At 59.2% G+C, this 461,373-nt stretch carries 376 protein-coding genes, 2 tRNA genes, 9 pseudogenes and 2 riboswitches (2 of these 389 only partly in view); of the genes and pseudogenes, 182 read left to right on the top strand and 205 right to left on the bottom strand.

Annotation, left to right across the window (positions count from 1 at the left end):
- Both ilvA and ACF0H7_RS29975 read left to right on the top strand, forming a co-directional pair.
- On the top strand, positions 1–304 hold the end of the coding sequence (gene ilvA / locus ACF0H7_RS29980) for a threonine ammonia-lyase, biosynthetic (protein WP_397450405.1). It extends 1,211 nt beyond the left edge of the window; only the last 304 of its 1,515 coding nucleotides appear in the window; its start codon lies beyond the left edge, outside the window; it ends in the stop codon at positions 302–304.
- A 60-nt stretch (positions 305–364) separates the two neighbouring features.
- A complete protein-coding gene (locus tag ACF0H7_RS29975) occupies positions 365–793 on the top strand; it encodes a DUF2269 family protein (protein ID WP_397450404.1) in 429 nt (142 codons plus the stop codon).
- Positions 794–876: 83 nt separating this feature from the next.
- Here ACF0H7_RS29975 and ACF0H7_RS29970 read toward each other — a convergent pair whose 3' ends face one another.
- From ACF0H7_RS29970 to ahcY, 5 genes are all read right to left on the bottom strand, one after another.
- Positions 877–2,745, bottom strand: coding sequence for a DEAD/DEAH box helicase (locus ACF0H7_RS29970; protein ID WP_397450403.1), 1,869 nt, complete (start codon positions 2,743–2,745; stop codon positions 877–879).
- A 223-nt stretch (positions 2,746–2,968) separates the two neighbouring features.
- On the bottom strand, positions 2,969–3,799 hold the full coding sequence (locus tag ACF0H7_RS29965; RefSeq protein ID WP_397450402.1) for a substrate-binding periplasmic protein: 831 nt from the start codon (positions 3,797–3,799) through the stop codon (positions 2,969–2,971).
- Positions 3,800–3,863: 64 nt separating this feature from the next.
- Positions 3,864–4,955 carry a hypothetical protein gene (locus ACF0H7_RS29960; RefSeq protein WP_397454069.1) on the bottom strand — a complete coding sequence of 364 codons (1,092 nt, stop codon included), beginning with the start codon at positions 4,953–4,955 and terminating at the stop codon, positions 3,864–3,866.
- Between the two features lie 110 nt (positions 4,956–5,065).
- Complete coding sequence (metF, locus tag ACF0H7_RS29955) at positions 5,066–5,911, bottom strand: methylenetetrahydrofolate reductase [NAD(P)H] (protein ID WP_397450401.1); 846 nt, start codon at positions 5,909–5,911, stop codon at positions 5,066–5,068.
- Positions 5,912–6,098: 187 nt separating this feature from the next.
- Entirely contained in the window at positions 6,099–7,508 is a 1,410-nt protein-coding gene (gene ahcY / locus ACF0H7_RS29950; RefSeq protein WP_397450400.1) for an adenosylhomocysteinase, read from the bottom strand.
- A gap of 21 nt (positions 7,509–7,529) precedes the next feature.
- Positions 7,530–7,651, bottom strand: a riboswitch (S-adenosyl-L-homocysteine riboswitch).
- 199 nt (positions 7,652–7,850) lie between these two features.
- On the opposite strand from ahcY, the gene ACF0H7_RS29945 reads away from it, so the two are divergent.
- Positions 7,851–8,252, top strand: a complete 402-nt coding sequence (locus tag ACF0H7_RS29945; RefSeq protein ID WP_397450399.1) for an acyl-CoA thioesterase — start codon at positions 7,851–7,853, stop codon at positions 8,250–8,252.
- Positions 8,253–8,363: 111 nt separating this feature from the next.
- Here ACF0H7_RS29945 and ACF0H7_RS29940 read toward each other — a convergent pair whose 3' ends face one another.
- Positions 8,364–9,527: an MFS transporter gene (locus tag ACF0H7_RS29940; RefSeq protein ID WP_397450398.1), complete on the bottom strand. Its 1,164-nt coding sequence runs from the start codon at positions 9,525–9,527 to the stop codon at positions 8,364–8,366.
- Positions 9,528–9,747: 220 nt separating this feature from the next.
- Between ACF0H7_RS29940 and ACF0H7_RS29935 the strand changes: the two genes are divergently transcribed.
- From ACF0H7_RS29935 to ACF0H7_RS29925, 3 genes are all read left to right on the top strand, one after another.
- The gene (locus ACF0H7_RS29935) at positions 9,748–10,587 is read left to right on the top strand and encodes an EamA family transporter (protein WP_397450397.1); all 840 of its coding nucleotides are present in this window, start codon (positions 9,748–9,750) and stop codon (positions 10,585–10,587) included.
- A 10-nt stretch (positions 10,588–10,597) separates the two neighbouring features.
- The gene (locus ACF0H7_RS29930) at positions 10,598–10,984 is read left to right on the top strand and encodes an MAPEG family protein (protein ID WP_397450396.1); all 387 of its coding nucleotides are present in this window, start codon (positions 10,598–10,600) and stop codon (positions 10,982–10,984) included.
- Positions 10,985–11,060: 76 nt separating this feature from the next.
- On the top strand, positions 11,061–11,510 hold the full coding sequence (locus tag ACF0H7_RS29925) for a c-type cytochrome (protein WP_397450395.1): 450 nt from the start codon (positions 11,061–11,063) through the stop codon (positions 11,508–11,510).
- Between the two features lie 13 nt (positions 11,511–11,523).
- Here the strand turns inward: ACF0H7_RS29925 and ACF0H7_RS29920 are convergent, their stop codons facing one another.
- From ACF0H7_RS29920 to ACF0H7_RS29905, 4 genes and pseudogenes are all read right to left on the bottom strand, one after another.
- Positions 11,524–11,940 (bottom strand): DUF1090 domain-containing protein, encoded by a 417-nt coding sequence (locus ACF0H7_RS29920; protein WP_397450394.1) that lies wholly within the window; start codon positions 11,938–11,940, stop codon positions 11,524–11,526.
- Positions 11,941–11,980: 40 nt separating this feature from the next.
- A complete protein-coding gene (gene ligB, locus ACF0H7_RS29915) occupies positions 11,981–13,654 on the bottom strand; it encodes an NAD-dependent DNA ligase LigB (RefSeq protein ID WP_397450393.1) in 1,674 nt (557 codons plus the stop codon).
- 236 nt (positions 13,655–13,890) lie between these two features.
- Positions 13,891–15,082: pseudogene (gene metK, locus ACF0H7_RS29910) on the bottom strand (methionine adenosyltransferase).
- Complete coding sequence (locus ACF0H7_RS29905; RefSeq protein ID WP_397450392.1) at positions 15,079–16,098, bottom strand: ArsR/SmtB family transcription factor; 1,020 nt, start codon at positions 16,096–16,098, stop codon at positions 15,079–15,081. The pseudogene metK and the gene ACF0H7_RS29905 overlap by 4 nt, the downstream one beginning before the upstream one ends.
- Positions 16,099–16,374: 276 nt before the next feature.
- Between ACF0H7_RS29905 and tkt the strand changes: the two genes are divergently transcribed.
- The 7 genes from tkt (at position 16,375) to fba (ending at position 22,877) form a co-directional block, all read left to right on the top strand.
- The gene (gene tkt, locus ACF0H7_RS29900) at positions 16,375–18,372 is read left to right on the top strand and encodes a transketolase (RefSeq protein WP_397450391.1); all 1,998 of its coding nucleotides are present in this window, start codon (positions 16,375–16,377) and stop codon (positions 18,370–18,372) included.
- Between the two features lie 164 nt (positions 18,373–18,536).
- Positions 18,537–19,580 carry an erythrose-4-phosphate dehydrogenase gene (gene epd, locus ACF0H7_RS29895; protein ID WP_397450390.1) on the top strand — a complete coding sequence of 348 codons (1,044 nt, stop codon included), beginning with the start codon at positions 18,537–18,539 and terminating at the stop codon, positions 19,578–19,580.
- 24 nt (positions 19,581–19,604) lie between these two features.
- Positions 19,605–20,768, top strand: a complete 1,164-nt coding sequence (locus tag ACF0H7_RS29890; RefSeq protein ID WP_397450389.1) for a phosphoglycerate kinase — start codon at positions 19,605–19,607, stop codon at positions 20,766–20,768.
- Between the two features lie 28 nt (positions 20,769–20,796).
- Positions 20,797–21,021: a hypothetical protein gene (locus tag ACF0H7_RS29885; protein ID WP_397450388.1), complete on the top strand. Its 225-nt coding sequence runs from the start codon at positions 20,797–20,799 to the stop codon at positions 21,019–21,021.
- Positions 21,022–21,111: 90 nt separating this feature from the next.
- Positions 21,112–21,309, top strand: coding sequence for a hypothetical protein (locus tag ACF0H7_RS29880; RefSeq protein ID WP_397450387.1), 198 nt, complete (start codon positions 21,112–21,114; stop codon positions 21,307–21,309).
- 52 nt (positions 21,310–21,361) lie between these two features.
- Positions 21,362–21,688, top strand: coding sequence for an MliC family protein (locus tag ACF0H7_RS29875; RefSeq protein WP_397450386.1), 327 nt, complete (start codon positions 21,362–21,364; stop codon positions 21,686–21,688).
- Between the two features lie 124 nt (positions 21,689–21,812).
- Positions 21,813–22,877, top strand: a complete 1,065-nt coding sequence (fba, locus tag ACF0H7_RS29870) for a class II fructose-bisphosphate aldolase (RefSeq protein ID WP_397450385.1) — start codon at positions 21,813–21,815, stop codon at positions 22,875–22,877.
- Between the two features lie 140 nt (positions 22,878–23,017).
- On the opposite strand, the gene ACF0H7_RS29865 is transcribed toward fba, so the two are convergent.
- From ACF0H7_RS29865 to choX, 5 genes and pseudogenes are all read right to left on the bottom strand, one after another.
- Positions 23,018–24,178, bottom strand: a complete 1,161-nt coding sequence (locus ACF0H7_RS29865; protein WP_397450384.1) for a gamma-butyrobetaine dioxygenase — start codon at positions 24,176–24,178, stop codon at positions 23,018–23,020.
- Positions 24,179–24,210: 32 nt separating this feature from the next.
- Complete coding sequence (locus ACF0H7_RS29860; RefSeq protein ID WP_397450383.1) at positions 24,211–24,681, bottom strand: thioesterase family protein; 471 nt, start codon at positions 24,679–24,681, stop codon at positions 24,211–24,213.
- 145 nt (positions 24,682–24,826) lie between these two features.
- Positions 24,827–25,793 (bottom strand): annotated as a pseudogene (locus ACF0H7_RS29855) (L-carnitine dehydrogenase).
- 154 nt (positions 25,794–25,947) lie between these two features.
- Positions 25,948–26,835 (bottom strand): 3-keto-5-aminohexanoate cleavage protein, encoded by an 888-nt coding sequence (locus ACF0H7_RS29850; RefSeq protein WP_397450382.1) that lies wholly within the window; start codon positions 26,833–26,835, stop codon positions 25,948–25,950.
- 97 nt (positions 26,836–26,932) lie between these two features.
- Entirely contained in the window at positions 26,933–27,880 is a 948-nt protein-coding gene (gene choX, locus ACF0H7_RS29845) for a choline ABC transporter substrate-binding protein (RefSeq protein ID WP_397450381.1), read from the bottom strand.
- Positions 27,881–28,069: 189 nt separating this feature from the next.
- Between choX and ACF0H7_RS29840 the strand changes: the two genes are divergently transcribed.
- Both ACF0H7_RS29840 and ACF0H7_RS29835 read left to right on the top strand, forming a co-directional pair.
- Positions 28,070–29,014, top strand: coding sequence for a GlxA family transcriptional regulator (locus ACF0H7_RS29840; protein WP_397450380.1), 945 nt, complete (start codon positions 28,070–28,072; stop codon positions 29,012–29,014).
- Between the two features lie 80 nt (positions 29,015–29,094).
- Positions 29,095–30,273 carry a hypothetical protein gene (locus tag ACF0H7_RS29835; protein ID WP_397450379.1) on the top strand — a complete coding sequence of 393 codons (1,179 nt, stop codon included), beginning with the start codon at positions 29,095–29,097 and terminating at the stop codon, positions 30,271–30,273.
- Here ACF0H7_RS29835 and ACF0H7_RS29830 read toward each other — a convergent pair whose 3' ends face one another.
- Positions 30,274–30,666 (bottom strand): lysozyme inhibitor LprI family protein, encoded by a 393-nt coding sequence (locus ACF0H7_RS29830; RefSeq protein ID WP_397450378.1) that lies wholly within the window; start codon positions 30,664–30,666, stop codon positions 30,274–30,276.
- Between the two features lie 240 nt (positions 30,667–30,906).
- On the opposite strand from ACF0H7_RS29830, the gene ACF0H7_RS29825 reads away from it, so the two are divergent.
- From ACF0H7_RS29825 to ACF0H7_RS29800, 6 genes are all read left to right on the top strand, one after another.
- Positions 30,907–31,884, top strand: a complete 978-nt coding sequence (locus tag ACF0H7_RS29825; protein ID WP_397450377.1) for a dipeptidase — start codon at positions 30,907–30,909, stop codon at positions 31,882–31,884.
- Positions 31,885–31,969: 85 nt separating this feature from the next.
- Positions 31,970–32,500, top strand: coding sequence for a DUF5943 domain-containing protein (locus ACF0H7_RS29820; protein ID WP_397450376.1), 531 nt, complete (start codon positions 31,970–31,972; stop codon positions 32,498–32,500).
- A gap of 15 nt (positions 32,501–32,515) precedes the next feature.
- Positions 32,516–34,576 carry a dimethylglycine demethylation protein DgcA gene (gene dgcA, locus ACF0H7_RS29815; protein WP_397450375.1) on the top strand — a complete coding sequence of 687 codons (2,061 nt, stop codon included), beginning with the start codon at positions 32,516–32,518 and terminating at the stop codon, positions 34,574–34,576.
- A 146-nt stretch (positions 34,577–34,722) separates the two neighbouring features.
- On the top strand, positions 34,723–36,672 hold the full coding sequence (dgcB, locus tag ACF0H7_RS29810) for a dimethylglycine demethylation protein DgcB (protein WP_397450374.1): 1,950 nt from the start codon (positions 34,723–34,725) through the stop codon (positions 36,670–36,672).
- On the top strand, positions 36,672–37,892 hold the full coding sequence (locus tag ACF0H7_RS29805; protein ID WP_397450373.1) for an electron transfer flavoprotein subunit alpha/FixB family protein: 1,221 nt from the start codon (positions 36,672–36,674) through the stop codon (positions 37,890–37,892). The genes dgcB and ACF0H7_RS29805 overlap by 1 nt, the downstream gene beginning before the upstream one ends.
- Before the next feature lie 16 nt (positions 37,893–37,908).
- The gene (locus ACF0H7_RS29800) at positions 37,909–38,688 is read left to right on the top strand and encodes an electron transfer flavoprotein subunit beta (protein ID WP_397450372.1); all 780 of its coding nucleotides are present in this window, start codon (positions 37,909–37,911) and stop codon (positions 38,686–38,688) included.
- A 673-nt stretch (positions 38,689–39,361) separates the two neighbouring features.
- On the opposite strand, the gene gbcA is transcribed toward ACF0H7_RS29800, so the two are convergent.
- A complete protein-coding gene (gene gbcA, locus ACF0H7_RS29795; RefSeq protein WP_397450371.1) occupies positions 39,362–40,660 on the bottom strand; it encodes a glycine-betaine demethylase subunit GbcA in 1,299 nt (432 codons plus the stop codon).
- Between the two features lie 326 nt (positions 40,661–40,986).
- Between gbcA and gbcB the strand changes: the two genes are divergently transcribed.
- Positions 40,987–42,087 carry a glycine-betaine demethylase subunit GbcB gene (gene gbcB / locus ACF0H7_RS29790; RefSeq protein ID WP_397450370.1) on the top strand — a complete coding sequence of 367 codons (1,101 nt, stop codon included), beginning with the start codon at positions 40,987–40,989 and terminating at the stop codon, positions 42,085–42,087.
- Between the two features lie 104 nt (positions 42,088–42,191).
- On the opposite strand, the gene ACF0H7_RS29785 is transcribed toward gbcB, so the two are convergent.
- Positions 42,192–43,817: a methyl-accepting chemotaxis protein gene (locus ACF0H7_RS29785; RefSeq protein ID WP_397450369.1), complete on the bottom strand. Its 1,626-nt coding sequence runs from the start codon at positions 43,815–43,817 to the stop codon at positions 42,192–42,194.
- Positions 43,818–44,012: 195 nt separating this feature from the next.
- Positions 44,013–45,389 carry a glutamine synthetase family protein gene (locus ACF0H7_RS29780; RefSeq protein ID WP_397450368.1) on the bottom strand — a complete coding sequence of 459 codons (1,377 nt, stop codon included), beginning with the start codon at positions 45,387–45,389 and terminating at the stop codon, positions 44,013–44,015.
- 278 nt (positions 45,390–45,667) lie between these two features.
- Between ACF0H7_RS29780 and ACF0H7_RS29775 the strand changes: the two genes are divergently transcribed.
- The 9 genes from ACF0H7_RS29775 to ACF0H7_RS29735 all read left to right on the top strand — a co-directional run bounded on the left by ACF0H7_RS29775 (position 45,668) and on the right by ACF0H7_RS29735 (position 55,995).
- On the top strand, positions 45,668–46,447 hold the full coding sequence (locus tag ACF0H7_RS29775) for a gamma-glutamyl-gamma-aminobutyrate hydrolase family protein (RefSeq protein WP_397450367.1): 780 nt from the start codon (positions 45,668–45,670) through the stop codon (positions 46,445–46,447).
- A 40-nt stretch (positions 46,448–46,487) separates the two neighbouring features.
- Positions 46,488–47,846, top strand: coding sequence for a glutamine synthetase family protein (locus ACF0H7_RS29770; RefSeq protein ID WP_397450366.1), 1,359 nt, complete (start codon positions 46,488–46,490; stop codon positions 47,844–47,846).
- A 69-nt stretch (positions 47,847–47,915) separates the two neighbouring features.
- Complete coding sequence (locus tag ACF0H7_RS29765; protein ID WP_397450365.1) at positions 47,916–49,283, top strand: aspartate aminotransferase family protein; 1,368 nt, start codon at positions 47,916–47,918, stop codon at positions 49,281–49,283.
- Between the two features lie 218 nt (positions 49,284–49,501).
- Entirely contained in the window at positions 49,502–50,599 is a 1,098-nt protein-coding gene (locus tag ACF0H7_RS29760) for an extracellular solute-binding protein (RefSeq protein ID WP_397450364.1), read from the top strand.
- Positions 50,600–50,708: 109 nt separating this feature from the next.
- Positions 50,709–51,803: a polyamine ABC transporter substrate-binding protein gene (locus tag ACF0H7_RS29755; protein ID WP_397450363.1), complete on the top strand. Its 1,095-nt coding sequence runs from the start codon at positions 50,709–50,711 to the stop codon at positions 51,801–51,803.
- Positions 51,804–51,860: 57 nt separating this feature from the next.
- Positions 51,861–53,003 carry a polyamine ABC transporter ATP-binding protein gene (potA, locus tag ACF0H7_RS29750; RefSeq protein WP_397450362.1) on the top strand — a complete coding sequence of 381 codons (1,143 nt, stop codon included), beginning with the start codon at positions 51,861–51,863 and terminating at the stop codon, positions 53,001–53,003.
- 35 nt (positions 53,004–53,038) lie between these two features.
- Positions 53,039–53,920, top strand: coding sequence for an ABC transporter permease subunit (locus ACF0H7_RS29745; RefSeq protein ID WP_397454068.1), 882 nt, complete (start codon positions 53,039–53,041; stop codon positions 53,918–53,920).
- The gene (locus tag ACF0H7_RS29740; RefSeq protein WP_397450361.1) at positions 53,917–54,816 is read left to right on the top strand and encodes an ABC transporter permease subunit; all 900 of its coding nucleotides are present in this window, start codon (positions 53,917–53,919) and stop codon (positions 54,814–54,816) included. The genes ACF0H7_RS29745 and ACF0H7_RS29740 overlap by 4 nt, the downstream gene beginning before the upstream one ends.
- Positions 54,817–55,029: 213 nt before the next feature.
- Positions 55,030–55,995 (top strand): GlxA family transcriptional regulator, encoded by a 966-nt coding sequence (locus tag ACF0H7_RS29735; protein ID WP_397450360.1) that lies wholly within the window; start codon positions 55,030–55,032, stop codon positions 55,993–55,995.
- Between the two features lie 46 nt (positions 55,996–56,041).
- On the opposite strand, the gene ACF0H7_RS29730 is transcribed toward ACF0H7_RS29735, so the two are convergent.
- Positions 56,042–56,698, bottom strand: a complete 657-nt coding sequence (locus tag ACF0H7_RS29730) for an HAD family hydrolase (protein WP_397450359.1) — start codon at positions 56,696–56,698, stop codon at positions 56,042–56,044.
- Positions 56,699–56,840: 142 nt separating this feature from the next.
- Here ACF0H7_RS29730 and ACF0H7_RS29725 point away from each other — a divergent pair, with 142 nt between their 5' ends.
- Both ACF0H7_RS29725 and ptsP read left to right on the top strand, forming a co-directional pair.
- Positions 56,841–57,320, top strand: a complete 480-nt coding sequence (locus tag ACF0H7_RS29725; protein ID WP_331187515.1) for an RNA pyrophosphohydrolase — start codon at positions 56,841–56,843, stop codon at positions 57,318–57,320.
- A 22-nt stretch (positions 57,321–57,342) separates the two neighbouring features.
- A complete protein-coding gene (gene ptsP / locus ACF0H7_RS29720) occupies positions 57,343–59,622 on the top strand; it encodes a phosphoenolpyruvate--protein phosphotransferase (protein WP_397450358.1) in 2,280 nt (759 codons plus the stop codon).
- A gap of 102 nt (positions 59,623–59,724) precedes the next feature.
- Here the strand turns inward: ptsP and ACF0H7_RS29715 are convergent, their stop codons facing one another.
- Entirely contained in the window at positions 59,725–60,471 is a 747-nt protein-coding gene (locus ACF0H7_RS29715) for an NRDE family protein (protein ID WP_397450357.1), read from the bottom strand.
- A 114-nt stretch (positions 60,472–60,585) separates the two neighbouring features.
- Between ACF0H7_RS29715 and ACF0H7_RS29710 the strand changes: the two genes are divergently transcribed.
- From ACF0H7_RS29710 to ACF0H7_RS29700, 3 genes are read left to right on the top strand one after another with little or no spacing between them, the layout of a single operon-like run.
- Positions 60,586–61,371: a sulfite exporter TauE/SafE family protein gene (locus ACF0H7_RS29710; RefSeq protein ID WP_397450356.1), complete on the top strand. Its 786-nt coding sequence runs from the start codon at positions 60,586–60,588 to the stop codon at positions 61,369–61,371.
- A 35-nt stretch (positions 61,372–61,406) separates the two neighbouring features.
- Positions 61,407–62,219 carry a prolipoprotein diacylglyceryl transferase gene (lgt, locus tag ACF0H7_RS29705; RefSeq protein ID WP_397450355.1) on the top strand — a complete coding sequence of 271 codons (813 nt, stop codon included), beginning with the start codon at positions 61,407–61,409 and terminating at the stop codon, positions 62,217–62,219.
- Between the two features lie 57 nt (positions 62,220–62,276).
- Positions 62,277–63,248, top strand: a complete 972-nt coding sequence (locus ACF0H7_RS29700; protein ID WP_397450354.1) for a thymidylate synthase — start codon at positions 62,277–62,279, stop codon at positions 63,246–63,248.
- 126 nt (positions 63,249–63,374) lie between these two features.
- On the opposite strand, the gene cadR is transcribed toward ACF0H7_RS29700, so the two are convergent.
- On the bottom strand, positions 63,375–63,821 hold the full coding sequence (gene cadR / locus ACF0H7_RS29695) for a Cd(II)/Pb(II)-responsive transcriptional regulator (protein WP_397450353.1): 447 nt from the start codon (positions 63,819–63,821) through the stop codon (positions 63,375–63,377).
- A gap of 83 nt (positions 63,822–63,904) precedes the next feature.
- Between cadR and ACF0H7_RS29690 the strand changes: the two genes are divergently transcribed.
- Positions 63,905–66,184 carry a heavy metal translocating P-type ATPase gene (locus ACF0H7_RS29690; RefSeq protein ID WP_397450352.1) on the top strand — a complete coding sequence of 760 codons (2,280 nt, stop codon included), beginning with the start codon at positions 63,905–63,907 and terminating at the stop codon, positions 66,182–66,184.
- A gap of 124 nt (positions 66,185–66,308) precedes the next feature.
- Here the strand turns inward: ACF0H7_RS29690 and hutG are convergent, their stop codons facing one another.
- From hutG to hutU, 7 genes are all read right to left on the bottom strand, one after another.
- Positions 66,309–67,112, bottom strand: a complete 804-nt coding sequence (gene hutG / locus ACF0H7_RS29685) for an N-formylglutamate deformylase (RefSeq protein ID WP_397450351.1) — start codon at positions 67,110–67,112, stop codon at positions 66,309–66,311.
- A gap of 16 nt (positions 67,113–67,128) precedes the next feature.
- Entirely contained in the window at positions 67,129–68,334 is a 1,206-nt protein-coding gene (gene hutI, locus ACF0H7_RS29680) for an imidazolonepropionase (protein WP_397450350.1), read from the bottom strand.
- A gap of 33 nt (positions 68,335–68,367) precedes the next feature.
- Complete coding sequence (gene hutH, locus ACF0H7_RS29675) at positions 68,368–69,900, bottom strand: histidine ammonia-lyase (protein WP_397450349.1); 1,533 nt, start codon at positions 69,898–69,900, stop codon at positions 68,368–68,370.
- A gap of 117 nt (positions 69,901–70,017) precedes the next feature.
- The gene (locus ACF0H7_RS29670) at positions 70,018–70,848 is read right to left on the bottom strand and encodes a glycine betaine/L-proline ABC transporter ATP-binding protein (RefSeq protein ID WP_397450348.1); all 831 of its coding nucleotides are present in this window, start codon (positions 70,846–70,848) and stop codon (positions 70,018–70,020) included.
- Positions 70,845–71,696: an ABC transporter permease gene (locus ACF0H7_RS29665; protein ID WP_397450347.1), complete on the bottom strand. Its 852-nt coding sequence runs from the start codon at positions 71,694–71,696 to the stop codon at positions 70,845–70,847. The genes ACF0H7_RS29670 and ACF0H7_RS29665 overlap by 4 nt, the downstream gene beginning before the upstream one ends.
- 190 nt (positions 71,697–71,886) lie before the next feature.
- The gene (locus ACF0H7_RS29660) at positions 71,887–73,356 is read right to left on the bottom strand and encodes a purine-cytosine permease family protein (protein ID WP_397450346.1); all 1,470 of its coding nucleotides are present in this window, start codon (positions 73,354–73,356) and stop codon (positions 71,887–71,889) included.
- A 218-nt stretch (positions 73,357–73,574) separates the two neighbouring features.
- The gene (gene hutU, locus ACF0H7_RS29655) at positions 73,575–75,275 is read right to left on the bottom strand and encodes a urocanate hydratase (RefSeq protein ID WP_397450345.1); all 1,701 of its coding nucleotides are present in this window, start codon (positions 75,273–75,275) and stop codon (positions 73,575–73,577) included.
- 444 nt (positions 75,276–75,719) lie between these two features.
- On the opposite strand from hutU, the gene ACF0H7_RS29650 reads away from it, so the two are divergent.
- Positions 75,720–76,610, top strand: a complete 891-nt coding sequence (locus tag ACF0H7_RS29650) for an ImmA/IrrE family metallo-endopeptidase (RefSeq protein ID WP_397450344.1) — start codon at positions 75,720–75,722, stop codon at positions 76,608–76,610.
- Between the two features lie 44 nt (positions 76,611–76,654).
- Here ACF0H7_RS29650 and ACF0H7_RS29645 read toward each other — a convergent pair whose 3' ends face one another.
- The 4 genes from ACF0H7_RS29645 to hutC form a co-directional block, all read right to left on the bottom strand.
- Entirely contained in the window at positions 76,655–77,146 is a 492-nt protein-coding gene (locus ACF0H7_RS29645) for an Lrp/AsnC family transcriptional regulator (protein ID WP_397450343.1), read from the bottom strand.
- Positions 77,147–77,336: 190 nt separating this feature from the next.
- Positions 77,337–78,257, bottom strand: a complete 921-nt coding sequence (ctlX, locus tag ACF0H7_RS29640) for a citrulline utilization hydrolase CtlX (protein ID WP_397450342.1) — start codon at positions 78,255–78,257, stop codon at positions 77,337–77,339.
- 169 nt (positions 78,258–78,426) lie between these two features.
- Positions 78,427–79,020, bottom strand: a complete 594-nt coding sequence (locus ACF0H7_RS29635; RefSeq protein WP_397450341.1) for a HutD family protein — start codon at positions 79,018–79,020, stop codon at positions 78,427–78,429.
- Positions 79,017–79,727, bottom strand: a complete 711-nt coding sequence (gene hutC, locus ACF0H7_RS29630; RefSeq protein WP_397454067.1) for a histidine utilization repressor — start codon at positions 79,725–79,727, stop codon at positions 79,017–79,019. Before hutC ends, ACF0H7_RS29635 begins: the two co-directional genes overlap by 4 nt.
- 199 nt (positions 79,728–79,926) lie before the next feature.
- Between hutC and ACF0H7_RS29625 the strand changes: the two genes are divergently transcribed.
- Positions 79,927–81,291, top strand: a complete 1,365-nt coding sequence (locus tag ACF0H7_RS29625) for a formimidoylglutamate deiminase (RefSeq protein ID WP_397450340.1) — start codon at positions 79,927–79,929, stop codon at positions 81,289–81,291.
- Positions 81,292–81,435: 144 nt separating this feature from the next.
- Here the strand turns inward: ACF0H7_RS29625 and ACF0H7_RS29620 are convergent, their stop codons facing one another.
- The 7 genes from ACF0H7_RS29620 to ACF0H7_RS29590 form a co-directional block, all read right to left on the bottom strand.
- Entirely contained in the window at positions 81,436–82,008 is a 573-nt protein-coding gene (locus ACF0H7_RS29620) for a lipocalin family protein (protein ID WP_397454066.1), read from the bottom strand.
- Between the two features lie 16 nt (positions 82,009–82,024).
- Complete coding sequence (gene bamE / locus ACF0H7_RS29615; RefSeq protein WP_397450339.1) at positions 82,025–82,279, bottom strand: outer membrane protein assembly factor BamE; 255 nt, start codon at positions 82,277–82,279, stop codon at positions 82,025–82,027.
- Between the two features lie 122 nt (positions 82,280–82,401).
- The gene (locus ACF0H7_RS29610) at positions 82,402–83,022 is read right to left on the bottom strand and encodes a DUF924 family protein (protein ID WP_397450338.1); all 621 of its coding nucleotides are present in this window, start codon (positions 83,020–83,022) and stop codon (positions 82,402–82,404) included.
- A gap of 4 nt (positions 83,023–83,026) precedes the next feature.
- Entirely contained in the window at positions 83,027–84,037 is a 1,011-nt protein-coding gene (locus tag ACF0H7_RS29605) for a class 1 fructose-bisphosphatase (protein ID WP_397450337.1), read from the bottom strand.
- Positions 84,038–84,172: 135 nt separating this feature from the next.
- Positions 84,173–85,549 carry a DUF3999 domain-containing protein gene (locus ACF0H7_RS29600; protein ID WP_397450336.1) on the bottom strand — a complete coding sequence of 459 codons (1,377 nt, stop codon included), beginning with the start codon at positions 85,547–85,549 and terminating at the stop codon, positions 84,173–84,175.
- Positions 85,546–88,263: a DUF2339 domain-containing protein gene (locus tag ACF0H7_RS29595; RefSeq protein ID WP_397450335.1), complete on the bottom strand. Its 2,718-nt coding sequence runs from the start codon at positions 88,261–88,263 to the stop codon at positions 85,546–85,548. Before ACF0H7_RS29595 ends, ACF0H7_RS29600 begins: the two co-directional genes overlap by 4 nt.
- A gap of 166 nt (positions 88,264–88,429) precedes the next feature.
- On the bottom strand, positions 88,430–90,886 hold the full coding sequence (locus ACF0H7_RS29590) for a glycogen/starch/alpha-glucan phosphorylase (RefSeq protein ID WP_397450334.1): 2,457 nt from the start codon (positions 90,884–90,886) through the stop codon (positions 88,430–88,432).
- Positions 90,887–91,120: 234 nt separating this feature from the next.
- Here ACF0H7_RS29590 and pip point away from each other — a divergent pair, with 234 nt between their 5' ends.
- The 4 genes from pip (at position 91,121) to mdoH (ending at position 97,111) form a co-directional block, all read left to right on the top strand.
- On the top strand, positions 91,121–92,092 hold the full coding sequence (gene pip, locus ACF0H7_RS29585) for a prolyl aminopeptidase (RefSeq protein WP_397450333.1): 972 nt from the start codon (positions 91,121–91,123) through the stop codon (positions 92,090–92,092).
- Between the two features lie 10 nt (positions 92,093–92,102).
- Positions 92,103–92,540, top strand: coding sequence for a D-aminoacyl-tRNA deacylase (gene dtd / locus ACF0H7_RS29580; RefSeq protein ID WP_397450332.1), 438 nt, complete (start codon positions 92,103–92,105; stop codon positions 92,538–92,540).
- 265 nt (positions 92,541–92,805) lie between these two features.
- Positions 92,806–94,536, top strand: coding sequence for a glucan biosynthesis protein G (locus ACF0H7_RS29575; protein WP_397450331.1), 1,731 nt, complete (start codon positions 92,806–92,808; stop codon positions 94,534–94,536).
- Positions 94,529–97,111 (top strand): glucans biosynthesis glucosyltransferase MdoH, encoded by a 2,583-nt coding sequence (gene mdoH, locus ACF0H7_RS29570; RefSeq protein ID WP_397450330.1) that lies wholly within the window; start codon positions 94,529–94,531, stop codon positions 97,109–97,111. Before ACF0H7_RS29575 ends, mdoH begins: the two co-directional genes overlap by 8 nt.
- A gap of 264 nt (positions 97,112–97,375) precedes the next feature.
- Here mdoH and ACF0H7_RS29565 read toward each other — a convergent pair whose 3' ends face one another.
- The 12 genes and pseudogenes from ACF0H7_RS29565 to ubiE form a co-directional block, all read right to left on the bottom strand.
- Entirely contained in the window at positions 97,376–99,316 is a 1,941-nt protein-coding gene (locus ACF0H7_RS29565) for a methyl-accepting chemotaxis protein (protein WP_397450329.1), read from the bottom strand.
- Positions 99,317–99,523: 207 nt separating this feature from the next.
- Positions 99,524–100,237 carry a methyl-accepting chemotaxis protein gene (locus ACF0H7_RS29560; protein WP_397454065.1) on the bottom strand — a complete coding sequence of 238 codons (714 nt, stop codon included), beginning with the start codon at positions 100,235–100,237 and terminating at the stop codon, positions 99,524–99,526.
- A 144-nt stretch (positions 100,238–100,381) separates the two neighbouring features.
- A pseudogene (locus ACF0H7_RS29555) lies at positions 100,382–101,440 on the bottom strand (methyl-accepting chemotaxis protein); the annotation flags it as partial.
- Between the two features lie 149 nt (positions 101,441–101,589).
- Positions 101,590–102,297, bottom strand: coding sequence for a 16S rRNA (uracil(1498)-N(3))-methyltransferase (locus tag ACF0H7_RS29550; protein WP_397450328.1), 708 nt, complete (start codon positions 102,295–102,297; stop codon positions 101,590–101,592).
- Entirely contained in the window at positions 102,294–103,088 is a 795-nt protein-coding gene (gene tatC, locus ACF0H7_RS29545; RefSeq protein ID WP_397450327.1) for a twin-arginine translocase subunit TatC, read from the bottom strand. Before tatC ends, ACF0H7_RS29550 begins: the two co-directional genes overlap by 4 nt.
- Entirely contained in the window at positions 103,085–103,525 is a 441-nt protein-coding gene (gene tatB / locus ACF0H7_RS29540) for a Sec-independent protein translocase protein TatB (protein WP_397450326.1), read from the bottom strand. Before tatB ends, tatC begins: the two co-directional genes overlap by 4 nt.
- Positions 103,526–103,535: 10 nt before the next feature.
- On the bottom strand, positions 103,536–103,832 hold the full coding sequence (locus ACF0H7_RS29535) for a twin-arginine translocase TatA/TatE family subunit (RefSeq protein WP_397450325.1): 297 nt from the start codon (positions 103,830–103,832) through the stop codon (positions 103,536–103,538).
- A gap of 26 nt (positions 103,833–103,858) precedes the next feature.
- Positions 103,859–104,191: a phosphoribosyl-ATP diphosphatase gene (locus ACF0H7_RS29530; protein WP_397450324.1), complete on the bottom strand. Its 333-nt coding sequence runs from the start codon at positions 104,189–104,191 to the stop codon at positions 103,859–103,861.
- Positions 104,184–104,585 carry a phosphoribosyl-AMP cyclohydrolase gene (gene hisI / locus ACF0H7_RS29525; protein WP_397450323.1) on the bottom strand — a complete coding sequence of 134 codons (402 nt, stop codon included), beginning with the start codon at positions 104,583–104,585 and terminating at the stop codon, positions 104,184–104,186. Before hisI ends, ACF0H7_RS29530 begins: the two co-directional genes overlap by 8 nt.
- A 74-nt stretch (positions 104,586–104,659) precedes the next feature.
- Positions 104,660–106,288: a ubiquinone biosynthesis regulatory protein kinase UbiB gene (gene ubiB / locus ACF0H7_RS29520; protein ID WP_397450322.1), complete on the bottom strand. Its 1,629-nt coding sequence runs from the start codon at positions 106,286–106,288 to the stop codon at positions 104,660–104,662.
- A complete protein-coding gene (locus tag ACF0H7_RS29515) occupies positions 106,285–106,908 on the bottom strand; it encodes an SCP2 domain-containing protein (protein WP_397450321.1) in 624 nt (207 codons plus the stop codon). The genes ubiB and ACF0H7_RS29515 overlap by 4 nt, the downstream gene beginning before the upstream one ends.
- Complete coding sequence (gene ubiE / locus ACF0H7_RS29510) at positions 106,908–107,678, bottom strand: bifunctional demethylmenaquinone methyltransferase/2-methoxy-6-polyprenyl-1,4-benzoquinol methylase UbiE (RefSeq protein ID WP_397450320.1); 771 nt, start codon at positions 107,676–107,678, stop codon at positions 106,908–106,910. The genes ACF0H7_RS29515 and ubiE overlap by 1 nt, the downstream gene beginning before the upstream one ends.
- 157 nt (positions 107,679–107,835) lie before the next feature.
- Between ubiE and ACF0H7_RS29505 the strand changes: the two genes are divergently transcribed.
- Positions 107,836–108,111, top strand: a complete 276-nt coding sequence (locus ACF0H7_RS29505) for a polyhydroxyalkanoic acid system family protein (RefSeq protein ID WP_397450319.1) — start codon at positions 107,836–107,838, stop codon at positions 108,109–108,111.
- Positions 108,112–108,232: 121 nt separating this feature from the next.
- Here the strand turns inward: ACF0H7_RS29505 and ACF0H7_RS29500 are convergent, their stop codons facing one another.
- Positions 108,233–108,532 (bottom strand): HigA family addiction module antitoxin, encoded by a 300-nt coding sequence (locus ACF0H7_RS29500; RefSeq protein WP_397450318.1) that lies wholly within the window; start codon positions 108,530–108,532, stop codon positions 108,233–108,235.
- Between the two features lie 13 nt (positions 108,533–108,545).
- Positions 108,546–108,824: a type II toxin-antitoxin system RelE/ParE family toxin gene (locus ACF0H7_RS29495; RefSeq protein WP_397450317.1), complete on the bottom strand. Its 279-nt coding sequence runs from the start codon at positions 108,822–108,824 to the stop codon at positions 108,546–108,548.
- A gap of 305 nt (positions 108,825–109,129) precedes the next feature.
- On the opposite strand from ACF0H7_RS29495, the gene ACF0H7_RS29490 reads away from it, so the two are divergent.
- Together ACF0H7_RS29490 and ACF0H7_RS29485 are read left to right on the top strand one after the other, a co-directional pair.
- A complete protein-coding gene (locus ACF0H7_RS29490) occupies positions 109,130–109,555 on the top strand; it encodes a phasin family protein (RefSeq protein ID WP_397450316.1) in 426 nt (141 codons plus the stop codon).
- Between the two features lie 10 nt (positions 109,556–109,565).
- A complete protein-coding gene (locus ACF0H7_RS29485) occupies positions 109,566–110,447 on the top strand; it encodes a phasin family protein (protein WP_397450315.1) in 882 nt (293 codons plus the stop codon).
- Positions 110,448–110,580: 133 nt separating this feature from the next.
- Here ACF0H7_RS29485 and ACF0H7_RS29480 read toward each other — a convergent pair whose 3' ends face one another.
- The 10 genes from ACF0H7_RS29480 to ACF0H7_RS29435 form a co-directional block, all read right to left on the bottom strand.
- Entirely contained in the window at positions 110,581–111,195 is a 615-nt protein-coding gene (locus ACF0H7_RS29480; protein WP_397450314.1) for a TetR/AcrR family transcriptional regulator, read from the bottom strand.
- 160 nt (positions 111,196–111,355) lie between these two features.
- Positions 111,356–113,041: a class II poly(R)-hydroxyalkanoic acid synthase gene (gene phaC / locus ACF0H7_RS29475; RefSeq protein ID WP_397450313.1), complete on the bottom strand. Its 1,686-nt coding sequence runs from the start codon at positions 113,039–113,041 to the stop codon at positions 111,356–111,358.
- A 197-nt stretch (positions 113,042–113,238) separates the two neighbouring features.
- A complete protein-coding gene (gene phaZ, locus ACF0H7_RS29470) occupies positions 113,239–114,093 on the bottom strand; it encodes a poly(3-hydroxyalkanoate) depolymerase (protein ID WP_397450312.1) in 855 nt (284 codons plus the stop codon).
- 150 nt (positions 114,094–114,243) lie between these two features.
- On the bottom strand, positions 114,244–115,920 hold the full coding sequence (gene phaC / locus ACF0H7_RS29465; RefSeq protein ID WP_397450311.1) for a class II poly(R)-hydroxyalkanoic acid synthase: 1,677 nt from the start codon (positions 115,918–115,920) through the stop codon (positions 114,244–114,246).
- 320 nt (positions 115,921–116,240) lie between these two features.
- Entirely contained in the window at positions 116,241–116,618 is a 378-nt protein-coding gene (locus ACF0H7_RS29460; protein ID WP_397450310.1) for a gamma-butyrobetaine hydroxylase-like domain-containing protein, read from the bottom strand.
- An 81-nt stretch (positions 116,619–116,699) separates the two neighbouring features.
- Positions 116,700–118,037, bottom strand: a complete 1,338-nt coding sequence (gene hslU, locus ACF0H7_RS29455) for an ATP-dependent protease ATPase subunit HslU (protein WP_397450309.1) — start codon at positions 118,035–118,037, stop codon at positions 116,700–116,702.
- 69 nt (positions 118,038–118,106) lie between these two features.
- Positions 118,107–118,637, bottom strand: a complete 531-nt coding sequence (hslV, locus tag ACF0H7_RS29450; protein ID WP_397450308.1) for an ATP-dependent protease subunit HslV — start codon at positions 118,635–118,637, stop codon at positions 118,107–118,109.
- A gap of 200 nt (positions 118,638–118,837) precedes the next feature.
- The gene (locus ACF0H7_RS29445) at positions 118,838–119,533 is read right to left on the bottom strand and encodes an SPOR domain-containing protein (protein ID WP_397450307.1); all 696 of its coding nucleotides are present in this window, start codon (positions 119,531–119,533) and stop codon (positions 118,838–118,840) included.
- Between the two features lies 1 nt (position 119,534).
- The gene (gene argS / locus ACF0H7_RS29440) at positions 119,535–121,271 is read right to left on the bottom strand and encodes an arginine--tRNA ligase (RefSeq protein ID WP_397454064.1); all 1,737 of its coding nucleotides are present in this window, start codon (positions 121,269–121,271) and stop codon (positions 119,535–119,537) included.
- Positions 121,272–121,482: 211 nt separating this feature from the next.
- Positions 121,483–123,702: a primosomal protein N' gene (locus ACF0H7_RS29435; RefSeq protein ID WP_397450306.1), complete on the bottom strand. Its 2,220-nt coding sequence runs from the start codon at positions 123,700–123,702 to the stop codon at positions 121,483–121,485.
- A gap of 167 nt (positions 123,703–123,869) precedes the next feature.
- On the opposite strand from ACF0H7_RS29435, the gene rpmE reads away from it, so the two are divergent.
- The 3 genes from rpmE (at position 123,870) to ACF0H7_RS29420 (ending at position 126,376) form a co-directional block, all read left to right on the top strand.
- Positions 123,870–124,100 carry a 50S ribosomal protein L31 gene (rpmE, locus tag ACF0H7_RS29430; RefSeq protein WP_255881157.1) on the top strand — a complete coding sequence of 77 codons (231 nt, stop codon included), beginning with the start codon at positions 123,870–123,872 and terminating at the stop codon, positions 124,098–124,100.
- 23 nt (positions 124,101–124,123) lie between these two features.
- Entirely contained in the window at positions 124,124–124,924 is an 801-nt protein-coding gene (locus tag ACF0H7_RS29425; RefSeq protein ID WP_397454063.1) for a thermonuclease family protein, read from the top strand.
- A gap of 183 nt (positions 124,925–125,107) precedes the next feature.
- Complete coding sequence (locus ACF0H7_RS29420; RefSeq protein WP_397450305.1) at positions 125,108–126,376, top strand: malic enzyme-like NAD(P)-binding protein; 1,269 nt, start codon at positions 125,108–125,110, stop codon at positions 126,374–126,376.
- A gap of 141 nt (positions 126,377–126,517) precedes the next feature.
- On the opposite strand, the gene ACF0H7_RS29415 is transcribed toward ACF0H7_RS29420, so the two are convergent.
- A complete protein-coding gene (locus tag ACF0H7_RS29415) occupies positions 126,518–128,998 on the bottom strand; it encodes a penicillin-binding protein 1A (protein WP_397454062.1) in 2,481 nt (826 codons plus the stop codon).
- 210 nt (positions 128,999–129,208) lie between these two features.
- On the opposite strand from ACF0H7_RS29415, the gene ACF0H7_RS29410 reads away from it, so the two are divergent.
- From ACF0H7_RS29410 to hemE, 12 genes are all read left to right on the top strand, one after another.
- Complete coding sequence (locus ACF0H7_RS29410) at positions 129,209–130,273, top strand: pilus assembly protein PilM (protein ID WP_397450304.1); 1,065 nt, start codon at positions 129,209–129,211, stop codon at positions 130,271–130,273.
- A complete protein-coding gene (locus ACF0H7_RS29405; RefSeq protein ID WP_397450303.1) occupies positions 130,274–130,840 on the top strand; it encodes a PilN domain-containing protein in 567 nt (188 codons plus the stop codon).
- Entirely contained in the window at positions 130,837–131,460 is a 624-nt protein-coding gene (gene pilO, locus ACF0H7_RS29400) for a type 4a pilus biogenesis protein PilO (protein ID WP_397450302.1), read from the top strand. The genes ACF0H7_RS29405 and pilO overlap by 4 nt, the downstream gene beginning before the upstream one ends.
- Positions 131,457–131,984, top strand: a complete 528-nt coding sequence (pilP, locus tag ACF0H7_RS29395) for a type 4a pilus biogenesis lipoprotein PilP (RefSeq protein ID WP_397450301.1) — start codon at positions 131,457–131,459, stop codon at positions 131,982–131,984. Before pilO ends, pilP begins: the two co-directional genes overlap by 4 nt.
- 56 nt (positions 131,985–132,040) lie before the next feature.
- Positions 132,041–134,128, top strand: a complete 2,088-nt coding sequence (gene pilQ / locus ACF0H7_RS29390; protein WP_397450300.1) for a type IV pilus secretin PilQ — start codon at positions 132,041–132,043, stop codon at positions 134,126–134,128.
- A 4-nt stretch (positions 134,129–134,132) separates the two neighbouring features.
- Entirely contained in the window at positions 134,133–134,651 is a 519-nt protein-coding gene (aroK, locus tag ACF0H7_RS29385) for a shikimate kinase AroK (RefSeq protein ID WP_397450299.1), read from the top strand.
- A 163-nt stretch (positions 134,652–134,814) separates the two neighbouring features.
- Entirely contained in the window at positions 134,815–135,918 is a 1,104-nt protein-coding gene (aroB, locus tag ACF0H7_RS29380; protein ID WP_397450298.1) for a 3-dehydroquinate synthase, read from the top strand.
- A gap of 9 nt (positions 135,919–135,927) precedes the next feature.
- Positions 135,928–137,562 carry an AAA family ATPase gene (locus ACF0H7_RS29375; protein WP_397450297.1) on the top strand — a complete coding sequence of 545 codons (1,635 nt, stop codon included), beginning with the start codon at positions 135,928–135,930 and terminating at the stop codon, positions 137,560–137,562.
- Positions 137,563–137,920: 358 nt separating this feature from the next.
- A complete protein-coding gene (gltB, locus tag ACF0H7_RS29370) occupies positions 137,921–142,366 on the top strand; it encodes a glutamate synthase large subunit (protein ID WP_397450296.1) in 4,446 nt (1,481 codons plus the stop codon).
- A gap of 32 nt (positions 142,367–142,398) precedes the next feature.
- Positions 142,399–143,817, top strand: coding sequence for an FAD-dependent oxidoreductase (locus tag ACF0H7_RS29365; RefSeq protein ID WP_397450295.1), 1,419 nt, complete (start codon positions 142,399–142,401; stop codon positions 143,815–143,817).
- A gap of 231 nt (positions 143,818–144,048) precedes the next feature.
- Entirely contained in the window at positions 144,049–147,192 is a 3,144-nt protein-coding gene (locus tag ACF0H7_RS29360; RefSeq protein WP_397450294.1) for a dermonecrotic toxin domain-containing protein, read from the top strand.
- 174 nt (positions 147,193–147,366) lie between these two features.
- Positions 147,367–148,434: a uroporphyrinogen decarboxylase gene (gene hemE, locus ACF0H7_RS29355; RefSeq protein WP_397450293.1), complete on the top strand. Its 1,068-nt coding sequence runs from the start codon at positions 147,367–147,369 to the stop codon at positions 148,432–148,434.
- Positions 148,435–148,538: 104 nt separating this feature from the next.
- Here the strand turns inward: hemE and ACF0H7_RS29350 are convergent, their stop codons facing one another.
- Positions 148,539–149,753, bottom strand: coding sequence for an MFS transporter (locus tag ACF0H7_RS29350; protein ID WP_397454060.1), 1,215 nt, complete (start codon positions 149,751–149,753; stop codon positions 148,539–148,541).
- Positions 149,754–149,934: 181 nt separating this feature from the next.
- Here ACF0H7_RS29350 and ACF0H7_RS29345 point away from each other — a divergent pair, with 181 nt between their 5' ends.
- Positions 149,935–150,837 (top strand): LysR substrate-binding domain-containing protein, encoded by a 903-nt coding sequence (locus tag ACF0H7_RS29345; RefSeq protein WP_397450292.1) that lies wholly within the window; start codon positions 149,935–149,937, stop codon positions 150,835–150,837.
- 176 nt (positions 150,838–151,013) lie between these two features.
- Here ACF0H7_RS29345 and ACF0H7_RS29340 read toward each other — a convergent pair whose 3' ends face one another.
- From ACF0H7_RS29340 to ACF0H7_RS29245, 20 genes are read right to left on the bottom strand one after another with little or no spacing between them, the layout of a single operon-like run.
- A complete protein-coding gene (locus ACF0H7_RS29340; RefSeq protein ID WP_397450291.1) occupies positions 151,014–152,240 on the bottom strand; it encodes a beta-ketoacyl-ACP synthase in 1,227 nt (408 codons plus the stop codon).
- Complete coding sequence (gene fabG, locus ACF0H7_RS29335) at positions 152,240–152,968, bottom strand: 3-oxoacyl-ACP reductase FabG (RefSeq protein WP_397450290.1); 729 nt, start codon at positions 152,966–152,968, stop codon at positions 152,240–152,242. Before fabG ends, ACF0H7_RS29340 begins: the two co-directional genes overlap by 1 nt.
- Positions 152,965–153,420, bottom strand: a complete 456-nt coding sequence (locus ACF0H7_RS29330; protein ID WP_397450289.1) for a 3-hydroxylacyl-ACP dehydratase — start codon at positions 153,418–153,420, stop codon at positions 152,965–152,967. The genes fabG and ACF0H7_RS29330 overlap by 4 nt, the downstream gene beginning before the upstream one ends.
- Positions 153,417–154,697, bottom strand: a complete 1,281-nt coding sequence (locus ACF0H7_RS29325; protein WP_397450288.1) for a beta-ketoacyl-[acyl-carrier-protein] synthase family protein — start codon at positions 154,695–154,697, stop codon at positions 153,417–153,419. The genes ACF0H7_RS29330 and ACF0H7_RS29325 overlap by 4 nt, the downstream gene beginning before the upstream one ends.
- The gene (locus ACF0H7_RS29320) at positions 154,694–155,182 is read right to left on the bottom strand and encodes a DUF3261 domain-containing protein (protein WP_397450287.1); all 489 of its coding nucleotides are present in this window, start codon (positions 155,180–155,182) and stop codon (positions 154,694–154,696) included. Before ACF0H7_RS29320 ends, ACF0H7_RS29325 begins: the two co-directional genes overlap by 4 nt.
- A complete protein-coding gene (locus ACF0H7_RS29315) occupies positions 155,179–155,913 on the bottom strand; it encodes a class I SAM-dependent methyltransferase (protein WP_397450286.1) in 735 nt (244 codons plus the stop codon). Before ACF0H7_RS29315 ends, ACF0H7_RS29320 begins: the two co-directional genes overlap by 4 nt.
- Positions 155,910–157,157 carry an NAD(P)/FAD-dependent oxidoreductase gene (locus ACF0H7_RS29310; protein ID WP_397450285.1) on the bottom strand — a complete coding sequence of 416 codons (1,248 nt, stop codon included), beginning with the start codon at positions 157,155–157,157 and terminating at the stop codon, positions 155,910–155,912. The genes ACF0H7_RS29315 and ACF0H7_RS29310 overlap by 4 nt, the downstream gene beginning before the upstream one ends.
- On the bottom strand, positions 157,148–158,305 hold the full coding sequence (locus ACF0H7_RS29305) for a sodium:proton antiporter (protein ID WP_397450284.1): 1,158 nt from the start codon (positions 158,303–158,305) through the stop codon (positions 157,148–157,150). Before ACF0H7_RS29305 ends, ACF0H7_RS29310 begins: the two co-directional genes overlap by 10 nt.
- Positions 158,302–160,671 carry an MMPL family transporter gene (locus tag ACF0H7_RS29300; RefSeq protein WP_397450283.1) on the bottom strand — a complete coding sequence of 790 codons (2,370 nt, stop codon included), beginning with the start codon at positions 160,669–160,671 and terminating at the stop codon, positions 158,302–158,304. Before ACF0H7_RS29300 ends, ACF0H7_RS29305 begins: the two co-directional genes overlap by 4 nt.
- A complete protein-coding gene (locus tag ACF0H7_RS29295; protein ID WP_397450282.1) occupies positions 160,643–161,251 on the bottom strand; it encodes an outer membrane lipoprotein carrier protein LolA in 609 nt (202 codons plus the stop codon). The genes ACF0H7_RS29300 and ACF0H7_RS29295 overlap by 29 nt, the downstream gene beginning before the upstream one ends.
- Positions 161,248–161,673: an acyl-CoA thioesterase gene (locus tag ACF0H7_RS29290; protein ID WP_397450281.1), complete on the bottom strand. Its 426-nt coding sequence runs from the start codon at positions 161,671–161,673 to the stop codon at positions 161,248–161,250. The genes ACF0H7_RS29295 and ACF0H7_RS29290 overlap by 4 nt, the downstream gene beginning before the upstream one ends.
- Positions 161,663–163,210, bottom strand: coding sequence for a histidine ammonia-lyase (hutH, locus tag ACF0H7_RS29285; RefSeq protein ID WP_397450280.1), 1,548 nt, complete (start codon positions 163,208–163,210; stop codon positions 161,663–161,665). Before hutH (ACF0H7_RS29285) ends, ACF0H7_RS29290 begins: the two co-directional genes overlap by 11 nt.
- Complete coding sequence (locus tag ACF0H7_RS29280) at positions 163,191–164,132, bottom strand: glycosyl transferase (protein ID WP_397450279.1); 942 nt, start codon at positions 164,130–164,132, stop codon at positions 163,191–163,193. Before ACF0H7_RS29280 ends, hutH (ACF0H7_RS29285) begins: the two co-directional genes overlap by 20 nt.
- Positions 164,129–164,863, bottom strand: a complete 735-nt coding sequence (locus tag ACF0H7_RS29275; RefSeq protein ID WP_397450278.1) for a glycosyltransferase family 2 protein — start codon at positions 164,861–164,863, stop codon at positions 164,129–164,131. Before ACF0H7_RS29275 ends, ACF0H7_RS29280 begins: the two co-directional genes overlap by 4 nt.
- 55 nt (positions 164,864–164,918) lie before the next feature.
- Positions 164,919–166,598, bottom strand: coding sequence for an AMP-binding protein (locus ACF0H7_RS29270; protein ID WP_397450277.1), 1,680 nt, complete (start codon positions 166,596–166,598; stop codon positions 164,919–164,921).
- Positions 166,595–167,140 (bottom strand): hypothetical protein, encoded by a 546-nt coding sequence (locus ACF0H7_RS29265; RefSeq protein WP_397450276.1) that lies wholly within the window; start codon positions 167,138–167,140, stop codon positions 166,595–166,597. Before ACF0H7_RS29265 ends, ACF0H7_RS29270 begins: the two co-directional genes overlap by 4 nt.
- A complete protein-coding gene (locus ACF0H7_RS29260; RefSeq protein ID WP_397454059.1) occupies positions 167,137–167,391 on the bottom strand; it encodes an acyl carrier protein in 255 nt (84 codons plus the stop codon). The genes ACF0H7_RS29265 and ACF0H7_RS29260 overlap by 4 nt, the downstream gene beginning before the upstream one ends.
- 24 nt (positions 167,392–167,415) lie before the next feature.
- Positions 167,416–167,676: a phosphopantetheine-binding protein gene (locus ACF0H7_RS29255; RefSeq protein WP_397450275.1), complete on the bottom strand. Its 261-nt coding sequence runs from the start codon at positions 167,674–167,676 to the stop codon at positions 167,416–167,418.
- Entirely contained in the window at positions 167,651–168,463 is an 813-nt protein-coding gene (locus ACF0H7_RS29250; protein ID WP_397454057.1) for a lysophospholipid acyltransferase family protein, read from the bottom strand. The genes ACF0H7_RS29255 and ACF0H7_RS29250 overlap by 26 nt, the downstream gene beginning before the upstream one ends.
- Entirely contained in the window at positions 168,439–169,155 is a 717-nt protein-coding gene (locus tag ACF0H7_RS29245) for a beta-ketoacyl synthase chain length factor (protein ID WP_397450274.1), read from the bottom strand. The genes ACF0H7_RS29250 and ACF0H7_RS29245 overlap by 25 nt, the downstream gene beginning before the upstream one ends.
- A gap of 329 nt (positions 169,156–169,484) precedes the next feature.
- Between ACF0H7_RS29245 and ACF0H7_RS29240 the strand changes: the two genes are divergently transcribed.
- Positions 169,485–170,264 (top strand): ParA family protein, encoded by a 780-nt coding sequence (locus ACF0H7_RS29240; RefSeq protein ID WP_397450273.1) that lies wholly within the window; start codon positions 169,485–169,487, stop codon positions 170,262–170,264.
- Here ACF0H7_RS29240 and ACF0H7_RS29235 read toward each other — a convergent pair.
- Entirely contained in the window at positions 170,255–170,698 is a 444-nt protein-coding gene (locus ACF0H7_RS29235; RefSeq protein ID WP_397450272.1) for a PAAR domain-containing protein, read from the bottom strand. The two genes, ACF0H7_RS29240 and ACF0H7_RS29235, sit on opposite strands and share 10 nt — an antisense overlap.
- Before the next feature lie 131 nt (positions 170,699–170,829).
- Positions 170,830–171,264 carry a thioredoxin TrxC gene (gene trxC / locus ACF0H7_RS29230; RefSeq protein WP_397450271.1) on the bottom strand — a complete coding sequence of 145 codons (435 nt, stop codon included), beginning with the start codon at positions 171,262–171,264 and terminating at the stop codon, positions 170,830–170,832.
- Between the two features lie 831 nt (positions 171,265–172,095).
- Between trxC and ACF0H7_RS29225 the strand changes: the two genes are divergently transcribed.
- Positions 172,096–172,947 (top strand): hypothetical protein, encoded by an 852-nt coding sequence (locus tag ACF0H7_RS29225; RefSeq protein WP_397450270.1) that lies wholly within the window; start codon positions 172,096–172,098, stop codon positions 172,945–172,947.
- On the opposite strand, the gene selO is transcribed toward ACF0H7_RS29225, so the two are convergent.
- From selO to ACF0H7_RS29210, 3 genes are read right to left on the bottom strand one after another with little or no spacing between them, the layout of a single operon-like run.
- Positions 172,886–174,349, bottom strand: a complete 1,464-nt coding sequence (selO, locus tag ACF0H7_RS29220) for a protein adenylyltransferase SelO (RefSeq protein WP_397450269.1) — start codon at positions 174,347–174,349, stop codon at positions 172,886–172,888. The two genes, ACF0H7_RS29225 and selO, sit on opposite strands and share 62 nt — an antisense overlap.
- 48 nt (positions 174,350–174,397) lie before the next feature.
- Complete coding sequence (gene mscK / locus ACF0H7_RS29215; RefSeq protein WP_397450268.1) at positions 174,398–177,745, bottom strand: mechanosensitive channel MscK; 3,348 nt, start codon at positions 177,743–177,745, stop codon at positions 174,398–174,400.
- A 35-nt stretch (positions 177,746–177,780) separates the two neighbouring features.
- A complete protein-coding gene (locus ACF0H7_RS29210; RefSeq protein WP_397450267.1) occupies positions 177,781–179,523 on the bottom strand; it encodes a potassium/proton antiporter in 1,743 nt (580 codons plus the stop codon).
- 225 nt (positions 179,524–179,748) lie between these two features.
- On the opposite strand from ACF0H7_RS29210, the gene ACF0H7_RS29205 reads away from it, so the two are divergent.
- A complete protein-coding gene (locus ACF0H7_RS29205) occupies positions 179,749–182,325 on the top strand; it encodes a dermonecrotic toxin domain-containing protein (RefSeq protein WP_397450266.1) in 2,577 nt (858 codons plus the stop codon).
- A 98-nt stretch (positions 182,326–182,423) separates the two neighbouring features.
- Positions 182,424–184,985 carry a dermonecrotic toxin domain-containing protein gene (locus tag ACF0H7_RS29200; protein ID WP_397450265.1) on the top strand — a complete coding sequence of 854 codons (2,562 nt, stop codon included), beginning with the start codon at positions 182,424–182,426 and terminating at the stop codon, positions 184,983–184,985.
- On the opposite strand, the gene ACF0H7_RS29195 is transcribed toward ACF0H7_RS29200, so the two are convergent.
- Positions 184,982–186,784: an acyl-CoA dehydrogenase gene (locus tag ACF0H7_RS29195; RefSeq protein ID WP_397450264.1), complete on the bottom strand. Its 1,803-nt coding sequence runs from the start codon at positions 186,782–186,784 to the stop codon at positions 184,982–184,984. The two genes, ACF0H7_RS29200 and ACF0H7_RS29195, sit on opposite strands and share 4 nt — an antisense overlap.
- Before the next feature lie 218 nt (positions 186,785–187,002).
- Positions 187,003–190,957, bottom strand: a pseudogene (gene putA / locus ACF0H7_RS29190) (trifunctional transcriptional regulator/proline dehydrogenase/L-glutamate gamma-semialdehyde dehydrogenase).
- A gap of 455 nt (positions 190,958–191,412) precedes the next feature.
- Here putA and putP point away from each other — a divergent pair.
- From putP to ACF0H7_RS29170, 4 genes are all read left to right on the top strand, one after another.
- The gene (gene putP / locus ACF0H7_RS29185) at positions 191,413–192,900 is read left to right on the top strand and encodes a sodium/proline symporter PutP (protein WP_397450263.1); all 1,488 of its coding nucleotides are present in this window, start codon (positions 191,413–191,415) and stop codon (positions 192,898–192,900) included.
- A gap of 306 nt (positions 192,901–193,206) precedes the next feature.
- On the top strand, positions 193,207–195,336 hold the full coding sequence (locus ACF0H7_RS29180) for a putative bifunctional diguanylate cyclase/phosphodiesterase (RefSeq protein WP_397450262.1): 2,130 nt from the start codon (positions 193,207–193,209) through the stop codon (positions 195,334–195,336).
- 55 nt (positions 195,337–195,391) lie between these two features.
- Entirely contained in the window at positions 195,392–195,898 is a 507-nt protein-coding gene (locus ACF0H7_RS29175; protein ID WP_397454056.1) for a M48 family metallopeptidase, read from the top strand.
- 20 nt (positions 195,899–195,918) lie between these two features.
- A complete protein-coding gene (locus tag ACF0H7_RS29170) occupies positions 195,919–196,215 on the top strand; it encodes a helix-turn-helix domain-containing protein (RefSeq protein WP_397450261.1) in 297 nt (98 codons plus the stop codon).
- Positions 196,216–196,244: 29 nt separating this feature from the next.
- Here ACF0H7_RS29170 and ACF0H7_RS29165 read toward each other — a convergent pair whose 3' ends face one another.
- Positions 196,245–196,703 (bottom strand): GNAT family N-acetyltransferase, encoded by a 459-nt coding sequence (locus ACF0H7_RS29165; protein ID WP_397450260.1) that lies wholly within the window; start codon positions 196,701–196,703, stop codon positions 196,245–196,247.
- A 547-nt stretch (positions 196,704–197,250) separates the two neighbouring features.
- Here ACF0H7_RS29165 and ACF0H7_RS29160 point away from each other — a divergent pair.
- Complete coding sequence (locus ACF0H7_RS29160) at positions 197,251–197,988, top strand: substrate-binding periplasmic protein (RefSeq protein WP_397450259.1); 738 nt, start codon at positions 197,251–197,253, stop codon at positions 197,986–197,988.
- 18 nt (positions 197,989–198,006) lie between these two features.
- On the opposite strand, the gene yccS is transcribed toward ACF0H7_RS29160, so the two are convergent.
- The 13 genes and pseudogenes from yccS to ACF0H7_RS29095 all read right to left on the bottom strand — a co-directional run bounded on the left by yccS (position 198,007) and on the right by ACF0H7_RS29095 (position 215,619).
- On the bottom strand, positions 198,007–200,190 hold the full coding sequence (gene yccS / locus ACF0H7_RS29155) for a YccS family putative transporter (RefSeq protein WP_397450258.1): 2,184 nt from the start codon (positions 200,188–200,190) through the stop codon (positions 198,007–198,009).
- Between the two features lie 150 nt (positions 200,191–200,340).
- Positions 200,341–201,519 carry an NAD(P)/FAD-dependent oxidoreductase gene (locus ACF0H7_RS29150; protein WP_397450257.1) on the bottom strand — a complete coding sequence of 393 codons (1,179 nt, stop codon included), beginning with the start codon at positions 201,517–201,519 and terminating at the stop codon, positions 200,341–200,343.
- Between the two features lie 131 nt (positions 201,520–201,650).
- Positions 201,651–203,030 carry an ATP-dependent RNA helicase DbpA gene (gene dbpA, locus ACF0H7_RS29145; RefSeq protein WP_397450256.1) on the bottom strand — a complete coding sequence of 460 codons (1,380 nt, stop codon included), beginning with the start codon at positions 203,028–203,030 and terminating at the stop codon, positions 201,651–201,653.
- 54 nt (positions 203,031–203,084) lie between these two features.
- Complete coding sequence (gene mdtD, locus ACF0H7_RS29140; RefSeq protein ID WP_397450255.1) at positions 203,085–204,521, bottom strand: multidrug transporter subunit MdtD; 1,437 nt, start codon at positions 204,519–204,521, stop codon at positions 203,085–203,087.
- 7 nt (positions 204,522–204,528) lie between these two features.
- A pseudogene (locus ACF0H7_RS29135) lies at positions 204,529–205,862 on the bottom strand (TldD/PmbA family protein).
- Positions 205,862–207,304, bottom strand: coding sequence for a TldD/PmbA family protein (locus ACF0H7_RS29130; protein WP_397450254.1), 1,443 nt, complete (start codon positions 207,302–207,304; stop codon positions 205,862–205,864). Before ACF0H7_RS29130 ends, ACF0H7_RS29135 begins: the two are co-directional and overlap by 1 nt.
- A gap of 137 nt (positions 207,305–207,441) precedes the next feature.
- A complete protein-coding gene (locus ACF0H7_RS29125) occupies positions 207,442–208,137 on the bottom strand; it encodes an RraA family protein (protein ID WP_397450253.1) in 696 nt (231 codons plus the stop codon).
- Positions 208,138–208,341: 204 nt separating this feature from the next.
- On the bottom strand, positions 208,342–210,027 hold the full coding sequence (gene betA / locus ACF0H7_RS29120) for a choline dehydrogenase (protein ID WP_397450252.1): 1,686 nt from the start codon (positions 210,025–210,027) through the stop codon (positions 208,342–208,344).
- 168 nt (positions 210,028–210,195) lie between these two features.
- Complete coding sequence (gene betB, locus ACF0H7_RS29115) at positions 210,196–211,668, bottom strand: betaine-aldehyde dehydrogenase (protein WP_397450251.1); 1,473 nt, start codon at positions 211,666–211,668, stop codon at positions 210,196–210,198.
- Positions 211,669–211,737: 69 nt separating this feature from the next.
- Positions 211,738–212,331: a transcriptional regulator BetI gene (betI, locus tag ACF0H7_RS29110; RefSeq protein ID WP_397450250.1), complete on the bottom strand. Its 594-nt coding sequence runs from the start codon at positions 212,329–212,331 to the stop codon at positions 211,738–211,740.
- A gap of 253 nt (positions 212,332–212,584) precedes the next feature.
- Positions 212,585–213,763: a choline ABC transporter ATP-binding protein gene (gene choV, locus ACF0H7_RS29105; protein ID WP_397450249.1), complete on the bottom strand. Its 1,179-nt coding sequence runs from the start codon at positions 213,761–213,763 to the stop codon at positions 212,585–212,587.
- A complete protein-coding gene (choW, locus tag ACF0H7_RS29100; protein WP_397450248.1) occupies positions 213,760–214,605 on the bottom strand; it encodes a choline ABC transporter permease subunit in 846 nt (281 codons plus the stop codon). The genes choV and choW overlap by 4 nt, the downstream gene beginning before the upstream one ends.
- A gap of 66 nt (positions 214,606–214,671) precedes the next feature.
- The gene (locus tag ACF0H7_RS29095) at positions 214,672–215,619 is read right to left on the bottom strand and encodes a choline ABC transporter substrate-binding protein (protein ID WP_397450247.1); all 948 of its coding nucleotides are present in this window, start codon (positions 215,617–215,619) and stop codon (positions 214,672–214,674) included.
- 478 nt (positions 215,620–216,097) lie between these two features.
- Here ACF0H7_RS29095 and ACF0H7_RS29090 point away from each other — a divergent pair, with 478 nt between their 5' ends.
- On the top strand, positions 216,098–217,474 hold the full coding sequence (locus ACF0H7_RS29090; RefSeq protein ID WP_397450246.1) for an L-serine ammonia-lyase: 1,377 nt from the start codon (positions 216,098–216,100) through the stop codon (positions 217,472–217,474).
- 502 nt (positions 217,475–217,976) lie between these two features.
- Entirely contained in the window at positions 217,977–219,080 is a 1,104-nt protein-coding gene (locus tag ACF0H7_RS29085) for a GlxA family transcriptional regulator (RefSeq protein ID WP_397450245.1), read from the top strand.
- A gap of 119 nt (positions 219,081–219,199) precedes the next feature.
- Here the strand turns inward: ACF0H7_RS29085 and ACF0H7_RS29080 are convergent, their stop codons facing one another.
- Positions 219,200–219,460 (bottom strand): hypothetical protein, encoded by a 261-nt coding sequence (locus ACF0H7_RS29080; protein ID WP_397450244.1) that lies wholly within the window; start codon positions 219,458–219,460, stop codon positions 219,200–219,202.
- Positions 219,461–219,751: 291 nt separating this feature from the next.
- On the opposite strand from ACF0H7_RS29080, the gene ACF0H7_RS29075 reads away from it, so the two are divergent.
- Positions 219,752–220,588: a 23S rRNA (adenine(2030)-N(6))-methyltransferase RlmJ gene (locus ACF0H7_RS29075; RefSeq protein WP_397450243.1), complete on the top strand. Its 837-nt coding sequence runs from the start codon at positions 219,752–219,754 to the stop codon at positions 220,586–220,588.
- Positions 220,589–220,681: 93 nt separating this feature from the next.
- Here the strand turns inward: ACF0H7_RS29075 and msrA are convergent, their stop codons facing one another.
- The 4 genes from msrA to aceE all read right to left on the bottom strand — a co-directional run bounded on the left by msrA (position 220,682) and on the right by aceE (position 229,009).
- Complete coding sequence (msrA, locus tag ACF0H7_RS29070; protein ID WP_397450242.1) at positions 220,682–221,329, bottom strand: peptide-methionine (S)-S-oxide reductase MsrA; 648 nt, start codon at positions 221,327–221,329, stop codon at positions 220,682–220,684.
- Positions 221,330–221,494: 165 nt separating this feature from the next.
- Positions 221,495–224,191, bottom strand: a complete 2,697-nt coding sequence (locus tag ACF0H7_RS29065) for an EAL domain-containing protein (RefSeq protein ID WP_397450241.1) — start codon at positions 224,189–224,191, stop codon at positions 221,495–221,497.
- Between the two features lie 390 nt (positions 224,192–224,581).
- Complete coding sequence (gene aceF / locus ACF0H7_RS29060; protein ID WP_397450240.1) at positions 224,582–226,210, bottom strand: dihydrolipoyllysine-residue acetyltransferase; 1,629 nt, start codon at positions 226,208–226,210, stop codon at positions 224,582–224,584.
- Between the two features lie 153 nt (positions 226,211–226,363).
- The gene (aceE, locus tag ACF0H7_RS29055; protein WP_397450239.1) at positions 226,364–229,009 is read right to left on the bottom strand and encodes a pyruvate dehydrogenase (acetyl-transferring), homodimeric type; all 2,646 of its coding nucleotides are present in this window, start codon (positions 229,007–229,009) and stop codon (positions 226,364–226,366) included.
- Positions 229,010–229,380: 371 nt separating this feature from the next.
- Between aceE and glnE the strand changes: the two genes are divergently transcribed.
- From glnE to ACF0H7_RS29020, 7 genes are all read left to right on the top strand, one after another.
- The gene (gene glnE, locus ACF0H7_RS29050; protein WP_397450238.1) at positions 229,381–232,335 is read left to right on the top strand and encodes a bifunctional [glutamate--ammonia ligase]-adenylyl-L-tyrosine phosphorylase/[glutamate--ammonia-ligase] adenylyltransferase; all 2,955 of its coding nucleotides are present in this window, start codon (positions 229,381–229,383) and stop codon (positions 232,333–232,335) included.
- A gap of 136 nt (positions 232,336–232,471) precedes the next feature.
- Positions 232,472–233,506: a lipopolysaccharide heptosyltransferase II gene (gene waaF / locus ACF0H7_RS29045; RefSeq protein WP_397450237.1), complete on the top strand. Its 1,035-nt coding sequence runs from the start codon at positions 232,472–232,474 to the stop codon at positions 233,504–233,506.
- A 1-nt stretch (position 233,507) separates the two neighbouring features.
- Positions 233,508–234,569 (top strand): lipopolysaccharide heptosyltransferase I, encoded by a 1,062-nt coding sequence (waaC, locus tag ACF0H7_RS29040; protein WP_397450236.1) that lies wholly within the window; start codon positions 233,508–233,510, stop codon positions 234,567–234,569.
- On the top strand, positions 234,569–235,693 hold the full coding sequence (locus ACF0H7_RS29035; protein ID WP_397450235.1) for a glycosyltransferase family 4 protein: 1,125 nt from the start codon (positions 234,569–234,571) through the stop codon (positions 235,691–235,693). Before waaC ends, ACF0H7_RS29035 begins: the two co-directional genes overlap by 1 nt.
- Positions 235,690–236,496, top strand: coding sequence for a lipopolysaccharide core heptose(I) kinase RfaP (gene rfaP, locus ACF0H7_RS29030; protein ID WP_397450234.1), 807 nt, complete (start codon positions 235,690–235,692; stop codon positions 236,494–236,496). Before ACF0H7_RS29035 ends, rfaP begins: the two co-directional genes overlap by 4 nt.
- 40 nt (positions 236,497–236,536) lie before the next feature.
- The gene (locus tag ACF0H7_RS29025; RefSeq protein WP_397450233.1) at positions 236,537–237,289 is read left to right on the top strand and encodes a lipopolysaccharide kinase InaA family protein; all 753 of its coding nucleotides are present in this window, start codon (positions 236,537–236,539) and stop codon (positions 237,287–237,289) included.
- Positions 237,289–238,731: a lipopolysaccharide kinase InaA family protein gene (locus ACF0H7_RS29020; protein ID WP_397450232.1), complete on the top strand. Its 1,443-nt coding sequence runs from the start codon at positions 237,289–237,291 to the stop codon at positions 238,729–238,731. Before ACF0H7_RS29025 ends, ACF0H7_RS29020 begins: the two co-directional genes overlap by 1 nt.
- Positions 238,732–238,770: 39 nt before the next feature.
- Here the strand turns inward: ACF0H7_RS29020 and ACF0H7_RS29015 are convergent, their stop codons facing one another.
- A complete protein-coding gene (locus ACF0H7_RS29015; protein WP_397450231.1) occupies positions 238,771–244,977 on the bottom strand; it encodes a dermonecrotic toxin domain-containing protein in 6,207 nt (2,068 codons plus the stop codon).
- A gap of 243 nt (positions 244,978–245,220) precedes the next feature.
- On the opposite strand from ACF0H7_RS29015, the gene ACF0H7_RS29010 reads away from it, so the two are divergent.
- The 7 genes from ACF0H7_RS29010 (at position 245,221) to ACF0H7_RS28980 (ending at position 253,648) form a co-directional block, all read left to right on the top strand.
- Positions 245,221–246,978 (top strand): carbamoyltransferase, encoded by a 1,758-nt coding sequence (locus tag ACF0H7_RS29010; protein ID WP_397450230.1) that lies wholly within the window; start codon positions 245,221–245,223, stop codon positions 246,976–246,978.
- Positions 246,962–248,092: a glycosyltransferase gene (locus ACF0H7_RS29005; protein ID WP_397450229.1), complete on the top strand. Its 1,131-nt coding sequence runs from the start codon at positions 246,962–246,964 to the stop codon at positions 248,090–248,092. Before ACF0H7_RS29010 ends, ACF0H7_RS29005 begins: the two co-directional genes overlap by 17 nt.
- Entirely contained in the window at positions 248,092–248,988 is an 897-nt protein-coding gene (locus tag ACF0H7_RS29000) for an antimicrobial resistance protein Mig-14 (RefSeq protein WP_397450228.1), read from the top strand. The genes ACF0H7_RS29005 and ACF0H7_RS29000 overlap by 1 nt, the downstream gene beginning before the upstream one ends.
- Positions 248,985–250,394 carry a PIG-L family deacetylase gene (locus tag ACF0H7_RS28995; RefSeq protein ID WP_397450227.1) on the top strand — a complete coding sequence of 470 codons (1,410 nt, stop codon included), beginning with the start codon at positions 248,985–248,987 and terminating at the stop codon, positions 250,392–250,394. Before ACF0H7_RS29000 ends, ACF0H7_RS28995 begins: the two co-directional genes overlap by 4 nt.
- Positions 250,395–250,425: 31 nt before the next feature.
- On the top strand, positions 250,426–251,382 hold the full coding sequence (locus ACF0H7_RS28990) for a glycosyltransferase (protein WP_397450226.1): 957 nt from the start codon (positions 250,426–250,428) through the stop codon (positions 251,380–251,382).
- Positions 251,383–251,534: 152 nt separating this feature from the next.
- Entirely contained in the window at positions 251,535–252,419 is an 885-nt protein-coding gene (locus tag ACF0H7_RS28985) for a glycosyltransferase family 2 protein (protein WP_397450225.1), read from the top strand.
- Positions 252,416–253,648: an O-antigen ligase family protein gene (locus ACF0H7_RS28980; protein ID WP_397450224.1), complete on the top strand. Its 1,233-nt coding sequence runs from the start codon at positions 252,416–252,418 to the stop codon at positions 253,646–253,648. Before ACF0H7_RS28985 ends, ACF0H7_RS28980 begins: the two co-directional genes overlap by 4 nt.
- Here ACF0H7_RS28980 and ACF0H7_RS28975 read toward each other — a convergent pair.
- The gene (locus ACF0H7_RS28975) at positions 253,640–254,296 is read right to left on the bottom strand and encodes a toluene tolerance protein (protein WP_397450223.1); all 657 of its coding nucleotides are present in this window, start codon (positions 254,294–254,296) and stop codon (positions 253,640–253,642) included. The two genes, ACF0H7_RS28980 and ACF0H7_RS28975, sit on opposite strands and share 9 nt — an antisense overlap.
- Before the next feature lie 106 nt (positions 254,297–254,402).
- Between ACF0H7_RS28975 and msbA the strand changes: the two genes are divergently transcribed.
- Positions 254,403–256,205, top strand: a complete 1,803-nt coding sequence (msbA, locus tag ACF0H7_RS28970; RefSeq protein WP_397450222.1) for a lipid A export permease/ATP-binding protein MsbA — start codon at positions 254,403–254,405, stop codon at positions 256,203–256,205.
- A 218-nt stretch (positions 256,206–256,423) separates the two neighbouring features.
- On the top strand, positions 256,424–257,845 hold the full coding sequence (gene hldE / locus ACF0H7_RS28965; RefSeq protein WP_397450221.1) for a bifunctional D-glycero-beta-D-manno-heptose-7-phosphate kinase/D-glycero-beta-D-manno-heptose 1-phosphate adenylyltransferase HldE: 1,422 nt from the start codon (positions 256,424–256,426) through the stop codon (positions 257,843–257,845).
- Positions 257,846–257,948: 103 nt separating this feature from the next.
- Here the strand turns inward: hldE and ACF0H7_RS28960 are convergent, their stop codons facing one another.
- The 4 genes from ACF0H7_RS28960 to ACF0H7_RS28945 are packed head-to-tail and all read right to left on the bottom strand — an operon-like array spanning position 257,949 to position 261,330.
- Positions 257,949–258,911 (bottom strand): metal ABC transporter ATPase, encoded by a 963-nt coding sequence (locus tag ACF0H7_RS28960; protein WP_397450220.1) that lies wholly within the window; start codon positions 258,909–258,911, stop codon positions 257,949–257,951.
- A gap of 37 nt (positions 258,912–258,948) precedes the next feature.
- On the bottom strand, positions 258,949–259,761 hold the full coding sequence (locus ACF0H7_RS28955) for an aldo/keto reductase (protein ID WP_397450219.1): 813 nt from the start codon (positions 259,759–259,761) through the stop codon (positions 258,949–258,951).
- A complete protein-coding gene (locus ACF0H7_RS28950; RefSeq protein WP_397450218.1) occupies positions 259,758–260,948 on the bottom strand; it encodes an NAD(P)/FAD-dependent oxidoreductase in 1,191 nt (396 codons plus the stop codon). The genes ACF0H7_RS28955 and ACF0H7_RS28950 overlap by 4 nt, the downstream gene beginning before the upstream one ends.
- A gap of 49 nt (positions 260,949–260,997) precedes the next feature.
- The gene (locus ACF0H7_RS28945) at positions 260,998–261,330 is read right to left on the bottom strand and encodes a DMT family transporter (protein WP_397450217.1); all 333 of its coding nucleotides are present in this window, start codon (positions 261,328–261,330) and stop codon (positions 260,998–261,000) included.
- A gap of 93 nt (positions 261,331–261,423) precedes the next feature.
- Between ACF0H7_RS28945 and ACF0H7_RS28940 the strand changes: the two genes are divergently transcribed.
- Positions 261,424–262,308 carry a LysR family transcriptional regulator gene (locus ACF0H7_RS28940; protein WP_397450216.1) on the top strand — a complete coding sequence of 295 codons (885 nt, stop codon included), beginning with the start codon at positions 261,424–261,426 and terminating at the stop codon, positions 262,306–262,308.
- Positions 262,309–262,322: 14 nt separating this feature from the next.
- A complete protein-coding gene (gene waaA / locus ACF0H7_RS28935) occupies positions 262,323–263,600 on the top strand; it encodes a lipid IV(A) 3-deoxy-D-manno-octulosonic acid transferase (protein ID WP_397450215.1) in 1,278 nt (425 codons plus the stop codon).
- Positions 263,601–263,690: 90 nt separating this feature from the next.
- Here the strand turns inward: waaA and ACF0H7_RS28930 are convergent, their stop codons facing one another.
- Complete coding sequence (locus ACF0H7_RS28930; RefSeq protein ID WP_397450214.1) at positions 263,691–265,130, bottom strand: TolC family outer membrane protein; 1,440 nt, start codon at positions 265,128–265,130, stop codon at positions 263,691–263,693.
- Between the two features lie 218 nt (positions 265,131–265,348).
- Positions 265,349–265,453, top strand: a riboswitch (TPP riboswitch).
- 157 nt (positions 265,454–265,610) lie between these two features.
- Here ACF0H7_RS28930 and thiC point away from each other — a divergent pair.
- The gene (thiC, locus tag ACF0H7_RS28925) at positions 265,611–267,500 is read left to right on the top strand and encodes a phosphomethylpyrimidine synthase ThiC (RefSeq protein ID WP_397450213.1); all 1,890 of its coding nucleotides are present in this window, start codon (positions 265,611–265,613) and stop codon (positions 267,498–267,500) included.
- Positions 267,501–267,646: 146 nt separating this feature from the next.
- Positions 267,647–268,939 carry a putative hydroxymethylpyrimidine transporter CytX gene (cytX, locus tag ACF0H7_RS28920; RefSeq protein ID WP_397450212.1) on the top strand — a complete coding sequence of 431 codons (1,293 nt, stop codon included), beginning with the start codon at positions 267,647–267,649 and terminating at the stop codon, positions 268,937–268,939.
- On the opposite strand, the gene ACF0H7_RS28915 is transcribed toward cytX, so the two are convergent.
- On the bottom strand, positions 268,908–269,654 hold the full coding sequence (locus ACF0H7_RS28915; RefSeq protein ID WP_397450211.1) for an RsiV family protein: 747 nt from the start codon (positions 269,652–269,654) through the stop codon (positions 268,908–268,910). The genes cytX and ACF0H7_RS28915 overlap by 32 nt on opposite strands.
- A gap of 208 nt (positions 269,655–269,862) precedes the next feature.
- Here ACF0H7_RS28915 and ACF0H7_RS28910 point away from each other — a divergent pair, with 208 nt between their 5' ends.
- The 9 genes from ACF0H7_RS28910 to ACF0H7_RS28870 all read left to right on the top strand — a co-directional run bounded on the left by ACF0H7_RS28910 (position 269,863) and on the right by ACF0H7_RS28870 (position 279,225).
- Entirely contained in the window at positions 269,863–270,480 is a 618-nt protein-coding gene (locus ACF0H7_RS28910; RefSeq protein ID WP_397450210.1) for an NUDIX domain-containing protein, read from the top strand.
- Complete coding sequence (locus tag ACF0H7_RS28905) at positions 270,471–270,923, top strand: DUF1249 domain-containing protein (RefSeq protein ID WP_397450209.1); 453 nt, start codon at positions 270,471–270,473, stop codon at positions 270,921–270,923. The genes ACF0H7_RS28910 and ACF0H7_RS28905 overlap by 10 nt, the downstream gene beginning before the upstream one ends.
- 121 nt (positions 270,924–271,044) lie before the next feature.
- Positions 271,045–271,860, top strand: coding sequence for a 3',5'-cyclic-AMP phosphodiesterase (gene cpdA / locus ACF0H7_RS28900; RefSeq protein WP_397450208.1), 816 nt, complete (start codon positions 271,045–271,047; stop codon positions 271,858–271,860).
- 107 nt (positions 271,861–271,967) lie between these two features.
- Positions 271,968–272,588: a YqiA/YcfP family alpha/beta fold hydrolase gene (locus ACF0H7_RS28895; protein WP_397450207.1), complete on the top strand. Its 621-nt coding sequence runs from the start codon at positions 271,968–271,970 to the stop codon at positions 272,586–272,588.
- A gap of 60 nt (positions 272,589–272,648) precedes the next feature.
- Entirely contained in the window at positions 272,649–274,553 is a 1,905-nt protein-coding gene (parE, locus tag ACF0H7_RS28890; protein ID WP_397450206.1) for a DNA topoisomerase IV subunit B, read from the top strand.
- Positions 274,553–275,545, top strand: coding sequence for an esterase-like activity of phytase family protein (locus tag ACF0H7_RS28885; RefSeq protein ID WP_397450205.1), 993 nt, complete (start codon positions 274,553–274,555; stop codon positions 275,543–275,545). The genes parE and ACF0H7_RS28885 overlap by 1 nt, the downstream gene beginning before the upstream one ends.
- On the top strand, positions 275,542–276,063 hold the full coding sequence (locus ACF0H7_RS28880) for a TIGR02281 family clan AA aspartic protease (RefSeq protein ID WP_397450204.1): 522 nt from the start codon (positions 275,542–275,544) through the stop codon (positions 276,061–276,063). The genes ACF0H7_RS28885 and ACF0H7_RS28880 overlap by 4 nt, the downstream gene beginning before the upstream one ends.
- A 10-nt stretch (positions 276,064–276,073) precedes the next feature.
- Positions 276,074–278,329 carry a DNA topoisomerase IV subunit A gene (gene parC / locus ACF0H7_RS28875; RefSeq protein WP_397450203.1) on the top strand — a complete coding sequence of 752 codons (2,256 nt, stop codon included), beginning with the start codon at positions 276,074–276,076 and terminating at the stop codon, positions 278,327–278,329.
- Between the two features lie 182 nt (positions 278,330–278,511).
- A complete protein-coding gene (locus ACF0H7_RS28870; RefSeq protein ID WP_397450202.1) occupies positions 278,512–279,225 on the top strand; it encodes a membrane integrity-associated transporter subunit PqiC in 714 nt (237 codons plus the stop codon).
- Between the two features lie 147 nt (positions 279,226–279,372).
- On the opposite strand, the gene ACF0H7_RS28865 is transcribed toward ACF0H7_RS28870, so the two are convergent.
- Entirely contained in the window at positions 279,373–280,926 is a 1,554-nt protein-coding gene (locus ACF0H7_RS28865; protein WP_397450201.1) for a histidine kinase, read from the bottom strand.
- Positions 280,927–281,055: 129 nt separating this feature from the next.
- Between ACF0H7_RS28865 and serB the strand changes: the two genes are divergently transcribed.
- Positions 281,056–282,270 (top strand): phosphoserine phosphatase SerB, encoded by a 1,215-nt coding sequence (gene serB, locus ACF0H7_RS28860; protein WP_397450200.1) that lies wholly within the window; start codon positions 281,056–281,058, stop codon positions 282,268–282,270.
- A gap of 127 nt (positions 282,271–282,397) precedes the next feature.
- Here the strand turns inward: serB and ACF0H7_RS28855 are convergent, their stop codons facing one another.
- From ACF0H7_RS28855 to ACF0H7_RS28840, 4 genes are all read right to left on the bottom strand, one after another.
- Entirely contained in the window at positions 282,398–284,182 is a 1,785-nt protein-coding gene (locus tag ACF0H7_RS28855; protein WP_397450199.1) for a molecular chaperone, read from the bottom strand.
- A 185-nt stretch (positions 284,183–284,367) separates the two neighbouring features.
- Positions 284,368–285,231 (bottom strand): archaetidylserine decarboxylase, encoded by an 864-nt coding sequence (asd, locus tag ACF0H7_RS28850; protein ID WP_397450198.1) that lies wholly within the window; start codon positions 285,229–285,231, stop codon positions 284,368–284,370.
- 46 nt (positions 285,232–285,277) lie between these two features.
- On the bottom strand, positions 285,278–286,093 hold the full coding sequence (gene rhdA / locus ACF0H7_RS28845) for a thiosulfate sulfurtransferase (RefSeq protein ID WP_397450197.1): 816 nt from the start codon (positions 286,091–286,093) through the stop codon (positions 285,278–285,280).
- 45 nt (positions 286,094–286,138) lie between these two features.
- Entirely contained in the window at positions 286,139–287,674 is a 1,536-nt protein-coding gene (locus ACF0H7_RS28840; protein WP_397450196.1) for an HDOD domain-containing protein, read from the bottom strand.
- A 207-nt stretch (positions 287,675–287,881) separates the two neighbouring features.
- Between ACF0H7_RS28840 and motA the strand changes: the two genes are divergently transcribed.
- Positions 287,882–288,733 carry a flagellar motor stator protein MotA gene (gene motA / locus ACF0H7_RS28835; protein WP_397450195.1) on the top strand — a complete coding sequence of 284 codons (852 nt, stop codon included), beginning with the start codon at positions 287,882–287,884 and terminating at the stop codon, positions 288,731–288,733.
- Between the two features lie 3 nt (positions 288,734–288,736).
- A complete protein-coding gene (motB, locus tag ACF0H7_RS28830) occupies positions 288,737–289,789 on the top strand; it encodes a flagellar motor protein MotB (RefSeq protein WP_397450194.1) in 1,053 nt (350 codons plus the stop codon).
- Between the two features lie 122 nt (positions 289,790–289,911).
- On the opposite strand, the gene rsgA is transcribed toward motB, so the two are convergent.
- A complete protein-coding gene (gene rsgA / locus ACF0H7_RS28825; protein ID WP_397450193.1) occupies positions 289,912–290,943 on the bottom strand; it encodes a small ribosomal subunit biogenesis GTPase RsgA in 1,032 nt (343 codons plus the stop codon).
- 99 nt (positions 290,944–291,042) lie between these two features.
- Between rsgA and orn the strand changes: the two genes are divergently transcribed.
- Complete coding sequence (orn, locus tag ACF0H7_RS28820; protein ID WP_397450192.1) at positions 291,043–291,579, top strand: oligoribonuclease; 537 nt, start codon at positions 291,043–291,045, stop codon at positions 291,577–291,579.
- A gap of 103 nt (positions 291,580–291,682) precedes the next feature.
- Here orn and queG read toward each other — a convergent pair whose 3' ends face one another.
- A complete protein-coding gene (queG, locus tag ACF0H7_RS28815; protein ID WP_397450191.1) occupies positions 291,683–292,762 on the bottom strand; it encodes a tRNA epoxyqueuosine(34) reductase QueG in 1,080 nt (359 codons plus the stop codon).
- Positions 292,763–292,825: 63 nt separating this feature from the next.
- On the opposite strand from queG, the gene ACF0H7_RS28810 reads away from it, so the two are divergent.
- The 13 genes and pseudogenes from ACF0H7_RS28810 (at position 292,826) to ACF0H7_RS28750 (ending at position 307,785) form a co-directional block, all read left to right on the top strand.
- Positions 292,826–294,325 carry an NAD(P)H-hydrate dehydratase gene (locus tag ACF0H7_RS28810; RefSeq protein WP_397450190.1) on the top strand — a complete coding sequence of 500 codons (1,500 nt, stop codon included), beginning with the start codon at positions 292,826–292,828 and terminating at the stop codon, positions 294,323–294,325.
- On the top strand, positions 294,313–294,789 hold the full coding sequence (gene tsaE / locus ACF0H7_RS28805) for a tRNA (adenosine(37)-N6)-threonylcarbamoyltransferase complex ATPase subunit type 1 TsaE (protein ID WP_397450189.1): 477 nt from the start codon (positions 294,313–294,315) through the stop codon (positions 294,787–294,789). The genes ACF0H7_RS28810 and tsaE overlap by 13 nt, the downstream gene beginning before the upstream one ends.
- Positions 294,789–296,219, top strand: a complete 1,431-nt coding sequence (locus tag ACF0H7_RS28800; protein WP_397454054.1) for an N-acetylmuramoyl-L-alanine amidase — start codon at positions 294,789–294,791, stop codon at positions 296,217–296,219. The genes tsaE and ACF0H7_RS28800 overlap by 1 nt, the downstream gene beginning before the upstream one ends.
- Entirely contained in the window at positions 296,216–298,123 is a 1,908-nt protein-coding gene (mutL, locus tag ACF0H7_RS28795) for a DNA mismatch repair endonuclease MutL (RefSeq protein WP_397450188.1), read from the top strand. Before ACF0H7_RS28800 ends, mutL begins: the two co-directional genes overlap by 4 nt.
- Positions 298,123–299,094 carry a tRNA (adenosine(37)-N6)-dimethylallyltransferase MiaA gene (gene miaA / locus ACF0H7_RS28790; protein ID WP_397450187.1) on the top strand — a complete coding sequence of 324 codons (972 nt, stop codon included), beginning with the start codon at positions 298,123–298,125 and terminating at the stop codon, positions 299,092–299,094. The genes mutL and miaA overlap by 1 nt, the downstream gene beginning before the upstream one ends.
- Before the next feature lie 91 nt (positions 299,095–299,185).
- Positions 299,186–299,446, top strand: coding sequence for an RNA chaperone Hfq (gene hfq / locus ACF0H7_RS28785; protein ID WP_040063849.1), 261 nt, complete (start codon positions 299,186–299,188; stop codon positions 299,444–299,446).
- A gap of 12 nt (positions 299,447–299,458) precedes the next feature.
- Positions 299,459–300,760, top strand: coding sequence for a ribosome rescue GTPase HflX (gene hflX, locus ACF0H7_RS28780; protein WP_397450186.1), 1,302 nt, complete (start codon positions 299,459–299,461; stop codon positions 300,758–300,760).
- Between the two features lie 96 nt (positions 300,761–300,856).
- The gene (hflK, locus tag ACF0H7_RS28775; protein WP_397450185.1) at positions 300,857–302,026 is read left to right on the top strand and encodes an FtsH protease activity modulator HflK; all 1,170 of its coding nucleotides are present in this window, start codon (positions 300,857–300,859) and stop codon (positions 302,024–302,026) included.
- Positions 302,026–302,895 carry a protease modulator HflC gene (gene hflC / locus ACF0H7_RS28770; RefSeq protein WP_397450184.1) on the top strand — a complete coding sequence of 290 codons (870 nt, stop codon included), beginning with the start codon at positions 302,026–302,028 and terminating at the stop codon, positions 302,893–302,895. Before hflK ends, hflC begins: the two co-directional genes overlap by 1 nt.
- 270 nt (positions 302,896–303,165) lie before the next feature.
- Positions 303,166–304,353 carry an ATP phosphoribosyltransferase regulatory subunit gene (locus tag ACF0H7_RS28765; RefSeq protein WP_397450183.1) on the top strand — a complete coding sequence of 396 codons (1,188 nt, stop codon included), beginning with the start codon at positions 303,166–303,168 and terminating at the stop codon, positions 304,351–304,353.
- A 54-nt stretch (positions 304,354–304,407) separates the two neighbouring features.
- Complete coding sequence (locus ACF0H7_RS28760; RefSeq protein ID WP_397450182.1) at positions 304,408–305,700, top strand: adenylosuccinate synthase; 1,293 nt, start codon at positions 304,408–304,410, stop codon at positions 305,698–305,700.
- Positions 305,701–306,186: 486 nt separating this feature from the next.
- Positions 306,187–306,927, top strand: a pseudogene (locus tag ACF0H7_RS28755) (HAMP domain-containing protein); the annotation flags it as partial.
- A complete protein-coding gene (locus tag ACF0H7_RS28750; RefSeq protein ID WP_397454053.1) occupies positions 306,901–307,785 on the top strand; it encodes a methyl-accepting chemotaxis protein in 885 nt (294 codons plus the stop codon). The pseudogene ACF0H7_RS28755 and the gene ACF0H7_RS28750, both read left to right, overlap by 27 nt.
- Before the next feature lie 269 nt (positions 307,786–308,054).
- Here ACF0H7_RS28750 and ACF0H7_RS28745 read toward each other — a convergent pair.
- Both ACF0H7_RS28745 and ACF0H7_RS28740 read right to left on the bottom strand, forming a co-directional pair.
- A tRNA-Leu gene (locus ACF0H7_RS28745) sits at positions 308,055–308,141 on the bottom strand.
- A gap of 122 nt (positions 308,142–308,263) precedes the next feature.
- A tRNA-Leu gene (locus ACF0H7_RS28740) sits at positions 308,264–308,350 on the bottom strand.
- Positions 308,351–308,565: 215 nt separating this feature from the next.
- Between ACF0H7_RS28740 and rnr the strand changes: the two genes are divergently transcribed.
- The 8 genes from rnr (at position 308,566) to ACF0H7_RS28700 (ending at position 318,260) form a co-directional block, all read left to right on the top strand.
- A complete protein-coding gene (gene rnr, locus ACF0H7_RS28735; protein WP_397450181.1) occupies positions 308,566–311,193 on the top strand; it encodes a ribonuclease R in 2,628 nt (875 codons plus the stop codon).
- The gene (gene rlmB, locus ACF0H7_RS28730; RefSeq protein ID WP_397450180.1) at positions 311,190–311,948 is read left to right on the top strand and encodes a 23S rRNA (guanosine(2251)-2'-O)-methyltransferase RlmB; all 759 of its coding nucleotides are present in this window, start codon (positions 311,190–311,192) and stop codon (positions 311,946–311,948) included. The genes rnr and rlmB overlap by 4 nt, the downstream gene beginning before the upstream one ends.
- A 292-nt stretch (positions 311,949–312,240) precedes the next feature.
- On the top strand, positions 312,241–312,666 hold the full coding sequence (rpsF, locus tag ACF0H7_RS28725) for a 30S ribosomal protein S6 (RefSeq protein ID WP_397450179.1): 426 nt from the start codon (positions 312,241–312,243) through the stop codon (positions 312,664–312,666).
- A gap of 28 nt (positions 312,667–312,694) precedes the next feature.
- Positions 312,695–312,925, top strand: coding sequence for a 30S ribosomal protein S18 (rpsR, locus tag ACF0H7_RS28720; RefSeq protein WP_002551829.1), 231 nt, complete (start codon positions 312,695–312,697; stop codon positions 312,923–312,925).
- A gap of 36 nt (positions 312,926–312,961) precedes the next feature.
- Positions 312,962–313,858: a hypothetical protein gene (locus tag ACF0H7_RS28715; RefSeq protein ID WP_397450178.1), complete on the top strand. Its 897-nt coding sequence runs from the start codon at positions 312,962–312,964 to the stop codon at positions 313,856–313,858.
- A 19-nt stretch (positions 313,859–313,877) separates the two neighbouring features.
- Positions 313,878–314,324: a 50S ribosomal protein L9 gene (rplI, locus tag ACF0H7_RS28710; RefSeq protein ID WP_020293665.1), complete on the top strand. Its 447-nt coding sequence runs from the start codon at positions 313,878–313,880 to the stop codon at positions 314,322–314,324.
- A gap of 109 nt (positions 314,325–314,433) precedes the next feature.
- Entirely contained in the window at positions 314,434–315,828 is a 1,395-nt protein-coding gene (dnaB, locus tag ACF0H7_RS28705; RefSeq protein WP_397450177.1) for a replicative DNA helicase, read from the top strand.
- Between the two features lie 131 nt (positions 315,829–315,959).
- Positions 315,960–318,260: a YgiQ family radical SAM protein gene (locus ACF0H7_RS28700; protein ID WP_397450176.1), complete on the top strand. Its 2,301-nt coding sequence runs from the start codon at positions 315,960–315,962 to the stop codon at positions 318,258–318,260.
- Between the two features lie 64 nt (positions 318,261–318,324).
- Here ACF0H7_RS28700 and ACF0H7_RS28695 read toward each other — a convergent pair whose 3' ends face one another.
- On the bottom strand, positions 318,325–321,708 hold the full coding sequence (locus tag ACF0H7_RS28695) for a hypothetical protein (RefSeq protein WP_397450175.1): 3,384 nt from the start codon (positions 321,706–321,708) through the stop codon (positions 318,325–318,327).
- A gap of 336 nt (positions 321,709–322,044) precedes the next feature.
- On the opposite strand from ACF0H7_RS28695, the gene ACF0H7_RS28690 reads away from it, so the two are divergent.
- From ACF0H7_RS28690 to ACF0H7_RS28680, 3 genes are all read left to right on the top strand, one after another.
- Positions 322,045–325,329 (top strand): DUF2126 domain-containing protein, encoded by a 3,285-nt coding sequence (locus tag ACF0H7_RS28690; RefSeq protein ID WP_397450174.1) that lies wholly within the window; start codon positions 322,045–322,047, stop codon positions 325,327–325,329.
- 99 nt (positions 325,330–325,428) lie between these two features.
- Positions 325,429–327,915, top strand: a complete 2,487-nt coding sequence (locus ACF0H7_RS28685; RefSeq protein WP_397450173.1) for a circularly permuted type 2 ATP-grasp protein — start codon at positions 325,429–325,431, stop codon at positions 327,913–327,915.
- The gene (locus ACF0H7_RS28680; RefSeq protein ID WP_397450172.1) at positions 327,915–328,808 is read left to right on the top strand and encodes a transglutaminase N-terminal domain-containing protein; all 894 of its coding nucleotides are present in this window, start codon (positions 327,915–327,917) and stop codon (positions 328,806–328,808) included. The genes ACF0H7_RS28685 and ACF0H7_RS28680 overlap by 1 nt, the downstream gene beginning before the upstream one ends.
- 79 nt (positions 328,809–328,887) lie before the next feature.
- Here ACF0H7_RS28680 and ACF0H7_RS28675 read toward each other — a convergent pair whose 3' ends face one another.
- A complete protein-coding gene (locus ACF0H7_RS28675; protein WP_397450171.1) occupies positions 328,888–329,073 on the bottom strand; it encodes a hypothetical protein in 186 nt (61 codons plus the stop codon).
- Between the two features lie 431 nt (positions 329,074–329,504).
- Here ACF0H7_RS28675 and azu point away from each other — a divergent pair, with 431 nt between their 5' ends.
- A complete protein-coding gene (gene azu, locus ACF0H7_RS28670; protein ID WP_397450170.1) occupies positions 329,505–329,951 on the top strand; it encodes an azurin in 447 nt (148 codons plus the stop codon).
- Positions 329,952–329,987: 36 nt separating this feature from the next.
- Here azu and ACF0H7_RS28665 read toward each other — a convergent pair whose 3' ends face one another.
- From ACF0H7_RS28665 to ACF0H7_RS28635, 7 genes are all read right to left on the bottom strand, one after another.
- Positions 329,988–330,668, bottom strand: a complete 681-nt coding sequence (locus ACF0H7_RS28665) for a hypothetical protein (protein ID WP_397450169.1) — start codon at positions 330,666–330,668, stop codon at positions 329,988–329,990.
- A 392-nt stretch (positions 330,669–331,060) separates the two neighbouring features.
- Positions 331,061–331,510, bottom strand: coding sequence for a hypothetical protein (locus tag ACF0H7_RS28660; protein WP_397450168.1), 450 nt, complete (start codon positions 331,508–331,510; stop codon positions 331,061–331,063).
- Between the two features lie 390 nt (positions 331,511–331,900).
- Positions 331,901–332,134 (bottom strand): hypothetical protein, encoded by a 234-nt coding sequence (locus ACF0H7_RS28655; protein ID WP_397450167.1) that lies wholly within the window; start codon positions 332,132–332,134, stop codon positions 331,901–331,903.
- Positions 332,135–332,361: 227 nt separating this feature from the next.
- A complete protein-coding gene (locus ACF0H7_RS28650) occupies positions 332,362–333,378 on the bottom strand; it encodes a DUF1338 domain-containing protein (protein WP_397450166.1) in 1,017 nt (338 codons plus the stop codon).
- Positions 333,379–333,618: 240 nt separating this feature from the next.
- Positions 333,619–334,446 carry an ammonia-dependent NAD(+) synthetase gene (gene nadE / locus ACF0H7_RS28645; protein ID WP_397450165.1) on the bottom strand — a complete coding sequence of 276 codons (828 nt, stop codon included), beginning with the start codon at positions 334,444–334,446 and terminating at the stop codon, positions 333,619–333,621.
- A 3-nt stretch (positions 334,447–334,449) separates the two neighbouring features.
- On the bottom strand, positions 334,450–335,700 hold the full coding sequence (pncB, locus tag ACF0H7_RS28640; protein ID WP_397450164.1) for a nicotinate phosphoribosyltransferase: 1,251 nt from the start codon (positions 335,698–335,700) through the stop codon (positions 334,450–334,452).
- Positions 335,701–335,768: 68 nt separating this feature from the next.
- Positions 335,769–336,671, bottom strand: a complete 903-nt coding sequence (locus ACF0H7_RS28635) for a LysR family transcriptional regulator (RefSeq protein ID WP_397450163.1) — start codon at positions 336,669–336,671, stop codon at positions 335,769–335,771.
- A gap of 190 nt (positions 336,672–336,861) precedes the next feature.
- Between ACF0H7_RS28635 and ACF0H7_RS28630 the strand changes: the two genes are divergently transcribed.
- The 8 genes from ACF0H7_RS28630 (at position 336,862) to ACF0H7_RS28595 (ending at position 346,919) form a co-directional block, all read left to right on the top strand.
- Complete coding sequence (locus tag ACF0H7_RS28630; RefSeq protein WP_397450162.1) at positions 336,862–338,352, top strand: aldehyde dehydrogenase family protein; 1,491 nt, start codon at positions 336,862–336,864, stop codon at positions 338,350–338,352.
- Positions 338,353–338,543: 191 nt separating this feature from the next.
- Positions 338,544–339,827: an NAD(P)/FAD-dependent oxidoreductase gene (locus ACF0H7_RS28625; protein WP_397450161.1), complete on the top strand. Its 1,284-nt coding sequence runs from the start codon at positions 338,544–338,546 to the stop codon at positions 339,825–339,827.
- 378 nt (positions 339,828–340,205) lie between these two features.
- Positions 340,206–341,339: an ABC transporter substrate-binding protein gene (locus ACF0H7_RS28620; RefSeq protein ID WP_397450160.1), complete on the top strand. Its 1,134-nt coding sequence runs from the start codon at positions 340,206–340,208 to the stop codon at positions 341,337–341,339.
- Positions 341,340–341,529: 190 nt separating this feature from the next.
- Positions 341,530–342,444: a branched-chain amino acid ABC transporter permease LivH gene (locus tag ACF0H7_RS28615; RefSeq protein WP_397450159.1), complete on the top strand. Its 915-nt coding sequence runs from the start codon at positions 341,530–341,532 to the stop codon at positions 342,442–342,444.
- Positions 342,445–342,446: 2 nt separating this feature from the next.
- A complete protein-coding gene (gene livM, locus ACF0H7_RS28610; RefSeq protein ID WP_397450158.1) occupies positions 342,447–343,730 on the top strand; it encodes a high-affinity branched-chain amino acid ABC transporter permease LivM in 1,284 nt (427 codons plus the stop codon).
- Positions 343,727–344,602 (top strand): ABC transporter ATP-binding protein, encoded by an 876-nt coding sequence (locus ACF0H7_RS28605; protein ID WP_397450157.1) that lies wholly within the window; start codon positions 343,727–343,729, stop codon positions 344,600–344,602. Before livM ends, ACF0H7_RS28605 begins: the two co-directional genes overlap by 4 nt.
- Positions 344,599–345,315: an ABC transporter ATP-binding protein gene (locus ACF0H7_RS28600; protein WP_397450156.1), complete on the top strand. Its 717-nt coding sequence runs from the start codon at positions 344,599–344,601 to the stop codon at positions 345,313–345,315. Before ACF0H7_RS28605 ends, ACF0H7_RS28600 begins: the two co-directional genes overlap by 4 nt.
- Positions 345,316–346,154: 839 nt before the next feature.
- The gene (locus ACF0H7_RS28595) at positions 346,155–346,919 is read left to right on the top strand and encodes an SDR family oxidoreductase (RefSeq protein ID WP_397450155.1); all 765 of its coding nucleotides are present in this window, start codon (positions 346,155–346,157) and stop codon (positions 346,917–346,919) included.
- Between the two features lie 92 nt (positions 346,920–347,011).
- Here ACF0H7_RS28595 and ACF0H7_RS28590 read toward each other — a convergent pair whose 3' ends face one another.
- The 6 genes from ACF0H7_RS28590 to ACF0H7_RS28565 all read right to left on the bottom strand — a co-directional run bounded on the left by ACF0H7_RS28590 (position 347,012) and on the right by ACF0H7_RS28565 (position 351,375).
- Positions 347,012–348,151 carry an AGE family epimerase/isomerase gene (locus ACF0H7_RS28590; RefSeq protein ID WP_397450154.1) on the bottom strand — a complete coding sequence of 380 codons (1,140 nt, stop codon included), beginning with the start codon at positions 348,149–348,151 and terminating at the stop codon, positions 347,012–347,014.
- Between the two features lie 174 nt (positions 348,152–348,325).
- Positions 348,326–348,943, bottom strand: a complete 618-nt coding sequence (gene ureG / locus ACF0H7_RS28585; RefSeq protein WP_397450153.1) for an urease accessory protein UreG — start codon at positions 348,941–348,943, stop codon at positions 348,326–348,328.
- A 32-nt stretch (positions 348,944–348,975) separates the two neighbouring features.
- On the bottom strand, positions 348,976–349,650 hold the full coding sequence (locus ACF0H7_RS28580; protein WP_397450152.1) for an urease accessory protein UreF: 675 nt from the start codon (positions 349,648–349,650) through the stop codon (positions 348,976–348,978).
- Positions 349,647–350,147, bottom strand: coding sequence for an urease accessory protein UreE (gene ureE, locus ACF0H7_RS28575; RefSeq protein WP_397450151.1), 501 nt, complete (start codon positions 350,145–350,147; stop codon positions 349,647–349,649). Before ureE ends, ACF0H7_RS28580 begins: the two co-directional genes overlap by 4 nt.
- A gap of 149 nt (positions 350,148–350,296) precedes the next feature.
- Positions 350,297–350,929, bottom strand: coding sequence for a TetR family transcriptional regulator (locus ACF0H7_RS28570; protein ID WP_397450150.1), 633 nt, complete (start codon positions 350,927–350,929; stop codon positions 350,297–350,299).
- Between the two features lie 182 nt (positions 350,930–351,111).
- Positions 351,112–351,375 (bottom strand): hypothetical protein, encoded by a 264-nt coding sequence (locus tag ACF0H7_RS28565; RefSeq protein WP_397450149.1) that lies wholly within the window; start codon positions 351,373–351,375, stop codon positions 351,112–351,114.
- A 361-nt stretch (positions 351,376–351,736) separates the two neighbouring features.
- Between ACF0H7_RS28565 and ACF0H7_RS28560 the strand changes: the two genes are divergently transcribed.
- Positions 351,737–353,803 carry an AsmA family protein gene (locus tag ACF0H7_RS28560; protein ID WP_397450148.1) on the top strand — a complete coding sequence of 689 codons (2,067 nt, stop codon included), beginning with the start codon at positions 351,737–351,739 and terminating at the stop codon, positions 353,801–353,803.
- Positions 353,804–353,931: 128 nt separating this feature from the next.
- Here ACF0H7_RS28560 and ACF0H7_RS28555 read toward each other — a convergent pair whose 3' ends face one another.
- Positions 353,932–354,465 (bottom strand): bacterioferritin, encoded by a 534-nt coding sequence (locus ACF0H7_RS28555; protein WP_397450147.1) that lies wholly within the window; start codon positions 354,463–354,465, stop codon positions 353,932–353,934.
- A 209-nt stretch (positions 354,466–354,674) separates the two neighbouring features.
- Between ACF0H7_RS28555 and ACF0H7_RS28550 the strand changes: the two genes are divergently transcribed.
- Positions 354,675–355,565 (top strand): lipase family alpha/beta hydrolase, encoded by an 891-nt coding sequence (locus ACF0H7_RS28550; RefSeq protein ID WP_397450146.1) that lies wholly within the window; start codon positions 354,675–354,677, stop codon positions 355,563–355,565.
- On the opposite strand, the gene ACF0H7_RS28545 is transcribed toward ACF0H7_RS28550, so the two are convergent.
- Positions 355,560–356,447 carry a DMT family transporter gene (locus ACF0H7_RS28545; protein ID WP_397450145.1) on the bottom strand — a complete coding sequence of 296 codons (888 nt, stop codon included), beginning with the start codon at positions 356,445–356,447 and terminating at the stop codon, positions 355,560–355,562. The genes ACF0H7_RS28550 and ACF0H7_RS28545 overlap by 6 nt on opposite strands.
- 95 nt (positions 356,448–356,542) lie before the next feature.
- Between ACF0H7_RS28545 and ACF0H7_RS28540 the strand changes: the two genes are divergently transcribed.
- The 3 genes from ACF0H7_RS28540 (at position 356,543) to ACF0H7_RS28530 (ending at position 358,941) form a co-directional block, all read left to right on the top strand.
- Positions 356,543–357,328: an AraC family transcriptional regulator gene (locus ACF0H7_RS28540; RefSeq protein ID WP_397450144.1), complete on the top strand. Its 786-nt coding sequence runs from the start codon at positions 356,543–356,545 to the stop codon at positions 357,326–357,328.
- Positions 357,329–357,421: 93 nt separating this feature from the next.
- Positions 357,422–357,742, top strand: a complete 321-nt coding sequence (locus tag ACF0H7_RS28535; RefSeq protein WP_397450143.1) for a PsiF family protein — start codon at positions 357,422–357,424, stop codon at positions 357,740–357,742.
- Between the two features lie 188 nt (positions 357,743–357,930).
- Positions 357,931–358,941 (top strand): AI-2E family transporter, encoded by a 1,011-nt coding sequence (locus ACF0H7_RS28530; protein WP_397450142.1) that lies wholly within the window; start codon positions 357,931–357,933, stop codon positions 358,939–358,941.
- A 55-nt stretch (positions 358,942–358,996) separates the two neighbouring features.
- On the opposite strand, the gene ACF0H7_RS28525 is transcribed toward ACF0H7_RS28530, so the two are convergent.
- Positions 358,997–360,262 (bottom strand): Hsp70 family protein, encoded by a 1,266-nt coding sequence (locus tag ACF0H7_RS28525; protein ID WP_397450141.1) that lies wholly within the window; start codon positions 360,260–360,262, stop codon positions 358,997–358,999.
- A gap of 169 nt (positions 360,263–360,431) precedes the next feature.
- Between ACF0H7_RS28525 and cbpA the strand changes: the two genes are divergently transcribed.
- Together cbpA and ACF0H7_RS28515 are read left to right on the top strand one after the other, a co-directional pair.
- The gene (cbpA, locus tag ACF0H7_RS28520; RefSeq protein WP_397450140.1) at positions 360,432–361,385 is read left to right on the top strand and encodes a curved DNA-binding protein; all 954 of its coding nucleotides are present in this window, start codon (positions 360,432–360,434) and stop codon (positions 361,383–361,385) included.
- A 2-nt stretch (positions 361,386–361,387) separates the two neighbouring features.
- Complete coding sequence (locus ACF0H7_RS28515) at positions 361,388–361,690, top strand: chaperone modulator CbpM (protein WP_397450139.1); 303 nt, start codon at positions 361,388–361,390, stop codon at positions 361,688–361,690.
- 110 nt (positions 361,691–361,800) lie between these two features.
- On the opposite strand, the gene ACF0H7_RS28510 is transcribed toward ACF0H7_RS28515, so the two are convergent.
- Positions 361,801–362,925, bottom strand: coding sequence for a sensor histidine kinase (locus ACF0H7_RS28510; RefSeq protein ID WP_397450138.1), 1,125 nt, complete (start codon positions 362,923–362,925; stop codon positions 361,801–361,803).
- Between the two features lie 202 nt (positions 362,926–363,127).
- On the opposite strand from ACF0H7_RS28510, the gene ACF0H7_RS28505 reads away from it, so the two are divergent.
- Entirely contained in the window at positions 363,128–363,376 is a 249-nt protein-coding gene (locus tag ACF0H7_RS28505; RefSeq protein ID WP_397450137.1) for a hypothetical protein, read from the top strand.
- 101 nt (positions 363,377–363,477) lie between these two features.
- Here ACF0H7_RS28505 and ureC read toward each other — a convergent pair whose 3' ends face one another.
- The 20 genes from ureC to cbiE form a co-directional block, all read right to left on the bottom strand.
- Positions 363,478–365,178, bottom strand: coding sequence for an urease subunit alpha (gene ureC / locus ACF0H7_RS28500; RefSeq protein WP_397450136.1), 1,701 nt, complete (start codon positions 365,176–365,178; stop codon positions 363,478–363,480).
- Between the two features lie 140 nt (positions 365,179–365,318).
- On the bottom strand, positions 365,319–365,627 hold the full coding sequence (locus tag ACF0H7_RS28495) for an urease subunit beta (protein WP_397450135.1): 309 nt from the start codon (positions 365,625–365,627) through the stop codon (positions 365,319–365,321).
- Positions 365,624–366,160: a GNAT family N-acetyltransferase gene (locus tag ACF0H7_RS28490; protein WP_397450134.1), complete on the bottom strand. Its 537-nt coding sequence runs from the start codon at positions 366,158–366,160 to the stop codon at positions 365,624–365,626. The genes ACF0H7_RS28495 and ACF0H7_RS28490 overlap by 4 nt, the downstream gene beginning before the upstream one ends.
- Before the next feature lie 15 nt (positions 366,161–366,175).
- Positions 366,176–366,718: a GNAT family N-acetyltransferase gene (locus ACF0H7_RS28485; RefSeq protein ID WP_397450133.1), complete on the bottom strand. Its 543-nt coding sequence runs from the start codon at positions 366,716–366,718 to the stop codon at positions 366,176–366,178.
- 21 nt (positions 366,719–366,739) lie between these two features.
- Positions 366,740–367,042: an urease subunit gamma gene (gene ureA / locus ACF0H7_RS28480; protein ID WP_033055605.1), complete on the bottom strand. Its 303-nt coding sequence runs from the start codon at positions 367,040–367,042 to the stop codon at positions 366,740–366,742.
- Positions 367,043–367,164: 122 nt separating this feature from the next.
- Positions 367,165–368,004, bottom strand: a complete 840-nt coding sequence (locus ACF0H7_RS28475; protein WP_397450132.1) for an urease accessory protein UreD — start codon at positions 368,002–368,004, stop codon at positions 367,165–367,167.
- A 57-nt stretch (positions 368,005–368,061) separates the two neighbouring features.
- Positions 368,062–368,760: an urea ABC transporter ATP-binding subunit UrtE gene (gene urtE / locus ACF0H7_RS28470; RefSeq protein ID WP_397450131.1), complete on the bottom strand. Its 699-nt coding sequence runs from the start codon at positions 368,758–368,760 to the stop codon at positions 368,062–368,064.
- A gap of 147 nt (positions 368,761–368,907) precedes the next feature.
- The gene (urtD, locus tag ACF0H7_RS28465) at positions 368,908–369,768 is read right to left on the bottom strand and encodes an urea ABC transporter ATP-binding protein UrtD (protein WP_397450130.1); all 861 of its coding nucleotides are present in this window, start codon (positions 369,766–369,768) and stop codon (positions 368,908–368,910) included.
- The gene (gene urtC / locus ACF0H7_RS28460; protein ID WP_397450129.1) at positions 369,765–370,844 is read right to left on the bottom strand and encodes an urea ABC transporter permease subunit UrtC; all 1,080 of its coding nucleotides are present in this window, start codon (positions 370,842–370,844) and stop codon (positions 369,765–369,767) included. The genes urtD and urtC overlap by 4 nt, the downstream gene beginning before the upstream one ends.
- The gene (gene urtB, locus ACF0H7_RS28455; protein ID WP_397450128.1) at positions 370,844–372,346 is read right to left on the bottom strand and encodes an urea ABC transporter permease subunit UrtB; all 1,503 of its coding nucleotides are present in this window, start codon (positions 372,344–372,346) and stop codon (positions 370,844–370,846) included. The genes urtC and urtB overlap by 1 nt, the downstream gene beginning before the upstream one ends.
- A 160-nt stretch (positions 372,347–372,506) precedes the next feature.
- Positions 372,507–373,772 (bottom strand): urea ABC transporter substrate-binding protein, encoded by a 1,266-nt coding sequence (gene urtA / locus ACF0H7_RS28450; RefSeq protein WP_397450127.1) that lies wholly within the window; start codon positions 373,770–373,772, stop codon positions 372,507–372,509.
- Between the two features lie 297 nt (positions 373,773–374,069).
- On the bottom strand, positions 374,070–375,065 hold the full coding sequence (locus ACF0H7_RS28445) for a FecCD family ABC transporter permease (protein ID WP_397454052.1): 996 nt from the start codon (positions 375,063–375,065) through the stop codon (positions 374,070–374,072).
- A gap of 20 nt (positions 375,066–375,085) precedes the next feature.
- Complete coding sequence (locus tag ACF0H7_RS28440; protein WP_397450126.1) at positions 375,086–376,051, bottom strand: ABC transporter substrate-binding protein; 966 nt, start codon at positions 376,049–376,051, stop codon at positions 375,086–375,088.
- Entirely contained in the window at positions 376,048–376,836 is a 789-nt protein-coding gene (locus tag ACF0H7_RS28435) for an ABC transporter ATP-binding protein (RefSeq protein WP_397450125.1), read from the bottom strand. The genes ACF0H7_RS28440 and ACF0H7_RS28435 overlap by 4 nt, the downstream gene beginning before the upstream one ends.
- Before the next feature lie 132 nt (positions 376,837–376,968).
- The gene (locus ACF0H7_RS28430) at positions 376,969–378,339 is read right to left on the bottom strand and encodes a PepSY-associated TM helix domain-containing protein (RefSeq protein WP_397450124.1); all 1,371 of its coding nucleotides are present in this window, start codon (positions 378,337–378,339) and stop codon (positions 376,969–376,971) included.
- A gap of 84 nt (positions 378,340–378,423) precedes the next feature.
- A complete protein-coding gene (locus ACF0H7_RS28425) occupies positions 378,424–378,822 on the bottom strand; it encodes a DUF2946 domain-containing protein (protein WP_397454050.1) in 399 nt (132 codons plus the stop codon).
- A gap of 49 nt (positions 378,823–378,871) precedes the next feature.
- Positions 378,872–379,342 carry a copper chaperone PCu(A)C gene (locus ACF0H7_RS28420; protein ID WP_397450123.1) on the bottom strand — a complete coding sequence of 157 codons (471 nt, stop codon included), beginning with the start codon at positions 379,340–379,342 and terminating at the stop codon, positions 378,872–378,874.
- A gap of 263 nt (positions 379,343–379,605) precedes the next feature.
- Positions 379,606–380,334 carry a cobalt-precorrin-6A reductase gene (locus ACF0H7_RS28415; protein WP_397450122.1) on the bottom strand — a complete coding sequence of 243 codons (729 nt, stop codon included), beginning with the start codon at positions 380,332–380,334 and terminating at the stop codon, positions 379,606–379,608.
- Positions 380,331–381,428, bottom strand: coding sequence for a cobalt-precorrin-5B (C(1))-methyltransferase (locus tag ACF0H7_RS28410; RefSeq protein ID WP_397450121.1), 1,098 nt, complete (start codon positions 381,426–381,428; stop codon positions 380,331–380,333). The genes ACF0H7_RS28415 and ACF0H7_RS28410 overlap by 4 nt, the downstream gene beginning before the upstream one ends.
- Positions 381,428–382,630 carry a precorrin-6y C5,15-methyltransferase (decarboxylating) subunit CbiE gene (cbiE, locus tag ACF0H7_RS28405; RefSeq protein WP_397450120.1) on the bottom strand — a complete coding sequence of 401 codons (1,203 nt, stop codon included), beginning with the start codon at positions 382,628–382,630 and terminating at the stop codon, positions 381,428–381,430. The genes ACF0H7_RS28410 and cbiE overlap by 1 nt, the downstream gene beginning before the upstream one ends.
- 121 nt (positions 382,631–382,751) lie before the next feature.
- Between cbiE and cobG the strand changes: the two genes are divergently transcribed.
- From cobG to ACF0H7_RS28370, 7 genes are all read left to right on the top strand, one after another.
- The gene (gene cobG / locus ACF0H7_RS28400) at positions 382,752–384,092 is read left to right on the top strand and encodes a precorrin-3B synthase (RefSeq protein WP_397450119.1); all 1,341 of its coding nucleotides are present in this window, start codon (positions 382,752–382,754) and stop codon (positions 384,090–384,092) included.
- Positions 384,085–384,711: a precorrin-8X methylmutase gene (locus tag ACF0H7_RS28395; protein WP_397450118.1), complete on the top strand. Its 627-nt coding sequence runs from the start codon at positions 384,085–384,087 to the stop codon at positions 384,709–384,711. The genes cobG and ACF0H7_RS28395 overlap by 8 nt, the downstream gene beginning before the upstream one ends.
- The gene (locus tag ACF0H7_RS28390) at positions 384,711–385,442 is read left to right on the top strand and encodes a precorrin-2 C(20)-methyltransferase (protein ID WP_397450117.1); all 732 of its coding nucleotides are present in this window, start codon (positions 384,711–384,713) and stop codon (positions 385,440–385,442) included. The genes ACF0H7_RS28395 and ACF0H7_RS28390 overlap by 1 nt, the downstream gene beginning before the upstream one ends.
- Positions 385,442–387,148 carry a precorrin-3B C(17)-methyltransferase gene (cobJ, locus tag ACF0H7_RS28385; RefSeq protein ID WP_397450116.1) on the top strand — a complete coding sequence of 569 codons (1,707 nt, stop codon included), beginning with the start codon at positions 385,442–385,444 and terminating at the stop codon, positions 387,146–387,148. Before ACF0H7_RS28390 ends, cobJ begins: the two co-directional genes overlap by 1 nt.
- Positions 387,149–387,508: 360 nt before the next feature.
- Complete coding sequence (locus tag ACF0H7_RS28380) at positions 387,509–388,318, top strand: hypothetical protein (protein WP_397450115.1); 810 nt, start codon at positions 387,509–387,511, stop codon at positions 388,316–388,318.
- Positions 388,319–388,369: 51 nt separating this feature from the next.
- Entirely contained in the window at positions 388,370–389,125 is a 756-nt protein-coding gene (locus tag ACF0H7_RS28375; RefSeq protein ID WP_397450114.1) for a hypothetical protein, read from the top strand.
- A 70-nt stretch (positions 389,126–389,195) separates the two neighbouring features.
- A complete protein-coding gene (locus ACF0H7_RS28370) occupies positions 389,196–389,831 on the top strand; it encodes a hypothetical protein (RefSeq protein WP_397450113.1) in 636 nt (211 codons plus the stop codon).
- A gap of 1 nt (position 389,832) precedes the next feature.
- On the opposite strand, the gene ACF0H7_RS28365 is transcribed toward ACF0H7_RS28370, so the two are convergent.
- The 13 genes from ACF0H7_RS28365 to ACF0H7_RS28305 all read right to left on the bottom strand — a co-directional run bounded on the left by ACF0H7_RS28365 (position 389,833) and on the right by ACF0H7_RS28305 (position 406,538).
- Positions 389,833–390,429 (bottom strand): MarC family protein, encoded by a 597-nt coding sequence (locus tag ACF0H7_RS28365; protein WP_397450112.1) that lies wholly within the window; start codon positions 390,427–390,429, stop codon positions 389,833–389,835.
- 112 nt (positions 390,430–390,541) lie between these two features.
- Positions 390,542–393,325, bottom strand: a complete 2,784-nt coding sequence (locus ACF0H7_RS28360) for a response regulator (RefSeq protein ID WP_397450111.1) — start codon at positions 393,323–393,325, stop codon at positions 390,542–390,544.
- Between the two features lie 111 nt (positions 393,326–393,436).
- A complete protein-coding gene (gene purD / locus ACF0H7_RS28355; RefSeq protein WP_397450110.1) occupies positions 393,437–394,732 on the bottom strand; it encodes a phosphoribosylamine--glycine ligase in 1,296 nt (431 codons plus the stop codon).
- Positions 394,733–394,867: 135 nt separating this feature from the next.
- On the bottom strand, positions 394,868–396,475 hold the full coding sequence (gene purH / locus ACF0H7_RS28350) for a bifunctional phosphoribosylaminoimidazolecarboxamide formyltransferase/IMP cyclohydrolase (protein WP_397450109.1): 1,608 nt from the start codon (positions 396,473–396,475) through the stop codon (positions 394,868–394,870).
- Positions 396,476–396,553: 78 nt separating this feature from the next.
- Positions 396,554–396,874 (bottom strand): DNA-binding transcriptional regulator Fis, encoded by a 321-nt coding sequence (gene fis / locus ACF0H7_RS28345; RefSeq protein ID WP_397450108.1) that lies wholly within the window; start codon positions 396,872–396,874, stop codon positions 396,554–396,556.
- Complete coding sequence (gene dusB / locus ACF0H7_RS28340; protein ID WP_397454048.1) at positions 396,871–397,884, bottom strand: tRNA dihydrouridine synthase DusB; 1,014 nt, start codon at positions 397,882–397,884, stop codon at positions 396,871–396,873. The genes fis and dusB overlap by 4 nt, the downstream gene beginning before the upstream one ends.
- A 292-nt stretch (positions 397,885–398,176) precedes the next feature.
- The gene (locus tag ACF0H7_RS28335) at positions 398,177–399,505 is read right to left on the bottom strand and encodes a DUF3426 domain-containing protein (RefSeq protein ID WP_397450107.1); all 1,329 of its coding nucleotides are present in this window, start codon (positions 399,503–399,505) and stop codon (positions 398,177–398,179) included.
- 54 nt (positions 399,506–399,559) lie between these two features.
- Positions 399,560–400,438: a 50S ribosomal protein L11 methyltransferase gene (prmA, locus tag ACF0H7_RS28330; RefSeq protein WP_397450106.1), complete on the bottom strand. Its 879-nt coding sequence runs from the start codon at positions 400,436–400,438 to the stop codon at positions 399,560–399,562.
- 137 nt (positions 400,439–400,575) lie between these two features.
- A complete protein-coding gene (gene accC, locus ACF0H7_RS28325) occupies positions 400,576–401,934 on the bottom strand; it encodes an acetyl-CoA carboxylase biotin carboxylase subunit (protein ID WP_397450105.1) in 1,359 nt (452 codons plus the stop codon).
- 17 nt (positions 401,935–401,951) lie between these two features.
- Positions 401,952–402,407, bottom strand: coding sequence for an acetyl-CoA carboxylase biotin carboxyl carrier protein (gene accB, locus ACF0H7_RS28320; RefSeq protein WP_397450104.1), 456 nt, complete (start codon positions 402,405–402,407; stop codon positions 401,952–401,954).
- Positions 402,408–402,431: 24 nt separating this feature from the next.
- Positions 402,432–402,887 carry a type II 3-dehydroquinate dehydratase gene (aroQ, locus tag ACF0H7_RS28315; protein WP_397450103.1) on the bottom strand — a complete coding sequence of 152 codons (456 nt, stop codon included), beginning with the start codon at positions 402,885–402,887 and terminating at the stop codon, positions 402,432–402,434.
- 129 nt (positions 402,888–403,016) lie between these two features.
- Positions 403,017–404,780, bottom strand: a complete 1,764-nt coding sequence (locus tag ACF0H7_RS28310; RefSeq protein WP_397450102.1) for a protein-disulfide reductase DsbD — start codon at positions 404,778–404,780, stop codon at positions 403,017–403,019.
- A 90-nt stretch (positions 404,781–404,870) separates the two neighbouring features.
- Complete coding sequence (locus ACF0H7_RS28305; RefSeq protein ID WP_397450101.1) at positions 404,871–406,538, bottom strand: diguanylate cyclase; 1,668 nt, start codon at positions 406,536–406,538, stop codon at positions 404,871–404,873.
- Positions 406,539–406,977: 439 nt separating this feature from the next.
- Between ACF0H7_RS28305 and ACF0H7_RS28300 the strand changes: the two are divergent.
- The 7 genes and pseudogenes from ACF0H7_RS28300 (at position 406,978) to ACF0H7_RS28270 (ending at position 414,769) form a co-directional block, all read left to right on the top strand.
- Positions 406,978–408,052 (top strand): annotated as a pseudogene (locus ACF0H7_RS28300) (DUF2333 family protein).
- 3 nt (positions 408,053–408,055) lie between these two features.
- On the top strand, positions 408,056–408,595 hold the full coding sequence (locus ACF0H7_RS28295; protein ID WP_397450100.1) for an NUDIX hydrolase: 540 nt from the start codon (positions 408,056–408,058) through the stop codon (positions 408,593–408,595).
- A 192-nt stretch (positions 408,596–408,787) separates the two neighbouring features.
- Positions 408,788–409,159, top strand: coding sequence for a translation initiation factor Sui1 (locus tag ACF0H7_RS28290; RefSeq protein ID WP_397450099.1), 372 nt, complete (start codon positions 408,788–408,790; stop codon positions 409,157–409,159).
- Positions 409,160–409,294: 135 nt separating this feature from the next.
- The gene (speA, locus tag ACF0H7_RS28285) at positions 409,295–411,208 is read left to right on the top strand and encodes an arginine decarboxylase (protein ID WP_397450098.1); all 1,914 of its coding nucleotides are present in this window, start codon (positions 409,295–409,297) and stop codon (positions 411,206–411,208) included.
- A gap of 214 nt (positions 411,209–411,422) precedes the next feature.
- The gene (vgrG, locus tag ACF0H7_RS28280) at positions 411,423–413,063 is read left to right on the top strand and encodes a type VI secretion system tip protein VgrG (protein WP_397450097.1); all 1,641 of its coding nucleotides are present in this window, start codon (positions 411,423–411,425) and stop codon (positions 413,061–413,063) included.
- Positions 413,053–413,859, top strand: a complete 807-nt coding sequence (locus ACF0H7_RS28275; protein ID WP_397450096.1) for a DUF4123 domain-containing protein — start codon at positions 413,053–413,055, stop codon at positions 413,857–413,859. Before vgrG ends, ACF0H7_RS28275 begins: the two co-directional genes overlap by 11 nt.
- 24 nt (positions 413,860–413,883) lie before the next feature.
- Positions 413,884–414,769: pseudogene (locus ACF0H7_RS28270) on the top strand (alpha/beta hydrolase).
- On the opposite strand, the gene ACF0H7_RS28265 reads toward ACF0H7_RS28270, so the two are convergent.
- Positions 414,758–416,119 (bottom strand): MATE family efflux transporter, encoded by a 1,362-nt coding sequence (locus ACF0H7_RS28265; RefSeq protein WP_397450095.1) that lies wholly within the window; start codon positions 416,117–416,119, stop codon positions 414,758–414,760. The pseudogene ACF0H7_RS28270 and the gene ACF0H7_RS28265 overlap by 12 nt on opposite strands.
- A 199-nt stretch (positions 416,120–416,318) precedes the next feature.
- On the opposite strand from ACF0H7_RS28265, the gene ACF0H7_RS28260 reads away from it, so the two are divergent.
- Entirely contained in the window at positions 416,319–421,232 is a 4,914-nt protein-coding gene (locus tag ACF0H7_RS28260; RefSeq protein ID WP_397450094.1) for an alpha-2-macroglobulin family protein, read from the top strand.
- Positions 421,233–421,373: 141 nt separating this feature from the next.
- Here the strand turns inward: ACF0H7_RS28260 and ACF0H7_RS28255 are convergent, their stop codons facing one another.
- A complete protein-coding gene (locus ACF0H7_RS28255) occupies positions 421,374–421,667 on the bottom strand; it encodes a hypothetical protein (RefSeq protein ID WP_397450093.1) in 294 nt (97 codons plus the stop codon).
- 50 nt (positions 421,668–421,717) lie between these two features.
- On the opposite strand from ACF0H7_RS28255, the gene pbpC reads away from it, so the two are divergent.
- Positions 421,718–424,054, top strand: coding sequence for a peptidoglycan glycosyltransferase PbpC (pbpC, locus tag ACF0H7_RS28250; RefSeq protein ID WP_397450092.1), 2,337 nt, complete (start codon positions 421,718–421,720; stop codon positions 424,052–424,054).
- A 628-nt stretch (positions 424,055–424,682) separates the two neighbouring features.
- Here pbpC and ACF0H7_RS28245 read toward each other — a convergent pair.
- Both ACF0H7_RS28245 and ACF0H7_RS28240 read right to left on the bottom strand, forming a co-directional pair.
- Entirely contained in the window at positions 424,683–425,093 is a 411-nt protein-coding gene (locus tag ACF0H7_RS28245; protein WP_397450091.1) for a response regulator, read from the bottom strand.
- A gap of 72 nt (positions 425,094–425,165) precedes the next feature.
- Positions 425,166–425,363, bottom strand: a complete 198-nt coding sequence (locus ACF0H7_RS28240; protein ID WP_397450090.1) for a Flp family type IVb pilin — start codon at positions 425,361–425,363, stop codon at positions 425,166–425,168.
- Positions 425,364–425,693: 330 nt separating this feature from the next.
- Between ACF0H7_RS28240 and cpaB the strand changes: the two genes are divergently transcribed.
- The 8 genes from cpaB to ACF0H7_RS28200 are packed head-to-tail and all read left to right on the top strand — an operon-like array spanning position 425,694 to position 433,171.
- Positions 425,694–426,644, top strand: a complete 951-nt coding sequence (gene cpaB, locus ACF0H7_RS28235; protein ID WP_397450089.1) for a Flp pilus assembly protein CpaB — start codon at positions 425,694–425,696, stop codon at positions 426,642–426,644.
- A gap of 20 nt (positions 426,645–426,664) precedes the next feature.
- Positions 426,665–427,903, top strand: coding sequence for a type II and III secretion system protein family protein (locus ACF0H7_RS28230; RefSeq protein ID WP_397450088.1), 1,239 nt, complete (start codon positions 426,665–426,667; stop codon positions 427,901–427,903).
- Entirely contained in the window at positions 427,900–429,090 is a 1,191-nt protein-coding gene (locus ACF0H7_RS28225; protein ID WP_397450087.1) for a CpaE family protein, read from the top strand. Before ACF0H7_RS28230 ends, ACF0H7_RS28225 begins: the two co-directional genes overlap by 4 nt.
- Positions 429,087–430,346, top strand: coding sequence for a CpaF family protein (locus ACF0H7_RS28220; protein WP_397450086.1), 1,260 nt, complete (start codon positions 429,087–429,089; stop codon positions 430,344–430,346). The genes ACF0H7_RS28225 and ACF0H7_RS28220 overlap by 4 nt, the downstream gene beginning before the upstream one ends.
- A gap of 34 nt (positions 430,347–430,380) precedes the next feature.
- The gene (locus ACF0H7_RS28215; protein WP_397450085.1) at positions 430,381–431,265 is read left to right on the top strand and encodes a type II secretion system F family protein; all 885 of its coding nucleotides are present in this window, start codon (positions 430,381–430,383) and stop codon (positions 431,263–431,265) included.
- Position 431,266: 1 nt separating this feature from the next.
- On the top strand, positions 431,267–432,154 hold the full coding sequence (locus ACF0H7_RS28210; RefSeq protein ID WP_397450084.1) for a type II secretion system F family protein: 888 nt from the start codon (positions 431,267–431,269) through the stop codon (positions 432,152–432,154).
- Positions 432,155–432,164: 10 nt separating this feature from the next.
- On the top strand, positions 432,165–432,884 hold the full coding sequence (locus tag ACF0H7_RS28205; RefSeq protein ID WP_397450083.1) for a hypothetical protein: 720 nt from the start codon (positions 432,165–432,167) through the stop codon (positions 432,882–432,884).
- Between the two features lie 14 nt (positions 432,885–432,898).
- Positions 432,899–433,171: a DUF3613 domain-containing protein gene (locus ACF0H7_RS28200; protein WP_397450082.1), complete on the top strand. Its 273-nt coding sequence runs from the start codon at positions 432,899–432,901 to the stop codon at positions 433,169–433,171.
- A gap of 166 nt (positions 433,172–433,337) precedes the next feature.
- Here the strand turns inward: ACF0H7_RS28200 and ACF0H7_RS28195 are convergent, their stop codons facing one another.
- Together ACF0H7_RS28195 and ACF0H7_RS28190 are read right to left on the bottom strand one after the other, a co-directional pair.
- The gene (locus ACF0H7_RS28195; protein ID WP_397450081.1) at positions 433,338–434,129 is read right to left on the bottom strand and encodes a response regulator transcription factor; all 792 of its coding nucleotides are present in this window, start codon (positions 434,127–434,129) and stop codon (positions 433,338–433,340) included.
- A gap of 203 nt (positions 434,130–434,332) precedes the next feature.
- Positions 434,333–434,803 (bottom strand): prepilin peptidase, encoded by a 471-nt coding sequence (locus tag ACF0H7_RS28190; protein WP_397454047.1) that lies wholly within the window; start codon positions 434,801–434,803, stop codon positions 434,333–434,335.
- 75 nt (positions 434,804–434,878) lie between these two features.
- Between ACF0H7_RS28190 and ACF0H7_RS28185 the strand changes: the two genes are divergently transcribed.
- A complete protein-coding gene (locus ACF0H7_RS28185) occupies positions 434,879–435,349 on the top strand; it encodes a TadE/TadG family type IV pilus assembly protein (protein WP_397450080.1) in 471 nt (156 codons plus the stop codon).
- Positions 435,339–438,128, top strand: coding sequence for an ATP-binding protein (locus tag ACF0H7_RS28180; RefSeq protein WP_397450079.1), 2,790 nt, complete (start codon positions 435,339–435,341; stop codon positions 438,126–438,128). The genes ACF0H7_RS28185 and ACF0H7_RS28180 overlap by 11 nt, the downstream gene beginning before the upstream one ends.
- On the opposite strand, the gene ACF0H7_RS28175 is transcribed toward ACF0H7_RS28180, so the two are convergent.
- The 7 genes from ACF0H7_RS28175 to ACF0H7_RS28145 all read right to left on the bottom strand — a co-directional run bounded on the left by ACF0H7_RS28175 (position 438,125) and on the right by ACF0H7_RS28145 (position 444,932).
- Complete coding sequence (locus tag ACF0H7_RS28175) at positions 438,125–440,131, bottom strand: pilus assembly protein TadG-related protein (RefSeq protein ID WP_397450078.1); 2,007 nt, start codon at positions 440,129–440,131, stop codon at positions 438,125–438,127. The two genes, ACF0H7_RS28180 and ACF0H7_RS28175, sit on opposite strands and share 4 nt — an antisense overlap.
- A 110-nt stretch (positions 440,132–440,241) precedes the next feature.
- Positions 440,242–440,808, bottom strand: a complete 567-nt coding sequence (locus ACF0H7_RS28170) for a DUF4136 domain-containing protein (RefSeq protein WP_397450077.1) — start codon at positions 440,806–440,808, stop codon at positions 440,242–440,244.
- 19 nt (positions 440,809–440,827) lie between these two features.
- Entirely contained in the window at positions 440,828–441,436 is a 609-nt protein-coding gene (locus ACF0H7_RS28165; RefSeq protein WP_397454046.1) for a DUF4136 domain-containing protein, read from the bottom strand.
- Between the two features lie 35 nt (positions 441,437–441,471).
- Positions 441,472–442,221, bottom strand: coding sequence for a methyltransferase domain-containing protein (locus tag ACF0H7_RS28160; RefSeq protein WP_397450076.1), 750 nt, complete (start codon positions 442,219–442,221; stop codon positions 441,472–441,474).
- Complete coding sequence (locus tag ACF0H7_RS28155) at positions 442,218–442,523, bottom strand: nucleotide pyrophosphohydrolase (RefSeq protein WP_397450075.1); 306 nt, start codon at positions 442,521–442,523, stop codon at positions 442,218–442,220. The genes ACF0H7_RS28160 and ACF0H7_RS28155 overlap by 4 nt, the downstream gene beginning before the upstream one ends.
- Before the next feature lie 165 nt (positions 442,524–442,688).
- Entirely contained in the window at positions 442,689–443,546 is an 858-nt protein-coding gene (locus tag ACF0H7_RS28150; RefSeq protein WP_397450074.1) for a MaoC family dehydratase, read from the bottom strand.
- A 30-nt stretch (positions 443,547–443,576) separates the two neighbouring features.
- A complete protein-coding gene (locus tag ACF0H7_RS28145; protein WP_397450073.1) occupies positions 443,577–444,932 on the bottom strand; it encodes a 3-oxoacyl-ACP reductase in 1,356 nt (451 codons plus the stop codon).
- A 116-nt stretch (positions 444,933–445,048) separates the two neighbouring features.
- Here ACF0H7_RS28145 and ACF0H7_RS28140 point away from each other — a divergent pair, with 116 nt between their 5' ends.
- Positions 445,049–446,326: an acetyl-CoA C-acetyltransferase gene (locus tag ACF0H7_RS28140; protein ID WP_397450072.1), complete on the top strand. Its 1,278-nt coding sequence runs from the start codon at positions 445,049–445,051 to the stop codon at positions 446,324–446,326.
- 153 nt (positions 446,327–446,479) lie between these two features.
- Here ACF0H7_RS28140 and ACF0H7_RS28135 read toward each other — a convergent pair.
- Positions 446,480–446,656 (bottom strand): annotated as a pseudogene (locus ACF0H7_RS28135) (bile acid:sodium symporter); the annotation flags it as partial.
- A gap of 260 nt (positions 446,657–446,916) precedes the next feature.
- Between ACF0H7_RS28135 and ACF0H7_RS28130 the strand changes: the two are divergent.
- Together ACF0H7_RS28130 and ACF0H7_RS28125 are read left to right on the top strand one after the other, a co-directional pair.
- Positions 446,917–447,708: an AraC family transcriptional regulator gene (locus tag ACF0H7_RS28130; RefSeq protein WP_397450071.1), complete on the top strand. Its 792-nt coding sequence runs from the start codon at positions 446,917–446,919 to the stop codon at positions 447,706–447,708.
- A gap of 234 nt (positions 447,709–447,942) precedes the next feature.
- Entirely contained in the window at positions 447,943–448,836 is an 894-nt protein-coding gene (locus ACF0H7_RS28125) for a PA4780 family RIO1-like protein kinase (protein WP_397450070.1), read from the top strand.
- A gap of 157 nt (positions 448,837–448,993) precedes the next feature.
- On the opposite strand, the gene cueR is transcribed toward ACF0H7_RS28125, so the two are convergent.
- A complete protein-coding gene (gene cueR / locus ACF0H7_RS28120) occupies positions 448,994–449,395 on the bottom strand; it encodes a Cu(I)-responsive transcriptional regulator (protein WP_397450069.1) in 402 nt (133 codons plus the stop codon).
- A gap of 25 nt (positions 449,396–449,420) precedes the next feature.
- The gene (locus tag ACF0H7_RS28115; RefSeq protein WP_397450068.1) at positions 449,421–449,804 is read right to left on the bottom strand and encodes a hypothetical protein; all 384 of its coding nucleotides are present in this window, start codon (positions 449,802–449,804) and stop codon (positions 449,421–449,423) included.
- 146 nt (positions 449,805–449,950) lie between these two features.
- Between ACF0H7_RS28115 and ACF0H7_RS28110 the strand changes: the two genes are divergently transcribed.
- Entirely contained in the window at positions 449,951–450,148 is a 198-nt protein-coding gene (locus tag ACF0H7_RS28110; RefSeq protein ID WP_397450067.1) for a heavy-metal-associated domain-containing protein, read from the top strand.
- 133 nt (positions 450,149–450,281) lie between these two features.
- On the top strand, positions 450,282–451,487 hold the full coding sequence (locus tag ACF0H7_RS28105) for a multidrug effflux MFS transporter (protein ID WP_397450066.1): 1,206 nt from the start codon (positions 450,282–450,284) through the stop codon (positions 451,485–451,487).
- A 17-nt stretch (positions 451,488–451,504) separates the two neighbouring features.
- Here the strand turns inward: ACF0H7_RS28105 and ACF0H7_RS28100 are convergent, their stop codons facing one another.
- The 3 genes from ACF0H7_RS28100 to ACF0H7_RS28090 form a co-directional block, all read right to left on the bottom strand.
- Positions 451,505–451,684, bottom strand: a complete 180-nt coding sequence (locus ACF0H7_RS28100; protein WP_397450065.1) for a hypothetical protein — start codon at positions 451,682–451,684, stop codon at positions 451,505–451,507.
- Positions 451,685–451,837: 153 nt separating this feature from the next.
- Positions 451,838–452,851 carry a zinc-binding alcohol dehydrogenase family protein gene (locus ACF0H7_RS28095; RefSeq protein ID WP_397450064.1) on the bottom strand — a complete coding sequence of 338 codons (1,014 nt, stop codon included), beginning with the start codon at positions 452,849–452,851 and terminating at the stop codon, positions 451,838–451,840.
- A 43-nt stretch (positions 452,852–452,894) separates the two neighbouring features.
- Positions 452,895–453,188 carry a putative quinol monooxygenase gene (locus ACF0H7_RS28090; RefSeq protein WP_397450063.1) on the bottom strand — a complete coding sequence of 98 codons (294 nt, stop codon included), beginning with the start codon at positions 453,186–453,188 and terminating at the stop codon, positions 452,895–452,897.
- Positions 453,189–453,320: 132 nt separating this feature from the next.
- Between ACF0H7_RS28090 and ACF0H7_RS28085 the strand changes: the two genes are divergently transcribed.
- Together ACF0H7_RS28085 and ACF0H7_RS28080 are read left to right on the top strand one after the other, a co-directional pair.
- Positions 453,321–454,238: a LysR family transcriptional regulator gene (locus ACF0H7_RS28085; protein WP_397450062.1), complete on the top strand. Its 918-nt coding sequence runs from the start codon at positions 453,321–453,323 to the stop codon at positions 454,236–454,238.
- Positions 454,239–454,839: 601 nt separating this feature from the next.
- Positions 454,840–455,541 (top strand): ArsR/SmtB family transcription factor, encoded by a 702-nt coding sequence (locus ACF0H7_RS28080; protein ID WP_397450061.1) that lies wholly within the window; start codon positions 454,840–454,842, stop codon positions 455,539–455,541.
- Positions 455,542–455,660: 119 nt separating this feature from the next.
- On the opposite strand, the gene ACF0H7_RS28075 is transcribed toward ACF0H7_RS28080, so the two are convergent.
- A complete protein-coding gene (locus ACF0H7_RS28075; protein ID WP_397450060.1) occupies positions 455,661–456,614 on the bottom strand; it encodes an adenosine deaminase in 954 nt (317 codons plus the stop codon).
- A 150-nt stretch (positions 456,615–456,764) separates the two neighbouring features.
- Between ACF0H7_RS28075 and ACF0H7_RS28070 the strand changes: the two genes are divergently transcribed.
- Positions 456,765–457,853, top strand: a complete 1,089-nt coding sequence (locus ACF0H7_RS28070; RefSeq protein WP_397450059.1) for a calcium:proton antiporter — start codon at positions 456,765–456,767, stop codon at positions 457,851–457,853.
- Between the two features lie 196 nt (positions 457,854–458,049).
- Here the strand turns inward: ACF0H7_RS28070 and ACF0H7_RS28065 are convergent, their stop codons facing one another.
- The 4 genes from ACF0H7_RS28065 to ACF0H7_RS28050 all read right to left on the bottom strand — a co-directional run.
- Positions 458,050–458,736, bottom strand: coding sequence for an SDR family oxidoreductase (locus ACF0H7_RS28065; RefSeq protein WP_397450058.1), 687 nt, complete (start codon positions 458,734–458,736; stop codon positions 458,050–458,052).
- A gap of 419 nt (positions 458,737–459,155) precedes the next feature.
- Positions 459,156–459,749 (bottom strand): IMPACT family protein, encoded by a 594-nt coding sequence (locus ACF0H7_RS28060; RefSeq protein ID WP_397450057.1) that lies wholly within the window; start codon positions 459,747–459,749, stop codon positions 459,156–459,158.
- Positions 459,750–459,768: 19 nt separating this feature from the next.
- Positions 459,769–460,434, bottom strand: coding sequence for a TetR/AcrR family transcriptional regulator (locus ACF0H7_RS28055; protein WP_397454044.1), 666 nt, complete (start codon positions 460,432–460,434; stop codon positions 459,769–459,771).
- 92 nt (positions 460,435–460,526) lie between these two features.
- Positions 460,527–461,373: the 3' portion of a LysR family transcriptional regulator gene (locus tag ACF0H7_RS28050; RefSeq protein WP_397450056.1), read on the bottom strand. The gene runs 74 nt beyond the window's last position; 847 of the gene's 921 nt are visible here — the last part of the coding sequence; its start codon lies beyond the right edge, outside the window; its stop codon occupies positions 460,527–460,529.

The raw sequence follows: 461,373 nt of genomic DNA, 5'->3' as shown, positions 1-461,373 counted from the left end.
GGCCAAGCTACACATCCGCCACATGGTCGGCGGGCATTCGGCACGGGTCAGTGATGAAGTGGTGTTCCGTTTCGAATTTCCGGAGCGGCCAGGCGCGTTGTTCAACTTCCTCAACAAGCTTGGCGGGCAGTGGAATATCTCGATGTTCCACTACCGCAACCACGGCGCGGCGGACGGTCGAGTGGTGGCGGGTTTGGTGGTCCCGGAAGACGAGCGACACCTGATTCCGGCGGCGCTGGCGGAAATCGGCTACCCGTATTGGGATGAAAGCGACAATCCGGCTTACAAACTGTTTCTGGGCTGAAGTCGTCAAACCGGGCACGCTGCTAGGCTTAACAGCACGACCTGACAGGATTTAAAGAAAATGGAACATTTCACCGCGCTGAAAATGCTGCACATGGTCAGCACCGTACTGTTTTTCATCTGCGCCCTGGCGTTGGTGGTCTGGATTATTCGCGGACGGCGTTCAGGCGACCTGACGGTGCAGAACCGCGCCATGCAGCGGCCTTGGGTGTTTGTCTGGTTGTTGATGGGCCTCTGCTTGTTGGTCTTGCCCATCAGCGGTTGGTGGTTGGTGCACTACGCAGGCTGGCCGTTGGGCCAGACCTGGCTACTGGCGGCGAGCGTGCTGTATACCTTTGGTGCCTTGAGCTGGGCGTGGCTGGCGGTGCGGGTCAATCGACTGCGCAGGCCTGTGATCGTTGGCAATCCGACATTCACTCTCGCGCTGTCGATCTTCAGCGCAGTGTGTTTCATAGCGATTGCGGGGTTGATGGGGGCGAAGCCGATTTGATTGATGCGGTTCCTTTCTGACAGACAAAAAAATGCCCCGAACCAGTCGGGGCTTTTTTATCCAGCTTACTTATTCAGCGTTGCTTAGCCTTCGCGATTGCGCGTCAGCAGGGCTGGCTTCTCGCCGCGTGGGCGGCTTGGCAGTTGGTCGAGTTGCTCGGCCGACGGGAAGCGGTCGCTTTTTGACTCTTTGTGCATGATCTTCGGCTGCGGCTGCCCGTCACGAGGATTGCGAACGGCTGGCTCTTGGCGTGCAGCGGCGGGTTGATCCTCACGCGCGGGGCGGCGATTGCGTGGCTGCTCCTCACGACGGGCCTGACCGTCGCGTGGTGCGCCATTGCGTGGACCGCTGCGCTTGGCCGGTGGTGTGCCGGTGGAGGCGCCAGTGCCGGTGCGTGGACCGCTTGGGCGACCCGTGCTCGGTGCTGCGGCACCTGGAGCAGCCGGCGCGCCTGGACGACGACCACGGCCCTGACCCTTGTTCGGGTACGGGCTGACGTAGTCGGCCTTGTTGCCGAAGTTATCCACGTCGTCATCCAGGAACTCGTCCGGAGCACGGTTGGCACTATCGGCACGTGGAGTCGCTTGGCGCTGTTCGCGGGCTGGAGTGCCTTCACGAGGCTTTTGCGCAGCGCGTTCAGGACGAGCGCCGGATGATTTTTCCTGGCCCTTGTCTTTACCTTTGTCTTTACGACCGCCACCGCCGCCACCGCCGTTCGGACCATCGCCGCGTGGGCCACGAGGTGCGCGTGGGTTGCGAACGTCTGGACGCTCACGAACTTCAGGCTTCTCGGCTTCAACCGCATTGATGTCGAAACCCATCAGGTTGCCGTCGGCGATTTTCTGCTTGGTCATGCGTTCGATGCTTTTCAGCAGCTTTTCTTCGTCCGGCGCTACCAGTGAAATCGCTTCACCACTACGGCCTGCGCGGCCGGTACGGCCGATGCGGTGAACGTAGTCTTCATCAACGTTCGGCAGTTCGAAGTTGACCACGTGCGGCAACTGATCGATATCCAGGCCGCGGGCGGCGATATCGGTTGCGACCAGTATCCGTACCTGACCGGCTTTGAAGTCGGCCAAGGCTTTGGTTCGGGCGTTCTGGCTCTTGTTGCCATGGATCGCCACAGCGCTCAGGCCGTGCTTGTCCAGGTACTCGGCCAGACGGTTGGCGCCGTGCTTGGTGCGAGTAAATACCAGAACCTGTTCCCAGGCGCCGGCAGTGATCAAATGCGCCAGCAGCGAACGCTTGTGGTTGGCCGCCAGACGGAAAACGCGCTGTTCGATACGCTCGACCGTGGTGTTCGGCGGCGTGACTTCGATGCGTTCCGGGTTGTGCAGCAGCTTGCCAGCCAAAGCGGTGATGTCGTTGGAGAACGTCGCCGAGAACAGCAGGTTCTGGCGTTTGGCAGGCAGGCGGGCCAAGACTTTTTTCACGTCATGGACAAAGCCCATGTCGAGCATGCGGTCGGCTTCGTCGAGGACAAGAATCTCAACGTGAGACAGGTCGACGCTGCCTTGGCCGGCCAGATCGAGCAAGCGGCCAGGGCAGGCTACCAGCACGTCAACGCCTCTGGACATGGCCTGGACCTGCGGGTTCATGCCGACGCCACCGAAAATCACGGCGCTGACGAACTTCAGGTTTTTCGCGTACACCTTGAAGCTGTCGTGTACTTGCGCCGCGAGTTCGCGGGTCGGGGTCAGGACCAGAACGCGCGGTTGGCGCGGGCCATGACGCTGGGATTTGTCCGGGTGGCCATTGGGAAACAACCGTTCCAGGATCGGAAGGGCGAAACCACCGGTTTTGCCTGTACCTGTCTGGGCCGCAACCATCAGGTCGCGACCTTGCAACACGGCGGGAATGGCCCGCTGTTGCACCGGAGTAGGCTGGGTATAGCCAGCAGCCTCGATGGCGCTGACTAAAGCCTCGGAGAGACCGAGGGAAGCAAAGGACATGAGTAATCCTGTTTGTAGTTAGGGCTGAGCCCATTGAGAGATCTTGCCTGGCGCGAATGGCGTTTAGAAGACGCAATCCCGTCCGGTCCTGCTGGGCTGTCACATACATTCCGACACATCGACGCATGAAAGAAAAAAGCGCGACGGGTGTGATCGGGAGGCTGTTGCTAGACCAAGCGTCCGGGCGTAAGCCTGGCGGGAAGGCCGGAGTATAACAGAGCAATCACAGTGCGCCGCTTTCCTGCTGCTCAACGGTTTTATGCGCCAGTGGTGCGGCGGTTGCGGGGCTGGCGGGCAATTGAGGTTCAGGCGCTATCACTTCACCGGTATAGCGGGCAACCAGTTCAGCGTACGCCGCCTCGCGTTTGAAGCGTTTGAGCTCTGCAGCGAAACGTTGGACCAGCAGGTCCATGCCGGCTTTTTTGCGTACCGCCAGGTATTGCGGTCGCTTGCTGATGACCATTGGCGACTGGGTGACCTGGTCGCGGGCCTTCAATTGGTCGAGCAGGTATTCGCCAACGCGTCGGTCGGTAACCACCAAATCAACGCGCCCGAGCAACAGTTTGCCGAAGTTGGCTTCATGGCTCGGTGCGGCTTCGCGAATGAACAGCGGAGAGCTCTCGAAATCCTGGCCATAGACATAACCCGGCGATACGCCCACGGTCAGCCCGTGCAAATCATTCAGGTATTGAATCGGGTGAGGGCGGGCGTTCGCGTAGAAAAGCACCCATTCGACATCGGACAGCGGCTCGCTGGGGTACAGCAGCAAATTTTCACGTTCGGGACTCTTGAAGATATCCAGCGCACCGTCGGCCTGACCTTGCTCCAGCATCGCCAGACAACGCTTCCATGGCAGGAAGTGCCATTCAACATCGATGCCCAGGCGCTGGAAGATAATCGCCGTGGTGTCGTAGTCCAGCCCGCGCGGTTGCCCGTTTTCCATGTACACATAAGGCGCCCAGGGTTCCGTGACGATGCGCAACTTCTCGGCCCAAGCAGTGAAACTCAGGCACGTGAGGAGCGCAGCGGTCAGAAACTGGAGGATGACGGGCATGGCTTGAGGTTACGACGGACGTTGTTCAAATAGAAGCTCTGGGTCGCCGCCTGTGGCTAAAGGACTATTTTTTTCGGGTGCCATGTTGCAGCAGATGACGATAAATCACCTCCTGCTGTTTGCCCAGCAACATACTGACCGGCCAATGGCTTAGCCAGCTTTTCAGCTCACTGGATTCCAGCGCGCGCTGCATGCGCTCTTCGGCGTTTTCCTGGGCTTTTTCCCACCACACTGACGAGCAGGCGCGGTCGAATTCATTCTTGTGCCACGCGCAGCCATACAGAATTTCGCGCAGGAACTGACGCTGCATCGACGGTGCGTGGGCAGTCGCAGCCTTGTAAATCAGGCGCTTCCAGGTCGGTGGACGTGGCAGGGTCGTCGTCACTTGCCGAGTGTCGTCCAGCGCTTGCGGGCTAAGCGGCGTATCCCCGTGCTTGGCCAGCCAGGCGCGCACTTTGGCGCGGAACAGCTGCTTGCGGCTCCAGTAATGATGGATCAGATCGCTGCACTCTTTGACCTCTTTGGTCCGGTAAGACGCGACTGCCAAGCAAAACTCTTCGAGATTGAAGGAAGTGGAGACTTCTGGATAAAACTCGTCCATCAACGCGATCGACTGGTCGAGCACGCCCGCATCTTCGCGCATCAGGCCAATAACGCCGGAGTTGAGCTGCACCATGTCATCGTCGGCCAGCCCTCGGGCGGCCAGACGCTCGGAGAGCACTTGGTGCAGTGGGTATTGTCGATGGTCGCCGTAGCGCGGATTGAAGGCGTTGCACAGCAAGGTGCCGGGCTTGATCCGATCAAACAGTCTCATCGGAGAGGCGAGAAAGAAGGTGTCGGTGTCTATCAACAGTGCGCAATCCGATTCCTTCAATACCAGGCGCAAGGCTTCATGCTTGGTGCGAAAGTGATAGCCGTGGGGAGCGCTCCAGGCGGCTCGTGTTTCATTATCCAGCGGGCGCACGCGGACGGGCAGTTTCGCATAGGGCGCGGGATTGTCGCTGAACACCTGAATATCGATGGTTTGATCAGGGGTTTCGCGCATACCGGCCAAGGCACTGGCGATACTGAATACAGCTTCCTGGTGATAGGTGTCGGCACCGAAAACCAGGTAAATAAGCTGCGGGGCTTGCGAGGTAGCGCTAGAAGAATTCAACAAGGTGCGTCCGTGGTCCGGGATGTAACAGACCCTCGCCAAGCGGGAGGGTCTGCTGATTCAACAGGCTTGGATGTTACAGAAGCAAGCTGACCGCGTTAGATTTGTTTTTAACGTGGCAGTTGCAAATTATTCCAGATCGCCAGGCTCGGCTCGGCCTGATTGAGGGTGTAGAAGTGCAGCCCTGGGGCGCCACCTACCAGCAGTTGTTCACACATCTGACTGATGACTTCTTCGCCGAACGCCTGGATGCTTTGCACATCGTCGCCATAGGCTTCCAGTTGCTTGCGGATCCAGCGTGGGATCTCTGCACCGCAGGCATCGGAAAAGCGCGCCAGTTTGCTGTAGTTGGTGATTGGCATGATGCCCGGCACCACAGGGATGTTGACGCCCATTTTCTGCACGCGCTCGACAAAGTAGAAATAGCTGTCGGCGTTGAAGAAATACTGGGTGATCGCGCTATCGGCGCCCGCATGAGCCTTGCGCACGAAGTTGGCGATATCGTCTTCGAAATTGCGTGCTTGCGGATGCATCTCTGGATAAGCGGCAACTTCGATATGGAAGTGGCTGCCGGTTTCTTCGCGAATGAAGGTCACCAGATCGTTGGCATGACGCAACTCACCGCTGGCCATGCCCATGCCGGAAGGCAGGTCACCGCGCAGCGCGACGATACGTTTGATCCCGGCGTTCTTGTACTGCGCAAGCAGGGTGCGCAAATCGTCCTTGCTGTCACCGACACACGACAGGTGCGGCGCGGAAGGAACTTTGACTTCGCTTTCCAGCTGCAACACGGTGGTGATCGTGCGGTCGCGGGTCGAGCCACCGGCACCGTAGGTGCAGGAGAAAAAGTCAGGGTTGTAACCGGCCAACTGACGCGCAGTGGCGAGCAATTTTTCATGCCCGGCATCGGTCTTGGTCGGGAAAAATTCGAAGCTGTAGCGGCGGTCTTGGGACATTTTTATATCCTGGGGAGCAGGAGGGCAGACGCGATCCCTGTAGGAGCGGACTTGTCCGCGATAAGGTCGGAACGACCTTCAGAAAATCGGCGTTGTGCCAGCCTGTCCTGATAACAACTGTTTGCGACCGCTGCGCGGTCGATCGCGGGCAAGCCCGCTCCTACAAGCGAGCGGGCTGCCTGACCAATCAGTAGCGGTAAGCGTGCGGCTTGAACGGGCCTTCCACGGTGACACCGATGTACTCGGCCTGGGTCTTGGTCAGTTGAGTGACCACACCACCGAAACCACGGACCATTTCCAGCGCGACTTCTTCGTCGAGTTTCTTCGGCAGCACTTCAACAGTCAGGCGCTCGGCTTTTTGAGCGGTCGACAGGTCGGCGTATTTCTGACCGAACAGGAAAATCTGCGCCAGAACCTGGTTGGCGAACGAGCCGTCCATGATGCGGCTTGGGTGGCCTGTGGCGTTGCCCAGGTTAACCAGACGGCCTTCGGCCAGCAGGATCAGGTAGTCATCGTTGTGCGGATCGAAAGTGCCAGCACCGGTACGGTGGATCTTGTGTACCTGCGGCTTCACTTCTTCCCATGCCCAGTTCTTGCGCATGAAAGCGGTGTCGATTTCGTTGTCGAAGTGACCGATGTTGCAGACAACAGCGCGCTTCTTCAGGGCTTTGAGCATGTTTGCGTCGCAAACATTCACGTTACCGGTGGTGGTCACGATCAGGTCGATCTTGCCCAGCAGTGCGGTGTCGATGCTGGCGGACGTGCCGTCGTTGATCCCGTCGATGAACGGCGAAACCAGTTCGAAACCGTCCATGCAGGCTTGCATGGCGCAGATCGGGTCGACTTCGGAGACTTTAACGATCATGCCTTCCTGGCGCAGCGACTGTGCCGAGCCCTTGCCCACGTCACCGTAGCCGATGACCAGCGCTTGCTTGCCGGACAGCAGGTGGTCGGTACCACGCTTGATCGCATCGTTCAGGCTATGACGGCAGCCGTACTTGTTGTCGTTCTTGCTTTTGGTCACCGAGTCGTTGACGTTGATGGCAGGGATTTTCAGCTCGCCCTTGGCCAGCATGTCCAACAGACGGTGAACGCCAGTGGTGGTTTCTTCGGTAACGCCGTGGATGCGGTCCAGCATTGCCGGGTATTTCTTGTGGATGATCTCGGTCAGGTCGCCGCCGTCGTCGAGGATCATGTTGGCGTCCCAAGGCTGGCCATCTTTAAGGATGGTCTGCTCGATGCACCACTCGTACTCTTCTTCGGTCTCGCCTTTCCAGGCGTAAACCGCGATGCCGGCAGCAGCGATAGCAGCGGCGGCCTGGTCTTGAGTCGAGAAAATGTTGCAGGACGACCAGCGTACTTCGGCACCCAGGGCAACCAGGGTTTCGATCAGCACGGCAGTCTGAATGGTCATGTGGATGCAGCCGAGAATCTTCGCGCCCTTGAGCGGTTGTTCGCCGGCGTACTTGCGACGCAGACCCATCAGGGCAGGCATTTCGGATTCAGCGATGATGGTTTCGCGACGGCCCCAGGCAGCCAGGGACATGTCGGCGACTTTGTAGTCGGTAAAATCTGCGGGCGTGATTACAGCACTCATTGTGAGTCTCCATTCGTAGTGTGCGAATGGGCGCCGTTGTGCGTTTAAGGTTTGGCTGGCTGATTCCTTATAAGGGAAGGCCGGTCAAACAACGCCCCATCCGAGCCTGACAGGAGAAACCTGCTGCAGCGCCCCTCGGACAGGTGGCGGGAAAACGGTATCAAGAGAAGATGGCCGTTTTGAAACGGTGCTGATTATAGCTGCGCCGGCGGTTCTTCCCAAGGCTTTCTGTCGCATAAATCCAAGGAAACTAATGGCCACTATAGAAACAGCTGGATAGAGGGAATGGCACAGGTCTGCCATGATTACCGGCATCAATCGGCAAGACGGTCAGGAGTGAGCATGAATTTCCACACCCGCAAATGGGTCAAGCCCGAAGATCTCAACCCCAACGGCACGCTATTCGGCGGCAGCCTGCTGCGCTGGATCGACGAAGAAGCGGCGATCTACGCGATCGTGCAGTTGGGTAATCAGCGCATCGTCACCAAGTACATTTCCGAGATCAACTTCGTCAGCGCCTCGCGCCAGGGCGACATCATCGAGTTGGGGATCACCGCCACCGAGTTCGGCCGCACCTCCATCACCATGACCTGCGAAGTGCGCAACAAGATCACCCGTAAAAGCATCCTGACGGTGGAAAAAATGGTGTTCGTCAACCTCGGCGAAGACGGCCTGCCCGCACCGCATGGCCGGACGGAAATCAAGTACGTCAAAGACCAGTTCCAGGATGAGGCCATAGAGTAAAGCCGCGCACCGACCTCTGTAGGAGCGAACTTGTTCGCGAGGCGGTCCGTCTGACGCGCCGCGTTAAACCTCTCGCCAACAAGTTGGCTCCTACAACAAACCGTCGATCTGTCAGACGTTAACAGCCTGCGCCTGCCGCTTCTGCAAGTAGATGTAAAACAACGCGGTCAGCAGGGTCAGCACCGCGCAGGCCGCACCTGTCCACGGTAGATCCGCCAGGTCAGTGCCGCTGGCGACCACCAAACCACCGACCCAGGCACCGATCGCATTGCCGAGGTTGAATGCGCTCTGATTCAAGGTCGACCCCAGGTTCGGCGCGTCACTGGCCTGATCGATAATCAGCAGTTGCAGTATCGGGCACAGAGCAAACGCCACCACGCCCCACACCAACAGGGTGATGGCCGCCGGTACCACGGAATGAACGGTCTGGCTGAACAGCGCAACGATCAGTACCACCGCAATCGACATCCCCACCAGTGACGGCAGTAAACGGCTGTCCGCCAGCTTGCCGCCGAGCATGCTGCCGCCGGTCAAACCCAGCCCGAAGATCAGCAACATGATGGTGATGCCGTGAGGGCTGACGCCAGTCACGTCGCGCAAAATCGGTGCGATATAGGTGAAGACGCTGAATAGACTGATGGAGGCCATGACGCTCATCGCCAGCGCAAGCAGCACGTTAGTTTTACCCAGCACGCGGAATTCGGTAACCAGATTGCCCTTTTCCATGGGGATTTCTTTTGGCAGCCAGATCATCTGCGCAATCACCGCGAGCACGCCGATCAGCGACACCGCCCAGAAGGTCGAGCGCCAGCCGGCGACTTGCCCCAGTGCCGTACCCAAGGGCACGCCGAGCACGTTGGCCAGGGTCAAACCGGTAAACATCAGCGCGATGGCTTGCGCTCGTTTGTTCGGGGCCACCAGGCCGGCAGCAACCACCGAACCGATGCCGAAGAAGGCGCCATGGCACAGCGCGGTGATCACGCGCGCGGCCATCAGCGCCGCATAAGTCGGCGCCAATGCGCAGAGCACATTGCCGAGGATGAACATCAGCGTCATGCCCAGTAGCGTGGCTTTGCGTGGCATGTTCGCGGTGGCGATGGCGAGAATCGGCGCACCGAATACCACGCCCAGCGCGTATCCGGTAATCAGCAGGCCGGCGCGAGGAATGCTGACATGCAGATCGGTGGCGACGTCGGGCAACAAGCCCATGATCACGAATTCGGTGGTGCCGATGCCGAAGGCGGCAACCGCGAGGGCTAGCAAGGCAAGGGGCATGCGTTGGGGCTCCGTCTTGAGGCTGGAAATCTGTACTCTTGACGCCCTGATCAGGCACACGCATGCGAGTAGCCGATTCGATCCAGTAAGGATTGAGCCGGGTAGATGCAGGATTATTGGAATTAGAGTGCGTAGCTGGTGTGGCGTAATGCCGAGAGTATATCTGGCTGCTGACACATCTCGAATGAAATAAATAGGACTTTAGACAAGGAAGCGCTCGGTGTTGGCAACGGTTTTGGTGTTGATCGCAGCGGTACTGCATGCAACCTGGAATACCTTGATCAAATTCAGTGGCGAGCGATTGCTGGTGATTGCCAGCATGGACGTTGTCGCGTTTACCTTCGCGGTGGTAATGCTTGGTTTCGTTTCGCCGCCACCCGCGGCTGTGTGGCCGTGGATGATCGGATCGGCGGTTTTCGAACTGATCTATCGCGTCCTGCTGATCCGGGCCTATCGCGTTGGCGACCTGGGCCTGGTCTACCCGCTGATGCGCGGACTTTCGCCATTGGTAGTGCTCGGGTTGACCCTGGTGTTTGCCGGCGAGCACCTCACCACCCAACAAATCCTCGGCATTCTGTTGATTCCGTGCGGCATGGTCTGCCTGCTGTGGCAGGGCGGAGGTGGCGCGCGTTTGCCATGGTCTATGTTGCCAGTGGTGGGGCTGATTGGCCTGTGCATCGGTTGTTACACCTGGATCGACGGGCATGTGCTGCAACTCGGCGCGCAGCCGCTGGATTATCTGGTGTGGCTCTCGCTGATCAGTGCCTGGCCGTTTCCGTTGATGGCGCTGTGCAGCAAGCGGCAGGCGTTTACCCTGTTCTGGCGCGAGCAATGGCGTCTGGGAATTAGCGTCGGGCTGTGTGTTCTATTGAGTTACGCGCTCGTGCTGTGGGCCATGCAATTGGGCTCGGTGGCGGAAGCGGCGGCCTTGCGTGAAATCAGCGTGGTGTTGGTGGTGCTGTTCGGCATGCGCTACTTGAAAGAGCCTTTCGGCAGGCCCCGGCTCATGGCCTGTGGGCTAGTGTTGCTGGGGATGCTGTTGATGAAGTTAAAACTATAAGGAGCAATGCATGACGGTATCTTTCTGGTGTGTATTGATCGCGATCTTTCTGCCGTACGTGTGCACGTGGATTGCCAAGTTCAGTGGTGGCAAGTTCGGCCCTCGGCAAAATCACGATCCACGGGCTTTTCTTGAGGGTCTGCAAGGCTTTGCCAAGCGCGCGGATTACGCGCAGCGCAACAGCTTTGAAGTGTTTCCGGCATTTGCCGCCGCCGTGATCATCGCCTCCAATGTGGGGAATGCCCTGCCGGTGACGATCGATGTACTGGCCGTGCTGTTTATCACCACTCGCCTGTTGTACATCATCTGCTATCTGGCGGATTGGGCCGTTTTGCGTTCAATCGTCTGGTTCGCCGGCCTCGCGCTGATCACGGCAATGTTTGTCGTCTCCGTGTGACTGCGGCAATGGCGTACTTGGCGTTTGCCGGCCAGCCGAGGATACTGGCGGCCGTCTTCCCCAGCCCGTAGCCATCATGATTCTGAAAAGACTGTGCGTAGTATTGCTGGCCTGCCTGACCTTGAGTGCCTGCGGCGGCGTTGACCCGAACTCGCCGTTGGGGCAGCGCAAGGCGATCTTCAAGCAAATGCTCAAGACCAGTGAAGACCTGAGCGGCATGCTGAAAGGGCGCGTGGCATTCGATGGTCAGCGCTTCACCGAGGGCGCCGCCAAGCTGGACAGCCTGTCGCACAAGCCGTGGAAGCATTTTCCGTCAGTGAAGGAATCCTCCAACAGCAGCGCCAAGGACGATGTCTGGCAGAAGCAGGCACGTTTTCAGGAGTTGGCGACGACGTTGGAATCAGCGACGGGCGAGCTGGTGGTCGCGAGCAATGCCCGGCCGTTCAAGGTCAGCACTCTTAGCCCGGCAGTGCAGAAGGTTCAGGATTCGTGCGAGGCGTGTCACAAAGAGTTTCGTGATCATTGACCGCGAACCCACGTCAATCTTCACTCGGCTCGACCTTCTCCAGCTCCACCTGCGCGTCCTGCAATTCCTTGCGCGACTCGGCCAGTTTGTCTTTGCGCTTGTTGATCTTGTCCGGATCGCCTTTGCCCATCGCTTTGTTCAGGTCTGCCTGACGTCGGCTGACTTCATGCTTGGCATCCAGCACTTTCTGTTCGAGCTGCTTAAGTAGCGTCGCATCGTTGCAATTGGCCGTGGCTTCGCTCAGGGCTTTTTCCAGTCCCGCCTGTTGTTCACTGTTACCGCTGGCCTTGGCCTGTTCGATCTGGGCGCTGATGTCCTGTCGTTTGGCCGCGCAGCCAGTGAGCTGGGGCTGAGCCTCTTCGGCAGCAAACAGCACCGCTGCCAACAGGCTGCACGCGGTGAACACAATCAGCGGTGACAAAAATCTCATATACGCTCCCTTGAGTGTGTCCCTGAAAGATGACGTCGAGCTAAAAACCTTCTATTTCCTGAGCCCGCAAGTGGTCGCCGAGCGCCTGGACATGCGGATCACTGAAGAAAGCTACAAGCTGTGCCGCCCGTCCCGCACCAATACCGGGTTCGGATTGCCACTGCTCGAGGCTCTTGGACGCCAAAACGGCCCATTGGTTGCCAAGCTCGATAGCAGAAGTTGGCGGCAGACCCAGTGCTTTAAGCCAGCGCTGAAACGGTTGTTGTCGTGCACTTTGAAAACTGCTGAGCAGTTTAGCGCTGCTGCGCTCGCCAAATCCGGAAATGTTAGCGACTTCGGTCACATTGAGCGCCATCCAGTCGAGCAAGCCATTGATGCGTCCGGCCTGTATCAACTTGTCCCAAGTGCCGGGTCCGACGCCGGCCATGGCCAGGCCATTCTTGCCGCTGAGCCACACCAGCCGCGCCTTAAACTGGCTTTCGCAACCGGGAGTCGGCTGCCAGCAGCTCAAGGCGTGATAGTCGCTTGCCAGGGGCACGTTTAACTCGGCTCGTTCGACACTGCGCGATACCACCGTGTCGAGGCGTGGGATGGTCAACCCGGCGAGGCTGATCGCCACCTGGTCGCCGGGGCGGATATCCAGTTGTTGCCAGCGCTGCAACGAGCCGACGCTGATGCGTTTTACTTGCCGATCATCCAATTGCACCGGCTCGATATCCAGCACCGGCGTAATTCGCCCACTGCGTCCGATGTTGAAATTGACCTTGCGCACCTCCGCCAGCGCTTGAGCAAAAGGGTATTTCCACGCTGCGATCCAATACGGCGCTTTAGCCTGCCAGCGCTCTGCAGGAAGACGCTGACTTTGGCGCAAAACCACGCCATCACTGGCGAATGGCAGGGGGCTGCGATACCAATGCTCGCGCCATTGTTGCGCCTGGGCGAAGGTTTCCAAGGGGTGGCTATACAGCGCACTCTCGGGAAACCCCAGAGCGCTCAGGCCGGCTAGCCGCGCAGGCAAATCTGCCGGCCCTTCAGGCCAGTCCCAAACGAACAGTCCAATATTGTCTGCATCGCTAACGCTGAGTTTCTTGCGCGCCAGCAACCCGGCAACACTCCCCCGCGCGTTGGCGCTGCCGCCGGTGGCTTGCACATGATCCTGCAAACGCCAGTACAACTCGCCTTGCAACACCAGGCGTTCTGAACTGGGCAGTCGCTGAGGGACCGCCGCCGCCAGACGCACATGCGCAGTCCAGTCGTGGCCGTTAACCCCGTCGCCGCGACTGATGGCCTGCTTTAACTCACCGTTTTCATACACCAGCGTCACCGCGACGCCATCGACCTTGGGCTGAATCCACACGTCCTGACGACCCTTGAGCCACGCCTGCACGGCGCGCTCGTCCGGTAGCTTGCTCAAACCAGTGTGCGGGATGGGATGTGCGACCGGGCCAACGGCGGTTTTCAGTGGGTTGTCGTCATCCGCGTTGGCGGGATAACAACTATGTAACTGCGTGAGACGCGCGCGGGATTGGTCGTAGAGTTCATCGGCAACTTGCGAAACGCCCAGCCGATGATAGCTGTCGTCCCATTGGCTGATTTGTTGCTGCAGGGTGGTGATTTCCTGATGGGCTTTGGTGGTGGGCCAGTCGGGGCAGGTGTTGGCGGTGGCGTTCAGGCAGGTGAAGGCGAGTAGGCAGGCGGTGATTGAGCGCAGCATCGAAGCGTCCTTGCTTGGAGGGAGGCTTATGAGGCTAGTTGCTAGTGTTGGCCGGTAGAGATTTGGCTGGTTACCGGGTTTTTCGGTGCTAGTGCCGACGTCATCGCGGGCAAGCCCGCTCCTACATTGAGAGTTCAATCTGTAGGAGCGGGCTTGCCCGCGATGAGGTTCTGTCAGACACAAAAAAGCCCCAGCCGACCAAAATCGACTGAGGCTCTTTCAACCACTAACGCGTATTACAAACCAGCAGCAGTTCGCAGGTCGGCGGCGCGGTCGGTTTTTTCCCAGGTGAACGTGGTGAAGGTGTCGTCGCCCACGGTCTTGGTTTGCGGCGTGCGGCCGAAGTGGCCGTAAGCTGCGGTTTCCTGGTACATCGGGTGCAGCAGGTCGAGCATCTTGGTGATTGCGTATGGACGCAGGTCGAAGTGCTCGCGGACCAGTTGAACGATCTTGTCGTCGCTGATCTTGCCGGTGCCGAAGGTGTTCAACGAGATCGAAGTCGGTTGTGCGACGCCGATGGCGTAGGAAACCTGAATCTCGCCAGCGCTCGGCGAGGCCAGCAGCGACGATGTTTTTGGCAACGTAGCGGCCAGCGTAGGCAGCCGAACGGTCAACCTTCGATGGATCTTTACCGGAGAACGCGCCGCCGCCGTGACGGGCCATGCCGCCGTAGCTGTCGACGATGATCTTGCGACCGGTCAGGCCGCAGTCGCCCACTGGGCCACCGATGATGAACTGGCCAGTCGGGTTGATGTGGAACTGGGTGTCTTTGTGCAGCAGGTGAGCTGGCAGCACGTGTTTCACGACCAGTTCCATAACGCCTTCACGCAGGTCGGCGTAGGAGACTTCCGGGTTGTGCTGGGTCGACAAAACCACCGCGTCGATACCGACCACGATGCCGTTTTCATAGCGGCAAGTGACCTGGGATTTGGCGTCTGGACGCAGCCAAGGCAGCAGGCCCGACTTACGCGCTTCGGCCTGGCGTTTTACCAACTGGTGCGAGAAGGCGATCGGTGCAGGCATCAGCTCTGCGGTTTCGTTGCTGGCGTAGCCGAACATCAGGCCTTGGTCGCCAGCGCCTTGATCTTCAGGCTTGGCGCGGTCAACGCCCTGGTTGATGTCAGGCGACTGCTTGCCGATGATGTTCATCACGCTGCAAGTGGAACCGTCGAAGCCGACGTCGGAGCTGGTGTAGCCGATGTCGTTGATCACGTCACGAACGATCTGCTCCAGGTCAACCCAGGCAGTGGTGGTGACTTCGCCGGCAACGATGGCAACGCCAGTCTTGACCAAGGTTTCTACAGCGACACGAGCCTGCTTGTCCTGAGCAATGATGGCATCCAGCACCGCATCGGAGATCTGGTCGGCGATTTTGTCCGGATGCCCTTCAGACACGGACTCGGAGGTGAAAAGAGAGTATTCGCTCATCTCGACGGGTTTCCTGAATTGTACTGATGGTGAGGGTTGCCAGCCGGTCGCTGAAAGTGGCGAACCTGGATCTGGAAACCATTACGTAAACCTACATAGAGGCTTTCCCCGGGGACCAGCCCCGCAGCGCTGGCCCAGCGGGCCAAATCTTCCTGTTCAAAACCCAACCAGAGATCGCCGCAGGCCTCCTTGGCCCAACTCTGGTCGTGGCTACACAACTCTGTCACTAATAAGCTACCGCCTGGTTGCACCAGGTGGGCCAGCTGTTTAAGGGCTTCGGCCGGCGCGGCGAAATGATGAAGCACCATGTTCAACACTACGCAGTCGGCACTGATGTCGGCGTCGCTCAAAGCGTCCGCCAGGCGTAGTTCGACATTGCCCAGCGCCTCGCGCTCGCACAATTGACGCGCCAGTTCCAGCATCGCCGGGCTGTTGTCCAGCGCCGTAACGTGACTGAAGCGCTGCGCCAGCTCGGGCAGAAAACCGCCGTCGCCGGGGCCGACTTCCACTGCCGTAGCGTCTTTGCCGAAGTTCAGCTTGTCGAGTAACGACAACAAGCTTTCACGATATTGCGCCAGACCGGCGATCAAATCCTGCTGAGCGCGAAATTTTTCCGCGACCCGGGCGAAGAAGTCCTGACTGGCGGCTGCCCGTTGCCGATGCACCAGGCTAATACGCGCCTGGACGTCGAGCGGCAGCTCAAGATTATCCGTTTCATCGAGCAGCGCCGCGTGCAAACGGCCGCCCGGTTGCTCGGTGTGAGGCAGGGCGCGACGGTAGAAAATCGCGTTGCCTTCGCGACGGGTCGCCACCAGCTCGGCCTGCGCCAGCACCTTTAAATGGTGGCTCATGCCTGATTGGCCGATGGCGAAAATCTGCGCCAGTTCCAGCACGCCGAAAGAGTCGTTGGCCAGCGCGCGCAGCACATTGAGTCGCAGCGGATCGCCCCCGGCTTTGCACAAGGCAGCCAGGTCGTCGCTTTCATCGGTGCGGATTTCGGGCGCGGGCAAATTCATAAGGCAGGCAGTCTAGAGGCCGATGCCGTACTTCGCAATAGCAATATCAAAAAGTTTTGATATTGCTCGATAAGTGGCGTTTTTCTGTCGCACACGTTTGCGCTTGTAGGACGAATGATCCAGCGTCTGCGGGAAATCCCGATTTGGCCCGGCTGCGATGCAGTAAACACAGGAAAAACTGCTCCAATGACTATCTGTCATTGCCCCCGGACCTATGCCTGAGGGAAAATGCTCACCTTTTTCCAGCCCTACCCTTTCAGTTCCAGGAGATCAGCGATGCCCAGCCGTCGTGAGCGTGCCAACGCCATTCGTGCCCTCAGCATGGATGCCGTGCAAAAAGCCAACAGCGGCCATCCCGGTGCCCCTATGGGCATGGCGGATATCGCCGAGGTGTTGTGGCGTGACTACCTGAAGCACAACCCGAGCAACCCTTCGTTCGCCGACCGTGACCGCTTCATCATGTCCAATGGCCACGGTTCGATGCTGGTTTACTCGCTGCTGCACCTGACCGGTTACGACCTGTCCATCGACGACCTGAAGAACTTCCGGCAACTGCACAGCCGCACACCGGGTCACCCGGAATATGGCTACACCCCAGGTGTTGAAACCACCACCGGCCCACTGGGTCAGGGCCTGGCCAACGCTGTCGGTTTCGCCACCGCTGAAAAAGTGCTGGCGGCGCAGTTCAACCGTCCAGGGCACAACGTCGTCGACCACCACACCTATGTGTTCCTGGGTGATGGCTGCATGATGGAAGGTATTTCCCACGAAGTTGCTTCGCTGGCGGGCACTTTGGGCCTGGGCAAGCTGATCGCGTTCTACGATGACAACGGCATCTCCATTGATGGTGAAGTCGAAGGCTGGTTCACCGACGATACGCCGAAGCGTTTCGAAGCCTACAACTGGCAAGTGATCCGCAACGTCGACGGCCATGACGCCGACGAAATCCGGACCGCTATCGACACCGCGCGCAAAAGCAGCCAGCCAACCCTGATCTGCTGCAAGACCACCATTGGTTTTGGTTCGCCGAACAAGCAAGGCAAGGAAGATTGCCACGGCGCTCCACTGGGCGCTGAAGAGATCGCTCTGACGCGCGCTGCGCTGAAATGGAACCACGGTCCTTTCGAAATCCCGGCGGATATCTACGCCGAATGGGACGCGAAAGAAGCCGGTGTGGCCGTCGAAGCCGAGTGGAACCAGCGTTTTGCTGCGTATTCCGCTGCTCACCCGGAGCTCGCCAACGAGTTGGTTCGTCGCATGAGCGGCGAATTGCCGGCTGACTTCTCCGCAAAAGCCGCTGCTTATATCGCTGAAGTGAACGCCAAGGGCGAAACTATCGCCAGCCGTAAAGCCAGCCAAAATGCCTTGAGCGCTTTCGGCCCGATGCTGCCTGAATTCCTCGGCGGTTCGGCTGACCTGGCCGGTTCCAACCTGACCATCTGGAAAGGCTGCAAGAGCATCACCGGCGACGACGCCAACGGCAACTACCTGCACTACGGTGTGCGTGAGTTCGGCATGGGCGCGATGATGAACGGTATCGCCCTGCACGGCGGCTTCGTTCCTTACGGCGCCACTTTCCTGATCTTCATGGAATACGCGCGTAACGCAGTGCGTATGTCTTCGCTGATGAAGAAGCGCGTGATCTATGTGTTCACTCACGACTCCATCGGTCTGGGCGAAGACGGCCCGACGCACCAGCCGATCGAACAGCTGACCAGCCTGCGCACCACGCCGAACCTGGACACCTGGCGCCCGGCGGATGCCGTGGAATCGGCAGTGGCCTGGAAGCACGCGATCGAGCGTAACGACGGTCCATCGGCGATGATCTTCTCGCGTCAGAACCTGACTCACCAAGCCCGCGACGCCGAGCAACTGGCGAACATCGCGCGTGGTGGTTATGTGCTGCGTGACTGCGTCGGCGAGCCGGAACTGATCCTGATCTCCACTGGTTCCGAAGTCGGTCTGGCGGTTCAGGCGTATGACGCACTGACCGCTCAAGGTCGCAACGTGCGCGTGGTTTCCATGCCCTGCACCAGCGTCTTTGAAGCGCAGGACGCGTCGTACAAGCAAGCGGTCCTGCCGCTGCGAGTCAGCGCTCGTATTGCTATCGAAGCTGCTCACGCGGACTACTGGTACAAGTACGTCGGTCTGGAAGGTCGCGTCATCGGCATGACCACCTTCGGCGAGTCGGCGCCTGCGCCTGCGCTGTTCGAAGAGTTCGGTTTCACCCTGGAAAATATCCTGGGTACGGCTGAAGAGCTGCTGGAAGACTAAAATCGCGACTGATTGGGGACATATCAATGTCCCCTTTTATCGCATCCCCTGTAGGAGCTGCCGAAGGCTGCGATCGATCTCGAAGCGGTCGCCGCGATTGATGGCCAATCGCAGCCTTCGGCAGCTCCTACAGGGTTTGTTTTTTCAGATCCTGCGAGAACCCCATGCCTCAGCCTCGTCCTTATAAAGTTGCTCTGAACGGCTACGGCCGTATCGGTCGTTGTGTCTTGCGTGCGTTGTGTGAGCGAGGGGCGAAGGCCGGGTTTGAAGTGGTTGCAATCAACGATCTGGCCGACATGGCCAGTCTCGAATACCTCACGCGCTTCGATTCCACCCACGGTCGCTTTCCGGGCGAAGTGCGGGTCGAAGGCGATTACCTGCACATCAACGATCACCGCATCAAAGTACTGCGCAGCGCGATTCCGGAAGGCATCGACTGGGCAGGGCTGGGCGTGGATCTGGTGCTGGAATGCTCGGGCGTCTATCACACCCGCGAAGACGGTCAGCGCTTTCTCGATGCCGGCGCGCCACGGGTGCTGTTCTCACAGCCCATGGCCAGCGAAGCGGACGTCGACGCGACCATTGTTTACGGCATCAACCAGGATGAATTGACCGGCGCGGAATTACTGGTCTCGGCGGCCTCCTGCACCACCAACTGCAGCGTGCCATTGCTGCGTTTGCTGGATCAGGCCATCGGTCTGGAATACCTGACCATTACCACCATTCACTCGGCGATGAACGACCAACCGGTGATCGACGCCTATCATCACGAAGACCTGCGCCGCACGCGCTCGGCCTTCCAGTCGATCATTCCCGTGTCCACGGGGTTGGCGCGCGGTATTGAGCGTCTGCTTCCGGAACTTGCCGGGCGAATTCAGGCCAAAGCTGTGCGGGTGCCGACAGTTAACGTGTCGTGCCTCGATATCACCTTGCAAACTGCGCGCGATACCGATGCTGCCGAGATCAACCGAATCCTGCGCGAGGCTGCCACCAGTGGCCCGCTCAAAGGTTTGTTGGCCTATACCGAGTTGCCGCACGCCAGTTGTGATTTTAACCATGACCCTCATTCGGCCATCGTCGATGCCAGTCAGACCCGCGTATCCGGTCCCCGGATGGTGAGCCTGTTGGCCTGGTTCGATAATGAGTGGGGTTTTGCCAATCGAATGCTTGATGTCGCAGAGCACTATCTGCACGTCACTCACCAATAACAGTAAACGAACAGGGACTGCATCATGACCGTGTTGAAGATGACCGACCTCGATCTGCAAGGTAAGCGTGTATTGATCCGCGAAGACCTCAACGTTCCCGTGAAGGACGGTGTAGTCACCAGCGATGCGCGGATTCTTGCTTCGCTGCCGACCATCAAGCTGGCGCTGGAAAAGGGCGCTGCCGTCATGGTCTGCTCGCACCTGGGCCGCCCGACCGAAGGCGAGTTCTCGGCCGAGAACAGCCTCAAGCCAGTGGCTGACTACCTGAGCAAGGCGCTGGGCCGTGACGTGCCACTGGTGGCGGATTACCTGGACGGCGTCTCGGTCAAGGCCGGCGACATCGTGTTGTTCGAAAACGTGCGCTTCAACAAAGGCGAGAAGAAGAACGCTGACGAGCTGGCGCAGAAGTACGCCGCACTGTGCGACGTGTTCGTGATGGACGCTTTCGGCACCGCTCACCGCGCCGAAGGTTCGACCCACGGCGTGGCCAAGTTCGCCAAAGTCGCGGCAGCTGGCCCGTTGCTGGCTGCCGAGCTGGACGCACTGGGCAAAGCCCTGAAAGCGCCGGCCCAGCCGATGGCCGCCATCGTTGCCGGCTCCAAGGTCTCGACCAAGCTCGACGTGCTGAACAGCTTGAGCAGCGTGTGCAACCAGTTGATCGTTGGTGGCGGCATCGCCAACACCTTCCTGGCGGCAGCCGGTCACAATGTCGGCAAGTCGCTGTACGAGCCGGACCTGTTGGACACCGCCCGCGCCATCGCCGGCAAAGTCAGCGTACCGCTGCCGACCGACGTGGTCGTGGCCAAGGAATTCGCCGCCACCGCTACCGCAACCGTCAAGCTGATCGCTGACGTGGCCGATGACGACATGATTCTCGACATCGGCCCACAAACGGCCGCGCACTTCGCCGACTTGTTGAAATCTTCCAAGACTATTCTGTGGAACGGCCCGGTGGGTGTGTTCGAGTTCGATCAGTTTGGCGAAGGCACCAAAACGCTGGCCAAGGCGATTGCCGAAAGCCCGGCGTTCTCCATCGCCGGTGGCGGTGACACCCTGGCCGCCATCGATAAATATGGCATCGCTGATCAAATCTCCTACATTTCTACTGGCGGTGGCGCGTTTCTGGAGTTTGTCGAAGGCAAGGTCCTGCCAGCCGTTGAAGTACTGGAGCAACGTGCCAAAGCCTGAGTATCCGGCCTTGGTCAAGGGGAGTGACATGTTCAAGCGGTTATCGCTGTTGTGCATCGCCGGTCTGATGGTCGGATGTGCCAGCGCACCGGAAGCCGATGAGGCGCAACCCGCGCCTCATGTGGTTCACCCGAGCTGTTACCAGGCAGGCTGGCAGGAAGAAACGATACCGGTCATCGACAAGCGCGGCGGCCAGGAGGCTTTGGACAAGTACGAGTCGGCGCCAAAAGGGCCGCAAACGGGTTGTCGATAAGCGCCCACTGTTGCTGGGTTTAGCCACGCAGGAGGGTGGCAGCGGTCTATCTTAAAGTGGATGTCTTTTTCTTGAAGAAGGAGTTTCACCATGAAGGTCGCTGTCATCATCTTTGCAAGTTTTTTGGTATTGGCCGGTTGCAGCGGTTCCAGCGCACGACAAAAAATTTGTCGGCTCATGGTGCCGGCCAGCGTGGAAACACCATCGTCTCAGGATGATCAGCGGGTTGACGAGAAGGTCACCGGTTCAACGTTAGATGATACCAATCGTGAACAAAACTGCCCCTGAGTGACCGAAGCGTTGGCACCTGCCGAACTTCACGGGGCGATCAGGAGAAGTAATGAAAGGCTTAATCGCCCTTGTGATACTGGCTGTACTTGGCGGTTGCGCCATGACGAAACCCTCGGCCCCGGAAGCGGATACCTGGACCAATTGGGTCTGCGACAGCAAAGCCGGACTGCTGTGGCATTACACCGATAGCGCGAAGACCCAGGTCGAAGTGCGCCTGATCGGCAGTGATAAGGTCTACCACATGAAGGCTGAACCCGGCGCGTCCGGCGAGCTCTACAGCGATGGTGTGTTGGCGTTTCACGTAAAAGGTGAGGAAGGCCTGGTTTACTGGGTCGCCACCAATGATTTGATCGGTCGCGGTTGCAAGGCTCTATAACGCGCCTGTACGCGACATTTGCACAGTAAACACGCGCGGCCCGTCCGGCGCGCACAATTTGAATAGCAGCCGCCGATAAGGCAGGCTTGCACGATTAACGACCCTACCGGGAGAGAGACCTAAAATGGCACTTATCAGCATGCGCCAGATGTTGGACCACGCAGCCGAGTTCGGCTACGGCGTCCCCGCTTTCAACGTCAACAACCTGGAACAAATGCGCGCCATCATGGAAGCGGCCGACAAGACCGATTCCCCGGTGATCGTTCAGGCTTCGGCCGGTGCTCGCAAGTACGCGGGCGCGCCGTTCCTGCGTCACCTGATTCTCGCGGCAATCGAAGAATTCCCGCACATCCCGGTGGTCATGCACCAGGACCACGGCACCAGCCCTGACATCTGCCAGCGCTCGATCCAGCTGGGCTTCAGCTCGGTGATGATGGACGGTTCCCTGGCCGAAGACGGCAAGACCCCGACTGACTACGAGTACAACGTACGCGTCACTCAGCAAACCGTGGCCATGGCTCACGCCTGCGGCGTGTCGGTTGAAGGCGAGTTGGGCTGCCTGGGTTCGCTGGAAACCGGTATGGCTGGCGAAGAAGACGGCGTCGGCGCTGAAGGCGTGCTGGATCACAGCCAACTGCTGACCGATCCGGAAGAAGCGGCTGACTTCGTGAAGAAGACTCAAGTCGATGCCCTGGCCATCGCCATCGGTACCAGCCACGGCGCTTACAAGTTCACCAAGCCGCCTACCGGCGACACCTTGGCGATCGAGCGTATCAAGGAAATCCACAAGCGCATTCCTAACACGCACCTGGTGATGCACGGTTCGTCGTCGGTTCCGCAAGAGTGGCTGAAAATCATCAACCAGTACGGCGGCGACATCAAAGAAACCTACGGCGTACCGGTTGAAGAAATCGTCGAAGGCATCAAGTACGGCGTGCGCAAAGTCAACATCGACACCGACCTGCGTCTGGCGTCTACCGGTGCCATGCGCCGCCTGATGGCCGAGAACCCGAGCGAATTCGATCCACGTAAATTCTTCGGCGCCACTGTTACTGCCATGCGTGATATCTGCATCGCACGTTACGAAGCGTTCGGCACTGCCGGCAACGCGTCGAAAATCAAGCCGATCTCGCTTGAGAAAATGTTCCAGCGTTATGCCAAAGGCGAACTGAACGCCAAGGTCAACTGAGTCTTGGTTGATTGAAAAAGCCCGCAGCGATGCGGGCTTTTTTGTATCCTGTAGGCGCGGGCTTGCTCGCGATGACGTCCTGCCTGGCACACCGCATCAAGCCAATCGCTGGCAAGCCCGCTCCTACAGAGGCCTGCGGTTTACCGCTGCAACACCAATATCCGCGACAACAACTCATCCCGATCGATATAACAGCCCTGAAAATGCCGCGCTCCGGACGCCGGATCAAACGCATTGCGCGCATGCAATGTGCGACGGTTATCGAAACACCACATTTCCCCCGGATTCAATCGCCGCATCACCCGGAACCGCGTCTCGCGAGTCATGGCGATAAAGCGCCGATAGGCTTGATACAGCGCCGGCATCTGCGCGGCGGGTGCATCGAAAGGGCCGCGCAGGAAGTTGGCCATGCGCACCTCGCTCACTCGGCCCAGCGCGTCGAGATCAATGATTGGCGCCAGACAGCGATAGTCGCTGTGGCGGTCCTTGTTGCGAAACTCCACCGGGATCTCACACAAGTTGCGAAAGGCTTCCGGGTCTTCATGGCGCAGCGCGTCGGCAATCGCGAACCCATCGACGAAAATGCTTTCGCCGCCTACCGCGTCGTTCACCAGACAGTGCAAAAATTGCAGCCCCGGTTGCAGCTCTCGGGTTGGCAAGTCGCTGTGCAGCGGCAGGTTGAAAGCGGTGTAGGCGTTGCTGTCGGCGTTGGCTTTGGATTGCACATTGAACAGCACGCCGAAATTACTCTCCCGAATAAAGGAGATCCGCTGCGCGATCAATGCCAGCGATCCTGGCTCAGTGGGCACGCCGCGTACCTGGGTCAGGCCTATGTCGCGCAAGGCCAGCAACCACGACAGCAGTGCCTGGGAATCTTCCATCACGGCCTGATAGTCGAACACCGGCACACTCAGGTCAGTGGCCCACAGCTGGCTTTTCGGCCTGGCTTGCAGGCGTTCGGCGCGGGACAGGTCGTCATAGGCATGGGCACGCAGCCAGCCAGGGTCGAATCGACTGTGATGGCCACCTTGCCATTCCACGCACAGGAAGCCTTGAGCATCGATACGACTGGTATTGGGAACCAGATCTTCAGGCACATCGACGATTTCCAGCACTTGCTCGCGAGTCACGCTGTACACGCATTCAGCGCACGGGCAGTTATCGCGCAGCCATTGATGATGAAAGGGGCTGAACCGACCATCCGCCCATTGCACTTGCAGCCGGTCCGCCAACGGTTGCACGGCGGCCAGGGCGCTGATCAACGGGTAACTGCGGAAGTCGGCGAAGGCTGAAGTGTTCATGGCGATCTCCTTATCGTGTTGGTAGTGGAGGATCAGGCAGGTAGAGCGATGACGCGACCGATGTAGGCGGGTGCCGGCAAGTCTTTCTGTGTTTCCACCAGGCCCAGTAGCACATTCAGCACCGGCTCGCTGAAAGGGGCCGAACGCGGGCCGGCCAGGTCGACGTGCAGCAGCATTTGTTCGTTGGCGGCCAGCGCGTCGTCGCTGCCGGGTCGGTGCAGGCTGTGATAGAGGTGAACGCGTTTGCGGTCGTGGCCGATCACTTGGGTGCGCACTTCGACCTCTTCACCCAACTTCACTTCGTGCAAATAATTGAGATGGGTTTCGAGGGTGAACAGCGAATTGCCGCTGGCCTCGCGATTGTCACTGTCCATGCCCAGATGGTCCATGAACGCGTCGGTGGCGTAGCTGAAGATCAGCAGATAGAAGGCATCGCGAAGATGGCCGTTGTAGTCGACCCAATCGGCGAGGATTGGGGTTTTGTAGGTCGTCAGTGCCGGCATAAGAAATATCTCCATCGGTTTGACGCAATCCCTGTAGGAGCTGCCGGAGGCTGCGATAAGGCCGGAACGACCTTCGGGCGGCGCAAATCGTTGCGACCGGTCCCCGGCCGATCGCAGCCTTCGGCAGCTCCTACAGGGGAGTCATTTATTCGCTAAAGGTCATGCCATGCTTGGCCTTGGTGGTCTTCACCGCTTCCAGCACCGCCATCAGGCAATCATCACGATAGCGCTCCAGCGCTGGCGATGCTGTGGGTGCCGAGTTGTTCCGTGGTGCCATCGACCACGTCATCGATCAGCTTGTCGGTCAGCTCCGGGGCCGGCAGGTAGGTCCACGGCAGTTTCAGCGCCGGGCCGAACTGGGCCATGAAGTGGCGCATACCTGCATCGCCGCCGGCCAGGGTGTAAGTCAGGAAGGTGCCCATGAACGACCAACGCAGGCCAGCGCCAAAACGAATCGCGTCGTCGATTTCGCCAGTGGTGGCGACGCCGTCGTTGACCAAGTGCAGCGCCTCACGCCACAGCGCTTCGAGCAGGCGATCAGCGATGAAGCCCGGCACTTCCTTGCGCACATGCAACGGACGCATGCCCAGTGACTCATAGACCTTCATCGCGGCTTGTACGGCTTCTGGCGCAGTGTTTTTGCCGCCGACCACTTCCACCAACGGTAGCAGGTACACCGGGTTGAACGGGTGACCGACAACGCAGCGCTCAGGATGGGTGGCACCCTCGTAGAACTCGCTCGGCAACAGGCCGGAGGTGCTGGAGCCGATCAGCGCATTGGGCTTGGCTGCGGCGCTGATCTTGCCGTGCAGTTCGAGTTTCAGATCAAGACGTTCAGGTGCGCTTTCCTGAATGAAGTCAGCGTCACGCACGCATTCTTCAATGGTCGCGACAAAGCGCAGGCGGGCTTGCGATGCGCCAGGTGCCAGGCCGTTCTTTTCCAGCGCCGGCCAGGCGTTGGCTACGCGTTTACGCAAAGCGGTTTCAGCACCCGGCGCCGGGTCCCAGGCCACAACGTCGAGGCCGTGGGCCAAGGCGCGGGATACCCAACCGCTGCCGATAACGCCACTGCCCAGAGCAGCGAAGGTTTTGATGTCGGTGATAAAGCTCATCATTAACTTCCTGAAAAAGAGATATGAACGCTGTGATGTCTCTGTAGGAGCCAACTTGTTGGCGAGGCCTTGGGTGCACCCGACACACTTCTAGCGTCAGGAACATTGCTCTCGCGAACAAGTTCGCTCCTACAGGTAATGCGTATTCGTTTGATCAGTGGCGCTTTTTCAGGCCCATTTTTGCCCGGCCTTCGGCAGGGGTCAGGACGCGGGCGCCCATGCGGGTGAGGATTTCCGAGGCGCGTTCGACCAGTGCACCGTTGCTCGCTAACACACCGCGATCCAGCCAGATGTTGTCTTCCAGGCCAACCCGCACGTTGCCGCCCAGCAGCACCGCTTGCGCGGCCATCGGCATTTGCATGCGACCGATGCCGAAGCCAGCCCACACCGCATTGGCCGGCAGGTTGTCGACCATGGCTTTCATGGTGGTGGTGTCAGCCGGCGCGCCCCATGGGATGCCCAGGCACAGTTGGAACAGTGGATCGTCGAGCAGGCCTTCCTTGATCATCTGTTTGGCGAACCACAGGTGGCCGGTGTCGAAGATTTCCAGCTCGGCTTTCACGCCCAGCTCTTGAATACGTTTGGCGCCCGCGCGCAGTTGCGCCGGGGTGGAGACGTAAATGGTGTCGCCATCGCCGAAATTGAGGGTGCCGCAATCGAGGGTGCAGATTTCCGGCAGCAGCGCTTCAACGTGCGCCAGGCGGGCCAGTGGGCCGATCAAGTCGGTGTTCGGGCCAAATTCCATCGGGTTCTCGCCGGCACCGATCTCCAAGTCGCCGCCCATGCCTGCCGTCAGGTTGACGATGATGTCCACGTCGGCTTCGCGGATACGGTCCATCACTTCGCGGTACAGCTCGACGTCGCGGCTGAATTTGCCGGTTTCCGGGTTACGCACGTGGCAATGGACGACGGTGGCGCCGGCTTTGGCGGCTTCTACCGCTGCTGCTGCGATTTGTTTCGGGGTGATCGGGACCAGATGGCTTTTCCCGGTCGTGTCGCCAGCACCGGTGAGTGCGCAGGTGATGATGACGTCATGGTTCATTTCAGGATTCCTTACGGCAGGTTTCAAATGTTTTTTTGGGCGTTACGATCCGGTCCGCAGCCTTTAGGTCGGCTGCGGAGGAGGGTTCGAATCGGAATTAAGGGTTGGTGCTCAGTTTCAGGTTTTCGTTGGCGTCTTTGCCGTCAAAGGTCTTGACCCCGGCGAGCCAGCGCTTCTGATCCTGCGGGTGATCCTTCAGCCACTGCTTGGCTGATTCGAGCGCGTCTTTGTGATCGAGCAGCGGTTGCATCATCCGGCTCTCGTCTTCGGCGGTGAAGGTCAGGTTGGTCAGCAATTGATTCACGTTCGGGCAGCGTTGGGCGTAGTCCGGCGCGGTGACGGTCCAGACTTTGGCTTCGCCTTCATTCGGGCCGAGGGCGTCGTTGCTGCCGGTGAGGTAGGTCATCTTCTGGTTGACGTTCATTGGGTGTGGCGCCCAGCCGAAGAACACAATCGCTTCTTTGCGGTTCACGGCGCGGGTCACGGCCGACAACATGCCGGCTTCACCGGATTCCACCAGTTGGAAGTCGCCGAGGCCGAACTCGTTCTTGGCGATCATTTCCTTGATTTGAGTGTTAGCGCCTGAGCCAGGCTCGATGCCATAGATTTTGCCGCCCAGCTCTTTCTTGAACTTGGCGATGTCGGCGAAGGTTTTCAGGCCCTGGTCCGCGAGGTAAGTCGGCACGGCGAGGGTGGCGCGGGCGTCTTTCAGGCTTGGCTGAGCCAGCACCTTGACCTGATTGTCTTTCACGAATGGGGTAATGGTCTGGGTCATCAGCGGGTCCCAGTAGCCGAGAAACATGTCCAGGCGCTGGTCGCGGATGCCGGCGAAGATGATTTGTTGCGAAGCGCTGGTCTGTTTGGTCTTGTAGCCGAGTCCATCGAGCAAGACTTGGGTCATCGCACTGGTGGCCATGACATCGGTCCAGTTGACCACGCCCAGGCGCACGTTCTGGCAATCCGGTGCTTCGGCAGCGAGCGCGCTACCGGCGATCAAGGTGGTTCCGGTGATTGCCAACAAGCAAGAGCTGATCAGTTTTTTCATCGTGGTTTCCTCGGCAGGACATTTTTATGGGGCCGGCGTCTTTTCGCGCCGTGAGGCCAAGTTACGCAGCCGCGGCCCCGGAAAAACGCACAGCGGCGACCAGCTCTTGCACAGCAGCGACCTGTCCTATTGCCGTCCTCAAACAACAGGCGTATGTGGTTGTTTAGACGGCCCCTGCGAGTGCGCACAATGTCACAGGATTACTACTTTCTGCTCATGCCCGGCTTTTCGGTGATGGGCTTTGTCTCTGCGGTCGAACCTCTACGCGTCGCCAATCGTTTTGGTGGCGAGCTATACCGCTGGCATGTGTTGAGCGTCGATGGCGGGGCAGTGATTGCCAGTAACGGGATGTCGGTCAACGCCGACGCGGCGCTGGAGCCGCTGAAGAAGGGCGCGACGTTGTGGGTGGTGGCCGGTTTCGAGCCACTGAAGTTCTGTACGCCGGCCGTTGAGCATTGGTTGCGTCGCCTGGATAACGACGGCGTGACCCTTGGCGGGATCGACACCGGCAGTTTCGTGCTGGCCCATGCCGGGCTGCTGACGGACCATCGCCTGACCCTGCACTGGGAAGCCGTGGACGCGTTCAAGGAATCTTATCCACATTTGGTGGTGACCCAGGAACTGTTCGAAATCGACCGCCGTCGCATCACCTCGGCCGGTGGTACAGCCTCTATCGACATGATGCTCGACCTCATCGGCCAGGCCCACGGGCCGGAGTTGGCGATCCGGGTCTCGGAACAATTCGTGCTCGGCCGCATCCGCCCGCGCAAAGACCACCAACGCATGCAGATCGCTACGCGTTTCGGCATCAACAATAAGAAGTTGGTGCAGGTGATCGGTGAAATGGAGCAACACACCGAGCCGCCGCTCAGCACCCTCGACCTCGCCGAAGGCATCCAGGTCACCCGACGACAGCTGGAGCGTCTGTTCCGTCTGCATCTGAATGACACCCCGAGTAACTTCTACCTCGGTTTGCGCCTGGAAAAAGCCCGGCAATTGCTAAGGCAGACCGACATGAGCGTGCTGGAGATCAGCATTGCCTGCGGCTTTGAGTCGCCTTCGTATTTCACCCGAAGCTATAAAGGACGATTTGTCAGATGCCCGAGGGAGGATCGGCAGCGGTCGAATGCTTGAGTGCCGCATTTGACACCCGATTATTGCCAATTATACTTTTAGCTATAAATTATAGTTGTTTGGATAATCAGGTATAAACCATGTCGAAAAACACCGGCTTTGTGTTCCGCCGACCCAGTCTGGCCAAGAGCATTGCAGATGGTTTGGTGGGGGCCGGGATACAGGATTACGTCTCGGGCCTGTTTCTGGCCGCACCTCGTCGTACTGGCAAAAGCACATTCCTACGCGAAGATTTGATCCCGGAATGTGAGTCAAGAGGTTGGCTCGCGGTCTATGTCGACCTCTGGGCCAACAAACAAAAGGATCCTGCCGAGCTCATCGCGGCCGCTATTGGTGCGGCGCTGGTGCCTTACGAGAAGGGCATCCGCAAGCTGGCCAAATCCATGGGCATCGAGAAGCTCAGCTTTCTGCGCACGCTGTCGTGGGATTTCAGCAAGCCTCAGTTGCCGGCAGGTGCGACGCTGACTCAGGCCCTGGAGCTTCTGCATAGCGCTGCCGGAAAGATGATCGTTTTGGTCATCGATGAGGCTCAGCACGCCTTGACTACTGAATCCGGCATCAATGCGATGTTCGGCCTCAAGGCTGCGCGAGATGAGCTCAATCAGGGGCGGGACAACGACGGCGGGTTACGTTTGGTGTTCACTGGCTCCAACCGAGACAAGCTGGCTCATCTGGTGCTCAGTCGCAATCAACCCTTTTACGGCTCAAGCATTACGCCGTTTCCACTGTTGGGGAAAGAATTCACTCAAGCCTATACCGTTCATTTGAATGCACACCTCGCGCAAAACAATCAATTCATGCCCGAGGACATTGATGAAGCATTCGAACAGTTGGGGCGTCGTCCTGAAATGCTCAGGACTGTTATTGCAGATGTCGCGCTGGAGTTGGGCGAAGCCAGTAATTTGGGCGAATTGCTGCGCAACGGCGCTCAATTATTGCGCGCCGGTTTCTGGAGCGAGTTCGAAAGTGCCTACAACGCGCTCACGGTCGTGCAGCGCGCGGTGCTTGAGGTCATGGCTGAGCGATCTCAGGGTAATGAACCTTTCGCGCCTTTTACCGACGCGACGGTCTTGGCAGTGCGCAAATGTCTGGAGATCCTGGGCAGCGATGTAGCGCCCGGTACTCAGACTATCCAGGCTGCTATCGATGCGCTGCGTGACAAGGAACTGGTGTGGAAATCGAGCCGCGGCGCCTACGCCTTGGAAGACAAGACATTCGCCGAATGGCTCAAGCAATACCGCAGTCAGCGACGCGACTGATCACTCAATCCCGATCGACTGCAAATACTCCGACCGTTCGTCGCTCATCTGCGCAATGCAGTCGTTTTCCGCGACCTGGAACGCCTGGCTGCCTTTTTCGTTGGCGAAAGTCTGTACCGCGCAGTCGGCGTCGCGCAGCTTTTTCCAGATTTCCTGGGCGTTTTTGATTTTGCCCAGGTAGTCGGCCAGTTGCGCGGGGTGGTTGGTGTTTTGCGCGCTGATACGCTCGACCATGTCTTTGTAGGAATTATCGAGCTCGTGTTCAGACGTGGTTTTATTGTACGCCGAGCATTCGAAGGCTTGCTGAGTGGTCTCCACGTTGTCGCATGGAGTCCCTTCATCAGCGTGCGCGCCGGCTGCCAGCACTGCCAAAACCAATAACATTGACCTCATTTGCGACATCCCCGCCCATTGTTCAACTCGATGGTTGGGGATTTTCGCTCAGCCACGGGCTAAATAACAGCGCCCAAGCGGTCTATCCAGCCGGTGGGCGGCAACCCTTTGTCGCTTCTTGACGCTTTCGGCAAACCCCCTGTCGTTTTTGCACCCGGCTCGCTCAACCCTCAGGCATATGCTGGCCCCAAAGCGCCGGCAGACGTTTCGGCGCATGAATCACTAATAGGGGACCGCCTGATGAGCCCAGCCGAATTGCACGCCGACAGTATCGTCATTGACGGTCTGATCATTGCCAAGTGGAACCGTGAGCTGTTCGAAGACATGCGTAAAGGTGGCCTGACTGCGGCCAACTGCACCGTGTCGGTATGGGAAGGCTTCCAGGCCACCATCAACAGCATCGCCAGCAGCCAGAAACTGATGCGCGAAAACAGCGACCTGGTAATTCCGGTGCGCACCACCGCCGACATCCGCAAGGCCAAGGAGCAGGGCAAGACCGGCATTCTGTTCGGCTTCCAGAACGCCCACGCTTACGAAGACCAGATTGGCTACGTCGAGATCTTCAAGCAGCTCGGCGTTGGCATCGTGCAGATGTGCTACAACACCCAGAACCTGGTCGGTACCGGTTGCTACGAGCGCGATGGCGGCCTGTCAGGCTTCGGTCGCGAGATCGTCGCCGAGATGAACCGCGTTGGCGTCATGTGCGACCTGTCCCACGTCGGCTCCAAAACCTCCGAAGAAGTCATCCTCGAATCGAAAAAACCGGTCTGCTACTCGCACTGCCTGCCGTCCGGCCTGAAAGAACATCCTCGCAACAAGTCTGACGAAGAACTGAAGTTCATCGCCGATCACGGTGGTTTTGTCGGCGTGACCATGTTCGCGCCGTTCCTCGCCAAGGGCATCGATTCGACCATCGACGATTATGCCGAAGCCATCGAATACGTGATGAACATCGTCGGTGAAGACGCCATCGGTATCGGCACTGACTTCACCCAGGGTCACGGCCAGGACTTCTTTGAATACCTGACCCACGACAAAGGCTATGCCCGTCGTCTGACCAGCTTCGGAAAAATCATCAACCCGCTGGGCATCCGCACCGTGGGCGAGTTCCCGAACCTCACTGAAACCCTGCTCAAGCGCGGCCACTCCGAGCGTGTGGTGCGCAAGATCATGGGCGAGAACTGGGTGAACGTCCTCAAAGACGTTTGGGGCGAATAAACCGCCCAAGCCGGTCACCTGAATGCATAACCCCTCTGCCACCTGCGCAGGGGGGATAACCCCGAATTTTCTGGAGTTTTACCCCATGGCTAAAATCGCCCCGCAACTGCCTATCGAAGTCGACAGCGAAACTGGTGTCTGGACTTCCGATGCATTGCCGATGCTGTACGTGCCGCGTCACTTCTTCGTCAACAACCATATGGGGATCGAAGAAGTTCTGGGCGCTGACGCATACGCCGAGATTCTCTACAAAGCCGGCTACAAATCCGCCTACCACTGGTGCGAGAAAGAAGCTGAATGCCACGGCCTGGAAGGCGTTGCGGTGTTCGAACACTACATGAAGCGCCTGTCGCAACGCGGCTGGGGCTTGTTCAAGATCCAGGACATCGATCTGGAAAAGGGCACTGCCAGCGTCAAGCTTGAGCATTCGGCGTTCGTTTACGTCTACGGAAAAGTCGGGCGCAAGGTCGATTACATGTTCACTGGTTGGTTCGCCGGTGCCATGGACCAGGTGCTGCAAGCCAAGGGTAGCTCGATCCGTACCGTTGCCGAGCAGGTTTACGGTGGTTCGGAAGAAGGCCACGACGACGGCCTGTTTACCGTCAAGCCGTTGTAAGTCGAGGTTTCCGTCATGGCTTTCGAAGCAATGTTTCAGCCGATCCAAATCGGCAAACTGACTATCCGCAACCGCGTTCTCAGTACTGCACACGCCGAGGTCTACGCCACTGATGGCGGTATGACTACCGACCGTTACGTGAAGTACTACGAGGAGAAAGCCAAGGGCGGCATCGGCCTGGCCATTTGTGGCGGTTCCTCCAGTGTGGCCATCGACAGCCCGCAAGGCTGGTGGAAATCGGTCAACCTGGCCGACGACCGGATCATCCCGCACTTCCAGAATCTCGCTGACGCCATGCACAAGCACGGCGCCAAGATCATGATTCAGATTACCCACATGGGTCGTCGCTCGCGTTGGGACGGCGATCACTGGCCGACCCTGCTGTCGCCGTCGGGCATCCGTGAACCGGTGCACCGCGCGACCTGCAAAACCATCGAGCCTGAAGAAATCTGGCGCGTGATCGGCAACTACGCCAGCGCAGCGGCACGGGCCAAGGCCGGTGGTCTGGACGGCGTTGAGTTGTCAGCTGTGCACCAACACATGATCGACCAATTCTGGAGCCCGCGCGTCAACAAGCGCACCGACGAATGGGGCGGCAGCTTCGAAAACCGTATGCGTTTTGGTATGGAAGTGATCAAGGCTGTGCGCAAGGAAGTCGGCCCTGACTTCTGCGTCGGTCTGCGGATCTGTGGCGACGAATTCCACCCTGATGGCTTGAGCCATGAGGACATGAAGGAAATCGCCAAGTATTACGACGCCACCGGCATGATCGATTTCATCGGTGTGGTCGGCTCGGGGTGTGACACCCACAACACCCTGGCCAACGTTATCCCGAACATGAGTTATCCACCGGAGCCGTTCCTGCACCTGGCGGCCGGTATCAAGGAAGTGGTCAAGGCCCCGGTTTTGCACGCACAGAACATCAAGGACCCGAACCAGGCGACACGGATTCTGGAAGGCGGCTACGTCGACATGGTCGGCATGACCCGCGCGCACATCGCTGACCCGCACCTGATCGCCAAGATCAAAATGGGCCAGATTGACCAGATCAAGCAATGCGTCGGCGCCAACTATTGCATCGACCGTCAGTACCAGGGTCTGGACGTGCTGTGCATCCAGAACGCTGCGACCTCCCGTGAATACATGGGCGTGCCGCACATCATCGAAAAATCCACCGGCGTGAAACGCAAAGTGGTGGTGGTCGGTGCCGGTCCTGCCGGTATGGAAGCGGCGCGTGTGTCGGCGGAACGTGGCCACGACGTGACCCTGTTTGAGAAAAAAGAATTCATCGGCGGGCAGATCACCACCGCCTCGAAAGCGCCACAGCGCGACCAGATCGCCGGTATCACCCGTTGGTTCCAGTTGGAGCTGGCGCGTTTGAAAGTCGACCTGCGTCTGGGTACGGCAGCCGACGCGGCAGCCATCCTCGACCTGCGTCCGGATATCGTAGTGCTGGCAGTCGGCGGTCATCCGTTCCTTGAGCAGAATGAACACTGGGGCGCGGCTGAAGGTTTGGTGGTCAGCAGCTGGGACATCCTCGACGGTAAAGTTGCACCGGGCAAGAACGTGCTGGTCTACGACACCATCTGTGAATTCACGGGTATGTCGACCGCTGACTTCCTCGCCGACAAAGGCAGCCAGGTCGAGATCGTCACCGACGACATCAAGCCAGGCGTGGCCATTGGCGGTACGTCGTTTCCGACTTACTACCGCAGCATGTACCCGAAAGAAGTGATCATGACCGGCGACATGATGCTGGAAAAGGTCTACCGCGAAGGCGACAAGCTGGTGGCGGTGCTGGAAAACGAATACACCGGCGCCAAAGAAGAACGCGTGGTGGATCAGGTGGTGGTCGAGAACGGCGTGCGTCCTGATGAGGAAATCTACTACGCGCTGAAGGAAGGTTCGCGCAACAAAGGCCAGATCGACATCGAAGCCCTGTTCGCGATCAAGCCACAGCCTTCGCTGAGCCAACCGGGTGACGGCTACTTGCTGTTCCGTATTGGTGACTGCGTGGCCCAGCGTAATACGCACGCCGCCATTTACGACGGGCTCCGGCTTTGTAAGGATTTCTAAACCATTAGATCTTTCCCACGCTCTGCGTGGGAATGCCTCATGGACGCTCCGCGTTCGCTCTTGATGTGACGCAGAGCGTTATGGGCTGCACTCCCACGCAGAGCGTGGGAACGATCATAGACCCCGTGGTCTTTGGGAGCTTCACCATGTTGAACACCCTTCTTCCCATTCTGCTGTTCGCTGCCCTGGCCTTGGCCGTGTTGGGCGCGGTGCGGCGGATGATGCTGTGGCGCAACGGTCGTCCGGCCAAGGTCGATATCCTTGGCGGTCTGCTGTCGATGCCCAAGCGCTATATGGTCGATTTGCACCATGTGGTGGCGCGGGACAAATACATTGCCAACACCCACGTTGCGACGGCGGGTGGTGCGGTTGCATCCATCGTGCTGGCGATTCTGGTCCACGGTTTTGGCCTGCATAACCGCATCCTCGGTTACGCGTTGCTGTTGATGTCGGCGGTGATGTTTGTCGGCGCAATCTTCATGTACCTGCGTCGTCGTAATCCACCGGCTCGCCTGTCGAAAGGCCCGTGGATGCGTCTGCCGAAAAGCCTGATGGCGTTTTCTGCCTCCTTCTTCCTGGTGACCCTGCCGGTCGCGGGCATCCTGCCTGAAGACTTTGGCGGCTGGGTGTTGGCTGTCATCCTCGGCGTCGGTGTGCTGTGGGGCGTTTCTGAATTGTTCCTTGGCATGACCTGGGGCGGGCCGATGAAGCACGCCTTCGCCGGCGCCTTGCATCTGGCCTGGCACCGTCGCGCCGAGCGTTTTGGCGGTGGCCGTTCCACCGGCTTGAAACCACTGGACCTGAGCGACAAGACCGCGCCGCTGGGCGTGGAAAAACCCAAGGACTTCACTTGGAACCAACTGTTGGGCTTCGACGCCTGCGTGCAGTGCGGTAAGTGCGAAGCTGCTTGCCCTGCTTACGCCGCCGGCCAGCCGCTGAACCCGAAAAAACTGATCCAAGACATGGTGGTCGGCCTCGCTGGTGGCACCGATGCCAAATTCGCTGGCAGTCCGTACCCTGGAAAAGCGATTGGCGAACACGGCGGCAACCCGCATCAACCCATCGTCAACGGTCTGGTCGACGCTGAAACCCTGTGGTCCTGCACCACCTGCCGCGCGTGCGTGGAAGAGTGCCCGATGATGATCGAGCACGTGGACGCCATCGTCGACATGCGTCGTCACCTGACCCTGGAAAAAGGCGCGACACCGAACAAAGGTGCCGAAGTCCTCGAAAATCTGATCGCCACCGACAACCCGGGCGGTTTCGCGCCGGGCGGGCGGATGAACTGGGCGGCGGATCTGAACCTCAATCTGATGAGCGAGAAGAAAACCGTCGACGTGCTGTTCTGGGTCGGCGACGGCGCGTTCGACATGCGCAACCAACGCACCTTGCGCGCGTTCGTCAAAGTGTTGAAAGCGGCCAACGTCGACTTCGCCGTGCTCGGTCTCGAAGAGCGCGACAGTGGCGACGTCGCCCGCCGTTTGGGCGATGAAGCGACGTTCCAGATGCTCGCCAAGCGCAACATTCAAACGCTGGCCAAGTACAACTTCAAACGCATCGTCACCTGCGATCCGCACAGCTTTCATGTGTTGAAAAACGAATACGGCGCCTTCGACGGCAACTACGTCGTGCAGCACCACAGTACCTACATGGCGGAACTGATCGGAGCCGGTTCACTGAATCTGGGCCAGCACAAAGGCACTAGCGTGACCTATCACGACCCGTGCTACCTCGGCCGTTACAACGGCGAATACGAGGCGCCGCGTGAGGTACTGCGTGCACTGGGGATCGAGATCAAGGAAATGCAGCGCTCCGGTTTCCGCTCCCGCTGCTGCGGTGGCGGCGGCGGAGCGCCAATCACTGACATTCCGGGCAAACAACGGATTCCCGACATGCGCATGGAAGACATCCGCGAAACCGGCGCCGAGCTGGTGGCTGTGGGATGTCCACAGTGCACAGCGATGCTTGAAGGTGTGGTCGAGCCTCGGCCGTTGATCAAAGACATTGCCGAGCTGGTGGCCGATGCGTTGCAGGAAGGCACTGTTGCCGCCAGCAAGCCGGCCCCGGCCAAGCGCCAACCTGCGGAGGTGCATTGATGAGCGACATTATCCGCCGCGACCCACGCGCCGAATGGATCGCCCGTAACCGCTTGCACCCGTTGCACGCCGCCATGCAGCCAGCGCTGACCAGCTGGATGGGTCCTAACGGCCTGATCCGCAAGAACGTGCATGGCCTTGGTTTTATTGGCCCCAACGGCATCAAGCGAATCGACCGCAGTGGCGCGCAGCAGGGCGGGGCGGTGAAACGTTCGGCCGCTGCCGAAGTGCAATTGCCGCTGCATCAAATCCTGCAGCCGGCGTTTTATATCTGCGTCGCCCCGGACATGGTCGGCGGCCGCTTGAGCAGTCACGACCGCGACCTGCTGGGCCTGGCGCACAGCATGGCCGGCAAAGACGGTGCGGTGTTGGCCGTGGTGTTTGGCGAACACAAAGAAACGACGTTTGCGCTCGCTGGCGTTGACCGTTTGCTGGTACTGGAAGGTAACGAGTTCAACGGTTATGCACCTGAGCAACGGGTCCAGGGCCTGCGGGCTGTGGATAACCAGTTCAGCCCGCGTCACTGGTTGCTGCCTGACAGCCGCACCGGCGGTGGTGAATTGGGTCGGCGCTTTGCCGCCAGCCTGGGCGAACGTCCGGCGACGCGGGTCTGGCAAGTCACCGAAAATCAGTGCATCGGCCGCGCTGGTGCTGGTCGCGAAGACCTCGCTCGTCCGTTGGCGCGGGTGATTCTGGCCGCTGTCGAATGCGCCGAACCGGTCAGCGAAACCCGTCACGAAGCGCTGCCGGTGGAGTTATCCACAGCTGTTGCGCGCAGCCTTTCGCGTATCGAGGACCTTGGCGCTGTCGCTGTCGATCCGGCGGCGATTCCAATGGCCGAAGCCGAATTCATTTTCTCCGGCGGCAACGGCGTGAAGGACTGGGACTTGTTCCATCGTACCGCTGCCGCACTGGGCGCCACCGAAGGCGCATCCCGCGTGGCGGTAGACGATGGCTACATGGCACGTGACCGGCAGGTCGGCGCCAGCGGCACTTGGGTCACTGCGCGAGTCTACGTGGCTGTTGGTATCTCGGGCGCGATTCAGCACCTGCAAGGCATTGGCGCCTGCGACAAGGTGGTGGCAATCAACCTCGATCCAGGCTGCGACATGATCAAACGGGCTGACCTGTCGGTGATTGGCGAAAGCGCCGAGATCCTTAAGGCGCTGATTGCCGCTATCGAGGCTTACCGCAACGAGGCGAAACGCGATGCCGCATAACTCCCATGCTTCCCCTGTGAATAACTCCACAGTGAATGTGATCAGCCTCGTATCCATTGGCTCGCACCCGACTTCCGGCCGGCCACGTCGCGCTGAGCAGGATGCACGTGCAGTCGAACTGGGCCTGCAACTGGCTGGGGATAACTTGCAGGTGCTGCACGCCGGCAATGTCGAGGAGCCTGCGCTGCGGGCCTACCTCGGCATGGGCCTGGACGAACTGCATGTGCTGGAACAACCGGAAGGCGCTGACGCCTTGCCGGCACTGACCGACTACCTGCGTGACGCCAACGCGCAAGTAGTGCTGACTGGCAGCCAGGCGGAAACCGGCGAAGGCTCAGGCATGTTGCCGTTTCTGTTGGCGGAAAAGCTCGGCTGGCCTTTGGTGGTTGGTTTGGCCGAGGTCGAATCCATCGCCAATGGCGTCGCACATGTGCTGCAAGCATTGCCCCGTGGTCAGCGCCGTCGTTTGAAAGTACGCCTGCCGTTTCTCGCGACTGTGGATAACGCTGCGCCGAAACCACGGCAAAGTGCCTACGGTCCGGCTCAGCGTGGGGTTTTGCAGCCAGAGCAGGTGGAAGTGGTGGTGGACGAGTTACTCACAGGCTCTGCGCTGCAACCTGCCAAACCGCGTCCAAAGCGCTTGAAAGTGATCAAAGGCAAAAGCGGCGCTGATCGTATGAAGGCTGCAACGGCCAAGGCGAGCGGCGGTGGTGGGCAGGTGCTTAAAGGTGTTAGTGCGGAAGCGGGTGCTGAGGCGATTTTGAAATTGTTGATTGAAGAGGGTGTGGTTCGCTAGAGCGATCACATCATCATCTGTAGGAGCTGCCGAAGGCTGCGATAAGGCCGGCACGGCTTTCCAGCCGTTGCAGAGGGATCGCAGCCTTCGGCAGCTCCTACAGGGCACTGTGCTGTTAACAACTTGCCCACAATCTCTGTTAGCGCTTCTGTGGATAAGATGTTCGCTGTCGGCTACAGGCCTTATATTCAATAGCTTACAGCTGTTTGTACAAAAAACGATCAATCTCCTGCCTCTATACCGTGTGGATAAACTCCTCATGCATTTCCTGTTATCCACACTTGCCCACAATCTCTGTTAGCGCTTCTGTGGATAAGGTGTTCGCCATCCTCTGCGGGCCATATAAAACGTGGCCTTGAGCAATATGATCAAAAAACAACCAGCTTCGTTCGAGAAAGGCCTTTCTGAATAAGTCACGGTTTTTTATGGGTTTTTCCACAGGCGAAAACCGACTTTCCCACAATTGCTGTGGGTGGAGCTGTGGATAAGTTGTTGGTCGAAGGCTGGGAGGTGCTGCGGGGTTGGTGTGCGCGGGTATCGATCAAATATTGAACAGTTCAAGCGCTGTTGTGACTGGATGATCGCATCGCGGGCAAGCCCGCTCCTACATGGGGTGCAATTCCTGTAGGAGCCGGGATTGCCCGCGATGGCGTCAGATCAAACGCTAACGCTATCAGCCGTGATCAACCGCCACGCCTTTCAAATACGGCGCAGGTTCAGCGCCGAGGTTTTGCAGCAGACGAGCGCTGTACCAGTCGATGAAGTTAACCACGCCGAACTCATACGTCTTGGAGTACGGGCCTGGCTGGTACGCGGTGGAGTTGATCCCGCGCTGGTTTTCTTCGGCCAGACGACGGTCTTGGTCGTTGGTGGCGTCCCAAACCTGGCGCATGCGCTCTACGTCGTAGTCCACGCCTTCAACCGCGTCTTTGTGCACGATCCACTTGGTGGTGACCATGGTTTCTTGCGCGCTGATCGGCCACACGGTGAAGACGATGATGTGGTCGCCCATGCAGTGGTTCCAGGAGTGCGGCAGGTGCAGGATGCGCATCGAGCCCAGGTCCGGGTTCTTGATGCGGCCCATGAGCTTTTTGCTGCCTTGTTTGCCGTCCATGGTCATCGACACGGTGCCTTTGAGCAGCGGCATGCGCACGATGCGGTTACGCAGGCCGAAGCTGGCGTGGGCGTAAGGGATCTTCTCGGCTTCCCAGGCGGCGGCGGAGTCGGCGACGTGGTCCTTGAAGGCCTGGTCGGCCCGTGGGTCGGTAACATCGTCCCATTCCAGCAGGGTTTTCAGCAGTTCCGGGTGCGACGCGTTGCAGTGGTAGCACTCGCGGTTGTTTTCCAGCACCAGTTTCCAGTTGGCTTTCTCGAACAAGGTGGTGGTGATGGCCACCTTGGTGTTCTCCATGTCGTACGGTTCCATGTAGTGATCCAGCGTCTGCAGGAACTCGTCGATGGCTGGAGGATTTTCCGACAGGCTAATGAAGATGTAGCCGCCTGCAGTTTTCACATTCACTGGCTTGAGGCCGTACTGCTTCATGTCGAAGTCGTCGCCCATTTCAGTGCCGGCGAACAACAGGCGACCGTCCAGCTCGTAGGTCCACTGGTGGTAGTGGCAGACCAGCTTGGCGACCTTGCCTTTATCGCTGGTGCACAGACGCGAGCCACGGTGGCGGCAGACGTTATGGAAGGCGTGAACCTTACCTTCGGCGCCGCGAATCACGATGATCGGGTTCTTGCCGATTTGCAGGGTGATGTAGTTGCCCTTGGTCGGGATCTCGCAGGTCATGCCGGCGATCAGCCACTCTTTCTGAAAGATTTCCTGCATGTCGATTTCAAAAAGCCGTTCATCGCTGTAGAAAGGCTGCGGCAGCGAGAAGGTGCGTTCGCGGTTCTGCAGCATTTCGGCGGTGGCCTTGCGTGCAGGCTCCAGCGTATCGCCCAGGCTCAAGTTTGCAGTGACGTCCATCTTTCAAGTCCTCATGACCGTTTTTGAGCGGTCGACGAATGTGGCTAATACGGTTCTTTTGGCTGTAATGCACGCAAGGCGTCGGTTCTTTTGCCGCTCACGCTTACGAATAACAATGACGCATCTATTTAGCGAAGAGTGTGGGGTCGCGCGCTGACTTAACCTTATCCATGGGCGACATGGCCGAATCCGTTTCCGACGCGCTAACCCCGGTCGTTGGGGGCTGGTCGCGATAAGTATGCCGATGTCGCTGATAGGTAAGTGGTCAGACTGCGCCTTACGCAGAATCCGCAACATAAGGCCGACATTCGGCTGTGGAGATCAGCATGTCCAACAGTTTCCTCAATCCGGTCAATACCCAGACATGGGCGAATGGCCGTCACCCGGTTCGTGTGGTCAAGGTGATCCAGGAAACCTGGGACGTGCGCACCTTCTGTTTCATGGCTGATCAGCCGATCATGTTCTTCTTCAAGCCGGGGCAATTCGTCACCCTGGAGCTGGAAATCGACGGCGCGCCGATCATGCGCTCGTACACCATCTCCAGCTCGCCGTCGGTGCCGTACAGCTTCTCGATCACCATCAAGCGGGTGCCGGGCGGCAAGGTGTCGAACTGGCTGCACGACAACCTGCAGGAAGGCGCAGAAATCGCCGTGCACGGTCCGGTCGGCTTGTTCAACGCCATGGACTTCCCGAATCCGAAAGTGCTGTACCTCAGTGGCGGCGTGGGCATCACCCCGGTCATGTCGATGGCGCGCTGGTATTTCGACACCAACGGCAACGTCGATATGGCCTTCGTCCACAGCGCCCGTTCGCCGAAAGACATCATCTACCGCCGCGAACTGGAACACATGGCGTCGCGGATCGAAAACTTCAGCCTGCACCTGGTGTGCGAAAAACACGGCTCAGGTGATCCGTGGGCAGGCTATCGCGGTTACCTGAGCCAGAAGATGCTGGAGCTGATGGTTCCGGACTTCATGGACCGCGAAGTGTTCTGCTGCGGTCCGACGCCGTATATGTCGGCGGTCAAGCGCCTGCTCGAAGCCAATGGCTTCAACATGGCGCACTACCACGAAGAATCCTTTGGTGCGACACCCCCTGAAGCGCGCGCTGATGCGGTGGATCATGCTGAGCAGGCGGCGAACGAGCCGGCAGTCGATCTGGCCGATCAGCATCAGGTTGAGTTCGTATCAGCGGGTAAGAGCATTCGTGTCGCGCCCGGTGAAACCGTACACGCAGCCGCGTCGAAACTTGGCCTGCTGATCCCCAAAGCCTGCGGCATGGGTATCTGCGGGACCTGCAAAGTGATGAAGCTGGGCGGGGAGGTAGAGATGGAACACAACGGCGGGATCACCGAAGAGGACGAAGCCGAGGGCTACATCCTGTCGTGCTGCAGCGTACCGAAGGGTGATGTGCGGATCGATTTCTAAACCGCGCAGCATTCATCGCGAGCAAGCCCGCTCCTACAGGTTTATTGCGTCCTTGTAGGAGCGGGCTTGCCCGCGATGGCGGAGTGTCAGGCACTCCACCTCAATTACAAATGAAACCGCGAAACCAGGTTATTCAGGTCCAACGCCAGGCGTGACAGCTCACCGCTGGCGGCGCTGGTCTGATCGGCGCCGGTCGATGACTGCACTGACAAATCGCGAATATTCCCCAGGTTGCGATCCACTTCGCGGGCCACTTGTGCCTGTTCTTCCGCCGCGCTGGCGATCACCAGGTTGCGTTGGTTGATCTCGATGATCGCCGCGTTGATCGCTTCCAGTGCCCGGCCAGCGCCCTTGGTGATATCGAGTGTCGACGCCACGCCTGAAGAGCTGTTGCTGATCGAGGCCACCGCTGATTCGGCGCTGGTCTGGATGTTGCCAACCATGCGTTCGATTTCGCTGGTCGACTGCTGTGTGCGATGGGCCAGTGCGCGAACTTCGTCGGCCACCACGGCAAAACCACGCCCGGCTTCCCCGGCACGCGCCGCTTCGATGGCGGCGTTGAGCGCCAGCAGGTTGGTCTGGTCGGCCAGGCCGCGAATCACGTCCAGCACCTTGCCGATGTCCCGCGAGTCATCCGCCAGCTTGCTGATAACGGTTGACATGCCTTGCACGTCGGTGGTCATGGACTCCATGGCGCTGAGATTTTTTTGCACCAGTTCGCGACCTTCGCCGGCCGAGGCGGTCGCTTCTTTCGAGGCGTCGGAGGTGCTCACCGCGTTGCGTGCGACTTCTTCCACAGCGGTGGTCATCTGATTCACGGCGGTCGCCGCCTGCTCGATTTCCTGATTTTGCTGCTGCAAGCCGCGAGCGCTTTCTTCAGTGACCGCGTTCAGCTCTTCAGCGGCAGACGCGAGCTGCGTGGCGGAGCCGGAAATCCGTTGCAGGGTATCGCGCAGTTTTTCCTGCATCTTCTGCATGGCTGCCAGCAGTCGACCGGCTTCATCACGGCTGGTGATCTTGATCGGATGGGTCAGGTTGCCCTCAGCGATGTCTTCCGCCGCGGCCAGTGCTTCAGCCAAGGGTTGCGTGATGCTGGTGGTCAGCAGCCACGCAAACAATACGGTCAGCGCGGTGGCGATCACCAGCAGTGCGACCACCATCTTGAATGCCCAGGAATACTGGCTGGCGGACTGCTTGTTGGTCTCACCGGTCTGGCGGTCGTTGATTTCGATCAGCTTGCTCAGTACCTGGTTAATCTCGTCGGAATTCGCCAGCAGATCGGTGTTGATCAGATCCCGCAATTGATCGATCTGGTTCGCCTTTGACAGCGCTGCCATTTTATTTTCAAGCTGGTGATAGGCCGCCAGTTTCTGCACGTATTGATCGTAGGTCGCACGCTCTTCCGGGCTTTGAATCAATTTTTCGTAGATGTCCTGTGCCGCGCGGATTTGCTCGTTGCGCTGTTTGAACAGTTCGAGGGTTTTGTCTTCGACGCCCGGCTCACGGTTGAGCAGCAAGCGGAACGAGAGGGTGCGCTGGCGATAGGAGATTTTCACCATCTCGCTCAGGCTTTTGAAACTGGGAACGCTGGAATTTTCGATATCGACGGCGGCTGAGCGGATATCGCTCATCTGGGTCAGCGCGCAGATGCCGAGGATCAGCATCAGGCCCCCGATCAAGGCAAATCCGAGGAACGCGCGCGAAGCGATATTCATATTACGGAGTGACATGGGATATTCCAGGCAATGATTCTTATGTAATGCCTATCGGTCGAAAACCCTAAGTCTTGAGGGGCGCGGTAGCATTTTGACGTAAAAAATATGGCGCATGGCCATTATTGCGATTTCACTACAAAATCGTCTGCGAAGAGGCAAAAAAAACGCCGCGAACCTTTCGGTCAGCGGCGTTCTTTTTACTGCACACCATCAAACCGTGTGCAGGTACCAGTTGTATTCAAGGTCGGAGATGGAGTGTTCGAACTCTTCCAGCTCGCTTTCCTTGCAGGCGACGAAGATATCGATGTATTTCGGGTCGATATAGCGCGCCATGATTTCACTGTCGTCCAGCTCGCGCAGGGCATCGCGCAGGTTGTTCGGCAGGCTTTGTTCGTTTTGCTCGTAGGAGTTGCCTTCGACCGGGGCGTTTGGCTCGACCTTGTTGGTCAGGCCGTGGTGCACGCCTGCAAGCACGGAGGCCAGCAGCAGGTATGGGTTGGCATCGGCACCGGCGACCCGGTGTTCGATACGTACGGCATCGGGCGTGCCGGTTGGAACGCGCAAGGCGACCGTCCGGTTGTCCAGGCCCCAGCACGGCGAGTTCGGCACGTAGAACTGTGAGCCGAAACGACGGTAGGAGTTTACGTTAGGGCACAGGAACGCCATTGAAGCCGGTAGGGTCTCGAGCACACCGCCGATCGCATGACGTAATGCGGCGTTCTGCTCGGGATCCTCGCTGGTGAAGATGTTCTTGCCATCGCGATCGAGGATCGAGATGTGGACGTGCAGACCGTTACCCGCCTGGCCCGGATAGGGTTTGGCCATAAAGGTCGAATCCATCTCGTGGTCGTAGGCGATGTTCTTGATCAGACGCTTGAGCAGTACCGCGTAGTCGCAGGCCTTGATCGGGTCGGCAACGTGGTGCAGGTTGACTTCAAACTGCGCCGGGGCACTTTCCTTGACGATGGCGTCTGCCGGGATGCCTTGTTCCTTGGCACCTTCCAGAACGTCCTGGAGGCAGTCGACATATTCGTCGAGGTCGTCGATCAGGTAGACCTGAGTCGAGTGAGGGCGTTTGCCGGAAATCGGCGAGCGCGGAGGTTGTGGGCGACCGTTCACGTTCTCCTGATCGATCAGGTAGAACTCCAGTTCGAATGCGGCACAAATAGTCAGGCCCAATTCATCGAACTTGGCGACGACCTGGCGCAGTACTTCGCGTGGGTCGGCAAAGAAGGGTGTGCCTTCGAGTTCGTGCATGGTCATCAGCAGTTGCGCGGTTGGGCGCTTTTGCCAAGGCTCATTGCACAGGGTGCCAGGGATCGGATAACAGATTCGGTCAGCATCACCGATGTCCAGACCCAGACCGGTGCTTTCCACCGTCGAGCCATTGATATCCAGGGCAAATAAAGAGGCAGGCAGATTGATGCCTTTCTCGTAAACCTTATGGAGGCTGGTGCGCTCGATGCGCTTGCCGCGCACCACACCATTCATATCTGCAATCAGAAGGTCAACGTACAGAACCTCAGGATGTTCCTTAAGGAACGCGTTCGCTTCGTTAAGCTGAACGGCACGCGGGGGTACCGACATGATGCAACACCTTTGTTGTTAAAAATATCAATCAACAAGCTTTACGGGATCCAGTCAATCCGAAAGCCATGATGAAGTCAATAGAGCCGTTTTTTGCCTTATAAAAGCGCATAAATGCCATTTTTGCGGCAATTTAGGGCAAAAAACACACTTTGGAGGGCCGGTGATCTGCGGGCTTGAGCAGGCTGTGTTCTATTTTTTACGGGGGTGTTGTGTAAAAAAATGAACAAGGCTAAGCTCGAACGCAACCCATAACAGCAATAATACCGGGGGGTCTCATGTCTCGCCTGCCGTTAATCGGCGTGACCGCCTGCACCAGGCAGATCGGTCTGCACAGCTACCACACCAGCAGTGACAAGTACGTCCGTGCCGTTTCCATCGCTGCCAAGGGGCTGCCGCTGATTCTGCCGTCACTGGCAGAATTAATTGACACCGACGACCTGCTTGCCAGTGTGGACGGGCTCTTGTTTACCGGCTCGCCCTCCAATGTCGAACCTTATCACTATAGCGGGCCAGCCAGTGCTCCGGGCACTGCGCATGATCCTGCGCGCGACCACACCACCTTACCGCTAATTCGTGCTGCCGTGGCGGCCGGCGTGCCTATTCTCGGGATTTGTCGCGGGTTTCAGGAAATCAACGTCGCGTTCGGCGGCAGCCTGCACCAGCGCGTTCACGAAGTTGGAACCTTCATGGATCATCGTGAAGAACAAAATGAACCCGTCGAAGTCCAGTACGCGCCTCGCCATGCCCTGCATGTGCAGCCTGGTGGCGTGCTGTCGAGCCTCGGGCTGCCGAGCGAAATTCGCGTCAATTCAATTCACGGCCAGGGCATCGACCGCCTGGCGCCGGGCCTGCGCGTCGAGGCGCTGGCCCCGGATGGACTGGTCGAGGCCATTTCAGTCAACCAGGCTGGCGCAGGATTTGCGTTGGGCGTGCAGTGGCACCCCGAGTGGCAAGTGGCTTCCAACCCGCATTACCTGGCCATCTTCCAGGCCTTTGGCGATGCGTGTCGAAAACGGGCAACACAACGCGACGCAGCCGCGTCAAAAAGCGCCTGAACCCCAAAAGGGGCAAGGGCTATTACCTCCTGAGGTATTTATGAGTACCAACCTCGACCAGCTCACCGATTGGTTGAAAGAGCACAAGATCACTGAAGTCGAATGCATGATCAGCGACCTCACCGGCATCACCCGCGGAAAGATCTCACCGACCAATAAGTTCATTGCTGAAAAGGGCATGCGCTTGCCCGAGAGTGTGTTGCTACAAACGGTTACCGGCGATTACGTCGAAGATGACCTCTATTACACGCTTCTGGATCCGGCGGACATCGATATGGTCTGCCGCCCTGACCAGAATGCGGTGTTCCTGGTGCCATGGGCCATTGAACCGACCGCGCAGGTGATCCACGACACCTACGACAAGCAAGGCAAGCCGATCGAATTGTCGCCGCGCAACGTGTTGAAGAAAGTGTTGCAGCTCTACACCGATCGCGGCTGGCAGCCCATCGTGGCACCGGAGATGGAGTTTTACCTGACCAAGCGATGCGACGACCCTGACTTCCCGCTGCAGCCGCCCATCGGCCGCTCGGGTCGCCCGGAAACCGGTCGCCAATCTTTCTCTATTGAAGCCGCCAACGAATTCGATCCACTGTTCGAGGACGTCTACGATTGGTGCGAACTGCAGAACCTGGACCTCGATACGCTGATCCACGAAGACGGCACGGCGCAGATGGAAATCAACTTCCGTCACGGCGATGCCTTGTCGCTGGCCGATCAGATTCTGGTGTTCAAACGCACCATGCGCGAAGCCGCATTGAAGCACAACGTCGCCGCGACCTTCATGGCCAAACCCATGACTGGCGAGCCCGGCAGCGCGATGCACTTGCACCAGAGCGTGATCGACATCGCCACCGGCAAGAGCATCTTTTCCAACGATGACGGCAGCATGAGTGAACTGTTTCTGTGCCACATCGGTGGCCTGCAGAAGTTCATTCCCGAGCTGCTGCCGTTGTTCGCGCCGAACGTCAATTCGTTCCGCCGTTTCCTGCCCGACACCTCGGCGCCGGTGAACGTCGAATGGGGCGAAGAGAACCGTACCGTAGGCCTGCGCGTACCGGATGCCGGACCGCAGAATCGCCGGGTGGAGAACCGTCTACCGGGCGCGGACGCCAACCCGTACCTGGCCATCGCCGCCAGTCTGTTGTGCGGTTACATCGGCATGGTCGAAGGGCTCAGCCCAAGTGCGCCGGTAGTGGGGCGTGGTTACGAGCGGCGCAATCTGCGCCTGCCGCTGACCATCGAAGATGCACTGGAACGCATGGAAAACAGCAAGACCATCGAGAAGTACCTGGGCGAGAAATTCATCGTCGGCTACGTCGCCGTCAAGCGCGCCGAGCACGAGAATTTCAAGCGAGTGATCAGTTCCTGGGAGCGTGAGTTCCTGCTGTTCGCGGTCTGATGGTGATCAGCGTCGCGGTGGTTTTTATTCAGCCACCGACGGCGCGACTTTAAATACGGAGATAGCGGTATGAGCAACAACAAGAATCCACAAACCCGCGAATGGCAGGCCCTGAGCAGCGACCACCACCTGGCGCCGTTCAGCGACTTCAAGCAATTGAAAGAGAAAGGCCCGCGCATCATCACGCGCGCAGACGGCGTTTATCTGTGGGACAGCGAGGGCAACAAGATCCTCGACGGCATGGCCGGTCTCTGGTGTGTTGCCATCGGTTACGGTCGTAGCGAACTGGCGGATGCCGCCAGTAAACAAATGCACGAATTGCCCTACTACAATCTGTTCTTCCAGACCGCGCACCCACCCGTACTGGAATTGGCCAAGGTCATCTCCGACATTGCGCCCGAAGGCATGAACCATGTGTTCTTCACCGGTTCTGGCTCGGAAGGCAACGACACCATGCTGCGTATGGTCCGCCATTACTGGGCGATCAAAGGCCAGCCGAACAAGAAAGTCATCATCAGCCGCATCAACGGTTATCACGGTTCTACCGTGGCCGGCGCCAGCCTGGGCGGCATGACCTACATGCACGAACAGGGCGATTTGCCGATTCCGGGCATCGTCCACATCCCGCAGCCGTACTGGTTCGGCGAGGGGGGCGACATGACCCCGGACGAATTCGGCATCTGGGCGGCCGAACAGTTGGAACACAAGATTCTCGAGTTGGGCGTGGATAACGTCGGCGCTTTCATTGCCGAGCCGATCCAGGGTGCCGGCGGCGTGATCATTCCTCCCGACACCTACTGGCCGAAGATCAAAGAGATCCTCGCCAAGTACGACATTCTGTTCGTCGCCGATGAAGTGATTTGCGGTTTCGGTCGTACCGGTGAGTGGTTCGGTTCCGATTTCTACGACCTCAAGCCGGACATGATGACCATCGCCAAGGGCCTGACCTCGGGCTATATCCCGATGGGTGGGCTGATCGTGCGCGATGAAGTGGTCAAGGTGTTGAACGAAGGCGGTGATTTCAACCACGGATTTACCTATTCCGGTCACCCGGTGGCGGCGGCGGTCGCACTGGAAAACATCCGCATTTTGCGTGATGAAGAGATTGTCGAAAAAGTGCGTGCAGAAACGGCACCCTATTTGCAGAAGCGTTTACGTGAGCTGAATGATCACCCCTTGGTGGGTGAGGTTCGGGGCGTTGGTCTGTTGGGGGCAATCGAGTTGGTGAAGAATAAAACCACTCGTGAACGTTATACCGACAAGGGCGTCGGGATGATTTGCCGACAGTTCTGCTTCGATAACGGTTTGATCATGCGCGCCGTGGGCGACACCATGATTATTTCGCCGCCACTGGTGATCAGCTTTGCCGAAATTGATGAGCTGGTGACCAAAGCTCGCAACTGCCTGGACCTGACCTTGCGTGCATTGCAAGGCTAGGTGCTAGGCTCAGCCAGGGAATTGCGTTATCGGGTGAGTGAACACAGGTCCGATGTGACAGTTTTCACACACGTTGATGATCAGGCTATTTGTAACAAGCAAGGTACATAGAACATGGCGGGTATGCGGTCTTGAAAGCCCGCCCATGAACTTGCCAGACTATGAATGTTTCAATCACTGCTACCCACGGTTAGTGTTCAAATAATGGAGCTGTACGCATGAAGATATTTGGCAAGACCCTCCTCGCCTTGTCCCTGATGGGCGCAGTAGCCGCAGCTGCTCAGGCCGACGACAAAGTTCTGCACGTTTACAACTGGTCCGACTACATCGCTCCGGACACCATCGCGAATTTTGAAAAAGAGTCGGGCATCAAGGTCGTCTACGACGTCTTCGACAGCAACGAAACCCTGGAAGCGAAGTTGCTGGCCGGCAAATCCGGTTACGACATCGTGGTCCCGTCGAACAACTTCCTGGCCAAGCAAATCAAGGCCGGCGTTTATCAGGAGCTGGACAAGTCCAAGCTGTCCAACTACAAAAACCTGAACGCCTCGCTGCTCAAGGCTGTTTCTGTCAGCGACCCGGATAACAAACACGGCTTCCCGTACATGTGGGGTTCGATCGGTATCGGCTACAACGCCGAGAAGGTCAAAGCTGCGTTGGGTGCAGACGCTCCGGTTAACTCCTGGGACCTGGTGTTCAAACCAGAGAACGCTGCCAAGCTGAAAGCCTGTGGCATCAGCTTCCTCGATTCGCCAACCGAAATGATGCCGGCTGCCCTGCATTACCTCGGTTATAAAACCGATACCCAGGACAAGAAAGAAATCGCTGCGGCTGAGGCGCTGTTCCTCAAAGTGCGTCCGTCGATTGCTTACTTCCACTCGTCCAAGTACATCTCCGACCTGGCCAACGGCAACATCTGCGTAGCAGTCGGTTACTCGGGTGACGTTTACCAGGCCAAGGCACGCGCTGCCGAAGCCGGTGACAAGGTCAAGGTCAGCTATAGCATTCCGAAAGAAGGTGCTGGCAGCTTCTACGACATGGTTGCCATTCCGAAAGACGCCGAGAACGTTGAAGGCGCTTACAAATTCATGAACTTCCTGCTGAAACCGGAAGTCATGGCCTCCATCACCAACAGCGTTCACTTCCCGAACGGTAACGCCGCCGCCACACCATTGGTTGACGAAGATATCCGTAACGACCCAGGTGTTTACCCACCGGCTGACGTGCAAGCAAAACTGTACGCCATCGCTGACCAACCGGCCCCAGTCCTGCGCGAGCTGACTCGCAGCTGGACCAAGATTAAATCCGGTAAGTAACACTTCCGTGTAGGAGCGGGCTTGCCCGCGATAGCGGAGTATCTGGTAAGCCGCGTCAAATTGATCGCAGGCAGCCAGCTCCTACAGCGGTTTCCGAAGAGGGCCACCCATGTCGGTTTCTTTATTTCGCAACACCTTGCTGGCGGCAGCAGGTTTGACGCTGGCGTTCAGCGTGCAAGCCGCGTCTACCGTACGCATTTATAATTGGTCGGATTACATCGGCGAGACCACGCTGGCTGATTTCGAAAAAGCCACCCAGATCAAACCGGTGTACGACGTTTTTGACTCCAACGAGACACTGGAAGGCAAGCTGCTGGCGGGGCACACCGGGTACGACGTTGTTGTGCCGTCAAACCACTTCCTTGGCAAACAAATCAAGGCCGGAGCGTTCCAGAAACTTGACCGTTCGCAACTGCCGAACTGGCCGAACCTGGACCCGGCGTTGCTCAAGCGTCTGGAAAAGAACGACCCGGGCAACCAGTACGCAGTGCCGTATCTATGGGGCACTAACGGTATTGGCTACAACGTCGATAAAATCAAGGCTGTGCTCGGCGTCGACAAGATCGATTCCTGGGCCATGTTGTTTGAGCCGGAGAACATCAAGAAGCTGTCCAAATGTGGCGTGGCGTTCCTCGATTCCGGGGATGAGATGATCCCGGCGGTGCTCAATTACATGGGCCTGCCGCCGAACAGTCAGAACCCGGAAGACTACAAAAAAGCGGAAGCCAAGTTGTTGGCGATACGGCCCTACGTCACCTACTTCAACTCGTCGAAGTACATCACCGACCTGGCCAATGGCGACATCTGCGTCGCGGCCGGCTTCTCTGGCGATGTGTTCCAGGCCAGAGCCCGGGCGAAGGAAGCGGGCAAGGGCGTCAACGTGGCGTACGCGATTCCGAAGGAAGGCGGCAATCTGTGGTTTGACATGCTCGCGATACCCAAGGATGCAAAAAATGTCAAAGAGGCCCACGCCTTCATCAACTTCCTGTTGAAACCTGAGGTGATTGCTCAGGTCAGTGACTCAGTGGGCTACGCCAACCCGAACCCCAAGGCTGGCGATCTGATGGATCAGAAAGTACGCACCGACCCTGCGGTTTATCCGCCGCAAGAGGTGTTGGACAAGCTTTACGTCAATGCCGAGCTGCCGCCCGCGGTGCAACGCTTGATGACCCGCAGCTGGACTAAGGTCAAGTCGGGCAAGTAAAAAATCCAGGCCCGACTCTATTGGTCGGGCTGCAAATTTTGTTGGGAGTTTCACCAAATGGCAGTTGCCTCCGGCGCCTACAAGAAAACCCTCGAAGGTGGTCAGCAACCTAAACAGGTGCTGGTCAAAATCGACCGGGTCACAAAAAAGTTCGACGAGACGATTGCCGTGGACGATGTGTCCCTGCAAATCAACAAGGGCGAGATCTTCGCCTTGCTCGGCGGCTCAGGTTCAGGAAAGTCCACGCTGTTGCGCATGCTCGCGGGATTCGAGCGGCCAACCGAGGGACGCATTCTTCTTGATGGTGTAGACATCACTGACATGCCGCCGTACGAGCGGCCGATCAACATGATGTTCCAGTCCTACGCGTTGTTCCCGCACATGACCGTGGCGCAGAACATCGCCTTCGGCTTGAAGCAGGACAAGATCCCGTCGGCGGAAGTCGATGCTCGCGTGGCGGAGATGCTCAAGCTGGTGCAGATGAGCCAATACGCCAAGCGCAAGCCGCATCAACTGTCCGGTGGTCAGCGTCAACGGGTCGCTCTGGCGCGCTCGCTGGCGAAGAAACCAAAGTTGCTGCTGCTCGACGAACCGATGGGCGCACTGGATAAAAAACTGCGTTCACAAATGCAGCTGGAACTGGTGGAAATCATCGAGCGAGTCGGTGTGACCTGCATCATGGTGACCCACGACCAGGAAGAGGCCATGACCATGGCCCAGCGCATCGCGATCATGCACTTGGGCTGGATCGCCCAGATCGGCAGCCCGATCGATATCTACGAAACCCCGACCAGCCGACTGGTCTGCGAATTCATCGGTAACGTCAACCTGTTCGAAGGCACGGTGGTCGATGACGCCGAAGGTCACGCGCTGATCAGCAGCCCGGAACTGGAGCGTAATATCTTCGTTGGCCACGGTGTCAGTACGTCGGTGGAAGATAAAACCGTCACCTACGCCATTCGTCCCGAGAAGCTGCTGGTCACCACCGAGATGCCGACCTGCGAACACAACTGGTCGCGCGGCAAGGTGCATGACATCGCTTATCTCGGCGGCCACTCGGTGTTCTACGTCCAGTTGCCGTGCGGCAAACTGGTTCAGTCCTTCGTTGCCAATGCTGAACGTCGTGGCGCGCGGCCGACCTGGGACGACGAAGTTTACGTCTGGTGGGAAGACGACAGCGGCGTGGTATTGCGGTCATGAAAAACAAAAAATTCCAGAGCGCTTTGACCCGAATAATTCCCGGTGGCCGGCAGATGGTCATCGGGGTTCCGTTTATCTGGATGTTCCTGTTCTTCATGCTGCCGTTCTTCATCGTGTTGAAGATCAGCTTTGCCGAAGCCGACGTCGCGATCCCGCCTTACACCGAGATCTACAGCTTCGTTGAACAGAAATTTTCGCTGATTCTCAACCTTGCCAACTACGCGATGCTCGGCGACGACGACCTGTACCTCGCCGCGTACCTGGGCTCGTTGAAGATGGCGTTCTTCAGCACCCTGTTGTGCCTGTTGATCGGCTATCCGATGGCCTATGGCATTGCTTCGGCCGCCAAGGATCGTCAAACCGTGTTGCTGCTGCTGATCATGATGCCGACCTGGACCGCGATCCTGATTCGCGTGTATGCGTGGATGGGCATCCTCAGCAACAACGGCCTGCTCAACGCGTTCCTGATGTGGACCGGCCTGATCACCGAGCCGCTGCAGATTCTGAACACCAACATCGCGGTTTATATCGGCGTTGTGTACTCGTACCTGCCTTTCATGATCCTGCCGCTGTTCGCCAATCTGGTGAAACACGACGCGAGCCTGCTGGAAGCCGCTTCCGACCTGGGTTCGAGCACCTTCAACAGCTTCTGGAAAATCACCGTGCCGCTGTCACGTAACGGGATCATTGCCGGTTGCATGCTGGTGTTCATTCCGGTGGTCGGTGAGTTCGTGATCCCGGAACTGCTGGGCGGTCCGGAGACCTTGATGATCGGTAAAGTCCTGTGGCAAGAATTCTTCAATAACCGAGACTGGCCGGTGGCGTCTGCGCTGGCGGTGGTGATGCTGGCGATCCTGATCGTGCCGATCATTCTGTTCAACCGTAGCCAGGCCAAAGAACTGGAGGCAAAAGCATGAAGGGCTTCAAGTTCTCGAAACTGATGCTGGTATTGGGATTGACCTTTATCTATGCGCCGATGGTCATCCTGGTGATCTATTCGTTCAACGCCTCGAAACTGGTGACGGTGTGGGGCGGTTGGTCGATCAAGTGGTACGTCGGCCTGCTGGATAACACCCAACTGATGAGCTCGGTGGTGCGTTCGCTGGAGATCGCCTGCTACACCTCGGTCGCGGCGGTGGCCTTGGGTACGATGGCGGCGTTCGTTCTGACCCGGGTCGCGCGCTTTAAGGGCCGGACCTTGTTTGGTGGCCTGGCGACCGCACCGCTGGTGATGCCGGAAGTGATCACCGGTCTGTCGTTGTTGCTGCTGTTCGTGGCCATGGCACAGATGATCGGCTGGCCGCAGGAGCGCGGCATCGTCACCATCTGGATCGCTCACACCACGTTCTGCGCGGCCTATGTGTCGGTGGTGGTCTCGGCGCGCTTGCGTGAGCTGGACCTGTCCATCGAAGAGGCGGCCATGGACCTCGGTGCGCGGCCGTGGAAGGTGTTCTTCCTGATCACTATCCCGATGATTGCGCCATCGCTGGCGGCCGGTGCGATGATGTCCTTCGCCCTGTCGCTGGACGATCTGGTACTCGCCAGCTTCGTCTCCGGGCCGGGCTCGACGACCTTGCCGATGGAAGTGTTCTCGGCCGTGCGTCTGGGGGTGAAACCGGAAATCAACGCGATTGCCAGCCTGATTCTGTTGGCGGTATCGATTGCCACCTTCCTGGTCTGGTTCTTCACTCGCCGTGCCGAAGAAATGCGCAAACGCGCGATTCAACAGGCCATCGAGGAAGCAGCAGCCGACTCCTGGAAACAACCTGACGCGCGTCGTGCGCCGGCGCCGCAGGAGATTGAACCGGCCTGACATCGCTGTGGTTGGGCTATCTGCGAATGGCTTGAAACCGCCTTCGCAGCGGTGCGGCGATCCGATAAGCCTGCTCCCACAGGCTTGCGTGCCCCAATGTAGGAGCGGGCTTGCCCGCGATGGCGTCGTGTTAGGCTACACCGGGTAAGGCTGATCGCAGGCAAGCCAGCTCCTACAGAACATGGTTGTCGTTAACTCCTTGGGCTCTGTCTAATGACCAAAAGCGTTGCACTTGTCGTGTTCCCCGGAGTGCAGTCGCTGGATGTCACCGGCCCGATGGACGTATTCGCCGAGGCCAATCGGTTTCTCCCGCCAGAAAGTCATTACCAACTGGACGTTATCGGCGTGGAGCGCGGCCTGTTGGCCTGTTCCAACGGCCTGTCGATTCAGGCTCACCAACACTTCTGTGAGGCATCAGGCAGCTATGACCTGTTGCTCTGCGCGGGCGGGCCCACTTTGCCGCAGCTTGATTTTGGCGATGAGTTCCATGCCTGGCTGATTGCGGCAACGCAACGCGCCAGCCGCTTTGGCTCGATCTGCAACGGTGCCTTCATGTTGGCCCGTGCGGGATTGCTGGACGGTCGCGTGGTCACTACTCACTGGAACGACGCCAGTGCATTGATCACTTTATGTCCAACGGCCAAGGTTGAGGTTGATCGTCTGTATGTTCAGGACGGCGACTTATTCACGTCGGCGGGGGTGACGGCGGGGATCGACCTGTCGCTGTATCTGGTGGCCAAGGATCACGGGCCGGAAGTGGCCTTGAACGTGGCCAAACGCTTGGTGGTGTTCACCCAGCGTTCGGGAGGGCAATCGCAGTTCAGCCCGTTTCTGACCCCGCATGTCGAGGCGTCGTCGCCGGTCGCACAGGCTCAGCAATATGTGTTGGCGAACCTGACCAGCGACCTGACCATCACTGAACTGGCGAAGGCGGCGAACATGAGCGCGCGTAATTTCTCGCGGGTGTTTGTCCGCGAATCCAAGGTGACCCCAGCGGAATTCGTCGAGCGGGCGCGGGTGGATGCCGCGCGGGTGATTCTGGAAAGCAGCAACCTGCCGTTGAAGACGGTGGCTTACCAGGTGGGATTTCGCGATGCGCATCACATGCGCAGCGTGTTCCAGCGCCGTCTGAGGGTTTCACCGCAACAGTTTCGGGTGAATTTCGGCACGCCACTCTGAACGCCGTGAGCTGCCCCATCCATGAGGGACAGCTCCGGTCAGCCGGTCACTTGCGCAGGGTAATCACCGGCCAGCCACGCTGTTCTGCTTCGGCGCGAAGTTTCGGGTCGGGATCGACCGCAACCGGATTGGCGACTTGCTCCAGCAACGGCAGGTCATTCAGCGAGTCGCTGTAGAAATAACTGTCGTCGAGATTGAAGCCGGTTTCTTCCAGCCACAGGTTCAGACGCGTCACTTTGCCTTCGCGGAAGCAGGGGATGCCGGTGGTACGTCCACTGTAACGGCCGTCAACCAGCTCGCACTCGGTGGCCAGCAGGGTGTCGACGCCCAGGCGCGCGACGATTGGCGCGGTCACAAAGCGGTTGGTGGCGGTAATTACCAGCAACTTGTCGCCTGCCTCGCGGTGCTTGGCCAGCAGCGCTTCGCCTTTGGGCAGGATGATCGGTTCGACGCAGTCACGCATGAAGTCACGGTGCCATTCATCGAGTTGTGCCATTTCGGTTCGGCCGAGGATTTCCAGGCTGAAGTTCAGGTAATCGGTCAGGTTCAGGGTCCCCGCCAGATAATCCTGGTAAAACGCGTCGTTGCGCGCTTTGTAGGCGATGGCGTCAAGAATGCCCCGCTCGCACAGGTAATCACCCCAGGCGTGGTCGCTGTCGCCACCCAAAAGTGTGTTATCGAGGTCGAATAAAGCCAGGCGCATGCAGTTACTCGCTGAATTAGCTGAAAAAAGGCTGTCAGAATACGGCGTTTTCACAAGAACGCACATAAGCTATGCAGCCTCGTTGCTGCTTTCATAATCTTTGTGGAACAATGCGGCGACATGCGTTTACGAGGTTGTTGCCGTGATCGACCCCGATGGTTTCCGCCCTAATGTCGGGATTATTCTGACAAATGATGCTGGCCAGGTCTTATGGGCTCGGCGAATCAACCAAGATGCCTGGCAGTTTCCTCAGGGTGGGATTAATCCTCAGGAGACGCCGGAAGACGCTCTATACCGCGAATTAAATGAAGAAGTCGGGCTGGAACGGCAAGATGTTGAAATTCTCGCCTGCACCCGGGGCTGGTTGCGTTATCGTTTGCCGCAACGTCTGGTCAGGACCCACAGCCAACCGCTGTGCATCGGCCAGAAACAAAAGTGGTTTCTCCTGCGCCTGATCTCCAATGAGCAGCGGGTGCGGATGGATTTGACCGGTAAACCGGAATTCGACGGCTGGCGCTGGGTCAGCTATTGGTATCCGTTGGGCCAGGTGGTGACATTCAAGCGCGAGGTGTATCGACGCGCCCTTAAAGAGCTTGCCCCGCGCCTTCTCGCGCGCGACTGACGACGGAGTTCGACCCCGAGCCATGCTCAATACGCTGCGCAAGATCGTCCAGGAAGTTAACTCCGCCAAGGATCTCAAGGCGGCGTTGGGGATTATTGTGTTACGCGTCAAAGAGGCCATGGGCAGCCAGGTCTGCTCGGTCTATTTGCTCGACCCTGAAACCAACCGCTTTGTATTGATGGCCACCGAGGGCCTGAACAAACGGTCTATCGGCAAAGTCAGCATGGCGCCGAATGAAGGTTTGGTGGGCCTCGTGGGTACCCGCGAGGAGCCGCTGAACCTGGAAAACGCCGCTGACCACCCGCGCTATCGCTACTTTGCCGAAACCGGTGAGGAGCGTTATGCCTCGTTCCTGGGCGCGCCGATCATTCACCACCGACGCGTGGTCGGGGTATTGGTGATCCAGCAAAAGGAGCGGCGTCAGTTCGACGAGGGCGAAGAAGCCTTCCTCGTGACCATGAGCGCGCAACTCGCCGGGGTTATCGCCCACGCTGAAGCTACGGGCTCGATCCGCGGTCTGGGGCGCCAGGGCAAAGGCATTCAGGAAGCCAAATTCGTCGGTGTCGCCGGTTCGCCGGGGGCTGCCGTGGGTACGGCGTTCGTCATGTTGCCGCCTGCCGACCTGGAAGTGGTGCCGGACAAGACCGTTACCGATATCAAAGCCGAGCTGGCGCTGTTCCAGAATGCCCTGGAAGGCGTGCGCGGCGACATGCGCTCGTTGTCCGCCAAACTCGCGACCCAGCTGCGCCCGGAAGAGCGCGCGCTGTTCGACGTGTACTTGATGATGCTCGATGATGCGTCGCTGGGCAGTGAAGTGACCAACGTGATCAAGACCGGACAGTGGGCGCAAGGTGCGCTGCGTCAGGTGGTCACAGAACACGTCAACCGTTTCGAATTGATGGACGACGCTTACCTGCGTGAGCGCGCGTCCGACGTCAAAGACCTCGGGCGCCGGCTGTTGGCGTACCTGCAGGAAGCGCGTCAGCAAACCCTGGTCTACCCCGACAACACCATCCTGGTCAGCGAAGAGCTGTCGCCGGCGATGCTCGGTGAAGTCCCGGAAGGCAAGCTGGTCGGCCTGGTGTCGGTACTCGGTTCCGGCAACTCCCACGTCGCGATTCTGGCGCGGGCCATGGGTATTCCTACGGTCATGGGCGTGGTTGACCTGCCGTATTCCAAGGTCGACGGCATTGAGCTGATCGTCGATGGTTACCACGGCGAAGTCCTCACCAACCCCAGCGACATCATGCGCAAGCAGTACGCCGAGGTGGTCGAGGAAGAGCGGCAACTGGCCCAGGGCCTCGATGCGCTGCGTGAGCTGCCGTGCGTGACGCTGGACGGGCATCGCATGCCGCTGTGGGTCAACACCGGCCTGCTGGCCGACGTGGCCCGTGCGCAGCAGCGGGGCGCCGAAGGGGTTGGTCTGTATCGCACGGAAGTGCCGTTCATGATAAACCAGCGCTTCCCGAGCGAAAAAGAACAACTGGCGATCTATCGCGAACAGCTGCAAGCCTTCCACCCGTTGCCAGTGACCATGCGTAGCCTGGACATTGGTGGTGACAAGGCGCTGTCGTACTTCCCGATCAAGGAAGACAACCCGTTCCTTGGCTGGCGTGGGATTCGTGTCACCCTCGACCACCCGGAAATCTTCCTGGTGCAGACACGCGCGATGCTCAAGGCCAGCGTAGGCTTGAACAACCTGCGGATTCTGCTGCCGATGATTTCCGGCACTCACGAGGTTGAAGAGGCGCAACACCTGATCCACCGTGCCTGGGGCGAAGTGCGCGACGAAGGGTTCGACGTGCCGATGCCGCCGGTGGGGGTGATGATCGAAGTCCCTGCGGCGGTCTACCAGACGAAAGAGCTGGCGCGTCAAGTGGACTTCCTCTCGGTCGGCTCCAACGACTTGACCCAATACCTGCTGGCGGTCGATCGCAACAACCCACGGGTTGCCGATCTGTATGACTACCTGCACCCAGCGGTATTGCAAGCCCTGCAGAATGTCGTGCGCGATGCGCATGCTGAAGGCAAACCGGTAAGCATCTGCGGCGAAATGGCGGGTGATCCGGCGGCGGCGGTGCTGTTGATGGCGATGGGCTTTGACAGCCTGTCGATGAACGCCACCAACTTGCCGAAAGTGAAATGGATGCTGCGTCAGATCAATCTGGAGAAGTCCAAAGAGCTGCTGGCGCACTTGATGACCATCGACAACGCGCAAGTTATCCACAGCACTTTGCAACTGAACCTGAAGAATTTGGGGCTGGCGCGGATGATCAATCCGGCCTCCGTGAAAGGTCACTGAGTTCGTTGCGCATGAACTGACGCCATCGCGGGCAAGCCCGCTCCTACAAGGGAATGTGATTAATTGTAGGAGCGGGCTTGCCCGCGATGGGCGCGGCTCGGTCTAAATCGTTAAATCCACCTCACCCAAATGCCCACCATAGGGCCCAAAACTGTGCTCGACGAAATGACGGCTGCCGTCGGCATTGACGATCAGGGCGCTGCTGGCGCGGGTGCCGTAGCTGGGGCTGGCGATGAAGATGCTCGACAGCAGGGTCTCGGTCGCCAGACCAACCCCGGTATCCGGCAGTTCGGCGAACGGCGCGGTTTGCGGATCGTGCAATAGCGTCAGTAGCGCCGAGGGTTGTGGGTTGTCGAGTTGCTCAGTGAGCGCGGCTTTGGCCTTCAGCAGTTTTGGCCACGGGGTATCCAGCCCGGCATTCGACACCCCGTAAATGCCTTCTTCCAGTCGTTGCGGTACAGGGTTGGCCGCATTCAGGTAGTACAGGCTGTCGCGGTTGCCCACCAATAAGTTGAAGCCGCCGTATTCATCGGAGCGACCGACCACCTCGGCCAGATAGGCTTCGATCGACTGCTCGCCAGATAAAAAATGCGACACCAACTCGCCGCGAGAACGCCGCCCCAATGGCCGATTCGGATTACGGATATTCGTCAGCGCTGCAAAGCGGCCGTCCGGGCCGACGCCGAGCCAGGTCCCCCCAGCCTCCAAGTCGCGACCGGCATACACGCCAGACGCTTCGGGCCAGTGCGCCAGGGGCAATGTAGGCCGTGCGTAAAACTCATCGCGATTGGCCGCGACGATCAAAGGTTGGTGATGAGCAGGGCGCCAGGCGAAGACGATCAGGCACATGCAGGACTCCTTTTTTCCGTCACTCTACCGCAGATCGTGAGCACATCTATCGCGAGCTGCTAGAGCTAAGGGTGCTGCTTCCGTTAACATGCCGGACTGATTATGGGGATACCCATGGAATTCGTGCTCTATCTGGTTTTGGGTGCTTGCGCTGGCGTGCTGGCGGGGCTGTTTGGCGTGGGTGGCGGGATCATTATTGTCCCGGTGCTGGTCTATAGCTTCACCTTGCAAGGTTTCGATCCTTCGATATTGACCCACCTGGCGGTCGGTACTTCGCTGGCGACCATCATATTTACCTCGGTCAACGCCGTGCGCGAGCATCACCGTCTGGGCGCGGTGCGTTGGACGATTTTTGTCTGGATGACCGTGGGTATTCTCATTGGTGCCGGTTTTGGCGCATTGACTGCCAGGGCTATCGCCGGTCCGCACCTGCAAAAGATCATTGGTGTGTTTGCGGTACTGGTGTCGCTTCAACTTTTCTGGGAGTTCAAGCCCAAGGCCAGTCGTGGCGTGCCGGGCAAGGTCGGTTTGACGTTGGCTGGGACCTTTCTCGGATGGGCGTCGGCGATATTCGGCATCGGCGGTGGATCGTTGACGGTGCCGTTTCTGATCTGGCGCAGCGTGCCGATGCAACAGGCGGTAGCGACCTCGTCGGCGTGCGGTTTGCCCATCGCGGTGGCCAGCGCCTTGAGTTTCATGATTCTGGGCTGGCATGATCCCTTGCTGCCAGCGCACAGCATCGGATTTATCTACCTGCCGGCGTTATTGGGCATCGCCCTGACCAGCATGGTGTTTGCGCGTTTCGGCGCACGGCTGGCGCATAAGCTGTCGCCACGCTTGCTGAAACGCTTATTCGCGACACTGCTGATGTGTGTAGGTATAAGCTTTCTGGTTCAGTAGTCCCGTTCACCGGGCGTTTTAATTGAGGAGTTGCAATGCTGCCTTACCCGCAGATTGATCCGGTAGCGGTCGCCATTGGCCCGCTGCAAATCCACTGGTACGGTTTGATGTACCTGGTCGGCATTGGTGGTGCCTGGTTGCTCGCTTCCCGCCGCTTGAATCGTTTCGATCCTACGTGGACCAAGGAAAAGCTCTCCGACCTGATCTTTTGGCTGGCCATGGGCGTGATCGTCGGTGGGCGTCTGGGTTATGTGTTGTTCTACGATCTGCCGGCTTACATCGCCAATCCGCTGCTGATTTTCGAGGTATGGAAAGGCGGCATGGCCTTCCACGGCGGCTTTATCGGCGTGATGGTCGCGGCCTGGTGGTTCGGCAGACGTAACGGCAAGACCTTTTTCGAACTGATGGATTTCGTCGCGCCGATGGTGCCGATTGGCCTGGGAGCAGGGCGTATCGGTAACTTCATCAATGCCGAGTTGTGGGGCAAGCCTAGCGATGTGCCGTGGGCGATGATCTTCCCGCCATTCAGCGACCCGGCGCAGTTGCCGCGTCACCCGTCGCAGCTGTATCAGTTCGCCCTGGAAGGTGTCGCACTGTTTGTCATTCTTTGGCTGTTCTCGCGTAAACCCCGCCCAACCATGGCGGTTTCCGGGATGTTTGCCATGTTTTACGGGATTTTCCGCTTTGTCGTCGAATTCGTCCGAGTGCCGGATGCGCAGTTGGGTTACCTGGCCTGGGGCTGGGTCACCATGGGTCAGATTCTCAGCCTGCCGATGATCATCGGCGGCATGGTGTTGATCTGGCTGGCGTACCATCGCGCACCCTCCGCCAAAAACGCAGCGGTTTAACCAGAGGCACTGAAACGCCGGATTTCGGTCTGGCGCTTTCATCGATGCAGGTAATTTATGAAGCAATATCTGGATTTAGTCGCCCATGTGATCAAGAACGGGACCCTTCAGGCCAACCGTACCGGCGTGAAAACCATCAGTTTTCCGGGTGCGATGTTGCGTTATGACCTGAAGGAAGGCTTCCCGGCGATCACTACCCGGCGTATGGCCTTCAAGTCGGCCATTGGCGAAATGGTCGGTTTCCTGCGCGGCGTGAACAACGCGGCGGAGTTCCGTGAGCTGGGCTGTAAGGTCTGGGACCAGAACGCCAACGAAAATGCGCAGTGGCTGGACAACCCGTTCCGCAAGGGCGAAGACGATCTGGGTGAGATCTACGGCGTGCAGTGGCGCAAGTGGCCAGCCTACAAGCGCATCGACACTGGCAACGTCGCCGCCATCGAACTGGCCATCAGCCAGGGCTACCGGCAGATCGCGCAGTCGGAGGAAGACGGTCAGGCGTACGTGGTGCTGTACAAGGCCATTGACCAGATTCGTCAATGCGTCGACACCATCATCAAAGATCCAGGCAGCCGCCGAATTCTGTTCCACGGCTGGAACTGTGCACAGCTGGATGAAATGGCCTTGCCGCCCTGCCATCTGCTGTACCAATTCCATCCGAATCAGGAAACCCGGGAAATCTCGCTGACCCTGTACATCCGGTCCAATGATCTGGGGCTGGGGACGCCGTTCAACTTGACCGAAGGCGCGGCGCTGCTGCACCTGATCGGCCGACTGACTGGTTACACGCCGCGCTGGTTCACCTATTTCATCGGCGATGCGCACGTTTACGAGAATCACTTGGACATGCTTAACGAGCAGCTCAAACGTGAGCCGTTCGCTGCGCCGCAGTTGGTGATCTCCGAGCGGGTTCCGGCGTTTGCTCAAACGGGCGTGTATCAGCCTGAATGGCTGGAGATGATCGAACCGTCTGATTTTACGCTGGAAGGGTATGAGCATCACCCAGCGATGACGGCACCGATGGCGGTGTGACGCAAAACTTGTAGGAGCGGGCTTGCCCGCGATCTGCTGCCATGCGGTGTGCCAGGCACACCGCCATCGAGGGCAAGCCCGCTCCTACAGAGAATGGCGTGACGCGGTGTATAAGACACACCGCGCTCAATGCCCATGACTTCTCCCCACATGAGAGTGCTCGCTCTCTGTCGCCACCACCGCTCCGCTGACTTCCAACTGCTGCAAGATCCCACACTGCTTGAGCGTACCTTCGGTGCAGCTCTGGCGCAGTTCGATCAATTGCGCTTGTAACAGCTGCAGGCTCGCCACTCGGGCGTTGACGTGCTGGATATGCTCGTCGATCAGTGCATTGACGCTTTCGCACTGGTCTTGCGGGCTGTCACGCAGGCTCAGCAGGCTGCGGATTTCTTCCAGCGTCATGTCCAGGCTGCGGCAATTGCGGATGAACGTCAGGCGTTCAACGTGCGCTTGGGTGTAGACCCGGTAATTGCCATCGCTACGGGCTGGGGGTGGCAACAGCCCTTCGCGCTCGTAATAGCGGATGGTTTCCACCTGACAGTCGGTCTGTTTCGCCAGTTCGCCAATCTTCATGGTGATTAATCTCGTCTCGATGCTTGACCCTATAGTGGCTACAGGGTGTTCACTTGGCAACAAGCACTTCTTGGGACTCAATCATGAGCCACGCCGAACACGATCACTCAGAACACAGCCACGCCGAGCACAGCCATAGCGATCATGACCACGACCACGGTGATTCCTGCTGCTCGTCCGCCAGTGCGCCGTCGATCATTCAGTTCGGTGGTGCACCGTCGTCTGGCGCACGCCTGAGCAGTTTCCGTATCGAACAGATGGATTGTCCGACAGAGCAGACGCTGATTCAGAACAAGCTGGGCAAGCTGGCCGGCGTGAAGCAGTTGGAGTTCAATCTGATCAACCGCGTGCTGGGCGTGACCCATGACCTGCTCTCCACCGAGTCGATTGTCGAGGCGATCAAGTCGCTGGGGATGAGCGCCGAGCCCATCGAAGGGGCTGCCGATAAGCAGGCTGCAACGTCAATACCAGTGCGCAAACCCTGGTGGCCGCTGGCCTTGTCCGGCGTGACGGCGATTGCGGCAGAAGTGATCCACTTCGCTCAGTTGGCCCCGAATTGGGTCGTCGCATTGGTGGCGCTGGTGTCGATCCTCAGCTGCGGCCTGACCACCTACAAAAAGGGCTGGATCGCCCTGAAGAACCTCAACCTGAATATCAACGCGCTGATGAGCATCGCAGTGACCGGCGCCGTCCTGATCGGCCAATGGCCAGAAGCCGCGATGGTGATGTTCCTGTTCACCATCGCTGAGCTGATCGAAGCCAAGTCGCTGGATCGGGCGCGCAATGCCATTGGCGGCTTGATGCAGCTCGCGCCGGAACTGGCCACGGTACGCGGGGCTGATGGAGTGTGGGTCGAACAGGAGGTTAAAAGCGTCGAAATTGGTGCTGTCGTTAGGGTAAGGCCCGGCGAGCGCATTGGGCTGGACGGTGAAGTGGTGTCCGGCCAATCAACCATTGATCAGGCGCCGATTACCGGGGAAAGCCTGCCGGTGGAGAAGGGCGTCGGCGATAAAGTCTTCGCTGGCACCATCAACCAGGCCGGCTCGTTGGAATACAAAGTCACCGCCGCAGCGAATAATTCGACCCTGGCGCGAATCATTCATGCGGTCGAGGCGGCACAGGGTTCACGTGCGCCAACCCAGCGTTTCGTCGACAGTTTTTCCCGTATTTATACGCCCGCTGTGTTTCTGTTTGCCTTGGCCGTAGCGGTCATTCCGCCGCTGTTCATGGGGGCGTTGTGGTTTGACTGGATCTACCGCGCGCTGGTGTTGTTGGTGGTCGCGTGCCCTTGTGCATTGGTTATCTCGACCCCGGTGACCATTGTCAGCGGGCTGGCGGCAGCGGCGCGCAAAGGGATTTTGGTCAAGGGCGGCGTGTATCTGGAGATGGGCCATAAGCTCGACTACCTGGCACTGGACAAGACCGGGACCATCACCCACGGCAAGCCGGTGCAAACCGACTATCTGGCACTGGAACCCCGAACTCCTGTGGAAGCCAATTTGTTGGCGAAGGCGGTTAACGATAGTGCCCCGGCCATCGCCGCCAGCCTGGCCAGCCGTTCCGACCATCCAGTATCGCAGGCCATCGCCAAGCATGCCGTCGAGCAGCAAACCACGTTGCACGAGGTCGTAGCTTTCGAAGCACTGGCCGGACGGGGTGTTCGCGGTGAGATAGCGGGTCAGGTCTACCACTTGGGCAACCACCGCCTTGTCGAAGAACTGGGGCTGTGTTCGCCGGAGTTGGAAGCAAAGCTCGAAGCACTGGAAAGCCAAGGCAAAACCGTGGTGTTGCTGCTTGATGCGACGGGCCCATTGGCGCTGTTTGCCGTGGCCGACACGGTCAAAGGCAGCAGTCGCGAGGCGATCCATCAGTTGCATGAACTGGGCATCAAGACCGTGATGCTAACCGGCGACAACCCGCACACCGCCAAGGCGATAGCTGACGTGGTGGGGATTGATCAAGCGCAAGGCAACCTGCTGCCGGCCGACAAACTCAGCGCGATTGAAGGGCTGTATGCCCAAGGGCATCGGGTCGGGATGGTCGGCGACGGCATTAACGACGCGCCAGCGTTGGCCCGTTCCGAGATTGGTTTTGCAATGGCCGCTGCCGGGACCGATACCGCGATCGAAACCGCCGATGTCGCCTTGATGGACGATGATCTGCGCAAGATCCCGGCGTTTATTCGCCTGTCGCGTCAGACCTCGGCGATCCTCAAGCAGAACATTGTGTTGGCGCTGGTGATCAAGGCGGTGTTCCTCGCCATGACCTTTGCCGGCATGGCGACCATGTGGATGGCAGTGTTTGCCGACATGGGCGTGAGTTTGTTGGTGGTGTTTAACGGGTTGCGGTTGCTGCGTAAATAACCACGGACCTGTAGGAGCTGCCGGAAGCTGCGATCGGCCGGGAACCGGTCGCCGCGCTTGATGCCATGAAGGTCATTCTGACCTTATCGCAGCCTCCGGCAGCTCCTGCAGGGGAAGGGCGGCGTTACTTCGAATACCGCTTCTCACCCCAACCAATCAACCCTTGCAGCAGGTTTTTCAACACCACTCGGGTCGGTTCGGCCAAATCCTTGCGGTAGTTGAACGGCTCAAACTCTTCCATGTACGTGCTCTGCGCCAACTCCAGTTGCACTGCGTGGATGTGGTTGGCCGGGTCACCATAGTGACGGGTGATATGACCGCCCTTGAAACGCCCGTTGAGCACGTGGGTGTAATCGGTGGCTTGAGCGCAAGTGGCTTCCAGCAAGGTCCCCAGTTCGATATCGCAACTGGCGCCGTTGAAGGTGCCGAGGTTGAAGTCCGGCAGGCGGCCTTCGAACAGGTGCGGGATCGAGCCACGAATCGAGTGCGCGTCGAACAGCAGGGCATAACCGAACTCGTCACGCAGGCGCGCTAACTCTTGCTGCAAAGTCTGGTGGTACGGCGTCCAGATTTTCTCCAGATAAGTCGCGCGCTCATCGGCGCTCGGCACCTGGCCTTCGCGGAACAGTGGCTCGCCATCGAACAAAATGCTCGGATACAGGCCAGTGGTAGCACCGACGTACAGCGGTTTGTCGTCCGACGGGCGATTCAAGTCGATGACGAAACGCGAGTACTCAGCGGCCAAGGTGCTGGCGCCCAGCTCTTCAGCGAAGTCGTACAGCGTCGGGATGTGCCAGTCCGTGTCCGGCAGACTTTGCGCCGCGTCGACCAGCCCGGCCTTGACCACCGGAGTCAGGCGCAACCCGGCGTGGGGCATGCTGATCAGCAACGGCACCCGACCACGTTTAAAATTCAGAACCTTATCCACAAATGCCTCCAGAGCATCAAGTTTGTGATTCAACGCCGTGGCGCACGACTCGCTTATCGAGGTCGCCGCCCAGCCAGTAAGCCAGATCCGCTGGCCGCTCAATCTTCCATGCTACGAAGTCGGCGACTTTGCCGACTTCCAGCGAACCGTGTGTATCGCCCAGGCCCAAAGCCTTGGCGGCGTTGATCGTCACCCCGGCCAAGGCTTCTTCCGGGGTCATGCGGAACAGGGTGCAGGCCATGTTCAGCATCAAGCGCAGCGACAACGCTGGCGAGGTGCCGGGGTTAAGGTCGGTAGCGATGGCGATGTCGACCTTGTGTTTGCGCAGCGCATCCATTGGTGGCAGCTGGGTTTCGCGCAGGAAGTAATACGCGCCCGGCAGCAACACCGCGACGGTTCCGGCAGCGCCCATGGCGATGGCGTCGTCCTCGGTCATGAACTCCAGGTGATCCGCCGACAGCGCCTGATAACGCGCTGCCAAGCTTGATCCATGCAGTGACGACAACTGTTCAGCATGCAGTTTCACCGGCAGCCCCAACTCACCCGCGCAGATAAACACCTGTTCGACCTGCGCCGGCGAGAACGCCAGGTACTCACAGAACGCATCCACGGCATCGACCAGGCCTTCTTCCGCCAACGCCGGCAACATCACGCTGCAGATGTGGTGGATGTAGTCGTCGGAGCGGTCTTTGAACTCCGGCGGCAAGGCGTGAGCGGCCAGACACGTACTGCGCACCGTGACCGGCAGTACGGTGCCGAGACGGCGAATCACCCGCAGGATCTTGCGTTCGCTGGCCAGATCCAGGCCGTAGCCGGATTTGATTTCCACCGTGGTCACGCCGTCGTGCAGCAAACGCTTGAGGCGTTGCTCGGCGCTGGCAAAAAGCTCGTCCTCACTGGCGGCGCGAGTGGCGCGCACGGTGCTGGCGATGCCGCCGCCAGCCGCTGCGATCTCGGCATAGCTCACGCCGTTCAAGCGCTGTTCGAACTCGCCGCTGCGGTTGCCACCGAACACGGTGTGGGTGTGACAATCGATCAGGCCAGGCGTGACCCAGGCGCCGTCCAGATCGACGACGCTGGCATAGTCCGCCGCAGGCACGTCAGCCTGCGGGCCGATCCACTCTATGTGCTCGCCCGAGGTCACGATGGCGGCGTCCTCGATGATCGAGTAATTGCCTTGCGCCATGCTTGCAACGTGGCAGTGCTTCCAGAGTGTTTTCATCTACGGCCTCCGAGGTTGTCGGTAAGAAAAAGTTTATAGGCTGGGCAGCACATTCGCTGGCAGCAGTGCATTCAAAGTGTGGGAAGCCAGCAGTTGGCTGGCGGCCTCGATATCCGGTGCAAAGAAACGGTCCTTATCGTAGAACGGTACTTTGCTGCGCAAGGCGGTGCGGGCTTGTTCCAGCTTTGGCGAGGATTTCAGGCCTTCGCGGAAGTCCAGCCCCTGGCACGCAGCCAGCCATTCGACAGCAAGAATGCCGCGCGTGTTTTCAGCCATTTCCCACAGGCGCTTGCCCGCAGCCGGGGCCATGGAAACGTGGTCTTCCTGGTTGGCGGAAGTAGGAATGCTGTCGACGCTGTGGGGGTGAGCCAGTGCTTTGTTCTCGCTGGCCAATGCTGCGGCCGTTACCTGAGCGATCATGAAGCCGGAGTTCACGCCGCCGTTGGCTACCAAAAAGGGCGGCAGCTGCGACATGTGCTTGTCCATCATTAACGAGATACGACGCTCGCTGAGGGAGCCGATTTCAGCCAGCGCCAACGCGAGGTTATCGGCGGCCATCGCCACTGGTTCGGCATGGAAGTTGCCGCCGGAGATGATGTCGCCTTCGGCAGCGAACACCAGCGGGTTGTCGGAGACGGCATTGGCTTCGACGCCCAGCACTTCTGCGGCCTGACGCAACTGAGTCAGGCAAGCGCCCATGACTTGCGGCTGGCAGCGCAGCGAATACGGGTCTTGCACCTTGTCGCAGTCGATGTGGGAGTTGGAGATCGCGCTGCTTTCGCCCAGCAGATCGCGGTAGCACGCGGCCGCGTCGATCTGTCCGCGTTGACCACGCGCGGCATGTATGCGGGCATCGAACGGCGCACGGGAGCCGAGCACGGCTTCGACCGTCAACGCGCCACAGGCCAGTGCGGCAGCGAATAGGTCTTCGCCTTCGAACAGACCACGCAACGCGAACGCGGTGGAAACTTGGGTGCCGTTGAGCAGCGCCAGACCTTCCTTCGCCGCCAGCGTCAGCGGTGTCAGACCGGCGACTGCCAGTGCGTCAGTCGCTTCCAGCCATTCGCCTTTGTGACGCGCCTTGCCTTCACCCAACAGTACCAACGACATATGCGCAAGCGGCGCGAGGTCGCCGGAAGCACCGACCGAACCCTTCAACGGAATGTGCGGGTAGACCTCGGCATTGATCAGCGCGATCAGGGCATCGATCACTTTACGGCGAATACCGGAGAAGCCACGGCTCAGGCTGTTGACCTTGAGCACCATGATCAAACGCACCAACTCATCGCTGATCGGCTGACCGACCCCGGCGGCGTGGGACAACACCAACGAACGCTGGAGATTTTCCAGGTCTTCGCTGGCGATGCGTGTGGACGCCAGCAGGCCGAAACCGGTGTTGATGCCGTAGGCGGTGCGGTTCTCGGCGAGGATCTGCTCGACGCACGCCACGCTGTCTTCGATCTGTTGCGCAGCGCTGCTGTCCAGGCGCAGGGTCACTGGCTGTTGGTAGATTGCACGCAATTGGCTCAGGGTGAGCTGGCCTGGGGTCAGATTCAGTTGGGTCATGTCGGTACTCCTTAATAGATGACTGCCGTTGCTCAGGGCTGATTCCCTTTGCCCCGCGCTTGTGGCGCTTGAGCGTCGGCCTAATGTCGAAAATCCCTACAGGTATGTGTCCATCGCTTACAACGTAGCCACCCGCCGCTGGACGAAACGATCAACGTATTCGTCGGCCGGCGAGTAAAGGATTTCTTTGGGTGTACCCACCTGGATCAGCTGACCGTCCTTGAGGATGGCGATACGATTGCCGATGCGCACGGCCTCGTCGAGGTCGTGGGTGATGAATACGATCGTTTTGTGCAGGCTGGCTTGCAGTGCCAGTAACTGGTCTTGCATCTCCGCGCGGATCAGCGGATCGAGAGCGCTGAACGCTTCGTCCATCAGAATGATGTCAGTGTCAGCAGCCAAAGCGCGGGCGAGGCCGACGCGCTGGCGCATGCCGCCCGACAGCTGATGCGGGAATTTGTGCTCGTAGCCTTTGAGGTCGACGGTGGCGATCCAGTGCATGGCGCGCTCGATGCAAAAGGTCGGTGTTTCACCACGGACTTTCAGGCCGTAGGCGACGTTTTCCAGCACAGTCTTGTGCGGCAACAGGCCGAAGCTCTGGAAAACCATGCTGATCTTGTGTCGACGGAATTGGCGCAGGGCTTCCATGTCGTAATGCAGGATGTCTTCACCATCCACCAGAATCTCGCCGCTGGTAGGGTCGATCAGGCGATTGATATGACGCACCAAGGTCGACTTTCCTGAACCGGAGAGGCCCATGATCACGAAAATCTCGCCGCTGCCAATCGACAGCGACAGGTCGTTAACTCCAATCACGCAGCCGGTTTCGGCAAGGATTTCGTCTTTGGTTTTTTGTTCGCGGATCAAACGCAGGGCATCCGCCGAACGATTGCCGAAGATTTTGAAGACGTTTTTGATTTCGATTTTGTTCAGGGCTTCAGCGTTCATTTGTTCGCCTCATGCCGTGGTCGGCCATAGGCCTGGGTGATGCGGTCGATCACCACCGCGAGAATCACGATGGCGAGCCCGGCTTCCAGGCCGCGTCCGACGTTGAGCGTTTGAATCCCGATCAGCACGTCCTCGCCCAGCCCGCGTGCGCCAATCATCGAAGCGATGACCACCATCGACAGCGCCATCATCGTGGTCTGGTTGATCCCGGCCATGATGCTGGGCAGGGCCAATGGCAGTTGCACGCCGAACAGCTGTTGCCAGCGGTTGGCGCCGAACGCGTTGATCGCTTCCATCACCTCACCGTCGACCTGACGAATGCCCAGGTCTGTCAGGCGAATCAGCGGTGGCGCTGCATAGATCACGGTGGCGAAAATCGCCGGCACCTTACCCAGGCCGAACAGCATCAGCACCGGGATCAAGTACACGAAACTGGGCATGGTTTGCATGATGTCCAGCAGCGGCATCATCACCGAACGCAGACGATTGCTGCGCGCGGAGAAGATCCCCAGCGGAATGCCGATCACCACCGAAATAAGCGTCGCTACCAACATCAGGGCGAGGGTTTGCATCAGCTTGTCCCACAGGCCAACGGCACCCACCAGAAACAGTAGGCCGACGATGACGAGGGTGGTGAGAATCTTGCGCGTGGCGTGCCAGGCGATGGCGCCGACAAGGGCCAGCATCAGCCACCAGGGCATGAGACGCAGCAGGGCTTCGAGGTTGACGATGGCCCACAGCAGCGTGTCCGAGATCTGACGGAATACATCGCCGTAGTTGGTTACCAGGGTATCGACCCCCCGATTGACCCAGTCGGCGATAGAGAAAGTAAAGCTTTCGGGGAACATAAAAGGCTCTCGATCAAGTAGGAATAGCGCGACGGCTAGCAAACCGCTCAGCTTAGGCGATTCGATGCTGACGTTGGTCGTCTGTATTTGATTCAAGTAGAACGAATCAAACGACAGAACCATCGTTTCAGCATAACGAATCGCTTCAGCCTTCACGGTTTCTCCTACTGACGAGTGCCTTGGAGCACCATCAGTTCATTGCGGCTTGGGTCTTGGCGCCAGTTGCAGTCGTGATAGTCGCTTCGGTATCCACCGGCAGAATCAGGCGATCAGGAATCGCACTGTGCCATTTCTTGGCGATCACGTAGTACACGACAGCCGGAACCACCAGGCCGATGATCCACGAGATGTCGGTATCGCCCAGGCTTTCGACCAGCGAGCCGGTGTAGAACTGGGTATTGATGAACGGCATCTGGATCAATACGCCGAACACGTAGACGCCCAGACCGATCCAGTTCCAGCGGCCGTAACGGCCATTGGGGTCAGACAACGCCGGGATGTCGTAGCGTTCTTTGGTGACGCAATAGAAGTCCACCAGGTTGATCGCGCTCCAGGGCGTGAAGAACGCCAGCAGGAACAGGATGAACGCGGAGAAATCCTTGAGGAACGAGTCCTTGCCCAGCAACGCCAGCCCAGTGGCGATGCAGACCATGCCCAGGATGTACGTCAGACGCACGGCGCTGGAGATATTACGGCTGCCACGGAAACCGCTGACGATGGTCGCGATCGACATGAAGCTGCCGTAAGCGTTGAGCGTGGTGATAGTCACCTTGCCGAACGCCACAGTGAAATACAGCAGCGCTGCGACAACTCCGGTACCACCGAGGCTGACGATGAACGAGACTTCGTGGTGGGCAAAGCTTTTGCCAGCCAACGCTGCCGCGAACACGCCAAACACCATCGACGCTTGTGCGCCAATGATCGAACCCAGTCCTACAGCCCAGAAGGTTTTCACCGACGAGGTGCTGCGTGGCAGGTAGCGCGAGTAGTCGGCCACGTAAGGACCGAACGCAATTTGCCACGACGCCGACAGCGAAATCGCCAACAGGAAACTGGCCAGCGAGAAGTGCTTGTTGGCCAACAGCGCGCCGACGTCGTTGCCTGCCAGCAGGGCGCCGAACAGGTAGACGAAGGCGATCACGCCGATGATGCTCGCCACCCGACCGATCACGTGAATGGCCCGATAGCCGAAGATGGTTGCGACCACGATCAGTGCGGCGAAGATCACGATGCCTTTCCAGTCTTCGACGTGGATCAACTGCGCCACCGCTTGCCCGGCGAGCACCGAACCACTGGCCGAAAAGCCGATGTACATCAGGCACACCAGCACTAACGGAATCACTGCTCCATACACGCCGAATTGCACGCGGCTGGAGATCATTTGCGGCAAGCCCAGTTTCGGACCTTGTGCCGCGTGCAGCGCCATGACGCCGCCGCCCAACAGTTGGCCGATCAGCAGGCCGATCAGCGACCAGAACACATCGCCGCCCAGCACCACGGCCAAGGCCCCGGTAACAATCGCGGTGATCTGCAGGTTGGCGCCGAGCCACAGGGTGAATTGACTGAACAGACGACCATGTCTTTCCCCGTCAGGGATGTAATCGATCGAACGCCTTTCGATCATGGATGTGTTGGCAACGCGATCATCGGGGACAGCCATGCGACCACCTTTGCGGCAGGTTCAATCCTGCTCTTCAGTCTTTGGGAGTGTGCAGATTCATGTAGGAGCGGGCTTGCCCGCGATAGCGGTTTTTCAGGTAAAACGCCATCGCGAGCAAGCTCGCTCCTACAGGGGAGAGGTGCATCTGTAGGAGCGGGCTTGTCGGACCGCCGCACCGCAGCGATGGCGCCAGCCAGCCCCCACAGATTATTCAGCGCTTAGCGATTAACCATCGGCAGGTTCAAACCCTGCTCTTTGGCGCAATCGATAGCGATCTGGTAGCCCGCATCGGCGTGACGCATAACGCCGGTCGCCGGGTCGTTGTGCAGAACGCGGGCGATACGCTCAGCCGCTTCGTCGGTACCGTCACAAACGATCACCATGCCGGAGTGCTGGGAGAAGCCCATGCCGACGCCGCCGCCGTGGTGCAGAGAAACCCAGGTCGCGCCGCTCGCGGTGTTGAGCAGGGCGTTCAGCAATGGCCAATCGGACACAGCATCGGAACCGTCCTGCATCGATTCGGTTTCGCGGTTCGGGCTGGCGACCGAGCCGGAGTCCAGGTGGTCACGACCGATCACGACCGGTGCCGACAGCTCGCCGCTGCGGACCATTTCGTTGAACGCCAGACCCAGCTTGGCGCGCTGGCCCAGGCCAACCCAGCAGATACGTGCCGGCAGACCCTGGAACGCGATGCGCTCGCGGGCCATGTCCAGCCAGTTGTGCAGGTGCGCGTCGTCCGGGATCAGTTCCTTGACCTTGGCGTCAGTCTTGTAGATGTCTTCAGGGTTGCCCGACAGCGCAGCCCAGCGGAACGGACCGATACCACGGCAGAACAGTGGGCGGATGTAAGCCGGTACGAAGCCTGGGAAGTCGAAAGCGTTTTCCACGCCTTCTTCTTGCGCCATCTGACGGATGTTGTTGCCATAGTCGAAGGTCGGGATGCCCTGTTTCTGGAATTCCAGCATGGCTCTGACGTGAACGGCCATCGATGCTTTAGCGGCCTTGACCACAGCGGCGGGCTCGGTCTTGGCGCGAGCGCGGTATTGGTCCCAGGTCCAGCCGGCCGGCAGGTAACCGTTGAGTGGGTCGTGGGCGCTGGTCTGGTCGGTGACCATGTCCGGGCGCACGCCACGCTTGACCAGTTCAGGCAGGATTTCGGCGGCGTTACCCAGCAGCGCGATGGAGATGGCCTTGCCTTCAGCGGTGTACTTGGCGATGCGGGCCAGGGCGTCGTCCAGGTCCTTGGCTTGCTCATCGACGTAACGGCTGTTCAGGCGGAAATCAATGCTGACCTGCTGGCATTCGATGTTCAGCGAGCAAGCACCGGCCAGGGTTGCGGCCAATGGCTGAGCGCCACCCATGCCGCCGAGACCGGCGGTCAGAACCCAACGACCTTTGAGGTCATTGTTGTAGTGTTGGCGACCGGCTTCGACGAAGGTTTCGTAGGTGCCTTGAACGATGCCCTGGCTGCCGATGTAGATCCAGCTGCCGGCAGTCATCTGGCCGTACATGGCCAGGCCTTTGGCGTCCAGTTCGTTGAAGTGTTCCCAGTTCGCCCAGTGTGGCACCAGGTTCGAGTTGGCGATCAGAACGCGCGGCGCATTGCTGTGGGTCTTGAACACGCCGACTGGCTTGCCGGATTGCACCAGCAGGGTTTCGTCTTCATTGAGGTTGGTCAGTGCTTCGACGATCTTGTCGTAGCATTCCCAGTTACGCGCTGCACGACCGATGCCGCCGTAAACCACCAGCTCCTTCGGGTTCTCCGCAACTTCCGGGTCGAGGTTGTTCATCAACATACGCAGCGGGGCTTCAGTCAACCAGCTCTTGGCGGTCAGCGTGTTGCCACGTGCAGCACGGACGACGACGTCACGGTGCTTGGTCCAGGTTTCAGGGGTCCAGTGTTGGTTATTCTCAGTCACGGAAAAACTCCTCAGCGATCAATCCACGAGACCAGCCCAGGCGGTGGGCAAGCCAGACGAAACGGTTTAGTCAGTTCAGATGCATTGGAGCGGGGTGGTTACCGACGCACTCATACGCACACATCTTTACTTGTACATACAAGCATATGCAATCGTAAGACCAACTCGCTTTAAAGGTCTATAGCTAGTTTGTAAAAAACGCTGCACGCCACGGATTATAAGGGCTGACCGGTGGGCAAAAAAGATGAGCGGTCATGGCGGAGGCGAGACGTCCTGTTACCGAAAGCCGATTTTGCGCCTTGATGGGGCGTTCGGTAACAGGAGTGCGAGAGGGTGGTGCGCGTTGGGATACGGATTGGGAAGGCTCCGTGGAATATTCGGGAACCTCTTCAGTTTGACAAATGACATAATGATATGTGGCTTTGTCAACCGTAAGGGGGACCCATGATAAACGAACGAATCCGCTGTGCCTGGCTGCTTCCCTTGGCGCCCCTCGAGTTCCGCAAGCTGGCGAAGATGCCCAAGAATCACCAGAAGCAGGTCGAGGAACAGATTCGCGAGCATTTGGAGCGCTATATTGCTCTCGAAAGCTGTTTTGACCCTGCAGATATTCACACTCCCTCGACCCCGGCACAGATGCTTCCGGTGGTCGCTATCGAAGATGCAGAGCTTGCAGCAGAGGCTTTGCGCAAGGACTGGCAAATCGGTGGGGATGCCATCGCCAATCTCACCGAGCTATTGGAGGCGCACGGTATCAAGATTGCGCTGCTCAATGGTCCGGATGATTTCGATGGCGCCTGTGCTTCAACCCGGGATGGTCAGCATGTATTGATTGCGCTTAACGCACAGCGCCCGGGTGAGCGTATGCGATTCACCGCTGCGCATGAGTTGGGGCACTGGGTCATGCGCTTGCCGGATGAAATGTCAGAACAAGACAAAGAGCTTTGCTGCAATCGATTTGCTGGTGCATTTCTTTACCCGGCCAGTTGCGTGAATGGGGATTTCGGTAGTCATCCGCGTTCAAGGGTGCACCCGCAGGAGCTGCTGATTGCAAAGCGCCAATACGGGCTGTCGATGCATGCTGCCTTGCGCCGTCTGAAAGATCTTCAACTGCTTAGCGATGGTGGCTATAAGTCACTCACTATCCAGTTCAGCGCCAACGGATGGAGAAAAACTGAGCCAGAGCCGCTGCAGTGTCGGGGACCACAACGTTTTGAATCATTGGTGTTTCGGGGGTTGGCCGAGGGTTTATTCAGCACCTCTCGTGCGGCGGAGCTTTTGCGTCAGCCGATAAGTACTTTTGACCCGACGAGCTTGTTGCTGCCAAAGGCGTGATCGCGAGCAGGCTTGATCCTACGCCCTCCGGGCAGCATCAATGGTCAATACCCCACCCCACTCTTCACATCCGCCAACTCCGGATGCGCCACCAATTTATCGATGTGCAGCTCTTCGTTGTTCAACCAGGTTTCGGTCAGCACGCGGTAGTGCTCCATGTCGCGGCAGCGCATGCGCAGGCTGTAGTCGAACGGGCCGCTGATGAGTTGGCAGCCGAACACTTGCGGACAGGCTTTGATACAGGCTTCGAAGGCTTTTTGCGCGGCACGACCGCTTTGGTTGGAGAGGGCGACCAGCACCAACAAAGAAAGGCCGGGCGAGACGACTTTGAGGTCAATCAAGGCGCCATAGCCACGGATCACACCGCGCTTTTCCAGCTTGCGTACGCGCTCCAGGCAAGGTCGGGGTGTCAGGTGGACCAGGGTCGACAGTTTTTCGTAGGTGATCCGGCCGTCATGGCGCAGGACTTCCAGGATGGCTTCGTCGATGCGGTCCAGCGGGGCGGGAGCAAGGGGTTCGTTGTCCTTGGTGGCCATCGGGTATGCGTTCACTTCAATCGGAGGCAGGCGCTGCTGCGTTGGGTATAGCGTAGGGGTAAGACGTCATTGAGTGCAAAGTTGTGTTGGGTTTTGTTTGGCAGACGCAGGCCAATTGTAGGAGCTGGCTTGCCTGCGATCAGGGTGACTCGGTGTGTCAGGCAACCCCCTATCGCGGGCAAGCCCGCTCCTACAGAGGACTGTGTGGCAGATATATCTCGGCCAGCATGCACCGCGCACTGCCGCCGCCGGTGCGTTCGATATGGTCAATGTTGACCACCACCGGTTCGGCGAAGCGTTCGATCTGTCGTTGCTGGGCGAATTCCAGTGAGCGCCAAGCGCTGCGGGACATGACCAGCAGCGCTCGCCCGTCCTTGTCGTGCAGTTCCAGCATGTTGCCGGCGAATGACTCCAACTGGTCCAGGTCCAGGGCCAGAATCTGTTTGCCGGTGCGACGCAGCTGTTTTTCCAAGGCCGCACGTTCATCCCGGTCGGGCAAAGCTTGCAGGCACACCACGGCCAGGTGGCGACCGACGCTCATCATCACGTTGCTGTGGTAGATCGGCGAGTGTTGGCGGTCGACGGCGTGGAACAGGTGCGTTTGATAGTCCAGGCGCTCGGCAAACTGACGCAAGGCTTCGGGGTGGGTGCGGCCGGAGTGACAGGCGTAGAGGATGCGTTGCTCACGGTCGAGGACCATGCTGCCGGTGCCTTCGAGGTAAATGTCTTGTTGTTCCAGAGGGCTGAGGTCGATGGTTTCGCGCACGCTGTAATGTTGAGCCAGTGTGTCGAGCGCCCCCTTATGTCGTTCCAGTCGTCGGTTGCGGCCTTGCATCGGGTAGAGCACGAGGCTGCCGTCGGCGTGGCTGCTCCAGCCATTGTTGGGAAAGATCGAGTCTGGGGTGTGCGGAGTGGGCGTGTCCTGCACCACCAGCACCTCGACGCCGTAGTGGCGCAAGGTCTCGACATAGCCGTCGAACTCTTCCAGCGCTTTGTGCTGCGTCAGCTCCGGGTCAAGCGGCGCGCGTTGGAAACGGTTGTTGATGGCGGTGTCCGGGTTAAAGGCGAACTGCGCCGGGCGGATCATCAAGACGCTGTTGGTGGTTTGCATCGAGCACGCTTCCAAGGGCTGGCAATGCGTGCATCTTGAGTGCGGCAGCGTCGGGATTCTTGCTGAGCTGGCGGGGTTGCTCAGCGGGGATCGCCGAAAAAGGCGGAGTTGCAGCGGATTCTGTTGTCGGCGAAAACAAACCGGCGGGCAGGGCGCTCGCCGGTGAGGATCAGGCAGGAATGGTCGTCAGCTCAATCAAGCAGCAACGCCCAGCAGAGGCCTGCAACACGATCTCCAGCAACCCCTGATTCGCCTCCAGGTGCAGGCAATCATGTTTGCCGAGGACTTCGGTTTGACGTTCGCCCACCGTCGCGCTCAAGGCTTCGCCAGCGCTGAACAACAGAACAGTGTTGGCCGAACTGAATAGGCGCAGTGGCTGCTGGATATCGATCCATTGCAGGCGGGCGCTGTAGCGAGTCGGCGCGTAGATCAGGTTGAAGTCGCGAATATCGCCGTCGAGCAGGGTGCAGGACACCTGGCTTTCGCCGCTGAAGGCGAATGGGTCGAAGGGCCGCAACGGACGAGTCATGCTGCCGTCCACTTGCAGGGTCATGCCCGCGCCATGCAGCACTGTGATAATCCGCTGATAACCATTGAAGCTGGAGAAGCCGCCCGATTCGGCGATGTCGGCAATCGACAGGCGCCAGCCGAAACCGTCGAGGCCGACGCCGGCATCGCGGGTGATTTCTTCGGTGCTGCCGCCGCCATTTTTCCACGGCATGCGTGGGTAATCGACGGCGCGTAGAACAGTCAGTTGACTCATTTGCTGAAGCGTCCTTCCAGTCGATGCCTGGAGCCTGGGTGAATAAGGCGCGCGGCGGTGACTGGCTGGCGCCCGGACCAGGTCCGGCGGCGAATCAGCAGGCACGGCTCGCCGCGTTCGATTTGTAGCAGTTCGCATTCCAGCGCCTCGGCCAGAATCGCTTCGACCACGTGCTCGCCTTCGGTCAGCGGTGCGACTTGTGACAAGTAGGCGTAGGGCGTTTGCTTGGTGAAATCCTGATTCAGGTAGTCAGGCGCCACCAGTGCATTGACGAAACGGTCTTCGATTTGTACTGGAATATCGTTTTCGAAATGCACGATCAGCGAATGAAACACGCGCTGGCCTTCACGCATGTCCAGCGCCAGGGCGCGTTCGGAGCCGGCGGCTTCTTCGTTGAGGACGATGACCTTGCAGGAATGCACATGGCCACGCGAGGCGATTTCGTCGGCAATGTTGTGGACTTCAAACAGTGCAGACTGGCTCTTCGGCTCCGCGACGAATGTTCCTACGCCCTGCATGCGTACCAACAGGCCTTCTGCGGTCAGTTCACGCAAGGCTCGGTTGATGGTCATGCGACTGAAGCCCAGCTGGCTGACCAGTTCGCTTTCCGACGGCACGCGATGATGCGGCGGCCAGGTGCCGTTCTGGATTTGTTGGGCGATCATTTGCTTGACGCGCGCGTATAGGGGCGCCGGACTATCGCCCATCTGGGCAGCCAGCAAAGAGGTGGCAGGCGGAGTCGGCACAGAGAAATCCTTGTTCGATGGGTGAAAATTCGGAGTGGGTCGAAGGCGCAATGCGCTCAAACTAACCATTAACCCGACCGACGACAAGCTTGTCGCAGTTTACCGGGCAGGCAAACGTCTGTATATGTATATACAAATAAATACGATAGGGTGCAGAGCCATGTCCGCCTTCTTTGCCGAGCGCGCATTATTGCCCACTGGCTGGGCCAACAATGTTCGTCTCGAAGTCAGCGCCGATGGCCTGCTGACCAGTGTTCAAGCCGATGCCGATGCGCAGGGTGCCGAACGTCTCAAGGGTCCGCTGGTGCCGGGGATGCCGAACCTGCACTCCCATGCGTTCCAGCGCGCAATGGCCGGTTTGGCCGAGGTCGCCGGCAATCCCAACGACAGCTTCTGGACCTGGCGCGACCTGATGTATCGCCTGGTCGGAAAAATCAGCCCGGAGCAACTCGGCGTCATCGCTCGGCAGTTGTACATCGAAATGCTCAAGGGCGGCTTCACCTCCGTCGCAGAGTTTCATTACGTCCATCAGGACACGACCGGCAAGCCCTACGCCAACCCTGCCGAGCTGGCGCTGCAAATCAGCCAGGCCGCGACTTCCGCAGGCATCGGCATGACCCTGCTGCCGGTGCTATATAGCCACTCCGGCTTTGGTGGTCTGGCGCCGAACGAGGGGCAGCGGCGCTTTATCAACAGTACTGATAGCTATCTGGACTTGCAGGCGCGCTTGCAGCCGATTCTGGCTCAGCAACCGGCGCAGGCTCTGGGCTTGTGTTTCCACTCGCTGCGCGCGGTAACGCCACAGCAAATCAGCGATGTGCTGGCAGCCAGCGATAAACAATGCCCGGTGCACATCCACATCGCCGAACAGCAGAAAGAAGTCGACGACTGCCTGAGCTGGAGCGGTCTGCGTCCGCTGCAATGGCTGTACGAAAATACCCCGGTCGATCAGCGCTGGTGCCTGGTGCATGCGACTCACGCCAACCCGGATGAAGTCGCGCTGATGGCGCAAAGTCGCGCGGTGGCGGGGCTGTGTCTGACCACGGAAGCGAACCTTGGCGACGGTATCTTCCCGGCGGTGGACTACATCGCCCAAGGCGGACGCTGGGGCATTGGTTCGGACAGCCATGTGTCATTGAGCGTGGTCGAGGAGTTGCGTTGGCTGGAATATGGTCAGCGCCTGCGCGACCAACGGCGTAACCGTTTGTACCGTAGCGACCAGCCGATGGTAGGCCGCACCCTGTTTGATGCCGCGCTGACGGGCGGTGCCCAGGCGATGGGCCAGCCGATTGGCGCGCTGGAAGTAGGCAAGCGTGCGGATTGGCTGGTGCTGGATGGCAACGATCCCTATCTGGCGACCGCGACGGGCGACGGGATTCTCAACCGTTGGCTGTTTGCCGGTGGCGATCGGCAGATTCGCGACGTGCTGGTCAATGGCCAGTGGGTTGTGCGTGACGGGCGACATGCCGCAGAAGAGGAGAGCAGCCGGGCGTTTGCTCAAGTGCTGAGGGAGTTGTTGGGCTGATTAGTGTGTAGGCGTAACGCAACTGTAGGAGCTGCCGAAGGCTGCGATCGGTCTGGGCCGCGTCCGGAGGGGCCGGTCGTAATGAAGGTCCTGCGGACCTTATCGCAGCCTGCGCCAGCTCCTACAGATACTTGGGGTGCCGGATCAATTGATAACCGGCTTGGCAATCGCCGAATCCTCGGCCCGCCAGATCAGCTTGGTCGTGTCATACCCCTGTTGTTGCGCCCGTGACAACAGCTCTTCTTTCGTCGCCTCGGACACATGCGCGGTGCGCGATAGCAGCCACAGGTATTTGCGATCCGGATTACCGACCAGCGCGGTCTTGTAGCCGTCGTCGACGTACAGCACCCAGTAATTACCCTTGGCCAGACTCGGCAGCGCGTTGGAGAACCAGTTATCGAACACCACCCACAGCTTGTCGGTCTTGCCCGGTACTTGCGGTGAGGCGGTGCCGGTGGCAATTTCCCATTTGCCCTCCAGCGTCCGGCAACGGTTGGTCACGCTGATATTGCCGTCAGGCTTGAGCGCATAGCGGGCTTCGGACTGCGCGCAGTTGCGCTGAAAAAACATCGGCATCCGCGCCACTTCATACCAGGTGCCCTGGTAGCGCTTGAGGTCGACATGATCGACGGTCTTTGGCTCCACCGGATCATTCGACGAACCCGCGCAACCCGCCAACAGCAAGCTGGCCAGTAATCCAACGCATAGACGCATGATGTTCTCCCCCTGCGGCTTATTTCAGGCCTTGGCCCGAATACATAAGCACCTTGTCGCCCGCGTACTGCACGCTGATAAAGGTTTTCTTGTCGCCCCAGGTGCAACTGGACATGCCCAGCGCGCCGGAGCATTCAGTCGGGCTGCCGAGCAATTTTTCGACCTGGGGTTTGGGCATGCCGGCTTCCAGCTTCGAATAATTTTCCTGGTTGATCTTGTTGCACGCAGCCAACAGCACGCAAACCGATAGCACCGCGAGGGTACGCAAAGACATGAAATGAAGCTCCTGAACAAAGGGGACTGCGCCGTGGCGCGAAAAGCGCTGGCTAGCTGCCGAAGGTTAGAAGGGAAATCGGGGATCTGGTTCCCTATGCCCGCAAGGCATTTGTCGGGAGCTCAGAAGCGCGAACCGCGTTCCTGCAAAAAGGCCAGCTCTTCAGCTGTGGAGGGACGACCCAGAATCGCGTTGCGATGGGGGAAGCGGTGGAAGCGGGCGATGACGCGTTGGTGCCTTATCGCGAAATCGAGGTTGCTGGCGATAACCGCACGATCGATGGCCGGTTGTTCATCCAGCAGTGCGCGGAGCAGGGTGACGGCTTGATTCTGATGCGCAAGGTTTTCGCTGTGTTCCAGGACCAGATAGATAAAGGTGCGCTGAATCGACGACAGTTGCTGGTCGAAACCCAGCGTCAGGCCATGTTCAACGAGAGTTTGTGCGCGAGCGTCGCCGGCGAATGCCTTGGGCGTGTCGCGAAAGATCATGCGTGGGAGTTGATCGAGCAACAGCACCAGCGCCAGCCAACCGAGGGGGGATTGCGCCCAGTCCTTCAATTCGCCTGCCAGTGCCTGCTTCACCTGAGCGGCGAAACGCTGCTGCGCTTCGTCGTCCTGGCTGTGTTTCTTGCCGAACCAGAGCTTGCCCTTGGCTTTCGCGATCTGCGAAGTGGTGAGTTCAGTCTCGGTATTGGAGCCGGAACCGAACCACCACTCCAGCAGTGGCTGCCAGGGCAGGGCCAAGGCATTAAGCCTTGTGGTAAGCCGTGGCGCGTTCGACTTCTTCCTTGGAACCCAAGAACACCGCAACCCGCTGGTGCAGGCCTTCAGGCTGGATGTCGAGAATGCGCCGGTGGCCGTCGGTGGACGCGCCGCCCGCTTGCTCGACCAGGAACGACATCGGGTTGGCTTCGTACATCAGGCGCAATTTGCCCGGCTTGGCGGGTTCGCGGCTGTCGCGTGGATACATGAACAGGCCACCACGGGTCAAGATGCGGTGTACGTCGGCAACCATCGCGGCGACCCAGCGCATGTTGTAGTTCTTTTTCAGCGGGCCGTCTTCGCCAGCCAGCAGTTCATCAACGTAGCGTTTTACCGGAGCTTCCCAGTGACGCTGGTTGGACATGTTGATCGCGAATTCCTGAGTGGACTCCGGGATTTTGATGTCTTCGTGGGTCAGCGCAAAGCTGCCCATTTCACGGTCCAGGGTAAAGCCTTTCACGCCATGGCCCAGGGTCAGTACGAGCATGGTTTGCGGGCCGTAGATGGCATAACCGGCGGCGACCTGCTCGGTGCCTGGCTGCAGGAAGGCCTTTTCGTTCAGGGGTTCGTTCTGGCTCAGGTATTCGTTCGGGCAACGCAGTACCGAGAAAATGGTGCCGACCGGAGCGTTGATGTCGATGTTAGACGAACCGTCCAGTGGGTCGAATACCAGCAGGTACGCGCCTTTCGGGTATTTGCCTGGGATCTGGTAGGCGTTGTCCATTTCTTCGGACGCCATGCCGGCCAGGTGACCGCCCCATTCGTTGGCTTCGAGCAGGATTTCGTTGGACAGCACGTCCAGTTTCTTCTGCACTTCGCCTTGTACGTTTTCGGTGCCCATGCTGCCAAGTACGCCGCCCAGCGCGCCTTTAGAGACGGTGTGGCTGATTTCCTTGCATGCGCGCGCCACCACTTCGATAAGGAAGCGCAGATCGGCAGGGGTGTTGTTACTGCGGGTCTGCTCAATCAAATAGCGACTCAGGGTAACGCGGGACATGGAGAGCTCCGTAGGTGGGGGATAAAAACCCGCGCAGTTTAACGCGAGTGGGCGCTTATTACTCCAGTCAGACTAAGTTCTAGTTAGCAGAGTTCACGCGCCAAATTAGAGTAGTCGCAAAATGGTGGATTCAAATCATGATTTTGTTGGCGGCGCGCGCAGCAGGCTCAGGGCCATCCAGCCGAGGAAAATCACGCCCAATAGCAAGACCGTCCATAAGCCAATGCGCTTCCAGTCCGTGCCTGGCGCTTCGACGGGGCTGCTGGTGGTAATCATAGGGATTGCCGCCAGTTGTGCGCTGCCGAGGCTGCCAAGGGTTTGCGGCGAAAAATCCGGAATCAAGGTTGATAGCGGCAGGTTCGCCGCTTTTACGCTCGCGTTACCCACCGCGAGGCTGTACGGACCAGCACCTTTGGCGAGAAACACCAGTTGCGTGGCATGCACGGCGACACTTAGTTGCGGCGTGTTCGTTCCCAAACCACCGCCACGCTGATCAACGTCGAGTTTCAGCTGCTGGATTGGCAGACCTGGCAATTGCAGTTCGTTTTGCAGAACGTCCTGGCCGTTTTGCGTCAGTCGATACAGTAAGCCGCCACCCATGTTTTGCCACGGCAGTTTGGCGTCGCTGCGCCCGGATAAAGTGACCGGCGCCAGGCTGTTGGGTTGTGCGAGGTCTATTTTGATCCGCGCCACGGCCAGCGCATTGGGCAACTGCCAGCTGTATTCGCCAGGTTTGGAGGTGGTGCCAGCCAAGGGTTGCGACCAGACCAACGGCAGCGGCAGGTTGTCGGGATTGGCGCTGATCAATTGCGCAGAGGTCAGTGTTGGCGCGGTGTGCGGGCTGCGCCAGAGCAATCGCAGGTAGCGTGCCGGGCGACCGGGCAAGGCAACTTCGCGCTGCTCGACCATTTCATCGGCAAAGGAAAGTCGCGCGACCTGGCCATCGCCCCAGTTTTGCCAGCGCTGCAAGTCGTCGCTGGCTTCAATGCTGAAACGCTGAAAGCCTTGGCGTTCATTGCTCCAATCGAGAATCAACTGCTCTAGGGGCGACTTGATCGCGCTGGTATCCAGCAACCAGCCGCGCAGCACTTCGTCGCCGGCTTCGATGTCGTCCTGCGGCTGTACTTCGATCACTGTGCCGCCGGCTGAGCGCTGCACGCGAATACCCGGCGCTTTGTCGCCAGCGTCGGAGGTGCTGTACAGCGCAAACCATTTCACCGCGACCGGCGTTTGCGGCTTTCGGCGCGAGGCATCGTTCTGCGTCAGGGCATACGCTTGCGCCTGACCACTGGCATCGAATACGCGTACATCGCTCAAGTCAGCCTGGCGCGCAGCCAATTGCACCGCCAGCGGTAGCTCGAGGCGATACCACGGGCCCTGGCCGCTGATGGTCAATGGCACCTGAGTGGCGAAATCGGCGGGTTTGTCCTGAGCCTGGGTTGAAGTCATCAGCAACGCCGCGAACAGGCAACAAAGGGTGCGGATCGGATGACTGAAGAAGGCTTTGCTCATGGGCTGGGTGTCTGCGCAGATTTGGGTGGCAAGGGTGAAAAATAGCCGACCACCAGCAGCAACACGCCGACGCCGATGAACGACACGATGCGCTCCAATCCGCCGCGATCGCTGAGTTCGACAAAAAACAATTTAGCGACCACCAGCCCGATCAGCGCGGCGCCGACGATCCAGACTTCGCGGCGCCCACGCAGGTGGCCGCCGACCATCAACGCCAGGGCCATCAAGGTCCAGACAATCGACAGGCCGGCCTGCACGCGCATCGAACGCAGCAGTTCGTCCAGTTCATAAGGCACGCCGCTCCAGTGATGCACGGTGCGCATCACCAGCGCGGTGAACAGCGCAAACAGGCTGATCCCGGCAACGATTTGCGCAGCGCGTTGTGCGTAGGAGGGTTCGACCCCGAGCATCGTCAAACGACTGCGCATCCACAGGAAAATCCCGGCGAGGGCGAATAACAGGCCCAACTCAAGCGGGTTGATCAGCGGTAGATAGGGCAACGGATCGGCAGCGCCATCGCTGAAGGTATTTGCCAGCCAGAACCACACCAGCATCAACAGCGCCAACGGCGCGGCCGCCCACACTCGGTACTCGACGGCGTAGTGGTCAATCGGCCACGGCCATTGTCGCGCGGAGGCCATCAAAACCAGATAGAGGCTCGGCAGCAACGCCCAGCCCAGCCAGCGCCAGGCGTTGTAGTGTTCCGACAGTTGCATCAGGCCGAAGCGCAGCGCCAGCGCCAGTACGCTGATGATCAGCCAGCAGCCCATGACGTGCGCCGCGCTGGCCGCCCAGCCGGGCAAGGTAGTGGCCAGACGTCGCAACGACAGCAGATGCACCACGAACACCGCGCCCCACGCCAGCCAGCCCCACTGTGCAACTGGGTTGTAATCGTAGTGGTAGGTGGTCAGCAGCACGGCGGCGCAGGCCGGGGTCAGCAAGGTACAGAGCACGGCAAACGCCCGCCAGCGCAGACGCAACGCGATCACGCTCCAAAGTGCGCTGCTGGCGGCACCCAGCAACAGCAGGGCCGGGGTCTGCATTTCATTTGAAGCGAAGCGCAGCACGCCGCTGACCAACGCCACCGCCCACCAGCCTGCCGCCCAAGCCAGCAGTGCAGCGGACAGTCGCTGGTACTTCACGGAGTCGGCGGGTGTCAGGCGCAGCGGGCATCCGGCGCTGATCATGGCGGCGAGCGCGACAATCAGCGGCGTCCAGAAGTCGCCGTGCGTCAGTAACCTGTAATGGGCTTGGTAAAAGAAGCTCTGAAAGTCATCAACAATCGCCAAACCGGCGCCGATTTGCAGCAGTAAGCCGAATCCCTTGGCCAGCGTGCGTTGTTGGCGCAAACCGAGCCAGAACACCGCAGCCCCTTCGACCGCCCAAGCGGCGGAGGTCCAGCGGGCCTCCAGCCCCAGCGGAATGGCCAGCGAGGCGAAGACCACGCCCAGCGCCAGGCAGGTTTCCACCAACAACAGCGCCCGCCCCGGTGCGCGTCCGGCCAATAACCGGGCTATGCTTATATAGAGGAGACCCAAGGCCAAGGCGCTGTACGCGGCAGCGAATTCGATGTGCTGGACGAGGGCGAATTGCAGGCCGAAACCCACAATCGGCGGCCCGAACAGAATGCTGCCGTCGACGTAATCCCCCTGACGTGCCGACCAGCGCAGTACCGCGCCACGGCTGTCGTCTTCAGGCCCGTTGCTTAGCTCCTGCAATTTTCGCCGAGCGAACAACAGGCCAATCGCCAGATACATCAGGAAGAACAGGATCAGAAACGGCTCGGTGCTCCAGAACAGCTCGGGTGTGTAGGCTTTTGCGCCCCAGGCGAAACCAATGCCGAACGTACCGACAAAACCGATCAGGTTCAGCAGGCGCCAGGCCTTGAACCAGGCGATGGCGAAAATCCCGGCGTTGAGCAAGGCGAAGTAACTGAACAACGCGACGTGGCTGCCCGCACCTGTGGAGGTCAGCAACGGCGCGGCGAAACCACCGAGCGCGGCGGCTGCGGCCAGGCCCAGCGCATCCTGAGTGATGGCAAGAACCGCCGCGAATACTGTGATCATCACCAATAAAACGAAGGCGATATTGGGATCGATCAGCGTGTGCAGGCGCATGGCGGCGAAGATCGTCAGGTAGAGCACGCCGACACCGGTGCCTTGCAAAATCAGTGCGTAATTGCGCTTGCGTCGACGTAGCCACCAGCCCAACGTCAATAGACCCAAGGCGGCGGCAGCGACCGCGGCGTAACGCACTTCTAACGCGATCACCACACCTTCGGTGGCGTAACGCAGCAGAAAAGCCAGTCCGAGAAACAACAACACCACGCCGACGCGCAAGACAGTGTTGCCGCCGACCAGCCAATTACGCGCGGCGGTAAAGCCACGTTCGATCAGGTTTGGCGTTCGGGGCAGGGCTGGGGTGGGCGTTGTCGCGGGTTCGATCCAGGCGCTCTCGGCGGCGGGCAGGTCCCAGGTGAGTTCAGGCTCGGTTGGTGCGGGTTCTGAGGTTTCAACCAGCGTTTGGACAGGCTCGGCAGGCCCCTCCAGCACAGACAGGCGTTGTTCGAGCGTCTCTAGTTGGCGTTTCAGCGTGGCCAAGCGAATGGCTTGCCCCAAGCCAAGGCCGAAGAGTGCGCCGACGATGGCGCCAATGAAGGACTCGTCCCAAAAACCACCCAGGACAAGACCAGCCAGCATCAGAATCCATTGCACGCGTTGACATCCCTTTACGGCAGCACAGTTGGATTCAGGTATAGCGTGCTGACGCCTTCGCAGGCAAGCCTGGAGTCTGTAGGAGCCAACTTGTTGGCGAGAGGTTTGATGAGGTGCATCAGGTACACCGCCTCGCGAACAAGTTCGCTCCTACAGGGGGCTTTGGCTATTTCTCGTCGAGCGCCTTCCAGATGTCGTTGGAATACTCTCGAATGGTCCGGTCCGAAGAGAACCAACCCATTCGCGCGGTGTTGAGCACCGCCGAGCGCCACCATTTTTTCGGGTCGTGCCACAGTTCTTCGACTTTGCTCTGCGCCGCCCAATACGACTCGAAGTCCGCACAGACCAGAAAGCGGTCGTAGGCGATCAACTGGTCGACCAGGCCTATATAGCGATTCGGATCGTCCGGCGAGAATACCCCGCCACGAATCGCCAGCAACACGTCGTTGAGTCTTGGTGAGGCGACGATGTCAGCCATGGCGTTGTAGTCGCCCACGCGTTTGCGCGCTTCGACCTGCTGCGATGTGAGGCCGAAGATGAACATGTGCTCAAGCCCGATCTGTTCGCTCATCTCGACGTTGGCACCGTCCAGGGTGCCGATAGTCAGCGCGCCGTTGAGGCCGAATTTCATGTTGCTGGTACCCGAGGCTTCCAGGCCAGCGGTAGAAATCTGCTCCGACAGGTCGGCCGCCGGAATGATGCTTTCCGCCAGGCTGACGTTGTAGTTGGGCATGAACACGACTTTGAGCATGCCGCGCAGGGTTGGGTCGTTGTTGACCGTGCGCGCGATGTCGTTGGACAGTTTGATGATCAGTTTGGCTGAGTGATAACTGGCGGCAGCTTTGCCGGCGAAGATCTTGACCCTAGGCACCCAGTCGGTTTCAGGTTCGGCACGCATTGCCTGATACAGCGCCACGGTGTGGAACAGGTTCAACAACTGGCGCTTGTATTCATGGATACGTTTGACCTGAACGTCAAACATCGCTTGCGGATTGACGGTAATCCCCAGCCGTTCCTGAATGATGTTGGCCAGTGCCTTTTTGTTTTTCAGGCGCTGTTCGGCGAATTGTTTGAGGAAGGTCGCTTTCTCGGCAAACGGTTCCAGATCGATCAATCGCGTTTCGGCATTGTCGAGAACGTCCGCACCCAAGGCGTCTACCAACATGCCGGTCAGCGTCGGGTTGGCCTGGTGCAACCAGCGGCGGAAGGTGATGCCGTTGGTTTTGTTGTTGATTCGATCCGGGTACAGCTTGTGCAGTTCGGCGAACACGGTCTTGCGCATCAATTGAGTGTGCAGCGCCGACACGCCGTTGATGCTGTGCGAGCCGATGAACGCCAGGTTGCCCATGCGCACGCGCCGACCGTTGTCTTCTTCGATCAGCGACACCGCACGCAAGACGTCGAAGTCATGAATGCCCTTGGCGCGCAGTTCGTCGATGTGCAGGGCGTTGATCAGGTAAATGATCTGCATGTGCCGTGGCAGCATCCGCTCCATCAGCCCCACCGACCAGGTCTCCAGCGCCTCGGGCAGCAGGGTGTGGTTGGTGTAGGCCAGGGTGCCGACGGTGATTTTCCACGCGGCTTCCCAGGGAATGCCGTGCGTATCGATCAGAATACGCATCAGTTCCGCGACGGCAATTGAAGGGTGGGTATCGTTCATTTGAATCGCCGCATGCTCCGGTAGCGAGTGCAGCGATTCGTGCATGTTCAGGTGGCGACGCAGCAAGTCTTGCAACGATGCGGAGACGAAGAAGTATTCCTGACGCAGGCGCAGTTCCTGACCGGCTTCGGTCGCGTCGTTGGGGTAAAGCACGCGGGAAATACTTTCTGCGCGGACCACTTCGGCCACCGCGCCAAAGTGGTCGCCGGCGTTGAAACGCTCAAGGTGCAGGTCTTCAACGGCCCGCGCCCGCCATAAACGCAAGGTGTTGACGCTTGAACCGCGCCAGCCGACCACGGGCGTGTCATACGCCACGGCACGGACCGTTTCGCCCGGCCGCCAGACCTGGCGTTGCTCGCCGGTCTCGCTGATCAGGGTTTCGACGCTGCCGTTGAAGCCGATCGGGTAGATCACTTCCGCGCGCTCAAACTCCCAAGGGTTGCCGAAATCCAGCCAGTTCTCGGTCTGCTCTTGCTGCCAGCCATCGACCACTGCCTGACGGAACAGGCCGTGCTCGTAGCGAATGCCGTAGCCGTGCGCGGCGACGCCGAGGGTCGACATGCTTTCCATGAAGCACGCGGCGAGACGACCGAGGCCGCCGTTGCCCAGCGCGGCGTCGGGTTCGAGCAGTCGTATGCGCTCAAGGTCGACGCCGAGTTCGGTCAGGGCTTGTCGGGCAATGTCCAGCAACCCGAGGTTGCTCAGGCTGTCATACAGCAACCGGCCGATGAGAAATTCAAGGGAAAGGTAATAGACCCGTTTCTGGCCTTTGCGATAGATCTGTCGGGTGTGGTCCATCCAGTGCTCGACCATATGGTCGCGAGCGGCAAGGGCGATGGCTTCAAACCAGTCATGGTCAAACGCATGGTCCGGGTCCTTGCCCACGGCGTACGTAAGCTTGGCGAGTACTGCGGCGCGAAACGCGGCCACGTCGGCGTCTTTAACGAGCGGTTCCTCTGACATCAATGCGACCTCTTACGAGCAGACGAATAAGCAGCGGGATGTTTTACTCTAGACGCTTCGACAGAGGTGCGGCTCTGTGGTTCGCGTGTTATTTCATCTGGTAAATCTCTTGCATTGATCGTTCCACACATGGGCTTTTTGACGTTCTAAGGGCATGATCAATACTTGATTCGGGTTTATGATGCTTGAAGCCAGAACCACTAGAAGTTCTTGAAACGCCCCTTTGGAGCACCTATGCAGACTTTGTACCCGCAGATCAAACCTTACGCCCGGCACGATCTGGCCGTGGAAAAGCCTCATGTGCTCTACGTGGATGAAAGCGGTTCTCCAGAAGGTTTGCCAGTGGTTTTTATTCACGGCGGGCCTGGCGCGGGATGTGATGCGCAAAGTCGTCGGTTTTTTGACCCTAACATGTATCGCATCATTACCTTCGATCAGCGCGGTTGCGGTCGTTCTACCCCGCACGCCAGCCTGGAAAACAATACCACTTGGCATCTGGTCGAAGACCTCGAAACCATCCGCAAGCACCTGGGCATCGAAAAGTGGGTGTTGTTTGGCGGTTCATGGGGTTCGACCCTGGCATTGGCGTATGCCCAGACTCACCCGGAGCGCGTACATGCCCTGATCCTGCGTGGGATCTTTCTGTGCCGTCCGCAAGAAATCGAATGGTTCTACCAGGCAGGCGCGAGCCGCATGTTCCCGGATTACTGGCAGGACTACCTGGCGCCAATCCCGGTGGAAGAGCGCGGCGACTTGCTCAGCGCGTTCCACAAGCGCCTGACCGGCAACGACCAGATTGCGCAGATGCACGCGGCCAAGGCCTGGTCGACTTGGGAGGGGCGCACCGCGACGTTGCGGCCCAATCCGCTGGTGGTCGACCGTTTCTCGGAACCGCAGCGCGCGCTGTCGATTGCCCGTATCGAATGCCATTACTTCACCAACAACGCGTTCCTTGAAGAGAACCAGTTAATTCGCGACATGCCGAAGATTGCCCATCTGCCCGGCGTGATCGTGCACGGTCGTTACGATGTCATCTGCCCGCTGGACAATGCCTGGGAATTGCACCAGAACTGGCCGAACAGCGAGCTGCAAGTGATTCGCGACGCCGGGCACGCTGCCTCGGAACCGTGCATCACCGATGCGCTGATCCGCGCCGCCAACCAGATTGGTCGCCGATTGCTCGATCTGCCGCCCGAAGAAGCGTGATGGGATCGTCATGAAAGGGCTGCTCCAACGCGTCAGCGGTGCGAGGGTCGAGGTGGCCGGTGAAATTGTCGGCTCCATCGATCAGGGATTGTTGGTATTGGTCGGTGTCGAGCCTCAAGACACGCGGGCCAGTGCCGACAAGTTGCTGCACAAGTTGCTGAACTACCGGGTATTCAGTGACGCCGACGGCAAAATGAACCTGTCGCTGACCGATGTGGCCGGTGGTTTGCTATTGGTGTCGCAGTTCACGCTGGCCGCCGACACCCAAAGCGGCTTGCGCCCGAGTTTCTCCAAGGCGGCACCGCCAGCGGTGGGCGCCGAGCTGTTCGACTATCTATTAGAGCAGGCTAAAGTTATGCACGAGAGGGTCGCGGCGGGCCAATTTGGTGCAGATATGCAAGTTCATCTCGTGAATGATGGCCCTGTGACATTTTTGCTTGAGAGCTGAACCCCGCGATTGCCGTGGTTGCCCGGATTTATTAGGCGAAAAAGCAATAAATACTTCATCGGACATGATGCGTTGTAACGCTGCCTACTAGATAATCGCGCGCTACGGGGATCAGCGTTCGTTGACCCAATTGATATAGCCAGAGGCTGGTCCGTCACCGTTTAGGGAATTCTTCTGCCCTTTCGGAGTCGGAACAATGCTCGCCAACCCGCCATGTGATAGCTGGCTGTTGGTTTTTTGATCTGTTTTTCGGCGAGGGTTGCTCGTGATTGTTAGTCCCTGTAATGCTCCAATGACACCCGGCAAGCGCCTGCGTAGCGCGCTCTTGGCTGGCTCGGCACTGATTTGCCTGTTCGGCTCGAGCTCGCTCTGGGCATTCGATCTTGAGGATGTTGCGACCAGGGCGAAAGACTTGGCCGGGCAGAAGTACGATGCTCCGAAGAGCAATCTGCCCAACGAATTCCGCGACATGAAGTTCGCCGACTATCAGAAAATTCGCTTCCGCGAAGACAAGGCCGAGTGGGCGGCAGACAAGTCGCTGTTCAAGTTGTCCTTCTATCACCAGGGCATGCACTTCGACACGCCGGTAAAAATCAACGAAATCACTGCGACTGACGTCCAGGAGATCAAGTACGACCCGAGTCGTTTTGATTTCGGCGACGTCAAGTTCGACCCCAAGTCGACTGAACAGCTGGGTTACGCGGGCTTCCGTGTCCTGTACCCGCTTAATAAAGACGACAAGAACGACGAAATCATGACCATGCTGGGCGCCAGCTACTTTCGGGTAGTCGGTAAAGGCCAGGTCTATGGTTTGTCCGCGCGTGGTATGGCGATCGATACTGCTTTGCCGTCGGGCGAAGAGTTCCCGCGTTTCACCGAGTTCTGGATCGAGCGTCCAAAACCGACCGACAAGCAACTGGTGATCTACGCCTTGCTCGACTCGCCACGTGCGACCGGTGCTTATCAGCTGACCCTGCGTCCGGGCACCGACTCGATCGTTGACGTCAAAGCCCGCGTGTTCCTGCGTGACAAGGTCACCAAGTTGGGCCTGGCACCGCTGACCAGCATGTTCCTGTTCGGCGCCAACCAGCCGTCGAAAGTGCTGAACTACCGCCGTGAACTGCACGACTCCGCCGGTTTGTCGATCCATGCGGCCAATGGCGAGTGGATCTGGCGTCCGTTGAACAACCCGAAACACCTGTCTGTCAGCAACTTCTCGGTGGAAAACCCGCGTGGTTTCGGTCTGTTGCAGCGTGGTCGCAAATTCAGCAGCTACGAAGACCTGGATGACCGTTACGACCAGCGCCCAAGTGCCTGGATCGAGCCGAAGGGTGATTGGGGCAACGGCACCGTCGACTTGGTTGAAATTCCGACTGCCGACGAAACCAACGACAACATCGTAGCGTTCTGGAGCCCGGAGAAGCTGCCTGAGCCAGGCCAGCCGCTGGATTTCAGCTATCGTTTGCATTGGACCATGGACGAAGCGAGCCTTCATTCGCCTGATCAGGGTTGGGTTAAGCAAACCCTGCGTTCTACCGGTGACGTCAAGCAATCCAACCTGATCCGTCAACCAGACGGCAGCTTGGCATTCCTGGTCGATTTCGAAGGTGGCCCGTTGGCGACCTTGCCGGCTGATGCGCCGGTCCGTAGCCAGGTGACCACTGACGAAAACACCGACTTGATCGAAAATACGCTGCGTTACAACCCTGAAACCAAGGGCTGGCGTTTGACACTGCGGATCAAGGTCAAGGACTCCAAGAAGCCGATCGAAATGCGTGCCGCGCTGCTCAGGGATGTGGCTGCTGCACCGACCAAGGAACCTACCGCGGCTGTTGTCAGCAAGGCGGACAAGGTTGCTCGGGCAGAGAAGGCAGAGAAGAAGGACAAACAGATCCCGCAGCCTGAAGTCGAAGCTGCCCCTACTAATCCGGAACCGGCCAGCAACGTGCAAATGCTGACCGAGACCTGGAGCTACCAGTTGCCTTCCGATGAGTAATTCCCAAGCCGTGCCAGTGTCTCTGAACGAGTACCTGGCACACCTGCCGATGAGCGATGTGCAGCGTGCGGAACTCGCTGGCTGCACCTCGTTCGCCGAGCTGCATGAGCGTCTTTCGGCTCAGCCGGTGACGGAAGCTGCCGACGCCGCCCAGGCATCGGTGGGCCGTCGTCTGACGCTGACTACCGCTGACGAACTGGAAGAAGCAGAAATGCTTGTTCTCGACGCCAGTGGTCGGGTTAGCCTGAAAGCTACGCCGCCGATCCGTCGCACCAAGGTCATTCCCGAGCCGTGGCGCACCAATATCCTGGTGCGCGGCTGGCGTCGGCTGACCGGGCGTAAAAACGCTCCCGAGCCGCCGAAGCCAAATCGCGAGCTGCCACAGGCACGCTGGCGCTTTGTCGGTTCGTTGCGTCGTTATATCTTGCTGGTATTGATGTTGGGTCAAACCATCGTCGCCAGCTGGTATATGAAAGGGATCATGCCGTATCAGGGCTGGTCGCTGGTATCGTTCGACGAAATCACCCACCAGACCTTGCTGCAAACCGCGCTGCAAGTGCTGCCGTATGCGTTGCAGAGCAGCATTCTGTTGCTGTTCGGTATCTTGTTCTGCTGGGTTTCGGCCGGTTTCTGGACCGCGCTGATGGGCTTTCTCGAATTGCTCACCGGCCATGACAAATACCGGATTTCCGGGGCCAGCGCAGGCAATGAGCCGATCGAAGCCGGCGCGCGCACCGCTATCGTGATGCCCATCTGCAACGAAGACGTTCCACGCGTGTTCGCCGGTCTTCGCGCCACATTCGAATCCGTTGCCGCTACCGGTGATCTGGATCGCTTCGACTTCTTCGTCCTCAGCGACACCAACGACACCGACATTGCTGTTGCTGAACAGCAAGCCTGGCTTGACGTGTGTCGCGAGAGCAAAGGCTTCGGCAAGATCTTCTACCGTCGCCGTCGTCGTCGGGTAAAACGCAAAAGCGGCAACCTCGACGACTTCTGCCGTCGCTGGGGCAGTGAATACCGTTATATGGTCGTGCTGGATGCCGACAGCGTCATGAGCGGTGAATGCCTGACCAGTCTGGTGCGCTTGATGGAAGCCACCCCGGACGCCGGTATCATCCAGACCGCGCCACGGGCGTCGGGCATGGACACCCTTTATGCGCGCATGCAGCAGTTCGCGACCCGGGTCTACGGTCCGTTGTTCACTGCCGGCCTGCACTTCTGGCAGTTGGGCGAATCCCACTATTGGGGTCACAACGCGATCATTCGGATGAAGCCGTTCATCGAGCACTGCGCCCTGGCGCCGTTGCCCGGTAAAGGTGCTTTCGCCGGTGCAATCCTGTCCCACGACTTCGTTGAAGCGGCGCTGATGCGTCGTGCCGGCTGGGGCGTTTGGATTGCCTATGACTTGCCTGGCAGTTACGAAGAATTGCCGCCGAACCTGCTGGACGAACTCAAGCGTGACCGTCGCTGGTGCCACGGTAACCTGATGAACTTCCGCCTGTTCCTGGTCAAGGGCATGCACCCGGTACACCGTGCAGTGTTCCTGACCGGCGTGATGTCCTACCTGTCGGCGCCGCTGTGGTTCTTCTTCCTGGTGCTGTCGACGGCGCTGCTGGCGGTCAACACGCTGCTGGAGCCGCAGTACTTCATGGAGCCACGCCAGCTGTATCCGCTGTGGCCTCAATGGCACCCGGACAAGGCAGTCGCGCTGTTCTCGACCACCATTGTGTTGCTGTTCCTGCCTAAGCTGCTCAGTATCATTTTGATCTGGGCCAAGGGCGCGGAGGGCTTCGGCGGTCGGATCAAGGTCACGATGTCGATGCTGATGGAGATGCTGTTCTCGGTGCTGTTGGCGCCGGTGCGCATGCTGTTCCATACCCGTTTCGTACTGGCCGCGTTCCTCGGCTGGGCCGCGACCTGGAACTCGCCGCAGCGCGACGACGACTCCACCTCGTGGGGTGAAGCGGTCAAGCGTCATGGCCCGCAAACCCTGCTGGGCTTATGCTGGGGCCTGCTGGTAGCCTCGCTGAACCCGAGTTTCCTGTGGTGGTTGGCGCCGATTGTTGGTTCGCTGATCCTGTCGATTCCGGTCTCGGTGATTTCCAGCCGGGTTGGCCTGGGCGTCAAGGCGCGCGATGAAAAACTGTTCCTGATCCCTGAGGAATACGCACCGCCGCAAGAGCTGATCGCGACCGACAACTACACCCATGAAAACCGCTGGCATGCACTGAAGCAGGGTTTCATCCGGGCGGTGGTCGACCCGCAGCAGAACGCTCTGGCCTGTGCCCTGGCGACCTCGCGACACCTGCATGCCGAGCCGGTTGAGTTTGTGCGTGTCGAGCGTGTTCGTCATGCCATCAAAAGCGGCCCGGAGAAGCTCAACAATCTTGAGCGCCTGATGATACTCAGCGACCCGGTCGCCTTGGCGCGTCTGCACGAGCAGGTATGGAGCGAAGGTCATCCGGCGTGGCTGGCGGCCTGGCGTGAGTCGATCAAAGCCGACCCGCATGCGCCGCTGCTGCCCTTGCAGCCGGTAGCACGGCTTGAGCAACGGCAGATGGCCAGCGCTTGATTCGATGACACCGTAAAAAATCAACGCCCTTGAGAGCAATCTCAGGGGCGTTTTTTTGGCCCATAAAGCTGTGGTCACCTCGGATCATGAGGCAGACTCGATTCTATGTTCCCAGGCAACACACAACTCCTGTAGGAGCTGCCGAAGGCTGCGATCAATCGACATCGCGAAGGCAGTTCCGGCCTTATCGCAGCCTTCGGCAGCTCCTACAAAATGGGGGCCAACCGTGAGCTTTTGTCCAACCACAAATTCCTAAAGTTGCCGCTAAACCTTGAACCTGCCCACCAACCCCTGCAAATGATTGCCTAGTCTAGCGAGCTCGATACTCGACGCGGCTGTCTCCTCACTGGCCGCCGCTGTCTGCTCGGAGATATCCCGCACATTCAGCACACTACGGGTGATCTCTTCAGCGACAGCGCTCTGTTGTTCACCGGCCGTGGCGATCTGCTGGTTCATGTTCTGGATGGTCGAGACGGTGCGGGTGATGTGCTCCAGGGCGCTGCCGGCTCGACGGCTTAGCTCGACGCTGTTGTCGGTCAGGGTGCGACTGCTCTCGAGCGCGGTGGCGACCTGTTGAGTTCCTTGCTGCAGGGCGGCGATCAGTTCTTCGATTTCTTCGGTGGACTGCTGCGTACGTTGCGCCAGCCCGCGAACCTCATCGGCAACCACCGCAAAGCCGCGTCCGGCCTCCCCAGCCCGGGCAGCCTCGATGGCGGCATTAAGCGCCAGCAGGTTGGTTTGTTGCGACACTGACTTGATCACATCCAGCACGCTGCCGATTTTGTCGCTCTCGAGTTTGAGATGATTCATGGCCTGGGTCGAGTTGCCGACTTCACTGGCCAGCGCCTCAATCTGGGTAATCGCCTCGGCGACCACTTTGTCGCCTTCGCGTGCTTGCTGATCAGCCTCCATTGCCGCGTGAGACGCTTCTTCAGCATTGCGTGCGACTTCGGCGACAGTTGCTGTCATCTGGTTCATCGCCGTGGCCACCTGATCGGTCTCTACACGTTGCGTGTTCACCCCGACACTGGTCTGCTCGGTCACCGCAGACAGCTGTTCAGCCGCGCTGGCGATTTGGGTGACGCCATCGCCAATTCCGCCGATCAATTCGCGCAGGCTGACGGTCATCTGCTGCATGCTGGCTTGCAACTGGCCCATCTCGTCGCGACGCTCGACTTTCAAATCATGGCTCAGGTCGCCTTGGGCAATGCGCCCGGCGGCGACCAGCGTTTGTTGCAGCGGCACGATAATTTGCTGGGTCATCAACCAGGCTGCCAGCAAACCGAGGAATAGCGCCAGGCCAGCAACGCTGGTCAACAGGGTGCGGGATCGAGCCGCTTCGGCGTCGCGTTGAAGGGTCTGGCGATTGCTCAGCTCGCCACTGGCAGCCAACAACTGGTCACCGAGTGCTTCCATGGTTTCTTGCGCGGCCTCGGCCTTGACCTGCATGTCCTTGAACTGGCCCAGCTTGTCGCGATAGCTCTGCAACGTCTGGTGCGCTTGCTGAAGGCCGCTGATGTTGGAGTCGGATTGATCCTCGGCAATTTGCCCGACTTCCTTCAGTGCCTCGTCAATGGCGCTGATCGCCGCCACTTCATAGTCCTCCTGGTTGCTGAAGGTATAGGCCTGTACTTGATAGCGCGCGTTCTGAATCTGTTGGCGTAGTTGCGAGATGTTGGTGAACTCGTCCAGTCGCTCGCTGCTGTCCTGTTCCTGGCTGACGGCTTTCAGCACTTCGGTTTCGACTTGAGCCACGGTTTGCATGGCCTTTTCTGACTGTTGATCGAGCTCGGTCCGGGTTTTACCGCGTTCTTTCAGCGTGTCGGCCAGTTGCTCGAAAGTGCGCTCAAAGCGCTGTATGGCTTCGCTCTGGCTGGAGAGCAGTGTCAGGCTGTGTGGGTCATCTATCGTGGCGCGTAGCGCGTTGAGCTGCGTCTCGAGGTCATTCAGGCGCTTGACCACCGCAGCGGCGGCTTCGGTGGTGTTCTCTGTGCGGAAGGTGATGCGCTCGATGCGCAAGTCCTTGGTCGCGCTGCTCAGTTGAGCGATTGTGCTCAGAGACTCGGACCGCTCGATCATCGTGCCCAGGCCATGCCAGCCGGTCAGGGTGATCGCCAGGGTCAGTAGCAATACCAGGCCGAAGCCGAGGGCAAGTTTGAGTTTGACGCGTGTGTTACCCAGAGCCTGGGTCAGGGATCGGAACATGGGGGTACTCCTGCAATGGATGCGAAAGTCGGCACATGGGTATGCCTGTTATTCGCATCGGCAGGAGCTTGGGGAGGGTGACCTGAGATGGTTGTAGGAAAGTTCTGAAAATCAAGATTGTAGGCGTCGGGCTTGCCCGCGATTGGCTTGACGCGGTGGGTCTGTTACGACGCCATCGCGGGCAAGCCCGGCTCCTACAATGGGTGTTTACACCTTGAACTTGCCGACCAATGTTTGCAGATGATTGCCCAACCGCGCCAGTTCCAGGCTGGAGGCGGCGGTTTCCTTGCTGGCCGTAGAGGTTTGCTCGGAGACATCGCGCACGCTCAACACGCTGCGGTTGATCTCCTCCGCCGTCGCGCTTTGCTGTTCAGCGGCAGCGGCGATTTGCTGGTTCATCGACTGGATGGCCGAGACGGTGCGGGTGATGTTTTCCAGTGAGCTGCCGGCACGGCGGGTCAGTTCGACGCTGCTGTCGGTCAGGCTGCGGCTGTTGTCCATGATCGTCGCCACCTGCTGTGTGCCGTTTTGCAGGCCGACGATCAATAGTTCGATCTCTTCGGTCGATTTCTGCGTGCGTTGCGCCAGGCTGCGCACTTCATCGGCGACCACCGCGAAACCGCGCCCGGCTTCCCCGGCACGGGCGGCTTCGATGGCGGCGTTGAGCGCCAGCAGGTTGGTTTGCTGGGCGACGGACTTGATCACGTCCAGCACGCTGCCGATCTTGTCGCTTTCGCGTTTGAGTTCGCCCATGGCAGCAGTGGAGTTACCCACTTCACTGGCCAGACGCTCGATCTGGGCGATCGCTTCGTTAACCACGCGATCACCTTCGCGAGCTTGCTGGTCGGCGGCGACTGCGGCTTCCGAAGCTTCCTCGGCGTTGCGCGCAACTTCCTGCACGGTCGCGGTCATCTCATGCATGGCCGTGGCCACCTGGTCGGTTTCAATCTTTTGGCTGTTGACCCCGGCGTTGGTCTGTTCGGTCACGGCGGACAGTTGATCCGCCGCGTGGGAGATTTTCGTCACGCCTTCGCTGATGCCACCAACCAAGGTGCGCAGGCCGACGGTCATGCGTTGAATGCTGCTCTGCAGCTGGCCCAGTTCGTCGTGACGCTCGACGTGCAGGTCATGGGTCAGATCCCCCGACGCCACCCGTTCAACCACGCCAAGAGTCTGGCGCAGTGGTACCACGATCTGTCGGGTGATAGCCCACGCCGCAAGTACGCCGAACAACAGGGCCAAGGCGGTGACGAGGCTCAGCATGGAGCGCGCTTGAGCACTGTCGGCGTCGCGTTTGCTGTTTTGCGAAGTGGTCAGTTGCACGCTGAGATCCAGCAAGCGCTGGCCTTGGACGGTCATTTTCTCCAACGCTTGTTTGCTCGACAGCTGAGCGTCGTGATACTGACCGACGGCGCTGCGATAGGCTTTCAGTGCATCGCTGGCGTCTTTGAGCTTGCCCAGATACTCGGACGGAATCGAGCCTGCGAGGCTATTCAAACCCATCAAGGCTTCGTCGATGGCTGCGTTGGCGTCCTTTTCGAATTCATCCTTGCCACTGTAGGTGTAGCCACGCACCTGGAAGCGCGCTTGCTGGATCTGTTTGCTCAGGTACACCACATCATTGAAGGCCAGGATGTTGTCGCCCTTGAGCAGTGACGCCTCAATGTCGCCGACTTTCGCAACGGCGGTATCAGCCGTCGAGCCCAGCTTCACCCCGCTGGCTTCGCGGGTTTGAATGGACTGGGTCATTTCAGTGAAGGCGCGGCGGTAGCTGGCTTGCGCTTCTGACTGGCCGTCGAGCAAGACTTGATCGGAAGCCACCTTGAGTCGGCTGTGTGCGGTGCGCAGTTCCTGGTCGATCTGGTTGAGTACGCCGGTGACCTCGGCTTCTGATGCCGCGTTGAACTGCGTTTCATAGTGCAGGCGTGCAACGCGCAGGTCTTTGGTCAGCTCGCTGAGTCGAGAGATCGACGCGAGCTTGTCGCCTCGCTCGATCAGCGACGACACGCCCGACCAGCCGGTGAGCGTGATAAGCAGGGTTAACAACAGCACCAGGCCGAAGCCAATCGCCAGTTTTAGGCTGACGCTTACATTTCCCAGGTTTCGTACTAACCAACGGTACATGACAGCTCCTTGAGGTGCGTTGTTAAAAGTGTGCACGGGTATCGGCCAGAGATTATGGAACTGTAGTGCAGGATTGCCACTATGGATGCGACTGCGACAAAGGTCGGGGGAAGTATCAAAACCTTTGATATCGAAGGGTATTCAAGCCATCAAAACAAGCGAGCCAGCAGCGCGGTGACGGCGGTTTCAACCCGCAGGATTCGTTCGCCCAACTGCACCGGTTGCAGCCCGGACTTGTTCAGCAGGTCGACTTCGTAGGGAATCCAGCCACCCTCCGGGCCGATGGCCAGGGTTACCGGCTGATCAACGTCGCGTGGACAGGCGGGGTAGTCACCCGGATGGCCGATGAGACCGAGGGTGCCTTCAACCAGCTGCGGCAGGCGGTCCTCGACAAAGGGTTTGAAGCGCTTCTCGATGATGATTTCCGGGAGCACGCTGTCCCGTGCCTGTTCCAGGCCCAGGATCAGGTTTTCGCGGATCGCTTCAGGTTCGAGAAAGGGGGTTTGCCAGAAGCTTTTTTCCACGCGGTAACTGTTGACCAGAATGACCCTGGGCACGCCCATGGTAGCCACGGTTTGAAACACACGGCGCAGCATTTTTGGTCGAGGCAGGGCGAGGATCAGAGTCAGCGGCAGTTTGACGGGAGGTGCGCGGTCCAGACGGATTTGCAGCTCGGCCTCATGGCTTTCCAGGCGCAACAGCTCTGCGCTGCCCAGCAATCCACCGATACGGCCAACGCGCAGAGTGTCGCCGACTTGCGAACGATGCACCTCTTGCATGTGCGTGAGCCGGCGATCGCGCAGGATCACCCGGTCAGCCGAGATGAAGTCGGCGTCTTCGAGCAGCAGCAGGTTCACGGCTGAGTCGCAGGCGGTTGGTCCTGTTTCTCGGCGTCTTGGTCATCCGGGTGATCGCCGCGCTTGGTGATCATGCCACTGCACAACACGCCGATTTCGAACAACAGCCACATCGGTACGGCGAGCAAGGTCTGCGAGAAGATGTCCGGCGGCGTGAGAATCATGCCGACCACGAAGCAACCGATGATCACGTATGGGCGAATTTTTTTCAGGTGTTTGACGTCGACGATACCGATCCAGACCAACAGCACCACGGCTACCGGAATCTCGAATGCGACACCGAAGGCCAGGAACAGGGTCATGACAAAGTCCAGGTAACTGGCGATGTCAGTCATCATCGACACGCCTTCCGGGGTCACGCTGGCGAAGAAGTGGAAAATCAGCGGGAACACCAGGAAGTAGGCGAATGCCATGCCTGAGTAGAACAGGATGATGCTGGAAACCAGTAGCGGCACCGCGACGCGCTTTTCATGCTTGTACAGACCTGGCGCGATGAAGCCCCAGATCTGATGCAGGATCACCGGCATCGCCAGGAACAGCGAGCACATCATGGTCAGCTTGAACGGTGTCAGGAACGGCGAGGCCACGTCGGTGGCGATCATCGTCGCGCCTTCGGGCAGGTAATGCCGTAGCGGGGCGGACACCAGGGTGTAGATCTTCTGGGTGAAGTAAAACAACCCGGCAAAGATCAAGAAAATCGCCGCTACGCAACGCAGCAGGCGTGTACGCAACTCGGTGAGGTGCGAGATCAGCGGCATCTGCTGATCGTTTTCCGGGATGTCTGCGCTCATGGGGCTCGCGGTGGCAAAGAGGAATCGTGGGCAGAAGGCGTAACAGGCGTCGGGCTGGCGTGGACGACCGGTGCCGGTTCGACGGGCACGGCGTGAACCACGGGCTCAGGTGCTGCGACAGGGGTTGGCGGCACAATGCTGTGGGCTTCGACTGTCGGGGCGACCGTTGCAACAGGTTCGACCGGCGTCGGTTGCGGGTTGAAGATCTTTTTCGCCTCTTCTTCCAGCGACAGAATGTGCTCGTTATGCAGTTGCCGACGAATCTCGTCGGCACCGATTTCGCGCTCGACTTCCTGTTTGATCGCATTGAAGCTGCGTTTCAGCCGCCCAATCCACAGGCCTGCCGTACGCGCCGCACCGGGCAGGCGCTCGGGGCCCAGGACCAGCAGGGCAACGAGGCCGACCAGCAGCAGTTCAGAGAAGCTGATTCCAAACATTCAACACGACCTAGTCTTTGCGGATTGGATCTTCGACTTTATGAGCTTGCACGTCGATGGTGTGCGGCTCGTGCACAGGCGCGGTCTGCGGCGCAGGTGGCGTGTGCGTCTGCTGCATCGGCTGTACCGGTGCGGCGGGTTGCACGGGCGGCGCCTGCGGTTTGTCTTCTTCTTCGTTCATGGCTTTGCGAAAGCCCTTGATCGTTTCGCCGACGTCGGAGCCAAGGCCTTTGAGCTTCTTGGTACCGAATACCAGCACGACGACGACCAAAATGATGATCCAGTGTTTCCAGTCAAAAATACCCATCAAACAGTCCTCTTGGTTGTTCTTGTTTATTCGGCGGAACGTGTGGCTTTTTCCACGTGTCCGGACAGTCCGAAGCGACGATCCAGTTCATCGAGCACAGCCTGAGGGTGTTGGCCCAATGCTGCAAGCATCACCATGCTGTGGAACCACAAATCAGCCGTTTCATAGATCACGTCGCTGCAATCACCGCTGACGGCGGCATCTTTGGCGGCGATGATGGTTTCGACCGATTCTTCACCGACCTTTTCCAGAATCTTGTTCAAACCCTTGTGGTACAGGCTGGCGACATACGAGCTGTCGGCAGCGGCGCCTTTGCGTGCTTCAAGCACTTCGGCCAGGCGGGCCAGGGTGTCAGTCATGAGTGTGTCCTGCCTGATAAATGGCGTGCGGGTCTTTGAGGACTGGGTCGACGGCTTTCCAGCCCTTGTCGTCATAAACCCGATAGAAGCAGCTCTCGCGGCCCGTGTGGCAGGCAATCCCGCCAATCTGCTCGACCATCAGGATAATCACGTCAGCGTCGCAGTCCAGACGCATTTCGTGAAGTTTCTGCACGTGGCCTGATTCTTCACCTTTACGCCAGAGTTTGCCACGGGAGCGCGACCAATAAATGGCCCGGTTCTCCGCTGCGGTCAACGTCAGCGCTTCGCGGTTCATCCAGGCCATCATCAGCACACGACCGGTCTTGTGGTCTTGAGCGATCGCCGGGACCAAACCATCGCTGTTCCAGTGAATCTCGTCCAGCCAGTCTTTCATTGTCGACTCCGACTGCCAGACGCTCTTTATCGGCCTGGCGGATTGAATAGTGTGCCAGCGGCTCAAGCCTCTGGCTATCGGCGCACGACCAGATACAAGCCGGCCGCCAGCATGATCCACGCCGGCCAGGCCACCACCGCGACCATCGCCGTACCGCTGCCCGCCAGTGCCGAGGCCAATACTGCGCCGCCTGCCAGCAGGCCAGCACCGATCAGGCGCAAGACCCAGGCGTCGTCGCGGCGACGTCGGTCATTGCGTGGCATAAGCGGATGGTCGGCAGAAGAATGGGCCATGCGCTCCAGCAAATCGCGGGTAAGGCCCGCCAGACGCGGGATTTGTTCGACTTGGGCTTGCAGGTTGTGCATCACGGTTTTCGGGCTGACGCGCTCGCGCATCCAGCGTTCCAGGAACGGCTGCGCGGTACTCCACAGGTCCAGTTCCGGATACAGCTGGCGGCCCAGACCTTCGATGTTGAGTAGGGTCTTCTGCAACAGCACCAGTTGCGGCTGCACTTCCATATTGAAGCGCCGCGCGGTCTGGAACAGGCGCATCAGTACCTGACCGAAGGAAATATCCTTCAACGGCTTCTCGAAAATCGGCTCACATACTGTGCGGATCGCAGCTTCGAATTCATTGAGCTTGGTTTCTGGCGGCACCCAGCCCGAATCGATATGCAGTTGCGCCACACGGCGGTAGTCACGTTTGAAGAAGGCAAACAGGTTGCGGGCCAGATAGTCCTGGTCTTCCGGCGTCAGGCTGCCGACGATGCCGCAGTCAATCGCAATGTATTGCGGGCTCCACGGATTCACGGTGCTGACGAAAATGTTGCCAGGGTGCATGTCGGCGTGAAAAAAGCTGTCGCGGAACACTTGGGTGAAGAAGATCTCCACGCCACGTTCGGCGAGCATTTTCATGTCGGTGCGCTGATCGGCCAAGGTTGCCAGATCAGTGACCTGAATGCCGTAGATGCGCTCCATCACCAGCACTTTTGGCCGGCACCAGTCCCAATAGACCTGCGGCACGTACAGCAGCGGCGAACCTTCGAAATTGCGCCGCAGTTGGCTGCCGTTAGCGGCTTCACGCAACAAATCGAGTTCGTCGTAGATGGTCTTTTCGTAGTCGCTGACCACATCCACCGGGTGCAGTAGCCGTGCATCGGCCGACAGCCGCTCGGCGATGCGCGCCAGAATGAACAGCCACGCCAGGTCCTGGCTGATGATCGGCTTGAGGCCGGGGCGCACGACCTTGACCACCACTTCTTCGCCGGTCTTGAGCTGGGCGGCATGCACCTGCGCCACCGAAGCGGAAGCCAGCGGCGCGACGTCAAACCGGCTGAACACGGCGCTGATCTTCGCCCCGAGCTGCTCTTCGATCAGGTCGATGGCCTGCTGGGAATCGAATGGCGGTACGCGATCCTGCAACCGCATCAACTCGTCGGCGATGTCCTCGGGGAGCAAATCGCGGCGGGTAGACAGCAGTTGGCCGAACTTGATGAATATCGGCCCGAGGTCTTGCAGCGCCAGGCGTAAACGCGCGCCACGGCTCAGGTCCAGGGTTTTGCGCGGAAACCAGCGCCACGGCATGACAAAACGCAGGGCGAGCATCCACCACGGGAGTGGCAGAGCGAACAGCAAATCATCGAGACGGTAGCGGATCACGACGCGCTGGATGCGCAACAGACGGCGGACGGCAAGCAGCTTCATGCGTTATCGCTGGGTTTGAGGGAGAGGGCAAGGCGCTCAAAGCGCGCCTCAAGACGTTCAAGGTCAAGCTTGATCTGGTCCAGCTCGTCAAAGCGCGCTTGCGCTTCACGATGGCCGACCAGGGCGCGCGACTCCTCGCTGAGGTAGTCGGCGAGGCTCTGGGTCAGGTTATCCATGCTGTCGCTGGTCCAGCGCGCACCGCTGCGCAGCTGGCTGCCGAGCAGCGGGCTGGCCACCGGACCGAGCCAGCGGGAAAGCTCGTACTCCCAGTCCAGCTCGAGGTCCTGAAGAATGCCGAACAGTTCCAGTAACACAGAACTGTCGCCTTCCAGTTCGAGATCAGGGCCGTGCAATACAGCGGTCTTGTCTTTGCTCAGCGCCAGACGCATCAGTTGGGCCGCCGGTGCACGCAGGGTGCAATCGGCTTCTGTTTCCCAATGCGCGGCCAGCATCAGGCCGTCGTCGCTGGGCAGGATAAACACCTGTAAGCGCGGGCTGAGGCAGTCGATCGCGATGATCTTGCCGCTCAAGTGTTCCAGGCGCGGCAACGCGGTGCTGTCCATCCGCAGCACACGGTTGACCCCGTGCTCGACGCTGGCGAGCAAGCCGCTGAATATCATCAGGGCTTGATACCGCGGTGCAGGGCGACGATACCGGAGGTCATGTTGTGGTAGGTCACGCGGTCGAAACCGGCCTCTACCATCATCGACTTCAGGGTTTCCTGGTTCGGGTGCATGCGGATCGACTCTGCCAGATAGCGGTAGCTTTCCGAGTCATTGGTGATCAGCTTGCCCATCAGTGGCATGAAGGCGAACGAGTAGGCGTCGTAAATCTTGGTCATCACAGCGTTGGTCGGTTTGGAGAATTCCAGTACCAGCAGGCGACCACCGGGCTTGAGCACACGCAGCATCGAGCGCAAGGCGTCTTCTTTGTGGGTCACGTTGCGCAGGCCGAAAGCGATGGTCACGCAGTCAAAGTAGTTGTCCGGGAACGGCAGCTTTTCAGCGTCGGCCTGGACGAACTTGACGTTGCCGGCCACGCCGAGGTCGAGCAGCCGGTCACGGCCGACTTTAAGCATCGAGGCATTGATATCGGCCAGTACCACTTCACCGGTCGGGCCGACCAGGTGCGAGAATTTTTTCGTCAGATCGCCCGTGCCGCCGGCGATATCCAGCACGCGGTTGCCGGTGCGAACGCCGGAAAGCTCGATGGTGAAACGCTTCCACAGGCGGTGCATGCCACCGGACAGCAGGTCGTTCATCAAGTCGTACTTGGCCGCCACCGAGTGGAAAACCTCAGCGACTTTCTCGGCTTTCTGGCTTTCCGGCACGTTTTTGTAGCCGAAATGGGTGGTCGGTTCGGCATCGCTGCCTTTGCGCTGATCGTTCATGTCGCTGTCACCGGAAGAGAATGCGGGCCATTCTAATCCCCGAGGCGGTCTTTGTCTTGGCAACGCGTAATGTAAGTATAGTGACGCGCCGGGACGGATTGACGCAGCGAACGTCAGCAGGGTTCCGGCAGAACCATTTGGCTACAGGAGTCCTTAGATGGCCCGGATTAGTGTTGAACGTGCTCACGACCTGGGTCGTGAGGCGGCAAAGCAGAAAGCAGAAGTGCTGGTACAGAAACTGGCCGAGAAATATTCGATCCAGCCGCAGTGGTCCGGCGACACCGTAAAGCTCTCTGGCTCGGGCGTCAGCGGCACCGTCAGCGTGTTTGATGCCTTGATCAAGGTCGACGTCGAAGTCGGCTTCCTGATGTCAGCCTTCAGCGGCACGATCAAGACCGAGATCGAAAAGGCGCTGGATAAAGCGTTGGTGTGATGTGGCCATTTTAAAATGGGTGGGCACAAAATCTGTGGGGGCCAATTTGTTGGCGAATAGCTTGACGCGGAGTGTCAGGTCAGGCGTCTTCGCAGGCAAGCCTCCCACAACCGATCGCGTTTTATTGCGTAAGGAAACTTGCCTGCGCATACCGCTCGATAGGTGGTTGTTCACGATTCTCTGCCTGCCACAGGTCATAGTCCGCCTGAATCCCCAACCACAGACGGGCGCTACTGATACCTGCTCGCTCTAGCCTGACAGCCAGGTCGGGACTTATCGGTGCGCGACCGTGCAGAATTCTGGAAAGGGTTTCCCGAGCAAAGCCAAGATGGCGAGCGAACTCGGTAATTGTGGTTTCCAGGCCTGGAATAACATCCTCAAGAAGGATTTTGCCTGGGTGAGGTGGATTGAACATGCCCATGGGGGACCTCCGTTCAGTGGTAGTCCAGATAGTTGACCAGTTCGACATCAGTGTCGACGAACCGAAAAAACACCCGCCAGTTGGCCGTTAACGTAATCGACCAGAAACCGGACTTATCTCCTTTTAATGGGTGCAGTCTCCAGCCTGGGAGGTTCACATCACTTGGTGTCTGCGCACGATTCAGGATCGTCAGGACATACGACAGGCGGGTGGAGTGATCTGCCCTGATTCCACTGGTTGACCCGGTTTCGAAAAAGACCCGAAGACCTTTGTGCTTCCAGCTAACGATCATGATTCGATTGTGATGTGATACATCACGCCCTGCAATGGCCGTCGCTTTGAATTTTTGTTTCTGTTCATCAGTCTCTCCTTGATGAGCAAATGCTCCATCTCGCGGGGAGATTTTTCTATCAGGCAGGACGTCGTTTAATGTGAGGCGTTTCGGTTTTCACGGTAGGCCTGGTTCGGGCGCTTTCTGTTCTTCGACGCGGTGCCGGCAACCTAGGGTGAGCATTCTAATTTTTCTGATTATTTTGACCTCCATGCCCACACCCCTGCGGGCAGTTCCTCCAACCCTTTTTGAGCGTGAGGTGCACCATGGTCAAAGTAACCTTGAAGAAGAAAGTTGAAGCCGAAGAAACCAAGGCTGTTTCCGAGGTTAGGCTTTATGCCCGTAAGATCTGGCTGGCTGGCCTGGGTGCCTACGCCAAGGCTGGTCAGGAGGGTGCCGAGTACGTTAAAGAGCTGATCAAGACCGGCGAAGAGACCGAGAAGAAAGGCAAGAAAATCGTCGATGAAAAAATCGAGGCCGCCAACAGCGAGATCGATACGGTCAAGGACGAAGTGAAGGGCATCAAAGGCAAGATCGAAGTTCAATTCGACAAAGTAGAGAAAGCTTTTGACAGCCGTGTGGCCAGCGCCTTGAATCGTTTTGGTATTGCGTCTAAACATGACGTAGAGACACTCTCTGCTAAGCTCGATGGGCTGACGGCATTGCTTGAACGTGTCGCGCGTAAACAATAAGGAGAGCGGGATGGCTGGCAAAAAGAAAGTCGAAAAAGAAAGCAGCTCCTGGATTGGCGAGGTTGAAAAGTACTCTCGTCAAATCTGGCTGGCTGGTTTAGGCGCTTACTCCAAGATCAGCAATGACGGAAGTAAGCTGTTCGAAACGTTGGTTAAAGACGGCGAGAGCGCTGAAAAGCAAACCAAAGCAGGTCTCGACAAGCAAGTTGGCGCTGCCAAGGCCACCGCTCAAACGGCTAAATCCCGTGTGGGCGATGTCAAAGACCTCGCGCTGGGCAAATGGAGCGAGCTCGAAGGGGCTTTCGACAAGCGCCTGAACAGTGCGATTTCGCGCCTTGGTGTACCGAGCCGCAGTGAAGTCAAAGCGCTGCACAGCAAGGTCGATACACTGACCAAGCAAATTGAAAAACTGACCGGTGCCTCGGTAGCGCCTGCCTCCAAGGCAGCGGCAAAGCCTGCGGTGAAAGCCGCGGCAAAACCTCTGGCCAAGGCAGCAGCAAAACCAGCAGCAGCCAAAGCACCGGCTAAAACTGCAGCAGCCAAACCTGCGGCCAAACCGGCAGCAAAACCGGTCGCCGTTAAAGCCGCAGCCAAACCTGCTGCGAAACCTGCAGCAGCCAAACCGGCAGTGGCTAAAACTGCGGCCGCTAAACCCGCAGCGAAACCCGCGGCGGCCAAGCCAGCAGTAGCGGCAAAACCCGCAGCGGCGAAAAAGCCAGCGGCGCCTAAAGCTGCACCGAAAGCAGCAGCGCCAAAGCCTGCCGCCGTCGCCAAACCGGCAACTCCGCCGGCTGCGACAACCCCCGCACCGAGCGCTTCAGCTGCTCCAGCGGTAACCCCTGCGCCAGCAACGACGCCAACCTCTGCGTCGACGCCAGCCAGCCAGTCCTGATTTCACGGACTGCCAAAGCCCGGCCCTATGGTCGGGCTTTTTTATGGGTGTAGGAGCCAACTTGTTGGCGAGCGGCTTGATGCGGTGTATCAGGTATGCCGACATCGCGGGCAAGCCCGCTCCTACAGGGTACTTACTGCTCCAGATAATGCATCGCCAGCTTCTCCACTGCCTGGCGCGAGCCGGGGACAAGGTGGGGCGCGACCAGCATCATGATTTGATAAACCACCACCCGTACCTGGCCTTCCTTGCCAATGATGCGTTGGTAGTCCAGCGAGAACAGCAGGGTCATGCTGATCTGCTCAAGAAGCTGCCCCAGCGCCTGCATGTCACTGATCATCTGTCCTTGAGCTTTGAGCTGCGCAAGCAACGAGGCCAGGGTGCGCTTGAGCGAGTTGAGCAGGTTGCGGATGCCGCGGCCAAGTTTCGGCAGCCGGCCGGCGAGGTTGGAGAGGTCCTGAAACAGGAAGCGATAGTGCGACAGGCGTTCGACGATCAGGTGCAGGAACAGCCAGTAATCTTCCGGCGCCAATCGGGCGTTGGCGGGTGGGTCGAGCAGGGGTTGAAGTTCGGCCTGGAACAAGTCGAACAGGCCCATGACCAGCGGTTCCTTGCCGTGGAAGTGGTAGTAGAGATTGCCGGGGCTGATCCCCAGCTCATTGGCAATTTCCAGCGTCGAAACGTTGGGTTCACCCTGTTCATTGAACAGATTCAAGGCACATTCGAGAATGCGGTCGCGGGTTTTCATCCAGTCTTCTTGTTTGGGAGTTTGATTTTTTGAACGCAGTTCCCTGTAGGAGCTGCCGAAGGCTGCGATAAGATCCGCAGGACCTTCGGCGATTCAGACCTTGGCGACCGGTTTCCGGTCGCATCTCAGCCTTTGCTAGCTCCTACAGGGGATTTGTGTTTTAGCGGACGCGCACATATGTCCCCGGCGCAGCCTCCATCGGCGGGTAGTTCTGGCTGCCAAGGGCCATGAGCGTTTCCTTCTGTTCGCCCGAGCGTTGCTGAATCCACTCCAGCCAGTTCGGCCACCAACTGCCTTCGGTGGTTTTGGCGTCGTAGTACCAGGCACGCGGGTCGCTGCTCAGTTTGCCGCTCTCCAGGAAGTTTGACTTCGGATTGCCCGGTGGGTTGAGGATGCTTTGCACATGGCCGCTATTGGATAGCACGAAGCGCTTATCGCCGCCCAGCAGCAGGGTCGAGCGATACACCACGTCCCACGGCGTAATGTGATCGTTGATCCCGCCGACGCTGAAACTGTCGACGTTGACCTTCTGCAGGTCGATGGGGGTGCCGCAGACTTCCAGGCCGCCGACATGACTCAGCGGGTTGTGCTTGAAGAAGTCCAGCAGGTCGCCGTGCAGCGCCGCCGGCAGACGGGTGCTGTCGTTGTTCCAGTACAGAATGTCGAACGGCGGCGGTGCCTTGCCCAACAAGTAGTTGTTAACGAAGTAGTTCCAGATCAGGTCATTGGGGCGCATCCAGGCGAAGGTCTTTGCCATGTCGCGACCGTCGAGCACACCTTTCTGGTACGAGCGGCGCTTGGCGGCTTCCAGGGTCTGCTCGTCGACAAACAGGGCCGCCGGGCTTTCGATCTGGCTGTCCAGCAAGCTGACCAGGTAGGTCGCACTGGAGATGCGCCGCAGTTGTCGCTTGGCCTGCAAATGGCCTTGCAACGCGGCCATGGTCAGGCCGCCGGCGCAGGCGCCCATCATGTTGACGTCGCGGCTGCCGGTGATCGAGCGGGTGACGTTCATCGCTTCTTCGACAGCTTCGACGTAACTCGACAGGCCCCATTCCCGATGGCGGACGTCCGGATTGCGCCAACTGATCATGAACACTTGCAGCCCGTTCTTCAGCGCGTACTGGACGAAGCTGTTTTGCGGGCTGAGGTCGAAAATGTAGTACTTGTTGATTTGTGGCGGCACTACCAGCAGCGGCTTGGCGTACTGCTTTTCGCTCATCGGCCGGTACTGCATCAGCTCCAGCATCTCGTTGCGAAACACCACCACGCCAGGCGTCGTCGCCACGGTCTTGCCAATTTCGAACGCGTCGCGGTTGATCTGTCTTGGCAGGCCGTTGTTGTGCATCAGGTCGTCAACCATGTGGCTGAGACCCTTGATCACGCTGCTGCCGCCAGAGTTATACAGTTCCTTGATCGCCAGCGGGTTGAGCAGGGAGTTGGACGGTGACAGCGCATCGTTGAGCAGCGAGAAGAGAAAGTGCGCGCGGTTGCGATCGTCGGTGGACATCTCGCTTTCGTCGATCCAGCTCTTGAGTTGGTGCTGCCAGCTCAGGTAGGCCTGCAAACCCCGTCGGTAAAGAGGATTCTGATGCCAGGTCGGATCGGCAAAGCGTGCGTCATGCGGATTCGGAGTGAAGGGAGTATCGCCGAGCAACACGCGCCCCAGTTTGCCGCCCAGCGCCAAGGCGTGGCGGGCGCTGTGAACCGGGTGGCGCAGGCTTTGAGTGGCCACGCTGCGCAGGGTGGAAAGCAGGTCCCGGCCCCGCAAGCCGGTGATGGCGTTTTGCGCGTTGATGAAGCTGGCCGGGGTTGGCAGCACCGGGCTCGTCGCTGATTTGTCTCGCATGGGGGCAACACTCCTTCGTCAGTCCATCAACACATTCAGTACTCAAGACAGCAGCCGCGAAGGCGCCATAGCGACGGTCAGTCGACAGGGCGCCAGCGCGGCAGGTCTGGAACATTCTGCACCGCGTGGGCACTCCGGCCAGGATGCAGTCAGTGGAACTCCTTTCAATGGCAGCAAAAACCAAGTGACTCAAGCCCTTATCGGGTAACAGGCGCAGGTTGTGGATGCATGACCGCGCGCTGCCGTTCTTCCTGTAGAAACTTCATGATGATCGGCGCCACCGCTTCGGCGCGGGTGATCAGAAACAAATGCCCGTCGTCGATTATGTGTAGCTGGGCATTGGGTATCCGCCAAGCCAGCAGGCGCATATTGATCAATGGGATCAACGGGTCATCGTCGCCGGCCAGCACCAGGGTTGGCTGGTGGATCTTGTGCAGCCAATGAATGCTGGTCCAGCCCAGCCCGGCAAACAGCTGCCAGTAGTAACCCAGCTTGCTGGTAGACCGAACTTTCGCAGCATGGTTGGCTGCCAGGTTCGGGTTCCGACGGAAGGCGCCGCCGTAGATCTCCGGTGCAATGCGAATCACGTGGGACGGCTGGATGTAACGCCGAGGGCTGGCCATCATCCACAGCACCTTGGGTTTGCCCGGGACCATCACCGCACCTGCGGCCGTGGCCGCCAATACCAGCTTTTTGCAGCGCTCGGGATAGTCGTAGGCGAACTGCTGCGCCAGTGCTCCACCCCAGGACACCCCAATCACATTGACCTGACCGTAATCCAGGTAATCGAGCATACGCGCCGTCAGTTTGGCCAGCCCCGGAAAACGGAAAGGCCGGTTCGGCGTCGACGACCCACCGACCCCCGGCACGTCGAAAGCAATGACTTCCAGGTCCGGGTCCAGTGCGTCGACAAACGGGAAGACCAGCTCCAGGTTGGCGCCAATGCCGTTGAAAATCAGCAGCGGCGTCAGGTGACTCTTGCCTGGGCGGACTGCCGTTCGGATGGTATGGCCATCCAGGTCGACAGTGCGAAAAACAAACGGTTGCGGCATGCGTGAAAGCCCTATGGGTTAAACCGCTGGGGAAAGCTGTCCTGAGCCTTTCCAGATAGGTCGAGGAACATCCTCGTGTTGCCCGTCACGTGAGCGCGCATCGAAGGCTGGCGGCCCTTCCAGAGATCCACCAGCGCCCTGTTTTATTGTCTAGCGTTCGTGTACGTAAGTTCCCGGCGCAGCTTCGCCAGCCGGGTAAGCCTTGTTGCCGAGTTCTTTCGGCGATTTTTTCAACTCACCCGAACGCTCGCCAAGCCACTTGTGCCAATGCAGCCACCAGGAGTCGGTGTGCTTGGTCGAGTTCTCTTGCCATTCTTTGGCGTCGGTCGGCAGTTCGGGGTTGGTCATATAACGTGATTTCGGGTTGCCCGGCGGGTTCAGAATGCTCTGGATGTGACCACTGCTGGAGAGCACAAACTCAACCTTGCCACCGAACAGGTGTGCGGACTTGTAGCATGCGCCCCACGGCGTGATGTGGTCATTGGTGCCGGCCAGGCAGAACACGTCGCTGGTGATCTGCTTCAGGTCGATCGGCGTCCCGCTCACTTCCAGCGCGTTGGCGCGGGTCAGCGGATTATTCTTGAACATTTCGATCAAGTCGCCGTGGAAAGCTGCGGGCAGGCGAGTGGTGTCGTTGTTCCAGAACAGGATGTCGAAGACCGGTGGCTCATTGCCCAACAGGTAGTTGTTGACCCAGTAGTTCCAGATCAGGTCGTTGGGGCGCATCCAGGCGAAGATTTTCGCCATGTCGCGACCTTCCAGCACGCCGGCCTGATACGAATGGCGCTTGGCCTGCTCCAGGGTTTTTTCGTCGACGAACAGCGCTACGTCGTTATCCAGGGTGGTATCGAGCACGCTGACCAGCAGGGTCAGGGCATGGACTTTCTGCTCGCCCAGCGCTGCGTAATGACCCAGCAGCGCAGTGCAGGTGATACCGCCCGAGCAGGCGCCAAGCATGTTGACGTCTTTGCTGCCGGTGATGGCGGTGACCACATCCACGGCTTCTTTGAGTGCATCGATGTAGGTCGACAGACCCCACTCGCGCTGCGCCTTGGTCGGGTTGCGCCAACTGACGATGAAGGTCTGCACGTTGCCACGCAGGCAGAAGCGCGCCAGGCTCTTTTCCGGGCTGAGGTCAAACACGTAGAACTTGTTGATCTGCGGCGGCACCACCAGCAGTGGGCGCTGCAACACCTGTTCGGTGATCGGCTTGTACTGGATCAGCTCCAGCACATCGTTACGGAAAACCACGGAGCCTTCAGTGGTGCCGAGGCTTTTGCCGACTTCGAAGGCGTCCATGTTGACCTGGCTGGGCATCCCGCCGTTGTGAACCAGGTCTTTGGCCATGTGCGACAGACCATCGAGAATACTTTTGCCGCCGGTTTCGAAGAAGCGTTTGACCGCAGCCGGGTTGGCGGCGGTGTTGGTCGGCGCCATCGCTTCAGTCATCAGGTTAATGACAAAGTGCGCGCGGCTGATGTTCTTGTCGGACAGATTGCTGTCACCGATCCAGTCATGCAGCTCTTTGCGCCAGGCCAGATAAGTCTGCAGATAGCGGCGATAAAGGGGGTTCTGGCTCCACGCCGGATCAGCGAAACGACGGTCTTCGGGGGTAGGTTCCAGATTCGACCTGCCGAGCACCACGTTTTTCAATTCAAGCCCGAAATGAGCGACGTGTTTGACGCTGTGAAAGGGCTGCCTGAGGGCTTGGCTTAAAACCATACGCGCTGTAGACATTAAATCTTTACCGCGCACGCCTACGACAGGGTTGAGCCCCAGCGTGTTTTCCGAAGCTTGGCGCTGCAGGTCTTCATTCTTGCTACTCATCTACGACGCTCCATTGTCCTGAGACGAGCACTGAACACTCCTGTGAACCAGTGACACAGGCGAGTGCCAGCACTACTGCTCGGGTTACCGATGATGGCTAAACCAGGTTTTCCCATTCGACATTTACGTGAGCGATGAGACCTCATCCATCACGTAAATGTGCGCATTCAAACTGCATGAGATAAATGCAGGGAGCTTGCCAGAACCATTGGTTACCCGAGATTTCAAAAAATCGCAAGCAGGGCCAGTCGTTGGCCTCTGCGAGGGACATTGAAACAAAGAGAATTAGAAAGGTCGCCCTAAAAGGCCAGACGGTTGAGCTAGAGCATCAGCTTGACGATTTGCGCGGAAGGGTCGCGGGTCTTTCCGGCAGCTTTGAGTTCGGTGAGATATTCGTCCCATAATTGTTCCTGGCGTTGCGCCAATTGGTACAGGTATTCCCAAGTGAACAATCCGCTGTCATGACCGTCATCGAAGGTCAATTTCAGTGCGTACTGACCGGCCGGTTCTATCTTGGTCAAACCGACGCCAAGCTTGCCGAATTGCAGGATCGGGTTGCCGTGACCCTGAACCTCGGCCGAAGGCGAATGCACCCGCAGGAATTCGGCGGGCAGGCGGTATTCCTCGTCAGCCGCGTATTTCAGCGTCAGGGTTTTCGAGGCCTTGTGCAGATTGATTGCGATGGGAAGTTTAGTCATGAGGAGCAGCCTACAAGCTGCAAGCTACAAGCCGCAAGCGGAAGGTAACCGGCTTGAGGCTTGCAGCTTGAGGCTTGCTTCTTAGAGGATATAGCGCGAGAGATCTTCGTCTTTGGCCAGTTCGCCCAAGTGGCTGTTGACGTAGTCGGCGTCGATGCGGATGGTTTCTGCACCCTGTGCACTGGCCAGGTCGCCAGCACTGAACGACACCTCTTCGAGCAGGCGCTCAAGCAAGGTGTGCAGGCGACGGGCGCCGATGTTCTCGGTCTTCTCGTTGACCTGCCAGGCAATCTCGGCGACGCGCTTGATGCCGTCCGGCAGGAACTCGATGCTCAAGCCTTCGGTCTTCAGCAGCTCGCGGTATTGCTCGGTCAGCGATGCGTGCGGCTCGCTGAGGATGCGCTCGAAGTCCTGTGGAGTGAGGGCCTTGAGCTCGACACGGATCGGCAGACGGCCTTGCAGTTCAGGCACCAGATCGCTCGGTTTGCTCAGGTGGAACGCACCTGAGGCAATGAACAGGATGTGGTCGGTCTTGACCATGCCCAGCTTGGTGTTGACGGTGCAGCCTTCGATCAGCGGCAGCAGGTCGCGCTGTACGCCTTCGCGGGACACGTCAACGCCACCGGAGTTGCCGCGTTTGGCGACTTTGTCGATTTCGTCGATGAACACGATGCCGTTCTGTTCAACGGCTTCCAGCGCCTTGGCTTTCAGCTCTTCTTCGTTGACCAGACGCCCGGCTTCTTCGTCGCGTACCAGTTTCAGTGCGTCCTTGACCTTGAGCTTGCGGGCTTTCTTCTTGCCCTTGCCCATGTTGGCAAACAGGCTTTGCAGTTGGTTGGTCATCTCTTCCATGCCCGGCGGCGCAGAAATATCGACACCCACCGACTCGGAGACTTCGATCTCGATTTCCTTGTCGTCCAGTTGGCCTTCACGCAGACGCTTGCGGAACAGCTGGCGGGTGTTGGAATCGGTGCTTGGCGCGGCGTCTTCGTTGAAGCCGACGCGAGCCGGTGGCAACAGGGCATCGAGGATGCGATCTTCGGCGGCGTCTTCGGCACGATGACGGACTTTGGTCATCTCCTGTTCGCGCAGCAGCTTGATCGCGGCGTCAGCCAGGTCGCGGATGATCGACTCGACGTCACGGCCGACGTAACCCACTTCGGTGAACTTGGTCGCTTCGACTTTGATGAACGGCGCGTTGGCCAGCTTGGCCAGACGACGGGCGATCTCGGTTTTACCGACACCGGTCGGGCCGATCATCAGGATGTTCTTCGGCGTCACTTCGACGCGCAGCTCTTCAGGCAACTGCATCCGGCGCCAGCGGTTGCGCAACGCAATGGCGACGGCGCGTTTTGCATCGTCCTGGCCAATGATGTGGCGGTTGAGTTCGTGGACGATTTCGCGGGGAGTCATAGACATGATGTGTGGCGGTCCTCTAGCTGAAAAAAAGCGCTCATGGCCGCTGCTGCGAGCGGCCTGGAAAACGGCTTATTCGGCGAGGTCCTGCTCCTCAATGGTGATGTTGTGGTTGGTGAACACGCAAATGTCTGCAGCGATATTCAAAGCAGTCTCGGCGATTTCGCGAGCCGACAGGTCGGTTTTCAGCAGCATCGCCCGGGCCGCCGCTTGAGCGTAGGCGCCACCGGAACCCATGGCAATCAGACCATCTTCAGGCTCAACCACGTCGCCGTTACCGGTGATGATCAGCGAGGCGTCCTTGTTGGCGACCGCAAGCATGGCTTCGAGGCGGCTGAGGGAGCGGTCGGTGCGCCATTCTTTAGCCAATTCAACGGCTGCGCGAACCAAATGGCCCTGGTGTTTCTCAAGCTGGCCTTCGAAACGTTCGAACAGGGTGAAGGCGTCGGCAGTCGCCCCGGCGAACCCTGCAATCACTTCGCCGTGGTACAGGCGACGGACTTTTTTCGCGTTGCCTTTCATGACGGTATTGCCGAGCGAAACCTGGCCGTCGCCGGCCATGACGACTTTGCCGTTACGGCGCACTGAAACGATGGTGGTCAAGGGGAGAGTCTCCACGCAGCGGGGCGAAAATGCCCTAGTGCAAACTCATATGGGGGTGGTGATGGGCATTTCAACTGTGGGAGACGAATGGAGGGGGTTGAGCCATACACTGTAGGAGCGAACTTGTTCGCGAGGCGGTGGTTCAGGAACACCGCGTCAAGCCGCTCGCCAACAGGTTGGCTCCTACAGGTCTTGTGGCGCTACTTACCTTGGCGCTGTTGTAACAGCAAGTTGCTAAACCCGCTACCCGCCAGTTGTTTCTGCGCGATAGTCAGCTGTTCACGGTTGCTGTACGGCCCGACGAGTACCCGATACCAGGTCTCATCCTTGACCATCCCCGACTCAACCTGCACCGCCTGACCCAGCAGAATAATCTGCGCCCGCACTTTGTCCGCGTCAGCCTGTTTTCGGAACGAGCCTGCTTGCAGGAAGAACTTGGTCACGGTAGCCGGTGCCGGTTTGGCCACGGTAGGCGCGGGCTGCGGGGTTTGACCACTGAGTGCCGCCAAGGCACGCGTGGTATCGATTTTTGCCGCTTGCTCCGGCGTGACCGGTGCAGCCACTGGGGCCACCACCGGCGGTGTTTTCTCCGGCACGGCTTCGTTCGGCACGATGACTTCCGATTCCGGCAGCAAGGTATAGAAGTCGTACTTCGGCTTCGCCGGTGCCTGAGGGCTCGGCGGCGTCTTGTTCGCTTCGGCGATCTTCGCGGCCTTGGCTTCTTCCTTGGTCCGTTTGACCTCGGTATTGCCGGGTTCGAGTTTCATCAGGAAAACGATAAAGGCGCCGACCGTAAGGCCAATTGCCATCCACAGCCATCCCGGAATCGGCTTCTTTGCCGGTGCTTGATAGCGGCTGGCGCCGCGCTTTGGAGCAGGTTTTTTCGCGGCAGCCAACTTACATGCGCTCCAGAGTTTCCAGACCCAAGAGTTCCAGGCCTTGCTTGAGGGTGCGACCGGTCAATGCGGCGAGACGCAGACGGCTTTGCTGTTGTTCAGGGTTTTCAGCGCTGAGGATCGGGCAGTTTTCGTAGAAGCTGGAGAACAGCCCGGCCAGATCATAGACGTACGCACACAATACGTGTGGCGTGCCTTTTTCGGCGACGTTGTTCAAGGTTTCGCCAAACTGCGCCAAGCGTGCTGCCAGTTCCTGTTCCTGCGGTGTATCGAGCACGATCTGCCCCAGGCTTTCGTCAAACGGTTTGCCCAGCTTGCGGAACACGCCGGCGACCCGAGTGTAGGCATACAGCAGGTAAGGTGCGGTATTGCCTTCGAAGCTGAGCATCAGGTCGAAGTTGAAGCTGTAGTCGCTGGTGCGATGCTTGGACAGATCGGCGTATTTGACCGCGCTGATACCTACAGCCTTGGCAATGCTGCGCAGATCGTCTTCGGCGACGTCCGGGTTCTTCTCTTTAACCAGGGTGTAGGCGCGTTCCTGGGCTTCGTCGAGCAAATCGACCAGCTTGACCGTGCCGCCATCGCGGGTCTTGAATGGACGGCCGTCGGCGCCGTTCATGGTGCCGAAGCCCATGTGTTCCATCTGCATGTCGTTGGTGACGAAGCCGGCGCGACGCGCTACTTCAAACACCTGCTGGAAGTGCAGGGCCTGGCGTTGGTCAACGAAGTACAACGCGCGATCGGCTTTCAGCACGTTGCTGCGATAGCGCACGGCGGCCAGGTCAGTGGTGGCATACAGGTAACCGCCGCCAGCTTTCTGCACGATGACGGGCAGCGGCGTGCCTTCGGCGGTTTTGAATTCTTCGAGGAACACGCACTGCGCGCCATTGCTTTCGACCAGCAGGCCCTTGGCGTCAAGGTCGCGGACCACATTGGCCAGGTCGTCGTTATAAGCGCTTTCGCCCATCACGTCGGCGGGCGTCAGGTTGACGTTGAGGCGGTCATAAATGCTCTGGCAGTGCGACAGCGAGATGTTCTTGAAGCGTTCCCACAGCGCCAGGCACTCGGCGTCGCCAGCTTGCAGCTGGACTACCAGGCCACGGGCGCGCTCGGCGAACTCTGCGGACTCGTCGAAGCGGTGCTTGGCGGCGCGGTAGAAGTTTTCCAGGTCAGACAGTTCGTCGCTGGTGGTCGGCTTTTCTTGCAGATACGCCAACAGCATGCCGAACTGGGTGCCCCAATCGCCCACGTGGTTCTGGCGGATCACGGTGTCGCCGAGGAAACTCAGGACATTGGCCACACCGTCGCCGATCACGGTCGAACGCAAATGGCCGACGTGCATCTCTTTGGCCAGGTTCGGCGCGGACAGGTCGACCACCACCCGTTGTGGCGTGCCAACCTTGCGCACTGACAACTGCGGGTCAGCCAGCGCGGCGTCGAGGCGTGCAGCCAGGGCCTGGGTGTTCTGGAAGAAGTTGAGGAAGCCCGGGCCGGCGATTTCGACTTTGCTGACTTGAGCGTCGACCGGCAATGCCGCCACCAGTTTCTCGGCGAGGTCACGAGGCTTCATGCCAGCCGGCTTGGCCAGCATCATGGCGATGTTGCTGGCGAAATCACCGTGGGTTTTATCTCGCACGTTTTCGACCTGAATCGCCGGCGTCAGCCCTTCAGGCAGCACGCCTTCGTTGACGAGTTGGGTCAGGGCTTGTTGGATCATCTGGCGAATAGTGTCTTTCATGATCTGCTCTTTCGACCGCAAGCGCGGTGGCGCCTGGATGCGCGGGTGGAAAAACTGGGCATTATCCGTTGCGACGGCGGGCTTGCCAACCATGTTGGACATGCGGTTACGTTGTTAGCCAATCCCCTGTAGGAGCGGGCTTGCCCGCGATAGCGGTGTATCAGGTGTACCGAATCAAGTTTGATCGCGGGCAAGCCCGCTCCTGCAGGGTCTAGTACAAGTCCACCGGATCAACATCCAGCGACCAGCGCACTTGCCGTCCACTTGGCATCTGCTCCAGTACCAGCAGCCAGCTTGCCAACAGTTTGTGCAGCGGCGCCCGGGCGCTGGCTTGCAGCAACAACTGCGCACGATAACGACCGGCGCGTCGTTCCATCGGAGCCGGTACCGGGCCCAAAAGTTCGATGCCTTGCAGATTCATCTCGGCCAGCAGGTGTTCGGCCTCTGTGCAGGCGCTGTCGAGGAAGCTTTCGGCTTGCCCCGGCTTGTGTGCTTCGGCCCGCAACAACGCCAGATGCGAGAAAGGTGGCAGCCCGGCAGCCCGGCGCTCGCTCAGGGCCTGTTCGGCGAAGGCGAAGTAGCCCTGTTCGGTCAGTTGAATCAATAGCGGGTGGTCGGCGAGGTGGGTCTGGATGATCACTCTGCCCGGTTCTTCAGCGCGTCCGGCCCTCCCCGCGACCTGCACGATCAACTGCGCCATACGCTCGCTGGCGCGGAAGTCACCGGAAAACAGGCCGCCATCGGCATCCAGAATCGACACCAGCGTTACGCGTGGGAAGTGATGCCCTTTGGCGAGCATCTGCGTGCCGACCAATATGCACGGCTGGCCGCGCTGGATGGTGGCGAACAAAGTGTTCATCGCGTCCTTGCGCGAGGTGCTGTCACGGTCGACCCGCAGCACCGGATAGTCCGGAAACAGAATCCCCAGTCGTTCCTCGGCGCGCTCGGTGCCCGCGCCTACCGGGCGCAAATCGACTTTTCCGCAGGACGGGCAGTGGCGTGGGGTGCGTTCGGAATAGCCGCAGTGATGGCAACGTAACTCGCCATGACGCTGGTGCACGGTCATTCGCGCATCGCAACGCGGGCACCCCGACAGCCAGCCACAGTCATGACACAGCAGCGTCGGCGCAAAGCCGCGGCGGTTGAGAAACACCAGTACTTGCTGGCCAGCCGCCAGAGTTTGGGCGATGGCTTGCTGCATCGGCCCGGAAATGCCGCTATCCAATGGCCGACTTTTCACGTCCAGTCGCAGGAAGCGAGGCTGCTGTGCGCCACCAGCGCGCTGATTCAGGCGCAGCAGGCCATAGCGACCGGTGTAGGCGTTGTGCAAGCTTTCCAGTGAAGGCGTCGCCGAGCCCAGCACAATCGGAATGTTTTCCTGCCGGGCGCGGACCAGTGCCAGGTCGCGGGCGTGGTAGCGCAGACCTTCCTGCTGCTTATAAGAGCCGTCGTGTTCTTCATCGATGATGATCAAGCCGGGATTTTTCATCGGGGTGAACAGCGCGGAGCGTGTGCCGATAATGATGTCAGCCTCGCCGTCGCGTGCAGCCAGCCACGCGTCCAGACGATCCCGGTCATTGACCGCCGAATGCACCAGGGCGATGCGCGCGTTGAAGCGCTGTTCGAAGCGCGCCAGGGTTTGCGGGCCGAGGTTGATCTCCGGGATCAACACCAGCGCCTGTTTGCCGGCTTCCAGGGTTTCACGGATCAGTTGCAGATAAACTTCGGTCTTGCCGCTGCCCGTGACACCCGCCAGCAAAAACGCATGAAAGCTGTCGAAACCGGCGCGAATCGCCTCATAGGCGGCACGTTGTTCCGGGTTCAGCGGCAGTTCCGGCTGGGCCAGCCAGCGCTCGTGGCGTTCGGTGGGCGCGTGGCGGCGGACTTCGACCTGAACCATGTCCTTGGCCAGCAACAGGTTCAGGCTCTCGCGGTTCAGCATCAATTTGCCGAGCAACTGATGCGCCACGCCGTGCGGGTGTTGGCCCAGCGTGGTCAAGGCTTCGCGCTGCTTGGGTGCGCGGGCGATACGCGGGTCGTCGAGGCGAGCGCCGGGAGCGACTTGCCAGAAGCGTTCCTGACGCGATTCCGCCGGTTCGCCCTGACGCAGCAGCACCGGCAAGGCCCAGTTCAGGGTGTCGCCAAGGCTGTGCTGATAATACTGCGCGGTCCACAGGCACAGCTTGAACAGCGCCGGCGGTAGCGGCGCCTGGCTGTCGAGAATGGCCAGGGCTGGCTTGAGTTTTTCTGCCGGGACTTCACTGTGGTCAGCGATCTCCACCAGAATGCCGATCATCTCGCGGCGGCCAAATGGCACCCGCACGCGCATCCCTGGCTGCAGTGCGCTACCCACGACTCCGGCGGGAGCGCGATAGTCGAAGAGGCGTCTGAGGGGGGAGGGCAGGGCGAGGCGCAAAATGGCGTCGGGCACGCGGTGGGTTCTCTGTAACGGTCTGTGACGAAGCGGGGATCTTAGCAGACGACCGGTCTAAAGGTCCGCTTGCGTGATTTGCAATGTCTGGTACTATTCGCGGCCTAATTCCGTGCGGTATTCAGCAATAGTGTTGAGTGGCGGCACGCTAGTCCGAGGAAATACCAATGAAAGCTGATATCCATCCAGTTTACGAAGCCATTGACGCAACCTGCAGCTGCGGCAATGTCATCAAAACCCGTTCTACTCTGGCTAAGCCACTGAGCCTGGACGTGTGCAACGAATGCCACCCGTTCTACACCGGTAAGCAGAAGACCCTGGACGTTGGCGGCCGTGTCGACAAGTTCAAGTCGCGCTTCGGTGCTTTCGGCGCTACCAAAGCTCCTGCTGCAGAGTAAGATTGGCCGCTCTGGTAAGTCGTATCGACTGCTCCAGGCTGCTTAAAAGGGCGTCCCTCGCGGGCGCCTTTTTTATGTCTGCGATTTGGCTGTCGGCGGCGAATGCGCTGTGCCCGGCACCTGAAAACGTCCCGGTGGTTGGCGTGCAGCGGGTGGTCGACGGCGACACCGTGCGGCTGAGTGATGGTCGCAGCGTGCGCATGATTGGTCTCAATGCTCCCGAGTTAGGCAAGAAAGGCCGCTCCTCAGAACCGTTTGCCGACGCGGCCAAGCGTCGCCTGCAAAGTCTGGTGGACGAGAACGGTGGCCGGGTCGGCGTATTGCTCGGCCGGGAGCCAAAAGATCATTACGGTCGAACCCTGGCCAACCTCTATGGCCGCCAAGGTAACAACCTCGAAGCGCAACTGTTGGCCGAAGGCTTGGGCTATCAAGTGGCGATTACGCCGAATGTCACCTTGCTCGATTGCCAGCAGGCCGCCGAACGCAGTGCGCGTCAGGCGGGTCTGGGTGTTTGGCGGAATTCGCCAGTGCAGCCTGTAGGCAAAATCAACGACAGCGGTTTCGCCCTGATCTCCGGGAAAGTCACTCGCGTGCAGCGAAACGGTGGCGGGCTGTGGATCGAGTTGCAGGATTCGCTGGTGCTACGCATCGCTCCTGATTTAGTCGCTCAATTCGATGTTTCCCGCCTCGAGCGCTTGCAGGGCAAGTCCATCGAGGCCCGCGGCTGGGTGGTTGATCGGTCGCGTCGTGGTGGATTGAAGGCGGGGCAGGCACGTTGGATGCTGCCGCTGACGCACCCGGCGATGTTGACTGTTCCTGACTGATAAAAATTGTAGACAGTTTTCTTTTTTATTGTGCACAGTGAGGCCCTTGTGTTCCGGGGCTCTTGGCGTAAAGTCGTAGGGCCGAGGCCTTGACACAAGTGACCGGACAGTCTTGTTAGGACTTTCCTTCTTGCGTATCCTCGTCGGTCCGTCTGTCCCACAGAAAAAAAGCGGAATGCCCACATGTCAGATTTGAAAACTGCCGCTCTCGAATACCATGCCAATCCACGCCCGGGAAAACTGAGCGTCGAGCTGACCAAACCTACCGCAACCGCCCGCGACCTGGCCCTAGCTTATAGCCCTGGTGTCGCCGAGCCTGTGCGCGAAATTGCCCGTGACCCTGAACTTGCCTACAAGTACACCGGCAAAGGAAACCTGGTAGCAGTTATTTCCAACGGCACCGCGATTCTCGGCCTGGGTGATCTGGGCCCATTGGCCTCCAAGCCAGTGATGGAAGGCAAAGGCGTGCTGTTCAAACGCTTCGCCGGAATTGATGTTTTCGACATCGAAGTCGATGCCGAAAGCCCGCAAGCATTCATCGACACCGTCAAACGCATCTCGATCACCTTCGGTGGTATCAACCTCGAAGACATCAAGGCACCTGAGTGCTTCGAAATCGAGAAAGCGCTGATCGAACAGTGCGACATTCCAGTGTTCCACGATGACCAGCACGGCACCGCCATCGTGACCGCCGCCGGCATGATCAACGCTCTGGAAATCGTTGGCAAATCCCTGGAAACGGCGAAAATCGTTTGCCTGGGCGCTGGCGCTGCGGCCATCTCCTGCATGAAGTTGCTGGTGAGCATGGGCGCGAAAATCGAAAACATCTTCATGATCGACCGTACCGGCGTGATCCACTCCGGCCGTGACGACCTGAACCAGTACAAAGCGGTATTCGCCCACGCTACTGACAAACGCACGCTGACTGACGCCCTGCACGGTGCTGACGTGTTCGTGGGTCTGTCCGGTCCGAACCTGCTGAGCGCTGAAAACCTGCAACTGATGGCTAAAGACCCAATCGTGTTCGCCTGCTCGAACCCTGATCCGGAGATCAAGCCAGAGCTGGCTCACGCTACTCGCAGCGACGTGATCATGGCCACCGGCCGTTCGGACTATCCGAACCAGGTGAACAACGTGCTGGGCTTCCCGTTCATCTTCCGTGGTGCTCTGGACGTTCGCGCCAAGCGCATCAACGAAGAGATGAAAATCGCTGCGGCCAACGCTCTGCGCGAACTGGCCAAGCTGCCGGTTCCTCAGGAAGTCTGCGACGCCTACGGCGGCATCAAGCTGGAATTCGGTCGTGAGTACATCATCCCGAAACCAATGGATGCGCGTCTGCTGGGCGTGATCTCCGATGCCGTGGCCAAGGCCGCCATCGAGACCGGCGTGGCGACCCTGCCGTATCCGAAGCACTACCCGCTGAAAAGCGTGGATGAAGTGTTCAACGGCTAAGGCTGTTTAGCCCATAAAAAAACCCTGGCCATTAGCCAGGGTTTTTTATTGCCTGTAGGAGCTGCCGAAGGCTGCGATAAGGCCGGAACGGCCTTCCGGCCGTTGGTTCACAGCCTGCTCCTACAGGATTGCCTGTAGCCCCTAGAACAGATCGATCGGAGCTGACTCATCCGCTGGCAGCGGGCTGTTCGGCCCGGTGCCGCTGCCACCAATCTCGTTCACGCTTGGCGGTGTGTCTTCGCTTTTGAAGAGTTCGAAATACGCGTTCGGCGTGCCCGGTGTCGCAGCGCGGCCGCTGATCGGATCGACCCGCAGGCTGAGGATGCCTTCCGGTTCGGCCTGGACATGCGGCGGCTTGTCTTTCAGCGCGGCGCTCATGTAGTTCATCCAGATCGGCAGTGCCACGGTGCCGCCGAACTCCTGGCGACCCAGGCTTTCCGGCTGGTCGAAACCGGTCCAGACGCTGGTGATGTAGTCCGCGTTATACCCGGTGAACCAGGCGTCCTTGGAGTCGTTGGTAGTACCGGTCTTGCCAGCGATGTCCGGACGGTTCATCGACAGGGCGCGGCGGCCCGTGCCTTTCTTGATCACGTCCTGCAGCATGCTGTTGAGGATGAAGGTCGTGCGGCCGTCGACGATGCGCTCGGCCACTGCCGGAGCTTGAGGCTGCGAAGGGTCGGTGGCGGCAGGCACTGAGGGTGTCGTCGAGTTTGCCATTGCTGAGGTCGAGGCTACGATCGGCGTGTCCTTGACGGCGAAGGTCGAGGTGTCCACCGCGGTCTTGCCATCGTTGGCCGGCACGCTCGGCGGGTTGGCGACGAACAGGGTCGCGCCATCACGGTTCTCGATGCGCTGGATCAGGTACGGCGTAATTTTGTAACCACCGTTGGCGAAGGTGCTCCAGCCGGTAGCAATTTCCATCGGCGTCAGCGTCGCGGTGCCCAGGGCCAGCGACAGGTTGCGCGGCAAGTCCTGCTTGTTGAAGCCGAAGCGGGTGATGTAGTTGATCGCGGTGTCGACACCCAGTGCTTGCAGCAGGCGGATCGACACCAGGTTACGCGACTTGTACAGCGCTTCACGCAAGCGAATCGGACCGAGGAAGGTGTTGGTGTCGTTCTTCGGACGCCAGACCTTGTCCAGGTACTCATCGACAAACACGATCGGGGCGTCGTTGACCAGGCTGGAAGCGGTATAGCCATTGTCCAGCGCAGCCGAGTAGAGGAACGGCTTGAAGCTCGAACCCGGTTGACGCTTGGCCTGCAGGGCGCGGTTGTAGTTGCTCTGTTCGAAGGCGAAACCGCCGACCAGCGCGCGGATTGCACCGTTTTGCGGATCCAGCGACACCAGCGCACTTTGAGCGGTCGGGATCTGGCTGAATTTCAACGATCCATTGGCTTGACGCTGCACGCGAATCAGATCGCCAACTTGTGCGACGTCAGACGGCTGCACAGGGACTTTACCCAAGCTGTTGGTGTTCAGGTACGGTCGCGCCCATTTCATGCTGTCCCACGGCACGAGTTCTTCTTTCTCGCCGTTGTGGGTCAGGACATGCAGGCCGTTTTTGTCGGTCTGGGTGACGATGGCAGGTTCAAGTCCGCTGATGGTCCGCTGTTTGATCAGCTCCTGGACCCAGGCTTCGCGGGTCTTGCCGGCCAGGCGGGTTTCGGGGCCGCGATAGCCGTGGCGCTGGTCGTAGGCAATCAAGCCTTCCTGCACGGCGGTGTTGGCATCTTCCTGGCGATCGCTTGGGACCGTCGTGGTGACGCGGAAGCCTTCGGTGTAGGCTTCGCTGCCGTAGCGGCCGACCATCTCGGCGCGCGCCATTTCGGCGATGTACGGTGCGTTCACTTCAGGCGTCGGCACGTGGTAGCTGGCATTGATCGGCTCAGCCAGTGCGGTCTGGTAAGCGTTTTCGTCGATCTTGCCCAATTTGTACATGCGGCCGAGGATCCAGTCGCGACGCTCTTTGGCGCGGACCGGGTTGGCCAATGGGTTGAAGCGTGACGGTGCTTTCGGCAGGCCGGCGATCATCGCCATCTGCGCGATGCTCACGTCGCGAATCGATTTGCCGTAATACACCTGCGCTGCGGCTTCAATACCGTAAGCGCGGTTACCCAGGTAGATCTTGTTCACGTACAGCTCAAGGATCTCGTCCTTGGTCAACTGCCGTTCGATCTCCAGGGCCAGAAGAATTTCGTTGGTTTTGCGGGAAAAACTTCTTTCGCTGGTCAGGAAGAAGTTTTTCGCGACCTGCATGGTGATCGTGCTGCCGCCCGACTGAATATGGCCGCTTTTCACCAATTGCGAGGCTGCGCGCACCAGGCTGCTGGGGTCGACGCCATAGTGATTGGCGAAGTTGTCGTCTTCGGCCGAGAGCAGGGCGTTGATGAAGTTCGGCGGGATGTCGGCGAAACGGATCGGCGAACGGCGCATTTCGCCAAATTCCGCGATCAATTTGCCATCGCTGCTATAGACCCGCAGCGGAATCTGTAGCTGAATGCTTCTCAGCGCATCCACGGACGGCAGACCGGGGGTCAGATAAAGGAAGACACCGCTCAAAACGAGCAACAGCCCGCAGAACACAGCGACGAATGACCACCAGAAAAACTTCAGCAGGCGTATCAAGGCTTTTGGATTTCCAGAAAAAAGAATGAGTTAAGCGACGGCAGCAAAAAAATGGGCACGCCTGGAAGCTTGTCTTTACGAAAAAAACGCTGGGCATTATAAGCATTTTTCGTGTCCGAGCGTTATTTGCGCTACTGTCTGGACAGATGGCGCGAGATTCAGGCACCAAATAATCCGCAAGTGACGGAAACTCATAGGGAATCGGTTGTGTTCGAACTCTTCAGTAAGAAGGCCAATACCCTTCTAGGGATCGATATTAGCTCCACCTCGGTAAAACTCCTTGAATTGAGTCGCTCCGGCACCCGCTACAAAGTTGAGTCCTATGCGGTCGAACCGCTGCCAGCCAACGCTGTGGTCGAAAAAAACATTGCTGACCTCGACGGGGTTGGCCATGCCTTGTCACGACTGCTGATAAAGGCCAAAACCAGCGCCAAAAGCGTTGCTGTCGCCGTCGCTGGCTCAGCCGTGATCACCAAGACCATCGAGATGGACGCCGGCCTGTCGGACGACGACATGGAAAATCAGCTGAAGATCGAAGCTGACCAGTACATCCCATACCCCCTCGAAGAAGTCGCCATCGATTTTGAAGTGCAAGGCTATTCGGCGCGCAATCCCGAGCGCGTTGAAGTCTTGCTCGCTGCCTGCCGCAAGGAAAACGTCGAAGTGCGCGAGGCGGCCCTGGCGTTGGCCGGCTTGACCGCCAAGGTCGTGGATGTCGAAGCGTATGCACTGGAACGCTCGTTCGGCCTGCTCTCGGCACAGTTGGGGCACGATCACGAGCAACTGACGGTGGCGGTGGTCGACATCGGCGCGACCATGACCACCCTGAGCGTTCTGCACAAAGGCCGGATCATCTACACCCGCGAACAATTGTTCGGCGGCCGTCAGCTGACCGAAGAAATTCAGCGTCGCTACGGTCTGGTGATGGAAGAGGCCGGTCTGGCAAAAAAACAAGGCGGTCTGCCCGACGACTACGTCACTGAAGTGCTGCAACCGTTCAAGGACGCGGTGGTACAGCAGGTATCGCGTTCACTGCAGTTCTTCTTCGCTGCCGGTCAGTACAACACCGTGGATTACATCATGCTGGCGGGCGGCACCGCTTCGATCGCCGGTCTGGATCATTTGATTCAGCAGCGCATCGGCACGCCCACCCTGGTAGCGAACCCTTTCGCCGATATGGCGCTAAGCAGCAAAGTCAACGCAGGGGCTCTGGCCAGCGATGCGCCGGCCTTGATGATTGCTTGTGGTCTCGCGCTAAGGAGTTTCGACTAAATGGCGCGGATTAACCTATTACCCTGGCGCGAACAGCTACGGGAAGAGCGAAAGAAGCGTTTTCTGACGGCGCTGGTCGGCGTTCTGGTGGTTGCGTGTGGCGCGATCTTTCTCGGCGATCAGTACATCAGCAGCTCCATCGAGCATCAGACCGCGCGTAACGCCTACATCCAGAAGGAAATTGCCCTGCTGGATGTGCGAATCAAGGACATCAGCGAGCTGAAGGCACGCCGCAAACAGTTGCTGGAACGGATGAAGATCATCCAGGACTTACAAGGAAACCGCCCGATTATTGGGCGGGTTTTCGATCAGCTGGCGCGAACCCTCCCTGATGGTGTGTATTTCAGCAGCGTCAAAATGACCGACAAGCTCATCAGCATCAGTGGGGCCGCGGAATCCAACAACCGAGTCTCGGATCTGATGCGAAACCTGGATGCATCCGACTGGCTGGACGCGCCCAGTCTGACCGAGGTCAAAGCCACGACGGCGGGCGCTCTGGATCAGGCGAACACCTTCCAGTTGACGGTTCGCCAGACGCAGCCGCCGGTTGAAGGAGTCAAGCCATGAATCCAAGAGAATGGCTGGACGGCCTGCGCAAAATTGATATCAACGACCTCGATCTGAACAACCTCGGCTCATGGCCGGCAGCGGTGAAAACCATCGCCGGTGTGCTGGTGATGGTTCTGGTGTTGGCCCTGGGCTACAACTTTTACCTGAAGGACCTGCAAACGCAGCTCGATCTGTCACGGGCGACTGAAGAGACACTCAAGGGTCAGTTCGCCACCAAGGCGTTCCAGGCGGCAAACCTGGAGGCCTACAAGGTGCAAATGAAGGAGATGGAAAACTCCTTCGGCGCCCTGTTGCGGCAGTTGCCGGGCGATACCGAAGTTCCGGGCTTGCTGGAAGACATCACGCGCACCGGCCTGGGGAGTGGCCTGGAGTTCGAAGAAATCAAATTGCTGCCGGAAGTCACCCAACAGTTTTACATCGAGTTGCCGATTCAGATAACAGTGACGGGCGCTTACCACGACCTGGCGACCTTCGTCAGTGGCGTTGCCAGCTTGCCGCGCATCGTGACGTTGCATGATTTCGAGTTGAAGCCGGTCGAGGCCGGCAACACGCAGAAACTCCGCATGAGCATCCTGGCCAAGACTTACCGCTATAACGAGAAAGGGCTGCAGAAATGAGGGCTGGTGGACTGCTGTGCATCAGTGTGGCCTTGCTCAGCCTGGCCGGTTGCGACAACGACAACCAGTTCAGTGACCTGCAGGCCTATATGAATGAGGTTCGCGCGCGTCCTACCGGTGTGATCGAGCCGCTGCCCAAGTTTCGCCCCTATGAAGCGTTCACTTATAGCGCGGCGGCACTTCGTAGCCCGTTTCAGCCGCCGATCAAGATTGATCTAGCCGCCCGTCAGCACGGTTCGAAGCAGGTCAAGCCGGATGAAACGCGGGTCAAGCAATTCCTCGAAGGTTTCAACATCGAGCAGTTTGAAATGGTCGGCACGATGGCCAACACCTCCGGAACCTTTGCATTGATGAAAGGCGCGGGCGGGGTGTATCGGGTCAAGGTCGGTGATTACCTGGGGCGTAATCACGGGCGCATTGTGTCGATCACTGGTGCGCAAGTCGATGTTATCGAAATCGTTCCCGATGGAGAGGGTGCCTGGCTAGAGCGGCCACGCAGTATTTCCCTCAAAGAACACTCATAGCAAGGGGTGGGCAGCGTATGCAAAACACCCTCGGGTCAGCACAACGGAAATTGATAATGACTAGGATTTTCTCGGTTATCGGCATTTCGCTCTGGGTAGCGATGGTTTCGCCGATGCTCCAGGCGGCCAATCTTAAGACGCTGGATGTCGCGGCGTTGCCTGGAGATCGCGTCGAGTTAAAGCTGACGTTTGACGGTCCGATTCCGGCACCGCATGGCTATACCACCGAGCAGCCGGCGCGAATCGCCCTGGACCTGCCGGGTGTCACCAGCCAGTTGGCAACCAAGACCCGCGACCTGAGTGTGGGCAACGCCCGTAGCCTGGTGGTGGTCGAAGCCAAGGACCGCACGCGAGTCATCATCAACATGACAGCGCTGGCCCCGTATAGCACGCGGGTCGAGGGTAATAACCTGTTTGTGGTGGTCGGGCAGGGCGCTTCAACCGCCCAGCGCTCGCAACCAACCACCGCTGCCGGTGCCGCGCGCGTCTCGGTTCCGGCCGTGGCGCCAGCCAAGCCTCGCGTGGCGGTGGGCAAGGCGATCAAGAATATCGACTTCCAGCGCGGTGAATTGGGCGAGGGTAACGTCGTCATCGAGCTGAGCGATTCGGGCATCGCGCCCGACATCCAGGAGCAAGGCGGCAAGATTCGTGTCGACTTCGCCAAAACCGTGCTGCCAGACCCTCTGCGCGTGCGCCTGGACGTCAAGGACTTCGCCACTCCGGTGCAGTTCGTCACCGCCAGCGCTGCGGGTGACAAGGCCAGCATCAACATTGAACCCAGCGGCGCCTTCGATTATTCGGCCTACCAGACCGACAACAAGCTGACCATCAGTGTGCGGCCGTTGACCTCGGAAGACGTCGAGCGGCGTAACGCCGACAAGCTGATCTACACCGGGGAAAAGCTGTCGCTGAACTTCCAGGACATCGACGTCCGCTCGGTGCTGCAACTGATTGCGGACTTCACCAACCTCAACCTGGTCGCCAGTGACACCGTTCAAGGCGGGATCACCCTGCGCCTGCAAAACGTGCCATGGGATCAAGCGCTGGACCTGGTGCTGAAAACCAAAGGCCTGGACAAGCGCAAGATCGGCAACGTGTTGCTGGTGGCGCCGGCTGACGAGATCGCTGCCCGTGAACGTCAGGAACTGGAGTCGTTGAAGCAGATTGCCGAATTGGCGCCACTGCGTCGCGAGTTGTTGCAAGTGAACTACGCCAAGGCCGCCGACATCGCCAAACTGTTCCAGTCGGTGACCAGTGCTGAAGCGAAAACCGAGGAACGTGGGTCGATCACCGTCGATGAGCGGACCAATAACATCATTGCCTACCAGACGCAGGATCGTCTCGACGAGTTGCGTCGTATCGTCTCGCAGCTGGACATCCCGGTACGTCAGGTGATGATCGAAGCCCGTATCGTCGAAGCCAACGTCGGCTACGACAAGGCGCTCGGCGTGCAGTGGGGCGGTTCGACCAACCGTGACGGCAGCGGCAAGTGGACCGTTGCCGGTAACAGCCAGGTGACTACGCCTAGCGGGGTCACGCCGAACACCAACTCTCCCTACGTCGACTTGGGCGCCGCCAACGCTACCTCCGGGATCGGTGTCTCGTTCCTGACCGACAACATCCTGCTGGATCTGCAGCTCAGTGCGATGGAGAAGACCGGCAACGGTGAAGTCGTCTCGCAACCGAAAGTGGTCACCTCCGACAAGGAAACCGCGAAAATCCTCAAAGGCACCGAGGTTCCGTATCAGGAAGCCAGCTCCAGCGGTGCGACGTCAGTGTCCTTCAAAGAGGCGGCGTTATCGCTGGAGGTGACGCCGCAAATCACCCCGGACAACCGGATCATCATGGAAGTGAAAGTCACCAAGGATGAGCCGGATTATGTGAACACGGTGCTAGGTGTGCCTCCGATCAAGAAAAACGAAGTGAACGCCAAGGTGCTGGTATCGGACGGCGAGACCATCGTAATTGGTGGTGTGTTCTCCAATACGCAAAGTAAAACCGTTGAAAAGGTGCCATTCTTGGGCGATGTGCCGTATGTTGGCCGCCTTTTCCGGCGCGACGTAGTTTCGGAAGCTAAATCCGAGCTGCTGGTGTTCCTCACTCCGCGTATCATGAATAACCAGGCGGTTGCTGTGAGTCGTTGATTCTGTGCGAAATTTAATACTTGTAGGGCCGATGGGGGCGGGTAAAAGCACCATCGGTCGCTTGCTTGCCAAAGAGCTGCGGTTGCCGTTCAAAGACTCCGACAAGGAAATTGAACTGCGCACCGGCGCCAATATCCCGTGGATCTTCGACAAAGAAGGTGAGCCGGGCTTTCGTGATCGCGAGCAGGCGATGATCGCTGAGTTGTGTGCGGCCGACGGCGTGGTGTTGGCGACGGGTGGCGGCGCAGTCATGCGCAGTGAAAACCGCCAGGCCTTGCATGCAGGTGGCCGCGTGATTTATTTGCATGCTTCGGTGGAGCAGCAAGTAGGGCGCACCGCTCGTGACCGCAATCGTCCTTTGCTGCGTACGGCCGATCCGGCGCGCGTGCTACGCGAACTGCTGGAAATCCGTGATCCGCTGTACCGGGAAATCGCTGATGTGGTGATCGAGACCGATGAGCGACCTCCGCGCATGGTGGTTCTGGAAATCCTCGCGCGGCTCGCAGAGTTGCCTCCCCGTTAAAGCATGGGCAGAAATACGCTATCCTCGGTGATTAATAAAATAGCGTCGAAGTATGGCGTAAGGCCATGATTGTTATGGCTGCCTTGATTTTTTAAGCAGAGCATTTTTTAACCAAAGCTCAGAGATGACGCGACAAGCGCACTCTTTATCAGTGTGGGGACACATGCAGACACTTACGGTCGAGCTGGGCGAACGAAGCTATCCGATTTACATTGGCGAAGGTTTGCTGGACAAACCCGAGCTGCTGGCGCCGCACATTGCCGGACGGCAGGTGGCAATTGTTTCCAATGTAACGGTTGCTCCGCTTTACCTTGAGCGTTTGACCCGCACGCTGAGCACTTTCAATGTGTTGCCTGTCATCCTCCCCGATGGTGAGGCCTTCAAGAACTGGGAAACCCTGCAAACCATTTTCGACGCCCTGCTCACCGCACGTCATGACCGCCGTACGACGGTCATCGCCCTTGGTGGCGGTGTGATTGGCGATATGGCGGGCTTCGCCGCTGCCTGCTATCAACGTGGCGTGGATTTCATTCAGATCCCGACCACCCTGCTGTCGCAGGTCGATTCGTCGGTGGGCGGCAAGACCGGGATCAATCACCCGCTGGGCAAGAACATGGTCGGCGCGTTTTATCAGCCCAACGCGGTGCTCATCGATACCCTGTCGCTCAACACACTGCCTGAGCGCGAGCTGTCGGCGGGTCTGGCTGAAGTCATCAAATACGGCCTGATCTGCGATGAGCCGTTCCTGACCTGGCTGGAAGAGAACGTCGATCAGTTGCGTGCCCTCGATCAGGCGGCGTTGACCGTTGCCATCGAGCGATCCTGTGCGGCCAAGGCTGCGGTGGTGGGCGCCGATGAGCGCGAAACCGGCGTGCGGGCTACCCTCAACCTCGGCCATACCTTCGGTCACGCCATCGAAACCCACATGGGCTACGGTGTGTGGTTGCACGGTGAGGCCGTCGCTGCCGGTACGGTGATGGCGCTGGAGATGTCCGCGCGCCTCGGTTGGATCACCCAGCAGGAGCGTGATCGCGGGATTCGCCTGTTCCAGCGTGCCGGGTTACCGGTTGTACCGCCGCAAGACATGACCGAAGAGCATTTCCTCGAACACATGGCGATAGACAAGAAAGTAATCGATGGCCGCCTGCGCCTGGTCCTGCTGAAGCGGATCGGCGAAGCCGTGGTGACTGCCGATTATCCAAAAGAAGTTTTACAGGCCACCCTCGGAGCGGATTACCGCGCCCTGGTGGATCAGCTTAGAGGCTAATGAAATCCCATGACTAGTTTGCATGCCGACGAGGCCTTTCTCGGCCATTACCAGTTGAGTCATGACCCCTTCGCAACGCGGGTGCCTGGCTTCAAGTTCTTCCCGGCCCAACGCAAGCCGGTGCTGGGACAACTGCATCACCTGGCGCGCTACAGCGAACTGCTGCTGGTGGTCGCGGGGCCGCATGGCAGCGGCAAGACCTTGCTGCGTCAGGCGCTGGTCGCCAGTACCAACAAGCAGTCGGTGCAGAGTGTCGTGGTTTCGGCGCGCGGTGCGACTGATGCCGATGCGGTTTTGCGTCAGGTGGCGCAGGGGCTGAACGTCGTTCAGCCGGAGATCAACGCCATCCTGTCCCAGGTCGTGCAATTGGCCCTGACCGGACAGGAAGTCTATTTATTGGTGGACGATGCCGAACAACTCGGCGAATCCGCACTCGAAGCATTGCTTGGGTTGGCAGCGGGTACGCCGGAAGGCCGTCCGCATGTGTTCCTGTTCGGCGAATCGGCATTGATCGAGCGTCTGGATCAGCTCAGCGCCGAGGAAGAGCGCTTCCACGTCATTGAGTTGCAACCCTACACGGAAGAAGAAACGCGGGAATACCTGGCTCAGCGTCTGGATGGTGCTGGTCAAGGCATCCAATTGTTCACGGCGGATCAGATCACCGATATTCAGGAACAATCCGGCGGCTGGCCAGGCACGATCAATCAGGTCGCCCGCGATGCCATGATCGAAGCCATGATCGCCAGCCGCACGGCGGTGAAGCGTCCAAGTATGGGGTTCAAAATGCCGAAGAAACACGTAGTGGCTTTAGGTGCGGTAGTCGTTGTCGGGATATTGGCGGCGTGGCTGATGCCAGGTCGTAGTAATACGGGTACCGCGCCGGCATCCGCCACAGCACCAACGGCCCAGGCGCAATTGCCGCTGGGTCAGGGGCAGCCAGCTGCTCAACAATCGAACAATCAGGGCGGTCCGGCGATTGAATTCGCCGGCAACTCGCAGCCGATGCCATTACCGTTGGTTGGCAAGTCGCAGCCAGTGATGCGTGGCCCGCTGGCGGAAGCCGCTGGTGATGGTGATGGCGATGATGTGGCTCCAACAGCACCTTCCGGCCCAACCAGCAGCTTCCAGCCGCCAACCGTAACCACCACTGCGCCGCCTGCCGGTGTCGCAGCGGGCCCGGCACCTGCCGCGCCTGTCCCTGTGACGCGTGCACCCGTTGCGGCGGCCAAACCTGCTCCTGCTCCTGCCGCCAAGCCTGTGCCTGCACCGGTTCAGGTTGCGACCGCCAAGCCAGCGCCCAAAGCTGCTGAGAAGCCGGTTGAGAAACCTGCGGTAGCGGCTTCCAAGCCTGCTGCCGGCGGCAACTGGTATGCCGGTCAGGCGCCGGGCAACTATGTCGTGCAAATACTTGGCACCAGCTCCGAAGCCACGGCTCAAACGTTCGTCAAGGAGCAGGGCGGCGAGTACCGTTATTTCAAGAAAACGCTGCAGGGCAAACCCCTGTATGTCGTGACTTACGGCAACTTTTCGACCCATGCCGCTGCCACCGCAGCTATCCAGGTATTGCCAGCCAAGGTTCAGGCTGGTAAACCTTGGCCTCGTACTGTCGCCAGCATCCAACAGGAACTGGCCGCAAGTCGCTGAAGTCGTGGCGGCCTTATCCAGGCCGCCAGCACAGCACCCCCGAAATGCCGCTTGCGCGTGCTGCTCCAGAGCAGCGCGCCTTGCGGTGTCTGCGTTACAGAAGTAACCAGTATTTCCGGGCGTTCCAGTCGAATTCATAAAAAAGACTTTGACTAGCACAACATCTGGCTTTAAACCTTTCATTAATGCGACATAGTTTTGCGACGTTTCGTCGCTAAATTTGTGGGGCTTTGTGTCGGTGTGTACAATGACCTCCCTTTTGCCTCCGCCAAGCTGGCGTACGTTCAGCGCGGACGGTAAACGGTTGAATTGAAAAGAAATTTGCCTCGATGAGAGGCAGCCTGGTGAGAAAGTGTCTATGAAAGCAGGTCTGTACCATCCAGATGAATTCAAGGATAACTGTGGCTTTGGCCTGATCGCCCATATGCAGGGCGAGGCTAGCCACAGCCTGTTGCAGACGGCTATTGAAGCCCTGACCTGCATGACCCACCGCGGTGGGATCAACGCTGACGGCAAGACCGGCGACGGCTGCGGGCTGTTGATACAAAAACCTGATCTGTTCCTGCGTGCCACGGCCAAGGAACATTTCGGTGTCGATCTGCCCAAGCAATACGCGGTTGGCATGGTGTTCCTCAATCAGGACACCGCCAAGGCTGACGCTGCGCGCGACAACATGAATCGCGAAATCCTCGCAGCGGGCCTGCAACTGATCGGCTGGCGCAAAGTGCCTATCGATACCAGTGTTCTCGGCCGTCTGGCGCTTGAGCGCCTGCCGCAGATCGAACAGGTGTATGTCGGCGGCGAAGGTCTGAGCGATCAAGACTTCGCGATCAAACTGTTCAGCTCGCGTCGCCGTTCGTCGGTGGCTAACGCTGCGGATACCGATCACTACATCTGTAGCTTTTCGCACAAGACCATCATTTATAAAGGCCTGATGATGCCGGCCGATTTGACGGCCTTCTATCCAGACCTCAAAGACGAACGCCTGCAAACCGCGATCTGCGTGTTCCACCAGCGTTTCTCTACCAACACCTTGCCGAAGTGGCCGCTGGCGCAGCCATTCCGCTTCCTCGCCCACAACGGCGAGATCAACACCATCACCGGCAACCGCAACTGGGCACAGGCCCGTCGCACCAAGTTCGCCAACGAGTTGATCCCGGATCTGGAAGAGCTCGGCCCGTTGGTCAACCGTGTCGGTTCCGACTCTTCGAGCATGGACAACATGCTGGAGCTGATGGTGACCGGCGGTATCGACCTGTTCCGTGGCGTGCGGATGCTGATTCCGCCTGCGTGGCAGAACGCCGAGACCATGGACGCCGAGCTGCGCGCGTTCTACGAATACAACTCGATGCACATGGAACCGTGGGACGGCCCGGCGGGTGTGGTCATGACCGATGGTCGCCACGCAGTGTGCCTGCTCGACCGTAACGGTCTGCGTCCGGCGCGTTGGGTTACCACCAAAAACGGCTTCATTACCCTTGCGTCGGAAATCGGCGTGTGGAACTACAAGCCTGAAGACGTCATCGCCAAAGGCCGTGTCGGGCCGGGCCAGATCTTCGCCGTGGACACCGAAACCGGCCAGATCCTCGATACCGATGCCATCGACAACCGCTTGAAGTCGCGTCATCCGTACAAGCAATGGCTGCGCAAGAACGCCCTGCGCATTCAGGCATCCTTGGTCGACGACCAAGGCGAAGCCAGCTACGACACTGACCAGCTCAAGCAATACATGAAGATGTTCCAGGTGACGTTCGAAGAGCGTGATCAGGTGCTGCGTCCGTTGGCCGAGCAAGGCCAGGAAGCCGTAGGCTCGATGGGTGACGACACGCCAATGGCCGTGCTGTCGCAGCGTGTTCGCACGCCTTACGATTACTTCCGCCAGCAGTTCGCGCAGGTCACCAACCCGCCGATCGACCCGCTGCGTGAAGCCATCGTCATGTCGCTGGAGATCTGCCTCGGTGCCGAGCGCAATATCTTCCAGGAATCGCCAGAGCACGCTTCCCGCGTGATCTTGAGCACGCCAGTGGTTTCGCCGGCTAAATGGCGTTCGCTGATGACCCTGGATCGCCCAGGCTTCGACCGCCATTTCATCGACCTCAACTACGACGAGAGCATCGGCCTTGAAGCGGCGGTGTTGAACATCGCCGATCAGGCTGAAGAAGCCGTGCGTTCGGGCAAGACTCAGTTGGTGTTGAGCGACCGCAACATTGGCCCAGGCAAGCTGCCGGCTCACGCCTCGATGGCGGTCGGCGCAGTCCACCACCGCCTGACCGAAAAAGGCCTGCGTTGCGACAGCAACATCCTGGTCGAAACCGCGACTGCCCGTGACCCGCACCACTTTGCGGTGTTGATCGGCTTTGGCGCATCGGCGGTCTACCCGTACCTCGCTTATGAAGTGCTGGCCGACCTGATCCGCACTGGCGAAGTGCTGGCCGACCTGGACGAAGCGTTCAAGTACTACCGCAAAGGCATCTCCAAGGGCCTGCTGAAGATCCTGTCGAAGATGGGCATTTCCACTGTGGCCTCGTACCGTGGCGCGCAATTGTTCGAAGCCATCGGCCTGTCCGACGAAATCGTCAACCTGAGCTTCCGTGGCGTGCCGAGCCGGATCAAGGGCGCGCGTTTCGTCGACCTCGAAAATGAACAGAAAATGCTCGCCGTCGAAGCCTGGAGCCCGCGCAAGCCGATCCAGCAAGGCGGTCTGCTGAAGTTCGTCTACGGTGGCGAATACCACGCGTACAACCCGGACGTGGTCAACACCTTGCAAGCGGCTGTGCAGCAAGGCGACTACAGCAAGTTCAAGGAATACACCTCGCTGGTCGACACCCGTCCGGCGTCGATGATCCGCGACCTGTTGAAAGTCACGACCCTCGACCAACCACTGCCGATCGACGAAATCGAGCCGCTGGAGAAAATTCTCAAGCGTTTCGACTCTGCCGGTATTTCCCTGGGTGCATTGTCGCCCGAGGCTCACGAAGCCTTGGCCGAGGCGATGAACCGTCTGGGCGCGCGCTCCAACTCCGGTGAGGGGGGCGAAGACCCTGCACGTTACGGCACGGTGAAAAGCTCGAAGATCAAGCAAGTGGCGACCGGCCGTTTCGGCGTGACCGCTGAATACCTGGTCAACGCCGAAGTGCTGCAGATCAAGGTCGCGCAGGGTGCCAAGCCCGGCGAAGGTGGTCAGCTGCCCGGTGGCAAGGTCAACGGCCTGATCGCCAAGCTGCGTTACGCGGTGCCTGGCGTGACCCTGATTTCGCCTCCGCCGCACCACGACATCTACTCCATCGAAGACTTGTCGCAGCTGATCTTTGACCTGAAACAGGTCAACCCGGCAGCGCTGGTGTCGGTCAAGCTGGTAGCCGAAGCGGGCGTTGGTACTATCGCCGCTGGCGTGGCCAAGGCTTATGCCGACCTGATCACCATCTCCGGCTACGACGGCGGCACCGGTGCATCGCCGCTGACTTCGATCAAATACGCGGGCGCTCCGTGGGAACTCGGCCTGGCCGAAACCCACCAGACCCTGCGCGGCAACGACTTGCGCGGCAAAGTCCGGGTGCAGACCGACGGCGGTCTGAAAACCGGCCTCGACGTGATCAAAGCGGCGATTCTCGGCGCCGAAAGCTTCGGCTTCGGCACCGCGCCAATGATCGCGCTGGGCTGCAAATACCTGCGTATTTGCCACCTGAACAACTGCGCCACCGGCGTGGCGACTCAGAACGAGAAGCTGCGCAAAGATCACTACATCGGCACCGTCGACATGGTGATCAACTTCTTCACCTTCGTCGCAGAAGAAACCCGTGAGTGGCTGGCCAAACTGGGCGTTCGCAGTCTGGAAGAGCTGATCGGTCGTACCGATCTGTTGGAAATCCTGCCGGGCGAAACCGCCAAGCAACAGCATCTGGACCTGACGCCACTGTTGGGCAGCGACTACATTCCTGCGGACAAACCGCAGTTCTGTGGCGTTGAGCGCAACCCGCCGTTCGACAAAGGTTTGCTGGCCGAGCAAATGGTCGAGATGGCCAAACCGGCGATTCAGAGCCTCAGCGGCGCTGACTTCGCCCTCGATATCTGCAACTGCGATCGCTCCATTGGCGCGCGGATTTCCGGCGAAGTGGCCAAGCTGCACGGTAACCAGGGCATGAGTAACGCCCCGATCACCTTCCGCTTCAAAGGCACGGCCGGGCAGAGCTTCGGCGTGTGGAACGTCGGCGGCTTGAACATGTATCTGGAAGGCGATGCCAACGACTACGTGGGCAAGGGCATGGCGGGCGGTAAGCTGGTCATTGTTCCGCCGGTCGGCAGCGCGTTCAAGACGCAGGACAGTGCGATCGTGGGTAACACCTGCCTGTACGGCGCCACTGGCGGCAAGTTGTTCGCAGCCGGTACCGCGGGCGAGCGTTTCGCGGTGCGTAACTCCGGCGCCCACGCCATCGTTGAAGGCACTGGCGACCACTGCTGTGAATACATGACAGGCGGCTTCGTTGCCGTGCTGGGCAAGACCGGCTACAACTTCGGTTCCGGCATGACCGGCGGCTTTGCCTACGTGCTGGACCAGGACAACACCTTCGTGGACAAAGTTAACCACGAACTGGTAGAAATTCAGCGGATCAGCGGTGAAACGATGGAGGCTTATCGCAGCCACTTGCAACGCGTACTGGTCGAATACGTCGAGGAAACCAACAGCGAGTGGGGTCGTAACCTCTCGGAAAACCTCGATGACTATTTGCGCCGGTTCTGGTTGGTCAAGCCTAAGGCTGCCAGCTTGAAATCGTTGCTTTCCAGCACCCGTGCCAACCCGCAGTGATATGCGCCTGAAGTGTTTGATGAGGTTTTAACATGGCTGAACGTCTAAGCAACGACTTCCAGTTCATCGAGGTAGGGCGCAAGGATCCGAAGAAGAAACTCTTGCGTCAGCGCAAGAAAGAGTTCGTCGAGATCTACGAACCGTTCAAGCCCCAGCAGTCGGCCGATCAGGCCCACCGCTGCCTGGGCTGCGGTAACCCGTACTGCGAATGGAAGTGCCCGGTGCACAATTTTATTCCGAACTGGCTGAAGCTGGTTGCGGAAGGCAACATCCTGGCCGCGGCGGAATTGTCGCACCAGACCAACACCCTGCCGGAAGTCTGTGGCCGGGTGTGCCCGCAGGATCGTCTGTGCGAGGGTGCCTGCACCCTGAACGACGGTTTTGGCGCGGTGACCATCGGTTCGGTGGAGAAGTACATTACTGACACCGCGTTCGCCATGGGCTGGCGCCCGGACATGTCCAAGGTCAAACCGACCGGCAAACGTGTCGCGATCATCGGCGCCGGGCCTGCGGGCCTCGGTTGTGCCGACGTGCTGGTGCGTGGTGGCGTCAAGCCAGTGGTGTTCGACAAGAACCCGGAAATCGGAGGTCTGCTGACCTTCGGTATCCCTGAGTTCAAGCTCGAAAAGAGCGTGTTGAGCAATCGTCGTGAAGTCTTCACCGGCATGGGTATCGAGTTCCGTCTCAATACCGAAATCGGCAAAGACATCACCATGGAGCAACTGCTCGAAGAATACGATGCCGTGTTCATGGGCATGGGCACTTACACCTACATGAAAGGCGGTTTCGCCGGTGAAGACCTGCCGGGCGTGCACGACGCGCTCGACTACCTCATCGCCAACGTCAATCGCAATCTGGGCTTCGAAAAGTCGCCGGAAGATTTCGTCGACATGAAGGGCAAGAAAATTGTGGTGCTGGGCGGTGGTGACACCGCGATGGACTGCAACCGTACTTCGATTCGCCAGGGCGCCAAGTCGGTGACCTGCGCTTATCGTCGTGACGAAGCCAACATGCCTGGCTCACGTAAAGAAGTGAAAAACGCCAAGGAAGAAGGGGTGAAATTCCTCTACAACCGTCAGCCGATTGCCATCGTGGGCGAAGACAAGGTCGAAGGCGTGAAGGTGGTAGAGACGCGTCTCGGCGAACCGGATGCCCGTGGCCGTCGCAGCCCAGAGCCGATTCCGGGTTCAGAAGAGATTATTCCGGCCGACGCCGTGGTCATCGCCTTCGGTTTCCGTCCAAGCCCGGCGCAGTGGTTCGAGCACTTCGATATCCAGACCGACAGCCAAGGCCGGGTGATTGCTCCAGAGCAGTCGCAGTACAAGCACCAGACCAGCAACCCGAAAATCTTCGCCGGTGGCGACATGGTTCGCGGTTCTGACCTGGTGGTGACGGCGATCTTCGAAGGCCGCAATGCCGCCGAAGGGATCCTGGATTACCTGGGCCTCTGATCCGGACGTTTAACCTGACGGGCGCAGCTTGAGTAGTGCGCCTTGAAGTGGAAACCTACCTTCGCAATCGAAACGCCCGGACCCTCTGTCCGGGCGTTTTTTTGTGTGCGCGATATATAAAAGTAACGCTTTGCTGTCGTTTCCAACCGTTAGTGTGCGCGCTCGTTCGACAGGGAAGTCAGACGCGTGTCTCGATGATCTCTGTCATTAATACTGCTCTGAGGAACAGAAATGACAGTACCAACCCCCAATGATCCCTTCATGTTTTTTGCCGAAATCATCGCCGGTATTCCGTATGTAAACAGTTTCACCCCCAGCTCGGTTTCCGTACGCGAACAACGGATTCGCGAGCAAGCAGACCGGACGGTCCGGCAATTAATAGATAGCTTTCCGGAACAAGATTTCTTCCCCGAGGAGGGCATGGAGCTGGTGTTTGCCCTCCTCACTCAATTGACGGACTGGCCCGCGAATATCCAACTAAAGATCGCTGATGTGCAGGGCCAAATTCTAGCCAGCTATCTGAAGGGTAACGATGTCAATCATGTTCAGGGCTATGTCGAGTTAATCCAGCACATTGATGGCGACTACTCCGGCGTGGCAGCCGACAGCGTGGATGACAACAATCCAGAGCAACTGTTTCGGCTTATCCTGAGCCAACTTCCATCTGGGTCGACTTTGGGGATAGGGGGCAACTTTCCTGACAGTTCAAGCACCGCCGGCAGGATCGTAACGATTCGTGAGCAAATGGCCGCTTTGGCCAAGTCCGAGCGGGTGCGATTGTTCGATGCATTTCTGGCCGATGTCACTCAGATAAAGAGCGATGTTCAGATCAGCGCAGCCAATCGGTTTCTACCTTTCTGGAGACCACAACCGACTTATCGTTCTTCGATGATGAACTGGTTGCAGGCGCTTGCTCCCGAAATGTCTGTCGAATGGTTTTACGCGCTTTTGGAGCGCTCACCTTTGTCTGAAGCGCAACAACGTGTGGTTGTGGAAGAAGGGACGTTACCTGAGTCGTTTGCATGGGCGCTGAAGCTGGCGATGGAAGAGTGGCGCAGGGACCGTGGGATCGATGGGGTATTACACACCAGAACCTACAACGACGACTCCGACGCGTTGGCGCGGGTATCGGCCGAGAGTCTGTTGGAGACGCTCCTTAAGCGTAAGTTGGTCATTCTCGAGGGGGCCAAGGATCTTGATGGGGCAGAGGATAAGGATGCCACCGATGTCGTGCTGAGGCATAACGGCAACGGGGAGTACAGTGTCCAGGACCCATTCAATAGCGGAATTGCCGAGTTTGGTCAGGGGACTGACAGTTTTTACCGGGCGATCAGCTCGGCACTACAGCCCCATGAGCGACAACTGTTGGGAATGCAAGGCGAAACCGACGTCGCCGGATTGCGGGCAACGATAGGCAATATTGCGATAGATGCCAACGGTGGCTGGTTCGACCCCGAGCGTCCAATGCAGGTGAAAGAGCAGAACTTGCCTGGCAGGATGAAGAGTGCCTCGGTGGTGGACAAGCGCATCTGGAACGATAACTTGCAGGAGTATGTGGGGGCGCTGATGGAGGCGCAGGCCACCGGTCTTCCTGATATCAGCCAATATGGAAACCCAGAGCAAATTCGAGAATACGCGCGCGAGCAGCTTAAGCAGCGTTTGAGCGTGGACCTGGGTTTATCTCTCGATCCGGCGCAGGTGTTTGTCGAGACCACTGAAAGTCGATGGACAGGGAGTCCGGAGGGGCCGCCCGTTGGCAATCAGGCCGGTGAAGGCGAGTTTGAGTACACCACGACTCGTCGTAGCCTCATCCAGTTATGTGTGGAAAGCATCGGTATCGAAGACCTGGATTATTGGATCACTGCTCGCTTCGTCGACAGCAACGATGATCGGATCGCAGGTTTAAGCAAGGACTATGTATACGCACTAGTCCGAGAGCTGAACATCGGCAAGAGCTATACGCAGTTTCTTAAGCAGCGCTTACAGTTATCCGAGCAGGGGCAGTGGAGCCGCGACCGATATGCGCAAATCATGCGCGCACAGATGAGTCTCGATGCCATTGAGGCGAAGATGGCGAATGATTTTAATAGTGGTCATTTGCCTCCCGATAAAGCTGATCGCGGCTACAAATGGGTGAAAGCCGTGCTGGACCACCCCGTTGATGACGGCGGGCGGCCGTTGGTCGAGGGTCATCATATTCAGGTACAACAACTGACAATCAACGGCAGGTCGTTGGACGGGGTCCTGATCTTCGGTCCTGCATCGCGGGAGGCTGTTTCTAGTGTTGTTCTCTATACGCCCCATGTGAAGGACGGTATTCACTTTCATGAATTAAGCGGTCTGGACCAGATTCCAAGCCGGCTTGCGCAAAACCCGCAATACCTTGCTGCGCTTGAAATCCTTCGCAATGAGGGTGTCCATCTAGTGGGCTCGTCATTTAGCGCAACGCCGATACTTGGCGACTTATTCCATTCCACCTACGACTATGAAGTTAGACGGGTACTCGCCGGCGTCGACGCGCAAACCACCAGCACCCCTGAGGCTAATTTAAATAGCGCCTGGAACATTGCGTGTAAGTTGGCCGATATCGTCATCGAATTCGCGCCGTTCAGGGTCAGGTTGCCTATCGCCGCGGCTCGAAGTCTGTATGCCATATCACAAGGCGTACGTGAAGTAAGCTCCGGTGATGCCAATGCCGTCTTGCATTTTGTGCAGGCTGGCCTGTTGCTGGCTGACGGCTTGCCGGGGGGTAAAAGAGTAAAGGCCAAAACTCCCGAGCGCTATCTGGACCCGAGTATGGCATTAACCAAGGTGCCTGACGGGTTGAAGCTGCGCACCGACGGGATCTATAAGGGCGTCTACGAACACAACACACCTGGCTCCTTCACCCGCTTTTACGCTAATGACGCAGGAAAGTGGTTCTCCATCAAATATCACGACGGATTGCGTAGTTGGCAGGTGGCCGATTCTCGAATGCTGAATGCTACCTATCGAACAGCGGTCCGTTTCAACAAGCAAGGACGCTTGGTGCTTTCGCCATCGGGTGCTGGCGGGGGGCGCGACAAGGTGCCGAAGGGCGCGAAGGCCACCAGAAGTCGCGACCGGTCGCCAGACTCTTCCTCCAATGATTCTTTTCCAGCGACTCTTCGGGGGGGAAGGAATTATTCAGGCTGGATACGGAAGGCTTTGTCGAAGGCAGAGAGTTTAAAAAGGCGCAAAAGAAAATCCAGGAGGATCTTGAGGACGCCATCAAAAAAGCCGTTAACAGATACACCATGGATGGCAGAGGGAATCTTCACCCGTCCGAAGGGGGGCTTTACTCTCTGGATCTGCCTCAACTCGGAAGAAGTACCGGACGAGGCGCATGGCGCCTGATGTTCGAGCCACCAAAAAAAGGTGTTTTGAAGGTTCATAGCGTGCGAGACCCTCATTGATCCTGTTGATTAGGGCGTGCGACAAATCGACTCGATAGATAAAAGGCACGGCTCTTGCCGTGCCTTTTGCGTCCGGCTCTGAGAAAATGCTCGCACTTTTTTACCGGATGCCGACATGACTGCCCTGAAGAACGACCGTTTCCTTCGCGCCCTGCTCAAGCAACCCGTCGATGTCACCCCGGTGTGGATGATGCGTCAGGCCGGTCGCTATTTGCCGGAATACCGCGCCAGTCGCGCCAAGGCCGGTGACTTCATGAGCCTGTGCATGAACCCGGAGTTCGCTTGCGAAGTCACGTTGCAGCCGCTGGATCGCTTCCCGCAGCTGGACGCAGCGATCCTGTTCTCGGACATCCTGACCATCCCCGATGCCATGGGCCTGGGCCTGTATTTCGAAACTGGCGAAGGTCCGCGCTTCAAAAAGACCGTCACTACCCTGGCCGACATCGAAGCGTTGCCGATTCCCGATCCGCAGAAAGACCTGGGCTACGTGATGGACGCCGTCAGTACCATCCGCCGCGAACTCAACGGCCGTGTACCGTTGATTGGCTTCGCTGGCAGCCCGTGGACCCTGGCGACCTACATGGTCGAAGGCGGCTCGTCGAAAGATTTCCGCAAATCCAAAGCCATGCTCTACGACAACCCGCAAGCCATGCACCTGCTGCTGGACAAGCTGGCGCAGTCGGTGACGTCGTACCTCAACGGGCAGATCCTTGCTGGCGCGCAAGCCGTGCAGATTTTCGATAGCTGGGGCGGCAGCCTGTCGTCGGCGGCTTATCAGGAGTTTTCACTGGCTTACATGCGCAAGATCGTAGATGGCCTGATCCGCGAACACGACGGGCGCAAAGTGCCGGTCATTGTGTTCACCAAAGGCGGCGGTTTGTGGCTGGAAAGCATTGCCGACTGCGGCGCTGACGCACTGGGCCTGGACTGGACCTGCGACATCGGCCAGGCGCGCCAGCGTGTTGGCGGCAAGGTGTCGCTGCAAGGCAACATGGACCCGACCGTGCTCTACGCGCGTCCGGAAGCCATTCGCACTGAAGTCGCACGCATTCTCGCCAGCTACGGCAGCGGCAGCGGTCACGTATTCAACCTGGGTCACGGCATCACTCCGGAAGTCGATCCGGCCAACGCCGGGGCGTTCATGGAAGCCGTGCACGAGCTCTCTGCGCAATACCACCAGTGACGCCAATCGCGGCGGTGCGCAATCCGACAAGCCCGACGCCTACAGTTGATCGCATTCCCTGTAGGCGTCGGGCTTGCCCGCGATAACGCCGGTGGGGTAAACGACTAAACCTTGGCGTTTACCCCCAACGGCTGCAGCTTCGACAGACGCAACGCCACCATCAGCGCAATGAGCAGCAGCCCGCCAATAAACACACCGATACCGTTCCAGCCAGCGTAATGCCAGGCGAATCCGCCAGCGGTGCCAGCGATGCTGGAGCCTGCGTAATAGCAGAACAGGTACAGCGACGATGCCTGGCCTTTGGCTTTGATAGCTCGCCGGCCGATCCAGCTGCTGGCGACGGAGTGGGCGCCGAAGAAGCCGAAGGTGAACATTAGTACGCCGACGATCACCAGTGGCAGCGGACTGAACATCGACAAGGCGACGCCGGCCAGCATTAGCACGATCACCGACCACAATACTTTGCGGCGCCCGAGTTTGTCGGCCAGTGAGCCGATTTTCGCCGAGCTGTAGATCCCGGACAGGTACACCACGGAAAACAGCCCGACCACTGATTGGCTGAGGTTGTACGGTTCGGCCAGCAAGCGGTAGCCGATATAGTTGAACAGCGTCACGAAGGCGCCCATCAACAGGAAGGCTTCGAGGAACAACCACGGCAAGCCGGCATCGCGAAATTGCAGGGTGAAGCCGTCCAGCAGGACGCGCGGATGCAGCGACCGCGGGCGGAAGTTGCGCGAGGCTGGCAGGAATTTCCAGAACAGCGCAGCGGCGATCATCGCCAGACCACCAATGATCATCATCGCTGTATGCCAGCTAACGTAATCCACCAGCACCCCGATGATCATCCGGCCGCTCATGCCGCCAATGGCGTTGCCGCCGATGTAGAGCCCCATCGCCAGTCCGATGTGCTGTGGGTGGATTTCTTCGCTGAGGTAGGTCATGGCCACGGCAGCCAGGCCGCTGAGCGATAACCCCACCAAGGCGCGCATGACCAGGATGCCTTCCCAGGTCGGCATGATCGCGCCGAGCATGGTGAACAGTGCCGCGCAAAACAATGCAGTGACCATCACTGGTTTGCGTCCGAGGCGATCTGAAATCGGCCCGGTGATCAGCAGACCGATCGCGAGCATGCCGGTGGACACCGAAAGAATCAGGCTGCTTTGTGCGGCGGTGATCGAGAACTCATGGGACAGCACCGGCATCATCGGTTGCACGCAGTACAGCAGGGCGAATGTCGCAAAGCCGCCGGAGAACAGCGCCAGCACCGTGCGAATAAACATCGGCGTGCCTTTTTCGATGAACACATCACCCAGCGCCATCCCGGCATCGTTAACAGGTGAGGACTGAATATCCTGAGGGGGAGACATGACAATGGTTTTCACAATGGACCTCGATGGACGCGAGCGTCAGGCAATGTGAAAAAGAATATAGCTGCCTAACGATTCTATCCAATATATTGTTCGACCTGTTTGATATCTAAAACGACCTAATGGTGAATTCATGGAATTGCGGCATTTGCGCTATTTCATCGCGGTGGCCGAAGAACTGCATTTCGGCAGGGCTGCGCTGGCGCTGGGCATCTCACAACCGCCACTGAGTCAGCAAATTCAGGCGCTGGAGCGTGAGGTGGGCGCGCGCTTGTTCGAGCGGACCAATCGTCGGGTCGAGCTGAGTGAAGCGGGGCGCTTGTTTCTGGCTGAAGCTCGTCTGGTGCTCGCTCAGGTAGACAAAGCTGCCGACGTCGCCCGCCGTGCGCAGTTGGGCGAACTGGGCGAGTTGAAGATCGGCTTTACGGCTTCCGCACCGTTTACCTCCAGTATTCCTCAGGCGATCTTTGCTTTTCGTCAGGCCTTTCCAGCGGTGCATCTAGCATTGCAGGAAATGAGCAGCAAGGAAGTTGCCGAGTCGCTGATGGACGAATCGGTACAAGTGGGGATCATGCGTCCATTGGAGCTACCGGAGTCGTTGGTCGCGGTTGAACTGCTGCGCGAGCCGTTGGTGGCGATCCTCCGTTCCGACCACCCGTTGGCGGCAGGCAGTGAGAAAGGCCTGCATTTATCTGCGATGGCGGCCGAACCGTTTGTGTTTTTCCCGAGAACGTATGGCAGTGGTTTGTATGCGCAGTTATTGAGCCTGGCGCGACAAGCTGGATTCAGTCCGCTGATTACCCAGGAAGCAGGTGAAGCGATGACCATCATTGGGCTGGTAGCGGCGGGGTTGGGCGTAACCGTGTTGCCGGCGTCTTACCAGCGCATGCGGATCGAAGGTGTGGTGTATCGGACCTTGCTGGATGAAGAGGCGAATACGGCGGTCTGGCTGGTGCAGCGCAAGGACCAGCAGTCGCCGATGGCCAGGGCGTTTATCGAATTGGTGACCCAGCGCACGGAGACAGGTGTCGCCTGATGGTTAGTCTGGCCCTGATTTTGTAGGAGCTGCCGCAGGCTGCGATAAGGTCGGAACGACCTTCGCGATGACTATTGTTCGCAGCCTGCGGCAGCTCCTACAGGTTTTGCGCCTGACTCAGGTCCTGAGATTGCTCCTGAATTAGTTGGCGAAGGGCGCGGCGCGGCAAAAGCATTTTATGGCCAGCGACGGAAAATCAGCGAAGTATTAACCCCCCCGAATGCAAAGTTGTTGTTCATCACGAACTGGTTGCTCATGTGTCGAGGCTCGCCCCGCAGGTAGTCCAGTTCGGCACAGCGTGGGTCGACGGCATCGAGGTTGAGGGTGTGGATGTAACGGTCGCGGTTCATCATCTCGATCGAGAACCACGATTCCAGCGCACCACAGGCGCCCAAGGTATGACCGAGAAAGCTCTTCTGCGAACTGATGGGCATCCGCGAACCGAACAGGCTGTGGGTGGCCACGGTTTCGGCGATGTCGCCTTGTTCCGTGGCGGTGCCGTGACCATTCACGTAACCGATGGCTTCGGGCGGCAATTGCGCGTCTTCCAGCGCCAGCTCCATTGCGCGGCGCATGGTGACTTGCTCCGGGCGGGTGGTGTGGGCACCGTCGGCGTTGCTGCCGAAGCCGACGATCTCGGCATGAATCCGCGCGCCTCGGGCCAGGGCGTGTTCCAGTTCTTCCAGCACCAGTATGCCGCCGCCTTCGCCGATCACCAGACCGTCGCGGCCATTGTCGTAAGGGCGCGGGCTGGTGTGTGGGGCGTCGTTTTTCAGGCTGGTGGCGTACAGCGCGTCAAACACCATGGCCTCGGTGGGGCACAACTCTTCCGCGCCGCCAGCGAGCATCAGTGGCAGACGGCCGAACTTGATCGATTCATAGGCATAACCGATGCCTTGGCTGCCGCTGGTGCAGGCGCTGGACGTCGGGATCAAGCGACCGGTCAGGCCGAAGAAGATGCTGATATTCGCCGCCGTAGTGTGCGGCATCATCCGCACGTAGGAGTTGGCGTTCAGGCCCTCCGCCACCGAATTGAGCAGCATGTTGCCGAAGGCTTTGATCTCGTCGGTGCTGCCGGTGGACGAGCCGCAGGCCACGCCCATGCGCCCGTCGCGAATGATCTCGTCACCCAGCAAGCCGGCGTCCAGCAGGGCCTGTTCAGCAGCGCCCACGGCAAGACGTGACACGCGCCCCATACTGCGCAATTGCTTGCGGTTCCAGTGTTTGGGCACCGCGTAATCGTCGATCGGGCCGGCGAGACGAGTGTTGAGTTCAGTGAACCGGTCCCACTCGTCCATCCGCCGAATGCCGCTGCGGTTGGCGTTGAAATTGGCTTCGATGCTGGCCCAGTCACTGCCCAGCGAAGTGATACCGGCCATGCCGGTGACGACGACGCGCTTCATCAGCACAGTCCTCCGTTGACCGCCAGGACCTGGCGGGTGATGTACGAGGCCTCGGCCGACATCAGGAAATTCACGGCACCGGCGACTTCTTCGGGAGTGCCCATGCGTTGTGCGGGAATCATTTTCAGCAGTTCGTCGACCGGCACGTTTTCATCGAGCATCGCGGTGTCGATCAAGCCGGGAGCGACGCAGTTGACCGTGATCTTGCGCTTGCCCAGTTCAATGGCCAGTGCTTTGGCAGCGCCGATGATGCCGGCTTTCGACGCGCTGTAATTGACCTGCCCGCGATTGCCGATCAGCCCGGAAACCGAGGTAATGCAGACAATGCGCCCGGCAGCGCGGCGACGAATCATCGGCATCATCACCGGGTGCAGAACGTTGTAGAAACCGTCGAGGTTGGTGCGCATCACCAGGTCCCAATCCTCGTCGGTCAGCGCCGGAAAGGCGCCGTCACGGGTCAGGCCGGCGTTGCACACCACGCCGTAATAGGCGCCATGGGTTTCCACATCGGCTTCGAGAATGGCTTTGCAGGCGGCACGGTCGGCGACGTCGAATTGCAGGATCCGCGCCTGTTGGCCCAAGGCCTGGATTTCGCCTTGCACGGCTTCAGCCTCGGCACGCCCGCTGCGGCAATGCAGGATCAGGTCATAACCCGCCTGGGCCAGACGCAGCGCGATGGCGCGGCCGATGCCACGGCTGGAGCCGGTGACCAGTATGGATTCAGTCATGAGGGGACTCTTTCGACCAGGTAGTCGGCAATGTTTGGCGGGCTGTATACGTTCAAGCGTGCGCTGGCCTGAATGCCGGGGCCGGTCAGGTGACATTCGAAAACGCCCATGCCGTTATCGTCTTGCAACGAGCGCAGGCCATGGATCGTCAGTTCGGCACCGACCGGGAAATGTTCGACATTGCACTCGAATTTGCGGGTGCCCAGCAGGAATCCGAGTTCCACCGGTTTGCCTTGTTCACGGGCCTGACAACCCGCGTAGGCGGCCACGCTTTGCGCCATGAGTTCGACCCCGACCCACGCTGGCAGGCTGCCATCGGCGCGGTTGAACAAGCCGCCAGGGCGCACGGTCACGCGGGTATGAATCTGTTCTTCATCGAACGCCAAGACGTGATCGATCAGGATCATGTTGCCGGCGTGGGGCAGCAGTTCGGCGAGCGGCCAATCGATCATGGGGCGTCTCCGATAATCAGGCTGATGTTATTGCCGCCGAACGCGAAGGAGTTACTCATCAGGCGACGTGGATGGGGTTGTGGCAGGCATTGGCCCGGCTTGACCCATTCAAGGGCCGGTAATTGCGGATCGGGCTGACCATCCCAGAGATGCGGCGGTAATGCCTGGCGGGTATTGTCCGCAGCCAGGCTCAACCAGCAGAACGCGGCTTCCAGTGCACCGGCAGCGCCGAGGGTGTGGCCGCTCAACGGCTTGGTCGAAGAACAAGGCACGCCGCTGGGAAACACTGCGTTCACGGCGATGCTTTCCATGGCGTCGTTATGCGGCGTCGCGGTGCCGTGCAGGTTCAGGTAGCCGATGGCATCGGCTGTCAGGTCGGCGCTGAGCAGTGCTTTTTGCATGGCCTCGCGCGCGCCACGGCCATTGGGCTCCGGCGCGGAAATATGGTGTGCGTCAGAGCTGGCGCCAGCGCCAAGCAGGGCAATCGGGTTGCTGCCGCTGGATTCGCGGGTCATCAAAAACAGCGCAGCCGCTTCACCAATGTTGATCCCGTTGCGTTGGCTGGAAAACGGATTGCAGCGTTGTTCGGAGAGGGCTTCCAATGCCGAAAACCCGTTCATCGTCAGCCTGCACAAGGTATCCACGCCGCCGCACAGCACGGCGTCGCAGATGCCCATGTCGAGCAGGCGACGCGCGCTGAGCAGGGCCCGGGCACTGGAGGTGCAGGCAGTGGAGATCACATACGCGGGGCCAACGAGTTGCAACCAGGCCGCGAGGAAATTCGCTGGAGCGCCGAGTTCTTGCTGGCGATAGTCGTATTCAGGCGGAAATTGCTGCTCGCGCAGATAAACCGCCAGGCCACTGCTGGCTTCATCGATGCCAGAGGTGCTGGTGCCGAGAATCACGCCGATGCGGCCAGGACCGTAGCGCTTGATCGCGTCCTGGATGTCGCCTTCGATTTGCAGGGCGGCGGCCATCAACAATTGGTTGTTGCGGCTTCGATACTCGGTTGCCGAGCCCTGTAGGAGCGAACTTGTTCGCGAGGCGTTCTGCCTGACATTCCGCGTCAAGTCGCTCGCCAACAAGTTGGCTCCTACAGAATCGGGAATCGCCGGCAACTCACCCAACACCGTACCCACCGGAAAATGCCGGCCCACCACCCAGCCACCATCGTCGAGCATCCCCGGGCTTTCACCGGCAGACAGGTTGCGGGCGATTTCGGTCTTGTCGTTGCCCAAAGCGCAAATAACGCCCAGTGCGTTGAGGTAGGCAGTCATGGAGTGACTTCGCTGTTCAATGGGCTGACGTGGTAGCTCAGCCCTTGGTCCATGTGCAGATCGAAGACCTGCGGTTGGCGGTACTCGACCCGCCAACGGCTGCCGAGATGACGCTGTGCAGTATCAGACAGCGCCGCCGGGTAATTGTCCTGCAACTCAGGGGGCGGCGTCAGGGCGAACAACAGCGCGGCGAACAGTTCGCGCGCCGGTGGGTTGGGCGGCAGCAAGCCATCGGCCTGCCAGTTGCCATCGGTCAGCCGCTGGCGCGCCACGGGAATGCCCAGCGGGTCCATCAGCGACCAGCGCAAGTCAGCGCCTTCCTGCTGAATCACCAACAGCCAATCCTGCGTCTGCCCGGCCTGCTCGCGCTGCACATGCAGTTGCAGCGGCAACGCCAGATGCGGCGTGCCTTGAGGCAACGGCAGGCGGCTGGCGCACGCGCACAGCAGCGCCAGGCAGACGCCAAGCAGCAGGCGGCGAATCATCCTGCGTGACCCTGCACAGGTTTGCGTGCCACCACGTTGACCAGGGTTTCTTCACGCTGACCGAAAGGCGCTGGCTTACGCAAACCCAGGCGCTCCAACAGACCGAAATCCTTCGAGCGACTCCACCACAAATAGGGGTACGACACGTTCTGCGGGCCAAACTCAAAACCCTGGCCACGCAGCATGTCCAGGTACTGTTCGGCGCTCTTTTGCACATGCATCGGATGACGGAACAACCAGCGGATGACCCAGGTGTCGATATACGCCTCTGTAGACTCTGCGAACAGCAGGTAACCACCCGGTTTCAGCACGCGATAGAACTCGGCGAGGGCGTGTTCCTGTTCTACCAGATGGTGAAAGGTCTGATGACAGAACAGCACATCGACGCTGGCGTCCGGCAGTTTCAGGCTCGCACAATCGCTGCCGATCAGCTCGACGTCGAGGCCCAGACGCCGGGCTTCTTCAGCGCTGAGTGTCAGGCTTTGCGGGTCAGCGTCGACGCCCATCAGGCGCGCAGGGGCGAACACTTGCTTGAGATAACGGAAGGATTTGCCCTGACCGCAGCCGGCATCCAGCAACACGGCATCGGCCGGCAGCGGAGTGTCGAACAAGTTGCGCAAGTCGTTGATCGCTACCCGCAACACATGATGCTGCCAGGTATGGCTGCGCAGGAACCAGAAGCCGAAGCGGGTTTCCTCGACGTAATTGTCGCTCAGGTAATCGGCGCTCATTGGGCAGTCCTCGCGCAGATTTCGGCGAGCATACGCAGGCGCCGTTTCGGCTCGCTGACGAATGGATTGCGTTCGTCCCACGCGTAACCGGCAAGGATCGAACTGATCATGGCGCTAATTTCCGGTTGGCGGCCGGCGTAGTAAATGACGTCCTGGAAACTGCCGTCGTACCAGCCTTCGACGTAGGCGCGGAAGGTGTCGACGCCACGCTTCAGCGGCACGGCGAACTCTTTTTGCCAGTCGACACTTTCACCCAGCAACTGGCGATGCAGCACAGCTGCCGCCATGCTCGCTGAACGCATGGCGATGGTCACGCCAGAGGAGAACACCGGGTCGAGAAACTCGGCAGCGTTACCCAACAGCGCAAAGCCGGGGCCGTGCAAGGTTTTCACGTTGGCCGAGTAGCCGCCGATCAAGCGCGCAGGGGTGTCCCAGATTGCTTTGTGCAGCAACGCCTTGAGGTGCGGCGTTTGGTCGATGAAACTGCGCAGGCAGGCGTCCAGATCGTCCGGTTTGTCCTTGAAGCGCTCGGCGGCCGCGACCACGCCCATGGAGCAGCGGCCGTGGCTGAAGGGGATCAGCCAGAACCAGATGTCGCGGTGTTCGGGGTGGGTGCTGATGAGGATTTTTTCACGGTCGAAGGTCGGGCTGTCGATATGGTCTTCGACGTGGGTAAACACCGCCTGACGAATCGGAAAGTTCGACGGTGCTTCGAGGTCGAGCAAGCGCGGCAGCACCCGGCCGTAACCACTGGCATCCAGCACAAAGTCGGCTTCTAGCTGATACTCACTGCCATCTTCGCGGCGCACACTCAACTGTGGTTTGGCTGCCGCGAAATCGGCGGCGACGATTGCCTGCTGATAACGGATTTCCACACCTTGCAGCTCAGCCTGATCGGCCAACAACTTATCGAAAGCCGCACGCTCGACTTGAAAGGTGGTCGGCTTGCCTTTGCTGAAAGTGTCGCCAAAATTGAAGTCGCTGTACTGATCGCGCCAGGCAAAGGCCGCGCCGTTTTTTACTTGGAACCCGGCGGCCTGCACGGCTTCGAGCATGCCGGCTTCCTCGACGAAATCCAGGCAGTGCGAGAGCAGGCTTTCGCCAATGGAAAAGCGTGGGAACAGTTGGCGCTCGATGATCAGCACGTCGTGCCCCTGACGCTTAAGCAGCGCAGCAGCGATGGCGCCGGAAGGGCCGGCGCCGATCACAACGACCTGGCGTCGTTCCATTTCAGCTATTGGCACAAAGGCTCCTTGCCTGTTGGGCTTGGGTTGACAAGAGTTCGGTTCATGCCCGCGAGCGCGGGCATCAGCGTGGCGATCAAGCCCATCAACATCAGCGCGAAGTACAGCGCCGGGCTGATCAACTGTTGTTGCAGCAACAGGTTGAGAAAGACGATCTCACTCAAGCCGCGAATATTCAGCAGCAGGCTTTCACGCCAGCGGCTGGCGCCTGCAAACGATGGCGTGGCCCAGCGCAGGCCGAGCCAGTTGCCCAGGACTTTGCTGGCGATGGGCAGCAGCAACAACGCAGTCAGTGGCAGCCAGCCGAGGCTGTCGACAGCGCTGTGAATGTTGATCTGCACAATGCCGAACGTCAGGATCAGCGGGATGGCCAGATAGTTTTGCAGACACTTGAACAGTCCGGCCCGCATTGGCAGTAAAAACGGCATCTTGAGCCGGGCCATGCAAAACAGATAGCCAATGCCGAAGATCAGCGCGTTGAGCTTGTAGTGTTCGGCAACCACCAATAGCAAGAAAAAGCTCAGGCTGTAGAGCAAGGGCTGGCGCAGGCGCAGTACCCAAAACACTAATGGCAAGCAGGCGCCGAGCAGGGGTATTAACAGGCTGTTCAGGTGCAGGCTGCCTTGGGCGACGCCGAATATCGTCCAGCACGTCAGGTCGATCAGGATTGCGGTTTGCACCAGACGCCGAGTGGCGGCGGGCGGGTAACCGATGTGCAGCAGGTACAGGTACAGCACCGGAATGGCGGTGATGGCAAACACCAGGCCCACCGCCAGCGAACTCAGCCACGGTTGTGTCGGCAGTATCCAGAAGGCGCAGGCCAGTCCGCAGACGAAGGGTACGCAAAAACTGGGCAGCGCGATCTTCAGACTCTGCCGATCCATGCGCAGCTCGATCACGTCGCTGAGAATATTGCCGAGCAGCATGGCAAAACCGAGGCTGTACAGGTTATGCAGCCACACGGGCGCTACCAGTTGCGCGCCGCTGAGCTGCCAGTGCGGTTCGATCCACACCAGCATCAGCAACGGGATGCCAAAGGTCGCCAGTAACAGCTGGCTGACGATCGGAATCAACCCCAGGCGCTGCCCCAGCCAGGTCGCCAGCGCAAACAGCAGCAGGGCCAGCAGCCAGAACAGAACGATGCTCATGCTTCAACCTCGGCGACGACTGCCGCGTGCGTTTGCTGCCCGGCCCACGGCGCGAGCATGAAGCTGAAGGCCAGGCCAAGGCTCACGGACAGTCCGAAGTTGCTGATCGCCGGGGTGCTGGAAACCGCCAGCAGGCCGAAGGACAGCCAAGTGGTGGCGGCGGCGAGCAAGGTGCCGAGCAGGCTGACCGCCGCGCCGCCGACCTGCTCGCGCATCAGGATCGCGTAGTCAACGCTGATCGCCGTGACCAACAGCAAGCCGAACAAACTGAACAAGGTCAGTGGCTGGCCCAGCCAACCAAGGCTGGCGAGGCTGCACAAGGCGGCCAGCAATGGCAGGGCGATCACCCGCAGCGCGCCTTTAAGCCCGAACGGCAGGATCAACAACAGCACGATCAAGCCGCAAGACAGCAGTTTCAACTCCGCCGCGCTGATTTGCGTTGCGGCGAACACATTGTTCAAATCGCCAAGGCGATCCACCAGTTGTACGCCCTCCAGCCCCAGTGCTTGTACGCGTAGCAGCGCAGCATTGTTCAAGCCTTGCAGGCTGACCATGCCCGCCACGCCGTTCTGCGTTTTGCCCAACCACAACGTGCGCCAAGGCTCGCCCAACGGCCCGGCCAGCGCGGTGTCAATGTCTTGCACTGGCAACATCTGCAAGCGTGCCAGCTCGGTTTGCAACGCATCTTCCGGCACCCCGACGTCGGTCAGCGGTTTCCAGAACAGCGGCAGATGGCTCAGCGCATCGTGCAGTCGCAATTGTTCGCTGGGCGGGCTGAGCAGTTGGCTCAGGGCCAGATAGCCTTGCAGCTTGTCGAGGCTGACCAGTTGATCGAGGCGCTGAGTCAGCGCGGCCTGACGCTCCAGCAGCTGTTGTTGATCCGCCGCGCGCACCAGGAAAAACTGGCTGGTCGGTTGGTAACCGGTAATCCGCGCGATCGATTGCGCTTCGGCGGTCAACTGCGGTGGCGCCGAGACCCATTGGCGGATGTCGTTCTTTGTGGTCAGTTGCCACAGCCCGGCGGCGCAGAACAGCATCAACAGGACAAACAACACCGGCGTTTTGAAGCGCAACAGCAGCGCGCTGCGAACCGCCAACAGGCATTCGGCAATCCGCAGCGGCCATTGCGCGGGACGCAGTTCAAGGTTGTTGAACAGTGCCGGCAGTAAGCACACCGCCGTCAGATAAGCGCCCACCAAGCCCGCGGCGGAAAACACGGCGATCTGCGTGAGTGCGGGGAACGGCGTCCAGGCGAGCGCCAGATAACCGATGCAGCTAGTGACCAGGCTGAGGCTCAGACCGGACAGCGTCAGGCGCAAGGCCGACCAACTGCGCCAGGATTTCATGCTCCAGCCTTTCGACAGGTAGTGCAGCGGGTAATCCACGGCCACACCGATGAGGCTGGAACCCAGCACCAGGGTTATCACGTGCATATGGCCGAACAGCGCGACGCAGCTCACGGCGCCGAACAGCATGCCGACCACCACCGGGATGAACGCCAGCAGCACCCGCCAGCGGCGGAAGGCCAACAGCAGCAACAGCAAAATACCCAGCGTGGCACCGCCACCGACCCAGGTGATTTCCCGCGTTGCCTGGCGCTGACCGTTGGCGGCATACAGCAAGCCGCTGGCGGCGAGCAATTGTCCATCGGCTTGCCCTGCTTGTTCGCGGGCCTTGTTCAGCAAGTCCTCGACCTGCATTGGCAGGTGCATGTCGAATGCGTTGCCCTTGGTACGCGCACGCAGCAACACCCAGCTTTTGCCGTCTGCGGTAGCGATCAGTGCGCCGCTGCCGATATCCAGTTGCACCGAGCCATGCTGTGGCTGGCTGTTTTGGATGCGTCCGGTCAGGCCGAGCCAGTCATCCTGGCTGGGCACCAGACTGAAACCGGTGAAGGGGTCGAACAGGCTTTCTACCCGTTGCTGGATAAAGGCCTGGGGTTGTTCGATCAGCTGCGTGCGGTCCGTTGGCGACAGCATCGCCAGTCGACCCTGGAGCAATTGCTGGCGCAGACCGGGGAGGTCGGCTTGCAGGTTCCACTGGACCTTTTCGAACAAGCCGCTGGCCTGCCATTGCTCGCCCAACTGTTGAGCCAAATCAATGGCGTGCTGCCGATCCGCATGACCGACCAGTACCAGCATTTCGCGATTGAGCGGTTCTTGCATGCGTTCTTCGGCACGCAACTCCAGCGCGTCCGGGCTTGACCCGGGCACCAGCTCCATCAGGTTGGCCGACAGCGGAGGACCATTGCGCCATTGCCAGCCCGCGAGCGCCAGCACTGCCAGCAACAGCAGTAAAAACAGGCGCGGCAGTCGGCGCTCGAGCACCGTCCAACGGTCAGTCGACAAAGTCGTGGTGCTCCGCATCGCTCAAGCTTTCAGCACTGCTGCTGTCGATCATGCGCAGTACCGTACTGTCGCCTTGGGTTTCCAGCAACTCGATGCGCTGCACCAGTTCGCCGCCATCGATGTTGATCTGTTTGAACACTTGTTGCAGCAGTAACGAGCGAGGAATCAGGGTCAGTTGCCAGGCCTGGGCATCGCCCTTGAGTTGCAGCTCGAAATCACGTTGCAGGCCGCTGCTGTCGCCTTGCAGCACGGCGAGGAACAAACGGTTCTGCTCGGCGCCGGCGCTCTTGTTCGGCAGCACTTGCCAACCGTTGGTATCGCGTCGGGCGATGCCGGTGGCGTTGATCCGATAGTCCTGCTTCAGCGGAGTCGCCAGCAGCCACAGCAGGCCATAGTCCTTGGCCAGCACGAACTTGCCTTTGCTGGTCAGCGGCTGTGGCAGGGCGCGCAGGTGTTTTTCCTGAATGAAGTCACCGTGGATCACTGCCGGCTTGGCCAATTGCACGCTCAACTGCTGCAAATCGAAGGCGTTGGCCAGCGACGACAGGCAGCTCAGTGCCAGGACACACAGCGCGCGGCTCAAGGTTTTCGCAGTCATTGCAGGGCTCTCTGTACAGCGTCGATGAATACTTGGGGCGACACCAGTTGCATCTCGCGGCTGGCGATCTCCACCGCCACTTGCACGGTCATGGCGCGGGTCAGGCGTTCGCCGGTCGCCGCGTCGGTAATCAGGTAATTGATCTTCAGGCGATTTTCCCACTCCACCAGACTGGCGCGCACGTTCAGTCGTTGGCCGAACACTGCACCGCGCACGTAGCGCAATTGCAGGTCGATCACGGGCCACGCATAACCGGCCTCGCGCATCTGCGCGTAATTGTGATCCAGTTGGTCGAGCAGCGCGCAGCGCGCCACTTCGAGGTATTTCACGTAATGGCCGTGCCAGACAACGTTCATCATGTCGATGTCGAAAAACGGCACCGACACTTCCGTGTCTACGTGGATCAGGCCTTTACTGCGCATGCAGCCTCCAGTGGCGTTCAGCGATGCGCTTCAGGCACAGGCGCAGTTCGCCTTCCAGTGCGCGGTCTTCGATCACGGGCGGAAAGTCCGCGCGCAGTTGCTCGTGCATGGCAGCCAGGGCTGGCGGCAGTGGGCGTGCGTCCTCGGCCTGGCTGCGCAACCACACGCCCTGATTGGCGGCGAGCAAGCTTGCGGCAGCGACTTGTTCAGTCAGCTCCAGTACACGGATGGCGTCACGGGCGGCGATGGTGCCCATGCTGACTTTGTCTTGATTGTGACACTCGGTGGAGCGCGAGAACACGCTGGCGGGCATGGTGTTTTTCAGCGCTTCGGCAGTCCAGGCGCTGGTGCCAATCTGCACCGCTTTGAAGCCGTGGTTGATCATCGCTCGCTCTGCGCTGGCGCCGGACAGGTTGCTCGGCAGGCCGTGGTTGTAACGCACGTCTACCAGCAGCGCCAATTGTCGATCCAACAGGTCAGCGACGTTGGCCACCAGGGTTTTCAGGCTGTCCATGGCGAACGCGATGTGGCCACCGTAGAAGTGGCCGCCATGCAGCACGCGCTCCTCTTCGGCATCGATGATCGGGTTGTCGTTGGCGCTGTTCAATTCGATTTCGATGAACGAGCGCAGCCAGTTCAGGCTGTCAGCCAACACGCCCAGCACGTGGGGTGCGCAGCGCAGGGAGTAGCGATCCTGCAAGCGATGCAGGGGTGCGGTCGGGGCGTCGATGGCCAGGTCCTGGCGGATCCAGGCAGCGACTTGCATCTGCCCCGGATGAGGCTTGGCAGCGAACAGGCGTTCGTCGAAGTGCTCGGGGTTGCCCTGCAATGCAACGACGTTCATCGCGGTAATACGCGTGGCCAGTTGCAGCAGGTAATCGGCGCGGGAAAAAGCCAGACAAGCGATACCGGTCATCACTGCCGTGCCGTTCATCAGCGCCAGGGCTTCTTTCGGCCGCAACACCAACGGGTCCCAACCCAACTGACGATGCACGTCACTGGCATCGCGGCGTTCGCCACGGAACATCACTTCGCGCTCGCCGGACAGGGTCGCTGCGACGTAGGACAGCGGCGTCAAATCGCCACTGGCGCCGACCGAGCCTTCTTCCGGAATCAGCGGCAGGATGTCCTGGTCGAGAAACGCTTGCAGGCGTTCCAGCAACTCCACGCGCACACCCGAAACGCCCTGACACAGCGACTGCAAACGCGCCGCCAGCACCGCACGAGTGGCTTGGGCATCGAGCATCTTGCCGAGGCCGCAACCGTGAAAGGTGTACAGATGACGCGGCAGGGCTTCGACGTGTTGCAGTGGCACTGCGACTACGCAGGAGTCGCCGTAACCGGTGGTCACGCCATAGATCACGCCTTCCTTGTCCAGCAGCGAGTCGAGGAATTGCGCGCCTTTGGCGATGCGCTGGCGGAACGCGGTGTCACTCTGCAATTGGGTCGGTGCTTGACGATTGGCCAGTGCCAACACGTGCTCAATCTGCAAAGGTCGCTCGCCGAAGGTTACGCTGTCAAACACTTGGGTCGTCATGGGATTTCCAGAAAGGGTAGAAATTGAACCATTGCTGCGGTGCCTCAAGGCAGTAGTGGCCGAGGCGTTCGGCGTAGCGCTGGGTGTGTTCGGCGATCACTTGTTGTCGATCACTGCGGCGCCATTGGATGGCATCGGCGAAGGGTTCGAGAATCACTCGATAACCGTTGGCGCCTTTGAGACAAAAAATCAGGTTGATTGGGCATTTCAGCAGCCCGGCCAGCAGCCACGGGCCTTGCGGGAACGCTGCGGGGTGGCCAAGAAAGTCCACCTTCACGTGACGCCCGCCATGCAGCGGCACGCGGTCGCCGGCGATGGCCAGCCATTCGCCGTCGTCCAGGCGCTGACTCAGTTGCAGCATGGTTGCCGGGTCCAGTTCGCTGACCTGAACCAAGCGCAAGTTGGTCGCGCCAGCTTCGCCCAACAGGCGATTGAAGCGCTCGGCGTGCTTGGTGTGGACCAGCACGTTCATGGTGACCCGTTCGCCCAGCTCGGCCAGCGCGCGACAGACTTCCAGATTGCCGAGGTGTGTGCCCACCAGCATCTGCCCTCGCCCGCCGCTGCGCAGTTGCGGTCGTAACAGCGCGTTGTCGACGATCTCGAGTTGCTCCAGCCGCAGCTTGCCGTTCCACACGTCAAGCTTGTCGAGCAATGCATCGGCAAACGCCATGAACTGCTTGAACACTCGCCAGCGCGTCGGTTGCAGCGTGGATTTTCCGCTCCAGTCCGCCAGGTATTGCTGGTATTGCCAGGCGCTCTGCCGGGCGCCGCGACCGAACATGAAGAAGTACAGCACGATGCCGTGCAGCACGGGACTCAACACCCGGCGACCAAGAATGCGCACCCCCCAGGCGGTGAGCTTCATCAGCGCGAAACTGCCGCGTTCCTCCTGATCGGCCCAATGCTGTTTCGATTCGCTCATGGCAACCACCGTCGCCACAGAATCAGCGGCAGACGACCCAACATGCCGAAGAACAGCTTGGTGTGCATCTTCGAGATCAGTGCGTTGTCGTGGATCATGCGAAAGTGCGACAGACCGTCCTGTGGGTAGTGAACCTTGGTTGGCAACCAGTGCATCGGCTGATTGCGCCATGACAGGCGCACGAGAATTTCTGTGTCGAAGTCCATGCGCTTACCCAGTTGTACGGTGTTGATCAGGTGCAGCGTGGGCGCCAAGGGATAAACCCGGAAACCGCACATCGAATCGGGAATCTGCAACGACAAGCTGTTGATCCAGACCCAGACGTGGGTCAAGTAACGCGCATACAGACGTACCTTGGGCACGCTGGCATCGTATAGCGGGTAGCCGCAGATCAACGACTGTGGGTGACTGCGCGAGGCGTCGAGAAACAGCGCGATGTCGTTCAGATCGTGCTGGCCGTCGGCATCCACTTGCAGCGCATGGCTGAACCCCAGGCGCGCCGCCTCGCGCAACCCGACCATGACCGCGCCGCCCTTGCCTTGGTTAACGGCCAATTGCACCAGATAGACCTTGTCTTGCTCGGCCAGGGAGCGCAATACGCCAGCACAGTCAGGGCTGCTGCCGTCGTCCACTAGCACGCAGGGCAGGCCGGCGTTGAGTAATTCATGCACTACGGCAGGCACGGCCAGTTCGTGGTTATAGACCGGAATGATGGCGCAGGGGTTATGCATGGCCGGCTCTTGGGCAAGGGATATTGGGGCAGGCATACAAGGATATTGTGAAGGCTTATGCATGCGCAGCCTCCAGCAATATCCGCCCGCTGGCGCACGCCGCATCGCCATTACGGTAGGTGAAGTGCAATTTGCTGCGTGCTGCATCGAAGCGCAGGGTCAGGGTGATCAGGTCGCCGGGACGGACCAGTTGCTGAAACTTGAGCACTTCCATGCCGGCGAAACGCGGCGGCAATTCCAATAACTGTTGGCCAAGGCTCAACGCCCAATCGACCTGGACGACGCCAGGCAGCACAGGCGCCTGTGGGAAATGTCCGCTGAAATACGCCAGGTCTGGCGGGATCATCAGCTCCAGGCGCAATTCCTCATCAATGTGTTGCTGGTTGATGAGCTCGGGTTCCTGGGGGCGCGGAGCCAGCAGCAACGCCTCGACCTTGGCCTGTGGCAATTTACCTTGGGCGTTGAACGGCAATTGCCGCAATAACCGCCAGCGACGCGGCAGGGCGATGGTTTCGCAATGCGGGCGCAGATGTTCACGCAGTTGCTCGGTCAGTGCGCGCCGGCCGTGATTACGCAATGTATGCAGACCGCTGGCGCTGAGCACCACCAGCACACCGAGTGACGCTCGGTTTTCCCGGACCATGCCCAGACGGGCTTCGCGGACCCACTCGTGACTTTCCAGCGCCCGCTCCAGTAGCGGCAAAGACACCCGTTTATCTTCGAGTTTGACGATACGGTCCAGTCGACCCAGCAGCTCGAAGCGCCCGTCGTCCTGGAAGCGAGCTGCGTCGGCGCTGTGCTCGATATGTCCGACGGGCAAGTAAGGCGATTCGATGACCAGGGCGCCGTCGCTGTCCTGGCTCAGTTGGATACCTTCAAAGGCCTGCCACAGCGTGTCCCCTTGGCGCCAGGCAATACCGCCGGTCTCCGAGCTGCCGAGAATCTCGCTTGGCCATTGGCCCAGGCGCTGATACAGCTCTTGCGCAGCTTCGATCGGCAAGGCACCGCCAGAGGAAAACACCCGACGCACCGCGCTCATGGCCGACCAATCCAGGTTATCGCCCATGCGTTTGAGTAGCGCGGGGCTGGCCACCCAGGCAAATACCGGGTGTTCACGGCTGATTCGCTGCAAGTCTTCAGGAAATGGCAGCTGTTTGCGCACAAAGGTCCGACCGGCACACAACGGCCACAGCACGCGGAACAGCAAGCCGTAGATGTGTTGCGTGGCGACGCTGCCGATGATGCAGGCCGTACCGAGGTCCGTGCCCCACAGGCGCTCCAGAGTGTTGACCTCATTGGCGATCTGCCACAGGCGTTTTTCGATCAGCTTGGGTTCACCGCTGGAACCGGAGGTACACAGGCTCAGACGGCAGGCGTCGAGGTCCAGCGTGGCGGGCGACAGTGGGGCTGCGAGCAACGCGTCCAGTTGCACATCGTCGGCTTGATCGCTGAGCCACAGGTCGACTTCGCTTGACCAGCGGGCACGGGTTTGCGCCTGCAGGTCGGCAGGCAAGAGTACGCTGACACCCGCGCGCCAGGCACCGAACAAGGCCACGGCCAACTCACCGGCATCTTCCAGATGCAAAGCCAGGCGCGTGACGCCGCGTGCGCGCAAACCGCCAGCCACGCGCAATGCCCGATCAACGAAGCTTGCGTGATCAAGCAGCGGCGCCGTGGTCAGCGCGCGGGACGGTAAAGCCTCAAGCAACAGATGCTCAAGTGATATCCAATTCATGCGCGTCCTCGTACACGTTGGCGCACCAGCCATTCGCCAGCAAACAACAGGCCCATCAGGCCGTAGGAAATCAGGCCGTTGTACAGCGTCCACCAGCTCAGTGGCGCCCACAGGGTCAGCGCTGCCGCGATCGACGCGTTGCCCAGAAAAAACAGACACCAGACCTGGGTGACCTGACGCGTATAGCGGATCGCGACCTCCGGCAGTTCGGGGTCGGTCAGGCGCGCCAGGCGCTCAATCACGGGTGGGCCGAAAATCAGGCTGATGCCGAACACGCTGAGCATGAACAGGCTGCTCAGCACCGGATACCAACGCAGCATCAACGGGCTGTCGAACACCCCGAGCAATACGCAGAATCCGACCGCAAATACCGCCATCCATACGTTGCCCGGCCGCCGTTCACCCACCAGCCCGCGCGCCAGCCACAGTGCGCCCAGCAACAATGCAAACTGCCAGGGAGCGAAATGGCCAAGGCCGAAATACACGGCGAAAGGATAAAGAACCCCCGCCAGCAACAGGCCGAGGCCAACCAACCGGCTCATGCGGCGGGGTTGACCAGACGGTAGACCGCCTCGACCACGTCGTTGACGGTGCGTACGGATTTGAACTCTTCAGCAGCGATTTTCTTGCCGGTCTTGCGCTTGATGTGGTCGATCAGGTCCACGGCGTCAATGCTGTCGATTTCCAGATCCTGATACAGGTTGGACTCCAGATGGACGCGCTCCGGCTCGAGCTCGAACAGCTCGACCAGCGCCGTGCGCAAGGTGTCGAAAATGTCTTCGCGGGTTTGCATTACAGCGTCTTGCACGGTCATTTTTCAGGCCACTCTTCTGGCGCTGACAAAGGCCGCAAGGCTGTCCACGCTGGTGAAATGGTTGCGGGTGTCATTGGCGTCAGCGTCGATTTTGATGCCATAGCGCTTCTGGATGGCCAGACCCAACTCCAGAGCGTCTACCGAATCCAGGCCCAGACCTTCGCCGAACAGTGTCTGGTCGTTGCCGATATCTTGAGCGCTGATGTCTTCGAGGCCCAGGGCGTCGATGATCAACTGTTTAATTTCCAGGTGCAGATCGCTCATCTTTGGCGAGCTCCTTTACAAAATACTGATGCAAATATTGATTGAGCATGCGCGAGGCGACAGGCGCCGGGCCCAGCGCAGCGAAGGCTTGTGGATCTATATCGGCACCGACGCGCAAACTGAAGTGCACGCGGCGTTGGGGAATGCGATACCAGGGTTCGGCCTTGGTCAGGGTGGTTGGGCAGACCTGAATCGTGACCGGGGTGACAAGTTTCGCACCCCTGAGGGCAATTGCGGCGCCGCCACGATGAAAGGCGGGTGTCTGCCCAGGCGGGGTGCGTGTGCCTTCCGGGAAAATAATCAGCGTCTGCCCGCCTTTTAGAGCGTCTGCGGCGGCGTCGAGCATGTCCATGCTGCCGTCGTTACTGATGTAGTCAGTGGCGCGCACGGTCCTATGGGTGAACGGGTTTTGCCACAGGCTCTGTTTCACCACGCAGTTGGCATCGCGGATCAGACCGATCAGGAACACCACATCAATCAACGACGGGTGGTTGGCGATGACCATCTGTCCTGGACGGCCGAGTCTTTCGGCGCCCTGAACCTCGTAGGTCAGCACGCCGGTGCGCGCCATGAAGCGGATGAACAGCCAGAACAGGCGGCTGACAGTGCGCCGAGCCCGCAGCCGACGGCTCAATCGGTTGCCGGGGAGCAGTGTCAGCAGTGGAAAAATTATAAGTCGCAGGCACAAGCCGCCCAACCCGAAAAGGGCAAAACTGAGAGCAGTAGCAAACAGTCGCCAGTAATAGGCGTCGCGGGTTTTCGTCAGGGTTGTCGTTGCCAGTTCCACAGCCGTTTGTTCCATGAATGTTGGCACAAGGTTTGCGCGCTCAATAACGTGCGCAGCAAGTTCAGCGCGTGAGGCCATTCGGCGTCAGGCAGGCTCCCGGTTCCAGTGTCGAGGGAAAGTTGCCAGTCGCTGCCCGGCGTCAGTAACAACCCCACTGCGTAGGGGAAGGGCACGTCATCGACCCAGTCGGAATAAGCCTGTGGCGGCTGGTCCTCGGTCACGATCAGCAAGACCGCAGATGCTCCCTCGGCGAGCAAGGCGCACGCTTCGACAACGCCGTGTTCCAGGCCATCGCCAGCCGCCGCCAGGGCGGTCATTTCGCTGGTTTCACCTCGCATGATCGACCACAGGCCAATCACGGCGTTGTGCACCGAGAGACTGAATTGAGTAGGTGACAGCGGCTGATCTGCAGCGAGGTCGCGCAAGATATCAAAGGTACGTGGCGTTTCGCCATGGCGGGAGACGAATACCAATGGCAAGTGCTGATGACCTTCGGCTAATGGCCAGCCGACGCTGAATGCCATTCGTGCCAAGCGGCTCAAGCGCCTGCGCTGCATGGCTGGCAAAAACGAGACGTCCGGTGTCGCGTCGCTCTGGTCAATGACGGATGGGTTGAGGCACCACTGTTGCCAGTCGTCGGCGGTGTCTAGGCCGGGTGCCCAAGCGCGCCATTGTGCAATGTTGAACATCATGACGAATTCTTTCCCACCCCTGCGGGCTAACTTTTCGTCCGGGTTTCCGAACGGCACCAACCTTGGCGGGGCGCAAGCGCCTAGTGGCAACCATTATCCCGGTGGCGCTCACCAGTAGCAAATCCAGTTACAAATTGTTGGTTTACAGATTTCGATTGTTGCGCTTTAGCCAGTAGGAACTTTACCTCACAAATGTAGGAATATCGGTTCATCGTTGTAAGTCGAGATATCCTGCTCTTGTCGCTTTCCGACGAAGCGCTCGCCCTCGCCCCTCGCATTGCTTAGACTCGGGGCCATTCTGGCATTTACAGAACCAAGGAGGTCTTTGCATGCGTCGCGTGGTGTTCAATCAGAAGGGCGGGGTGGGCAAATCCAGCATTGCCTGCAATTTGGCGGCCGTCAGCGCCAGCGAAGGGTATCGAACGCTGTTGATCGATCTCGATGCCCAGGCCAATTCGACCCAGTACCTCACCGGTTTGACCGGCGATGACATCCCGATGGGTATCGCCGACTTCTTTAAGCAGACGCTTTCCTCTGGCCCATTTGCCAAGAAAAACCAGGTCGATATCTACGAAACCCCTTTTGACAATTTGCACGTGGTCACGGCCACTGCGGAATTGGCCGACCTGCAGCCGAAGCTGGAGGCGAAGCACAAGATCAACAAGTTGCGCAAACTGCTGGACGAGTTGAGCGAGGACTACGAGCGCATTTACCTGGATACGCCGCCCGCGTTGAACTTTTATGCGGTTTCGGCGTTGATTGCTGCTGATCGAGTGTTGATCCCGTTCGATTGCGATAGTTTTTCCCGGCAGGCGCTTTACGGCCTGCTCAAGGAAATCGAGGAGCTGAAGGAAGACCACAACGAAGGTCTGGAAGTGGAAGGCATTATCGTCAACCAGTTCCAGTCACGCGCCAGCCTGCCGCAACAGATCCTTGATGAGTTGATCGCTGAAGGCTTGCCGGTATTGCCGGTTTACCTCAACAGCTCGGTGAAAATGCGTGAGTCGCACCAGGCCAACGTGCCCTTGATTCACCTCGAACCACGGCACAAGTTGACCCAGCAGTTCGTTGAGTTGCACAACCTGTTGGAGAATGGCCCTCAGCGCTGATGATGGGCGAAGGGGTTATCCGGACTGCCCTGATCGGATAGCCTCAGCGGTGAAAACAGCTTTTCGCCCCATGAGCCGTCGTGGATCGCCTCGCTCAGGCGAGCCGCTTTCATGCGTGCAATATCGGCGAGGTCGGCGGGAATGCTGATGGTCGCTTCCATATCGGCCTGAACGCTGCCAGGGCTTGCCAGTAACCGATGGCTACCGGGCGGGCATTCGCACTGCACCGTCTGGTTATGGGTCGCGACAGCCACATATTCATCGATGTACGTCGGATTGCCCTGGGCAATGAAACCGACACGCTGACACAGCGGGCACCACACCGGATCGCCCATTCTCGCGAGCTTTCGCCACTGCACCGTCGCCCTTGCCGTGGCGTTGATGACGAAGCCGTCCGTACTGGTGAGATCACCTTCCCTGATGACAAAAACCATGGTTCTTCCCTGCCTGCTGCTCCAATGGAACCGGCAAGGCTAAAGGGAAACGCTCGCGTTGTGGGGCCGATAACCCGGTTTCGGAAATTCCCTACGGAAAAATCAGCTTCGGTGGCCTTGGCAAGAAATCTTCAGATCCCTTGGCTGTTCAGCCAGGACATCAACTGTGGCAGGGGGAACGCGCCACTCTGACGGGCGACTTCGCGGCCATTTTTGAACAGGATCAATGTAGGAATCGAGCGGATGTTTAGCTGAGCTGACAACTGCTGATTGGCTTCACTGTCCAGCTTCGCCAACCGGCAACGCCCCGACAACTGACTGGCCGCCTGCTCGAATGTAGGCGCAAACGACTTGCACGGCCCACACCACTCCGCCCAGACATCCACCAACAGCGGCAGATCGCCCTTGATCTGACTGGCGTAGTCGCCCTGAGTCAGTGCAAACGGCTTGCTAAGCAACACCTGTTCTTTGCAGCGCCCACATTTCGGCTGGTCGCCAACACGGTCGGCAGGGATGCGATTGAGTCCGTTGCAGTGTGGGCACGGGATCATCAGTGGTTCGGACATGGGGGCTCCGGGTGATTGGGCGATGTTCTTGAAGTGGAGGCGAGGGGCAAGGTTATCAAGCGGATCGGGGAAAAACTGGATGCTTTTCAGGTTACCTATCCGTTACCTATCCGTTCGAAGAGTAGATCCTTAAAACAGGGCGCTGTAGTCTTTGGGTGAAGAGCAGTCAGGTAGTTTTTTCAGAGTTAATTGAACTCCGATTATTTATACGTCTGAGGGTTTTATATAGTCTCGAGTGCACAGTGAGTCTGTTGTATTTGTTTGTCCGATCTAAAAATAATTCTTCGGTCTTATGGAGTATCACTATGCGAGTTTTAAATTCGGCTGTTGTTTCGTTGGCGTTGGTTTCTGCGACGGTGTCGGTTGCGGCACAGGCCGGGCCTGAGGTGGGTATTACGTTTAAGAATAATGGGGCGAGTGCTGCGGTGTATCAGGCGATTACGGCCAATGAGACCAGCACATACGCAAACGCTACGATAACGCCGGACGCACAGGTAGAGGCAGGAGCGACAGATTTTTATAAAATCCCAAGCAACCTTTCCGCAGATGCTAACTACGCCAGCGTGCGATATCAGATGGGCGCTAAATCGTGCCTATTTACGACCTCATACGTTAAAACTCCAGTGCGTGGTGTAACCGTCCCCAAGTGGAACAAAAATGCAGTGGCCAACGGCGGTGCTCGTTGCGACGCTAGAGTTGTATCCGTCAACCCATCTACGCATGCGTGGACGGTTGAGTTTACGATGAGGTAGTAAGTGGCTTTTGGCTCTTGCTATACGGCATTAAGTTGTAGGCAAGAGCCATTCTCAGGAGGTTGTAGGGGGAAAGAAAATGGTAAATGTGCCGTTAACATCAATGATCGGGGCGTCAGATGCAATTGTTTTAACTAAAGTGAAACCCGTCATAATAAAAAAAATTGAATCCGAAAAACAAATGCCCGCGGCCGGGAACGCTACGAAGTTATCCACGCTCTCCCGTCAGCTTAGCGAAAGCGCCGTGCGTGCGGATCATCGAGATAACAGCATGAGTCGCAACGAGCTAGGTGAGTTTGCGAAGAGGGTTAAAGGTATTTTAATCGGCGACTTGTATCAGGCGAATAAGGCCAAACACAATCGAGAAGTGCCCGATACAAGCGATCCTGAGCTATTGGAGCGAGCCAAAAAGGCCACTGACTTCCTTACCAAAAAATTTGCAGGCGATTATACCGGGGAGAATCCTTTTGCCGGGTTATCCCGAGAGCAGCTCACAGCCATTGTTTACGACGAAGGTGGTCCATATACCGTCAATGAGCGGCGAGCTGCGTGGGGGGCTTCTCGAGAGATAGAACAGCAATGGCGTTCGAAAACGATATCCGACTCTTGGGTGGAAGGCGCCACCGGCGGCAAAACCCCCAACTACTTCACCGAAGTCCTAGCCCACTACCGATCGCTGCCGCTGATCGAACAAGCCCAATATCCCGAAGACTACGAGGCCAAACTCCAAGCGTGGCTCGACGACGCACTAAGCGGCGACGAAAAGCCCGAAGAGGACGACTTCCTCACCCTCGTCGATATCATCGCCAAGACCCGTAAGCCAGAAAAGAAAACCGAAGAGTCCGACGAGTCCACCCCCGCAGCAGAACCTAAGACGAACAACTTATCTCCAGATGCTTCCCCCACTCCGGCGGCCGTTCCGCGTAGCTAGCCATGCCGGGTTGTTCCTCGAACGGATTGCTCAAGACCGTATGCAGCCGACGCACTTCTTCGTAGTTGCCGTCTTCGGCAGCATCAATGGCTTTTTGCGCCAGGTAGTTACGCAGGATGTACAGCGGATTGACCGCGTGCATACGCGTGCGGCGCTGATCCTCGGTGCCGTTGTCTTCCCGGGCGATGCGCGCTTGATAATCGGCGGCCCAGGCGTCGAAGCCTTTGATGTCGACGAAGTCGTCGCGCAGGCGGCTGCAGGAAAACGCTGCGGGTTCGTCGCCCAGGCGGCGGAAGAACAGGGTGTAATCGACGCCGCTGTTTTGCATCAGCTTGAGCAGGCGCTCGATAAGCCCCGCATCGTCGTCCTCGGCACTGGTCAGGCCCAGGCGGCGGCGCATCAGGTCCAGGTAATGGGTCTGATACAGCGGCAGGAACAGGCCGATGGCTTCACGCAAGGCTTCGACGCTGATGAACGGCGTCAGGGCCTGAGCGAGAGCGCTGAGGTTCCATTGGGCGATCGGCACTTGGTTGCTGAAGGAGTAACGCCCTTCGTGATCGGAATGGTTGCAGATGAAGTTCTGATCGAAATCGTCGAGGAAGGCAAAGGGGCCAAAGTCGAAGGTGATGCCGAGGATCGACATGTTGTCGGTGTTCATCACGCCATGACAAAAGCCATAGGCCTGCCATTTGGCGATCAGTTCGGCATTGCGCTCGACGATCTCGCGGAACATCGCCAGATACGGCTCCGGTTGCTCCAGGCATTCGGGGAAGTGCATGGCCAGCACGTGCTCACCGAGGATCTTCAGCTGGTCCGGCTGCTTGGTGTAGAAAAAATATTCGAAACTGCCGAAGCGGATATGGCTTGGCGCCAGGCGCATGACCATCGCTGCGCATTCCTGTTTCTCGCGCCATACCGGCGTACTCGAGCCCACTACACACAGCGCGCGGCTGCTCGGGATACCCAGTGCATACAGGGCTTCCGAGGCGAGGAATTCGCGGATTGACGAACGCAACACGGCACGACCATCACCCATGCGCGAGTAAGGCGTTTGCCCAGCGCCTTTGAGGTGCAGGTCCCAATGCTCGCCGGCGTCGTTGTAGACCTCGCCGAGCAGCAGGCCACGGCCATCACCAAGACGAGGGTTATAGGAGCCGAATTGATGACCGGAGTACACCATCGCCCGCGCATCGGCGCTGGCCCAGAGTTTGTGGCCACTAAAGATTTCGGCGAACACCGGCAGCTCGGCCTGCGCCGGATCGAGATCGAGCAGGGCCATGGCGGCGGTGCTGGCTACCACAAGGCGCGGATCAGCGATGGGCTCGGGCAGGACCGAGGTTGAGAACGCATCGCCCAGGCGGGCGAAGCGATTGTCGAAGGTCAGTTCGTCGAGGGCTTTCAAGGGCCATCTCCAGCAGAATGTCCGAGCATTCTGCTGGGATTAGCGGTATCAGTCGAGTCTGATATCCGGTGGCTCGGGCGCATCCTTGGCAACGGGCATGGGGCGCCCCGGTTTTTCTGATTCGCCGCCCGGCAGCAAGGTGTAGTCCTGACCCTGAAGGTTTTTCACATGTACCTCCAGTTGGCGGAACGCGATGCTGATGGCGTTGGCCTTGAACTCACGGTCGATGAAGCGGTTGATTTCGTCGACGGCCGGGTTGCGGTCACCGAGGTCACGCACGTGCATGCGCAGTTCGTGATCGAGAGTACTTTCACCGAAGTTCAGGAAATAGACGTGCGGCTCCGGGTCCTTGAGTACGCGCGGGTTGTCATTGGCGGCCTTGAGCAGCAGGGTGCGCACCAAATCCAGATCCGAACCGTAGCCAACCCCCAGTTTCAGGGTGACGCGAGTCACCGTGTCGGTCAGCGACCAGTTGATCAACTGCCCGGTGATGAAGGTTTTGTTCGGGACGATGATGTCCTTGCGATCAAAGTCAGTGATGGTCGTGGCGCGGATGCGGATCTTGCTCACGGTGCCCGACAGGTTGCCGATGGTGATGGTGTCGCCGATCCGCACTGGGCGTTCGAACAGAATCATGATGCCCGAGATGAAGTTGGCGAAGATCTCCTGCATGCCGAAACCGAGGCCGACCGACAGCGCCGCCACCAGCCATTGCAGCTTGTCCCAGCTTACGCCCAGCGCCGACAGGGTCGAGACGAAGCCGATACCGGCGATGGCGTACGACAGCAGCGTGGTGGTGGCATAAGCGCTGCCCTGGGCCAGATTCAGCCGTGACAACACCAACACTTCCAAGAGCCCCGGCAAGTTGCCGGCGAGGACGAAGGTGATACATATGATGATCAGCGCACCAATCATGTCGCCGAGGCTGATTGGCACCATGCTCATGGTGGCGCCGGTGCCGCTGGTGTATTCGTAGAGCGTGATGTTGTCGAGGTATGAGAACACCGAGATCAAGTCGGACCACACCCAGTACAGCGCGCCGATGAAGCCAGCCAGTAACGCGAGGCGAATCAGGCGCAGCGATTGATCGTTGACCTGTTCGATATCCAGCGTCGGCTCTTCAACCGCTTCACCGTCGGCATTGTCCCGTGCGGCCATGCGCTTGCTGTGGGCGCGATGGTAAGCCAGGCGCCGTGCGGCCACACCCAGGCCGCGGACGAAGGCAGCTTCGATGACGATCCACAACATCATCAGGTACAGGGTGTTGATCAGTCGGTCACTGAGTTTCAGCGCGGTGTAGTAATAGCCGAAGCAGACCGCAAGGAACAACGCGATGGGCAGCGCGGTGAAGAGCACGCCAATGGTTTTGCGGAACAGTGAAGCGCTGCGGTGGGTCGGGCTTCTGATCAGCAGTCGGCTCAACAGCCAGGTCATCAGCGCATAACACGTCAGCACCACGGCGATGCCGAGCACGTCGTCGGCCAGTGCCGCAGGTTGGTGTTCGGCGACTGCCACGATAGCCACCAATGCCAACACCACCAAACCCAGGCGACGAACCCAGCCACGAAGGAATTCGACTTGCGCCTTTTCCCAGCGGAAGTGCAGTTGTGCAACGCCAGCCGGCGCGAGTATCCGGTAGGCGGTATAGAACACCAGCCAGGCGAGGGCGATTTGCAGCAGGGCTGAACCGAGACTGGCGTTCTGCCCACGGGCGTCGATCTGCAGGGCAAAGCCACACAGTGCCAGGCCAAGGGCCGGCGGCACCGCGAGCAGGATATTGAGCAGAATCGCCAGTGGCGTATTCCACTGGTTGTCGCGTTTGAAATGGCCGACATCGGCGTGCAGCCTGTTCAGCTTGCTGTAAAGCGATTTACGCTTCCACACCAGTGCCCCGATCAGCACCAGCAGGGGCAGGAACAGCAGCGGACGTTGGGTCAGGCCATCGGTCAGCTCGCTGACACTGGATGCCCACGGCAAGGTGGTGACTTGTTTGACCAGCCTCGGCGGAATGCTTTGCATCCAGTCCAGATCCAGCGGTTTGTTGCTGGGGATCCAGAACATCTGCTCGTCGAGGGTCGCGCGCAGGCCGGTGGCGGTGCTGACCAGTTGCTTCTGGTTCAGTTGCAGGGTGATGGATTCGTTGAGCAGCGCACTCAGCTCGCGATTCAGGCGCTCCAACAAGTCAGTACGGGTCACCGCCAGATCAAGCAGGGTTTTGCGCAGGCCCGGTGTCACGTCATCCGGAGGCTGCGCGGCGAGCAGTTTATCGACATACGTGCTTGGGCTGCTCATCAGCTCGCGCTGTTGGTTGACCTCGAATTGGTACAGGCGGATGTCAGCGATTTCGTCGGCGAGGCCACTGTCCAGAGTCAGGTGCGGCAGGGCCTGTTTCTGCTTGTAGAGGATCTTCGACAGCAACAGGCTGCCGCGCAACACGTTGATTTGCTCGTCCAGCGCCTGGTTGGTTTGCGTCAGACTGTCCAGTTGCTGCTTGGTCTTGAGGTTCTGCTGGGTCAGGTCGTTGAGGCGGTCGGTGCCGCGCAGCAGGTAGTCCGACAGCTTGAGGTTGGCCGCGCTTTCGGTGGCCAGCAGGCTGCTGCCGCCGGTTTTCTGGGCTTCGATGGACAGCTGGGTGACGGTTTGCTGCGACTGTGCACGGCGCTTGTCATTGATCAGGGTTTGCAGGTCCTGAATTTCTTGCTCTTGCCGGCTGACGCGATCAGTGAGCAGGTCATGCTGGCTGTTGCCGAAGTCTTGCAGCAGGCTGTTGCCGGCCAACTCCTGACGCCGCAGCAGGGTCAGGGAATTGAGTGAAGCCAGTTCGGCATTAAACTGATCACGCAGCTCGGGGCTGATGGACTTGCCGCTGTCCTTGCCGGCTTTCAGCGAGTTATTGATCTGTTGGGTGCGGGTTTGATTGGCGCTGATCTCGGCCTGGGCACGCTCTGGTCGAGTCTGGGCAGTGACCGTCAGGGTATTGGCGTCGTTCAGGGCTTTTTGCAGTTCCGCCTGCTGCGTGCTGCGATCAGTCAGCAGTTGCTCAAGCTGCGGCACGTCGAGGTTGGCATAGCGCTGGGCAATCGGTACGACCTTGCTGGCCTTGAGGCGCACCAGTTCGCGCTGGTTGTCGATGATCTGCCGTGGCGCCTGATTCAACTGCTGCTTGAGCGCCTCCAGGCGCTTGTCGCTGTCAGCCTGGCTCGCGAGGAACGTCAGCGTCTGCTCGAGCACCTGTTGCAAGGATTTTTGATCGGCGTCATTTAGCTTCCGATCGGCAATCTTGGTCAGACTTTGCTGCACGGCTTTGCTGGTGGGCGGCTCGGCGGCGTGCACCGGGACGAATGAGAGGCAGAGCCCCAGCAGGGCAGAAGCAAAAAGGGTACGCAGCGTGAGCATAATTACCGATCGAATTAATCGAAGAGAGAGGGAGTTTAGAGGAACAACCCAGGACCTGGGCGGCTCCCTTCGGGGAATTTGACGCCCACTTTGAGGATCTTGTTCCCGTCCATGACGGCAACGGTCCAAATAGTGCCGTTCCATTCGATCTGGTCGCCGACAACGGGTTCGCCACGATTCTTCTGAACAATGAACTGACTGAGCGGCATATTCGAATCCAGACCGTCGAGTTTCAAACCGTACAATGCCGCGACAGCCCCGAGCTGAGCGTCTCCCTCAAGTACAAAGTCACCAAAGAAACGCAGATCCATACCCCGTTGCGGCGCCTGGCTGAACAGCTTGCCGAGTGCTGAAAGGTTATGTTCATGGCCGATAACGCACAGTAAATCGTCGACTTCGAGGGTCGTACTACCCGACGGATGGAGCAGTTGCTGGCCACGAAACAGGGCCGCAATACGGGTTCCTTCCGGCATTTTCAGCTCGCGAAGGGCTGCGCCGATGCACCACTTTTCCGCGCCAAGGCGATACACGAACATCTCCCACTCACTGGTGACATGCACTTCCAGCGCGGAGCGAGAGATCGGCGCCGGTTCGGGAGGTACCGTGACCTTCAGCAGTTTGGCGACCCACGGCAGGCTTGTGCCCTGCACCAGCAATGACACCAGCACGATAAAGAACGCGAGGTTGAAATACAGCTGTGCGTTGGGCAGCCCGGCCATCAACGGGAACACCGCCAGAATGATCGGGACCGCACCGCGCAGGCCAACCCAGGCGATAAACGCTTTTTCCCGACCGTGAAACGCCTTGAACGGCAGCAGCCCGGCCAGTACCGAGATTGGACGGGCAAACAGAATCATCCAAAGCGCGAGGCCCAGTGCTGGCAGGGCAATCGGCAGCAAATCGTGAGGAGTGACCAACAGACCCAGTACCAGGAACATGCCGATCTGCGCCAGCCAGGCCATGCCGTCGAGCATATGCAGGATGCCGTGTCGGCTGCGGATCGGCTGGTTGCCCAGCACCAGGCCACACAGGTATACCGCGAGGAAGCCACTGCCGTGCGCGGCGTTGGTCAGGGAGAACACCACCAATCCGCCGGCCACCACCAGAATCGGATACAAGCCGTTGGCCAGATTGATTCGGTTGACCAGTTGCAGCATCAGCCAGCCGCCGGCCAGACCGATGATTGCGCCAATGCCGAACTCTTGAATCAGATGCCCGAGCAAGCTCCAGTGCAGACCCGATTCGCCCTTGACCAACATGTCGATCAGCGTGACGGTCAGGAATACGGCCATGGGATCGTTACTGCCGGATTCGATTTCCAGGCTGGCGGTCACCCGTTCGTTCAGGCCTTTGCCGCCCAACAGCGAGAACACCGCCGCCGCGTCCGTGGAGCCGACGATGGCGCCGATCAGCAGGCCTTGAATGATATTCAGGTCAAACAACCAGGCCGCGACCAGACCCGTAAGGCCGGTGGTAATCATCACCCCGACCGTGGCCAGTGACAGCGCTGGCCACAACGCCACCCGGAAGCTGGCCACCCGCGTGCGCAAACCACCATCAAGCAGAATCACTGCCAACGCGAGGTTACCGACCAGATAGGCCACGGGGTAGTTGTCGAAAATGATACCGCCACCGTCGACACCCGCGGTCATGCCGACCGCGAGGATGATGACCAGAATCGGGATGCCGAGACGTGAAGAAAGGGAGCTGACCAGAATACTTGCACTCACCAGCAACGCGCCGATCAAGAACAGGCTGTTGATGGTTATTGAATCCAAGGGCGGTACTCCAGGCAAAGCGGTGACGAAAGAAACAGCGGAAGCAAACTGCCCATGCAGTCAGCGTGCCAAGGGATTCTAACCTGTTGAATTGGCCGACGGCCAAAGCTTTGTCTCGTAATGTCGTCCCTTGTGCATTGCAACTGCATCCATACGCATCTACCACCGTTCACTTTTCCCCATCTGCTCACGTGCATGACTTCCTTCTATCAAGACGAGAACGTTATGCAATCACCTGTCATCAACCAGCCCTCTACTGTCGCCGCGCCCAAGAGCGACGAGTTTCGACTGAAAGAACGAGCGCGTCAGTTCATCGACGATTACCCGGACGTGCACGGCATGGCCTATGCCGCCGCGCGCCAGCTTTTGTTGAAGTACACAGGCAAGCGCCTGGACCCGGACACTGTGTATTGGCATCGCTTTCGTAATGCGGTGAGCAGCGCCAGGACGTTCACCGGTTGGCGGCACTACGGCACCCCTGCCGAATCCATGACCCTCATTGAACTGGTGATGCATCGATTCAATGCGCGCGATCAAGACGCGGTGGATGAGCTTCAGCTCTACAGCGGCTTTTATACCGACGGTCCGCAGCACGATGCATTCGATGAGCGCAACGAAGTCGCCATATTGCCGCAAGACGTACAGAACGATTTTTGGGCGCTGGATTTCAGTGCGGCCTTCACCAGGAAAATGGAAGCGTTTTGGGCTGCTCATAGCGAGACCTTCTGCACGCTGGCCAAAGCTCGCTTCCTCGCCGCCGCCGGCAGTGAGCTGCATAGCGGCAGTCTGAGCGCCAAGGATTTCAAAACGGTGACTGAGGCGGTGCTTGGCACACTGCAACCGGTCATGACGTTGGCTGCGCTGCAAGCCCCTGTCTCGTCATCGTCCGGCAGCACCTTGCGGACCTTTGATATCGGTGGCTATGTCTCCTGCGAGATCATTCGTGTACTCGATGCAAAAGGTCGGCAGCTGTTTTATGTGCCTGGCGAGAGCCCGGCGTTCTCGGCCTTCGACAGTGAACGTGAGGTGTATGAGTGGGTTCAAAACCACCTGCGGCGTGATGTATCGAAGACCGCCTTCAAATCGTTTTTTCTGCGCTCGACCACTGCCCGGCAACACGACGCTGCGGCTTTTGATCAGCACCTGGAGCAGATCCTCGCCCACCCTTGGCAAGACGGGCAAGAACACGTCAACCAGACGGACCGGATCATCGAAGGTGACGCGTTCAGCTACTTGCGCGATATCGCTCGACGCGAGATGGCAAGCGATGCACACGCGTTACTCACGTCCAACGCCAGCCTGCGCAAGCAGATGTGGATCGGCTACCTGAATGCGTTCGTCAGTGCGTTCGGCGGGTTGGCGCCGCTGGGATGGCCGGTGGCGTTGACCCTGATTGGTGCCGGAATCGCCAATGTCGGGCTGAACATTGATCAAGCAATCAACGCCGCGACTGCCCGGCAGCGTAAGGCGGGGGTGATCGGCGCGGTGTTCAATTCGATCTTTATTGTGTTCAACCTGCCAATGCTCGCCGGAATTGGCAAAGCCGCCGGTGCCGGGACGCTGGGTGAAGAGCTGGGCGGTGAGGCCAATCCATCACTGGAAGGATTCGAAGGTAACGAGGTTCTGCCGGATGCGACGCCGGCGAGCGGTCACATGCAAGGCATTCATGTGCTGGCCAACGGTGAGACCTGGATCAGCCTGAATGACCTGCCTTATCGCGTGCTGTACCGCGAGGAATGGCAATGCTGGGTCATTGTCGACCCCGAGAATCCGTTCGCGTTTTCTGGCGCCAAACCGGTTCGTCTGAACGCTCAGGGGCAGTGGGAACGGGTGGTGAAGCCGAACCTGCAGGGCGGCACTCCGATGGAGGAAATTGCCGGTCCTTCGTCTGGGCTGGCAGCGTCGGGCAAGCCCTACGCAACGGTAAGGTCGACGTTCTGGGACACCTACACGCAATTCAATTTGCAGGACGAGGAGCGTTTGTCCGAAGTTGGGCTGGAGCGGCAGAAAGACGTGATCAATGTGCCGGAGGTGGAGTCCGATGGCGAAGTAGACGAGGACCTCGGCGTCTATACCGATCCAGACGGTAATGAACATCGGGTTTTTCTGACCGCCGACGGCGACTATTCCGGCAATTGCATCACCAGCTACACGATGCAGGACAGTGTCTTCAATCGCTTCCTGCGAACAGGTCAGCACGGCGTTTCCAATCAACTCGGTATGATTGATGAGTTGATCGATGACTTGGGGCAGGTTGGTTTTAACAACGACGTCACGTTGTATCGAGGCGGGTGTGGTGCACGAGGCACTTCCGGGCTGATGTTTCGCGGCAGTCAAATCATGGTCGGCGATATTCTGGTCAATACCGATATCACGTCGTTTAGCGAAAACCCCTACATGGTGCGGGTGTTTGCCAGCAGTCAGGCTGGAGAAGCATCCTCCAATTTCAACGGGGTGATCACCTTCGATGACACGTCTGTGATGTTTGAACTGCCACAGAAAGCCTATCTACATGCGACACCCATCGCGCCTTTTTCAGGCAGCAGCTCAGAAGCGGAATCGCTGTTTCTGCCGGGGCACTATTTCCAGATCGACAGCATCGAGGAAGTGGTCGGCGACAGCTACCGTCTGATCAAAGTGCAGTTGAGGGAAGTCGATAAAGCCCAGCCTGGGCGTGGGCTTTATGACATGCGTACTGGTGAACCCTTTAATCGCGAGCAATACGCGACGATGCTGGGTGCAGAAGCCAGGCCACTGGTCGACCTGTTCTTTCCAGTGGGCAACCACTCGCCAGTCAGTTAAAACAGGCGGTCTGGCTGTGATCACGATAAGCATGTAACCCACCCGCTATTCAGCAACCTGATCACGTACATGGCTTCTCTCTCAATCAGGAAGAAGCCATGTCTTCTGCAATCATTCAGGCACCTAAGTCCGATCAACAGCAATTGCGCGAGCGTGCTCGCCAGTTTGTTGTCGACTACCCCGACCTGCACAACCTGGCGCACGCGGCAGCGGAAAAGATCATCCGCCAGCACACCCGTCTGAACCTCAACCCTCAAAAGGTCTTTTGGCACCGCTTTGCAACGGCCAACAGTAGCCCGCGCACCTTCACGGGTTGGCAGCACAGCAGTAAGCCAGTCGAGTCGATGACCCTGATCGAACTGCTAATGCATCGCTTCAATGCACACGACCAGCTGGCCAGTGACGAGCTGTCGCTGTACGGCGGTTTCTACACCGACGGTCCGGATCACCAGTTTTTTGACGAAACCAACGAAGTGCCGATGCTGCCGCAGGATGTGTTGCGGGATTTCTGGGCGCTGGACTTCAGCGCTGCGTACACCCGCACCCTGGAGTGCTTCTGGGCGGCTCACAACGAAAACTTCTACGTGTTGGCGAAGGCGCGCTTTCTGGCGGCTGCAGGTGAATGCCTACGTCGTGGGCAGCTATTGTCAGCGGACTTCGAGCGGGTCTCGGCCGTGGTGACCAATCGCCCGCGAGCCGTGCCAGCGCTCAGCGCCTTGTTGGGGCCCACGCCGGCTACGCGCAATCTATCGGTTCATACATTAGATGTGGGCGGTGTTCGCGCCCATGACATCTTGCGCATCGTCAGCAGCGACGGCCAACAGGTGCTTTATATCCCCGACGCACAGCAGCCGTTTCGTGCATTCGATAGCGAACAGGTCTTGTATGACTGGGTAAAAGGTCAGTTCCTGGGGGCGACAACTCGTCCGACGCTCATCGGGCATTTTCTGCGCTCGTCGGTTGAGCTCAGTGAGTATGGTCCAGCCTTCGAGCGAGACGTCGGACGATTGATCGCGCGGGACTGGAGCGTTGAGCGTCACTTGCTCAATCAGCATCGCGAGCCCATATCCGGCGATGCCTTCGTTTATCTGCGTGATATTGCCCGGCAGAAAATGGCCGACGATGCGACGCAATTGCTGACGTCTAACACCGACCTGCGCAAGCAAATGTGGATCGGCTACCTGAGTGCATTCATTCAGGTCTTCGGCGGCATGGCGCCGCTGGGTTGGCCGATTGCCCTGACGCTGGTCGGCGCAAGCCTGGTCAACACAGGGTTGAACATCGATCAGGCGATCAATGGCAAGACGGCCGCGCAGCGACAGGCCGGCGTGCTCGGTGCGATCCTCAATGCCATTTACCTGTTTTGCAATCTGCCATTGCTGGCGAGCATGCGGCCTGTGACAAAATGCACAACCGTCATTGAGGGGGGCGTGGTGCTGTCAGGTATTGAGGCGCGACAGAGTGCCAGTGAGCTGATCGAGTTGGCGGAGCCGCTTGACGCGTTGACGCCTTCTACTGACGGACGATATCGCGGCGTGTTCCGGTTGGAGAACGGCCAGACCTGGATCAAGCTCGACAACCTGCCGCAGCCTGTGTTGTTCAATGAAGGGCTGCAAAGCTGGGTGATCATCGACCCGCAAAATCCCTTCGCCTTCTATGGCCTCAGGCCGGTACAGCTAAATGCCCAAGGGCAATGGACCCAAGCGCTGCCACTGGGCCTGAGTGGCGGTGCACCGATGGACGCATTGCCGGAGGCTTCTGGCTCGACGCCCAGACCTTATTCCTCGGTCAAGTCGGAGTTCTGGGACCGCTTCATGCTGCAACACTTATCCGAAGAGCAACGTTATTCAGCGCAGGCCCTGGAGCGTCAGCAACAGATCATTAACATTCTCGAACTCGATGGCTCGGATGTAGTGGGTTACGACTCCGATGGCAATAAGGCGCACCTTGACCAGTGGGGCGCACTGCATCGCGTGTTCAAAAATGGCGAAGGCACCTATGTGGGGGATGTCGTTCAGTTCTACACCGAAGAGGAGGCGCCCTTTAACACGTTTCTCCGAACGGGTGTTCGCCAGTCCGAGATGGTTGTTCGAGACCTGAGGCGACTGATCGATGACCTCGACGTGGTGGGGTACAACAACGATGTCGAGTTGTATCGAGGTGGCAGCGGCAAGCGAAATACGTCGGGCGAGGTGTTTCGCAGCGGGCGGATCCGTGTGGGCGATGTACTGGTCAATACCGACATCGCTTCGTTTACTGAAAGCCCTTATATGGCCAGAGCATTCGCCAGCAGTCAGGCAGGCTCGTCGGCCGCCGACATCAGCGCGCCGATCACCTTCGACGACACCTCGGTAGTGTTTGTCTTGCCCAAGGAAAGCTACCTGAGTGCAACGCCGATTGCGCCTTTTTCGGAAACGCCAGAGGAGGCCGAATCGCTTTTTTTACCGGGTCATTATTTCCATATAGACAGCATCGAAGAGGTCACGGGTGAGGCGTATCGGTTCATGAAAGTGCAGATGCGCGAAGTGGGCGGGCCGATTCCAGGGCGTGGTCTTTACGATCTGCGTACTGGCGAGCTGTTCAGCCGCGCGCAGTACGCCGCCATGCTTGGGCTGGATGCCCAGGCATTGGTTGACCGCTTCTTCCCGTTGATAGGCTAAAACCACGCATCCTGCATCGACAGGCAGGTGTCATCACGGGCTTCTAGAATCGCCAGTTCGTGATGGCAGCCCGGTACTTCCCACGTCAGGAAGTACTTGGCAGCCTGCAGCTTGCCTTTATAGAAACTGACATCCGCTTCGTTGCCCTTGGCCAAGCCTTCTTCGGCCCGAATCGCCTGTTCCAGCCAGCGCCAGCCGATCACGGTGTGGCCGAACGCTTTGAGGTACAGCGCTGAGTTGGCGAGGCTTTCAGTGATCTTGCCTTGGGCCAGATCGGTCAGTAAACCGATGGTCACGGCTTGCAGGCGCGACACCAATTGCTCCAGCGGTTGGCGCAACGGCGTGAGGGTGTCGTAAGCCTGGGCGCGTTCGGCGGTGTCGGCGATCAGGCGGATCAATTGCTTGAGACCGGCGCCGCCATTTTGCGCCAGCTTGCGCCCCAGCAAGTCCAGCGATTGAATGCCGTGGGTGCCTTCGTGGATCGGATTCAGGCGGTTATCGCGGTAGTACTGCTCAACCGGGTATTCGCGGGTATAACCGTGGCCGCCGAGGATCTGGATCGCCAGTTCGTTGGCCTTGAGGCAGAACTCAGACGGCCAGGATTTGACTATCGGCGTCAGCAGATCCAGCAGTTCGTGGGCCTGCTTGCGGACGTCCTCGGTCTCGCCGGTGGTGGTGTCGTCAAACAGGCGTGCGGCGTACAGACCGAGGTCGAACGCGCCTTCGACGTAGGCCTTTTGGGTCAGCAGCATGCGCTTCACGTCGGCGTGCTGAATGATCGATACCGGCGCGGTGTCCGGATTTTTACTGTCTGGCAGACGACCTTGCGGACGTTCGCGGGCGTATTCCAGCGAGTACAGATAACCGGCATAGCCAAGCATCACCGCGCCCATGCCGACGCCGATCCGCGCCTCGTTCATCATCTGGAACATGTAGCTCAACCCCTGGTGCGGCTTGCCCACCAGATAACCCACGCACTCGCCGTTATCGCCGAAGTTCAGTGCGGTGGACGTCGTGCCGCGCCAGCCCATCTTGTGGAACAAACCAGCCAGCAGCACATCGTTGCGCTCGCCCAGGCTGCCGTCATCGTTGACCAGGAATTTGGGCACGATAAACAGCGAAATGCCCTTCACGCCCGACGGAGCGTCCGGCAGCTTGGCGAGGACCATGTGTACGATATTTTCCGATAGCGGGTGATCGCCGCCAGAGATGAAAATCTTGTTGCCACGCAGGCGATAAGTGCCATCCGCTGCAGGTTCGGCGCGGGTTCGGATATCCGACAGCGACGAGCCTGCATGGGGTTCGGTGAGGGCCATGGTGCCGAAGAAACGCCCGTCGATCATTGGCTGCAAGAAACGCTGTTTCTGCTCGTCGGTGCCAAAGCTTTCTATCAGGTTGGCTGCACCCATGGTCAGGAACGGGTACGAGGTCGACGCGGCGTTGGCTGATTGAAAATGCGCAAAGCAGGCCTGCGACAACAGCGTCGGCAGTTGCATGCCGCCCGCTTCAAAACTGCGCGCCGCATTGAGAAAGCCAGCTTCGAGAAAGGCATCCACCGCCGGTTTGACTTCCGGAATCAGCACCGCTGCGCCGTTCTCGTAGCGAGGCTCATTCTCGTCACCCTTGCGGTTGTGCGGAGCGAAATATTTTTCAGCAATGGTCCGCGCCGTGCCAATCGCCGCATCAAAGGTTTCGCGGTTGTGATCGGCGAAACGCTCGCGCTGGGTCAGAGCTTCGGCGTCTAACACTTCATACAGCTCGAAAGCCAGATTGCGGGAACTGAGCAGCGTCTCGGACATGGCGGCGTACCTTTTTTGGAATGAGCCGAGTCTAGGCCGCAGGGGGCGGGGGTGAACAGCAAGATTGATGGTGGTGATGGAGGGGTAAAACGTAGGGGATTTTGATCGGGGAATGTAGGAGCGGGCTTGCCCGCGATGGCGGTGTGGTCGGCACACCGCATCAAGCGGATCGCAGGCAAGCCAGCTCCTACAGCTATTGTGTGATCAATGCGACGGGTTTACCCAATCGTCATCAAACTCGCATTCCCCCCCGCCGCCGCAGTGTTCACGCTCAGCGCGCGTTCAATCACCAGGCGCTCCAGCGCAATGTTACTTTCGCCGTGTGAGAGCCCTTGGACCCCGACGATGGCGCCCGCGCGTTTTGCAATTTGCTGGCAGACCGCTTGCAACTGATCCGAATCGCCGTGGTGCAGGACGGCGTCGATGACGACTTCGTCTTTGTTCCAGTCAGCGACCAACTGAACGCGAGCCTGCACTTCTTTCGGCAAGCGGGCGCGCAGCGGCTTGGTCAGTTCGTTGTCAGGCCATACGGCACTGCTGCCAACGGCGAGGGCAGCGGCCAATTGGGTCAGCAGGTCCGATTCAGCTTCGGCCAGGCACAGCACGTGTTCCCTCGGCAGGATGCTGTAGCTGTTGCGTTCGCCGGTGGGGCCGGTCAGCAGGCGGGTGATGCCGCTTTGCGATTGCTGGGCGAACTGGTCGCACAGGGCGTCCAGAGCCGGTTGTTGATTGCTGGCGGCCCAGGTTTTCAGTGCCATCAGAGGTTTGCTCATGGCTTCACGCATCCGGGTGTCGGGTGCAGTGATGGCATCGCCGCGGGCGAAGGATTGCTCGATGGCATCCAGCGGTCGAGTCGACAACAAGCGATAGAGGTACAGCGGACCACCGGCTTTCGGGCCGGTGCCCGACAAGCCTTCACCACCGAACGGCTGCACGCCAACCACGGCTCCGACGATGTTGCGGTTGACGTAGACGTTGCCGGCATTGACGTTGTCGATGACCTTGGCGATGGTCTCGTCGATGCGCGTGTGCACGCCCAGCGTCAGGCCATAACCGGAGGCGTTGATCTGCGCAATCAACAGATCGAGGTCTTTACGCTTGTAGCGCACCACGTGCAGCACCGGGCCGAAGATTTCCCGTTGCAGTTCGTCAAAGCTCTCCAGCTCGATCAGGGTGGGCATCACGTAGGTGCCACGCTTGATTTCCGCACTGTCGGCCATCGCGACTTGGTACACCGTGCGGCCTTTGTCGCGCATGGCCTGGATATGTTTATCGATACCGGCTTTGGCTTCAGCGTCGATCACCGGGCCGATGTCTACCGACAGGCGTTCCGGGTTGCCGAGGCGGCATTCAGCCATGGCGCCTTTGAGCATGTCGATTACGCGGTCGGCGGAATCTTCCTGCAAGCACAGGACGCGCAGGGCCGAGCAGCGTTGGCCGGCGCTGTCGAACGCCGACGACACAACGTCGATCACCACTTGTTCGGTGAGGGCCGAGGAGTCGACGATCATTGCGTTCTGACCACCGGTTTCGGCAATCAGCGGGATCGGTCGACCCTGTGAGTCCAGGCGCCCGGCAATGTTGCGTTGTAGCAAACGGGCGACTTCGGTGGAGCCGGTGAACATCACGCCTTTGACCCGATCATCACCGACCAGCCGCGCGCCGACGGTTTCACCGCGACCTGGCAGCAGTTGCACCACGCCTTCCGGAATCCCGGCTTCCAGCAGCAAGCGCACGGCTTGTGCGGCGATCAGCGGGGTTTGCTCCGCAGGTTTGGCCAGTACCGGGTTGCCGGCGGCCAAGGCGGCTGCGACCTGACCGCTGAAAATCGCCAGCGGGAAGTTCCACGGGCTGATACACACCACCGGACCCAGCGGACGGTGGGCGTCGTTGCTGAAATCGTTGCGGGCCTGCACCGCGTAATAGCGCAGGAAGTCCACCGCCTCGCGCACTTCGGCGATGGCGTTGGCGAAGGTCTTGCCGGCTTCACGGGCCAGCAGGCCCATCAATGGCTGGATTTCGCCTTCCATCAAATCGGCGGCGCGCTCCAGAATCGCCGCACGTTCGGCGGGCGGTGTGGCCTGCCAGATCGGGCCTGCATTCAGGGCGCACTGGATGGCGTTGTCGACGTCGTCCAGATTGGCTTCTTGTACGTGGCCGACCACGTCACGCGCGTCTGATGGATTCAGCAGCGGGGTGGCGGTGCCGGCACTGACCGGGCAACCGAGCATCGGCGCGGCTCGCCAGTCATTGTGGGCCGTGGCCAGCAAGGCCGACGACAGCGAGCCGAGGCGGTGTTCGTTGGCCAGGTCGATACCGCTGGAGTTGGCACGCGTCGGACCGTACAGGTCGCGCGGCAACGGAATGCGTGGATGTGGCAAGCCAAAGCCGCCTTCCTGGGTCGCCATCTTCTCGATGCTGTTCACTGGATCAGCCACCAATTCCTGAATGGAAATGGACTGGTCGGCAATGCGGTTGACGAACGAGGTGTTGGCACCGTTCTCCAGCAGGCGGCGCACCAGATACGCCAGCAGGGTTTCGTGGGTGCCGACCGGTGCATACACGCGGCACGGTCGATTCAACTTGCCGTCGGCGACTTTGCCCACAACCTGTTCGTACAGTGGTTCGCCCATGCCATGGAGGCACTGGAATTCGTACTGACCGGGGTAATAATTCTGGCCGGCGATGTGGTAAATCGCCGACAGCGTGTGGGCGTTGTGGGTGGCGAACTGCGGATAGATGACTTCCGGAACCGAGAGCAGCTTGCGGGCACAGGCGATGTAGGAAACGTCGGTGTAGACCTTGCGGGTATAGACCGGATAACCCTCAAGCCCTTCAACCTGGGCGCGCTTGATCTCGCTGTCCCAGTACGCGCCTTTCACCAGTCGAATCATCAGACGATGACGGCTGCGGCGCGCCAGATCGATCACGTAGTCGATCACATACGGGCAACGCTTCTGGTAGGCCTGAATCACAAAGCCGATGCCGTTCCAGCCGGTCAGCTGGGGTTCGAAGCACAGGCGCTCCAGCAGATCCAGCGACAGCTCCAGGCGGTCGGCCTCTTCGGCGTCGATGTTGAGGCCGATGTCGTACTGCTTGGCCAGCAGGGTCAGCGACAGCAGGCGCGGGTACAGCTCGTCCATCACCCGCTCGTACTGCGCGCGGCTGTAGCGCGGGTGCAAGGCGGAGAGTTTGATCGAGATCCCCGGGCCTTCATAAATCCCACGGCCATGTGAAGCTTTGCCGATCGAATGAATCGCCTGCTCGTAGGACGCCAGGTATTTCTGCGCGTCGTGCTCGGTCAGGGCGGCTTCGCCGAGCATGTCGTAGGAATAGCGGAAGCCCTTGGCTTCAAAACGGCTGGCGTTGGCCAGGGCTTCGGCGATGGTTTCACCGGTGACGAACTGCTCGCCCATCAGGCGCATGGCCATGTCCACGCCTTTGCGGATCATGGGTTCGCCACTCTTGCCGATGATGCGGCTCAGCGACGAGGTGAGGCCGGTTTCGTTGTGGGTGGCGACCAGCTTGCCGGTCAGCAGCAAGCCCCAGGTGGCGGCGTTGACGAACAGCGACGGGCTGTTGCCCAGGTGTGGATGCCAATTGCCGGTGCTGATCTTGTCGCGAATCAGCGCGTCGCGGGTACCTTTGTCCGGAATGCGCAACAGCGCCTCGGCGAGGCACATCAACGCCACGCCTTCCTGGGAAGACAGCGAGAATTCCTGCAGCAGGCCTTGCACTATACCGGCGCGACCGCTGGCGCTTTTCTGGTTGCGCAGTTTTTCAGCAATGGACGAGGCAAGCTTGTGGGTGGCCTCCGCCATGCTGGCAGGCAGGCGAGCCTGCTCCAGCAGCATCGGTACCACTTCTGGTTCGGGGCGACGGTAGGCAGCAGTGATCGCCAGCGCGCAAAACCGACTGCGGCAGGATGCTTTCGGCGAAATCGAGGAAGCTCTGATGTGCCGCTTCCGAAGGCGCATCGACGTTTTCGTCGGAATCCTTGGCGTTTTGGCCGGTCAACTCCGTCAGCGTTGCACCACCCTCGAGCTTTTCCAGATAGTTGAAAATCGCCTGCTTGATCAACCAGTGTGGCGTGCGGTCGATGGAGTGTGCAGCGGCTTTCAAGCGCTCACGGGTTGGGTCGTCAAGTTTGACACCCAGGGTGGTCGTCGCCATGTTTTGTCCTCGTTGTCGCCCACTACGGTGTGGCGTTCGCTGGCGCTCAGAGTAGCCCCGCCTTTCGTAGGGTGCAACCTGGTGCAACCGCTTATGCCGGAAATATTTTGTTGCTGTCGTAAACAGGCAAGAGGCCCAGTTGTCCGCGCTCTGCGCTGGTGCCTTTGTGTATTAGAAAAATATTTTTTGCTCCCGAAAGAAGCAAAAACAACGGAATTCTGTAGGAGATTTCCGAAGGTGCAACAGGTTGTCGCTAAATGGGTTGCACCGCTCGGGTGTTGTTCACTAGGATTCGCGACCAAGGTACAACCTTGAACATTTGGTTCACAGCTGGCCTTTTCCTGGGGAAATGTCAGTCAAATGCGCGGTTAGCAGTTCATGTTTGTGAAGGGATTCCCATCGTTTCCGCTCTTGTTCGATAGCCGCGCCCTATAAAAACGCCAGGGCGCAATTCAATGACTGCCAGTAATCCAACCTTGATCACCTTTGTGATCTACATCGCTGCAATGGTACTGATCGGCTTTATGGCCTATCGCTCCACCAACAACCTTTCAGACTACATTCTCGGCGGCCGCAGCCTCGGTAGCGTGGTGACTGCCTTGTCGGCGGGCGCCTCGGACATGAGTGGCTGGCTGTTGATGGGCCTGCCGGGGGCCATCTACCTGTCAGGCCTGTCGGAAAGCTGGATCGCCATCGGCCTGATCATCGGCGCTTATCTGAACTGGCTGTTCGTCGCCGGGCGGCTGCGGGTGCAGACCGAACATAACGGGGATGCGCTGACCTTGCCGGATTACTTCACCGGCCGTTTTGAGGACAAGAGCGGCTTGCTGCGCATTATCTCGGCCATCGTGATTCTGGTGTTCTTCACCATTTACTGTGCGTCAGGCATCGTTGCGGGTGCGCGGCTGTTCGAAAGCACCTTTGGCATGTCCTACAGCACGGCGCTGTGGGCGGGAGCTGCGGCGACGATTGCCTACACGTTTGTGGGCGGTTTCCTGGCGGTGAGCTGGACCGATACCGTGCAGGCAACGTTGATGATTTTTGCCCTGATCCTGACGCCGATCATCGTCTTGCTGGCCACTGGTGGGGTCGATACCACGTTCCTGGCCATTGAAGCGAAGGACCCGAGCAACTTTGACATGCTCAAGGGCACCACCTTTATCGGTGTGATTTCCTTGATGGGTTGGGGGCTGGGCTATTTTGGTCAGCCGCATATCCTGGCGCGGTTCATGGCGGCGGATTCGGTCAAGTCGATTACCAAGGCGCGTCGCATCTCCATGGCCTGGATGATTCTGTGCCTCGGTGGCACGGTCGCGGTCGGCTTCTTCGGCATCGCTTACTTCTCGGCACATCCGGATGTCGCCGGCGCCGTCAGCGAAAACCACGAGCGGGTGTTCATCGAACTGGCGAAAATCCTCTTCAATCCGTGGATTGCCGGTGTGTTGCTGTCGGCGATTCTGGCGGCAGTGATGAGCACGCTGAGCTGCCAGTTACTGGTGTGCTCCAGCGCGCTGACCGAAGACTTCTACAAGGCCTTCCTGCGCAAGGGTGCTTCGCAGGTCGAGCTGGTCTGGGTCGGGCGGGCCATGGTGCTGTTGATCGCGGTCATCGCCATTATTCTCGCCGCCAACCCAGACAACCGCGTGTTGGGTCTGGTGAGCTATGCCTGGGCAGGTTTCGGCGCAGCCTTCGGACCCGTGGTACTGATCTCGGTGCTGTGGAAGGGCATGACACGTAACGGCGCACTGGCCGGTATTCTGGTCGGCGCGATCACCGTGATCGTCTGGAAGCAGCTCAACCTGTTCGGCCTGTACGAAATCATTCCCGGCTTTATTTTCGCCAGTCTGGCTATCGTGATTTTCAGCCTGACGGGTAAAGGTCCGTCGGCGGGTATGGTGACGCGTTTTGAAACAGCCAATCAGGAGTTCAAGGACGCGGCATAAAAGGTGAGCTGATTGAGTGACGAAAACGACCCGATTTGAGGGTCGTTTTTGTTTGCGATTCAGTGTTTAACGACGATTTGTTAACCCAAATTCACTGACCGGAAAACGGCAAGGTGTTGTTTTTTTTCTTAAAATTCACTGGGCATATCCTACTAAAGCAATATACCGTTAGTCGGCTTGATCGGTGTTTGGCCAGAGGATAAGGTCCGTTGGCTTCTGCTTTCGCTACGTCGGGTCTAGAGTAGCCGCTAGTGGATTTCTGACCCCGCCCAGACTTGGCGTAAGGACCATAGGAAGCGAAATAGCATGGAATGCGCGCAGCCCAAACCCTCCGAAGGAAACTCAGTTTTGCTGGTGGTCGACGACTATCCGGAGAACCTGGTGACCATGAGGGCGGTCTTGAAAAGGCAGGATTGGGATGTGGTAACGGCCGGTTCTGGCATAGAAGCATTGAACCTGTTGCTGGTAATGGACGTCGATCTGGTGCTTCTCGATGTGCAGATGCCCGGCATGGACGGTTTTGAAGTTGCCCGCTTGATGCGCGGCAGCAGCCGTACGCGATTGACCCCGATTATCTTCCTCACCGCCAATGAACAGTCCCAGGCTGCCGTGCATAAAGGCTACGCCAGTGGGGCGGTGGACTACCTGTTCAAACCTTTTGACCCACAGGTACTCAAGCCCAAGGTCCAGGCACTGTTGGAACATCAGCGCAATCGTCGCGCGTTGCAAACCCTCTCCCATGAACTGGAAGCTGCGCGCGCCTTCAATGCATCGGTGCTGTCGAACATTGCCGAAGGCATTCTGGTGGTCAACGAGTCCGGGCTGATCAACTTCGCCAACCCGGCAATCTGCCAATTACTCGGGACGACCGCTGAAGAGTTGAATGGCAGCGCATTGATTGATTACCTGTTCCGGCCAGAAGTGCTGCGGTGGAAGGAGTCCGATTTTTACCGCAGCTACCGCAATGCCGACACCTACCGAATGCACGATGCCATCCTGAAAACCCGCGACGGGCGTCAGGTGCCCGTGGCCTTGTCCTGCGCGACACTGCCGGCCGAGCAGCAGTCGATGGTGCTGAGTGTGCTGGACATGTCGGTGGTCAATGATTTGTGCATGCAGCTTGAGCAGCAAGCAGTGACTGACCCGCTGACGGGGCTGCTGAATCGGCGCGGTTTTTATCAATCGATGGAAAACACCCTCGCCCGGACTGACCGTGGCGATAAATCGCTGGTGGTCCTGTACCTGGACCTGGACGGCTTCAAACGCATTAATGACTCCTTTGGGCACGACGCTGGAGATCGCGTGCTGCTCTGGGTGTCTCAGCAATTGAAAGAGTGCTTGCGGCCTTATGACGTCCTGGCACGCATGGGCGGTGATGAATTTACTGCGGTCATCGATGGCCTGGATTACCCGGAACAGGCCGCGATCATTGCCGAGAAGCTGATTGAGAGAGTCTCGGTGCGCCAGCAGATCGACGGCCTGGACGTGGCGCTGGGCGCGAGTATCGGTATTGCCACTTACCCCGATTGCGGTGCCGATCTGGACGGTTTGTTGCGTGCGGCTGACATCGCCATGTACGAAGCCAAGCGCGCCGGGCGTCAGCAGTATCGCTTCTACGATCATGAAATGAATGGTCGCGCCCGCTCCCGGCTGATGCTGGAAGAGAGCGTGCGCGCCGCCATCGAAGACAATGATTTCTCGCTGGTCTATCAGCCTCAGGTGTACATCGACAGTGGCCGTGTGCGTGGCTTCGAGGCGTTGTTGCGCTGGCAGCATCCAAGTGTCGGTGATGTGCCGCCGGGGCTGTTTATCCCGTTGCTGGAGGAAACCCGGCTGATCAATCGCCTGGGCAGCTGGATCTTCGAGCAGGGCGCGGCGCAACGTCAGGCCTGGAATGCAGTGTTTCCGGCAGACCTGGTGCTGGGGGTGAGCGTCAGTACGGCGCAATTCAGCATGCCGAATCTGGCGTCGGAACTGCAGCGCGCAATCCATCAATATGGGCTGCAACCGCATCAACTCGAAGTCGAGGTCACGGAAAGCTCGCTGATGCAGAACCTCGCGCATTCACACAAACAACTGCATGCGTTACGCGAACTGGGCGTGCGCATCGCGCTGGATGATTTTGGTGTGGGTGAGTGCTCGTTGGCCCTGTTGCGTAATTTCGAACTGGATACCTTGAAGATCGATCGGCATTTTGTCGCGCTTCTGCTGGATTCACCCCGTGATGCCGCAATTGCACGCAGCGTCATCGACCTCTGCCGACAACTGGGCATGTTGGTGGTCGCCGAAGGTGTCGAGACCCTGGAGCACTACAACTGGTTGGCCGCAAACGGCTGCCATCTGATTCAGGGTTTTCTGGTCGCCCACCCGCTGACTGCCAGCGATGCCCATCTGTTTGCACAGCCGTTCGACTGGAGTGGGCTCAAGGCGATATGAATTCGGTACACTGGCGCCTTTCAAGCCTCCGTTGCCCGTTATGACTGTGTCGGTTCTGCCTCCGCTTAAATACCTGCAAGCCTATCCGCACGCGCTGCAAGAGCAGGTGCAGCAACTGATTGCGCAGGATCGGTTGGGCGCCTACCTGAGCCAGCGATACCCGCAGCGGCACGCCGTGCAAAGCGACAAGGCGCTGTACGCCTATGCGCTGGCACTCAAGCAGGAGTACCTGCGCAATGCACCGAGTATCGACAAAGTGCTGTTCGATAATCGCCTGGACCTTACGCATCGAGCGTTAGGCTTGCACACGGCGATTTCGCGCGTGCAGGGCGGCAAGCTCAAGGCCAAGAAGGAAATCCGCATCGCTTCGCTGTTCAAGGATGCGGCACCGGAGTTTTTGAAGATGATCGTTGTCCATGAACTGGCGCACTTCAAAGAGTCCGACCACAACAAAGCCTTTTACCAGCTGTGCGAGCACATGCAGCCCGGTTATCACCAGTTGGAATTCGACCTGCGTATCTACCTGACTTACCGTGATCTGCAGGACAAAGCCAACCCTTAAACATCGACAAGGATCCGACGATGGATGTCAGCAAAACCAAAAGCAGTTTTTATCGCCGCTTGTACGTGGCCTATCTGATTGACAGCGGCGTCGCCAGCAGCGTACCCGCGTTGATGGAGGCCACGGGTATGCCACGCCGTACTGCGCAGGACACCATCGCCGCGTTGGCCGATCTCGATATCCTCTGTGAGTTCGAGCAACTGGATGGTGCGCGCAACCATGCCGGCGGGTATCAAATCCGCGACTGGGGGGCGATCGACAAGGCCTGGATCGTCCGCCATTTGCCGCAGATCAAGGGTGTGTTGGGGTATCCGTAGGCGTATCTGATACTGCGCCCGTAGCAATCTCAATCCAGATCACGGCGCATGCCGATATGGGGGATGTTGTCCTCCAGGTATTCGTCGCCCACCGGCTTGAAGCCATAACGCGCGTAATACCCCTGCAAGTGCGCCTGGGCCGAGAGGTAGATCGGTTGATCGGGCCACTTCTGTTCAGCATGTTCCAGCGCTTGCACCATCAGAGAATGGCCCATGCCCCTGTTGCGCACGGAGGGGGCGGTCACGACCCGGCCGATGACCACGTCGCCACCTTGCTGGATCGGGTCCAGCAAGCGCAGATACGCCACCAGTTGGTCGTTTTCCCACGCCATGACATGGCAGGTATCACCCTCGAGATCCTGACCATCGACGTCCAGATACCAGCATTTCTGCTCGACCACGAACACTTCGGCGCGCAGGCGCAAAATGGCGTATAGCTGTTCTTTGCTGAGATCGGTGTGGTGTTTGCAGACCCAAGTGATAGACATAAGGCAGACCTGAAGGAAAAAAATTGAGGCTTAAGCCGCGTCTGGCAGTTGAAACTGTAGCGGTTTATTGATTAGACGGGAATGTCGTAATACACCAGCGCTACAGCGCACAACAAAGCGGCAAGCAAGGTAACGGTCATCAGGCACAGGAAGGCAAAGTGTTTCATCAGGTACGGCTTTATGGCTGGCGGGGAAGCCCGTTATTAATTCGGGAAATGGTCCGAGGGTCGACCTGAAAAGTTTGTAGGAAATGCCTGATGGCTTTGGCTGATTCGCCGCTGTCGCATTAGTGATTTTCATGCAAGCATTGAAATGTCGGTTTTCTTGAACTACCGCTCATATCCACACACTGATAGGCGTTGTGTCGGGCACTGATTAAGTCTTCAATAAAGGCTACTGGCCACTATCGTGATTGGTGATATTGTCTGCCTTGTGTAATCTGTTTCACACCTACGGACGCCGGGTTTTTATGAACGAGTGTTAATCCGGACCGCGGGCTGACGCGGTCCTCACTGGCGGGCATGAGGCCCGTCTCAGGATCTTGAGCATGTCACGACTGCTTCGAGCCATGGGGCTGCTGGGATTGCTGCTAATGGCGCAGGCCTCGGCAGCCGAGAAGTTGCGTTTGGTGGCTGATGCATGGCCTCCGTTCACCGATATCAACCTGGCCAATGGCGGTCTGGCCACGGATATCGTCAGAACAGCATTGAAGCGGGCTGGTTACGCCACGGAGTTTGAACAAGTACCTTGGGCGCGCGCGATACTGGGCGTGGGCGAGGGGCGTTATGACGTATTGGTCAACGCCTGGTTTACCCATGACCGCACGCTGATCGGTGAGTTCTCCAACGAATACCTGCTCAACCGTGTGCGCTTCCTCAAGCGCAAGGACAACCCGATCACCTTCAATAGCCTGAAAGACTTGCACCCTTATCCAATTGCGGTGGTGCGTGGTTATGCCTATTCGAATGCATTCGACAGCGATGGGGAATTGCAGAAAGTGCCGGTGCACAGCTTTTCCATGGCGGTACGCATGCTGGCTGCGGGCAGGGTGTCGTTGACGGCAGAGGATGAATACGTCGCGCGCTACAACTTGAGCCTCGAAGCCCAGAGCGTGCGCGATAGCGTTGAATTCATGCCCAAGTCCCTGAGCGAAAACGCGCTGCACATTCTGGTCAGTCTGAAGAACCCTAATCATGAGCAGATCGTCGCCAGCTTCGACCGCGAAATCGCGGCGATGAAAGCCGATGGCAGTTACGACCGGCTGTTCCATCAGCACGGTCTGTAAGGCTCAGGCGTCAAGGCCTCAGGCAGCGTCTGGCTCCTTGATCAGATGCGCCGCCAGGGTCCGCAACGGGCCCAACTGACGACCAATCAACGCCAACTGGGTTTGCACCAGACGCTGACTCTCATCGATTTCATCGGGGATTTGTTCCAGGTCGTTGGCCAGCGCTTCTTCGCTGTCACTCTGGATCGCCACCGGCTTTTTGTTGGCCAGGCTTTGGGCGATTTCGTCGATGCTGCTGGCCAGAGCCTCCCCCGCACCGTTGATCAGTTGCTCGCGGGCCTCCAGCGGCAACTGGGCTTCGCGGTGGGCACCCAGCCCTGACAGATAACTGAGCAAGGTGTGCGACAGCACCAGGAAGCGGAAGCCGACGTCGGCCTCTTTGCGGAAGTGCCCCGGCTCCATCAGCATATTGGCCAGCGTGGTCGACAACGCGGCATCGGCGTTGTGCGCATTGCGCCGGGCGAGGCGGTAGGCGAGGTCGTCGTTCTTGCCGTGGGCGTACTGCTGCATGATCTGGCGCAGGTAAATGCTGTTGCAGGTCAGGGTATTGGCCAGCACTTTATTCAGCCGCCGACCTTGCCAGTCCGGCAGGAACAGGAACACCGCGAGGCCGGCGATCAGGCTGCCCAGCAGGGTATCGAACAGCCTTGGCAGGAACAGCCCGTAACTGTCGCCGACCTGATTGAAGCAGAACAGAATCATCAGCGTCATCGCTGCCGTGGCCAGGGTATAGCGCGTGGTTCGGTTGACGAAGAACACCATGCCCGCAACGATCGCGAACATCGATTGAATCACCGGGCTCGGAAACAGATCGAATAACGCCCAACCCGCCGTCAAACCAATCGCCGTGCCACTGATCCGCTGCACCAACTTGCGCCGGGTTGCGCCGTAGTTGGGCTGGCAGACGAACAGCGTGGTGAGGATGATCCAGTAGCCCTGGGACGGGTGCACCACATGCACCATTCCGTAACCAATGCTCAACGCCAGCGGCAAGCGCAGCGCGTGGCGGAACAGCAGCGAGGTCGGGGTCAGTTGCAGGCGCAGGCGATTCCAGGCGTCCTTGAGGCTGCGCGGCGAGCGGTCCAGCAGACTGCTGTCGGTGGCGTCGGCCAGGCTGTCGGGGTTGCTCGCGCTTTTCAGCAGGCGGTCGAGGGTTTCGAGGTTGTTCGCCAGGGCGCGCAGCGAGCGCAAGAGTCCGCGCCACGCCGGGTTGCTCTGGATGCGCAAATGCTCCAGCGACGCGCGAAGGTCATCCAGCGCATGGGCGAAGCTGTCGTCGTAGATAAAGGTCTGGCGCAGCTGAATGGTTTTCGACAGCCGGCGACAGGCCACGCCTTGCTGGCGCAGCAGGCGCAGGCAGCGGAACAACACATCGCTGTGGAAGAAGGCTTCGGCCAGCGCGTTGTAGGGGTAGTGCGACGAACTGGCGCGCTCGTGGATGTCCTGGGCGAGGAAATACAGCTTCAAGTAGCGGTTGATCTTCGGCCCGGGCCGGCTATCGCCAACGCGGTTCAGGATGATTTCTTTGGTGCTGTTCAGCGCGGCAACCACACGGCCATTTTGTTGCGCCAATTCCAGGCGCCGGGCTTCGATGTCCAGCTGGCGGATCGGCTCGAACAGCGTCGCCTTGAGCTCCAGATAACGTCCCAGTTCGCTGAACAGTTTGGCCAGACTCTGTTGCACCGGCTGATTGGAAAACAGCATCTGCCACAGCACCGACAACAAGCCATACCACGCCGCGCCGGCCACCAGCAGCATCGGTTCGTGCCAGAAATCGCTCACTTCGCCGCCGCGCTGATCCACACCAATCATGGTGTAAACCGACAGAATCAAGGTCGCTGAGGCGATGGTCGCGTAACGGCCGCCGAGCGCGCCGAGCATGGTCAGGCAAAAGGCAGCGAGGGCCAGGGCGAACACAAATATTACGGGGTAGGGGAACAGCAGCTCGACCGACAGTGAGGCGGCACTGAAGCACACCAGGGTTACGGCCAGTGCATTCAGGCGGCCTTGCCAACTGTCATCGGTTTCGGCCAGGGCACTGGCGATAACCCCGAGGAACACCGGGATCAGCAGGGCCATTTCATTCTGGTACCAACACAGCGCCATAACGCCGGTCAGGGCAATGAACACCCGCACGCTGTAACTGAACTTATCCAGCGCCCACAGGCGACGGAGCGTTTGACGAAAGGAAGTCGATGACATAGGTGAGCTAACGGCCTTGTTCGCTGAGTCTTAAAACGTGCAGCTTCATTAAGCTAAGTATGTACAGTCCTAAGCGTGGGCTGTACATGAGGATTAGCAAAATTTGTTCCTTGATCGATCTTTATTGCTTATAGCGCCTGCGACTTAGCGTCACACGTACTGCGCGGCGGCGTAGGCAGAGGCCCAGGCCCATTGGAAATTGAAGCCGCCCAGGTGGCCGCTAACGTCCAGTACCTCACCGATGAAGTACAAGCCAGGCGACTTCAGCGACTCCATGGTTTTGGACGACACTTCTCGAGTGTCGATGCCGCCAAGGGTGACTTCGGCGGTGCGATAGCCCTCGGTGCCGGCCGGAACCACGTTCCAGCACGCCAGTTTTTCGGCGATATCTGTGAGTTCTCCGGGGGTGTATTGCTTCATCGGCTTGGAAACGAACCAGTGTTCGGCGATCAGGTTGGCCATCTTCTTGGTGAAGATTTCACCCAGCAGTGTTTTCAGCTCGCTGTTCGGCCGCTCGGCTTGTTGCTCCAGCAGCCAGCTGGGTACGTCGTGATCCGGCATCAGGTTGATTTCGACCGTTTCGCCCGGCTGCCAGAACGAAGAAATCTGCAGAATCGCCGGACCGCTCAGGCCGCGGTGCGTGAACAAAATGTTCTCGCGGAAACTGCTGTCGTTGCAGCTCACCAGGCAATCCACCGACGTCCCGGACAGCTCGGTGCACAGGGCTTTGAGTTGGTCGGTGATGGTGAATGGCACCAGCCCGGCGCGGGTCGGCAGCAGGCTGTGGCCGAACTGCTTGCCCACTTGATAACCGAAGCCGGTAGCGCCCAGGGTCGGGATCGACAGGCCGCCGGTGGCGATCACCAGTGACTGGCAATCCAGCAGGCCCAAGGTAGTCCCAAGGCTGTAGCCGTTGTCAGTTTTTTCGATGTTCTGCACCGAGGTGTCCAGGTGCAACTTGACCCCGGCTTGTTGGCATTCGGTGAGCAGCATTTCCAGGATGTCGCTGGATTTGTTATCGCAGAACAACTGGCCGAGTTTCTTCTCGTGGTACGGCACGCCGTGCTTGGCCACCAGTTCGATGAAATCCCACTGGGTGTAACGTGCCAGCGCGGATTTGCAGAAGTGCGGGTTGTGCGAGAGGAAATTGCCCGGTTCGCTGTACATATTGGTGAAATTGCAGCGACCACCACCGGACATGAGGATTTTTTTGCCGGCCTTGTTCGCGTGATCGATCAGCATCACCTTGCGCCCGCGATTGGCGGCAGTGAGGGCGCACATCAAACCTGCGGCGCCAGCGCCGATGATCACAACGTCAGTAACGGGCAAAACAGAATCCTCAGGGTGGGTTGTCGACGTACCTGTAGGAGCTGCCGAAGGCTGCGAACCGACGGCAGGAAGGCCGTTCCGGCCTTATCGCAGCCTTCGGCAGCTCCTACAGGAAATGCGCACGCGTTAGATCAAAGAATCCGAACGCGCAGCGAGCGGCCTTTGATCTTGCCACTGTTAAGACGCTCCAGCGCCTGCTTGGCTACGCCACGTTCGACGGCCACATAAGCCTGGAAGTCGAAGATCGCGATTTTGCCGACCTGTGCGCCAGGAATCCCGGCATCACCGGTCAGGGCGCCAAGGATGTCGCCTGGGCGAACCTTGTCTTTGCGGCCAGCGCCGATCACCAGGGTGCTCATGGTCGGCAGCAATTGCGAACCGCCCTGGTTCTTCAGCTCGTCCAGTTGTTCCCACTTCAGCGGGCCTTTCTGCACGGTTTCGATGGCCCGTGCACGGTGTGCCTCGGACGGCGCGACCAGGCTGATGGCCAGGCCCTTCTCGCCGGCACGACCGGTACGGCCGACGCGGTGAATGTGCATCTCCGAGTCACGTGCCAGTTCGACGTTCAACACCATGTCCAGCGCATCAATGTCGAGACCGCGAGCGGCGACGTCGGTGGCGACCAGTACCGAAGTACTGCGGTTGGCGAACATCGCCAGCACCTGGTCACGATCACGCTGTTCCAGATCGCCATGCAGGCCGACCGCGGAGATGCCTTTCGAAGTCAGGTGATCGACCACTTCCTGGCACTGCTGCTTGGTGAAGCAGAACGCGACGCAAGACTGTGGACGGAAATGGCCGAGAACTTTGACCACCGCGCTGAGGCGGTCTTCCGGGGTGATTTCGTAGAAGTGCTGCTCGATCTGGCTGTCCGCGTGCAGGGCTTCGACCTTGACGGTCTGCGGGTCGCGCATGAACTTCGACGACAGCTGCTTGATGCCGACCGGGTAAGTGGCCGAGAACAGCAGCGTCTGACGGCGGGTCGGGGTCTGGCTGATGATGTCTTCGATCGAATCGTAGAAGCCCATGTCGAGCATACGATCGGCTTCGTCGAGGATCAGCGTGTTCAGGCCATCGAGGACCAGCGAGCCCTTGCGCAGGTGCTGCTGAATGCGTCCCGGAGTACCGACGATGATGTGCGCGCCGTGTTCCAGCGAGCCGATCTGCGGGCCGAACGCCACGCCGCCGCACAGGGTCAGGACCTTGATGTTGTCTTCCGAACGCGCCAGACGACGGATTTCCTTGGCCACCTGATCCGCCAGTTCGCGGGTCGGGCACAGCACGAGTGCCTGGCAACCGAAGAAGCGTGGGTTGATCGGATTCAGCAGGCCGATACCGAACGCAGCAGTCTTGCCGCTACCGGTTTTGGCCTGGGCAATCAGGTCCATGCCCTTGAGAATCACCGGCAGGCTCTGCGACTGAATCGGCGTCATCTCGGCGTAACCAAGCGACTCCAGGTTAGCCAACATGGGGGCGGAAAGAGGCAATGAGTTAAAAGCGGTGCTAGTCACGGGACGGGCCTGCAAAACAAAATGTCGCGCAGTGTATCAGGTCGTGAGCCCCAATTAGGGCTCGATCTTGGGTTCCGGACGAGGGACAGGGCCGCTGATCTCTTCTTTCGGTGGCAGTTGCAGGAAAATTCCCGCAGCCACCATCGACAATACGCCGACGCTGAGGAAGGTGAGCTGGAAGGCTTCAAGCACGTTGCTGACGCCGCCGGTGGCCACTTCATCGGTAAAACCGCCGAGCATCGCCGCCGCGCAGGCAACGCCTAGGCTCAGGGATAATTGCGCGACTACCGACAGCAAACTGTTGCCGCTGGCAGCACTGGCGTCGTCGAGGTCGATCAGGGTCACGGTGTTCATCGCGGTGAACTGCAGCGAGTTCACTGCGCCCAGCAACGCCAGTACCGACAGCAACAGCCAGTACGGCGTATGGGCATCGACCAGCGCCAGACTGGCCAGCAATGCCCCAAGCAGCAGGGTGTTGCCGGTTAAAATAATCCGGTAGCCAAAACGCTCAATCAGCCAGCGGGCCACGGACTTGGCGAACATCGCCGCAATGGCCAGCGGGATCATGCTCATCCCGGCCTGTGATGGCGAATAACCCAGGGCGATTTGCAGCAACAACGGCACGAGAAATGGCAGGGCGCCGCTGCCCAGCCGTGAGAACAGATTGCCGAGAATGCCCACGGCAAAGGTGCGGGTGCGGAACAGCGGCGGCGGGAACAGCGGATTATCGATATGGCTGGCACGCAACCAGTGGGCAGCGAGACAGCCCATCCCGGCGAACAGCAACAAAATCACCCGCAAGTGCGGCAAGTGCAATTCGCCCAAGCCTTCGAGGGCAATGGTGATCAGCACCATGGCCGCGCCAAATAGAATGAAGCCGACGCCGTCGAAGCGCGTACGACCGCCGCCTTGCAAGTCTGGAATGAAACGCTTGATCGCTACGCAGCCAGCCAGGCCCACAGGGATGTTGATCAGAAAGATCCAGTGCCAGCTCAGGTATTCAACGATCCAGCCACCCAGGGTCGGCCCCAGCAGCGGGCCGAGCAGACCGGGCAAGGTGATGAAACTCATGATCCGCACCAGCTCCGAGCGCGGATACGCCCGCAGCACGATCAAACGCCCGACCGGCATCATCAGCGCGCCGCCCAGACCTTGAATGACCCGAGCGATCACCAACACCGTCAGCGAACCGGACAGCGCACACAGCAACGAGCCGAGACTGAACAACAAGGTTGCGCCGAAGAAAATTCGCTTGATGCCAAAACGGTCCGAGATCCAGCCCGACGCAGGTATCAGCAGAGCGATGGTCAGCATGTAGGCGATGATCACCGACTGCATGCGCAACGGGTCTTCCGACAGTGAGCGGGCCATGCTCGGCAGGGCGGTGTTGAGGATCGTGCCATCGAGGCTTTGCATGAAAAACGCGATGGCCACCACCCACGGCAGCCAGCGCAGGGTTTGTGCATCCAGAGTCGGTGTGCTGGTCGGCATAGTGTCCTTAAAGCGTGAGGGTCAATCGACTGATCAAGGCGCCTGGCAGCAGGCTTGAAGCGGTCTGTCGTTGACTATAGGTGCTCGCCGAGAGAATCAGTTCCCGTTCCTGGGTCAATGCTTCGAGAGCACCGCCCAACAAGCTGTAGGCGCTGTCGTCGAAGCGCATGGTATTGACCGGTGCCTGAATCTCGCCGTTCTCCACCCAGAAAGTGGCGAAACGGGTCATGCCGGTTAGCCGCGCGGCGGATTGATCGGAGAAATTCAGGTACCAAAGATTACTGATGTACAGCCCGGTGCCGAGTTGCTTGAGGATGTCTTTTAGCGCCAGCGAACCGCCGGCCATGCTCAAAGCGCTGGGCGCTTCACCCCAACCGGCGCCATTCGCCGCGAGGCCGTACTCGGCCGCGCTGCGTGAGCCGACCAGTTGCTCGCGGGCGAGGCCGGCGTTGATCAGCGACAGATCTTTGCGTGGATAACCTTCGGGAGAAAACCCCGGCGACAGCGAGTCGGTGACCTGTTCGTCCAGATTCAGTAGCGGGCTGAATTGCGCGTCGCCACCGTATAACCGTTGCAGCGGACTGCTTTTGCTGGCCAATGCTTCGGCGGAGAACCCGCCCCAGCACAACATGCCGATGATTTCATCTATCGCCGCTGGAGCCAGGTAGGCGCGGTATTGTCCGGGGGCAGGGTTTGCAGCGGGCGGCCGAGAAATTCCAGTTGTTCGCGAGATTGCTGGAAGCGTTGGCTGAGGGCATCGTCGTTCCAATGGTCACCGGCGTAGCTGGCTTTCACCGCCTGACCGTTTTCGTGGAACAGGCTCCAGTCAAAATTGAAACTGTTGGCCTGATGCCAACCCAAGGCTCCCCAGGAACTGGCGAAGCCACGATACAGCGGGCCAGCGGCATAGAAGCCCACCAGATCCAGGCCTTCAGCCAATTGGCTGATGTGTTCCAGCACGCGGGCAGTGTCGGGCAGTGGGGTATTTTGAATATTGCTGAGCTGCCAACTGTCGGTGTTGGGCAGCAGGTACGGGTCTTTGGGCAGCAATACCAGGGTTTCGCGCAATTGTTGCAGGGCTGCGGCCAGCCGCGCTTGGTCCACTTCGACGTCGCCGGACAGCGTCAGGTGCAGGTCGGCATGGCGGCCGTCGTCGATCAGTTTGAAGTTCAGGGCAGCCTGTTGCACCTGTCCGGCCTGCCGCACTTTGGCGTGATTGAAGCGAATGAATTCCGAGGTTTCGGCGTTGTAGCCGAGGGTGAAGGCTTCCTGGTCTTTGATCGCATCGCGCAACCAGGCGACCAGGGTCTCGAACTGCAGCTGCTGGGCAAGATGTTCCATCAAGCGTCCCCTCCGAAAACATCAACCTGCGAGAACACGCAAGCGGGCGAAGCATGGCCGACGCGGACCACCTGATTCGGCTCGCCTTTGCCGCAGTTGGGCGTGCCCAGTACCTCGAAGGTACTGGCATCGCCGACCGCGCGGAGGTTGCGCCAAAAATTCGCGGAAATCGCCCGGTAGTTCGGGTTCTTCACCACACCTTTTAGTTCGCCGTTTTCGATCAACTGGCCCCATTCACAGCCGAACTGAAACTTGTTGCGCGCGTCGTCGATGGACCACGAGCGGTTGGTCGACATCAGAATCCCGTGTTCGATGTTACCGATCAGTTGCTCCAGCGGCTGGTCGCCAGGCTCGATATTGAGGTTGGCCATGCGATCAATCGGTGGGCGATTCCAGCTACAGGCGCGGCTGTTGGCAACGCCATCCATGCCCGAGCGGTATTGCGACAAGGCACCGCCCAACGGCCGAATCAACAGGCCGTCGCGGATCAGAAATTGTTTGCTCGCGGGGGTGCCGTCATCGTCGTAGCCGTAGCTCGCCAGTTGCTCGGGGATCTCAGGGTCGAAGGTCACGTTGAGCAGTGTCGAGCCGTATTGCAGGCTGCCGAAGTCGCTGGTTTTGACGAAGCTGGTGCCTGCGTAATTACGCTCGTCACCGAGGATCCGGTCCAGTTCCAGCGGGTGGCCGATGGACTCGTGGATTTGCAGAATCATCTGATCCGGCGTGAGCAACAAGTCCCGTGGGCCGGACGGTGTGTTCGGCGCCATGATCAGCTGTAACGCTTGATCCGCGACTTTGGGTGCGGCGCCGATCAGCCCGCAGTTGCTGATGACTTCGGCACCGCCTTGCTGGCCAAAGTTGTCGCGACCGAGGCTGCGGGTTTGGCTATCGCCGCCGTGGTAAGCCGTGACGCTCATGCCCGGATAGACATAACGCTGCGCCTGACGAATCTCGGCGCCGGCGCTGTTCAGGTAGATCTGTTCGACATTATCCAGACCGAGGCTGACTTGCCAACTGACCAGACGGTCGTCGGTCGGCACGGCTGCAGATTCGCTGCTGAGTAATTGATAGCAATCGCTCAGGGACGGAAAGGCGCTGGAGAGATTGGGTGACAGGTAGTCGGCACGGTGGCTGGACACTGGTTGATCGCGCAGGTCCAGCAACGCATGTGGCGCCAGTCGGCGGGCGTGTTGCTCGGCTTGATCGAGTGCTGCCTGAAGTCCACGTAGCGAGAGATCGCTGGTCGCCGCGTAGGCTTCCACGCCATTGATGCGCACGGTCAACATCGCGCCTTCATCACTGCTCAGGTGCGGCGGCTCGGCGACGTTCTTACGCACCGAAAGGTGTTGGCTGGTTTGCCGGACGTAACGCAGGGAAAAGAATTCGGCAGGGCTGCGCAAAGCGGCAAACCGCTGCTTGAGCTGAGCGGAGAAATCGAACATGCGCTGAAGCTCCTAGGGTGTGAGGCAGACCTCAAATCTGTAGGAGCGAACTTGTTCGCGAGGGGGCAAATGCGGTGTGTCAGGTAAGGCCGCCTCGCGAACAAGTTCGCACCTACAGAGGATTGCGATTGTCCTTTTTAAACCGGGCAACCCTTGCTGCGCAGGATCGCGTCAAAACGATCCGGGTCCAGGGTGCCGGCTTCGATCGCCGCCAGCGTGGCTTTTTCGCGGGCCAGCAGGTCGTTGCAACGCACCAGCAGTTCAGGCAGCTCAGCGCGGGCTGCGGCAACTACGCCGTCACCGTCACCGATCATTAAGTCGCCGGGCATCACCAGCATGCCCGCGCAGGAGATCGGTACGTTGATTTCGCCGCCACCGTCGGTGCTCGGGCCGCGGTGTACGCCGCCGATGGCGTAGGCTGGCAGTTCGCCGGTCTGCCATTCGTCGAGGTCACGCAGGGCGCCGTTGATCACCACGCCGACGATCCCGGCCTTGAGCGCCATGGCGCGCATGATGCCGCCGAACACGGCGCGGGTCAGGTCGGCGCTGCCGTCGATCACCAGCACATCACCCGGACGGGCCATTTGCATGGCTTTGAGAATCATCAGGTTGTCGCCAGGGCGAACGCGCACGGTCAGCGCGCTGCCGAGCATCGGGGCATTGCCGTGGAACGATTTGAGACCCAGGCCGCCAACGTTGCGACCCAGGCAGTCACTCACTGCGGCCGCCGGAATCTTGCTGAAGGCTTGCAGCCATTTTGGATCGAGGGGTTCGCAGTTGGGATTGATCAGATAGCCAGTGGGCCAGGTGCTCGAAGACACTACATCAAACATTAGAAAGCCTCGTCGCCAGCCAGTGCCGGCTTGTCGATTTTTCGGAAATTGATCGTTTGCGTCCCGCTAGATTAGGCCTGCGCAAAGGCCGGATCAAGCTCGACTATGGGCGCATGGGCTTCGGGATTGTAGGAGCGGGCTTGCCCGCGATCGCGGTGTCTCAGGGAAATCGTGATCGCGGGCAAGCCCGCTCCTACAGAGGAATCACAGCCGCATCGGGGTGCCACGCGCAGGCCTGTCACCCGCAACGAAGTAATCGGCGGTACTGCGCGGCAGTGGTTGGCGGCCACGGATCTTGTCGGCGATTTTCTCGGCGATCATGATCGTCGGCGCATTGAGGTTGCCGGTGGTGATCAGCGGCATGATCGACGCATCGACCACTCGCAAACCCTGCATCCCGTGCACACGCCCCTCGCCATCGACCACAGCCATCGCGTCGGTGCCCATCTTGCACGAGCAGGAGGGGTGGAACGCGGTCTCTGCGTGTTCGCGAACGAACTGGTCCAGTTGTTCGTCAGTCTGCACTTCAATGCCTGGGCTGATCTCGCGACCACGGTACGGGTCCAGCGCCGGCTGTTGCATGATTTCCCGGGTCAGGCGGATGCCGTCGCGGAACTCCTGCCAGTCCTGCTCGGTGGCCATGTAGTTGAAGAGGATGCTCGGGTAATCCCGTGGATTCTTCGATTTCACCTGCACTCGGCCACGGCTCGGCGAGCGCATCGAGCCGACGTGAGCCTGAAAACCATGCTCTTTCACACCATTGCTGCCGTTGTAGTTAATCGCCACGGGCAGGAAGTGGTACTGGATGTTCGGCCACTCAAACTCTTCGCGAGTACGAATGAAACCACCGGCTTCGAACTGGTTGCTCGCGCCGATGCCTTTGCCGAGGAACATCCATTTCGCGCCAATGGTCGGCTGGTTCCACCACAGCAACGAGGGGTACAGCGACACCGGTTGGGTGCAGGCGTATTGCAGGTACATCTCCAGGTGATCCTGAAGATTCTGGCCGACGCCTGGCAGGTCGTGAACCACCGGGATATCCAGGCTTTTCAGCAAGGCGGCGGGGCCGACGCCGGAGCGTTGCAACACCTGTGGTGAGGCAATCGCGCCGCTGCACAACAGCACTTCCTTGCGTGCCTTGGCTTCGATTCGCGTATCGCTGTCGCCGACCAGATAGGCCACGCCGACTGCGCGCTTTCCGTCGAACAAAATCCGGTCGGTGAGGGCGTGGGTGACGATAGTCAGGGTCGAGCGCTGTTTGGCTTGATCGAGATAGCCGCGTGCGGTGCTGGCGCGACGACCTTCCGGGGTCACGGTGCGGTCCATCGGACCGAAGCCTTCCTGCTGATAGCCGTTGAGGTCGTCGGTGCGTGGATAACCGGCCTGCACGCCGGCTTCGACCATGGCGTGGAACAGCGGATTATTGCCGGCTTTCGGCGTAGTCACACTGACCGGGCCTTCGCCGCCGTGGTAGTCATTGGCGCCGATGTCGCGGGTTTCCGCCTTGCGGAAATACGGCAGGCAGTCGAGGTAGGTCCAGTCTTCGAGGCCGGGATTTTTTGCCCAGCCGTCGTAGTCCATGGCGTTGCCACGGATGTAGCACATGCCGTTAATCAGCGACGAGCCGCCCAGGCCCTTGCCGCGCCCGCACTCCATGCGCCGGTTGTTCATGTGCGGCTCCGGGTCGGTTTCGTAGGCCCAGTTGTAGCGACGGCCTTGCAGCGGAAACGCCAGCGCGGCCGGCATTTGCGTGCGGAAATCCAAACGATAATCCGGGCCGCCGGCTTCCAGCAGCAGGACAGTGACGCCAGCGTCTTCAGTCAGACGGGCCGCCAGGGTGTTACCGGCCGAGCCGGCACCGATGATGATGTAGTCGAATTCTTGGGACATTGAAAATGCACCCTCTTGATGATGAAGGAAGAGAAGGGTGTACGCGATCCCGTAGGAGCTGCCGAAGGCTGCGATCGACCGAGGATCGGTCGCAGGATTTTGGATCGTATGAAGGTCGTCCCGACCTTATCGCAGCCTGCGGCAGCTCCTACAGGGTTCGGCGTCTGGTCAAAACACCGACACGTAATCGCCCAGTTCAACCTGTACTGACTTGATCCTCGTGTACTGCGCCAACGAGCTGATCCCGTTCTCCCGGCCCACGCCCGATTGCTTGTAGCCACCGACCGGCATTTCCGCTGCCGACTCGCCCCAGGCGTTGATCCAGCAGATGCCGGCTTCAAGCTGGTGAATCACGCGGTGGGCGCGGTTGAGGTCTTTGGTGACGACGCCGGCGGCCAGGCCGAACTCGGTGTCATTGGCGCGGCGGATCACTTCTTCTTCGCTGTCGTAGCTGAGGATGCTCATCACCGGGCCGAAGATTTCTTCGCGCACGATGGTCATGTCGTCGGTGCAATCAGTGAACACCGTGGGTGCAACGAACGCGCCCTTGGCGAACTCACCTTCGGTCAGGCGTTCGCCGCCGCACAGCAAACGTGCGCCTTCTTCCTTGCCCTTGGCGATGTAGCCCAGCACGCTTTCCATGTGGGCAAAGCTGACCAGCGGGCCGAAATTGGTGTTGTCGTCTTCCGGGTTGCCGACGCGGATGCGCTTCACACGCTCGACGATCTTGGCCTCAAACGCTGCCTTCAGCGAACTTGGTACGAACACCCGAGTACCGTTGGTGCAGACCTGACCCGAGCTGTAAAAGTTGGCCATCATCGCGGTGTCGGCAGCGCGGTCGAGATCGGCGTCGTCGAAAATGATCAGTGGTGACTTGCCGCCCAATTCCATGGTCACTTCCTTCAGCGACGAACTCGACGCGCTGGCCATGACCTTCTTGCCGGTGTCGGTGCCGCCTGTGAAGGAGATTTTCTCGATGCGCGGGTGCTCGGTCAGCCAGGTGCCGACTTCACGACCGCTGCCGGTCAGGACGTTGAACACGCCGTCCGGCACGCCCGCGGCGGTGTAGATCTCTGCCAGTTTCAGGGTGGTCAGCGAGGTGACTTCACTCGGCTTGAAGATCATCGCGTTGCCGGCAGCCAGCGCCGGTGCGGATTTCCACAGGGCGATCTGAATCGGGTAGTTCCAGGCGCCGATACCCACCACCACGCCCAGCGGTTCGCGACGGGTGTAGACGAACGAGGTACTGCGCAGCGGGATCTGCTCGCCTTCGATGGCAGGCACCAGGCCAGCGTAGTATTCCAGCACGTCAGCGCCGGTGACGATGTCGACGTAACGGGTTTCGGAAATCGCTTTGCCGGTGTCGAGGGTCTCCAGCGCGGCCAGTTCATCGTTGCGCTCGCGAAGGATTTCCACGGCGCGGCGCAAGATGCGCGAACGCTGCATGGCAGTCATCGCGGCCCAGATTTTCTGGCCTTTCTCGGCGCTGACCACCGCGCGTTCGATGTCGTCTTTGCCAGCACGCTGCAGGGTCGCAAGGACTTCGCCGTTGGCCGGGTTGATCGCGTCGAAAGTCGCGTCGCTGCTGGAGTCGACGTAACCGCCATCAATGTAGAGTTTTTGCAGTTCGAAACGGGCCATGTTGTCCTCGCAAGTGCAGTGTGTTGGCGATTGCCACTGTGTGGTCAGCGGGTGATGCGACGGTGTCCGTCAGTTCACCTGTTTCGCCAGTTGTAGGTCCATGTATTCGTAAGCAATCTGTTGCGCCTGGTTGGTGTCGAACGCATCGCCCGACAGCGCGCCGCGCAACCACAAACCGTCGATCAAGGCCGCCAGACCACGGGCTGCGCTGCGTGCGTCGCTGAGTGTCAGTACCCGACGAAACTGGCAGCACAGGTTGGAATACAGGCGGTGATCGTTAATCCGCTGCAAACGGTGCAGCGATGGTTGATGCATGCTGGTAGCCCAGAAGGCCAGCCAGGTTTTCATTGCCGGGCCATTGACCTGGCTGGCATCGAAGTTGCCCTCGATGATCACCTGCAGATGCGCCCGAGGGCTGTCATCGCGCAGGGCGTTGCGGCGGTCGAGCACGCTTTCGCTCAAGGCGGTCATCAGGTGCCGCATGGTGGCTTCGATCAGGCCGTTCTTGTCCTGAAAGTAGTGACTGATGATTCCATTCGACACACCTGCCAGACGGGCGATCAACGCAATGCTGGCATCGCCCATGCCCACCTGATCGACCGCTTCGAGCGTGGCGTGGATCAACTGCTGACGGCGGATGGGTTGCATACCGACCTTGGGCATTTCTGGCATCTCCTTGGACCGTCGCGGGGTCAAAGTGGTGAATATTCGGGCGACGGCCAGTCTATTTGTTTTAAGTTGAACGTTCAATCAACAAAAAAAACGGTGGTGCGGCTATCCATTGCGTTGGTGATGCCAAAAAAGGGGGTGTGTCGCAGGAATCAAATCCCTGTAGGAGCGAACTTGTTCGCGAGGCGGTTTGACAGATACACCGCCTCGCCAACAAGTTGGCTCCTGCAGAAGAAGGGCATGGGACTTAACCCAGGTTCTTGCCAAGCAGCGCGTGATACAGCTCGCTGTCGCCAAGAATACCGACCACTTTGTCGTTTTCCTGCAGGACCAGTTTGTTGCCAGTCTGGTAACGGATCTGCAGCGCGTCGCGCATGCCGATGTCGGAGTGCACCAGCGTCGGACGACGATCCAGCGTGTCCATCGCCTGGCCCGGTACCCAGTTTTGCAGGTCGAAGCTGGCGGAGCCCTGGCGTGCGCTTTTGACGGTATTGCCTTCACCCAGGTGTACCCACGAATCGCCGCCCGGATCGAGGCAAAATTCGCCGTTGACGCGGGTGCAATCGGCCAGCGTGCGCATCAGGCTGCGGCCACACAACACGTTCAACGGGTTGGTGTGGGCAACGAAGGTGCGGACGTAGTCATCGGCAGGGTTGAGGACGATGTCTTCAGGCTTGCTGTATTGCACGATTTTGCCGTCTTTCATGATCGCGATACGGCTGCCGAGCTTGAGCGCTTCGTCGAGGTCGTGGCTCACGAACACGATGGTTTTGTTCAGCTTGCGTTGCAATTCCAGCAGTTCGTCTTGCAGGCCCTGACGGATCAGCGGGTCGAGTGCCGAAAACGGTTCGTCCATCAGCAGAATGTCGGCGTCCATCGCCAGTGCGCGGGCCAGGCCAACACGCTGTTGCATGCCGCCGGACAGCTCGTCGGGCTTTTTGTTGCGCCACTGGGTCAGGCCTACCAATTCGAGCTTTTCATCCACCAGCTTGGTGCGTTCTGCTGGGGGACGGTGCTGCATTTCCAGGCCGAAGCTGATGTTCTCGCGAACGGTCAGCCAAGGCATCAGGGCGAACTTCTGGAACACCATGGCGATACGCTTGGTGCGCATCAATTTCAGTTCAGCCGGGGTGCAGGAGGCAATGTTGATTTGCGAGCCTTCATGCTCGACGAACAGCTTGCCACGGCTGACGGTGTTGAGGCCGTTGATGCAACGCAGCAGGCTGGATTTGCCGGAACCGGACAGGCCCATCAGCACGCAGATTTCACCTTTTTCGATGTCCAGACTGGCCTTCTCGACACCGACGATCTGCCCGGTTTTCTTCAGGATCTGGTCACGGGTCATGCCCTGATCCAGCAACTTGAGGGCCTCTCGTGGGTCTTTGGAGAAGACTACGTCTACGTTTTCGAAGCGAATTATGCTCATGCGTCACCCCCTACTTTTGCGTCGGGTTGCTTGCAGATACGGTCGAGCATGATTGCCAGCAATACGATCGCCAGACCCGCTTCGAAGCCCAGGGCGATATCAGCGGTGTTCAATGCGTTGACCACAGGTTTGCCCAAGCCATCGGCGCCTACCAGTGCCGCGATCACTACCATCGACAACGACAGCATGATGCACTGGGTGATGCCGGCAGCAATGCTCGGCATGGCATGGGGCAGTTCAATGCGTGAGAGCAGTTGACGGCGCGAGCAGCCAAAGGCTTTGCCGGCGTCCAGCAACTCTTGCGGTACGTCGCGGATACCCAGGTAAGTCAGGCGGATAGGCGCGGCAATCGCGAACACCACCGTGGAAATCAGACCAGGTACCACACCCAGACCGAACAGGGTCAGGGTAGGAATGAGGTAAACGAAGGTCGGTACGGTTTGCATCAGGTCGAGGACCGGGCGCATCAGCGTATAGAACATCGGTTTGTGTGCGGCGACGATACCTAACGGTACGCCGATGATGACGCAGACGAAAGTGGCGAAGAGCACTTGTGCCAGGGTCTCCATGGTTTCCTGCCAGTAACCCAGGTTCAGGATCAGCAGAAACGACAACACGACAAAGGCGGTCAGGCCCCATTTGCGCTGGATGAAGTGTGCAAGTAGTGCGATCAGACCAATCAATGCCAGCGGATTGAACCAGGTGAGAGCGAACGTCACGCCATGGATCATTGCTTCCAGGGTCGAGGCGATCAAATCGAAATAGTTGGCGCCGTGTTTCGTCAACCATTCAACGAAGCTGGCGATGTATTGGCCCAGAGGGATCTTGTGTTCGGTCAGCATGGTATTCAGCGTCCGCGTGCGGGGAAAAGATACAACAGCAGGCGGGCGAACCCGCCTGCACACGAGTTACTTCGTCAAACTGGCTTTTACGGCCTCCAGGCCTGGTTTACCGTCAATGGTGGTCACGCCAGCCAACCAGGTATCCAATACCTGTGGGTTCTTCTTCAGCCAGGCTTTGGCTGCAACGTCAGGCTTCATCTTGTCGTCCAGGACGTTGCCCATCAGCGAGCTTTCCATGTCGACGTTGAATTCCAGGTTTTTCAGCAACTGGCCAACGTTGCTGCATTCCTGGGCGTAGCCCTTGCGGGTGTTGGTCAGGACAGTGGCCGCACCGAAGTCCGGACCGAAGTAGTCGTCGCCGCCGGTGAGGTACTGGATCTTGAAGCGCTTGTTCATCGGGTGCGGTGCCCAGCCGAGGAAGACCACGGCAGTGCTGCGCTTCTCGGCGCGATCGACCTGCGAGAGCATGCCTGCTTCGCTGGACTCGACAACCTTGAAGCCCGCGTCTTTCAGGCCGAAGGCGTTCTTGTCGATCATGCTCTGGATCAGGCGGTTGCCGTCGTTGCCTGGTTCAATGCCGTAGATTTTGCCGTCGAGTTCTTTCTTGAATTTGGCGATGTCGGCAAAGTCGTGAAGACCCTTGTCATACAGCGCTTGCGGCACGGCCAGCGTGTACTTGGCGCCCTTGAGGTTGGTACGCACGGTGTCCACGGTGCCGGCGTCACGATAGGCCTTGATGTCGTTTTCCATGGTCGGCATCCAGTTGCCGAGGAAAACGTCCATGTTCTTGCCGTCAGCCAGCGACTTGTAGGTCACAGGCACGGAAATCATGGTGGTCTTGGTCTTGTAGCCGAGTGCGTCAAGGATGACGCTGGTGGTCGCAGTGGTGACGGTGATGTCGGTCCAGCCGACATCGGAGAAGTTTACGGTGGAGCACTGTGCCGGCTCTGCAGCTTGTGCCAACAGTGGCAGACTCAGTACAGCGGCCAACAGCAACGTTTGAGAACCTTTCATCGATGGACTCCTGGGTGTTTTCTTCTCGTCATCAGCCTGTCATGGCTGATGCGTTTATGTGTTGCAGCTGAATGGCGAGGCGTTTCACGCAACAGCTCTACCACTGCGCCTGGCAATCGAGTCGAGACTGATCATGTAACAGCGAAAATGAAACGCCTACAGGGGGGGTCGTATCCAGTACATAGGGGGTCGCATCCAGTGTTGGCAACGTCGTTTACAGATTTTTTGGAGCCCCAAAAGGGACTTTTCTGGTGTCGATGCGGCACGTGAGTGGCCAAAACAGTCGCAAACCCTCTTGCATGGAGCCTCCCTTTCAATTGCGACGTTGGTGGGTATGAGTGCGTCGGTGTCAGACGCCGGGCGTCGAGACAAAAGGCTGATCATGCGCCCATCTCGGCGGACAGCGGCTTCAGCGTAGCAGCTCCGTCGCCAGGCGCTATTTGCGCCCGGAGTTCCGACTACAGAGGGTTTGCGTGTAATGGCTATCAGTGTGTTCGACCTGTTCAAGATCGGTATCGGCCCCTCCAGCTCCCACACTGTCGGACCGATGCGCGCTGCCGCGCTGTTCACTCAGGGCTTGCGTGAACGCGACCAACTGACTCAAGTGCGTCGCATCGAAGTGCGTCTGTATGGCTCGCTGTCGGCCACCGGCATCGGCCACGGCAGTGACAACGCGGTGATCATGGGCCTGATGAACGAATGGCCGGACGCGATCGACCCCTCGACCATCGGCCTGCGCATCGCCACCCTGAAAGAAACCGACACCCTGCTGCTCAACGGTGATCTGCCGATTGCCTTCCAGTGGCAGCGGGACATGCTGCTGATCGACGAAAACCTGCCATTCCACCCCAACGCCATGACCCTGATCGCCGAAGGCGAGGGCGGGGAGCTGCACCGCGACACCTACTACTCGGTGGGCGGAGGTTTTGTCGTCGATGAAGCCCAGGCCGCCAGCGGCGTACTGGACATGGACACCACGGTGTTGCCTTACGACTTCTCCAGTGCCGACGAGCTGCTGCGGTTGTGTGAACAGCACGGCTTGCGCGTGTCGGAATTGATGATGGCCAACGAAAAGGTCTGGCGCAGCGAAGAAGAGATTCGCAGCGGACTGATGCGGCTGTGGCATGCGATGCAGGACTGCGTCGAACAGGGCCTCAAGCACGAAGGTATCCTGCCGGGCGGCTTGAACGTGCGTCGTCGCGCCGCGCGCTTGCACCGCAGCTTGCAGGAACTGGGCAAGCCGAACGTGATTGGCTCGACGCTGAGCGCGATGGAGTGGGTCAACCTGTTTGCACTGGCGGTCAACGAAGAAAACGCAGCCGGTGGGCGTATGGTCACGGCGCCTACCAATGGCGCGGCGGGGATCATTCCGGCGGTGCTGCACTACTTCGTCAAATTCAGCGAGGAAGTCAGCGAGGCCAACGTGGTCGATTACTTCCTGGCTGCGGCTGCGGTTGGCATTTTGTGCAAAAAGAACGCATCGATCTCCGGCGCCGAAGTGGGCTGTCAGGGTGAAGTGGGTTCTGCGTGCGCGATGGCAGCGGCGGGGCTGGCGGATATTCTCGGCGCGACCCCCGAGCAACTGTGCAACGCGGCGGAGATTGGCCTGGAGCACAACCTGGGCCTGACCTGCGATCCGGTGGGCGGTTTGGTGCAGGTGCCGTGCATCGAGCGCAACGCGATTGCGGCAGTGAAAGCGATCAACGCCGCGCAGATGGCCCTACGCGGCGACGGCCAACACTTTATCTCGCTGGATCGGGTGATCCGCACCATGCGCGACACCGGAGCCGATATGCATGACAAATACAAAGAGACATCACGCGGTGGCTTGGCTGTAAGCGCGGTTGAGTGTTGATGTAGCGGGATCATCCAGATCATTTGTAGGAGCTGCCGCAGGCTGCGATAAGGTCGGAACGACCTTCGCCCCACCGCTTCGCGGTTCGCAGCCTTCGGCAGCTCCTACGGGTCAGTGTGATCCAGACATTGCCCGCTAATTGAACATCCTGTAAAGGCACCGCCACCTTTTAGCGCGTACTTGCGTAACACCTACCATTCGTCGCTCCGTGGGCCGGGGTGACACTCCTTTCGTCTAGCTCGACGTGTGCTTCACACAAGTGCTACCGAAGTGCTCAACCCCTTTCCGGCATCCCATGCCAGACGGCGTTTCCCGCTTATAACCTTAGTTGTCGTGCGTCCTTATATAGACACATCACGACGTCGTTTTCAGGTTTTATTGAATACCCATTCAACTTTAGGCATGGCAATTGCGTTGTGATTGGAAAGCCCCCCACTGCGTGAGGGCAATAACAAGAGCCTCGCCTGAGGCCATTAACCGCTTTGTGTGAGGAGATACCGCGATGACTTCGTTCAACTCTGGTGCTCAACCCCAGAACCGCACGCCTCAATCCATCGGCTTCTTGCTGTTGGACAATTTCACGCTGATCTCTCTGGCGTCCGCCGTAGAGCCGCTGCGGATGGCTAACCAGCTGTCGGGTCGCGAGCTGTATCGATGGAGCACACTGAGCGTCGATGGCGGGCAAGTCTGGGCCAGCGATGGTCTGCAGATCACTCCCGACGCCTCCATGCACAAAGCGCCGGCTCTCGACACTGTGATTGTTTGCGGCGGCGTGGGCATTCAGCGCACCGTCACCCGTGAACATGTGAGCTGGCTGCAAAGCCAAGCGCGTCAGTCGCGTCGTCTCGGCGCTGTCTGCACCGGCAGTTGGGCTCTGGCCTGCGCCGGTCTGCTCGATGGTTTCGATTGCAGCGTGCACTGGGAATGTCTGGCCTCAATGCAGGAAGCCTTTCCGCGCGTTGCCATGAGCACGCGTCTGTTCACCCTCGACCGTAACCGCTTCACCAGCTCGGGCGGCACCGCGCCGCTGGACATGATGCTGCACCTGATCAGCCGTGATCATGGTCGCGAACTGTCAGCAGCGATTTCCGAGATGTTTGTCTACGAGCGTATTCGTAACGAACAGGATCACCAGCGCGTGCCGCTCAAGCACATGCTCGGCACCAACCAGCCGAAACTGCAGGAAATCGTGGCGCTGATGGAGGCCAACCTCGAAGAGCCGATCGATCTGGACGAACTGGCGGTGTACGTCGCCGTGTCGCGTCGCCAGCTTGAGCGTTTATTCCAGAAATACCTGCACTGCTCGCCGTCGCGCTACTACCTCAAGCTGCGCCTGATTCGTGCTCGGCAGTTGCTCAAGCAAACGCCGATGTCGATCATCGAAGTGGCGTCAGTCTGTGGCTTCGTCTCCACGCCGCACTTCTCCAAGTGCTACCGCGAATACTTCGGCATTCCGCCGCGTGACGAGCGCGTAGGCTCCAACACCGCGCAGCAAGTGGCGATGATGCCGATTCCACAGGCGTTGGTGCTGGCACCGCTGTCTGGCCCGCTGTCGGCTTTGAGCCAGGCGCGCAACGAGTCGACGTTTGCGAGTGTGCGGTTGTAATTGAACGATATGCCGGGCACACCGGCTACCTTGTAGGAGCCAACTTGTTGGCGAGCGGCTTGACGTGGTGTGTCAGGCACACCGACTCGCGAACAAGTTCGCTCCTACAGTGTGCCGATTCAGCTTCGGCTTTGTTTGTACGCCGCCAACGCCGGCAACAACTGTTTATCAATCGCCTGGCGCACCGCCGGCAGGATGGTTGCGCTGCCCGTCAGCAATTGCTCAACCAAACGGCGCAACGCGGTGGCGCGGGCTTCGGTCAGGCCGCAGACCGCCGTGGCACAGGCTTGTTCAGCGGTGGCGCCCGGAGGCATTTCGAAGCCCAGGGCCCGGAGCTGGCCAAGCAGGTCTTCCTGGTCAATCAAATCCGCATGCATCATTTCGTCTGCTCCTTGAAGGGGTATGGCTCGATTCTCGTTGCGCTGGCGGGTGTCGGCAAGGCCCTCGGTCGGCAATGGCTGCAATACCTATGAACAGGTCGTTTTCGGCTAATTCGACACCGGGGACAGCGGGCACACTGGCTTCACTCAGTGCGCGATGGAGGGTTTGGTCACCCTCTGTCGCGCAGCTTTTCGAGTTGCTTCTTCGCCCCGGTTTTGTAACGGCTTAACCGGGGCGTTTTTTTGTCTGGCGCAAACTCATGTAAACTGCGCTGCATTCCAGGAGCAGCCATGAATTACCGTCACGCCTTCCACGCCGGCAACCACGCCGATGTCTTCAAACACTTGGTTCTGACTCGCTTGATCGCCCTGATGGCGCGCAAGGAGCAACCGTTCGCCTATATCGACAGCCACGCCGGGCTCGGTCTGTACGACCTGCAGGGTGATCAGGCCAGTCGCACCGGCGAATGGATAGAAGGCATTGGACGCCTGTGGAACGCCCCGGACCTGCCGGTGCTGACCGCCGATTACCTGCAAATCCTGCACGAGATGAACCCCAACGGCGAGCTGCGTTACTACCCCGGCTCCCCGGAAGTCGCGCGGCGCCTGACTCGTGAGCGCGAGCGTATCTTGCTCAATGAGAAACACCCGGAAGACGGGCGCATGCTCAAGGAAAACATGAAAGGCGATCGTCGCGTCGCCGTGCATCTGGGCGAAGGCTGGCATGTGCCGCGTGCCTTGCTGCCGGTGGCGGAAAAGCGCGGCTTGATGCTGATCGACCCGCCATTCGAGCAACTGGATGAAATGAAGCGTTGCGCCGTGGCTTTGAAAGAAGCCATTGGTCGCATGCGCCAGACAGTGGCGGCGATCTGGTACCCGATCAAGGACCAACGCCTGCTCAAGCGCTTCTATCAGGACCTGGCCGAAACCGGCGCGCCGAAGCTGTTGCGCGTGGAGTTGTTCGTGCACCCGCTGGACACGCCGGCGAGCTTGAACGGTTCAGGGTTGGCGATTGCGAATCCGCCGTGGGGGCTGGAGGAAGAGTTGCGTGAATTGATGCCGTATCTGGCCAAGACGCTTGGGCAAACCCAGGGTGACTGGCGGATGGATTGGTTGATTGCCGAGTAATTTTTGCTGATTGGACCGGCCTCATCGCGGGCAAGCCCGCTCCTACAGTTGGAATGCGATCCATTGTAGGAGCGGGCTTGCCCGCGATGGCGTTTACGCCGGCAAACACACCCCAGTCCCGCCGATCCCGCAATAACCCTGCGGATTCTTCGCCAGGTATTGCTGGTGATAAGCCTCGGCGTAGTAGAACGTCGGCGCTTCAGCCACTTCGGTCGTAATGGGTCCCAGACCTGCCTTGTCCAGTTCAGCCTGGAACGCTTGTTTGCTGGCCTCGGCCGCTTTCAGTTGGGCTTCGTTGGTGCAGTAGATCACCGAACGGTATTGCGTGCCGATGTCGCCGCCCTGGCGCATGCCTTGAGTCGGGTCGTGGGATTCCCAGAACACTTTCAGCAGCGCCTCGTAAGTGGTTTGCTCGGTGTCGTACACCACCAACACCACTTCGCTGTGGCCGGTCAGGCCCGAGCAGACTTCCTCGTAGGTCGGGTGGGGGGTATAGCCGCCGGCGTAACCGACCGCCGAGCTGTGTACGCCTTCTTGTTGCCACAGGCGACGTTCCGCGCCCCAGAAACAGCCCAGACCGAAGATGGCGAAATCGACGGTGCCCGGAAACGGGCCCAGCATGTAGGCGTCTTTGACGAAGTGTTTTTCCGGAACGGTCATCGGTGCTTCACGACCTGGCAAGGCTTGCTGGGCAGTGGGTAGTTCATTCTTGTGCACAAGTATCTCCGAGCGCAAAACCATGATTCATGTCCTCTCGTTGGATTGAGGTAACTGAATGGGTGTGGTCAGTGAGGGCGTTGATCAGTAGGGGTAAGTAAAGAAGACCGACAGTTTGCCCGACTGTTCAGGTGAGAGGGAAGGGGCGAGGGGGGAATCAGGACAGACGTAGTAGCGGCGCAGCGGAAATTAGAAGGCCAGCGGACCGCGGGGATAACGTCGGAGTCGGTTGATCAGTTCGATGCCCGAAATAGGCCGGTCGAACAGGTAACCCTGGCCGACATCGCAGCGGTGGCGGCGCAGGAAGGCCAGTTGCTCGGCGGTCTCAATACCCTCGGCCACCACCTTGAGTTTCAGGTTGTGCGCCATGGCGATGACCGCCGAGGTGATTTCCATGTCGTCCTGGTTGGCCGGGATGTCGCGGATGAAGCTGCGGTCGATCTTGATCACGTCGATCGGGAATTTTTTCAGGTAGCTCAGCGACGAATAGCCGGTGCCGAAGTCGTCCATGGCCAGGGTCAGGCCGAGCATCTTCAGCTGGTCAAGTTGCTGGCGAGTGTCTTCGGTCGCTTCCAGCAGCAAGCCCTCCGTGAGTTCCAGCTCCAGCATCGGCGCAGCCAGGCGTTCTTCCTTGAGGATGTTGGCGATGGACGACACCAGTTCCGGATCGGAGAACTGCTTCGGCGACAGGTTGATCGCCACGTGCAGACGGCCGAGGCCAGCCGCCGCCAGCTCCCTGCTCATACGGCAAGCCTGGCGCGCGACCCACTTGCCAATCGGAATGATCAGACCGGTTTCTTCTGCCACGCTGATGAACTGGTCCGGACGAATCATGCCTTTTTCCGGGTGATTCCAGCGCAACAGCGCTTCCATCCCTAGCAACCGACCACTGCGCAGGCACAGTTTGGGCTGGTAGAAAACTTCCAATTCGTTCTGGGTCAGCGCACGCCGCAGGTTGTTTTCCACGAACAGTTTGTAACTGGCCTCGGCATTGAGCGCTTCGGTGAACACCTGAACCTGGTGTTTGCCATTAGCCTTGGCCTTGTGCAGGGCCAGCCCGGCGTTTTTCATCAGCGTCTGCGGATCGCGGCCATGCAGTGGCGCCGACGCGAGACCTACGGAGCCGGTGACGCTGATCAACTGGTTGTCGACGAACATCGGCTTGTCGAGGGTCTTGAGCACCTGGATGGCGATCTGCTGACCGGCTTCGAGGTCGGTGTTATCCAGCAGCACGGCGAATTCGTTACTGGCGAAGCGCGCCAGACTGCCGCTCGGGCTCAGGCTGTTGCGCAGACGCCGGGCGAGACTGATCAGCAACTTGTCGCCGGTCTGGTGGCCGAGGCTGTCATTGATCCGCTTGAAGTTGTCGATGTCCACCAGCAGCAGGCTGATCGGCGTGTCGCTGTCGCGGGCGAAGCGTTCGTCGAGGTTGCGAATGAACGCCGGGCGGTTGCCCAGGCTGGTGAGGTTGTCGGTATAGGCCAGGCGCTCAATGCGCTGCTGCGCCAGCTTGCTTTGGGTGATGTCTTCGTAGATACCGATGTAATGGGTCAACTCGCGGTTGTCGCCATAGACTTTGGATATCGACAGCTGGCCCCAGTAAGGCTCGAGGTTCTTCCGACGGCTTTTGAATTCGCCTTGCCAACTGTTGCTCTTGGCGAGGCTGGAATTGGCGTCGAGCAGCAATTCGTTGAGGTTTTCCAGCGCCGGCAGCTCAGACAGGCGATGGCCGTGGACCTCTTCGGTGGTGTACTGAGTGATCGCGGTGAAACTCGGGTTTACGTACTCCACCACGCCGTCGTAGTTGACCAGCAGGAAGGCGTTGGCGCTTTGTTCCACGGCGCGCTGGAACAGATGCAAGGCGCTGGTGGCGGTGCGTCGGTTGTGATTGTTGATGACCTGGGCGAATTGGTCCGCCAGCTCGCCGGCAAATGCGATTTCATCGGATTGCCAGGCGCGGGGAATACCGGTTTGCTCCAGGCACAACACGCCGACCACCTGGCCGTCGATGCGGATGCTGGCGTCGAGGATCGCGTTAATGTCCCGTGGCCGCAGGTTGTCGGCCATCTCGCGGGTGCGCGGGTCGTGCATGACGTCGTGGACGTCGATGGCGCGGCTGGTTTGCAGCGCTTCGAGGTAGCTCGGGTACGGGCTGGCGTCGATCGCGTCGGGCCGCAGGAATTCACCGGTGTCGCGACGAAACGCGGCAATCGGTTCCAGCACCTGTTCGTTGAGGAACCAGACGCTGGCGCTGGCAATGTCGTAGATTTCGCAGGCGCTCTGGGTGATCAACTGCGCCGCTTCCTGCACCGAGTTCTGCGTGCTGTAGCGATGGCGCGCCAGGCGCAGGATCAGGCTTTGCTGCGCACGCACGCGCTCCAGGTGCAGCAATTGCTCCTGCTGGGCACGCTGGTTGTGTTCAAGGGCAATTTGCAGGCGGCTGTTCTGGGTTGCCAGGTCGGGGTTTGTCGAGTGAGCGGTTGCTTCAAACAAGCCTTCAACGACCACCATATAACCACGCAGCAGGTGGCGATTGTGCTGGCGGTAACCTTCGCCCAACTCCAGCAAGCTGACCGGGCCATTGGCGGTGTGCAGGGTATAGCGGATCAGATAGTAGGGGCTCTCGGCCAATTGCTGCTGCACGGTATCGTGCAACTGATAGCGTGCTTCCGGCTCCATCAGGCTGGCATAAGGCGAGCCGATCAGGGCGCAGAGGTCTACTGCTGGCAGTCCAAACTGTTTTTCACAATTGGGGTCGAGGTATAGCAGCGCCCAGTTAGCTTCATTCAGCCGTTCGAAACGCAGCATACCGAGCCGCGAGGGCACCGGTAATTGCGTCACTACCTCGGCCGCGGTTCGACCGGCGGCATCGGGTTGGCTTTTCATTAAGAAACTCGCTTTCAGAATGCTGATCGCGCACGGGCTTTGGCCCTCTTTCACGTCGCGTGTCGCAAGGTTGCATCATGCAGCACGGGCTGACAAGTGAGCAGGGTGGCTTAGTGCTATAAAACTATCGGCTGAAGGGTAAGAAACTGCAGTTGAGGGTCGTAATTGGCGCTCAGGATTGAAATGCGGCCTCTGTAGGAGCTGCCGAAGGCTGCGATGGGCCTTAAATCGCGGTGGGTGAATGCTCTGACGCTTTCGCAGTCTTCGGCTCCACAGTGGGGGTAACGGATAGGCAAAAAAAGCCCCGCCAAGTTGGCGGGGTTGAGGTACGAGCGTGGCAGCTCGGAAAGCGTTGCCCGAGGGGCCCATCGAAATGGGCCCGTCGTTCAGTTACAGCAGGAGAGTGCGGATGTCAGCCAGCAAGTCGCTCAGGCGCTTGGTGAAGCGTGCAGCCGCAGCGCCGTTGATCACGCGGTGATCGTAGGACAGCGACAGCGGCAACATCAGGCGTGGCTGGAAGGCTTTGCCGTCCCAGACCGGCTGCATGGTCGCCTTGGAAACACCGAGGATCGCCACTTCCGGCGCGTTGACGATCGGCGTGAAGCCGGTGCCGCCAATGTGACCGAGGCTGGAGATAGTAAAGCAAGCGCCCTGCATGTCGTTCGGCGACAGCTTCTTGCTGCGGGCTTTCTCGGCCAGCTCGGCCGCTTCGGCAGCCAATTGCAGCAGGCTCTTCTGATCAACGTTCTTGATTACAGGGACCAGCAGACCTTCCGGGGTGTCCACGGCGAAGCCGATGTTCACATACTTCTTGCGGATGATCGCTTTGCCACTTGGCGCCAACGAACTGTTGAAGTCCGGCAGTTCCTTGAGCAGGTGTGCGCAGGATTTAAGCAGCAGCGGCAGGACGGTCAGTTTGACGCCGGCTTTTTCTGCTACGGCTTTCTGTGCCACACGGAAAGCTTCCAGCTCGGTGATGTCGGCCTGGTCGAACTGAGTCACGTGCGGAATGTTCAGCCAGCTGCGGTGCAGACCGGTTGCGCCCAGTTGCATCAGGCGAGTCATCGGCACTTCTTCGGTTTCGCCGAAACGGCTGAAATCGACTTCCGGAATCGGCGGAATGCCCATGCCGCCAGCCGCGCCACCTTCAGGTGCGGATTTGGCTTTCTGCATCATGGCCTGGACATAAACCTGCACGTCTTCTTTCAGCACGCGGCCGTGTGGGCCGGTCGCTGCGACAGCATTCAGTTCAACACCGAACTCACGGGCCAATTGGCGAACCGCCGGGCCTGCGTGAACCTTGGCGCCGTTCTGTGCCGGTGCTGCCGGAGCAGGTGCTGCCGCGGCTTTTGCAGCTGGTGCCGCAGCGGGCGCAGATGCTGCAGCCGCTGGAGCCGGTGCAGCAGCCGGTGCTGGAGCGGCGGCCGGGGCAGCGCCCGCGACTTTCAGCTTCAGGATCAGGTCGCCGGTACCTACTTCGTCGTCGAGCTTGACGATGATGCTTTCGACCACGCCAGCGGCGGGCGAAGGGATTTCCATGCTGGCTTTGTCGGACTCCAGGGTGATCAGCGATTGATCAGCCTCGATGGTGTCGCCGACCTTGACCATCAGTTCGATGATCTTGGCTTTGCCCGACGAACCGATGTCTGGAACGTGGATGTCCTGAACGGTTGCGGCAGCCGCTGCGGCCGGAGCGGCAGCGGGTGCAGCAGCTGGCGCAGGAGCAGCGGGTGCAGCGGCGGCCGCAGGTGCGGCAGCCGGTGCCGGAGCAGCTGCAGCCGCTTCGCCTTCGACTTCCAACTCGAACAACTCGTCGCCTTCTTTCAGGCGGTCGCCCAGCTTCACTTTCATGCTTTTGATGACGCCGGCCTTCGGAGCAGGAATTTCCATGCTCGCCTTGTCGGATTCCAGCGTCAGGATGCTCTGGTCGGCTTCGATGCGATCGCCGACCTTGACCATCAATTCAATGACTTCACCTTCACCGTTGCCGATGTCGGGTACGCGAATTAGCTCACTCACAATGTCTCTCCTTCGGAGAACCTGTTCACTCTCGACTGCGCTGCTTTCAGTTGAGACGAAAACAGCGTCGGATGCTCATCTACCGAAGTAAATTCCGCATCCTCTGCTGTTTCGTGCCCTTGTCAGCGCTCTGTACGAATGGCAGACAGACTCTTAGCAGTCCAGTGGGTTACGTTTCTCAGGATCGATGCCGAACTTGGCAATGGCTTCCGCCACGACTTTAGGTTCGATATCGCCACGGTCGGCCAAGGCTTCCAGAGCGGCCAGCACAACGAAGTGGCGGTCGACTTCAAAGAAGTTACGCAGCTTCTTGCGGCTGTCACTACGGCCGAAACCGTCAGTGCCCAGGACTTTGTATTCCTTGGTCGGTACCCACTGACGGATCTGGTCAGCGAACAGTTTCATGTAGTCGGTCGAAGCGATCACCGGACCTTTACGGCCAGTGAGGCATTCTTCCACATAGCTCAGGGCAGGCTTCTGACCTGGGTGCAGACGGTTGCTGCGCTCTACAGCCAGGCCATCGCGACGCAGTTCGTTGAAGCTGGTTACGCTCCAGATGTCTGCACCAACGTTGAACTGCTCGCGCAGGATCTTCGCCGCTTCACGCACTTCACGCAGGATGGTGCCCGAACCCAGGAGCTGCACGTGGTGCGCCGCTTCTTTGGTGTCTTCTTCGAGCAGGTACATGCCCTTGATGATGCCTTCCTCTGCACCGGCCGGCATGGCTGGGTGAGCGTAGGACTCGTTCATCACGGTCAGGTAGTAGAAAACGTCCTGCTGCTCTTCGAACATCAGGCGCATGCCTTCGCGGATGATGACCGCGAGTTCATAGCCGTAAGTCGGGTCGAAGGTGCGGCAGTTCGGGATAGTCGAGGCCAGGATGTGGCTGTGACCGTCTTCGTGCTGCAGGCCTTCGCCGTTGAGCGTGGTACGACCGGCAGTACCGCCGATCAGGAAGCCACGGGTGCGGCTGTCGCCAGCGGCCCAGGCCAGGTCACCGATACGTTGGAAACCGAACATCGAGTAGAAGATGTAGAACGGAATCATCGGCTGGTTGTGGCTGCTGTACGAAGTACCAGCGGCGATGAAGGAGGACATGGCGCCTGCTTCGTTGATGCCTTCCTCGAGGATCTGACCTTTCTTGTCCTCGCGGTAGAACATCACTTGTTCTTTGTCGACTGGCTCGTAGAGCTGGCCAACGGACGAGTAGATGCCCAGTTGGCGGAACATGCCTTCCATACCGAAGGTACGGGCTTCGTCCGGGATGATCGGGACGATGCGGGCGCCGATTTCCTTGTCCTTGACCAGTTGCGTGAGAATCCGCACGAAGGCCATGGTGGTGGAGATTTCGCGGTCGCCAGTACCGTCAAGCAGAGCCTTGAGGGTTTCCAGCGGAGGCGTCGGCAGGCTGAAGCTCTTGGCGCGACGTTGTGGAACGAAACCACCCAGTGCTGCACGGCGCTCGCTCAGGTAACGGGCTTCGGCGCTGCCTTCTTCAGGTTTGAAGAACGGCAGGGTTTCCAGCTCGGAATCCTTGACCGGAATGTCGAAGCGGTCACGGAAGCTCTTCAGGCTGTCGACATCGACTTTCTTGGTGTTGTGCGCGGTGTTTTTCGCTTCACCGGCGCCAGTGCCATAACCTTTGATGGTCTTGGCCAAAACCACGGTCGGCTGACCTTTGTGGTTAACCGCTTGATGGTAGGCCGCGTACATTTTGTACGGGTCGTGGCCACCACGGTTGAGTTTCCAGATTTCGTCGTCGGACAGATCCGCAACCATCGCCTTGAGTTCTGGCGAGTTGAAGAAGTGTTCACGCACGAACGCGCCGTCTTTGGCTTTGTAGTTCTGGTACTCGCCGTCGATGACTTCGTCCATGCGACGTTGCAGGATACCGTCGGTGTCTTTGGCCAGCAGTGGGTCCCAGAAACGGCCCCAGACTACCTTGGTCACGTTCCATTGAGCGCCACGGAACACGCCTTCGAGTTCCTGGATGATCTTGCCGTTGCCGCGAACCGGTCCGTCGAGACGTTGCAGGTTGCAGTTGACGACGAAGATCAGGTTGTCGAGTTTTTCACGGCCGGCCAGAGCGATTGCGCCCAGGGATTCCGGCTCGTCGGTCTCGCCATCGCCGAGGAAGCACCAAACCTTCTGCTTGCCTTCAGGGATGTAGCCGCGGTGTTCCAGGTACTTCATGAAGCGCGCCTGGTAGATCGCCTGGATCGGGCCAAGGCCCATCGATACAGTCGGGAACTGCCAGAAATCTTTCATCAGCCACGGGTGTGGATAAGACGACAGGCCTTTGCCGTCGACTTCCTGACGGAAGTTGTTCATTTGTTCTTCGGTGATCCGGCCTTCCATGAACGCACGGGCGTAAACGCCAGGCGATGCGTGACCCTGGAAGTAGATCAGGTCGCCGCCGTGTTCGTCGGTCGGAGCCTGGAAGAAGTAGTTGAAGCCGATGTCATACAGCGTCGCGCTGGAGGCGAAGCTGGAGATGTGACCACCCAGGTCAGGGTCGCCCAGGTTGGTTTTGACAACCATGGCCAATGCGTTCCAACGCACCAACGAGCGAATGCGGCGTTCCATGAACAGGTCGCCAGGCATGCGTGCTTCGTGGGTAACGGGGATGGTGTTGCGGTACGGCGTGGTGATGGCGTAAGGAAGCTGTGAGCCACTTCTGGTGGCCAGCTCGCCCATACGGGTCATCAAATAGTGAGCACGGTCTTCGCCTTCTTTGTCGAGAACCGATTCCAGGGCGTCCAGCCATTCCTGGGTTTCGACGGGATCGAGGTCTTGCATGGCTTGCTCCAGGGCGGAAAGGCTTCCAGAATCGGTTGCCTGAGTTTGCGACTGGCCTTGTGGGCAGACGACAATAAATTCTTGGATGACCGGAGGTTGTCCCGGTGGCGTGTAGTTTTACTACAAATCGTCTTCCATTTCAGCCTTTCGCCTTCATCCCTTAGTAGTAAAACTACAGCAGAGGGGCCCATCTCCTCCTGTCGTGTTGTGTAATAAATCGATAATGTGAGTGTGAAGCGGACTAAAACAGGTGAGATCTTGATGCTGGCTGCTAATAAATACATTTTTTCAGCTATTTACAACTTTTGTTCGACGATCCGTTTCTTGCAAATCCTGAAACCGATTACTTGCACGCCGATCAAGGATAGACCATGAGCCTCCCTTTGCTGACCGATGTGCCAGCCATCCTTCTGCCGTTTGTCGGTCGTGCGCAACAGTCACTGCGCGCGGCGGTTTCTTCATTATCCGATACCGCTCTGGTCGAGCTTGACGCCTGGTCCGCTGAGCGCCGTGTCGCATTCGACCGGGTTGCAGCAGCCAGTGACTTCTTTATCGAACAGGTGGTGCGCGACCCGCAAATGTTCCTCGATCTCGTGTCTTCAGGGCAACTGGAGCGGAGCCTGGTCGAGGGCGAAATGGGTGGGCAAATCGATGCCGCGCTGCAAGCCGTCGAGACCGAAGACGAGCTGGGTCGGCAGTTGCGTCGGCAACGCAGCCGGCAACAGGTACGCATTATCTGGCGCGACCTGACTCGCCAGGCCACGCTGGTGGAAACCTGTCGCGACCTGTCGGACATGGCCGATGCCTGCATCGATCTGGCCTATCAATGGTTGTATATACGTCACAGTCAGCAATTCGGTATCCCCACCGGGCGTCGCACTGGCGAACCACAACATATGGTCATCCTCGGGATGGGCAAGCTGGGGGCGGTGGAGCTGAATCTGTCCTCGGACATCGACCTGATCTTCGGCTACCCCGAAGGCGGCGAAACGCAGGGGGTCAAGCGTCCGCTGGATAACCAGGAATTCTTCATCCGGCTCGGCCAGCGGCTGATCAGGGCGTTGGACCCGATTACCGTCGACGGCTTCGTGTTCCGCGTCGATATGCGCCTGCGACCTTACGGCTCGGCGGGCGCGTTGGTGCTCAGCTTCAATGCGCTGGAGCAGTACTATCAGGATCAGGGCCGTGACTGGGAGCGTTACGCGATGATCAAGGCCCGTGTAGTGGGCGGCGATCAGGTGGCCGGCGCACAGTTGCTGAGCATGCTGCGGCCCTTCGTTTATCGGCGTTACCTGGACTTCTCGGCGATTGAAGCGCTGCGCACCATGAAGCAGTTGATTCAGCAGGAGGTCCGGCGCAAAGGCATGTCGGAGAACATCAAACTCGGTTCTGGCGGGATTCGTGAAGTCGAGTTCATCGCCCAGGCGTTCCAGCTGATTCACGGCGGACGCGACCTGAGCCTGCAACAACGCCCTCTGCTGAAGGTCCTGCGCACTCTGGAGGGGCAGGGCTATCTGTCCGCGGCGGTGACCGATGAGTTGCGCGAAGGCTATGAGTTTCTGCGCTACACCGAACATGCGATCCAGGCCATCGCCGATCGTCAGACCCAGATGTTGCCCGATGGCGACACCGATCAAGCGCGCATCGCCTTTATGCTCGGCTTCGATGACTGGAGCAGCTTCCATGCACAACTGATGCATTGGCGGGGCCGGGTGGCGTGGCACTTCCGGCAGGTGATTGCCGACCCGGACGACGATGAGGATGACGACGACAGCGACAGCGAGATGGCTGTGGGTGGCGAGTGGTTGCCTCTATGGGAAGAGTTGCAAGATGAAGAGGCGGCGTGCCGACAGTTGGAGAACGCCGGCTTTGTCGACGGCCCCCGCGCGCTGAAGCGGCTTTCAGGTCTGCGCAACAGCCCGCAGCTGCGTGCGATGCAGCGTTTGGGGCGCGAGCGCCTGGACGCTTTTATTCCACGCCTGCTGGCGCAAGCGGTGGAGCACAGCAATCCCGATCTGGTGCTGGAGCGCGTTTTGCCACTGGTGGAAGCGGTCGCTCGACGTTCCGCGTATCTGGTGTTGCTCACCGAAAACCCCGGGGCGCTTCGGCGGTTATTGACGCTGTGTGCCGCCAGTCCATGGATTGCCGAGCAGATCTCGCGTTTCCCGTTGCTGCTCGATGAACTGCTGAATGAAGGCCGCCTGTTCAGCCCGCCGTTGGCGCCAGAGCTGGCGGCTGAGTTGCGTGAGCGTCTGACGCGGATCCCGGAAGACGACCTCGAACAACAAATGGAAGCCCTGCGTCACTTCAAATTGGCCCACAGCCTGCGCGTAGCGGCATCGGAAATCAGCGGCAGCTTACCGTTGATGAAAGTCAGTGATTACCTGACCTGGTTGGCCGAGGCGATTCTGGAGCAAGTGCTGGCCCTGGCCTGGCGGCACACTGTGGCCAAGCACGGCACGCCGAAGCGGCCTGATGGCAGTCTGTGTGATCCGGGCTTTATTATTGTCGGCTACGGCAAGGTCGGTGGCCTGGAGCTGGGTCACGGTTCTGACCTGGACCTGGTGTTCATCCACGATGGCGATCCCTACGCCGAAACCGATGGCGCCAAGCCTATCGACAGCGCGCAATTTTTCACCCGTCTGGGGCAGCGGATCATTCACTTGATCACTGCGCAGACTAACTCCGGTCAGCTATACGAAGTCGACATGCGCTTGCGACCGTCTGGGGCTTCGGGGTTGTTGGTCAGCTCGCTGGGGGCGTTCGATCGCTATCAACAAAACGAAGCCTGGACCTGGGAACATCAGGCGCTGGTTCGGGCCAGAGTGTTGGTCGGCAGCCACGAAGTAGGGACCGAATTCGAAAAAGTTCGCGCTGCCGTGCTGGGACGCGAACGCGATTTACCCAAGCTGCAAGCGGAAGTCAGCGAGATGCGCGCCAAGATGCGCGACAACCTTGGCAGCAAGGCGACTGCGGCCGGAACCGCCGCCAATGCGTTCGAAGCCACGGCTCCGTTCGATCTCAAGCAAGATGCCGGTGGTATCGTGGATATCGAATTTATGGTGCAATACGCGGCTTTGGCGTGGTCCAGGGAACATCCAGCGCTGCTGCGTTACACCGATAACATCCGCATTCTTGAAGGTCTGGAGCAGGCCGGGTTGATCCCTGATACGGATGCCAACCTGTTGCGCGAAGCTTATAAAGCTTACCGCGCAGCCGCCCACCGACAAGCGTTGCAGAAGGAAGCCGGGGTCGTCAGTGGCGATCAGTTTCATGCCCAGCGGCGTGAAGTGCTGCGGATTTGGGCCGAGTTGGGGTTGCGTTGATTGGCAGGTCCGGCCTCTTCGCAGGCTTGCCTGCGAATACCATAGATAGCTATGACAGGGAGGCGTCAGGTTGCGTGGGAATGCCGCGCAATGTGATAAGCCTCCCTGATCGTTTCTGGTCGTTTTTGGATTAAACATGAGAATTCTGATCGTAGGACCAAGCTGGGTCGGTGACATGGTGATGGCGCAAACGCTGTTCCAGTGTCTGAAGCAGCGTCATCCTCAGTGTGAAATCGACGTGTTGGCACCGGAGTGGAGCCGCCCGATTCTTGAGCGCATGCCCGAAGTGCGCAAGGCCTTGAGCTTTCCGCTCGGCCATGGCGTGCTGGACCTGGCAACCCGTCGCCGGATCGGCAAATCGCTGAAGGGGCAGTATGACCAGGCGATTCTGCTGCCGAACTCATTGAAGTCGGCACTGGTGCCTTTCTTCGCGGGTATCCCCAAACGCACTGGCTGGCGCGGCGAGTTTCGCTACGGCCTGCTCAACGACGTGCGCACGCTGGATAAAGAGCGCCTGCCGTTGATGATCGAGCGTTTCATGGCGTTGGCCTATGACGCGGGCGCCGAGCTGCCTCGCCCTTATCCACGCCCGTCACTGCAAATCGACCCGGCGACCCGCGCCGCGGCGCTGGAGAAGTTCGGCCTGGCCCTGGATCGACCGGTACTTGCCCTGTGCCCAGGCGCCGAATTCGGTGAATCCAAACGCTGGCCAGCCGATCATTACGCCAAGGTTGCCGAGGCCAAGGTCCGCGAAGGTTGGCAGGTTTGGTTGTTCGGTTCGAAAAATGACCATGCAGTCGGCGAAAGTATCCGCAATGGATTGATCCCCGGTCTGCGCGAAGAATCGGTAAACCTCAGCGGCGCCACGTCGCTGGCCGAAGCGATCGATTTGATGTCGTGCGCAGACGCCGTGGTCTCCAACGACTCAGGCTTGATGCACGTCGCCGCGGCGCTCAATCGGCCGCTGGTGGCGGTCTACGGTTCGACCTCGCCCGGCTTTACACCGCCGCTGGCCGAGCATGTCGAGATTGTTCGGCTGGGTATCGAATGCAGTCCGTGTTTCGACCGGACCTGTCGTTTTGGTCACTACAACTGCCTGCGCCAGCTAGACCCCAAACCTGTGGTCGAGGCGCTTGACCGCCTGGGCGGCACGCCGGTCGAGGTTGCTTGAATTGCGGGTCTTGCTGATTAAAACCTCCTCGCTGGGAGACGTGATTCACGCGCTTCCGGCGTTGACCGACGCTGCCCGAGCAGTGCCGGGTATACAATTTGACTGGGTAGTCGAGGAAGGCATCGCCGAGATTCCGTCCTGGCACCCGGCGGTGGCCAACGTGATCCCGGTGGCCATCCGCCGCTGGCGCAAAAACCTCTGGCAAACTCTGAAGAACGGCGAATGGCGCCGCTTGAAGCAGCGTCTGGGGTCTGCCGAATACGACATGGTGATCGACGCTCAGGGGCTGGTGAAAAGTGCCTGGCTGACCCGTTATGTCAAGGCGCCAATCGTGGGCCTGGACTGGGCTTCGGCCCGCGAGCCGTTAGCCAGTAAGTTTTATGACCGTCATTGCACGGTCAGTCCCGAACAGCACGCTGTGGATCGCTCGCGTCAGTTGTTCGCGCAAGCGCTGGGCTATGCGGTGCCGGAAGGCATGGGCGACTACGGACTTGATCGTTCGCGCCTGTTGGATGCGCCTGTGGATAAGCCGTTTGTGTTGTTTTTGCACGGCACCACGTGGGCGACCAAACACTGGCCGGAGTTCTACTGGCGACAACTGGCCGAACGCATGGGCGCACGGGGCATAGAGGTACGTCTGCCATGGGGCAGCGCGGCCGAACTGGCCCGCGCCGAACGTATTGCCCAGGGTCTGGATAATGCAGTGGTACTGCCTAAGCTCAACCTGGCCGGCGTTGCCAGGCAATTGGCGGGTGCTTCAGCCTGTGTCGCGGTGGATACCGGGCTCGGCCATCTGGCTGCGGCGCTGGACGTTCCTACCTTGTCGCTGTTCGGCCCGACCAATCCGGTATTGACCGGTGCCTATGGCAAGTCGCAATTACATATCGCCAGTGATTTCCCCTGTGCGCCGTGCCTGCAAAAGAAATGCACCTATCGCCCGACCGCTGACGATCAGCATCGGTTCGATATGAATCGCGAGTGGCCACTGTGCTTCACTCGCCTGAATCCCGAGCGAGTAGCGAGCCAACTGGGCACGCTGTTGCTGGCAAAGGAACCTGGCTGATGCAATTGGCTTTTGTGTTGTACAAATATTTCCCGTTTGGCGGCCTGCAACGTGACTTCATGCGCATCGCGCTGGAGTGTCAGCAACGCGGTCATCAGATTCGCGTCTACACCCTGACCTGGGAGGGTGAGGTGCCGCCCGGTTTTGAACTGGTGGTGGTGCCGGTCAAAGCGTTGTTCAACCACACGCGCTATGAAAAACTCACCGTCTGGGTCGAGGCTGATCTGGCCAAGCGCCCGGTGGATCGTCTGGTCGGCTTCAATAAAATGCCGGGTCTGGACGTGTACTACGCCGCCGATGGCTGTTTCGAAGACAAGGCGCAAACTTTGCGCAATGGGCTGTATCGTCGTTGGGGTCGCTATCGCCACTTCGCCGCCTATGAGCGTGCGGTGTTCGCCAAACAGGCGAAAACCGAAGTGTTGATGATTTCCGAGGTGCAGCAACCGCTGTTCGTCAAACACTACGACACCCCGTCGCAGCGTTTTCACCTGCTGCCGCCCGGCATTGGTCAGGACCGTCGCGCGCCGCCCGAAGCGCCGCAAATTCGCGCCGAGTTCCGCAAGGAGTTTGGCCTGAAGGACGATGAACTGCTGATCGTGCAGATCGGCTCCGGGTTCAAGACCAAGGGCGTCGACCGCAGCCTCAAGGCACTGGCGGCGTTGCCGTCGGAGCTGAAAAAGCGCACACGACTGTTCGTCATCGGCCAGGACGACCCTAAAGTATTCCAGGTGCAGAGCGCCACGCTGGGGCTCGGTGATCAGGTGCAGTTCCTCAAGGGACGCAGCGACATTCCGCGCTTCCTGTTGGGCGCGGACCTGCTGATCCACCCGGCGTACAACGAAAACACCGGTACCGTTTTGCTCGAGGCATTGGTGGCGGGCTTGCCGGTGTTGGTCAGTGCGGTCTGTGGCTACGCGCATTACATTGCCGAGGCCGATTGCGGCCGGGTGCTGGACGATCCATTCGATCAGGCGCAGCTCAATCAATACCTTGCCGACATGCTCGCGGACAATGCGGCACGTGCGGCCTGGAGCGCGCACGGTCTGGCGTTCGCCGACACGGCGGACCTTTACAGCATGCCGCAGCACGCGGCCGATGTGATTCTGGCGGAGCACCACGGATGAAATTAATCCTCGCTGAGCCTTTCAAAAGCCTCTGGGCCGGGCGCGATGCGTTCGACGAAGTCGAGGCACTGCAAGGTCAAGTCTATCGCGAACTCGAAGGTCGGCGCACATTGCGTACCGAAGTCGATGGACGCGGCTATTTCGTCAAGATCCACCGGGGCATTGGTTGGGGCGAAGTGGCGAAGAACCTGGTGACCGCCAAGTTGCCGGTGCTGGGTGCCGGGCAAGAATTCAAAGCGATCAATCGCCTGACCGAAATCGGCGTGCCGACCATGACCAGCGTGGCTTACGGCGAGCGCGGCAATAATCCGGCAGCGCAGCACTCGTTCATCGTCACCGAAGAGCTGGCGCCAACCGTCAGCCTGGAAGACTTCAGCATTCATTGGCGTCAGGAGCCGCCCGAGCCGCTGCTCAAGCGCGCCTTGATCGCTGAAGTCGCGCGCATGACTGGCATGATGCACCGCGCCGGGGTCAATCACCGGGACTGCTACATCTGCCATTTCCTGCTGCACACCGACAAGCCGGTCACGGCCGAGGACTTCAAGCTGTCCTTGATTGACCTGCATCGCGCCCAGACCCGCAAGGCGATCACGCTGCGCTGGCGCAATAAAGACCTGGCCGCGCTGTATTTTTCGGCGCTGGACATCGGCCTGACCCAACGCGACAAGTGGCGGTTCCTCTGTGGTTATTTCCAGAAACCCTTGCGTCAGGTCATGGCAGAAGAGTCGGCCTTGCTCGCCTGGCTGGAAGCCAAGGCCAGCAAACTGTACGCGCGCAAGCAGCGTTACGGGGACGCACTCTGATGGTGGGTGGGACGTTGAGCGGCTTTGTTGAGGGGCGGCAATGAGTGACTTCATCGCGGCAGCCGAACGCGGGTTGCTGGAACGCCATGGCCTGGCTGACTTCGAGTCGCTGTGGGACGTGCAGATGAATGCTGTGGACGAGCCGAATACCGGACGTGGTGGCTGGAGCAGTGTGTTTCGCCTGGAGCTGGAAGGCTCGGGGTTTTACCTCAAACGCCAGAGCAATTACCTGACCCGTACCCTGCATCGGCCGTTTGGCGAACCGTCGTTTTCTCGCGAGTTTCGCAACATCAGTCGCTACTTGACCCTGGGGATACCGGCGTTGCAGGCGGTGTATTACGGCGAGCGCAATGTCGACGGCGATCTTCGGGCAATTCTGATGACCCGCGCACTGGATAGCTGGACCGACCTGGACAGCCTGTTGCAACAATGGCCAACCCTGACGGCGCACCAGCGCCTGGCCATTCTGCAGGCCTGTGGCCAACTGGCGCGCACGCTGCACGCGGCCGGGCAGGTGCATGGCTGTTTTTACCCCAAACACATCTTTCTGCGTTCGCGTTCGGGGGCTTATGTGGCCCAATTGATCGGTCTGGAAAAAACCCGACCGGCATTGTTTGGCTGGCGTGATCGAGTCAAGGATCTTGAGCCATTGCTACGTCGAGCGCCGCAGTGGGGCGAAGCCGAGGTTCGCGAGTTACTGGCAACCTATACGCAAGCGTCGGTCGACAGCGGGCTGGTCGATAGCTGGTGGCGGCGTCTGGACAAACGCAGTCAGCATAAAGAGGTTCGTTGATGCGTCTGTCTGAACTGAAAACAGCCGGGCGTACGCCGACGCTGCCGATCAGTCTGGTGTTGGCGGATGCCGCCGGCCCGGCCGAGTTGCAGCTGCTGACCTTGTTGCGAGTGTTGCCGGGGCAGCGCTATGTCGGTGCCGGGGTCTGGCGCGGGCGTCCCGTGTTGGCGAAATTGTTGGTGGGCGCCAAGGCCGCGCGGCACTTTCAGCGCGAGCGCGACGGTGTGCACCTGCTGGCCGATCAAGGTATGACCACGCCTTTGCTGTTGGCCGAAGGCCTGCAAGAAGGCGAGGGTGGTTGGCTGTTGTTCGAGTTTCTTGAATCGGCGCAAAGCCTGGGCGAGGCCTGGGCCGCTGTCGAACCATTGCCGGTTCTGGCCGATGAACAGCAAACGGTCTTGGCCGAGGCGCTGACGGCCATCGCGCAATTGCACAGCAAAGGCCTGTGGCAAGAAGACCTGCATCTGGACAACCTGCTGCGTAAGGACGGCCAGCTGTATTTGATCGACGGTGCCGGGATTCGCGTCGAGCAGGCCGGCAAGCCATTGTCGCGCAATCGCGTGCTGGAAAACCTCGGTGTGTTTTTTGCCCAGTTGCCGAAAGCACTGGAGCCGTTTACCGAAGAATTATTGGTCCATTACTTGTTGAGTAATGGCGAGCATGCTTTGCCATTGGAAGCCTTGCAAAAGCACATCGACAAGACCCGTAACTGGCGGTTGAAAGACTTCCTGAGCAAGATCGGGCGCGAGTGCAGCCTGTTCAGCGTCAAGGACAGCGCCTTTGGCCTGCGCGCGATCCGTCGGGAAGAAGAGTCGGCAATGACGCCGGTGTTGGCGCAAGCGGATGTGCTGCTCGATCAGAGCCACTTGTATAAAACCGGAGGCGCGGCGAGCGTCGGGCGCGTGGAAGTGGCCGGTCGGCCATTGGTGATCAAGCGCTACAACATCAAGAATTTTGCCCATTGGCTCAAGCGCTTCTGGCGTCCGAGCCGGGCCTGGCATTCGTGGCGCGAAGGCAATCGTCTGGCGTTTCTCGGCATTGCTACGCCCAAACCCTTGGCGTTGCTGGAGCGGCGCTGCTTCTGGCTGCGAAGCAAGGCCTATCTGGTGACCGAGTACCTGCCGGGGCCGGACATCATCGAGCGTTTTGCCCCTTATGTGGCGTCGGGGAATGCACCGGAAGATGAGCTACAGGCGCTGGATCTATTGTTCGCGCAGCTGCTGCGTGAGCGCATCAGCCATGGTGATTTGAAGGGGCATAACGTGTTCTGGCAGCAGAATCGCTGGGCGTTGATCGATCTCGATTCCATGTGTCAGCACGGCTCGACATCGTCCTTTGCGCCTGCATTCGCCAAGGACCGCGCACGGTTCATGCGCAACTGGCCCGCAGAAAGCGCGCTGCACCAATTGCTGGAGCAGCGCCTGCCAAAGTCGGCAGAGTGAGTTCAGGATTCGGCGCAGAGTCGAAGCCTGAACCGAAACTTAACCCACGTGGACCATCCCCATCTCTTTAAGTCCCTGAACCATCGCCTGTAGCGTGTCGAAGCGACTCAGATGGATGAATTCCCATGATTCGCGGTCAATGTACAGCTGGCCTTTGCGGGTGGACTGCACCAGTGTGTATTGAATCTCGTTACTCCTGGAACGATGAATGAGGACCGGTTTACCGGGCACAGAATCATCGATAGTGAACATGCCTCGGTTGTACAGCCGAGCCTCTATCGGTAGTGGTGCTGCGACTGCCCCGGCCAGGAGTGGTCCTTTGGCAGGCACTGCGATGGGTGCGTCGCGGGTCTCGATCGCCAGGTGGTAGTCGCCCTTCAGGAATGTTTCCCCGGTCCCTAATCTGTGACGTATGAGCTCACCGGCGTCTACTGCCGGTCCGCTGCCCTGACCGGGGCCAGCGTCAGTAACGCGAATGCCAATCCCGCCTTCGAGTTCGGCGATGCCTGGCACGATTTTCTGGTGCATGTTGGCGTGTGTGTTGCCCACCAGAGCGATCCATTTGTGGGACCCCACTACCTCCTGATGGCGGCGAATGGTGCGTGACGCAAAGAAGTTCATCATTTGCTGGCGCGTTGTCGGTGCTTGGGTGGACATGCCTTTCAAGTGATAGCTTGCCGAGCAATCGATGGCACGAACTTCGATGCCATGCTCCCGTGCCTTGATCACCAGTTTCTCGAAGGTGTAGACCCCAGAGGGATCGGTGTGGTGCCCGCTATCCAGGACTTTGAGATCATGCAGCAGCTGTTTGCTCATCAAGCCGGTGTCGGCAAAACGATCAAGGTCAGCCTGATGGAAGTCTGTCAGCAGGTGCTCCATGTACAGGGTTTTAACGTTTTGCCCGGACAAGTGCTCCATGTTGTCGATGATGAGTTTTTTGCTCGCTATCGAGAAATGCGCTTCGCCGATCACAACGCCAGAAACCTCCTCGTAGAGACGGTCCAGAAACGCTGGCACGGGCGTGTTCGGATCAATCTCAGGTAAAACCGGACGTTCTGGCACATCGCCTGAAATGACCGCGCGTGCATCCCGCTGCAAGCGGTTTCGTTGTTTGAAGAAAGTCTCCCGCGTTTTAGCCCATTTCGGCTCCAGAATCATGTGGTCTGAAGAGAGCGCCATGCGATGAAACTTTTCCAGTTCGAGGAAAGAAGCCCTGAGCTCGACAGGCATTTGGTAGTTCGGGTCAACAAGTGATTGTTGAATGGCGGTTTGCGGCAAATCGTCGCTCCAACTGCTGGCGTCGGCGCGTTGCCAGCGACCTGCGGCGTCCAATTTGAAGCCATGATCGCCTGCATACGGGTTAGGAAACCCTCGGTGCTGCTCGACCAGATTGAAGGTGCCAGGCTCCACGCTTCGCTTTAAAAAGGATTGTCCGGTCAATTGGTGAAACAGGGCATCGTCCAGCGCCTGGGTTCGGCTGACGACGGTGGTTGCGGAGGCGGCAGGTGCGTCGGCGATCAGCGGGTTGGCCATTTCCAGTTTGAAGTCGGCCTTGGTTACGAGGCCACCCGGCAGCGATTTACCTGCATCGCGGCTGATGCGTAATGGCTGGCTGCTCGCGACGTCTTCTACGCGGACACTCAGTACTCCCTTCAACTCGGCAATGCCTGGCAGGCGATCATGGGAAGTGGCGATTTTATGGTCAAGCAGTGCAACCCAGCGGCGTGCCGGATCTGCTGCGATATCGGCATCAATGACACTGGAGCCGAAGAACGTGGACATCTTTTGTGCTGCCAGTTGATCGCCCAAACCTCCCATTACCTGCTGGTTGGCGAAGTTGTAGCTGACACTTGAATTCAGAGGCTTTACCTGGATGCCATGTCGATGCGCTGCCTTAATCAAATGGTAGTAATCGTATTTGTCACTGAGGTTGTTCAAAGCGCCGTGGTTGACTTCGCCCAGATGGTATTTGATGTGGTGCGATCCACTTTTGGTTTTGTTGCCCAGCATTTGGTATTTGTACAGTTTGCGTACGTGCTGGTCGGTGAACAGATGTTCGATGTAGAGGATTTCGACGTTCTGTTCGGCAAGGCGCGCCATGTTGTCGATCAGGAACTGTTTGCTGGCGATGGAGGCAGGGGCTTCGCTGACGACCATGCCGTTGGTTTGTCCCAGCATGCTTTTGATCAGCGAGTCGGCGGTTGTGATCTCGTCCAACGGCGGGAGGTCGGGGCGAACCGCTAGAGGAGCGTTGGCAAAAAATACGTCGGCATCGCGATAGAGGTTTTCACGCAGCGGCTCATAGATTTTACGCCCAGCCTCAAAAATATCGGCAAAGTACTCATCGAGTCCCGGGCCGTAACTGATGAAAGGCTCTGCCTTGCTGCGATCCACGATGCCGAACAGATAAGGCTGCATCTGCTCCGGCATTTCATAGGCGCTGGTGGTTGCGGTTGACGCGCCGCGCGTTGGGATCGAGTCTTCGGCGAGGGGGCGAAACCTGGGACGAACCCCGCCACGCAGCTTCAGTGCATCGAGGACTTCCCATTCGGCTTTGGCGTTGAAATGCACGGGTTGCTTGCCAAAGAAAGCATAGGGATTGGCGGGGTCGACGATGTTCCAGAAACCCATTCGGGCGTTGTAATGAACCTGGAACACCAGCCCGTCCAACGGGATGTAGTGTCCGCCATTGATTAAGGTCACGCCCTGAGCGTAGCCACTCGCGATAGGTGTGGTGCCGCTCAGTGATTGATTCACCGCATACGAAGGATTGGCGGTCAACCGGGTTGTCGGCAGTGCGCGGTCTGTTTCGCGGTGCAGACCTTGCCAGGCGCCAGTGATGTCTTGCCCGGTGAATTGCCCGGTGCCGATCAGTTCCTCTGGGTCGTGAAGGCTTCGGCGATACAGGGGGGCATAACCCGAAGCGTTCGGTTTGCCGGCTACGAACGGTTCATCGAACAGGGTTATTGCCCGTAGCTCCGCAGCAGGAGGCGGTGCGAGTTGCAGTTGTTTTGCCGCCTTGATGGCCGGGTTTTTTCCGGCGTTGCGAGTCAGGTGCTGCAATGCAACGCCGAAGCCTTTGAAGCCGGCCTGCAGGTCGCCATAGGCGCCGAGGCTGTTCAGCGTGGAGCTGAGCACATAAAAGTACGCCGCTTCACGATCCCCCTCGTTCAATGCTTGCAGTGCCAGCAGGCTGTCGCGAAAAGCCAGTGCAGCGCCTACGGCGAAACTTGCGACGGGAAACGGCAGTGTCACGGCGATGGCGACCAGTTCAATACCGTTCCAGATTATTTTGGAAAGCATGTCGTTGCGGCCGGTCGTGGTGTCTTCAACGTTGCGAATTTTGCGTTGGATGATCCGATCGAAACAGATGTCGTACAGATTGGCGTGGGGGGTTGTGGGCAAGATCGGTGGCGTGCTGGTTCGGTCGTCTTTCTTCATGTCGGCTAGAAAGAACGCCAATGTCCTGTTGATCTTGATACGGCAGCGATCCTTGTAGTAATCGCTCATCCCTTCGGCCTTGAGGGTGTCGATGAAGCGATCAAAGGCACGCAATTCAAAGCCGTCCGGCGCTTGAGGGGTGTACAGCAGCGCTCGTCGTGAATCACGCCTTTGGTCCGGCGTCAGGATGTAGCAACCTTGAACCGTTTCCAGGTCGGTAATGCTGGGCAGAACGTCAATCACATGGTTCAGTTCGTGGTCGAGCGCAGGTAATCCGGTGGTCGCGATCAGCGAATTCACGCTGAATTGCAGGGGATAGATCGGGTAACGTTGGCGGGTGTCCGGGTTGTTGATGTGCATGTGTTCGATGGATGCGTTGAGCCAACGGTGCTGTTGCTCATCAATGTGGCCTTTGAGCAGGCTGCGCAGGCTGGCAGCCCGCATCTGTAGTTGCGTAATGAGCAGGCTGGTGCGTCGTCGGTAAGCGTAATCCTCGTTGTTTGGATTGAGCAGCGTGCTTTTGAGCCGCGCCACATAAGTATCGGCGACCCAGGTGCCGCGGACGGAGAGAGAGACATTTTGTGCAGTTAGCGGTCGCACGTTGACGCCTTCTGGGCCGCTGAACGTTGCTTCGTTCGCGAGACTGCCGTTGAGAAAGCCGATGCTGTCGTCATAGCCGTCGCGCAGCAGTCGGGTATAGGTCAGGGTTTCACGCGGCGACTTGATGATGATGCGGTCAGGGTCGACAGTGCCTTCGGCGACGCCCAGCAGTGCGCTGATTTTCTCGGTCGCGCGCCGGTGGACGTAATCCTCAAAATCCTGAACGTGGGTATGGGGTTTTTTCTTGTAATTGTCGCTGGCTCCGGTAATGGCGTCCTCCAGCGCGACCAGCTCTCGGCGCTGTTGGACACTGGCCTTGAGATACCAGTCCGGGGTGTGCACGTTGTGCTCCGCGAGGATGACGCCGATACGCGTGGTCACTCGCTTGCGCAGTGTCTCGTCATAGCTGGGTTGGGTAACGAAGCTCAGGAAGTCGGCGGCAGGTTGGGCTTTTTCGCTGAGCTTGAGCAGTTGTTCTTCCAGCGGTGCGCGTTGGGCAGGGCTTACCTGCTGTAAAACGTACTGCCTGTTTTGCGCTGAGGCGCTCCAGGCCACTACTTTATGCAGCAGTTGTCGCTCGTTGTCGAAGCCCTCGAACACTGGTGCGCCTGGCAGGCCCGGGGTGAACAGCACGAGGCGTTCAAGATTGCCTTGTGCATCTTCTTTGCGAAACAACAGCACCTCGCTCAGGATGTCGCGCTGGTTCAGTTTCAACTGCTGGGTGCTCACGCCGCCTTTTACGTTATAGGCCAGCGGGTCCAGCGTTTGGATCAATTTGAAGTCATCATCGGTGATGTGATTTTGCAGTTTCGCGGCATGCGCTTCGGCGATCAGCTGCAGTCGAATCACTTCCCGCATCATCCGCTGAGTTTGTGGCGCGCCGTAGACTTCGCGTTGGAAAGGCCCGAAGTGGGTGCGCAATTCCAGTTCATTGATCAGGGCACCGATATAGGTTGCCGTGAGGAGCGGGTAGGCCGAGCCCAGTGGCTGGCCATCGAGACTAAGGTGGCTGTGAAGCTCGAAGTCGGAGCCTGCCGTCAGGTCGTCGTGATGCAGGCCGTAAAGGGCCAGCGCTGGCAATGTACGTTCGGACTCGTAGCTTTCGCCGGTCCGGGGCAAGGGGCGTCGGGTGGTGATGGTCAGTTGTTCCGGGTCCAGGTCATACCCCAGATCGTTGGCAATCCGGGCGCGCAAGCGGATACGCGCGAACTGCTCCGGCGAGTCGGCACCGCCCAGCAAGCTGGATAGAGCCGCGCGGGTTTGTTCGTAGTCATGCAGGGCTTTGAGATACTTCTGGAGTTCGTGGGCGCTGACACCTTTGATCCAGTCCGGTAACGCTCGACGTTGTTTGCGGTGCTCGAGATAGGCCTCGCGCAGCGCAAGTGCGGCTGCCGGTCCGAACAGCGCTGGCATCTGTATGGCCTTCTCGATTTGGAGCGGCCATTGCTGCAAGTCGTCGAGACGCTGGCGACCTTCGCCGAGGACATAGCTGATGTCTTCGCGCTGCTTGTCCAATTGCCGGCTGAAGGCGTGCTTGAACGGCGCTTCGATAATCGGTCGCAGCTGCCACTGGTGCGGGGCGACAGGTTCCAGAAACACATCCGAGTCGTTCTCGATGTCGAACAGCGCATCCTGATGACGTAGCTCAGCGTTTCGGATTAGCTCGTTGCGCAATAGCGTGTCGTTGAACCACTGGTTCAACGCCTCACGCATCAGGCTTTGTGACGCATAGCCTTCGACGCCATAGCCGGGAATCGACAGCAGGGTATGGCCCTGGTCGTTTGTGAACGCCAGCGCTGCGGTGATCTCGATCGCGAAGTCTTCGTCGAGATGCAAATGCAGGGAGTAGGCGGTCACCTCGCTGCTGACGTCCTCATCGGTGTCGGGCAGGCATTGCAGGTATTCCGGTCTCAGTACACGATCCAGGACCTTCAATGCCACTTCATCGCGCAGGCTTTGTTCCATTGCGCTGATGAACGTCTTGCGTCGAGGCAGGCCGCGAGCGTTGGCGTGCTGCCAGTATTGGCCGATCGCGTCGTTCAGACGCCGGGTGGCAGCCAGCAGCTGTTCTGTGTCGAGTGGCTGGAGGAAGTCCTGGATTCCACTTGCCTGTGCATCGGGCAGGAGCTTGAGTTCTGCCGCCAGTGTCGTGGCGAGCTGGTTCAGGCGGGTCAGTGGGGTTGAGGGCGGTGTCGGTGTCGGCATGGTGATTTAGGTCCTGGTTAAGAGTCGCAGACTCAATGAGTCAGGGATCACTCAATCAAAATCCTTCCAGGCTGGGCGTTACATAGTTGTTGAAAGTGTTGCTGGCCGTCCGTATCAGCACCGACCACATACAGCCTCATTACGCTATAATCCCGCCCTTTAGCTGCACCTCGCGCCTTGTGCGAGGGCACATTTTTCCCAGGCGCTTGCCGCCTGCATACAGATTAAAGAGGCGAGACCCCAGTGGCATTGACGATTCTTGGCCTGTCCGGCGCCCTTAGCCATGATCCTTCTGCAGCCTTGTATATCGACGGCAAGCTGATTGCGGCCGCCGAAGAAGAGCGCTTCGTTCGCGACAAGCACGCAAAGAACCGCATGCCGTACGAGTCGGCAAAGTTCTGCCTGGAGCAAGCGGGCATCAAGCCTTCGGACGTTGACGTGGTGGCGATTCCATTTGCCCCGATCAGCATTTTCGGCAAGGCCCGCTGGCATTATGCCAAGCGGTACTGGTACGCCCCGGACCGCGCCCTCGACGCGCTGTTGATGGGCAACCGTCGCTACAAACGCTATCGCAACAAAATTGTGTTCTGCCTTGAGCAACTGGGCTTCGATCCGAAAAAAATCAAGATCGAGCCGGTCGAGCACCACCTGGCGCACGCCTCCAGTGCTTACCACTGCTCCGGTTTCAAAGAAAAAACCGCGATCATGGGCATCGACGGCAAGGGCGAGTACGCCACCACGTTCTTCGGCTACGGCGAAAACGGCAAGATCCACAAGATCAAAGAGTTCTTCGATCCGGACTCGCTGGGCGGCCTGTATGGCGCGATCACTGAATTCCTCGGCTTCGAAATGCTCGACGGCGAATTCAAGGTGATGGGCATGGCGCCGTATGGCGATGCCAGCAAATACGATTTCTCGCGCCTGGCCAGCTTCGACAATGGCGAGTTGGTGATCAACACCGATTACGCCAACGTGGTTGGTTTCCGTCGTTATAAAGAGAAGGGCAAGGGTTTCTATTTCTCGCCGAAACTGATCGAGTGGCTGGGTCCGAAGCGCGAAGGTGATATCGCCGACGAACCGTACATCCACTACGCCGCCAGTATTCAAGCGCTGTTCGAGAAGATCGCGCTGCAGATGATGGATTACTACCTGGGCGACATCCTCAAGGAAACCGGCAAGCTGGCCTATGCCGGCGGCTGCGCGTTGAACGTCAAGCTGAACCAGAAAATCATCGCGCGTCCGGAAGTCAAAGAGCTGTTCGTGCAACCGGCGTCCGGCGATGCCGGGACTGCGGTCGGCGCTGCAGCCTACGTCTCCAACCTGCGCGGCGTGCCGGTCGAGAAGATGGAACATGTCTACCTCGGCCCGTCGTACAGCAACGAAGATGTGATCGCTGCCTGCGCGCGTCACCCGAGTAAGCCGGTCTGGCGCCAGATCGACAATACCCCGGAGCGCATCGCCAAGATCATGGTCGAAGGCAATCCGGTGGCCTGGTTCCAGGGGCGCATGGAGTTCGGTCCGCGCGCCTTGGGCGGTCGTTCGATCATCGGTTGCCCGAGCATTCCTGGCGTGGCCAACCGGATCAACGAACAGATCAAGTTCCGCGAGCGCTGGAGGCCTTTCTGCCCGTCGATGCTCGACACCGTCGGCCCGCAGATGATCAAGATCGATCACCCGGCACCCTTCATGACCTTCACCTTTGAAGTGGCTGAAGAGTGGAAGACCCGCGTGCCGGAAGTCGTCCACGAGGACGGTACGTCCCGCGCCCAGGTGCTGGAACGCAAGTACAACCCGCGCTACTACGACATGATGAAAGCGCTGGAAGTCCTGACCGGCAACGGCGTGTCGCTGAACACCTCGCTCAACCGTCGCGGCGAACCGATGATTTGCTCGCCGACCGATGCCCTGAACATGTTCTTCGGCTCTGATCTGGAGTACCTGATCATGGAAGACATTCTGGTGCTCAAAGAGGGCGTAAACGCTTATGACACGTTCGGCTGAGCGTCATGTGCTGCAGTTCTGCCACGGCTATGACGGGCCGTTTCTCGACTGCGCGCGGCAATACGCCAGCCTGTTCGCCGGCAAGGGCTACCGGGTTACCACGGTATTCCTGACCGGTGCCGCCGATTCCGAGGTCGCCCAAGGCTGTGCCTCGGATGAAGTGCTGTTTCTCGAATACAGCTCCAAGGCCATTCGTGGCCTGAAGCTGGGGGCGATCCGCGATCTGCGCAAGATAGTCGCCACGCGTAACTTCAGCTTCTGTATCGCTCACCGCTTCAAGCCGGTGTATATCGCCCTGCTGGCGACCCGCTTGCCGGTGATTGGCGTACATCATGCCTTTGGTGACTACAAGCGCCGTACCCGCAAGCTGTTCGCGCATCTGTTTCGTAAGCGTCTGAGTCTGCTGGGCGTGTCCGATGCCGTACGTGACGACATGCGCAAAAGCCTGCCGAGCTGGCCAGCCGAGCGTATCCAGACCCTGTACAACCGCATCGACGTCGAGCAACTGCGAGCGATTCAATTGCCCGCAGTCAAAGCGCGTGAAGAGCTGGGGCTGCCATCGTCGGCCTGGGTCGTCGGTAACGTCGGACGGCTGCACCCGGATAAGGACCAGGCGACGTTGCTGCGCGGTTTCGCCCAGGCGTTGCCGACCCTGCCCGCCAACAGCGAGTTGGTGATTCTCGGCACAGGCCGCCTTGAGCAAGACCTCAAAGAACTGGCGATGGAGCTGGGTATCGGTTCGCGTGTGTCGTTCCTCGGCCAAGTGCCAGAGGCGCGTCGCTACTACAAGGCGTTCGATGTGTTCGCCCTGAGTTCGGATCATGAGCCGTTCGGCATGGTTTTACTCGAAGCCATGGTCGCCGGCGTTCCGCTGCTGGCTACCGCTGCGGGTGGGGCGAAGGAAGTGGTCGAGGGTGTCGGCATTCTGTTCCCGCTGGGCGATGAACAACATTTGGCCCAGGCGCTTGGTCATCTGGCGAAGCTGGATGGTCAGCAGCGTGAAGATTGCGCCGAGTTGATGCTGCTGCGTTTGCACGAACGTTTTTCCGATCAAGCCGTACGTGATGTGTTCTGGCACCTGCCGCAAGTTACCAGCCTGATCGCGGAGTCGTAATGCTCAACCGATTCCGAGGCTGGCGTGAACGTGGCTGGACCGAGATTGACGCGTCTTCCTATGCTCAGGCTTGGGCTCGTTTTGGCGGCAGTGTTGCGACCCATCCTCTGGTGATCGAACGACTCGCCGGTCTGGCCGAGATCCCGGTGCGCTATTTGGGTTGGGAGCAAAACGGCGAGTTGCAAGCAGCGATCCCGACCTGGGGTCGTTCGCTCGCGCTGTCCAAGGACGTGCTGAAACAGCAGGGCAAGAAGGGGTTGTTCGATCTGGGCAATGCCGAGCTGATTCTGCCCGTAGCCGCAGGCGCACAGGTTCCATTGCGTCATCGCGCGCGCTACCTGTCAGCGCTGCATGAGGGGCGTGTCAGTACCCTCAAGCCTCAGTCTGAGTCGCTGGCCATGGCTCGCACACCCGAAGAGCTGTCGAAGAAATTCCGCTACAACCAGCGCCGCGAATTGCGCCTGCTGGAAGAAGCGGGCGGCGTGGTGCGGCCGGTGGCCGACTTCACCAGCGCTGAGCTGGCGAGCATGTATTGCGATCTGTTCCAGCGCCGCTGGAGCTTTCCCGCGACCGGTGCCGAACGCATGGCCGACGTGATCGAGTTGTTGCGCGAGCTGTTGATCGGTTCGGTGGTGTTTCTCAATGACGCGCCCATCGCCATTCAACTGGTGTATCGGGTTGAAGCGCCGGAATGGATCAGCGTCGAATACATCAACGGCGGTGTTGATCCCGAGACCCGCGATTTCAGCCCCGGCAGCGTTCTCAGTTTTCTCAATACCCAGAGTGCCTGGGAGCACGCGCGGGCGATGAGCAAGCCATTGCGCTTTTCTTTCGGTCGCGCCGATCGCGAGTACAAGGATCGGTGGTGCAACCCCGTCCCGGTGTATCAGGTATGAGCCGCAAGCAAGAATTACTCAAGCGCCATCGCCGCCACAAGCGCCTGGCGTTGTTGGCTGGCCTCGTGTTGTTGATCGTGATCGGAGTGTTGGTGACCTGGTGGCTGCCGCTGCTGTTGGCCGTCCTTGGCTGGGTTGCTCACGAAGCCTGGTTTGCCGATCACCTGTTCTATTCGCCGAAAGACGATTATCTGTACCGCTTTGCGGCCGACAGCGAAGTGCCGAACGTGCGCCTCAACGGTGAGGCACTGCGACTCGGTGATCCTCTCGACCTGACGGGCGATGAAACTCTGGTGCTGGCGCTGAAGATCAAAAGCTCGTGGCTGGGACGCTTTCTCGATCCCGGCGTTGAACTGGTCAGTGATCAACTGCGTGACTGTCAGAGCTTCGAGCGTGGTGTCGACGGTGTGCGTTACCTGAATCTGACCGGTTTGGGTCAGGCATTGGCGGGTGGCAACCTGCGGGTTCGCGGCCGTTTTTGCCGGGTGCAAGGTCAGCCAACGCTGTGGTTGTTTCGCCATTCGGACGCCCGACGTCAACGCGTCATGGTGATCGCGCCCCACGCCGATGATGCCGAGCTGGCGGCGTTCAGTCTCTACAGTCAGGCCGATGACGCTTGGATCGTGACTCTGACCGCCGGCGAAATCGAAGCCGAGCATTATCAGCAGATGGGCATGGATCGCGCCGAAGCTGCGCGAATAAAAGGCCGTCTGCGTGCCTGGGACAGCATTGCGGTGCCGCGCTGGGGTGGTGTGCCGGAAGCACAGTGCGTGCAGCTTGGTTATTTCTGCCTGCAACTCCCTGCGATGCAGGCCGCACCAGGTCAGCCTTTCGCCTCCCGTGAAGCGGACATGAGCGATACTCGTTTATTCCGTCAGTTCAATCCGATGACCTTGCCGGGTGACGCCGATGGCGCACCGACCTGGAATAACCTGCTGGCCGATTTACGGGCATTGCTCTTGCAAGCTCGTCCGCAGGTTTTGGTTATGCCCCATGCAACCATCGATCCTCACCCGGATCACATCGCTGCGCAGGCCGCGGTTCTGGAAGCTTTGGTCGGGTTGGAGTGGCAGCCCTCGGTGATTCTTGGCTATGCCAATCACCTGCATGACAATGACCGTTGGCCGATGGGCAATGCCTACAGCGGCATTAGTTTGCCGCCGCTGTTTGACGCTACGCAGGAATTGACGCCCTACAGCCTCGAACTGCCACTGTCCGTGCAGCGTGACAAGGCGATGGCGCTGGGCATGATGCACGACCTGCAGCCGCCGGCACCGTTCAAGCGTCGCCTGCGCCGTTGGTTGCAGCAACTGTTGGCCGGGCGCCGCTGGCCAGCTGAAGGTGAGAACGAATTTTTTAGAAAGGCTGTTCGTCGACACGAATTGTTCTGGCGCAGGGATCTTTGATTCTGCAAGCCCTGGGCTGCGAGGAAAACGATTGAAAGTTCTATTTTTGGTGCAAAAGGAACAGCGAGCCATCCTTGATCGGCTCTACGAAGGTATCGCCGCCCATTGCGAGTGCGACCTGCGTTGGCTGAGTTCCGATGAGCAGCGTAATCTGCGCGGCTACTTTCGTCGCGAAGTGGATGTCACTCGATACGATCGCATCGTCTTTTTCCTGCGCTTCAAGCAAGAAATTCGTCAGGTCGCGTTCATTCGCACGGTCCCTAATCTGGTCATCCTCGAGCATGATGCCTACCAGAACTACATTCCCTGCAAATACACCGGCAAGTTCAGCGCGCATTACCGCAAGCTGCCGTGGGCGCGGGTGATCAGTTCGGGGTACATGGTCAGTGAACGTCTGCGTGAAGAAGGCTTCGATGCCGTGTTCGTTCCCAAAGGTTATGACCAGAGTTTGTTGGCGGACCAGGGCCGCGAGCGGGATATCGAGCTCGCGTTTGTCGGAAGCACCAACAGCGTTGCCTACAGCGGACGCAAAGCCTTGCTCGATGAACTGGGTCAGGTTGAAAACCTGATAGTGACCCGGACTCAGTCTGGTGAGGAATATTGCGACACTCTGAACCGGATTCGCTTCTTCGTCAGTGCCGATGTCGGCATGGGCGAATACATGATCAAGAATTTCGAAGCCATAGCCTGTGGTTGCGTGCTGCTGGCGTTCGATCAGGGTGAAGCAGAGAACCGGGCGTTGGGACTGCAGGATATGCACAACGTGGTGTTCTATAGCAATATCCCGCAATTGCAGGAGAAGCTGGCGGTGCTGCGCGCCGATCCGCAATTGGCCTCACGTATTGCCCTCAGCGGCCGAAACCTTGCTGTGTCGCAGTTTGGATTTGCGGCCATCGGCCAACGTGTCGTTAAAGAGCTTGAGCCTGAGCTTCGTCCGTCCGCCCCGCCGAACTGGCTGGAGCGGGTGCGTAAAACGCTGGGAGTTTGATCTGTGACTGTAATAACTCTTCTGAATGAGCTATATCAATTGAATTTGACTGGCGTGGTCGTCGAGACGGATGCTGCTTCGATGAAGGAGCGCTACCTGGAACCGGGACGGCAATGGATGCAGTTGTGGGAAACGACGGATTGAATGTAGACATGAAATGGCCTCTGGTTTCGATCCTGGTGCCGTGCTTTAACCACGAGCGCTATATAGAGGAATGCTTGTTGAGCATTCTTCGGCAGGATTACGACAACTTCGAAGTGATCGTCATCAATGACGGATCGACCGACGCCAGTGCCGAAAAAATCGAGGCGTTGCGCCAGGTTTATGGTTTCCAGTTTTATCAGCAGGACAACCAGGGTGTCAGTGCGGCATTGAACACCGCCTTGAGCTACGCCAAGGGCGAGTATGTGATCACTCACGACTCGGACGACGTGATGCTCGAGGGGCGTATCCGCCGCCAGGTCGACTATCTGCAGGAGCATCCGCAAGTCGGTTTGCTCGGGGCGCAGGTTATCTATATCGACTCTGATGGCAATCCCACCAAGAGCAAGGTGTCGAAACATGCCCGTGTAGAGCATTGGACGTTCGATGAGTTGCTGGCCGATGCACACGCCATCGGCGCCCCGGTTGCCATGTACCGGCGCGAAGCAATCGACAGGGTGGGCGGTTACGATCCGCTGATCAAGGTTCAGGATTTCCAGATGACGCTGAAGATAGCGTTTCAGGATTACCGTGTGGACATCCTGCCGGACTTCGTGACGTTGTACCGTCGCCACGACACCAATATTTCCAAGGTGCAATACAAAAGCCAACTGACGTATGACCTGCAGGTCATAGAGGCGTATAAAGATCGACCGGCCTACGCGTTGGCCAAGCGGGCGGTCATCAACAAGGCCTTGAAAGAGTCAGTCGTCACTGACAAGGCCTTTGCCTACGGGTTGTTTGCAAGCATCCCGATCTATCGCTGGGATCGGCTGACGTGGAAACGCTTCAGGCATTTCATTTTCAAATTCAATAAGGGTAAGGGTGTTCGGTGAGTCGCAACCTTCAACAATCCGGTGATTTCATAGGCGGCTTTTCGGATTTCCAGATGCAATTGCTGGCAACAATGAGGCAGTACGGTGTTGCCGGCCTGTTGCTGGGTTTCGGTCTGTTCTGGAGTGTCGGTGGTGTGCTGCTGACCCCTTCCATGAAGTTCTACATCTGGTTGATTGCAGCCTTCGTCTATCTTCCTTCGATTTGCCTGTTGATCGCCCGCTTCGGTGACTTGCGCGCAACGCTGACAAGTCGGCCTCAGCTGTGGCTTTTCCTGTTTCTGTTCGTCTGGGCGCTGATATCCCTGCGCTGGAGTAATGGCGACGAAAGTCATATGGTCATCGTCAAACGTCAGTTGCTCTTGTTGTCTATGGTGCTTGGCTGGGTCGTCTGGGGGCGGGTGTTCAACCGGCAACTGCAGACCCTGCTCATCATTTGGGGCGGGATGGCGGGCATCTATTCACTGGTGGCACTGATCGCGTATCCGATTCGCCACTTGGAACGAATCATTGGGTTCGGCAGCTTCATGGACAACCCCAACCCGGCGGGTTACACCATTGGCTTCCTGTTGGTGCTCAGCTGCACGTGGTGGCCGCAACGCAATGCTCCGCGACTGGTGTGGGCGTTTTTGCAGGCATGCTCCCTGGCGTTTGTCATCATGACCGGCAGCCGTGGCCCCCTGCTGTCGTTGATAGCCGTAGCCTGCGTAGTGATGCTGGCCGGGACACATCGCTCGTATCGCTGGATAGCGCTTTCCCTGCTGGCGGCGGCTGGGGCGTTGTTTCTGCTGGAACCTTCGTTACTGCAACGAGGTGATTCCGAGCGACTGGAACTGATCAAGGGCGCACTGGCGCTTATCCAGCAACATCCTTGGGCGGGCGTTGGCTTGAGTGGCACTTATGCGGTCAGCGCCGGTGGCGAGATCTTCGACCACTGCCACAACTTCATCTTGGATACCGCAGTGCAATACGGTGTGCCTTTCACGGCGCTGTGGCTGGTTTGCTGGAGCTGGGCGGGTGCGCGGGCCTGGCGCTATCGCAATCAGGCGCTGGGCATGGCGGTGTTGATGGGCTGGGTATTCGCCACCGTCGCGCTGCAATTCGACGTGTTCACGCTGTTTGGGCGTGCGCGGGCGATGTGGATGGTGGTGTGGGTGCCGTTCCTGCTGTGCTTGTGCCTGGGCAAAGTCGAAGCAGTCAAAGCCACTCGCGGAGCGGCGCGCTCAGTCTGAGCGTGCCAAGCTCTTGGCAAAGGTGTCGGGCGCCCAGTGATGGGTGCTGTGCTGGCTATAACTATTGAAGAACAACGAGCCCTGTTCTTGAAGTAGCCAGGCATGGTCAACCTTATAGCGGCGCATATGCTGGAAGTTACGCAGGCACATGCTTTTACGCAGGGGGGCACGCATCATCCGCAGGTCGGCGATGTCGATCAATCCCAGCTCGTTATCCGGTGTCAGCACCACGTTGCCCAAGTGTAGCGAGCGGAAGTAAATCCCCTGGTTATGCAGTTCCGCCACGAAATGTCCGTAGCGCTTGAGCAGTTCTTGATCATTGTCGCGCGTCGGGTCGGTAATCAGCTGGCGCAGTGTCTCTCCGGGCAGTGGTTCGTAATGCACCACGTCACGCGCAATATGGGCGATCCGATAAATCTCTAGCGTATTTGGGCAGCGCACGCCACGCTTCTTCAATGCCAGCGCGTTATCGGCAAAGCGTTTGGCGTAGGGGAACAGCGCGGCAGATGAAATCAGTCGCTTGCGCCGAAATAACTTCATGAAGTTACCGTCCACAAGGCGCAGCACCTTGTCGCCGAAGACATCTGCCTCTAGCACTTGTGCACCTTCGCGTAAGGCTAAATAGTCGTCGTAAGCAAGTGCGCGCATGCCGGCTCCTTCAAAAATGGCGGCCATCATAACCCACCCGGAGGCTTTGGGTTTAATGGCGCCGGGCTGTGATAGTATTCCGGCTCTCTTTTCCGTACCGATGACTATGAGCAAGCCAGAACAAAGCGAACCTTCCAGTCTGAAAATCTATTTCCGACTGCTGACCTATGTGATGCCCTACGCCGGCATCTTTCTACTCAGTATTCTCGGGTTTGTGATCTTTGCTTCGACCCAGCCCATGCTGGCCGGCATTCTCAAGTACTTTGTCGATGGTTTGAGTAATCCCGAAGCGGCCTTATTTCCCAACGTGCCGTATTTGAAACACTTGCAGTTATTGCAGGCGGTGCCGCTGCTGATCGTCTTGATCGCGGCCTGGCAGGGTCTTGGTTCGTACCTGGGTAACTACTTTCTGGCCAAGGTTTCACTTGGGTTGGTACACGACCTGCGCGTCGAACTGTTCAACAAGTTGTTGGTATTGCCCAACCGCTACTTCGATACCCATAACTCGGGTCATCTGATTTCGCGCATCACCTTTAACGTGACCATGGTCACCGGCGCCGCCACTGACGCGATCAAAACCGTGATCCGTGAGGGGCTGACCGTGGTGTTCCTGTTCGGCTACCTGCTGTGGATGAACTGGCACCTGACGCTGGTCATGCTGGCGATTCTGCCAGTGATTGGTTTGATGGTCGGCAGTGCCAGCAAGAAATTCCGCAAGCAGAGCAAAAAGATCCAGGTGGCGATGGGCGATGTGACCCATGTCGCGTCGGAAACCATTCAGGGGTATCGCGTGGTCCGCAGCTTCGGCGGCGAGAACTACGAAGAACAGCGCTTCAAGAACGCCAGTGAAAGCAATACCGAGAAGCAACTGCGCATGAACAAGACCAGCGCGGTCTATACGCCGATGCTGCAATTGGTGATCTACAGCGCCATGGCAGCCTTGATGTTCCTCGTTTTGCTGCTGCGTGGCGATGCGACGCCGGGTGATCTGGTGGCTTACATCACGGCGGCTGGTCTGTTGCCCAAGCCTATTCGTCAGTTGTCGGAAGTGAGTTCGACCATCCAGAAGGGTGTCGCCGGCGCGGAAAGCATCTTCGAGCAACTGGACGTAGAGTCGGAAATCGACAACGGCACCGTCGAGCGTGAGCGCGTCAACGGTCATCTGGAAGTGCGTAACCTGAACTTTACCTACCCAGGCACTCAGCGTCAGGTATTGAAAGACATCAGCTTCACTGCCGCACCTGGGCAGATGATCGCTCTGGTGGGGCGTTCGGGCAGTGGCAAGTCGACCCTGGCGAGCCTGATTCCGCGTTTCTACCATCACGAAACCGGTGGCATTTACCTCGACGGGGTCGAAGTCGAAGAGTACCGCCTGCGTAATCTGCGTCGGCACGTGGCACAAGTGACCCAGCACGTAACCTTGTTCAACGACAGCGTGGCCAACAACATCGCCTACGGTGATCTTCAAGGTGCCCCGCGAGCTGATATCGAAGCCGCGGCCGCCGATGCGTATGCCAAGGAGTTCATCGAGCAACTGCCAGAGGGCTTCGACACCCAGGTCGGCGAGAATGGCGTGCTGCTGTCTGGCGGTCAGCGTCAGCGTTTGGCGATTGCCCGTGCCTTGCTGAAGAACGCTCCGCTACTGATCCTCGACGAAGCTACCTCGGCGCTGGATACCGAGTCCGAGCGACACATTCAGGCGGCACTGGATCAGGTCATGAAAGGTCGGACGACCCTGGTCATCGCCCACCGTCTGTCCACCATCGAAAAGGCCGACATGATTCTGGTTATGGACCAGGGCGCCATCGTCGAGCGCGGCACCCATGCCGAGCTGCTGGCGCAGAACGGCTACTACGCCCGGTTGAATGCCTTGGGTCTGGATGAACCGGTGACGGCCGGTATCGCCTGATTCTTCCGACGTAACCCTGTAGGAGCTGCCGGAGGCTGCGATAAGGCCGGAACGGCCTTCCGGCTGACGGCATCGCAGCCTTCGGCAGCTCCTACAGGGTTATGGGTCTCCCTGAAATTTCCTACATTCCTGAAATACCTCGCCATCGGTCACACATGGTGACAAGCCAACCCTGTGCTAAGATTCCGCTCTTGTTCATTCTAGTTACGGGTTGTTCGATGAAGTTGTCCATGCCGCGTTTCGATCAAGCGCCTGTGCTGGTGGTTGGCGATGTCATGCTCGACCGCTATTGGCATGGCGGCACCTCGCGGATTTCACCGGAGGCGCCGGTGCCAGTGGTCAAGGTCGAGCAAATCGAGGATCGTCCGGGCGGTGCCGCCAACGTTGCCTTGAACATTGCTGCCTTGGGCGCGCCAGCTTCACTGGTCGGTGTAACCGGGGAAGACGAGGCCGCCGACAGTCTGGCCAATAGCCTGAAGGCCGCCGGCGTGACGGCGCGTTTTCAGCGCATCGCGCACCAGCCGACCATCGTCAAGCTGCGGGTCATGAGCCGTCACCAGCAATTGCTGCGTATCGATTTCGAAGAACCGTTCGCCACCGATGCCCTGGCCTTGAGTGCTGAAGTCGAAGACATGCTCGATGGCATCAAGGTGCTAGTGCTGTCCGATTACGGCAAAGGCGCGTTGCGCAACCATCAAGTGCTGATTCAGGCGGCGCGTGCGCGGGGTATCCCGGTACTGGCCGATCCGAAAGGCAAGGACTTTGCCATCTATCGTGGCGCCAGCGTTATTACGCCGAATCTCAGCGAATTCGAAGCCATCGTTGGCCACTGTGTCGATGAGGCGGAGTTGGTCGCCAAAGGCGCACAGCTGATGACCGAGCTGGATCTGGGGGCTTTGCTGGTGACCCGTGGCGAGCATGGCATGACCTTGCTGCGTCGTGATCATCCCGCGCTGCACTTGCCTGCCCGTGCTCGTGAAGTGTTCGACGTCACCGGCGCCGGCGATACCGTGATTTCTACCCTGGCTGCGGCGATAGCAGCGGGCGAAGAACTGCCGCACGCCGTGGCGCTGGCCAACCTGGCTGCCGGCATCGTGGTTGGCAAGTTGGGTACAGCGGCGATCAGCGCGCCTGAATTGCGCCGGGCGATCCAGCGTGAAGAAGGCTCCGAGCGCGGCGTACTGAGCCTCGATCAGTTGCTGCTGGCCATCGACGATGCGCGGGCGCACAAAGAGTCGATCGTGTTCACCAATGGCTGCTTCGACATCCTGCACGCGGGGCATGTGACCTATCTGGAGCAGGCGCGGGCTCAAGGCGACCGGTTGATCGTGGCAGTCAACGACGATGCGTCTGTAAGCCGCTTGAAAGGGCCTGGTCGACCGATCAACAGCGTTGACCGACGCATGGCGGTTCTGGCTGGGCTGGGTGCGGTGGATTGGGTGATCAGCTTTCCGGAAGGCACCCCGGAAAACCTGCTGGCTCACGTCAAGCCAGACGTGTTGGTCAAAGGCGGCGACTATGGGATCGATCAAGTGGTTGGTGCCGAGATCGTTCAGGCGTATGGCGGCAAGGTGAAAGTCCTGGGGCTGGTTGCTAACAGCTCAACCACGGCGATCGTCGAAAAAATCCGCCGCCAGTAAAAAGCTTTCACCTGTAGGAGCTGCCGCAGGCTGCGATAAGGCTGGAACAGCCTTCCGGCCGTCGGGATCGCAGCCTTCGGCAGCTCCTACAGAAGTCTTGTGATCATTTACTCAAACTACTGCGCGCCAGTTGCAGCAGTTGCCTGGCTTTTCCGGTCAGGCTCTTCAAACCCGTCTTCTTCGGCGGTGTGCTCAAGCCTTGCTGGCTGAGCCAATCCTTCCAGCGAATCCGCTCATCCTTCACCACCCAGCCTTGCTGCGGGGCAAAGCTTTCCGCCAGGTACAGGCCGCGCGTGCCGGCTGGCTGTAGCTTGTCGCGCTTGAGGGTGTACAACTCAGGAATCGGTAGACCGTTTTCCAATGGCATCAAATACAGATCCGGGCGACTGCGGTTCAGGCGGGCGACCAGTTGATCGTTTTCCAGGCTTTCATCGACGTGAAACAGGCTCAGGGGTCTTGCTTCTCTGGGGACTTCCAGGCGCATGTCGTAGATCAGTTGCAGAGAGGCTGTGGGCAAATGCACATACGCGCGCGGGCGTTCCATCAAGGTCATGTTGCCACAACGCACGGGCCGCGCCGCGCCAGACAGCGGGCTCAGGCGAAAGGGCATTGCTTCGCGGTAATGCAGGGCCGCCGCGTAAGGCGCGGGTAGCCAGGTATCATTGAAGCGCCCGCTGAGCCAGCCTTGCGGGGTTTCGATCAGGCATTCCTCGGCGACTTCCTGAATCGCCGTGTGTAACGGCAGGTTCAGCTCGTGGGCGGGCACGTAGCCGGAAATCAGTTTCAGCACCACATCGCCACGGTCCTGGCGACGCTGCCGAACGAGCACCCAGTAATCACGATTCTGCCAATTCAAGGTCAACCGCACTGACACCCCGAGGTTGGCCAGCTCTACTGAAAAGCGTTCGGTATCCGGAACTTCGATCTTGCGTCGACGTTGCAGAGTCTGGGCAAAATTCAACGGTTTACCGACGCTCTGGTAGCTCAAACCTTCATGCGTAGCCTCGACCGCTAAGGGCAAGGTCTTGAAGTTGCTGGGATTTTTACGAATCAACGTTCGCGGCATGTCGGCTCCTTCCTGAGGTGGGCGGCCGCCGTCGACATCACAGCTGACGGCGTATCACAGCGGCGGCGGTTGCCACGTTATGGGCCAGGTGCAACGGATTAATCGTTCCGACAATAGCACTGGCGACACCCGGGTGCTCAAACAGCAGCTGGAAGCTGGCTTGAACGGGATCGACTCCAGGGCTCAGGCAGACATGACCACTGGCCAGCGCCTTCTTCACCAGAATGGCTTTGCCATGGCTGGCGGCGTAGTCCAGAACCGGCTTTTCGCCTTGTTCGTTGAGATTGTAGGTGACCATCGCACAATCACCTTCGCGCAGGGCTAATAAACCTCCCTCGACGGTTTTTCCGGAAAATCCATAGCCGCGAATCTTGCCCTGCTGCTTGAGTTCCGCCAGCGCCTGATACACCTCGCAATCGTTGAGCACCGACAGATCGTTGCCGTCGGAATGCACTAACACCAGATCGATGAAGTCGGTTTCCAGGCGCTGGAGGCTGCGTTCCACCGACATCCGCGTGTGCTTGGCGCTGAAGTCGTGGCGCGACTGGCCTGCATCGAATTCTTCGCCGACTTTGCTGACGATCACCCAGTCTTGACGCTGGCCGCGCAGCAATGGACCCAGGCGCTCTTCACTAATGCCATACGCGGGGGCCGTGTCGATCAGGTTGATCCCCAGATCGCGGGCTTGCTTGAGCAGCATCCGCGCATCCTGGTCGTTGGGGATGGTAAAACCGTTGGGGTATTTGACCCCCTGATCGCGCCCCAGCTTGACCGTCCCCAACCCCAGCGGTGAAACACTGAGACCGGTACTGCCGAGGGGGCGGTGCAGATCGTGCAAGGTCTGGATCATGGCAACAGCTCATCCCAGGCCGGGATTGCCATCGGCGGTTTCGGCAGGCCGACCAGCTTTGGCTGTGGTGTCGGGTGCACGCCGTCGCGCGCGAGTTTTTCCAGGACGCGGTCGGCAAAGTCCGGGGCCAGCGCCAGTTTCGTGGGCCAGCCGACCATCAGGCTTTTCTTCGAAAACAGAAAGGCGTTGTCTGGACGAACCAGGCCAGCCTGCGCCGGCTCAGCACGATCAATGCGCAAAGTCGCCCACTGCGCCTGACTGAAATCGACCCACGGCAACAGGCTGCCCATTTCCTTTTTGGCCGCGGCAATTTGTGCCTCTGGGTCGCGCGCAACGCCGTCGGCCTCGGAGATATCACCTCCCAGGTACCAGACCCACTGACCATCGGCTGCCGGATGAGTGGTCACGGTGACCCGAGGCTTCGGTCCGCCGCCCAGGCAATGGGCGAACAGCGGTTTCAGGGTCGGACCTTTGACCATTACCATGTGTAACGGACGGCGCTGCATGGTCGGGTGTTCGACCTTCATTAACTTGAGTAATGCAGCATTGCCGGCGCCGGCGCTGAGCACCACGCGCTGGGCATGGATTTCCCGACCGTCGACCCGCAGGCCGGTCAGCTCTTCAGGCTCGTGTTTGTCGGCGGCATACAACGGCTCGATGTCATGACCGGCAAGCAAGCTGTCGCCCGAGAGTTCGACCAGACGCTTGATCAGGCTCGGTGTATCGATCACCAGCTCGGCCAGGCGATAGACCTTGCCTTTGAAGGCCGGGTTTTGCAGCGCCGGGGGCAGGTCGCTGCCGGTCACTTGATCGACACGACCGCGCACTGCCTTGCTGGCGAAGAAGCTGGTGAGGTTGCCGGCGATGGTGCCGGGCGACCACAGATAGTGGGCTTCAGACAGCAGGTTGACGCCCGAGAGGTCCAACTCGCCCTTGCCCGCGATGGCCTCGCGCCAGCGGCGTGGCATGTCGGCGATGGCTTCCGAGGCGCCGCTCAGGGCACCGTGCAGCGCGTACTTGGCGCCGCCGTGGATGATGCCCTGCGACTTTGTGCTTTGCCCGCCGCCAAGGCTGGCGCTTTCCACCAATACAGTCGAAAACCCTTGGCGGCGCAGGCGCGCATTCAGCCAAAGGCCGGCAACGCCGGCGCCGACGATCAGAACGTCAGTGGAAATAGCAGATGACATGAGCGACCTCAGTGGCAGACGAATGCCGCCATTATAGGGGATCGCGTTTTCAATGCCCGGCGGTTTTCGAGAACAGTTGAATCACCACCACCCCGACCACGATCAAACCCATACCGAGCATGGCCGGCACGTCGAGTTTCTGCCCATAAATAAATAATGCGGCGATGCTGACCATGACAATCCCCATGCCGGCCCAGACCGCATACGCCACGCCCACCGGGATACTGCGCACCACCAGCGTCAGCATCCAGAAGGCAATGCCATATCCGACAATCACCAGCAGCAAAGGCAATGGCGTGCTCAGGCCTTTGACGGCTTTCATCGAAACGGTGGCGATCACTTCAGCGCAGATGGCAATGGCCAGATAATAGTAGGCAGTCATGGTTCAGCTCCTTTTCAATAGTTGTGCATTCTAGAGATCGCACAGATGGGGTAAAGTCATTACCTATCTCAATGGCAGATAGGTTGGTGTGCGGTGCAGTGGAATCTCGAGCAGATCCGGTTATTCGTCAGCGTCGCGGAACAACGCTCTTTTTCGGCCGTGGCGCGGGACATGAAGCGCGCGCAGTCAGCGGTCAGCAGCGCCATTGCCATGTTGGAAGCTGATCTCGGTGTCAGCCTGTTTGAGCGCAGCAGCGGCCGCCAGCCACGCTTGACCGAAGCCGGCGGCGCGCTGTTGGAAGAGGCGCGGGAGCTGTTGCGCCAATGCGAGCGGCTGGACGGGCGGGCGTTGGCGCTGATGCGCGGCCAAGAGGCTTCGCTGCGGTTGGCCCACGACGAAGCCATGCCCTATCAACCGGTATTGGACAGCCTCGAAGCGCTGGCCGAGCGCTATCCCAGTGTCGAAGTGCAACTGGCCAGCGGCGCCCAAGGGGATGTGGCGCGCAAGCTGATCGAGCGGCGCGCGGATTTGGGTTTGCTGTTCAACCACGAGCAAATGCCCGAAGCACTGGAGCGTCGGGTGCTGGGCAGCGTCGAAATGGTCACGGTCTGTGCGGTGGGGCATCCTCTGGTCAACGAATCGCGGGTCAGTCGTCAGCATCTGGGGCGTCATCGGCAACTGCTGATCACGCCGCAGCAAAGCGGCTATCCCGGCGGCGAGCAGATCAGTGCGCAAATCTGGCGCGCCGACAGCTTCTACGTGATGGCCGAATTGTTGATGCGCGGACTCGGTTGGGCCTGGCTACCACGGCATGTGGTGCAATACCCGGCGTATCAGAACCTGATGGTCGAGTTGGCCAGCGACTGGACCCCGCCGGCGTTGGTGGTGGAGATGGTCTGGCGGCGAGACGAGCCGCTCGGTCCGGCGGCGCGTTGGTTGGCCGAGTGCTTTGCCCGTCATTTGCAGGCGATTGGCTGATAGACTTCGCCGCCATGAATAGACTTTTTTATACCTTGCTGTTTCATCTCGGCTTGCCAGTGGTTGCCGTGCGTCTGTGGCTGCGAGCGCGTAAGGCGCCGGCCTATGCAAAGCGAATTGGCGAGCGCTTCGCCTTCGGTCTGCCGACGATGCAACGCGGCGGGATCTGGGTGCACGCGGTGTCCGTGGGCGAAAGCATCGCCGCCGCGCCGATGATCCGTGCCTTGCTCGAACGTTATCCACAGCTGCCGATTACCGTGACCTGCATGACGCCCACCGGCTCGGAGCGAATCAAAGCGTTGTTCGGCAACGAGCCTAGGATTCAGCACTGCTACCTGCCTTATGACTTGCCATGGGCGGCGGGGCGTTTTCTCGATCACATCCAGCCACGGCTTGTGGTGATCATGGAAACCGAACTGTGGCCTAACCATATTCACCAATGCGCAACACGCGGAATCCCGGTGGTGTTGGCCAACGCGCGGCTGTCAGAGCGTTCGGCCAGGGGCTACGGACGTTTCGCTAAACTCACGCGGCCGATGCTGGCCGAGATGAGCGGCTTCGCAGTACAGACCGAGGCCGAGGCGCAGCGCTTCCGCGCTCTGGGCGCGCGTGCGGAATGTGTCGAGGTCACCGGGTCGATCAAATTTGACCTGAGCATCGACCCGCAATTACTGGCGCGTGCGTCGGCGCTACGCGAGCAATGGCAGACCACCCAGCGTCCGATCTGGATCGCCGCCAGCACCCACGCCGGTGAAGACGAAACGGTGTTGGCTGCCCATCGTCAATTGCTGGCCAGCCACCCCGACGCCTTGCTGATTCTGGTGCCGCGTCATCCGGAGCGCTTTAACAGCGTGCATGATCTGTGTGTGCAGCAAGGGTTCGAGACGGTGCGTCGCTCCAGTGGTCAGTCGGTCACCGCGAGCACTTCAGTGCTGGTGGGCGACACCATGGGCGAGTTGCTTTTTCTGTATGCGCTGGCAGATTGCGCGTTTGTGGGTGGCAGTCTGGTACCTAACGGTGGGCATAACCTGTTGGAGCCTGCGGCGCTGGCCAAACCGGTGTTAAGCGGCCCGCACCTGTTCAACTTCCTGGAAATCGCAGCGCTGCTGCGTTACGCCGGAGCGTTGGAAGAGGTGACCGATGCCGCGGGGTTGGGCAAGGCGGTGCAGCGGTTATTCGATGAGCCGGCCATCGCGCGCAACATGGCGGCGGCGGGGTTGGAGGTGATGCGCGCCAATCAGGGCGCGTTGCAGCGGTTGCTGGAAATGCTAAAGAAGGTAGGGAGCCTGTAGGAGCGGGCGTGCCCGCGATGGCATCATATCTGACACACCGCGTCAGACGGATCGCGGGCAAGCCCGCTCCTACAAAAACTGCGGGCTGGATCAATACTCCGAAGGCTTGTCGAAATTCTTCTGCGCTTCTTTGGCCAGGTCCGGCGGCAGGAAGTCTTTGTCGGGGTTGTAATCGGCCTTCAAATAACGCGACAGAGCCTGCAAGTCACCCGGATTCAAGGTCCCCGCGGCCTGCTTCAGACGCAAGTTGTCGAGGATGTAGTCATAACGCGTGTTGTTGTAATCTCGCACCGAACTGTACAACTGACGCTGTGCATCGAGTACATCGACGATGTTGCGCGTACCCACCTGATAGCCGATTTCCGTCGCTTCCAACGCACTCTGGTTGGAAATGATCGACTGCTTGCGCGCTTGAACCTGTTCGACATCGGTATTCACCGCGCGATGCAGGTTGCGCGTGTTTTCTACCACCTGACGACGCAGGCTTTCACGCTGCTGTTCACTCTGGTTCAGGCGCGAATAGGCTTCGCGCACTTGCGAGCTGGTCAAGCCACCGCTGTAGATCGGCACGTTCAACTCAAGGCCGATACTGCGCTGTGAAACGTCGCCGCTGTAATTTTGCCCGGTGAAATTCGGGTTGCTCAGGCCAAACGCATCGTTGTCGCCGCGCTTGTAGGAAGCCACCGCGTCGAGGGTCGGCGCGTGCCCGGCCTTGCGTTGTTTCAGGGTTTCTTCCGCAGCCGTGACCGAGTAATTACTGGCCAACAGGTTGAGGTTTTGTTGGGTGGCGGTGTCGACCCAGGCCTTGGCATCGTTAGGCGTTGGCGCAAGGACCGGCAGCGTGTGGACGATGCCTTCAATGGAGTTGTAATCGCGGTTGGTCAGGGTCACCAGCGCCTGAAACGCATCGTCCACCTGACGCTTGGCGACGATACGGTTGGCGCGCGCGGTGTCATAACTGGCCTGCGCTTGCAGTACGTCAGTCTTGTCCGAGAGCCCGACATCGAAGCGTTCGTTGGCCTGATCCAGCTGACGCTTGAACGCCGCCTCTTCGGCCTTGGTCGAGGCCAGATTGTCTTCGGAACGCAGCACGGTGAAATAATCCAGCGCGCTTTGCAGGATCAGATTCTGTTCGGTGGCCGACAGTTGCAGCATCGACTGCTCGTCGACAGCCTTGGCCGCCTGGAACTGGAACCAGCGATCGGCGCGGAAGATAGGCTGGGCCAGGGTGGCCTGGTAAATCGTGCCACTGCGCGTGAGGTCCGCTGAAGGGTGATCGATCTCGGTGCGCGTGGTTTGCACGTTGGCGCCGGCCGACAAGTTGGGCAGCAGACCGGCGCGGGCCTGGGGCACGATTTCTTTTTGCGCCTGGTAGTTGGCGCGTGCGGCGGCCAGGTCGGAGTTGTTGTTCACGGCCTCTTCGTAAACGTTGACCAGGCCAGTCTTGGTCGGCAAAGGCATATCAGCTGCCCAGACCATTCCATTGGAAGCACAAGACACGGCGAGCGCCAGTGAAAGTTTGCGCAGCATGAGGCGTTCCCTACAGTAAATAGTGCAGTTGTTATTGGGCGGCCAAGGCCAGGGAGCGTGATCGACAGCGTCAAGATCGGGCTTCCACGGGACGGGCACAGCTATCGCGTAGCGAGTGTAGTGCCGGGGTGGGTTCGCAACAATCCTGCATATCCGCCATTTATCGAGCAATATTCAACGATGTTGGCCTTTTGGCTCTCTGATGGACTAGACTGGCCGCGTTCTTGTCGGGGTGCCTTGCTATGAGGCTGAGATCGGTTAATCCGGATCCCGTTGAACCTGATCAGGTTAGCGCCTGCGTAGGGAACAAGATTTCTCGTCTCCCGGCGAGTCCTCTTGAGTTTCGTCCGGGGTCGATTGTTCAAAAAATGAACAACTCCTTCTCGTTTCGTTTCTCAGCACCGTCCATGGTGCGTCCGTGCCTTTCAGGTTTCGCTCCGACAATTAATCCGCCGCTGGATGATGTCTGGAGAGCCCGTGATGAGCATAAAAGCAAAAAACGCAGCAAACCTCAGTGACTCGGCCCAAGTCGATTCGGGATCGGTTCAACCCTTTACCCGGTCGCAAAAGATCTATGTTCAAGGCTCGCGCCCGGACATTCTGGTGCCGATGCGTCAAGTCAGCCTGGACGTGACGCCGACCGATTTTGGCGGCGAGATCAATGCCCCCGTTGTCGTCTACGACACCTCGGGTCCGTACACCGACCCCAACGTGATCATCGACGTGCGCAAAGGCCTCGCGGACGTCCGTTCGCCGTGGATCGACTCGCGTAACGATACCGAGCGCCTGGCAGGTCTGAGTTCGAACTTCGGTCAGCAGCGTTTGAGCGATGCTGAACTGACCGCACTGCGTTTCGCCCATGTGCGCAATCCGCGTCGGGCCAAGGCCGGTGCCAACGTCAGCCAGATGCACTACGCGCGTCAGGGCATCATCACTGCCGAGATGGAATACGTCGCCATCCGCGAAAACATGAAGCTGGAGGAAGCCCGTGCTGCGGGTCTACTGACCCAGCAACACGCCGGTCACAGTTTCGGCGCCAGCATCCCGAAAGAAATCACCGCTGAATTCGTCCGCGAAGAAATCGCCCGCGGTCGCGCGATCATTCCGGCCAACATCAACCACGTCGAGTTGGAGCCGATGATCATCGGCCGCAACTTCCTGGTGAAGATCAACGGCAACATCGGCAACAGTGCGCTGGGTTCTTCCATCGAAGAGGAAGTGGCCAAGCTGACCTGGGGCATTCGTTGGGGTTCGGACACGGTCATGGACCTGTCCACCGGCAAACACATCCACGAAACCCGCGAGTGGATCATCCGTAACTCGCCGGTTCCGATTGGCACCGTGCCGATTTATCAGGCGCTGGAAAAAGTCGGCGGCGCGGCCGAAGACCTGACCTGGGAATTGTTCCGCGACACGCTGATCGAGCAGGCCGAGCAGGGCGTCGATTACTTCACCATTCACGCTGGCGTGTTGCTGCGCTACGTGCCACTGACCGCCAAGCGAGTGACCGGGATCGTCAGCCGTGGCGGTTCGATCATGGCCAAGTGGTGCCTGGCGCATCACAAGGAAAACTTCCTCTACACCCATTTCGAAGACATCTGCGAAATCATGAAGGCCTACGACGTCAGCTTCTCGCTGGGCGACGGCCTGCGTCCGGGTTCGATTGCCGACGCCAACGATGCCGCGCAATTCGGTGAGCTGGAAACCCTCGGCGAACTGACCAAGATCGCCTGGAAGCACGACGTACAGACCATGATCGAAGGCCCGGGCCACGTGCCGATGCAGTTGATCAAGGAGAACATGGACAAGCAGCTGGAGTGCTGTGACGAAGCGCCGTTCTATACCCTCGGCCCGCTGACCACCGACATCGCACCGGGCTACGACCACATCACCTCGGGCATCGGTGCCGCGATGATCGGCTGGTTCGGTTGCGCCATGCTCTGCTATGTCACGCCTAAGGAACACCTGGGCCTGCCGAACAAAGATGACGTGAAGACCGGGATCATCACCTATAAAATCGCGGCGCACGCGGCGGACCTGGCCAAGGGGCACCCCGGCGCGCAGATTCGCGACAATGCACTGAGCAAGGCGCGCTTCGAGTTCCGTTGGGAAGACCAGTTCAACCTCGGCCTGGACCCGGACACCGCCCGTTCGTACCACGACGAAACCCTGCCGAAGGACTCGGCCAAGGTCGCGCACTTCTGCTCCATGTGCGGGCCGAAGTTCTGCTCGATGAAAATCACCCAGGAAGTCCGTGAGTACGCTGCTAACCAGCGTATCGAAGCGGTGGACGTGGCGGTGCAGGACGGTTTGCGTGAGCAGGCAGAGCGCTTCAAGCAAGAAGGCAGTCAGCTTTATAAAAAAATTTGACCTGACGTAGATCCTTTGTAGGAGCTGCCGAAGGCTGCGATAAGGTCCGAAGGACCTTCAATACACGACCGCTTCGCGGCCGATCGCAGCCTGCGGCAGCTCCTACAGGGGGCCGTGTACACCCCTTTTCCTCTGAGATAACACCCGTGAGCATTTCAACCAACACCTATTCCCCCGATGTCGCGGTGCCTGTGGGCAAACGCGTATTTGGCGGGCGTGATCTGTTTTCCCTGTGGTTCTCCCTCGGCATCGGCCTGATGGTGCTGCAAACCGGCGCCTTGCTCGCACCGGGGCTTGGCTTGTCCGGTTCGATGCTGGCGATTTTTTTCGGCACCCTGATTGGCGTTTTGCTATTGGCGGCCGCAGGTGTGATTGGCAGTGACACCGGCCTCTCGGCCATGGCCGCGCTGAAGCTTAGTCTTGGCACCCAAGGCGCATCGCTGCCAGCGGTGTTGAACCTGCTGCAACTGGTGGGTTGGGGCGCTTTCGAAATTATCGTCATGCGCGATGCCGCCAGCTTGCTGGGCGCTCGCGCGTTCGCCGAAGGCAGCCTGTGGGCGAGCCCGATGCTCTGGACCCTGGTGTTCGGCGCACTGGCCACCTTGCTCGCCGTCAGCGGACCGCTAACCTTCGTTCGGCGGATTCTGCGCAAGTGGGGTATCTGGTTGCTGCTGGCCGCCTGCGTGTGGCTGACCTGGAACCTGTTCAGCAAAACTGACTTGTCCGCACTGTGGGCGCGTGCCGGTGATGGCTCGATGCCGTTCGCCGTGGGCTTCGACATTGCGATTGCGATGCCGCTGTCGTGGCTGCCGCTGATCGCCGATTACTCACGCTTCGGCAAGCGCGCCGCCAGTGTCTTCGGTGGCACCGCGTTAGGCTTTTTCATCGGTAACTTCTGGCTGATGAGCCTGGGCGTTGCCTACACCCTGGCCTTTGCGCCAAGTGGCGAAATGAATGCCTTGTTGCTGGCATTGTCGGGGGCAGGTCTGGGTATTCCGCTGCTGCTGATTCTGATCGACGAATCGGAAAACGCCTTCGCCGACATTCACTCGGCAGCGGTTTCCAGCGGGATTCTGTTGCGCTTGAAGGTCGAGCATCTGGCGTTGGGCATCGGTGTGATCTGCACTTTGATCGCCTGCTTCGCGCCGCTGGCGCAGTACCAGAACTTCCTGTTGCTGATCGGCTCGGTGTTCGCGCCGTTGTTCGGTGTGGTGCTGGTCGACCACTTCATCCTGCGTCGTCGTCGCGCGCAAACCGCGACTGTCGGATTGCGCTGGATGACCCTGCTGGCCTGGTTCGGTGGGATTGCCGCCTATCAAGTGCTGGCTAACCTGTACCCGAATGTCGGCGCAACACTGCCGGCCCTGATCGTGGCCGGCGTGTTGCAACTGCTGCTGGGTCGGGTGTTCAACCGCGGCTCGGGAACAGTTCCGGCTTGAGGATGCCGTTGAGCTGAAGGTATGAAATCTTCAGCTCGACGTGGCCCATGGCGTAGGGCGCAATGGTTGTCACGTCATATTTCAGAATCACGCCGTCGTAAGTCAGCGCTACGTGCGGGGTCTTCTGGAAGTGCCAGGCCTTCACGAATTCCGGATCGCGCGCCACGCCGGTATTGATCATCCATTCCTTGTGCGCTTGCTGGGCGGTCAGCCAGAACGCGTCTTCCTCGCCCGGCAACAGCATGTCTTGCAGGGTCAACGCCTTGTGCTGCTCGCGCGAGTAGTTGATGAAGGCGCGCCCGGGCTCACCTTGTCCGTCGTTCTTTTCCAGATAGCTGGACAACTCGACGATCACCAGACCGTCATGCTGCTCCCGTACCTTGGCCTGCAGGTAGCTGTTGGTGCCATTGGGTGCGGTCCGCAGGAACAAATCTTCATAGGCTTTGAGCGAAACCGGCACTGATCCGCTTGCCGAATTCGGGGTCATTTGCAGCAGGGTTTTCTGCACCATGCTGTCGAGTATTGGCTCGTCGGGAAAGTGCACGGTATCCACGTTCACCAGCGGGCAATCTTTCTCGGCGCAACCCGGTTTTACCTGTTCGCTTGCGTCGCGTTGCACGTCGATGGGCTTCTGCAGATTGGGCTGGAACAGACTTTGGCAGGCGCCCAGCGCCAGCGCGAGGCAAGCCAGTGTTGTGATCCTGATGAGTGACATGGTGTTCCTTGGCAGTAACAGAAAAGGCGAATCAGAGTGCTTCGACTGCAAGCAATCCAATCAGTTCGCCACTAGGCTCATTAGAAATTGTTTGCGGGTCGATCGTCTACCCTGGTTGCCCCAATGGCAGGTTTAAGGGGGCTGCATCCTGCGATGGAGCGCGTTAGGATGGCGCGAAAGTCGAAGCAGGTTGTATAGCGAGAAATTTATGACCGATACGAACAAATCCGTCCCGTCGGCGGTTGAAATTACCGGGCGTGAGACCTGCTATAAGGGTTTTTACCAACTGGATCGCGTCACGCTGCGCCACGAGCTGTTCAATGGCGGCATGGGGCGGGAAATCAATCGCGAACTGTTTGTGCGTCATGACGCCGTGTGTGTCTTGCCATACGACGCCAAACGTGACGAAGTAGTGCTGATCGAGCAGTTTCGCGTGGGTGCGCTGGGTCGGGTCGATAATCCGTGGTTGATCGAACTGGTCGCCGGCTTGATCGACAAGGATGAACAACCGGAAGAGGTTGCCCACCGCGAAGCAGAAGAGGAAGCTGGGCTTACCTTCAGTGCGATGTTGCCGATCACCAAGTACTTTCCATCCCCAGGCGGCAGTTGTGAGTATGTTCACATCTACTTGGGGCATTGTGAGAGCGAGGGGGCAGGGGGCGTACACGGACTGGAGTCAGAAGGTGAGGATATTCGCGTATCGGTGTGGGCATTGGACGATGCCTTGCAAGCCATACGTGATGGACGAATTGCCAATGCCGCCACGATGATTGCGTTGCAATGGCTGGCATTGAACCGGGCTGAAGTCAGGGGGCTATGGTCGTGAATCTTTTGCGCGAGCGCTATCGTGTTGATCTTGTCGGGCTGCAGGCGGCCTGCGAGGCCAACTATGCGCGCTTGATGCGGCTGCTTCCCGATATGCGCAACGAACAGCGTTCGCGCCGGGTTGCCGTAACCCAGGGCGACCAGATGCTCGGCGTGTTGGCGGTCGAGGTGGTCCTCGATTGCCCTTACACCACCACCCTGCACGTTCGCCAGGAACACAGCCTGCCGTGGCTGCCGGTGCCGAAACTCGAAGTTCAGGTTTACCACGATGCGCGCATGGCCGAAGTCATCGGCGCCGAGCATGCCCGACGCTTTCGTAGCATCTACCCGTATCCCAATGCCGACATGCACCAACCCGATGAAAAGGCGCAATTGAACCTTTTTCTCGGCGAGTGGCTGAGCCATTGTCTCGCGTGCGGGCATGAGTTTGAGGTCGTGCGCTGATACGCGCGGTTCATTGCCGGACCAAACAACTGTGCAGAATGTGAAGCAGGTCTTGCTGGCGGGGTTACCGTTGGGGTTGCTTCATCGCATAATCGTGTCCAAATAGCTCAAGGAGACGGCATTGCCGAGCGCCCCTAGTTCCATCGCCGAATCTTCGGTCACCCTGGTCCAGTTATCCGACAGCCATCTGTTCGCCGAAGCGGACGGCAAGTTGTTGGGCATGAACACCCGTGAGAGCCTGAACAAGGTCATCGAGCGCGTTCTGGCCGAACAGCCGACGATTGATCTGGTGATCGCCAGCGGTGATTTGTCTCAGGACGGAACCGTCGAGTCGTATCAGGCATTTCGTGAGGCAAGTTCACGGATTGCGGCGCCGACGCGCTGGTTTCCCGGTAATCACGACGAATTGCCGCAAATGGCCGAAGCCGCGCAGCACAGTGATTTCCTCAATCCTGTCATCGACGTCGGTCAGTGGCGCATTACCTTGCTCGACTCGTCGGTGCCGGGTTCAGTGCCTGGCTATCTGGAGGATCAACAATTGCAGTTGCTGGCGCAGTCGTTGAGCGAGGCGCCGGAACGTCATCATTTAATCTGCCTGCACCATAATCCTGTGCCGATTGGTTGCGCCTGGATGGACCCGATAGGCTTGCGCAACCCCGATGCACTGTTTGCCGTGCTCGATCGCTTCCCGCAAGCGCGCGCGTTGCTCTGGGGGCATGTCCATCAGGAATACGATCAACAGCGCGGCGACTTGCGGTTGTTGGCATCACCATCGACCTGCATTCAATTCGCACCGGGCAGCGTTGACTTCAAAGTCGATACGAAGGCACCGGGCTACCGCTGGTTGCGGCTGCATGCCGACGGTCGCCTGGAAACCCGCGTTTCACGGGTCGAAGGCGTGGATTTCGAAGTGGATTACGGTGGCGAAGGTTATTGAGCGACATTTCCTGATTTGCACGGGAAGTTTCTGAAGGCGAGTCATCTGGCGGCAGTCCCTGTAAACTCCTCGTCTTTGCTTGCGATTACGGGTTTCCAGGAGCGGATATGACCGGCGAATTACCGACACTGCTGTATATCCACGGCTTGAACAGCTCGCCGCTGTCGAAAAAGGCCAACCAGTTGTCGGCGCTGATGGATACGATGGGGCTCGGCGCGCAGTTGCGGGTCCCGGCGCTGCATCACCATCCGCGCGAGGCCATCGCACAGCTCGAAGCCGCCATCGCCGAGCTGGGGCGTCCACTGCTGGTCGGCAGCTCCCTCGGGGGCTACTATGCGACTCACTTGGCTGAGCGCCACGGCCTCAGGGCAGTGTTGATCAACCCGGCGGTCAATCCGCATCGGCTGTTCGACGGCTATGTCGGTACTCAGCAGAATCTGTACAGTGGTGAAAGCTGGGAATTGACCCTCGACCACATTCAGGCCCTCGCCGAATTGGAAGTGCCCGCCCCGCAGGACCCCAAGCGTGTTCAAGTCTGGTTGCAGACCGGTGACGAAACCCTCGACTACCGCAGTGCCCAGACCTTTTACCGAGCCTGTGCCTTGCGCATTCAGGCCGGCGGCGATCATAGTTTTCAAGGCTTCACCGAGCAATTGCCGGCGTTGCTGAGTATTGCCGGCTTTGCGCCGGAGCTGTTGCAGGCCATTGATTTGTCAGTGTTGCGCTGACGCCTGTAATAAGCGGCACTAATAATCCGAACCTTCATGAACGACTGATGACGAGACCCCATGGCCAATCCCAGCGCTAGCTCTTATAACGCAGACGCCATCGAAGTCCTCTCGGGCCTCGACCCGGTCCGCAAACGCCCGGGCATGTACACCGACACCTCGCGGCCGAACCACCTCGCCCAGGAAGTCATCGACAACAGTGTCGACGAAGCCCTCGCGGGGCATGCGAAGTCGGTGCAGGTGATCCTGCATGCCGACAACTCGCTGGAAGTGTCCGACGACGGACGCGGCATGCCGGTGGACATTCACCCGGAAGAGGGTGTGTCGGGTGTCGAACTGATCCTCACCAAGCTGCACGCCGGCGGCAAATTCTCCAACAAGAACTACCAGTTCTCCGGTGGTCTCCACGGCGTGGGGATTTCCGTGGTGAACGCGCTCTCGAACCAGGTTCGGGTGCGGGTCAAGCGTGACGGCAACGAATATGAAATGACCTTCGCCGATGGCTACAAGGCCAGCGAACTGGCCGTGATTGGTACCGTCGGCAAGCGTAATACCGGGACCAGCGTGTACTTCGCCCCGGATCCGAAATATTTCGACTCACCCAAGTTCTCCGTCAGCCGCCTCAAGCACGTGCTCAAGGCCAAGGCTGTGCTGTGTCCGGGGCTGCTGGTCAGCTTCGAAGACAAGTCCACCGGCGAGAAAATCGAGTGGCATTACGAAGACGGTCTGCGCTCTTACCTGCAGGATTCGGTGACGGAATTCCTGCGCCTGCCGGACGAGCCATTCTGCGGCAGTTTTGCCGGTAATAAGGAAGCCATCGACTGGGCGCTGCTGTGGTTGCCCGAAGGCGGCGACAGCGTTCAGGAAAGTTACGTCAACCTGATCCCGACCGCGCAGGGCGGTACCCACGTCAACGGCCTGCGTCAGGGCCTGCTGGATGCGATGCGCGAGTTTTGCGAATTCCGCAACCTGCTGCCGCGTGGCGTCAAGCTGGCGCCGGAAGACATCTGGGAGCGTATCGCTTTCGTGCTGTCGATGAAGATGCAAGAGCCGCAATTCTCCGGCCAGACCAAAGAGCGCCTGTCGTCCCGTGAGGCGGCGGCCTTTGTTTCCGGCGTGGTCAAGGACGCGTTCAGCCTGTGGCTCAACACCCACTCCGAGCTGGGCATGGCTTTGGCCGAGCTGGCGATCAACAACGCCGGTCGTCGTCTCAAGGCCAGCAAGAAGGTCGAACGCAAGCGCATTACCGCCGGTCCTGCGTTGCCGGGCAAGTTGGCGGATTGCGCCGGGCAAGACCCGATGCGTGCCGAGCTGTTCCTGGTGGAAGGTGATTCCGCAGGTGGCTCGGCCAAGCAGGCGCGCGATAAGGAGTTTCAGGCGATCCTGCCTTTGCGCGGCAAGATTCTCAACACCTGGGAAGTCGATGGCGGCGAAGTGCTTGCCAGCCAGGAAGTGCACAACATTGCCGTGGCCATCGGTGTCGATCCTGGCGCGGCGGATATCAGCCAATTGCGCTACGGCAAAATTTGCATCCTCGCCGACGCCGACTCCGACGGTCTGCACATTGCGACCCTGTTGTGCGCGTTGTTCGTCCAGCACTTCCGTCCGCTGGTAGACGCGGGCCACGTTTACGTCGCCATGCCGCCGCTGTATCGCATCGACCTCGGCAAAGAGATTTTCTACGCCCTCGACGAAGCTGAGCGCGATGGCATCCTCGACCGTCTGGTGGCCGAAAAGAAACGCGGCAAGCCGCAGGTCACCCGATTCAAAGGTCTGGGTGAAATGAACCCGCCGCAGCTGCGCGAAACCACCATGGACCCGAATACCCGGCGTCTGGTCCAGCTGACGCTGGATGACTACGCTGCCACCTCGGAAATGATGGATATGTTGCTGGCGAAAAAACGCGCTGGCGACCGCAAGAGCTGGCTCGAATCCAAAGGCAACCTGGCCGAGGTGCTGGCTTGATGCGAGCGTGGCTCGCTGCATTGCTGTTGATCGCGCTGCCGGGTTTTTTCGGTGGCGCGCTTGCCGAGCCAGCGCCCGAACTGAAAATGCTCTCCGAGCATGCCGTCGATGACATGGTCGGCGGCAATCTGTCAGGGCTGGCGATGTGCAATGGCGAGTTGTGGACGGTCTCGGACCGCGATGACGGCTTGATCTATAAACTCGATACCTCGGCGTCGGTGTGGAAGGCTGAAGCGGTCACGATCAAGGCGCCGTCGGCACCCAACAGCGGTTTGTCTTTCCGGTTGCGTTCAATGGCCAAGGCGTCGTTGCTGGCGCGTGGCGGTGAGCTGGATTTCGAAGGCATCACCTGTGACGCCGCCGGTAATCGTTATCTGGTCAGTGAAGGCTATGCAGCGGTGCTGAAAGTGCCGGTTTCTGGGGCACCGACCTGGCTGAAGCTGCCCAAGGCGGTGGTCGAACAGGCTCAGGCCCAAGGCATGTTGCAGAAATTCAATGCAATCTTCGAGGGCATTGCCATCAACCCTGCGGGTGACCGCCTGTGGCTGGCCGCCGAGCGCGAAAAGCGCGGCTTGTTGGTGGTGGGGCGTGACCAGGATAAGTGGAGCTGCAAGGGCAGTTGCGTGATCTTCAGTGAAGACGGCACGCTAACCATGCCGGCGCAAATGGGCAGTCGTGAAGTGCCACGAGATTTTGCCGACCTGGCGCTCTATGAAGGCAAGCTGTTTACCCTGGAGCGTGCGGCGTACCAGATCTGCCGTCGCGATCTGGAAACCGCCAAGGTTGAGCGTTGCTGGTCGTTTGCCAACGACGCGCTGGTGCCGGAAAAGCTTTACTCGCAGGAGTTTGGCCTGGCTGAGGCGTTGGTGATCGACAAGGACGGCGCCTGGATTGGCGTCGACAATAATTTCGGCGCCCGCGCCGATGGCGAAAAACGCCCGATTGTCTGGCGTTTCGCCGCACCCAAGGATGGCTGGAGCGCTCAGCAGTGAGTCAACAACCCCCGGGAAAACGCGCGGGCCGGATATTGCTGATCATGGCCTGGTGTGCCGGGCTGTTTCTGGCCACGCGCTTTTTCGGGCAGTGGGAACAGAAGCAAGAAAACCCGAATATGGCCGTGGCTTCACAGCACGGTGACGGGTACATCGAAGTGCAGTTACTGAGCAACAATCAGGGGCACTTCGTGACCAGTGGCCAGATCAACGGCCAGACGGTGCAGTTTATGGTCGATACCGGTGCCACGGATGTTGCGATTCCTGCTGACGTAGCGGATTCGCTGAAACTCAAGCGCGGCATGCCACTGTCGGTCAACACCGCCAATGGTCGCGCCGAAGGCTTTCGCACCAGCCTGGACCGCCTGCAACTGGGCGACATCGTGCTGCGCGATGTGCGCGCGCTGGTGGTGCCGGGGATGGATGGCGATCAGATATTGCTTGGCATGAGCGCGATGAAACAACTCGAATTTACCCAGCGTGGCGGCACCATGTCGCTGCGCCAGACCACGAAATGATGAGGCTTGCATGAGCGACTCCCTTGACCTCAGTCTGGACGGCGTAGAACGTCGGTCACTGGCTGACTTCACCGAACAGGCCTACCTCAACTACTCCATGTACGTGATCATGGACCGTGCCCTGCCGCATATCGGCGACGGCCTGAAGCCTGTACAGCGGCGTATTGTCTACGCCATGAGCGAGTTGGGGCTCGATGCCGACTCCAAGCACAAGAAATCGGCGCGTACCGTCGGTGACGTACTCGGTAAGTTCCACCCTCACGGCGACTCGGCGTGCTACGAAGCCATGGTGTTGATGGCTCAGCCGTTCAGCTACCGCTACACGCTGGTGGACGGCCAGGGTAACTGGGGTGCGCCTGATGATCCGAAGTCCTTCGCCGCCATGCGTTACACCGAAGCGCGGCTGTCGCGTTACTCCGAAGTGCTGCTCAGCGAACTGGGCCAGGGCACCGCGGATTGGGTGCCGAACTTCGACGGTACGCTGGACGAGCCAGCGGTACTGCCAGCGCGTCTGCCAAACATCCTGCTCAACGGCACCACCGGGATCGCCGTGGGCATGGCCACTGATGTGCCGCCGCATAACTTGCGCGAAGTGGCGACGGCCTGCGTGCATTTGCTGGATGAGCCCAAGGCCACCATCGAAGAATTGTGCGAGCACATCAAAGGCCCGGACTATCCGACCGAAGCAGAAATCATCACCCCGCGTGCCGATCTGCTGAAAATGTACGAAACCGGCAAGGGCTCGGTACGCATGCGTGCCGTGTACCGCATTGAGGACGGCGATATCGTCGTCACCGCGCTGCCGCACCAAGTGTCCGGCGCCAAGGTGCTGGAACAGATCGCGGCGCAGATGCAGGCCAAAAAACTGCCAATGGTCGCCGACCTCCGCGACGAGTCGGACCACGAGCATCCTTGCCGCATCGTGATCATTGCGCGTTCCAATCGCGTTGACCTTGATGAGCTGATGCAGCATCTGTTTGCGACCACCGAGCTGGAGTCCAGCTACCGGGTCAACATCAACATCATTGGCCTCGACGGCAAGCCGCAGCTGAAAAACCTGAAAGCGCTGCTCAGCGAGTGGCTGGTGTTCCGCATCGGCACCGTGCGTCGTCGCTTGCAGTTCCGTCTGGACAAGGTCGAGCGTCGCCTGCACCTGTTGGACGGTTTGCTCACCGCTTATCTGAACCTGGATGAAGTCATTCATATCATCCGCACCGCCGAACACCCGAAAGCCGAGCTGATCGAACGCTTTGCGCTGTCGGAAATTCAGGCGGACTACATCCTCGACACCCGCCTGCGTCAGTTGGCCCGCCTCGAAGAGATGAAACTGCGCAGCGAGCAGGACGAATTGCGCAAGGAGCAAGCCAAGCTGCAATCCCTGTTGGGCAGCGAAACCAAACTGCGCAAGCTGGTTCGCAGTGAATTGATCGCCGATGCTGAAACCTACGGCGATGATCGTCGTTCGCCGATCGTTTCCCGTGCCGAGGCCAAGGCGTTGTCGGAAAACGAGCTGATGCCGACCGAACCGGTGACGGTTGTGCTGTCGGAAAAAGGCTGGGTACGTCACGCCAAAGGCCATGATATCGACGCCACCGGGCTTTCCTACAAAGCCGGAGACGGCTTCAAGACCTCGGCGGCGGGGCGCTCCAACCAGTTTGCGGTGTTTATCGACTCCACGGGTCGCAGTTATTCGCTGGCGGCCCACACCTTGCCATCGGCCCGCGGCCAGGGCGAGCCATTGACCGGCAAGCTGCAACCGCCACCGGGCGCGACCTTCGAGTGCGTGCTGCTGCCGGATGACGATGAGCTGTACGTCATCGCCTCCGATGCGGGCTACGGCTTTGTGGTCAAGGGCGAGGACTTGCAGGCCAAGAACAAGGCGGGCAAGGCATTGTTGAGCTTGCCAGCCGGGGCCAAGGTGATCCTGCCGCGTCCGGTGACCGATCGTGAGCAGAATTGGCTTGCCGCCGTGACCACCGAAGGCCGGTTGTTGATCTTCAAGGTCAGCGATCTGCCGCAACTGGGTAAAGGCAAGGGCAACAAGATCATCGGCATCCCCGGTGAGCGAGTGGCCAGTCGCGAAGAGTACGTCACTGACCTGGCGGTGATCCCGGAAGGTGCAACTCTGGTCCTGCAAGCAGGCAAGCGGACCCTGTCGCTGAAGCCCGATGACCTCGAACATTACAAAGGTGAGCGTGGCCGTCGCGGTAATAAGCTGCCACGGGGCTTCCAACGGGTTGATGCGTTGATTGTCGAAAACCCTTGATAGCTGCGGTTTAAAGCGCGCGGTCGTCGTTTTGCCACGAAGATCGACGCATAATCGCTGGAGTCATAGCCAATATTCACGGATGATATGGGGTCTTTCGCCATTTGCGTGGCGTAATGCCTTCATTTTTATGTGTGTATTTTCAATGTGACCCGCCTTATGGCGTTTACCTGGATGGGATGATGAATTTTTTACGCCTTCCTTCTGTATTGTTTTTGACCGGCGTACTAGGTCTTACAGGTTGCGCGGTTCAACAACCGACGGCCTTATATCAACTTGACGCTGGCGAACCCGGCCAACCGAAACAAAGTGCTGGACTGGCAGTTCTTCTGGGGCCGGTTTCAGTGGCGGACTACCTGCAACGCGAAACCCTGTTGCAGCGTCAGCCGGATGGCAGTCTGACGGCTTCGACCGACGGTCGTTGGGCCGGCAGCCTGTCTTCGGACATCGATCAATTGCTGTTGCGCCAAATGGCCTGGAAACTCGACAGCCAGCGCGTGGTGTTGGCACCGTCCACCGCTAACTTCACCCCGGACGTTCAGGTGGTGTTGTCGATCACCCGTCTGGATTCGGGTGTGAATCAGCCGGCTATCCTCGACGCGCAATGGCGCCTGCTGGATCGCAAGGGCCAGGTTCGTGATACCAAACTGGTTCACCTGGAACAGACTCACGTCGGCACCCCGGCAGCGCAGGTGAAAGCTCAGGGCTTGTTGTTGCAGCGTCTGGCTGATCAGATGAGCTTGGCAGTCAAGCCGCTGGCCAACCAGCCTGCGATTGCGGAAGAGCCGAAAAAGGCGGCAGCGCCGGCTCAGGTGCGTAATGCCAAGGAAGACGACAAGCCGAAGATGCCAATTGCCTCGCCGATCCGTACCGATATGGAAGTGTTCCGCTTCTGATGAAGTAGAAAACACCGGCCAATAAAAAACCGCAGCCCAGGCTGCGGTTTTTTTATGCCTTCAAATACGATCCACCTCTGTAGGATCCAACTTGTTGGCGAGGCGGTGGGCCTCTCGCGAACAAGTTCGCTCCTACAGTAGTTATCCCTAAACCTTACGCGCCTCGTGCATTCGCGCCAACTGGCGTTCGAGCATCGACGGGTAAGGTTCCATCAGCCGTTCTACGCAGCACGCGCCTTCGGGGCTGGCGATGGGGCGAATGCGGGCGCGTTGGCGGATCAGCGGGTCGTCGTTGATCTGGCGCTCCACCAGCAGCAAATTGCGGCTGTGTTGCGACAAGGCCAAGGCGTCTTGCGCGGTTTCTGTCAGCAGCAGGTCTATCTGGGTCATGCCGGACAAGCCTTCACCCAGCGTCAGACCCAACTGCAATTGCAGGGTAATGCCGCTGTCCGCGACCTCAATTTGCAAGGCGTGACTCAGCGCGCGTAGCAGTTCGCCACAGCAAATGGCGTTAGTCAGGTAGTCGTCACCGCTGTCCTGGCTGTGGAACAGCATCAACGTGCTGCCATCGTTCAGGGTGTGCAGTTCGCTCTCGTACAGCGACGCAGCCTGATCGAGGCAGTCGCGGTAGCGTTGCAACAAATCGGTCAGGCGCGCGCGCGGCAGGCGTCGCAGTTGGTCCTGGGCGCCGAGTTGCACAGCCAGCACGGCGGTGTGTTGCGGCTGCAACGGAACCACGGGCATAACCGGTGCGGGCGCGCGTTTCACGGCGACAGCTGGAGCCGAATGATCGCGAATATCAGCGAACGGGTCTTCCTCGTCGTCCTGATCTTCTTCGGCAACGATTCGACGCGGCGCAGGCGCAACGACGCGAGCCTTGGGTGTTTCATCAAAATCAGGGTCTTTCAGGTCGTTCGCGGCAAACATCGGTTCGACGTCATCGTCGTCCTCGATAAACGCTGTCGCGGGTTCCGGTTCGTGGTATTCCGGTTCCGGTACGGGCGCCGGCTCTGGCGCGAACGAATGGTGCAGCTGCCGCGCCAGGTCGCCGATTTCATCCTGGCGATCGGTGGCCGGCGTGTGTTCGTCGATATCGCGCAACCACACGCGCAGTTGCAGCAGCGGCGTGGAGATATTGCGGCCCAGACGCAGGCTTAGCGCGAGGGCCAACGCCAGCAGAATTCCACTGAGGATGCCCATGCTTTGCAGGCTGATGGTCATCGGTTGCTGGAACTGCGTCATGTCGAGGCTGATACGCAGATGCCCGGCCAGCACGTCCTGGAAGGTGATCTTGATTTCGTACAGGCCTTGCGCCTCGCCCAAGAGCCCGTTTTTCGGGCGCTGGCCGGCTTCGGCAAGAATGCGGTTGTCCACGCTATAGATAGCGGCGTGCGCGACCAGCGGGTTTTTCACCAGATTGCCGAGCAGCACGTTGAGGCTGAGGATGTCGTTGGACACCAGCAATTCGGTGGCGGACGTGGCGGTCTGGGTCGTCAGGGCCTGGCCTAGCGCATCGGCTTGTTCATGCATGGCCTGCTTGAACTGCAGGCCCATGACGCAGGCGTAGATGACCAGCGCCAAGGCGACCAGAATCACGTTATGGCTGGCAATTCGTAAGGCAAGCGGTACACGGCGATGGCGCAATGCCCGGAAGATCAGCACGAAAAAGTTATCGGTTTTAACGGGCGAGGGCCGGTTCACTGAGCACGGTTCTTTTGGCGAAGTTGCGCGCAGTATAGCGACCGGTCCTTGAGCGGCAAAGCGCTCGCTGTGCCCGATGGTCAGCGAAAGTGGTTAGAATGCGGTTTTTTTCCACTGCGGGGGTGCGCCTTGCGCGAAATTGTCCTGATAAACATCACTGGTGAAGACCGTCCGGGTCTCACTGCGGCCATCACTGGGGTCCTTGCTCAGGGTGGGGTGACCATTCTGGATATCGGTCAGGCGGTGATCCACGACACCTTGTCGTTCGGCATCCTGGTGGAAATTCCGGGGACCGAAGAGGCTTCCTCGGTGCTGAAAGACGTGCTGTTCACCGGTTACAAGCTGGATCAGCAGGTGCGCTTCACGGCAGTGTCCGAAGAAGATTATCAACACTGGGTCGACGGCCAGGGCAAGGCCCGGCATATCGTGACGTTGCTCACGCGTAAGGTCACGGCCGAGCAATTGCAGTGCGTCAGTTCGATCACGGCCAAGTACGGGCTGAATATCGACCGGATCGATCGTCTGTCCGGGCGCATGCCGCTGGATACGCCTGCGGACAAAGGCAAAGGCTGCATCGAATTCTCGGTGCGTGGCGAACCTGCGGATCCGAAGGCGATGCAGGCCGAGTTCCTCAGCGTGGCGCAGGCGCTGAATGTTGATATCGCATTCCAGCAGGACTCGCTGTTCCGCCGTAACCGTCGTTTGGCGGTGTTCGACATGGACTCGACACTGATCGAGGCCGAGGTTATCGACGAACTGGCCAAGGCTGCGGGGATTGGTGATCGGGTGTCGGAAATCACTGAGCGCGCGATGCGCGGTGAACTGGATTTTCGTGCCAGCTTCAAAGAGCGACTGGCGTTGCTCAAAGGCCTGGATGTCAACGTACTGGACGAAATCGGTGCGTCGCTGCGGCTGACCGAAGGTGCTGAGACCTTGTTCGCCGAGCTCAAGCGTCTGGGTTACAAGACCGCCATCCTGTCCGGCGGCTTCACTTACTTTGCCAAACAGCTGCAAGCCAAGTTGGGCATTGACTACGTGTTTGCCAACGAACTGGAAGTGGTCGATGGCAAGGTCACCGGCGTGGCCATCGAGCCGATTGTCGATGCGCAACGCAAGGCGGATTTGCTGCGTGAGCTGGCGCAAAAGGAAGGGCTGAGCCTGGAACAGACCATCGCGGTCGGCGACGGTGCCAATGACTTGCCAATGCTGGCGATTGCCGGTTTGGGTGTGGCGTTCCGTGCCAAGCCGCTGGTGAAACAGTCGGCGAAGCAGGCGATCTCTACATTGGGCCTGGACGGCGTGCTTTACCTGTTGGGCTTCCGTGATCGCGAAGGACGCGGCTGATCGATAAGATAATTGATTTGTAGGAGCCAACTTGGTGGCGAGCAGCTTGAGGCGGTGTGCCCTGTCACACCGCCTCGCGAACAAGTTCGCTCCTACACAGGTTTTGTGAGCGACACGGTCTGTCTGCTTAAAGCAACGTCCACAACGACTCAAACTCGCTGTCAGCGCCGGTTGACTCCGGCTGGCGTGGCGCGTCAAACGTCGTGTATTCGAACTGGTTGAAACTGCCCGTCCCGGTCCGGCGCTTGCCCAACCCGGCAGCGCGCTCTTCGCCGCTGGTGTTGATCTTGACCTTATGTCCTTCCTGAAACGGCAAGCGCGGCGCGAGCAAGGTCGCAGGCTGATCGATTGCGCGTACTTCCGGCAACAGCAGCCCGCGCAGGTAAGGCGTGTTCTGCTCGGTGCTACGTACCAGTTGCAAGCCGCACGGCTGTGCGTAGGGGGCAACCAGTTCGATACCCATTTGCGTACCGCCGCCGCGCACCTGGCGAACCCAGCGCACCACCGCGATGCTCCAACCTTGACCGGCACCGTCCTGAATACCGACCATTTCCCCGGACTGTAACTGGCTTGGCACCTCTTTGGGCCAGGCAAGACAATAGCCGCCCGGACTGTGATTGATCACGTTCAGGGCGTAGGTCGGGAACGACTGCCGGGAGTTGGGCGTTGAGTCGCCGGCGTCTTCGCCAGTTGGGTGATACTGAATCTCTTCGTACGGCAGGGTATCCACCGACGCCTCAGGTTCAGCATCGAAGGCGATGGTCCAGGCGTCGCTGGAAGAAGCCCCGGCTGCTTGTGCGCTGAATTGCGCAGCTTTAGTGACGGTAGGCAGTTTCAACAGTTCGCTGAACGAGCGCTCCCCACTCAGGTAATAGTGCAAGGCGCTCATCCCAATGCACAGCGTCAGCGTGCCCTTGCCGGATGTGCGCTGGAATGTCCGCTCCGCAACGTCGCCCCAGGCGGCCGCCAAGTGTTGCAGCAGGTCGGTGGTGAATCCGTGGGGGACCAGCAGTGGGACTTTGCTGCGTTTATCGGCAGGCGCGTTCAGGTAGTCCCTGATCACGGCGGCCAGCGGTAAAGGGTTAATGCCCAGAACGGTGGGCAACTGCTCCTCGGCAAACAGCGACTTGTAACGCGGCGGTGCATCGACAGCTTGCGCTATCGCAAACAGGCTGCTGGCTTCGGCGGGTGACTGCAGTTTGACCAGCGCGCTCCAGGGCTCAAGCATTTCGGCCAGGCGCCCGATGTTCAATTGGCGCATCTGATTGCAACGTGAGCAACCTAGCAGCACCGCCACCACGTACGTTTGTTCCGCGCTGAGGGTGCGTGTGTGATTGGCCAGCGGGTCAACCACATCCACGTTGTGCAGCTGGTTCTGACGCGCGATCAGGTAAATCTGGTGCAGCTCCAGCCACAGGCCTTCCGGCACCGGACAATACAACTGGCTGGCGCGAATCAGCGGGCCATTGAGGCAGTGCAGGGCGCGCTGCAACGCGGTGGTCAGCAGCATCGAGCGCTCTTTGCTGGCTCGCGGGGCGACTCGCACGATGATCTGCTTGTAACCGACTGCCAGATGATTCTGCAGCGCCTGGCAGAGGTTGGCGACTTTACGAGGGCGCTCATCGAGCACAATGGCCTGGCTGAGAAAATGCCGCTCGAGGTTTTTGCAGACGTAATACACCTCGGGCCGCAGCAGTTCGAGGAGCTGCAGGCGGTTTTCGCTGGGTGTCAGTAGCTGATTGAGTTCACCCAGGGCTTGATAAAGCAGGCGAGCAGTTTCACCGAGGTTAGCCTTGGGCAGCAAAGCGATCCAGCGTTTCAAGTCGCGGGGGGTAGTATCGCAGAACGACAGGCTCGACTGTGTAGGCGTGGGCGCACGCAACAACAGATGGAGGCTTGGATGACTACTCATTTGCCCGGAAAACTCCAATGACTCAGTGGCTCGAGCGGTGGCTCATCGGATCAGTACTGTTCTCAACTCTATCAGCAACAGGCGAAGGTCGCAGCCTGCTGTAATCGAAAACGTCAAAGGGCCGGCAAGTTTGACCGGCCAGCCCTCTACATTACTCAACCGTTTTTCAGCAGTGTTGCTATAGGTCAAGCCTGAACCGAAAGGCCCATCGATTGGCCCATCTGTACTGGCGTACCGGCGCCGATCTGCTCAGCCCATTTCACCTGATTCGGCCCGAACAGGACGACGGCGGTGGAGCCCAATTTAAAGCGACCCAGTTCGGCGCCCTTTTCCAGATGGATCGGCGCGCGGGCGGCTTCGTCGTAACGTACGGTTTTCAATTCGCGCTTCGGTGGTGTTACCAGACCGGCAAACACCGTCTCAATCGAAGCGACGATCATTGCGCCGACCAGCACCACAGCCATCGGGCCTTGCTCGGTGTCGAACACGCAGGCCACACGTTCGTTACGGGCAAACAGCTCAGGAACGTTTTCCGCAGTGGTCTGATTGACCGAGAACAGACGTCCGGGTATGTAAACCATTTCACGCAGCGTACCGGCGACTGGCATGTGGACCCGGTGATAGTCTTTTGGCGACAGGTAGACGGTCGCGAATTCGCCACCCATGAAAGGCGCAGCGAGACTGGCGTCGCCGCCCAGCAGTTCGAGGGCGCTGAAGCTGTGGCCTTTGGCCTGGAAGATCCGGCCGTGTTCGATAGCGCCCAGTTGGCTGACAGCACCATCAGCCGGGGACAGGATTGCGCCCGGAGTAGTGTCCAGTGGGCGAGCACCCGGCTTCAGCGCGCGAGTGAAGAACGCATTGAAGTGCTCGTAAGCAGTCAGGTCCTCTACCAGTGCCTGGGACATGTCCACTTGATAGCGGCGAGCGAACCAGGCCGTAAACGCGTTTTTGAACCAGCGCACTCGGCACTCGGCAACGCAGCCCGCCATACGCGACAGCAAATGGTGTGGCAGCAGGTATTGGCTGAGGATAAACAAACGCTGTTTCATCAAAGTTCCTAAACGTGTTCTTGGTAAGTGGACAGTCTGTAGCGTCTTATTTTTCGACCGGTGTATCAGGATGGTTGCCCCATTCACCCCAGGAGCCAGCGTAGCCTTTGACTCGCGGGTAACCCAGCGCCTTGGCCACCAGGTAGGTGAAACCGGAGCGGTGATGGGTCTGGCAGTGGGTGATCACTTCCTTGTCCTTGGTGATGCCCAGGTCCTGCAGGATCTGCGGCATATCCTTGCGGATGCGCAAGCTGCGCGCCTGGTCCATGCCGGCGGTCCATTCGAAATTGACCGCGCCAGGGACGTGACCGGCTTTGGCGGCGAGGACCTTCTCACCCGAGTATTCGGTGGGCCCGCGCGCATCCCAGACCGCCAGATCAGCTGCGCCCAGGCGGCTTTGCAGGTATTCACGGGTGGCCGTTGGCTCGCCGTGCAGGGTCAGCGGCACCGGGCCGCCGGCGCTGGCAGGGATGTCGCTGGACAGCGGTAATCCGTCGGCAATCCAGGCGTGGATGCCGCCGTCGACATAGTGGTACTGCGAGTGACCGATCACATCCAGCAACCAGATGAAACGCCCGGCCCAGCCGCCACCTTCGTCGTCATACACCACATAGACCGCTTTCGGGTTATGACCCAGTTCGCCGAACAGCACTTCCAACTGCGATTGTGTCGGCAGCAGGCCCGGCGCTGGCGCCTGACCCAGTTGAGTCCGCTTGGGGTCGACAAAGCGTGCGCCCTGAATATGCCCGGCGCCGTAGCGTGCAGCACTGGTCAGGTCGACGAGAATCAGTTCTGGCGCGTCAAGGCGGGCCTGCAGGTCGCTGGGCTCTATCACCAACGGCAAGCTAGAGAAGTCAGGCATGTGAGGTCTCCAGATCAGAAAAAGAGGCGAATTGTATCTTAGGTGTCAGGCTTTGCGATGGCTAAAGCTGCTCAACGCACGCTCGATACATTGCGCGGTTTTGCCGAACGCTTGCACGCTGATCTCCGAGAACGGCCCGCCCCCTTGATCGGCGAACACCAGCATTATCACGCGGCCGTTGCTGCTGAGCGAACGCAATAACAAATGTTCGCCGGAAAACAGCGTTTTCAACTGTTGCGGTAGCAGGGCGGAAAACTGCGCGTTGTTGGTCGGCGTCAGGCGCAATTGGGTCTGTTGCGCCAATAAACGCTGCAACACCGGGCTGGTGGCGATATTCAGGCTCAGGCTGGCGGCTTCTTTGTCCAGTCCGGCAATCTGATGTACGCGTAGCGTGGTCATGCTGCGATCGGTCATCAGCAGCATGACCCGTTGCATGCCACAGGCGACCAAGGCGTCACGAGCGACGGTGGTCAGGTGCATGGCGTTGTTGAACGGGCTCGGCTCCAGCAGCAGCTCGGCGCAGTACTTGCGCCAGGTCTGCAGGGCTTCGGCCGACGGAGGCGGGGCAGGCAGCAGGCCGCGATGTACGCGCCGGGTTTCCCACGGCCAGATCAGCGCTTCCGCCGGATGCCACAGGCCAGCCGCCCAATGCTTGCGCGCGCTGGCTGCCGCATTTTGGTGTACTTGTTGCTGAAGTTCTTCCAGCGGCTGCTGCTGGTAAAGGCTGGTCAAAAGTTGCCAGCGCTGGCTGTGCGGGCTGTCCCAGGCTTGTTGCGCCGACAGGGCGATGCCGCTGGCCAGTAACACGGTATTGGCGGGCTGATTGAGCCAGCGTCGCAACGCAGGGTCTGCGTCGAGCAATTGGCGTTGGTGCAGAGGGTCTTGGTAGTCGCGGGCAATGCGCAGCACTTTAACCAGCAGGCGGCGGTCGTTGATCAGTGCGTGGTAACCCTGGGTTACCCACATCGGCAGGCGCCAAACGTCAGCCAGCGCCAGGCATAACGTGAGCAGACGCACGCCGAACAATTGCATCTCGACTTCTTTTGCCGACTCGCCCTTATGAATGACGCGCAGCTCCCACTCTTCGAGCAGCTTGGGGTGAGCCAGCGCCATCGGCCACAGCGGCGATAAAAACAGCAGGCTGCCCCAGTGGATGTCTTGCCAGAGTCGCGCCAGACGATTGGCGAACAAGCCGTTGGCCTGTTGCGTCGAGTGCTGGCTGACCATCTGCAATTGGCGCAGGGTCGGGGGAATCTCTTGCTCATCGAGGGCGGGCAAGCGTTGCAGCAGCTCTTCAGTGCGTTTCAACCCCAGTCGATTGATCGCCACCTCAAGGCTTTCCGCCGGTTCGGTGATGCCGGTGCTGTGGTGATTGGCCTCGCGCAACACACTGAGTACCAGCGCCGGGCTTTCCTGCATCAGATCGGCGATATCACGTATCGAGCTGCGGCTATCGGCCAGCGCGGCGATGACGCGTTCGTGACTGGCAAAAGGTACAGGCAAACGGATGGCATCCAGCTGTCTGAGCCAGATGTCGAGACTGCGTGGTACGGGGAGCTGTGCTGGGGTTTCAGGAGGCATGCAAGAGGCCTGTACGACTGAGTGTTTAGACAATTTCGGATGCCGCATACCAACTAAGACCAAATGCCAGAGCGCCCGCTACAAGGGTCGAACTGGCTTTTCGCCTGAACTGACTATAGTCTGGCGCACTTATGCCGATAAGTAGAAGAAGAGTTTCAAGAACTTCCGCTCATGACCTCGAACCTGACTCAGTAAGAACTCTCCCCTATGGCTAAAATTATCGGCATCATTGTCGTTTTCGCGAGCATCCTCGGCGGATACGTCTTATCACACGGCAAGATTGGTGCACTGATTCAGCCTTTTGAGGTCATGATTATCGGTGGTGCGGCGTTTGGTGCTTTCTTGCAGGCCAACCCGGGTCACATGACGATGCACGTGATCAAAAAGTCGCTGGGGATGTTCAGTTCGCGCTTCAATCATGCGTTCTACCTGGAAATTTTGGGTCTGGTCTACGAAATCCTCAACAAGAGTCGTCGTGAAGGCATGATGGCGATTGAGGGTGATATCGAAGACGCAGCGGCAAGTCCGATTTTCGCTAAATATCCGGCCGTCCTCAAGGACGCGCGTATGACTGCATATGTCTGTGACTACCTGCGCATCATGTCCTCCGGGAACATGGCGCCGCACGAGCTGGAAGGTTTGTTCGACATGGAATTGCAGAGCATGAAGGAAGAGCTGGAGCATCCATCCCATGCCGTGACCGGGATTGCCGACGGTATGCCGGGTTTCGGTATCGTTGCGGCGGTACTCGGGATTGTGGTGACCATGGCGTCGCTGGGTGATGGTGATCAGGCGGCCATCGGTATCCACGTAGGTGCGGCACTGGTGGGTACCTTCTTCGGTATTCTCGCCGCGTACGGTTTCTTCGGTCCGTTGGCGACGTCCCTGGCTCACGATGCCAAGGAAGAGTTGAACGTGTTCGAAGCGATCAAGGCGTCGCTGGTTGCTTCGGCGTCTGGCATGCCGCCATCGCTGGCGGTGGAATTCGGTCGCAAGGTTCTCTATTCCTCGCATCGCCCCAGTTTCAGTGAGCTGGAACAAGCGGTTCGCGGTCGCTGATTCATGGAAAATAATCAGCCGATAATCGTCAAGCGCGTCAAGCGCTATGCCGCCGGGCACCATGGTGGCGCCTGGAAAATCGCTTTCGCCGACTTCGCGACGGCAATGATGGCGTTCTTCCTGGTGCTGTGGCTGATGTCCTCGGCCACCCCGCAGCAGAAAATCGCCATCGCCGGTTACTTCAAAGACCCCATCGGGTTTTCGGAAAGCGGCACGCCTTACATCATCGATCTGGGCGGCTCGCCTGCGCTGGCGCCGGACAAGACGTTGAACCCGGAGATCAAGTCCGAGCCGCAGCCGGACAAGATCAAGGTCGACACTGATCAGGTGGAAACCCTGGCCGAGCAGGTCGAGCAAGAGCGTCTGGAAATGCTCCTGCAAGAGTTGCAAACCAAGGTTGACGAAAATCCGCAGTTGAAGAAATTCAAGGACCAGATCTCGTTTGAGATCACCCAGGATGGTTTGCGTATCCAGATCATGGATGCCGAAAACCGGCCGATGTTCGACCTGGGCAGCGCGCGCTTGAAGCCATATTTCGAAGACATCCTGTTGGCCATGGCTGACACCATCAAGGCCGTGCCGAACAAGATCAGTATCAGTGGTCACACCGATGCCACGCCGTATGCGGGCACTGGCGAATTCGGTAACTGGGAATTGTCGGCGAATCGTGCGAACGCGGCGCGGCGTGCATTGGTGGCGGGTGGTTACCCGGATCCACAAGTGGCGCGGGTTGTAGGCTATGCGTCGTCGTCGCTGTATGACAAAGAGCATCCGCAGAGCCCGATCAACCGTCGGATCGACATCATCGTGCTGACCAAGAAAGCCCAGCAACACATGGAAGGCGATCAGACACCTGCGACAACACCGGCTACCCCGACAACGCCGCCGGCGGCACCTGATCTCAGCAAGCCGGCAGCGCCAGGTTCCGGGGCGCCAGGTGCTTCGGCAACGCCTCCAGCGGCCACTTCGCAAGAGCCTTTGCCGGCGCACGAGCTTAGGCAAAAGCTGAACATCTTCGAAGATGGCGTGCTGAAGATGGACGAGACCAAGAAGTAACGGGTCGACGCTAATCTTTGTAGGAGCTGCCGCAAGCTGCGATCGACCGGGAGCCGGTCGTTTTTGAAGGCCCTTCGGACCTTATCGCAGCCTGCGGCAGCTCCTACAAATTTTTCAGTACCTCAATAACTGCTTTCCGGCAAACTGGCGATGATCGAGCGATAGCTGTTCATCCGCTGCTGCTGAACGCGGCCTTCTTCCAGGGCCTTGAGCAGGGCGCAGCCCGGTTCGCGATCGTGCTTGCAGTCGCGGAAACGGCAAGTGCCGATCAAGTTGTTGAACTCGATAAAGCCCGCCTCGACGTCATTACGACTGACGTGTCCCAGGCCGAACTCGCGAATCCCCGGGGAGTCGATCAAGTCGCCGCCGCGCGGGAAGTGGAACAGGCGCGCGGTGGTCGTGGTGTGCGTGCCTTGGCCGGACAGCTCGGACAGCGGACCGACGCGGGTTTCGACCTCGGGCAGCAGGCTGTTGACCAGCGATGACTTGCCCACGCCCGACTGGCCGACGAACACACTGATGTGTCCATCCAGTTGATCTTGCAGGGTCTGCATGCCGTCGCCCTGATGCGCGGACACTTCCAGCACCGGATAACCCAGCTGACGATAAACCGCCAGCAGCGCATTCAGCGCCGGCGCGTTCTGCTCGTCGATCAGGTCGAATTTGTTGAGCAGCAACAGCGGGCGAATCCCTGCGTGCTCCGCCGCGACCAGGTAACGGTCGATCAGGTTCGCATGCGGTTCAGGCATCGGCGCGAAGACGATCACAATCAGGTCGACGTTGGCGGCCACCGGCTTGAGTTGCCCGCGGCTGTCCGGGCGGCAGAGTTCGGTGGTGCGCGGCAGTTGTGCCACGATCACGCCGATACCCTGATTGCCGGCACGCCAGACCACGCGATCGCCAGTTACCAAGGCGGGCAGGTTGGCGCGCAAGTGACAGCGGAACACCTGACCGCTTTCTTCACCTTCCTGCGCTTCGACTTCGACTTGCACACCGAAGTGCGCGATCACTAGCCCTGTCTGCTCAGGGCCAAGATCGCCGCCCTCAAGTGTTTCAAGGGTTTGCGATTCACGTTTGGCGGCACGGGCAGCGCGCTCGCCTTGAATCTTTTCGATGCGCCAGTTTTGGCGACGATTGAGTTGGCGTTTGGCCATGGGTGTTCCGAGTTGATAAAGCAGCTGATTAGATAAAACGGTGAGGAGTCTAGCACGCCGGGTAGGCTAAACTGCGCGCCTACGCTGAGGAGTTGCCACATGCAGAACAAGCAGAACCTAATCTGGATCGACCTGGAAATGACCGGTCTGGACCCTGATACCGACGTCATTATCGAAATGGCGACGATCATTACCGACAGCGAATTGAATACCCTGGCTGAAGGCCCGGTGATTGCGGTGCACCAGAGCGACGAAACCCTGGCGCGCATGGACGAGTGGAATACCCGTCAACATGGCGGTTCGGGCCTGACTCAACGCGTTCGCGAAAGCACCGTTTCCATGGCTGAAGCCGAAGCTGAGACGCTCGAATTCATCAAGCTGTGGGTGCCGGAGCGCAGCTCACCCATCTGCGGCAACAGCATCTGCCAGGACCGTCGTTTCCTGTATCGCCACATGCCGACCCTGGAAAACTATTTCCACTATCGCAACCTCGACGTCTCGACCCTCAAGGAACTGGCCGCCCGCTGGTCGCCTGAGCTGAAGTTCAAGAAGGGCAGCACCCACCTGGCGCTGGACGATATTCGCGAATCCATCGGCGAGCTGCGTTACTACCGCGAGCACTTCATCAAGGCTTGATGGGGAATCCTGTAGGAGCGGGCTTGCCCGCGATGGCGTCTTTACTGGCGTACCGCGCCGCCTGGATCGCGGGCAAGCCCGTTCCTACATGGTCGCGCTTGCCTTAGCGCCCATGTTGCTTCAGCGCCCACTCCACATGCTCCCTCACCAACTCCGACGGATACTCCCGCCGCGCCTCCAACGCTTCCAGCACCGGAATCGTCGACGGCGCATTGCCCAGCCCCACCGCCAGATTACGCAACCAACGCTCATAACCCGCGCGCCGCAACGGCGAACCTTCGGTGTTGCTGAGAAACGTTTGTTCATCCCACATAAACAGCTCAGCCAGCCCGGCATTGTCCAGGTTATGCCGTGGTTTGAAGTCATTCTGGTCGGTAGGCCGGGCGAAGCGGTTCCATGGGCAGACGATCTGACAGTCATCGCAGCCAAACACCCGGTTACCAATCAGTGACCGCAACTCCTCGGGGATGGCAGTCTTGAGCTCGATGGTCAGGTACGAAATACAGCGCCGGGCGTCCAGTTGGTAGGGGCCGACGAACGCGGCAGTAGGGCAGATGTCCATGCAGGCCGTGCAGCGTCCGCAATGTTCGGTGGCGTGCGGCGGGTCCACCGGCAATGGCAGGTCCACGAACAGCTCACTGAGAAAGAAGTAACTGCCGGCCTTGCGATTGAGCACCAAGGTGTTTTTGCCGATCCAGCCCAGACCGGCTTTTTCAGCGATGGCCTTTTCCAGCACCGGTGCGCTGTCGACAAACGCCCGATAACCGAATGGCCCAATGGCCTGCTGGATGCGCTCGGCCAGTTGCTGCACGCGCTTGCGGATCAGTTTGTGATAGTCGCGGCCCAAGGCGTAGCGCGAGACGTAGGCTTTTTCCGGTTGTGCCAGGCGGTGAGCCATTTCCGTGTCGCCGGGCAGGTAATCCATGCGCAACGACACCACGCGCAAGGTGCCGGGCACCAGTTCTTCGGGGTGCGAGCGCTTGCTGCCGTGGGCGGCCATGTAATCCATGTCGCCGTGATACCCCGCCTCCAGCCAGCGCTGGAGGTGCTGTTCGTGCTCGCCCAGGTCCAGGTCGACGATCCCGACTTGTTGGAAGCCAAGCTCGCGGCCCCAGTCTTTGATCGATTGAGCAAGGGCAGCCAGGTCGACGGTATTTGGCTGATCGGCAGTAATAACGGGCATGCGAAGGGGGCAACCGGGTCTGAGGTAGGTATAATTCTGCCAGACATCGGAGCCGGAAAACGCATGCAGCCTACTAAACCGCAAATACCCGACGCACTGTACCGCGCCGCGCAGGTGCGGGATCTCGACGCCAGGCTGATCGCGGCCGGTACGCCTGGCTTTGAATTGATGCAGCGCGCAGCCCATGCCACGTGGCGTGCAGTGCGCCGCAAATGGCCCGAAGCGCGTGGATTGACCGTGCTCGCCGGGCATGGCAATAACGCCGGCGATGGCTATTTGATCGCCGCCTTGGCGCAGCGAGCCGGCTGGCAAGTGGCGGTGCTGGCGGTCGGTGATCCGTCGCGGCTGACTGGCGATGCCGCCTTGGCGCACCAGCAAGCGTTGAGCGAGGGCGTCAGCGTCAAACCCTGGTCTGTCGGCCAACCGTTGTCGGGCATTGTTCTGGATGCATTACTCGGCACCGGGTTGAGCGGTGATGTTCGACAGCCGTACCCAGATGCAATCAACGCAATTAACAGCAGCGGTCGGCCGGTGGTCGCGGTGGATATCCCTTCCGGTTTGAGCGCGGACACCGGAACTGTCCTTGGTGTCGCGGTGCAGGCCGACCTGACGGTAACCTTTATCGGCTTAAAGCTGGGGCTGTTCACTGGCGACGCACCGGGGTTGGTTGGCGAGTTGGTGTTCGATGACCTGCAGGCCGATCCCGCCATCGTCGAGCAGACCCCGCTCAGTGCCAGACGTCTGGATGCCTTTAATTTGCCACGCCTTGCTGCACGGCCCCGGACTGCGCACAAAGGCATGTTCGGCCGCGTGCTGCTGATCGGCGGCGACCACGGGTTCGGCGGCGCGATTCTGATGTCCGCGCAAAGCTGTCTGCGCAGCGGTTCCGGAATGGTCACCCTGGCGACTCGGCCCGAGCATGTGCCTGCTGCATTGGTGCGCATGCCGGAAGTGATGTGTGCGGGCGTCGTGTCGTCGAACCAACTCGCCGCGTTGATCGAACCATCGGCCGTGTTGGTCGTGGGGCCAGGCCTGGGGCAGGGCAGTTGGGGGCGCAGCCTGTTGTCGGCTGCAGCCAGTGCCCAGAAGCCACAAATTTGGGATGCCGACGCGCTCAATCAGTTGGCACAAGGCTGGGTGGCATTGCCGGCTGGCAGTGTGATGACCCCGCATCCCGGTGAAGCGGCGCGCTTGCTGGGGGTCAGCATCAAGCAAGTCCAGGCCGATCGTCCGGCAGCAGCACACGCTTTGTCACAAAAATACCAGGCCGTTGTGGTACTCAAGGGCGCGGGCAGTCTGATCGCCGATGTCGATGGACGTCTGGCACTCTGTGATCGCGGCCATCCGGCCATGGCCACCGCCGGTTTGGGCGACGTGCTGGCCGGTCTGATTGGTGCATTGATGGCGCAAAAATTATCGGCATTCGATGCCGCTTGTCTGGCCGTCTGGTTGCATGCCTGTGCGGGCGAACGCGCGGGTCTATTGGGCCGGGGGCTGGCCGCCAGCGATCTTATACCCACCATTCGTCAGTTATTGGAGGAACACTCACCGTGTCAGGACTAACGCTGCACTTGGCCAATGAAGACGCCATGTTGAGCTTCGGGTCGCGTATCGCTCAAGTCACTGAAGGGCTTGGGGTGATCTTCTTGGAAGGCGATTTGGGGGCGGGAAAAACTACATTGTCTCGTGGGATTATTCGAGGCTTTGGTCATGTCGGGGCGGTTAAAAGCCCTACATTTACTCTGGTTGAACCTTATGAAGTTGATAAGATTCGCGTCTATCACTTTGATCTGTATAGGCTGATTGATCCCGAAGAGCTAGAGTATATGGGGATCCGTGATTATTTTGATGGTGGAGCGCTCTGTTTGATCGAGTGGCCCCAAAAAGGTGCAGGCTTTTTGCCAAAGCCGGACCTGACCATTACCATTGCGCCGCATATGGATGGCCGATCACTGACCTTGAGCCCGGAAGGACTTCGTGGCAAATCATGGTGTGCCGCTTTGGCGTTGGAATATTCAAATAAATGATGGGGTTAGGTATGCGCATGCGCGCGCTGGTTACTGTTGTAGGTCTGCTGCTGACGGCACTGGCTGTCGATGCGTTGGCGGCTACACAGGTACGAAGTGTCCGCCTATGGCGTGCGCCGGATAACACGCGACTGGTGTTTGACCTGTCCGGACCCGTGCAGCACAGCGTGTTTACCCTGACCTCGCCGGACCGCCTGGTGATCGACATCAATGGCGCCACCATGTCCGCGCCGTTGAATGTGCCGACCGCGAACACCCCGATCACCAGCATGCGCTCGGCCCAGCGCACGCCGACCGACTTGCGGGTGGTTATCGACCTTAAAAAGGCCGTGACGCCGAAAAGCTTCATGCTGGCGCCGAACCAACAGTACGGCAATCGTCTGGTCGTCGATCTGTACGACGATGCGGCTGACGCCAATCCGACCCCGCCAGTGCCGGATACCCCGGCGAACACTGTGCCGGTGGTGCCGATCAGCCCGTCCAAGCCTGAAATCAAGCTGGCGCCAGTGCCAAACGGCAAACGTGACATCGTGATCGCCATCGATGCCGGTCACGGTGGTGAAGACCCGGGTGCCGGTGGCGCGCGCGGTCAGAAAGAAAAAGACATCGTGCTGATGATTGCCAAAGAGTTGCAGCGGCAGATCAACGCCGAGAAAGGCTATCGCGCCGAGTTGACGCGTACCGGCGATTACTTCATTCCGTTGCGTAAACGCACCGAGATCGCCCGCAAGCAAGGCGCTGACCTGTTCGTATCGATTCACGCCGATGCTGCGCCATCTTCGGCGGCCTTTGGTGCCTCAGTGTTCGCCTTGTCCGAGCGCGGCGCGACATCGGAAACCGCGCGTTGGCTGGCCGACAGCGAAAACCGTTCCGACCTGATCGGCGGTGCCGGCGCAGTAAGCCTCGACGACAAAGACAAGATGCTGGCCGGTGTGCTGCTGGACCTGTCCATGACCGCCTCGCTGTCGTCCAGTCTCAACGTCGGGCAAAAAGTGTTGAGCAACATCGGCCACGTCACCTCGCTGCATAAGTCGCGGGTCGAACAGGCCGGGTTCATGGTGCTTAAGTCGCCGGATATCCCGTCGATCCTGGTAGAAACCGGCTTTATCTCCAACGCGGCGGAAGCGGCGAAGCTCCAAGGTGCATCGCACCAACAGGCATTGGCACGTTCGATCAGTGCTGGCGTGCGTCAGTTCTTCCAGCAGAATCCACCACTGGGCACTTACATCGCCTGGCTGCGTGATAACGGCAAGCTTGCGCAGGGGCCGCGCGATCACACGGTCCGCGCCGGCGAGACACTGGCGATGATTGCTGTGCGTTATCAAGTGAGCGTGGCGGCGTTGCGGCGCACCAACAACCTGTCGAGCGACGAACTCAAGACCGGTCAGACACTCAACATCCCGAACACCGAGCTGGCAGCGCAACCATGACTGATACCCAGCTCAGTGCGGCCCGGATCGAGCTGCTCAGCCCGCGACTGGCAAACCAGATCGCGGCTGGGGAAGTGGTCGAGCGCCCGGCTTCGGTGATCAAGGAGCTGCTGGAGAATAGTCTGGACTCCGGGGCCAAGCGCATCGATATCGATGTCGAGCAGGCCGGAATCAAGCTGCTGCGCGTGCGTGATGACGGCGGCGGCATTTCTTCTGATGATCTGCCGCTGGCCCTGGCGCGTCACGCCACCAGCAAGATTCGCGAGCTGGAAGACCTCGAACGGGTCATGAGCCTGGGCTTTCGTGGTGAAGCGCTGGCCTCTATCAGCTCGGTAGCGCGCCTGACCCTGACCTCGCGCACCCGCGACGCCGATCAGGCCTGGCAAGTCGAAACCGAAGGCCGCGACATGGCGTCTCGCGTGCAGCCGGCGGCGCACCCGGTAGGCACGTCGGTCGAAGTTCGCGACTTGTTTTTCAATACGCCTGCCCGCCGCAAGTTCCTGAAGGCGGAAAAAACCGAATTCGATCACCTGCAAGAAGTGATCAAACGCATGGCGCTGGCGCGTTTCGACGTTGCCTTCCACCTGCGCCATAACGGCAAGACCGTGCTCAGCCTGCATGAGGCCAATGACGACACAGCTCGCGCGCGACGTGTTTCGGCGATCTGTGGTCCTGGCTTCCTCGAACAGGCGCTGCCCATCGAGATCGAGCGCAATGGCTTGCATTTGTGGGGCTGGGTCGGCTTGCCAACCTTCTCGCGCAGCCAGGCAGACCTGCAATATTTCTTCGTCAATGGCCGTGCGGTGCGCGACAAACTGGTCGCCCATGCGGTGCGCCAGGCCTATCGCGACGTGCTGTTCAATGGTCGGCATCCGACTTTTGTACTGTTTTTCGAAGTCGATCCCGCTGTGGTCGACGTCAACGTGCACCCGACCAAACACGAAGTGCGCTTCCGTGACGGGCGCATGGTGCACGACTTTCTGTACGGCACGCTGCACCGCGCCTTGGGCGATGTGCGGCCCGAGAACCAACTGGCTGGCACCGCACCGATTACCGCGATAGTGCGCCCGACCGGGCCAGAAGCGGGTGAGTTTGGCCCTCAGGGCGAAATGCGCCTGGCCAATAATCTGCTGGAACCTACTCCTTCCGAACCCTATGCGCGGCCTGCCGGATCGGGCTCAGGCGCCGGTTATCAGTACCAATACACACCGCGCCCGACCGCGACCCTGCCAGCGGCCGAAGCACAAAGCGCCTACCGCGAATTTTTCGCGCCGCTGCCGGAGAGCACGCCGGTATCGCTGCCAGACTCCCAAGGCGATATTCCGCCGTTGGGTTACGCGCTGGCGCAGCTCAAAGGCATCTACATCCTCGCCGAGAACGCCCACGGCCTGGTGCTGGTGGATATGCATGCGGCCCACGAGCGGATCATGTACGAGCGACTGAAGATCGCCATGGCCAGCGAAGGCCTGAGTGGTCAGCCGTTACTGGTTCCGGAGTCCATCGCCGTCAGCCAGCGTGAAGCCGATTGTGCGGAAGAGCACGCCAGCACCTTCCAGAAGCTGGGCTTCGAGCTGCAGCGCCTGGGGCCGGAAACCCTGGCGATTCGGCAGATCCCGGCGCTGCTCAAGCAGGCCGAGGCCAATCAGTTGGTGTCCGACGTGCTGGGCGATCTAATGGAATACGGCACCAGCGACCGGATTCAGGCGCACCTGAATGAGCTGCTCGGCACCATGGCCTGTCACGGCGCGGTGCGGGCCAATCGGCGCTTGGCTATCCCGGAAATGAACGGGCTGCTGCGTGACATGGAAAACACCGAGCGCAGCGGTCAATGCAACCACGGCCGGCCGACCTGGACCCAAATGGGGCTGGACGATCTGGACAAACTATTCCTGCGCGGTCGCTGATGAGTGCCTTGCCCCCGGCCATCTTCCTGATGGGCCCCACCGCCGCCGGCAAGACCGACCTGGCGATGGAATTGACCAAAGCCCTGCCGTGTGAGCTGATCAGCGTTGACTCTGCGCTGGTCTATCGCGGCATGGACATCGGCACCGCCAAACCTTCCAAAGAGCAATTGGCCGAGTTCCCGCACCGGCTGATCGACATTCTCGATCCGGCGCAGAGCTATTCCGCGGCTGATTTTCGCGCCGACGCCCTGGAGGCAATGGCCGAGATCACCTCGCGAGGAAAGATTCCGTTACTGGTTGGCGGCACCATGTTGTATTTCAAGGCGCTTCAGGAAGGCCTTGCCAACATGCCGCCCGCTGATCCGGTCGTTCGCGCGCACCTTGAAGCCGAGGCTGCAGCCCTTGGCTGGCAGGACTTGCACGATCAATTGGCGGAGGTCGACCCTGTGTCGGCGGCGCGAATTCATCCCAATGATCCACAGCGTTTGATTCGCGCACTGGAAGTTTACCGGGTGAGCGGTTTGAGCATGACCGCACATCGCGAGCAACAAAGTGCGCAAAGTACTGAAGCAGCCGCTTCGGGACGTCATCAATTGCCCTATACTGTCGCCAATCTGGCCATCGCCCCGGTGGATCGCCACCTACTGCATGACCGAATTGCGCAACGATTTACACAGATGTTGGAACAGGGGTTCGTTGACGAGGTCTTAGCCCTGCGCGCCAGAGGCGACCTGCATTCAGGGTTGCCATCGATAAGGGCCGTAGGCTATCGCCAGGTCTGGGAACATCTGGACGGCGAGCTGACGTGGGACCAAATGCAGGAGCGGGGCATCATTGCCACGCGCCAATTGGCCAAACGCCAGTTCACTTGGCTCCGCAGCTGGGAAGATTTGCAGTGGTTTGACAGCCTGGCTTGCGACAATCTGCCGCGCGCCTTGAAATACTTGGGATCGGTCTCCATATTGAGCTGAGACCTTACAATTGCCGTCTATCCTTGGGGGGTGGCGGCTTAAGCCAATTTGCTTACTATTTTTTCTATTGATCCTTAAAGGAGTGCGGCACATGTCAAAAGGGCATTCGCTACAAGACCCTTACCTGAATACTTTGCGTAAAGAAAAGGTTGGGGTTTCGATCTATCTGGTTAATGGCATTAAGCTGCAAGGCACGATCGAGTCTTTCGACCAGTTCGTCATTTTGCTGAAAAACACTGTCAGCCAAATGGTTTACAAGCACGCCATCTCTACCGTTGTTCCGGTTCGTCCAATTCGTCTGCCTAGCGCAACCGAAACCGAACAGGGTGACGCTGAGCCAGGTAACGCCTGATAGGAGTCTGCTTTGTTCTTTGAGCGCCACGGTGGTGGTGAGCGAGCCATCCTCGTTCACTTGGATGGTCAGGACCCTGAGGCGCGCGAAGATCCGCAGGAGTTTCAGGAGCTGGCGATTTCGGCCGGCGCCGAGACTGTCGCGTTTGTTAACGTACCCAGTCAAAGGCTCACAGCCAAATACCTGATTGGCAGCGGCAAGGTCGAGGAGCTTCGCGACCGGGTCAAAGCCGAACAGGTAGATATCGTTATTTTCAACCATATCCTCACGCCCAGTCAGGAACGTAACCTCGAACGTGTTTTCGAGTGTCGCGTGCTTGATCGTACGGGCTTGATCCTGGATATCTTCGCGCAGCGCGCGCGGACTCATGAAGGCAAGTTGCAGGTCGAGCTGGCACAGCTCGAGCACATGAGTACCCGTCTGGTTCGCGGCTGGACCCACTTGGAACGGCAGAAAGGCGGTATCGGTCTGCGCGGTCCGGGTGAAACCCAGCTTGAAACCGACCGTCGTTTGCTGCGGGTACGCCTGCGGCAGATCAAGGGCCGTCTGGAAAAGGTCCGCAGTCAGCGGGACCAGGCCCGACGCGGTCGCAAGCGTGCGGAAATTCCTTCTGTTTCCCTGGTGGGCTACACCAACGCCGGCAAGTCGACACTGTTCAATGCGGTGACTGACTCCGACGTGTTTGCGGCCGACCAACTGTTCGCCACCCTCGACCCGACCCTGCGCCGTCTGGAACTCGACGACCTGGGGCCGATCGTGCTGGCCGACACGGTAGGTTTCATTCGCCACCTGCCACACAAGCTGGTTGAAGCGTTCCGCGCTACGCTCGAAGAGTCGAGCAATTCTGACTTGCTGTTGCACGTCATCGACTCCCATGAGCCTGAGCGCCAGGCGCAGATCGAACAGGTGATGGTGGTGCTGGGCGAGATCGGAGCCGAAGGCTTGCCGATCCTCGAGGTGTATAACAAACTCGATTTGCTCGAAGGGGTAGAGCCGCAGATTCAGCGCGATGCCGATGGCAAGCCGCAGCGAGTCTGGGTGTCTGCCCGTGATGGTCGAGGGTTGGATCTGCTCAAGCAGGCAGTCGCGGAATTATTGGGTGACGATTTGTTCGTTGGCACCTTGCGCTTGCCTCAGCGTTTTGCTCGACTGCGTGCTCAGTTCTTCAGGCTGGGTGCAGTGCAAAGCGAAGAACATGATGACGAAGGGGGCAGCTTGCTGGCTGTCCGTTTACCGCGTGTTGAGTTCAATCGCCTGGTGAGTCGCGAAGGAATGCAGCCGCTGGAATTCATCGAGCAACACACTTTGCAATAAAAGCCTGAGAAAGCGGTTGTGTCGCTGGCACAGGCATTCTGTAGCATTGGTCGGCGCGCCGTGGGCGCGTCTTTGCTTTATCAGATGGAGAGCGCTATGGCTTGGAATGAGCCGGGTGGCAACTCGAACAATCAGGATCCTTGGGGTGGTAAGCGCAAGGGCGGCGACCGCAAGGGGCCACCGGATCTCGACGAGGCCTTCCGAAAGCTACAGGAAAGCCTGAACGGGTTATTCGGTGGTAGTAAAAAACGTACAGGTGGCGATGATGGAGGCCAACGCAAGGGCGGTGGTTTCGGTCTGCTCGGCATCGGTCTGGTCGTGCTGGTAGCAATCTGGCTGTACAGCGCCATTTACGTCGTGGACGAACAGGAGCAGGCCGTTGTGCTGCGCTTCGGCAAGTACTACGAAACGGTAGGGCCGGGCCTGAACATCTACTTACCGCCGTTTGACCACAAGTTCCAGGAAAACGTTACGCGTGAGCGTGCCTATAGCAAGCAAGGGCAAATGCTGACGGAAGACGAGAACATCGTCGAAGTACCGCTGACCGTGCAATACAAGATCACCAACCTGCAGGACTTCGTGCTGAACGTTGATCAGCCGGAAGTCAGCCTGCAGCACGCGACCGAGAGCGCCTTGCGCCATGTGGTGGGTTCCACCGCCATGGACCAGGTGCTGACTGAAGGTCGTGAGCTGATGGCCAGCGAGATCAAGGAGCGTTTGCAGCGTTTCCTCGATACCTATCGCACCGGTATTACCGTGACCCAGGTGAACGTGCAGAGCGCAGCAGCACCGCGTGAAGTTCAGGAAGCCTTCGATGACGTGATCCGTGCCCGTGAAGACGAGCAGCGTTCGCGCAACCAGGCCGAAACCTACGCCAACGGTGTGATTCCGGAAGCCCGTGGTCAGGCTCAGCGCATCGTCGAAGATGCCAATGGTTATCGCGATGAAGTCGTGTCGCGCGCCAAAGGTGAGGCGGATCGCTTTACCAAACTGGTCGCTGAATACCGCAAGGCCCCGGAAGTGACGCGTGAGCGTCTGTATCTGGACACCATGCAAGAGCTTTACAGCAACACCAGCAAAGTGCTCGTGACTGGCGACAAGGGGGCGAACAATCTGCTCTACCTGCCGCTGGACAAGATGATCGATAGCAGTCGCGCCACTTCGGCTCCGTCCGCCAGTGCGCCGCCTGCCAACAATGAGATCGGGGCACGTGCCGCGTCCGAGGCTCAACAGCAGCGCGATGCGCGTACAAGGGAGAGTCGCTGATGAGCAATAAATCGCTGATCGCCCTGATTGCTTGTGTAGTGCTGGCGATCGTTGCCTGGAACAGCTTCTACATCGTGTCCCAGACCGAACGTGCGGTACTCCTGCAGTTCGGCCGTGTGGTCCAGGCGGATGTGCCGCCGGGTCTGCATGTGAAGGTTCCGTACGTCAATCAGGTGCGCAAGTTCGACGGTCGTTTGATGACCCTCGATGCACCGACGCAGCGTTTCCTGACACTGGAAAAGAAAGCCGTCATGGTCGATGCCTACGCCAAGTGGCGAGTGAAGGACGCCGAGCGTTTCTACACCGCGACTTCCGGCTTAAAGCAGATCGCTGACGAACGTCTGTCGCGTCGTCTTGAATCCGGGCTGCGCGATCAGTTCGGCAAGCGCACCTTGCACGAAGTGGTGTCGGGTGAGCGTGACGCACTGATGGCGGATATCACCGCTTCGCTGAACACCATGGCAAGCAAGGAACTGGGCATCGAAGTCATCGACGTCCGGGTCAAGGCCATCGACCTGCCGAAGGAAGTGAACCGCAGCGTTTTCGAACGCATGAGCACCGAGCGTGAGCGTGAAGCACGCGAGCATCGGGCCAAGGGTAACGAGTTGGCAGAAGGCATCCGTGCCGACGCCGATCGTCAGCGCCGTGTTCTCCTGGCTGAAGCCTATCGTGAGTCTGAAGAGTCTCGCGGTGACGGTGATGCCCAGGCCGCCGCGATCTATTCCAAGGCTTACGGCCAGGATCAGGAGTTCTACGCGTTCTACCGTAGCCTGCGTGCCTACCGTGAAAGCTTTGCGAACAAAAGCGACGTGATGGTGCTGGATCCGAACAGCGAGTTCTTCCGCTACATGCAGAAGTCCAAGCCGTAATCGATTCACCCGCCGGGCGGCAAAACCGCCTGGCGGGGTGATCGTTGATGAAAACGTGTGTATGATGCGGCAGCCGGGAAATTCCCGGCTTTTTTGCGTCTGCACGATTGATTGGCCGGGCGTGGTATAGCGCTGGGCAAGATTTTTCGAGGAGGGTGGTCTGGAAGCGGGTCTCGGGCCGCTGTTTCGCTTGCGCGAAATTGACCGCACTCTGCTTCACTCAAGGCTCGCCCACGGGGCTGGCCGCCCGGATCATAGGGGATTGGCGTAATGGCAACGGTTGACCGCTGGCTGCTACCAGATGGCATCGAAGAAGTACTGCCGCCGGAAGCGGCGCGCATTGAAGTAGCGCGTCGTCAGGTGTTGGATCTGTTCCAGAGCTGGGGCTATGAGTTCGTCGTCACCCCGCATATCGAGTATCTGGAGTCGCTGCTGACCGGCGCGGGTTCGGATCTGGATCTGCGCACGTTTAAAGTCATCGACCCGCAATCGGGTCGGCAAATGGGTTTCCGTGCTGACATCACGCCGCAAGTGGCGCGTATCGATGCGCACACTCTGCGTCGTGAAGGGCCTAGCCGTCTGTGCTATGCCGGCAGCGTGTTGCATGCACAGCCGCGTGCCTTGTCGTCCTCGCGCAGCCCGATTCAATTGGGCGCCGAGTTGTACGGCGATGCGAGCCCGAGCAGCGACGTTGAAGTCATCAGCCTGATGCTGGCGATGCTGCAACTGGCTGACGTGCCGGATGTCCATATGGATCTGGGTCACGTGGGTATCTATCGTGGCCTGGCCCGTGCCGCCGGTTTGTCGGGCGAAGTCGAGCAGCAGTTGTTTGATGCGCTGCAACGCAAGGCGATCGATGAAGTCATCGCGTTGACCGAAGGCTTGCCCTCGGATCTGGCGACCATGTTGCGTGCGTTGGTAGGTTTGTGTGGCGGTCCGGAAGTGCTGGTTGCGGCCCGCAAGCAATTGGTCGATGCGCCGGTAGCGGTTCTGGCTGCACTGGATGATTTGCTGGCCATTGCCGAGCGGCTTTCCGCGCGTTTCCCGGAATTGCCGTTGTATTTCGACCTCGGTGAGTTGCGTGGTTATCACTACCACACCGGCGTTGTGTTTGCGGTGTTCGTGCCGGGTGTGGGCCAGTCGATCGCCCAGGGCGGTCGTTATGACGACATCGGCGCGGACTTCGGTCGGGCTCGCCCGGCTACCGGTTTCTCTACCGATTTGAAAACCCTGGTCACACTGGGGCGTGCGGAGATCGAGCTACCGTCTGGCGGTATCTGGGTGCCGGACAGTACAGATGCCGCACTCTGGCAGCAGGTTTGCCAGTTGCGTAGCGAAGGTCACCGCGTGGTTCAGGCATTGCCTGGGCAGTCGGTGTCTGCCGCTCGCGAAGTCGATTGTGACCGGCAGTTGGTTCAGCATGACGGGCTTTGGCAGTTGCTGCCGCTGGCCTCTTGAGTTTCCCTGTCGGCCGCAGCCGACACCAAGTTTGCGTGAATGAGGACAAGTGTTATGGGTAAGAATGTCGTAGTCCTGGGCACCCAGTGGGGTGATGAGGGCAAAGGCAAGATCGTTGATCTGCTGACCGAACATGCTACCGCCGTAGTTCGTTATCAGGGTGGTCACAACGCTGGCCACACCTTGGTGATCGACGGCGAGAAAACCGTATTGCACCTGATTCCGTCCGGTGTTCTGCGCGAAGGCGTGCAGTGCCTGATCGGTAACGGTGTGGTGGTGGCACCTGACGCACTCATGCGTGAAATCATCAAGCTCGAAGAGAAGGGCATTCCGGTTCGCGAACGTCTGCGTATCAGCCCTTCGTGCCCGTTGATCCTGTCCTACCACGTTGCGCTGGATCAGGCGCGTGAGAAGGCCCGTGGCGAGCTGAAGATCGGTACAACCGGTCGCGGCATCGGCCCGGCGTACGAAGACAAGGTTGCACGTCGTGGCCTGCGTATCGGTGATCTGTTCCACCGTGAGCGTTTCGCGGCAAAACTGGGCGAGTTGCTGGATTACCACAACTTCGTACTGGTCAATTACTACAAAGAGCCGGCCATCGACTTCCAGAAAACACTCGACGAGTGCATGGAATACGCTGAGCTGCTCAAGCCAATGATGCTCGACGTTACTGCTGCGCTGCACGATATGCGCCGCGATGGCAAAGACATCATGTTCGAAGGCGCCCAGGGTTCGTTGCTGGACATCGACCACGGTACTTACCCGTACGTCACCAGCTCCAACACCACGGCTGGCGGCATCGCTACCGGTTCGGGTTTTGGTCCGATGTACCTGGATTACATCCTCGGCATCACCAAGGCTTACACCACTCGTGTGGGTTCGGGTCCGTTCCCGACTGAGCTGTTCGACGACGTTGGTGCCTTCCTGGCCAAGCGTGGCCACGAGTTCGGCGCTACTACCGGCCGTGCCCGTCGTTGCGGCTGGTTCGACGCGGTCATCCTGCGTCGCGCTATCGATGTCAACAGCATCTCGGGCCTGTGCCTGACCAAGCTCGACGTGTTGGATGGCCTTGAAACCATCAACATCTGCGTCGGCTACAAGAATCAGGACGGTGCGGTGATCGAAGCGCCGACCGATGCTGACAGCTACATCGGCCTGGAGCCGGTCTACGAAGAAATGCCGGGTTGGACTGAGTCGACCGTGGGCGTCAAAACCCTGGAAGGCTTGCCAGCCAATGCGCGTGCTTACATCAAGCGCATCGAAGAGTTGGTCGGCGCGCCGATCGACATTATTTCGACGGGCCCGGATCGCAACGAAACCATCGTTCTGCGTCATCCGTTTGCTTGATAAGTCGTTGAAATAAAAACAAAGGGTCGCTTATGCGGCCCTTTGTCGTTTCTGCCTGAGTGTAAAAGCTGGTGCGGCACGGCCCTTGCTGTAATTATCCCTTACAAAGAGTGCCACCATTTGGATGGCGTCGTAGTAGAGGGATTTCCTGTGTCAGCCGTCCTTTCTCTTTTGCGTAGCCGCTTGTTGCGGCCTGTGTTCATCGCCCTTGGCATTGCCCTTTTGGTGCAGGTTGTCGTAGCAGTCGCTCTTACCCGGAGCACCGTGACCGCTCTGGAAGCGGACTTGGCCGCGCGCCTGGGGGTAGATTCGCAACATCTATCCGCTGAGCTGGAGCAGGCGAGTCAGGAAGTGACGTCCAGTCTCGACTCATTATCGTCCAGTACCCGCCAGCGATTGAGTGTCGGGTTGTCAGCGCGTCTTAAAGACGAGCAAGTGCAACTGCGCAATACCCTGGAAAAAGACCTGCACGACTCCGCCAATGATATGGCGCAGCTGCTGGCGGCCGTCGCACCCCGCGCCATGTGGGACAACGACACGCCAACCTTGTCGGAATTCGCCCGTCGCGCCCAACGCAACCCTAACGTCCTGTTTGTCATCTACGACGATGCCCAGGGCGAACACCTGACGCGTTATCTGAATCGCGACAACCTGCAGATCAAGGCTTTGCTCGACAAGGGCGAGGGTGATCGACCGGTGGACAAGGTGTTGAACGCGGCGAAAAAAGATCCTTCGGTGTACTACATCGAAGCGTCGATCAGTCCAAATGGCGTCGAGATCGGCAAAGTGCTCATGGGTGTCACCACCAGTTCGGTTGAGACCGAGCTTGCGGCGTTGGACAAGCGCTTTGCGGCATTGATTGCCAATGGCGACCAACTGGTTTCCGACAGTTTGGTCGGTGCGGCGGCGGACAGCTCGAAAGCCTTGCGTACACGCCTGCAGTCAGCACAAACCGCCGCCACGGCAATGACCACCAATACCAGTGCTGCGGTGCAGAATGCCGCTGAGACATTGCGCTGGCGCATTGGCTTGGGCCTGGCATTGGTCGGGTTGGGCGTTTTGCTCCTCCTTGCTGTGGTGTTGGGGCGTCGAGTGGTCAGCAAACTGCTGCTGCTTATCGCTGCGCTGGACGACCTGGCGGCGGGCGAGGGTGACCTGACCAAGCGTGTGCAACTGAACAGCAACGACGAAATCGGCGATATGGCTGCGGCGGTCAACCGTTTTGTCGACAAGCTGCAACCTATCGTGCGTGAGGCGGGTGATGTCGCACAGTTGACCGGGGTGGAAATCGGCGCCTTGAGTCGCCGCAATGCCGGGGCCGGCGCAGCAGCGGAATCGCAGCGCGATGAAGTGGCGGCGAGTCTCAAGGCATTGTCGCAAATGGCGGATCAAGCGCAGGCGGAAAGCCATGCCATGCAGTCGGCCTTGCAGCAGGTGGTCGATATTCGTCAGGCAACCAACGAAAATACGCGCACCTCTAATCAGGTCGGTACGTTGATCGAGGCGCTGGCGGGGCAGGTCGATACCGGTTCCAAAGTCATTGAGCGCCTGGCTCAACAGAGCGAGCAGATTGAAGTGGTGCTGGAAGTGATTCACGGCATTGCCGAGCAAACCAACCTTCTGGCGCTTAACGCGGCCATTGAAGCCGCGCGTGCGGGCGAGACCGGGCGCGGGTTTGCGGTGGTGGCTGATGAGGTTCGGGCGCTGGCCAGCAAGACTCAAAGCTCCACCGGCGATATTCAGGCACACATCGGCGCGTTGCAGGCGGGTGCTAAAGAGGCGGTGGCAGCGATCGGTCTGGCGGGGCGTCAGGCTAAAGAAGGGCTGGCCGTGTTGCGTGACAGCGCTAAGCTGCAGCAGACCGTGCAGGATTCGGTCGAACAGGTGCATGCAGCCATCGGTCTGGCGACCAAGGCGGCGGAGCATCAGGCACAAGGCGCGCATGCGGTGCGCGGGCGGGTCGAGGTGATTCACGCTCAGGCTCAGCGAGCGGCGCAGGCGGTGATCGAGACAACGGCCAGTGGCAAGGTGCTGGATGGTTTGGCGGCGCAGCTGAAAGCCAGTCTGGGGCAGTTCCGCGCCTGATGGCGGGGCGATGCGATCCCTTATAGGCGCGGGCTTGCCCGCGATCTGGCGCGTAGCGGCAGTCAATCGGCATATGCGGATTGTCAGTTAAGCTCGACAACTCGGATTTACGACTGCTGCGCAGCCGATCGCAGCGGTGCGGCGATCCGACAAGCCAACATCTACAGGAGCCGCGTGCAGCGGCTTTGCGCTGGCAGCCTGCGCGGATTGATCTAAAATTCAAACCGCAGAAAGCACAAAACCGAGCCAAGGCTCGGTTTTGTTTGAATTGGTGCCCAGAAGAAGACTCGAACTTCCACGACCTTGCGGTCACCAGCACCTGAAGCTGGCGTGTCTACCAATTTCACCATCTGGGCAGTGCATTGATTTAATTAGATTTATCGTTGAATTGCAACATAAATCTTGGAGAATATTTTCGGTGGTCGATTTTCGAACCCCGAAAAGCACAAAACCGAGCCAAGGCTCGGTTTTGTTGAATTGGTGCCCAGAAGAAGACTCGAACTTCCACGACCTTGCGGTCACCAGCACCTGAAGCTGGCGTGTCTACCAATTTCACCATCTGGGCATTTCGTTGATTTCACGCGATTTCTCGCTAGATTTCAACTACAACGTGGCGTGTGCCGTCGTTGTGGGGCGCATCTTACGGAGGCGATTGAGGGTTGTAAACCCCTGGTAAGCAATTTTTTTTGAAATAGCGAATGAGTATGTCAAATGGTGTCTTCGCGTTTCAATCCGGTATATGCCAAACTAAATATATACAGATAAGGTGAACTCATTCCAATGGCCGATTGGCAGTCCCTCGATCCCGAGGCCGCTCGTGAAGCGGAAAAATACGAAAACCCCATCCCCAGCCGTGAGCTGATTTTGCAGCACCTCTCCGAGCGTGGTTCGCCGGCGAGTCGTGAGCAATTGGTGGAAGAGTTTGGTCTGGTCACTGAAGACCAGTTCGAAGCACTGCGACGTCGTCTGCGGGCGATGGAGCGCGATGCTCAATTGATCTACACCCGTCGTGGCACTTACGCCCCGGTGGACAAACTGGATTTGATTCTCGGCCGCATCGCCGGTCACCGAGACGGATTTGGTTTTCTCATCCCCGATGATGGCTCTGATGACCTGTTCATGAGCCCGGCGCAAATGCGTCTGGTGTTTGACGGTGACCGTGGCCTGGCGCGAGTTTCCGGGCTGGATCGTCGCGGTCGTCGCGAGGGTGTGATCGTCGAAGTGATCTCCCGTGCTCACGAGACAATCGTGGGTCGCTACTTCGAAGAGAGCGGTATCGGCTTCGTTATTCCGGACAATCCTAAAATCCAGCAGGAAGTGTTGGTTACGCCAGGCCGCAACGCTGACGCCCGCGTGGGTCAGTTTGTCGAGGTGAGGATCACTCACTGGCCGACGCCGCGCTTCCAGCCGCAAGGCGATGTGGTCGAAGTGGTGGGCAACTACATGGCGCCCGGCATGGAAATCGATGTCGCGCTGCGCACCTACGACATTCCTCACGTTTGGCCTGAAGCGGTGCTCAAAGAAGCCGCCAAGCTCAAGCCGGAAGTCGAAGAGAAAGACAAAGAGCATCGCGTCGACCTGCGCCATCTGCCGTTCGTCACCATCGACGGCGAAGATGCCCGCGACTTCGATGACGCGGTCTATTGCGAAGCCAAACCCGGCAAACTGCGTTTGTTCTCCGGTGGCTGGAAGCTTTACGTGGCGATTGCCGACGTATCGAGCTATGTGAAAATCGGCTCGGCGCTGGACGCTGAGTCGCAAGTGCGCGGCAACTCCGTGTACTTCCCTGAGCGCGTGGTGCCGATGCTGCCTGAGCAGCTGTCCAACGGCCTGTGCTCGCTGAACCCGCATGTTGACCGTCTGGCCATGGTCTGCGAGATGACCATCTCCAAGACCGGCGAAATGACCGACTACGTGTTCTACGAAGCGATCATTCACTCCCATGCGCGTCTGACCTACAACAAGGTCAGCTCGATCCTGGAGCACCCGAAAACCACCGAGGCGCGCGAGTTGCGCGGTGAGTATTCGGACGTTGTGCCGGACCTGAAGCAGCTGTACGCACTGTACAAAGTGCTGCTGGCCGCTCGTCATGTCCGTGGCGCGATCGATTTCGAAACTCAGGAAACCAAGATTGTCTTTGGCACTGAGCGCAAAATCGCTGAAATCAAGCCGACCACGCGTAACGATGCACACAAGCTGATCGAGGAATGCATGCTGGCGGCCAACGTGGCCACCGCTGAATTCCTGAAGAAACACGAAATTCCTGCGCTGTACCGCGTCCACGACGGTCCGCCGCCGGAGCGTCTGGAAAAGCTGCGTACGTTCCTGGGTGAATTGGGACTGTCGCTGCACAAGGGCAAAGACGGCCCGACGCCGAAGGATTATCAGGCGCTGCTTGAGACCGTCAAGGATCGTCCGGATTACCACGTAATCCAGACCGTGATGCTGCGTTCGTTGAGTCAGGCAGTGTATAGCTCGGACAATCAGGGCCACTTCGGCCTGAATTACGAAGCCTACACGCACTTCACTTCGCCGATCCGTCGCTATCCGGACCTGCTCACGCACCGTGCAATCCGTAGCGTGATCCGTTCCAAGCAAGACACGCCGCACGTTCGTCGTGCAGGCGCTGTGAGCATTCCGAAAGCGCGCATCTATCCCTACGATGAAGCGATTCTGGAGCAGTTGGGTGAGCAGTGCTCCATGAGCGAGCGCCGTGCCGACGAAGCCACCCGTGACGTGGTCAACTGGCTCAAGTGCGAGTTCATGAAGGATCGCGTGGGCGAATCGTTCCCGGGCGTGATCACTGCAGTGACGGGTTTCGGTCTGTTCGTCGAACTGACCGATATCTACGTCGAAGGCCTGGTGCACGTCACCGCCTTGCCGGGCGATTACTACCACTTCGATCCTGTGCATCACCGCCTGGCGGGCGAGCGCACGGGTCGTAGCTTCCGCCTGGGTGATACCGTTGAAGTGCGGGTCATGCGGGTCGATCTCGACGAGCGCAAGATCGACTTCGAAATGTCGGAAAAAACCGTTACTGCGCCAGTCGGGCGGAAACGTCGCACCACTGAAACCACGCCTGCGCCGGCACCGGTCGAAAAGGCAGCGCCAGCCAAGGCAGGTCGTCGCAGCTCTACACCTAAAGCCGCACCCGTCGCCGAGGCTTACCGCCCAAGCGACGCCGCAGCAAACAACGCCGAAGTACGCAAAAGCCGCGAAATGAAGCAGGCCTTGCTGGCAGAAGCGAAGCGTGGTGGAAAGCCTGCTGCGGGAAAGTCGGATAAAGCGGCCCCCGCTTCGTCGGGCAAACCAGCAAAGCCGAGTAAACACCGTAAGGGTCCGCCAAAGGCGGGCTCGGCACCTGCCGCGAAAAGCGGTGGGGTGCGTAAACCTAAGGCCAAGCCATGAGTCTGGAAAAAATCTACGGCGTACATGCCGTAGAAGCGCTGTTGCGTCATCACCCGAAGCGGGTCAAGCAGGTTTGGCTGGCGGAAAACCGCAACGATCCGCGGGTTCAGCCGCTGATCCAACTGGCCAACGACAATCGTGTGCCAGTCGGTCAGGCCGAGCGTCGCGAAATGGACGTCTGGGTTGAAGGCGTGCACCAAGGCGTGGTGGCAGATGTCAGCCCGAGTCAGGTGTGGGGCGAGGCAATGCTCGACGAACTGCTCGACCGTACCGAGGGCGCTCCGTTGCTCTTGGTGCTGGACGGCGTGACCGATCCGCACAACCTCGGCGCCTGCCTGCGGACCGCCGATGCGGCGGGTGCGCTGGCGGTCATCGTGCCGAAAGACAAGTCGGCAACGTTGACGCCAACGGTACGAAAAGTCGCCTGCGGTGCTGCGGAAGTGATTCCGTTGGTTGCTGTGACTAACCTCGCGCGTACGCTGGAAAAACTTCAGCAGCGCGGTCTGTGGGTAGTCGGTACGGCGGGCGAGGCTGAGCAAGAGCTGTATCAGCAAGACCTGACAGGCCCAACGATCCTGATCATGGGTGCCGAAGGCAAAGGCATGCGCCGCCTGACTCGCGACCATTGCGATTACCTGGTGCGCCTGCCGATGGCGGGTAGCGTCAGCAGCCTGAACGTCTCCGTGGCAACGGGCGTGTGCCTGTTCGAAGCGTTGCGCCAGCGCAGCGCCAAAGCGGCCAGCAAAAAAGCCTGATTGTTCGCTCCCCTGTAGGAGCTGCCGGAGGCTGCGATTGGCCGCGAAGCGGTCACATTTCTAAGATGAAGGTCCTGCGGACCTTATCGCAGCCTGCGGCAGCTCCTACAGTGGGGTTGCTTGTACAAATAATCACCAATTGCCTTGCGCCTCTCCCGTCCCTTCTCTACAATTGCGCCCCTTGCTGTCATGGCAGGCGCAGATGTGCCTGTCCCTGAGCAAGACTCACAGTGTCATTCACTCCTTGTCTGACCGTTTTTTAGCGGCAGGCTACAACCCGTAAGGAGCATTCATGCGTCATTACGAAATCATCTTTTTGGTCCACCCGGATCAAAGCGAGCAAGTCGGCGGCATGGTAGAGCGTTACACCAAGCTGATCGAAGAAGACGGCGGCAAAATCCACCGTCTGGAAGATTGGGGCCGTCGTCAACTGGCCTATGCAATCAACAATGTTCACAAGGCTCACTACGTGATGCTGAACGTTGAATGCACCGGTAAAGCTCTGGCTGAACTGGAAGACAACTTCCGTTACAACGATGCCGTGATCCGTAACCTGGTCATCCGTCGCGACGAAGCCGTAACTGGCCAGTCCGAGATGCTCAAGGCTGAAGAAAACCGCAGCGAGCGCCGTGAGCGTCGTGACCGTCCTGAGCACTCCGACAGCGCCGATGGCGATGACGGTGACAACGGTGACGCCAGCGATAACGCTGACGAGTAATCCACGGACCTTTTGAGGAGCCAATTACATGGCACGTTTCTTCCGTCGTCGTAAATTCTGCCGCTTCACCGCTGAAGACGTGAAAGAGATCGATTACAAAGATCTCAACACTCTGAAAGCCTATGTATCCGAGACCGGCAAAATCGTTCCAAGCCGTATCACTGGTACCAAAGCACGTTATCAGCGTCAGCTGGCCACCGCTATCAAGCGCGCCCGCTTCCTGGCCCTGCTGGCCTACACCGACAGCCACGGCCGCTGAGACCAGGTAGTCGACAAGTAGTAAGGGATAGAACGCATGCGCGCCATGGCTAATTTCATCATGCGCGGTCGCGTGCAGGCCGCTCTCGTAGTGGTCGGATGTGCGGCATTGCCGCTGTTGTTCTGGTTGAGTGCTGCTGCGGGGTGCCTTGTGCTCCTGCGGCGCGGAGTGAGTGATGCCGCTGGCATCCTCGCCTGGGCTCTGCTGCCGGCTTTGGCCTGGTGGTATTTCGGAGAACCTCGCACCCTGATGGTGTTGCTGGGTTCTGTCGGGTTGGCTGCGTTGTTACGCGCCAGTGAGTCCTGGGTTCGCGTGCTGCTGGTCAGCGTGGCATTGGGTCTGTTGTACGCAGTGGTTCTGGGTGCGGTTTTCCGCGAACCCATCGAAGCGATAGCGCTGGAGTTGCAAAAGCTCCTGCCGCTGGTCCTCGATGGTGTCTACCAGCAGTTATCGGTAGATGAGCGAGCGCGCCTGGGGTCAATGATTGCACCGGTCCTGTACGGCCTGATTGCGGCTTTGATGCAGATCGTCAGCGTGCTGGCCCTGATTTTAGGGCGTTATTGGCAGGCGTTGTTGTACAACCCAGGTGGTTTTGGCCGCGAATTTCGCAGCATAAGACTCCCGCGGGTACCGGCGTTGGTGCTGCTGGTGTGCATGCTTCTGGGGCCGACTCTCGGTCCGCAGATGGCGATGCTGACACCGTTGTGCAGCGTACCGCTGGTGTTCGCCGGCCTGGCCTTGATTCATGGTCTGGTTGCTGAAAAGCGCCTGGCCAAATTCTGGCTGGTGGGGGTGTACGTCACACTGCTGATGTTTATGCAGCTGATCTATCCGTTATTGGTGCTGGTTGCCATTGTCGACAGCCTGATTGATTTTCGCGGTCGTCTCGCATCGAAGGATGCTGATGACGGGTCTGCGAACGGTGAAGGTTAAAAGTTAAGAGGATTTTCACATGCAACTGATCCTTCTGGAAAAAGTCGCTAACCTGGGCAACCTGGGCGACAAAGTGAACGTTAAGGCCGGTTACGGTCGTAACTACCTGCTGCCTTACGGCAAAGCCACCGCTGCGACCGCTGCTAACATTGCTGCGTTCGAAGAGCGTCGTGCCGAGCTGGAAAAACTGGCTGCAGACAAAAAAGCTTCTGCCGAAACTCGCGCTGCCCAACTGGCTGAGCTGGAAGTGACTATCACTGCCACCGCTGGCGACGAAGGCAAGCTGTTCGGTTCGATCGGTACTCACGACATCGCTGATGCACTGACCGCCTCTGGCGTTGAAGTTGCAAAAAGCGAAGTTCGTCTGCCGAACGGCACCATCCGCAACGTTGGCGAATTCGACGTAGCCGTGCACCTGCACAGCGACGTAGAAGCAACCGTACGCGTTGTTGTGGTGGCTGCTTAAGCAGCACTCAATCGTCTGGCGGCTTGTTCGTCATACGGTTAACATCGGGCACGATCCTGTTTACAGGTCGTGCCCTTTGTCTTTCTGTTCCCCCTGATTCCAAGTGGCCATGAACGATATCTCCGTCCCCGAGCAATACGACCTGCAAACCGCAGCCCTCAAGGTGCCGCCGCATTCCATCGAGGCTGAACAGGCCGTGCTCGGTGGCTTGATGCTGGACAACAACGCCTGGGAACGTGTGCTCGATCAAGTATCGGACGGCGATTTCTATCGACATGACCACCGCCTGATTTTCCGCGCGATTGCCAAGCTCGCGGACCACAACAGCCCCATCGACGTGGTGACCCTGTCCGAGCAATTGGACAAAGAAGGCCACACCTCGCAGGTCGGCGGCCTCGGTTACCTGAGTGAGCTGGCAAAAAACACGCCCTCGGTCGCCAACATCAAGGCCTACGCGCAAATCGTTCGCCAGCGCGCCACGTTGCGCCAGTTGATCGGTATCAGTACCGAAATTGCCGATAGCGCGTTTAACCCGGAAGGTCGTTCCGCCGAGGAAATCCTCGACGAGGCCGAACGGCAGATATTCCAGATCGCCGAAGCGCGGCCCAAGACCGGCGGCCCTGTCAGCGTCAACGACCTGCTGACCAAGGCCATCGACCGGATCGATACCCTGTTCAACACCGATGCTGCGATCACTGGCCTGTCCACCGGCTACACCGACCTCGACGGCATGACCAGTGGTCTGCAGCCGTCCGACTTGATCATCGTCGCTGGCCGTCCATCGATGGGTAAAACCACCTTCGCGATGAACCTCGTGGAAAACGCGGTGTTGCGCAGCGATAAAGTGGTTCTGGTTTACTCGTTGGAGATGCCAGGTGAGTCGCTGATCATGCGTATGTTGTCTTCGTTGGGCCGCATCGACCAGACCAAGGTGCGTGCCGGTAACCTGGAGGACGACGATTGGCCGCGCCTGACCTCGGCGGTCAACCTGCTCAATGATCGCAAGCTGTTCATCGACGACACGGCGGGTATCAGCCCGTCGGAGATGCGTGCGCGGACTCGGCGTCTGGTGCGTGAGCACGGCGATATCGCGATGATCATGATCGACTACCTGCAACTGATGCAGATTCCAGGTTCCAGTGGCGATAACCGGACCAACGAGATTTCCGAGATATCCCGGTCGTTGAAAGCCTTGGCCAAAGAATTCAACTGCCCGGTGGTTGCACTGTCTCAGCTCAACCGCTCCCTGGAGCAACGGCCAAACAAACGCCCGATCAACTCCGACTTGCGGGAATCCGGAGCGATCGAGCAGGACGCCGACGTCATCATGTTCGTCTACCGGGATGAGGTGTACCACCCGGAAACCGAGCATAAGGGCATCGCCGAAATCATCATCGGCAAGCAGCGTAACGGTCCTATCGGTACCACGCGGCTCGCGTTCATCGGTAAGTACACTCGCTTCGAAAACCTCGCGCCGGGTAGTTACAACTTCGACGACGAGTAATCTTGGCCTCGCGGGCCTGCCCGCGATTTCCGACCATCATCGTCGGAATTGGTCAAAAAATGTGCTATATTCCGCGCCCGCGATTTTCTTGATAAAAATCGTCTCCCTGAACACCAACACCGGTCATCGACATGCAAGCAGCCAAGCCGTTATTTGACTATCCCAAGTACTGGGCCGAATGTTTCGGGCCTGCACCTTTCCTGCCAATGAGCCGGGAAGAAATGGATCAGCTTGGTTGGGATTCCTGCGACATCATCATCGTCACAGGTGATGCGTACGTCGATCACCCGTCGTTTGGCATGGCAATCATTGGCCGGCTGTTGGAGTCGCAAGGCTTTCGCGTCGGGATCATTGCCCAGCCTGACTGGCAGTCGAAAGACGACTTCATGAAGCTTGGTGAGCCGAACCTGTTCTTCGGTGTCGCTGCCGGCAACATGGACTCGATGATCAACCGCTACACCGCCGACAAAAAAGTCCGTTCCGACGACGCCTACACGCCAGGCGGCATGGCCGGCAAGCGTCCGGATCGCGCCAGCCTGGTGTACAGCCAGCGCTGCAAAGAAGCTTACAAGCATGTGCCGATCGTCCTGGGTGGAATCGAAGCTTCTTTGCGCCGTATTGCCCACTACGACTACTGGCAGGACCGTGTTCGCAACTCGATCCTGATTGACGCCTGCGCCGACATCCTGCTGTACGGCAACGCCGAACGCGCGATTGTCGAAGTCGCCCAGCGTCTGTCCTACGGCCACAAGATCGAAGACATCACCGACGTTCGCGGCACCGCGTTCATTCGCCGCGACACGCCGAAAGACTGGTACGAAGTCGACTCCACGCGTATCGACCGTCCGGGCAAGATCGACAAGATCATCAACCCGTACGTCAATACTCAGGACACTCAGGCCTGCGCCATTGAGCAAGAGAAAGGTCCGGTCGAAGACCCGAACGAAGCCAAGGTTGTGCAGATCCTTGCCAGCCCGAAGATGACCCGCGACAAAACCGTGATTCGGTTGCCGTCGGTGGAAAAGGTTCGTGGCGACGCCGTTCTGTACGCCCACGCCAACCGCGTACTGCACCTGGAAACCAACCCGGGTAACGCCCGCGCGCTGGTGCAAAAGCACGGTGAAGTGGATGTGTGGTTCAACGCACCACCGATTCCGATGACCACCGAAGAAATGGACTACGTGTTCGGCATGCCTTACGCGCGCGTTCCGCACCCCGCATACGGCAAGGAAAAAATCCCTGCCTACGACATGATCCGTTTTTCGGTGAACATCATGCGTGGCTGCTTCGGCGGCTGCACCTTCTGCTCGATTACCGAGCACGAAGGCCGGATCATTCAGAACCGCTCTGAAGAGTCGATCATTCGCGAAATCGAAGAGATCCGCGACAAGGTTCCTGGTTTCACCGGGGTCATTTCCGACCTTGGCGGCCCGACCGCTAACATGTACCGCATCGCTTGCAAGACCCCGGAAATCGAATCCGCGTGCCGCAAGCCATCGTGCGTGTTCCCAGGCATCTGCCCGAATTTGAACACCGACCACTCGTCGTTGATTCAGTTGTATCGCAGCGCTCGCGCCTTGCCGGGCGTGAAAAAAGTCCTCATTGCTTCCGGCCTGCGTTACGACCTCGCGGTCGAGTCGCCGGAGTACGTCAAGGAACTGGTGACTCACCACGTCGGTGGCTACCTGAAGATCGCCCCGGAACACACCGAGGAAGGTCCGCTCAACCAGATGATGAAACCGGGCATTGGCAGCTATGACAAGTTCAAGCGCATGTTCGAGAAGTATTCCAAGGAAGCGGGCAAAGAGCAGTACCTGATCCCATACTTCATCGCCGCCCACCCAGGCACCACCGATGAAGACATGATGAACCTGGCGCTGTGGCTCAAAGGCAACGGCTTCCGTGCCGACCAGGTGCAAGCGTTCTACCCGTCGCCGATGGCCACCGCCACCGCCATGTACCACTCGGGCAAGAACCCGCTGCGCAAAGTGACCTACAAGAGCGACGCGGTCACCATCGTCAAAAGCGAAGAGCAGCGCCGGTTGCACAAGGCGTTCCTGCGTTATCACGACCCGAAAGGCTGGCCAATGCTGCGTGAAGCACTGACGCGCATGGGCCGTGCCGACCTGATCGGTCCGGGCAAGAACCAGCTGATCCCGCTGCATCAGCCGGCAACTGACAGCTACCAGAGCGCCCGTCGCAAGAACTCGACGCCTGCTGGCAGCCACAAGGTCGCTAAAACCACGCTTATCCAAACCCAACACACCGGCCTGCCGCCACGCGCCAGCGATGGCAGCAAGCCGTGGGACAAGCGTGAAGAGGCCAAAGCCGCAGCGATGGTGCGCAACAAACAGGCGGCGAAAGATCGCATCGATGCCGCCAAGGGCAAGGGTCCGAAGCCGCCGAAACGCAAGCCGGCTGTTCCGCGCTAACAGTCTGCTTCACGCAAAAACGCCAACCTTAGGGTTGGCGTTTTGCGTTATGGAGGCTCTCAATCTAAGCCTTGGAAGGTAATGTCGTCTTTTCTTCAATCCTGATCTGAGCAAGCGCACGCTGGGCTAATTGGCGAGAGATGGCTTTCCACCCCAAAAAGCTATTCAGTATAAATATAGCGACTTTGGTCGCCGTTTTTTTCATGTAATTTGCGGCTGTTTTGGATATGGAGATAAAACCTTGCCAGCTAAAAGAGGTTGCACTGCTAGAGAGGAGTCCAGGCAGTGCTTTTACCGCGGTTGAAATAGAGGTTTTTAAAGCCCCGGAAAAAACAAACTTACCCGCCTTCATGGCAATTTTTACCAGTCCGCTTAGCAATCTTCCGGCAGGGGCAACCCACGTGATGACATTGAGTAGCATGTGGATGCTCCCCCACTGCACTCTATTTTTTTCTCCCGACAGCATATCGCTCAGGTGCGTGATAGGTGAAATCGGCGCTAAAATTTCGCTGAGTGCGGTAAAAACTCCCGGTATACCTTTGTTTTCTATTTCCACTGAGGTTATCTCTTCGCACGCGACTCTAAGGTTCTCGGGGTTGACGTAAAAAAGATGGGTTGTCACCAGCGTGGCAATGTCCCTGGATCGTTGCGAGAGTAGCGTTTTTGGTGGGTCGTCGTTATCAGGAGAAGACAGGGCCGGTAGTGAATTGCCAATAGGCTCTGCAATAACAGCGGAAGTATGGTGGCTTGTTCGGAATCCCGAAACTCTTTGATAACTGGTCCAGTCAAAGGGCAAATTGGTAGCGCGCCGGATATTGACTGCCACTTGAACGGTTCCCAAAATTGTCCAACTTTCTTGTTCGATTTTTCCATCAGGGACAAGTTTGGTCAGGTCTGCACGGTGGCGAATGGCGTTTGCCAAGGGTAAAACTTCGTAATAATTAATTTTGTTATCGTAACGGCTTTCAATAATAAAGCCTTGGCGGCCTCGTAAAGGTTCCTTATGTTCCTCGGTTTCCTTTTTTGCGAGAACATCGCCCACCTCACCCCTCAGGGAAAATAACCTGATCTCGCCCTGTTCTATATTAATTCGGTGCTCCAGAGGCAGCATGGATAAAAGGGTTTTTATGATCGTTTGATAGGCGGAGGTTGTATCAGTTAAGTACTGGCCGAATTTATTGTCGAATGCTTGATTGATGTTGGGCAGGTTTTTATATATGAGCAACTGCTGCGGCGTCAGTCTGACGGGAGGCTCGCCTCTATAAGTCCTTGGTTCTTTGTAGAGTTCTATGTCCACCCCTGACATGTATACGTCAATGAGTGCATGAAGGTGTCTTATGTTTTTTTCAACGCCGGGATAGTCGCCAAAATGGCGAAACCCTTCCTCATTAAGGTGATGTCTGTAATCTTTCAGTACAAGCAACATGTTTGGATTTAACGCGCGGCCGTTGATTCTGGTCCCCTCTATCTCTGCCATCGCCATCGCCCTTCGCTCCGGAGGCCGATCTGATAGTTTATTCATGGCAGTAATGATTTGTTCCTTGTGTTTTTCAAATGCCAGTAGCGCGTATTCGATTTCGCTGTCCGAGTAGGCAGTGTTAGAAGGTTTCCTCAGGAGTCCATTTGCGGTCGCCCAGATCAAGACTGGCGCCAGTCGCATGGCCGTGGTAAGTGCATGTTCATTGTCTGTTGTTGCCTTGGCGCTCATCACGGAGGGTAAGTCGACCAGTGCCTGGAATCCCATCCACTGAGCCGACCCCTGTTCAGTGGCTTCAGCGAGATTGACTCCGTGCAAGAAATTCACCCAGACCAAGCTACTTCCGTACGGAAGATCGGCAGGAATGTCGTCGACTAAAAGATCTGGATGTGCTTCAAAAGCCAAAATATGCGTGACCAGCTTCACGTCCTCCGCAGACGCACGACCGGATTGGATGAGGTAACGTTCATAGTCGGCGCGAAGTGTGGAATAGCATCGCCCCCAATTATAAGGCTTGGCAATTTCGTAGCTCGATCCACTTGGCTGAGTCGAAGTGCCCTGCATCGTCAAATCAGCGGAAATAGCCTTCCACAGCAGTTTGATCTTTCTTTTCTCTCGGGTAGTAGGTGAGAGGTTTGTAGTATTTGTAATTAAGGCGTCCTCTAGCTTTTGTGCCAATATCTGAGCGCCGGGCGATTTAAACAGATCGACGATAGTTTTTATTGGGGTCCGGTTTAACTCTGCATCAGAGTAAGAGCGGCCCGCCCCTTTCAACTGTTTCAGTAATGTGCCCGTTTGCCCCGAAAAATGTTCCGAACAAATGCTCAAGACAGACGTGACAGCACTATTATTGCCGAGGTGTTTGTCGATCTCGGTGAATTGGTTGAGGCCAAGCCATTGCGTGGACCTGTGCTCATCGAGTCGAACAATCAGGTAGTCATAGGTTGCTGTGGTTGGAATATGGAGGCCATAGTTTGCTCTCAACATGGTTGCCAGCGAGACTTTTCCGTCACAGTGGGCCTGTCCACCTAATCGCTGTGCGTATTGCTTCAATAGATCGAGTTGTCCATCTGTCAGGGTGACCCCTGGAATGTTGATGTAACCATCACCTTTGTTGGACGCAGCTTTAAATGTGCCGTCAATGGTGACCAGCCAACGCTCCGGATCAGCTCCCGCACGGTTGATGGCGTCTACAAGCGCAGGAAATGGTTGTTGACGGAGGTGTGTTGCGATGTTGAAGCAGACTTCACCGAATGGCGAGGTAGGGCAGGGCTCAATGCGCACGCGCTCAAGAGAGTCTGCGAACGAGGCGTTTTGCCATACGCTGCCTAAGTGATGTTCAGTTTCATCATAATCCTCCAGCTCGCCTTTACTTAAGTGGCCGAGCGCGAGGGGCGAGCGAGGGTTTAAGTTTTGTTCTTGTGAAAGTTCCTTGTTCTTTTCAATCCTGCGGGTGAGTGTATTTAAATTCGCTAAAGTTATATCGGTGATAGCGGTATTGTAGTAACTGAGCAGGGTGTCCAAGGATAAAGTGCCGTCGGCCCTCAGTTCGTCCAGCCCTGCCTCCTGAAGCTGCAGTGTTAGATCGCCGTCCGGGATGTCAACGCCGACATATTGGTTGTTAGTCGGGCTCCAGGCTTTAAAGGAGCCATCGGCGAAAACGGCCCAGCGTGTAATATCGCCTCCCACGTCACGGATAGCTTTAATAGCTTCCGCTGAAAGTGGTTGTTTCAACTGATTGAGTAATCCCGCGCAGGTTTTACCCAGTGGCAAATCTGCGCGAGGTTTAAAGCTGAGGGTGCCGGCGTTCTCGTTGCTTTCCCCCTTGTTCGATACCACGCTTCTTAGATAGATTAACGTGGCGTCATAAACTGCCTCCTCAGCGACAAACGTTGCTAGCTCAAGCATTGCCAGTTGTACAGGTGTGGTCTGACCTTCAAGCTGACGTAGGTGTGATGCAATATCAGTCATTTTGTTTTCCATTGGGGTCTGCTTTTTTATTCCCCGTCCATGACAGGGTGGGAATCGCATATAAGCGCCAACGCAAAAGCGACGGGTCATGCATAGATATTCGATCTGGCAGATACCGTCTGGGTCGGAGTGGTCGACACCGTCGAGGTTGCCGGGATGATTTTGCTTCGTAGGCCTCATTTCTGTGCGACGCTTACGTGACTCATGAAGCTCGGCACGATTTTGGTGCTGTGCTTAGCTGAGCGAGTAGCATCACCGCTGGGAACCGCCGTATTTGCCGGGATGGCATAAGTCTTGCGCGGTTCCGTTACCGTCCAGGCTCGCAGGAGGCACGCCGTGTCGATTCATATCGCCTTGCACCACGTCACGCATTACCGCTATGCCCGAGCGGTCGAACTTGGCCCGCAGATTGTGCGCCTACGCCCGGCGGCGCATAGCCGTACGCGGGTTTTGTCCTATTCCTTGAAAGTCTTGCCTGAGCAGCACTTCATCAACTGGCAGCAGGACCCGCAAGGCAATTACCTGGCGCGCCTGGTATTCCCTGAAAAAACCACCGAGCTGCGCGTCGAAGTCGATCTGGTCGCCGAGATGGCAGTGTTCAACCCCTTCGACTTCTTCCTTGAGCCGTACGCGGAAAAGATCCCGTTCGTTTACGCCGCCGATGAAAAACGTGAGCTCGCGCCTTACCTGGAAACACTGCCGCTGACGCCTAGGTTTGCGGCTTATCTGGCAAGCATTGATCGAACGCCATTGCCGACCATCGATTTTCTGGTCGCGCTGAACCAGCGTCTGAGTCAGGACATTGATTACCTGATTCGCATGGAACCGGGTGTGCAGACCCCGGAAGTTACGCTGCAAAACGCTTCGGGTTCGTGCCGCGACTCGGCATGGATGCTGGTGCAGCTGTTGCGAAATATGGGCATGGCGGCGCGCTTTGTTTCAGGCTACCTGATCCAGCTCAAGGCTGACGTGGAAGCATTGGACGGTCCGTCTGGCACCGACGTCGATTTCACCGACCTGCACGCCTGGTGCGAGGTGTATCTGCCGGGTGCAGGCTGGGTTGGGCTGGATGCCACCTCGGGTCTGTTTGCTGGCGAAGGCCATATTCCGTTGGCGTGCAGTCCGGAGCCTTCGTCTGCGGCACCGATCAGCGGTTTGGTTGAGCCGTGCGAAACCGAGTTCACTCACGAAATGTCGGTCGAGCGGATCTGGGAAGCGCCACGGGTCACCAAGCCGTACAGCGAAGAACAATGGCAGGCGATTCAGGCCCTCGGTCATCAGATCGACGTTGATCTGCTTGAGGGTGACGTGCGGCTGACCATGGGCGGTGAGCCGACTTTCGTCTCCATCGATGACCGTGACGGCGATGAGTGGAACACCGCCGCCCTCGGGCCAAGAAAGCGTGAACTCTCGGCGGAGTTGTATCAGCGCATGCGCAAGCGCTACGCGCCGTTGGGGATTGTGCATTTCGGCCAAGGTAAGTGGTATCCCGGAGAACAGTTGCCGCGCTGGTCGCTCAATTGCTTCTGGCGTCGTGACGGCGTGCCGGTCTGGCATAACAACGCGCTGATTGCTGATGAAACCGAGGATTACGGTGCTGACGGCGAAATGGCGGGGCGTTTCCTCGCCAGTGTTGCCGAGCGCTTGAAGTTGGCGACACGCTTTGTATTTCCCGCCTACGAAGACAATTTCTACTACCTGTGGCGCGAAGGTGTGTTGCCGGTGAACGTCACGGCTGAGGACTCCAGGCTCGACGATGAGCTGGAGCGTGCGCGGCTGCGCAAAGTCTTCGCTCAAGGGCTGGACAAGGTCATTGGTCAGGTCCTGCCGTTGGCGCGTTCCGCCAAGGGTGATCAGTGGCAGACCGGGCGCTGGTATTTGCGTGACGAACACTGCCGTCTGGTGCCGGGCGATTCACCGCTGGGTTACCGACTGCCGCTGGCATCGCAACCTTGGGTCAAGGCGGCAGAGTATCCGTTCATTCATCCGACTGACCACAATCAGGAGTTTGCTCCGCTGCCGGGCACGGAGCAGATTCAGTCTCAGCTGCAGAGTTTGAAGGCGCCCGCGACTGAGGAGCCCACACCGAAGATTGACGACTCGGCAGATTGGCTGACCCGCACAGCGCTGTGCGCGCAGGCGCGAGAAGGGCGCTTGTACCTGTTCATGCCGCCGTTGCAGAAGCTCGAGGAGTACCTTGAACTGGTCAGCGCCATCGAAGCCACCGCCGATGAGTTGCATTGCCCGGTGTTGCTCGAAGGGTACGAACCGCCGAGCGATCCACGACTGGCGAACTTCCGCATCACCCCTGATCCAGGTGTGATCGAAGTCAACGTGCAGCCCTCGTCCAGTTGGGATGAGCTGGTCGAGCGCACCGAGTTTCTCTACGAACAAGCGCGGCAAACGCGGCTGACCACTGAGAAGTTCATGATCGATGGTCGCCACACCGGCACCGGTGGCGGTAACCACTTCGTTCTGGGTGGTGCGACACCTGCGGATTCGCCGTTCCTGCGGCGTCCGGACTTGCTGCGCAGCCTGCTCAGCTATTGGCATAACCATCCGTCTTTGTCGTATCTGTTCTCCGGTCTGTTTATTGGCCCTACCTCACAAGCGCCACGGGTGGATGAGGCGCGCAACGACTCTCTGTACGAGCTGGAGATCGCCTTCGCGCAAATGCCCAAACCTGGCGAAGAAGTGGCGCCGTGGATAGTGGATCGCCTGCTGCGCAACCTGCTGATCGACGTGACCGGAAATACCCACCGAGCCGAGTTTTGCGTCGACAAACTTTACTCGCCGGACGGTGCCACCGGGCGTTTGGGGCTGCTGGAGCTGCGTGCCTTTGAAATGCCGCCCCACGCACGCATGAGTCTGGCTCAGCAGTTGTTGCTGCGGGCCCTGGTGGCGCGCTTCTGGCGTAAACCCTATGCCCCGGAAAAACTGGCGCGTTGGGGCACCGAACTGCACGACCGCTTCATGCTGCCGCACTTTATCGAGCAGGACTTTGCCGATGTCATCGTCGATCTGAATGCGGCCGGTTATCCACTGCGCGCCGAATGGTTTGCTGCGCATCTGGAGTTCAGGTTCCCGAAAGTCGGCGATTACGCGGTCAGCGGCATCGAGCTGGAATTGCGTCAGGCGCTGGAGCCTTGGCATGTATTGGGCGAGGAGGGCGCTGCCGGAGGGGCGGTGCGTTATGTGGATTCGTCTCTGGAGCGCTTGCAGATCAAGGTCAACGGCATGCCGCCGCAGCGCTATATGCTGACGTGCAATGGCATTCCGGTGCCGCTGCAACCGACCGGGCGTGTGGGGGAATTCGTTGCGGGTGTGCGTTATCGCGCCTGGCAACCGGCCAACTGCCTGCATCCGACCATTCCAGTGCATGCGCCATTGGTATTTGATCTGTTGGACACATGGATGCACCGCTCGCTGGGCGGCTGCGAGTATCATGTCGCGCATCCTGGCGGGCTCAGTTACGAGACGTTGCCGGTAAATGCCAATGAAGCTGAGAGTCGGCGTCTGTCGCGTTTTTCCCGCATTGGTCATAGCGCCGGCAAGCTACAAGTCCCGTTATTGACACTCAATGACGAGTTCCCGATGACGCTGGACATGCGTCGCCACTAAAACAAGACCTCTCAGGCGAATGTCACACGGAGTTTTTGCATATCCGTGTGACATTTTTCTGCGCTAATCTGACTTCCCTTGCTGTCTGCCGAGCCCTCCATGCCCGACCTGCTTGACCGTTATCCGCTGACTGCGGGTACTTACCACGAGATGCTCGATGCCAGCGGAGCCGTGCGCCCGCATTGGCGCGTCATGTATGAGCACCTGGAACGCAGCTCGCCCGCACAGTTGATGCAGCGTCAGGCGCTGTTGTCTCGGCAGATTCAAGAAAACGGTGTGACCTACAACGTTTACGCCGATCCCAAAGGCGCAGACCGGCCGTGGGAGCTGGACCTGCTGCCGCACCTGATTTCGGCAAGTGAATGGGCGTCGATCGCTGCGGGCATTGCGCAGCGGGCGCGACTGCTCAACGCGGTGCTGGCGGACTTGTATGGCCCACAAAAGCTGATCGCCGAGGGTTTGCTGCCGGCGGAACTGGTGTTTGGCCACAACAACTACCTGTGGCCGTGCCAAGGTATTCAGCCGCCCGAGGGGGCCTTCCTGCACATGTACGCGGTGGATCTGGCGCGTACGCCGGATGGCCGCTGGTGGGTCACCGCCGATCGTACTCAGGCGCCGTCGGGCGCGGGTTATGCGCTGGAGAACCGGCAAATTGTGTCGCGGGCGTTTCCGGACATGTACCGCGATTTGCAGGTCCAGCACGTCGCGGGGTTTTTCCGCGCGTTACAAGAGACGCTGGCGCGACAGGCACCCAGTGATAAAGAAGCGCCACTGGTGGTGTTGCTGACCCCCGGCCGCTTTAACGAAAGTTACTTCGAACACCTGTATCTGGCGCGCCAGCTGGGTTATCCGCTGGTCGAGGGCAGCGACCTGACCGTGCGCGATGCCACGGTCTACCTGAAAACCCTCAGCGGCCTGCGCCGGGTGCACGCGATCATGCGTCGTCTCGACGACGATTTTTGCGACCCACTGGAGCTGCGCACCGACTCGGCATTGGGTGTGCCAGGCCTGTTGGAAGCCGTTCGTCGTGGGCGGGTGCTGGTGGCCAATGCCTTGGGCAGTGGCGTGCTGGAATCGCCGGGACTGTTGGGTTTTCTGCCGAAAATCAACCAACACCTGTTTGGCGAAGAACTGATTCTGCCGTCCGTGGCGACCTGGTGGTGCGGTGAGCCTCCGGTGCTGGCCCAGGCGCTGGAAAAGCTTCCGGAACTGTTGATCAAGCCGGCGTTTCCATCCCAGAGTTTTGCCCCGGTCTTCGGCCGCGATCTGGATGACGAACAACGCCAGGCGCTGGCCGCGCGAATGCAGGCCCGGCCTTATGCCTACGTCGCTCAGGAGCTTGCGCAGTTGTCTCACGCGCCGGTCTGGCAGGGCGTCACGGATCAACTGCAACCCCGGGCGATTGGCATGCGGGTTTATGCCGTGGCCAGTGCTGACGGCTATCAGGTCCTGCCGGGTGGCTTGACTCGCGTGGCGGCCGAGGCCGATGCCGATGTGGTGTCGATGCAACGCGGCGGCGCCAGCAAGGACACTTGGGTGCTGGGCGAACGAGCCGACGGCATCAAGCCTTGGAAAGGCCAGCGCGCACTGGGAGTGCGGGACCTGGTGCGGCGCGATCCCTATCTGCCCTCGCGGGTGGTGGAAAACCTGTTCTGGTTCGGTCGTTACTGCGAGCGCTGTGATGGCAGTGCGCGGTTGCTGCGAATCATGCTCACGCGCTACGTCGAGGGCGATGATCCCTTGGCGTTGAAAGCGGCGGAGGCATTGGCTGAAAAGCTCGCCCTGCTGCCGGAAGAGGGCGACTTGCACGAGCGCCTGCTTGCGGCATTGATGGGTGAGGACTGGCTGTTCAGCCTGCGTGCCAACCTGCAGCGATTGCAGTGGGCGGCGTCGCAAGTGCGCGGCAAGCTGTCGCAAGAAAACTGGCAGGCGCTGGTGGAACTGCAGCGAGAAGCCCAGAGTCTGGAGACCAAGGAGCCTGATTTCGGCGAATTAATGGACTTTCTCAACCGCTTGGTGATGTCGCTGGCGGCATTGTCCGGCTTCGCCCTGGACGACATGACCCGTGACGAGGGCTGGCGCTTTCTGATGATTGGCAGACGTGTCGAGCGCCTGCAATTCCTCAGTGTCAGCCTCGCCGCGTTTCTGCGCGATGCCGCCGAGAATGATCAGGCCGGCCTGGAGTGGTTGTTGGAGTTGGGCAACAGCAGTATTACCTACCGCTCGCGTTATTTGGCCATGCCACAGCTGATTCCGGTGCTCGATCTGTTGCTGCTGGACGAGCAAAACCCGCATGCGGTGTTGTTCCAGCTCAAACTGGTCTCGCGCTCGGTACGACAATTGAACCTGGACTTTGGCGCGCCGACCGACACCACGCTGCCGATGTTGATTCAGCGCCTGTCGATCTTTGACCTTGGCAGCCTGGAGAACCCGTTGTTCGGCAAAAGCAGCGTGCGCGCGGTGCTTGAAGGTCTGGCGGACTTGCTGCAAAGCATCGGCGACGCCAGCGGGCATGTCTCGGATCGTCTGGCGCTGCGTCACTTTGCCCATGTCGATGATGTCAGCCAGCGTACGGTGTCCGTCTGATGAGCGCTCATTACCAGATTTTTCACGACACGCACTACACATACGACAGTCCGGTGTCGCTGGCGCAGCAACTGGCACACCTGTGGCCACGGCCGTGTACCTGGCAGCGTTGTACCGAACAGACCTTGCAGATCAACCCGACGCCGACCCATCGGCGGGACGAGCTGGATGTGTTTGGCAATCCACTGACCCGGCTGAACTTTGAACGCCCGCATGACCAATTGCAGGTCAACGCGCGATTGCGGGTCGAGGTGCTGTCGCGTCCGCCGCTGGATTTTCACGAATCACCGTGCTGGGACACCACGCGCTCGGCGCTGACCTACAGCGGTCGACCCTTGTCGTCAGCAATTCTCGAAGCCTGCCGCTTTCGCTTCGAATCGCCCTATGTGCATTTGAAACAGACCTTCGTCGAGTTTTCCGCCGAGTGCTTTCCCGTTGCCCGGCCATTGCTGCTGTGCGTGCAGGTCTTGATGGAGAAGATTTTCGACGAGTTCACCTTCGACGAAGAAGCCACACAGGTCGCTACGCCGCTGGTGGAGGTGCTGGAGAGCCGTCGTGGGGTCTGCCAGGACTTCGCGCACCTGATGCTCGCCTGCCTGCGCTCGCGCGGTCTGGCGGCGCGTTACGTCAGCGGCTACCTGCTGACGCAGCCACCCCCTGGGCAGCCGCGCTTGATCGGTGCTGATGCATCGCATGCCTGGGTGTCGGTGTTTTGTCCGGTGCTGGGCTGGGTCGATTTCGATCCGACCAACAACGTCCAGCCAAAGCTTGAGCACATCAGCCTGGCTTGGGGCCGCGATTTCTCGGATGTGTCGCCATTGCGTGGGGTGATTCTGGGCGGTGGCAGTCACGACCCCGAAGTGCGGGTGACGGTGATGCCGGTCGAAGCATAGGCGTAGGACGCCGCCGTAGCCTGCCGCTTGAGCGACAGACCTGGCGTACGAGTCTCACAGGCAGCGAGACCCTGAGGAATCAGTTGGCTGGCGCTTGCTCTGGGGTTGCCTCGGCATCGTCGGCAGGCTCTTGGCCTTCAACGGTTTCGCCATCTGCGCCGGTTTCGGTCAGGGCGGCGTTCTTGCGCTGCAGCTTTTCCTCTTTCTTCTGCTCTTTGGCCAGATCTCTCTGACGTTTGGCGAAGGAATAGTTAGGTTTAGCCATGGGCGATCCTCTGGATAGGCAGTAAGTACCGCCATTCTGCCTGAGAACGGCACCGGGCACACGGCGTTGTGCGCTCAGCGGTCGGCCATGCAAATTTTACTGACCGATTGGACAGGTTTTTGTTAGTCTCTTGCGGGCTTGTCGTAACGCTGATCGTACGTGCCACTGGCACCGTAGGCATAAGCGGCAAGCAAACTGCGAAACAGGCTATTGAGGTCCATAATGTGGGGCTCCAGTGAGTGATGATGGCCCATGGTAGTGCGCCGTTAACTCGTTGGCTGGTTGATTGTCTCGATGGCACCCATAGGCTCAGGCTTGGGTCTGCGTTGTGTTGACGCAGGGCATTGGAACTCGGCTGTGAATCAGGCAGTCTTCCCCACAGACGGAACTTTCGAATAATTTCTTATAACGTCCTGCCTTGGAGATCCATGATGATTCGTAAACTTGTCGCAGTATCCCTGTTGACGCTCGCCAGCAGCCATCTGATGGCGGCGGAGTGCAAGGTCGATATCGATTCCACGGACCAGATGTCCTATAGCACCAAAGAAATTACCATCGACAAAAGCTGCAAAACCTTCACCGTGAACCTGGCTCACTCGGGCGCCTTGCCGAAAAACGTCATGGGTCACAACTGGGTGCTGGCCAAAGAGGCCGATGCACAAGCCGTTGCCTCCGACGGCATTGGCGCCGGCGTCGACAATAACTACCTGAAAGCCAGCGACGCACGCGTCATCGCCCACACCAAGGTCATTGGTGCCGGCGAGACCGATTCGGTGACGTTCGACGTATCGAAGCTGGCTGACGGCGGTCCCTATGCATTTTTCTGCACCTTCCCGGGCCACATCAGCATGATGAAAGGCACCGTTACCGTTAAGTAATCCGCCTCACTGCGTCATGGTCCGAACGAGTTCGGACTATGACTCGTCGGCCATCTTGAAGCTCATGCGGATGGTTTTCCCCGCCAGCTCATTTCGACTCACCGCGCCACCAGGGCGATGGGGTTGATCACCGATAAGTCCCCATCGTTTGTCTGCGGCATGGCAGGTCAAAAAGGGTTGCTGTTTGCCGCCGTCGGGACCAACCAGGCGCTGCCAGCGACACAGCCCGCGATACTCTTTCTCTCCTGACTCAGGAAACCCCGGTACGCCTTTCTGCAGTGTCTCGCGCACGGCGATCGCCCCGCTGGTGGTGCTGCTGCGCTTTTTTTTATCACCGTCGTAAAAACCATCGGTGACGAAATCCACGTCGCTCAGTACCAACGTACAACCGGGCAAATGCCAGGCCAGTGGCACTTCAAAGCTGAAGGGCTGGACTGCACTGTCCGGTTGAGTGTCCATATGTAACTGCGGGCGATGATGGGGGCAGTTTTGCTGGCCTGGCATCGGGTCATATTGCGCAGTGCTGCGCAATACCGTATTCGCCGGCATCTCACCGACCAGCAAAAAATGGGTAGTGCTGCGATAGCCGCTATTGCCCGCGGGCGATTGCTGCGCCGTCGCGACCCAACACAGCGTCCCGATCACGGCAAACAAAGGCAGAAACCAGACCCGCTGGATAATCGAGAGCCGTCGACGACGGAGGTGTTGGCTTAACATCCGATTGAACCTTGCGCAAAGACCGGGGCAGCAGGGTGCCTAGGACCGCGCTCAGGCTCAATGGCTGAAATAAAATCAGGATGTTTCCTACAGATATGTGCCGAGTCGACCATTCGCAGGCAAGCCTGCTCACGCAATGGTTCTGCGGCAGGCACAAATCCTGTAGGAGCTGCCTCAGGCTGCTATCAATCGACATCGCGAAGGCCGTTCCGGCCTTATCGCAGCCTTCGGCAGCTCCTACAGGGGTCAAATGTGTTGGATGAGAACATAGAATCTCCCGCAGAGAACTGCGATCCCCTTTGGGAACAGGCTTGCCTGCGAATGCGGTACTGGTTCAAGTGATAATCTTCAAGTTGTCCTGTGAAACTATTGTTGCCGTCAAAGGGCATTTACTAAGACGATGATTCTCCAGCTTTGAATGAACGCCCCCACAGCGTTACTCCTTTCATCAGTTCAGACAGTATCAGAAGAGCGAGCATTAACACATGGTTGTAGTTTGGAGCTATTTTTGCACCTATTAGTACGATCGATATAGACGGAATGAAAAAAAATAATCGTAGAGGTAGTTGGAAGTAAGCTACCCATTTTGCAACATTGCTCTTCGTCAGAAATAGCACGCAGCTTGCGATAACGGACAACTGCAAAAGCCAACTCATTAGCGTGATGAGTATTTGGGCCGTACCTTGTTCTTGCAGTAGGGGCAAGGTGGAAAGCAGATCGCTAAAGTAAGGGGCTCTGCCATGGTATAGGCTATTGCCGACATACCATAGAAGATACATAGCATCCAACCCACCCCACACCCACCACATAATCGTGGTTGAAGAGGATTTTTTCCCCTTCATTGGTTCTGCTCCTGCGTGTATTCGTAAACGATGTCAGCGGTTACAGGTTGCCAATGCCACGACGTGCCGGTAATTTGCCAATGGTCATCACCCTCTTGGAATTGTTGTTTGACGTGACGTAGTTCACCATAGCTATGCGTTACCGAGCGGCTGGCTATAGGAAGCTCATCATCTGCTAGGTGTTTCCACTCCTGAATTTTGGAGTGTTGGAGCTGTGTTCCGTAGCTAGCGGCAGTTTTTCTGGTTTGATTTCAGACCTTGAAAGAGGCGTAGAAGCCGACTCAGGCTGAGCGTTCCGATTCTTATAAGCGGCGGTTGAAAATGCCGGATGCGTAATGTGAGCGTATTCTCCAGTCCGGTCATTGCTTAGTGGGCTGAAGGGATGTTTTGTCACCAAGAGCCAGACACCCCGCTCACGGATTGAAGAATTTGGCTTCTATGATGCTCGAATCTACTGGCACTCAGATCCAAACTGTGGTCGTGGATAAGGTCATCCAACCCCGAGATGTATTTGTGGTCCTTAAGTGCTAGGTCTACTGTACCAACTGCAAAAAAAGGGCGTTCAATCGAGCCTAGATCGTATTTATGAATGTCGTGGCGGTGGATGAGGCGCAGTTCTTTCATTTCTATTTTCCTATCAATACAGGAGTTTTTGTAGGTCCAAATTCCCACCTTGATATCACTCAATCCACTCAATAGATGCCGGCTAACTCCTCTGAAGATGTAGGAATTTTCTTTTAATAAAAAACAGCGCAAAAAAAGCGCCGAAATCGGCGCATGTTTTATTTGATTTTCTGTTGACCTGCCTGCCCGCGTAGTACGATTGGCATGCCAGTTTTATAAACGAAGCATCACTTCGCCGTCATCTTAAAAATACCCTGCGCATTACTACTATCAAAATTCAAATCCAGCTTGTCATTCTCCGGATCAATCTTGCGCTGAATAAACTCAACAAACGATCCCGGAACCCGATGCTCTTGCACGCGCCCATGACTATCCACCAACCCACGATTCACGGTGCAAGCCCTGTAAGCGGTCTGCATCACACGCCCAGAACCTGAAACCTCGATGGTCTCTTTCATCGGCCGATCCTTGCGGAACTGCTCGGCCACCACCGCTTCCAGATCGATCACCCGATCGGTCAGGTGGTTGAAGCTGTTGCCTTCGGTGGAGATCCAGGCCATTTCCGCGCTTTCGTTGAGGAGCACTTGGTAGTCGGCCTGTTGCACCACGCCGTGTTGGCGGCCGAAGGCGTCGTAGAGGCCGGGCAACAGGCGATGGGCTTCGCTCAGGCTGCAATGACGGGTCAGTTGCAGGCGGTTGAGGATGCTCAGTTGTTCGGCGTTCAGCGGGTCACGGCTTGAGCTGACGACGCGCCCGACGGCGGCCTGGAACGCTTCGCTGAAGCGGCCGGGGTGCAGTTCGGAGACGAAGAACTGGGCGATGTCTTCCGGCAGGTCTTGCTGGCGATAGCCCCAGCCGGTCATGTTCAGTTTGGTCAGTGGGTAGGTGCGCACGTCGGTGAAGCCCAGCGGCTCGAGCAGGCGGGTGAAGGCCTGGCGACCGCGGGGCAGTTCGCCGTTGTCGAACCAGTCGACAGTACGAATCGCGCCATGGTCGAACACCACTTTGCGGCCGTTGTCGGCTTGTTCATCGACATACACCCGGCCAGCGGGGACGGCTTCCACGAGTTTATGGAATAGACACAGGTTCAGCGCTTCGGCCAACCAAGCCCGGTGCACGGCGGTTTCGCTCCAGCTGAAGTCTTCCAGGCCGCGCGGTACTTCGACGTGGTTTTCGAGCCACTGGGCAGCAGGTTGGCCGACGACGGATGCGACAAGCGAGAACAGACCTTCGAAGGAGGACATAAGCAGAGGCTCTGACGATGAAGAGTAGGGCCCTATGAAAGCGTTGATGGCGAAAGGAGGCAAACGAAAAAAAACGGCAGGTTCATTCCGTTTTCTATTGTTGGGGAAATTGCGCTGGTGTCTATGAGGCCGCCTTCTCTCTGTAGGAGCGAACTTGTTCGCGAGGCGACTTACCTGGCACACCGCCTCGCCAACAAGTTGGCTCCTACAGGCGAGGCGATGTTTGCAACACCAGATGAATCAAGGCGCGAACGGCAACTCGCGCTTGTGCTGGGTCTTGTAGTAAGTGTCGCGGATGATCTGGAAGGCTTCTTCACGCAGCGACTGGCCATGCAGGAAGGCATCGATCTCGGCGTAGGTCACGCCGTGCGAGGCTTCGTCCGGTTTGCCTGGTACCAGGTCTTCGAGGTCGGCAGTCGGTACTTTCTCGACCAACGACTCCGGCGCGCCAAAGCTGCGCGCAATCGCCCGCACCTGGTTTTTCACCAGCCCGCTCAGTGGCGCCAGGTCGCAAGCGCCATCGCCAAATTTGGTGAAGAAACCCATCACCGCTTCTGCCGCATGGTCCGTGCCGATCACCAGACCTTGACGGGCGCCAGCGATGGCGTATTGCGCGACCATGCGCATGCGCGCCTTGGTGTTGCCGGTCACGAAGTCCACCGCGCTGGCGTGTTGGCCGTCAAAGGCTTTGATCTGCGCGGTCAATGCCTGCACCGACGGGCCGATGTTCACTGTGTGTGATTCATCCGGCTTGATGCATTCCAGGCTGGCCTGGGCTTCATGTTCGTCGAACTGCACCAGATGCGGCAGGCGCACTGCGATGAAGCAATAGCTGTTGTCGCCGGTGCTTTGACGCAGACCTTCGACCGCGCGCTGCGCGAGCAAACCGGCGGTCAGCGAGTCAACGCCGCCGCTGATGCCCAGCACCAGCGTTTTCAACCGCGCATTCAGCAGGCATTGCTGGATAAAGGCGATCCGGCGAGCGACCTCGGCTTCAAGCGCATGGTGGTCGGCGAAGGGCGGTTGGACCTTGAGCTGTTCAGCAATCTCGAGCTGTACGGCTTGCATGATTCACTCCTTAACAGATTGTGCAGAGTCGGATGATTGAGGAACAGGCAGCGCGCAATCCGGCACCTTGAACACGTGGCGCAGGTACGCGACAAAATTTGGGTCTTTGCATTGTGCTTTCGCCGGTTCATCGGAGATCTTTGCCACCGCCTGACCCGCGCAAGCTGTCATTTTAAGCACAATATTCATTGGCTGAACGCCCGGTATGTCGGCCGTCAGGTTGGTGCCGATGCCGAAGCTGACATTGATCCGACCCCGCAGCGCGCGGAATATTTCCAGCGACTTGGGCAGGTTCAGGCCATCGGAGAACACCAAGGTCTTGCTCATCGGGTCGATGCCAAGCTTTTGGTAATGCGCGATGCATTTTTCAGCCCATTGCACCGGATCACCGGAGTCATGGCGCAGGCCGTCGAACAGTTTGGCGAAGTACAGATCGAAGTCGTTGAGGAAGGCGTCGGTGCTGATGCAGTCGGTCAGGGCGATCCCCAGCAAGCCACGGTACTCTCGGACCCAGCAATCAAGCGCAACGATCTGGCTGTCGATCAGCCGCGGGCCCAGTTGCTGGTGGGCCATGATCCATTCGTGAGCCATGGTGCCCAGCGGTTTGAGGTCCAGTTTGCGTGCCAGCTCGACATTGCTGGTGCCGACGAACTGACCGGGGAAGTCCTTCTTCAGCACCGTGACGACTTCTTCCTGCACGCGGTAGGAAAAGCGCCGACGCGTGCCAAAGTCCGCGACTTTCAGTTCCGCCAGTTCATCGGCGTGCGCATTGGCTTGCAACCAGTCGAACTTGCGATAGAGCTGATCACGCGCCTGAGCCAGTTTGGTGTCTGGATGGCGGCTGCGATTGCGCACTTCGCTGACAATCGCCAGCAGCGGCACTTCGAACATAATCACATGCAGCCACGGCCCATGCAGACGGATGCGCAATTCACCGTCTTCGATGTGGGTCTGCACATAGCGCATGTTGAAACGGAACAGGCCGAGGAAGCGCAGGAAATCGGGCTTCATGAAGCTGATGCGCTCCAGGAAACTCAGCTGCTCAATGTTCATCGACAGCTCGCACAGCAGCGCGATCTGGTGGCGGATTTCGGTCAGGTAAGGCCGCAGATCCTCGCCGTTGCGGCAGCGAAACTCCCACTCAACGTCGACGTTGGGGTAGTTGTGCAGCACCGCTTGCATCATGGTCAGCTTGTAGAAATCGGTGTCGAGCAGGTTCTGCACGATGCGATCCGAGAAGGCGCTCTCACTCATGTACTCAATTCTCCAGAGCAGCCGACGTTATTTGGCTTGCTATGTGTGCTGGGTCCGCATTGTCGCGCTTAAGGCGTCGGGTTTTCCAACTGTTCCAACATCCAGCGCACGAAATCCCTGATTTTCGGCACCTCGGCCGTGTGTTCAGGGTAGGCGATGTAATAGGCGTCGCGGCTGGGCAGGGCGTGGGGCCAGGCCATGACCAGCTTGCCATCGGCCAGCTCTTCTTCGACCAGGAACTTTGGCAGCAGCGCTACGCCGCAGCCGACTTGAGCCGCGCGAATGCACATGTAGAAGGTTTCAAAGCGCGGACCGTGATAACTGTGTTCGGTCTGATAACCCTGGCTTTCGAACCACTGGTGCCAGGCCTGTGGGCGATTGGCGTTTTGCAGCAGCACCAGTTCGCTCAGTTGCGTGGGATCGGTGAAAGGTTTGTCCGGCAGGCTGTCGGGGGAGCACACTGCTACCAGCTCTTCACTGAACAGTTTTACCGACTCGGCACCCGGTCGCGCACCCTGGCCGAAGTAGAACGCCAGGTCACAGCGACCCTGGATCAAATCGTCCGGTTCTTGCTCGTTGATCAGGTCCAGGTGAATGTGCGGATGCCGCAAACGCCAGCCTTTGAGGCGTGGCACCAGCCAGCGGGCGCCGAAGGTCGAGGGTGTCGACACACGCAGGACTTCGGTCTCGCCGCCGTAGGAACGCAGGAAGTGCGTGGACATCTCCACTTGGGTGAGGATTTTCTGCACTTCACCCAGGTACAGTGCGCCGGCCGGGGTCAATTGCAGGCGACGACGCACGCGGCGAAACAACAGGTGCTGGACCAGTTCTTCGAGTTGCGCCACTTGCTTGCTGACCGCGCTTTGGGTCAGGTTCAGCTCTTCGGCGGCGCGGGTGAAACTCAGGTGCCGGGTCACCGCTTCAAAGCATTGCAATGCGGTGATCGACGGCAGGTGACGTTTGTTGAGCATGGTCAGGCCTTTGGTTTTCTACACTGCCAGGGCACAAACGAAGGGCAGCATGAATAAACGGAATGATATCTCGCCTAATGGTCGTTTGTTCACAGGTCTCAGGCCAGTTATTAGTAGAGGCTGATGCATTACCTATGATTTCGGATGCTGTTTTCGATCTCAGCTTTTCATATCCAATCCAGGAGAGAACATGATTACCGACTTGCTCAACCGTCTCGGTGTCGACCCCGCGCTGTATTCCAAAGGCGATCAGGCCGTACACACACCTGTCGATGGCAGCCGCATTGCTTCCGTGCACTGGGAAGGGCGAGCGGAAGTCGAACAGCACATCACCCGTGCCGAAACCGCGTTTGAAGCCTGGCGCAAAGTGCCGGCTCCGCGTCGTGGCGAACTGATGCGTCTGTTCGGTGAAGCCCTGCGCAAGCACAAGGCTGAGTTGGGCGAGCTTGTGTCGTGGGAAGCCGGCAAGATCACTCAGGAAGGCCTGGGTGAAGTGCAGGAAATGATCGACATCTGCGATTTCGCCGTCGGCCTGTCGCGTCAGTTGTACGGTTTGACCATCGCTTCCGAGCGTCCTGGCCACCACATGCGTGAAACCTGGCACCCGCTGGGTGTCGTCGGTGTGATCAGTGCGTTCAACTTCCCGGTAGCCGTGTGGGCGTGGAATACCGCGCTGGCGCTGGTCTGCGGTAACGCCGTGATCTGGAAACCGTCGGAGAAAACCCCGCTGACCGCGCTGGCGTGCCAGGCGCTGTTCGAAGGCGTTCTGCAACACTTCCCGGATGCACCCAAGTACCTGAGCCAAGTGGTGATCGGCGGCCGTGACGCTGGCGAAGCCCTGGTTGAAGACCCGCGTGTGGCGTTGATCAGTGCTACCGGCAGCACCCGCATGGGTCGCCTGGTTGCGCCGGTGGTTGCTGCACGTTTCGCTCGCAGCATCCTCGAGCTGGGCGGCAACAACGCGATGATCCTCGGCCCAAGCGCCGACTTGGATCTGGCTGTACGCGCGATTCTGTTCAGCGCCGTCGGTACTGCCGGTCAGCGTTGCACCAGTTTGCGTCGCCTGATCGCACACGAATCGGTCAAAGATGAAATCGTCACCCGCCTGAAAGCCGCTTACGCGAAAGTCCGTATCGGTCACCCGCTGGAAGGCAATCTGATCGGTCCACTGATCGACAAGCACAGCTTTGAGGCCATGCAAGACGCCCTGGAGCAGGCCAAGAGCGAAGGCGGCCGTATCTTCGGTGGTCAGCGTCAATTGGTTGATCAGTTCCCGAACGCTTACTACGTGTCGCCGGCCATCGTTGAGATGCCAGAGCAAAGCGACGTGGTCTGCACCGAAACCTTCGCGCCGATTCTGTATGTCGTCGGGTACGACGATTTCCCTGAGGCCGTGCGCCTGAACAACGCCGTGCCGCAAGGCCTGTCGTCATGCATTTTCACCACTGACGTGCGTGAAGCCGAGCAGTTCATTTCGGCGCTGGGCAGTGACTGCGGCATCGCCAACGTCAACATCGGCCCAAGCGGTGCGGAAATCGGTGGCGCTTTCGGTGGCGAGAAAGAAACCGGCGGTGGCCGTGAGTCGGGCTCCGATGCGTGGCGCGGTTACATGCGTCGCCAGACGGCGACCGTGAACTACTCGCTGGAACTGCCGTTGGCCCAAGGTATTACTTTTGACTGATTGTCGTATGAAGTGGCCGTTTTAGAGGCTGTTCAGAACGGGTAGGCGCGGGGTGGTTCGGGTAATGTCTGCTGCTCCGCGTTAACCCGATCGCGGGCAAGCCCGCTCCTACAGGGTTTGTATTGTACTTGTAGGAGCGGGCTTGCCCGCGATGGTCATTATTCGGTTTTTGCCTGGTTCGGGGTTTTGCAATGCCGCTACGCGAAGAATGTTTGTGGGAAACGCTGACACCGCAACGGCCTGAAGCCGCGGCGCTCAAAGGGGAGTTGACGGTAGATGTGTGCGTGATCGGCGCGGGCATCACCGGATTGTCGGCAGCGATTCACCTGTTGGAACAAGGCAAAAAAGTTGCGGTGCTCGAAGCTCATCGCACCGGTCACGGTGGGTCGGGGCGTAACGTCGGCCTGGTCAACGCCGGGTTATGGATTCCGCCTGACGAGATCGAAGCGGGTTTCGGCAAGGAAGTCGGCAGTCAGTTGAACCAGATGCTCGGCGCGGCGCCGTCGCTGGTATTCAGTCTGATCGAGAAATACAACATCGATTGCCAGGCGCGCCGCGAAGGCACACTGCACATGGCGCACAACGCCCGTGGCGAAGCTGACCTGCGCAGCCGCGAAGAACAATGGAAGCGCCGTGGCGCCGATGTCGAGTTGTTGACCGGCAAGGCTTGCCAGGGCGCGACCGGCACGCAAAAAATTTCCTCCGCGTTGCTCGACCGGCGTGCCGGTACGTTCAACCCGATGGCCTACACCAGTGGTCTCGCCAAAGCGGCGGCCGATCTGGGTGCGCAAATATTCGACCACTCACCGGTAACACGCCTGGAACGTCAGGGCGATCGCTGGTGCGTCATCACGGAAAACGGCGCGGTACTGGCCGAGAAAGTGGTGATCGCTTCCAACGCATATACCCAAGGTGAATGGACCGAACTGCGGCGCAATTTCTTCCCCGGTTACTACTACCAGGTCGCTTCGGTGCCATTGACCGAAGACGCCGCGCAACAGATTCTGCCGGGTGGCCAGGGCTCCTGGGACACACGTCAGGTGCTGAGCAGCATTCGCCGCGACGCTGATGGCCGTTTGTTACTGGGCAGTCTGGGTAACGGCAATCAAAAGCCGACCTGGTTCCTCAAGGCCTGGGCTGATCGGGTGCAGCAGCACTATTTCCCTTACCTGAAACCGGTGGAGTGGGAATGCACCTGGACCGGTTGCATCGCTTTTACCCCGGATCACCTGTTGCGGCTGTTCGAGCCTGCACCGGGTCTGGTCGCTGTCACGGGCTTTAACGGCCGAGGCAACACCACTGGCACGGTGGTCGGCAAGGCATTTGCCGATTACCTGTGCCATGGCGATCCCAAAGCGCTACCCGTGCCGTTTGCACCCATGGAGCCGGTATCGGCTGTTGGCTTGCGCAGCGCCATGTATGAAGCCGGGTTTTCGCTGTATCACGCGGGCCAGTGCCTGCGGATCGTAATTTAAAAGGATTTTTCGGGCATCCGGCAGCGCTTTTTTCGCGCACCTACTACCCTCAGTTGGTGCGTCCTGTAGCGGTCGCGCACCGCGTGTGTGCACTTCGGTGACGCAGACTGTTACAGAGCGGTTGCACGGGGTCGATTGTTTGGGTTGCAAGCTTTATTCGTCACGGTTGCTCTTTTTTATTGGCAGGGTTGCACCTGCCACGGTTTAGACGGTTGCACGCCCAGTAAAAAAGGGCACGAAACGGTCGAATAACAACAAAACAACGACTTTTTTCAGAATAAAAAACCTATGGCACGCCACTTGCTCAGAGCTTGTTGCTAAATCAAAGCTTCCGCTGAAGTAGCTGTGCTAACTAAAAAACCTCAGGAGCACCATCACATGTCGCAGACGTTTTACAGGAAAGGCTTTCTGGCACTCGCAGTCGCTACTGCACTGGGTGCTTCGTCGTTCGCTCAGGCTGATGTGAAAATCGGTGTCGCAGGTCCAATGACCGGCGCTAACGCTTCCTTCGGCGAGCAGTACATGAAAGGCGCGCAGGCCGCGGCTGACGCGATCAACGCCGCTGGTGGTATCAACGGCGAGAAGATCCAGCTGGTGAAGGGCGATGACGCCTGCGAACCAAAACAAGCCGTGGCTGTAGCCAACAAAATGGTGCAAGACAAAGTGATTGGTGTGGTCGGGCACTTCTGCTCGTCTTCGACCATCCCTGCGTCTGAGGTTTATGCCGACGCTGGCATCCTTGCCATCACTCCAGGTTCGACCAACCCAGCTGTGACCGAGCGCGGTCTGCCGGCAATGATGCGTATGTGCGGTCGCGATGACCAGCAAGGTATCGTGGCAGGTAACTACATTGTCGACGTCCTGAAAGGCAAGAAAGTTGCCGTCATCAACGACAAAGACACCTACGGCAAAGGCCTGGCTGACGCGACTGCTCAGCAGCTGACCAAGCGTGGCGTCAAGCCAGTGCTGGAAGAAGGTCTGACCCGTGGCGAGAAAGACTACAGCGCCCTGGTGACCAAAATCCGCGCCGCTGGTGCTGATGTCGTTTACTTCGGCGGCCTGCACCCGGAAGCCGGTCCACTGGTTCACCAACTGCGTACTGAAGGCCTGAAAGACGTCAAATTCATGTCCGATGACGGCATCGTGACCGATGAAATGGTTGCTACCGCTGGCGGCGCTCCTTACGTCGACGGCGTGTACATGACCTTCGGTGCTGACCCACGTCTGATCCCGGACAGCAAAGCTGTCGTAGAAACCTTCAAGAAATCCGGTTACGAGCCTGAAGGTTACACCTTGTACGCTTACGCTACGGTGCAAGCCCTGGCTGCTGGCTTCAACGGCGCTAAGTCGAACAAAGGTGAAGATGCTGCCAAGTGGTTGAAAGCAAATCCGGTCAAAACCGTGATGGGCACCAAAGAGTGGGATTCCAAGGGCGACCTGAAAGTCTCCGACTACGTGGTCTATCAGTGGGATGCCGCTGGCAAATACCACCAGCTGGAAAAACAGAAGTGAGATAGGCGCTCTGCCTGACCTGCGCCTCGCGAGTTGATCGCGGGGTGCAGGCCTCGCGCTGGTAATGGGCTGTGCAACTCTGCCGACCCGGTATTTTTCTTCTGAGCCACATGAACCCTGGCAGGTGCGCCTCACAAGGGCTCATCGACACTGGGTTCGCGGTGGCCTCTCAAGTTCGTGAGAGTGCGTGATGGACGGTATTTTCCTGCAACAAGTTATTAACGGTCTGACCCTCGGGTCGGTCTACGGCCTGATCGCCATCGGCTACACAATGGTCTACGGCATCATCGGCATGATTAACTTCGCCCACGGCGAGGTGTACATGATCTCCGCTTATCTGGCGGCAATCACGCTGGCCCTCCTGACATACTTCGGTGTTGAATCCTTCCCGCTGTTGATCCTCGGCACGTTGCTGTTCACCGTCTTGGTGACCGGTGCTTATGGTTGGGTTATCGAGCGTATCGCTTACAAACCGCTGCGCAACTCCACCCGACTGGCACCGTTGATCAGTGCTATCGGCGTTTCGCTGATTCTGCAGAACTACGCCCAGATCGCTCAGGGTTCACGCCAACAAGGTATTCCAACGCTGCTCAGCGGCGCGTGGAGAATCGAGTTCGGCACGGGTTTCGTGCAAATCACCTACACCAAGATCTTTATTCTTGTAGCCGCATTCGCCGGGATGGCCGTGCTGACCTACATCATCAAATTCACCAAGCTGGGGCGCATGTGCCGCGCGACCCAACAAGATCGCAAGATGGCCTCGATCCTCGGTATCAATACCGACCGGGTCATCTCCTACGTGTTCATCATCGGTGCTGCCATGGCTGCGCTGGCCGGTGTGTTGATTACCTTGAACTACGGCACGTTCGACTTCTCCGCAGGCTTCGTGATTGGCATCAAGGCCTTCACTGCGGCGGTACTCGGCGGGATCGGTTCACTGCCTGGCGCGATGCTCGGCGGGATCATCCTCGGGATTTCCGAGTCGCTGTTCTCCGGCGTGATCAACTCTGACTATAAGGACGTCTTCAGCTTCTCGCTGCTGGTACTGATCCTGATTTTCCGTCCTCAAGGCCTGTTGGGTCGCCCACTCGTGGCGAAGGTATAAGTATGTCCGCAGCCAATAAAAAACCTATCGATATCAAGAAAAGCCTGGTCGACACCGTTCTTGCCGGACTTATGTCGCTGATTGTTTTCGGCCCTGTCGTCGGCGTCGTGCTCGACGGCTATGGCTTCAATATGCAGCCGTCTCGCGTGGCCTGGATGGTCGGCATCGTGATGGTCGGCCGGCTGCTCCTGAGCCTGTTCATGCAGACTGCCAAAGGCGCCAAGGTCCAACAGGGCTTTGAAGTCGTAGGCTCGGGCGTGCATGTATTGCCGCCGAACTACAAATCGCGCCTGCGCTTCATCATCCCGTTCTTCATTGTCATCGCACTGATCTTCCCGGTGTTTGCCGACCAGTACGTGCTGACGGTGGTGATCCTCGGTCTGATCTACGTGTTGCTGGGCCTGGGCCTGAACATCGTGGTCGGCCTGGCCGGTCTGCTCGACCTGGGCTATGTGGCGTTCTACGCCATCGGCGCCTATGGTCTGGCGCTGGGTTATCACTACCTGGGCCTGGGTTTCTGGACGGTGCTGCCGTTGTCGGCGCTGATGGCCGCGTTGGCCGGTTGCATCCTCGGCTTCCCGGTGTTGCGGATGCACGGTGACTATCTGGCGATCGTGACCCTCGGTTTCGGTGAAATCATTCGACTGATCCTCACCAACTGGCTGTCCTTTACCGGCGGGCCGAACGGCATGCCAGTACCCGCACCGACGTTCTTCGGCATCGAGTTTGGTCGTTTCGCCCGCGATGGTGGTACGCCGATTCACCAGTTGTTGGGCATCGATTACAACCCGACCTTCAAGTACATGTTCATCTACGCCGTGCTGTTCGTAGTGGTGCTGTTGGTGTTGTACGTCAAGCATCGCTTGACCCGCATGCCGGTCGGCCGCGCCTGGGAAGCCTTGCGTGAAGATGAAATCGCTTGTCGCGCGATGGGTCTGAACCACGTACTGGTCAAGCTCTCGGCGTTCACCCTGGGTGCTTCTACAGCAGGCCTTGCGGGGGTGTTCTTCGGCACCTATCAAGGCTTCGTCAACCCGACCTCCTTCACCTTCTACGAATCGGCGCTGATCCTCGCCATCGTGGTATTGGGCGGCATGGGCTCGACCGTCGGCGTCGTGATCGCCGCCTTCGTGTTGACCGTGACTCCGGAATTGCTGCGCAGTTTCGCGGAATACCGCGTGCTGCTGTTCGGCGTCCTGATGGTGGTGATGATGATCTGGAAACCGCGCGGCCTGATTCGGATCAGCCGTACCGGTGTGGTTCCGCGTAAAGGAGTGGCACCATGAGCAACGATGTCATTCTCTCGGTAGAGAACCTGATGATGCACTTTGGCGGCATTAAAGCCCTGAGTGACGTCAGCCTGCAGATTAAACGCAACTCGATTTCGGCACTGATCGGCCCCAACGGCGCCGGCAAGACCACCGTGTTCAACTGCCTGACCGGCTTCTACAAAGCCACCGGCGGGCGTATTCAACTCAATAGCCGTGGCAGCAGCACCAACGTCATTCAGCTGTTGGGCGAGTCGTTCAAGGCCAGCGACTTCGTGTCGCCGAAAAGCTTTGGTACTCGGCTGTTCTACAAGATGTTCGGCGGCACGCACCTTGTGAACCGTGCCGGTCTGGCGCGGACTTTCCAGAACATTCGCCTGTTCCGGGAAATGTCGGTGATCGAGAACCTGTTGGTGGCCCAGCACATGTGGGTCAACCGCAGCATGGTCGCCGGGATCCTCAACACCAAAGCCTATCGCAAGGCCGAAAGCGACGCGCTGGACCATGCGTTCTACTGGCTGGAAGTGGTGGACTTGGTGGACTGTGCCAACCGCCTCGCCGGTGAACTGTCCTACGGCCAGCAACGCCGTCTGGAAATCGCCCGAGCCATGTGCACGCGGCCGCAGATTATCTGTCTCGACGAACCGGCTGCGGGCCTCAACCCACAGGAAACCGAAGCGTTGAGCGGCATGATTCGCCTGTTGCGCGACGAGCACGACATGACCGTGGTGCTGATCGAGCACGACATGGGCATGGTCATGAGCATTTCCGACTACATCGTGGTTCTCGACCACGGCAACGTGATTGCGGAAGGCGGCCCGGAGCAGATTCGCAACGATCCAAAAGTGATCGCCGCGTACCTGGGCGCTGATGAAGAGGAGTTGGTATGAGCAAGCCGATCCTCGAATTGAAAGAGATCGATGTGTTTTACGGGCCGATCCAGGCGCTGAAAAAAGTATCGCTGTACATTAACGAAGGTGAAACCGTCAGCCTGATCGGCTCCAACGGCGCGGGCAAGTCCACGCTGCTGATGTCGATTTTCGGCCAGCCACGGGCTGCCAACGGGCAGATCCTTTATCAGGGTGTGGATATTTCCAAGAAGTCTTCGCACTACATCGCCTCCAACGGCATTGCGCAGTCGCCGGAAGGGCGGCGGGTGTTCCCCGACATGAGCGTCGAGGAAAACCTGCTGATGGGCACCATCCCGATCGGTGACAAGTTCGCCTCGGAGGACATGCAACGCATGTTCGAGCTGTTCCCGCGGCTCAAGGAACGTCGTAATCAGCGCGCCATGACCATGTCCGGTGGCGAGCAGCAGATGTTGGCCATCGCCCGTGCGTTGATGAGTCGTCCGAAACTGCTGTTGCTCGACGAGCCGTCGTTGGGCCTGGCGCCGATCATCGTCAAGCAGATCTTCCAGACCCTGCGTGAACTGGCGAAGACCGGCATGACCATCTTCCTCGTCGAACAGAACGCCAACCACGCGCTGAAGCTGTCTGACAGGGCCTACGTGATGGTGAACGGTGAGATTCGTCTGACAGGCACCGGGCAGGAATTGCTGACTAACGACGAAGTCAGGAACGCTTACCTCGGCGGTCACTGATCAACGAAAAAACAGACTATTGCTGCACCACGCGCCCCGGGTGATTTCACTCGGGGCGTTGTCTTTTCAAATTGTGGAAAACAATTTTCGCAAGCTGGCAAAGCGCGGCATAAAGACGCTGCAAACAGTTGTTTTGTCACGGTTTTGACTTGTCCAAGATTGCTGTGGAAGTGGCTGTGGGTAACGTGGGAGTAGGTGGCTGAAGGCCTTGTTCCGCGTGGCTTGTAGGCTTGTGGTTGTTTTTTGATCAGTGCTTTTTCGGCGAGTGTCAACGCATTCTGTCAATGGGTTTATGGCTGTACGTTCATACAGTTAATTTATCCACTGAACCTGTGGATAAGTCTGTGGGCAAGCACTGGAAAGGTTCGGCAAAGGGCCGCCGTTGCTGGCATCGGGCCCATAGTTGAAATTGGGCAGGTGTCAACCTCCGACAGAGGGAGGTCGCAAGGTCAAGTAAAAAACCTCTAAATCCCGCCAAAGCGCCCGGAATCACTGGTCTGAACCGTTTTGAAGTTGCCCCCGGATATTGTGGGCCTGGCTGTGGATAAGGTGGGGGAAACTGAGTGCAGGCCAGAGTGGCCGTGGCTTTGCTGTGGTAGTACGTTTTTTGTACAGTTCTGAAAGAACGCTTGCGTCTGCCAGGCCGCCTTCGCCAACGTGTTGGCGAATGGAGCGGCGCGGTATATCAGGCACGACGCATTTGTGTATGCCACTCACTTGTCAGACAACATAAATCTCCCCCAAGCTTGCTGCCAACCCATCTGGGCGGGCATTCTGCTGGCCTGTTTCCCTAATCGTACTAATGGCTGCGCTGGTTCCTAGCCAATCAGGAGAAAGAAATGACTTCCACCGTGTTCATTACTGGCGCTACTTCCGGTTTCGGCGAAGCGTGTGCGCGTAAATTTGCCGAGGCGGGCTGGTCGCTGGTGCTGACAGGTCGCCGTGAAGACCGCTTGCAGGCGCTGAGCGCCGAGTTGTCCAAGCAGACCAAGGTCCACACGCTGACGCTGGATGTACGCGACCGTGCGGCCATGGAGAGCGCTATCGAAGGTCTGCCGGCGGAGTTCGCCAAGATTCGTGGCTTGATCAACAACGCCGGCCTGGCGCTGGGCATCGATCCTGCGCCCAAGTGCGATCTGGATGACTGGGACACCATGATCGACACCAACGTCAAAGGGCTGGTCTACACCACCCGTTTGCTGTTGTCGCGCCTGATCGCTTACGGCCGTGGCGCCAGCATCGTCAACCTCGGTTCGGTGGCGGGCAACTACCCGTACCCGGGCGGTAACGTGTACGGCGGCACCAAGGCGTTCGTAGGACAGTTCTCGCTGAACCTGCGCAATGATCTGATCGGTACCGGTGTGCGCGTGAGCAACCTGGAGCCAGGCCTGTGCGAAAGCGAGTTCTCGCTGGTGCGTTTCGGTGGTGACAAGGCGAAGTACGACGCAACCTACGCGGGTGCCGAGGCGATTCAGCCGCAGGACATCGCCGACACCATCTTCTGGCTGATGAACACCCCGGCCCACGTCAACATCAACAGCCTGGAAATGATGCCAGTGAGCCAGACCTGGGCGGGATTTGCGATCGACCGTACGCGCGGCTGATCAGTTAAACCGCATCGTCTGGATCGCGGGCAAGCCCGCTCCTACATGGATGACATAAACCTTGTAGGAGCGGGCTTGCCCGCGATAGCGATCTAAATCTCGTCGAAATACTCAGCCAACCCGCTGTAGCAGGTCGCCAGGTGATAAGGCGTGGTTGACGGCATGTCGCTGCGGCTGACCTTGCCCTGATCGTCCAGGCATTCATTCCAGCCGGCGTCATGCATAAAGCGCTGTTGCAACGCGTTCAGCTGCCGCGCCAACGTCGCTTCGCTGTCTGGCCGCAAGGTCAGTGCCCGCAGGTACTCCGCCTGTGCCCAGATTCTCTGAGTGCCGTCGCGCACACTGCCATCGACTTCCAGCATCGCCTTGACCGCACCCGTGTGTGGGTCGACGCCGACCTGCTCGGTGTACTCAAACGCACGGGTCACTGACAGATGCAGTGCACAGTCGCGCAGCAGGGGCGAGGCGTCGAGCAGGAAGAACCATTCGAACTGATGCCCCGGCTCGAACCAGTTATCCACAGCGCCCAGCGGCTTCTCCAGCATCACCCCGCGCTCCGGTTCGATGAAGCGCTGTTGCATACCTGCAACCAACTGCATCAGCTCGGCCTCGGTGGCCAGGTCTTCGCGTACCGACAAGGTGGCGAGGAAGGCTTCAGCCAGGTGCATCAACGGGTTTTGCAGTGGGCCGGTATCGAGGGACGACCAGTCTTGATCGAGGCAGGCTTCATACAGCCCGCTGCCATCGGCAAAACGTTCGACGACGACTTCCAGTGCGGCATTGAGCACCGACTCCACCAACGGCTCGCGGACTTTGGCCCAGTAATGAGCGCAGGCGAAGATGATGAATGCGTGGGTGTACAGGTCTTTGCGGCGATCCAGCGGCGATCCGCTTGGGTCAATGCTGTAGAACCAGCCGCCGTGCTCGGCATCGTGGAAATGCCGTTGCAGGGAACGAAACAACGCCGCCGCATGATCTTTCGCCTCAGGGGCGAACGGCTGATCGATCAAGCTGGAAAACAAATACAGCTGCCGCGCGCAGGCCATCGCCCGATAACGCTGGGGTGGCAGCGGCTGATGCGAGATATCCACCGCTTCGTAGGGCAACGCCAGTTCGGCATTCCAGCCGGGACCCTGCCAGAGCGGCACGATCACCTCGTGGAAATGCAGCTGCAGGGCAGCGAACACGGTGGTCAATTCAGGCTTGGAGGCAGAGCTGGAAACATCGGGCATCGGCTGGCGTCACGGCAAGGGCGTTTGCGTGACATGGTAACGCAACGTTGGGTCAGACACACCGCGTCAAACTATTAGCCTGTAGGAGCGAACTTGTTCGCGAGGCGATGTGTCAGTCAGACCGCGTCAATTTGCTCGCCAACAAGTTGGCTCCTACAGAGGTCGAGGTGTGATTTATGCCGCCTCGATCAACAACCCTTGCCGCTCGATGAAGGCAATGATCTGCTCCAGGCCCACGCCGGTCTTCTGATTACTGAACACAAACGGCTTATCCCCACGCATCTTCTTGGTGTCGCGGTCCATCATCTCCAGCGATGCACCGACCATCGGCGCCAGGTCGATCTTGTTGATCACCAGCAAATCCGACTTGCAGATCCCCGGCCCACCTTTGCGTGGCAGTTTGTCGCCAGCCGAGACATCGATCACGTAGATCGTCAGGTCCGACAGTTCAGGGCTGAACGTCGCGGACAGGTTATCGCCGCCAGATTCGACAATGATCAAGTCCAACCCGGGAAAGCGACGGTTTAGCTGATCCACCGCTTCGAGGTTGATCGAGGCATCTTCGCGAATCGCCGTGTGCGGGCAGCCGCCGGTTTCGACGCCGATGATTCGCTCCGGCGCCAAGGCTTCGTTGCGCACCAGAAAATCGGCGTCTTCGCGGGTGTAGATATCGTTGGTCACCACCGCCAGGTTATAGCGCTCGCGTAGGGCCAGGCACAGGGCCAGGGTCAGCGCGGTCTTGCCGGATCCGACCGGGCCACCGATGCCGACACGCAGAGGTTGGCTGTTCATAAGAGTCTCCATTGAGCTTTTTATTGAGCGAATCAGGACCGAAACAATCGGCTGTATTGACGTTCATGGGCCATGCTCGCCAGTGATAGACCAAAGGCGGCGCTGCCGTAATGCTGTGGATCGATAGTTGTAGCCTGTTGCTGTGCTTGTTGCAGGAGCGGCAGCAGCTCGCTGGTCAGCCGTTGCGCGGCTTGCTGGCCCAAGGGCAAGGTCTTCATCAGCACCGCCAGTTGGTTCTCCAGCCAACTCCATAACCAGGCAGCCAGTGCGTCCTGCGGGCTGATGTGCCAGGCGCGGGCAGCCAACGCCCAGCCCAGCGCCAGATGCAGTTCCGGCAGTTGTTGAAGAAACGCGCGGGCAGGTGGGTCCAGCTCCGGCAAACCATTGAGCAGTTGTTGCAGGGAATAGCCCATCTGCCGGCTTTCCTGATACAGCTCGCGGGTCTCGCGGCTGGCGCGGTGTTCCTGGCTCAATTGCAGCAGTTGCCCCCAATTCTCTTCGGCGGCAGCGGTGCAATGGGCCACCAGCAGCGGCGCTTCGAAGCGCGACAGGTTGAGCAATAATTGATCGGCGATCCAACGCCCGGCGCTCTTGGGATCGGTGACCAGTGCCTGCTCGACCGCCATTTCCAGGCCTTGCGAGTAGCTATAGCCGCCAATCGGCAACTGTGGACTGGCCAACCGCAGCAGCGCCCAGGCGTTATTCACGTGCGCACACCAAACTGGTGCAGGCGCGGCGGGTAGTTGAAGTCCTCTTCGCCCGCGCGGGAGTGGTGGTGACCGCCGCCATACGCGCCGTGCTCGGGCTGGAAGGGCGCTTCGATGGCTTCGGTGGTGGCGCCGAGCTGATCGAGCATGGCCTTGAGCACGTAGTCGTCGAGCAAGCGCAGCCAGCCGTCGCCCACCTGTAGCGCAACGTGACGGTTGCCCAGGTGATAGGCGGCGCGGGTCAGCTCAAAAGCGCTACTGCACGTGACATGCATCAGCGACTCGGGGCGGGCACACACACGCACGATGCGCCCGTCTTCGGCCTGCAGGAATTCGCCATCGTGCAGCGGCGGTTGACCGCGTTCGAGAAACAGCCCGACGTCCTCGCCTTCCGCGCTGAAGCAGCGCAGGCGACTTTTGCTGCGGGCCTCGAAAATCAGGTGCAACTCGGCAGCCCAGGTGGCTTGCGGTTCGATTCTTCGATGAATCACCAACATTAGTAAGCTTCCCACTCGTTGCGATGCTCTAGTCAGAGCAAGGGGCTTGCCAACGTGGGAATGCGCCTACAGACGCAGGAGATGCTTGGAAACAGGGCGGGCGATAGTTCGATTGTGGTGCGATGACGAGGCATAGGCACCAATTTGGGTCACTCCGTACTGCCCAAACCCTTCCAGTGATTCGCACCAATGAAGATAAAGCGCAGTTGCTGAGTGATTTTCGCTCGTGGCGTCAGGTGTTCGGCGAGGTTTTCCGCGGGTGGATCGATCAGTTCAGGCAGCATGGCAAACACGCTCTTCACCACCAGGTCGGCCATCACCGACAGATCGTCCGGCCCCAAGTGCTTGAGGTTCGGCATGTTCGCCAGGTCGGTCGCCAGGTCGGTGCTGATGCCTTCACGCAAAGCGCCCAAGGCCTGCCGCACCGACAGCGAGCCGCCGTACTGTTCGCGGGCCAGAAACAGGAATTGCGAACGGTTGGCGGACACCACTTCGAGGAAGATTTTCACCGACTCATCGATGATTCCGCCTTTGACACTCTTGTTGTGGCGCACCAGGCGAATGGTCTGGCGAAACGTCTGACCCACCTCACAGACCAACGCCAGGCCCAATTGGTCCATGTCGGCAAAGTGTCGGTAGAAGCCAGTCGGCACGATGCCGGCGGTTTTCGCCACTTCGCGCAAACTCAGGCTGCCGAATCCCCGGCCGCTTGCCATCAAGCTGCGCGCAGCGTCGAGCAGAGCGTGACGGGTTTGTTGTTTCTGTTCGGCGCGAAGCAGCATGGGCTGGCAGATATCTGAAAGGGGACTGCGCGGCACTCTAACAAAAGCGCTTCCCGTGCGTCGAACCGACTTTTGCCAAGGGGAACACAGCGTCGCCTGTAAGACGGTGCTGTTTTTGGCGTAAGACGCTGAAATGAAAAAGCCCGGTAGCAGCTACCGGGCTTTTTGACGCTGACGCAGTGTTAGCCGCGAGCGTGTTGGGCGTTCACATACTCAGCGCCGTCTTGTGCGACGCGCTGGTATTGCTGAACCAGGTGCGATGCGCCGCTATCGGCAACGCGCTGGTGCTGGGCGTTGGCGCGGTCGGACCCGCCTTCGGCCAAGGTGTCGTGTAGCGCTGCACTGGTTTTTGCCTCGGCAGAAACAGCTTGCTCGCTGGCTGGCATGGCGAAGGCAGTGGAGGCCAGCAGGGAAAGAGTCAAGCTAAGCAGCAATTGGCGTTTCATGATCGGTCGCTCCTCGGAAGGGCATTTAAAATTTAGTGGCGCGCATCCTACTCCTAACTTGTCGATATAAAAGTTCGTAAAAGTAATTGTAACAATCAATGAAATTGATTTGGCGCTATAAGCCCCGTGAAACAAGGCCTGCGGCGAAATGGGTTTGCCCTGATTTGGTGAGTTTTCAGTAACCTTGCCCTTCAAAAGAGCGCGCTCATGTCGATGCCACCGCGGCGGATTCAGCTAATTTCACTCAAAGACCAAACCCGCAGCGCTTTTTCCAGTCGAACCACAAAGCGGAATATGAGCGCGCCCGCGCACAGGTCGGGCCCGTTGCCGGCTTTTCGTACAGACCCTGGGGAGCCGTGCAATGACGCGCAGCAGCAAATTATTTACCTGGATTGGCGCCACGCTGGTGGTGCTGCTGGCCATTTTGGTGGTGGTGATCGCCACCTTCGACTGGAATCGGGTCAAGCCGACGCTCAACGAGAAAGTCTCCGACGCCTTGCATCGCCCCTTCGCGATCAACGGAAACCTGGCCGTGCAGTGGCAGCGTGAGCCGGACCTGGGCGGCTGGCGTGCCTGGGTGCCGTGGCCGCATTTCATCGCCGACGACCTGACGTTGGGCAACCCCGACTGGTCGAAAAACCCGCACATGGTCACCCTCAAGCGCGTCGAGTTCCGCCTGTCGCCCTTGCCATTGCTGGTGGAGCAGGTGGTGATCCCGAGAATCGACCTGACCGGCCCGGATGCCAAACTCGAGCGCTTGGCGGATGGCCGCGCCAACTGGATTTTTGACCTGCCCAAATCCGACCCCGAAGCCCCGCCATCGAAGTGGGTGCTGGACATCGGCGCCATTGGTTTCGACAAAGGCCTGGTCAGCTTCAACGATCAAAAGTTGAAAACCCAATTGAACCTGGTCATCGACCCCTTGGGCAAACCGATTCCGTTCAGTGACATCGTCGGTGGCGAGCAGGCAAAGAAGGAGCAAGCCAAGGGCACCTCACCTCAGGACTACGCGTTCGGTCTGACCGCTAAAGGTCAATATCAGGGGCTGAACCTCAATGGCAACGGCAAGGTGGGCGGTCTGCTGGCCCTCAAGGACAGCGTGCAACCGTTCCCGGTGCAGGCCGATATCCAGGTGGGCGATACCCGGATCAGCGTGGCGGGCACCCTCACCGATCCGGAAAATCTCGGTGCGCTGGACCTGCACTTGAAGCTCGCCGGCAGCGGCTTGGGCAGTCTGTACCCGTTGACCGGGGTGACCCTGCCGGACTCGCCGGCTTACACCACGGACGGCCGGCTGATTGCCAAACTGCACGAGGCGGGCGGGGCGACGTTTCGCTATGAAGGCTTTAACGGCAAGATCGGCAACAGTGACATCCACGGTGATCTTGCTTATGTCGCCAGTGTGCCGCGGCCAAAGCTGACGGGGGCGCTGGTGTCCAATCAGTTGTTGTTCGCTGACCTTGCGCCCTTGATCGGTGCTGACTCCAACGCGTCGAAGCGGCAACGCGGCGGCGGTACCACGCAGCCGGCGGGCAAAGTGCTGCCCGTCGAGGAGTTCCACACCGAGCGCTGGCGCGTCATGGACGCAGACGTCGAGTTCACTGGCAAGAAAATCGTGCAGAGCGCCAAGCTGCCGTTCACCGACCTGTATACCCACGTGATCCTCGACGACGGCCAATTGAGCCTGCAACCGCTGCGCTTTGGCGTGGCCGGCGGCAAACTCGACGCCGACGTGCATCTGGATGGGCGCACTACACCGATGGACGGGCGGGCCAAATTGGCGGCGCGCAACTTTAAGCTCAAGCAGTTGTTCCCCACCTTCGAGCCAATGAAAACCAGCTTTGGTGAATTGAATGGCGACGCAGACATCAGTGGCCGTGGCAACTCGGTGGCGGCGCTGTTGGGATCCTCCAATGGCGAAGTGAAGATGTTGGTCAACGATGGCGCGATCAGTCGCGACCTGATGGAAATCGCCGGGCTTAACGTGGGTAACTACGTGTACGGCAAACTCTTCGGCGACAAGGAGGTGAAGATCAACTGCGCCGCCGCCGATCTCGGGATCAAGGATGGTCTGGCGACCTCTAAGCTGTTTGTGTTCGATACCGAGAACGCCATCGTCTACATCACCGGCACCACCAACTTGCGCACTGAACAGCTGGATTTGGCGGTCACCCCTGAGTCCAAAGGCTTCCGCCTGCTGTCCCTGCGCTCGCCGCTATATGTAAAAGGCACCTACGCCAAGCCTGACGCCGGCGTGCAATCAGGCCCCTTGCTGTTGCGCGGCGCCGGGATGGTCGCGCTGGCGGTGGTGGCGGCACCCGCTGCCGGGCTGCTGGCACTGGTGGCACCGAGCGGCGACGTGCCAAACCAATGCGCGCCGCTGTTGGCGCAGATGAAGGAAGGCAAGGCGCCGAAGGCGGTGAAATAAAGTTAGCGTAGAAAACTGTAGGAGCGGGCTTGCCCGCGATGGCGATTTATCTGGCGCACCGCATCAATCTGATCGCGGGCAAGCCCGCTCCTACACTTACAGACTCCTACACTTACAGAGGTGAGCTTTTACAAATCCTTCAGCAAATCCGCCATGTCATCGGCATGCTCTTCTTCCTGCGCCAGAATCTCTTCGAAGATCCGCCGCGTTGTCGGGTCTTGTTCGCCGATGTATTGAATGATTTCCCGATAACTGTCGATGGCGATGCGTTCGGCGACCAGGTCTTCGTAGACCATTTCCTTGAGCGTGTTGCCAGCAACGTACTGCGCGTGGGAATTTTTCGACAGGGTGTCGGGGTTGAATTCCGGCTCGCCGCCTAACTGCACGATGCGCTCGGCCAGTTTGTCGGCGTGCTGCGCTTCCTGGGAGGCGTGCTCCTTGAACTCGGTGGCGGCGACGGCGGCCTTCAATCCCGTGGCCATGTAGTAGTGGCGTTTGTAACGCAGCACGCACACCAGTTCGGTGGCCAGCGAGGCGTTGAGTAACCGCAACACGGCTTCCCGGTCGGCGCTGTAGCCTTCGGTCACCGCGCCGTTTTCGACATGCTGGCGCGCCCGTTGGCGCAGGGTGTTCACATCTGATAGTTGCTGAACATTGCTCATCTTCAATCTCCAGGACTCACACGGTTTTCCGTCGCGCTCTGCAAGGCGTTCGATGTAGACGTTGGCGCGATCGGTCATTAGTTGTGAGTGATGAGCCTCGAGAAAGTTTTATTGAATCGGGCCGTTGTCATCTTGCTACGCTCATTCAGGCGCGAGACTGTCGGCACCGCATTGTGCAACGACCGATACCGTTCAAGGATGCCGCTTTTATGACGCAAGAACTCGCCACGCGTTACCCGTTGGTGATGGTCCCCGGGATGCTCGGGTTTGTTCGGTTGGTGCTATATCCGTATTGGTTTGGCATCGTCAAGCGGCTGCGCCACGGCGGCGCGAAGGTGTTTCCGGTGATGGTGTCGCCGGTCAACTCGACGGAGGTGCGCGGCGAACAGTTGTTGCTGTTGATCGAGCAGATTCTGCGTGAGACCGGCGCCGCCAGAGTCAACCTGATCGGCCACAGCCAAGGCGCCCTGACCAGCCGTTATGTCGCCGCCAAACGCCCGGATCTGGTGGCGTCGGTGACTTCGGTCGCTGGGCCCAACCATGGTTCGGAATTGGCGGACCATCTGGAGCGTCACTACACCAAGGACAGTTTCAAAGGGCGTGTGGTCAATATGATCGTGCGCGGGATCGCGAAGTTGATGGTGCTGTTGGAAACCGGTTATCGCGGACCCAGGCTACCGGTGGACCTCGATGCGTCGCATCAATCGCTGACCACCGAGGGCGTGGCGTTGTTCAACCGCAGCTACCCGCAAGGTTTACCCGACACGTGGGGCGGGCAGGGCGCTGAGCTGGTCAACGGCGTGCGTTATTACTCCTGGTCCGGCACTTTGCAGCCGGGTCTTACGGATCGCGGGTTCAATCGTTTCGACGGGTCCAATCGGACCTGCCGATTGTTTGCGCGCTCGTTTATCCGCGAAGCCGGGCAGTGCGACGGCATGGTCGGACGCTTCAGCTCGCACTTGGGAACGGTGATTGGCGATGACTATCCGCTGGATCATTTCGACATCGTCAATCAGTCACTGGGTTTGCTGGGCAAAGGTGCGGACCCGGTGCGCTTGTTCGTCGAGCATGCCGCGCGGTTGAAGGCGGCGGGTTTATAACGCATTGCGCAGGCGACCCAACGGCGTGGTCCAGCGTTCGGCAAGAATCACCCCACCCAAGGTCAGCGCGCCGCCCAGCAGGTGATACAGCGCCAGGTGTTCGCCCAGCACGGCGGCGGCGATCAGCGCGGTGAAAATCGGCAGCAGGTTGAAAAACAGCGTCGTGCGGCTCGGCCCCAGATGATTGATCGAATGCATCCACATCAACGGCGCCAGCATCGAGGTCGGGATGCACGCGTACAGAATCAGCGGCACATTGCTCAGGCCAAGCCCGGCCTTGGGCGAGAGGATGAACAGCGGCGCCAGCACGACCACGGCCACCAGCACCTGCAAATACAGCAACTGCAGGGGTGGCACGCGCAGTTGCCACTTCTTCAGCAGCACGTTGTAGATCGCGTAAGCCACGGTGGCCAACAGCATCATCGCATCGCCAATGTTCAGGCCATGGGTGAGCAAAGCGTTGAAACTCCCGGCCGACACCACTACCAGCACGCCACAAAATGACACCACGGCACCCACCAGCGCGCCGGCGGTCAGGCGCTGGCCCAGGCTGATAATCGACATCGCCAGCGCCATCATCGGCAGCAACGACAGAAAGATGCCCATGTTGGTGGCGGTGGTCAGCGGCGCAGCGAAATAGGCCAGGCTTTGGTAGATCGCCATCCCGAGCACGCCGAGGATCGAAATCTTCCACAGCTCAGGGCGGATCATTGCCCAATTCGCCAGCACCGGACGCAGCACGAACGGTGTGAACAGAATGCCCGCCAGCAACCAGCGGTAGAAGCCGATCTCGGCGGGAAATATCAGGCCCACCGCCAGTTTGTTGACCACGGTATTGCCGGCCCAGATCAGGATGGTCAGTAGCGGAAACAGGTATTGCATGACGGTGACCAGAGCAGAATGAAGTTGAATTATCTGCCTGTCTGGTTCGAAGGCTATACTTAGTTTCAGACAACCCTCCTTTGATGACGGACAGCATGACCACCGAGATCCTGACCACACCTGATTTCCCCGAGTTGCCGTCCCCGGTGTACCTGCGTCATGACGAGTTCGGCGCCGACAGCCATAGCGCCGCCCATCAGCATGCCTGGGGGCAGCTCAACTTTGTGTCGCATGGGCTGATGGAACTGGAAGTCGCCGGACAGAGATTTCTTTCGCCGCCGCAATACGCGGTGTGGATCCCGCCGCACATGGAGCACAGTGCCTACAATCGCCAGGCGGTCATTTACCGTTCGTTGTACCTGTCTCTGGAGCACTGCACCAGTTTGCCGGCCGAACCTTGTACGTTGGTGATCAGCGAAATTCTCAAGGCGATTCTGAATGATTTCGCCGAACGCGACGTTAAGGTCCCTGAGCAAGAATCAGATATCCGCCTGGCACAAGTGCTGGTGGACCAGATGCGCCTGGCGCGGGTGCAGACACGCTACCTGCCTTACGCGCAGAGCCAGGGACTGCTCTCGGTGTTGCAAGGGTTGCAGGCTGATCCCGGCGATAACCGCCCGCTGGTCGAGTGGGCGAAACAGGTGCACGTCAGCGAGCGCACCCTCGCGCGGCAGTGCGTGCGGGAACTGGGCATGAGCTTTGGCGAATGGCGTCAACGCCTGCGTTTCATGGCCTCCATCGAGGCGCTGGAGGGCAAACTTTCGGTGCAAGAGGTGGCGTTCGACATGGGCTACAGCAGCTCGTCGGCGTTCATTTCAATGTTCCAACGGCTGGCCGGATGCACGCCGGAACAGTATCGACGGCAGGCCAGGAAAGGCTGAGGAATGCTTGTCACACGCAGAAACACAAAAGCAGGCGTTGGCTACACTTCACCCCAGTCGCACTGCCCAGTGCGGTAACTCAGGAGAGTGACCATGAAAATGCTGCGTGTTCCTTTGTTGGTGATCGGGCTTTTGATGTGTGCCCAAGGTTTTGCCGCCACGCCTGCGCAACAGGCGCAACAAGACAAAATGAAAGCCTGCAATGCCGACCCTCAGTCCAAGGGTCTGACGAAAGATGCGCACAATGCTTTCATGAGTAAATGCCTCAAAGCCACGCCGGCTGCGGCGGCGACGCCGGAGAAGCAACTCACCCCGCAGCAGAAAAAAATGCAGGACTGCAATGCAGATCCTAAGTCGAAGGGCCTGACCAAAGATGAGCGCAATGCTTTCATGAGCAAATGCCTCAAGAACTGATCCGCCCCGTTGCGACGACGAAGTATGAGTAGTCTGCACTCAGGATTCTGCGACGGCGGCCGAAGATTCCAGGTGCTGTCGCCGGCTCCATCGGTTGATCGTCGCTAGCCCCTTCGGAGCACTGGTTCTCAACCCCGAACGCTGGCAGACTGCCCACCTTTTCTTCGCGCTGTTGTTCTGAGGCTGTCATGCCAACGTTTTCTCCGCGTCACGTGTTGTTGGCCAGTTTGATCATTATTTGTGGAGGCCTGTTACTGGCCTTGCCGCTTCAGCTTTTACCGAGTCTGCTGGCCGGTTTGCTGGTGTTTCAACTGGTCAATATGCTTACCCCCAAGCTGCAATTATTGATCGCCGGCGAGCGCGCGCGCTGGTTGGCCGTGGCGTTGCTGGGCACGTTGGTGGTCAGCGTGTTGGCGTTGCTGTTTGCCGGGGCCATCAGCTTTCTGCTGCATGAAGCGGAAAACCCCGGCGCGTTCGTGGGCAAGTTCATGACCGTGTTGGACAAGGCCCGCGGGCAACTGCCGCCGTTCATCGACAACTACCTGCCGGCCACCGCCGACGAATTCCGCGCCTCGCTGGGCGCCTGGACTAAATCCCACGTCGACGAACTGCAACTGCTCGGCAAAGGCGCGGCACACACCTTCGTGACGCTGTTGATCGGCATGGTGCTGGGCGCCATCGTTGCCTTGCAGAAAGTAGGCGACGCGCAGAAACGCAAACCGCTGTCGGCTGCATTGTTCGAGCGTTTGGCGCTGTTGAGCGAAGCGTTTCGCAACATCGTCTTCGCCCAGGTCAAGATTGCGCTGCTGAACACTGCGTTCACGTCGATCTTCCTGTTGGTGATCATGCCGTTGTGCGGGATTCATCTGCCGCTGACCAAAACCATGATCACCCTGACCTTCCTGCTGGGCCTGCTCCCAGTGGTCGGCAACCTGATGTCCAACACGCTGATCTTCATCATCGGCCTGTCGTTGTCGATCTGGGTGGCGGTGGCGGCATTGGGTTACCTGATCCTGATCCACAAGCTCGAGTATTTCCTCAATGCGCGGATCGTCGGTGGGCAGATCAATGCCAAGTCGTGGGAGTTGCTGCTGGCGATGCTGGTCTTCGAAGCGGCCTTCGGCATACCGGGCGTGGTGGCCGGGCCGATTTATTATGCGTATTTGAAGAGTGAACTGCGTAAGGCGGGGTTGGTGTAGCGGCACCTAGACCTCTGTAGGAGCGGGCAAGCCCGCTCCTACAGGGAGATGCAGATTAGCCGTAACGCTTCTTGGCTTCGATTGCCAGACCACTGCCAATGCTGCCGAAGATATTACCTTCCACATGACGCGCATTAGGCAGCATCGCCGAAACGCTGTTACGCAGCGCCGGAATGCCACTTGAACCGCCGGTGAAGAACACCGTATCTACCTGCTCCACGCGCACCTGCGCATCGTCCAGCAGTTTGGAAACACTGCCGCGTACCCGCTCCAGCAAATTGTCGATGGCGGATTCGAACAGCGCACGGCTCAGGTCCACGCTCAAGCCCGGTTCGATTCGATCCATCGGCAGATGACGGTTCTCGGCATGGGTCAGCTGGATCTTGGTTTCTTCCACTTCCATCGCCAACCAGTGCCCGGCGCGCTGTTCGATTAGCTTGAACAAGCGATCGATGCCGGCGGTGTCCATAATGTCGTAACGCATGCTGCCCAGCGCCAACTGCGATTTCTGCGAATACACCGAGTTGATCGTGTGCCAGGTCGCCAGGTTCATGTGGTGGCTGGTCGGCATGTAGGCCTGGCTCTTCATCCGGCTGCCGTAACCGAACAGCGGCATCACGCCTTGCAGGCTGAGTTGCTTGTCGAAATCGGTACCGCCGATGTGTACACCGCCGGTGGCGAGGATGTCGTCGTGGCGGTCATCGTAGAAACGACGGTCCGGTGACAGGCGCACCAGGGAGAAGTCTGACGTACCACCGCCGATGTCGACGATCAGCACCAGCTCTTCGCGTTCAATGGTCGACTCGTAGTCGAAAGCGGCAGCGATGGGTTCGTACTGGAACGACACTTCCTTGAAGCCGATCTTGCGCGCGACTTCCTCCAGGGTGTCTTCGGCTTCTTGATCGGCAGTGATGTCGTCATCGACGAAATGCACCGGCCGACCGAGTACCACTTCTTCGAATTCACGACCGGCGGTCGCCTCGGCACGCTTCTTCAACTCACCGATGAACAGCCCCAGCAGGTCCTTGAACGGCATGGCCGTGCCCAGGACGCTGGTGTCGTGTTTGATCAGCTTGGAGCCCAGCAGGCTTTTCAGCGAGCGCATCAGGCGGCCTTCATAGCCTTCCAGGTACTCGTGCAGCGCCAGGCGGCCGTACACCGGGCGGCGTTCTTCCATGTTGAAGAAGACGACCGACGGCAAGGTGATCTTGTCGTCCTCCAGCGCGATGAGCGATTCCATGCCTGGGCGCAGCCAGCCGACAGTGGAATTGGACGTGCCGAAGTCGATACCACAGGCACGGGCTGGAGATTCGTTTTTCATGTGTCTCATAATCCGGGCAAAAAAACGGCCGCGCAGTGTAAGTCAGTGCATCGCAGATGCGTAGGGCGAAACGTCGGTTAGGTGCAGTTAAATCTGAATAAGAGCATGCTACGCGCTGAGCAAGGGCCTTTCGAGGCTGAGCTGGATAATTGGGGATGGTGATCGTTTCATGGACTTCAAAGACTATTACAAGATTCTTGGGGTAGAGCCGACGGCGGATGACAAGGCGATCAAGGCCGCGTACCGCAAGTTGGCCCGCAAGTATCACCCGGACGTTAGCAAGGAAAAGGGCGCGGAGGACAAATTTAAAGAGGCCTCCGAGGCCTATGAAGTACTCAAAAGCCCGGAAAAACGCTCGGAATACGATGAACTGCGCAAGTACGGCCAACAGGGCCGACCGTTCCAGGGACCTCCCGGCTGGCAAAGCCGTGGGCAACCGTCGGGCGGTTTCGGTGGTTTTGGTGGTGGCGAGAACGGTGACTTCTCGGATTTTTTCAGTTCGATCTTCGGTGGTCGCACTAATCAAGGCCGCACGCGCAGCGCCGGTCGTCGTGGACAGGATGTAGAAATGGAACTGCCGATTTTCCTTGAAGAAACCCTGGCGAACGAGTCGAAGCAGGTCAGCTTCAAAGTCGCGCAGAACAGTGCGGACGGCCAACGCCTGCCCGACATCACCAAGACTCTGAACGTGAAAATTCCGGCCGGCGTGACTGATGGCGAGCGCATTCGCCTCAAAGGCCAGGGCTCGCCGGGCGTCGGTGGCGGCGAAAACGGCGACCTGTACCTGGTCATTCGCCTGGCACCGCACCCGCTGTTCGATGTCGAAGGTCATGACCTGATCATCACCGTGCCGCTGGCCCCGTGGGAAGCGGCATTGGGCGCTAAAGTCGCTGTGCCGACCCTGACGGGCAAGATCAATCTGACCATTCGTCCGGACAGCCAGAGCGGCCAGCGCTTGCGCATCAAGGGCAACGGCTTGCTGGACAAGAAAGGTGAGCGTGGCGACCTGTTTGCCCAGTTGAAAATCGTCATGCCCAAGACCACCACCGACGCCGCCAAGGCGCTGTGGGAAAGCCTGGCTGAAAAGGCCGCTTTTGATCCGAGAGCCCAATGGAGTAAATGACCATGAGCAGCACCCTGATCGTAGAGCTGGATATGAAGGAATTCTGTCAGGTGACCGATATGCCGGCCGCCTTCGTGATCGAAATCGTCGAACACGGCATCCTCCAACCTCAGGGGCTGCAGCCAGATAACTGGCTGTTTGACGCCCATGCCCTGGCCGTGGCGCGCAAAGCTGCGAAGTTGCAGCGAGACCTTGAATTGGAATGGCAGGGCGTGGCGTTGGCGCTGGAGCTATTGGACGAGGTTGAAACGCTGCGCGCCGAGAACCGGATGCTCAGGCAGCGGTTGTCGCGGTTTTTAGATTGAATGCAGGAGCGGGCTTGTCGGATTGCCGCACCGCCGCGATGGCGGTGTTTCTGACGACCCGCGTCAAGCCGATCGCAGGCAAGCCAGCTCCTACAGTATGATGAAAATCTTTAGATCTTCGGCAATACCACGGTAAACGTGGTCCCATCATCGATATTCGACGTCACGGTAATACTGCCCTGATGCGCGTTCACCACTTCCTTGACGATGAACAGACCCAGGCCAAGGCTGGTCGACGGTTGACCGAGTTCTTCGCTGGCGCTACGCACCAAGGGGTCGAAAATCGTGCCGATGGCATCTTCGGCAATCGGCTCCCCATGGTTATGCACCACCAGCGTTACTTCCTGTTTATTGCCGCTCAGACTCAGATTGACCTCGTGACTGCTCGCGCCATGTTGTAGCGCATTGCCAATCAGGTTTTGCAGCAGTTGGTCGATTCGGCCCCGGTCCCATGCGCCGTGGGTGTCGCCTGTGATCGCAACGTTGGGATTGCAATCAGGCTGCCCGGCGCAGGCAGCTTCAATGGCTTCGCGGCAGGCGATGGCGAGGTCCATGGGTTTGCGCTCGATTGGCAAACTGGTGCCAAGACGACTGCGGACGAACTCCAGCAGGTCCCTGACCATGCCCCCCATGTGCCGTGTGCCGCCCTTGATCCGGGCAATGTAGGACAGCGCCGCAGCATCAAGGCCGACCTTTCTGACCAGCAACTCAGTGGACATCGTCACTGCTTGCAACGGCGCACGCAGGTCATGGCCGAGAATTGCCAGGAAAATATCCCGCGAGCGGGCCACTTGCTCGGCATACGCTGCGGTGGATTCGGCCAGTGCTTCGTCGATGGCTTCGTTGAAGCGAATCATGTCCTGAAAATACGCCAACTCAGGCGACTCCAGGCTTTCGACCCAAAGGCGAATGACACAGGCGCGCAGATGGCGAAACTCCGAGGTCATCTGCACCAGATCAAAACCGACGGTATGCCGCATCTCGCCATGACTGGCGGCGGCCTGATCCAGGGTTGGGGTCTTTTCCGGGCCTTCGCCTTTGGCTTTGGCCGCCTGCTCGGCTTTGCTCTGCGCCGTGTTCATGTCCCGCGCCGCAGCCATGAGAATCGACTTGGCATGGTCGCGCAGCTCGGCGCGACTCAGCGTGTCGGCGGCGGGTTTGATGGTTTTGGCGAATTTCTCCCATTCATCGACAATGCGATCTATGTGCTGAACGATGAACTCGGATAAACGCATGACCGGCAACCTTGCTGGAACAGCGGGAGGAAAGGACTTTCAGCATAGTAGCGCCGTAGCGCCTTTGTCAGGGCTAAAAAACGTTGATGTTCGTGTACGTTTGGCGGGGTACCTGTCATTTCTGACAGTAGACGGTATCGAGGCGCAGGGATACGTTGATGGCGTACACACTTGTACGGATCGAACGGAAAGGAGTCCGATCATGTCAGCAGAAAGCCTGAATGCATTCGTAGAAGAACAAATCAACCTCGCGGCTGGAAAGATCATCAGCCAGAAGCGCTCCGAGGGTGACGAGATGTCGTGCGGCAAGCTGGGCTTTTACATGGCAGTGCGTCGCGTGATGAGTAAGCGGGCAACCCCTGAAGATTTGGGGATGCTGGACGCGATCAATGACACGTTGCAACAACTTGCAGTGCTCGACAAAGGGAAAACGTTTCTGTCAGGTCTTTGACCCGCGCTGTCGTGCAATAAGTCTCCGTAGCAGTCCGGCTTGCTGGCGATGGCGCACATATCGTCGCCATCGCCGAAAAGCCGGACTGCTACGAAGTCGGGTCAAAACAAAAAGTACCGTTGCGCCATCGGCAGCACTTCAGCTGGCTCGCACCACAACAGCACGCCATCGGCCTTGACCTGATAGGTCTGCGGATCGACGTCGATGTTGGGCAGGTAATCGTTGTGGATCAGGTCGGTTTTCTTCACGTTGCGACAGCCTTTGACCACAGCGATTTTTTTCTTCAGGCCGAGGGATTCCGGGATGCCGGCATCCAGTGCGGCCTGGCTGATGAACGTCAGGCTGGTGGCGTGCAGCGAGCCGCCGTAGCTGGCGAACATCGGGCGGTAGTGCACCGGTTGCGGGGTTGGAATTGAGGCGTTGGCGTCGCCCATCAGGCTGGCGGCAATGGCGCCACCTTTGAGGATCAGGCTCGGTTTTACGCCAAAGAATGCCGGGCGCCACAGCACCAGATCAGCCCATTTACCCACTTCGACTGAGCCCACTTCGTGGCTGATGCCGTGGGTGATCGCCGGGTTGATGGTGTATTTGGCGATGTAGCGTTTGGCGCGGAAGTTGTCATTGCCAGCGCCGTCTTCCGGCAGCGGGCCGCGTTGTTTCTTCATTTTGTCGGCGGTCTGCCAGGTGCGCATGATCACTTCGCCGACGCGGCCCATGGCCTGGCTGTCGGAGCTGATCATCGAGAACGCGCCGAGGTCATGCAGGATATCTTCGGCGGCGATTGTCTCGCGGCGGATGCGGCTTTCAGCAAAGGCCACGTCTTCGGCGATGCTTGGATCGAGGTGATGGCAGACCATCAGCATGTCCAGGTGTTCGTCGATGGTGTTCTTGGTGAACGGCCGAGTCGGGTTGGTCGAGCTTGGCAATACGTTAGGGAAACCGCAGGCCTTGATGATGTCCGGCGCATGGCCGCCGCCCGCACCTTCGGTGTGGTAGGTATGGATGGTGCGGCCCTTGAATGCGGCCAGGGTGGTTTCGACGAAACCGGATTCGTTGAGGGTGTCGGTGTGGATCGCCACCTGCACGTCGTACTGATCGGCGACGCTCAGGCAATTGTCGATGGCCGCTGGCGTGGTACCCCAGTCTTCGTGCAGTTTCAGGCCGATGGCGCCGGCTTTGACTTGCTCGATCAACGGCTCGGGCAGGCTGACGTTGCCCTTGCCAGTCAGGCCGATGTTCATTGGAAAGGCGTCGGCGGCTTGCAGCATGCGCGCGAGGTGCCACGGGCCGGGGGTGACGGTGGTGGCGTTGGTGCCCGTGGCCGGGCCGGTGCCACCGCCGATCATGGTGGTCACGCCACTCATCAATGCCTCTTCGATCTGCTGTGGGCAGATGAAGTGAATGTGGGTATCGACGCCGCCCGCCGTCAGAATCATGCCTTCGCCGGCGATGACTTCGGTGGCCGCGCCGATGGCGATGGTCACGTCAGGCTGGATGTCCGGGTTGCCGGCTTTGCCGATGCCAGCGATGCGCCCGTTCTTCAGGCCGACGTCGGCTTTGACGATGCCCCAGTGGTCGATGATCAGCGCATTGGTGATCAAGGTGTCGACCACGTCGGCAGCGTTCAATTGGCCTTGGCCCATGCCGTCGCGGATGACCTTGCCACCGCCGAATTTCACTTCTTCACCGTAGGTCGTGAAGTCTTTCTCGACTTCGATCCACAACTCGGTATCCGCCAGCCGCACGCGGTCGCCGACGGTGGGGCCGAACATGTCGGCGTAGGCTTGTCTGGAAATCTTCATGGCGATCCTTAATTCGGAATTAGTGCCTGGGCCGCCTCGGTCCTGTAGGAGCTGGCTTGCCTGCGATGGCGGTGTATCTGATGCACCGGGTGAGGCTGATCGCGGGCAAGCCCGCTCCTACATAGGGTCGGTGCGATTGTTCAATCCAACTCGCCCATCACCCGCCCGGCAAACCCGAACACCCGACGATCGCCCGCCAGGTCTACCAATTCCACATCCCGCGACTGGCCAGGCTCGAAGCGCACGGCGGTGCCGGCGGGGATGTTCAGGCGCATGCCGCGCGCGGCGACGCGGTCGAAGGTCAGGGCGTCGTTGGTTTCGAAAAAGTGAAAGTGCGAGCCGACCTGAATCGGACGGTCACCGCTGTTGGCGACATTCAGGCTGATCGTGCGGCGACCGGCGTTGAGTTCGATATCGCCAGGCTGGACGAGGTATTCGCCAGGGATCATGCAGTCTTCCTCGACAAGGTTTTGTAATAGAGGGCCGTGGCTTTGTATTCGCCGTCCGGGTTGCAGGCGTAGTCCGGCAGCTTGCCGGCGAAGCTGTAGTCCAGCGAGCGATAGAAGTTTTCTGCGGGCGAACCGGCTTCGGTGTCCAGGTACAGCATGCCGCGTTGGTGCTGGTGTGCGGCCTGTTCCAAGGCAGCCATCAATTGCCCGCCCAGGCCACGGCGTTGGGCCGGTTTGAGCACCAGCAGCTTTTGAATTTCGGCACGGTTGAGGCCGTTGGGTTTCTGGCACAACGACAACTGCACGCTGGCCAGCACTTGTTCTTCCTGTACCACCACCCACAGCAAGCGGCTGCTGTTTTGCAGTTCCGCCAGCACGCTGTCGAAATAGGTGAGGGCCTCCGCGGCCGACAGGTTACCCATGAACCCCACCGAGGCGCCTTGCTTCACGGCGTCCAGCAACAAATCGACCAGACCCTGGCGATAGTGGGGAAAGCTTTCAGCGTTGACACGTCGTAACTGCGCGGCGTTCATGGGCAGACTTCCTTTCTAGAGGGCAGAAGGTCGAGGCGAAGGTGCAGCGGCATTCGGGGTCAGATTCAGTTGCATGAAGGTCAGGTCCAGCCAGCGGCCGAATTTGGTCCCGACTTCGGCCATCTGGCCGGTGATGGTGAAACCCAGCCGCTCGTGCAGGCGCACCGAGGCGACGTTTCCGCTTTCGATGGCAGCAACCATCATGTGTTTGTCGCAGGTCTTCGCGCGTTCGATCAAGGCTTGCATCAACAACGGGCCGAGGCCGTTACCGCGCTGGTCGGCACGCACATAGACCGAGTGCTCGACGGTGTGGCGGAAGCCGTCGAACGGACGCCAGTCGCCGAACGAGGAATAACCCAGCACTTCGTCGTCAGCCGGATCGACCACCACCAGAATCGGATAAGCCTGGGTCTGGCGCAGGTCGAACCAGGCCTTGCGGTTGGCCAGGTCGACCGCTTGTTCATTCCAGATCGCCGTGGTGTTGAGCACCGCGTCGTTGTAAATATCGCGGATAGCGGCGAGGTCGGCTTCCAGGGCGTCACGAATCAAATACGTCATTACAGGACTCACATTTCAAATTCAGGCAATCGGTTGGTGCACGGTCACAAGCTTGGTGCCGTCAGGGAAGGTGGCTTCCACCTGGATCTCCGGGATCATTTCCGGGATGCCTTCCATGACCTGTTCGCGGCTGAGCAGGGTGGTGCCAAAGTGCATCAGTTCGGCAACGGTCCTGCCGTCGCGGGCGCCTTCCAGCAGTGCAGCAGAAATATAGGCCATGGCTTCCGGGTAGTTGAGTTTCACCCCTCGGGCCAGGCGTCGTTCGGCGACCAGGCCGGCGGTGAAGATCAGCAGTTTGTCTTTTTCGCGTGGAGTCAGGTCCATGTGTGTTTCCATCAAATTCAGTGAGATTTCCTGTAGGAGCGAACTTGTTCGCGAGGGGGGTATGCCTGACACACCTCGCCAAGCTTCTCGCCAACAAGTTGGCTCCTACAGGTCTGCGACAGTCAGGTACTCCATATTCTCGGCAAAACAGCCTCGCGCCCCAATAAGGCCGGGCGCAACAGCTTCCATAATTCGATCAGCCAGGCCCGCGCGTGCAGGGTCTCATCAGCCAGGCAGCGGGCGACCAACAGGCCGGGTAGTTGAGTCAGGTCTCCGCGTACCGGATTTTGCAGGTTGCGACAGGTTTCCAGCAATTCACTGTCGACTTCTCCCGTAATCAACAAGGTCGCGAATACCGGTTTGCCACCGAGGCCAATGGGTGAATCGAGCAAGCCGTCGTTGCCGGTGATGCGCTGGCGTTCGTGCCAGAGCAAGTGACCATCACGGCGGATTTCGACTTTCGACTGAAAATGACCGAGGTTGAAACGCTCATCACAAGCCGGGCGACCCAGTGCCACGATGTCCCAATACAACAGCCGCGCATCACCGTGCAATTCGACACGGGTGCTCAATTCGGCCTGGGCGGCGCTGAAGACGATGGTTTCCTGAGGCAGCCATTCCAGCGTGGCGCCGGCTTCGACCTGCAGCTCAAGCTGTTGATAGGCCGGACCGGCCGCGCGATACCACTTGGCGGCACCCGGGCTGGTCAGTTGTGCCCAGGCATCGGTGCCGACGTGGGCGCTGATGTCCAGCCGATCGCCGCCCGCGATGCCGCCGGGCGGGTGAACGATGATGTGCTGGCACACCTCAGGGCCTTCGGCGTACAGGTGCTTTTGCACCCTCAGCGGGCCTTGATGGCGGCGCAGGGTTGGCCGGGTAGTGTCGCCGAAACGACCGTAGCCCAGCTCCAGCTCGGCGTGCCAGCTGGGGGTGAAGAGTGCGGTAGGGGCAGGAAGGGTCATGGCGGTATTATTTTTTATAAAGTCTGACGATAGAGCACACCTTAGCGGATTGGCGTCTCAAATGGTTACAAGTCCGCGCACGCCCTGGGCTTCCATGTCCTCGCCACGGCCTTGTTGCACGATCTCGCCACGGGACATCACCAGGTATTGATCGGCCAGTTCGGCGGCAAAGTCATAGAACTGCTCCACCAGCAGAATCGCCATATCGCCTTGTGCCGCGAGCTTTTTGATCACCGCGCCGATCTCCTTGATCACTGACGGCTGGATGCCTTCGGTGGGTTCGTCGAGGATCAGCAAGCGTGGGCGACTGGCCAAGGCGCGGCCAATGGCCAATTGTTGTTGCTGGCCACCGGACAAATCACCGCCGCGCCGCTGCTTCATTTGCAGCAGCACCGGGAACAGTTCATAGATGAATGCGGGGACTTCCTTGGCTTCTGAACCGGGGAAGCGCGAGAGGCCCATCAGCAGGTTTTCTTCCACAGTCAGGCGGCCGAAGATTTCCCGACCTTGCGGCACGTAAGCGATCCCGGCGTGCACCCGTTGATGCGGTTTGAAGCCAGTGATGGCCTTGCCTTCCCATTGCACCGCGCCTTCTTTCGACGGCAGCAGGCCCATGAGCACCTTGAGCAGCGTGGTCTTGCCCACGCCGTTACGGCCGAGCAGACAGGTGACTTCGCCGATTTTTACCTCGAACGACAGGCCACGAAGAATGTGGCTGCCGCCGTAGTATTGGTGGAGCTTTTCTACTTGGAGCATGGTCAAGTTCTCATCAATGGGCAGCCGCCACGTTCTCCCGTAGGAGCTGCCGAAGGCTGCGATCGACCGGTTTACCGGTCGCTGCGGCCCATAGGTTGAAGGCCTTGCAGGCCTTATCGCAGCCTGCGGCAGCTCCTACAGGAGGCATCATCTGCCTAGATACACTTCGATCACGCGTTCATCCGCCTGCACATCTTCCAGCGAGCCCTCGGCCAATACGCTGCCCTGATGCAATACGGTGACGTGGTCGGCAATCGAGCCGACGAAGCCCATGTCGTGTTCCACCACCATCAACGAATGTTTGCCCGCCAGGCTTTTGAACAGCTCAGCGGTGAATTCGGTTTCGGCGTCGGTCATGCCGGCCACCGGTTCGTCGAGCAGCAGCAGTTGTGGGTCTTGTACCAACAACATGCCGATCTCCAGAAACTGTTTCTGGCCGTGGGACAACAGCCCGGCGGGGCGATGCATGGCGCTGGTCAGGCGGATGGTTTCCAGCACGCTGAAAATACTGTCGCGCTGTTCGCCATTCAGACGCGCACGCAAACTGGCCCACACCGACTTGTCGGTCTTCTGCGCCAGCTCCAGGTTCTCGAACACACTCAAGGCTTCGAATACGGTCGGCTTCTGAAACTTGCGGCCGATCCCGGCCTGGGCGATTTCTACTTCGCTCATCTGCGTCAGGTCGAGGGTTTCACCGAACCAGGCCTTGCCGTGGCTGGGCCGGGTCTTGCCGGTGATCACGTCCATCAGCGTGGTCTTGCCCGCGCCATTGGGGCCGATGATGCAGCGCAATTCGCCGACGCCGATGTACAGGTTCAGATCGTTCAACGCCTTGAAGCCATCGAAGCTGACGCTGATGTCTTCCAGGGTAAGGATGGTGCCGTGTCGGGTATTCAGGCCTTCGCTGACGACCACGCCATGGCTGATGGCATCACGGCTGGTGCCGGCGTCGGAGTTCGGCTCAAGGATTGGTTCGAGCATGAAGGCGGGACTCGGTGTGGTTTTCATTGCTCGCCCTTTTTCTTCAACAGGCCAATCACGCCTTTGGGCAGGTACAGGGTGACCCCAATAAACAGCGCGCCGAGGAAGAACAGCCAGTACTCGGGAAAGGCCACGGTGAACCAGCTCTTCATACCGTTGACCAGACCGGCGCCAAGCAACGGGCCGATCAGCGTGCCGCGTCCACCGAGGGCGACCCACACGGCGGCTTCGATGGAGTTGGTCGGCGACATTTCGCTGGGATTGATGATCCCCACTTGCGGCACATACAGCGCGCCCGCCAAGCCACACAACACCGCACTCAAGACCCAGACGAACAGTTTGAAACCGCGTGGATCGTAGCCGCAGAACATCAGTCGGTTCTCGGCGTCGCGCAGCGCGGTCAGCACTCGGCCGAACTTGCTCTGCGCCAGACGCCAGCCCAGCAACAGGCTGACCAGCAGCAGTACCACAGTGCACAGAAACAGAATCGCCCTCGTCTCTGGCGAAGTGATGTTGAAGCCCAAAATGCTGCGGAAGTTGGTGAAGCCGTTGTTGCCGCCGAAGCCGGTTTCGTTGCGAAAGAACAGCAGCATCCCGGCGAAGGTCAAGGCCTGGGTCATGATCGAGAAATACACGCCCTTGATCCGCGAACGGAAGGCGAAGAAACCAAACACCAGGGCCAACAACCCCGGCGCCAAGACCACCAGGCACATGGCCCAGAGGAAGTGATTGGTGCCAACCCAATACCACGGCAGCTCGGTCCACGACAGGAACGTCATGAACGCTGGCAACTCATCGCCCGCGGCTTCGCGCATCAAGTACATGCCCATCGCGTAACCGCCGAGGGCGAAGAACAAACCGTGGCCCAGCGACAGCAGGCCGGCGTAACCCCAAACCAGGTCCAGCGCCAGAGCGACGATGGCGTAGCAGAGGATTTTGCCCACCAGCGTCAGGGTGTAGGCCGAGACTTGCAGGCTGTTATCGGCCGGCAACAAGGACAGCACTGCCAATGCGATCAGCAAAACCAGGACCACAGCGCCGACGGCGATCGTAATTTTCGGGCCGGCTTTTTGCGCGGCCTGGACCATCAATGGCTGGTTCATCAGTCGATCACCCGCCCTTTGAGTGCGAAGAGCCCTTGCGGACGTTTCTGGATAAACAGAATGATCAGCGCCAGGATCAGGATCTTGCCTAGTACGGCGCCGATTTGTGGTTCGAGAATCTTGTTGGCGATGCCCAGCCCGGAGGCCGCCATCACGCTACCGGCCAGTTGACCGACACCACCCAGTACGACGACCAGGAACGAATCGATGATGTAGCTCTGGCCGAGGTCCGGGCCGACGTTGCCGATTTGACTCAGGGCCACGCCACCCAAACCTGCGATGCCCGAGCCGAGACCGAACGCCATCATGTCGATGCGCCCGGTGGGCACGCCGCAGCAGGCGGCCATGTTGCGGTTCTGGGTCACGGCGCGCACGTTGAGGCCCAGACGCGTCTTGTTCAGCAGCAGCCAGGTCAGCACCACCACGAACAGCGCAAAGGCGATGATCACGATGCGGTTGTAGGGCAGCACCAGGTTGGGCAACACCTGAATGCCACCGGACAGCCATTCCGGGTTGGCCACTTCGACGTTCTGTGCACCGAACAGCAGGCGCACGAATTGAATCAGGATCAGGCTGATGCCCCAGGTCGCCAGCAGGGTTTCCAGCGGTCGGCCATACAGGTGACGGATCACCGTGCGTTCCAGCGCCATGCCGATCACTGCGGTGACAAAGAACGCCACGGGCAGTGCGACCAACGGGTAGAACTCGATGGCACTCGGGGCGTAGCGCTGGAACATCAGCTGCACCACGTAGGTGGAGTAAGCGCCGATCATTAGCATCTCGCCGTGGGCCATGTTGATCACCCCCAGCAAGCCGAAAGTGATCGCCAGGCCCAGTGCGGCCAGCAGCAGAATTGAACCCAGCGACAGGCCGCTGAAGGCCTCGCCGAGGATTTCGCCGACCATCAATTTACGTTTCACCTGCGCCAGGCTGGTTTCGGCGGCGGTGCGCACACTGGGATCGGTTTCGGCGGTCGGATCGAGCAAGGCTTCTAGACGAGTGCGGGCCAGTGGGTCGCCGGTCTCGCCCAGCAAGCGCACAGCGGCCAGGCGCACGGCCGGGTTGGCGTCGACCAGTTGCAGATTGGCCAGCGCCAGGCTGAGTGCGGTATGCACGTCGGCGTTGGTTTCGGCGGCCAATTGGTGATCGAGGAAATTCAGCTGCGCCGGCTTGGCGCTTTTTTGCAGTTGTTGCGCGGCACTCAAACGCACTTTGGCGTCGCTGGCGAGCAATTGATGACTGGCCTCGGCGGTTTCAATCAAACCCCGCAAGCGGTTATTCAGGTGCAGCTCGGTGGTTTGGCCATCGACAGTGACTTGGCCTTGTTGCAGCTCATTGATCAGCTCGACGCGTGCCGGAGCCGGTTGTGCTGCCCAGCTTTCCAGCAGTTGCGCCTGTTGCGCGGAGCTGGCGGCCACGAAATCGCTGGCGTCGCTGGCGTTTGCTGTCAGTGGCAACAGTAGCGTCAGTGTGAGGATGAGGCGGTAGAAGGCAGTGGGCATAGCTATGGCCTTGCGCGGATCTTGTAGGAGCTGGCTTGCCTGCGATAAGGGCGGAACGCCCTTCATACGGTTCTGGACATGACAATGCGTCCAGCCATTTTGCGAGCGCTTCGCACTCGATCGCGGGCAAGCCCGCTCCTACAGGGGGGTGTTGAACCGATTAGTTACTCTTCACCGCATAGTCAGGCTTCTTGTCGTTGCCTTGGATGTAAGGGCTCCACGGTTGCGCGCGGATCGGTTCTTTGGTCTGCCAGACCACGTTGAACTGACCGTCGCCCTGGATCTCGCCGATCATCACTGGCTTGTGCAGGTGATGGTTGGTTGGGTCCATGGTCAACGTAAAGCCCGACGGCGCGGCGAAGGTCTGCCCGGCCATGGCTGCGCGAACCTTGTCGACGTCGGTGGACTTGGCTTTCTCCACCGCCTGCGCCCACATATGGATACCGACGTAAGTGGCCTCCATCGGGTCGTTGGTCACGGCTTTGTCTGCGCCCGGCAGGTTGTGTTTCTTCGCGTAGGCTTTCCAGTCAGCGACGAACTTGGTGTTGACCGGGTTCTTCACCGATTCGAAGTAGTTCCATGCCGCGAGGTTACCCACCAACGGCTTGGTGTCGATGCCGCGCAGTTCTTCTTCGCCGACCGAGAAGGCTACCACTGGTACGTCGGTGGCTTTCAGACCCTGGTTGGCCAGTTCCTTGTAGAACGGCACGTTGGAGTCGCCGTTGACGGTGGAGATCACAGCAGTCTTGCCACCGGCGGAGAATTTTTTGATGTTGGCTACGATGGTCTGGTAATCGCTGTGGCCGAACGGGGTGTAGACCTCTTCGATGTCCTTGTCAGCCACGCCTTTGGATTTGAGGAACGAACGCAGAATCTTGTTGGTAGTGCGCGGGTAAACGTAGTCGGTACCCAGCAGGAAGAAACGCTTGGCGCCGCCGCCGTCTTCGCTCATCAGGTATTCAACCGCAGGGATCGCTTGCTGGTTAGGCGCTGCGCCGGTGTAGAACACGTTCGGCGACATTTCTTCGCCTTCGTACTGCACGGGGTAGAACAGCAGGCCGTTGAGTTCTTCGAACACGGGCAACACTGATTTACGCGACACCGAGGTCCAGCAACCGAAGACCACAGCGACCTTGTCCTGGGTCAGCAACTGGCGGCCTTTCTCGGCAAACAGCGGCCAGTTGGAAGCCGGGTCAACCACCACTGGTTCGAGCATTTTGCCGTTGACGCCGCCCTTGGCGTTGATTTCGTCAATGGTCATCAACGCCATGTCTTTGAGGGACGTTTCCGAGATCGCCATGGTCCCGGACAGCGAATGGAGAATACCGACCTTGATGGTCTCGGCAGCCTGGACAGTCCAGGTCATGCCCATTGCGGCAATCGAGGCGGACAGGGTGAACGCTTTGAGCAGACTGCGACGCTTCATCGGACATCTCCATTCATTGGAATTTTGGTGGGCGGGTCATTTGCCTGAAAGCTTCTAAGCAAAGGCTATGCCTAGCTTGAGATAGAGGCTAAATGCCTGTGTTAGAGCCTGCGACAGACAGTGCGGTGCACCGCTATAGCGCGACCGAAATCCTTGGTGCGCCCTTGTGGGCGTAAATGGTGCGAAGTGGCGGGGAAATGAAACGCGCGAATGACTCGCGCGTTTTATGGGGGAGAGGTGTCTGTATCGACGGTACTCATGCGACAGCTGCGGCCGCGTAGGACAAGCCTGATGTGCCTAGCGTTTGCGCATCAGGCCAATGAAAAACAAACCGCCAATGGCCGCTGTCGCCACGCCGATAGGCAGGTCTTCGGGGGCGATCAAGGTGCGGGCAGCGACGTCGACCCAAATCAGAAAGATGCTGCCCATGAGTACGCACACGGGTAGTAGCCGACGGTGTTCGGCGCCTGCCAATCGCCGGGCAATATGCGGGATCATCAGGCCAACAAAACCGATGGAACCACTGATGGCCACCATCACCCCGGTCATCAGCGAAGCGATCAGGAACACCCGGATACGCACTTGGCGCGGGTTCAGGCCCAGGGTTACGGCGGTTTGCTCGCCAGCCATCAGTGCGTTCAGAGACCGCGCCATCGTTAACAGCAATACGAGGCCGATCAGCACACTGATCGCGGGAATACCGAGCAGCTCCCAGCGTGCTAAACCCAGGCCGCCCAGCATCCAGAACATCACCGCCGAACTGGCGCGGTGATCACCCATGAACAGCAGCAGGTTGGCCAAGGCCATCATCACGAATGACACTGCGATGCCGCACAGCAGCAGGCGGTCGCTGTCCAGTCGACCTTGGCGGCTGGCAATGATCAGCACCATCGCCATGCTGCACAGCGCGCCGATGAAGGCGGCGATTGGCAAGGTCAGCAGGCCGATGACTTCGCCGAGGTGCAACACTACGATCACCGCGCCCAGCGTCGCGCCGGAAGTCACACCCAGCAGATGCGGGTCGGCGAGTGGGTTGCGCGTGGCGGCCTGCAGCACCGCCCCGGTCAATGCCAGACCAGCACCGACCAGTGCACCGAGCAGCATTCGAGGCACGCGGATCAGCCAGACGATATGTTCCTGGCCGGCGCTCCAGGCAGGCCCGTCCGCGCCGAGGCCGAACAGCTTGTGCACGAGGATTTGCCATACCACGCTTGCGGGTACTGGCGCCGAGCCAAAACCCAGCGACAGTACACAGGAGGCCAGCAGCACTATGCCGAGACCCAGCATCAGCATGCGGTAGCGATGCGGGTTATTCACAAAGACTTGCCATGAAAAGCTGAGGTCAGGGTTTCGATGGCGTCGATATTGTCGATGCCCGGCGTGGCGGCCACATACGGGATGACCACAAAGCGCTTGTTGCGGATCGCGTCCACCGATTGCAGCGCCGGATTACTCAGCAGGAATTGCTCCTTCTGCTCAGCGGTCACTTCACCGTAGTCGACGATGACAATGACCTGCGGGTTGCGCTCGACCACACTTTCCCAGTTGACCCGGGTCCAGCTGGCATCGACGTCATCCAGAATATTGCGCCCACCGGCGGCCGTAATCAGTGCCTGCGGCATGGCCAGCCGACCCGACGTCATGGCCCGGTCTTCGCCGCTGTCGTAGAGAAACACCCGAGGTTTATCGGCCGGCAGTTTTTCCGTGATGGCCGCTACCCGTTGCTGCATCTGCGCAATCAATTGCTCGGCGCGGTCCTGCACATTGAAAATCTTGCCCAGATTGCGCAGGTCGCCGTACATCATTTCCAGACTGGCGGGCGGGCGCTTCATCACAAAAGCACAGGACTCTGTCAGCTCGTAGACCTTGATTCCCAGCGGTGCGAGGGTTTGCGGAGTGAGATCGCCGCCGACGCTCATGCCGTAATCCCAGCCGGCAAAGAAGAAATCGACGTTGGCGTTGAGCAGGGTTTCCACCGACGGGTATTTGCTCGCCAACTCGGGCAGCCCGTCGAGGATTTTCGCCATCTCGGATGTGACCGATTTCCAGCCCGTAATGCCACTGTAGCCAACCATGCTTGATTTTAAACCCAGCGCCAACATCATCTGGGTCATGTTGATGTCATGGCTGAGGGCGTGTTGCGGCGCCTTGTCGAAGGTCACTTCGCGGTTGCAGCTTTGAATGGTCAACGGGTAGTGCGTGGTATCGGCCGCAGCCTGAATTGCACCGAGCAATGCGCTGAGGGCGAAGCTGACGCGCAGGAAAAGCGAAGAAGTCATGGGTGTGTGATCCAGGTAATTCGTGGGTAGCCAGACAGTGGGTGAGCGTCGACCAATGCCTCGACGCCAAACACATCGCGCAGCAATTCGACGGTAAGCACTTCGGCGGGGGTGCCGCTGGCGACGATGCGACCGTGGTTGATGACATACAACCGGTCGCAAAAGGCGGCAGCGAGATTCAGGTCGTGGATGCTCGCCAAGGTGCCGATTTTCAGGCGTTTGACCCATTGCAGCAGTTCCAGCTGATAGCGCGGGTCGAGGTGATTGGTGGGCTCATCGAGGATCAGCAGCTCGGGTTGCTGGGTCAGGGCGCGGGCCAGAATCACGCGCTGTTTCTCCCCGCCGGACAAGGTCGCGAAGGCGTGATCCTCGAAGCCCTGCATGCCGACACCCGCCAATGCATCGCGAGCCAGCTGGCGGTCGTGCAAGGTATCGCCATCAAACATGCCCTTGTGCGGTGTACGGCCCATGGCGACCACCTCATCGACCGTCAGACCGAAGGCGTCGGGAAACTCCTGCAGCACCACGGCGATGCGTTGGGCGCACCATCGGGGTGGTTGCTGCCAGACATTGGCTTGATCGAGCAGCACCTCGCCGGTGGCGGGTTTGGCGAAACGATAGGCGCAGCGCAACAGGCTGGTCTTGCCGCTGCCGTTGGGACCAATCAAGCCGACAAATTCTCCGGCAGCGACCTGCAAATCGACATCCCGCAGCTGGAACTGGTGATGACAATGGCCGTGACCCAAGGGCGACCAGGCGATGTTTTTCAGGGTGAGGGCGGTCATTTTTCTGCTCATCGAAGGAAATCAATGTAGGAGCTGCCGAAGGCTGCGATAAGGTCCGAAGGACCTTCTTACATCCCTTGTCGCGGAGACCACGTTGTGGTCTATCGCAGCCTACGGCAGCTCCTACAAGTGTTATGCGGTGGCCTTTGCGGCGACGATCCGCGACAACACCAACCAATCCACAGCCCATACCAGCAGCAATGACAGGCCCACCAGCGGAAACGCCACGCCTAGTCCGATGATAATCACCACCCCGGTTTTCCAGCGTGGCAGGTCGTGACGCAGTGGTGGTACTCCAAGACCACCCTGTGGACGACGCTTCCACCAGATCACCAACCCACTGACGGAGCTCAGCAGAACCATCAGGCAAACCAGCAAAATCAGCAGTTGATTAAGCCCACCGAAGAACTTGCCTTCGTGCAGCATGACGCCCAGTTCGGTGGCGCGGGAGACGGTGCTGTAATCCTTCCAGCCCAGATTGGCCAACACCTTGCCGCTGTATTGATCAATGTGCAGCGTGGCATCGTTGCGCGGGTCATCGGCGAACACAGCGACAGTGAATACGCCGTCGGCAGTGGTCGGGGCGGTGATGCTATAGCCCGGATACACGCGCTGTTCGGTGGCAATGTTTACCACTTGTTGCAGAGACAGACTTGGCGCCGCGGGTGCGGACACAGCGTCGCCATGCTTCATGTGTTCGGCGTGGTCGCCAGACATTGGCATCGGCGTGTTTTCCGCCGCCCAGGGTACGGTCTGCCGTGTCGGGCTGTTCAGCTCTCCGGCCTGCTTGTCGGACTTGGGCACGTCATTCCACATCGCTGCCGGGAAAGTGTTCCAGACATCGGCGAATTGCTTGCCCCAGATGCCCGTCCAGGTCATGCCGCTGAGCAACATCATCAGCAACAACAGCGAGCCCCAGAAACCGGTCACCGCGTGCAAGTCGCGCCACAGCACCCGGCCGCGACTGCTCAACCGAGGCCACAACACGCCTGCGGTTGATTTGCCCAGTGGCCACCACAAGTACAGGCCCGAGATCACCAATACGATCGCCCAACCAGCGGCCAGTTCGATGATCCGGTCACCGACCTTGCCCAACAGCAGTTTGCCGTGCAGCGAGCGAGCCAGCGCCTGCAGATTATTCTTGCCGTCCTGGGTGCCGAGAATATTGCCGCGATACGGATCAACAAACACATTCAGTTCTCGGCCGTCCTGCAGGACTACGAACTCGGCACTGCCCTCGGCGCTGACCGGTGGCAGGTACTTACTGATCGATGCCTGGGGAAACGCGGCTTGCACGCGTTGCTGTTGCGCATCGGCGCTGAGCAACTGCTGGCTCGGTGTGACGTACAGCAGATCGCTGTACATCAGGTTATCCAACTGTGGCTTGAACAGATAAACCATCCCGGTCAATGACAACAGGATCATGAATGGCGCAACGAACAATCCGGCATAAAAGTGCCAGCGCCAGGCGAGGTTGTAGAACGATACTTTTGGTTGGGACATGGCCAACGCTCCCGATTCAGGGATAAACACGGTCCAACGGGCATGGTCACCTTGCGGTGCCTGCCGATGGTTTCAATGATGGAGTTACCGTGCGATCAGGCGTGGCGGAGCGCGGGTGCGGGCGTTGGGGAAGGTGGTCTGCCGAGCATGGCCCTGTTGCGCTGCGACAGTGAAAAAGCCGCTCGGTTTAGGCGGTGTCGAGGTGAGGACCACCAGCGCCGCAGGCAATGCCGGGCAACTGAATAGCAGTGTGCAATAACCACACTTGGCCCAGATAACGTGATCGGTCGCGACTTGAGACGTGGCGTGGTCGGCGCCGTGTTCCGCAGGCATGTCGGCCGACATGTCCATGGACATCGGCATCGTCATGCTCATGCCGGCATGCTGCTCCATCGGCATCGCCTGGGAAATCAGCGGCCCGATGAAGATCATCAACATGGCAAACAGGCTCAGCCAGGCGCCTCGCGATTTGCGAGGGAGCATGGAGCGGCTGTTGGCTGGCTGGCGCACGCGGTTCATAACAATCGTTCGGTCAGTTGTTGCTCATGGCGTCGTCTGGCGCCTGTTTTTGTACGGTGACATTCACAGTCAAATCGCCGGCTTTTTCGAAGTGTAGTGTCAGAGGAAAGCTCTTGCCGTCGGTCAGCGCCGATTTGTCCTTCAACTCCAACAGCATGACGTGATACCCCATCGGCTCGAACCTGGCTTCGCCACCGACAGCGACATCAACGCTCTGCACCTGCACCATCTTCATCAAACCATCTTGATGCAAATGTTGATGCAGCTCCGCCTTGCCAGCGGCGGGGGAGTCTACGCTAACCAGGCGATCAGCGGCTTTCCCAGTGTTCTTGATTACGAAATACGCCGCCACCGTCGGCGCGTTGGGCGGCAGTTCCAGCGACCAGGGATGAACAATTTGCAACGCGCCCACGGTGTAATCCTGGGCATGGGCGAAACATGCCGGCAGCAGCAATGCCGCCAGTGTGAGGATCTTCTTGATCATGGTCAGACTCCAGCTAGACAGGAGACGCTATTTAGCCTGAGCGTGGGGGGTAAGTAAAAAGGCGGCGTGTGGCGTGATGTCGCGGGCTGACTTCCGAACCCTCGTCCATCGGGCGCTGATGTCACGCGGTAAACGCGGTCAGTGTAGGCGCTGGCTTGCCTACGATCGGCTGCGTAGCAGTCGCAAAACCCGGGCCCCCAAATTTTTCAGAAAACCGTGGCATCCGGCGACCGCTTCGCGCTCGATCGCAGGCAAGCCAGCTCCTACAAAAAACCAGCCAGACTCAACGCTTCGATCAACTCACCGACCTGCAAAAATTCCCGATCCACCTTCGCCAACACCGGCCGCTTCAAAACCAACACCGGCACCCCCAACTCCCGCGCCACTTCCAGCTTCGGTTCAGTCGCCGTGCTGCCGCTGTTCTTGCTGATCAACACATCAATCTTGCGCCGAGCAAACAACGCACGCTCGTCATCTAGCAGAAACGGTCCGCGCGCGCCGATGATTTCGCAGCGGTCATTGCCGGGATAAGCGTCCAGTGCGCGCAAAGTCCAAAACTGGTGATCGGGGATCTCGTCGAGGTGTTGCAGGGGCTCGCGGCCGAGGGTGAACAGCGGATGTTGGAAGGGCGCGAGGGCGGTGATCAGTTCGGCCCAATCGCTGACTTCGCGCCAGTCATCATTGGGTCCGGCCTGCCAGGCGGGTCGGCGCAAGGCCCAGCATTCAATGCTCGCAGATTGTGCCGCAATGGCAGCGTTCTGGCTGATCTGCGCGGCATACGGATGGGTCGCATCCAGCACTAAATCGATGGCTTGCTCACGAATGAAGTGCTCCAGCCCTTGCGCCCCACCAAACCCGCCGACGCGCACCTGACAGGTCAGGTCAGTCGGCACCCGGCCTACGCCGGCGAGGCTGTAGAGATGCTGCGGTCCCAAACGACGAGCAAGCGCCAAGGCTTCGGTCACGCCGCCGAGCAGTAGCACTCGCTTCATGCCACGGCTCCCGCGCGCCCGACGATCCCGCCCTGACGATCAATGGCGAACACTTCGACCTGAACCTGCGCTGGCACCACGCCGCGCGCAAACTCCAGCGCATGGCGACACACCTCGTCACCCAAGGCGATGCCGACCGCGCTGGCCATCGCAAGCGCCTGCTGGCTGGTGTTGGCCTCGCGGATTGCCTGTTGCAGTGTCGCGTCGGCGCCAATGGCTGCGGCCCATTCGGCCAGTTGTGGCAGGTCGATGCTGGAGTGGCGGCTGTGCAGGTCCATATGCCCGGCGGCCAACTTGCTGATCTTGCCGAAGCCACCGCAGAGGCTGAGTTTATCGACCGGTACTTTACGAACATGTTTGAGCACGGCACCAACGAAGTCGCCCATTTCGATCAAGGCGATTTCCGGCAGGTTGTAGACCCGGCGCATGGTGTCTTCGCTAGCGTTGCCGGTGCACGCGGCGATGTGCAGATAGCCGTTGGTTTTGGCGACATCGATGCCTTGGTGAATCGAGGCGATGTAGGCCGCGCAGGAAAACGGTCGCACGATCCCGCTGGTGCCGAGGATCGACAGACCTCCAAGAATCCCAAGTCGAGGGTTCATGGTTTTCAGCGCCAGCGCTTCACCGTTTTCGACGCACAGGGTGACTTCGAAACCACCGGCATAGCCGACTTCGCTCGCCAGTTGCAGCAAGTGCTCGGTGATCATTTTACGCGGCACCGGGTTAACCGCAGGCTCGCCGACATTCAACACCAGTCCGGGACGGGTCACGGTGCCGACACCCGGACCGGCGACGAAACACACGCCTGTTTCAGGGATCAAGCGCACCCGGGAATACACCAGCGCACCATGGGTGACGTCCGGATCATCGCCTGCATCTTTGATCGTGCCGGCCTCAGCGCCCTGTGCAAACGGGCGACAGAACTCCAGACGCATTTGCACCACTTTGCCCTTGGGCAAGACGATCTCCACCGCGTCGTTCACCTCGCCACCCAGCAGCAAGCGCGCCGCCGCCAGACAGGTCGCGGTCGCGCAACTGCCGGTGGTCAGACCACTGCGCAAGGGCGCGGGTTGTTCGGCGGTTTCGTCGCGCATCAGGGTTTGACCGCTTCAAGCAAGGTAATGGGCAGCGCCTGACGCCAGGTGTCGAACTCACCCAGCGGCCGAGCCTGGGCGACATGAATGCGGGTCAATTCGCCGCCATGCTGTTCGCGCCACAGCACCAAGGTGGCTTCGCTTTGCAGGGTCACGGCGTTGGCCACCAACCGACCGCCGGAACGCAGCCTTTCCCAGCAGGCCTCGAGTACGCCGGGGCGGGTGACGCCGCCGCCTATGAAAATCGCATCGGGTGCTTCCAGTTCACTCAGCGCTTCAGGCGCGCTGCCGCGAATCAACTGCAAACCGGGCACGCCCAGCGCATCGCGGTTGTGTTCAATCAACAATTGGCGACCTTCATCAGCTTCAATGGCCAGCGCCCGGCAACTGGGGTGCGCGCGCATCCACTCGATGCCGATGGAGCCACACCCCGCGCCGACGTCCCACAGCAATTCACCGGGCGTTGGGGCGAGGCGAGCGAGGGTGATGGCGCGCACGTCGCGTTTGGTCAGTTGGCCGTCATGCTCGAAGGCACTGTCCGGCAGCCCGGCCAATAGCGACAGGCGTGGGGTGTTGGTATCGATCCGACAGTCGATGGCCACCAGATTCAACGCTGCGATCGGTGGATCGATCCATTCGCCAGCCATGCCTTCGACTCGACGCTCGGCGATGCCGCCCAGATGTTCCAGCACCGTCATGCGGCTCGGGCCGAAACCTCGGTCGCGCAACAACTCGGCAATCGCGGCCGGGCTGCTGCCGTCGTTGCTCAGTACCAGCAAACGCACACCGTTATGTAATTGGGCATTCAACGCGGCCAGCGGCCGGGCGACGACCGATAAAGTGACCACATCCTGCAACGGCCAACCCATGCGGGCAGCGGCCAGCGAGTAGGAAGAGGGCGCCGGCAGGATGGTCATTTCATCGATGCTGACCTGTCGCGCCAGGCTCGCCCCCACACCAAACAGCATGGGATCGCCGCTGGCCAGCACACAAATCGGTGTGCCCCGTTGTTCCAGCACCGGTTTCAGCGAGAATGGGCTCGGCCAGGTGCTGCGCTCGGCGCGAATGCACACTGGCAACAGGTCGAGCTGGCGTTGGCCGCCGAACACCTGCCCGGCGGCCATCAGTGCACGACGAGCCGTCTTGCCCAGGCCTTTGAAGCCTTCTTCACCGATTCCCACGACTGTCAGCCACGGCGTCATCCACGTTCCTCGATCCACTAATAAGCACTTCCGACAGACCGGCTTTTCATGCCTGTGGACAATGCAGGCATAATAGCGCGCCCACGGGGCTTAGCGCCTGCGCGTTCTAACGGATGATCCATTGAACAAGCCTACTTCCTCCACGCCTCTACGCCCCTCGGCCTGCCCGGGGTTGTTGCGTATCGTCCCGGCGTTGGACGGCGGCATTTGCCGGATCAAGTTGACGGGCGGCTCGATCACTTCCCGGCAGGCGAACGCCGTGGCAGAGGCCGCAGAGCGTTACGCCACGGGCGTGATCGAGGCCACCAACCGTGGCAACCTGCAGATTCGCGGGATTGGCAGCGAGCAGGATGCGTTGATTGCGCTGCTGCTGGACGCGGGTCTGGGGCCGAGTACGGCGGCTGGCGATGACGTGCGCAACCTGATGCTCAGCCCGACGGCCGGCCTCGACCCGCAGCGTCTGTTCGATACGCGGCCGCTGGCGGAACAGATTCTCGACACCCTGCAAAGCCATCCACGGTTCCATGACCTGTCGCCCAAATTCGCCCTGTCGCTGGACGGTGGCGAAGCACTGGTGATGCTCGAACATCCCCATGACCTGTGGCTGTCGGCGCTGAATGTGGAGGGCGAGACGCTGTTGGCGTTCGGTCTGACCGGTTGTCCCGCTAGCGACGCGCCACTGGCCGCCGTGCCGCTTGATCAGGCGCATGAACTGGTGGTGGCGGTGCTGGAGGCGTTTCTCGATCTGGCGCGTCCCGAGCAAACCCGCATGCGCCATCTGTTGGCGGAGATATCCATTGCCGCGTTCCTTGAAAGCCTGTGTGCGCGGCTGAGCGTTGCCTTGCGCCGCGATCACGTCATCACCGGTTGGCATCGCCCTGCGGCTTCGGCCAATGGGCATCTGGGTATTTATCCACAGGACACGTCTGCTTGGGTCGCCGTCGGCGGCGCGGTGCCGTTGGGGCGACTCGATGCGTCGATGTTGCGCAGCGTCGCGCAACTGGCCAGCGAATGGGGCGACGGCACCTTGCGCCTGACGCCGTGGCAAAGCCTGCTGTTGCCCAACGTCCGTGCGCAAAGTGCTGCCGTGCTGCTCACGGGCCTGCAAGCGGCCGGATTGATCTGCAACGCGCAACAGCCCTTGGCGCACATGATCGCCTGTACCGGTTCGGCAGGCTGTGGCAAAGGCCTGGCCGACACCAAGACCGATGCCGTGCAGTTGGCGGCTACGTTTGAACGGAACGGCTTGAGCCGGCCGGTGCATCTGTCCGGTTGTTCGCGTTCCTGTGCCGCTGCCCACGTGGTGCCGGTGACTTTGTTGGCGGTGTCCGCCGGCCATTACGACCTCTATTTTCGCGATCCGCAGCAACCCGGTCTCGGTGTGCTGCGGGCGCGTGACCTCACTATTGAAGCAGTTGGTGCGCTGTTAGCCGCCGACTCACGGAGCAACACCCATGATTGATTACATCCGCGACGGTCAGGAGATTTATCGCAACTCCTTCTCGATCATTCGCGCTGAGGCCAGGCTCGATCAGATTCCGGCCGACCTGGAAAAGCTCGCTGTGCGTGTGATCCACGCCTGTGGCATGGTCGAAGTCATCGAAGATTTGCGCTTCTCACCGGGCGCCGGTACCGCCGGACGTAACGCGCTGGCCGCTGGCGCAACGATTCTGTGCGACGCACACATGGTTGCAGAAGGCGTGACCCGCACGCGCCTGCCGGCCAACAATCAGGTGATTTGCACCCTCAAGAATGAAAACGTCCCAGAGATGGCGCGGGAGCTGGGCAACACCCGTTCCGCCGCTGCGCTGGAGTTGTGGCGTCCGCACCTGGAAGGCAGCGTGGTGGTGATCGGCAACGCGCCGACCGCGCTGTTCTACCTGCTGGAAATGCTCGATGCCGGCGCGCCTAAACCGGCGTTGATCCTCGGCTTCCCGGTGGGCTTCGTCGGTGCGGCGGAGTCCAAGGCCATGCTCGCCGCCGACAGCCGTGGCGTGCCGTTCGTGATCATGCAAGGTCGTCGCGGCGGCAGCGCCATGGCGGCCGCAGCGGTCAACGCCCTCGCGACGGAGATCGAATAATGCAGCCGCGCGGTCGTTTGCTTGGTCTGGGCGTTGGCCCCGGCGATCCTGAACTGATCACCGTCAAAGCGTTGCGCTTGCTGCGGGAGTCGCCCGTGGTGGCGTACTTCGTGGCCAAGGGCAAAAAGGGCAATGCGTTCGGTATCATCGAAGCGCACCTGCAAGCAGCGCAGACCCTGATGCCGCTGGTGTACCCGGTGACCACCGAGGCATTGCCGGCACCGCTGTCCTACGAACAGGTGATCAGCGATTTCTACGACGAAGCCAGCGAAGCCCTGGCCGCGCATCTGGATGCCGGTCGCGATGTGGCGGTGATCTGCGAGGGTGATCCGTTCTTCTACGGTTCCTACATGTACCTGCACGATCGTCTGGCTGAGCGTTACGAAGCGGAAGTCATCCCCGGCGTGTGCTCGATGCTCGGCGGCGCATCAGTACTCGGCGCGCCGTTGGTGTATCGCAATCAAAGCTTGTCGGTGCTCTCCGGCGTGTTGCCGCATGACGATCTAAAGCGCCGTCTGGCCGATGCTGATGCGGCGGTGATCATGAAGCTGGGGCGCAACTTTCCCAAGGTTCGTCAGGTGCTGGAAGAGTTGGGCATGGCCGAGCGTGCGTTGTACGTCGAGCGCGCCACCATGGCCAATCAGAAAATCGTCCCGCTGAATGAAGTCGAGCCAATGTCCTCGCCGTACTTCTCGCTGATCATCGTTCCGGGCGAAAGGTGGCAGGGCTGATGAACATGCAGACTCCGGCCATCGTCATCCTTGGCAACGGCAGCCTCGCCACAGCGCGACGTATTCAGCAGGTGTACCCCGAGGCGTTGATCCACGGTCTGGCCTCTCGCGTCCAAGGCGCCGACCTGACCTACTCCGAGTTTGGTGCCACATTGCGTCAGCTCTATCAGCAGGACACGCCGATCATTGCCCTGTGCGCTGCGGGTATTGTGGTTCGAACCCTAGCGCCGCTGTTGCTGGAGAAAGGCGTCGAGCCGCCGGTGTTGGCCGTGGCCGAAGATGGCAGCGCTGTCGTGCCATTGTTGGGCGGGCTGGGCGGCGTGAACGTTATGGCGCGAGAGATCGCGACCGGCTTGGGTGTCGCGCCGGCGATTACCACCAGTGGTGAGCTGCGTTTTGGTACCTGCCTGCTCAATCCTCCGAGCGGTTATGCGTTGGGCGATCTGGAGCTGGGCAAGCGCTTTGTTTCGGATTTACTGTCAGGGCAACACGTGCGCATCGAAGGCGCCGCGCCTTGGCTGGCGCAGGCGCAATTGCCGGAAGATGAACACGCGCAGTTGGCGATTCATGTGGGCTGTGCCGAGCGCGAGCCTTCCAGCAACGAGTTGCTGATCTATCCGCGCAGCGTGTTGGTCGCGGTGAGCGCTGCTGTGCCTGAGTTGGCGGTGGCCGTTCGCGCAGCGCTTCATGAGGCACGGATCGCCGTGCAGTCTCTGGCGTGCCTGCTGGCTGATGAGGCAGACATGGCCCATCCGCTCTTGCATCAAGCGGCCGCCGAACTGGGCGTACCGCTACGGTTTGGCGCCGGGCACTCAACCATCAGCGACATGGCGCAACAGGCTGTGCCGCAATTGCTGCCGCCGCTCAGTGTCGGTGACGACATCGCCATCGCAGTGGGCCAACAACCGCTGGACCTTCAGCAGATCGGTCGTGGACGCGGGCGTCTGGCGGTCATCGGCCTCGGGCCTGGCGCTGCGGAACTGATGGTGCCGGCGGTCAAGGCTGAGTTGGCACGCGCCAACGATGTACTGGGTTACGAAACCTACGTGCGCATGGCCGGGCCGTTCCGTGCCGATCAAACCCTGCACAACACCGACAACCGCGAAGAAATGCAGCGCGCGCGCCACGCCTTTGAACTGGCTGCGTCCGGGCGTTCGGTGGTGGTGGTGTCGTCCGGTGATCCGGGCGTGTTTGCGATGGCTGCAGCCGTGCTGGAAGCATTGCATGAGTCGAGCAATCCCGAGTGGCATGCTGTCGAACTGGAAATCCTGCCCGGCGTTTCTGCTTCGCTGGCCACCGCCGCGCAAGCCGGTGCGCCGTTGGGTCATGACTTCTGCGTGATGTCGCTGTCGGACAACCTCAAGCCGTGGGACATCATCGAAAAACGTCTGGACCTCGCGTCCCAGGCTGATCTGGCGCTGGCCTTCTATAACCCGATCTCCCGCTCACGCCCTTGGCAATTGGGCAGGGCACTGGAAATCGTTCGTCAGCACCGCACGCCTGAAACTCCGGTTACGTTGGGGCGTGACATAGGCCGGCCGGGGCAAAGCCTGCGGGTCATCACCTTGGGCGAACTGACCCCGGAGCAGGTGGACATGCGCACCATGGTCTTGATCGGTTCGTCGACTACCTGCGTGTTCCCGCGAGCGGATGGCGGGATGTGGGTGTACACGCCTCGCTGGTATGGTGCCAAACCTACCAGTTGAAGGTAAGTGCGCGCCGGAAGGCACAGGGGGGCAAGTAGGAAATGGCTTAAAACGCTGTGTTTTAAGCCGCCATTCAGCATGGAAGACTACTTGCTCCTTGGATGACTTCACATTTTCTTCGTTGCCGAAGAAGTAGTCTCTTTCTTTCGATATAAATTGAATTTTTTATACGGTCCGTATTTGCGGGTTAATGGTCGATGTCTCTGAAGTCGATCTGTAAGCAAAAAATTCAATTAACAACAAAATGTCTCACGTCAATGCAGAGTGTTGTGCTGCGTGGTTGGATTGTATTCGTTGTTTTCTTTATCTAGCCTTGGTTCTTGTCCATGAGGGCATTTTTCAAATAAGGGATTGTCTGAAATGAAGTTTGATTTAGATATGAGTGTTGCAGAGCGTCGTAATTTTATTGCCGATTGTGAACTTGCAGATCGCTCGCATTCGCTGGTAGATCCTGTACCCCATATGAATTCACCGATGGCGTTCTCGATTGAAGAGCCGAAAGAGCCGCAGAGCGCTGCTGTTGCCGGCGGGACCTTGTTCGGGTTCACGGAAGGCCTGTCCCGTCAGAATAAGGAGGACGTCGATAACTCCTTCCTGTTCGCCACTCTGGTAGCGAACAAGGCATTCAACCCAGAAACCGAGACGCAGCTTTGGTACGGTAAATTCAATCAGGTATTGAGTACTGCTGGCTGGCTCTCCTTCGAATGGAGGTATGGGAAGTACCGAGCGACTCAGCGACGTTTCTCTATGGATCAGGTAGGTCTGGAGATTCTGGGATCCGTCATTGCCGCCGCGGCCCTGCCTGGGCCTGCGTCGCTGGCGATGCTCAAGGTAGCCGGGGATGCGGTGGCTGCGCTCAAAAAGTCGGAAAAACCTTGGCGCATGTTTGATCAACAGACCAAAACGCATCAAGGCGGCAGCTTCCGCGTCGGTGCTTGCTCGGAGTTCAAGGATGGCACCGTGTACGTGGCCTTGGGGGCAGTGAACTTTCGTGCCAAGTCCGCTGTGACCAATGTCCTGTTTTGGGAATGGAACGACGCAGAGGTAGATACTTATCGGGGTGAATCGAATATGGTTCTTAATGAGGGCATCTATTCAGGTGTTCGTGATCTCATTCGTCAAAAACTAGGGAGCAACTCCCAGACCGGTATCATGGAATTTGAAATCTGAATAAAGGGGGAGGCGCAAGCCGCCTCCTCTTTATAAGGTAGGGAGTTATTGATGGATAAGGGAATGAGTGAACTTATAGTTAATGGAGGGTGTTTACTGTTTTTTTTGGATGCCCAGAGTCTCCATTCGAAAAATGATGTAGTGAACTCCACGTTATATGCGCAATTAGCCGCTTCAAAAAAACATTCAAAATTTTCCGCTTATGATGACTGGCGCGAGAGATACCTCGCGGCGTCGCTTCGGTTTGGTTGGATGCTGAAAGCCAGCGAAAGCATTAGCCAGCGCATGACAGGTCAGGCCTCTCGCACGCTCTGGGACTGGATCAGGGATAAGCTCCCGGCGTTTGTCAGCGCCACTGAAATCAAGCTGGGCGAAGAAGCCGCTCGTCAGCGTTACCACGATTTTCCTAATCAACCCGCCATCGGTCTCCTCGCTCAGCAGGTGTTACAGAGCACGATTGCTCCTGTTCTGAATCAACCACAAGCGATGACGGTCGCCTTGCAGCTTGGCTTGGTGGGGCCGGGGGCTACTTTGACGTTGGTTCAAATCAAATTTGTCAGCCACCAACGGTTGACTCCGGGCTTTCTGTTCGAGCCCCTGATACCGGCGAGCATTGTGGGCAATGTCGAACTGTCTTTTTATTCAATGCAGTTGATGGATCTGGCCTACTCGCCATTTCGCGAGACGTTTGAGACTGCACTTGAAGGTCTGCGATCTAACCTCGTTTGCCCGCTTCAGGAGGTCGACGATATCCATTTGCCGCGCAAGGATACGAGCCTCTCCGTCTCGCTATGCAGGGGTATCTAAGGAATCAGGCGCACCAGGAAATCATTGAACTGTAAGCCATGGGCTGTGTATTGAAGGCAGGAAAGTGAGAGTGAATACAGTTAATAATAACGCCGCTATTCTTGGACGTATAAATAGTCTTGTCGCATTCTTTCCTGGGCTATCGGCACAGGAAAAATCGGATATCCAGAATGTATTGTTGTATGCCCAGTCGTTTGCCAGTCAAACCTACGATTTCGAGAGGAGTTGGCACAGCTGGATGCATTACTACCGTAACCGACTTGAGGCACGCGGGTTTCAGTTGCAAAGTCTGGTGACAGGGGACTCTGAGATCATAAGCAGTGTCGATGATCTGGCGCGGGCAACCTTTAGGGTCCACGGTGCATCGGCAAGCGCGCAACTTGCTGATCTTGTGCGTCGATCAGTCGCCGCCATGGGCATTAATCGAATCGTGACCGCTTATTTTGAGGGCGGGATCGATTCCGGGAATCTGGGAAGCTTTCAGATCGTGCCTTGTGAAAAGACGCCTTCGGGGGACCTGACCGTATTGTTATGTGGGTTACATCTAAGCGTCGATGGCTATTCAGCGGAGCGGCGGCGTCTTGTTTTTCATTTCAAAGGTGGCAGCTATAGGTGTGACCCAGGCGTCTACGCTGCACATCGCAAGTCGGTTTCGGATTACTTGCGCAACAACCCCGAAGCTTACTTTAAAAACATCACCCTTTAGATTACGGCACCAAATATCCTTTCACCCCGGTAAAGATAATTTGCGCTGCCAGCGCGCACACGAACAAGCCCATCAGTCGGCTGACGATCTGCAAACCCTGGTCACCCAGAATCCGTTCGATGCGGTTCGACAGGTACAGCACCACGCCGACGGTAAAGCTGGCCAGGGCAATGCTTATGATCGCGGTGAGTTTGTCATCCCAGTGTGGCTGGCTGACGCCCATCACCAGCAGGGCGCCGATGGTGCCGGGGCCGACGGTCAAAGGGATGGTCAGTGGGACGATGGTGACGTCCTGCTGGACGTTGTCGGTCTGCACGGCCGACTTGCCTTGCGCCATGCCCAGGGCCGAGATGAACAGCACGCTGCCGGCGCCGATTCTGAAGGCGTCGACGGTGATGCCGAATACGCTGAAGATCACTCGGCCAAACAGGTACAGCAAGACACTGGACACCAGCGTTGCGATCGCCACTTTCCACGCCAGCCGACGTTGCTCCTTGCGGGAATACCCACGGGTCAGGCTGATGAAGCACGAGAGGACAAAGAACGGGCTATAAAGCACCAGCATCTTCAAGTAAACGCTGAACAACTCGTGGAGCATGGTGTGGGCCCGCGCGGCAGTGAAAGGTCGACAGGAAGTCTATCAGGCGGCGCGGACTATCTTGCGCGGGAATATCAATTTCGTCTGTTGGGCCAGGACCATGTGCGACGGATCAACTGATCTGGCTGCGCGCCTGGCTTTCTTCGCGTTTGGACACCCAATGCTCGATCAACTCGCGCAACTGTGACAGTTCCACTGGTTTGGCCATGTGCCCGTCCATGCCCGCCTGACGCGCGCGTTCCTTGTGTTCGGTCAGGATATGCGCGGTGAGTGCGACCACCGGGGTACGGATTCGTTGGTTGCCAACTTCCCAGGCACGTAGCTGCTGGGTGGCGGAAAAGCCGTCAAGGATCGGCATTTCACAGTCCATCAACACCAGGTCGTAACGCTGAGACTTCATGGCTTGCAAAGCCTCTTCGCCGTTGCTGGCGGTATCGGGTTGCAGATTGAGCTTGCCGAGCATGCCGCGAATGACTTTGGTCGAAATGCTGTTGTCTTCCGCGACCAGAATGCGGAAGTCGCTCGGCACGCTGACCGGGTTGATTGGCGAATGGTTGATCGTTTGCGGAGGACTGACGGGAGAGGCGCCTCGGGTGCGTTGATTGAGCTCATCGGCCAAGGTGGTCTTCAGGGTGTAACCAGCGACCGGTTTGGCGAGGATGCGTTTGATCCCGGCATTGCGCGCGATGATTTTGCTCGGCGCGTTGCTGATTCCGGTGAGCATGATCAGCAGGATGTCGTGGTTCAGGCTTGGGTCTTCCTTGATCTTGGCGGCCAATTGCATGCCGGTCATGCCGGGCATGTTCTGGTCGAGCAGGACCACGTCGAAATAATCCCGCAGGTGCGCCTTGGTGCGCAGCAAGGCCAGTGCCTCTTTACCCGAAGGCACGGCGCTGACGTTTAGGCCCCAGGCGCTGCATTGCTGCACCAGCACTTTGCGACAGGTGTCGTTATCGTCCACCACCAGTACCCGCGCACCCTTGAGCGGGCTGTCGAGGTCGGTAGTGGGTTGTTCCAGTCGGTCCGGGTCCAGCGGCAGCGTCAGCCACAGGGTACTGCCTTGGGTGGTGCCGCTCTGGATGCCGAATTCACCGTGCATCAGCATGATCAACTGACGGGCAATCACCAGGCCGAGATTGCCACCCAGCTTGGTGGTCGAGAGGAAGTTTTTGCTGTGCAGTTCCGCGTGCAACAGTGCGTCGCGTTCTTTGGCGGCCAACGGTTCGCCACTGTCCTGCACCGCGATGCGCAGGCGTGGTTTGCCGCTGCGTGAATCCAGCGCGACCACCAGCAGGACTTCGCCTTCGTCGGTTTTCTTCAGTGCATTTTCAAGCAGGCTAAGCAGCGTCTGGCGCAGACGCGTCGGGTCACCGCTGATCACCCGGGGTACCTGGGGCTGAATGAAACTGATGAGTTCGACGTTCTGCTGTTCGGCTTTGGCCCGGAAGATATTCAGGCAGTCCTCGATCAAAGCGTTGAGATCGAACTGCACATCGTCCAGTTCAATTTGCCCGGACTCGAGCTTGGTGATGTCGAGAATTTCGTTGATCAGGGTCAGCAGTTCATTGCCGGCGCTGTGAATGGTTTGCACATAATCGCGTTGCTTGACCGACAGCGGTGTGCCCAACAACAGCTCGGTCATGCCCAGCACGCCGTTCATGGGGGTGCGGATTTCGTGGCTGATCTTGGCCAGGAACTCGGCCTTGGCATTGATTTCGGCCGTGCTCGCCGCCAGGTCGCGGCTGGCGCTGAAACGGTCTTCGTTGATGCTGCGATAGCGCTCGCTGAGGGCGACGCTCATCATCAGCCCGACCACGCAGAACACACCCAGCAAAATGATGATCAGCCACTGCGGCGCGATCATCGTCAGGCCGAGCAGGGCGGGCAGAATCACCAGGCAACCCAGATTGAAAATCACCATCGCCAACACGAACAAGCGTGCAGGGCTGTAGCCCTTCTGCCAGTGATAGGTCGAGACGAACAGAATGCTCAGGCTGGCCAATGCCACCATTGCATAGGTGATCATATTCAGCGGCATCGCGTTGACGAACAGCACCAGCAGGCAGCTCAGGCCAATGATGACCATGTCGGCCAACAGCAGACGATTCAGCGCCATCGAGCGTCGTGGCGCAAAGAATCGGTAGGCGAACATCAGGCCGCTCAGGGCTGCCAGCATTAGCGCCAGATAGGCATTCGGGGTTTGCGCCACATGCCAGTCGTGCAACCACGGTGCCAGCAGGTTGAGCAGCAGCAGGGCGCTGAGTGTCAGCATCCCCTCACACGCGGCCAGCCACAGGGTGCTGCGCATCCGGGTGTGGGCGAAACGGGTGATGTTCTGCAGGATCAGCATGGCCAGACAGCCAAGGAACAGCCCCAGCAGCAGGGGCTGACGCTCATCTGCTGCGCTGGCGACCGCCGATTGCAGAACAATGTTGGGGCGCAGTTGCTGCTCGGAGACCATGCGCAGGTAAACGTCCAGCGTGGCCTCGCGTTGCGGCAGTGGCAGGAAGAAATCAGTGGAAGGCAGCAGGCGGCTGGAGCGGGGGATGTCGTTACCGGCGCGTGAATGATTGATCACGGTATCGCCGTCGAGCACGTACATGTCCAGGCTCGCCACATCCGGGGCGAAGATTCGGAGCAGCTGTTCGTGTTTTTCAGGGGCCAACCGGTAGTGCAGCCACACGGCGCTGTTGCGGCCGCCAGCAGTGACTTGATCGAGTTCGATGGGGCTGAATTGATTCAGGTAACGTGCCGAGCGCACATCGTTCAACTGCAGGGTTGCCTGATCGTCGAGCAATGTCGACCAGCCACCGCTTTGCTCGGCGTAAGCCGGGAGCATGCAGAGCAGGGTCAGCAGACTGACGGTGAATCCTATGGCAATCCTGAGCCAGCGCACGGCGAGATCCCTTCGTAGGTGAATGCCAGATAACTCCAGATAGCAACTATGCGCGGGGCAGGAATAAACAGGCAAGTGTCGTTCGATAGACGCTTGCCTGGTGGGCTAGCCTTATTCCAGGTCTTCACCGCGCTCGCGGGCAATGGCGCGGTAGCCAATGTCCTTGCGATAGAAACAACCTTCCCAATCAATTTCAGCGGCCAGTTTGTAAGCCAGCGCCTGGGCACTGCCTACGCTCTCACCCATTGCGGTGGCGCACAGAACACGTCCACCGGAGGTTACCACTTGACCATCCTGCAACGCAGTACCGGCATGGAAGACTTTACCTTCCAGACCCGCGGCAGCGTCCAGGCCCTTGATCACGGCACCTTTGGCGTAATCCCCCGGGTAACCACCGGCGGCCAGCACCACGCCCAGGCTCGGACGTGGATCCCATTGTGCTTCCACTTTGTCCAGCGCCTGCGCCAGCGCGGCTTCGATCAGCAGCACCAGGCTCGATTGCAGGCGCAGCATCACTGGCTGGGTCTCCGGATCGCCGAAGCGGCAGTTGAACTCGATGACCTTGGGGTTACCCGCCTTGTCGATCATCAGACCCGCATAGAGGAAGCCGGTGTATACGTTACCTTCTTCGGCCATCCCGCGGACAGTCGGCCAGATCACCAGGTCCATGACGCGCTGGTGGACTTCGGCAGTGACTACCGGAGCCGGGGAGTATGCACCCATGCCGCCGGTGTTTGGGCCGCTGTCGCCATCGCCGACACGCTTGTGGTCCTGGCTGGTCGCCATTGGCAACACATTCTTGCCGTCGACCATGACAATAAAGCTGGCCTCTTCGCCATCGAGGAATTCTTCGATGACCACACGCGAACCGGCTTCGCCAAACGCGTTGCCAGCGAGCATGTCGCGCACGGCGTCTTCGGCTTCGGTCAGGGTCATGGCGACAATGACACCTTTACCCGCAGCCAGGCCATCGGCCTTGATCACGATCGGCGCGCCGACTTTTTGCAGATAAGCCAGTGCAGGCTCGATCTCGGTGAAGTTCTGGTAATCGGCCGTCGGGATCTTGTGGCGCGCCAGGAAATCCTTGGTGAAGGCTTTCGAGCCTTCCAACTGAGCCGCGCCAGCCGTTGGGCCGAAGCAATCCAGGCCACGGGAACGGAACAGATCGACCACGCCCGCCACCAGCGGTACTTCCGGGCCGACGATGGTCAGGGATACGTTCTTTTCCGCAAAGTCAGCCAGCTGTTCAAGGGCCAACACGTCGATGGCGACGTTCTCGCATTTGGCTTCAGTCGCAGTACCGGCGTTGCCTGGGGCGACGAATACCTTCACGACACGCGGGTCCTGAGCGACTTTCCACGCCAGGGCGTGTTCACGGCCACCGCTGCCAATGATCAAAACATTCATTTCAAAAACCTCGATGACGCTGAATTCTGTGGGTGTTGCACAACCTTTGTAGGAGCGGGCTTGCCCGCGATCAGCTTGATGCGGTGTATCAGGGACGCCGCGATCGCGGGCAAGCCCGCTCCTACAGGTGATCTATCAATGACGGAAGTGGCGCATGCCGGTGAAGACCATCGCAATGCCGGCTTCATCGGCCGCTGCAATCACTTCATTGTCCCGCATCGAGCCGCCCGGCTGGATCACCGCAGTGATGCCCACCTTGGCTGCGTTGTCGATGCCATCACGGAACGGGAAGAATGCGTCCGAGGCCATGACCGCGCCTTGCACTTGCAGGCCAGCGTGTTCAGCCTTGATGGCTGCGATACGTGCAGAGTTCACGCGGCTCATCTGGCCTGCGCCGACCCCGATGGTCTGGCGGTTCTTGGCGTAGACGATGGCGTTGGACTTCACGTACTTCGCGACTTTCCAGGCGAAGATCAGGTCGTGGATTTCCTGTTCGGTCGGCGCGCGTTTGGTGACGATTTTCAGGTCGTCGGCGCTGATCATGCCGATGTCGCGGCTCTGTACCAGCAAACCGCCGTTGACGCGTTTGAAGTCCCAGGCCGCAGCGCGTTCAGCTGTCCACTGGCCGCTGGTCAGCAGGCGGACGTTGGCTTTGGTGGCAATGACGGCCTGCGCTTCGGCGCTGACGCTTGGGGCGATGATCACTTCGACGAACTGACGCTCGACGATGGCCTTGGCGGTTTCTGCATCCAGTTCGCGGTTGAAGGCGATGATGCCGCCGAACGCCGATTCGGTGTCAGTGGCGTAAGCCAGTTCGTAAGCCTGACGGATGCCGCCTTCGTCGTCCGGGCTGACAGCCACGCCGCACGGGTTGGCGTGCTTGACGATGACGCAGGCCGGTTTTACGAAGCTCTTCACGCACTCCAGCGCAGCATCGGTATCGGCCACGTTGTTGAACGACAGTTCCTTGCCTTGCAGCTGGGTTGCAGTGGCAATACCCACTTCGGCAGGCTTGGCTTCCACGTAGAACGCCGCGCTCTGGTGCGGGTTCTCGCCGTAGCGCATTTCCTGCGCCTTGATGAACTGGCTGTTGAAGGTGCGCGGGAACGCGCTGCGGCCTTCGGTACTGAGGGTTTCCGCGGTCTGATCGACGCTGCCCAAGTAGTTTGCGATCATGCCGTCGTAGGCGGCGGTGTGTTCGAACGCCTTGAGCATCAGGTCGAAACGCTGAGCGTAGGTCAGGCCGCCAGCCTTGAGGCTTTCCAGCACCTGGCCGTAGTCACCGGCGTTGACCACGATGGCCACGTCTTTGTGGTTCTTGGCTGCCGAACGAACCATGGTCGGGCCGCCGATATCGATGTTCTCGATCGCGGTCGGCAGGTCGCAACCTGGTTTGGCAACCGTGGCTTCGAACGGGTAGAGGTTGACCGCGACCAGATCGATCGGCTTGATCCCGTGCTCGCTCATGATTGCATCGTCGATGCCGCGACGGCCAAGAATGCCACCGTGGATTTTCGGGTGCAGGGTCTTGACCCGGCCGTCCATCATTTCTGCGAAGCCGGTGTAGTCAGCGACTTCTACCGCAGCAATGCCGTTGTCCTGAAGCAATTTGAAGGTGCCACCGGTGGAGAGGATCTCGACACCCAGAGCGCTCAGCTCACGGGCGAATTCGAGGATTCCGGTCTTGTCGGAGACGCTGATCAAAGCGCGGCGGATCGGCAGGCGGGTAGTCTGGTCGGTCATCTCAATGTCCATCTAAAGCAAAGGAATCAGCAAAAAAAGGCGACCGCTGAGATGGGTCGCCTTTTCTGTTTTAAATGCTTAAAGCAAATCGTACTGCTTGAGCTTCTTGCGCAGGGTGCCGCGATTCAGGCCCAGTAATTCGGACGCCTTGGTCTGGTTACCCTTGACGTAATTCATCACGCATTCGAGCAGCGGCGCCTCGACTTCCGACAGCACCAGGTTGTACACGTCCGTAACGGCAGCGCCTTCCAGGTGTGCGAAATAATTGTGCAGCGCCTTCTCGACACTACCGCGCAGGGTCTGACCCTCTTCGCTCGGGGTGTTGAGGTGCTGTTTCAAATTGACGTTTTCGCTCACGGGCGTTGTTCCACTCACTAAAGTCTCGGTCATCATCGTCATGCGGCCACCTCTTCTCCGACCCCTGTTTCCGGGCTCTTGTAACGCTCGCTAAAGAACTCACGAACGTTGGCGCACTGTGCTTCCGTATCTTCCAAACGATTGAAGTGGGCGCGAAACTCCTTGGCGCCCGGCAAGGTTGCGAGATACCAGCCGACATGCTTGCGTGCGATACGCACACCCAACACATCGCCATAGAAAGTGTGCAACGCAGCCAGGTGCTCTAGCAGGATGCGTTCCACCTCACTCAACTGCAGGGCCGGCAATACTTCGCCAGTGCGCAGGTAGTGTTCTATCTCGCGAAAAATCCAGGGCCGCCCTTGGGCCGCCCGGCCTATCAACAGTCCATCTGCACCGGTCGCCTGCAACACGTACCGGGCTTTCTCTGGCGAGGTGATATCGCCATTGGCGAACACCGGAATCGACACCGCCTGCTTGATCTCGGCAATGGTGTCGTACTCGGCTTCACCGGTGTACAAATCGGCTCGGGTACGACCATGCACGGCCAGCGCAACAATCCCGGACTGCTCGGCGATCTTCGCCACGGTCAGGCCGTTCTTGTTCGCCCGGTCCCAGCCAGTACGAATCTTCAAGGTGACCGGCACATCGACTGCGGCGACTACCGCCTGCAGGATCTCGCTCACCAGTTGTTCGTCTTTCAGTAACGCGGAGCCGGCGGCCTTGTTGCAGACCTTCTTTGCCGGGCAACCCATGTTGATGTCGATGATCTGTGCGCCCAACTCAACGTTTGCGCGTGCTGCATCCGCCAGCATCTGCGGGTCACCACCGGCGATCTGCACCGAGCGTGGCTCGGGATCGCCTTCGTGGATCATGCGCAGACGCGATTTGCGGCTGTTCCACAGGCTCATGTCACTGGTGACCATCTCCGAGACCACCAGACCTGCGCCGAGTTGGCGGCAGAGCTGGCGAAAGGGCTGGTCGGTGACCCCGGCCATCGGGGCAAGAATCAAGCCGTTCTGCAATGTATAAGGGCCGATGCGTACCGCCGACATAGGGGTGCCTGTTGTTGGGGTCGTCATCGCAAGTCCGTTCGAAAAAGCCTCGCCAAGACTTTTCACGCCGAACCCAGAGTGTGAAAAAGGGTTGGCATGATACCCGAGCTCGATGACTGGATAAAGGCTGAATTGGATAAAATCTGAACAGTTCTTTTCTTATCGCCAGCGGTTTGGTGTTCCGCCGTGCCGTCATAAAAGCGTCGCCAATCACGGATAGGTGTCTGCTTCGGACACAAGCTACAGGCTATGACGGCTTTTCTTTGCTGAACTTGAGTGCTGAATCAGGCAATCACTCGGGTGAGCGGAAGTTCAGGCTGTAATTCACCGCTTTTGTCCCGGGGTCGAGAATATCCAGCGCGATGTGAATTGGCGTCTGCGGCGGCATTTCCGACTTTCCGGCCATTTCGCCGCTCAGATATTCGCTGGGCTTAAACCGACGACTGGCAATCAACTGTCCGTTGGGATCGGCGAAGCGCAATTCGAGCAACGGGAATGGCTGGGAGAAGGATGCGCGGTTGTAGATGATCGCGTCGACCACCAGCGCACCTTTGAACTCGGGATGACTGCGCACTACCAGATTGCTACTGCGCAGCAGGTTGATGTCGACTTTTGACGGCACTTTGCAGCCGATCTGCGGGCAGAGCTGCTGGAACCATGGGCGATACTGGTCTTGTCGCGCCAATTCGTCGAAGTGATACCAGACGTACTGGCCGGCCAAGGCCGCCAGTGCCAGCAGGACCAACAGGCCCCAGGCAAAGCGACGGCCCCAGCGTGGCTTGGGCTTTTGCCAGTCGAGCTGCAACGGGTCGTCGGTCAGATCATCGAGCATCGGCTCGTTGCGCGAGGGCTTCAGGCGTGGTTCGTGACGCTTTTGAGGCTCGTCGAACGCTTCGTTCTCGTCAACCTCAACCGCCGAGAAACGCTCGCTGGCGTCGTGTGCCGGCGGATGTTTGTGCACTAAATCGGTGTAGGCAGAACCCACGCTCGGGCTCAGATACGGTACAGGTGCTTGCGGCTCGTCGTCCAAGGCAGTGCTGTCCAATGACAGCGACGGCTCGGTACGGCCGTGGTGTTCGAGCGGTTCGTCATGCGGCTCTTCATGCGCGTGGTGCGGATGCTGGTGTTCTTCTTCCTGCCGTGAGTGTTCGTCGGCGTCGTCGTTGACCAGGCTGGCGAACTGCTCGCCGTCGTTCTCGAGATTGTCGCGGCGAGCGCTGAGCGTCGAGTCGGTATGACGGCCATGGCTTTCGCGGCCGAACTCCTCTGACAGCTGGATTTCACGCTGTTCGAGCTTGGCCAGCTCCTCGTCGAGGTCCATGTTGTCCAGATCAAGGCTGTCGAAGTCCAGCGCGCTGGCTTTTCGTTCCTTCTGCGGCTCGGGCAGCGGTTCGACGGGCTGAATCACTGGAGGGGCGACCGGGGCCGTTGGCAGGCCCACCAGTGGCAGGCTCTCCTCGGCCGGCTTGCCAGTGTGTTGTTCCAGCAGTTGTTTCGCCGCATTGAAAACCTGCAGGCAGGAGCCGCACCGGACCACGCCGCGGGCCACACTCAGTTGTCCGTGGCTGACGCGGAAACTGGTCTGGCAGTGTGGGCACTGGGTAACGAAACTGTCGGTCATGCGGCGATCCGGTTCAAGCAGGCACCCATCTTAGTCCATGATTTAACGCAACGGTTAACGGCGGCGACCGGTAATGCGCACCCAGCCATCGCGATCGGCGATTGGGTCCAGGTCAAACGCGTCGGAGTAGGCAGCGGCGACTTCCTCGCCCTGTTCGGCAAGGATGCCGGACAATGCCAGGCGGCCATCGGGTTTGACCAGATTGATCAGCGTTGGTGCCAAGGCCACCAGTGGGCCAGCAAGAATATTGGCGACCAACACGTCCGCTTGGACCTGTGGCATATCTTCCGGCAGGTACAGGGTGAACAGCTCAGGGGCGATGTTGTTGCGGTCGGCGTTGTCGCGCGACGCGTCCAGCGCCTGGAAGTCAATATCGGTGCCGACGGCCTGTTTGGCGCCCAGCAAGAGTGCGGCAATCGCCAGAATCCCCGAGCCGCAGCCGAAGTCCAGTACGTCGCAGCCGTTCAAGTCCTGACCGTCCAGCCATTCCAGGCACAACGCCGTGGTCGGGTGCGTGCCGGTACCGAAGGCGAGGCCCGGATCGAGCAGCAGGTTGACCGCGTCCGGCTCAGGTGCGGCATGCCAGCTCGGCACGATCCACAGACGCTGACCGAAGCGCATTGGCTGGAAGTTATCCATCCAACTGCGTTCCCAGTCCTGGTCTTCGATGACTTCGCTCATGTGTTCAGGCAGCTCGGTGCCGGTCAGCAGTTGCAAGTGCGCGAGCACCTGGGCTGCGTCGGTATCCGCTTCGAACAGTGCCAGCAAATGGGTGTGCGACCACAGGGGCGTGGTGTTGAGTTCCGGTTCGAAAATCGGCTGGTCTTCGGCGTCCATGAACGTGACCGAGACGGCGCCGACTTCAAGAAAAGCGTCTTCGTAGGTTTCGGCTTGTTCTGGGCTGATGGCGAGACGGACTTGCAGCCAAGGCATGGCGGGCACCTTTGAAAAAATACGATGTGCAGCAACGGCTGCGAGAAGCGCGCAAGTTTACTTGAGCGCGAGGGGCAAGGGCAAAAAACAACAAAGCCGCGGTTAGGCGGCTTTGTTGGTCTGCAACACTTTGTGGCTTATTCGTTAGCCAGTTTGTGTTCCAGGTAGTGAATGTTGACTCCGCCTTCGCAGAAGCCAGCATCACGGGTCAGATTGCGGTGCAGCGGGATGTTGGTCTTGATCCCGTCGACCACGATCTCGTCCAAAGCATTGCGCATGCGCGCCATGGCTTCGTCACGGGTTGCGCCCCAGGTGATCAGTTTGCCGATCAACGAATCGTAGTTCGGCGGAACTTTGTAACCACTGTAGAGGTGCGAGTCGACCCGAACACCATTGCCGCCTGGTGCATGGAAATGCTTGACCATGCCTGGGCTGGGAATGAAGGTTTTCGGGTCTTCAGCATTGATCCGGCATTCCAGCGCGTGCCCACGAATGACGACGTCATCCTGGGTGAACGACAGCGGGTTGCCAGCGGCGATGCTGAGCATCTCCTTGAGGATGTCGATGCCGGTGACCATTTCCGATACCGGGTGCTCCACCTGAACACGGGTGTTCATTTCGATGAAGTAGAAGCGGCCGTTCTCGTAAAGGAACTCGAACGTGCCGGCGCCGCGGTAGCCGATGTCGATGCAAGCCTTGACGCAGCGCGCCAGAACTTCCTGACGTGCGGTTTCGTCGATGCCAGGCGCCGGTGCTTCTTCAAGCACTTTCTGGTGGCGGCGTTGCAGCGAGCAGTCACGGTCGCCCAGGTGGATCGCATGACCCTGGCCATCGGACAGCACCTGAACTTCCACGTGACGTGGGTCGGTCAGGAATTTTTCCAGATAGACCATCGGGTTGCTGAACCAGGCAGCCGCTTCGGCGCGGGTTTGCTTGGCTGCTTCGATCAGGTCTTCTTCGCGATGCACTTCGCGCATGCCGCGACCACCGCCGCCGCCAGCGGCTTTGATGATCACCGGGTAGCCGACTTCGCGGCCGATGCGTAGCGCGGTTTCTTCGTCTTCCGGCAACGGGCCGTCGGAACCTGGAACCGTTGGAACGCCTGCACGCTTCATGGCGTCCTTGGCCGATACCTTGTCGCCCATCAGGCGAATGGTGTCGGCTTTCGGGCCAATGAAGGCGAAACCGGATTTTTCCACCTGTTCGGCGAAATCGGCGTTTTCCGCGAGGAAACCATAGCCAGGGTGAATCGCCGTGGCGCCAGTGACTTCGGCGGCCGCGATGATTGCCGGGATATGCAGGTAAGACAGGTTGGCAGGAGCAGGACCGATGCAAACGCTCTCATCAGCCAGACCCAGGTGCATCAGGTCTTTGTCGGCAGTTGAGTAAACCGCAACGGTCTTGATGCCCATTTCTTTACAGGCACGCAGGATCCGCAAGGCGATTTCACCGCGGTTGGCGATCAGAACTTTTTCCAACTTCGCAGGTTTCAACATCGTTGTCTCTCCGCGGTTCAAACGATGGTGAACAGCGGCTGGTCGTACTCAACCGGCTGACCGTTTTCTACCAGAATGGATTCGATCACACCGCTGACTTCAGCCTGGATGTGGTTCATCATTTTCATGGCTTCGACGATGCAGATGGTTTGGCCTACCTTCACGGTTTGACCCACTTCAACGAAAGCAGGCGAAGTCGGGGCCGGGGTGCGGTAGAACGTACCCACCATCGGCGACTTGACCACGGTACCGTTGAGTTTCGGCGCGGCAGGTGCTTCAGCGACGGCTGGAGCGGCGGCCGCGACTGGCGCGGCAACCGGAGCAGCCATTGGAGCTGGCGCGTAGTACTGCTGAGCAGGGGTTTTGCTGTGACGGCTGATGCGAACGGACTCTTCACCTTCACGGATCTCGAGTTCATCGATGCCGGACTCTTCCAGCAGCTCAATCAGTTTCTTAACTTTACGGATATCCATGAATCGTCAACTCCCAAGGGTCGGTCAGGGGCGTTTAGCTTGTTGTTCAAGCTGTTCCAGGGCGGCCTCCAGGGCCAGTCGATAACCGCTGGCGCCAAGGCCGCAGATCACTCCTACAGCAACATCTGAAAAGTAAGAGTGATGGCGAAAAGGTTCTCGTTTGTGCACGTTCGAGAGATGCACTTCGATGAATGGGATGCTCACCGCCAGCAGCGCGTCACGTAATGCGACACTTGTGTGCGTAAAAGCTGCTGGATTGATCAAAATAAAATCCACGCCTTCATCGCGAGCGGCGTGAATCCGGTCGATCAACTCGTACTCGGCATTGCTTTGCAGATAGAGCAGGTGGTGGCCACCGTCACGGGCGCGCTTTTCCAGATCCTGATTGATCTGCGCCAGCGTTGTAGCACCGTAGACGCCTGGCTCGCGGGTTCCGAGCAGGTTCAGGTTGGGTCCGTGAAGAACCAAAAGCGTCGCCATCCAGTGTTCCTTGTCATGTATGCAGGCAGTGATGCGCAGCGACTATGCCGTAAACCTGAGCGGACTGTCCAGTTAACTGCAATAGCCAGCACGATGTCCGATGTTCGCGCGAAGTTTGTGACTCAATGATTAAATTTGGTCATTTGCCTTCACGATGCGCGCAATGAAGTCGGTGGTGCCGATTTCGCCGACGATCCGAATATCTGCAAGTTCGGCTCCATTTTTGCCGAAAAACAACAGAGCGGGTGGGCCGAACAGTTTGTAGCGATCGAGCAAGGCACGCTGTTCACTGTTGCTTTCGGTCATGTCGAATCGAATCAGACGATAGCCGCTAAGTTGGCGGTTGACCTCTGGATCGGGCAAAACTTCGTGCTCGATGACTTTGCAACTGATGCACCAGTCGGCGTACCAGTCCAATAGCAGCGGTTGACCGGCGTTTTTGGCTTCGCTGAGTGCTTTTTCCAGCTCGGCGGGGCTGGTGATGGTTTGCCAGGTTCCGGCGGCGGGTGCCGCGGTGTTATTGGTCATCAAGGCGCCGGGTGTGCGACCTAACGGGCGCAATGGGTCCGTTTGCCCAGTGAGGGCGCCGTACCAGCAGGCGAGGGCATAGACCAGCAACAGCAGACCTAGTAATTGTGCGAAGCGCTCTACGGGCGTCTTTTGAGTAAATTCCAGCGTGCGCAAAAACAGCGCCACGCCAGCCCATAGCGTGCCCAGCAACAGCAAAGTGAACTCGCCTGGAATGACTCTGCTGATCAGGCCGATGGCCACCGCCAGCAGTAAAACACCGATGATATTTTTCACCGTAACCAGCCACGGGCCGCTTTTCGGCAGCCAGGCGGCGCCGCCAGTAGCGACGACTAATAACGGCGCGCCCATGCCCAGTCCGAGGGCAAATAACTTCAAGGCACCGCCCAGCGCATCGCCACTGGCGCTGATATAGAGGAGTGCACCTGCCAATGGCGCGGAAACGCACGGCGACACCAGCAGGCTGGAGACGACACCCAGTACGGCTGCGCCCCACAATGATCCGCCTTCGGTCTTACCGGCAATTCGATCTAGTCGACTGCTGATGAACTGCGGCAGGCGCAGCTCAAACAGGCCGAACATGGCGATGGCAAATACCACGAAGAACGCCGCAAAAGGCACCAGAACCCAGGCTGACTGCAGCCTTGCCTGAAGATTCAGGCTGGCGCCGAACATGCCCATCAGGGCGCCAAGTACTGCAAAACAGAGCGCCATTGGCAGCACGTAGGCCAGCGACAGACTGAAACCACGCAACCCCCCGACCTGTCCGCGCAAGACCACGCCAGACAAAATCGGCAGCATCGGCAGCACGCACGGGGTGAAGGTCAGGCCGATCCCCGCGAGGAAAAACAGCGCCAATTCTTTCCAGCTCCACACGCTGGGAGTTGTGGTAGCGCCAATATCGCCGATAGCGAGGCGCTCGGTTTCAGGCGGATAGCACAGACCTTTGTCGGCGCACCCCTGATAGGTCACCGCCAAGGTAAACGCCCGGTTATCGCCAGCCTTGCGCGGAATTTCGACATCGAGGATGCCGTGATACACCTCGACGTCGCCGAAGAATTCGTCGTGTTTCTTCTCGCCGGCAGGCAGTTGTGCGGTTTCAAGGCCGATGTCGGCGGGCTCGGCGTGGAACTGAAAACGGTGGCGGTAGAGGTAATAACCTTCGGTAGGCACGAAACGCAGTTTGATCGATTTCGGCGTCGCTTCGATCAGGCTCAGGCGAAAGGCTTCATGAACCGGCAGGAAGTCACTGCTGTTGCTCAAGGACGAAGAACCCAGCGTGGCGCTGGGGCGGCTGTCCAACAAACTCGCGCCGACGGCCGGCAGGGCAAGGCTCAACAGCATCAGGCAAAGCAGGCGGCGCATAGCGATCTCGCAGGTCGAAAGTCCCGGCATGATAGCGGAGTGTTTCGGCTTGTGCTGGGTCGGGACTTGTAATGCCTTGTGTCAGATGCGCTACTGGAGAACTACCGCGTCCGCCAGTTCTTCCAAGAACGTGGCGTTAACCTTCAATCGTCCCGCGTGCACCTGATTACGCCCCGCATCTTTCGCCCGGTACAGCGCATCATCAGCCAGCGTTGCCAACATCAGGCTGTCCGCGTCGTCAGACAATTCCACTACCCCGGCACTAAAGGTGCAGGACAAGTCCACCGGTTGCGCCGGGTAGTGGATTTCAGCGAAGCGCTGACGAATCTCGTCTAGCACCTTATAGGCGCTGCTCAGTTCGGTGTCGGGCATCACCACGGCAAACTCTTCACCACCGTAACGGCCGATATAGTCGGTTTTGCGCAGGCGTTGCTTGAGGAACAGCGCCAGACTCTTGATCACCCGGTCGCCCATGGGATGGCCGTGGGTGTCGTTGACGCGTTTAAAGTGGTCAATATCGAGCATGGCAAAGCTCAGAGGCTTGCTTTCACGGCGCGCGCGAAAGCTGCAGTCTTCCAGCAATTGCAGGATGTGGGTGTGGTTGTACAAACCGGTCAGGCTGTCGCGGACCATGCGCGACTTGAGATTACGCGCCCGAGCCGCGCGGTTGCGCACGGTGGTGATCAGGTGGCGCGGCTTGATCGGCTTGGTCAGGAAGTCATCACCGCCTTCGCTCATGGCGTCGAGCTGCTTGTCCAGATCGTCTTCCGCCGACAGGTAAATGATCGGCACGCTGACGTAGCGATCGTTATGTCGAATCACCTTGGCCAGTTCGGTGCCGGTGCAGCCGGGCATGTACATGTCGAGAATGATCAGGTCTGGCTGGAACTCCGCGAGTTCGGCCATGGCCTGGATCGGGTCGAGCAGGGTCCGGGTAACGATACCGGCACTGTTGAGCACGCGCTCGGTGTGCACAGCCTGGGCGCGGGAATCGTCGATGATCAGCACTTTATAAGGGTCGTATTGGGCGACCCGGGTCAGCACTTCGATTTTTTCCAGCAGGCTCGATGCTTCCAGGGTTCCGGTCAGAAACTCCTGGCCACCGGCGCGGACCGCTGCCAGACGGGTCGGGGTGTCGGTCTCCTGGTTGCTGAAAAACAGCAGCGGCAACTTGTGGTCCAGCTCTTGCTGGGTCTTGGCTGCCAGTTTCAGGCCTTCGCCCGGACCACTGAAGTCGACATCCATCACAATCGCCGCCGGATGTCGCTCGGCCATGGTGCTGTAGAACGAAGCGACATCCTCCAGCGCCAGGGCGCTGAGGCCAAAGAACTCCAGTTGCTTGGCCAGTCGGTCGCCACGCTCGTGGTCCTGCAACATCACGTACACCGGCTTGCGCAGCGGCGGCAACGAGGTGTGTTCCAGGCGATCACCATGACGCAGCCCGGTGCGCGACAGGCGCTGCATCAGGCGGTTGAGTTCAGTGATCAGATTGCTGCTCAGTCGACCGCGGTTGGCGTCCACAGCGTCCAGGCATAAAGAGATGCTGCCTGCCAGTTGCGCGTGCTCGGTTTGTTCAAAGCGCTCGGCGAAGCGCAGCAGGCGCAGGTTGGCTTCGGTGAGCTCCACCATGTCCGCCGCCGACCATTCGCGTTGGTGCAGGCGTTGCCAGACCTCAAGAATTTGACGTGCCTGATGGATGACCCGCTGGGCAAAGTGAAGCTTGAGACGATCGCGGCTCGGGTCTTCTGGCTCGGTCATGTCCTGACTACTGATGAGGGGGTACGCTAAGACTGGTGGCTCTATGCTAGCACCTCTTTGCTCTCAAACGAGTGGTGTAAGTCAATTAACTGCCAACTAATGAAGTCTTTTTTCTGGCGGGAAGGTTTTTGCGCAAACCCAGGCGGGCTGAGGGTTGGAACTGGTTTGTTTGTAAGACAATCTGTCCGCAAAGGACTAAGCCAATCGAGTGATCCTGACGCTCCGCGTTAAATCATTCGCTGAAGGTCCTGCGGACCTTATCGCAGCCTTCGGCAGCTCCTACACAGGCTGTGTGAAAACGCAGTAGTTTTCACACAGCCAGTACAGGGGATTTGTGTGTGCATCGATAATCTGCGCTACATCCCGCGTGCCTGCACAAGGCACCTTGCTGTAAGGTTACGGTCGAACCATTGAATTTCGTGATTGAAGGGACATCGCCATGCTGGACTGGAAGAAGCGCGCGGACGGCGCGCAGGATCGCGTCGACGAGCCAGCGGTTAAAACCCGCACCCGAGGCTATTGGGGTGGCGTTTTTTTCAGCCGAGCGCTTGGCACGCTGTTGGGCGTGTATTTGCTGGTCGCGATCCTGGTCGGTTGGTACTGGAGTCATGAGCCAGCGCTGTTCCCTGTTCAGCAGGCCGCCCAGGCTGCGGCCGAGCGTGAAGGCAAGCAGATGGTCATCGGCTATACCACGGTCGAAACCTTGAAGACCGTGGCCGCGACGCTGCTCGACAAGCGCGGTGGCTATATCTCCAACGACCGCTTTCCGCCGGGTCTGTGGCTCGACAACATCTCGCATTGGGAATACGGCGTGCTGGTTCAGGTACGCGACCTGAGCCGTGCCTTGCGTAAAGACTTCGCCCGGTCGCAGTCGCAGTCGGCGGAAGATCCAGATCTGGCCAAGGCCGAGCCGCGCTTCAACTTCGACAACAAGAGCTGGATCCTGCCGTCCAGCGAGTCGGAATACCGCGAAGGGATCAACTCGCTGAGCCGTTATCAGGCGCGGCTGTCTGATCCAAACCAGAAGGGCGCGCTGTTCTACGCTCGCGCCGACAACCTGAACAACTGGCTGGGTGATGTCGCGACTCGTCTGGGTTCGTTATCGCCAGCGCCTGTCGGCCAGTGTTGGCCGGGTCAAATTGAATAGCAGCCTGAAAACCGAATCGGTGATTCCGGGCCAGGTGCCGAAGGTCGATGAGGAAATCGTAGAGACGCCGTGGCTGCAGATCGACGACGTCTTCTATGAAGCCCGTGGTCAGGCCTGGGCCTTGTCGCACTTGCTGCGCGCCATCGAAGTGGACTTCGCCGATGTGTTGGCGAAGAAAAACGCCACGGTAAGCGTGCGTCAGATCATCCGGGAGTTGGAAGCCTCCCAGGCTCCGGTCTGGAGCCCGATGATTCTGAATGGCAGCGGTTTTGGCATTCTGGCCAACCACTCGTTGGTCATGGCGAACTATATTTCCCGGGCCAACGCTGCCGTGATTGACCTGCGCCAACTGCTGTCACAGGGGTAATCGATGTCTGTCTCTACTCAAGAGGCTGCGCACCGCGCGGCCTCAGACGCCGAAACCATCGCCTGGGTCGACGAGCAGGACCAGTTGTTGGGTTCCCTGCCGCGTGCCGAGTTGCGTGAACGCGGTCTGATCGGGCGCGGCACCTTCATTCTGCTGTTCAACTCTGCCGGTGAGTTGTGCGTGCATCGTCGTACCTTGAGCAAGGCCATTTATCCCGGCTACTGGGACGTGGCGGCAGGCGGCATGGTGCAGTCCAACGAAACCTACGCCGAGTCGGCTGCGCGGGAGCTGGAGGAAGAGTTGGGTGTCGGCGGTGTGCCGTTGAGTGCCCATGAGCATTTCTTCTTTGATCAGCCGGGGAACCGCCTCTGGTGTGCGGTGTTCAGCGCGGTATGGGACGGTCCCTTGAACTTGCAGCCCGAGGAAGTGCTTGAAGCGCGCTTTATTCCCCTCGCCAAGGCCTTGAACGAATCCCTGCACAAGCCTTATTGCCCGGACTCCCTGGCTGCGTTGAAGCGCTATTTGGCGACGACAGGCGGCTAGGCGCAAATCTTCACGAAATTGGCGCATATTTGCCCTTAGCATCTGCACTTTTTGCCGTTACACTGCGCGACCTTTTCAAGCTGGGTCGAGAGTTGACCCAGTAGCGCTGCCCCTGCCTGAGTGGGGCTTCGCGGTCGGTTTGCCGCTACGCCGGACCCGACCCATCTTTGTCCTCAAACAAGAGGATTACCGGTGGCCAAAAAAGCTGCATCCTTCGCCGCCCTGGGTGGCCTGGTATTTTCCACAGACGCCGGACGGCATTGTCCCGACTGCCGTCAGCCCATGGACGCCTGTACCTGCAAACAAACCGTTATCCCCGAAGGTGATGGCATCGCCCGTGTGCGCCGTGAAAGCAAAGGTCGCGGCGGAAAAACGGTGACCACCATCAATGGCGTGCCGCTGGCCGAAGAGGCACTCAAAGACCTGGCAACGACGCTCAAGCGCCGCTGCGGGACGGGTGGTTCGCTCAAGGACGGCGTGATCGAGATTCAGGGCGATCACGTCGAACTGTTGCTGGCGGAACTGGTGAAGCTGGGTTTCAAGGCAAAGAAGTCCGGTGGCTGAGCCCACGGCTTCTAAACTCTGCGTCGTGTTCCGGGTCTGACCGTTCAACGCGCGCTAAATCGTCATTTCCACTCATTACACTGCGCCAGCCCTATTCGCGGCTCGCGCAATTTGACTTCTTTATAGGGGACTTCGATGTCCGTACGACGCACACGCAAAGACGATGGCAGCCAATGGACAGTTGCGGACAGCCGCAGCGTTTATGGGATTCGCCATTGGGGGGCTGGTTATTTTGCAATCAACGATGCCGGCCGCGTTGAAGTTCGCCCTAACGGTCCGGGCAGTTCGCCAATCGATTTGTACGAGCAGGTCGACCTGCTGCGTAAAAGCGGTCTTTCCTTGCCGTTGCTGGTGCGCTTCCCTGACATCCTGCAAGACCGTGTGCGTCAGCTGACCGGTGCGTTTGATGCCAACATCGAGCGCCTGGGCTACCAGAGCAAATACACCGCCTTGTACCCGATCAAGGTCAACCAGCAGGAAGCGGTGGTGGAAAACATCATCGCCACCCAGGACGTGTCCATTGGTCTGGAAGCCGGTTCCAAGCCGGAATTGATGGCCGTACTGGCGCTGGCGCCGAAAGGCGGGACCATCGTCTGCAACGGTTATAAAGACCGTGAGTTCATCCGTCTGGCGCTGATGGGCCAGAAGCTGGGCCACAACGTGTTCATCGTGATCGAGAAAGAATCCGAAGTCGCGTTGGTAATCGAGGAGGCTGCCGAGCTTAAAGTCGCGCCACAGGTCGGCCTGCGCGTGCGTCTGTCGTCGCTGGCATCGTCCAAATGGGCGGACACCGGTGGCGAGAAGTCCAAGTTCGGTCTGTCGGCGGCGCAACTGCTGTCGGTGGTCGAGCGTTTCCGCGCGGCCGGTCTCGATCAGGGCGTGCGCCTGTTGCACTTCCACATGGGCTCGCAGATCGCCAACTTGGCGGACTACCAGCACGGTTTCAAGGAAGCGATTCGTTACTACGGCGAACTGCGCAACCTGGGCCTGCCGGTGGATCACATCGACGTGGGCGGCGGTCTGGGTGTCGACTACGACGGCACTCACTCGCGCAACGCCAGCTCGATCAACTACGACATGGACGATTACGCCGGTGTCGTGGTTGGCATGCTCAAGGAGTTCTGCGACGAGCAGCAACTGCCGCACCCGAACATCTTCTCCGAAAGCGGCCGCTCGCTGACCGCGCACCACGCGATGTTGGTGGTGCAGGTGACTGACGTTGAAAGCCACAACGACGAAGTGCCTGATATTCCGGAAAAGGAAACCCTGCCGGAAACCGTGCAATGGCTGGTAGACCTGCTCGGCCCGACCGATATCGAAATGGTCACCGAAACCTATTGGCGCGCGACGCACTACATGAGCGACATTGCGACCCAGTACGCCGATGGCAAGATCACCCTGGCGCAGAAGGCCCTGGCCGAGCAGTGCTATTTCGCGGTGTGCCGTCGCCTGCACAACTCGTTGAAAGCGCGTCAGCGTTCTCACCGTCAGGTGCTGGACGAACTCAACGACAAGCTCGCCGACAAGTACATCTGCAACTTCTCGGTATTCCAGAGCCTGCCGGACACCTGGGCCATCGGCCAGGTACTGCCGATCCTGCCGCTGCACCGTCTTGATGAAGAGCCGATGCGCCGTGCGGTCCTGCAAGACCTGACCTGCGACTCTGACGGCAAGATCAAGCAGTACGTCGACGAGCAGAGCATCGAGACCAGCCTGCCGGTCCACGCACTGAACGAAGGCGAAGACTACCTGTTAGGGATCTTCCTGGTGGGTGCTTATCAGGAAATTCTCGGCGACATGCACAACCTGTTCGGCGATACCGATTCGGTGAACATCTACCAGAAGCCGAACGGCAGCGTTTACCACGCCGGTATCGAAACTCACGACACCATCGAAGACATGCTGCGCTACGTGCACTTGTCGCCGGAAGAGTTGATGAATCATTACCGCGACAAAGTGGCCAGCGCCAAAATCACCCCGCGTGAACGTACCCAGTACCTGGATGCATTGCGTTTGGGGCTGACCCGTTCTTCGTACCTGTCGTCGTAACGCTTACTCTGTAGGAGCGGGCGTGCCCGCGATCTGTTTGACACGGTGTGTCATGCACACCGCGATCGCGGGCAAGCCCCCTCCTACAGGGCCAACATTCTGTATGTTTTTTCGTCTTTTTTTGTAGTCCCTTTCCTGTTCTGCATTCCGCCCCTCTACTCGGAAGGTTCTCTCAGCGAGAATCCCCGGTCGTGCCCAAGTAGAGGAAGCGCCGATGTTCGATCCAGTCCGCGAACCTGTTTTTCGTCTGGATATCCAGAACCTGTCCCACACGCTCAACGTGCTGTCATTTACGGGCACCGAAGCGATCAGCCAGCCGTTTGCCTTCGAGCTGGAAGTGGTCAGCGAATCCTCCGATCTGAATCTGCAAAGCCTGATGTACCGTTCGGCGTGGCTGAGTTTTGCCGGGGAAAAGACCGGTATCAATGGCCTGATTCACGGTGCGGGTCATAGCCGTCGAGGTCCGAATCTGGCGCACTATCGCCTTAGCCTGGGGCCACGTCTGGCCTGCCTTGCCCAGCGATTCAACCAACGTATTTTTCAATTTATGTCGGCCCCGCAAATCATTGCCCGAGTGCTCAAGGAGCATGGTATCCGGGGTGATGCCCACCGTTTCGAGCTCAGCGGCACCTACCCGGAGCGCATGTACTGCGCCCAGCATCACGAATCGGACCTGCAGTTCGTCCAGCGATTGTGTGAGGAAGAGGGGATTCACTACCACTTCCAGCATTTGAAGCGTCGTCACGTACTGGTATTCGGCGACACCCAGGCCGGCTTTCGCCGAGGGCCGTCGGGGCATTTTCAGTCAGCGTCCACGGAGGCGGGCGTCAGTCAATTCCGCGTCGGTCAGGCCAGTACCGAAGCAAACGACACGCGCGCCTGGCAGCGAGCAGAAGGCAAAAGCGCGATGCCGACCCTTACGGCAGGGTTGTTGTTGCCGCTGAGCGGGCATCCGCAACAGGAGTGGAATCATCTGTGGTTGCTGACTGAAGTTCAGCACCGTGGTGATCAGACGCATCTGTTCGAAGAGCTGGCAATGTCCTCGGACATTTCCGATTCGCCTTATCGCAATCATTTCCGGGCGACGCCGTGGGAAGTCGGCTTTCGTCCGCCGCCACCGCCTGTTCGGCCTCCGATGCTGGGTGTGCAGCGCGCACGGGTAGTCGGCCCTGTTTTTGATCAGGTGTACTGCGATGCGTTGGGCCGCATCAGTGTGCAATTTGACTGGGGCTGCCAGGGGCAGGGCGCGCATTACGCCAGCTGTTGGGTGCCGCTGTGTCCGGCGCTCGCTGATGATCAAGACCCCGACAGCCGCCCGCGAGTGGGCATGGATGTGGTGGTGAGTTTTGTTCGCGGCGACCCGGATCAACCGCTGGTCACGGGCTGTCTGCATACCCCCGATGCGCGATTGGCTGACAGTGCGGTTAACACTGAAACAGTGACTGACACCGAGCAGGACGATGGGCCCGCGCCACGGGAAGGTGCGCTGCGCATGCGTCTTGATCCACGGACCTTTGTCAGCGAGGGGCAAAAAATCGAGGTCTCTGGCGGGATTAATCTGACGTTCGAAGAGGACAGTGAACTGCTGTTCAGCGTCGGCGACACGTCAGTGTATCTGGGCGCCGAAGGCTTGAAACTGTGCGGCGAGCAGATCACGTTCAACGCATTGCCTGAGCGGGTCGGGCCGGGTGCCGAGGTCGAGCGGCAGCATCGCGTCGAGCAATTGTTGCAGCTGTTGCAAGCCAACCATCCGCTGATCCTGCTGTGTCATCAAGCGGCGGGTAACAGTTTTGCCCACTGTCAGAAAACACCCTGTGCGTGTCGAGCAATGGGAGGGCGCCCCGATGAGCGATAGTCATTACGCCTCGACACCCCCGCAATGCGTGTGGCTGCTGCTCGACGTGCCGAGCATGCCGGATCTGGGCAAACGCTTTCAAAAACGCTTCGGGGACGGCGGCACGCAAATAGAGTTGTTGGCCGATGGCGAACTGGACCTGGTCCGGGAGCACGGGCCACTGCTGGTCTACATGACGCCCGGCAGTTCGCTCAGCCACGCCTTCCCTCAGGAGGCCCGCGACTGGCCGGGGCTGTTCATCGTCTGCCAGGCACCGAAAGAAATATTGCTGGCCCATCTTCGGCGCATGCTCACCGTTCGCTTCAGCGACCACTACAAGGGTCTGCTCACCTATTACAACGTGCAGACCGCCAGCTACTTCTTCGACGCCATGGACCCCATGACCTTGAGTCGCTGGCTGGGGCCGATCGATTCGTTGATGTGGTTCGGCGGCACCTGGGCAGACAAGGTGGACGATATCCAGGGACGGCAATTCGTGCTCAATCCCCGGCTGGATGTCACACCCCTGGTCGACGAACCCCGGCTCGGCGCGCAGCAGGAGAAGCAGCTGCAACAGTGCTTGCTGGAGCGGCACGCGTACTACTGGAGTCAATCGATGCACACCGATTACCGCAAGGCACTCCATTATTTGCATGAGGGTTTGCGTCACGGTTTCAATGACAGCACTATCCTCGATGAATGGCTGGCATTGCGCGCACGCTTTCCGGCAGCGCCGCTACCGAAGGAGTTACCGGGAGAGGATCAGCGAACCCGGATTCAAAACCTCACCCAAATTTGGCGAGGTCGAGGATCTTAGCCCTTGCACACACGAGGCACGACCATGAAGAGCAAGGCCGTAAACATGATGCTCCTGAGCGTGCTGTTGGCCATTTTGACGGCCTGCTCGCCCTTGAAGATCCTCAACGCGCTGACCCCCGGCAGCAGTTTCACCAAGGTTGCTGACGTGGCTTATGGTGAGGATCCGCGAAACAGGCTCGATGTCTACACCCCGGTTGATCGCCCGGCCAATGCGCCGGTAGTGGTGTTTTTCTACGGCGGCAGTTGGAACAGTGGCTCGCGCACCGACTATGACTTTGTCGGCGAGGCACTGACGTCTCGCGGGATCGTCGTGGTGGTGGCCGATTATCGGCTATACCCGCAAGTGCGTTACCCGGCGTTCCTCGAAGACTCCGCGCGCGCCGTGGCCTGGGCCTACAGGCATGCGGGGGAATACGGCGGTGATCCGACGCACCTCTACGTGATGGGGCACAGCTCCGGAGCCTACAACGCCAGCGATGGTTGCGCTCGATCCGGGCTTGTTGGGCGCGCTCGGATTGAAGCCATCGATTCTCAGCGGCTGGATTGGCCTGGCCGGTCCTTATGACTTCCTGCCGGTGGATGTGGCTGCGGTCAAACCGGTGTTTTTCTTTCCCGACTCGCCGCCTGAGTCGCAACCGATCAACCACGTCAGCAGCGATTCGCCGCCGGCATTGCTGATGGCGTCCAGGGATGACGACATCGTCAATCCAACGCGCAATACGGCCGGCATGGCGGCCCGGTTGCGCGAAGATCGGGTGCCGGTTCGCGAACTGTATTTCTCCCACACCAACCACGCGACCCTGGTCGGGGCTTTTTCGCGGCCACTGCGCGGCCTGGCGCCAGTGCTGGATGATGTGGTCGACTTCATTCATGCCGATCTGCGCAACCAACAGCTTTCACGTCAATGAGGCGTGACCCGGTGCGGCAAACCAGCCATCGCTGCGATTCAGGCGCAAGGCGATCACGCCGAGGGTGATGCCACGCAACAGCATGAACAGCATGAAGGTCAGCCACAATCCGTGGTTGCCCAGGCTCTGGCTCACCCACGCCACCGGCGCGATCAAGGCGACACTCAGCACCATCGCATTGCGCATTTCCCGGGCGCGGGTGGCGCCGATGAACAGGCCGTCAAGGAGGTAACTCCAGACTGCAACCATGGGCAGTGCCGCCAGGTACGGCAGGTAGATAAAGGCCGTTTCGCGGACTTCAGGGATGTCGGTCTGCATCTGCACGAACCAATGCCCGGCAAGCAGGAACAGCCCGGCAAACGCGATGCTGCACAGCAATGACCAGCCAGTGGCGATGGTCAGCGAACGCCGCAATGCCGCTCGATCATGGGCACCAATGGCGTGGCCACACAGGGCTTCGACCGCATGCGCCAGGCCGTCAAGGGCATGAGCGGTCAGCAACAGGCCATTGAGCAGCAGAGCGTTGGCCGCCACCGTCGCATCACCCAGGCGAGCGCCTTGCACTGTGATCAGAAAGAACACCGATTGCAGGGCGAGGCTGCGAATGAAAATGTCGCGATTCACCGCCAACAACGGGCGCCAACTGGCCCAGCGCTTGAGTGTCGGCCACATGACCTGGCCGGGGTAATCGCGCAGGCTCTTATGAGCCAGGGCCAGACCGAGCAGGGCGCCCATCCATTCCGCCAGCACCGATGCTCGTGCACAACCCACCACGCCCCAATCGAGCCCAAGAACGAACCACAGATTGAGGGCGATGTTCACCAGGTTGGTGGTCAACAGAATGGCCAAGGGTGCTCGCGCGTTTTGCGTGCCGAGAAACCAGCCGACCAGGGCGTAACTGGCCAGCGCGGCAGGCAGGCCGAACAGGCGGGTATGGAAGAATTCGAGGGTCAGCGCTTTGAGGTCGGCGGAGGGCTGCATCAGGTCCAGCGCCAAATGACTGAAGGGCAATCCGAAGACACCCAGCAGCGCGGCGAGCAGCATGGACAGCAACAAGCCCTGCCACAGGATCTGCCTTAACGCCGCGCCGTCGCTACGGCCCGCCGCCTGAGCCGCGAACCCGGTGGTGCCCATCCGCAGAAACCCCATGGCCCAGGCAAGGAAGGTATACAAACTGGCGCCGACTGCCACCGCGCCCAATTGATGCGCGTGGGGCAAATGGCCGATGACTGCACTGTCGACCAACGCCACCAGCGGTACGGAAATGTTCGAAAGAATCATCGGCGCAGCCAATGCCCAGACCCGTCGATGGGTCGTGCGGTCGCGCCAATCGTTAAGCAGTGTCGACATGGAGGCTCCTTGGTAGGGCGGGCAGTGTACTGCTCTCACAAAGCCTGTGCCTGGTACAAATCTCCTACAGGGATATGGGTTGCTGGAGATAAATCCTACGCAGTCTGTCGGCAATGCTCTGCGCGACAAAGCCTCAAGGCCGCGGTCTGTTTTCCCGCCTATAGTTTATTTCCTCACCTCTGCTGCCGATGAGTGACTCATGTTTAACAACGGATTGTTCCTGGCTTGTGCGCTGACGCTGCTGAGCGCCTGTGATTCGTCTACTTCCGACAAGCCCGCGCCGGCCCCGGCAACGCCCGCGCCTGTGGTCGCGGTGGAGACGAGCAAGCCCAAACCCGCCGTCGATCTGGCGGCGCTGAGTCAACGCTACAGTGGTCGCGAGCTGAGCGTGGTCGACGTTTCGGAAATCCAGGTTGATGGCGCCAGCACGCTATCGGTCAGTTTTTCCATTCCCTTGGACCCCGAGCAAAAGTTCGCGGAAAAACTGCACCTGATCGACACTAAATCCGGCACGGTCGACGGTGCCTGGGAAATCTCCGACAACCTTATGGAACTGCGCCTGCGGCACCTTGAGCCCAAGCGCAAGTTGGTATTGACCATCGACCCCGGTGTGCTGGCGGTGAACAAAGCCAAGCTGGCGGCGGAGTCGATCACCCGTCTGGAAACCAACGACCTGCAACCCACTGTCGGTTTCGCCAGTCGTGGCAGCCTGTTGCCGACGCGACTGGCTGAAGGTCTGCCGGTGATCGCGTTGAACGTCGACAAAGTGGATGTCGAATTCTTTCGCATCAAGCCCGAATCGTTGCCGGCCTTCATGACCCGCTGGGGGCGTGCTAGCACTTTGCAGAGTTACGAGTCCAAGGACCTGCTGCCCATGGCCGATCTGGTCTACGGCGGTCGGTTTGACCTGAATCCGGCGCGCAATACCCGTGAAAGCCTGTTGCTGCCGATTGCCGGCCTCAAACCGCTGCAACAGCCGGGCGTTTATCTGGCGGTGATGCGAGCATCGGGCACGTACAACTATTCACAGCCAGCGACCCTGTTCACCCTGAGTGACATCGGTCTGTCGGTGCATCGCTATCAGAACCGCATGGACGTTTTCACCCAGGCGCTGGAAGGCGGCAAGGCGCTGGGCGATATCCAGCTCGATATCTACGACAGCGAAGGCCGCGTGGTCGGTCAGGGCAAGACCGACAATGCCGGCCATGCGCAGCTACCGTTGCCGGCCAAGGCCGAGGTGCTGTTGGCGCATCAGGGCGAACAAACCAGCGTGCTGCGCCTGAACACTGCGGCGCTGGACCTGGCCGAGTTCGACATCACCGGTCCCAAAGCACACCCGCTGCAATTTTTCGTTTTCGGTCCACGCGATCTGTATCGCCCCGGCGAAACCGTATTGCTCAATGGCCTGCTGCGCGATGACGACGGTGCCGACGTGAAGCCGCACCTGATCAACGTCGAAGTGCGGCGTCCGGATGCTCAGGTCAGTCGCAAGTTTGTCTGGGATGTCGGGCCTCAGGGTTTCTATCAATACCAACTGCCACTGGCCGCCGAAGCGCCAACCGGGCGTTGGCAACTGCTGTTCGATCTCGGTGATGGCAAACCGTTGATGTACGAATTTCAGGTCGAAGACTTCCTGCCCGAGCGCCTGGCGCTGGAGCTGAAGGGCAGCGATACGCCGCTGAGCCCTGGCGACAACGCCACCATCGGAATCAACGGTCGTTACCTGTATGGCGCGCCGGCGTCTGGCAATCGGCTGACCGGCCAGCTGTATGTCAGGCCGTTGCGCGATGCGGTACCCGGCTTGCCCGGTTACCAGTTCGGCTCGATCAGCGAGGAGGAATTGAGCCAGGACATCGATGTGGAGGAGCACACGCTCGATGCCAATGGCGAGTTGAGCCTGGAGCTGGAGAGCAAGTGGGCGCAGGCCAAATCGCCGCTGCAACTGATCTTTCAAGCCAGCCTGCAAGAGTCCGGCGGTCGTCCGATTACCCGGCGCTTGATCCAGCCGGTATGGCCCGCCGAGCGGTTGCCAGGCATCCGGGCACTGTTCGACGGTGAGCAAACCAGTGGCGATGGCCCGGCGGAATTCGAGTTGCTGATGGCCGATAGCGAAGGCCACAAACTGGCGGCCGACAACCTCAAGGTGCGGCTGATTCGTGAGCGGCGCGACTATTACTGGAGCTACTCGGAAAGCGATGGCTGGAGCGATCACTTCAATGAGAAGTTTCTTAACCTCGATGAAGAAACCCTGAGCATCAAGGCCGGCGACACCGCCAAAGTCAGTTTTCCGGTGGAGTGGGGACCGTATCGGGTTGAAGTCGAAGACCCGCAAACCGGTCTGCTCAGCAGTGTGAGGTTCTGGGCCGGTTATCGCTGGCAAGACAACGCGGAAGGCGGTGCAGTGCGACCGGACCAGGTCAAGCTGGCATTGGACAAACCGGCGTATGCCGATGGCGACACGGTCAAAGTCACGGTCACGCCACCGGCGGCGGGCAAGGGTTATTTGCTGCTGGAGTCCAGCGATGGGCCGTTGTGGTGGCAGGAAGTCGAGGTGCCCGTCGAAGGCAAAACTTTCGATATCCCGCTGGATAAAAAATGGACGCGCCACGACCTGTACATCAGTGCGCTGGTGATCCGGCCGGGCGAGCGTAAAGCCAATGTCACGCCCAAACGTGCGGTGGGCGTGCTGCATTTGCCGCTGGATCGCGCGCAACGCAAATTGGCGCTGAGCATTACCGCGCCGGAAAAAATGCGCCCCAAGCAGCCGCTGAAACTCAAGCTCAGTGCGAAAAATGCCGATGGCAGCGTGCCGACCGAAGTCATGGTTTTGCTGTCGGCGGTGGACGTCGGCATCCTCAACATCACCGACTACAAAACCCCCGATCCATTCGCCAGTCTGTTCGGGCGCAAGGCCTATGGCGCCGATCAACTGGATATTTATGGGCAATTGATCGAAGCCGGTCAGGGGCGCCTGGCCAGCCTGGCGTTTGGGGGTGATGCGGCGCTGAACAAGGGCGGCAAGCCGCCGCAAACCAGCGTCACCATCGTGGCCTTGCAGAGCGCGCCGGTGAAACTTGATGAGCGGGGCGAAGGCGAAGTCAGCGTCGATATCCCGGACTTCAACGGTGAACTGCGGGTCATGGCTCAAGCCTGGACCGGTAATCGTTATGGCATGGCCGAGGCGAAAACCGTGGTCGCCGCGCCACTGATAGCCGAGCTGTCGGCACCGCGCTTCCTCGCCGGGGGCGACCAGACGCAATTGGCGCTGGACCTGTCGAACCTGTCTGGCAAAGCGCAAACCTTGAATGTGCAACTCAGCACCGAAGGGCAGTTGAGTCTGGTCAATGCCAGCGCTGTGCAGAGCGTGCAATTGGCTCAAGGCCAGCGCACTACGCTGCACATCCCCGTTCGGGCGGAGGGCAGTTTTGGTCAAGGCAAAATCAAGGTGCTGGTGGACGGGCTGGACTTGCCCGGCGAGAACCTGCCGGCGTTCACCCGCGAATGGACGCTGGGCGTGCGCTCGGCCTGGCCGGCGCAGTTGCAACACTATCGCGCGGTGCTCAAAGACCAGCCGTGGAGCCTGCCTGATGGCGCGTTGGATTCTTTCGAACCTGAGGGCCGTGAGGCCTTGTTGTCGGTGTCGAGCCGTCCGCCGCTGAACCTTGGCGAGCAGATTCGCGCCCTCAAAGCCTACCCCTATGGCTGCCTCGAACAGACCGCCAGTGGCCTCTATCCGTCGCTGTATGTGGATGCCGCAAGCCTCAAGCGTTTGGGCCTGCAAGGTGATTCGGATGCGGATCGCAAACGCAAGATCGAGCTGGGTATCGAGCGGTTGCTGGGGATGCAGCGTTACAACGGCAGCTTCGGTTTGTGGGGCGCGGACGGTGATGAAGAATACTGGCTGACCGCCTACGTCACCGACTTCCTGCTGCGCGCGCGGGAGCAAGGTTATGCGGTGCCGCCGGACGCCCTGAAGAAAGCCAGCGAGCGACTGCTGCGCTATCTGCAGGAGCGCAACCTGATCGAGGTCAACTACAGCGAGAACGCCGACCATACGCGGTTCGCCGTGCAAGCCTATGCCGGGCTGGTATTGGCGCGCAGTCAGCAGGCGCCGTTGGGCGCGCTGCGCAGTCTGTTCGAACGGCGTGCCGACGCGCGCTCCGGGCTGCCGTTGGTACAGTTGTCCATCGCGCTGGATCAGATGGGCGACAAACCTCGGGCCGAACAAGCGCTGACTGCGGGCTTGGCGGTGACGCGCAAGGCCAACGACTGGCTGGCCGACTATGGCAGCCCGTTGCGTGATCAGGCGTTGATCCTGTCGCTGCTGGAAGAGAACAACCTGCTGGCGGACAAGCGTGACGAGCGCCTGTTTGAACTCTCCGATCAACTGGCGGCGACGCAGTGGTTGTCGACCCAAGAGCGCAACTCGCTGTTCCTGGCCGGTCGTGGACTGTTGGCCAAGCCTGAGCCGAACTGGACAGCGCTGTTCAGCAGCGGCGATCAAACCCGAGAACTGAGCAATAACCAGCCAAACCTCAAGCTACAGGGCCCGCTGTTGGCGTCCCCGATGACCGTGCAGAACCAGGGCAGCGCGACCTTGTACCAACAGCTGACGATTTCCGGTTATCCACAGCAGGCGCCGGCGCCGGGTGGCGAGAACCTGAGCATCCGCCGCGAATACCTGGGGATGAAGGGCCAGGCGCTGAACCTCAATGCGTTGAAAAGCGGTGATCTGGTGTTGGTGCATCTGGAGGTCAAAGCCAAACAGCGAGTACCGGATGCGTTGGTGGTGGACCTGTTGCCAGCCGGTCTGGAGCTGGAAAACCAGAACCTGGCGCAAAGCGCGGCAAGCCTGGAAGACGCCAGCGGTCAGGTCAAACAGTGGCAGAGCGCGATGCAGAATGCGGCGGTCAAGCACCAGGAATTTCGCGATGATCGTTACGTGGCGGCGCTGGACCTGGACGGCTATGGCAGCACGCATTTGTTGTATCTGGCGCGAGCTGTGACGCCCGGTACTTACCGGGTGCCGCCGCCGCAAGTGGAATCGATGTACCGGCCGAACTGGCATGCTACGGGCGATGCGCCGGAGCAGTTGGTGGTGAAGGGTAAATAAATTGGTCTGATTTTGGGTGACCAAAATTCTTCGATCAGATAGAAATCCTGTAGGAGCGAACTTGTTCGCGAGGCGGAAGATCTGACACGCCGCGTCAAGCTTCTCGCCAACAAGTTGGCTCCTACAGTGGGTGGTATCGGGTCAATGAATAATCCAGCTCAACAACCACAGGCCCAGGATCATCCAGATAATGCCGCCGATGATCGAGCCACGCATGAACGAGCGAATGGCGGAGTACAACAGCATCAGGCCGATGATCAGGGCGATGATGCTGATCAGCGACGTGTTCATACCCAATGCGCGAGACAGTCCTTCGACAAAATTGCCACCGGCATGAGCCAGCAGCTTGAACAACCAATCCAGACCGTCGACGATAAAGCGAATCACCGCCCCCAGCGCCTGGCCGAGCCATTCGAAAAAGCTTTCTACATGCATGTGTGTGTCCCAATGAAAAAACCAATCTGTTCCCCAGAGGATAGAGGCTCTTGGCTTTGAGTTTCGGAAAACTTGCGCGTTGCATCGCCGCTAGCATTTTGTTGCTCATTGCCCTGCTGTGGCTGGCCGACCGCATTTGGCCGCTGCCGCTGCCCGAGGACGATCTGGCGCGGGTGGTGCTTGCGGAAGACGGTACGCCGCTGTGGCGTTTTGCCGATGCCAACGGGGTGTGGCGCTACCCGGTGAGCAGCGATCAGGTTTCGCCGTATTACCTCGAGGCTCTGCTGACCTACGAAGATCGCTGGTTCTACCAGCATCCCGGGGTCAACCCGTTGGCATTGCTGCGCGCCACCTGGCAAAACCTCAGCGGCGCGCGGGTGGTGTCGGGGGGCAGCACTTTATCGATGCAGGTGGCACGACTGCTTGATCCACACCCGCGAACCGTGTTCGGCAAGTTGCGCCAGTTGGGGCGCACGCTGCAGCTGGAGTGGCACCTGTCCAAGGATCAGATCCTGACGCATTACCTCAACCGCGCGCCGTTCGGTGGGACGTTGCAGGGAGTCGCCGCCGCCAGTTGGGCCTACCTCGGCAAGTCGCCGTCGCAGATGACCCGTGCAGATGCGGCACTGCTGGCGGTGCTGCCTCAGGCGCCAAGCCGCTTGCGTCCCGATCGTCACCCGAAACGCGCTCAGGCCGCGCGCGACAAAGTGCTCAACAGGCTGGCCGAATTTCAGGTCTGGCCGCAATCGGCGGTCAACGAGGCACTGGAAGAACCACTGTTGCTGGCGCCGCGTCAGGAGCCGAGTCTGGCGCCACTGCTCGCCCGCCGCCTGAATCGCCCAGACAGCCCGCCGCTGATTCGCACCACCATCGATGCCACCTTGCAGCGTCGGCTGGAGGACTTGCTGCTGGGTTGGCGCGCGCGTTTGCCGGAGCATACCTCGGCTGCGATTCTGGTGGTCGATGAGCAAACCATGGCCGTGCGGGCCTACCTCGGTTCGGTCGACATCAACGATGCGCGGCGCTTTGGTCATGTGGATATGGTCAACGCCGTGCGCTCGCCCGGCTCGACCCTCAAACCCTTTCTGTACGGCATGGCAATGGACGCCGGACTGATTGATTCCGAATCACTGCTGCAAGACGTGCCACGCCGTTACGGCGACTATCGACCGGGTAATTTTTCCGCAGGTTTCAGTGGCGCGGTGTCGGCCAGTTCGGCCTTGTCGATGTCGTTGAACCTGCCCGCCGTGCAACTGCTGGAAGTCTATGGGCCGAAACGCTTTGCTGCCGAGTTGCGCAACGGCGGCATCCCGTTGACCTTGCCACCGCTGGCGGAACCGAATCTGGCGTTGATTCTCGGCGGCGCGGGCAGTCGGTTGGAGGATCTGGTCAGTGGTTACAGCGCGTTTGCCCGTGGCGGAAAAAGCGCCAACCTGCGCCTGCAACCACAGGACACACTGCGCGAGCGGCCGATGCTGTCACCCGGTTCGGCATGGATTGTGCGCAAGATCCTCAGTGGTCAGTCGCGCCCCGATCTTGATCCCCATGCCGACCTGGTACAGCGCCCGGTGCTGGCGTGGAAGACCGGCACCAGCTACGGCTTTCGCGATGCCTGGGCGATTGGCGTCGGACCGCGGTATTTGATCGGCGTGTGGATCGGCCGCCCGGATGGTACGCCGGTCCCGGGGCAGTTCGGTCTGGCATCGGCGGCACCGTTGATGCTGCAAGTGCACGACATGCTGATCAACCGCGATTACCAGCGCGGCATCGCCTCGCCAGTGCAGGCCATACCGCTGAACGTGGGGGTTGCCGCGATCTGTTGGCCGCTGGGGCAGGCGCTGAGCAAGAGCGACCCGAACTGCCGTCGCCAGCGCTTTGCCTGGACGCTGGACAACACCACGCCGCCGACCTTGCAGGCCAGTGATCAACCGTTGGGGTTGGGGCTGCTGGAAAAAATCTGGGTCAATGCCAAGGGGTTACGCGTGGCGGCCGATTGTCCCGAGGCGCAGTTGCGTGAGGTCGCTTTGTGGCCTGCGCCGCTGGAACCCTGGTTGCCACGTCTGGAACGTCGCGACGCACGTTTGCCGGCCAGCGACCCGGGCTGCCCGCCACCGCCGTCGAGCCTGGCGGCACCGCTGTCGATTGTCGGTGTGCGTGAGGGAGACCAGTTGCGGCTGCCGACCGGCAGTAAGGAGCAACTGCAACTCAAGCTCTCGGCCCTCGGCGGCAGCGGACGACGTTGGTGGTTTATCGATGGCATGCCGATGGCTGACACCGATGCCCAAGGCAGCTTCAACCCGGTGCTGGGTAGGCTGGGGCGTTATCAACTCAGTGTGCTTGACGAAAGCGGGCAGACGGCGCGGGTTGAGTTTGAGGTTGGGGATTGAGGCCTGCGACACACATACCTTTGTCGGAGCTGCCGAAGGCTGCGGTCGGTCGACATCGCAAAAGGTCGTTCCGACCTTATCGCAGCCTTCGGCAGCTCCTACAGAGTCGAGGTCAATCTCAGGGATTCTGGCGCTCATTCATCTAGTAAATTGTATATATAACTTTGGTTTTTTATTAAATTTAAAATTTAATTAAGCTATTGAATTAAAGAGATATATTTATCTGATAAATCCCCATTATAACCTTGGAATTAACCCCTCCGAGCAAGACGGTGTGCTGTCTATAAATTATTAATACAAAGTGGTGAGTTGCTCTCTGCGCTAAAAAGTATTGTGATGGGGTTCATGGCCGAGAGCTTTTCGGCGAAGCCCCTGGTTTGAGTGGCAGTATTGGCAGGCGATTCAGCAAGTGGTGGCAATGCTAGCGGCGGGGGCGTCGATGGCGTAGTCAGCGAAGTCGCAGGCGGGTTGGGTGGCATTCTGAAGAGGCGTCGTGGCAGCCAGTAGTCGCCAACGACTTCTTGTACAGCACTTACGCCTGTGCGGGCGGGGGAGTCTTTTTGATCCCCCGTCTTTTTTATTTATCAGCCGCTGATTATGAACAAACGGGGAATGTGCGTTGGGCGGGTTACCCAACCACATACATCCGCGGTTCGGGGAACAGGTTGTTCAGGGTTTCCAGCAAACGCACGTGATAGATGGGTTTGCGGAACAGGTCGAGGACCTGCAGGCGCAGCAGATCGCTGACGTCTTCCATGTCGGCGTGCCCAGACGTGACGATCACCGGCAGGTGTTGGCGCGCGGTATGTTCGCGCAGACGCTTGATCAGCGACACGCCGCTTTCTTCAGGCATGCGCAGATCGGTGATCACCAGCGCGATGTCCGGATGACGCGTCAGTTGCTGCAGGGCGAGTTTGACCGATGTGGCGGTAAAGCAACAAAAGCCTTCGCCCTCAAGCAATTCCGCCAGCTCCTCGATGGCGTCCTCTTCGTCGTCCACTAAAAGGAGCTGTTGGCGTGTTGGGGAAGGGACAGCCATTAAGGTCACCTGTCTACAAAGGGCTTATTTACGACACGCTTTGCTATATGAGCAACATAACTAAAATACAGTTTAGGGTTTTGCTGCTGCTGTCGAAAGTGCGGTATCTACCTTGGAGAATATGGTACCAACGGAGGTCGATATTGTTGGAAGAAATGCAATAATCGCTACTGCAACCATCGCTGCAATAATTGCATATTCGATCCCTGACGCTCCGTCCTTCCTTCTTAAAAACCGCCGAGTCTTGACTATCACTTTAGTAAGGAACATCTGACTTCTCCTTGCACCCTTGAGGCATCGGTGTATCACGCGCTTTACAGTGTAAATTTCCTTGCTCCCACAGCATTGTCGGCAAATTCAAAGCCAGCAACTGTAATAAAGCATTAATCCTAAAGTGATAGCCCAAAAGTTGGCGTCAAAAAGCGGCGAATTAGGGGGGTGTAGAAAAGTTGTACAGTATATTTTTGGCGGCTCATGGCGTTTTGCTTTACCTGCGCTATTTTGAAATAGCGAAATAATTACTTGTTCATAGCTGCCTGATTGCGAAGTTGTCTCGTTTAATCAACGAGCAGGTTGTGCAGAGGGAAAGGGAGAGCCGTCATGAACAGCCGTGTGACTATGGGCTTTGCTGTTTTATTGTTAATCGGCGCAGTGATTGCCGGGTATTGGGGCCTTGTCTTGAGCCGCCCGTCGCCGGCGCCCACCGCCATACCCTTGGCTCAGGCGCCTGCTGCGTCGGTGGCGGCACCGGTTGTACAAACTGTAGATGATTCTTTACGCCAGCCCGTCCTGGTGCTGGTGCACGATCTTGCACCCAATACCCCCCTGACCGCCGCCGATCTGACCCTCGAGCGAGTGAAGGTTGCGCCCGCCGGTAGCTTCAACAAAATCGAAGATGGCGTGGGTCGCAGTGCCTTGCGCGCACTGGCCGCGGGCACCTGGCTCAGCGAAAGCAGTTTTGATGCGGGCGGCTCGCTGGCGCGGATGATTCGCCCCCATGAGCGGGCGCTGGCAGTGGCGGTGGATGAAGTAATCGGAGCCGGTGGTCAGTTGAGCCCCGGTGATTATGTCGACGTGATGCTGTTTCTGCCGCAGGACGCCTCCAACGCCGACAAATCGGCGCAACTGGTGATCCCCGCACTGCGTCTGTTGAGTGTCGGCGAACTGCTGGGGCCGACGGTCGATGGTCAGGCTGCGGGCAATAGAGAACTGAGCAGCGACGAAAGACTCAAGCTCGAACAACGCAGAAGTTCAGCTCGCACTGTGGTGTTGGCTGTGCCAGAGCAGATGCTCAGTCGGCTGATGCTGGCGACCCAGTCGGGCATCCTTCGCCTAGCGGTGCGCAGTGCGGAAGAGAAGAACCTGCAACGCTACTGGGCCGGAGACAACGATCTGGTGGCGCGCCTGGATTCGACCAACCGCAACCTCCTGCATTTCAACCAGTTGACCCTCAGCACTGCGCCCAAGCCGCCGACTGTGGCCAGTGCCGCACGGGCGCCGCGCGGCATCGAAATCATTCGTGGCAACCAGGTTACGCAACAAACTCCCTGATCAAGCAAGGATTGCATGTCATGAGTAGCAGTTTCATGCCGGTTGTAACGCGCGTCGTTTCGGCTTTGATCCTGACGGGAGTGGTCGTCAGTCATGCTTCAGCAGCGCCTGCCAGTTGTTCGGCGTTGACCGCATTGCCCGGCGTGATCGAAGTCGGGCAGGGTTTGCAGCAGAACATGGCCTCGCCCGTGGCCATCACCCGATTGGCGGTGGGTGACGCGAAAATCGCTGACGTGCATGTGAACGGTGATCAGGGTTTCCTGCTGACCGGTATTGCTCCGGGCGCCACCAGCTTGATGGTCTGGACCGCCTGCTCTGCATCGCCTCGGCAAAGCATGGTGTTCGTGCAAGGTCAGGCCACTGCCGCGTTGACCAACACGGTAGTCGCGCCGTCGGAAGATCCGTCGTTGCCGAGTCAGGTGCAGACCGATATCCGCTTTGTCGAAGTCAGCCGGACCAAACTGAAAGAGGCCACTACCTCGTTATATGGCAAAGGCAACCATTACTTGTTTGGCTCGCCGGGCTCGGTGCCTGGGGCGAGTGTCTCGCCTGGTGGCATCAATATTTTGCCGCAGATCCCGCTGAATAACGGCACGTTCAATCTGGTGCTGGGTAACAGCAACATTCTCGGCATGCTCAACGCGCTGGAGAGCACCGGTTTTGCTTATACGCTGGCCCGACCGAGCCTGGTGGCGCTGAGCGGGCAGAGCGCAAGCTTTCTGGCCGGTGGCGAAATTCCGATTCCAGTGCCGAATGGGCAGAGCAACGGCATCTCCATCGAGTACAAGGAATTTGGTGTGCGCCTGACCTTGACCCCCACCGTGATCGGGCGCAATCGTATCGCCCTGAAAGTCGCGCCTGAGGTCAGTGAGCTGGATTACACCAATGGTGTGACCATCCAGGGTACGACGGTTCCTGCCCTGACCATTCGCCGCACCGATACCAGTGTCTCGCTGGCGGACGGCGAAAGTTTTGTGCTTAGCGGCTTGATCAGCAGCCACAACACGGCCTCGACCAACAAGTTTCCCGGTCTGGGCGATATCCCCATCCTGGGTGCATTCTTTCGCGGCTCGCAGTTGAACCGCGAAGAACGCGAGCTGCTGATGATCGTGACCCCGCACCTGGTGCAACCGCTGGCAGCGAACGCACCGTTGCCCGCGCTGCCGGGGGAAAAGCTGCGCAACTACGATCCGAATTTCCTGCAAATGTACCTATTCGAAACCGGCGATTACGAGCGCCGGAGCGGGTTATCGAAATGAGCCAAAACCTGAGTCAAACTTTTCTCGCCATCACCCGGACCAGCACCGATCTCGAGTGGCTGCAGGGCGCGCTGGCACCGATGGGGCAAGTGGTCAGCGCCGGTGCCGGCAGCCTCGACGAGCTGTTGGCATTGGTGGACGTGACCTTCGCCAGCCTGGTGTTCGTCGGCCTGGATCGCGAGCATCTGGTCGCGCAAAGCGCGTTGATCGAAGGTGCGCTGGAGGCCAAGCCGATGCTGGCGATCGTCGCCCTCGGGGACGGCATGGACAATCAGCTGGTACTCAACGCCATGCGCGCCGGGGCGCGGGATTTTGTAGCCTATGGTTCACGTTCCAGTGAAGTCGCGGGGTTGGTCCGACGGCTGGGCAAGCGTCTGCCGCCAGTGGCGCCGAACCCGAACATGGGCGGGCTGACCGTGCTGTATGGCGCGCAAGCCAACGCCGACGGGGCGATGCTCGCCACTCATTTGGCGTTGGTGGTGCAGCAGTCCGCGCAGCGCACCTTATTACTCGATTTGGGCCTGCCGCGTGGCGACAGTCTGTCAATGCTGGGGCTGGAAGCGTCGTTCAACTTTGGGGATGCCGTGCGCCACCTGCGCCGACTGGATTCAACCTTGATCGACAGCGCCTTCACCACTGAGGCGTCCGGGCTGCGGATACTCGCGTATGCAGATGGCGATGACTTGCTGGAGCACACCAGTGCCGCCGAGCTGTACATGCTACTCAGTGCGCTGCGCCAACATTTTCAGCATGTGGTGGTTAACCTCGTCGGCCAGCCAGACAGCGAAGCGTTGCGGACCTTTGTCAGTCATTGCGATCAGCTGTTGTGGTACACCGATCAGAACGTGCTCGACTGCCGACGCAATCTGGCGATCCTCAGCCTGTGGCGCGACAAGGGGATGAAGTTGCAACACGCGGGCTTGTTGGTCGACCGCTATCTTCGCGCGGTCGCGCCCAGTTCTGAAGATTTGGGCAAGACCTTCGGCCTGCCGGTGTTGGCGGTGTTGCCGTTCAGTCCTGAGGTGCGACTGAACGCGAAAAATCAGGGGGTGACACTGTTCCAGCTATCGCCCCGCGAGCCACTGAGTGTGGGCTTGCGCTCGTTGGGTGAGCGGCTGGCCAAGCGCTCAGAAGGTGCGGAAAAGCCCCATGAAGGCTGGCTCAATCGTTTGTGGGGGCATAAATGAGCGGAGAAAAACTGTTCGGCGTTGCCCCGCGTGCAGCGGGCAACGGCCTCGATGCCCAAGGCCTGAAACTGGTGCTGCATCGATACATCATCGACGCCATCGAAGAAACCGGGAAAAACCTGCTGGAAGGCTCGCGGCCGGCGTTGGCGCAATTCGTCACCGATAAGGTCGGTGAGTACATCGGCCGTCTGCACCTGGCGATTTCCCGTTACGAGATGGAGCGGCTGGCGGAGGAACTGGTGGATGAGCTGACCGGTTTCGGCCCGCTGGAAGTGCTGCTGCGCGATCCGTCGGTGACCGAGATTCTGGTCAATGGTCCGCACAAAGTGTTCATCGAACGCGACGGCGTGCTGCATCACACCGACCTGCGTTTTATCGATTCACATCACGTCGAGCGGGTGATGCAGCGTATCCTGGCGCCGATGGGCCGACGGTTGGACGAGTCGTCGCCGATGGTCGATGCGCGCATGCCCGACGGCAGCCGGGTCAACGCAATCATCCCGCCGATTGCGCTGGACGGGCCATGCCTGTCGATTCGTAAGTTTCGCAAAGACATGCTCAAGAGCTCCGATCTGGTCGCCATGCAGACCATCGATCAGTCGATTTTCGAGTTCTTCGAGCATGCGGTTGGCAAGCGCTGCAACATCCTCGTCAGCGGCGGCACCGGCACCGGCAAGACCACCTTGCTCAACGTCCTGAGTCAATTGATCACCCCCCACGAACGCCTGGTGACCATCGAAGACGTGGCCGAACTGCAATTGAGCCACCCGCATGTGGTGCGCCTGGAAACCCGGCCACCGAATGCCGAAGGGCATGGCGAAGTCCGCTCCAGCGACCTGATCCGCAACGCCCTGCGGATGCGCCCGGACCGCATCATTCTTGGCGAGATTCGCGGCGTCGAAGTGCTCGACGTGCTCACGGCGATGAACACCGGCCACGACGGTTCCATGAGCACCGTGCACGCCAACAATGCGCAGGATGCGTTGCTGCGTCTGGAAACCCTGGTGGGCCTGACCGGGCGTCAAGTCGCGGAGAAAACCCTGCGGCAGATGATTTGTGCTGCGCTGGACGTGGTGATTCAACTGACGCGGATGCCCGATGGCCGCCGCTGTGTCAGTGAAGTGGTGGAGGTTGTCGGCGTGCGCGATGACGTGTACGTGACCAACACCCTGTTCCGTCTGGATCGGCGCACCGGCGCCGGCTTTTTGCGCGAAGCGGTACACCCGGCCGGGGACAAACTTCGGCGCGATTATTAGTTGGGGCAAATTCGCTCAACAGGGAGTGTGGGAGATGGCCGGACCGCTGTTGCTTGGGCTGATGTTTGTGATGTTGCTCATGGCATCGCTGTCGCTGTTTTATCGCGGCGTGCGCAAAAGCGCGGCGGAAAAAGTCCTCGTGCGGCTGGCCCATGGGCAACCTCAACTGCACATCGACAAGCCGGGATGGGCGCGCATGGAACGGGCGTTCTTACGCGCCGGGCTCGGGCGTCCGACGGATCGTCTGGGCCTGTCGCTGATGGTGTGGGGCGTGTCGATGTTGATCGGATTTCTGGCCGGTGGCTGGCAGGGTCTGTTGCTGGCGTTGGTGATCCCACCCTTGCTCCTGCGTGTGTATATCACCTGGCGCTACCAACGGCGCGTGCGGCGCATGATCGAGCAACTGCCGCCGCTGCTCGACCACGCCGTGCGCAGCCTGAAGTCGGGCCGCACCCTGGCCGACGCGGTGCTGTTGGGTATCGAGGCGGCAGATTATCCATTGAAAAATGCCATGGGCCGGATTCAGCGCAACGTGCAGTTGGGGGTCAGCTTGCCGGACGCGGCGCAGGACTTTGCCGAGCTCTATGAAAAAGAAGAATTTCGCCTGTTTGCGCTCGGCTTGCGGGTCAACCATCGTTACGGCGGCAATGCCAGCGAGCTGCTGGAAAACCTGATCAAGCTGATCCGCGAGAGGGAGCAGATCAGCCGGCAATTGCACGCCATGACCGGCGAAACCCGAATGACTGCTGTAGTGCTGGCGTCGTTGCCAGTGGCCATGGTCGGCTACTTCATGACCGTTAACCCCAAGTACTTGATGAACATGTGGAGCGACAGCAGCGGGCAACACATGTTGCTGCTGGCGTTCACCATGCAGGTGCTGGGTTGTGTCGCGCTGTGGCGCATGTTGCGGAGTATTTGAAATGGCCCTGCTGATCAGTGCGTTGTTGTTCGCGGCGGCTGCTTTACTGCTGATCAATCACCTGGCGGCGCAACGACGCAGTGAGCGCCAGGTGGCGCAACGCTTGCGCGGGCAGATGGTGCGCGACAATCGGTTCGGCAGCTGGCTGCGCGTGTTGGGTGACAGCAAAGTCGGGCAACGTGCGGTCAGCCTGGACAGCGAAAGCCAGCTGTTGCTCAACCGCGTGGGCTGGCGTCGCGCCAGTCAGCGTTCGTTGTACGCGGCGTTTCAGATCGGCGTGCCTTTACTGTTATTGGGGCTGACGGTGTTGGTTCAGCAGCTGTTTTATCAGCCGTTGCAGTACCCGATGATCGCCCCGTTGTTTGCCTTGGGCATCGGCTATTTGCTGCCCAAAAGAGTGTTGGCGATCGCCGGTACGCGTCGTCAAAAACAGCTGGCTATCGAGGTGTCGACTTTCATTCCATTGCTGCGAATCCTCTTCGAATCGGGCATGGCGGTAGAGCAGGCCTTGCGCGTGCTCAGTGCTGAAGGCCAGCAGCTATTGCCGATTCTGTCCACAGAGCTGCGGCTGATTCTGGTGCGGGTCGACTCGGGTCTGGAGCTGGGCGAAGAGCTGAGCAAGACCGCCACCTTGCTGGCGGTGGACGAGTTCAATGACACCTGCGTGATCCTCAATCAACTGATCCATCAGGGCGGCGGGGCGATGAAGTCGCTGCTGACGCTCAAGCAACTGCTCGACGACCGGCGTTTGACCCGACTGCAGGAGTACATCTCCAAGCTCTCGGCGAAGATGTCGGTGGTGATGATGGTTTTTCTGTTTCCCGCCTTGCTGATCGTGTTGGCCGGACCGGGTTTTACCGCGATCAGCCGCGCGCTGGGTGCTAAATGAGGAGTGTCGAATGAGAGCAATCATCGTGATGTTTGGTGTGCTGTTGCTCAGTGGTTGCGCCACCGACGGCAGTGCACCGTGGATGCCGTTTCCGGTCGCGGGATCGAGCTGCAGCAAAGCGAGCTCTGAACAGGAGTTGGTGCTGAGTCAGGCGCAAAGCATGGCCGACGAAGGCCGTCTGCATGCCAGCCTGGCCAATCTGGAAGGCCTGCCAGACACCTTGGGAGAGGTGCGTCTGCGCAAGGCCAGGGTCTTGCGTCAACTCGGGCGCAGCGACGCCGAACCTCTGTACCGCAGCTTGCTGGGGACCTGTCTGGCGGCCGAGGGTGAGCATGGCCTGGGGCAAATCGCGGCGGCGCGTGGCGACAATAACCAGGCCTTGGCGCATTTGGTGAGCGCGGCAAAACTGGCGCCTACCGATGAAAAAGTCCGCAATGATTTGGGTGTGGTTTACCTCAACCAATTGAAGCTGGACAAGGCGCGGTTCGAGTTCCTCACTGCGATTGAATTGAAGCAAAGCGACACCCTGGCGGCGACTAATCTGGTGACCCTGCTGATCTATCAGGATAACTGGCAGCAGGCGGCGGAATTGGTGTCGAAGCTCGGCCTGACGCCGGAGCAAGTCAGTGACGCACAGGCCCGCGCGGAGAAACTCAAAGGGCCGGTGAGTAAGGTCGCGACACCGCCTGCTCAGGTCGCGGCGATGATCTATACGCCGACCGTCAAGTGAACAGGGAGATCAGCATGAAGCGAAAAATCCTCGGCTGTTTTTGCGTGTTGAGTGTGTCAGCCAGCGTCTGGGCCATTGATCAAGGGCCGTCATCGGCACAGCAACAAGAGACAGAACTCTGGCTGCAGTTGCAGCCAAGCGCCACTGCCGCCTCGACTGTGCCGCAGACCATGACTCAGGCCGAGCGCGACCTCAGTTTTCAGCGCTGGCTGAAGAGCTATACCCATGACATTCCGGATTTTTATGAGCAGAAGAAAGGCGGGGAAGTGCCGGGTGGTGGGCAGTAGTTGGTTGAACACAAAGCTCCGTAGGAGCCAACTTGTTGGCGAGAGACATTATGCGGTGTTTCAGATACACCGCCCCCTGTAGGAGCCAACTTGTTGGCGAGCGGCTTAATGCGGTGTACCTGACTCGTCGCCTCGCGAACAAGTTCGCTCCTACACAGGGAAGCGATCAGTGGGCAGTAGCACGCTGTCTCATGGCCGCGGTGGATGGCGACAGTGCCAACGCCAGTTGCGTGCGGTTGTGCATGCGAGTCAGGCGCAGCACCTGTGACACATACAGCTTCACCGTGTTCTCGGTAATGCCCAGCTCACAGGCGATCTGATAGTTGGTCTGGCCTTTGCCCACCAACCGCGCGACGTCCAGTTGTCGTGGCGACAGCTGATCGAACATCGCCGGCATCTCGACCTTTTCCAGCGCCTGCTCAAGATCGTTGCCCACCTCTACTTCCGGCGCCAACAGCGGTTGCCGCCGGGCCTTGTCCAGGTCTTGGTAGATGTCGTCGATGGAGGCTGCGAGAAACTTCAGTTTTTCGTTCAGATGGCCCAGGTGTTGGTGGCTCCTGTGCCGTTCGAGCAAGGCCATTTCCTGGCGCTGCACGCCTTCGAGCAGTTCAGTCAGATTTACCGGCTTCTGATAGTAGTCGGCGATCCCGGCGCGCAACGCCTTGATCACGTCCTGCTTCTCGGCCTGGCCGGTCAACATGATGGATTCGAAGACCCGGGTTTTACCGGCGATGCGCGTCAGCTCTTCGACCAGTTGGATGCCGTTCAGATCCGGCATCGCCAGGTCGCAGATCACCAGGCCGATTTCGATGTCGTCGACAAAGCGCGCGACAGCGTCTCGGCTGGAATAACAGGCAACGCAGGGATAACCGCTGCTTTCGAGGAACTCATGGAGCTCATCCACGATGAGCGGTTGGTCATCAACGATAAGTATTTTTACAGCCGAATGCTTGTTCACGCGCTACTCCATGCCTGCAAGCTACTACTGACCGATGGCCGGACGCCTTTGCATTTTCCTTGATACTTTTTCTCTGGCTTCACGCCAGACCCTGAAAAAGCCCTGCACTGATGGCAGCCCAACCCTATCACTCATTCGAGTTCACAGGCATAAACGTAGTCGCACTTTCCGACTATGTACATAGCGCTATCATTGCTTTTCGACTAGTGGATCCAATTTGTAACGAGGACGAATCCAACCAAAAGGAACGGGGCAAAAGGCTGTTTATTTGACGTTTCGGGCCCTAATTGCCGATAGCGCTGGGTAAGCCATTGACTCATATGCGGCCACGCGTATTGGCGTATCAGCAGCCAGGCGATGCTGGCCACGCCGGCGCCGACAAAAGTCCCCAGCAAGTGCAGGCTGTCGCTGGCCAAAGCCAAGGCTGCCAGCAGTTTTACATCCCCGGCACCGAGGCGGCCCAGCGCGTAGCCGGGCAGGGTGAAGGCCAGTGCCAGCAGCAATGCCCAGCCACCTTCGGCCGCCGTCGAACCGAGCCAGGTTTGGCCCTTGAACAGCACAAACAACAAGAACACGGCAAAAGCGCCAAAGGTTAGCCAGTTGGAGATTTGCCGCTGTCGAGCATCCTGTTCGGCGCACGCGACGAGCCAGGCCAACAATAAAATGAGCTGCATGAGGTAAAAAAAGTCCTGATCCGTGGAAACAAACCTATGCTGAATTGAAGCCGCATTGTCAGGGTAGACGTCGACATGCAAAACGCCTCGCGCACATCCCCCCAACACCCCACATTCGCCGATAAACAACGGGGCGCCGCTGCCATCGAATTCGCGCTGGTGTTCGTGGTGTTCTTTGCGGTGCTCTACGGTCTGATGAGTTATAGCCTGCCGTTGCTGATGATGCAGTCATTCAATACGGCGGCAACGGAAGCGGTGCGCCGTGCGGTGGCGGTTGATCCGGCAACCAACAACTACATCACCACGGTCAAGAGCCAGGCCAGCGCGACGGTCGCCAGTCAATTGAGCTGGATGCCGACGGCCCTGGCGATCGATGCTTCCAGCATTCAGCCGACGTTTGACGGCAAGCTGCTGACGGTCACCATCACCTATCCACAGAGCAAACTGACCAACGTCATGCCGCTGATTGTGTTGCCGTTCGTGGGCACCGTTCCGAATCTGCCGGCCAATCTGATCGCCACCGCGAGTCTGCAACTTGTTCCTTAAAGAAGGCTTGCTGGGCCGCTTGCTGGGGCACCCCGAGGTGCAGCCGGTCGAACTCGTTCATAGCGCAGAACAGGCGAGTGCCAGCCTGCACCTGCAACTCGATGCCGAAGGTCAGGTGTTGCAACTCAGCGGCGCCTTGCGCGTGTTGCTGGCGACGCCGATTCCACTACGCACTCACCACCTGTCGGATGTCGGCGTGCTGCCTGCGCCGGGACGCAAGCTCACAGAGTATTTGATGCCCGACAGCGCGTGGGTGGTGGAGGGTGTTCCGGCAAACTGGCTCGGACAAACACTGGACCTGGATTTCAGGGGCGCCAGTGGCCTGGTGTTGCACACTCGGGGCTGGGTGCAGCCGCATGATGGAAGTTGGTGTCTTCAATTGCTGGACGTTGGCGATCTGGTGCGTCAGACCCTGGCCGCGCAGTGTCGACAACAATGCCTGCTGAGCGCCGGGCGCATGGCCGAGCAGATTCGCGCGTGCAGTTTCGCCCGTCTGACGCAGGTGGTGGGCGAACAGCTGCAGGAGATCGGGCAGCGTTGGCATGTGCCGTGTCTGGCGTTGGTCCTGCCCGAAATCAATGGTCTTGGCTGGCGAATCTACAGCCACTACAGCGCGCATACCGCCCCGCAACTGTGGCAAGACGGGCAGCGTCTGGGGGCCGAACTGGACACGCTGGATGGCACCATTCCCCATCAAATCGACTTCAGCTCACACAGCGAACTGCCGCGCCTGCAAAGTGCTTTCGGCAACGCCGACGGTTTCCTGCTGCCGTATCGCGAAGAGGCTGAGGTCAACGCCTGGCTGCTGTTCGGTTTCTACAGCGCCGAGCAGCAGGCGCCGGACCTCAGCGCCCGCGAATGGCTGCAACTGAGCGCTGCGCTGGCCGGGCCGTTATTGCACCGCATGGCTGAGGACCACCATCAGCGGCAACTGGAACGCCTCGATGTACTGCAAGACCTGCTCGGCACCGGTTGGTGGGAGCTGCTGCCCGGCGAGGAAGTGCAGTTGGCGCCGCAACTGGCCCGCAGTCTGCAACTGGGCGAGCTTACCGAGCGCATGCCGCTGCAGGATTGGCTGGCGCTGATTCATCCAGTGGACCGCGAGGAACTGGCCAGCCGTCTGACAGAGCTGCACGACAAAGGCACACCGATGTTGCTCTGTGTGCGTATGCATCACGTCGATGCGCGGCAGGGTCCGATCTGGCTGCGTATCCAGGGACAATTGGTGATCAGTGGTCAGGTGCGTCGGGTGTTGGGCTTCATGCTCGACGTCAGCGATATCAAAAATCAGGAAACCCAGGCAGCGGCAGCCCATGCGCGACTCGACAATCTGGTCGCCAGTTCTCCCGCAGTGATTTACGTGCAACGTTATGTTGAAGGCGCGCTGCAACCAACTTTCTTCAGTGCCAGCCTCATGCCCTTGCTCGGCCTGACCCTGGCCGATTGCGCAGACGGCCAATTAGGCCATTACATTCACCCGCAAGACCGCGACATCTACTTCGCCCGCACGCGCGAGCTATTGCGTGAAGGCAGCGTCAGCAGTCGCTACCGGGTGCGCGACATACGGGGTGACTACCACTGGCTGCTCGATGAAGCCAAGCTGTTGCGCGATGATCTCGGCATTCCGCTGGAGGCTGTCGGGCTGTGGCTGGACGTCACCGACGCGACCCTGGCGGCGGAGCAAGTGAAACAGAGCGAAGAGCGTTACCGGATTCTGGTCGAAGACTCGCCGGCGATGATCTGCCGCTACTCACCGGACCTGGTGTTGAGCTTTGGCAACCGACCGCTGGCCAATTACCTGGAGCGCGCGCCGGATGAAGTGGCGGGGGTGAACCTCGGCGAATGGTTGTCCGCTGAACAACGCGAAGCCTTCGTGCAGCGCATTGCCTTATTGACGCCTGAGTCGCCGGTGAGCACGGCGGAAATCTGCCTCGAACTGCCAGGGCGCGAACACGCCTGGTGGATCTGGGCAGATCGTGGAGTGTTCGATGACAAGGGTCAGTTACTGGAGATCCAGGCAGTAGGACGCGACAACACCGACATCCGCCGCACCCAGATGCAACTCACGCAAAGCGCAAAAATGGCCACCCTCGGCGAAATGGCCACCGGCCTGGCCCACGAGATCAACCAGCCGCTCAACGTGATGCGCATGGCGGTGGTCAACGTACTTAAGCGTCTAAGTCGAGGCGACGCGGACATCGTCTACCTCACCGAAAAACTCAACCGCATCGACGCACAAGTGCAACGGGCGGCACGCGTGGTGGACCACATGCGCGTGTTTGGCCGCCGCTCGGAAATCGAACAGCAACTGTTCGACCCGGCACAGGCGGTGGACGGCACCGTCGCCATGTTGACCGAAGGCATGAAAGGCAAAGGCGTCGACCTGCGCGTGACCGTGCTGGAGCAGCCGGTGCACGTGCGTGGGCACGTGGACCAACTGGAACAGGTGTTGATCAACCTGATGGTCAACGCCCGCGATGCGCTACTGTCCAAACGCGAAAACAACCGCGAACTTGAACCCTGGATCTCACTCACCACCGAACGCGATGAAGAGTCGGTGTGGATGCTGGTGGAAGACAACGGCGGCGGCATCGACCCGCGATTACTGGAGAAGATTTTCGAACCGTTTTTCACCACCAAACCGATTGGTGTCGGCACCGGGTTGGGCTTGTCGGTGAGCTACGGGATTATCGAACAAATGGGCGGCAGCCTCAGCGTGACCAATGCCAGCGAGGGTGCGCAGTTCCGGATCATGTTGCCGCTGGCCAAGGGCGATTAAATCACCAGCGAGGCCCGGCCGGCGCTACAGCTTAGGTTGGCGCCCACGTCGACTTGATTGAGGTTGATGCCGAGGCTGGCGAGTAGGGTGTTGATGAGTGGGTCGAGGATTGGGCTTAGCGCGTTCTGGATGATTGCTTGAAGCGCCGTGGTCACCCCCGTAAGAGCGCCCGCTACCAACGTAAGAATGGTGCTCATTGGATTGGTAACGGATGGCTGATATGCCTGCACTTGGACGCCGGCAATTGTGTTGTATAGGCTACTTACGAGGTTGGTGTTGCTAGTGAATGAGAAGTAGTCTGGAGGCTGTTGGTTGATGTTGGGCAGCGGCGTTGGGTCCGAGGTTAAGTAGGTGTGTGGAGTTCCTGAACCTTGGGATTGTCCTACCGGGCTGTTAAAGCTGATGCCGATACCCCCACCAACGTTCGGAATCCGTGGGTCACACTTGGAAGGGAAAATTAGAAATCTGTAACACGTCTGCACACCTATATCGAGTAACTCCAATGGCTTGGCAACAACTGTTGTTGGGGGCGGGGTCGCATTGTTAGTAGAGAATGCACTGGTGGGGTCAATATTCCCAATGTTGATATTCAATAGGGATGTCAGTGTGTTTGTCGTCAGGCTTTTGTTTGTAGGGCTGGGGCAACTATAGGCAGTTACGTAGCTGGAACCACTGGCGACATCTATGTTTAAGCCGATTTTCACCGGTGGTGGTAATAGTACTACGCTAGGGGTCTGGCAACCTGCCCCGAGAAGACAAGTAGCTGAGCTAAGAGCGCCGACGATATCGAGTCCTAAAAGGCTTTTCAGAGTGTTGCTGAGGGGGCTTATCAGGGAGCTTATACCATTATTTAAATTAGTTATTAGCGGGCTAAGTGCATCTAGAACTGGCAGATTAACAGAAATCAACGCCCTAATTTGAGCGGTTCTTACGTAGATCCTGTCCGGTCCCAGTGGGTTCAATGCCGCCAGGGCTGGATTGCCCACGGCTGAAATTTGCGGCGGCTGTAGGACCAGGACCATGGTCGAGACGTTTGCCACTCCCAGATTAATATTTTGGTTGATTGCCACGCCGTTATTTTTATTGGAAAGTTGTGCAAACCCCTCAATCAACTGAAATAACTGTACGCTGGCATTCAATGCAGCCGTCTCAGTCCCACCCTTGACCTGCAAAATATCACCCAGCACCACGCTCGTCGTCCCGGCGGCAACTTTGATTTGGTTTAAGTTTGCGTTCAATGTTCCCGAAGGTCCTAACACCGTAATGGCCGATTGAATTAACTGGCCAATAGAAACCGAGGTGCCCAATACCTGCGTATAACCCACCGCCGTAATGCCCAAATCCAGCTTCAACTGGTTCAAGTACTGCAATAAATTGATATTGGTGTTGATCAGACCATTCCAGCCCACGGCATCCAGGTTAAGGCTGCCGCCGAGCATGCCGCCGACCAATGCATTGAGAATCGGCGAACTGGTGCTGTCGACAGCCAGCAAGGTACTGCGGATCGTCAACATAGCCAGTGGAGGCGCCACCGTCGCCACAGCCGTCGCACTCAACGTAATCATCGACCCCAACGGCGTCCAGCCCGCCACGCCGCCGGCAATGCTCTGGGCAACCGCATGGGTCACTACCACCCGAATCGCCTGGTTTTGCCCGGCATTAACACTAAACGCGCGCAGGTTATCGGCCCCGGTGGTCAGGGTGCCGCAATCGGTGGTCAGGGTTCGGCTGTTGTCGGTGACGGTAAAACCGTTGCGCGTCGCGGCGGCGATGGCATAAACGGAGGCGGTGTTGGTGGGTGTGCATTGCCCGAGGAGGGTGGCGGCTTCAAGTGCGGCGGTGTCGGCGATCCGTTGCAGGCTGCGTTTCTCCAGGTACAGACGGCCGCTGTCGATCACCAGCAGAAAGAAAATCAGCGCCAAACCGAGGGTCAAGGCCGCCATTAAGCCGATAGCACCGCGCTGCCGACCGCGGTCGGCGCAAGAGTCCATTAGGGGAGACATCTAGCACTCCTTCGGCAAAGCCGTCGCTACTCACCCGTGTGCAGGCCAGTGTAGTCAAGGCTTTGGGAGTGCGCATGCCAATCGGCCTACGCTCCTACAAGGAGTTCGCGTTAATGCGGCGGATACTGCTGCAGCACTTTGAACACGGATTGCCGAATCTCCGCATCCCGATCTGCCGGGTTGGCCTGGCGGGTGTTCATCACCTGTTCGGTGCTGCCGCGCCAGATCAGTTTTCCGTCCTTGGCATCAAGCATGTCAATTTGCAGCGTGGCGACCTTGTAATCGACGCTGCGGGTTTCGTTGAATGCGCCGCCGCCCCAATAACCACGGTTCCATGGCCCACCCCAGCCACCGCCCCCATAATTGGTGCTGATCAACTGCTGGCGGTCCTCGACGATCAGGTAGGTTTGCACCGAGACGTCCGCCTTGCTGCCCACACTGGCCTGGCGCAGCCCGCGCTGGTCGAGTTGCTCGCTCACTGCCTGTCGAATCCTTTGTTCGGTCAGGTCGCTTTTAATCCGAGGATCGTCCGGCCGATATTGCAGGGCAGGTTCTTTCCAGCTCCAGTTACGGTAGGCGCCGAAGTCCCTCGAGGCGTCGAAGTCATGACTGACCTGGTTGGTTTCGCAAGCACTGAGCAGCACCGCGAAAGACAGCACAGCGAGACGGCGGAACATGATCGTTCTCCGTTAACAGTTACGCAGGGGGGTAAGTGGTCAACGCGTGGGCGATTGCCTGACGCAATGCTTGCGCGCGACCGGATTGATCACCGCCAGCGGCCGTTTCGGCGCTGGCGTTCCACACCGGTTGACCGCTGTGGTTATCGAACAGGCTGATGCGTACCACCAGCACTTGCACTTGATATGTGCGCACCACCGGGATTGTGGAGTAGCCGCCATAACCGTACCGGTGATAGCCATTGTAGTAACCGCCGCCCGCGTAGACGTCCTCTTGCACCTGACGCAGACGGGTTTCCATGTGCAGGTCTGCCGTTACGCCCAGATCAGCCATTTGCGTGGCCATGACGGGACGCAAGCCACGCTGGTCCAGGCCACTGCTGACCGCTTCGGCCAATTGTTCCGGGCTGGCCCATGGCGAACCGGCGGGCAGTTGGTTGTTGACCCAGGTCCAGTTGCGATAGTGCCCGTAGTCCAGGGTCGGCGCAGGGTAGGCGCTCATGTCCACGGGGTTGTCGGCCTGAGGCGGCGCCGCAGGCAGCGGGTTGGAGCTGGCGACATACGGATTCGGCGTCTGACAGGCGCTGACGCCCAGGCAGAGCAACAGTGTTGCGAGGCGTTTCATGATGATCTCCGCAGTGAGCCTCTTTGGCGATAAACGATTCACAGGGGCCGACACATCCAGTGCAGGTAGCGTCCCAGGCCGGCAAAGCTTGGGTGACGACGATGGGCCAGCTCCATTTCCAGCAAATCCGCGAGTTGCACCTTGGCCTGGAATTCGGGCGGCATATAGTCGTGAAAAACCCTGACACCACTCTGAGTTTCGACTCGCCATAGACCATCAAGTTGCGCTGCCAATTCGCGCGGATCAAGTGGTTGTTGCGGGGTCAGGCTCTGTTTTTCACCGGCCATGTCGTTCTTGCGCATTTTGCGGAAGTGACCCTTGAGCAGGTTGCGATAAATCAGCGCGTCGCGGTTATAAAATGCCAGTGATAGCCAGCCGTCGGGCTTGGTCAATTGATGCAGCACCGGCAGGATCGCATGGGGCTCGGCCAGCCATTCAAGCACGGCGTGACACAGCACCAGATCGTATTGTTCGGTGAGTTGGCCGAGCAACGCCTGCCAGGGCGCCTGAATAAACGTCGCACGTTGACCAGCGTCGGCAAAGCGTTGGCGGGCGCCGTCAAGCATCGGCTCGGCGGGTTCTGCCAGGGTGACCTGATGCCCCTGTTCCGCCAGCCATAACGACATGTGGCCCAGCCCGGCACCGATATCCAGCACCTTGAGCGGCCGGTCGGGCAGCACTTCAAGCAGATCGGCCTGCAAGACCGCCAAGCGAATCGCGCCTTTGGCGCCGCCGTATATTTTTTCCGCGAACCGCGTCGCCAGGTGATCGAAATGACGGTCGCTCATTGGCTGAACCGCCGTTCGCTGTCGGCCAGTTTGCTGCGCACCACCTGCTCCATGTCCAGGCCCAGTTCACTGCACATCAGCAATAAATACAGGACGATGTCGCCGACTTCCTGACCGGCATGTTCCAGTTGGTCTGTCGGCAACTGCCGTGACTGGTCTTCGCTCAGCCACTGGAAGATTTCCACCAGTTCAGCCATCTCCACACTGGCGGCCATGGCCAGGTTTTTCGGGCTGTGGAATTGCCGCCAGTCGTTGCGATCACGAATCTGGTGCAGGCGTTGGGTGAGTTCTACGAGGTTCATGGGGCTCTCCTGAAGACGTATAGCTTCAAGGGGATGCGGGCGGGAAGCAAGGGGTGGCAGTGAGCGAACGCGAACTGTAGGAGCGGGCTCGCCCGCGATCAGCTTGATGCTGTGTGTCAGGCGAGCCGCTATCGCGGGCAAGCCCGCTCCTACATGACGGGCAGGTCATCGGTCTACCGGCTGCCAACTGCCGATCATGTGCAGCAAATCATTGCCACCGGTCAGGCGCAATTGTCCGCTGGATGCCGGGGCGCTGGCGCAGAGCAGCACTTCGCCGGGCAGGCGCAGTGGTTTGTGGAATTGCACCTCGATTTCAACGTTGGACGCCGGCAGGTGATCGGCCAGGGCGGCGAGGGTCCGCGCTTTGAGCCACAGGCCGTGGGCGATGGCCTGCGGGAAGCCAAACATCCTGGCGCTGGCGGCGCTCAGGTGAATCGGGTTGTAGTCGCCGGAGACCTTGGCGTATTGCCGGCCGATGTCCGAAGGCGCGGACCAGCCCGTCACGTCCGTGAGCGGCAATGGCGCAGGTTCGAAATCCCCGGCAGGTTGTCCCGCCAATTGCACGCCGCGACAGAGCATGGTGCTGTGTTCCTCCCACAACGGCCCCAAGGCATCTTCGATATGCGTAATCAGGCTGAACGTCGCGCCCTTGTGATGGGGTTGCAGGTTGGCCACATGCACGCTGACCTGCACCTGGCCCAGGCCGCCCAGCGGACGCAAGGTTTTAATCCGGTTATTCAGGTGAATCAGGCCCAGCAACGGGAACGGGAAATTCTTTTCCGTCATCAATTGCATCTGTAACGGAAACGCCAGGACGTGGGGATAGGTGGCCGGCATCAGGCTGCTATCGGTAAAACCGCAGACCTTGCGATAGGCCTCCACTTGCTGGCGATCCACCGATACCCAGCAGCGCAGGCCCTCGTGAGGTAGCTCGGTGCCCGACACCTTGCGCCGCAATGCTGCCTGCACGAACAAGCCCGGTAGCGCAGGTGGTGAACTCAGATAATTCCAGGCGGAAGTCATGCTTCGTCCCTCAGTAGCGAACACGAAAAATCAGGCGCCGATGACGCTCTGGCCACACACCCGCAACACTTGCCCGGTGACTGCGCCGGTGCCGGGCTGACTCAACCAGGCCACGGCCTCAGCCACGTCCTGCGGCAAGCCACCCTGGCCCAACGAACTCATGCGTCGCCCTGCTTCTCGGTAGGCGAACGGCATATCCGCGGTCATTTTTGTCTCGATAAAGCCGGGAGCCACTGCATTGATGCTGATCCCTCGTTCCTGCAGAAGCGGCGCCCAGGCCTGAGCCAACCCGATCAAGCCAGCCTTGCTCGCAGCGTAATTGGTCTGCCCGCGATTGCCAGCGATGCCACTGATGGACGCCAGCAAAATCACCCGACCGTTATCGCGCAGGGTGCCGCTTTCGAGCAGGGAGTTAGTCAGCACTTGCGGCGCGTTGAGATTGACCGCGAGCACCGAATCCCAGAACTCGGCACTCATGTTGACCAGGGTTTTGTCGCGGGTGATGCCAGCATTGTGCACAACAATGTCGACGCCCTCGGGCAGGCCCTCGATCAACTCCAATGCGGCGCTTTCGGCGCAGATGTCGATGGCCAGACTTTGCCCGCCGAGGCGCGCGGCCAAGGCGTCGAGATCGGCGCTGACCTGAGGCACATCGAGTAACACCACCTCGGCGCCATCACGGGCCAGGGTTTCGGCAATCGCGGCGCCAATACCCCGTGCGGCACCAGTGATCAGCGCCCGACGACCGGACAATGGGCGACTCCAGTCCTGCACCTGCGTCGGACAATGGCTCAAACGAATCACCTGCCCAGAGATATAGGCGCTCTTGGGCGACAGGAAAAAACGCAGGGCACCTTCCAATTGATCTTCGGCACCTTCGTCGACATGCAGCAGTTGCACCGTGCCGCCGTCGCGCATTTCCTTGGCGAGGGAGCGACTGAAGCCCTCCACCGCCTGTTGTGTGCTGGCGGCCAGCGGATCACTGAGCGTTGCCGGAGCTCGACCGAGGATCACCACGTGGGCGCTGTGGTCCAGGCTCTTGAGCAGTGGCTGGAAAAACTCGCGCAGGTGGTTGAGTTGATCGCTGTGCAGCAGGGTGCTGGCGTCGAACACAACCGCTTTGAGTTTTGGGCCTTGTGCCGCAACCCACGCCGTCGCGCCCGGTTGATCGCTGCCAAAGCTGTATAGCGAGTCGGTCAGGCGCTGAGCAAACAGCCGGACGTGATCGGCCAGCGGTCCGGCGCTGACCAGCATCGTGCCTTCGACAGGGCGCAGGCGCCCGGCCTGCCAGCGTTCCAGACGCGCCGGCGCCGGCAATCCAACCGCGCCCACCAGGCGCCGGCCAATGTCCGAGTTGGCAAAGTCGATATAACGATCTGACGACATGGAACGCTCTCCTTGAGCCGGGGTTCAAACAATGGACCGCTGGCGCGTGGCAGCGTTCGCTCCGATACCTCCTACGCTAACAGTTGTGCATTTCGTCTATTAAAAAGGGAGTTTTTATGAATCAGCCACGTCGGGTTGCCATCGTCGGCGGCAATCGCATTCCCTTCGCCCGCTCCAACGGGCCTTATGCCACGGCGAGTAATCAGGAGATGCTGACGGCGGCGCTGGAGGGCTTGATCGAGCGTTTTAACCTGCACGGTCTGCGCATGGGTGAAGTGGCGGCCGGGGCGGTGCTCAAGCACTCCCGGGACTTCAACCTGACCCGCGAATGTGTGCTGGGCTCGCGTCTGTCGCCACAGACCCCGGCCTACGACATCCAGCAAGCCTGTGGCACTGGGCTGGAAGCGGCGCTGATGGTCGCCAATAAAATCGCCTTGGGGCAGATCGAATGCGGGATTGCCGGCGGTGTGGACACCACGTCTGACGCGCCGATCGGGGTCAACGAGGATCTGCGGCACATTCTGTTGCAGGTCAATCGCAGTAAAACCAGCGCGGAGAAACTCAAGGCCTTACTGCAACTGCGGCCCCATAACCTCAAGCCGGAACTGCCACGCAATGGCGAACCGCGTACCGGGTTGTCGATGGGACAGCACTGCGAATTGATGGCGCAAGCCTGGGGCATTTCCCGCGAAGCGCAGGATGAGCTGGCGCTGGAAAGCCATCTGAAGATGGCAGCCGCTTACGCTGAGGGCTGGCAGGACGATTTGCTGACGCCGTATCGTGGCCTGACCCGCGATCAGAACCTGCGCCCGGACCTGACCCTGGCCAAACTCGCCAGCCTGAAACCCGCCTTCGAGCGCAGCAGCAAAGGCACATTGACTGCTGGGAACTCCACGCCGCTGACCGACGGCGCCTCGTTGGTGCTGTTGGCCAGCGAAGACTGGGCCTGCGAGCGCGGCCTGCCGGTGTTGGCTTACTTGCGCGATGGTGAGGCGGCGGCAGTGGATTTCGTCAACGGCGCCGAAGGTTTGCTCATGGCACCGGTCTACGCGGTGCCGCGTTTATTGGCGCGCAACAATCTGAGCTTGCAGGATTTTGACTATTACGAAATCCACGAAGCCTTCGCCGCCCAGGTGCTGTGCACGCTCAAGGCGTGGGAGGACCCGGAGTATTGCCAGACTCGGCTGGGGTTGGACGGCGCGCTGGGATCGATTGATCGCAGCAAGTTGAACGTCAAAGGCAGCTCACTGGCGGCCGGGCACCCGTTTGCCGCGACCGGGGCCCGGATTGTCGCCAACCTGGCCAAGTTGCTGGCGGTGGCAGGGCAGGGGCGTGGGTTGGTGTCAATTTGTGCCGCGGGCGGGCAGGGGGTTACCGCGATTATCGAGCGGTGATGCAGAGCCTGCAATGGCGCATTGTAGGAGCCAACTTGTTGGCGAGCAGCTTGACGCGGTGTACCTGACACTACGCCTCGCGAACAAGTTCGCTCCTACCAGGATTGCGTTCAGGCCGATTGAGCCAAGGCACTGGCCTGCGCTTTTTTGCAGCTTATTCCGGGAGGCATAACTCTCCGCCATCACCGAGCACACGATCAACTGCATCGGGTGGTAGATCATGATCGGCAACAGAATCAAGCCCAGTCCCGGGTTGGCGCCGAAGATCAGCGCTGCCATCGGCGCGCCAGCAGCCAGGGATTTCTTGCTGGCACAAAACACTGCCGGCACGTTGCCGCTGGCGCTGCCGGTCAGGGCCACGGACGAAAAGATGGTCGACGGCATCCATCGCACCGCCGGCACCGCCGAACGTAGGAAACAAGTAAGCCAGGATGGTGGCAACGAGCATGCCGCAGAGGAACCAGTCCGTGACGACGCGTTAGAGATGCTTGAAGGCGCGCATGGGCGTAGCTTCGGAGAATCTTTGTAAAAAAGGATGTATGAAGGGTAACGTAGGCATCTCTTACCGTCTTGCGACACAAGGCCAATCGATGCCGACTAACGGACAACGTGGTACCGAACGTCAGATTCCAACCCTGGAGGCCTTGCCGCGTCCGATCTACGCGCGGGCCGAGAGTTTGGGCGCCGGGTCGTGGACGCCGCCGCATCAGCACGACTGGGTGCAGTTTTCCTACGCGATCAGTGGCGTGCTGGGGGTGCACACCGCCGAGGGCAGTTTCTTTGCGCCGCCGCAGTGGGGGGTGTGGATTCCGGCCGGTGTCGAACACGACGTGGCCACTTCGACCCGCGCCGAGATGCGCAGCCTGTATGTACGCAAGGAGGATTGCCCTTGGGCGTCTGAGCGCTGTCGAGTGCTGGAAGTCACGCCACTGGCCCGCGAGCTGATCAAAAGTTTTTGCCTGCTGCCCGTAAGTTATCCACAGGACGGCAGTTCTGAGGAAAGGCTGGTGGGGGTGTTGCTCGATCAATTACAGGACTTGCCCGAGGTCGGCTTTTCCCTACCGCTGCCCCGACATCCGCGCCTTTTGGGGCTGTGTAATGAACTGATCGAGCATCCGGGCCAACCGGTGACGCTGCATGAGTGGGCGGACCGCCTGGGGACTTCCGAGAAAACCCTGATGCGCCTGTTCCAGCGCGAAACCGGTTTGAGCTTTCGCGGTTGGCGCCAGCGGGTGCGGCTTTTGTCGTCACTGAGTGCACTGGAAGAGGGCGATAGCGTTACCAGCACGGCGCTGTCATCGGGTTATGATTCGACCTCGGCGTTTATCGCGGCTTTCAAGGGGTTGTTCGGCTTTACCCCCGGTGAGCTGTTCAAGCACTGAGGTGGCAGATCTTTTGCCAGTTTGTTACCAATGGATAAAACGTCTTACAACTTGCGTGGTCATCACCTAAGGTGGTTGGCTATGCGCTGCCCGGCATGGAAGCTGCTAAATAATTGAAGCCTTTCGCAAATCTGTGACGGTCAAAGGTCGGCATCCACTACTCGGTGTGAGAGGATTGCCGTATAACGAGCAACAATCGCGTGTTTGGCAACGAAGGACCCACAATAAAAGCTGATGAAGACTCCAAAACGCATTGAACCCCTGATCGAGGACGGTCTGGTCGACGAGGTGCTGCGCCCACTCATGAGTGGTAAAGAAGCAGCTGTTTATGTGGTGCGCTGTGGCAATGAGTTGCGGTGTGCCAAAGTTTACAAGGAGGCGAACAAACGAAGTTTTCGGCAAGCCGCGGAGTATCAGGAGGGTCGCAAGGTTCGTAACAGCCGGCAGGCCCGAGCGATGGCCAAAGGTTCGAAGTTCGGTCGTAAAGAGACAGAGGACGCCTGGCAAAACGCCGAAGTAGCGGCTTTGTTTCGACTGGCCAGCGCCGGTGTGCGCGTGCCCAAGCCGTTCGACTTCCTCGAAGGCGTGCTGTTGATGGAATTGGTGGCGGACGAATACGGCGATGCGGCGCCGCGTTTGAACGACGTGGTGATGAACGCTGACGAGGCGCGCGAGCACCACGCGTTTCTGATCAGCCAAATCGTGTTGATGCTCTGTACCGGGTTGGTGCATGGCGACTTGTCCGAGTTCAACGTGCTGTTGACCCCGACAGGTCCGGTGATCATCGATCTGCCGCAAGCAGTAGATGCCGCGGGCAACAACCACGCGTTCAGCATGCTGGAGCGTGACGTCGGCAACATGGCTTCGTACTTCGGGCGTTTTGCCCCGGAGTTGAAGAACACTCGCTACGCGAAAGAAATGTGGGCGTTGTTTGAAGCCGGCACTTTGCACCCGGCCAGCGTGTTGACCGGCGAGTTCGATGAGCCTGAAGACCTGGCCGATGTCGGCGGGGTTCTGCGGGAAATCGAAGCGGCGCGTCTCGACGAAGATCGTCGTCAGGCTGCTCGCGCGGCGGACGATGCACCACCGAGCAAGACCGAAGAACCGCCTCCGCCCTGGATGCAGTAATTCGCTCACAAAAAATCCGGCTCAGGCCGGATTTTTTATTGCCGTTGAAATGCACTAAAACTGTAGGGGCTGCCAAACGCTTCGATCAGGCCGGAAGGGCCTGTGTGCGGCGGCGATCTATCGCAACCTTCGGCAGCTCCTACAGGGAAATTCCGAATCAGGTGCAACACCCGCCCGACTCCAGATCCTTAAGGATCGGACAGTCCGGACGATGGTCGCCGTGGCAATGCTCGACCAGATCCTGCAGGGTATTACGCAAACTGGTCAGCTCTTCGATCTTCTGGTTCAGGGCGGTGATGTGTTCGTGAGCCAGGCCTTTCACGTCGGCGCTGGCACGGCTGCGATCCTGCCAGAGGGTCAGCAGTTTTCCGACTTCTTCCAGCGAAAAGCCCAGATCCCGCGAGCGCTTGATGAACGCCAGGGTATGCAGGTCGCTCTGGCCATACAGGCGATAACCGCTGTCGGTACGATGCGCAGCCTGCAGCAGGCCAGTGGACTCGTAGTAACGAATCATCTTGGCGCTCAGGCCACTGTGCTTGGCGGCTTGGCCGATGTTCATCGGGTTCCCTCGATCACGGGTTGACTCAATAGCCCAGCGCCGCTTGTTTCAGGTACATACCTTTGGAGCCTAATGCGATGGCGTATTTACGAATTGCACCAGGGCTCAGGTCGATCACCTGTGAAGGGGGCACGTCCATTCCTGGTGCGCAGCCGGGGGCTTGCCCGGGCAGCAGGCGCAGGCGCACGTTGATCCTGCCGGGTGCCAGATTGAATGACGTGGACTCTTCCTGGAACAATCGGCCGACCAGTTGATCCTCGATGTACACACCGATTTCGCAAGAGGTGGCCACTTCCAGTCGCTCGCGGGAGATGATCAATACGCTGTAACTCTGTGCACTGGCGGTGGCCCAGGGTGCTGATGCCAACAGGCTGAGGATGCTAAATAGGCTGAATGCTGACCAGCGCATTGCTGATACTCCTGCGTTTAATACATTTGATGTCGAAGCTTGGCCGAGCCGCGAGACGAATACCAGCCCGGCAGAGAAAACAGATACTTGACCTTGCCATGGTGGAAAGGTTGAACATGCCTGCAATCTTACTGAGGAGCGCCATCATGCAACGATTTAATGTTCAAGGTATGACATGCGGCCACTGTGTGCGGGCAATCACCCAAGTGCTGAAAGGCAGTGATCCAGCCGCTGACGTACAGATCGATCTGGCCAGTGGCGAGGTGCGGGTGGAGAGCAAGCTGGGGGCGGATGAGATATCCAGCTTGATCACGTCTGAAGGGTACGTGGTGCGGGTGGTTTGATTTTTTTGTTAGTCGAAGCTCCTGCGGATCAACTGTATCTGAAAAATTACCAAGTAATTTCCCTCTGGGGACAATTACAGGATCCAAGCCGGTTAAACTAGCCATCTGCGCTGTATACCGCTTTGGATACCTGATGAACCTTAAGACCATTCTGATTCTGGGCGCCTTGAGCGCTTTTGGCCCGTTGGCCATTGATTTCTACTTGCCCGGTTTCCCGGCGATTGCCCTGGCGTTCGGCACGGATGAACAACACGTACAGCTAACGCTGGCGGCGTATTTTCTCGGGCTGTCGATTGGCCAGTTGGGCTACGGTCCGGTCGCGGACCGCTTCGGCCGTCGTGTGCCGCTGCTGGTGGGGGTCGGGCTTTTCACCCTGGCGTCACTGGCCTGTTCCTTTGCGCCGACCCTCGACTGGCTGATTGCCGCGCGCTTCGTCCAGGCCCTGGGTGGTTGCGCCGGGATGGTGTTGTCGCGGGCCATCGTCAGCGACAAATGCAACCCGGTGGAGTCGGCAAAAGTCTTTTCACAACTGATGTTGGTGATGGGCCTGGCGCCGATCCTCGCGCCGATGCTCGGTGGTCTGTTGGTCAATCTGTATAGCTGGCAATCGATCTTCCTGGTGCTCACTGCATTCAGCGCCTGCAGCTGGTTGGCGGTCGCTCGCGGGCTGCCGGAAAGCATGCCGGCCGAACACCCGCGTCATCCCCTGGCAGGTGCGATCAAGCAATATGGGCGCTTGCTGGGCGATCGGATTTTCCTGGGTCACGCGCTCACTGGCGGTATCGCCATTGCCGGGATGTTCGCGTACATCGCCGGGTCGCCGTTTGTTTTTATCAAACTCTACGGCGTGCCGGCCGAGCATTACGGCTGGTTATTCGGCTCGAATGCCGCGGGTTTTATTTTGGTGGCTCAAGTCAACGCACGGCTATTGCGCAAGTTCGGTCCCGCGTATTTGTTGTCACGGGCGATTTGGGTGTACCTGGCGGCGGCGCTGGTGCTGCTCGGAATTTCCTCGCTGCACACGCAGGCACTGTGGCCACTGCTGATTCCGTTGTTCATCTGCATTGCCAGCTTGGGCTGCATTATTCCCAACGCGTCGGCCTGCGCCATGAGTGGTCAGGGCGCGCGCGCCGGCAGTGCATCGGCGATGCTCGGCTGCCTGCAATTCAGCGTTGCTGCGGGCGCAGCGGCACTGGTTGGCGTATTACACGACGGTAGCGCCATGCCCATGGCCATGGTGATCAGTTTGTGTGGAGTGTGCGCGGTTGGCGCTACCTTGTTGACCCGCCGTCTGCAACATACGCGTGACGCACAGGCGGGTGTTACGGCCAAGGTCTGACAGCAAAGGGTCTGGAGTCAGCCCGTGGCGTGTAGCTGATGTTTGGGCAGTGTATGTGGCGCCTGCAGCCGGGATTCAAGGGTGGCAACAAAGGCGCGGGCTTCGGCTTCACTGCGAAAACTCACGGCATGTTGGTCGAGGATGACTTGCCATTCGATGCCTTGGGACTTTGCTAACTCACGTACCAGAACTTTCATACTGACTTCCTCGAGAGTGGCGGGAAGGCCAATTGTAGCCTTGGCTTTGGGGCGTGGGATGACGCAGGTCAAATGTCTGACTGACGGCGCTGTTTTTTTAAACAGTAATCAAATCGTCATAAGCCTGCGTCAATCCGTTGTCCTCCCGCTTGATCAGAACCCTTCGAGCACGATCTTGCCTTTGGCCCTGCCGCTTTCCAGCAGCTCATGTGCCCGGCGCAGGTTGCTGGCATTGATGGTGCCGAAATGCTCGCCCACGGTGGTCTTCAACGTGCCGGCATCGATCAGGTCAGCCACGCGATTGAGCAGATTATGCTGCTCGATCATGTCGGCTGTTTCGAACAGCGACCGGGTGTACATGAACTCCCAGTGCAATGAAATGCTCTTGCGCTTGAGCTGACCGACGTCGAGGGCTTTCGGATCATCGATCAAGGCCAGGCGACCTTGTGGCGCCAGTGCCTCCACCAGTTGCGTCAGGTGTTGATCGGTCTGGGTCAGGCTGGCGACATGGGTGACCGCTGGCAAGCCGGCGCGAGTCAATTCTTCGCTCAGTGGCTGGCTGTGATCCAGTACGTGGTGTGCACCCAGTTCGCGTGCCCAGGCTTGGGTTTCCGGGCGCGAGGCGGTGCCGATCACCTTCAGCCCAGTCAATTGGCGGGCCAGTTGCGTCAGGATCGAACCGACGCCACCGGCGGCACCGACAATCATCAGGCTTTGCCCTTTGTCGGCACTGCCTTCAGCGATTTGCAGGCGCTCGAACAACAATTCCCAAGCGGTGATGGCCGTCAGCGGCAGCGCTGCGGCATCGGCAAAACTCAGGGTTTTTGGCATGCGCCCGACGATTCGCTCATCGACCACGTGCCGTTCGCTATTGCCGCCAGCGCGAGCGATGGACCCGGCATAGAACACCTTGTCGCCCGGCTGAAACAGCGTCACTTCGCTGCCGACCGCCTTGACGATGCCCGCCACGTCCCAGCCCAGCACCTTGGCGGCCCCGCCTTCCGGTTGTGCGTTCTGGCGAACTTTGGTGTCGACCGGGTTTACCGAGATGGCTTTGACTTCAACCAACAGGTCACGGGGGCCGGCGACGGGCTCGGGCAACTCAATGTCTTGCAACGATTTCGGATCGCTGATGGGCAGCGAGTGGTAATAGGCGATGGCTTTCATGGCATGTTCCTCAGAGATGAAATAAGGGGGGCGGGGCTGATGGTCAGGCCAGATGTTGCACGCGCTTGAGCACGAACTGCTCGATTAGGTCGCCTGCTTCAGCGCGGAATGCCTGGATGTGCGCGCTGTTGCCGTGGGCTTCCAGCGCGGCGTCGTCGGTCCAGCGCTCCAGCATATAAAAAGCGGCGTTGTTTTCACGGTCCTGGTGCAGCTCGTAACTCAGGCAGCCAGCTTCGGCGCGCGTGGGTTGCAGAATCGCCCGCAGGCTTTTTTCCAGGGCGGTTTCGTGGCCAGCTTTGGCGACGATCGTGGCGATGACGGTAAAAGGTTGCGACATAGCTGATTCCTTGGGTGAGGGCGTTTGTCGGTTGAGAAATCTGATGGAGGGATGATTGGCTATTTCTCTTAAAGATAAAACCCGCTAAAACGGCAGTCTCTTTCAATATTTTTTTGATAATACGGAACAACCATGCTGCGATTTGATGATTTGCAGTTGTTCGTTCGAGCCGCGGATCTCGGCAGTTTGTCTGCGGCCGCACGGGGCATGGACATGTCGGCGGCGGTCGCCAGCGCGGCGCTCAAACGCATCGAACAGCAACTGGGTGCACGGTTGTTGGCGCGCTCGACGCGCAGTCTGCGGCTGACCGCTGAAGGCGAGGGGTTTCTCGAATATGCGCGGGCCGCGCTGGGCAGTCTCGAGGAGGGGCGACGACTGTTGGCCAGCCGCCAGGATCAGGTGAGCGGCGTCCTGCAGCTATCGGCACCGTCGGATTTTGGTCGTAACGTTTTATTACCCTGGCTCGACGACTTTCAGCGTCTGCACCCACAACTCACCGTGCGCTTATTGTTGGGAGACCGAATTGCCGACTTGTTCCGTCAGCCGGTGGATATCGCCCTGCGCTACGGCGAGCCGGAAGATTCAAGTCTGATCGCCTTACCCATCGCCCCGGCGAATCGTCGGGTGCTGTGTGCGGCGCCGTCTTACCTGGCGCGTCATGGCGAGCCACAGCATCTGGAGCAACTGGCACAGCATAATTGCCTGTTGTTCATGTTAGGCAATCGGGTCCACGACCATTGGCGCTTTCATGATGGCAAGCGAGAAATGAGCCTCACGGTGCATGGCGATCGTTTCAGCGATGATGCCGACGTGGTGCGGTTGTGGGCGGTCGCGGGCGCGGGAGTGGCCTATAAATCGTGGCTGGATGTTGCGGCGGATGTGCAAGCCGGGCGTTTGAAGCTGTTGATGCCTGAGCTACAGGGTGAATTGGCGCCGCTGAATTTGCTCTGTGCCCATCGTGCGCAATTGAGTAAACCGGTCAATTTATTGCGGGAGATGCTCAAGTCACGCTGTGCCGAATTGGAGCCGCCAGTGACTGTCAGCCAATGACATGGGTTTTAAGTCGCTGTGACTTACAGCCCATAAAGAATTGCCTGACATTTGGTACGGTAAGGTTCTGAGAAAAAAACATTTTCCAGCTGCTTCCGGCTCATGTGACGCCCTTTTTACTTCGTATTTTCTTGTATGTTTTGTGTGTTTTTCTCGTAGGCATTTCCCTTATGCCCTGCGTGGGGGCTCATGGTTGTCGTCGGTAAGTGTCCGGCCTGCAATGCTTTTAACGCGTGCGGAAGAAATGTCGGAATATTTCAATGCGGAACACCTGCCCCTACTTTACCTACAGACCGTCCTGGGCGGCGGCCTTGAGGTTTTAATCCCATTTCGCGGCGGGGCGCTGGGCTTATACTTGGCGTCATCGGCCGAGTCCGTTCTAGTCGTCAGGCAGGTCTGATGCGCTGGACGCTATCAAGCAGGCGTTATCGAACAGCGCCTGACGTAAAAATGTTTGCGGCATGTGAGGGCTGCAACCAGGCGTCCGGGTCGTATGAGTGAAATACAGCCCTGTTTTTGGCGGCTTAGCGACTTGGCTGGATCCAATTTGATGTTCACTATGTCAGCGCGATAGACGAATGATTCAACAGGGAGTGAATACATGGAATATGCACCTTGCATTAGCCAGATTGCCTCATTACTGGCTGACCCCAAGCGCAGTGCAATGATCTGGGCGTTAATGGACGGTACTGCCCGCCCGGCGAACGAGTTGGCCTTGCTGGCGGGTCTATCCACGTCTTCGGCGGGTGCGCATCTGGCGCGACTGGCCACTGGCGGACTCTTGAAGCAGGAGGAGCGGGGTCGAAAGCGGTTCTTCAGGCTGGCCGGTCCGGAGGTGGGCGCCGCGGTCGAGGCGCTGGCCAGTGCCTCCTTGGCCAGCTGTGATCACGTCAGTAAAAACACCTTGCCGGTTGTGCCACCGACGCCGCCTTTACCCTTGCGCCGGGCGCGGGTCTGCTACGACCATCTGGGCGGCGAATTGGCGGCCGAGTTGTATGCGCGCCTTCTGGGCGCCGGCTGGATCGAGCAACAGGAACAGCGGATCGAGGTCACCAGTAAAGGTGTCGCGCACTTTGCCGAGTGTGGGATTTACGTGCCGGCGCTGGCCCATCGAAAGCGTCAGACGGTCTGCGCCTGCCCCGACTGGAGTGAGCGCAGGCCGCATCTGGGTGGCGCGTTGGGCGCGGGGTTGCTGCAGTTGTTCATTCAGTTGGGCTGGCTGCGGACTACGGATGAGTCAACGGCCTTGCAGGTCTCAACCAATGGGCAGCGACAGATCAACAAGATAGCGTCGGCTGCCTGACGACACACAATTTTCTGTAGGCGCTGTCGCAGGCTGCAATCCATCTGCACCGCGAAGGTTGTTCCGGCCTTATCGCAGCCTGCGGCAGCTTCTACAGAGGGCATGTGTGTTGCCAGTTATCAGGGTTTGACCAACCGCGCATCCAGGCTGTTCTGCGCCAGACGTTTAGCCTGATCCTGAGTCATCCCAAGATGGGTGTGCAGTGCGTGGAAGTTCTCGGTCACGTAGCCACCGAAATACGCCGGATCGTCCGAGTTCACCGTGACCTTCACGCCACGCTCCAGCATGTCGAGGATGTTGTGCTGGGCCATGTCGTCGAACACGCGCAGCTTGGTGTTGGACAGTGGGCACACCGTCAGCGGGATTTGCTCGTCGATGATGCGCTGCATCAGGCGCTCGTCTTCGATGGCGCGTACGCCGTGGTCGATACGCTCGATTTTCAACAGATCCAGCGCCTGCCAGATGTACTCCGGCGGCCCTTCCTCGCCCGCGTGGGCGACGGTCAAAAAGCCTTCGTTGCGTGCGCGATCGAACACTCGCTGGAACTTGCTGGGTGGATGGCCCATCTCAGAACTGTCGAGGCCGACCGCGATGAATGCGTCGCGGAAGGGCAATGCCTGGTCGAGGGTTTTCTCGGCTTCTTCTTCGCTCAGGTGGCGCAGAAAGCTGAGGATCAACCCGCTGCTGACGCCGAGCGTTTGCTGGCCATCTTTCAACGCCGTGGCGATGCCGTTAAGTACCACTTCAAACGGGATGCCGCGATCAGTGTGGGTCTGTGGATCGAAGAACGGTTCGGTATGAACAACGTTCTGCGCCTTGCAGCGTTGCAGGTAAGCCCAGGTCAGGTCGTAGAAATCCTGCTCGGTACGCAGCACATCCGCGCCGCGATAGTACAAGTCGAGAAACTCTTGCAGGTTGTTGAAGGCATACGCCTTGCGCAAGGTTTCGACATCGCTCCAGGGCAGGGCGATCTTGTTCCGATCAGCCAGTGCAAAAAGCAATTCGGGCTCCAGAGAGCCTTCAAGGTGCAGGTGCAGTTCTGCCTTGGGCAGGGCGTTTAGCCATTCGTACATATGCTTTTCTCATCAGGTGCAGATCCCGGCATTCTACAGAGGGATGAGCGCAGAGAGCGGAAAAACCTGACCAGCAGGTTCATTCCGTGAACTACAGGCTTTGCTGCTACCGTTAGCAGCGAAATCAGACTTCATTTTCCAAGGCCGCCCATGCTGACTTATTTAAGAGAAGAGAAATTTCTGCTGTTGGCGTTGGTTGCCGCGTTGTTGGCGTTTCCCTTGGAACACGCGTTGCTGTCTCACGGTCAAGGCGTCGCATTGGCCGGCGGGATTGTCCTGGTGTTGTTCATCGTTACGGCGTCGATGCGGGTGGCCCATCATGCAGAGTTGCTGGCGCAAAAGGTCGGCGACCCTTACGGCACGATGATCCTGACGCTGGCCGCGGTGTTGGTGGAAGTGGTGATCCTGGCGATCATGATGAGCAACGAACCTTCGCCGACTCTGGTACGAGATACGATCTATTCGGCGGTGATGCTCGACATCAACGGTATTCTCGGCCTGGCGGCGTTGATGGGGGGACTCAAGCATGGCGAGCAGTCCTATAACGATGATTCGGCGCGCACCTACAGTGTGATGATCCTTACGGCGATGGGCGTGTCGATGGTGGTGCCGGAGTTCATTCCCGAAGGCGACTGGAAGATTTACTCGGCGTTCACCATCGGCGCGATGGTGATGTTGTACGGGGTTTTTCTGCGGATGCAGGTCGGTCCGCACAGTTATTTCTTCAGCTACAGCTACCCGCAAAAGAAGCGCAAGAATGCTGTGGAGGCAGAAGAACCGCCGATCAGCCTGGTGCGCTCCATAGGGACTTTGGTCTTCGGTGTGGTGGTGATTGGTGCGCTGGCTGAAGTGATGTCGAAGACCATCGATCTCGGGCTGGAAGGTACCGGGGCGCCGCCGGTGATGACGGCAATTCTGGTCGCGGCCATCTCCGCCGCGCCGGAAATCCTCACCGCCTTGCGCGCGGCCTTGGCCAATCGCATGCAATCGGTGGTCAACATCGCCCTCGGTGCTTCGTTATCCACCGTGATTCTGACCGTGCCAGTGATGGAGGCGATGGCGCTTTACACCGGGCAACCGTTTCAGATGGCGATGACGCCGGTACAGACGGTGATGGTGTTCATCACCTTGCTGGTCAGCGCGATCAACCTCAACGACGGCGAAACCAACGCCATCGAAGGCATGACCCACTTTGTGTTATTCGCCACGTTTGTGATGTTGTCTTTGTTGGGGCTTTGATGCGGATTGGCGCAAAAAACTGTGGGAGATTCTATGTTCTCAGGCAACACACTTGACCTTGTAGGAGCTGCCGAAGGCTGCGATAAGGCCGGAACGGCCTTCGCGATGTCGATAGATCGTCCGAGTACGGCCCAAACCTTTCGGCAGCTCCTACAGTAAGTTTGTGCCTGGCACAGGCCCTGTGATTTTCGGGTCATTACCAGGGAATGGTCTCACCCTTGTAATTGATAAAGTGATGCCCGCCCTTGCCGGCATACGCCTCAACCTGCTTCACCAGGCCATCAGTGCTGGTTTGCACATCAATGTCCGCGCCGTCGCCACCCATGTCGGTCTTCACCCAGCCCGGGTGCATCGACAATACCGTCGGTTTCGGTTCAGGCAGTTCAGTGACAAAGGTGTTGGTCAGTGAGTTCAGTGCCGCCTTGCTCGCTTTGTAGAGCATCATCTCGTTGCCTTCCGGGCACCCGACGCTGCCGAGTACCGAGCTCATAAAGGCCAGAACGCCAGTGTTCGCACGAACGTTTTCGAGCATCCGCTCCGCCAGTCGAATCGGCGCGATGGCGTTGGTCATGAACAGCTCACCGAGTTCCTGGGCGGTGGCATGGGTTGCACTCTGAGGTCGAGTGCCGCTGATGCCGGCGTTGACGAATAACAGATCAAACAGCTGGCCTTTGAGTTTCTGAGTGAGGGCCTCAAGGGATTGCAGATCGTTGATGTCCAGCTGCTCGACGCTCACACCGGGAACAGTGTGTGGGCCGTCAACCTTTTTCAGGTCGCGCACCGTGGCGGTGACGTGCCAGCCTTGTTCCGAGAGACGCTGCACCAGGCCAAGGCCCAGCCCTCGGGACGCACCAATGATCAGCGCAGTTTTGTTATGCGGCATGAAGTGAACTCCTTGTACAAAAAGTGGATTCGGGGATTCAGTGGACCACGGTGGCCCAGGTGTTGTTGCAGTTCAAGCGTGGAGATATCGCATACTGCAAACTGAACAAAAAATGATCACTTGGGCGCACCCTATGAGCCATCGGCCCTCGGGACAGGCTTACACGGCTTATCCACAGGTTGCTCCACAGTTATTGTGCGCAAGCCGAAATGCAGGAAATAAGCGAGGCCCGCCTTGGATCTGATCGTGATATACAAGGCTAACACCCTGTTTTTGGGTGGTTTTATTTTGCTAATGGGGTAATTGGTTGAAAAGTGACCAGTCGTCGCGGCGCCTTGCTCTGTATGGCGCGCAGGGGGATGTGCTCAGCTTATCCACAGGCGGATGCACAGTAGATGTGGGCAATTAGCGAGTGCGGATTAGTCGACAGATGAGCGCTGCAACACAATCCGGCCTCGGCTCAGGTCTGCCAGTTGGCGTTGCAGGAGTGCGACGTGCTCAGGCCCGAGGGATATCTGCAATTCCACGCCATTGGCAGTGAATGATTCGTGGGCCACTAAGCCGTTCAGCTCGGCCAGACGCAGTTTGACCAACGCCAGTTCACTGAAGCTGCAATCGAAACTCAACGGTACGCGATTGACCAACGCAACACGATCCGCCTGCTGCAAGCATTTGTTGGCGCCGCCGCCATACGCGCGCGCAAGACCGCCGGTTCCCAGCTGGATGCCGCCGTACCAACGGATGACTAACACCACGACCTGGTCAAACTCCTGGGCTTCGATGGCTGCAAGGATCGGCCGGCCCGCCGTGCCGCCGGGTTCGCCGTCGTCGCTGCTGCGGTATTGGTCCGTCAGCTTCCAGGCCCAGCAATTGTGGGTGGCGTTGAGGTCGCTGTTTTGTTCGAGGAAGGCTTGCGCGTCAGCCGCGCTGGAGATCGGTGCCGCGAGGGTGATAAAGCGGCTCTTGCGAATTTCTTCACGGTATTCGCAAGGGCCGACGAGGGTAAATGGCATTAGATTTCCAGCTATTCGATCAAGCGGTGGGCGGCGTCAGCCCACAACCTTTAAGGATAATTCGGATAAGGTTATCACCCGCGGCCTCCATGTCTTGCTTGGTCAGGCGTGTACGACCGGTGACTCGGCAAATCTGCGTGGCGAAATCGGCGTAGTGCTGGGTGCTGCCCCACAGCAGGAAAATCAGGTTCACCGGATCCACCGGGTCCATTTTTCCGGCGTCGATCCAGCTTTGAAAGACGGCGGCCCGACTGCTGAACCAGTCGCGGTAGTCCTGAGTGAAGTACTCGGTCAGGCATTCGCCCCCGCTGATCACTTCCATGGCGAAGATCCGCGAGGCCAAGGGTTGGCGTCGGGAGAACTCCATCTTCGCGCGGATGTAGTTGCTCAACGCTTCGGCGGGATCGTCCTCGACACTCAGTCCGTTGAAGGTGTTGTCCCACTGCTCGAGGATATTGCTCAGCACCGCGACGTATAGCCCGAGCTTATTGGTGAAGTAGTAATGCAGGTTGGCTTTGGGCAGCCCGGCGTTCAGGGCAATGGTGTTCATGCTGGTGCCCTTGAAACCGTGGCGAGCGAATTCGTCTTCGGCGGCCTTGATGATCGCTTCTTCGTTTTTCTGTCGGATACGGCTGGCAGGTTTTATTGTTGTTGGTGTGCTGTGCGCAGGGACTTCAAAGGTCATGGGCTGTTCCGAACGGGTCATGGGCTACAACGTTTGAACAGATTACCTACCTGCGACAATCCGACAAGTGGTAGAGCTGCATTTAATGACGATCAACGCGTGGCGGCGAGGCTCTCGAGAAAACTCTCCAGAACCAAGTGTGGCCGACGACCCTTGCGTGTGACCGAAACCAGACTCAAATCATAGAACCGCGTCGAGGGTTTCAACTGGCGCAAGCGACCTTGCTGGACCCACAGACTGGCATAGTGATCGGGCAGATAACCGATGTAGCGACCGGTCAGGATCAAAAACGCCATGCCCTCCCGGTCCGATGCACTGGCGGTGCAATTGAGTGCCTGGTAATGCGCCTGAATTTCGGTCGGCAGGCGGAAGGTCGGGGCGATGGCGTCCTGGGCATCCAGGCGTTGGTCGTCCAGCGCCGCATCGTCCATATAGAAGAGCGGATGGCCGACCGCGCAATAAAGCAGCGAGCGCTCACTGTACAGTGGCTGATATTCCAGCCCGGACAACGCACTGGCCTGCGGCACCACGCCGACGTGCAGGCGGCCGTCGAGCACGCCTTGTTCCACTTCGTTGGGCGCGATCATGCGAATCTGGATATGCACGTCCGGCCCGCGTTCTTTCAGTTGCGACAATGCGTGGGTAATGCGCATGTGGGGCAGGGTGACCAGGTTGTCGGTCAAGCCGATATTCAGCTCACCGCGCAAGTGTTGATGCAGGCCATTGACCTCGGTGCGGAAACTTTCCAGTGCACTTAATAGCTGCAAGGCCGATTGATACACCTCGCGACCTTCTTCGGTCAGTGAAAACCCCGCGCGTCCGCGTTGGCAGAGACGCAAACCGAGTCGTTGTTCGAGGTCGCTCATTTGCTGGCTGATAGCGGAGCGGCCTATGCCCAGCGCGCTTTCGGCGGCCGAAAAACCGCCCGCGTCCACGACG

The sequence above is a fragment of the Pseudomonas sp. NA-150 genome, from assembly GCF_044336365.1.
Classification (GTDB): Bacteria; Pseudomonadota; Gammaproteobacteria; order Pseudomonadales; family Pseudomonadaceae; genus Aquipseudomonas.
The sequence above is the reverse complement of the archived record's forward strand: the minus strand, read 5'-3'. Positions and strand labels throughout refer to the sequence as shown.

Excerpts from the sequence above, each read along its gene's own strand:
- ACF0H7_RS29975 (WP_397450404.1), top strand. The coding sequence starts at position 365 with ATGGAACATTTCACCGCGCTGAAAATGCTGCACATGGTCAGCACCGTA.
- ACF0H7_RS29970 (WP_397450403.1), bottom strand. The coding sequence starts at position 2,745 with ATGTCCTTTGCTTCCCTCGGTCTCTCCGAGGCTTTAGTCAGCGCCATC.
- ACF0H7_RS29965 (WP_397450402.1), bottom strand. The coding sequence starts at position 3,799 with ATGCCCGTCATCCTCCAGTTTCTGACCGCTGCGCTCCTCACGTGCCTG.
- metF (WP_397450401.1), bottom strand. The coding sequence starts at position 5,911 with ATGTCCCAAGACCGCCGCTACAGCTTCGAATTTTTCCCGACCAAGACC.
- ahcY (WP_397450400.1), bottom strand. The coding sequence starts at position 7,508 with ATGAGTGCTGTAATCACGCCCGCAGATTTTACCGACTACAAAGTCGCC.
- ACF0H7_RS29945 (WP_397450399.1), top strand. The coding sequence starts at position 7,851 with ATGAATTTCCACACCCGCAAATGGGTCAAGCCCGAAGATCTCAACCCC.
- ACF0H7_RS29940 (WP_397450398.1), bottom strand. The coding sequence starts at position 9,527 with ATGCCCCTTGCCTTGCTAGCCCTCGCGGTTGCCGCCTTCGGCATCGGC.
- ACF0H7_RS29930 (WP_397450396.1), top strand. The coding sequence starts at position 10,598 with ATGACGGTATCTTTCTGGTGTGTATTGATCGCGATCTTTCTGCCGTAC.
- ACF0H7_RS29925 (WP_397450395.1), top strand. The coding sequence starts at position 11,061 with ATGATTCTGAAAAGACTGTGCGTAGTATTGCTGGCCTGCCTGACCTTG.
- ACF0H7_RS29920 (WP_397450394.1), bottom strand. The coding sequence starts at position 11,940 with ATGAGATTTTTGTCACCGCTGATTGTGTTCACCGCGTGCAGCCTGTTG.
- ligB (WP_397450393.1), bottom strand. The coding sequence starts at position 13,654 with ATGCTGCGCTCAATCACCGCCTGCCTACTCGCCTTCACCTGCCTGAAC.
- ACF0H7_RS29905 (WP_397450392.1), bottom strand. The coding sequence starts at position 16,098 with ATGAATTTGCCCGCGCCCGAAATCCGCACCGATGAAAGCGACGACCTG.
- tkt (WP_397450391.1), top strand. The coding sequence starts at position 16,375 with ATGCCCAGCCGTCGTGAGCGTGCCAACGCCATTCGTGCCCTCAGCATG.
- epd (WP_397450390.1), top strand. The coding sequence starts at position 18,537 with ATGCCTCAGCCTCGTCCTTATAAAGTTGCTCTGAACGGCTACGGCCGT.
- ACF0H7_RS29890 (WP_397450389.1), top strand. The coding sequence starts at position 19,605 with ATGACCGTGTTGAAGATGACCGACCTCGATCTGCAAGGTAAGCGTGTA.
- ACF0H7_RS29885 (WP_397450388.1), top strand. The coding sequence starts at position 20,797 with ATGTTCAAGCGGTTATCGCTGTTGTGCATCGCCGGTCTGATGGTCGGA.
- ACF0H7_RS29880 (WP_397450387.1), top strand. The coding sequence starts at position 21,112 with ATGAAGGTCGCTGTCATCATCTTTGCAAGTTTTTTGGTATTGGCCGGT.
- ACF0H7_RS29875 (WP_397450386.1), top strand. The coding sequence starts at position 21,362 with ATGAAAGGCTTAATCGCCCTTGTGATACTGGCTGTACTTGGCGGTTGC.
- fba (WP_397450385.1), top strand. The coding sequence starts at position 21,813 with ATGGCACTTATCAGCATGCGCCAGATGTTGGACCACGCAGCCGAGTTC.
- ACF0H7_RS29865 (WP_397450384.1), bottom strand. The coding sequence starts at position 24,178 with ATGAACACTTCAGCCTTCGCCGACTTCCGCAGTTACCCGTTGATCAGC.
- ACF0H7_RS29860 (WP_397450383.1), bottom strand. The coding sequence starts at position 24,681 with ATGCCGGCACTGACGACCTACAAAACCCCAATCCTCGCCGATTGGGTC.
- ACF0H7_RS29850 (WP_397450382.1), bottom strand. The coding sequence starts at position 26,835 with ATGAACCATGACGTCATCATCACCTGCGCACTCACCGGTGCTGGCGAC.
- choX (WP_397450381.1), bottom strand. The coding sequence starts at position 27,880 with ATGAAAAAACTGATCAGCTCTTGCTTGTTGGCAATCACCGGAACCACC.
- ACF0H7_RS29840 (WP_397450380.1), top strand. The coding sequence starts at position 28,070 with ATGTCACAGGATTACTACTTTCTGCTCATGCCCGGCTTTTCGGTGATG.
- ACF0H7_RS29835 (WP_397450379.1), top strand. The coding sequence starts at position 29,095 with ATGTCGAAAAACACCGGCTTTGTGTTCCGCCGACCCAGTCTGGCCAAG.
- ACF0H7_RS29830 (WP_397450378.1), bottom strand. The coding sequence starts at position 30,666 with ATGAGGTCAATGTTATTGGTTTTGGCAGTGCTGGCAGCCGGCGCGCAC.
- ACF0H7_RS29825 (WP_397450377.1), top strand. The coding sequence starts at position 30,907 with ATGAGCCCAGCCGAATTGCACGCCGACAGTATCGTCATTGACGGTCTG.
- ACF0H7_RS29820 (WP_397450376.1), top strand. The coding sequence starts at position 31,970 with ATGGCTAAAATCGCCCCGCAACTGCCTATCGAAGTCGACAGCGAAACT.
- dgcA (WP_397450375.1), top strand. The coding sequence starts at position 32,516 with ATGGCTTTCGAAGCAATGTTTCAGCCGATCCAAATCGGCAAACTGACT.
- dgcB (WP_397450374.1), top strand. The coding sequence starts at position 34,723 with ATGTTGAACACCCTTCTTCCCATTCTGCTGTTCGCTGCCCTGGCCTTG.
- ACF0H7_RS29805 (WP_397450373.1), top strand. The coding sequence starts at position 36,672 with ATGAGCGACATTATCCGCCGCGACCCACGCGCCGAATGGATCGCCCGT.
- gbcA (WP_397450371.1), bottom strand. The coding sequence starts at position 40,660 with ATGGACGTCACTGCAAACTTGAGCCTGGGCGATACGCTGGAGCCTGCA.
- gbcB (WP_397450370.1), top strand. The coding sequence starts at position 40,987 with ATGTCCAACAGTTTCCTCAATCCGGTCAATACCCAGACATGGGCGAAT.
- ACF0H7_RS29785 (WP_397450369.1), bottom strand. The coding sequence starts at position 43,817 with ATGTCACTCCGTAATATGAATATCGCTTCGCGCGCGTTCCTCGGATTT.
- ACF0H7_RS29780 (WP_397450368.1), bottom strand. The coding sequence starts at position 45,389 with ATGTCGGTACCCCCGCGTGCCGTTCAGCTTAACGAAGCGAACGCGTTC.
- ACF0H7_RS29775 (WP_397450367.1), top strand. The coding sequence starts at position 45,668 with ATGTCTCGCCTGCCGTTAATCGGCGTGACCGCCTGCACCAGGCAGATC.
- ACF0H7_RS29770 (WP_397450366.1), top strand. The coding sequence starts at position 46,488 with ATGAGTACCAACCTCGACCAGCTCACCGATTGGTTGAAAGAGCACAAG.
- ACF0H7_RS29765 (WP_397450365.1), top strand. The coding sequence starts at position 47,916 with ATGAGCAACAACAAGAATCCACAAACCCGCGAATGGCAGGCCCTGAGC.
- ACF0H7_RS29760 (WP_397450364.1), top strand. The coding sequence starts at position 49,502 with ATGAAGATATTTGGCAAGACCCTCCTCGCCTTGTCCCTGATGGGCGCA.
- ACF0H7_RS29755 (WP_397450363.1), top strand. The coding sequence starts at position 50,709 with ATGTCGGTTTCTTTATTTCGCAACACCTTGCTGGCGGCAGCAGGTTTG.
- potA (WP_397450362.1), top strand. The coding sequence starts at position 51,861 with ATGGCAGTTGCCTCCGGCGCCTACAAGAAAACCCTCGAAGGTGGTCAG.
- ACF0H7_RS29740 (WP_397450361.1), top strand. The coding sequence starts at position 53,917 with ATGAAGGGCTTCAAGTTCTCGAAACTGATGCTGGTATTGGGATTGACC.
- ACF0H7_RS29735 (WP_397450360.1), top strand. The coding sequence starts at position 55,030 with ATGACCAAAAGCGTTGCACTTGTCGTGTTCCCCGGAGTGCAGTCGCTG.
- ACF0H7_RS29730 (WP_397450359.1), bottom strand. The coding sequence starts at position 56,698 with ATGCGCCTGGCTTTATTCGACCTCGATAACACACTTTTGGGTGGCGAC.
- ptsP (WP_397450358.1), top strand. The coding sequence starts at position 57,343 with ATGCTCAATACGCTGCGCAAGATCGTCCAGGAAGTTAACTCCGCCAAG.
- ACF0H7_RS29715 (WP_397450357.1), bottom strand. The coding sequence starts at position 60,471 with ATGTGCCTGATCGTCTTCGCCTGGCGCCCTGCTCATCACCAACCTTTG.
- ACF0H7_RS29710 (WP_397450356.1), top strand. The coding sequence starts at position 60,586 with ATGGAATTCGTGCTCTATCTGGTTTTGGGTGCTTGCGCTGGCGTGCTG.
- lgt (WP_397450355.1), top strand. The coding sequence starts at position 61,407 with ATGCTGCCTTACCCGCAGATTGATCCGGTAGCGGTCGCCATTGGCCCG.
- ACF0H7_RS29700 (WP_397450354.1), top strand. The coding sequence starts at position 62,277 with ATGAAGCAATATCTGGATTTAGTCGCCCATGTGATCAAGAACGGGACC.
- cadR (WP_397450353.1), bottom strand. The coding sequence starts at position 63,821 with ATGAAGATTGGCGAACTGGCGAAACAGACCGACTGTCAGGTGGAAACC.
- ACF0H7_RS29690 (WP_397450352.1), top strand. The coding sequence starts at position 63,905 with ATGAGCCACGCCGAACACGATCACTCAGAACACAGCCACGCCGAGCAC.
- hutI (WP_397450350.1), bottom strand. The coding sequence starts at position 68,334 with ATGAAAACACTCTGGAAGCACTGCCACGTTGCAAGCATGGCGCAAGGC.
- hutH (WP_397450349.1), bottom strand. The coding sequence starts at position 69,900 with ATGACCCAACTGAATCTGACCCCAGGCCAGCTCACCCTGAGCCAATTG.
- ACF0H7_RS29670 (WP_397450348.1), bottom strand. The coding sequence starts at position 70,848 with ATGAACGCTGAAGCCCTGAACAAAATCGAAATCAAAAACGTCTTCAAA.
- ACF0H7_RS29665 (WP_397450347.1), bottom strand. The coding sequence starts at position 71,696 with ATGTTCCCCGAAAGCTTTACTTTCTCTATCGCCGACTGGGTCAATCGG.
- ACF0H7_RS29660 (WP_397450346.1), bottom strand. The coding sequence starts at position 73,356 with ATGGCTGTCCCCGATGATCGCGTTGCCAACACATCCATGATCGAAAGG.
- ACF0H7_RS29650 (WP_397450344.1), top strand. The coding sequence starts at position 75,720 with ATGATAAACGAACGAATCCGCTGTGCCTGGCTGCTTCCCTTGGCGCCC.
- ACF0H7_RS29645 (WP_397450343.1), bottom strand. The coding sequence starts at position 77,146 with ATGGCCACCAAGGACAACGAACCCCTTGCTCCCGCCCCGCTGGACCGC.
- ctlX (WP_397450342.1), bottom strand. The coding sequence starts at position 78,257 with ATGCAAACCACCAACAGCGTCTTGATGATCCGCCCGGCGCAGTTCGCC.
- ACF0H7_RS29635 (WP_397450341.1), bottom strand. The coding sequence starts at position 79,020 with ATGAGTCAACTGACTGTTCTACGCGCCGTCGATTACCCACGCATGCCG.
- hutC (WP_397454067.1), bottom strand. The coding sequence starts at position 79,727 with ATGGGCGATAGTCCGGCGCCCCTATACGCGCGCGTCAAGCAAATGATC.
- ACF0H7_RS29625 (WP_397450340.1), top strand. The coding sequence starts at position 79,927 with ATGTCCGCCTTCTTTGCCGAGCGCGCATTATTGCCCACTGGCTGGGCC.
- bamE (WP_397450339.1), bottom strand. The coding sequence starts at position 82,279 with ATGTCTTTGCGTACCCTCGCGGTGCTATCGGTTTGCGTGCTGTTGGCT.
- ACF0H7_RS29605 (WP_397450337.1), bottom strand. The coding sequence starts at position 84,037 with ATGTCCCGCGTTACCCTGAGTCGCTATTTGATTGAGCAGACCCGCAGT.
- ACF0H7_RS29600 (WP_397450336.1), bottom strand. The coding sequence starts at position 85,549 with ATGAGCAAAGCCTTCTTCAGTCATCCGATCCGCACCCTTTGTTGCCTG.
- ACF0H7_RS29590 (WP_397450334.1), bottom strand. The coding sequence starts at position 90,886 with ATGTCAGAGGAACCGCTCGTTAAAGACGCCGACGTGGCCGCGTTTCGC.
- pip (WP_397450333.1), top strand. The coding sequence starts at position 91,121 with ATGCAGACTTTGTACCCGCAGATCAAACCTTACGCCCGGCACGATCTG.
- dtd (WP_397450332.1), top strand. The coding sequence starts at position 92,103 with ATGAAAGGGCTGCTCCAACGCGTCAGCGGTGCGAGGGTCGAGGTGGCC.
- mdoH (WP_397450330.1), top strand. The coding sequence starts at position 94,529 with ATGAGTAATTCCCAAGCCGTGCCAGTGTCTCTGAACGAGTACCTGGCA.
- ACF0H7_RS29565 (WP_397450329.1), bottom strand. The coding sequence starts at position 99,316 with ATGTTCCGATCCCTGACCCAGGCTCTGGGTAACACACGCGTCAAACTC.
- ACF0H7_RS29560 (WP_397454065.1), bottom strand. The coding sequence starts at position 100,237 with ATGCATGAGATGACCGCGACCGTGCAGGAAGTTGCGCGCAACGCCGAG.
- tatC (WP_397450327.1), bottom strand. The coding sequence starts at position 103,088 with ATGAGCGCAGACATCCCGGAAAACGATCAGCAGATGCCGCTGATCTCG.
- tatB (WP_397450326.1), bottom strand. The coding sequence starts at position 103,525 with ATGTTTGGAATCAGCTTCTCTGAACTGCTGCTGGTCGGCCTCGTTGCC.
- ACF0H7_RS29535 (WP_397450325.1), bottom strand. The coding sequence starts at position 103,832 with ATGGGTATTTTTGACTGGAAACACTGGATCATCATTTTGGTCGTCGTC.
- ACF0H7_RS29530 (WP_397450324.1), bottom strand. The coding sequence starts at position 104,191 with ATGACTGACACCCTGGCCCGCCTGGCCGAAGTGCTTGAAGCACGCAAA.
- hisI (WP_397450323.1), bottom strand. The coding sequence starts at position 104,585 with ATGAAAGACTGGCTGGACGAGATTCACTGGAACAGCGATGGTTTGGTC.
- ubiB (WP_397450322.1), bottom strand. The coding sequence starts at position 106,288 with ATGAAGCTGCTTGCCGTCCGCCGTCTGTTGCGCATCCAGCGCGTCGTG.
- ACF0H7_RS29515 (WP_397450321.1), bottom strand. The coding sequence starts at position 106,908 with ATGATATTCAGCGGCTTGCTCGCCAGCGTCGAGCACGGGGTCAACCGT.
- ubiE (WP_397450320.1), bottom strand. The coding sequence starts at position 107,678 with ATGAACGATCAGCGCAAAGGCAGCGATGCCGAACCGACCACCCATTTC.
- ACF0H7_RS29505 (WP_397450319.1), top strand. The coding sequence starts at position 107,836 with ATGGCCCGGATTAGTGTTGAACGTGCTCACGACCTGGGTCGTGAGGCG.
- ACF0H7_RS29500 (WP_397450318.1), bottom strand. The coding sequence starts at position 108,532 with ATGGGCATGTTCAATCCACCTCACCCAGGCAAAATCCTTCTTGAGGAT.
- ACF0H7_RS29495 (WP_397450317.1), bottom strand. The coding sequence starts at position 108,824 with ATGATCGTTAGCTGGAAGCACAAAGGTCTTCGGGTCTTTTTCGAAACC.
- ACF0H7_RS29490 (WP_397450316.1), top strand. The coding sequence starts at position 109,130 with ATGGTCAAAGTAACCTTGAAGAAGAAAGTTGAAGCCGAAGAAACCAAG.
- ACF0H7_RS29485 (WP_397450315.1), top strand. The coding sequence starts at position 109,566 with ATGGCTGGCAAAAAGAAAGTCGAAAAAGAAAGCAGCTCCTGGATTGGC.
- ACF0H7_RS29480 (WP_397450314.1), bottom strand. The coding sequence starts at position 111,195 with ATGAAAACCCGCGACCGCATTCTCGAATGTGCCTTGAATCTGTTCAAT.
- phaC (WP_397450313.1), bottom strand. The coding sequence starts at position 113,041 with ATGCGAGACAAATCAGCGACGAGCCCGGTGCTGCCAACCCCGGCCAGC.
- phaZ (WP_397450312.1), bottom strand. The coding sequence starts at position 114,093 with ATGCCGCAACCGTTTGTTTTTCGCACTGTCGACCTGGATGGCCATACC.
- phaC (WP_397450311.1), bottom strand. The coding sequence starts at position 115,920 with ATGAGTAGCAAGAATGAAGACCTGCAGCGCCAAGCTTCGGAAAACACG.
- ACF0H7_RS29460 (WP_397450310.1), bottom strand. The coding sequence starts at position 116,618 with ATGACTAAACTTCCCATCGCAATCAATCTGCACAAGGCCTCGAAAACC.
- hslU (WP_397450309.1), bottom strand. The coding sequence starts at position 118,037 with ATGTCTATGACTCCCCGCGAAATCGTCCACGAACTCAACCGCCACATC.
- argS (WP_397454064.1), bottom strand. The coding sequence starts at position 121,271 with ATGAAAGACACTATTCGCCAGATGATCCAACAAGCCCTGACCCAACTC.
- rpmE (WP_255881157.1), top strand. The coding sequence starts at position 123,870 with ATGAAAGCTGATATCCATCCAGTTTACGAAGCCATTGACGCAACCTGC.
- ACF0H7_RS29420 (WP_397450305.1), top strand. The coding sequence starts at position 125,108 with ATGTCAGATTTGAAAACTGCCGCTCTCGAATACCATGCCAATCCACGC.
- ACF0H7_RS29405 (WP_397450303.1), top strand. The coding sequence starts at position 130,274 with ATGGCGCGGATTAACCTATTACCCTGGCGCGAACAGCTACGGGAAGAG.
- pilO (WP_397450302.1), top strand. The coding sequence starts at position 130,837 with ATGAATCCAAGAGAATGGCTGGACGGCCTGCGCAAAATTGATATCAAC.
- pilP (WP_397450301.1), top strand. The coding sequence starts at position 131,457 with ATGAGGGCTGGTGGACTGCTGTGCATCAGTGTGGCCTTGCTCAGCCTG.
- pilQ (WP_397450300.1), top strand. The coding sequence starts at position 132,041 with ATGACTAGGATTTTCTCGGTTATCGGCATTTCGCTCTGGGTAGCGATG.
- aroB (WP_397450298.1), top strand. The coding sequence starts at position 134,815 with ATGCAGACACTTACGGTCGAGCTGGGCGAACGAAGCTATCCGATTTAC.
- ACF0H7_RS29375 (WP_397450297.1), top strand. The coding sequence starts at position 135,928 with ATGACTAGTTTGCATGCCGACGAGGCCTTTCTCGGCCATTACCAGTTG.
- gltB (WP_397450296.1), top strand. The coding sequence starts at position 137,921 with ATGAAAGCAGGTCTGTACCATCCAGATGAATTCAAGGATAACTGTGGC.
- ACF0H7_RS29365 (WP_397450295.1), top strand. The coding sequence starts at position 142,399 with ATGGCTGAACGTCTAAGCAACGACTTCCAGTTCATCGAGGTAGGGCGC.
- ACF0H7_RS29360 (WP_397450294.1), top strand. The coding sequence starts at position 144,049 with ATGACAGTACCAACCCCCAATGATCCCTTCATGTTTTTTGCCGAAATC.
- hemE (WP_397450293.1), top strand. The coding sequence starts at position 147,367 with ATGACTGCCCTGAAGAACGACCGTTTCCTTCGCGCCCTGCTCAAGCAA.
- ACF0H7_RS29350 (WP_397454060.1), bottom strand. The coding sequence starts at position 149,753 with ATGGCGCTGGGTGATGTGTTCATCGAAAAAGGCACGCCGATGTTTATT.
- ACF0H7_RS29345 (WP_397450292.1), top strand. The coding sequence starts at position 149,935 with ATGGAATTGCGGCATTTGCGCTATTTCATCGCGGTGGCCGAAGAACTG.
- ACF0H7_RS29340 (WP_397450291.1), bottom strand. The coding sequence starts at position 152,240 with ATGAAGCGCGTCGTCGTCACCGGCATGGCCGGTATCACTTCGCTGGGC.
- fabG (WP_397450290.1), bottom strand. The coding sequence starts at position 152,968 with ATGACTGAATCCATACTGGTCACCGGCTCCAGCCGTGGCATCGGCCGC.
- ACF0H7_RS29330 (WP_397450289.1), bottom strand. The coding sequence starts at position 153,420 with ATGATCGATTGGCCGCTCGCCGAACTGCTGCCCCACGCCGGCAACATG.
- ACF0H7_RS29325 (WP_397450288.1), bottom strand. The coding sequence starts at position 154,697 with ATGACTGCCTACCTCAACGCACTGGGCGTTATTTGCGCTTTGGGCAAC.
- ACF0H7_RS29320 (WP_397450287.1), bottom strand. The coding sequence starts at position 155,182 with ATGATTCGCCGCCTGCTGCTTGGCGTCTGCCTGGCGCTGCTGTGCGCG.
- ACF0H7_RS29315 (WP_397450286.1), bottom strand. The coding sequence starts at position 155,913 with ATGAGCGCCGATTACCTGAGCGACAATTACGTCGAGGAAACCCGCTTC.
- ACF0H7_RS29305 (WP_397450284.1), bottom strand. The coding sequence starts at position 158,305 with ATGAGCATCGTTCTGTTCTGGCTGCTGGCCCTGCTGCTGTTTGCGCTG.
- ACF0H7_RS29300 (WP_397450283.1), bottom strand. The coding sequence starts at position 160,671 with ATGCGGAGCACCACGACTTTGTCGACTGACCGTTGGACGGTGCTCGAG.
- ACF0H7_RS29295 (WP_397450282.1), bottom strand. The coding sequence starts at position 161,251 with ATGACTGCGAAAACCTTGAGCCGCGCGCTGTGTGTCCTGGCACTGAGC.
- ACF0H7_RS29290 (WP_397450281.1), bottom strand. The coding sequence starts at position 161,673 with ATGCGCAGTAAAGGCCTGATCCACGTAGACACGGAAGTGTCGGTGCCG.
- hutH (WP_397450280.1), bottom strand. The coding sequence starts at position 163,210 with ATGACGACCCAAGTGTTTGACAGCGTAACCTTCGGCGAGCGACCTTTG.
- ACF0H7_RS29280 (WP_397450279.1), bottom strand. The coding sequence starts at position 164,132 with ATGAGCGAATCGAAACAGCATTGGGCCGATCAGGAGGAACGCGGCAGT.
- ACF0H7_RS29275 (WP_397450278.1), bottom strand. The coding sequence starts at position 164,863 with ATGCATAACCCCTGCGCCATCATTCCGGTCTATAACCACGAACTGGCC.
- ACF0H7_RS29270 (WP_397450277.1), bottom strand. The coding sequence starts at position 166,598 with ATGAATTGGATATCACTTGAGCATCTGTTGCTTGAGGCTTTACCGTCC.
- ACF0H7_RS29265 (WP_397450276.1), bottom strand. The coding sequence starts at position 167,140 with ATGAGCCGGTTGGTTGGCCTCGGCCTGTTGCTGGCGGGGGTTCTTTAT.
- ACF0H7_RS29260 (WP_397454059.1), bottom strand. The coding sequence starts at position 167,391 with ATGCAAACCCGCGAAGACATTTTCGACACCTTGCGCACGGCGCTGGTC.
- ACF0H7_RS29255 (WP_397450275.1), bottom strand. The coding sequence starts at position 167,676 with ATGAGCGATCTGCACCTGGAAATTAAACAGTTGATCATCGACGCCCTG.
- ACF0H7_RS29245 (WP_397450274.1), bottom strand. The coding sequence starts at position 169,155 with ATGATGTTCAACATTGCACAATGGCGCGCTTGGGCACCCGGCCTAGAC.
- ACF0H7_RS29240 (WP_397450273.1), top strand. The coding sequence starts at position 169,485 with ATGCGTCGCGTGGTGTTCAATCAGAAGGGCGGGGTGGGCAAATCCAGC.
- ACF0H7_RS29235 (WP_397450272.1), bottom strand. The coding sequence starts at position 170,698 with ATGGTTTTTGTCATCAGGGAAGGTGATCTCACCAGTACGGACGGCTTC.
- trxC (WP_397450271.1), bottom strand. The coding sequence starts at position 171,264 with ATGTCCGAACCACTGATGATCCCGTGCCCACACTGCAACGGACTCAAT.
- ACF0H7_RS29225 (WP_397450270.1), top strand. The coding sequence starts at position 172,096 with ATGGTAAATGTGCCGTTAACATCAATGATCGGGGCGTCAGATGCAATT.
- mscK (WP_397450268.1), bottom strand. The coding sequence starts at position 177,745 with ATGCTCACGCTGCGTACCCTTTTTGCTTCTGCCCTGCTGGGGCTCTGC.
- ACF0H7_RS29205 (WP_397450266.1), top strand. The coding sequence starts at position 179,749 with ATGCAATCACCTGTCATCAACCAGCCCTCTACTGTCGCCGCGCCCAAG.
- ACF0H7_RS29200 (WP_397450265.1), top strand. The coding sequence starts at position 182,424 with ATGTCTTCTGCAATCATTCAGGCACCTAAGTCCGATCAACAGCAATTG.
- ACF0H7_RS29195 (WP_397450264.1), bottom strand. The coding sequence starts at position 186,784 with ATGTCCGAGACGCTGCTCAGTTCCCGCAATCTGGCTTTCGAGCTGTAT.
- putP (WP_397450263.1), top strand. The coding sequence starts at position 191,413 with ATGACTGCCAGTAATCCAACCTTGATCACCTTTGTGATCTACATCGCT.
- ACF0H7_RS29180 (WP_397450262.1), top strand. The coding sequence starts at position 193,207 with ATGGAATGCGCGCAGCCCAAACCCTCCGAAGGAAACTCAGTTTTGCTG.
- ACF0H7_RS29170 (WP_397450261.1), top strand. The coding sequence starts at position 195,919 with ATGGATGTCAGCAAAACCAAAAGCAGTTTTTATCGCCGCTTGTACGTG.
- ACF0H7_RS29165 (WP_397450260.1), bottom strand. The coding sequence starts at position 196,703 with ATGTCTATCACTTGGGTCTGCAAACACCACACCGATCTCAGCAAAGAA.
- ACF0H7_RS29160 (WP_397450259.1), top strand. The coding sequence starts at position 197,251 with ATGTCACGACTGCTTCGAGCCATGGGGCTGCTGGGATTGCTGCTAATG.
- yccS (WP_397450258.1), bottom strand. The coding sequence starts at position 200,190 with ATGTCATCGACTTCCTTTCGTCAAACGCTCCGTCGCCTGTGGGCGCTG.
- mdtD (WP_397450255.1), bottom strand. The coding sequence starts at position 204,521 with ATGCCGACCAGCACACCGACTCTGGATGCACAAACCCTGCGCTGGCTG.
- ACF0H7_RS29130 (WP_397450254.1), bottom strand. The coding sequence starts at position 207,304 with ATGTTCGATTTCTCCGCTCAGCTCAAGCAGCGGTTTGCCGCTTTGCGC.
- ACF0H7_RS29125 (WP_397450253.1), bottom strand. The coding sequence starts at position 208,137 with ATGTTTGATGTAGTGTCTTCGAGCACCTGGCCCACTGGCTATCTGATC.
- betA (WP_397450252.1), bottom strand. The coding sequence starts at position 210,027 with ATGTCCCAAGAATTCGACTACATCATCATCGGTGCCGGCTCGGCCGGT.
- betB (WP_397450251.1), bottom strand. The coding sequence starts at position 211,668 with ATGGCCCGTTTCGAACTGCAAAAACTCTACATTGATGGCGGTTACGTC.
- betI (WP_397450250.1), bottom strand. The coding sequence starts at position 212,331 with ATGCCCAAGGTCGGTATGCAACCCATCCGCCGTCAGCAGTTGATCCAC.
- choV (WP_397450249.1), bottom strand. The coding sequence starts at position 213,763 with ATGAGCATAATTCGCTTCGAAAACGTAGACGTAGTCTTCTCCAAAGAC.
- choW (WP_397450248.1), bottom strand. The coding sequence starts at position 214,605 with ATGCTGACCGAACACAAGATCCCTCTGGGCCAATACATCGCCAGCTTC.
- ACF0H7_RS29095 (WP_397450247.1), bottom strand. The coding sequence starts at position 215,619 with ATGAAAGGTTCTCAAACGTTGCTGTTGGCCGCTGTACTGAGTCTGCCA.
- ACF0H7_RS29090 (WP_397450246.1), top strand. The coding sequence starts at position 216,098 with ATGGCTATCAGTGTGTTCGACCTGTTCAAGATCGGTATCGGCCCCTCC.
- ACF0H7_RS29085 (WP_397450245.1), top strand. The coding sequence starts at position 217,977 with ATGACTTCGTTCAACTCTGGTGCTCAACCCCAGAACCGCACGCCTCAA.
- ACF0H7_RS29080 (WP_397450244.1), bottom strand. The coding sequence starts at position 219,460 with ATGATGCATGCGGATTTGATTGACCAGGAAGACCTGCTTGGCCAGCTC.
- ACF0H7_RS29075 (WP_397450243.1), top strand. The coding sequence starts at position 219,752 with ATGAATTACCGTCACGCCTTCCACGCCGGCAACCACGCCGATGTCTTC.
- msrA (WP_397450242.1), bottom strand. The coding sequence starts at position 221,329 with ATGGTTTTGCGCTCGGAGATACTTGTGCACAAGAATGAACTACCCACT.
- ACF0H7_RS29065 (WP_397450241.1), bottom strand. The coding sequence starts at position 224,191 with ATGAAAAGCCAACCCGATGCCGCCGGTCGAACCGCGGCCGAGGTAGTG.
- aceE (WP_397450239.1), bottom strand. The coding sequence starts at position 229,009 with ATGCAAGACCTCGATCCCGTCGAAACCCAGGAATGGCTGGACGCCCTG.
- glnE (WP_397450238.1), top strand. The coding sequence starts at position 229,381 with ATGAGCCTCCCTTTGCTGACCGATGTGCCAGCCATCCTTCTGCCGTTT.
- waaF (WP_397450237.1), top strand. The coding sequence starts at position 232,472 with ATGAGAATTCTGATCGTAGGACCAAGCTGGGTCGGTGACATGGTGATG.
- ACF0H7_RS29035 (WP_397450235.1), top strand. The coding sequence starts at position 234,569 with ATGCAATTGGCTTTTGTGTTGTACAAATATTTCCCGTTTGGCGGCCTG.
- rfaP (WP_397450234.1), top strand. The coding sequence starts at position 235,690 with ATGAAATTAATCCTCGCTGAGCCTTTCAAAAGCCTCTGGGCCGGGCGC.
- ACF0H7_RS29025 (WP_397450233.1), top strand. The coding sequence starts at position 236,537 with ATGAGTGACTTCATCGCGGCAGCCGAACGCGGGTTGCTGGAACGCCAT.
- ACF0H7_RS29020 (WP_397450232.1), top strand. The coding sequence starts at position 237,289 with ATGCGTCTGTCTGAACTGAAAACAGCCGGGCGTACGCCGACGCTGCCG.
- ACF0H7_RS29015 (WP_397450231.1), bottom strand. The coding sequence starts at position 244,977 with ATGCCGACACCGACACCGCCCTCAACCCCACTGACCCGCCTGAACCAG.
- ACF0H7_RS29005 (WP_397450229.1), top strand. The coding sequence starts at position 246,962 with ATGACACGTTCGGCTGAGCGTCATGTGCTGCAGTTCTGCCACGGCTAT.
- ACF0H7_RS29000 (WP_397450228.1), top strand. The coding sequence starts at position 248,092 with ATGCTCAACCGATTCCGAGGCTGGCGTGAACGTGGCTGGACCGAGATT.
- ACF0H7_RS28995 (WP_397450227.1), top strand. The coding sequence starts at position 248,985 with ATGAGCCGCAAGCAAGAATTACTCAAGCGCCATCGCCGCCACAAGCGC.
- ACF0H7_RS28985 (WP_397450225.1), top strand. The coding sequence starts at position 251,535 with ATGAAATGGCCTCTGGTTTCGATCCTGGTGCCGTGCTTTAACCACGAG.
- ACF0H7_RS28975 (WP_397450223.1), bottom strand. The coding sequence starts at position 254,296 with ATGCGCGCACTTGCTTACGACGACTATTTAGCCTTACGCGAAGGTGCA.
- msbA (WP_397450222.1), top strand. The coding sequence starts at position 254,403 with ATGAGCAAGCCAGAACAAAGCGAACCTTCCAGTCTGAAAATCTATTTC.
- hldE (WP_397450221.1), top strand. The coding sequence starts at position 256,424 with ATGAAGTTGTCCATGCCGCGTTTCGATCAAGCGCCTGTGCTGGTGGTT.
- ACF0H7_RS28960 (WP_397450220.1), bottom strand. The coding sequence starts at position 258,911 with ATGCCGCGAACGTTGATTCGTAAAAATCCCAGCAACTTCAAGACCTTG.
- ACF0H7_RS28955 (WP_397450219.1), bottom strand. The coding sequence starts at position 259,761 with ATGATCCAGACCTTGCACGATCTGCACCGCCCCCTCGGCAGTACCGGT.
- ACF0H7_RS28950 (WP_397450218.1), bottom strand. The coding sequence starts at position 260,948 with ATGTCATCTGCTATTTCCACTGACGTTCTGATCGTCGGCGCCGGCGTT.
- ACF0H7_RS28945 (WP_397450217.1), bottom strand. The coding sequence starts at position 261,330 with ATGACTGCCTACTATTATCTGGCCATTGCCATCTGCGCTGAAGTGATC.
- waaA (WP_397450215.1), top strand. The coding sequence starts at position 262,323 with ATGAATAGACTTTTTTATACCTTGCTGTTTCATCTCGGCTTGCCAGTG.
- ACF0H7_RS28930 (WP_397450214.1), bottom strand. The coding sequence starts at position 265,130 with ATGCTGCGCAAACTTTCACTGGCGCTCGCCGTGTCTTGTGCTTCCAAT.
- thiC (WP_397450213.1), top strand. The coding sequence starts at position 265,611 with ATGAGCATAAAAGCAAAAAACGCAGCAAACCTCAGTGACTCGGCCCAA.
- ACF0H7_RS28915 (WP_397450211.1), bottom strand. The coding sequence starts at position 269,654 with ATGTCACTCATCAGGATCACAACACTGGCTTGCCTCGCGCTGGCGCTG.
- ACF0H7_RS28910 (WP_397450210.1), top strand. The coding sequence starts at position 269,863 with ATGACCGATACGAACAAATCCGTCCCGTCGGCGGTTGAAATTACCGGG.
- ACF0H7_RS28905 (WP_397450209.1), top strand. The coding sequence starts at position 270,471 with ATGGTCGTGAATCTTTTGCGCGAGCGCTATCGTGTTGATCTTGTCGGG.
- ACF0H7_RS28895 (WP_397450207.1), top strand. The coding sequence starts at position 271,968 with ATGACCGGCGAATTACCGACACTGCTGTATATCCACGGCTTGAACAGC.
- parE (WP_397450206.1), top strand. The coding sequence starts at position 272,649 with ATGGCCAATCCCAGCGCTAGCTCTTATAACGCAGACGCCATCGAAGTC.
- ACF0H7_RS28885 (WP_397450205.1), top strand. The coding sequence starts at position 274,553 with ATGCGAGCGTGGCTCGCTGCATTGCTGTTGATCGCGCTGCCGGGTTTT.
- parC (WP_397450203.1), top strand. The coding sequence starts at position 276,074 with ATGAGCGACTCCCTTGACCTCAGTCTGGACGGCGTAGAACGTCGGTCA.
- ACF0H7_RS28870 (WP_397450202.1), top strand. The coding sequence starts at position 278,512 with ATGAATTTTTTACGCCTTCCTTCTGTATTGTTTTTGACCGGCGTACTA.
- ACF0H7_RS28855 (WP_397450199.1), bottom strand. The coding sequence starts at position 284,182 with ATGAGTAGTCATCCAAGCCTCCATCTGTTGTTGCGTGCGCCCACGCCT.
- asd (WP_397450198.1), bottom strand. The coding sequence starts at position 285,231 with ATGAAACAGCGTTTGTTTATCCTCAGCCAATACCTGCTGCCACACCAT.
- rhdA (WP_397450197.1), bottom strand. The coding sequence starts at position 286,093 with ATGCCTGACTTCTCTAGCTTGCCGTTGGTGATAGAGCCCAGCGACCTG.
- ACF0H7_RS28840 (WP_397450196.1), bottom strand. The coding sequence starts at position 287,674 with ATGCCTCCTGAAACCCCAGCACAGCTCCCCGTACCACGCAGTCTCGAC.
- motA (WP_397450195.1), top strand. The coding sequence starts at position 287,882 with ATGGCTAAAATTATCGGCATCATTGTCGTTTTCGCGAGCATCCTCGGC.
- motB (WP_397450194.1), top strand. The coding sequence starts at position 288,737 with ATGGAAAATAATCAGCCGATAATCGTCAAGCGCGTCAAGCGCTATGCC.
- rsgA (WP_397450193.1), bottom strand. The coding sequence starts at position 290,943 with ATGGCCAAACGCCAACTCAATCGTCGCCAAAACTGGCGCATCGAAAAG.
- orn (WP_397450192.1), top strand. The coding sequence starts at position 291,043 with ATGCAGAACAAGCAGAACCTAATCTGGATCGACCTGGAAATGACCGGT.
- queG (WP_397450191.1), bottom strand. The coding sequence starts at position 292,762 with ATGCCCGTTATTACTGCCGATCAGCCAAATACCGTCGACCTGGCTGCC.
- ACF0H7_RS28810 (WP_397450190.1), top strand. The coding sequence starts at position 292,826 with ATGCAGCCTACTAAACCGCAAATACCCGACGCACTGTACCGCGCCGCG.
- ACF0H7_RS28800 (WP_397454054.1), top strand. The coding sequence starts at position 294,789 with ATGGGGTTAGGTATGCGCATGCGCGCGCTGGTTACTGTTGTAGGTCTG.
- mutL (WP_397450188.1), top strand. The coding sequence starts at position 296,216 with ATGACTGATACCCAGCTCAGTGCGGCCCGGATCGAGCTGCTCAGCCCG.
- miaA (WP_397450187.1), top strand. The coding sequence starts at position 298,123 with ATGAGTGCCTTGCCCCCGGCCATCTTCCTGATGGGCCCCACCGCCGCC.
- hfq (WP_040063849.1), top strand. The coding sequence starts at position 299,186 with ATGTCAAAAGGGCATTCGCTACAAGACCCTTACCTGAATACTTTGCGT.
- hflK (WP_397450185.1), top strand. The coding sequence starts at position 300,857 with ATGGCTTGGAATGAGCCGGGTGGCAACTCGAACAATCAGGATCCTTGG.
- hflC (WP_397450184.1), top strand. The coding sequence starts at position 302,026 with ATGAGCAATAAATCGCTGATCGCCCTGATTGCTTGTGTAGTGCTGGCG.
- ACF0H7_RS28765 (WP_397450183.1), top strand. The coding sequence starts at position 303,166 with ATGGCAACGGTTGACCGCTGGCTGCTACCAGATGGCATCGAAGAAGTA.
- ACF0H7_RS28760 (WP_397450182.1), top strand. The coding sequence starts at position 304,408 with ATGGGTAAGAATGTCGTAGTCCTGGGCACCCAGTGGGGTGATGAGGGC.
- ACF0H7_RS28750 (WP_397454053.1), top strand. The coding sequence starts at position 306,901 with ATGGCTGCGGCGGTCAACCGTTTTGTCGACAAGCTGCAACCTATCGTG.
- rnr (WP_397450181.1), top strand. The coding sequence starts at position 308,566 with ATGGCCGATTGGCAGTCCCTCGATCCCGAGGCCGCTCGTGAAGCGGAA.
- rlmB (WP_397450180.1), top strand. The coding sequence starts at position 311,190 with ATGAGTCTGGAAAAAATCTACGGCGTACATGCCGTAGAAGCGCTGTTG.
- rpsF (WP_397450179.1), top strand. The coding sequence starts at position 312,241 with ATGCGTCATTACGAAATCATCTTTTTGGTCCACCCGGATCAAAGCGAG.
- rpsR (WP_002551829.1), top strand. The coding sequence starts at position 312,695 with ATGGCACGTTTCTTCCGTCGTCGTAAATTCTGCCGCTTCACCGCTGAA.
- ACF0H7_RS28715 (WP_397450178.1), top strand. The coding sequence starts at position 312,962 with ATGCGCGCCATGGCTAATTTCATCATGCGCGGTCGCGTGCAGGCCGCT.
- rplI (WP_020293665.1), top strand. The coding sequence starts at position 313,878 with ATGCAACTGATCCTTCTGGAAAAAGTCGCTAACCTGGGCAACCTGGGC.
- dnaB (WP_397450177.1), top strand. The coding sequence starts at position 314,434 with ATGAACGATATCTCCGTCCCCGAGCAATACGACCTGCAAACCGCAGCC.
- ACF0H7_RS28700 (WP_397450176.1), top strand. The coding sequence starts at position 315,960 with ATGCAAGCAGCCAAGCCGTTATTTGACTATCCCAAGTACTGGGCCGAA.
- ACF0H7_RS28695 (WP_397450175.1), bottom strand. The coding sequence starts at position 321,708 with ATGACTGATATTGCATCACACCTACGTCAGCTTGAAGGTCAGACCACA.
- ACF0H7_RS28685 (WP_397450173.1), top strand. The coding sequence starts at position 325,429 with ATGCCCGACCTGCTTGACCGTTATCCGCTGACTGCGGGTACTTACCAC.
- ACF0H7_RS28680 (WP_397450172.1), top strand. The coding sequence starts at position 327,915 with ATGAGCGCTCATTACCAGATTTTTCACGACACGCACTACACATACGAC.
- ACF0H7_RS28675 (WP_397450171.1), bottom strand. The coding sequence starts at position 329,073 with ATGGCTAAACCTAACTATTCCTTCGCCAAACGTCAGAGAGATCTGGCC.
- azu (WP_397450170.1), top strand. The coding sequence starts at position 329,505 with ATGATTCGTAAACTTGTCGCAGTATCCCTGTTGACGCTCGCCAGCAGC.
- ACF0H7_RS28665 (WP_397450169.1), bottom strand. The coding sequence starts at position 330,668 with ATGTTAAGCCAACACCTCCGTCGTCGACGGCTCTCGATTATCCAGCGG.
- ACF0H7_RS28660 (WP_397450168.1), bottom strand. The coding sequence starts at position 331,510 with ATGAAGGGGAAAAAATCCTCTTCAACCACGATTATGTGGTGGGTGTGG.
- ACF0H7_RS28655 (WP_397450167.1), bottom strand. The coding sequence starts at position 332,134 with ATGAAAGAACTGCGCCTCATCCACCGCCACGACATTCATAAATACGAT.
- ACF0H7_RS28650 (WP_397450166.1), bottom strand. The coding sequence starts at position 333,378 with ATGTCCTCCTTCGAAGGTCTGTTCTCGCTTGTCGCATCCGTCGTCGGC.
- nadE (WP_397450165.1), bottom strand. The coding sequence starts at position 334,446 with ATGCAAGCCGTACAGCTCGAGATTGCTGAACAGCTCAAGGTCCAACCG.
- pncB (WP_397450164.1), bottom strand. The coding sequence starts at position 335,700 with ATGAGTGAGAGCGCCTTCTCGGATCGCATCGTGCAGAACCTGCTCGAC.
- ACF0H7_RS28635 (WP_397450163.1), bottom strand. The coding sequence starts at position 336,671 with ATGCTCAACAAACGTCACCTGCCGTCGATCACCGCATTGCAATGCTTT.
- ACF0H7_RS28630 (WP_397450162.1), top strand. The coding sequence starts at position 336,862 with ATGATTACCGACTTGCTCAACCGTCTCGGTGTCGACCCCGCGCTGTAT.
- ACF0H7_RS28625 (WP_397450161.1), top strand. The coding sequence starts at position 338,544 with ATGCCGCTACGCGAAGAATGTTTGTGGGAAACGCTGACACCGCAACGG.
- ACF0H7_RS28620 (WP_397450160.1), top strand. The coding sequence starts at position 340,206 with ATGTCGCAGACGTTTTACAGGAAAGGCTTTCTGGCACTCGCAGTCGCT.
- ACF0H7_RS28615 (WP_397450159.1), top strand. The coding sequence starts at position 341,530 with ATGGACGGTATTTTCCTGCAACAAGTTATTAACGGTCTGACCCTCGGG.
- livM (WP_397450158.1), top strand. The coding sequence starts at position 342,447 with ATGTCCGCAGCCAATAAAAAACCTATCGATATCAAGAAAAGCCTGGTC.
- ACF0H7_RS28605 (WP_397450157.1), top strand. The coding sequence starts at position 343,727 with ATGAGCAACGATGTCATTCTCTCGGTAGAGAACCTGATGATGCACTTT.
- ACF0H7_RS28600 (WP_397450156.1), top strand. The coding sequence starts at position 344,599 with ATGAGCAAGCCGATCCTCGAATTGAAAGAGATCGATGTGTTTTACGGG.
- ACF0H7_RS28595 (WP_397450155.1), top strand. The coding sequence starts at position 346,155 with ATGACTTCCACCGTGTTCATTACTGGCGCTACTTCCGGTTTCGGCGAA.
- ACF0H7_RS28590 (WP_397450154.1), bottom strand. The coding sequence starts at position 348,151 with ATGCCCGATGTTTCCAGCTCTGCCTCCAAGCCTGAATTGACCACCGTG.
- ureG (WP_397450153.1), bottom strand. The coding sequence starts at position 348,943 with ATGAACAGCCAACCTCTGCGTGTCGGCATCGGTGGCCCGGTCGGATCC.
- ureE (WP_397450151.1), bottom strand. The coding sequence starts at position 350,147 with ATGTTGGTGATTCATCGAAGAATCGAACCGCAAGCCACCTGGGCTGCC.
- ACF0H7_RS28570 (WP_397450150.1), bottom strand. The coding sequence starts at position 350,929 with ATGCTGCTTCGCGCCGAACAGAAACAACAAACCCGTCACGCTCTGCTC.
- ACF0H7_RS28565 (WP_397450149.1), bottom strand. The coding sequence starts at position 351,375 with ATGAAACGCCAATTGCTGCTTAGCTTGACTCTTTCCCTGCTGGCCTCC.
- ACF0H7_RS28560 (WP_397450148.1), top strand. The coding sequence starts at position 351,737 with ATGACGCGCAGCAGCAAATTATTTACCTGGATTGGCGCCACGCTGGTG.
- ACF0H7_RS28555 (WP_397450147.1), bottom strand. The coding sequence starts at position 354,465 with ATGAGCAATGTTCAGCAACTATCAGATGTGAACACCCTGCGCCAACGG.
- ACF0H7_RS28550 (WP_397450146.1), top strand. The coding sequence starts at position 354,675 with ATGACGCAAGAACTCGCCACGCGTTACCCGTTGGTGATGGTCCCCGGG.
- ACF0H7_RS28545 (WP_397450145.1), bottom strand. The coding sequence starts at position 356,447 with ATGCAATACCTGTTTCCGCTACTGACCATCCTGATCTGGGCCGGCAAT.
- ACF0H7_RS28540 (WP_397450144.1), top strand. The coding sequence starts at position 356,543 with ATGACCACCGAGATCCTGACCACACCTGATTTCCCCGAGTTGCCGTCC.
- ACF0H7_RS28535 (WP_397450143.1), top strand. The coding sequence starts at position 357,422 with ATGAAAATGCTGCGTGTTCCTTTGTTGGTGATCGGGCTTTTGATGTGT.
- ACF0H7_RS28530 (WP_397450142.1), top strand. The coding sequence starts at position 357,931 with ATGCCAACGTTTTCTCCGCGTCACGTGTTGTTGGCCAGTTTGATCATT.
- ACF0H7_RS28525 (WP_397450141.1), bottom strand. The coding sequence starts at position 360,262 with ATGAAAAACGAATCTCCAGCCCGTGCCTGTGGTATCGACTTCGGCACG.
- cbpA (WP_397450140.1), top strand. The coding sequence starts at position 360,432 with ATGGACTTCAAAGACTATTACAAGATTCTTGGGGTAGAGCCGACGGCG.
- ACF0H7_RS28515 (WP_397450139.1), top strand. The coding sequence starts at position 361,388 with ATGAGCAGCACCCTGATCGTAGAGCTGGATATGAAGGAATTCTGTCAG.
- ACF0H7_RS28510 (WP_397450138.1), bottom strand. The coding sequence starts at position 362,925 with ATGCGTTTATCCGAGTTCATCGTTCAGCACATAGATCGCATTGTCGAT.
- ACF0H7_RS28505 (WP_397450137.1), top strand. The coding sequence starts at position 363,128 with ATGTCAGCAGAAAGCCTGAATGCATTCGTAGAAGAACAAATCAACCTC.
- ureC (WP_397450136.1), bottom strand. The coding sequence starts at position 365,178 with ATGAAGATTTCCAGACAAGCCTACGCCGACATGTTCGGCCCCACCGTC.
- ACF0H7_RS28495 (WP_397450135.1), bottom strand. The coding sequence starts at position 365,627 with ATGATCCCTGGCGAATACCTCGTCCAGCCTGGCGATATCGAACTCAAC.
- ACF0H7_RS28490 (WP_397450134.1), bottom strand. The coding sequence starts at position 366,160 with ATGAACGCCGCGCAGTTACGACGTGTCAACGCTGAAAGCTTTCCCCAC.
- ACF0H7_RS28485 (WP_397450133.1), bottom strand. The coding sequence starts at position 366,718 with ATGACGTATTTGATTCGTGACGCCCTGGAAGCCGACCTCGCCGCTATC.
- ureA (WP_033055605.1), bottom strand. The coding sequence starts at position 367,042 with ATGGACCTGACTCCACGCGAAAAAGACAAACTGCTGATCTTCACCGCC.
- ACF0H7_RS28475 (WP_397450132.1), bottom strand. The coding sequence starts at position 368,004 with ATGACCCTTCCTGCCCCTACCGCACTCTTCACCCCCAGCTGGCACGCC.
- urtE (WP_397450131.1), bottom strand. The coding sequence starts at position 368,760 with ATGCTCCAAGTAGAAAAGCTCCACCAATACTACGGCGGCAGCCACATT.
- urtD (WP_397450130.1), bottom strand. The coding sequence starts at position 369,768 with ATGAAAACCACACCGAGTCCCGCCTTCATGCTCGAACCAATCCTTGAG.
- urtC (WP_397450129.1), bottom strand. The coding sequence starts at position 370,844 with ATGAACCAGCCATTGATGGTCCAGGCCGCGCAAAAAGCCGGCCCGAAA.
- urtB (WP_397450128.1), bottom strand. The coding sequence starts at position 372,346 with ATGCCCACTGCCTTCTACCGCCTCATCCTCACACTGACGCTACTGTTG.
- urtA (WP_397450127.1), bottom strand. The coding sequence starts at position 373,772 with ATGAAGCGTCGCAGTCTGCTCAAAGCGTTCACCCTGTCCGCCTCGATT.
- ACF0H7_RS28445 (WP_397454052.1), bottom strand. The coding sequence starts at position 375,065 with ATGCTGATGCTGGGTCTCGGCATAGTGCTGCTGGCCTCCTGTGTACTG.
- ACF0H7_RS28440 (WP_397450126.1), bottom strand. The coding sequence starts at position 376,051 with ATGACTTCTTCGCTTTTCCTGCGCGTCAGCTTCGCCCTCAGCGCATTG.
- ACF0H7_RS28435 (WP_397450125.1), bottom strand. The coding sequence starts at position 376,836 with ATGACCGCCCTCACCCTGAAAAACATCGCCTGGTCGCCCTTGGGTCAC.
- ACF0H7_RS28430 (WP_397450124.1), bottom strand. The coding sequence starts at position 378,339 with ATGTCCCAACCAAAAGTATCGTTCTACAACCTCGCCTGGCGCTGGCAC.
- ACF0H7_RS28425 (WP_397454050.1), bottom strand. The coding sequence starts at position 378,822 with ATGCTCCCTCGCAAATCGCGAGGCGCCTGGCTGAGCCTGTTTGCCATG.
- ACF0H7_RS28420 (WP_397450123.1), bottom strand. The coding sequence starts at position 379,342 with ATGATCAAGAAGATCCTCACACTGGCGGCATTGCTGCTGCCGGCATGT.
- ACF0H7_RS28415 (WP_397450122.1), bottom strand. The coding sequence starts at position 380,334 with ATGAAGCGAGTGCTACTGCTCGGCGGCGTGACCGAAGCCTTGGCGCTT.
- ACF0H7_RS28410 (WP_397450121.1), bottom strand. The coding sequence starts at position 381,428 with ATGCGCGACGAAACCGCCGAACAACCCGCGCCCTTGCGCAGTGGTCTG.
- cbiE (WP_397450120.1), bottom strand. The coding sequence starts at position 382,630 with ATGACGCCGTGGCTGACAGTCGTGGGAATCGGTGAAGAAGGCTTCAAA.
- ACF0H7_RS28395 (WP_397450118.1), top strand. The coding sequence starts at position 384,085 with ATGATTGATTACATCCGCGACGGTCAGGAGATTTATCGCAACTCCTTC.
- ACF0H7_RS28390 (WP_397450117.1), top strand. The coding sequence starts at position 384,711 with ATGCAGCCGCGCGGTCGTTTGCTTGGTCTGGGCGTTGGCCCCGGCGAT.
- cobJ (WP_397450116.1), top strand. The coding sequence starts at position 385,442 with ATGAACATGCAGACTCCGGCCATCGTCATCCTTGGCAACGGCAGCCTC.
- ACF0H7_RS28380 (WP_397450115.1), top strand. The coding sequence starts at position 387,509 with ATGAAGTTTGATTTAGATATGAGTGTTGCAGAGCGTCGTAATTTTATT.
- ACF0H7_RS28375 (WP_397450114.1), top strand. The coding sequence starts at position 388,370 with ATGGATAAGGGAATGAGTGAACTTATAGTTAATGGAGGGTGTTTACTG.
- ACF0H7_RS28365 (WP_397450112.1), bottom strand. The coding sequence starts at position 390,429 with ATGCTCCACGAGTTGTTCAGCGTTTACTTGAAGATGCTGGTGCTTTAT.
- purD (WP_397450110.1), bottom strand. The coding sequence starts at position 394,732 with ATGAATGTTTTGATCATTGGCAGCGGTGGCCGTGAACACGCCCTGGCG.
- purH (WP_397450109.1), bottom strand. The coding sequence starts at position 396,475 with ATGACCGACCAGACTACCCGCCTGCCGATCCGCCGCGCTTTGATCAGC.
- fis (WP_397450108.1), bottom strand. The coding sequence starts at position 396,874 with ATGACGATGATGACCGAGACTTTAGTGAGTGGAACAACGCCCGTGAGC.
- dusB (WP_397454048.1), bottom strand. The coding sequence starts at position 397,884 with ATGTCGGCGGTACGCATCGGCCCTTATACATTGCAGAACGGCTTGATT.
- ACF0H7_RS28335 (WP_397450107.1), bottom strand. The coding sequence starts at position 399,505 with ATGACCGACAGTTTCGTTACCCAGTGCCCACACTGCCAGACCAGTTTC.
- prmA (WP_397450106.1), bottom strand. The coding sequence starts at position 400,438 with ATGCCTTGGCTGCAAGTCCGTCTCGCCATCAGCCCAGAACAAGCCGAA.
- accC (WP_397450105.1), bottom strand. The coding sequence starts at position 401,934 with ATGTTGAAACCTGCGAAGTTGGAAAAAGTTCTGATCGCCAACCGCGGT.
- accB (WP_397450104.1), bottom strand. The coding sequence starts at position 402,407 with ATGGATATCCGTAAAGTTAAGAAACTGATTGAGCTGCTGGAAGAGTCC.
- aroQ (WP_397450103.1), bottom strand. The coding sequence starts at position 402,887 with ATGGCGACGCTTTTGGTTCTTCACGGACCCAACCTGAACCTGCTCGGA.
- ACF0H7_RS28310 (WP_397450102.1), bottom strand. The coding sequence starts at position 404,780 with ATGCGCCGCCTGCTTTGCCTGATGCTGTTGAGCCTTGCCCTGCCGGCC.
- ACF0H7_RS28305 (WP_397450101.1), bottom strand. The coding sequence starts at position 406,538 with ATGACCGAGCCAGAAGACCCGAGCCGCGATCGTCTCAAGCTTCACTTT.
- ACF0H7_RS28295 (WP_397450100.1), top strand. The coding sequence starts at position 408,056 with ATGTCTGTCTCTACTCAAGAGGCTGCGCACCGCGCGGCCTCAGACGCC.
- speA (WP_397450098.1), top strand. The coding sequence starts at position 409,295 with ATGTCCGTACGACGCACACGCAAAGACGATGGCAGCCAATGGACAGTT.
- vgrG (WP_397450097.1), top strand. The coding sequence starts at position 411,423 with ATGTTCGATCCAGTCCGCGAACCTGTTTTTCGTCTGGATATCCAGAAC.
- ACF0H7_RS28275 (WP_397450096.1), top strand. The coding sequence starts at position 413,053 with ATGAGCGATAGTCATTACGCCTCGACACCCCCGCAATGCGTGTGGCTG.
- ACF0H7_RS28265 (WP_397450095.1), bottom strand. The coding sequence starts at position 416,119 with ATGTCGACACTGCTTAACGATTGGCGCGACCGCACGACCCATCGACGG.
- ACF0H7_RS28260 (WP_397450094.1), top strand. The coding sequence starts at position 416,319 with ATGTTTAACAACGGATTGTTCCTGGCTTGTGCGCTGACGCTGCTGAGC.
- ACF0H7_RS28255 (WP_397450093.1), bottom strand. The coding sequence starts at position 421,667 with ATGCATGTAGAAAGCTTTTTCGAATGGCTCGGCCAGGCGCTGGGGGCG.
- ACF0H7_RS28245 (WP_397450091.1), bottom strand. The coding sequence starts at position 425,093 with ATGGCTGTCCCTTCCCCAACACGCCAACAGCTCCTTTTAGTGGACGAC.
- ACF0H7_RS28240 (WP_397450090.1), bottom strand. The coding sequence starts at position 425,363 with ATGTTCCTTACTAAAGTGATAGTCAAGACTCGGCGGTTTTTAAGAAGG.
- cpaB (WP_397450089.1), top strand. The coding sequence starts at position 425,694 with ATGAACAGCCGTGTGACTATGGGCTTTGCTGTTTTATTGTTAATCGGC.
- ACF0H7_RS28230 (WP_397450088.1), top strand. The coding sequence starts at position 426,665 with ATGAGTAGCAGTTTCATGCCGGTTGTAACGCGCGTCGTTTCGGCTTTG.
- ACF0H7_RS28225 (WP_397450087.1), top strand. The coding sequence starts at position 427,900 with ATGAGCCAAAACCTGAGTCAAACTTTTCTCGCCATCACCCGGACCAGC.
- ACF0H7_RS28220 (WP_397450086.1), top strand. The coding sequence starts at position 429,087 with ATGAGCGGAGAAAAACTGTTCGGCGTTGCCCCGCGTGCAGCGGGCAAC.
- ACF0H7_RS28215 (WP_397450085.1), top strand. The coding sequence starts at position 430,381 with ATGGCCGGACCGCTGTTGCTTGGGCTGATGTTTGTGATGTTGCTCATG.
- ACF0H7_RS28210 (WP_397450084.1), top strand. The coding sequence starts at position 431,267 with ATGGCCCTGCTGATCAGTGCGTTGTTGTTCGCGGCGGCTGCTTTACTG.
- ACF0H7_RS28205 (WP_397450083.1), top strand. The coding sequence starts at position 432,165 with ATGAGAGCAATCATCGTGATGTTTGGTGTGCTGTTGCTCAGTGGTTGC.
- ACF0H7_RS28200 (WP_397450082.1), top strand. The coding sequence starts at position 432,899 with ATGAAGCGAAAAATCCTCGGCTGTTTTTGCGTGTTGAGTGTGTCAGCC.
- ACF0H7_RS28190 (WP_397454047.1), bottom strand. The coding sequence starts at position 434,803 with ATGCAGCTCATTTTATTGTTGGCCTGGCTCGTCGCGTGCGCCGAACAG.
- ACF0H7_RS28185 (WP_397450080.1), top strand. The coding sequence starts at position 434,879 with ATGCAAAACGCCTCGCGCACATCCCCCCAACACCCCACATTCGCCGAT.
- ACF0H7_RS28175 (WP_397450078.1), bottom strand. The coding sequence starts at position 440,131 with ATGTCTCCCCTAATGGACTCTTGCGCCGACCGCGGTCGGCAGCGCGGT.
- ACF0H7_RS28170 (WP_397450077.1), bottom strand. The coding sequence starts at position 440,808 with ATGTTCCGCCGTCTCGCTGTGCTGTCTTTCGCGGTGCTGCTCAGTGCT.
- ACF0H7_RS28160 (WP_397450076.1), bottom strand. The coding sequence starts at position 442,221 with ATGAGCGACCGTCATTTCGATCACCTGGCGACGCGGTTCGCGGAAAAA.
- ACF0H7_RS28155 (WP_397450075.1), bottom strand. The coding sequence starts at position 442,523 with ATGAACCTCGTAGAACTCACCCAACGCCTGCACCAGATTCGTGATCGC.
- ACF0H7_RS28150 (WP_397450074.1), bottom strand. The coding sequence starts at position 443,546 with ATGACTTCCGCCTGGAATTATCTGAGTTCACCACCTGCGCTACCGGGC.
- ACF0H7_RS28145 (WP_397450073.1), bottom strand. The coding sequence starts at position 444,932 with ATGTCGTCAGATCGTTATATCGACTTTGCCAACTCGGACATTGGCCGG.
- ACF0H7_RS28140 (WP_397450072.1), top strand. The coding sequence starts at position 445,049 with ATGAATCAGCCACGTCGGGTTGCCATCGTCGGCGGCAATCGCATTCCC.
- ACF0H7_RS28130 (WP_397450071.1), top strand. The coding sequence starts at position 446,917 with ATGCCGACTAACGGACAACGTGGTACCGAACGTCAGATTCCAACCCTG.
- ACF0H7_RS28125 (WP_397450070.1), top strand. The coding sequence starts at position 447,943 with ATGAAGACTCCAAAACGCATTGAACCCCTGATCGAGGACGGTCTGGTC.
- cueR (WP_397450069.1), bottom strand. The coding sequence starts at position 449,395 with ATGAACATCGGCCAAGCCGCCAAGCACAGTGGCCTGAGCGCCAAGATG.
- ACF0H7_RS28115 (WP_397450068.1), bottom strand. The coding sequence starts at position 449,804 with ATGCGCTGGTCAGCATTCAGCCTATTTAGCATCCTCAGCCTGTTGGCA.
- ACF0H7_RS28110 (WP_397450067.1), top strand. The coding sequence starts at position 449,951 with ATGCAACGATTTAATGTTCAAGGTATGACATGCGGCCACTGTGTGCGG.
- ACF0H7_RS28105 (WP_397450066.1), top strand. The coding sequence starts at position 450,282 with ATGAACCTTAAGACCATTCTGATTCTGGGCGCCTTGAGCGCTTTTGGC.
- ACF0H7_RS28100 (WP_397450065.1), bottom strand. The coding sequence starts at position 451,684 with ATGAAAGTTCTGGTACGTGAGTTAGCAAAGTCCCAAGGCATCGAATGG.
- ACF0H7_RS28095 (WP_397450064.1), bottom strand. The coding sequence starts at position 452,851 with ATGAAAGCCATCGCCTATTACCACTCGCTGCCCATCAGCGATCCGAAA.
- ACF0H7_RS28090 (WP_397450063.1), bottom strand. The coding sequence starts at position 453,188 with ATGTCGCAACCTTTTACCGTCATCGCCACGATCGTCGCCAAAGCTGGC.
- ACF0H7_RS28085 (WP_397450062.1), top strand. The coding sequence starts at position 453,321 with ATGCTGCGATTTGATGATTTGCAGTTGTTCGTTCGAGCCGCGGATCTC.
- ACF0H7_RS28080 (WP_397450061.1), top strand. The coding sequence starts at position 454,840 with ATGGAATATGCACCTTGCATTAGCCAGATTGCCTCATTACTGGCTGAC.
- ACF0H7_RS28075 (WP_397450060.1), bottom strand. The coding sequence starts at position 456,614 with ATGTACGAATGGCTAAACGCCCTGCCCAAGGCAGAACTGCACCTGCAC.
- ACF0H7_RS28070 (WP_397450059.1), top strand. The coding sequence starts at position 456,765 with ATGCTGACTTATTTAAGAGAAGAGAAATTTCTGCTGTTGGCGTTGGTT.
- ACF0H7_RS28065 (WP_397450058.1), bottom strand. The coding sequence starts at position 458,736 with ATGCCGCATAACAAAACTGCGCTGATCATTGGTGCGTCCCGAGGGCTG.
- ACF0H7_RS28060 (WP_397450057.1), bottom strand. The coding sequence starts at position 459,749 with ATGCCATTTACCCTCGTCGGCCCTTGCGAATACCGTGAAGAAATTCGC.
- ACF0H7_RS28055 (WP_397454044.1), bottom strand. The coding sequence starts at position 460,434 with ATGACCTTTGAAGTCCCTGCGCACAGCACACCAACAACAATAAAACCT.